Source organism: Streptomyces sp. NBC_00154, assembly GCF_026342835.1.
Classification (GTDB): Bacteria; Actinomycetota; Actinomycetes; order Streptomycetales; family Streptomycetaceae; genus Streptomyces.
The window spans coordinates 6,572,954-7,034,326 of the sequence record NZ_JAPEMI010000001.1; the positions used below are offsets into that span (position 1 = coordinate 6,572,954).

The following is a 461,373-nucleotide window of genomic DNA, read 5'->3' on the forward strand; positions in this document are numbered from 1 at the left end:
CGCGGCCGATGGCGCCGCAAGACTTTCGCTGCGCGCCGTCGCCCGTGAACTGGGCATGGTCTCGTCCGCGCTCTACCGCTACTTCCCCAGCCGCGACGAGCTGCTCACGGCCTTGATCGTCGATGCGTACGACGCCGTGGGCGAGGCCGCCGAAGCCGCCGACCGGGCATCCTGCGCAGGATCGTCCGCCTCCCCCCTCGCCCGCTGGACCGCGGTCGCCTGCGCCGTACGCGACTGGGCCCTCGCCCACCCCCATGAGTACGGTCTGATCTACGGCTCGCCGGTGCCCGGTTACACCGCGCCCCAGGCGACGATCGGCCCCGCCTCCCGCGTCGGCCTCGTCCTCATCGCGATCGTCGGCGACGCCCACCGCACGGACGGTCTCTCGCTGCCGTCGCTCGCCGCCGAGCTGCGTTCCGAGGCCGAACGGATGGCCGCCGACGTCGCCCCCGACCTCCCCCCGGCGGTCGTCGCCCCGCTCGTGGCCGCCTGGTCGCAGCTCTTCGGGCTGATCTCCTTCGAGATCTTCGGGCAGTTCAACCGGCTCGTTGAGGCGCGGGAGGCCTTCTTCCGGCAGGCCGTCGGTGAGCTGGCCCGTCATGTCGGTCTGCTCGGCGACCGGGGCGGCCACAAGGCGGGCACCGGAGTCTGAGCCCGCCGCAGCCCCTTGCGCCCGCCCGCGCGCGCAAGGCCGCGCCGACGGTGTACTCCGCTGGGAGTATGCGTGGTCACCACACCCGGCTGACGCCACTGCCGTGGCCAGCGGTCTAGCGTTGCCGGTATGGAAGAGCAGCGCTCACACGGAAGCGGCGGTCCCCCTCGGGTGCTGGGCGGACCGCCGCAGCGGCGGCCCTGGATGCACGCGGGCCCCCACGGACCGTGGGGGCACGACGGGCCGCCGCGCCGGCTGACGGGGACGAGCGTGCGGTCCGCCGCCCGCCTGCCGTGGCCGTCCACCCTCCTGCTCGGTGCGATCGTCATGATCGGCTCGTCCGTCGCGGCCCGGGGCCAGCTCGGCGAGCGCGCCCCGTTGGACCTCTTCGCCCGGGCGCTGCTCCTCATCGCCGTCGCCGTACTGCTGCTGCGTCACCGCCACCCCGTCCTGGCGGTGTTCGTCTCCGCGGCCGCGGCCATGATCTATCTCGGGGCCGGCTATCCGTACGGTCCGGTGTTCTTGGCCGTTGCCGTCGGATGCTTCAGCGCTGTTGTCGCGGGGCACCGGCGGGCCGCCTGGTCGGCCGTGGGAATGGTGTGGGTGGGGCATCTGCTGGTGGCCCACTGGCTCTACCGCCGGCTGCCGCCGATCGGCGACTCGGCCGCACCGTGGGGGCAGGAACTGGGCATCGCCGCCTGGGTGGTGGCGATCGTCGCGGCAGCGGAGTTCGTGCGCGTACGTCGTGAACAGTGGGCCGCACAGCGGGCCGAACGGGACGCCGCGGAGAAGCGGCGGGCCGACGAGGAGCGGCTGCGCATGGCCCGGGAGCTCCATGACGTGCTCGCCCACAGCATCTCCGTCATCAATGTCCAGGCGGGCGTCGGACTCGCGCTGCTCGACTCCGACCCCGAGCAGGCCCGCACGGCCCTCACCACGATCAAGGCAGCCAGCAAGGAGGCACTCGGCGAGGTCCGTCAGGTCCTCGCCACGCTCCGTACCCCCGGCGATGCCCCCCGGGCCCCGGCCCCCGGCCTCGACCGGCTGCCCGAGCTGGTCGACCAGGCGGCGAGTGCCGGACTGACCGTCACGGTGGAGGCGGACGGCGTGCGGAACGCCGTCCCGCCCGGTACGGATCTGGCGGCCTTCCGGATCGTGCAGGAGGCGCTGACGAATGTGGTGCGGCATTCGGGCTCGCGCAGCGCGCGGGTCCGGATCGGTTACGGGGCCGGCAGCATCCGGCTCCGTATCGACGACGACGGACCCGCCACCGGCAGCGAGGCCGGGGGCAGCGGCAACGGGCTGGCCGGCATGCGGGAGCGGGCCGCCGCGCTGGGCGGCACGATCGAGGCGGGCCCCCGGCCCGACGGCGGTTTCCGGGTGCGGGCCGAGCTTCCGCTGCGCCCGGCGTCACCGGAAGACACCGCACAGGACGCGACGGGGGACCCTGAGCAGGACACGAGGCGGAACACGGCGGGGGACACTGTGCAGGACACGACGGAGGAGACACCGTGATCCGCGTACTGCTCGCCGATGACCAGCTGTTGGTCCGGGCCGGTTTCCGCGCCCTGCTGGACGCGCAGCCGGACATCGAGGTGGTGGGGGAGGCTGCCGACGGTGAGGAGGCCGTACGTCTGGTGCGCGAACTGCGGCCGGACACCGTGCTGATGGACATCCGGATGCCGCATCTCGACGGCCTCGCCGCCACCCGCACGATCACCGGCGATCCGGAGCTCAACGACGTCAAGGTGGTCATGCTCACCACCTTCGAGCTCGACGAGTACGTCTTCGAGGCGATCCGCTCCGGCGCCTCCGGCTTCCTGGTCAAGGACACCGAACCCGAGGAACTGCTGCGGGCGGTACGGGCCGTGGTGGGCGGCGACGCGCTGCTCTCGCCCGGAGTGACCCGACGGCTGATCGCCGAGTTCGCCGCCCGCTCCAAGGAGCCTTCGGCCGCGACGGGACTGAGCGAACTCACCGAACGGGAACGGGAAGTGATGGCGCTGGTCGGCATCGGCCTCACCAACGAGGAGATCGCCCGCCGACTCGTCGTCAGCCCGCTCACCGCCAAGACCCATGTCAGCCGCACCATGGTGAAGCTCGGCGCCCGCGACCGGGCCCAACTCGTCGTGCTCGCCTATGAGTCCGGGCTCGTGCGCCCCGGCTGGCTCGGCTGAGACGGAGCCTGCGGGCGGTGCGCGGCGGTCGGACGCCGGCTGCCCGGGCGGGGAAAGCCCCACAGCACATCGACGAGGCGGGCGACGAAGACGACGGCCGCGACGACGGCCCCGATCCGGTCCAGCACATGTTCGGCCCTACGGGGCAGATCGAGGTACACGGTGGTCATGGCGACCGCGACGAACGCGGCCGCGGCCAGAAAGGCCCCGCTCACCAGGGCGAAGCCGATCTCGACGGTCATGGCGTCCCGGTCTTCCTGACTTCGGCGTCCCATGTCCGGAGTGTCACAGGGGCGGTGGGCGACGGACAAGGATGCCTCGCCGTCCACCGCCCCGTTCCCCCTCGCCGGTCAGCCATGGGGGCAGTGGGCCGGCTCGGTCAGTCCCGGACCGCCACCTTCTGTGCGGCCGGCTGCTGGGCGGCCGATGCCTCGGCGGCGGCCCGGTCGCCCTCGGACGACGCGACCAGCACGGAGTGCTGTACGGGCCTGCGGCGACGCAGCCCGGTCAGCGTGATCAGCAGCCCGGCGAACGCGATCGCCGTCACCACCACGAGGCCCGGCCGGTAGCTGTCGAGGACCGCCTGCGAGGAGCCGTCGCCACTTCCGTGCGCCGTGATCACCGCCGTCACGACGGCCAGGAAGATCGCCCCGCCCACCTGGATCGAGGTGTTCAGCAGACCCGACACCATGCCCTGCTCGTCGTCGTCGACCCCGTTGGTGGCCTGGATGTTGAGGGACGGGAAGGTCAGTGCGCAGGCCGCTCCCAGCAGCAGCATCGAGGGCAGGATGACCGCCGCGTACGACGGGGTGAGGGTGATCCGCAGGAAGAGTCCATAGCCGACGACGAGGAAGGTGAAGCCGGCCGCGATCACGCGCGGCGTCCCGAACCTGTCGACCACATCGCCGATCTTCGTCGACGACAGCGCGACCAGCACACCCGCGGGCAGGAAGGCCAGCGCGGTCTGCAAGGCCGACCAGCCGAGCAGTGACTGCATGTACTGGGTGACCAGGAACTGGAAACCGACGTAGCTGCCGAAGAACGCAGCGGCGCCCAGCTGCGCCCTGACCTGGCTGCCGGAGCGCAGCACACCGAGCCGGACCAGCGGGTTCGCGGTGCGTCGCTCGATGGTGACGAAGACGGTCAGCAGTGCGGCGACGGCGAGGAACGACAGCAGGGTCCGGGCGGAGGCCCAGCCGGCCTCCGGGGCCTGGACGACGGTGAACACCAGCAGCAGCATGGAGGCCGTGCCGGTGACGGCACCCGGCAGGTCGTAGCCGCGACGGGTGTCCTCGCGGTCGCTGTGCGGGATCAGCCTCAGCCCCGCTACCAGGGCGATCAGCGCGATGGGGGCGGGCAGCAACATGGTCCAGCGCCAGGACAGCTGGGTGAGCAGACCGGACAGCACCAGGCCCATGGAGAAGCCGGTGGCCGCGCACGTGGTGTAGATGGACAGCGCGCGGTTGCGCTGCGGGCCTTCCTTGAACGTCGTGGTGATGATCGAGAGCCCGGCCGGTGCGGTGAACGCGGCACTCAGCCCCTTGATGAAGCGGCTGGCGATCAGCAGCGGTCCGGAGTCGACGAATCCGCCGAGCAGCGAGGCAAGGGCGAAGACGCCGAGCGCGATCAGGAAGACCTGGCGTCTGCCGAGCAGATCGGCCGCGCGGCCGCCGAGGAGCAGTAGTCCTCCGTAGCCGAGGATGTACCCGCTGACGATCCACTGCAGGGTCGAGGTGGTCAGGTCGAGGTCGTCGGCGATGGACGGCAGAGCGACGCCGACCATGGAGACGTCCAGGGCGTCCAGGAACATCGCGGCGCAGAGCACGAGCAGGGTGCCCCACAGGCGCGGGCTCCAGCGCGCATGGGAATCGGAGACGTTGAGCGGAGAGGTCATGACGACGAAGGTACATGCACATGCATTGAATGCAAGTGCATTTAATTCCGATGCAACAAACGGCCCCATCTCTGCTAACGTGCGGTTATGGCAGCGAACAAGCCCGAGCGGGTGCTCGTCGAGGAGTGGCGGGACATGCTTGCGCTGCATGCCAGGACGTTGTGCGAGCTCGATCGTGAGCTGCATCAGCACGGCCTCGGCGCCAGCGACTTCGAGGTGCTCGACGTCCTCGCGGAAGGCGCGTCGGAGGACGGCGGCGCCGCTTATCGCGTACAGGAGCTGGCCTCCCGGGTCCATCTGAGCCAGAGTGCGCTGTCACGCCTGATCGCACGGCTGGAGAAGGACGACCTCGTGTGTCGCGGGATGTGCAGCGAGGACCGGCGGGGAGTCCGGGTCGAGCTGACGGCGAAGGGCCGGGCGCGTCATGCCGAGGTGAAGCCGCTGCAGCGGACAGTGCTCGCCCGGATGCTGGGCGGCGCGACCGGCTGAGTGCGGTACCGGCCGCGGCAGGCGCCCTCGTTCCCGTACGTCTGTCAGGACCAGGTCACCCCGGAGTTCTCGCACCACAGACGGGCCAGTCCCCGGTCGCCCGTCACCGTGACCGCGGTGAGCGGCAGCCTGTTCCAGAGCGTCAGATTGAGCCCCTCGGCCGTACCGCTCAATTCGCAGTCGCCGGACCCCGCTCGGTGTGCGTCGGCCTCCGATTCGCGTACGGCCTGCGGCGGCTCCGACGAGAGCCGTACGGTCCATGCGTCGCCCGTGTCCGTGGCGCGCACCCGCAGCGTGCGTGGTGCATCGGTGCGCACCCTGCTCTTCGGGCGGGCGTGGAACCCGCGCAGCAGCTCGTCGATCCCGTCCAGCGCCTGCCCGGCCGCCACCGGCGAGACCGGGCCGCCGCGCGCGGACTCGGCGTCCACCCGGTGAATCGTCGTCTCGTGGGCCTGCCGCCGTGCCCAGAATGCCAGCGGGGAGGGCGCGGGCAGAAAGGTCCAGCACTCCAGGTCGGCCGAGGCACTCTCCAGCGCGTTCACCAGCAGGCCGTGCCCCTCGCGGAACCAGTCGAGCAACTCCCCGCCGTCCAGATTGGGTTCGCCGCCGTCGGGGTGGTACGAGATGTGCCCCTCGGCGACGAACGCGGTCGCCCAGCGGTGCACCATGCCGGTGTGCCGGAGCAGATTGCGCACCTGCCAGCCCGGGCAGGTCGGCACCGAAGCGCCGGGCCCGGCCTGCTCCGCCGCAGTGGCCAGCAAGTATCCTGCGTCCGCGAGGGACTTGACGTAGTCCGTGGTCTCCATGGCGGAGATTGTGCCAGCGGCTCAGACACCCTGGGGATGGGCGGTACGGGACCGTCCCCCGCCGCGCACCAAGCGTACGAACCAGCCGAGAGCGAGCGCCTGCACGAGGACGGACGCGACGAGGGCGAGATATATGAACCAGGCCGGTCCGGCCGCGTCCACTCCCCACAGTTCACTGCCGACGAAGAACACGAACACCGTCGGCGCCGCGAGCAGGAACAGCCAGACGCCCGCGAACGAGGCGTCCTCGTGCGGGACGAGCAGTGTGTCCACGGCGACGAACACCGCCGTCGCCAGCACCACCCCGAGGTAGATCAGCGAGGCGGCATTGCCGAAGGTCAGCCGTGCGAGCGTGCGGAGGTGCTGCTTGTTCATGACCGGCTTGTTCATGGCTTGCTCCCCGTGGATGGTCGATGCCTCCATCGTGCTGCCGGGGAGCCGGTCCTGCCTGAGTACGCCTACTCAATCGGGCAGGTGTGCGTGCGGTGGAGGCCTGTCGCGCGTACGGCGATCAGGCGCGGGCCGTCGCATGCCGTGCCGCGTACCCCAGCGCCGCCGCAGCACCGGCGAGCACCGCCACCGTCGTGAGGGCCAGCGGCAGCGAGAACCAGTCGGCCAGGAATCCGATCGCGGGCGGTCCGAGCAGCATCCCGCCGTAGCCGATCGTCGACGCGACGGCCACTCCGCTCGGGCCGGCCAGCTCGCCGGCCCGGCCGACCGCGACGGGGAAGATGTTCGCCAGGCCGAGTCCGGCGACGGCGAAGCCGAGAAGGGCGAGCCAGGTGGTCGGTGCCAGCGATCCGAGGAGCATTCCGGCCGCGCCCGTCGCGCCGCCCGCGACGAGCGTGCGGGTCTGGCCGAGCCGTTCGAGCAGGGCGGTACCGGTGAGCCTGCCCGCGGTCATGGCCAGGGCGAACAGCGAGTATCCGGCGGCGGCGACGCCCGGACGGGCGTGCAGGTCCTGAGTCAGATGGAGCGCGCTCCAGTCGGCCAGGGCCCCTTCCCCGTAAGCGGTGCAGAGCGCGATCACGCCGAACAGCAGCACCAGGTTGCGAGCCCGTCCCGCCATGCGGCGCGGCGGCGCGGCACGGTCCGCAGCGGTCGCCGCCCGGGGAGCCGGGTACCGGAGCAGGGCCGGTCCGGCGGCGGCGGTGACCAGCAGCCCGACCCCGGTGAGGATGTAGAGATGGGTGGCGGGGGAGAGGCCGCCGGCGACCAGTCCGCCGAGCCCGGCGCCGAGCATGCCGCCGAGGCTGAACGCGGCATGGAAGCTCGGCATCACCGGGCGCCGCAGGCCGGATACCAGGTCGACCGCCGCGCTGTTCATCGCGACGTTCATCGCGCCGTATGCGGCTCCGAAGACCAGCAGGACCAGACCGAGTGCGAGGGCCGAATGCGTCTGCGCGGGCAGGGCGATGGCGAGCGAGAGGAGTGCTCCGCAGACCACCGTCAGGGGGTGGCTGCCGAACCGCCTGCACAGCCTCCCGGCGAGCATCATGGTGATGACGGCTCCGGCGGAGACCCCGAGCAGGGCGAGGCCGAGGGTGGATGCGGAGGCGCCGGTCTGGTGCTTGATGGCCGGGATGCGGACCACCCAGCCGGCGAAGAGGAAACCGTCGAGGGCGAAGAACACGGTCAGCGCGGTACGGAGGCGGGCCGACGAGGGTGGGGCGGTGTCTCCGCCTGGTCCCCCCGGTAGGGCCGTCCGCAGTTTGTTTAGTTGCGGCACAAAAGAAGCATAGGGGCCCGTGGACAACGGACGCAAGACGGCGGACCGCCACGGCCGACACGGTCGGAAAGTGCGATCACGGCGACCGGGAGGAGCGATGACAGTGACGGGAAGGGGTGATCACGGTGACCGGGAGGGGCGGTCGTCGCGGGCCGGAACGGCGTTCGTCGTGGCAGCACGCGGGCAGGAGCGCCCGACCGGAGCGTCGGCAGTCGCTCCGGATCATGGGAGACTCGCCCCCATGAACGGCAAGGCGACCACCACCCGGACGAAGTTGGAGAGGGGCCGGAGCGCGCTCGGGCCCGCCCTGGAGCTGGTCCACACCGGACGCGCGCCCACCCGCGCCGTGCTCACCTCCGAGCTCGGCGTCACCCGCGCGACCGCCGGTGCGGTCGCCGCCGAGCTGGAGGCGCTCGGTCTCATCCGCGTCGACTCCAGCCCCGGTTCCGCGGCAGGCTCGCAGGGCCGCCCCTCGCACCGGCTGGCGATCCGCGAGTCCGGCCCGGTCGCCATCGCCGCGCAGGTGCATGCCGACGGGTTCCGTGCCGCGCTGGTGGGGCTCGGCGGCCGACTCGTCGCCACGGCTCCCGGCTGTGTCACCGTCACATCGGATCCGGCCCAGGTCGTGGGCGAAGTCGTCGACGCGTGCGCCCGGTTGCTGCGCGACAGCGGGCTGCGCTGCGTCGGTGCGGGCCTCGCCGTCCCCTCCGCCGTGGCCGAACCGGAGGGCACGGCGCTCAACCCACTGCACATCGCCTGGCCGGCAGGCTCCCAGGTCCGTGAGATCTTCGCCACGTGTGTACGTGAAGCGGGCATCCCCGGCCCCGCGTTCACCGGAAACGACGTCAACCTCGCCGCGCTCGCCGAGCACCGGCACGGCGCCGGCCGCGGAGCCCAGCATCTGCTCTGCGTGGCCACCGGCCACCGCGGCGTCGGCGGCGCCCTCGTCCTCGACGGCCGTCTGCACACCGGCAGTTCGGGGCTGGCCCTCGAGGTCGGCCATCTCACCGTGAACCCCGAGGGGCGTCCGTGCCACTGCGGAGGGCGCGGCTGCCTCGACGTCGAGACAGACCCGCTGGCCTTCCTTGTCGCCGCCCGCCGCGAACCGGGCCCCGAGGAGTCACTGCTCAAACAGGCGAGCGACCTGCTGCGCACGGAGTACGAGGACGCGGCGGTACAGGCCGCGTCCGAGGAACTGATCGACCGGCTCGGCCTCGGACTGGCCGGACTCGTCAACATCCTCAACCCGGACCGGATCATCCTCGGCGGACTGCACCGCGCACTGCTCGACGCCGACCCGGAGCGGCTGCGTGCCGTCGTCGCCGATCGCAGCCTGTGGGGGCGCAGCGGCAGCGTGCCGATCCTGCCGTGCACCCTCGATCACAACAGCCTGGTCGGCGCGGCCGAACTGGCCTGGCAGCCGGTTCTCGACGACCCGCTGGCCGCGCTGGCCTGAACCGCGGCCACTGCACCACCGACCCCCTGAGACCCCGGGAGTCGCGCAGCCGCTCGGCCGCTCGCCCGCGGTCGTCCAGCTCCCGGCCCGGCAGGACCGGGCTGCGCAGAAAGAGATGTCGTGGGCGTCGCACACGCCCAACTCCCCGGCAGGGATGTCGCCGAGGACCTGCGAACCGTGGCTACCACTGCCTGCTCTCGCCGAGCCGCTCACGCTCCGGCATGGACAGATGCAGCACCTCGTAGTGCTCTCCGGGCGCCTCGGGGGCGTCGTGCTCCCAAAGCGTGAAGTGGAGCAGCTCCCAGTGGCAGGGGTCGACGGCCGGCGCCGCGGCGACCGCGCCGGGGGCCTTCGCCCGCGTCCCGCTCTCCACCGGCGCGGCCTCGACCGCTTCCGCCGGGGCCATCGAGGCCGGGATCGGTACGCGGTGGCGGGTCGCCGTGCGGGGGAGTGTCCCAATCTTGCCCGGTCAGCGGGAGCAGCTGCCCGAAGGCCGCGTACTCCCACGGGGGTACGCAGACGGCCGCTGGCCGTACGACGACTCAGCCCCCTCCCGGAGCCAGGCTCGTCAGCGACAGAACAACAGAACCCCGCAACGAGGGAGCTGACCGAGATGAACACCCTGGCGTACTCCGGTGGACCCGGACCGTGGATCCTCTTCTTCCCGCTGATCTGGGCGGCCGTCGTCGTCACCGTTGTCACCGTGCTGCGCCGTACCGGCCGACTCGGTGGCCGACCCGGCCCCTGGGGCCCGCGCACCGCGCACGGCGCTCCAGGTGTCCCCGGCGAACAGTCGCCCATCACCCTGCTCGGCCGCCGGTTCGCGGCGGGCGAGATCGACGAGGACGAGTACTGGCGACGGCTCTCCGTGCTGGACGAGCAGTTCGGCCGTACCGGTCGGGGAGATGCCGCATGACCACCACGGTCAGCTCGACCGCGACCTCTACCGCCGCCTGCGTCGTCCACGCCGTGAAGATCTACGGCACGGGCGACACCGAGGTCAGGGCCCTGGACGGGGTGAGCGTCGACTTCCCGGCCGGCCGATTCACCGCCATCATGGGGCCTTCCGGTTCCGGCAAGTCCACCCTGATGCACTGCGCCGCCGGACTCGACACACTCACCTCCGGCTCCGCCTTCATCGGCGACACCGACCTCAGCGCGCCGACGACCGCAGGCTCACTCTGCTGCGCCGGCAGCGCATCGGCTTCGTCTTCCAGGCCTTCAACCTGATCCCGACCCTCACGGTCGCCGAGAACATCACCCTCCCCATGGACCTCGCCGGCGAGCGCGGTGACCAGGAGTGGATCGACGCCCTCATCGACACCGTGGGCCCTGACGCTCACACTGGTCTTCCGCGCTGCTGGCGCTCGCGGTACTGATCGCGCTGCTCGGCATCGCCAACACCCTCACCCTGACCGTCCATGAACGCACCGGCGAACTGGGCCTGTTGCGGGCCGTCGGACAGACCCGGAGCCAGCTGCGGGCCATGGTCCGCCGGGAGTCCGTCCTGGTCGACGCGTTCGGTACGGTGGGCGGCTGCTCGGCGGATTCCTCGGCTGGGTGCTGGTCAAGGCGTCCGAAGGCGCGGGTGGTACCCCGTTCGCCTTCGCGCTGCCGCCGGCGCGGCTCCTGGTGGTCGCCCTGGTAGGGATCACCGCAGGGGCGCCGGCCGGGTGGCGACCGGCGCGGCGTGCGGCACGCCTGGACGTGCTCCGCGCCATCGCTGCCATTGGACGACCACCGCGGGACGCACGAGGAGCGGGCTGCCTCCGGGCGCCCCGCTCCTCGTGCGTCCCTGATACGGGACAGCCCTCAGCCCACCGCGGCGGACCGGGCGTCGGTGTGGGCCACCTTCTCCAGGGACGGGGTGTCGACATCGCCGAAGGGACCGTCGGTCGTCGCCCCGTACACCGAGTGCGGCCGCACCGAGGCGAACAGGGAGGGGGCCGGAAGGGTGAACCAGACGACCTTCCCGGCCCGGCCCCGCGGCCGGACCCCCCAGCTCTCGCTGACCGCGGCGATCAGGGCCAGCCCGCGCCCCGATGTACTGGACGCGTCGGCCTCGCGCACGGTCGGCAGCCGCGGGTCGTGGTCGTGGACGGAGACAGTCAGGCGTTCGAGCAGGAACTCGATCTCTACGATGCACGTTTTGTCCGGCTGTGCATGCCGGTGGACATTGGTCAGCAGTTCGGTGACGCCCAGCGCTGCCTGGTCGATCAGAGGGTCCAGATGCCAGTAGCGCAATTGCGCCGAGATGATTCTGCGGACCTGACCGATCCGCGACGGCAGCGCCTGGAGCTCCACCGTGCAGTGCCTGCTTGGCTCGCTGATCACGGCTGCGACTCCCCGAAATAGGTCCGGAAGAAGACGGCGGAACGGAATCGGCGGAGAGCCGGCTGCCGTTCCCGGGCCGGCGGACTGGATCGCAGTGTCACCGCCGGTGAACCATGAGTGACGTGTGTCCAATGTCGCTCAGAGGCAACGGCTCCGCAACTTACGGTGTCCGGGTGGCTCCGCTCCGTCAGTACCGTTGTGTCGACCCTGCGATATCGGCTGTCCGAGGCCGGCCGTGATGTCAGTCCAGTCGGGCGCCCGCACTGCGCAGTGCCTCGAGGAACCGGTGCGACGGTCCCGCTCGGTCCCGCCCGTGATCGCGCTGTCCCATCGTCAGTCGGTAGCGCGTCCCGTTGAATCGCGCCACCGCCGAGTCCGCGCCGGCGAGCCATGGCCTGCCCGCGCTGACCACCCCCACCGGGGCGCTGTCGATCTCCCGGCCGTAGCTGGTCAGCAGTGCCACCCGGCCGTCCTTCACGATCACCTGCCCGGCTCTCGTGAGCGAGCGGGCCCATCGTTCGATCCGTACGCCCGTCGCGCTGAACTCCGCTTCCGTCACGACTGCTTCACCCCCTTCGTCATGCTTCCGACGGCAAGTCTGCATGTGGCTCGGCCGGTGCGCCAGACCGTGTCGGGGTCGGATGTCGCATTTGCGCCAGGGCGGTCGGCAGCCGTCCGGGCCGCCGAGGCCAAGGCAGGGCTATGGATCCCCAAAGTCAATGTTCGTGCAGGTAGGGGGCATATCGTTGATGTGCAGAGTCCGGGGGGCCGGGGGGTCCGGTAGTCCGGTGACGACGAGCAGGAGTGTGCTGATGGACACCAATGGGCACAGGCTTGACGGCCAGGTCGTGGCGACCGTCGACGTCGACCGCACCGACCACGAGTACCGGGCCTGGCTGAACGAGGCCGTGCGGAAGGTCCAGGCCGACGCCAACCGCTCTGCCGACACGCATCTGCTGCGCTTCCCGCTGCCCGAGGCCTGGGGGATCGACCTCTACCTCAAGGACGAGTCGACGCACCCCACGGGCAGCCTCAAGCACCGGCTGGCCCGCTCGCTCTTCCTCTACGGGCTCTGCAACGGCTGGATCCGGCCGGGCAAGCCGGTGATCGAGGCGTCGAGCGGCTCGACGGCCGTCTCGGAGGCGTACTTCGCGAAGCTGATCGGGGTGCCGTTCATCGCGGTGATGCCGCGCACCACCAGCCCCGAGAAGTGCCGGCTGATCGAATTCCACGGCGGCCAGTGCCACTTCGTCGACGACACCCAGAAGCTGTACGAGGAGTCGGCCAGGCTCGCCGCCGAAACCGGCGGTCACTACATGGACCAGTTCACCTACGCCGAGCGGGCCACCGACTGGCGCGGCAACAACAACATCGCCGAGTCGATCTACCAGCAACTGAGGCTGGAGCGTTACCCAGAACCCACCTGGATCGTCGCCACTGCCGGTACCGGCGGCACCTCGGCCACCATCGCCCGCTATGTGCACTACATGCAGTACGACACCCGGATCTGTGTGCCCGACCCGGAGAACTCCTGCTTCTTCGACGGCTGGACCCACCACAACGCCCTCGCCACCAGCGACTGCGGTTCACGCATCGAAGGAATCGGCCGGCCCCGGATGGAACCCAGCTTCGTGCCCGGCGCCATCGACCGGATGATGAAGGTGCCGGACGCGGCCAGTGTCGCCACCGTACGCGCCCTGGAGCAGGCCATCGGCCGCAAGGCGGGCGGTTCCACCGGCACCGGGCTGTGGAGCGCGTTCAAGCTCGTCGCCGAAATGCTGGAACAGGGCCGCACCGGCAGCGTCGTCACGCTGCTCTGCGACCCGGGCGACCGCTACCTCGACAAGTACTACTCCGACAGCTGGCTCGCCGGACAGGGCCTCGACATCGCCCCCTACGCCGCGACGATCGAACGCTTCCTGGCCACTGGCATCTGGCCCCGTTGAAGCCCGTCCCCCGCGATCCGAGCCTTCAGGCGGAGGCGGCGGCGAGCCGCTCGTCGAGATTGCGCACCGCGTCCCGGAAGGCCCGGGCCAGCCCGGCACGGCCCAGCCGCAGGGTGAACCGGAACGGCGCCGGCCCGTCGGCGGCGAAGGTCCACTGCACCCTCGTGCCCGTCCCGGTCGCGGCCGGGGAGAGCCGCCACTCCTCCACCAGGGCTTGCAGGATGGGTGCGTTGGTCTCGTCGACCCGGTAGGCGTACCGCTCGCCCGGCTCCTTCGCGAGAACCGTCTCCTGGAACACGGTGCCGCCCTTGAGCCGGATCTCGCAGCCCGCACCGGCTGCGGTGGGGCGGGCAGCCGTCACCGCGGTGAACCAGGAGGGCCAGCCCTCGACATCCTCGGCGAGCGCCCGGTACACCACCTCGGGAGGTGCGGACACCTCGGCGGCGAACACCAGCCGCAGCGGAGCGACCGGGACGAAGTCGAGGTCCACGGAGCGGAGTCGACGTGCCATGGAACGCACCTCCCGTGCGATCGGCAGCGGACGCACCCCGTCCGCGAGGGGCCACACCATATCTGTCACACCATCAGATGTCCGCACCGGTACGTGCTGCAGCTACGGCCGCACCGGGACTTCCAGGAGACCGTCCAGCACCCGGCGGAAGATCCGGCGGCCCGCGCCGGAGATCAGGGCGTCTCCCCACTGCGGCAGCAGCCGGATGCGAAGCTCCTCCACCCACACCACATGCGATCCGCACTCCGCCGGATACACGTCGATCGAGGCCCGGCCCAGCACCACGGAACCGCGCTTCTCCAGCCGGCAGAGCCCGGCCCGGCCGGCCGCGGGCGGTGTCCAGCGCACCACTTCCATCGGATCGTCGAACCCCAGCGGGCCCACGCCCGTACGGGCCACGAAGACGGTCCCGATTCCGGTGGGAAGCCCCGTCGGGACGCTGATCCGGGTCAGCGGCACATGCGCGGCGTGCTGTTCCCAGTCGGTCACCCGGCGCCACGACTCGGCGGCGGGAAGGGGGGTGAATCGCTCGATCCGGAAGACGGCCACAGCACGATCCTAGGACGTGACGGCCACGGCGCGCGCAGAGCGGAACGTGTGGCTCGGCTCTGTGCCGCCCATTCCCTAGCTGTCGGAGGGCTCGTCCTCGGCGGTCCCGCCCGCCACCACCAGGCCCGGCAGGTGCTCCTCGATCTCCTCGCGGGCCTGTGCCGACAGACCCGAATCGGTGACGAGGGTGTCCACCTGCTCCAGCGTGGCGAACGAACTCAGGCCCACCGTTCCCCACTTGGTGTGGTCGGCGACGACCACCACCCGCCGCGCCGAGTGCACGAAGCGCCGGTTGGTCTCGGCCTCCGCCAGATTCGGTGTCGACAGGCCGGCCTCGACCGAGATCCCGTGCACCCCGAGGAACAGCACATCGAAGTGGAGCGAACCGATCGCCTGATCGGCCACCGGCCCGACCAGGGAGTCCGACGGAGTCCGTACCCCACCGGTGAGCACCACCGTGGCGGCCCCGGCCCGCGGTCCACCCGTCGCCGCCGAACGCTGCGCGGTGTGGAACACATCGGCGACCCGTACCGAGTTCGTCACCACCGTCAACTCCGGTACCTCCAGCAGATGCTGGGCAAGCGCATACGTGGTCGTACCACCGGAGAGCGCGATCGCGCTGCCGGGCACGGCCATGGTCGCGGCCACCCGTGCGATGTCCTCCTTGGCGGTCAGCTCCAGCGTCGACTTCACCTCGAAGCCGGGCTCGTGCGTGCTCGCCTCGACGACCGGCACCGCGCCGCCGTGCACCTTCTCGATGACACCCTGACGGGCCAGTGCGTCCAGATCCCGGCGGACGGTCATGTCGGAGACGCTGAGCTTGCGGGTCAGCTCATTGACCCTGACCCCGCCGCGCCTGCGCACCTCGTCGAGGATCAGGGCGCGCCGCTGCTCCGCGAGGAGGTTCTGATTCTCGCTCAACGCCGGGTCCGGTCCTTCCCTCTCGCCTGTAGCAGGCTGGCCGTCTGTCGGACGGGGTCATCCTGCCACGCAGCTCCGTCCGGCGCCGCACTGGGGAGATTCGGTGAGACAGGTGCCACCGCGGCCGCTGTTCCGCGATTCTGGTGACTGCGCATCAGCACAGCCCCCGGAACGTCGCGAGAGCGAGAGAGCGAGTCACCCACGTGCCCCCTGTCACCCAGGCCCCGCAGAGCACGGGGGCCGCGCTGGAACTGCTCGTCCACGGCGTCGGCGGAGCCACTCCCCAGGGCATGCTCGACGATCCGCGTATCGCCCGGGTCACCGGTGACGCGACGGCGGCCATCTACCGTCGCACCGGGGACATCGACGCCGAGCAGCACCCCGAGCGGTACCGGGACCGGCCCATCGAAGAGGCCTACTGCTGGTCCAACCTCACCTCCGGCAACGGTTCCCGCGCGCTCTGGCTCCTGCTGCTTCCGTTCATGGTGGTCAACCTGGCCCACTGGATGCGGCCCACCGCCAAGGGCCGCACCCGCGCGGTGCGGCTGTACGGCGTGCTCGTCCGGCTCGTCGCCCTCAGTCTCACCGTGCTGCTCACCGCGGCGGCCTGCGAGGTCGCGCTCGATCTGGTGGCCTGGCAGTGCGCGGGCGTGCCCGACTGCTCGAACCGGCGGTCCTGGCTCGGCTTCCTGTCGACGGCGCAGGGCGGCTGGTGGTCGCAGCCGGGCCGCCGGCTCGCGCTCGCGGCCCTGGTGCCCACCGCGCTGGTGGGACTGCTCTGGTACCTGTCCAACCGGACCTGGAGCGCGTACGAGTCGCAGCGCCCGCTCACCGGCGCCGAGCCGGACGACGACGCTCCTGACGAAGACGGTTCCGACGACGGTCCTGCCGACCCTCCCAGCGGTCCCTCCGGCGGCCCATCCGTCGGCGGAACCGACGCCACCTCCGCCCCCGTGGTCCGGCCCGCCCTCGGCCGCCCCGGCTTCTGGTACGGCCGGCGGCTCGTCGCCCGGCTGCGGGCCGCGCACACCGCCGCCGGGTTCCTGACCGTGGCGGCCTCCGTCGCGGGCGCCGCCGCCCGGCACGACCGCGCCGTCGGCGGCCCCGTGCCCGACCTCCTCGGCCGGCTGCTCGAGACAATGCTCGTGCTGGGCACGCTTGTTGTGCTCTGGGTGGTCTGCCGACGCGGCCGAAGCGAGCGGCGGATCGACAACCGGCTCGACCGCGCCGTCATCAGCTGTCTGCCGGGCGCCGCCCTCGCCCTGCTCGCCCTCGCCGCCGCGTACGCCGCCTGGTCCCGCCCCGGCTGGGTCTCCGCGGGCTCGCTCCCCGGAGACGTCACGTTCCGTGTTCTCACCGTCGGCCAGGGCACTCTCGTGGTCGCCCTCACGGTGGTGGCGCTCGGCCTGTACCGCCGGACGCCCGAGCCGCGTACGGTCCTGTACGGACTCGGTGGCCCGGCGGTCGCGATGCTCGCCTGCGCCCTCGGCGGCGTCATGTCCGGCGGGGTCGCCCAGCGCGTCGCAGACTGGCTCGACGGTTCCGGCACCCCCGGCATGGGGCGGGCGTCCGTCATCGACGGGCCGCCGGTGCTTCTCAGCTGGCAGGCCTCCGTCATCCCCGTGCTCCTGGTGCTGTTGCTGGTTCCCGCCGTCGTGCTGGGTGTACGCACCTGGCTCGCCGCACGCGCCCTGGAACCGGAGGTCGACCGGGAGTACGGGCAGAAGCGGCCGGACGCCGCCCGTACCCGGCAGATCGCCAGGATCCGGGCCACGGCCGCGCTGACCGACTCCGCGCCCTGGCTGCTCGGCCTGGTCTCCGGCGCCACTCTGCTGCTCGGCGCGGGGGCCGTCGCCGGCGCGTGGGCGAGCGGAGAGGTGCCGGGACTGGCGCTGGACGGTGCCGGCCCGTTCATCGAGTCGGTGGCGGAAGCGGCCCAGTCGACCGGATCGTGGATGGTCGGCTTCGGCTTCATCCTCTTCGTCACCTGGGGGCGGCGCGCCTACCGCGATGCTTCCGCCCGCCGCACCATCGGCATCCTCTGGGACGTCGGTACGTTCTGGCCGCGCGCCGCTCACCCGTTCGCGCCGCCGTGCTACGCCGAGCGTGCCGTCCCCGACCTGGCGTCCCGGATGTCCGGCTGGACCGGTCGCACCCGCGGCAGGCTCGTCATCTCCGGCCACTCGCAGGGCAGCGTCCTCGCGGCGTCCGCGGTCTGGCAGCTACCCGCAGAGACCCGGAAGCGGGTTGCCCTGCTCACCTACGGTTCGCCGATCGAGCGGCTGTACGGGCGCTGGTTCCCGGCCTACTTCGGTCCCGGACCGCTGCACGGACTGCACCGCTCCGTGCACTGCTGGCGCAATCTGTGGCGGGCCACCGACCCGATCGGCGGCCGGGTCCGGCTCGACGACGGGTCCGAGCCCGAGGTGGACCGGGGGCCGCTGCGGGACCCGCTGGTCTACGGGCGTACCCAGGAACATCCGCTGCCCGAACCGGTGCTGGGTCACTCGGACTACCAGGCCGACCCGGTCTTCGCCGAGGAGCGGGCCGCGCTGCTCGCCCGGCTCGGTCCGCTCCTGCCCCGCCAGGCCGACGGGGGCTCCGGCGAGACTCAGGGGAGCTCCGGCAGGTCCTCCGGGTAGAGCAGGGTGAGGTCGTCCGTGCTCGGCTCGGCGAGCTGGGCGACCCGGCCCGCATGCCGTTCGACCATCGACTCGAAGGTCTGGCGGGCCGTGCGGCCGTTGCCGAAGGCGGGGCCCTTGGGCAGCTCGGTGAAGTACTTCAGCAGTGCATCCCCGGTGCCCTCGGCCAGGCTGTACTCGTGTTCCTCGGCCTGCTGCTCGACGATCCGCAGCAGTTCGGCGGGCTCGTAGTCGCTGAAGGTGATGGTCCGTGAGAAACGGGACGCTACACCGGGGTTGACGGTGAGGAACCGCTCCATCTCGTGGGTGTAGCCGGCGACGATGACGACCACCGCGTCCCGGTGATCCTCCATCAGCTTCACGAGCGTGTCGATCGCCTCGCGGCCGAAGTCCCGGCCCGAGTCCTCGGGCGAAAGGGCGTACGCCTCGTCGACGAACAGCACGCCACCGCGCGCCCGGTCGAAGGCCTCCTGGGTACGGATGGCGGTCGAGCCGATGTGCTCGCCGACCAGATCGACCCGGGACACCTCGACGAGATGCCCGCGCTCCAGCACGCCCAGCGAGGCGAGGATCTCGCCGTACAGCCGGGCCACGGTGGTCTTGCCGGTGCCGGGGGAGCCGGTGAAGACGAGATGGCGCCGCACCGAAGCGGCCTTGAGCCCGGCCTCCAGACGGCGGCGGCCCACCTCGATCATGTCCGTGAGGGCCCGCACCTCGCGCTTGACGCTGTCCAGGCCCACCAGCGCGTCCAGTTCGCCGAGAACGGCGCCCGACGTACGCACCGGCTCGGCGGACACGTCGATCACGGCGGGCGCGGCCGCACGCTGCGTGGGTACCGCACCGAGCACCCCGGGGGCGGCCTCGGTCGCCGTCAGCACCGTGGGCGGCGGGGGAGGGGGAGTGCGCAGCCCGCTCTCGTCGCTTGTGCAGTCCTCCACGACCGGGCCCGCCACCTGACCGTCGCCGTGCGAGCCGCCTTCGGCGAACTCGTAGCCCCCGCGGGCACACCGCTCCGTGCGGCACCGGGTCAGCGTCGTACGGCAGCCGTCCATCACATGGAAGCCGTATCCGTCGCTTCCGGTGACCCGGCAGTTGTGGAACGTCCCGCGGCCCTCGGCCGAGACATAGAAACCGGCCTCTGCGGGCGAGGTGACCGTGCAGCGCTCGATGGTCGGGTCGGCGCCCTTGGTGACGATGACGCCGGTCTGCGCCGCGTCGATGGTGCAGTTGTTCAGCGTGCCACCGCTGCCGTGGTCACGGAACCAGGCGCCGGTCGACGCCTCCCGGATCCGGCAGTCGTCGAGCTGTGCGGTCGCCCCGTCGCTCACCGACACCGCCGTGTTGCGGACCTGGGTGAGATCGCTGTCGACGACATCGGCGCGCGAACCCCGGTCGAGGACGAAGATCGCGTCCGGCACGTCGTGGACCCGGCAGGAGTCCAGTATCACGGTCGCCCCGTCGCTCACCCAGACCGCCGGGTAGTCACCCGTACTGTCGTGGATCTCGCACTGGTTGGCGTCGACCCGGGTGCCCGGGTCCCACACGGAGAGGCCGTTGCGGCCGAAGCGGCGCACCGTGGACCGGGTCAGCGTGAGGACCGAACGGGAACGCAGATCCACCGCGTTCTCCGGGATGTCATGGATGTCGCAGTCGGCGAGCGTCAGCACCGCATCCGTGTCGAGCGTGACCCCGTCCGACGAAGTGCGGTGCACCGTGCAGTCGGTGAGATGAGCGGTGGCGCGGGCTGTCACCTGTATCCCGCTGCCCTTGATCTCGTACACCTCGCAGCCGACCCCCTCCAGAGCGCTGCCCTCACCGGTGACACTCAGCCCCGCACCCGAGGCGTGGTGGATGCGGCAGCGCTCCAGCCGCGGATGCGCACCGTTGCGCACCGAGACCCCGGCCTGTCCGGCCGCGACGATCTCGCACTCCTCGAACACCCCGCCCGCACCGTCGAGTACGGCGATGCCGACCCCGGCGGGGTTGTCGACCGTGCAGCGGCGCACGGTGGGGCGGGCCGCACCGCGCACCTCGATCCCGGCGGCGGACCGCGTCACGATCCGCAGATCCGTCAGTTCCGGAGTGCCGTCCTCGATGAGGAGCGCGGGGGCCGCCGAGTCCTGGCCCTCCACATGCAGGTCCTGGACGACGGCGGAGGCGCGGAGCGTCAGCGGTACGCCGTCGACCGGCGCGATCCGTACGGAGCCGACGGAGCCCTCCGGGCCGCGCAGCGTCACCGCGCGGTGCAGGACCAGATTCTCCCGGTAGGTGCCCGGCGCGACGGTGAGGACATCACCGTCCGCCGCGGCCTCCAGGGCCGCGGTGAGGGAGGCGTATTCGCCAGTGCGGCGCCGCCACCGCGATGTGCCGGTGTGCGTCACCTGGACCGTGCCCTGTGCCATGGCGCTGCTGTGCCCCCACCTCGTGCGTGTGCGATGCCCTGACCACCGGTCTCTCGGCAGCGGTCATTCCGGGTCCGCCCGCCGAAGAGGCGGGCGGGCCGGTCCACCGTAGCGCGCGCGGAGGGCGGGAGTTGACGCGATCAGCAGCTCGTCAGCTGCCGGTGCCCGTCCTGCCCCAGTCGGGACCGGCCTCCGCCCATGCCCGGTCGAGTTCTGCGTACCGCCGTTGCACCATGCGCCATACGACCAGACGCCGCCCGGCCTCGACCAGACCGACGCCGATCAGCGTCACCCCGAACCCGGCCAGCGCCGCATGCGTGCGGGCCGTCGCCGCGTCCATGGGGCGCGGCGCCGGGTGGCCCTGCGGATCCGTCCAGATCCGCACCCGGGCGCCGGGGTCCGTGACCCGGGAGGAGGTCACCACCGTGCCCCTGAGGGGTGTGCCGTCCGGGGCCTTCCAGCGGGCCAGCACCGACGTCTGTGTGGCACGCTCCGAGTACACCTCGGGATCGGTGACCAGGTGCCGCGCCCCCGGCGCCCGGCGCACCACGACCGCCGTCGTGGCATGGCGCTGCGTCTGCTGGAACCGCACCGACTGCTGCAGGACGTCGTCGGTGAGCGCCCCGCACAGCCAGCCGAGCGCCGGCGCCGCCAGCACCATCAACAGCAGTGCGACCAGAGCCACCCATGCCTCGCGCCGATCGGTGGCGCGGCGCAGGGGATTGTGTCTCCAACGCCAGACTCCCGATACCGCTCGCACAGTTCTGCACCCCCTTCCGCATCCGTCATAACCTGATACGGCAAAGTTCGCGCGCTGGAGCAGCGAAGAGAGAGCTACTTCACCCCGTCCAACGCACGGGCGACCCCGGTGAGTTCCCCCTCGACCGGTCCGTGGTGAGCAGGTGGTGATGAGACGGCCGGCCAGTGCCGTGCGCGGCTGCTGACGTGGTGCGACGGCCCGGTCCGCGGCGGCGGACGGCATCCGGCGGCGGTCGCCGTCGGGTCCCCATGGCTCGACGGCGCTCTGACTGGATGCATGGGTACAGCACGCAGTGCGGAAGGACGCATGCGCGCATCCTGCCGGTCCCCGGACAGGCCCGTGTGCGGCGGGTCGCTCCGGCTCGGTACGCCTTGCTCCGTACCTCCGGCTCAGTACCCCCGGCCCTGGTACGGGCGGTTGTACGGGTCCTCGTAGGGAGAGGGCGTGGGCGCGGGCCGCGGCGACGCCGGACGCATCGACTCGTACCCGGTACTCGGCGCGGGGCGCTGCTGCTGGGGCTGAGGCGCCTGATAGCCGCCACGCATCCCGGTCGGCTGCTGCGGGATGTACGGCGCCGGGGCGTGCTGCAGATGAGCCGGCTGCATCGGCGCGTAACCCTGCTGCTGTGCGGCCATCGGCTGCGGGTAGCCGTACGACGGGGTGGGCTGGGACGGCGCCGCGGGAAGAGCCGGGAGCGCCGCCGGGAGCGCCGGCAGGTAGCTGTTGCCGCTGTCATAGGCGGCAGGCACTCGGATCGGGGCGATCTGAGGGGTACCCCGCTCCGCGACCAGGGAGTCGTAGATCGGAGTGTCGGGGAACGACGGTGCGGCGTAGTAGCCGCCGCCGTAGGTGGAGCGGGGGGAGGTCATGGAACATAAGTTAAGCCCACGATGTGCTGGTTGGGGAGCCCGATAAGAGGGTTGGTTTACGAGATGTGAGTGAACCAGGATCCCCAATGCGAGCGAACTTGGGAAAAAAGGGCGCCCGAGCGCGTTGGAATCGTGTAAAGGGCGAGTTCACGGGGGGTTACCGGCGGATCGCCGGACGGGGTTGGTCATCGCTGTGGGCTCCGCAAGGGAGGGCGGATTAGGTTGGCCCGGGAAAGACTTCGGCAGCCGTACTCGCGATGGGGGCGAGCATGACCATGCTAAAGGGAACCAATGTTCCGGTGGCGGCTCAGGCCGTGCGGGTCGAATTGGGGTGGCGTGCCACGCCGGGCGCACCGGACGTCGATGGATCGGCGCTCCTCCTCGTGTCGGGAAAGGTACGCAGCGACGCGGACTTCGTCTTTTACAACCAGCCGGTGCACGCCTCGGGCGCGGTACGTCACGAGGGCAGACGGAGCGTGGCCGACGGCGTCACGGACAGCCTCGCGGTGGACCTGGAGCGGGTGGAGCCCGAAATCGATCGCGTCGTCCTGGCCGCCTCGGCGGACGGTGGCACCTTCGGGCAGGTGACGGGACTCCACGTACGGATCATGGACGCGTCGGACGGCACCGAACTCGCGCGCTTCGACAGTGCCGACGCGACGGTGGAGACCGCGTTCATTCTCGGTGAGCTGTACCGACGGCAGGGGGCCTGGAAATTCCGGGCCGTGGGCCAGGGGTACAGCAGCGGTCTCGAAGGTCTCGCAACGGACTTCGGTATTTCCGTCGACGAACCACAACAGCCCCAGCAACCTCACCAAGGGCAGCAGCCTCAGTCGCCTCAACCGGCGACGCGAGTTGACCTGCCGCCACCGCCACAGGTGTCCCCCGGGCAGTACCCCCAGTCCCCGCCTGCCGCCCCGATGGCACCACCCGCACCCCCGACACCCCCTCCCGCCCCGCCGGTCGCTCAGCCCGTCCGGCTGACCAAGGTGACGCTCACCAAGGAAGCGCCCTCGGTCTCCCTCGCCAAGCAGGGCGGCACTTCGGGAGCCATGCGCGTCAATCTCAACTGGCAAGTGCGCAAACAGTTCACGGGCTGGGGCAGCAAACTCGGCAGAGCCATCGCCAACCACGCGGACCTCGATCTTGATCTCTGCGCCCTCTACGAACTGACCGACGGCAGGAAGGGAGTTGTCCAGGCACTCGGAAACGCCTTCGGCGCTCTCGGACAGCCCCCTTATATCCATCTCGACGGAGACGACCGCACCGGCGCCGTCTCCACCGGCGAGAACCTGACCATCAACCTTGATCACAAGGATCGGCTCCGCCGCGTCCTGATCTTCGTCACCATCTATGAAGGCGCCCGGAGTTTCGCCGATCTGCACGCGACCGTCACCCTGCAGCCGCAGCACGGCGCCGCGATCGACTTCTCGCTCGACGAATGCACCGTCCCCTCCACGGTCTGCGCGCTCGCACTCATCACCAACAACGCCGGAGACCTCACCGTGCAGCGCGAAGCCCGCTATCTCGTACCCGAGCGCGGGGTGAGCCCGCAGCGCACCGTCGACTACGCCTACGGGTGGGGGATGAACTGGACACCCGGCCGTAAATGACCGTTCCTAACCAGCGTGCATGAGTGAGTCTTGGGCCCACTGGTGGCTTCGATGCCGATCGCGGCGACACCGATACGCTTGGCCCAGTTGATCAGGCGGGTCAGGGCATGGCGGATCTGTGCGTCGCGATGACCAGCAGTGCCGGACAGGTCGTAGCCGAAGCGGTGCGGCTCGCCGATGGGGTTGCCGTGGCGGTCGAGTAGGTAGGCGGCGAAGTGGTCTGCGTTGGTGTCGACGCCGATCATGCCCCGGGCGCGGGCGGTCTCCAACGGGATGGTCTGCACGACGGGGCGTTGCCAGGATGCGGTGAGGTACCAGCGGCCACGGTCCGTATCGAGGTGGATGCGGTAGGCCACGGCCCGGTTGGCTTCGATGCGGTCGGCCCACTCCGCACCCCGGTGCGCGAACCCGATACGGGCGGTGAGGATGTACCGGCTGTGCCGGGTGTTGGCCAGGTGCGCGAGCGGAACAGGCAGCTTGATGGACACTTCACCGTCCGGAGTGACGCGGATCGTCTCGTTCCCGAACCGCTTCCCCGACTCACCATCAGCAGCGATGAACCAGCGTGACGCCTCCCACCGTTCCCGCCACTCGTCTTCGGTGAGACCGGCCTGGGCGAGGTGGTGGCGGGTGTTGAGGAGACGCTTGCCGCCCCGCACCACCCGGACCCGTCCGGCCTGCCAGTCGGCGACGGCCGCCGTGTGCCGCGCCGTAAGTGTTGCGAGACGCCGGGATTTGCGAAACCACTCGTTCTTCGACCGATAGCCACCCGCAGCCCGCTTCGTTCCGGGTTCCCCGACCGGGAGGGACAGGCGGTGCCGCAGCATCTTGATCCCGGCATCCAGCTTCCGGATATACGCCGCCTGGCAACGCCGGGCCAGCGCCCACTGGTCGTGGGTGGCCTTGGTGATCGCTCCGGCGATCCGCGACGACGACTCCTTCGTCAGGTCCCGCTTACGCGCCGCCCAGGTGTCCGCACCGTGCTCGAGACCGTCCGCACAGCGGGCCCTGAGATCACGGGAGGCCAGCGCACCCTGATGCTCACCGACGGCTCGCAGCACTATCTCGTCCTGGGCGGTCAGGTGCTTGAGGTGGTCCCGGATCGCTACCCCGCAAGGCCCGGGCACCACAAAGGGGGCTGTCAGCTCCCGCAAGGTACCCACCACATCACCCCCCTCAGGCCGGACACCTGCCACCCAGGCCAACGAGCAACGGCCGCCAAGGTCACCCATTCGGCCCCAGAACTTCCGTTCCCACCTCCGCAAACCCACCGGCAGAATTCACTCCCGCACGCCACCACTCACTTCGGCTCAGTAAACCGACAGCAGCTCACCACCCCCGGGCCGTCCGGTCCCGCCACCGCCGGCGGACCGGTACCGCCATCCGTTCAACGGTCCGGCGCGGCCTCGGGACGGGCGTAGGTACGCCCCTTCCAGGCCGCGCCACGGCCCCGGTGGTGCTGCAACGCCGAATCGACCGTCATCAGCAGATAGAGCACGGCCGTGAACGGCAGCAGTGGCGCCAGCCAGAGCGACTGCCGGTAGAAACCCAGCATCGGCATATACGTCCCGGCCATCACCACCCAGGCCGCGCCACCCGCCCACGCCGCTGGCGGATCCCCGCCCAGCAGCCCCGCCGCGAGCGTGACCGGCGGTACGAGGTAGACGAGCGCGAGGCCCAGCACCGTACCGACGAGCAGCAGCGGGTTGTGCCGCAACTGGGCGTACGCGCTCCGCGACACCATCCGCCAGAGATCCGCCAGCCGGGGATACGGCCGCACACTGTCCACCCGCTCCGCGAGCCCCAGCCAGATCCGGCCGCCGCTGCGCTGCACCGCGCGCGCCAGCGACACATCGTCGATCACCGCCTGCCGGATCGACTCCGGCACCCGAGCCCGCTCCGCGGCCGCGGTCCGCAGCAGCACGCACCCGCCCGCCGCGGCCGCGGTCCGCGCCGCCGCCCGGTTCACCCACCGGAACGGATAGAGCTGCGCGAAGAAGTACACGAAGGCCGGCACGACGAGGCGCTCCCATGCACTCGCCACCCTCAGCCGCGCCATCTGCGAGACCAGATCGAACCCGCCGGAGCGGGCGGCGGCGACCAGCTCCCGCAGGCTGTCCGGCTCATGCGCGATGTCCGCGTCCGTCAGGAGCAGGTACTCCGGCGCCGGCTCGCGGGCCCGCGCCAGGGAGATCCCGTGCCGCACGGCCCACAGCTTGCCCGTCCAGCCCGGCTCGGGCTCCCCGGGCGACACCACCGTCACCGGAAGCCCGCCGTACCGCACGGACAGCGCACGGGCAAGGTCCCCCGTGCCGTCCTTGCTGCAGTCGTCGACCAGGATGACCTCCGCGGCCCCCGGATAGTCCTGAGCCAGCAGCGACGGCAGACTCACCGGCAGCATGTCCGCCTCGTCGCGGGCGGGCACCACGATCGCGACCGACGGCCAGCCGTCCGGGGCCGTACGCGGCGGCAGCCGCTGGTCGGTCCGCCAGAAGAAACCTTGTCCCAGCAGCAGCCACATCCATGCGGCCAGCGAACCCACGGCGATCCAGGCAACGGCGCTCATTCGCCGCAGTCTGCCCCACTGTGACGAGACCGCAAGGGCGGTCGACTATGGTGACCGGGTGAAGATCGCGCTTATGGACTCCGGAATCGGCCTGCTCGCGGCGGCCGCCGCGGTACGCCGGCTGAGGCCCGACGCCGATCTGGTGCTCTCCTCCGACCCCGACGGCATGCCGTGGGGTCCTCGTACACCGCAGGACGTCACCGCACGCGCGCTCGCCGTGGCCCGTGCGGCGGCCACCCACCGGCCCGACGCACTGATCGTCGCCTGCAACACCGCCTCCGTGCACGCCCTGCCGACGCTCCGTGCCGAGCTGGAACCCACGCTGCCGGTCGTCGGCACCGTCCCCGCGATCAAGCCGGCCGCGGCCGGTGGCGGTCCGGTCGCGATCTGGGCCACCCCCGCCACCACGGGCAGCCCGTACCAGCGCGGGCTCATCGGTGACTTCGCCCGCTCGGTCGCCGTCACCGAAGTTCCGTGCCCCGGTCTCGCCGACGCCGTGCAGAACGCGGACGAAGCCGCGATCGACCGTGCCGTCGCAGCGGCGGCCGCTCTCACTCCACCGGACGTAAGGGCCGTCGTTCTGGGCTGCACCCACTACGAACTGGTCGCCGAGCGGATCCGGGCCGCCGTACAGCAGCCCGGCCTGCCGCCCGTCACGCTGCACGGCTCCGCCGGAGCCGTCGCCGCCCAGGCGTTGCGCCGGATCGGCGCCGCACCCGCTCCTTCGGCCGAACCGGCCACCTCGCTCACCGTGCTCCTCAGCGGCCGCGCCGCCGAGCTGCCGGACGTCGCCCTGGCCTACGCCGAGGGCCTGTTGCTGGGGGCCGTCAGCCCTGCCCGCTGAGCCTGCGACGGCCCGGTGAGGGCCGTCGGAGCCGTCGCGGCTGCCCGGATTCTGAGTACGCTGCTGGCATGAGGGACCAGCCCCGAAAACCGACGCATGCCGGAGCCGAGACACCTCCCGCCGTCTGGACCGGCCGGGCCACCAACAGGGCCCAGTGGGTGCTCGCAGCCGCCGGTGCGGCCTGCACGGCCCTGGGTATTCAGCTCGCCGTGAGCTCCAACTGGACCTCCGGTGTCATCCCGCTGCTGATGTCGGTGATCGGCTGCGTGGCGGCCGGACTCCTCGTGCTGTTCGGCACGCTCGCCTTTGTGAACGTGGCCGTCCGGGTCGACGGGCACGCCCTCGAAGTGCGCTGCGGCCACATGGGGCTGCCGCGCCGCCGGATCCTGCTCACCCACGTGGTGGGCGCGGATTTCGTACCCCGGGTCACCCCGCGCCAGTGGGGCGGCTGGGGCTACCGCTGGCGCCCCGAGCAGGGCACGGCGGTGGTGGTCCGCAAGGGGGAGGGGCTGGTCGTCAGGCTCGGCGACGGCAGGACCTTCACGGTCACGGTGGACGATGCGGAGGCGGGCGTACGGTTCATCCGCGAGCAGCTCCAGATGCCGGCGGCCGGCGCAGCGGCCGGTGCCTGAGCGGGCAAGAGCCTGAGTGGTTCAGCCGCCCCGGTCGGTCAGAGCGGGGTGTGATCTGCTTGCGGACCGCGGTCGGCCGTGGTCCGCCTCACCTGCGCGGAACGTCCTGCATCCTCGTCTCCCTCCGTACGGCTCCCGTCAGCCGCTCCTGCTGTGTCCGAAGCGGCTCTGCCGTCCCCGATGGGCAGCCGGGCCGATGCCAGCCCCGCGAGCAGTCCTGCGCCCGCCGTCACGGGTGTGAAGCTCAGTGCGTTTCCGACACTCGCCAGGGCCGCGAGCGCGGTGAGCGCGGCGCCCGCCGTCAGGACGACTGCCGTGGAGCGGGGCGAGCGCCAGAGCACGTACAGCAGCCAGCCGAAGGCCGCACCCAGCAGCGTCACCCCCGCCACGCCCTGTTCGGCGGCCTGCTGCAGCGGCGCCGAGTGGGGTTTACCGTCGGACCGCAGAGTCTGCTGGGCGGTCGGGCTCATCTCGGCGAACCGGTCGGGCCCGACGCCCAGCACCGGATGCTCCTTGGCTAGCGTCACCGCGTCCTGCCACAGAAGCACGCGGTTCCCGGTCAGCTGGCCCTCCAGGGAGATAGTCAGGCCGTCGGGCAGCGCTTCCTCCGCCACCGCCCACGACGCACCGACGACCAGCGCCGTGACCAGTGCGAACCCGGCGAGCCCGAGCAGCCTGCGGCGCATTTTCGCCGCGGCCAGCGAACAGAGCAATACGCCGAGCGCCGCGACGAAACCGGCCACCGACCGCATGGTCAGCGCGGCGCAGGCGGTGCCGAACGCGAGCAACCGCAGTGTGAGGCGCAACGGAGCCCGCCGGGCTGCCGCGGCCGCGCAGCAGGCGGCACCCACAGCCAGTACCAGCAGCGCGGCCGCCGCCCCGGTGTGCCCCGGCGCGATGTCGACGGCGGCGGTGGCACCCGGCATGCCACTGCTGCGTGAGACGAGGGCCATGACGAGGGCGGCGACGGCGGCGGCCGTGGCGGTGGCCACCGGCAGCAGCGTGCCGCAGATCCGACCGCAGGCGAAGCCCGCGGCGACGGCCAGCAGTGCCAGCAGCACGCCCTCCGGCCTGGTCTCCCGCCCGGCCGCGCTGACCAACGACCAGATCGCGCAGGCGGCGAGAATCACCGCTCCGGCTCCGTCGGACGCGTTGCCGCGTTCCCGGGCCGCGTACCCGCCTGCCGGTGCAGTCATCCGTTCGACCCCCCGAACTGTGACCGTCCCGTCCGCGACGGCCGGATGCGGCCGGTCGGCGGGGGACTGGCGCACACGCTAACGGCAGTGGTGCGACTTTGTGGAGGAAAAGCGCAGGAACGATCCGGCGGGGAGGATTCCGGCAACGGCACGGGACTGCCCCGCACACAGCCGACCACCGTAGACTCCGCCTGGTGAGCGCCACTATCACCCCAGTCGACGACCCGCAGTCCGCCCCTCCGGCCGGGGGCAGACGGCTTCTGCCGCGGCTCGTACGGCCTGCCGCGGCCGTGCTCTCGGGGGTGATGCTGTATCTGAGCTTCCCGCCCCGGCCCCTGTGGTGGCTGGTTCTGCCCGGCTTCGCACTGCTCGGCTGGTGTCTGCACGGCCGTCGGCTGCGCGCCGGATTCGGCCTCGGCCTGCTGACCGGCCTCGGCTTCATGCTGCCGCTGCTGCACTGGACGGGCGAGGAGGTCGGCCCCGTCCCATGGCTGGCGCTCGCCGTCGCCGAAGCGCTGTTCGTCGCCGTGGGCTGCATCGGGATCGCCGCCGTGTCCCGCCTCGCCTGGTGGCCGGTCTGGGCCGCCGCCGTCTGGACGCTGGACGAGGCGGTCCGGGCCAGGGTGCCCTTCGGCGGCTTCCCCTGGGGCAAGATCGCGTTCGGGCAGGCGGACAGCGTGTTTCTGCCGCTCGCGGCCGTCGGCGGCACACCGCTGCTCTCGTTCGCGGTGGTGCTGTGCGGCTTCGGCCTCTTCGAAGCGGTGCGTTCCTTCCGCACGTACCGCAGCACCGGTCAGGTCCCCCGAGCCGCAGTCGCCGCCGCAGCTGTAACCGTCCTCGTACCCCTGGCCGGGGCGCTGGCCGCGCTGCCGCTCGTCGACGACTCGGCGGAGGACGGCACTGCGACCGTCGCAGCGATCCAGGGCAACGTGCCCCGCCTCGGACTCGACTTCAACTCCCAGCGCCGCGCCGTCCTCGACAACCACGCACGCCGGACCGAACAGCTCGCCCGCGATGTGAAGGCGGGCAAGGTGCCGCAGCCCGCCTTCGTCCTGTGGCCCGAGAACTCCTCCGACCTCGACCCCTACCGCAACGCGGACGCGCGGATCGTCATCGACGACGCAGTGAAGGCGATCAACGCCCCCACCGTGGTCGGCGCGGTCGTCGAGCCCAACACCGGCAAGCTGCGCAACACCCTCATCCAGTGGGACCCGAGCGGCGGCCCCGTCGCCACGTACGACAAGCGCCACATCCAGCCCTTCGGCGAGTACATGCCGATGCGCTCGATCGCACGCGTCTTCAGCTCGGACGTCGACCGGGTGCAGCGCGACTTCGGACCGGGCAAGAAGGTCGGCGTCTTCGATCTGGCGGGCACCCAGGTGGGGCTCGTCACCTGCTACGAAGCCGCCTTCGACGACGCCGTACGGGACACCGTCGAACACGGCAGCCAGCTGATCGCCGTCCCCAGCAACAACGCCACCTTCGGCCGAAGCGAGATGACGTACCAGCAGCTGGCCATGAGCCGGGTGCGGGCCGTCGAGCACAGCCGGTCCGTCGTCGTCCCCGTCACCAGCGGGGTCAGCGCGGTCATCCGCCCGGACGGGACGATCGTCCAGCAGACGAAGATGTTCACCCCGGACGCGCTGGTGGACAAGGTGCCGCTGCGCTCGTCCCTGACCCCCGCGACCCGGCTGGGCACGCTCCCCGAAGGGCTGCTCGCGCTGATCGCCGTGGCGGGACTGGGCTGGGTGGCTGTCCGGTCGGTACGGGTCCGCCGCGGGCGGTGAGTCGTGCCGGGCGAGCCACGTATGGTCGTCCCCATGGCTACTCCTGACTTCATCCGCGAACTCCGTGTCACTGCCGGTACACAGCTGCTCCTGCTGCCGGGCGTCACTGCCGTGGTCTTCGACGACGAGGGCCGGGTGCTGCTCGGGAGACGCTCCGACACCGGCAAATGGTCGATCATCGGTGGCATCTGCGAACCGGGGGAGCAGCCGGCGGTGTCGGCGGTCCGCGAGGTGTACGAGGAGACCGCCGTGCACTGCGTGGCGGAGCGGGTGGTGCTCACGCAGATGCTCGATCCCGTGCAGTACGCGAACGGCGACCGGTGCCAGTTCCTGGACGTCACCTTCCGCTGCCGGGCGACCGGGGGCGAGGCGCGCGTCAATGACGACGAGTCGCTGGAGGTGGGCTGGTTCCCGGTCGACGCCCTGCCGCCGTTGAACGAGTTCGGGCTCCTGCGGATCAAGCAGTCGCTCACGGACGAACCCACCTGGTTCGAGCCCGCGGGCCGACAGTGACGCAGTAGCAGCAGCCGCGCAGGCAGACGCCGGACGGGCTCGACCACTCAGCCCGTCCGGCGATTCCACGACTCACACAGTCAGATGCTCATGCGGTACGGGCATCGGCGCGCACAGCTGCGCCCGCGTCCGGTTCCGGTGCCGCGTCGATGTTCTCGAGGTCGCGGTACCGGGTCTCCTTCGCACAGACGACCGCCAGCACGGTGATCAGCGCCGCGGCGATCACATACAGCGAGATCATTGTCGAGCTGTGGTACTTGTCGAGCAGCGCGGTGGCGATGAGCGGCGCCGGGGCACCGGCTGCGACCGAGGAGAACTGAGCACCGATCGACGCACCCGAGTACCGCATCCGGGTCGCGAACATCTCCGAGAAGAAGGCCGCCTGAGGCGCGTACATCGCCCCGTGGAAGATGAGCCCGACCGTGACTGCGAGCAGCAGGCTTCCGAAGCTGCTGCTGTCGATCAGCGCGAAGAACGGGAACATCCACAGCCCCACACCGACCGCCCCGATCAGATAGATGGGCTTGCGGCCGAACCGGTCCGACAGCGCGCCCCACACCGGGATGACCGCGAAGTGGATGGCGGAGGCGATGAGTACGGCGTTCAGCGCCGTCTGCCTGCTCAGGTCCGCGGCAGTCGTCGCGTACACGAGGATGAACGCAGTGATCACGTAGTAGCTGATGTTCTCCGCCATCCGGGCCCCCATGGCGATGAGGACATCCCGCCAGTGGTGCCGCAGCACGGCGACGAGCGGCATCTTCTCGGCCGCGGCGGCGGCCCCCTTGCGCGCCTCGGCCTGCGCCAGCGCAGCCTTGAAGACCGGTGATTCATCGACAGAGAGACGAATCCACAAGCCGACGATCACGAGCACGCCGGAGAGCAGGAACGGGATGCGCCAGCCCCAGGACCCGAAGGCGGAATCCGACAGCAGCGCGGTGAGCGCGGAGAGCACTCCGGTCGCGAGCAGCTGCCCGGCCGGCGCCCCGGTCTGCGGCCAGGAGGCCCAGAACCCACGCCGCTTCGCATCCCCGTGCTCCGATACGAGAAGCACGGCCCCGCCCCACTCACCACCGAGGGCGAAGCCCTGCACCAGCCGCAGGACCGTGAGCAGTACCGGAGCGGCGGCACCGACGGTGGCATGCGTCGGCAGCAGCCCGATGGCGAAGGTCGCCCCACCCATCAGCAGCAGACTCAGAACCAGCAGCTTCTTGCGGCCGAGCCGGTCGCCGTAGTGCCCGAACACCAGGGCGCCGAGTGGCCGGGCTGCGAAACCGACCGCGTAGGTGAGGAAGGAGAGGAGCGTTCCGACGAGCGGGTCGGACTCGGGGAAGAACAGCTTGGGGAAGACGAGCGCGGCTGCTGACCCGTAGAGAAAGAAGTCGTACCACTCGATGGTGGTCCCGATGAGGCTTGCGGCGACGATGCGCTTGAGCGAGCGGGTGGTTGGCGGTGCGGATGCCGAGGCGGCCATGGGTACCACTTCCGGACGGTTGCGGGGACGTTTCCGTGTCGCCACACCGTAGGAACGGGCAGGTCAGAGGCGTATGTGGTGGGAGACCATAGTTCTCGGGTCGAGTGTGCGCGGGGCCACCATGACAGGTGTGTCGAGCCTGCATCGAGGACCGTACTGAAGCCGGCGGGCGCCTGTCCGAGTTGTGTCGTTCGGCATGGTTCAGTGCCTCGGTGCTGACTCCCGTGCTGGTCCTGATCACCTGTCCTGTGCTGACTACGCAGCGTTGAACTTCAGGATTCGAGGCGGATCGGACGCGGTGGCGTTCTTCGCCTTCCACGGCTGTCGTCGGGTCCGCCGGGTTCCCGCGGAGGCGGCCATGGGCGGTGACGCGGAGTCTCGCCGTTCTTGGGTGTGTCCGCCGGTGCGTGAAGTTTGGCTCCTGGCTGGTCCGGATCTTGGTCTGCGCTCAGAGCGTCGGCGGGTGCTGGACCGCACCCGCGTCAGCCCCGCGATGTCCGAGGGCGGTCAGGCACACCTACAGCTGACCGTGCAGGGGCAGGGCTCGACGGGCGCGGTCCGTCCGCGCCGGTTGCGGGTCAGCGGCGGTCGGGCAGACTCCAGCGATACGGAGCGATGAGCCGGTCGACCGACGCGGGGCCCCAGGAGCCCGGGGCGTACGGCTCGACCTGCGGCGGGTTCGCCAGCAGCGGGGTGGATGCCTCCCACAGACGCTCGATCCCGTCGGAGCGGGTGAACAGGGACTGGTCTCCCAGCATCGCGTCCAGGATGAGGCGTTCGTATCCTTCGAGCGCGTACATCGAGTTGAAGGAGTCGCCGTAGTCGAAGACCATCCCGGCCTCCTCCAGGCGCATGGCAGGGCCGGGCTCCTTCACCAGGAAGCGGGTGGCGATCCGGCCGGGGTCGTCGAAATCGATCACCAGCTCGTTGTTCCGGGCTTCTTCTGAGTCGCCCTGGGCGGGCAGCGGGAACATGCGCAGGGCCGGTTCCCGGAATCCGAGCGTCACGACGTGCCTTCCCTCTCCGAGCGACTTGCCCGAACGCAGGAAGAAGGGCACACCGGCCCACCGCCAGTTGTCGAGTTCGACGCGCAGCGCGATGAACGTCTCGGTGTCCGACCGGGGGGCGACGCCCGGCTCGTCGCGGTACCCCTCGTACTGGCCACGGACGACGTGTGCCGGGTCCAGGTGTCGCAGGGACTGGAAGACCTTTTCCTTCTCGTCCCGCAGCGACTTCGCCGTGAGTTCGGCCGGGGGCTCCATCGCCATGAATCCCATGAGCTGGAAGAGGTGAGTGACGATCATGTCCCGGAAGGTGCCGGTGCCTTCGAAGAACTGTGCGCGGCCCTCGATCCCGATCTTCTCCGGCACGTCGATCTGCACATGGCTGATGTGGTCGCGGTTCCAGATGGGCTCGAAGAGACCGTTGGCGAACCGGAGGGCGAGGATGTTGTCCACGGACTCCTTGCCGAGGAAGTGGTCGATGCGGAAGGTCCGGGACTCGTCGAACACGGAGTGGATCGTCGCATTGAGGGCCTGGGCCGAGGGGAGATCCGTACCGAAGGGTTTCTCCACGATGACGCGGGCGTTCTCGGCGAGGCCGGTCGCGCCCAGCATCTCGATCACGGAGGCGAAGGCCGTCGGCGGCACAGCGAGGTGGAACAGCCGGCGGGGTCTGCCTCCGACGGCCTGCTCGGCCTTCCGTACGGCCGAAAGGAGCGGCTCGGGGTCGTCGGGGTCCGCCGCGCCGAATGTCAGCGCTTCCTCGAACTCCTGCCACTCCGGGCCTTCCGGCTTCGATCTGCCGAATTCGGCGACCGCCTCCCGGGCCCGTTTGCGGAAGTCGTCGTCGCTGAGCGCGGCCTGGGACGGTGCCGAGCCGACGATCCGGTAGCGGGCCGGCAGCAGTCCGGCCTTGGCGAGATGGAAGAGTCCTGGCAGGAGCTTGCGCCGGGCGAGGTCACCGGTCGCACCGAACAGCACGATGACGTGGTCTTCGGGGACCGGACCACTGCTTTCGGAGCCGGGGCCGCTGGTCATGGTTCACCGCGCCTTCTCGGCGTGACCGCCGAATTCGCCGCGCATCGCGGAGAGCACCTTGTCCCTGAACTCGCCCAGCTCGCGCGATTCGTACCGCTCGGTGAGCGCGGCGCTGATGACGGGTGCGGGCACGCTCTCCTCCACGGCCGCGACCACCGTCCACCGGCCCTCTCCGGAGTCGGAGACCCGGCCGGCGAAATCGTCGAGTTCGGGCGAGCGGGACAGCGCGTCGGCCACGAGGTCGACCAGCCATGAGCCGACGACGGAGCCGCGGCGCCACACCTCGGCGACCTCGGCCACGTCGATCTCGTACTGGTAGGCCTCGGGTTCGCGCAGCGGGGCGGTCTCGGCGTCGACGGAGCGCGAACGCAGGCCCGCGTCCGCGTGCTTGATGATGCCGAGCCCCTCGGCGATGGCGGCCATCATCCCGTACTCGACCCCGTTGTGGACCATCTTCACGAAGTGGCCTGCGCCGCTCGGGCCGCAGTGCAGATAGCCCTGGGGCGCGGTCCCGCCGGTCCGGGTCCTGCCGGGGGTGGGTTCGGCGTCCCCGGTGCCCGGGGCGATGGCGCGGAAGACGGGGTCCAGCCGGGCTACCGCCTCCTCCTTGCCGCCGATCATCAGGCAGTAGCCCCGCTCCAGGCCCCAGACACCGCCCGAGGTCCCGCAGTCGACGTAGTGGATCCCGCGCGGAGCGAGCTGCTTCGCCCGGGTGATGTCGTCCCGGTAGTACGAGTTGCCGCCGTCGATGACGGTGTCACCGGGGTCGAGCAGGGCCGCCAACTGGTCCAGTGTCGACTGCACCACGCCGGCGGGGAGCATCAGCCAGACGTTTCTGGGCTTTTCCAGCTTGTCGACCAGGTCGTGGAGGGAGGAGGCCGCTGTCGCCCCCTCCTTCTCCAGTTCCTGTACGGCCTGCCGGTCGAGGTCGTAGACGACACAGCGATGGCCGTCACGCATCAGTCGGCGCACGAGATTGGCGCCCATCCGGCCGAGCCCGATCATGCCGAGCTGCATGGGTGTGTCAGTGGTCATGGCCGACTTCCCGTTCTTCGGAGCGCGGTGGTGACGGATGACTGCGTTGGCGGACGAGCCGTGGCCGGGCTCCGGCTCCTGGGCGATGCCGTCATGTCCTCGCCTCTGCCGCGACTGCACCAGCGCTCGTGACCGAGCCCCTAAGCTAGCGTCGGCGAACGATGGAACCGGGCATGCCGGGCCGCACAGGGTCTGGGATCCTGCCATCTTTACGCTGAACGGCTCAGGTTCGACGAGGTCGAGGGTTACGGCGGGGATCCGCTTCCGGCCCCTGGAACCAAACGAAAGGCCCTAGATGATCGATTCCAAGGGGTCAGTGGTCATAGGCGGTCAGTGAGCGCAGGACGGGCTGGCCGGTGTGGTCGTTGTGCCAGATCGCGGCGGTCAGCGCGAGGATGCGCTGCATGACGCGGGCGATCACGCCGCCCGGTGTGCGGCCTCGGTGCTGTTCGAGGCTGAGTTGGCCCTTGAAGGTCTCGTTGACCGACTCGATGACCTGCCGCAATGGCTTGAACAGCGGGGCGCCGGGTCTTTCCGGCTCGCCCTTGCGGGCCGGCCGCAGTAGCCGGATGTCCTGCTCGGCCAACTGGTGCTCGAAGTCGCGGCCGAAGTAGTTCTTGTCGCCGATCAGCGTCTGTCCAGGCCGGGCGGCGGTCAGGCCCGGTTCGGCGGCGAGCAGGTCCAGCAGGGTCTCGCGTTCGTCGGCCTTGGCGCCAGTCAGGGCGAAGGCGATTGGCAAGCCCTGGAGGGTGCACACCAGGTGCAGGCGCAAGCCCCAGAAGAAGCGGCTGTGGCTGGCGCAGTACCCGTACTCGGCCCATCCGGCCAGGTCGGAGCGTTTGACAGTCTCGCGTGAGCGTCCGCATTCCACTGGTGTGGAGTCCACGATCCACACGTCGTCGGTCCATACGGAGGTGTCGGTGGCCAGCACCCGGGTCACCTGTCGCAGCAGCTCGGCAGCCTTGCGCAGGCGCTTGTTATAGCCGGGCTGCTTCGGCAGGTAGGGGAAGAGATGTCGCAGGTGGGAGTGGGCATGGCGGAGCCACCTGGCCTCGGAGGTGAAGCCCAGGATGGCCTGCATCATCGCGAGCGTGACCAGCTCGGCATCGGTCAGTTGCGGAGTGATCCCGACCGCCGGACGCCAGGGCGCCAGATGCGGTGATGCCTTCAGCAGGTCGTCGGTCTTCGCATAGAGTGCGGTGGCGAGGGAGTCCAACTCTGTCTTCACACACTGACGTTGGGCTCCCTCCCCTTGTGCGCGCAGCCGATCCCTTGGAATCGATCATCTAGGCCTTTCGATCCTGGAGCTGATGGTGCTGGTCGCCGTTGCGGTCGCCGGTCTGCAGGTCCAGCCGCCGACGCCACCGTGCCGCCGGCGCGGCGGAGTCTGCCCAGGAACCGGGGGGCACCGCACGGGAGTTGAGCACGTCCTCACCGTAAATGTCCTGCAGCCAGTTGGTGTGGTAAATGGTGTCGAGGTAGCGCTCGCCGAGGTCCGGGGCGATGGTCACCGCGGTCAGTTCGCGCGCGTCATGCCGGGCCAGCCAGTCCGTTGCGCCGCTGACCACCGTGCCGGTGGAGCCGCCGAACAGGAATCCGCCCTTGGCCAGACGATGGCAGGCACGGATGGTGTTCGCCTCCTCGACACGTATCACCTCATCCACATAGGACTCGTCGAGCAGCGGCGGTCGCATGCTCATCCCCAGGCCGGGAATCATCCGGCGGCCCGGTGAACCGCCGAAGGACACCGAGCCGACGCTGTCCACCGCGATGATCCGCACCGGCCGGTGCCACTCCCGGAAGTAGCGCGCACAGCCCATCAGGGTCCCGGTGGTGCCGGCCCCGACGAACAGCACGTCCAGTCGCGGGAACTGGCGGGCGATCGCCGGCGCCGTCGTGCGGTAGTGCGCCTTCCAGTTGCTCGCATTGGTGTACTGGCTGAGCCACACGTACCGGTCGTCGGAGGCGCACAGCGCGCGGATGTACTCGATCCGCGCGCCGAGAAAGCCGCCGTTGGCCTCCTGATCGGCGATCACGTGCACCTGACTGCCCAACGCCTCCATCATCAGCCTGGTCGACAGGTTGCCGCGGGCGTCCGTCACGCACAGGAACCGGTAGCCCTTGCTCGCCGCGATCATGCTCAGTGCCACGCCGAGGTTTCCGGACGAGGACTCGACCAGGATCGATTTCGGTGTCAGGATTCCATCCCGCTCAGCGGTCTCCACCATCTCGGTCGCGGCCTTCAACTTGATCGAGCCGGCGAAGTTGAAGCCCTCACACTTCAGGTAGAGCGAGTGCCCGAACATCGACCGAAGGTCGACATAGAGCTCCTCTTGGTTGAAGGCGTAGGGAACGGATATGACGGGCACCATGGTCTCCTCTGTCTGGCGCAGCGAAGTTTCGGGAACGTCCATCCGGCCGTGGGCGGGCTTCTCGCTTTTGCGGCCGGGAGCCCGTGTCCAACCGAGCCGGGCGGCCCTGCGTCAGCGGCCGCTGTCCCGTACGTCCTGACTTGCTGCGACTTGACCGGTGATCTCTCCTGGGATTACCCCTGCACAAGCCTTCAGGGTTCTCGGCCGGCTCATCCGTACCGGCTCAGTTCGTGGAAGAAGTCGTCGACGATGTGCAACTCGCCGCTGCGGACCACTTCGTTGTAGACGTCCTTGCCCACCGCGAGGTCGAGCACCCCGAGGCCGAAGGGTGAGAACACCACCGGCCGGTCCGCCGGCACCGTCACGCGTGCGGCCATCACGTCGTCCAACGTGCCGTGCAGGAAGTCCCGGTTGCCCGTGAGCTGTTCGGCCAGATGCGGCGAGGTGTCGGCCTTCAGGCAGTGCTCGACGTCATCGACGATGTTGGTCGAGGCGAGCAGGATCTCCGGCGCGAGGTCGCGCAGCGACACGTGCAGCACCAGGGGATTGTGCGCGAACCATGACAGGTCGCTGACATGCGGCCGTCCGGCGACGGTTGCGAAGACCACCAGGTCGCTGTGTCGGATCAACTGCTCGGCGCTGTCGTGCACGGTGATCCGGCCGGTGGTGCCCGACTGTTCCAGGTAGCACCGGAAGCCTGCCGCGCTGTCGGCGGACAGGTCGTGCACGCCGATCTCGTCGAACGACCAACCGGTGCCGACCAGGAAGGTGTGGATGTAGCGGGCGATCAAGCCCACCCCGAAGAACCCGACGCGCGTCGGTCGCGGCCGGTCGCGGCTGAGCCAGTCGGCAGCCGACGCCGCCGACGCGGCCGTCCTGGTGGCGCTGATGATCGAGCTTTCCAGACAGGCGAACGGGTAGCCGGTGTCCGGGTCGTTGAGGATCAGCACGGCCGAGGCCCTCGGGATGCCTGCCCTCACGTTCTCCGGGAAGCTGGAGATCCACTTCAGGCCGTCCACCCGCGCCTCCCCGCCGATCGAGGCGGGCAGCGCGATGATCCGGGAGGACGGGCGGTCGGGGAAGCGCAGGAAGTACGACGGCGGGTTCACCGAATCACCGGCGCCGTGCACCCGGTAGGTGGCCTCGACCAACTCCACGATTCGTTTCTCGCGTCCGTGCAGCGCGCGCTGGACCTGGGCACCGGAGATCACCGCGAACGGTGGCACGGTGATCGGCGCGGGCAGCGCGGACTCCGTTGCGGTGGAAGCGACGGCGGTCATCCTGTGCTCACCTCGACAGTCGGCGAACAGTCGGCCAGATGTACCGGGTCGGCCATGGCGACGAGCACTTCGCGCGGCCCCTCGAAGGGCTCCCTGCTGTGCGCGGTGCGGATGTTGTCGACGAGCATCAGGTCGCCGGCCTGCCACGGCTCGCGTGCGGTGTTGGCCTCGTAGACGCTGTTGAGCAGCTGCACGACGTCCTCGGGGATCGGGTCGCCATTGCCGAAGCGGGTATTGAACGGCAGCCCGTCGGCGCCGTAGACGTCCACCAGGTACTCGTGCACCTCGGGGGCCATCGTCCACTCGTTGAGGAACGCGATCTGGTTGAACCAGCAGCGCCGGCCGGTGAGCGGGTGACGCACCACGGCGCTGCGGCGCTGTCTGGTGCGCAGTCCACCGTCGGGCCGCCACTCGAACGTGATCGCGTTGGCGCGGCAGTAGCTCTCGACGGCGCCACGGTCGTCGGTGCCGAACGCCTCGGCGACGGTCGCCCCGATCTCGTCGTTGTAGCTGCGGGTGAGCAGCCACCCCTCCCGCTCGAAACGCTCGGTCAACTCGGCGGGCAGCGCGTCGAGCACGGTCGGTGAGTCGGCCACCGCGGTCGCCCCGCCGTCGGTGGGTGCGCTGAGACAGGCGAACATCATCATGCCGGGGAACTCAAGCGTGTAGCTCAGTTCGTGGTGCATGCACATCGGCTGGTTCGGTGGCCACTTCGATGAGGAGTACACGCCGTCGGAGTAGGTCCGTCGGGGTGCGAAGACCTCCTTCTCGGTCATCAGACCCGTGGCCAGCCTCGAGAAGACGGCGCCGGTTCCGGCCGCGTCCCGCAGCCCGAGACCGCGGACCAGGACCGACCCGTGCTCGGCGACGACAGCGCGCAGCGCGTCCCGGTGCTCGGCTGCCCAGCCCGGCGCGTCGCCGGTGGCCTCGGCCCGCAGCAGCGGGGGTTTGCCGGGTTCACGTTCCACGTCGACCAGCGACGCCGTGGATAGGGACGACATCTCGATGTCCTTTCAGTTGCCACTCAGGAAGAAGCGAACAAATCGGCGGCGCGCAGCACGGCCTCTGCCGCCTCGGTCGGACGGGTGCGCAGGAAGTAGTGGCCTCCGTCGGCGAGCTCGTGCAGGTCGACCTGCTCGGCCAGGAGCTGCCAGTCGCGGTACCGGCGCGGGTACTCCGCTGTGCTCGGGTCGTCGGCGGCAACGACCACGGTGACCGGCGCGGACAGCTTCAGCGCCGGTGGGCTGTCCAGGGCGTCGGCGAAATAGTGGTGCGCGGACACGCAGTCGTGCCGGTAGGCGGCACCGACCTGCTCGGCGTGCTGCGCATCCAGCTCACCGAGCTCGGTGTACCCGCCCTCCGAGCTCAGCCTCGCGGCGATCTCGGCGTTGCTCCGCCCGGTCAGCTCGGCGATGGCGGCGCGCCGGTCGGCGGCGTTGCCGAGCAGCTGTGCGCCGAGGAACACCCGCTGGACGTCCACCCCGCTCTCCTGCAGCTTTCTGGCCGTCTCCACGGCCAACGCGGTGCCCGAGGAATGGCCCCACAGCAGGACCCTGGTCAGGCCACGCCGGATGATCTCGACGACGACCTGCTCGGCCACCTGTGCCATCGGCGCGAACGGCTCGCTCTCGGCGGCCACGTCGTGACCGGGCAGCTCGACGGCGTAGACCGCCGGCCCGCCGCCCGGCAGTGCCCCGGCCATCGGCTGGAAGTTCACCGCGTTGCCGCCGGCGTATGGGAAGCACACCAGGGCGGCGGCCTGCGTTCCGTCCGATTCCGACAGTGACTGGAGCAGCCCGGAGCGCCGTTCGGACCTGCCGTCGACCAGCCCGGCCAGATCGGCAAGGACCGGGTGGCGGGTGACGTCCTTGAGGGACACCGCACGGTCCAGGGTGATCGCCAGCTTCACTGCCGACAGCGACGTGCCCCCCCGGTCGAAGAAGTGGTCCCGCCGTCCGATCTGGTTCTGCGGGATGCCGAGCACCTTCGCCCATGCGGCCGCCAGCTGTTGTTCGGTCGGCGTACTCGGCGCGCGGTACTCGTCCTGGACGGCGCCGAGTTCTTCGGAGAGCCCCCGCAGAGCCTTCCTGTCGATCTTGCTGTTGGCTGTCAGTGGCAGACTTTCCCGCCAGTGGAAGGCCGACGGGACCATGTACTCGGGCAGCGACTCACCGAGCCGGTCCCGCAGGGCGTCGACCTCGAGCGGCCGCCGACCGGAGTAGAACGCCACCAGGTGCTTGCTCCGGTCGGCCCGCTCGGTGACCACCACCGCACCGTCGCGAACACCGGGCACCTGCAACAGGGTGTTCTCGATCTCGCCGATCTCGATCCGGAAGCCACGAATCTTCACCTGGTTGTCCCGGCGGCCGAGGAACTCCAGTTTGCCCCCGGGCTGCCAGCGGCCGTAGTCGCCGCCCCGGTAGAGCCGGGCGCCGTCACGGTGCGGATCGGCCAGATAGGCCTGCCGGGTGCGCTCGGGGTCGTTGACGTATCCGCGGCCGACGCAGACGCCGGAGAAGACGATCAGACCGGGGGCGCCGAGCGGCACCGGGGCCAGGTGCTCGTCGACGACATACACGTGCACGTTGTTGACCGCGGGACCCAGCAGGATCCGGTCCCCGTCGGGCACGCGGTCCATGACCTCGTGGTTGGTGTCGTCCGAGGTCTCGGTCAGCCCATAGGCGTTGACCAGCTTGATCCCGGGCTGGGCGGCGAACCAGCGCTGCGCGAGCTCCTTCTTCAGCGCCTCGCCGGTGACCGACACGCACCGCAGGTCCGGCAGCTCGCGGGGGTGCTGCTTCAGACAGGACACGACGACGTCCAGGTAGGAGGGTACGACCTGGAGGACGGCGACCCGGCCGTCAACGATCTTGTCGACGAACCGCTCGACGTCCAGGATCACCTCCTGCTCCACCAGCAGCGTCCGCCCGCCGACCAGCAGCCCGGACACCAGTTGCCACAGCGAGATGTCGAAGCACTGGGGCGCGGTCTGGGCGACCACCTGTCCCTCGCCGATCCCCAGGTCGTCGATCTTGGCGTAGAGGTGGTTCAGCATGCCCGCGTGCTCGCACATCGCGCCCTTGGGCTCTCCCGTGGAGCCGGAGGTGAAATAGATGTAGGCGAGCTGGTCCGGTGCGACGTGGAGGCCCAGATCGTCGTCGGCATGGTCCTCCTCGTAGGCTGCGCCGACGAAGAGCTTCTGGACCCCGGACAGCGAGCCGAGGGCCTGGTCGAGCGTGGAGGTGCTGCCGGGTTCGGTCAGAACGAGCCCGCATGCGGCACGGGAGAGCATGGTCGCGACGCGATCGGCCGGGAAATGCGGCTCGATGGGCAGGTACACGCCGCCGGCCTTGAAGACAGCGAGGACGGCGGCCATCCAGTCCAGGTTGCGCTCCGTCACCACCGCGACGACACCCTCGGGGCGCAGCCCCCGCGCCAGCAGGGCTCGTCCCACCCGGTTGGCGCGCGCGTTGAGTTCCCGATACGTCAGCTGCTGCTCCCCGTGCACCGCAGCGACGGCGTCCGGGTGAGCCGCCACCCGCTGCTCGAACAGCTCGTGGAACCGGTGGTCCGGCAACTCCCGGCGTGGACCGGCGAATTCTTCGAGCTGGAAGTGGAGTTCCTCGGCGGAGAGCAGGCTCTGACGTCCGTGCTCGGCGTCCGGATCGGCGGCGATCAGCGCGAGCGCGGTGAGGTGGTAACCGGCGATCCTGACGGCGCAGTCCGCGTCGAGCGCATCGGTCCGATACCGCAGTCGCAGCACGAGATGGCCGCCGCGTTGCGAAAATCCCAACCGCAGCACGGTGTTACCGGCGACTTCGCCGCCCGAGCCGTGCGGATCGAACACGGTCTCGATCGACGGTTCGGCCAGGTCCAGCTCGCGCCTGAGCTCATCGACCGGAAAGTCCTTGTGCAACAGCAGATCCGACGCTGCTCGATGGGTGTCCAGCAGCAGCGCACGCCACGAGTCGGGGTCGGTCGTCAGCCGGCACGGCAGCGGCCGACCGCCCTCCACGGTGACGTAACCGGTCGTGACCTCGCGCTCGCCGGACAGCGCGGCAAGTACCTTGGCGTGCGCGGCCAGCAGCACGGAGTCGAGCGGCACCGCCAGGCCCTCGGTCAACCGGCCCAACGCCGCCACGACGCCGTCCGGGATCGTCGCCTCGTGTTCGCCGACGCCCGTCACCGGATCGAGCGTCCACCGCGGTATTGCGGAGAATCCACCGGCGAGCAGCACAGCGCGCCAGTACTCCCGGTCGGCCTGCTCCTGCATTCCCATCTGGTCGTCCCTCTCCATTCACCGTCGCCACCGTGCTGTTCGCGCCGACAAGGGCGGCGCTGCTACCTCTTCCCGGTCAGTGCCTCGGGCTGATACAGGGCATCTCGCATCTCCGTGGCGGGGTTTCCTCCCCAGCGTGCGTGCTGCGGGACTTCCTCGCCCTTCATGAGAAAGGAGTCGGGGGCGAGTACCGCGCCCTCGCCCATCGTCACGCCGTAGTGGACGTGGGCTCCCACACCGAGGGTGCAGCCGGCGTCGATGGTGCTGCGATCGGACTTGAAGGTGCCGTCCTCCTGCGAGTGGCACTGGATCTTGCTTCCGGCATTGAGCGTGCAGTCGCTCCCGATGGTGGTGAGCGTCCGCTCCGTCAAATAGCAGCCGTCATCGAAGACTCTGCTGCCGAGCCGAACGCCCAGCATCCGCCAGATCACGTTCTTGAAAGGGGTGCCGTTGAAGACGTTGAGGTACGTGTCGGGCACCTTCCAGAGGCGCTCGTGCCACCAGAAGTAAGGCTCGTAGATGGAACACAACTGAGGTCGCAACGAGCGGAATGCCGCGATACCGCGTTCCACCAGTACGAAGTAGACAGCGGTGAACCCGAGACTGGACACCAGGAACACAGCGATCAGCACATGCCCGTAGGAGTCGTACAGTTCGGCGTTCGCGAGGCCGAGCATCGTGAGCACGAAGAAGTGCAGCCACCGCACGAGCAGGAAGAAGACCATCGATCGGATGTTGTAGCGGTTCTTTGCGGCGAGGCTGCGGCGCAACTCGTCGCCGGTCCGAAGGTGGTCGAACCGGGAGTCGCGCTCGACCGACCGGGGAATCTCGAAGCACGGCGAGCCGAGCAGGCCCACACCCTCGCGCACCTCACCGTCGAGCGGAACCATCACCTTCGTCGCAAGGAGACAGTTCTCGCCCGTTCTGGCCCCCGAGGGATAGGCGATGTTGTTCCCGAGAAAGTTGTATGGCCCGATCGAGGCCCGGGACACCCGGAACGACGTGCTCGAGAAGTCGGCGTTGACGATGGAGAGTCCGTCAGCGACCATCGTCCCGCTGCCGACAGAGCACAGATACGGGGTCTCGTGCTGGACTTCCGTGCCGAAGTTCGACCCGGTCTGCTCGACGCGGGACAAGTCGTATCCGAGGCCGCGCAAATAATGGACGATGTAGGAGCTGTCACCGAGCAGCCACTTGAAGAACTTGATGTTGGTCATGCGCCCGATCGCCCGGTGAGCCGAGTAGTGAAACCCGTACAGCGGATAGACCTTGTCCGGCTTGACGACCAGGTTCAGCAGGCGCGGAACGGTGAACAATACGGCCAGGCCCACGACGACGAAGCCGAAGAACAACACCAGGGACAGGATCAGCGCGTCGATGTAGAGATCTGTCGATGTGAACCCCACCGTGCCCGGGCCCAGCCGGTTGTGCAGCGCCGGAACCAGGGTCACCAGCATGTACGCGCCCCCGACAGCCAGCGGCACGTAGAGGAAGAACAGCTGAAGCACGGTGACGAGGCCGAAGCCCGCCCGCCGCAGTGTGCTGCATTTGGCCGGCGCGATCCTCAGGTAGTCGTGCTGCGTGAGCTGTGCCGGGGATCCGTGCCAGCGCTGACCGCCCGGGACCGCCTGACCGCTGTACAGCGTGGACGTGTGGCCGAGTTGAGCCCCGTCGCCCATGGACGTGTCGATGTCGAGGACGGTCTTCTCGCCGATGAACACGTCCCGGCCAAGGGTGACGCGACCGGTCTGGATACGGCCGGCGTGCGCCCGGTAGCAGAGGAAGAACGAGTCCTTGCGGATTACCGTCCCGGAACCGATCGTCAGCAGGTCGGGGCAGACCGGAACGTTGCGGGAGAGGATCGTGACTCCCTTGCCGATCCGTGCGCCCAGGGCCCGCAGGTACAGCACGTACAGGGGATTGCCGACGAAGAAGATCATCGGGTTGGCGTGGATCAGCACCTTGACGGTCCAGAAGCGCAGGTACGTCAGACCCCAGACCGGGAAGTCGCGCGATGTCCACCGGCCGATGAGGAGCCATTTGGCCGCGATCGGGAAGGTGCACAGACCGATGAAGCCGACGCCGCCGAAGACGAACGATCGCAGATAGATGTCGATCACATCCGAGCCGGCGGAGACCCATGCGTAGCCCAGGTCGGCCACAAGTGCGACGAGGAATGAATATCCCAGGAAGAGCAGGAACTGCAGTGTCCCGCAGAGGGCGTACTGCACTGTGCCGACCGGGGCCACCACCTCGGTCGGCGCCGGGGACGACGACTCGACAGGGATGGGCGCGGCTTCCGCGAGCCCCGTCGCCAGGCAGCGGATCGTCGGGTGCCGGTAGATGTCCTTCATCGACGCCGACGGAAGGTCTGCCCGCTTCCTGACCCGTGCGCAGAAATGCGCCATCACCAGGGAGTTGGCGCCGAGGTCATCGAAGAAGTGGCTGTCGACCGACACTCGTTCGACACACAGGACGTCAGCCAACACCTCGGAGAGGTCTCTCTCGATGCCGGTCTCCGGGGCGGTGTACCTGCACTTGTCGATCGCAGATTCATCCGGCCCGGGCGTCAGGACTTCGAGGGATTTCTCCTCCATACGGGCTCCTTGAGGAACTTTCGAGAGTCGTCGGCCATGACGGTCGGCGCCCTGTACCCGCGCTTTTCGATGGCCGGATCGAGTAGTCCGGAAGTCATGAGGCCGGGATGTGTTGTCCGGTTCAGAACCGTTGCCTCAGTCTCAGCTGATCACCGTCGGGCTGCCACTCGAACTCGATCGCATCGGCGCGGCCGGTAGCTCTCGACGGCACCGGACGGCCCTGGCTGCCGGACGCCTGGCGCCGGGAACGCGGAGCGCTCACTGCCCGATTCACGCCTCATCCACGATCGTGCCCGGCGTGACGGCGATGAGCTGCGCGCGGGTCTTGCCGTACTGCATGCGAGTGGCGTGTGCCTGACGGGGAGGTAGCTGTGCCAGGGGCGCCGCAGCCTTGAGACGGCAGAGCGACGCCCACACGCTTCTCAATGGTGGCGCGGTGACACACGCGGCCGAAACCAGCTCATGTGACTCGATCCAGTGAGGTACGCCCATCCGGGGGTGACGACCTCGCGACCACGGCACTCACCCGGACGCCCACCGCACCCACGACGCGGCCACCGCCATGCGGCGGTGCGCCGACCGCCGGGCGTGACTCAGCGCTCCAGGACCAGGGCCTGGCCCTGCCCGACACCGATGCACAGCGCGGCCAGACCCGTGCCCGAGCCCGCTTCGGCGAGCTGGTGGGCGACTGCTCCGGCGATGCGGGCGCCGGAGGCGCCGAGGGGATGTCCCAGGGCGATGGCTCCGCCCCTCGTGTTGAGGACGTCGGGGTCCAGGTCGGGCAGGGCCGCGAGGCATCCCAGTGCCTGGGCGGCGTAGGCCTCGTTGAGCTCGACGGTGCGCAGGTCGCCGAAGTCGCGCCCGGCTTTCGTCAGAGCCTTGCGGATGGCTTCGACCGGGCCGAGACCGAAGTACTGCGGCTCGATGCCGGTCACGGCGCCGGCCCTGATCCTGGCCAGCGGCTCACGACCGATCTCGGCCAGCCCGGCCTCGTCGGCCAGCAGCAGGGCTGCCGCGCCGTCGTTGAGGGGCGAGGCGTTGCCGGCCGTGACCGTACCGCCCTGACGGAAGACGGGCCTGAGGCGGGCCAGCGCCTCGAGGGATGTGTCGTCCCTGATTCCTTCGTCGCGGGGCAGGTCGACACCGTCGACGGGAACCACCTCGGTGTCGTAGGCACCGTCCTGCCACGCCCGCGAGGCCTTCTCGTGACTGGCGAGCGCGAAGACGTCCTGGGCCTCGCGGGTGATTCCGTACTTGTCGGCGATCAGCTCGGCGCTCTCGCCGAGCGGGATGGTCCATTCCTCGGGCATGCGCGGGTTGACCATCCTCCAGCCCAGGGTGGTGGAGTACAGCTGCTGGTTGCCTGCCGGGAAGGCCCGTTCCGGTTTGGGCATCACCCACGGGGCGCGGCTCATGGACTCCACGCCGCCTGCCACCGCGATGGAGGCATCGCCGAGCGCCACCGCACGGGCGGCCTGGATGACGGCCTCCATCCCCGAGCCGCACAGCCGGTTGACGGTGGCTCCGGGGACCGTGACGGGCAGGCCGGCCAGCAGTACCGCCATGCGGGCGACATCGCGGTTCTCCTCCCCGGCGCCGTTGGAGTTCCCGAAGAGCACGTCGCCGATGAGGCCCGGGTCCAGGGCGGGGCTACGGTCGAGCAGACGACGCAGCACGCCGGCGGCGAGGTCGTCGGGGCGCACTGAGGACAGGGCCCCGCCATAGCGGCCGATCGGGGTACGGACGGCGTCGACGACGTAGACGTCCCGCAGGTTCTCGTTCATCGGGACTCCTTGCGGTGGAGAGGGAGAAACGGGGGGTGGGTGATGCCGGCCCGCCGGTCCGGGGCGCTGTCCAGGAGACTCGGCCGGCGGGCGATCAGGGGATGGGCCGACCGCGGTCAGCCGATGGTGTCGGGCACTCGTACGCGCGCGGCGGTACGGCTGACGACGTCGTCCACGCTGACGCCGGGAGCCGTCTCGACGAGGACAAGACCGTCCTCGGTGACGTCCAGGACGCCGAGGTCGGTGATGATGCGGTCGACGCATGCCCTGCCGGTCAGGGGCAGGGTGCAGGCCTCGACGACCTTCGGGCTGCCGTCCTTGGCACAGTGGTCCATCACGACGACCACCCGCCGGGCGCCGTGGACGAGATCCATCGCACCGCCCATGCCCTTCACCATCTTGCCCGGGATCATCCAGTTGGCGAGGTCCCCGGCGGCGGAGACCTGCATGGCCCCCAGAATCGCGGCGTCGATGTGACCGCCTCGGATCATCCCGAAGGACAGCGACGAGTCGAAGAAGCTCGCGCCCGGCAGCACCGTGACCGTCTCCTTGCCCGCGTTGATGAGGTCCGGGTCCACGTCCGCGTCGGCCGGGTACGGGCCGACGCCGAGGATGCCGTTCTCCGACTGGAGCACCACATGCACCCCTTCGGCGATGTGCTCGGGCACCAGCGTGGGCAGTCCGATGCCGAGGTTCACGTAGTCGCCGTCCTGGATTTCGGCCGCCGCGCGTGCGGCCATCTCGTCCCTGGTCCAAGCCATCAGCGCCGCACCGTCCCTCGTGCCGGAGGCGCGGAAACAGTGCGCCGTTCGATCTGCTTGTCCGCGGCCTGCTCCGGCGTCAGTTCGACCACCCGCTGGACGAAGACGCCGGGGAGATGGATCTCGTCCGGGTCCAGCTCGCCGGGCTCGACCAGCTGCTCCACTTCGGCGACGGTGACGCGGCCGGCCATGGCGGCGAGCGGGTTGAAGTTGCGGGCCGAGCGGTGGAAGACGAGATTGCCGTGGCGGTCGCCCTTGGCGGCGCGGACGAGTGCGAAGTCGGTGGTGATGCCGTGCTCGAGCACGTGAGGCAGGCCGTCGAACTCGCGTATTTCCTTGGGCGGCGAGGCGACCGCCACGCTGCCGTCGGGTGCGTAGCGCCAGGGCAGGCCGCCGTCGGCGACCTGGGTGCCGACCCCGGCGGGGGTGAAGAAGGCGGGGATGCCGCAGCCGCCGGCTCGCAGGCGCTCGGCGAGCGTGCCCTGCGGCGTCAGCTCGACCAGCAGCTCTCCCGAGAGGTACTGGCGGGCGAACTCCTTGTTGTCGCCGACGTATGAGCCGGTGACACGGGCGATTCGACCCGCGGCGAGGAGGATGCCGAGGCCGCCGCCGTCCACGCCGCAGTTGTTGGACACCACGCTGAGCCCGCTCGCGCCGGTCGCGTACAGCGCCTGGACCAGCACATTGGGAACACCGCTGAGGCCGAAGCCGCCCACGGCCAACGACGCTCCGTCCATGACGTCGGCCAGCGCCTCCTCGGCGGTGGCAACCACCTTGTCCATGTGCACTGCACTCCGTTCGGGTCCGGCAGACCGCCGGACCGGCGTCAGCCTGGGTTCGTGTGATCCTGGGTGGGGCCTGTGCCGTGCCGTCAGCACTGGAGCACGGCCCTCAACGCGCCGAGCAGCTCGGCGCAGGCCGAGGAGCCGGCCTGCGGTGCCCGGGAGGACCGCCAGGCGATGTGTCCGTCCGGGCGGACGAGCAGGCAACCGTCCTCGGCCATCCCCGAGGTGCGGCGCCACTCGCCGTAGGCGTCGCGGCTGTTATCGGAGCCGATGCGCACGCACTTCAGCGGAATTCCCAGGGTGTCCCCGCATTCGGCCGCGGCGGCCTCCCACTCGCCACCGGACAGTCCGGTCAGCACGGTGAAGGCGCCCTTGCCGACGACGTCCAGCGTGGACAGCCGGTTGCCGTCGCCGTCGACGAGCCAGGCGTGCGGCAGTTTCGCGCCGGGACGGGTCGAGGGCTGGTGGAACAACTCCGGGTCCCGTGTCCACACCTCGCCGGCGTCGCCGTCCGGGACGACGGCGGAAGAGACGTAACGCTGGTTCATCTCGACGCCGTGGGCGTTGAACTCGTAGTTCTTCAGCTGGATGGCCTCCTCCAGCGCCTGCCGGCGTTTGGTGCCGTCGGCCGTCTCGCTGCGGCACGCGGCGAGGCCGCCGGCGATGTCGTCCTCCTCGCTGTACTCGTCGAGTCCGAGCGCCTGGAAGATCGGGCCGAACTGGTCGCGGCTGAGGTTGGCGCGGTCGACGATCTGCTTGCCCACCGGCGCCCGCTCGGCGGTGTACGAGTCCAGCAGCCCCGGTCCGGCCTGACCACGGATGACCATGGCGAGCTTCCAGGCCAGGTTGTACGAGTCCTGGATCGAGGTGTTGGAACCGAGACCGTTGGACGGCGGGTGCCGATGCACCGCGTCCCCGGCGCAGAAGACACGCCCGGCCGAGTAGGTCGTGGCGTAGCTGTGGTTGACCGTCCACAGCGAGCTCGAGGTGATCTCGACGGGGATGTCCCGGTCGCCGACGAGGTCGTGGACTATGTCCCGGGCGGTCGCCTCGTCCATCTCGGGCGGGGGCTGATCGATGTCGTATCCCCACACCAGCAGCCATTCGTTCCATGGCCGCACCATGCGTACCAGGCCCATGCCGATGCCGCCCATATGGGCGCCGGGACGCATCACCCAGTACAGAACGCTCGGGCGGTGGGCCACGTGCCGGGAGAGGTCGGCCTTGAAGGTGATGTTCATGCTGCCGGCCTTGCCGCTCTGCCCGGCGATCGGTAGCCCGACCTGCTCGGCCACACTGCTGCGGCCGCCGTCCGCACCGATCAGATAGCGGGCGCGCACGGTGAACTCGTCTCCGCGCAGCCGGTCCCGGAGCCGGGCGGTGACTCCGTCGGCGTCCTGTTCCAGGCTGAGGAACTCGGTGTCGAAACGGACCTTGGCGCCCCGCTCCGCGGCGTTCTTCACCAGGATCGGTTCCAGATAGGTCTGCGGGAGGTCGATCATCTGCACGGGGCTGGCGGCACCGTACTCCGTCGCCGTGTGCGGGCCGGTGCCCCAGCTGCGGATCCGGCCGATCTCCTCGCCGGCCAGGGCGGTGCACAGGACGGTGTCGCCCATGAGCTCGGCGGGGCTTCCGGCCGCGGCGGCTTCGGCGTCGACGCCGAGGTCGCGCAGCACCTCCATGGTGCGCTGGTTGGTTATGTGCGCGCGGGGGGTGTTGGCCAGCCAGCCGTACTTGGTGACCAGCAGGGTGCGGATGCCGTAGGTGGCCAGAAGCAGGGCCGCGGATCCGCCGGCGGGGCCGCTGCCGACCACGAGGACGTCGGTGTCGTAGGCGTGGGTCGATTTCATGGGACTGCTCCTCGTCAGCTTGCCGGTGCGTCGGCGATGCGGGCGATGCGGAAGGTGAACTGCAGGCTGCGCCACTCCCCGTCGACGGCGCGGCCGTCCGGGGTCGGGCCGGTGCGGGGCTCGAAGTCGATGACGAGTCCCTCCTTGACGCCGAACACGGTGTCGGAGTCCAGGTAGGGGCCGCCCTTCACGAACAACTGGGTGATCAGGCGCCGGTGGCCGGGTGCGGAGATCATGAAGTGGAGGTGGGGGGCACGGTAGGGATGACGGTTGACGGCCTGGAGCATCTGCCCCACCGGCCCGTCGTCCGGGATCGGATACTCGGCCGGCAGGATCGTCCAGAAGCGCAGCCGTCCCTGGTCGTCCGTGCGCAGGCGCCCTCGCAGCACCGGGCCTTCGTGCTCGGGCAGCTGGACGTCGTAGAACCCGTCCTTGTTGGCCTGCCACACATCCACGACGGCGTCCGGCAGGGGGCGGTCGTCCGTGTCGGTGATGCGGATGTCGGCCCACAACGGGGTGCCGGCGACACCCCGCGAGATGTCGGCGCCCTGTGCGGTCTCCGGGGGACCGTCCGTGTAGAACGGTCCGAGCACCGCTGACGGTGTGGTCTCGGGGGTGCGCGAATTGGTGAGCAGGTCGACGATGCTGGAGACCCCGAGGGTGTCGGACAGCAACACGAACTCCTGGCGGGTACTCGTGCAGATCTGTCCGGTGCGGGTCAGGAAATCGACGGCGTGCTGCCACTCCGATTCGGTGACGTCGTTGCTCGTCACGAAGTGGTGCAGGTGCCGTACGAGGTCACCGAGCAGCTGCCCGACCCGCGGATCCGGTGCGTCGGCGAAGCTCGCCACCACCTGATCGGTCAGGCGCTCCAGGTCCGCAGTCGCCCCGAGTGCCGGGTGAGCCTGCACCGCGGGAGCTGCCGGACGACGCCCCCGCCAGGCGTCCTCCAGCAGGCTCTCGATGCCCTGGTACGTCAGCTCCCGGGGGTTCGGGTACGGCGTGGCGACGGCCAGCCGCGCGGCCTCCGGCAGATCCGCTTGCGCCATGCCCAGCTCGCCCAGCGAGGTGGGGCCGCCCACGGAGGCGATCAGGTCGAACACCCCGCTCGGCGCGTCCGCCACGCCCAGTGCTTCGGCGATGCGGTTCATGACGTCCCGGGCGGCAGGGGCGTTGTAGGCCATGGCGTGCGGCAGGACCACCGTGTGTGTTTCGGCGTGCGGCAGGCCGAACGTACCGCCCAGTGTGTGGCACAGCTTGTGGTGGAGTCCCATGCCGACGGAGGCGAGGCAGGTACCGGCCAGCCATGCGGCATGCAGAAGGTCGGCGCGTGCCGCGGTGTCGGACGGCTCGGCGACGAGAGCCGGCAGGGAGCGGGCGATCCTGCGGACCGCGTCGAGCGCCATGCCGTCGATCACCGGGTTCGCCTGCGGCGAGTACAAGGCCTCCACGGCGTGGGCCAGGGCGTTGACTCCGCTGGTGACCGACATGCCCACCGGCAGGTCACGGGTGAACTCGACGTCGTAGACGACGGTCTCGGGCAGGATCGCGGGTGAGGACCGGGTGATCTTGCGTCCGTCCTGCGTCTCGCCCAGTACGGGGGTGACCTCGGAGCCCGCGTATGTGGTGGGAAGGATCAGCTGCGGGAGATCGGTGCGCAGCGCCAGTGCTTTGGCCAGCCCTGTCGTGGAACCGCCGCCGACAGCCACCAGACAGTCGGCGGAGTGTTCCCGGAGTACGTCGAGCGCTCGCTCGGTCACCTCCACCGGGGTGTGCATCGCGGCACCGTCGAACTCCGCCACGGTGAGGTCCCCGAGGACATCTCGCACTCGGGCGGCGGCCTTGGCCACCGGCGGGCTGGACAGGAGCAGGACGCGGGAACAGCCGAGCCGCTCGACTTCGTCGCGGACCTGGCCGGCTGTTCCGGTGCCGAAGATGACCCGCGAGGGGTGGGAGGTGTGGACGAAGTTCCTCATCGCTTTCCGCCTTCGCGTGTGCCGTGGGTCCCTGGATGTCTGCCACCGAGTGTCGGGGCCGTGGACCCCCCGTTTCCTGCACGTTTCGCGCGCATCTTCTGCCGGATCGGCGCGGCGCCGTGGTCGGGAGAAGGGTCGCGGACGGGTTTGAGCCACACCGGAAGCCGGGTGCAGCGGCGCGTGCGGTGGGGCGGGCAGGAGTGAATGCGGCGGCGCGGGACGCGGAATCGAAGGTCAGCAAGCCCGACGGAAGGCAGCAGGGGTCGTGCCCAGCTTGGCGCGCATCACGCGTGTCAGGTGCTCCTGGTGGGAGAAGCCGCAGTGGGCGGCCAGGTCGGCGATGGGCATCGTCGTGGTGCGCAGCAGCCGACGTGCGTGGTCCAGCCGCAGTTGGAGCAGGAACTGGTGGGGTGACTTCCCGGTGCTGGCTCTGAACTGTCTGCTGAACTGGCTCGCGCTCAGACCGGTGGCCGAGGCCAGCTCGGCGACGGGCAGCGGCTCGGAGATCCGTGTCTCCATCAACTCGCGTGCGGACATGAGCTGCCGGCTCGTCAGTCCTGACGATGCGCTGTCGCGGTCCACGGGCCGGCCGGCCGCGTGTGCCCGGGCGAGCTGAGCAGCGAGCGTGCCCACCAGGTGATCCACGTAGGTGCGGGCGGAGGGCTCCCGGAGCCGTACGACGCCGTCCAGAGCCAGGACGAGTTGCTCGATCAGCGGATCGGAGCTGCCCAGCTCCTCGGCGAGTTCCACCGTCCCGCCCTCACCGTGCGCTGCCTGCAGGACCGAATCGCTGAGGTACAGGTGGACGGTGTCGAGTCCCCCTTGGAGTTCCACGTCCAGCGCGCGGCCCGCGGGGTGGAGGAAGATCCCCCCGGCCGGAATCCGCTGGGCCCGCATCGACCGGCTGATTCGGCGCCGGACGGTCACCGGGCCGCCCAGGTGCAGGATCAGCAGGTGGGTGGGCGCAGCCTCGAACGTGGCGTGATACGGCTGTTCCCGCTGGGTGGAGACGTACACGTGCTCCCAGCCCAGTCCTGAGCTGGTCCGCTCCGGGCTCACCCCTGGCCGGCGCAGGATGCCAGTGGTGTCGAGGAGTCCCAGCTCAGGCATCGTTTCGCCCGAGGTCGAAAGTCCCATGCGATTCTCCCGTGCGGTCCGCGCCGTATCACTTTATTGAATGTTGGATCATTGTGATGTATTCCCCGCCGGGCCGCCCGCGCCTTCCCGCTGATCCGGTCGGCCTTCGGTGAGCGTCCGCCGAGTCGCACAGGTTGCCGCCGCCGGCTGCGGCCCCTTCTGACCTGAAACCCGACGCCGGCACCCCTGGTCACCACTCGCGTGCTGAGCCGCGCGAGCAGGTCGGCAACGGCGACAGGTGAGGGGCGGGGTGGGTCCCCGCCCCTCACCTGATCCGGTCGACCTCCGGCCGGATCAGGTCAGCGCTTCGCGGATCCGTGCGCCGTCCGGGAGTACCCCGACCGTCGCTCAGCAGCTCGCGGGCTTCGTCCAGGAGCATTCGAGGTCGGTGCGCCCGGGCTGCTCATCCCTTGCAGTGGGCGCATCGGTCGTGGGCCGGTCGGACCGGGCCGTACCTTGCGGCTGCTGTGCGCCCTTCACGCTGTAGCCGGCGAGCGCCGCTCCGACCGCATCCTCGATGTTCTTGACCGAGCTCGCGACGTAGTTGTTGCTGACGAAGCTGAAGACGAGCTTCCGGCCGTCGGCGTCCGTGACGTAGCCGGAGAGCCCCGACACGCCGGTCAGCGAGCCGGTCTTGCCGTGCAGATTGCCCGCAGCCGCGGTCCCGCACATGCGGGAGCGCAGCGTTCCGCCGGTCATCCGGTCGGACGCGCAGGCGATCGGCAGGGCGTCGTACCACTCCTGGAACCACGGTTGATGGCGCGCGGCGACCAGCAGTCCGGTGAACTGCTCGGTGGAGACCACGTCCATCCTCGACAGGCCGGAGCCGTCCATCTGACGCAGGGCGGCAGGGTCCAATCCGAGGGTGCGCAGGTGGTCTGCGATCGCCGACAGCCCGGCCGACCAGGTTCCGCTGCCCTTCACCTCGTAACCGATGGTCTTGACCAGCACCTCGGCATGGTTGTTGTTGGACAGCTTCAGAAACGGCGTCAGAAGATCCTTCAGCGGCATCGACGGATGGGACGCCAGAGTCGTGGCACCCTGCGGGACGGCCGTGCCCAGCACCGTGCCTCGGGTCACTTTCACTCCGTGTGCGGCCAGCGCGTCCGCGAAGACGGCGGCCGCATAGCCTGTGGGTTCCCAGACGCTGGTCCAGGATGTGGCCGGCGTGCTCCCGACGGGGATCTTGCCGCTGACCACGATCGTGTTGCTGCCGTGCATGCGATCGACGGTGATCGCACGGCTCCCACCAGCGGCGACCGTGGTGGCACGGTTGTCGATGCGGACGTAGTCGTTGGACGGGGTGACTTTCACCGCGGCCGCTTCGCCGGGCGCGGAGCCCGGGGCCACCGAGAGGAGCACGGTGCCCGCGTCGTAGTCGGTGTCCGGGGCCACCGTCAGCGGAGAGATCTGCGACGAGTAATAGGCCGACTCGTCGTCGGCCGCCCAGGACGCGCCGAGCCGGCTGCTGTCGAACCGGGTGTCGTCAGCGACCAGTCGGCCGGTGAACCGGCGGATCCCCGCTGCGGCGACCGTGGCGGCCAGCCGGTCGTAGTCCTCGGCCAGCATCGTGGGGTCGCCGGTGCCGCGAAGATACACGTCGCCCTGGAACACGGACCCGTGGCGGGAGCCGTCCGCGAGCACGTCGGTGCTGAACCGGTAGTCGGGGCCCAGCAGCGCCATGGCCGCGGTCGACGTCAGAAGCTTGGTGCTGGATGCGGGTACCAGGCGGCCATCGCCGTTGCGTTGATAGAGCGTCTGCCCGGTTTCGGCGTCGCTGACGACGACTCCGACCTGGGCGCCGTTCAACCGGGTGTCGCCGAGAATCTGGTCAAGGGTTTGCGACAGGCCGGGCGCCGGGGTGTCGGCCCCGGCCGACGCTCCTGAGGTGGCTGTCAGAGCCAGGCTTGCGGCGACGGCCCAGAGCAAGGCCCGATGGCGGAATCTTCGGTGAGTCGTTGGCATGCGCATGGAAAGAAATGATCAGGCATCCGGATCCTCGGCGGAAGGCCTACGGCGTTCGGATCCAGGGGGCAACCGGGCCGGGGTGCCGAGGGGCGACGGTCGGACGGAGGCCTACTCCTGTCCGCAATCGGTACAGCTCACCGTTCCTGCAGTGAACATGGTGGCTCTGGAAGGCATCTGATCAGCATTCAGGCGGCATTCACTGATTCATCCGGTCCGGAATGGACCTTGCCTACGGCTCCGTCGCGACGCACCTGATGCGCGACAGAATTTTTGCCGGGCCGAATCGATTACGAGGGCTGCGCAACGTGGGAACACGGCAGGCGTCAAAGGATGCAAGCGAGCTCATGCCGACTTCCCGGGATTGATTCAACGCGGCGGTCTTCTCTGATGAATCGGTCGGCTTGGAAACGATTGTGGTGGAAGAAATCGACTGATGGAATGCGCGCCTCTCGGCTCTGCGGTCACCGCCCCTGCTTCCGGCGATCGCTGTATCAACGCAGGGCGACAAGTGGGGCGTTACCCCATGGCTTCCGGAGCAGGCGTGTTCACCGCTGGTTTCGACGCACAGGATCGGGATGGATTCGGATAAGCAGCCGAGGCCCCGACCGCCAACAAGGGCTGTCCCGCAACGCTGCCGGGCAGAGGCCGCTGCATTGCTACGACCGGCGATGTGACCGATTCCGAACTCCTCCGAGAACCGGACGAGCCCGAGGGATGCTCCTCCGAAGAGGACGAAGAGAGGACTCCTGCAGAGCGCGCCCGCTTTGCCGGGAAGCTGAAGAAGATCGATCCAGCAGCCTTCGAGGCTACGCCGGGTTCATCCGGCCGGAGCCCCTCGACCGCCGGCTTCAGCGGTGGCGATCACGATCGTGTGCGGGTGGGTGTTGCCCGGTTTCGCCGTCCGGGACTGCAGGACGACCAGGGCCTGCCGCTGCGCCCGGTCCGGACGGCCGGTATGCAGCAAGCCGGTGGCCGGGCGATGCTGCGCGGCGAGAGCGGAGCGGTGATCAGCACCCAGGGCTCTCCATCGCCGTCACTTCTCTCGCGCTGCCGGACGGCCCCGGCGGGCGGGCAGGGCGTTTGCGCACCATGCCGGGCACGCCGAAGGCGTACGGCACTTCCTGTGCCCGTCGGGGCGTCGTTCGCGTGAGCCTGCGCGACCCGGTCGGTGGGCGGCCACTCGTGTGCCGCAGCCGGTGGAGACGCCTGACGCGCTGCCGCCTCTGCTGTTGCCTCCCGCGGGGGACGTCCGTCCCGACGGGTCGAAGACCTCGCCCGCTCGCCAATGTCTTAAATGTCCCAATTTGGCTAATAGGGAGAAATTGCTCTCTTTGTCGGTGAATGCATGACTCGCACGGTCGATGTCTTGCCTGCCGGGCAAATCGCCCTTTTCGGACCTAGTGGCGAGAGTCACTTTCCGGACCCGCGGACGCGACGGCGTACCGCTCGGTTCCCTTCTGTGCCAAGAAACTTGGCTTCGCGGGCGGGCGTGGATTGCCGATAATTCCCCGACTCGATCTTGTAAATGAATTGTGATCGAAAAGTGGGGGCTTGTTCAGGTCGGAGTTTCTCGCCTACGGTCACCGTCAATCCGGATGGAACGCCGAATCCTGCCGCCGTCCGGGAACCCGACCACTCACGTACGGCAGGAGCGGGGGACCCAGGTAAGCAGCCGATCCGGTATCCGGAACGGCTAGGGGTGAAGCCGTATTCCCATACGGCCAGGCAACTCCAGTCTGAACCCGACAGCTCACCTCGTAGGCGACGGAGAGGAATGCACCATGCCCGCAACGGGTAACCACCGTCGTCGTACGTCCAGTTCGCTGACTCGCGGTTTCATCGCCGTGAGCGCAGGGGGAGCCGCTCTCGCGCTTCCTTTGATCGGTGCGACCACTGCCTCGGCAGCGCCGGCGCAGTCCGTCACCGCCGTCACAAAAAATGTGGCGCCCGCTGCGGCCCCTGCCAAGGCAATTGCCGCCGCGAAGGCTACGCCCTCCGTCTATTCCGTGATAGCCGGTGACACCCTTTACAAGATCGCCGCTGGACATTCCGTGACCGGCGGCTGGCAGCAGCTGTACCAGGACAACCGCGAGGTCATCGGAGCCGACCCCGCCCTGATCCGCCCGGGCATGAAGCTGACCATCGGTGCCAAGGCCGAGTCCACGGCTGTCGAGTCCAAGCCGGCCGCGAGCAGTGCCGCTCCTGCCGCCGCGACGCCCGCGACGTACACGAACGACCTCGACGGCTGGATCAAGGAGTCGCTGGCCGTCATGGCGCAGCACGGCATCCCCGGCAGCTACGACGGCATCCACCGCAACATCATGCGCGAGTCCTCGGGCAACCCCAAGGCCATCAACAACTGGGACTCGAACGCCGCCAAGGGCACGCCGTCCAAGGGGCTCCTGCAGGTCATCGACCCCACGTTCAAGGCCTACCACGTGCCCGGCACGTCGATGGACCCCTACGACCCGGTCGCCAACATCACGGCTGCGTGCAACTACGCCGCCGCCAAGTACGGTTCGATCGACAACGTGTTCGGGGCCTACTGACGCCCGGTTGCGTTGATGCCGGTTGAGGAGTGACGGGTGGCGAGGGTCCGAGGGGGCCTCGCCACCCGTTCCCGTCTCTGCTCGCGCAGGCGCTCGGCGTATGCGGGTCGAGCGGTACATCGCGGACCCGCTGTGCGCTGACGCCCGGCGTGGCGTATCCGGGGTATGCCCCCGAGCGGAAGTTACCCACAGGTATGTAGTGACTTAACACGCAAACGGCAGTAGAACGAGTTTCACTCTGTCGAGAGTGAGGCGTGTCACATGACTGACTCTACCATGCATGATGCAGGCCCCAAGGGCGTTTCGCGTCGAAGATTCATCACAGGAACTGGTTCTATTTTAGGCGCCGTGGCCCTCGCGGGTCACAGCATCCCGGCCCAGGCCGGGGTCGGCTCCGCAGCCGCTCCGATCGACTCCGGGGCCCATGTCTCGGCCCTCGTGATCGGCACCGGATACGGCGGATCCGTCGCCGCTCTGCGTCTCGCCCAGTCGGGCGTCGACGTGCACATGATCGAAATGGGCATGGCCTGGGACACCCCCGGCCCGGACGGCAAGATCTTCGCCAATACGACCTCGCCGGACAGCCGGTCGTACTGGCTCCGCACCAGGACCAAGCAGCCCCTCAGCAACTTCCTGGGCTTCCCCATCGACAAGAACGTCACCCGCAGCACCGGGATCCTCGACGCCGAGGAGTTCAGCGGGATCACGGTCTACCAGGGCCGCGGTGTCGGTGGCGGCTCGCTGGTCAACGGTGGCATGGCGGTCACCCCCAAGCGCGAGAACTTCGGGGCCGTCCTCCCGTCGGTGGACGCCGACGAGATGTACGGGATCTACTACCCGCGCGCCAATGCCGGGCTCGGTGTCAGCACCATCGATCCTGCCTGGTTCGACACCGCCGCGTGCTACCAGTACGCCCGGGTCGGCCGCAAGCAGGCCCAGCGTGCCGGCTTCCCGTTCGTCTTCGTGCCCACCGTGTACGACTGGGACTACATGAAGCAGGAAGAGGCCGGAACCGTCCCCAGGTCGGCGCTGGCCGGCGAGATCCTCTACGGCAACAACTACGGCAAGAAGTCGCTGCAGAAGACGTACATCGACCGGATCAGGGCCACCGGCAGGGTCGCCATCTCGCCGCTGCACAAGGTCACTTCGGTCGCTCCGGCGACGGGCGGCGGCTATACGGTCGTCATCGACCAGATCGACACCGGCGGTGTCACCACGGCCACCAAAACGGTGACCGCGGACCGGGTGTTCTTCGCGGCCGGCAGCGTGGGCACCAGCAAGCTCCTGGTCAAGCTGAAGGCCACCGGCGCGCTCGCGGGCCTGAACGACGAGATCGGCAAAGGGTGGGGCGACAACGGCAACGTCATGTGCGGCCGGGCCAACCACCTGTGGGACCCCACCGGCAGACTCCAGGCATCCATTCCCACCGGCGGCATCGACAACTGGGCCGCCGGTGGCGCGTTCGCCGAGGTCGCGCCGCTGCCCACCGGGATCGAGACGTTCGCCTCGTTCTACCTGTCCATCACCAAGAACCCGAACCGGGCCGAGTTCACCTGGAACGCCGCGACGGGCAAGGTCGACCTGAACTGGCAGACCGCATGGAAGCAGCCGTCCATCGACGCCGCCAGGACGATCTTCGACAGGATCAACCAGAAGGAGGGGACGATCTACCGGACCGATCTCTTCGGCACCTACAAGATCTGGGGCGACCACCTCACGTACCACCCGCTCGGTGGCGCGGTGCTGAACCGCGCCACCGACAACTACGGCCGCCTGCACGGTTACTCCGGCCTGTACGTCATGGACGGCTCGCTGATCCCCGGCAACACCAGCGTCAATCCGTTCGTCACCATCACCGCGCTCGCCGAACGGAACATCGAGAAGATCATCGCCACCGACTTGTGACGATCAACGGCCGGGCAGCGCGCACACGGTGTCGAGGCCCAGCACATGGTTGAGCCGGCCGAACGCCAGCCATGATCCGATGCTCATGCTCAGCTCCACGATCTCGAGCTGGCTGTAGTGCGCGCTCATCCGGGACCAGAACGCGTCGTCGAGGTTGTGGTGATCGAGGGCGTACCGCTCGGCGTATTCGGCGGCCAACCGGGTCCGGTCGTCGAAAACGTCGGCGGTACGCCACTGGGTCACCGCGTCGGCGAAACCCTCCTCGACCTTTACGCCGTCCCGTTCGGTCCGCCAGTCGAGACAGAAGACGCACCCGTTGATCTGGGCGATCCGCAACCGTGCGGCTTCGAACTCGCGCAGCCCCAGGGTGGTATGGGCGTACACCGCCAGCGAGAAGTTCGATGCGGCGATCCCGATCCCGGGCACCATCTCGCCCCACACGTACTCGATCGCGTCCTTGCCCTCGGGGATGTCGATGTTCATGGTTGTCTCCTTCCGAGCCTGCCGACTGCGGGACGCAGCGGGACGTCGAGCGCGTCGTAGAGTCCTGGTTCCGCGTTCACGAGCCAGTCGATGGCGCTCACGAGCCGGCCCACCGCGGTCGCGTTCCCGCCCGCGGATCTGTTCTCGCCCTCGTCGGTGGCCTCGACCGTGACCTCGATGCGCGGGCGGCCCTCGATGATCACTCGATGTGCGCCGTCGCCGTCGGGCGGCGTCGGCCAGTCCGGTGCGCAGGAGGGGTGAATGCGGGTGATGTGCTCGATGACGATGCGGGGTTCGCCCCCGACGATGCCCTGCACTTCGAACCGCACCGCGCCCTGGGTGCCGGCCTCGAACGAGCCCATCGTCCTGGTGCTCACCGTGGCGTCCAGCGCGCGCCGGTCCAACGTCTCGCGGATGTCGTCGAGTTCGGCTCCCAGAGCCCTGGCCATCAGCCGAATCTGCCCACCCCACACCATGGTCGGGACGGTCGGTGCGAGCATCAGCGGCTCGTACTCCATCGGCTGGCCCATGCCGACCAGGTACCGGACCGATTCCTCCTGCTCGTAGGTGGAGTAGTCGAAGATCTCCTGACAGCGGATCACGTCGATGGAGGTGCCGAGTCCGCTGATCAGCAACGGGAGTACGTCATTGCCCCAGCCCGGATCGACACCGGAGACGAACAGCGAACCGCCACCGTCCGCGATGGCGGCCAGCACCGGTTCCCGCAGCTCCGGCGGGGCGCCCAGCTGGTCGTACAGGGCGTACAGCGCGGGGGTGACGACCACGGCCCCGGTCCGGATCGCCCTGCTGATGTCGGCGAGTGCTTCGTCGGGGCGGATGTCGCCGGACGCGGCGTAGACCACGGCCCGGGGACCGGTGGCCAGCGCGGCATCGACGTCGTCGTTCGCCACGACCCCCAGCTGACGACCGAGCCCACCGAGCTCGCCCGCGTCACGTCCCACCTTGTCGGGGTTGTGGACGAGTACGGCGGTGAGCTCGAGCGCCGGATGGGCCTCGACAGCGCGGATTGCGGCGCGGCCGACGTTGCCCGTGCCCCAGACAACCGTGGAAATCATGCGCGGAGGGTAGCGAGAGGGCCTATCAGTTCCTAGTGCCGTGACACGACGAGTTTGTCGGGCGGGACAGGGGGGCCGGGGCCTCACCGGGAGGCGGCTCGGGCTGCGCCCGCTACGTCGTCAGGGCAGTGGACACACCGCGGCACTGCGTGTGCTGCGCCCCGGGCTCGCGTGGTCGGTTCCGGTCAGGCCGTCTCGGCCTCCAGACGGCTGGGAGCGGTATGCGGCGAGCGGAGTACGTGGGCTGAGCACACGGCCACGACGCAGAAGCCGAGAGGCAGCAGAAAGGTCAGGTTGAGCGGCATGAAATGCGTCAGCGGTCCGATGGCGGCGGGGCCGGCGAGCATGCCGAGATAGCCCAGGCCGGCGACGCGCGAGACGTTCGTTCCGGCGGCACTCGGATCGGCGTGGCCTGCGGCACTGAAGAGCTGAGGGATGCAGCCGGACAGTCCGGCCCCGAACACGGCCCAGCCGGCCAGGGCCAGCGGGATCCACGTGGAGAACGTGGCCGCCGTCAGGCCGACCGCGGCCAGGGCCGCCCCGTAGCGGAGGATGGCCGCCGGCCCGAAGCGCATGGCCACTCGGTCGGCCAGCAGTCGACCGATGGTCATGGCGGTCGAGAACGCACCATAGGCGAGAGCGGCGACGGCGGCGGAGGCGTTCAGGACATCCCGCAGATGCAGAGTGCTCCAGTCGTTGGCCACGCCTTCGCAGAGCATGAGCATCAGCGCGAGCGCGGCCAGCGCCCAGATGCGGCGGGATGTCCGGTGCACCGGTTGCGTCACACCGGCGGGGGCCTCCGCGGCAGACGAGGGGGTGTGCTCGGCCGGCAGGAGCCCGCGGGCGGCGAGCGCGGCCACGGCGAGACCGAGAACGGCCACTGAGCCGAGGGTCACCGCCGGACTCCAGCCCCAGCTGAGCGTGCGCGCGCCAAGCAGCGCGGCAAGGACGCCGCCGATGGAGAACGTGGCGTGGAAGGCGGACATGACGGGGCGTCGGTAGCCCCGCTCGACCTGGATGGCGTGGGCGTTCATGCTGACGTCCAGACAGCCATTGCCGAGTCCGAGCAGCGCAAGGGCCGCTCCCAGCGTCCACGCGTCCGTGGCCAGGCCCGGCAGGATCACGGCTGCGCTGCACAGTGCCGCGCTCAGCGGTACGACGGTGCGGGCGCCCCACCGATCGGTGAGCGGGCCCGTGATCCGCATCCCCGCGAACGCTCCCGCACCCAGGAGCAGGAGTAGCCAGCCGAGCACGGCATGACTGATGCCGACGTGGCGCTCGACGGCAGGGATGTGGACGACCCACATCCCCAGGACGAAGCCGTTCAGGGCGAAGTAGGCGGTCGTGACCAGTCGGCCGGTCCGCAGCGATCTCTCCATGCCGATGAACATAACGAACATCTCTGATGTTTGAAAGCTTGCATTTTGAACATCGCTGGTGTTCTATCGCTGATGTGGCGAGTACGGATCGACTGAGACGGATCACCGAGGCGGTACGCGAAGCGGGCAGTGCCGGCGTCGCGGAGCTGGCCGCCCTGACCGGCGCGTCGGAGATGACCATCCGCCGTGACCTGGAGACCCTGGCCGAGCAGGGCATCCTGGAGCGGTACCGAGGGGGAGCGAGGAGCCTGCTGCTGCGCGGCGACGAACCCCCCTTCGGGCTGCGGGCGACGGAGGGACTGGAGGCCAAGCGACGCATTGCCTCCGAGGTCGCCGGGCTGATCGCCGACGGGGAATCCGTGGTCCTCGACAGCGGCACCACCTGCCTGGAAGTGGCCCGCGCGCTGGAACACCGGCGCCTGACGGTCATGCCGCTTTCCCTGCACGCGGTGAACGCACTGACCGGAGCGCCGGACCTCACGCTGCTGGTGCCGGGCGGCCGCCCCCGGCGGGGCGAGCTCGCACTCACCGGCCCGCTCGCCGAGGCGTCGCTGGCCGCCCTGCGTTTCGACACCGCGGTCATCGGCTGCTGCGGACTGAACGCGGCGAACGGCCTGACCGCGTACGACTTGGACGACGCCGCCACCAAGCGGGCCGCGATCGCATCGGCCCGCCGGGTCATCGCGGTCACGGACGGCGCGAAGTTCTCCCGTACCGCCCTTGCCTTTGTCGCACCCGCCACTGCACTGCACGCCGTTGTCACCGACGAGACCGCGCCCGAGGGCGAGGTCGACGCACTGGCTGCGGCGGGCGTGCACGTGCGACAGGTATGACCTGGGCGTCAGTTGAACGGCACGCACCCCGGCGTTCCGTCTTGATGCTGTCCAGAATGTGGGTGCTCGCCGCGCTGAGCGCACTGCGGAGCAGCAGGCTCTTCTGACCGGTGGGCCGGCCGCCGCTGCTCCACCGCACATGACTATTCGTGATCGATATCCATTCCTGCGACACGCCTCGAGGGCCGACGACCGCCGCCATTGGCCCTGGCCCGGGTCGCGTTGGCGGCGAGCAGGGCCAAGCCGAGCGGCGTGAGTGTGTGCAGCACGGTGGTCGCGTAGCGGACGCTGGCGATCAGCTGCGAGTCGCGCAGCGCCTGGGTGTGGAAGGTGACGGTGCCGGGGGATATGCCCAGAGAACGGGCGAGTTCACTCCCGGTGGCCCCCGTGGCGGAGGCACGCAGTACAAGTGCACGAGTGCGGCCCAGCAGCGTGGTCAGCGGGACGGTGTCGCCGTCGGCGATGTCTGCCGCTGCGGCCAGCCGCTCATGGCGCATGGGGTAGACCAGCACGGGCGGTAACTCGGGGTCCGCCAGCACCACGGCTGAACCCCAGCAGAAGTACGAGGGCACCAACCGCAGTCCTCTGCCGCCCAGATGCAGGTCCGCGTCGACGGTGGGGTGGTCCGCCTCGAGGACGGGGCTGCGCCAGCGAAAGCCCGGCCCCAGGCCGGACAGCATGTCCTCGACCCCTCTTCCCAGCAGGGAACGGGTGCGGAAGACCCGCTCGGCCTCGATGCGGGTGCGAATGGTCGCCTCGTGCGGCGCGATGAGCGCGTCGTAGTACGCCCTCAGCCCTGCGGTCAGCTCGTTCCTGTGCTCAGCGGCGGCCAGCCGAGTCAGTCCGCGCGGAGTCGCGGTCACCACTCTGATCAGCTGATCGAGTTCGGCCGCCACCCGGGCGGACGGGGTGGCGCGGATGGCTTCGAGACCGGGAGAAAGTCCCTCGCCGGCGGCGGCGGGGGTGAGGAAATCCGGGAAGTAGGCGGCGCGCGGAAACAGTGGCAGCAGCAAATGCCGCACCGTGCGAGCCAGTTCGGGATCGTTCAGCTTTTCGCAGGCGAAGCGCAGCCAGGCGGCGTAGGTCCCGCGGCCGCGCTTGGTCTGCAGGCGGTGGAGTGAGGCCGCTGTCTCCCACAGGGGATCGGGCTCGGCGGTCAGGCGGGTCCGGCCGAGATCGGGTCCGGAGAAGTGAATGCGGAGCACAGTACTCCTTCACGTGAGGTGCCCGTTTCAACAGAGCTCGAACAAGGTAGCTGCCTGTGAACAGCGGTGGCAATCTCTGTGAAGGTGTGGTTCAACCGGCTTCACAATTCAGTGATTCGGTTGGATTACGTGTTTCGGTATCGATCGAGAAGGGGAGAAAATGAAGCTGGCCAAGTTCTTTGCTGCCGCGGCTGTGGCTGGAATGTCCATTGCCGGTCTTGCGGCCCCCGCGAGCGCCACGGAGCACAATGGCGTGTGCGAGTCGGGCGAGTTCTGCCTCTGGTACAACCCGAACTATGCGAACGGCATCTGGGACATGTACTACGCGGACCTCAACCTCAACGACAACTACTTCATCGGCAACTCCAGCCAGCGGGTCGGCAACAACTCCGCCTCGGCCAAGAATCTGGACTCCCTGCGGTGGTACGTCTACTTCGGGACGAACAAGACCGGTACGTCCGGCTGGTACGACTCCGGTGAGGTCAACTCGCAGATGACGAACTTCCGGAACCAGATCGAGTCCGCCTCGTACTGATCCCCCGGCCCGGCCGGCCGGCGGGGTCGCAAGCCACGCCGGCCGGCCGGGGTGCACGCACCCACCCCTGGAGCCTGGAGACCAGCCATGTTCGCACCCGGGCACAGAAAGCCCGCGCGCTTCCCGTCCGCTGCCGCTGCCCTGCTCGTGGCCTGCGTCCTTGCAGGTTGCTCGGCCGGTGCGGGGCAGTCCGGGAAGCATCTCGAAAACCCCGCGGCACAGTCCCTCCGTATCCTCACGGCCGTGGAAGCCGCTCGCATGGAGGTGCCGCTGGCCCGTTACACCGTCGGCCTGGCCGACGGTCGCGCCATCAACGCGGCCGAGAGCCGCCTCGTCGCGCAGTGCGCGGCGCGCTACGGCCTCACGTTGGCGCCCGAGCAGCGGGACGGCGGCGCGGAGCCCGGCACCAGTGTGGAGCGCCGGTACGGGATAACCGACCGGAAACTGGCCGCCGTGAGCGGGTACGGAATGGGCGACAAGCCCGCGAAACGGACCGCCGAACCACATGCGAAGATCCCCGAATATCTCCGGACGGCAATTCTTGCCGGCCGCGGACCGGCCACCGTGAACGGCCGCAAGGTGCCGGATCAGGGGTGCAGCGGAGAAGCCCGCGAAACGCTTGCGAAAAGGGCGATTCCCAGTCGCAATCAGAATCTTGCCCTCAGCCTCATGGACGAGAGTTTCTATGTGTCACGGCGCGACCCTCGGGTGCGGAAAGTGATTTCCGAATGGTCGGCCTGCATGCGGCGCGGTGGTTACGACTACAACGATCCGCTGGACGCGGCAGGAGATACCCGTTTTGGTACCGGACAGACCCGGCAGGAGCGGGATGTGGCATTGGCGGACATTGACTGCAAGGAAGCGGTGAATCTCACCGGCATCTGGTTCGCGGTGGAGTCCGAATATCAACAGGGACAGCTCGCCGAGAACCGGACACAGCTCGAAGACGCCCTTCGGGCGGGTCGTGCACGGGTCGTCGCCGCACAAGAGATTCTCGATCGGGCCGGTAGCTGAACGGGGTCCCCTGGTCCGCCGGGTCGACTCCGCCCGAAGCTGTGCGTGGCCACGGTCAGGTCGTGCGGGTCTGCCTGATCGAGGATGTGAGAGGGAGCGGCTGTCCGGGCGAGCACCGTATGACTGCGGCGAACGGACGGCCTGCTCGGAAGGGAAGTTGGAGTGGGGCTGTCCTGAGTCAGGACGGACTGCCCGGCCTCGCCGCAGCTGTCAGGATCGGCTGGAGGCGGCGGGCGGCGTTGAGGTGGTCGGCGGTCCAGATGATGCGGACGGCTGTGGCTATGGCCAGCCCGTTTTCGTCACGAAGGTCGTGGCGGAGGGAGTCGACCAGGCGAGCCTCGGCGGCAGGATTGCGGGGCAGCGGATCCGGGAGCGAGGTGTGCCGGCCGAGGCCGGTCGCCAGGTCGCGGTACCAGCTGGACACTCGACCTGCGGCGTCCATTAGTACGAGGCGGGCTTCGGCCCGGTCGGCTTCGATGTGCTGTTCGCTGCCGCGTTGCCATAGTCCAAGCACGGCGTCGGCGGCGAGGCGCAGTCCGACGACGCCGGTGACCAGGGAGGTCATGTCCGCCAGCGGCATACGTTTCGGACCGCGTTCGGCCAGGTAGCTGCGGAAGGCGTCGTCGAGTCTTCGTGCGGCGGCGGCAGCCTGGCGTCTCTCCTGCAGTGGAGCGTCGGCTGGTGCGGGCCCGGTGCTGCAGCGGCTGACCGCGTAATCCACCGCCCCGGCCAGATAGCGGGCGCTGTCCGTGTACGCCTCGGCGAGGGCCTGGTTGACGGCTGCGGCGGCTCCGCGAGGCCAGAAGAACAGGCCCACCAGGACGCTTACCGCGCAGCCGATGCCGATGTCCTGGATCCGCAGCAGTGCGATGTGCCAGTCCGGGTTCTGGTCGATGTTGAACATGATCACCAAGGTGATGGTGAAAGCCGCCTGGCCGGCGGCGAAGGAAATGGCTGAGGGGGCGATGCCGGCGATCAGTACGGCGAGTGGCAGCAGCAACCAGAGCAGGGTGCCGTGGTGGCCGATGAGATGCAGCAATCCGGCCCCGATGAGCGAACCCGCGATCGTGCCGCCCAGGGCGCGGACCGCGTTCTGCCCGGTGTTGAGCGCGTTCGAGCGCAGCACGGAGAGGGTCCCCAGGAGTACCCAGAACGAGTGCTGAACGCTCGTCAGGTCAGCGAGGGCAACCGCGATGCCCAGGCCGACCGCTCCGCGGAGGCTGTTGTGCAGCCAGACCGAGTTCGGCCGGAGATGGGCGGCTGCCCGCTCGCGGGCCGAGGCCAGCGGTCGAGTCAGGGCGCCGGGCTCGCGGCCGAGCAGCCGATCCCGCCAGCTGCGTCGTTGGGCCGCCGCTGCCAGGTCCACGTTGTCTGCGATCTGAAGGGTTGCGAAACCCAGTTCCTGGGCGCGGAATGACAGGTCCAGGGTTTCGATGAAGGCGCGGGGCTCCCACTCCGTGCCAGCCCCGGGCGGGTGCATGGGCAGCCGGGTGGTCGCGCTGCGTTCCATGGCGGTCATGGCCTCGTGCAGGTCGACCGAGGCGGTTCGAAGCGCGTCGGGTGCGCCGTACGGTGCGTCGAGCAGGTCGGCCGCCTGGTCCAGGACCGCGGCGGCATCCTGTCGAACGGCGTGTGCCTCGGGATCGCAGGTCGGGCGGCCGCTGTGCGGGGGACTGCTGTCGGCCACGATGGTGCTCAGCCAGGTGAGTTCGTCGACCAGGCGGACCAGGGCGCGGGAGCTGGTGGACAGTCCGGTGGGCCGGTAGGGAGTGGCGTCGAAGGCAGTACGGAGGTCGGATGCCGCTGCAACGGCCTGATCGGCGGTGTCCTTGCACTGCCGGGCGCTCGGTGCGTCAGGCTCTCCGGTCAGCCGGTAGGCGTCGGCGCGTAGTTGTGCTGCGGCGGTCCGGCAGACACGGGCGGCATGCGGACCGAGCGGGTCGGTGGCGGGCCGGGGCCACAAGAGAGAGATCGCGAGTATGGCGCCGGCCGCCGCAAGACCCGCTCCAGCGAGTCGGTCGGGCAGCTGGGACAGTGGTGCGGGCGAGGCCACCGGCAGGACGAAGGCCAACAGCAGAGCGGTGGTCGCCTCCGCGAGGACGGAGCTGACCACGCCGGAGAAGAGCACCAGGAAGCCGACCACGACGGTGATGGTGACCGCGAGCCAGGTCGTGCGGGCCACGAGCGTGCTCAGGCAGATGAGCACCGCCCAGGCCAACGCGAGCCCCAAGTGAGCGCGCAGCCGCTGCACCATCGGGCCGGTGAACTCCACCAGCAGCAGCATCGAGAACGAGCCGAAGGCTGCGAAGGTCGCCATCGTCGGGGAGTGGAGCACCTGGCTGCAGAATGCGAACAGCGCGGGCATCACCAGTGCAGTGCGTGCGGCCCGGCGGGTCGCAGCCAACTCCGGATCATGGGTACGCAACCACGCAAGGGGCCACCCGAGTCGGATGTGGCCAGGTGTCTGCATTCGCTCGCACACCTCCTGTCACGGGGCGCCCGCGTATCCCATCGATCGAGAGTATCTGCCCGGCCGGCCTGCCCGGCTCGGGGCTCGCGCAGCGTTGGGCGACGCTCCACAACAGGTCCGCGCGTGTCCATCCACTCGCGGTTCGGCCACCGGCCTGCCGCCGGGCGGGTGCACATCCGGCCGCGACAGGCTGCGGTCGCCCGCGTGGTGGCCGACCGCAGTGCCACAAGCCCGCATCACCAATTCTGTTGACGCATGGTGAGACCACCACCAGCGGGGGCACGAAACGCTCTCGCCGCCGACGGGCGGCCACGAGGAGGATGCGACGCGGCTCGTGTACTTCGGGGGGTTCCTCGGCAGTTGCCGCGTAGACGTTGCTGACCGGTGACCAGGCCATGGACATGGCAATGACCATGGCCATCACGTCGAAGGGGTCTCCCTGGCGCACCAGACCGGCGGCTTGGGCTTCGGCGATGGCGCGCAGCTTGTGGTCGTCGAGGCGGTCGCACCCGTCCACCAGGTGACCGGCCGGGCCGTGCTCCAGGCTCGCCCAGGTGGCCAGCCGGATGAGGTCGGGGCGGCGGAGGTACTCGTCGTAGAGGCGTACCGCCCAGTCCGCGAGGTCGGTGGCGTCGATCGGGACAACGTTCGTGAACGTCGGCCGGGGCGGTGGAGGTCGATGCCCGCGCGCGAGAGCGGGCACACCGCAAGCCGCTCGCTGCGGGACTGATCGGGAGCTCGACAGCGAAGGGAACTCCCCGGCTCAGCCCACCCGGTCCTCGTCCCTCAGGTCAAGGATCAAGTCAGACCCTCGTTCCGGTCGGCAGGACGGCACGGGCGATGCCGGTGAGGTTCCCCTGCAGGACAAGGATCTCCCTCCGGTTCGATCCATCGAGGTCGGCCGCGTAGACGTTCCCGGCCAGGTCGGTCACGTACATGCGGCCGTCGTCCGGATCGAGGGCGAGGCCGATGCCTTCCATCAGGTGGGTCAACAGGATCTCGGGCGTCCGCCGCCCGTCCGGCGGGTCCATCGGCGAGCGGTTCACGCTGTTGCCCCGCGGCGGGTCCCCGCGATCCGTCCAGTACAGCGTGCGCTCCGTGAGGTCGAGCGCGAGGTCGATCGGCTCCGGCAGCCCCTCGAACAGCACCTCGATGTCGCCGCGCTCGGCCGCTCTCTCCCCGGCGGGCAGGTCGACTCCGGCCCGTAGGATCTTTCCGAGCCCCGCGTCACTCGGGCCCTTCTGCGTCCAGTAGAGGTGTCCGCCCATGGGGTCGACGGCGACTCCCACGCACCATCTGGTTTGGTCGCGACGGTCGTCCTCGCCCTGACCCGTCTGCACGAGGGTTTCGACGTTCGAGCCGTCGAGGTCGCAGCGCATCACGCGCATGCCCTCACGATCACCCCAGTACAGTTTCCGGCCGGCGGCCTCCAAGTGGAGTTGCTTCGGCGTGTACGTGACACCCCTGGGGACGATCGTCGTCCGGTTGCCTCCGTCCAGGTCCACGCGTTCGATCGAGCCGTCGTTCTCCGGTGGAAGGCCCATGTTCGTCCAGTAGATGTGCCCGTCCATGACATCGACGGCGACTCCGTCGGGGACCCTGCACCCGGTGACAACGACCTTCTTGTCGGAACCGTCGGGGTTCACGGAGAACAGCCGACCGCCACTGCTGGCCTCGAGCACGAACAGTCTCTCCTGGCGCCGCGTCACGGTCCCTCCCTTGCCGGGCGACCGGCTGCGGCACTCGGGCCGGACGGGTCGTACTCGGCACGCACGGCCAGCAGGGCCGAGAGCATCGCGTCGCGCCGAGCGGCCAGTTCATCGACCGAGCGGCCGCCGGCCTCCTCCAGGACGCCGCCCACGATCTTCTCCATGAGCTCGGGCGTGAACTCGGGCGTGCCCAGTTCCTGCCAGGACGCCACCATCCGCGGCATGAGGGTGTCCATGAAGTGCTGGATGCCGCCCTCTCCTCCGCCGAGATGCCACAGCAGATGGGGGCCCATGACGCCCCATCTGAGCCCCGGTCCCCAGGACACCGCGTCGTCGGAGTCCGCCACGTCGAGCACCCCCTCCTGAACCAGGTGGACGACCTCGCGGTACAGCGCGGCCTGGATGCGGTTGGCGACGTGCCCGGGAAGCTCTTTCTTGAGGTGGATCGGCTTCTTGCCGATCGCGGCGTAGAACGACATGGCGTCCCGGATCGTCTCCGGGGCGGTCTTCGTACCGCCGACGACCTCGACCAGCGGGACGATGTGCGGGGGGTTGAAGGGATGACCGATGACGGTCCGCTGCGGACGCCGGCACTCGGCCTGGATGACGCTCATCGTGATGCCCGACGAACTCGACGCGATGATCGCGTCCGGCGGCGTGGCGTCGTCGATGTCGGCGAACAGCCGGACCTTGAGCTCCGGGCGCTCCGGCGCGTTCTCCTGTACGAAATCGGCGTCCGCGAGGGCCTGACGCAGGTCCGCGGTGAAGCTCAGGCGATCGGGCGAGGCTCCGGGCGAGAGCCCGATCGAGGCCGCCGCGTCCCATGCCGCCTCCACGTACGAACGCAGTGCCGCCTCCGCGGTGGCGGCGGGGTCGGTCGCCGTGACGTCGAAACCTCGGACGAGATAGTGCGTCGCCCAGCTCGCACCGATGGTGCCGGTGCCGACGATCGCCACGCGGTGGACGGGTCTGTGCGCATTCATGGCTGGCTCACTGCTCCTGGGAGTCGGACGCGGGCTGTGGGGGAGGTAGGTGGCCGGCATCAGCGGCCGTGCCAGACAGGGGCGCGCTTCTCGGCGAACGCCCGTGCGCCCTCCTGCGCGTCCTCGCTGGAGAACAGCCCGCTCGTGAGCTCGTCCTGGCGTGTGAAGGCGTCACTCTCGTTCAGTCCCTGCGTTTCACGCAGGACCTCCTTGACGGCCGCCAGCGCCAGCGGCGCGTTCCGCGCCACGCGCCCCGCCAGCTCGTGGGCCACGTCCAGCGCGGCGCCGGGTGAGGTCAGCTCATTGACGAGGCCGTACTCCTTGCCTTCGGCTGCGGTCAGCGGCTCGCCCGTGAGCAGTACGCGCGCGGCTACGTGGTACGGAAGGCGGCGCGGCAGCCTGACCAGTCCGCCCGCCGCCGCCACGAGACCGCGCGTGACCTCGGGAAGCCCGAACCGGGCGTCTTCCGCGGCCACGATCAGGTCGCAGGCGAGCACCATCTCGAAGCCGCCGCCGAGCGCCCAGCCCTCGACCGCGGCGATCAACGGCTTGCGCACCGCCGTGCCGGTGAGCCCGCCGAAACCCCGGCCGGGGAGCACCGGCAGCTCACCTTTGGCGAATGCCTTCAGGTCCATGCCCGCGCTGAACACCCCGCCCGCGCCCGTGAGTACGCCGACCGACAGCTCCGGGTCCGCGTCGAGCAGATCCAAAGCCGCGGCGAGCCGTACCGCGACCTCGTGGTCCACGGCGTTCTTCTGCGCCGGGCGGTTGAGGGTGATGGTCAGCACGCCGCCGCGGCGCTCGTGGAGCACGATGTCGCGCGCTTCGGATGCCGTGCTCATGGCGACGCCTCGCCTTCCGTCGTGCCGGGGATCGTTCCCTGGGCCCGCAGCTCGGCGATCTCGGCGAGACCGAATCCCAACTCGGCGAGGATCTCGTCGTTGTGCTCGCCCAGGTCCGGCGCTCGCTTCGCCGGTACCTTCGGCACCCCTCGGAGGTTGACCGGACTGCTGATGGTTTCCTCCAGCCCGCTGACTCCTTCCAGCGGCACCACGATGTCGTTCGCGCGCAACTGCGGGTCCTGCGCGGCCTGCTCCGGCGTCTGAATGAGGCTGTAGGTGACGCGTTCCCTGCCCAGGGCGTCCTTCCAGTGAGCGAAGGGCTGCGTGCGGAACTCGGCGTCGAGCAGCTCGCTCAGCGCGGCGGAGTTCCTGACGAAGCCCTCGACGTCCGCGAAACGGGGATCATCGAGCAGCTCGGGGTGCCCGATGGCCCGCGTCAGTCCCGGCCAGTGCGGGGGTGAGGCGACCAGCATGAACCACTCGCCGTCCGCGGTCCGGTAAGGGTTGATCAGCGGGTTCGCCGGCGCCTTCCGGTCGTGCAGCTCGAACGGCGTGCCGCCGGCGAGCGCGCCGGCCACAAGCGTTCCCGTCGCCCAGACGCCCGCGGCGAGCAGCGACGTCCCGACACTGGCTCCTTGTCCCGTGCGCTCACGGCGGTACAGGGCGGTCACGATCGCCGCGTAGATCGCGATCGCCGACATGTAGTCGCCGCTGCCCCAGACCGGCACCGTCGGCGGGGCTCCCGCGTCCCGGGTGGAGGCCAGCAGTCCGCTCCGCGACCAGGCGGCGGTCAGGTCGAAGCCCGGCTGCCCGGCGTCGGGGCCGGCGTCCCCGAAGCCTGTGATGTCGGCGTAGACGACCCGCGGATTCCAGCCCGCGACCTCCTCGTAGCCAAGGTGCAGCTTCTCGCGTGTGCCGTGAGGGAAGTTGGTGATCACGACGTCGGCCCACTCGACGAGGCGCTTGAGGATCGCGGTTGCCGCAGGTGACTTCAGGTCGATCACCATGCCGCGCTTGTTGCGGTTGGCGAGGTGCCAGCTGTAGTTGGCCTGCGCCCGGGGACTCGGCGGCACGGAGCCCAGCCGCCGTTGGGGGTCGCCCTGTCCCGGCGGCTCGATCTTGATGACGTCCGCTCCGAAGTCGGAGAGCACGGTGGCCGCGGCCGGTCCCGCGATGAAGCTCGACGCGTCGAGGACCTTCAGGCCGGTGAAGACGGATTCGCTGGTCATCTTCGTCACCTCACGAAGGCGCTCAGGCCGCCGGTCACGGCACGGCCGACGATGAGGGTCTGGATCTCCCGCGTGCCCTCGTACGAGTAGATGGCCTCGGCGTCGGCGACGAAGCGGCCGATCTTGTAGTCGAGGAGGATGCCGTTGCCGGCCAGGAGTTCCCGAGCCCACCCCACGTTCTCGCGCATCCGCACGGTGCAGTAGGCCTTCGCCAGGGCGGACTGCTCGTCCCGGTACACCCCGGCGTCCTGCAACTGGGCCAGGCGCACCATCATCCCGCACGAGGCCGTGGCATTGCCGAGCATCTTCACCAGCAGGTCCTGCACGAGCTGGAAACCCCCGATCGGGCGCCCGAACTGCTCGCGCTCCTTCGCGTACTGCAGGGCGATCTCGTAGGCGGCGAACATCACTCCCACCGCCTGCCACGCCACGCCGCTGCGCGTCTGGCGCAGGATCTTGGCGGTGTCCTTGAACGAGTTCGCGTTCTGTAGCCGGTTGGCCTCCGCCACGCGGCAGCCGTCGAGCACGATGTCGGCGTTCTGCACGATCCGCAACGCCATCTTGTTCTCGATCTTCGTCGCGGTGAACCCGGGGGTGTCCTTCTCCACGACGAAGCCCAGCACGTGCTGTGTCTCGACATCGCGGGCCCAGATGACGACCAGGTCGGCGAACGTTGCGTTTCCGATCCACCGCTTCGCGCCGTCGAGGATCCATACGTCGCCGTCGCGGCGCGCGGTCGTCCGCAGGCCGCCGGCCACGTCGGAGCCGCCGTGCGGCTCGGTCAAGCCGAAGGCACCGATCTTCTCGAAGCGGCTCATCGCCGGCAGCCATCGCCGCTTCTGTTCGTCGGAACCGCAGGTGAGGATGGTGCCCATGGCCAGACCCGTGTGCACGCCGGCGAACGTCGCCACGGATGTGTCGACATGCGCCAGCTCCAGCGCGATGAAGCCCGCGAGGAGGTTGCTCGGCCTGGATTCCGGGGAGTCCGGGTCGGTCCAGTCCATCAAGCCGAGCTTCCCGAAACCCTCGACCAGCTGGAAGGGGAACTCGGCCCGGGCCCAGCAGTCGTCGACGATCGGGGCGACCTGCGTGCGGAGGAACGCGCGAAGGGACTCGACCTTCTCCCGCTCGCGGTCCGACAGCAGTTCCTCGTAGGCGTAGAAGTCGGCGGGCAGCAGCCCTTTGTCCAGGCTGGGACCGGACGGTGTCGGCAGAGCCGTTGTGCCGCTCATGGCAATCTCCCTCAAGCGCTGTGGGGTGGGGCCCGGGGATCCGCGCCCGTCAGCGCTCTCCGCGCCCGGCTTTTCGGTTCTCGGACGCGATTAAACGCGGATCCGGAACCGGTCCCCCGGACCCGCGCCGCCCACGGGTGCCGTGTCGCCGCGGACCACCCCAGTGGCCCGTAGCCGCCCGTGCGCGAGAGGTGGGGCAGGACTGCGAGGGCTGAGAGAACGTCATTTCAGTGGTGGATGCCCCGCACCCGGCGGCATCTCGCAGGCGATCGCGCCGCGGGCCGGGTGCGCGCCGAAGCGGCGGTGGGCAATGCCGGCGACGGCCTCGATCCACTCATGTCCGGTGCTAGCGTCAGGGAGAAGTTCCGGGACACGGGGGAACCGAATGCAGGAACTGAATCGGCTCACCACACTGCGGCGGTGAATCGTCCAGTACGAGCAGGGCGCGCGCGAACGCCTACTGTTCGGCGGTCAGAGCCCAGCGGACGCCGGAGGGGGCCTCAACCCGTACGCTCCCCTCGCTACGCGCCCTTTTCAGGATGATCTCGTTGTAGGTGCTACTCACTTCCTGTTCCACACATTCCAGCGGGAAGGAGAGACCCACCGGTTCGACGGACACCTCGATTGTTCCGTCGCCCTGGCAGTTGACCTGGATGGCCAGCCGCCCGACGCCGATCTCCTTGGACAGAGGGAGCTCGGCACTGCCCTTCCTGGATGCTACGGAGCAGCACATGACCGTCGTTGACCTGCTCGGGGGCTGTGTCAACTGTCTCGCCGTCGATGTGCTCGGCCCTGTCGCTGGTCTTCGACGGGTCGGGCTGTGCAGATCGTGAGGTTGGCGGATGTGACGCGGGCTTGCCGCCCTCGGTGCAGCCGCTCACGCACAGGGCGAGTGCGGCAGCCACGACTGCAAGGCCGTGGGCCGGGCGTATGGCTGCTGGGTCGGTCAGCTTTCCCACAGGTACCAGCCCACCTTCATCGGCGTGTAGCTGGTTATTGTCTTTTTTGCTGTCGTCTTGCAGTTGCTGTAGATGGTGTAGCTGGTACCGGTGTTCTTGAGCCGGTAGACGCCGTACTTCGCGTTCGTTGTCTTCTTCGGCGGAGTGTCGACCTGGATCGAGTTGCCTAGCTTCGCGGTCAGTTTGGCGGTGAGGTTGACCTCGTAATTTCCCTCGATCTTCGCGATCATCACGTCAATGCTGGTCGAAAGGCCTCCTGTGACGCTCACCCCGACTTCGCCGGTGACTTCGGAGGTGAAAATCGACCGCGCCGTACGCGAAGTAGCGTTGTAGTTGGCGTTGGTCGGTCCTACGCCCTTGTGATATCGGGCACCCTTGGTCTTGGGGGTGTAGATCTTCTGCGTTGGGCCGCAGTACTCGCCATTTGTGGTGTCCCCCGGCTTGCTCGGCCGCACGGTCTCCTCCGGTTCCGGCTCCGGATCGTCCACCAGGTCTGTCTCCTCCGGCTCGGCCGGAGGAGCTGTGTTCACCGCCTCCGGACCGTCGGACGAGACGAATGCCGACGGTTGCGCGTGTGCAGGCGCCGTTGCGATGCCCGCGACTACGGCGAACGCAATAGCGGATCCGATGGATCCACGTTCGATGATGCCCACGAGGCACCTTTCCCCTGTGCCGCCCCCCGTTGGAACGGCAGTGGCGTCAGTTACTCACAAGTACGACCGAGAGCAAAGGGGATCCACGTTGATCTGAGCCCAACTTGAGGTCTGGTCACGGCGGCAACGAGGGCGATTGACCGAAGCGACAAGCACGGATTGCGTGAGGGGCATTCGGCGTTCCATCCGCGGCGATCAGGAATCGGTGGCCCTGCTGCTCCCTGCGATGTCACCTGAGGAACAGTCATCCCCTCGGGCGCACACGACGTCACCGCCAAGAAGTGCGGCCGCCTGCAGCACGGTTCCCGGTGCTACAAGGTGAACTGGACCAAGTAACACACCAGTTCCGGCTGCCGGGGCAAGGCGAGGCTAGGCTCAGCACTATGAAGCTTCCTGCCGAGGTGACCGGTTGGCGATGCCGGTCGACGAATTCATGACGCCGCGACCTCACCCCTTGCGGCGCAGCCTCGTCCTATGCGCTTCCGTCTTGTCCGTTGCCCTCGTCACAGGGTGTACGAGTGTCTCCGGCGGGCCGAACGGGCCCAGCGCAACGGAAAGCAGTCCAGGGCAGCAACGGAAGCATCCCTCCGAAACGTCCGCCCAGGATGAGGAGAGACTCGGTAAGCAGGTTGAGGAAGCTCTCGACACCGAGGAAGTCGGCGACAGTGACCCACTGTTCGTCGAGGCGGGTCTTGAACGTGTCAGCGACGGATTCCACACCGAGCCGGAACTGGCACGAGGTCGCTCGTACAGGTTGTCGGTCGCCTGCGCCGGAAAGGGCAAGATCATCCTGTCCATAGCCCTGAAGGCTCCCGTCCGCCGGACGATGGACTGCGACGGCGTCCCACTTCAGCTGCGCATCACAGCCTCAACGGCCAGGGTCACGATCGACACCGAGCGGATGCCGGGGGCCACCGGGATGGTTGCCTGGCGCATGGACAGGGTCGAGAAGTAGGCCGCAAGACCGTCGGGCCCCGCGGATGTGGTCGAATCCGCATGTGCGTACCGCGGCCTGCGCGGATAACGGTGGGTGAGCCTTCGAGATGCGCGCGCAGAGGCGCGCTGCTTCGCTGGTGTGGCCCGCTCTTCCCCGATGACACCAAGGAGTGATCATGAGCGTTGCAGGCGAGTCCGGTGCCCGTGCCCAGCAACTTCTCCAGAAGGCACAGGAGATGGAACAGGCCGCAGAGCGTATCTCCGACCCCCAGGAGCGTCAGCGGCTGAAGGACAAGGCCCGCGAGCTCAAGCAGCAGAGCAAGCAGGCGAGCAGCGGGGACATCGACCCCATCGTGTAACAACCGTGTGCATACGCCGGCCGGTGGCTGCCGCGCGACCTTCCCCAGGCGCGCGCGAGGCCATCGGCTGGTCGTGTGTGTGGGCCACGCCGGCAGCACATCTCCACTCTGCGCGCGATTTCCGATCCAGCCGTCGCGGCCTCACCTGGGAAGGTCACTTCGGATACGGGTCGTAGCAGTCCAGTGCGGGGTGGTAGAGCACCCGCCAGGTGTCCTGGTCGACGACTCCGGTTCTGCCCAGGCCGTGACATCCCTGAATCCAGATGATCTTCTTCGACGTGGCGGTGCCGAAGACCCCGTCGACCGCGAGTTTCGGAACGCCGCCCCACACGTTGCTCAGACACTGCGCCTGCTTCACGGAAAGACCGGTGCTCACGTACGTGAGCGCGGGGCGATCGATGGAGGACGTGTAGGGGCATGTCTTATCGGCGGCGGTCGCCTCGGGCGTCGTCGTCGCCAGGGCCCCGGCGGTCAGCAGCGCTGCGCCGAGGGCCGAACACTTGCGGCGGATCATCTCGCGCACTCCTCTCAGTACCGGCCATGTGCACACGAATCCAGCATGGGGGTGCAAGCGTCGTCTCGCGCATTTTCGAACTGTCACGCCCGCGCAAGGGGTCCTGACGAACGCCGTGTCGGTGGGTGAAGAGGCCCGGACGGATCAGCTGTCGTCCGACAGGGCCGCGTGCGCGGCGTGGAGGATCTCCTCGGACAGTGGGGAGCCGTTGGTGGCGCGGGCCAGCAGGAGGGCGCCGACCAGGGTGGCCAGGCGGGCCAGGCCGTCTTCGTCGTCCGTGGCGAGCCATTGGGCGAAGTCGCGCACTCCCTCGATGTAGACGTCGTGGGCGGCGTCACCCGCGTCCCGGGCCATGTCGGCGGCGAGCGCGGCGGCGGGACAGCCGCCGCCGGCGTTGTCGCGGTGCCGGGTCGACAGGTAGTAGTCGATCAGGCCCTGACGGGCGGCGTCACGTCGCCCGTCGTGCTCGTCGAGCTCTGCCGTGCGGCGCGCCTCCAGCTGGGCGAAGGCGTGCACGGTGGCCTCGCCGACCAGGGCGTCCTTGGAGGCGAACTGCTTGTAGAAGCCGCCCTGGGTCATCCCGGCCGACTTCATCAGGTCCGCGACGCTGACGCCGGTGCCCTGCTCGCGGAACAGCCTGGAGGCGTTGGCGACCACGTGCTTCCGGTTCTCCTGTGCCTGTGCCTGTGACACTCGGCCCATCGGGCCACCCCCTCCATATGGATGTCGGTTGCAATCTATCGTACAACCCTGTTTAGATTGTTAGTGAAATCTATTTTCGTCCGCTGCGCTCACGAAGGGTGGCCGCCGCGGCCGGCGCAGGGAGAAGGCATGGGGCTGAAGGACTCCGTCACCGGCGGCCACCTGGCCGGTACGGGGCCTGTTCCGCGGCCAAGGGCCGCCCACGTCCCCGCCGGCCAGAAGATCGACCCGGCCTCGATGGCCACGCAGGCCCTGGACGGCCTGCGGTGCGGGCTCCCCGAGACCCTCGCCGACGACTGCAGCCGCCAGGCCGAGCAGAGCCTGGCCACACAGCCGGCCGCCGCCTGACGCAGCACGGCCGCCACGGCCTCGTGCGCCACCGTCATCTTTCAGAACACCGGAGTTATCTCATGACACCCACCGTCGGTCCCGTCTCCGCCCGCAGCGAGGAAGTGGCCGCACCGCCCGGCTCCGTCCCCGGCGAGGCGGCCGCGCCGCGCCACCCGGGCCCGAGCAGCCGGCCGCCGCTGCGGGCGCTGCTGCAGCCCGCGGTGATCGCCCTGGTCCTCGTCTCGGCCTTCATCAGCTGCTATGTCGGGCTGCAACGAGACCCGAAGCCGCATCAGCTGCCGGTGGCGGTCGTGGGCAACACCCTCGCGCACAAGATGGAGCTGTCGCTCGGCGACAGCGTCGACGTACGCCCCACGGTGAGCGCGGCCGCAGCCCGCCAGGCCGTGGAACAGCACGACGTGGTGGCTGCACTGAGCTCCGGCGGCGACGGACAGCTGAGCCTGGAGGTGGCCGGGGCGAACGGCCTGTCCACCACGGGCGCGGTCAAGAGCGTGGTGTCCGCGTACGCAGCGGGATCCGGCCAGCAGGTCACGACGACCGACGTGGTGCCGCTCGCTCCCTTCGACGGGCGGGGTCTTGCCGGGTTCTACGTGTCGTTCGGTGTCACCCTCGCCGGATTCGTCCTGGCTCAGAACGCGCTGGGCATGGCGAACCTGCTCCATCTGCGGCACCGGTTCTGGCTGATCACGGGCGTCTCGGTGGCGACCGGCATCGTTGCCGCGATCATCGCAGGCCCCGTCCTGAACGCGGTGCCTGCCCCGTTCCTCCCGCTGGCGGCGACACTGGCGCTGCTGGCGGCCGCGGCAGCGTTCACCACGAAGCTGCTGGGCACCTACCTCGGCCCCATCGGCGTCCCGGTGGCGACGTTGCTTCTGCTCACGGTCGGCAACTCCACCAGCGGCGCCACCATCAGCTCCGACCTGCTGCCGGCCGCGGCCCGGGCCGTCTCCGCTCTGTTGCCGCCCGGCGCGGCGGTACGGGCGGTGAGCGATCTGAGCTACTTCGACGGCGCCCACGCAGGAGTGCCGCTGCTCACCCTCGCCCTCTGGGCCGTGCTGTCGGCCGTGCTCGTGGGCATCAAGTCCCGTCTGCGCTCGACCCGCCCCGCCGCGCACGCCTGACCCGGCCGAATTCCTGCTTCCTCCGGGCGACGGCCGCCCGGAAGGGGTGCCGGCCACCGCTGTGACGGGTACTCCTCGGGCCTCGCCCCGGCCCTGAGATTCAGGGCGCTCCCGGGGCCGTCTCGTCGTCCGGGCGCGCTCCCGCCGATCCGAGGGCGGAATCCTTTCGTATCAGGGCAGGAAGTTCGTGAAGAGAAGTGATCTCGTGTGACGGGGGACGCAGTAGGGGGTCGCGCGCCATGTGCGACCGGTTCAGCCATATCGAGGCACCCAGACCCGCGTTGAGCGCTCCGCCGATGTCGGTCACCAGGCTGTCGCCCACATGGCAGACATCGGCGGGCCCGAGTCCCATGCGTTCGAGGGTGATCTCGAAAATCCTCTGATCGGGCTTGGACACGGCTACCTCGCCCGAGATCACGGTGACGTCCAGGAACTTGTCCAGACCGGTCGCCGTGATCTTGTCCCGCTGCGCGTCGCCCGGACCGTTGGTGACAAGCCCCAACCGGTACGAGGCGCCGCGAAGTGCACTCAGCGTGTTCGCCACGTCGTCGAACAGGACGTAGCGCCGACAACGCTGCCGCTTGTATTCATCGGTCGCAGGACCGGCGAGTCCGGCGTGCCCGCACTCGTCGAGTGCCTGCCGCCAGTACTCCCTCCAGATGGAATCGGCATCCGGGATCCGGCCGGGCGGGTGCTGCGCACCGTCCCCGCCCGCGCGCATGTGGTCGAGATAGCGGCGTGTATAGGCGTCGTACAGCGAGTCGGCATCGAGATCGGGGGCCGACCGGACCAGGACGTCGCACACGGCCCGCACAGTCGCCCTCCAGGCGGGCATGCCGTAGTCGAGCAAGGTTGCGTCGAGGTCTAGCAGTACCGCCTGGATCATGCGCAGAGCATACGCACCGACTGCGTCAGGAGAAGCCTGTAGTGCGACGGCAGTTGAAGGATCTGCTACGTCTGAGCAGTCGCGTACACGCAGCTCACGAATTCAGCGATCTGTTCGTCGCTCAGGTTCTTCGCGAGATCGGCCTCCGTGATCATGCCGACCAGGCGGTGGCCGCCCTTTACGTCGATCACGGGCAGTCGCTTGATCTGATGTTCCTCCATGGTCGTCAGGACATCGGCGGCGTCCGCTTCGGCATCGATCCAGTGGATCTTGGCATTGAAGGATCCGGCCTGCACGGTTGCAGGGTCGACGCCCTCGGCGCAGCACTTGACGACGATGTCCCGGTCGGTGATCAAGCCAGTGAGCCTGTTGTTGTCGCCGCAGACGGGTAGGCAACCGACACTCAGATCGCGCATCGTCTTCGCTACCTCGAACAGCGACTCGTGTGCACCGATGCACTGCACGCCACCGGTCATGATGTCTCGAGCCAGCAGCTTCTCGGACATGATTTCCTCCTGCCCTCGACCGGCGTGTTTCCCTGTCTTCGATCACAACACGAATGGCTCAACCTCGCTTGCCGACTGCGTCGGCGAGGTAGCGGATCCCGAGTCCGCCGCGATCGGGCCTGACCAGGGCCGTGATGTCGGCCCGGCGACTCTGCGTCGCAGGCAACTCCTGGAGCGTTGACTATGACGGCTCCACATGACTGAAACCCACTTCGAAATGCTCGACCGAGGCGACGCGCTGGCCTTCCCTGTGTGCAACCTCCTCGCGGAGCCGGGCGGCACTGTGCTCGCTGGCCCGCATGGCCTCCTCGTCCTCCCACAGGGTCAGCGACGTAGCCTTCCCGGAGGCCCGGTCGACGAGGTAGAACACGCCACGGAAGCCCGAAGCCTCCTGGATCTGCTGGAGGATCGCTTCCCAGTTCGCGGTCAGGTCTCCCTCTGCAGGAATCGGTGAACCCTGGTAGGTGCTCAGCCTCGCGAACATGGCTGCCACCCCTTTCCTGGCCGACTGCCGGTCGGGGGGACAGGCAGCTTCAGGACCAGGGTGCTCCGGCGGACCGTGTGTCGCATGCGGAGCAACCTGAGATGCTCCCTGCAGGGGTGGCACGGCGGGCCTTCTGGGCTCTGACCTGCTGGAACAGACAGACCCATCTCGGCCAGTGGCCTGAATTTGACATTAGCTTGCCTTATGAAAGATAAAGAAGGTCCTTTGGGCTGAACTTCACGCAGCGTGATATCCGACGTGTGACAGCCGACGATCGTCTACGCGAATGAGTAAAGCCGTGACCCACGCCGCCGTCCCGGACCAGCCGACCGACCCCGCCGCGGACTGGGAGGCATGGCGCGCCGAGCGACGGCGCTCCATCACTTCGCCCTCCGGCAACCTCGCCCTCGTGGAGACCCGCTGGGCCCCGGCCGGTGAGCGTCCCGATCTCGACGCGGCCCGCGCCGGACAGCCGGGGAATGTGACAGTCACCACGGTCGAGCGCACCGACCTCGTCACCGGCGAGCCGGAGCACGGTCTGCGCTTCTGGGACGCGCAGTCGCCCGCGATCCAGAACTTCGAGCGCACCGATGTCTTCCCGTACGACCCGGCCTGGGTGCTGGAGGCCTCGTACACCCCGGTGCCGGGCGCCCGGCGGGTCGGTTTCGAGCACATCCGCGACAACGGCGGTACCCGTGACCTCGCCGTGCCGGGTGACATCGCGCTCACCCTGGACGGACAGGAGTACGTACTGAGCGCCTTCGACGACGACGGCACCCTGCTTCTCGTCTTCGGTGACCCCACCAACGGCGACATCACCTACGGCGCCGGGCGCTTCCTCTTCGTCACCCACACCGGCGAGGGCCGTGTCCTCCTCGACTTCAACCGCGCCTTCGTGCCGCCGTGCGGATTCTCGGACCAGTACAACTGTCCGATGCCGCCGCGGCAGAACCGTTTCCACCTGCCCGTCGAGGCCGGCGAGAAGCGCCCCGTCTTCCGCGACGGCTTCCCCGCGCAGCACTGATCAATCCCGTACTCCCGCCTCGCAGCACGAAAGCGCGTACTCCTCATGAGCATCAAGAAGACCTCTCTGTACGGCGGCGCCACCGCTGCCGCCCTCGCCCTGACCCTCACTGCCTGCGGCGGGGGCTCCAACGGGGGCGGCGCCGCCGGAGGGGCGTACGACAAGAACGCCACGGTCAACATCGGTTCGCTCTACGAGCCGCAGAATCTCGACAACACCGCGGGCGGCGGCCAGGGCGTCACCGAGGCGCTCAACGGCAACGTGTACGAGGGGCTGTTCAAGCTCACCGACGACGGCAAGGTCGAGAATCTGCTTGCCCAGGACTACAAGGTCAGCGGCGACGGAATCACGTACACCTTCACCCTGCGCGACGGTGTGAAGTTCCACAGCGGCAAGAAGCTCACCAGCCAGGACGTCAAGTACAGCCTGGAGAAGGTGATAGCCAAGGACTCGCAGTCCGCCCGCAAGAGCAATCTCGAGGTCATCAAGTCCGTCGAGACACCGGACGCGCGCACGGTGAAGGTCCAGCTGTCGAAGAAGTCGATCTCCTTCGTCTACAACCTCTCCTACGTGTGGATCATCAACTCCGACGCGAAGAGCCTCAAGACGAGCGAGGACGGCACCGGCCCGTACCAGCTGAACAAGTGGACCCGCGGTTCCGCTCTCGGCCTCGACCGGTTCGCCGGGTACTGGGGTGACGCGGCCAGGAACAAGCAGGTCGTCTTCCACTACTACAAGGACGCGACCGCTCTCAACAACGCGCTCCTGACCAACGCCGTGGACGTCGTCACGGGCGAGCAGTCGCCCGACGCCCTCGACCAGTTCAAGAGCAACCAGAACTACAAGGTCAACGACGGCAACTCGACGACCAAGCTGCTGCTCGCCTTCAACGACAAGGCCAAGCCCTTCACGGACGTCAAGGTCCGCCAGGCCGTCTCCTCCGCCATCGACGACAAGAAGCTTCTGGAGTCGGTCTGGGGCGGCTACGGCAAGCTCATCGGCTCCATGGTGCCGCCCACCGACCCGTGGTACGAGGACCTCACCAAGGTCAACGCCTACGACACCGCGCGAGCCAAGAAGCTGCTCGCCGATGCCGGATACCAGAACGGCTTCACCTTCACCCTCGACACCCCGAACTACGACCCGCACCCGACGGCGGCGACCTTCATCAAGTCGCAGCTCGCCAAGGTCGGCATCACCGTCAAGATCAACACCATCACGCCGGACGAGTGGTACACGAAGGTCTACAAGAACCACGACTTCACGGCCACGCTCCAGGAACACGTCAACGACCGCGACCTGGTCTGGTACGGCAACCCCGACTTCTACTGGGGCTACGACAACAAGCAGGTCACGAAGTGGGTCGAAGAGGCCGAGCAGGCGTCCGGCACGGCTGAGCAGACCGACCTGCTGAAGAAGGTCAACCGTCGGACCGCGGAGGACGCGGCCAGCGACTGGCTGTACCTGTACCCGCAGATCGTCGTGGCGAGCAGCAAGGTGTCCGGCTACCCGGTCAACGGCCTCAACTCGCAGTTCTTCGCGTACGACATCGAGAAGGGCTGATGGCGCGGTATCTCCTGCGTCGCCTCGCCTTCCTGCTGGTGTCGCTGGCGCTCGCGAGCGTGGTCCTGTTCGTGCTGCTGCGGATGCTGCCGGGCGACCCCGCGAACGCGCTCACCTCGGTGGGCGCCAGCCCCGAGCAGATCGCGGCGGCGCGGCACTCCATCGGCTCCGACAAGCCGCTGCCCGAGCAGTTCGTCCACTGGATCGGGCAGCTGGCCGGCGGTGACCTCGGTACGTCGTTCGTCAGCTCGCTGCCGGTCGCGCCCGAGGTCGGCTCGCGGCTGAACGTCACGATCCCGCTCACGCTCACGGCGTTCGTCCTGGCGGTCCTCATCGCCGTCCCGGTCGGCTTCGTCGCCGCGCACCGGCGCAGGACCTGGTACGGGGCGCTGCTCAGCGGAGTCTCCCAACTGGGCATCGCCGTGCCCGTGTTCTGGCTCGGGATGATCCTGATAGCCGTCTTCGCGCTGAACGCCGGCTGGCTTCCCGCAGGCGGCTTCCCGCCGGACGGCTGGTCGCAGCCGGCCGAGGCGGTCCGCTCGCTCGCCCTGCCCGTCATCACCATCGCGCTCGTGATGAGCGCCTCACTGATCCGCTACGTCAGGTCGGCCACGCTCGACGTACTGGACAGCGACTATCTGCGCACCGCGCGCGCCCTGGGCTCGTCGTTCGGGCGGGCCATGTGGCGGCACGGGCTGCGCAACGCATCGGTGCCGGTGATCTCGATCCTCGGCATCGAGCTGGCGTCCACACTGCTCGGTGCTGTGGTCGTGGAGTCCGTGTACGCGCTACCCGGCCTCGGCTCGCTGCTCGCGACCGGCATCGCGCAGCACGACTATCCGGTGATCCAGGGCGTGCTGTTCGTCTCCACGCTCGCGGTGCTGGTCATCGGCTTCGCCGCCGACTTCGTACAGCGGATCATCGATCCCCGGCTCCGCGGCAGGCTCTCCGGAGGTGTCCGATGAAGCAGTCGACGAAGCGCTCGTACACGCTGACCTCCGGATGCGTGCTGGCCGGCCTGATCGCGCTGCTTGCGCTGATCTCGCTCCTCTGGGCCCCGTACGCCGCCGACGACACGTCCGGCGGCCGGCTCACGGGCCCCGGTGCGGGCCATCTGCTGGGCACCGACAAGCTCGGCCGTGATCTGTTCACCCAACTGATGACCGGCTCCCGGGTCGCCTTCGAAGCGGGCCTGGGTTCGGTCCTCATCGCGGCCGCCGTCGGCGTCACGCTGGGCGTGCTGGCCGCGTTCGCCCAAGGCTGGCTCGACGACACGCTCTCCGCGTTCCTCGACATCCTGATCGCCTTCCCGACGCTGCTGCTTGCGATGCTCATCGTCGCCGCGCACTCGGCCACACTGGGGTCCGCCGTGCTGGCGATCGGCCTCGCGCAGAGCGCGGTCGTGGGACGGCTTGTGCGGGTCCTGGTCAAGCGGGTCCTGGCACAGGACTACATCACGGCCGCGCGCACGTCCGGCACGTCGTGGCCGCGGATCGTGGCCGGGCATGTGCTGCCCAACATCTGGCCGACGCTCGTGGTGAACCTGGCCCTTCAGTTCGGACTCGCGGTGCTGGCCGAGGCCGGCCTGTCCTACCTGGGCCTGGGGGCGCCGCCGCCCAACGCCTCGTGGGGCCGCATGCTCCAGGAGGCTCAGGCCACCTTCACCACGGCCCCGGCCGGCGCACTGGCCCCCGGCATCCTGCTCGTCCTGCTCGTCATCGGTGTGAACCTCATCGCCGACGGACTGCGCGACACCCTCGACCCGGCGGCCCGACGGAGGAGCGCATGAACATCCTCGACGTACGCGACCTCGCGATCCGTACGGCCGACGGGCGCATCCTTGTCGACGGCCTCTCGCTGACCATTGCCCCCGGCGAACGACTCGGCCTCATCGGTGAGTCGGGCTCCGGGAAATCACTGACCACTCTCGCCGTGCTCGGCCTGCTACCCGACGGTATGACGGCCACCGGCAGCGCCGAACTCGCCGGCACCCAGATCGTGGGCGCGAGCGAGAAGCAGCTCACGGGTGTCCGCGGCCGGGACGCCGCCATCGTCTTCCAGGAGCCGCTCACCGCACTCGACCCCCTGATGCGCGTCGGCAGGCAGATCGCCGAACCGCTGGGCAGAAGGCGAGGGCTGAGGGGCGCCGGGCTGAAGCGGGCCGTCGTGGAAGCCCTCGAGCAAGTGCGACTGCCCGAGCCCGACCGTATCGCCCGCGCCTTCCCGCACGAGATCTCCGGCGGACAGCGGCAGCGCGTCGCACTCGCCATGGCGCTGGCATGCGACCCGAAGCTGCTCATCGCGGACGAGCCGACCACCGCGCTCGACGTCACCGTGCAGTCCGACATGCTCGACCTGCTCGACACCCTCGTACGGGAACGGGACATGGCCGTCCTCTTCGTCAGTCACGACCTCGCGGTCGTCTCGAAGGTCACCGATCGTGTTCTGGTGATGAAGGACGGCCGGGCCGTGGAGCAGGGCGATGTTCGCGAGATCGTGCGGGCCCCGCGCGAGGAGTACACCAAGGCGCTGGTGGCAAGCGCGCGGCAGCTGGAATCGGCTCTTGACCTGAGGAGCGCATGATGACGCCCGTACTGGAGCTGAACGCGACCTCCTTCGCCTACCGGGGACACACCGCGCCCGTCGTCGAGGACGTCTCCTTCGCCGTCGAGGCCGGGCACAGCCTCGCCCTCGTCGGCGAATCCGGCGCGGGCAAGACGACTCTGCTGCGGCTGCTGCTCGGGCTCGCCCGGGCCACCTCCGGCACCGTCCGGTTCGACGGCGACGAGCTGAAGCCACGCGACCGCGAGCAGATGCGGCGTTTCAGGCGCAGCGTGCAGTGTGTCTTCCAGGACCCGTACTCGTCGCTGGACCCGCGTCGGCGTGTCGGCAGCATCGTGTCCGAACCACTGCGTTCCCTCGGCATCGACAGTCGGAGCACGGCCGGGCCCAAGGTGGCCGACGCCCTGGAGCGGGTCGGTCTCCCGGCCGACGCCGCAGAGCGCTATCCGCACGAGTTCTCCGGCGGCCAGCGCCAGCGCATCGCGATCGCCCGGGCGACCGTGTGCGACCCCCGGGTGCTGCTCGCCGACGAGCCCGTCAGCGCACTCGATGTCACCACCCGGGTCAAAGTCGTCGACCTGCTCAACGAGTTGAAGCAGAAGCAGGGTCTGACCCTCGTCATGGTCTCCCACGACCTGTCGGTAGTGGCCTCGCTGTGCGAACGCACCGCCGTCCTGGAGCGCGGTCACATCGTCGAACAGGGCGAGACCGGACAGGTGCTGGGCGGCCCCGCGCACCCGTACACACGTCGCCTCGTCGAAAGTGTGCCGCGGCTGCCGGCGTGACCGGTGGGCCCGATCCCGAGGCCTCTCCGTCCCGACCTGATCCGTTCGGCGCCGGAGGCATCCGGCGCCGAACGGAGCTCAGCTCGCCCTCGCCCACGCGTAACGGTGCTCGGGCCGGCCGGTGTCGCCGTATTTGAGACTGAGGCTGATGCGGCCCGCGCTCTCCAGATACTTGAGGTAACGCTGGGCGGTGGAGCGGCTCAACCCGGCCCGGACGGCGACCTCGTGTGCGGACAGCGGTTCGTCCGCCGCGGAAAGGACGTGGCGGATGACCTCGGCGGTCGGCGCGGAGTGCCCCTTGGGCAGACCGGCTGCGGGAACGGCCTCCGGGGTGCGGAGAGCTCCGAAGATCTGGTCGACCTGCTCCTGGCCGGCCTCGCCGCGGCCGCTGCCCACGCCTTCGAGAGTGCGGCGCAAAGCCGCGTAGCTCTCCAGCTTGGACCGCAGACCGCCGAAACTGAACGGCTTCACCAGGTACTGCAGGGCGCCGTAGCGCATGGCGGTCTGCACGGTCGTGACATCGCGAGCGGCCGTCACCATGATCACGTCCGCCGTGTGGCCGAGCTGGCGCAGTCGCCGTACCAGTGTCAGCCCCGTCTCGTCCGGAAGATAGTGATCGAGAAGCACGAGGTCGACATGGTTGCGTTCCAGGACGGACAGTGCCTGCGCGGCGGTGTGTGCGCGAGCGACGACGCGGAAGCCGGGCACCTTGGCCACGTACGCCGCGTTGATCTCGGCCACCCGGAAGTCGTCGTCCACCACGAGGACGTCGATCATTGCACCCCTCCCACTTCGGTCAGCTGCCGGACGGTGAGCGTCTCGGGCAGTACGACGGTGAAGACCGCGCCACCACCGGCCCTGGCACCGACGCGGGCCACCCCGCCGTAACGCTCCGCGAGACGGCGTACCAGCGCCAGACCGAGCCCACGGCCCCGATGTGCGGGGGACTGCTTGGTGGACCAGCCCTCGGTGAAAATCTGTTCGCGCAGATCGGGAGCCACGCCCGGACCGTTGTCGCTGACCCGCAGGACCGTAGCGGTGCCCTCCGCACGGAGCTCGACTTCGATGAGGGAAGCGACGTCCAGTGCGTTGTCGATGAGGTTGCCCAGGACGGTCACCAGATCGCGCGGGTCCACCACCACGTCGGGGAGCATGGTGTTCGGGGAGATGTGCAAGGAGGCGCCTCGCTCCGCCGCAATGGCCGACTTGCCGACCAACAGCGCGGACAGCAGAGGGTCGTTGACGCGTTCCGCGACCTGCTCCGCCGAGGCCCGGCGACCGTTGGCCACCTCTGCCACGAACTCCACCGCCGCTTCGTGCCTCCCGAGTTCCAGGAGTCCGAGCAGGGTGTGGAGCCGGTTGGCGTGCTCGTGGTCCTGGGCGCGGAGTGCGTCGAGAAGGCCGTGCGTGGAGTCCAGTTCGCGGCCGAGCAGCTCCAGTTCGGTGCGATCGCGCAGGGTGACCACAGCACCGCCGTCACCGGTCGGCATGCGGTTGGCGATCAGCACGCGTCCCCTGCAGACGGTGAGCAGGTCCACGCCGTCGACCTGCCCTGTCAGGACCTCTGCCGCACGGCCCGGCGGCAGCACCTCGCTCAGAACACGGCCGACGGCGTCCGGCGTGAGCTCCAGCAGGCGCTGCGCCTCGTCGTTCAGCAGCCGGATCCGCCCCCGGGCGTCGAGGGCGAGAACTGCTTCGCGAATGCTGTGCAGCATGGCCTCGCGCTCGTCCAGCAGCGCGGAGATGTCGGCGAAGGCAAGGCCATGGGTGCTGCGCTGCAGACGTCGCGAGACGGCCAGGGCGGCGAGGACACCCGCGGCGAGAGCAGCCCCCGCGTAGAGCAGAAGTCCCGGAATGGTACCGAGCAGCCGCTCGCGGACGCTGTCGTAGGCGATGCCCACCGAGACGGCGCCGACGATCGTCCCGTGCGCGTCGCGGAGGGGGACCTTCGCGCGTGCCGAGCGGCCCAGGGTTCCGTCGTCGATCTGCATGATCTCCCGGCCGGCCAGGGCCGTGCTGGGATCGGTGGAGACGTGTCTGCCGATCTGTGGGGTGTCGGTGTGCGACCAGCGGACGCCGCGGGTGTCCATGACCACGATGTAGAGCGCCCCGGTGGCCCGGCGGATCCGCTCCGCCTCGGCCTGTACCGGGCCGCCGGGGCTGGGCTCGGTGCTCGTCAGGTTGTGAACCAGACCGGGTTCGGCGGCGGTCGTCTGGGCGATGGACAGAGCCTGGCGCATCGCCTGGTCGTCGAGCTGGTGGCTGAGCGGGGCAAGGAAGAGCCCGGTGACGAGCATGACCACCCCGGTCGTGATGGCGACCTGTGTGAGCAGGACCTGGGCGAAGACACGGCGGGGCCAGTGAATCCGCATGTGCTCGTCCTCTGCCTTCCGCCCGCCTGGGAATCTGCTGATCCGCTTTGCTCTGTGTGAACGCAACGTAAACGTCGCCGCCGTCGCTGACCAGCCCTCGTAGCACTTTCGTTCTTCAGACGTGAGCAGAACGAGCAGAACCGCAGGTTATGGGCAGAAGCAGGAGTTGTGAGCGCAAGGGTGCCGTCGTGCCCGGGCCGCCTCTAGCGTCCCGCCCCATGAACAGCGAAACCAGCCCCGCCATCGAGCTGCGGGGGGCGAGCAAAGCGTTCCGGACTCCGTCGGGGGCGCTCCACACCGCCGTACGAGATCTGGACCTCACGATCGGGCGCGGTGAGTTCGTTGCCGTGGTGGGACCTACCGGATGCGGCAAATCGACAACGCTGACGCTGGTCAGCGGCCTGGAGGAGCCCACCGAGGGGGAGGTGCTGGTCGCCGGTGAGCCGGTGAGCGGCATCGGCGACAAGGTCGGCTTCGTCTTCCAGCAGGATGCGGTCTTCCCCTGGCGCACCGTGCTGTCCAACGTGATGGCAGGCCCCCGCTTCCGGGGCGTGCCGAAGCCCGAGGCGAAGGAACGTGCCCGGGAATGGCTTGCCCGGGTCGGCCTGTCCTCCTTCGAGGACCGCTATCCGCACCAGCTGTCCGGCGGCCAGCGCAAGCGAGTCGCACTCGCGGCCACGTTCGTCAACGATCCCGAGATCCTGCTCATGGACGAACCCTTCTCCGCACTTGATGTGCAGACCCGGGCCCTGATGTCCGACGAACTGCTGGAGTTGTGGGCCGGGACCGGCGCCTCCGTCGTCTTCGTCACCCATGACCTGGAGGAGTCCATCGCACTGGCCGACAAGGTCGTGGTCATGACCGCGGGACCGGCCACCGTCAAGGAGGTCTTCGAGATCGATCTGCCCCGCCCGCGCAAGGTCGAACAGGTGCGTCTGGAGCCCAGGTTCCTGGAGATCTACCGGGAGATCTGGTCCTCGCTCGGCGAAGAGGTCCGCATCACCCGCGAGAGGGGTGCCCTCGATGTCGCCTGATTCCATCACCGCGAGCGCCGCCGTCACCAAGACCGAGCGGACCCAGGCCAGAGCGCGAGCCACCCGCAACCGCAAGTTCCTGGTGCTCGGAAGCCGGATCGTACTTCTCCTCGCGGTCATCGGGCTGTGGGAGTGGCTGGCCCGGACCGCGGTCATCGATCCGTTCAACTTCTCCATGCCGTCGAAGATCTGGGAGCAGATCCGCACCTGGGTCGTCGACGGCACCGCACAGGGCTCCCTGTGGGAGCAGATCTGGTACACGCTCTACGAAGCACTGCTCGGCTGGGTCATCGGTGTGATCGCCGGCGTGCTGCTCGGTATCGCGCTGGGCCGGATCCGCTTCGCCGCCGACGTTCTCGGCCCGTACATCAAGGTGCTCAACGCCCTGCCGCGCATCGTGCTCGCGCCGATCTTCCTGATCTGGTTCGGCCTCGGCCCCGCCTCGAAGGTGGCCTCAGCGGTCGTCCTCGTCTTCTTCCCCGTCTTCTTCAACGCGTTCCAGGGCGCCAGGGAGGTGGACCGCAACCTCGTCGCCAATTCCCGCATTCTGGGCGCCAGCAACCGCCAGGTCACCTTCCAGGTGGTCATCCCCTCGGCCACGTCATGGATCTTCACCAGCCTGCATGTGAGCTTCGGCTTCGCGCTCATCGGCGCGATCGTCGGTGAGTACATCGGTGCCACCAAGGGGCTCGGACTGCTGGTCGCCGCTTCCCAGGGCACCTTCAACGCCGCCGGCGTCTACGCCGCGATGGTGATCCTCGCGGTCGTCGCACTGCTTGCCGAAGGCCTGTTGACCTTCCTCGAGAAGCGGCTCTTCCGCTGGAAGCCGGCTGACGCCGACTCCGCGCGCTGACGTCTGTTCCACACACCGGCGCCGACTCCGCACGCCGGCGCCGCCCGCCATTCGAATATCCGATCGTTTCTTCTCTTCACGAGGACGTGAACCAGATGCGTACACTCACCCGGGTCTCGGCCGTCGCCGTCGCCGGCGCACTCGCCCTGACCACCCTGACCGCCTGTGGCTCCAACTCCGAGTCCAGCGGCGCCTCCGACGGCAAGAACGTCAAGGTCAAGATCATGGTGGGGGGCCTCGACAAGGTCATCTACCTGCCCGCGATGCTCACCGAGCGGCTGGGCTACTTCAAGGACGAAGGGGTGTCGGTCCAGCTCCTGACCGAGCCGGCGGGCGTCCAGGCCGAGACGGCCCTGGTCTCCGGTGATGTGCAGGGCACGGTCGGCTTCTACGACCACACCCTCGACCTCCAGGTGAAGGGCAAGCAGGTCGAGTCCGTCGTCCAGTTCTCACAGGCTCCGGGCGAGGTCGAGATCGTCTCCAACCAGGCAGCGGGCGACATCAAGTCACCGAAGGACTTCAAGGGCAAGAAGCTCGGCGTGACGGGCATCGGCTCCTCGACCGACTTCCTGACGAAGTACCTCGCCGTCAACAGCGATGTGCAGACCAGCCAGTTCACCCCCGTCGCGGTGGGAGCGGGTCAGACCTTCATCTCCGCCCTCCAGCAGGGCTCCATCCAGGGCGGGATGACCACCGACCCGACCGTCGCCACCATCCTGGACAAGAAGCTCGGCAAGATTCTCATCGACATGCGCACCCCCGAAGGCTCCAAGCAGGCGCTCGGCGGGCTCTACCCGTCCTCCAGCCTGTACATGCAGACCGAATGGGTCAACAGTCACAAGGAAACCGTCCAGAAGCTGGCCAACGCCTTCGTCAGGACGCTGAAGTGGATGTCCACGCACAGCGCGGACGAGATCGCGGCCAAGATGCCCGCCGACTACGCGCAGGGCGGCGGCAAGGCCCTCTATGCGCAGGCCATCAAGAGCACGCTGCCCATGTTCACCACGGATGGCGTCATGCCCGCGGACGGACCCGCCACCGTCGAGCGGGTCCTCAAGGCCTTCAACCCGAACCTGAAGAACGCCGAGGTCGACCTCGACAAGACCTTCACCACTGAGTTCGTCAAGAAGGCGAGCTGACCCCGGCCAGTCCGATCCCCCGAACGGCGGAACGCGCCGTACGAGGCTGATGCGATACGGACCGGCGCCCCGGCGAAGTCCGACGAGGCGCTTGACGGAGAGACCGACCTCTCCGTCAAGCGCCTCTGCCACCTTCTGGCTAAGGTCGACGAGGGGCCTGAGTACCAGATCGACGGAGGCTCCCATGACAGTGAAACTTGAAGCACGCGATGTGGCCCCGCGCCTCGCCACCGGTGTGTTCATCCTGAACTCAGGTCTGAGCAAGCTGAAAGCGGACCAGGAGACGGCGGCGGGCGTGCACGGCATGGCCTGCATCGCCTATCCGTTCTTGGAGAAGTTGGACGCGCAGCGCTTCACCCGGCTGCTCGCCTGGTCGGAGATCGCCGTCGGCGGGACGCTGCTCGCCCCCTTCGTACCGACCCGACTGGCCGGAGTGGCGCTCACCGGCTTCTCCGCCGGGCTTGTCGGTCTGTACCTGAGGGTCCCCGGAATGCGGGAGTCCGGCAGTCTGCGACCTACCCAGACCGGCATCCCGCTGGCCAAGGACTTCTGGATGCTGGGCATGGGAGTCGGATTCCTGGGCGCGCACGCACCACGCGGAGGCGAAAGCGCGACACGATGTCCGTGGCACCGGTGCCGACGTCACTGACGGGACGTCCTGCGCCGGGCCGACGGCCAGCGTCCGCAGCCCGCGAGGCACATGGCGTGCGGCGCGTGTCGATGGCAGGGGCCCGGCGCGGAAGCGGCGATGGTGTTCGCATGAACAGCGCAGACCTTTTGACGGACGCGTTCACACGAATCCAGGAAGCGGTGCACTCGGCGGTCGAGGGCCTTTCCGTCGACGACCTGCACGTCCGGCTCGACGACGGCGCGAACTCGATCGCCTGGCTGGTGTGGCACCTCACCCGGATTCAGGACGACCATGTCTCGGATGCGGCCGGTGTGCAGCAGGTCTGGTTCTCCCAGGACTGGGCCTCTCGTTTCGACCTGCCCTTCGACAAGGGAGCCACCGGATACGGGCAGAGCAGCAAACAGGTCGCGGCTGTCCGGGTGGGCTCGCCCGAACTGCTGCTCGGCTACTACGACGCCGTCCACGAGCAGAGCGTCGAGTTCATTCGTGGCCTCCACCCCAGGTCCCTGGAACGCATTGTGGATGAGACCTGGTCGCCGCCGGTCACCCTCGGCGTGCGTCTGATCAGCGTCATCACGGACGACCTGCAACATGTCGGCCAGGCAGCATTCGTCCGGGGTTCGCTGGAGCGCCGGTAGAAACGCTCACGGCCGGGCGGTGCGCGGGGGTGAGTCCGCGTACCGCTCGGCCCTGGCGACAGCGCCTGCGGATCACGAGTAGAAGTTGCGCTCCCACCGGTGCTTGGCCAGCACGGCGAGCTGGTCGGCGGTGAGCGGACGCCCGTCGCTCAGGGCCGTGTTGCGCTCGACGTTGCGTACGGAGCGCATTCCGGGGATGACGGTGGAAACCGCCGGCGAACTCAGTACGAACCGCAACGCATGCTCGGCGATCTCATCGGGAGCGATGCCGAGGTCGGCGACGATCGCGGCCACCCGCTGCTCGACCTGTGCCGGGCGGTCGTCGCGGAAGTAGCGGTTGCGCCAGTCGCCCTCGGGAAACGTCGTGCCGGCGGTGATCCGGCCGGTGAGACCGCCCTCGTCCAGCGCCACCCGCACGATGACACCGACGCCGTGCTCCTCACACGCCGGCAGCAGCGCGTCGGCGGGCGCCTGGTCGAAGAGGTTGTAGATGACCTGCACGCTGTCCACGGCGCCGCTGCGTACGAGTGCGAGTGCGTTGTCGGGCTGGTGGTCGTTGATGGAGACACCGAACAGGCGGATCTTGCCCTCCTGCTTCAGTTCCGCGATCGTCTCCAGCCAGTCACCACGGCCGACCCAGTCATCGCTCCAGACGTGGAACTGCAGTACGTCGAAGTGGTCCAGGCCGCCGGCGCGCAGACTGGTCTCCAGGCTCTTGCGGATGTGCTCGCCCGGGAACGTCTCGGCCGGGTCCAGACCGTCGGGCGCCGGCCAGGTGCCGTTCTTCGGCGGCACCTTGGTCGCGACCAGCACCTCGTCGTCGGCCCGCTCGCGGACGACCCGGCCGACGATTCGCTCGCTCTCGCCGTAGCCGCGCGCCGTATCGATGAAGTTCACGCCGAGGTCGATGGCACGGTGCAGGGCGCGTACGGATTCGTCCTCCGTGGCACCCACCCAGCTGGACTCACCGATGCCCCACGCGCCGTATCCGATCTCGGACACGGACAGTCCACTGCGTCCCAGCTCGCGGTAGCGCACAATCATCCTCCACGTCATGGTCCTCGTCCTGACCGAGCCGAGGCTTCTGCCAGGAATCACGTTGACAATAAGCGACTCGGGCGCCGGGGTCAGTCGGGTTTCGCCGCGGCCGGAGCTGCCTGTCCGTGGGTCGGTGGTGCAGGTGTCGCGGAGTGGCCGCAGTGGAAGCCGTTCACTGCTGCCAGAGCCTGATTCCCGCCCGTCAGCCGGATCTGGATCTCCCGTACGGTGACGGGCTCGAAGGCATGGAGGCGCCGGAGGCCGACGGTGCGGCCCTCGGCGATCACCCGTCCGTCGACGACCAGTTCATGGTGCGTGATGTGCTGGCCCTCGGCCAGGTTCTCGCGCAGTTCCAGGTGGTCGATACGGACAGGTTCGGCGAAGCGGGCGAGCACCCCGGTGCCGGTGTTCGTCAGCTCGCACGGGATCGGTGTGGCGAATCGGCGGGCTATCTCGCCGGTGAGGTCGAGGAGCCTGGTGCGGTCGGCGTCGTCGATCCGGCCCCGCCGGTCCGGGGGAACGTTGAGCAGCAGGCCCGCACCGAGACCGACCGAGTGGTCCCAGATGGTCAGGAGCTGGTCGCGGCTCTTGAGGGTGTGGAGGTCGTCGGGCTGCCGGAACCAGTTGGCCCGGATGGGCACGTCACATTCCGGCGGGAGATAGCGGGCCGTGTCGAGGGCGGCCGGTCCGTCGTCGTAGAGACTGATGTCGGTGGAGTCGGTGACGTACCGGCAAGGATCGCTTGCGAGGCCGTCCTCGTTCCCCACCCAGCGGATGGTCGGACGGCCCAGGTTGAAGACCATCGCCTGTGGCTGATGTTCATCGATGACCGCCATGACGGCGTCCCAGTCGTAGGTGCGGCCCTCGGACCCTGCCCCGTCGAACCACAGTTCGTACAGCGGACCGTAGTCGGTGCACAGCTCGGTGAGCTGGCGCAGGTAGAAGTCGTCGTACGCTTCGGGGTCGGCGTAGCAGTCGGCGTTGCGGTCCCAGGGCGGCAGGTAGAGTCCCAGGCCGATTTCCGCCTTGCGGCAGGCCCGGGACAGTTCTGCAACGACGTCGCCCCGGCCGTCCCGCCATGGTGACGCGGCCACGGAGTAGTCGGTGGTTCGGGTCGGCCAGAGGCAGAACCCGTCGTGGTGCTTGGCGGTCAGCACGACGTACTTGGCTCCGGCGGCGACTGCCGTGTCCACCCACTGAGCGGCATCCAGGTCGGTGGGATCGAAGGTGGCCGGGTCGAGGGTCCCGTCGCTCCACTCCGTGTTGTTGAACGTGTTGATGCCGAAGTGCAGGAAGAGCCCGAATCCGTCCTGCTGCCAGGCGAGTTGGCCTGGTGTGGGGATGATGGTCACGATGGTCCTTGAATCGCAGTTCGGTGACGGGAGGCGGCACGTCGGGGCGCCGCGTGGGCGGGCGGGGAGGAGTTGAACCGGCGGGGGAGTGCTTGGGTATCGGCGAGGGGTCCCCGCGAGGCGTGGATCAGCGCGGCTTCCTCACGCACCGTGCGATCGCAATGGTTCGCACAGGAACGATCGATGTCAATATCAAACAGACAATCGATCGCTAATGATCGGTAGCGGTCAGGAGAAAGTCGAACGCCACACATCTCAACCGGCCCCACGGCCGAGGAGTTGAGATGTGCGGCGTCCGGGGGTGTCAGCTGCCGGTGGAGTGACGGACGCGTAGCTCGGGCAGGACGAGCAGTCGGTGGCGGGCGGCGCCGGGCCGGTCGAGGCGGCGGACGAGCAGGTCGACCGCGGAGGCTCCGACCTCGTGCTTGGCCGGGGCAATGGCGCTCAGAGGGATGTCCGCGAGAGCGGCAACTTCGTCGTCGTAGGCCAGGATCGCCACATCGTCCGGTACCTTCACCGCCCCGGCGCGCAACCGCCGGAGCAGCGCGAGTGCCTCATTGTCCGGATGCACGATGACGGCATCGACCTGCCCGCCGGCCACGGCGTCGGCCAGCTCCTGGTTCGGCCGGTCGTAGCGGGCGTCGCCGGCCCCCCAGCTGCCCATGTCGAATACCAGCTCCTCCGGCGGCTGGAGTCCGGCGGCGCGCAGACCCGCCCGGTACCCGTCGATGACCCACGGCCCCGTGGGGCTGGGCGCGCGCACCAGGAGTGCGATACGGCGTCTGCCGATGCCGGCCAGGTGTGTGACGGCGAGGTGGGCACCGTAGGTGTGGTCGGACGCCACGTACTCGGCCGGGGACTCCGACGCCACCGGCCGCCGCTCCACCAGCACGACGGGTACCGGGAGTCCGCCGCACCATTCGTGGACACTGTCGTCGGACGGTGCGACGAGCAGCCCGTCGACGCCGTCCTCGACCATCTGCCGGGCGTGTGCGCGTTCCTCGTGCGGGTTGTACTCGGAGATGCCCAGTACCAGCCGGACTCCGCGGGCCGCCGCGGCCTCGCGGGCCCCCTTGATCACCTCGGGGTAGTAGTAGCCGGCCGAAGGCACGATCAGGCCGAAGGTGCGGTCCCGGCCCACCGGCTGGGGTGCGGTGCTTCCGCCGTCGGCCGGGGCGGTCTCCGCCCACGCGCCGGGAAGCATCGCACCGCCGTGGACCCGGACCACGAGTCCGCGTTCAGCCAGGATCTCGACATCACGACGGATCGTCACCGATGAAACGCCCAGCTCGGCTGCGAACTGTGTGACCCGCAGCGCGTTGCCCTCCCGCAGCCGGCGCAGGATCGCCTGATGTCGCTCCTCGGCATGCATGCTGGTGCTCCTTTCTCGCGACCGCCCTGTTCAGGCACAGCTTAGGGCGCCTCAGATCATTCATGCGCGTTTCTGTCCATACGATCAGACGCGCGTGAACCGTCTCTTCCTGAAGCTCCTGAGTGAAGAGGAGCGACAAACGACAGCTGTCGCCGACCTGAAGCCGGTGTCAGGCTTCTTCCGCGATCGGGGCCCCGGCGCTGCCCGTGGCGTCCGCGGCATAGCGCGGCGCGTGCCGCGGCCAGGGTTTGGCGGCTTCGATCTGCGCCGCGAGTTCCAGCAGGCGCTTCTCGCCGCCGGGCTTGGCGACGAGCTGCACCGCGACGGGCATCGCTTCGGCGTCCACCCCCACGGGGACGGCGAGCGCCGGCCAGCCCGCGATGTTCCAGGAGCCGAAGAGCGAGGCCGTGCGGGTGCTGACCGCCGAGGTGCGCAGCGCGCCGTGTTCGCCCCAGCGCTTCGCCTGCGCCGCCGGCCGGCTGAGCGCGGGCAGCAGCAGGACATCGATCTCCCCGAAGAAGCGTTCTGCGGCCTCGGTGCGCCAGCGGTCCCGCGCGTGGTCCCCCTGCAGGTGCACGGCCGCCAGCGTCCTGCCGATTGCGGCCAACCGCCGGGTGCTCCGGTCGAGTTCGGTGCGGTCGAGTCCCTCGGCGCTCTGGTGTGCGGAGGCGTACCAGGAGCTCAGCGACGCAGGTCCCAGCCATGCCGGGTAGCGTTGGGTGTGCCGGGCCACCGTGTGTCCGAGTCCTTCCAGCAGCCTTCCGGTTTCCAGCGCGGCACGGCGGTATTCGGCGGCGATCGCAAAGCCCGGCGATATCGACCGGACCGACACGCCGATACGCAGCGGCCCCGGTTCGCCGAGTTGCGCGAAGTCCGGTTCACCGGCCATCACGGCCAGTCCGAGGGCCGCGTCCTGCACCGTGGTCGCGATGGGGCCGTTCTCGACCAGGTCGAACCAGGTCGGGTCGTCCGGTGCGTGCGGCACGACGCCGCGCCCGGGCTTGATCCCGATGGTTCCGCAGCAGGCGCAGGGGATACGGATCGAGCCGAACCCGTCGTTGCCGTGCGCCAGGGGGACGAGACCGGCGGCCACTGCGGCCGCGCTGCCGCCCGAGGAGCCGCCGGGTGTGCGCTGCTCGTTCCAGGGGTTGCGGGCGATCCCGTAGACGCTGTCCGCCATCGGGACCAGGCAGAGTTCCGGCACGTTGGTCAGACCGATCACCACGGCGCCCGCCGCCCGCAGCCGCTCGACGATCACGTGGTCGGCGGAGCTGCGGTCCGGCGTGGTGGCAGCGGATCCGCTGCGGGCCTGCTCGCCCGCGACCGCGATGTTGTCCTTGATCGCAACCGGGACCCCTGCGAGCGGCAGGGAAGCGCGGTCGGTCCGCCGGTCCACCGCCTCCGCCTCTGCCTGCGCCTGCTCCGCCCGCACGTGCCGGAAAGCGGACAGGCCCGGATCGAGCCGGGCGATGCGGGCCAGATGCTGGCGGGTGACGTCGGCAGCGTCGGCCCGTCCTTCACGTACGGCGGCAGCGATGTCGACGGCGGTGCGGCCGGTCCAGTCGGTCATGGTTGATGAGTCAACCTTGCGCCGCCCGCGCCGCCAATCCCTCTGCACCCGTGTTACCGAACGGTAATCTCGTGCGGCATGGGGTGGGGAGCCTTTTGGACAAGTTGTGAGCGGGTTGCCGTGGAGGAGACTGGGAGCACAAGGACGCAGATGCAGGACGAGGCTGGTGGACATGGGTGCACCGGACGTCGAAAACCGCACGGACCGGCTCGACGGGCACACGATACGGAACTGGGCCCGGGCCGAAGTCGGCGTGCGAGGCGTCATCACAGGATGGAGCCCGGAAGCCGAGCAGTTGCTCGGATACCCGGCCGAGTGGGTGCTGGGCCGCCCAGCGACCGAGTTCCTGGCCACGGCCGAGGAATCGGCAGACGCCGATGGCGCCACGAGCGTGGTGCGTCATCGCAACGGCCGACCGGTGCCCTGCAGGATGTCCATCCGCCCTGTGGAATCGACTGGGACGGGAAGCGGTGCCGACGCGCGGTGGACGGTGACACTTGTCCCGACGGGGCCCCTGGAGTCGGATCTGGACCGGGCGCTGCTCGAGGCACTGTTCACCCGGTCTCCGGTGGGGCTCTTCGTGCTCGACCCGCAGTTGCGGCTGGTGCGGTTCAGCAGCGCTGCGGAAGGCATGCACGGCGCCCCCGCTGCGGGAGCGCTCGGCAAACGGCTGACCGAGGCCTGGCCCGACTTCAGCCCGGAGCTGGTGGAACGAGTGTTGGGCCGCGTGCTGGATACGGGTGAACCGGTGATGGGTTTCGAGAAACGCGGCAGGCCACCGGGGGATCCGGAGCACACGCACGTCTACTCGGTCTCCGCGTTCCGCCTCGAGGACGACGACGGCCGTGTCCTGGGCGTGGCTGACGCCGCGGTCGACGTCACCGAACGCTACCTCGCACAGGAGCGGCTGGCTCTGCTCGCCGAGGGCGGTTCACGCATCGGAACCGGACTCGATGTGATGCGCACGGCCCAGGAGTTGGCAGAAGTGGCAGTCCCCAGGCTGGCCGACAGCATCGGCGTGGAGGTTCTCGAGCCGGTGCTCATGGGCGAGGAAATATCTTCCGGCCCGGTGCAGCCCGGCGCTGTGCTGCGGCGGGCCGCGTCGCGGTCCCGGCGACCGGACACACTGCCCGGTGCCTACCCGGTCGGCGAGTCCAGCACTTTCCCGCCGACGTCACCGTCGTCCCAGGCTCTCGCGGACCTGCAACCGCGCCTGGTCAGCCCGCTGACCGCCGACAGCGAGTGGGTGCTGAGCGATCCCGTACGCGGCCGTCGGATGCTGGAGGAGAAGATCCACTCACTCATGTTCGTACCGCTGGTCGCCCAGGACCGTGCCCTGGGGATCGCCACGTTCTACCGTTGGGGGGAGCAGGGCCCCTTCCAGCAGGACGATCTCACGGTGGCCACCGAGCTCGGCCGCCGCACCGCGCTCTGTCTGGACAACGCCCGCCGCTACCTGCGCGAGCACGACTCCCTGATGGCACTGCAGCGCAGTCTGCTTCCGACGGAACCTCCCCGGAACAACGGGGTGGAGGTGGCCTACGAGTACGTGCACGGCGGGGCCGGCGGTGACTGGGTCGATGTCGTGCCGCTGTCGGGGGCCAGGGTGGCGCTCGTGGCAGGCAGCGTGCCCGGACGCGGCATGGAGACCGCCGCCGCCATGGGACGGCTCCGCGCGGCCGTGCACACGCTCTCCGATCTGGACCTGGAGCCCGACGAGATGCTCGCCCGCCTCGATGACCTGGTACGGCGTCTCGCCGACGAAGCCGGTCCCCGGCGTGACGGCAACGAACCGCCGCAGGAAGCAGGCTCCGACGCGCCACATGCCGGCTCGGGTGCCTGGTGCACCTTCCTCTATCTGATCTACGACCCCATCTCCCTGCGCTGTTGCGCGGCCGGCGCAGGCCATCCCGGCCCCGCTGTCGTCCACCCGGACGGGACAGTGATGATGCTGGACGTTCCGTCCGCCGCCCCGCTCGGCCTCCCCGGGCCGCCGTTCGGAAAGACCGAGGTGACGTTGCCGGAGGGGTCGGTGCTCGCGCTCCACACCAGCGGGCTCCTGCAGGCGCGCGGCGGCGACCCGGCAGAGGCCCGACTCGCAGACCTGCTCGCCCGGCGGTCCGGCTCGGTGCAGGAGACGGCCTGCATGCTCACCGAGGCGCTGGTTCCGGCGCAGGCCGACGAGGACGCCGCCGTCCTCGTCGCCCGTACACACGCACTGGACCCCGGGCGGGTCGCATCGTGGGACCTGCCGACGGACCCGGCCATCGTCTCCACGGCCCGGTCGCTCGTCACCCGCCAGCTCACATCATGGGACCTGGGCGAGGAGTCGTTCGCCACCGAACTCATCGCCAGCGAGCTCGTCACCAACGCCATGAGGCACGCCACGGCCCCCATCCGACTGCGCCTGATCCACGACCTGGTCCTGACCTGCGAGGTCTTCGACGGCAGCAGCACCGCACCACGGCTTCGACATGCCCGCACCACCGACGAGGGCGGCCGGGGACTGTTCCTCGTCGCCCAGTGCTCCGACCGCTGGGGAACGCGTTACACGCAGCAGGGCAAAACCATCTGGACCGAGCAGAAGCTGGTCCACGAGGCCGGGGAGCCGGTCTGAACAGCCCGTGTTCGCATGCGGCGTACGAGCAGGCCACCGTGTTCATCGGACGAACTCGTTGCATCCCTTGACGGTCATCCGATGACTCTCTACGTTTTCGGCTCAACAGTCCTACAGGGTGCCCGGAAGTCCGCATATACATTGGATGAATGATGCGGCAGGTATCCGACGAAACGTCAAGGAGCCCCTGTGAGCCGGAGATCGGAACCATCCCGCCCGTTCCGCCGATTGTGGGCCGTTGTGACATCGGCAGCCGTGAGCGCGGGTCTCACGCTGCTGCCCACGGCCGCCGCGCACGCCGAAGGCGTCGGAAGCGTGAGCCTGCATGTCTCCGTGGCCGGCAGCGACCGGGCCGCGGGAACGTCCGCTCGGCCGTTCCGGACGATCGAGCGGGCCCAGAAGGCGGCCCGTGCCCTGGCCCGCACGAAGCGGGTGGCGGTCCGGGTGGTCGTGCACGGCGGTACGTATCACCTGCAGCGCACGCTGACATTCGACGCCCGCGACTCCGGCAGTACCCACGCTCCGGTCAGTTACACCGCGGCGCCCGGGGAGAAGGTCGTCCTCAGCGGCGGCCGCACCCTCACCCCCCGGTGGCACGACCACACCGAGAAGATCAAGGTCGCGGACATCGGCGCGGGTCTCGACTTCGACGAGCTCTTCCTCGACGGCAAGCGCCAGATCCTGGCCCGCTACCCCAACTTCGACCCCGAACAGGCGATCCTGGGCGGCACGGCGGCGGACGCCATATCCCCGGCCCGGATCGCGAGGTGGAAGAACCCCGCCACCGGGCTGGTCCGCGCCCTGCACAACGGCATGTGGGGCGGGAACTCGTACAGGATCACCGGCGTCCATGAGGACGGTACGGCACAGCTCGCCTGGGTCGGCGACAACAACCGCGGCAGCGGCATGCACACCACGTACCGCATGGTCGAGAACATCTTCGAGGAGTTGGACGCGCCCGGCGAGTGGTTCTACGACAAGCCCGCGGGCAAGCTCTACTTCTACGCCCCCGAGGGCGCCGACCTGCCCACCGCGCGGATCGAGACCGCCGAGCGCGATGAACTGATCCGGGTCGTCGGCGAAGGGCCGGACAGACCGGTACGCCATCTCACCTTCTCCGGGTTCACCTTCACACAGACCCACCGCACCCTCTTCAACCACCTGTACGAGAAACTGCAGCTCGGCGACTGGGCCATCGCGCGGACCGGCGCGGTGTACCTCAAGAACACCGAGCACGTCGATGTGCGCGACTCACGCTTCGACCAGGTGGGCGGCAACGCCGTCTTTCTCGACGGCTACAACAGCAGGAACGCCGTCGCGGGCAATGAGTTCAGCCACTCCGGTGCCTCGGACGTCGCGATCATCGGCAACCCCGACGCGGTACGGGAGCCGTCCACCTGGGACGCCTTCCGTACGACCATCACGGACACCACACCGGGCCCGAAGTCCGAGAACTACCCGCGCGACATCGTCGTCCGCGACAACTGGATGCACGACAACGGGCGGTTCGAGAAGCAGACCTCGGGCGTACAGATGTCGATGAGCCGCCGGATCACCGTCTCCGGAAACACCATCCACGACGGTCCGCGCGCGTGCATCGACATCAACGACGGCACCTGGGGCGGGCACGTCATCGAGAACAACGACATCTTCAACTGCGTGAAGGAGACCTCCGACCACGGCCCGATCAACTCCTGGGGCCGGGACCGTTTCTGGCCGCTGGACGCCGGCGACGCCACCAAGAAGTCGTACGCGAAGCTCGACGCGATGGAGACCACTGTCATCCGGCACAACCGGATCTGGCACTCCTCGCACTGGGACATCGACCTCGACGACGGATCGTCGAACTACCTCATCGAGAACAATCTCCTGCTCAACGGCGGGGTGAAACTGCGCGAGGGCTTCCACCGGACGGTGCGCAACAACATCTTCGTAAACGGCGGGGCACACTTCCACGTCTGGTACGCGGACAACGGCGACGTGATCGAGAACAACGTCTTCGCCACGGACGACCCGTACGACCTGATCGGTGTCGACATGGCGAAGTCCAGGCCGGTCATCGACAAGAACGTCTTCTGGAACAACGGCAAAGGCGTCGCCGACATCAACGACGCCTGGCGGGCGGAGGGTCTGGACGTGGGCTCGGTGATCGCCGATCCGCAGTTCACCGGCAGCAACCCGTTCACGGACCCGAAGAAGCTCGACTACACGGTCGCGGCCGGTTCCCCCGCGCTCGGGCTCGGCTTCAAGAACATCGCGATGGACGGGTTCGGCAAGGCGGGCGCGCCCACCCCTCCGCCGCTGCAGTGGCGGGCCGCACCGGCCGATCCGTACGAATCCCTGGCCGAGCCGCTCCTCGGCGCCACCGCGACCCAGATCTACTCGGACGAGATCAAGTCGTCGGTGGGCCTCACCGACTACGACGGCCTCGTGCTCAAGACCGTGCCGGAGGATTCGTACGCCTACCGGAGCGGTCTGCGCGTCAATGACGTCATCCGGGAGATCAACGGCCGGAAGGTCACCGACCGGACCAGCTACTGGACGCCGTACAACAGGCTTGCGGCGGGCGGCGCGGTCGAGCTCGCGGTCTGGCGCAACCAGGCGGCCGACGAGGTCACCTTCGCCAAACCGTCCGGCACCGAGACGCTGAACAACACGTCGGGCGCCGTTCTTGCCGGAGACTGGAGCCTCTCGGTGAACCGCGGCGCCGGCGACCTGGCGGACGACGTCCACTACACGACGGCCGACGGAGCATCCGCCTCGCTGACCTTCCACGGCACCGGAGTCGCGGTCCTCGGTGAGAAGTTCTCCGACCAGGGCAGCGTCGAGGTCTTCGTCGACGGCGCGTCGCAGGGGTTGACGGACACCACCGCTGCCACGCGCCAGGTACAGGCCGAGATCTTCGGTATCGAGGGGCTGGCCGCGGGTGAGCACACCGTGCAGATCGTGAAGCGCAGCGGGCAGTACACCACGCTCGACGGTTTCAAGGTCACTGGCTGAGAGGAACGGCGGCGAGGCCGCCGACGGCTGGTCCCTGGGTCGTGAAGGGAGGGCGTCCCGTGCAACGGGGCGCCGGCAAGCCCTGGGGCACAGGGGCGCAGCAAGAGCCGCATAAAGTTCTAACTGGTGCAAAGCGCGACAAAGCTATTGAACGGTATTAGATTTCCGTCTCGATGGAAGTGCGGTGTTGCGGTCGGCGGGGCCCCTGTGTGAACCGGAGCTGATGTGGCGGACGATGACCATGCGGAGCGCGAGCGCGCGGTCCGGGTGCCTTCATCGGCTGCGGTCGTCCCCATTGTCGTGCCCGCCGTCCTGGCGGCCGGCACGCTCGCCCTGTTCGGTCTCGATGCTCTGGACGGGGCCGTCCAGGTGGTCCTGGCCATGTGCGCGATCACCGCCGCGCTCGTCGCCATGAAGAACGGTCACCGCCGGTCCGCAGTGCAGCGGGCCGGCCAGGGTGCGTTGTCGTACCCGCCGTACGCCGTCTTCGACCACGCGAGCCCCGCCCTGAGCGCGCTCCACGGAATCACCGGCTTCAAGATCGAGAAGACGGTACCGGTCACGGCCGGTCCCGCGGCCCACTAACAGTCAGTTCGTCCCTCACAGGGCGCGTCGACGAGGGAATTGATGACTGACTCCGACACCGGCACCACCCCGTCCACCGCGGCCGAAGGGCGGCCTGCGGTCAAGCTGACCCTGTTCACGCTGACGACGATGGTCGTCGGCTCGATGGTCGGCGCCGGGGTGTTCTCCCTGCCACGACGGTTCGCGGAGGAGACCGGGGTCGCCGGCGCGCTGATCTCGTGGGTCATCGCGGGCATCGGCATGCTGATGCTGGCCTTCGTGTTCCAGACCCTCGCGGTGCGCAGGCCCGACCTCGACGCGGGTGTCTACGCCTACGCCAAGGCCGGTTTCGGCGAATACCTGGGCTTCTTCTCGGCGTTCGGATACTGGGCCAGCGCGTGCGTCGGCAATGTCACCTACTGGGTGCTGATCATGTCGACGATCGGCGCCATCGCACCCGCACTCGGCGACGGCGACACGCTCCTCGCGGTCGTCCTGTCCTCCGTCGGGCTGTGGGCGTTCTTCCTGCTCATCCGGCGCGGGGTGAAGGAAGCGGCGGCCATCAACCGGGTGGTGACCGTGGCCAAGGTCGTACCGATCATGGTCTTCGTCCTCCTGTCCCTCTTGTACTTCGACCCGTCCGTCTTCGCGGAGAACTTCGGCGGAGCCGACTACGCCGGCTCGCTCTTCCACCAGGTCCGCGGCACCATGCTCGCGACCGTCTTCGTCTTCCTCGGCGTCGAGGGGGCCAGCGTACGCCCCGGCGACGTTCTTGTTCGTCAAGGCGAGGCGGGAGCAGAACAGGCGCCTGTTCTCGCCCGCCGAAGCGGTCATCTGCGCCGTCTCGATCGCCGGTGCCGTCGTGGGCGTGATCGCCTTGGCGGCCGGCTGGATCGAGCTCTGACCTGCCTCAGCCGTCCCGTCCCTCGCCCCATGCGGAAAGGCACACACCATGACCGACACACCCACGTCCGCGCCGGCACTCGGCGTCCATTCCGAAGTCGGCAGGCTGCGCAAGGTACTGGTCTGCGCGCCGGGCCTGGCACACCGCCGGCTCACCCCGACCAACTCCGACGACCTGCTCTTCGACGACGTCATGTGGGTGGAGAACGCCCAGCGCGACCACGCCGACTTCGTCGACAAACTGACGCAAGGCGGGGTCGAGGTCGTCGAACTGCACGATCTGCTCGCCCGGACGATGGCAATTCCCGACGCCCGGACGTGGCTGCTGGATCGGAAGATCACCGCGAACGAGGTGGGCATCGGGCTCATCGACGACACACGGGCCTTCCTGGAATCACTCGATCCGCTCCGGCTCGCCGAGTACCTGATCGGCGGTCTCGCCACCACGGACCTGCCGGACGAGTTCCGCTCCGGGTATGTCAGCCTGGCCCGTGATTCGACGGGGGCGCGCGAATACCTCATGCCACCGCTGCCGAACACGCTCTACACCCGTGACACCACCTGCTGGCTCTACGGCGGCGTGACCATGAACCCGCTCTACTGGCCCGCCCGGCACGGCGAAACCCTCCTGATGAAGGCCATCTACACCTTCCACCCGGACTTCATGGGCTCCACCGTGTGGTGGGGAGACCCGGAACTGGACTGGGGACAGGCCACGTTCGAGGGCGGCGACATCATGCCCGTCGGCAACGGCGTCGTGCTCATGGGCATGAGCGAACGCACCTCCCGCCAGGCCATCACCCAGGTTGCGGCCGCACTCTTCAGGGACGGCGCCGCCGAGCACGTCATCGTCGCGGGGATGCCCAGGCTGCGCGCGGCGATGCACCTGGACACCGTCTTCACGTTCGCCGACCGGGACATCGTGACGGTCTACCCGACGATCATGGAGGCGGTCCACACCTTCTCCCTGCGCCCCGGCGACAGGGCTCCTGGTGTCGACATCACCGACGAGGGATCAGCAGCGTTCGTCGATGTCGTGGCCAAGGCGCTGGGCCTGCCCGGCCTGCGGGTGATCGAGACCGGCGGCGATGTGTACGCCTCCGAGCGGCAGCAGTGGGACAGCGGAAACAACGCCGTGGCCCTGGAGCCCGGCGTCGTCTTCACCTACGACCGCAACACACAGACCAACACCCTCCTGCGCAAGGCCGGGGTCGAAGTCATCACCATCGTCGGCGCCGAACTCGGCCGTGGGCGTGGCGGCGGCCACTGCATGACCTGCCCGCTCATCCGCGAAGCCGTCGACTTCTGACACCGCCTCGTCCGCTGCGGACGATCTCTCACGCAGACGCTTGTGCTCCCCGGCCTGTTCCGTCGGCGGCACGGGCCGGGGCGTTGGGCACACCATGACGGCGGACACTGAGGCAGGCGGACCATGGCGGATGACGGGATCGACTACGCGGCGGTGTTCCAGGGGCTGCCCGGCATGGTGGCGCTGATGACCCCGGAGCTGATGTTCGCGGATGTGAACGAGGAATTCCTCCGCATGGCCGGGCGCACGCGCGAGCAGGTGATCGACCGGTACCTGTTCGATGTGTTTCCCGACAATCCGAACAACCCCGCCGCGACCGGCATGCGGAATCTGGAGGCGTCGCTCAAGCGAGTGGCGGCCACCGGCGAGCGGGACGCCATGGCGCTGCAACGCTATGACGTCCAGTCCCCGCAACGGCCCGACGAGTGGGAGGAACGCTATTGGAGCCCGGTCAACGCCCCGGTGTTCGGACCCGACGGGCGGGTGGTCCTGCTGGTGCACCGGGTGGAGGAGGTGACCGAGCTCATCAAGGCCCGCGGCGGCCACGGCACCGGCCGCACCCGCGTGCTGGAGGCCGAGCTCTACACCCGGGCCCGGGAACTGCAGGAGGTCAACGAACGGCTGCGGCAGGCCCACGCCCGGGAGCGTGAGGTGGCCCTCGCCCTGCAGCAGGCGATGCTGCCCGTCCCCGGACCGGTCGGCCGCCACCGCCCCGCCGTGCGCTACCGGCCCGCAGTCGGCTCGCTGAACGTGTGCGGCGACTGGTACGACCTGGTCGACCTGCCCGGCGACTGCATCGGCGTCGCCGTCGGCGACGTCGTCGGCGACGTCGCCGGCCACGGTCTTCGAGCCGCCGGCGTCATGGGCCTGCTCCGCAGCGCGCTGAGTGCGGCGTCCCGCGTCGCCGACGGCCCCGCCCGGGCTCTGGACGTCGTCGATCTGTACGCCCGTTCGGTCGACGGCGCCGAGAACACCACCGTCGTCACGACGCACATCGACTGGGACACGCACACCGTCACCTACAGCAGCGCCGGGCACCCCCCGCCCGCACTGCTGCACACCGACGGCACCGTGGAGTTCCTCGACCGGGCCACCGACCCCCCGCTCGGTGCCCGCCCGGACCTGGTTCACCGGCCCGAGGACGCCACCGCCTTCGCCGCGGGGGACGCCCTCGTCCTGTACACCGACGGCCTGATCGAACGCCGCCGCGAGGACATCGACGTCGGCCTCGACCGCCTCGCCGACTCCCTCGTCCGCCACCAGGGAGTCGACCCCGACCCCCTTGCCGACGCCGTCCTGCTCGAACTGCTTCCACCCGGCGGCGCCACCGACGACACCGCCCTGGTCATCGTCCGGCTCTGACCGTCCCCGCCGGCCGATTGCTTGCCACGCCCCCTTCCCGGACCATGCGCCGCGAGGCGTGGTCGCCTGCGTCGAGGAGCGGAACACCTGGCCCATGATTCCCTCATGAGTACACGTCAGCCGCCCGCCCAGCGGCATGCCTCCTGGATCGAGCTCTTCTTCGACCTGGTCGTCGTCGCGGGTGTCCTCCAGCTCTCGCACCTGTTGCACGACAGCCCGACAGTCGCCGACCTCGGCCTCTACGTAGTGCTCTATCTCGCTTTCTGGATCGCGTGGGTCTGCTTCACCGTCTACGGGAACGTCGAGGGAAGCCGAGCCTGGACACCCGGCTTCCTGCTGGGGATGTTCGGGCTGGCTGTCATGGTCGCGGCCGTTCCCCGTATCCGTACCGACCACGCCCTGGCGTTCGCGATCGCGTACGTCTTTCTGCGCTGGCTGTCCGGCCGGCTCTGGCGGCCCGGACAGGTCGTGGTGGACTGGCCGCTCGCCCAGGTGGGCGGCGGGACGCTGCCCTGGATCGTCTCGCTGTGGGTGGAGGCCCCGCTGCGGTACTGGCTGTGGGCTCTCGGCCTCGCGTTCGACCTGCTGATCATGCTCACCGCCTCGGGCAGCCGCATGCTCCGAGACGCGCAGGAACGGGTGCAGCGCGTCGTCAGGATGCGAGGGCACTCCGATCGGCTGCCGGTCATCGAGGCGGCTTACTCCGACGTGCCGCACATGGTGGAGCGGCTGGGCCTCTTCGTCATCATCGTGCTGGGCGAGGGGGTCGTCCGGATCACCTCGGCAGCTGCGGACACCGTCTGGGACGTACCCATGGCCGGCGTCGCGACCGGTTCATTCGTGCTGCTCGTCGCGCTGTGGAGCATGTCATTGCTGCACGGCTCCGGCGGCGTGCCGAAGCCCGGCCCGGACGACGTACCGGTGCGGGTCACCCTGACGCTGCACTGTGTGACAACCTGCACGATTGCTGTCCTGGCCGCAGGACTGGGGCTGGCCATCGCGCATCCGCACGGCCCCGCCCCGGACGAGGCCCGCTGGCTGCTGTGCGCGGGCCTTGCCGTGTACTTCGGTGTCGGGGTGCTGGCCGCGGCGGTGGCCGATGCGCCATGGGGGCAGACCCTCGCCTGGGCGCTCCCCTGCCTGCTGTTGACGCTCGCGCTCGCCGGATTCGCCGGCCACTTCGGTGCGGTGGGGCTGGTCTGGGGACTGGCCGCAGCGGTGGTCTGGCAGATCGCATGCGTGTCGGATGCGGGTGCCCGACTGCGCGTGCGGACCCACGCCTGACCCGCGCAGGCGCATTGTCATACACGTACAGAAAAAGCGGTAGCGGGGGAGGTGCGAGGGACAATGGAGACGTGTCGGGCGCAGAGAAGAAGCAGGCGGCAGGCAGGCGGTCCATGGGACGGCCGCGCAGGCTGGACCCCGACACGATGGTCGCCACCGCGCGTCGCATCCTCGAGGAGGAGGGCCTGGACGCCCTGAGCATGAGACGGGTGGCGAAGGAGCTCGGCAGCACGCCGATGGCGCTCTACCACTACGTACGCGACAAGGACGAGCTGCTGATGCTCACCCTGTCCGGGACCGCGGGCGCCCTGCCGCGCCCCGAACTGCCCGAGGACCCGCGCGCGCGGCTGCTCGCGGTCTCTGTGCACGCGCATGAGGTCCTCAGCCGGATCCCGTGGGTGCTCGACGTCCTGGCGCTGGGCGAACTCACCGACAGAGACGCCCTGTGGATGGTGGAGGAAATCCTCGACTGCGCCCAGAAGTGCGGTCTCTCCCCGGCCCGGGCGGTACGTGCCTGCTGGACGATATGGCAGTACATCTACGGCGACCTGATCTTCCGCAGGGCCGCCGCCCGCCGTGCGGAGCACCCGCCGAGCAGGCGTTACTTCCCTGAGATGATCACCGAGGAGGACGCGGATGAGCTGCCGCGGCTCACCGAGATCAAGGACCGGTGGCGCGCCTACGCCGCCGACTACACGGTCGCCGACGAACTCGACGCGATCATCGAGGGGCTGATCAGCCGAGGCACTCGCGGACCGGACGAGGCCGCGCTGCCGCCCTGAGGCTCATGGGCCTCCAGATGCTCTTGAGGCACAGTGCGCTGGGGTGGGTGACAATGGAAGGCGCAGGCAGCGGACTCGCCGCCGAAGATCGTTGGGCGGAGCCCCTCATGGATTACCCGGAAAGTTACGAGTTGGTATTTCAAGCATCTGCCGTCGAGGACGACGCCGTGATTGTTCGGCGGACCGCGCGGGAGGGGGCCGGCGGTTACCCCATCTACGAGGACGAGACGGGCATCGTACGCGCGGAGATCAGCGACAACGGCGAGGTGCGGATGATGGCCAGTGGCGGCCACCAGGTGCTCGGCTCACCGCTGGTTCGTGCGGTCAGCGAACACTGAGCAACCCCGTGCGTCGCGCAGAGCCCGTCTTCCCGGGTGGACCTTTTTGTTCGCACCCGTTACCTGGCAGCCCGTCAGATCACTGTCTTTGCGCGGGAATTCGACGAGCCGGTCGCCCAGCGGCGTGCGGTGGTTTCCTGGCGGCACATCAACCGCGTGACGCATGTCCGCGGCCGCGGCCGTGTCGCAGAGGTAGCGCTGAGTGAGCATGCTCCGAGTGGCCGACGGCGCAAGCCGGAACCAACGGCACAGGCCGATGGTTCGTCGCCCACTCATGGACAGAGCGGCGAAACCATCGGCCTGTGCGTGGTGCGGTCCTACTTGTGCGGGCGCGTCTCGCCGCTCATGTTGCTGAGCTGCTCGCTCTGCTCCTGCAGCTTCCGAGCCTTCTCCTCGAGCCGCTGACGCTGCTCGGGGTCGGTAGCGCGCTCCGCGGCCTCGGTCATGTGCTTGGCCTTCTCGCGCATCTGCTGGGCTCGGCCACTGGTTTCGCCTGCAACGCTCATCGTCACTCCTTGGACGCTAGGGAAGAGCGGGCTCCATCAGAGAACCAGCGTCGCGGGCTCTCCGCATTCCGAAGCGTTACGCTCCGTTACCGTCGGGGCTGCGCGGCCGTGGGCAGGCGTGACGCTGGCATGATCGGGGGCATGAACGAGCGCATGATCGCCGCGTGTGACGGGGCATCGAAGGGTAATCCGGGGCCTGCGGCCTGGGCATGGGTCGTGGCCGATGCCCAGGGGAGCCCTGAGCGTTGGGAGGCGGGGCCGCTGGGAACCGCCACCAACAACATCGCCGAACTCACCGCGCTCCAGAAGCTGCTGGAGTCCACCGACCCGGGCGCGGAGATCGAGGTCCGGATGGATTCGCAGTACGCCATGAACGCGGTCACGAAGTGGCTGCCGGGGTGGAAGCGCAACGGGTGGAAGACCTCGGCCGGCAAACCCGTGGCCAACCGCGATCTGGTGGCCCGCATCGACGCGTTGCTCAGCGGCCGGACCGTGAACTTCGTCTACGTGCCCGCCCACCAGGTGGACGGAGACCCGCTCAACGCACTTGCCGACCAGGCGGCCAGCGAGGCCGCCGTCGCGCAGCGGGCGGCCGGTTCCGCACATGGCTCCCCGCTGCCGACCCCCGCCCCTGCCAGGGCGTCCGGGAGCCGGAGCGGCGGTACCGCGGCGAAGAAGACGGACGGTGCGGCACGCCCCGCGCGCACCGGGGGCACCATCCGGGCCAGGTTCGCGGGGCGCTGCCACTGCGGAAAGCCCTACGCGGCCAAGGACATGATCGCCAAGAACCCGAACGGCTGGGGCCACCCCGAGTGCCGTACCGCGCCCGCCTGAGGCGGCCGTCTGCCGGTCCGACCCCGGGAGTAGCCCCGTAACAGGGGCTCTCCGTGCCATGATGCGGCTCCGACCGCAGCGTCCGCGGTGCTCCGCCGACGCTGCGGGAACGGCTGGACGCTGGGGGGCGTATGGGATCCACAGGCACGGTGTTGCGCGAGTTGCGCGGCGCACAGAAGACCGCCAAAGGTGTGTCGCTCTACTCGCGGTACGTGAACCGTCCGGCCGGGCGGGTGCTCGCGGCCGGCGCCTACCGATTTGGGCTGACGCCCAATCAAGTGACACTGGTCAGCGCGGGCTTCACCTTCGCCGCCATCGCGTCGGTGGCGCTGATCCGTCCGTCCTGGGGGCTCGCGGCCGTCGTGTACGCCGCTCTGGTGGTCGGCTTCGCCTTCGACTCGGCCGATGGGCAGCTCGCCAGGCTGACCGGGCGGGGCGGGCCCGACGGTGAGTGGCTGGACCATGTCGTGGACTGCGCCAAGATGATCCTCGTACACACCGCCGTACTGATCTCGTTCCACCGGTTCTTCGAGCTGCCCGGCGAGGGCTGGCTGCTGCTGCCGTTGGGCTTCCTGTTCGTCGCCGTGCTGACCTTCTGTGCCGGTCTGCTGCGCGAACAGCTCGGCAAGGCCGCCGCCCGCCCCGCGCCGCCCGGCAGCGCCACGGCCCCGGTGTCCCGGGTGCGGGCCGTGGCGCTGCTTCCCGCGGACTACGGGGTGTTCTGCCTGGTGTTCCTGCTGCTCGGAGACGAGGTCGCGTTCCGTATCGGCTATGCCGTACTCGCCGTCGTGCACGCGTTGTTCCTGGTGGCTTTCCTCGTCAAGTGGTTCAGGGAGCTGAAAGCGCTCCGGGCGGCGGGCTGACGAGCGTGTCCAGTGCCCGGCGCAGCTGGGTACTGGACGTATGCACGGTGTACGGGAAGTAGACGACCTCCACGCCGACTTCGGCGAAGTCGCGCTCGAGCCGTTTCCCCTTCTCGGTGCCCCGCCAGTCGTCCCCCTTGAAGATGACGTCGAACCTGACCTGCTGCCACGTCTCGACCTTGTCGGGCACGGTCTCGACGAACGCCGCGTCCACGTAACGCACGCTGCGGACGATCTCCAGCCGCTCCGGCAGTGGAATCACCGGCTTGTGGCCTTTGGCGAGCGCGGCCATCTCGTCCGAGACGACCCCTGCCACCAGGTAGTCGCACTGGCTGCGGGCGTGCCGCAGGATGTTCAGGTGTCCTACATGGAACAGGTCGTAGACCCCCGGCGCGTAGCCGACCCTGTGCACCATCCGTTCTCTCCCCCCACGGTGAACGTGACGTCCTTGTCCCGGATTCAGGTGTCCGGACATGGCATCCGGTCCTGCGGGATATCGGTATCGGTGTTGATGGTGCAATGACCTTACTGTGAAGACCACTTGCGCATCACGTGAACGGATAAGCTCACTTTTGGGGTTGTTCCCTGGAGGGAACAGAGGCTGTACCGGGGGGAAGGCGATCGTCCGATGTCCGATGCTGATCATCACAAGCCGTTCGAGGGTCGCAGGCTCCTCGTGGTCTCGACCAACTACGCGCCGGAACTGACCGGAATCGGTCCCTACGCTGCCCAGCTCGCCGAGCACTGGGCCGCGTCCGGGGCCGAGACCCATGTGCTGACCGGCATGCCGCACTACCCCTCCTGGCGCACGGAGGCCGACTACCGGGGCGTGTGGCGGACCGTGGAGAGCCGCGCGGGTGTCGCCGTCCATCGGCGAAGGCACTATGTGCCGCCCCGTCAGACCGCCCTGCGCAGAGGAGCCTTCGAAGCGACAGTCCTCGCCCACGGCCTGCTGGCACCACCGGGGTCACGGCCCGACGTGGTGATCTCGCAGATGCCGAGCCTTGCCGGCGGTGTCATCGGCGCCCGGCTGGCCCGCCGCCACCGGGTCCCCTACATACCTGTCGTGCAGGACCTGATGGGCGCCGCCGCCGCGCAGAGCGGCATCCGCGGCGGGGACCGGGCAGCGGCCGTCGCCGCCAGGGCCGAACGGTACGCGCTCCGTGCCGCCGCCCTCGTCGGCGTCATTCACGAGAGCTTCGTCCCCCGCGTAACCGCCTACGGGGTGGACCCGTCCCGTATCCGGCTCGTCCCCAACTGGACCCATGTGCACAGCCCTTCGGCCGATCGGGCCGCCACCCGCGCCCGGCTCGGCTGGCGCGAGGGGACACCGATCGTGCTGCACTCGGGGAACATGGGCCTCAAACAGGGCCTGGAAGTCCTCGTGGACGCGGCCAGGCTGGCCCCGGAGGTACGCATCGTCCTGATGGGCGACGGCAACCAGCGCGAGGTGCTGCGCACGCGCGCAGCGGGCCTGCCCAATCTCGACTTCCTGCCGCCCGCCGGTGCGGACGAGTTCACCGACGTGCTCGCCGCCGCGGACGTGCTCGCCGTGACGCAGCGCGCGTCCGTGCTCGACATGAGCGTCCCGTCCAAACTCACCTCGTACTTCGTCTCCGGCCGACCCGTCGTCGCCTCGGTGGCCGACGAGGGAGGCACCGCCCAGGAGGTGCGCCGCTCCGGCGCCGGGGTCCTCGTCGCACCCGAGGACCCCGGCGCGCTGCTGGCAGCCGTAAGGAAGCTTGTCGACGGGCCGGCCGAGGCGGACACGCTCGGCGCCCGTGGACCGGAGTACGTCGCACGTCACCTCAGCCGCGAAGCGGGCCTCGCCCGGTTCGACGCCCTGCTCACCGAGGTCCTCGCGGACGCGCAAGGGAGACCACACCGATGACACATCCGATCCGCGCCCTGGAGGACCAGGACGAACCCGCGCTGCTGCGCGACCAGTTCAGACAGCTCCTGCGCTACCGGGCGCTCCTCGCCTCCGGCGTGGTCGTCGGGTTGCTCGGCGGCGGCTGGCTCGCGCTCAGCGGCGAGGCGAGCTACACGGCCACCGGCGAGGTGTTCGTACGCTCCGCCACCTCGGACCCCTTCGCCACCGGCGCCTCCGCCGACAAGGGCATCAACATCGGCTCCGAACGGCAGACCGCCGTCAGCGACGCGGTCGGCACCATCGCCGCCCGCTCCCTGGCGGAACGCGACGACCGGGTGGAGGTCGGGAAGCTGCTCTCCGGACTCCAGGTCACCAACCCGCCGAACACCCTCGTCCTGCGCTTCTCCTACACCGGCCGCACCCCCGCGCTGGCCAAACGGCGGGCCGAGGCGCTCGCCGATGCCTACCTGCAGATTCGCAGGGAGCGAACCGAGAACAGCATCGACAACATGGTCGCCGGCTACCGCGCCCAGCTGAAGCCGCTCACCGAGCAGCGCGACAAGCTGGCCGAATCGGCCGGCGCCAGCGGTGACGACGTGACCAGCGCCCGGGCCAACCTGGTCGTCGCGATCTCCGAACTGAGCCGGAAAATATCGGAGTTGCGTGCGCTCGACACCACGCCCGGCTACCTCAACAAGAAGCCCGTCGCGCCGGAGAAGCCCACCGGGGCGGGACTGCCCCTGCTGCTCGGGCTCGGCGGCGTCGTCGGACTCGCGCTCGGTCTGCTGCTGTCCTGGGTGCGTCTCGTCTTCGACCCGGCCGTCCGCTCCACCCGCGAACTGGTCCGCTCGCTCGGCGCCCCGCTGCTGGGCACCCTCCCCAGGGAGCGCGGCTCCGCCGGCACGCTGCTCGCCATCGGCCGCAGCGGCAGCCGACTGGCCGAGGAGTACCGGGCGGTGGCGTTCCGGCTCGCCTACGACCCGTCGTTCGAGCAGCGCCGCCGGCTCCTGGTCACCGCCCCGCGCGGCGACAACTCCGCGGCTGCCGCCGCGGCGGTCAACCTGGCAGCCGCCTTCGCCGAGATGGGCCGCGACGTGCTCCTCGTCGAGGCCGATCTGCGCACCCCGGCACTGGCCCGCGACCTCGGCTCGGCCGTACAGGGCCGGCCCCGGTGGGCCGCCGAGGGCGACGACCGCACCTGGCCGTCGGACAGCCGCACCAATGTGGATGTGCCCGGCTCCGGCGCCTTCACCCTGATCGCGGGCCGCCGTGTCGACAATGTGCCGCGCGCCCTGACCTCGGCGCCCGTCAGCCGCATCGTCGCCGAGGCCGACCGCCCCGGCGCCGTGGTCATCGTGCTGGCCCCGCCCGTGCTGTCGTACGCCGACGCCGTCGCACTGATCGACCGGGTCGAGGGCGTCGTCGTGGTCTGCGATCCGCGCGAGGTGCACCGCAGCGACCTGGAGCGGATCCGCGAGATCATCGGCGCGGCCGGAGGCTCCGTCCTCGGCACCCTGCTCCACCCGGGCCAGGGCCGCATCGAGCGCAGATCCCGCAAGAAGTCCAGCAGGCGCCGCAACGGCGGGGGGCGACAGGGCACCGACGGCCAGGACGGCCGGGGCGGACCCGACGGTACGGAACACACCGGCGACCCCACCGAAACGCTGGGCCTGCGCACCTTCGACACCCCCGCAGCCCGCAGGTGAGAGCACGCACCGCGATCGTCAGCTCCGTCGCCGACCAGGGGGTGGCGGCACTCACCAACATCCTGGTGCTGGTGGCGGCCGCCCGGCTCTCCACCGTCGACGGGTTCGCCCGCTTCTCGTCGGTCTACCTCGTCTTCACGGTGCTGCTGGGTATCTCCGGTGCCTACACCGGGCAGCCACTCGTGCTACGGCGCGGCCGCAGCGACGACGTGCGCGGCGCCTGCCGGTCGGCGGTCGTCTTCACTCTGCTCGTCGCGGCGGCGCTCGGCGCCCTGCTCGCCGCGGGCTGTCTGTTCGTGCCCGGGGACACGGCGCGCGCCCTGCTGATGCTGGGGCTCGTCCTGCCCGTCGTCCTCGGGCAGGACGCCATGCGCTATGCCTTCTCCACGCTCCAACTGCCGCACCTTGCGCTGGCCGCCGACGTACTGCGGCTGGTCTGTGTCCTGGGCGCCCTGGCTGTCCAGCCGCACGGCGCCCCGGCCGCGCGGCTCGTCGCAGTCTGGGGGCTGTCGGCCCTGCCGGCGCTGCTGCTGTCCGCCGCCCTGCTGCACCGCGAGGTGGCCGGCACGCCACTGCGGCTGTCGGTCCTGCTGAAGCGAGGACACCTCGGGCAGCGGTTCGTCGTGGAGTTCGGTGTGGGGAACGCGACCAGCCAGCTCTCCGTCCTCGGACTCGGCGTGTTCGGCAACCCTCTGGTGGTGGGGGCGCTGCGCGGTGCGACCACGCTCTTCGGGCCGCTCAACGTGCTGTTCACCTCCGCCACCAGCTTCGGCCCGCCACTGCTCGGACGGCTCGGCTCCGAGCGGCGGCGGGTACGCGCCACCGCGGGCCTGGCCGCGGTCCTTGCGGCGACCGCCGCCGCCTGGGCGACCGCGCTCGCCCTGCTGCCCGACGGGGTGGGCCGTCATCTGCTCGGCGACACCTGGCCCACGGCGTCGGCCCTGCTGCCGGCGACCGGCAGCCAGTACACGGCGATGGCGGTCGGCACCTGCGGGCTGCTGGCGCTCCGGATGCTCGACCCGCGCACCACCCTCTCCATCCAGGTGGTGTTCTCGCTTGCCGCCGTCGCCTTCCTGGCGGGCGGTTATGTACTCGGCGGCGTGCCCGGCGCGGCCTGGGGGCTGTGCCTGGGCTCCGTCTGCAAGGCCGTCGCGACCTGGATCAGGGTGGCCCGGCTGCGCCGCCGCACGGCACCGGAGCAGGCGCCGGTCAGCGTGTCCGTGGTCCGCTCCGGCCCCTGAAGCTCGTGACGAGCAGCAGGCAGAGTACCCCGATGGCCAGCTTCCCGACGGACTGCAGCAGCGGTCCGCGCAGCAGGATGAAGGTGTACCCGGCGATCAGCGGCGCCGCGATTGCCAGGACGCTGCCGGGCCCCGAGCCCTCCCGGGAGACCGCGCGCGCGTAACGGCGGTCGGTGCGCGCGGCGGCGTACCCGATCAGTGCGAGACCCCCGACCATTCCCGCGGCGCCGAAGTCGACCCACAACTCGGTCCACATCGGCGCCGAGAGGTTGGTCATGTTCATCCCCATCCACTGGCCGACCCGGACCCCGGTGTCCTCCGGCTTGCCGCTCCACACCGCCCGCGGTACGAAGAACAGTGCGGAGCCCGCCAATTGGCGTCCGTATGTGTGGCCGCGGGTGTCGACCCAGGAGATGGTGTTCGCGAACATCACCGTCTGGTCGTAGTCCTTCGTCGCCAGCGGTTCGAAGACCGACGACGACTGCACCGGCCGGTACCCGGCGTCGTCGTACCGGAAGCGGTCCGCGTACGGGAACAGCACCAGCGCCCCCACCACCCCCATCGCGAGCACCGACCGGTACATCGCGGCGCTGCTCGGGAACGCGGTGAAAAGAAGCGAGACCAGCACCGTCAGGAACCAGTAACGGGCGTTGGAGATGGGGTTGTTGACGATGATGTTGAGGATCGCGAGCGCGATCCAGACCAGAACCGTCGAGGGGGAGCGACGGGCCTGCCGGGAAGTCACCAGACGGCGGGTGTAGAACAGCAGCGCCAGCAGCGCAGGTACCGTTCCGAACCCCTTGAGGAACGCCGAACCCACATTGGACTGGGACGTCGCCACCGAACTGACCGCGACCGAGGCGCTGATCTCCTGGCGGCTGGTGAAGAAGATGGCGGGCCCGCCGAGCTTCAGGACGTAATAACCGCTCGCCGCGAACGCGAGCAGCACCAGCAGCCGTAGCCTGATCCGGTTCGCAGTGGCCGGGCCCCCGCCGCTGCGCGCTGCCGTACGACGGCGCAGCGGCCGCCGGGACGCGAGCAGCGCTCCGAGGTCGAAGGCCGCGCAGCCCACCAGGATCAGCGAGATCGCCGTCACCAGGTCGGACCGGGGCCCCACCATGGGTGTCGGCGTCTGCCCGATGACCGCCTGGGCGAACGGAGCCACCCCCATGGCGATGTACACGAACATCCAGAAGACGCCCTGCAGGAGCCGGCGCCCGGTGGACAGGATCATCGTGGCCAGCCGCGCCCCCGCGTAGCAGGTCAGCACGAGCTGCAGCCAGTACGCGTTGTCGCGGACGCCGGTGCCCGGCTGGGCGGCGATCACCGCGGGCAGGAAGCAGACCAGGCCGAGGATGAGGGGCACGGCCAGCGCCCGGGAGAGCATCGCCCAGGACATCGGCCTCGCCGGCGGCTGGACCTGCTCGGCCCGGCCGCCCCGCCGTACGGGTACGGGCGGCGCCGTCTCGTGCACGGACGTCATACGCCCCCCGTTCCGTGGACCGGTGAACACTCTAACGAATCAACCCACTTGGGGTAATCAGGATGACTATTCTGTGAAGACTGGACCGAGGTCGAGGGGAACCCTGGTGAAAATCCTGCACGTCGTCACACTGCATACTCCGGACCATGCGTTCGGCGGTCCGACCCGGGTGGCGCTCAACCTGTCGAAGGTCCAGCGCGCCCATGGTGACGACGCCCGGATCATGGCCCTCGGTGACGGCTTCGGCGGCGGGCTGCCGAGCGAGGTCGAAGGCGTGCCCGCCCACCTCTTCCAGGCCCGCCACCTGCTGCCGATGTTCGAGGTCAGTGGCATCACCTCGGGCGCGCTGCTGCTGGCCGCCCGGCGGATGATGCGCGGCGCGGACGTCGTCCATGTGCATCTGATGCGCGACCTGGTGACGCTGCCGGCCGCACTTCTCGCGCTGGCTCTGGGGCGCCCGCTGGTCGTCCAGACGCACGGCATGGTGGACCCGACCGAGAAGCGCGTCGCTCAGCTGACCGATCTGCTGGGGGTACGGAAGGTGCTGCGGCGCGCCGACGCGGTGCTGCATCTGACGGAAATGGAGCGCCGCGATGTGAATGCCGTAGCCGCTCCGGTGCCGCTCACCCGGACCGTACGGCTGGTCAACGGTGTGCGGCCGCAGACGTGCAAGCCCGCCCGGGACCCCGGGCGGCCGCCGACGGTGCTCTTCCTGGCCCGGATCCAGGAGCGCAAGCGCCCGGAGGACTTCGTCGCCGCGATGCCCGCGGTTCTCGCGAAGTATCCGGACGCCAGGTTCGTGCTGGCAGGACCCGACACCGGAGCGCTCCCCGGAACGCTGGAACTGGCCGCGAAACTCGGCGTGTCGGAGTCCCTCGACCATGTGGGTCCGCTCGGCCACGAAGAGGTCCTTGCCGCCGGGCGGGAAGCCGATGTGTACGTACTGCCGTCGATCGAGGAACCCCTCGGGGTCTCCGTCCTCGAAGCGATGTCGGTCGGCACCCCCGTGGTCATCACCCGCACCTGCGGACTGGCCCCCGATGTCGCGGAGGCCGCCGCGGGCCGGGTGATCGACAGCCGGGTCGGCGAGGACGAGGGCAATGCCCAGAAGGTCGCGCAGGCGATCCTCGAACTCCTGGAACCGGAGGCCAACGCCGAAGCGGGACAGGCTGCGTGGCAGCTGGTCAATGAGCACTTCACCATCGAGGCCGTGACGCAGACGCTCCGGCGGACCTACGAGGACGTGGTCCGCCGGAAGGCCGCAGCCCGCTGACACGGGGGCAGCGCGGGCAGGTCACCCCACCTTGCCCTCACGGGACTTGAGCGCGATCTGCCACCGGTAGAAGCTCATCGCCAGCGCGAAGTCGAGGCCCGCCCGGCCGTCGAGGAATCCCCGTCGGTAGACGTACATGTACGCGAAGGACACCAGAGGCTTGAACGGTGCCTTGTGGAACAGCTGCCCCTGGCGTGACTTCACCTTCCTGACCTGCTCCTTGACGTCCGGATGGTGCTCCAGCCACGCCTCCCAGTCCGAGTAGCGGTTGTGCCGCTCGAACCACGCCGTGACCGGGTCGAGGTCCTGGTGCTCGATCGGATTGCGGAGCGTGCCGGCCGTCGGCGCGACCGGCTGGTAGTGCCCCTCGACCTCGCCGATGCCGGGCGCCGCGAGATCCCCGACCTCCGGATAGTGGCACCGGGTCCGGTCGGTCAGCGACCGCTTGCGGATGGTGTAACCGTGGCGCAGCCGTCGGCCCGAGAACCAGTAGCCCAGCGGTATGTCGTACGCCGCAGGCTTCGGCGCACCCGGATCGGCGAAGATCTGGCGCAGCTCGGCCAGCAGACCGGGACTGAGCCGCTCGTCACCGTCGAGCAGCAGGATCCAGTCCAGGTCCGTGCGGACGTTCTCCAGGCACCACTGCTTCTTCCTCGGGTGGCCGCCGTCCCAGGTGTACGTCACCACCTCGGCGCCGCAACTCTCGGCGATCTTCGCCGTGTCGTCCGTGCTGTGCGAGTCGACGACGACGACCGCCTCGAAGTGCCCCAGGACCGATTTCACCGCCTCGGCGATGTTCAGGCCCTCGTTCTTCGTGGGGATCGCCACGGCTATCGGCAGCTTGCTCATCCCTTGTCTCCTTCGGGCAGCCAGGCGTAGCAGCCTGTGGAGGTGAAGGCACGGGCCGTCTCGGCGACGGTGATCCCCACCCGCTTCCCGGTGCCGGAGGTGCCCGACGCCAGGTTCTTGCCGCCCGCCCCGGTGACCTGCCAGGTGCAGCTCTTGGTGGGGGTGACGGCGTAGTAGCGGCCCGGCCGGATCTGCGAGCTCTTGTACGTGCCGTCGGCGTAGCCCAGAGCGGCCCGCTGCACCAGGTCCTTGTGCTCGGTGCAGAGGTGGGCGACGGCGGGCTTCGCACCGGCTACCTCGCCGGTGACGATTGCCGCGACAGCGGTGTCCTTGTCGACCTTGACCAGGTACGACAGCTTGTCGCAGGTCTCCTGGCCGGTCTGGAGGACGGCTGCCGGGTCCATGCCCTTCGGCACCCGGTCCACCAGGTACTGCTTCTGCTTCTTGGTGAAGGAGCCGGTGGCCGGGGTGAGTTGGTTGGTGGGCAGTTTCGGTGGTTCGCTCGTCTTCTTCGCCGAAGGACCGGCGGACGCGGTGGCGTCGGGCCCGGCCGCCGGCCCCGCGACGCGGGACTCGGCGGCCGACGGCTTCGCGCCACCCGCATCACTGTGGTCCTTGTCGGAGGACGAGCCGCAGGCGGCCAGCGCCGCCGTCAGTACGACGACGGCGGCGCCGGCCAGGAACGGATACCTCATCCACCGTTCCTCAGGGCGTAGTGGGCACTGATCGTGGAGCTGCTGAGCGCTGTCGGGTAGACGGCGGTCTCGTCGATCTGCCCGGCGAAGAAGTCGCTCGTCGGACGGTTCGGCCAGCTCGCCAGGTTGTCCCCGCCGACCCGCCAGTACCCGTTGTAGCTCTCGTTGCCGGTGTACAGGAAGTTGGACGCGCGCAGCTGCCCGTCCACGTACAGGGCCATGCCGCTGCTGCCCTGCGTGGCGACGACATGGTGCCAGGCGCCGTCGTTGTAGGCCCCGGTGGTGGCGATGGTCCGGGTACCGCCGCTGTAGACCCCGAAGACCAGCCGCCCGTCATTGCGCATGTACACATGCTTGTCGTACTGGTTGCTGTTCTGCATGGTCAGATTGCCGAAGCCGATGATCTTCCCTCCCCTGGTGGTCGTCGTCTTGATCCAGGTCTCCACCGAGAACTTGGTGGGCTGCGCGTGCCGCTCGTTGCTGTACGCGTACTGGTTGGTGCCGTTGAAGCCGATCGCGGTCGACGCTCCTGCGACCGCGGCCGGGGTCTGCCGGTAGGCCGGGCTGTTGCGCAGGAATCCGTTGTCCAGGCCGGCCCCGGAGTCGGCGGCGAACGTCGACGTCCCCTCGTCGTAGCGCCAGTACAGCGACGCACCGTCGGCGATCACCCTGGCCGGGTACGCCTCCGCCGCGGAGGCCACGGTGGCGGTCTGTGCCGGGGACTTGGCGCTGGTGTTGGTGCCGTCGCTCGCACTGATCCGGTACGTGTGCGTCTCGCCCGGAGCGACAGCGGTGTCGGTCCACCTCAGCTGCGGCCGGTCCCAGAACAGCGAGGACCCCGTCGTGGTGTAAACGGGAGTGGCGGCACCGTCCTTGTAGATCCGGTACGTGAGTTCCCCGTCGTCGGTGTCGAAGCTGGTCTGCCAGTTCACCTCGACCTTGCCCGCGGCGACCGTGGACACGCTGACGTTGGGCACCCACGGGGCCCCGGTGTCCGGGCCGTCGGCGAACCGGGTCAGGCTCTGCTGGGCTGAGCCGTTGACGGTGGTGAACTCGCCGCCGACCCAGAGGTAGTGATGTCCGCCCTGATCGGTCTGGGCCATCACCCGCGGTCCGACCGGCTCCCCGATGCCGTCGTTCGTGTCCGGGAACCACGGCAGCAGCTTGGGGTCGTTCACGGACTGGGCGAGGAGATGCTTGCGCGGCTGGTCGGGGAACTCGCCCATGCTGGAGCAGTCATGGGCGTGGCTGCCGCTGTACAGGACCCCGTCATGGACCAGGACGGCCTGGGTGGCGCCGAGGCAGGTGTCCCGCCACCGCTGTTCGAAGTCGCTGAGGTTCAGCGCGATCCGCCCGTCGAAGACACCGCCTCCGGTGCCTTCGTTGGCGGTGTAGAAGCCGGTGGCGTCCGTGGTCAGGTCCTGCACCGTGGAGGTGTTGGGGATGAACCCCGGGTAGCTCTTTGCGAGCGCGCCCGTGGCGGCGTCCACGACGGCGAGGGCGTGCGAGGTGGTGCCGTTGACGGTGAAGAAGTCACCGCCGATCAGCACATGCTGACCGTCCGGTGTCACCTGTACGGCCCGGCCGACCTCGTCCGTGTTGGCCGTCCACGGCTTCAGATCGGCGCCGGTGGTGACCGCGGCGAACTTGTTGCGGGTTTCCCCGGCCACCGTGTTGAAGTCACCGCCCAGATAGACGGTGTCGTCGGTGACGGACAGCGCCCGCACCGTCGCGGAGACGGACACCTTGAAGTCCTGGCGCGGGGTGCAGGTCGCGGTGTCGATCGCGGCGATATTGCTCACGCCGACCCCGTTCACCGCACCGAACTGCCCGCCCGCGTACAGCGTCTTGTTGTCGGGGGAGAGGGCGAGAGCCCGTACGGTCGCTGTTCCGGAGGAGAGGGTGAACGACAGGCTGCAGCCGGTCGGTGCACCGGTCGCCGCATCGAACGCGGCGAAGTTCACCGCGGGCTGTTCGGAGGTGCCTGCCGCCGCGTCCGGCGGACGGACGGTGGAGAAGGTGCCGCCGGCGTAGACGACTCCGCCCGTCGCCGCCATCGACCAGACGATGCCGTTCGTCTGCCAGGTGGAGAGGTCGTCCGCGGTGAGAGAGACCGGCGGCGTGAGAGACGCCGCCGGGGAGGCACCGGCCGCGGTCGCGGCCAGGGCTCCGGTGAGCAGGCAGAGCGCGGCGGCCGCGGCACGCACCCGGCCTCGTCCCACGGGTCTGCGCCCCGTACTTCCGTTCATCATTCAGCTCCGTAGGTGAGAACGAGCTGCGGCCGGTAGGCCGCGGTTGATACCTCGCTCGACCAGATGCGGAGACTGTCCGTCCCGCTGCTGGTCAGGGCGAGTGAGTAGACGGAGCCGAGGGCTCCGCCCAGTGCCGACGCGTTCAGCTCCACCGAATGGTCGGTGGAGACCGAGGTCGCGCCGGTGATGGTCCCGAGCGCGGTCGAGGAGAGCGACGGCCGGGTGTTGTAGGTGACCGCCGACTCGGTCCAGGTGCCGGTGACCGGCACCACGGTGTGGCTGTCGGAGGAGCCCGCCGTCGAGTCCGACGACGTACGGAAGGTGAGCCGCGCGCTCTTGAGGACCTGTCCGGCAGGGGCCGCGGGCACGGTGAAGCGCAGATAGCTCAAGTACGCCGTGGTGCCGCGTGAGGCGAGCTGGTTGTCGTTGTAATTGGTGTTCGGCGCCACACTGTTGACGTATGCGTCGTCGTCCGGCGTCAGCGCGACCGTGGAGTCGCCGGGGCCGGGCGGGGTGTCCGCCAGATCGTGGTGCGCGGCGGCCTGTGCGGCGGTCAGCGCCGACGGGTAGATCGCGGTCTCGTCGACCTGCCCGGCGAAGTAGGTGCTGGTGGGACGGTTCGGCCAGGTGGTCGGCATGGCGTCGCCACCGACGCGCCAGAACCCGTTGTACGAGCGGTTGCCCGCGGTCGTGTTGGAGCCGACGGCCACCCCGTCCACGTACAGCCGCATGCCGGACGGTCCCTGGGTGGCGACGACATGGTGCCAGGCGTTGTCGTTGTACGAAGCCGTCGTGGTGAGGGTGGGCCGACTGCTGGTGCTGCCGACCTGGACGCCGAAGGCGAGGCGCCCGTCGTTGGTCATGTACACGAGCTTGTCGGAGATGCTGCTCGTCTGGCCCTGGGCCGTGCCGATGTTGTTGCCGTACCCGACGATTCGCCCGCCGGTGGTGGTGTTGGTCCGGAACCAGGTCTCGATGGAGTACGGCGTCGGCGAGGTGTAGTGGTGCAGCCGGTCGCTGTACACGTACTCGTCCGTGCCGTTGAGGGACAGGGCCGTCGACCCGGCCACGGCGGACGGGGTGGCGCGGTACGTCGGGGTGTTCATGTACACGCCGCCGTTGTCGCTGTCCGAGGCGTCCGCGGCGAACGACCCGCCCGCCTCGTCGTAGCGCCAGTACAGGTCGGCGCCGTCCGCGAGCACCCGCTCCCGGTACGGGCTCGCCGAGGCGACCGCGATGGCGGAGGCGGCGGTCGAGAGTGCGCTGGTGTTGGTCCCGTCGCTCGCCGTGATCCGGTACGTGTACGTCCGGCCGGCCACCACATCGGTGTCGGTGAACGTCAACTGCGGCCGGCTGAAGAACAGCGAGGACCCCTGTGTCGTGTACACGGGCACCGAACCGCCGTCGCGGTAGACCCGGTAGGTGAGCAGGCTGTCGTCCAGATCCAGAGCGGACCGCCAGCTGACCCTCACCTCACCGGCCCGCGGCGCCGACACGCTGACAGCGGGCGCGGCGGGCGCCCCCGTGTCGGGAGTGTTGGCGAACCGGGTCAGTGACTGCTGGGCGACGCCGTTGACCGTGGTGAACTCGCCGCCCACCCAGAGGAAGTCGCGGCCGTCCCGGGACGCCACGGTCAGGGCGCGCGGCCCGACCGGCTCCCCGATGCCGTCGTTGGTGTCCGGGAGCCAGCCGAGCATCGCCGGATCGTCGACGGACTGGGCGGTGAGGTGCTTGCGGACCTGGTTGGGGAAGCCGCCCATGGTGGAGCAGTCGTGGACATGGCTGCCCGCGTACAGGACGCCCTGATAGACCCGCAGCGCCTGTGTCGCCCCCTGGCAGGTGTCCCGCCAGCGCTGGTCGAACGTACCGAGCCGCATGGCGAGCCGGCCGTCGAAGGAGCCACCTCCGGTGCCCTCGCCCGCGACGTACCAGCCGTTGGAGGCGGTGTCGGTGACGATGTCCTTGATCACCGCGGTCGACGGGATGAAGTTGCCCGTGTAGGCGCGGGTCAGCGCACCCGAGGCAGCACTGGTCACGGCGAGCGCGTGCGAGTCGGTGCCTCCGACGGTGAAGAAGTCGCCGCCGATCAGGACGTTCTGCCCGTCCGGGGTGACCTTGAGCGTCCGGCCGGGTTCGTCGGCGTCCGGGTTCCACCCGGTCACCGCGCCGGTGGCGGTGACGGCGCCGAAGAAGCGCCGTGGCTGGCCGTTCACGGTCTGGAAGTCGCCGCCCGCGTAGACCGTGCCGTTTCCCGCCACGTCGAGCGCCCGCACGGTGGCCGAGAAGTTCGGCGCGAACCCCGAACGGATCGTGCAGTTCGCGGTGTTGATGGCAACCAGGCCGTTGGCAGCCGTCCCGTTGACGGCGCTGAAGTAACCGCCTGCATAGAGCGTGGACTTGTCGGGGGAGAGCGCGAACGCCCGGACGGTGGCGGTGCCGCTGCTGCGGGTGAAGGAGAGTGAACAGCCGGTGGGCGCGCCGGTTGCCGCGTTGAAGGCGGCGAAGTTGACGGCGGGCGTCGTATTGCTGCCGGCCGGGGAGCCGGCCGGCCGGACGTTGGCGAAGGTGCCGCCCGCGTAGACCACCCCGTTCGCCTCGGCGAGCGCCCAGACGATGCCATTGGTCTGATAGGTGGTGAGGGAGTCGGCGGTGAAGCCGACCGGAGGGGTCAGCGCCGCGACCGGGGTAGCGGTGACCGCCGAAGTGGTGAGCACGCCCGCGGCGAGCGCGAGAACCGTGGCGAACACACCGCTGCGGCTGTGTCCGGGACGTCCTGGCCCTCTCATCGGTCCACCCGCACGGCTGCCCCGGTGAGCTGGTCGGCGAGCTGCCGGATGTCCGCGTCGACCATGATCCTGGCCAGCTCCTGTGCCTTCACGGCAGGCTTCCAGCCGAGCAGTTCCTCGGCCTTGGTGGCGTCCCCGATCAGTGCGTCGACCTCGCTGGGGCGCTCGTACTTCGCGTCGTAACGGACATGGTCCCGCCAGTCCAGGCCCGCATGATCGAAGGCGTACTCCAGGAACTGCCGGACGCTGACCCCCTCGCCGGTGGCCACCACATAGTCGTCCGGGGAGTCGCACTGCAGCATCCGCCACATGGCGTCGACATACTCGGGAGCGTAACCCCAGTCGCGTACGGCGTCGAGATTGCCGAGGTGGAGGTGTTCCTGCAGGCCCGCCTTGATCCGGGCCACCCCGCGGGTGATCTTGCGGGTGACGAAGGTCTCGCCGCGGCGCGGGGACTCGTGGTTGAACAGGATCCCGTTGACCGCGAACATGCCGTACGCCTCACGGTAGTTGACCGTCGCCCAGTACGAGTAGACCTTGGCGACGCTGTACGGGCTGCGGGGATGGAACGGGGTCGTCTCGTTCTGCGGCGGCGGGGTGGAGCCGAACATCTCGGACGACGACGCCTGGTAGATCCGGGTGTCGATGCCGCTGGCGCGGACGGCCTCCAGCAGCCGGATGGTGCCGAGCCCGGTGATGTCACCGGTGTACAGCGGCGCGTCGAACGAGACCCGGACATGCGACTGCGCGCCCAGGTTGTAGACCTCGTCGGGCCGGATGTCGCGCAGCAGGTTCACCAGCGCCACCCCGTCGGCGAGATCGGCGTGATGCAGGACGAAGGAGCGGTTCTCCTCCTCCGGACCCTGGTAGATGTGGTCGATCCGCTCGGTGTTGAAGCTCGACGAGCGGCGTATCAGGCCATGGACCGTGTACCCCTTCTCGAGCAGCAGCTCGGACAGGTACGAACCGTCCTGTCCGGTCACGCCGGTGATGAGCGCGGTCTTCGCCACGTCTTCCCCCCTTCTGAAGTCGCCTGAGAGGCGGTTGGTTCACCGAAATATCGGAATTTGCGTGATCTGCGGCAAAACGGCACCGCGATGTACAGCTGCTGGCACAATCCGAGCCATGACGACTGATCTCCCCGGCCCTCCCCAGGAATCCGTCCGCCCCCTCCTACGACCCGGCGCCCGCATATTTGTCGCGGGCCACCGCGGGCTCGTCGGCTCGGCAGTGGTGCGCCGCCTCACTGCCGAAGGCCACGAGGTGATCACCCGCGGTCGCGACAGCCTCGATCTGCGCGATGCCGCACCGACCGAGGCCTTTCTGCGTGGCATCCGCCCGGACGCCGTGGTGCTGGCCGCCGCCAAGGTCGGCGGAATCATGGCCAACAGCACGTATCCGGTGCAGTTCCTCGAGGACAACCTGCGCATCCAGCTGAGCGTGATCGCCGGTGCGCATGCCGCCGGGGTCGAGCGGCTGCTCTTCCTCGGCTCGTCCTGCATCTACCCCAAGCGCGCCCCGCAGCCGATCCCCGAGGACGCCCTGCTCACCGGCCCGCTGGAGCCGACCAACGAGGCGTACGCGCTGGCGAAGATCGCCGGCATCGTGCAGACCCAGTCGTACCGGCGGCAGTACGGCGCCTCGTACATCAGCGCCATGCCCACCAATCTCTACGGGCCCGGCGACAACTTCGACCTGGATTCCTCGCATGTCCTGCCCGCCCTGATCCGCCGGTTCCACGAGGCGCGACAGGGCGGAGCCCCCGAGGTCACCCTCTGGGGTTCCGGCAGCCCCCGGCGCGAGTTCCTGCACGTCGACGACCTGGCCGCAGCGTGCCTCCTGCTCCTCGAACGCTACGACGGCGACGAACCCGTCAACGTCGGCTGCGGCGAGGACCTGACCATCCGTGAACTCGCTTCCACCGTCCAGGACGTGACGGAGTATCAAGGAGGGGTCGCGTGGGACACGTCGAAGCCCGACGGCACCCCGCGCAAGCTTCTCGACATCTCCCGACTCTCCTCTCTCGGCTTCAAACCGCAGATCCCGCTGCGCGACGGCATCGCCCGCACCTACGCCTGGTGGCTGGACCACCGGGGCAGCGGCCGCTGACCGCTCCCGGTTGTTCCGCCGGGACCGGGCGGCCGCCGCAGCGCGACGGCCGCCCGCCCGGCCGGCCCCGCACGGCCGGCCGGTGTTCACTTCTCGCATCCGGTTCCCCGCCGCTCTCAGTACGCCCCGCGGCCGTCGGTGACGGCGCGCAGCGTACGGGCCATGAGCCCCAGGTCCGTGGCCACCGACCAGTTGTCGACGTACCACAGGTCGAGCGAGACGGTCTCCTGCCAGGACAGGTCCGAACGTCCGCTGACCTGCCACAGGCCCGTAAGCCCGGGCCGGACCGCGAGCCGCCGGAGCTCACGCTCGTCGTAGCGGGACACCTCCTCCGGGAGGGGCGGCCGCGGACCCACCAGCGACATGTCGCCCCGGATTACATTGAGCAGCTGCGGCAGCTCGTCGAGCGAGGTCCGGCGCAGGAACCGGCCGATCCGGGTCACCCGGGGATCGCGGCGCATCTTGAACATCGGACCGTCGTTCTCGTTCGCCGTCGCCAGCTTCGCCTTGTGCGTTTCGGCGTCCTCCACCATCGTGCGGAACTTCCACATGGTGAACGGCTGGTTGTGCTGCCCCTGACGGATCTGGCGGTGGAACACCGGGCCGTCGGAGGTGAACCGTATTGCCGCCCCGATCAGGAGCAACAGCGGTGTCAGCAGCACGAGTCCGAGCGCTGCACCGGTGCGGTCCACCGCGGCCTTCAGCGCCATCTGCGGCCCCCTGCGCAGCGGCGGCACGATGTGCAGCAGCGTCAGCCCGGCCGCGGAGGCCGGCCGCACCCGGCCTGCCGCGATGTCCGAGAGGTCCGACAGCACGGACAGCTGGAGCCCTCCGTCGTGCAGCCCCCAGGACAGGCGTCGCAGCCGTTCCCCGGACAGCTGCGGTCCGGGCACGACGAGCGCCAGATCCGCGTCCTGGGCGAAGGCTCCGCCCAGGACTGTGGTCACGTCGTCGTCGGCCGGGGCGGGTGCGAGCCGGCCCGGCACCGGAGCCTTACAGCTCAGTGACGCCGTCCCGACGGGTATGGCGGCCACCACGGTGTAGGCGTGGTCCGTACGGGAACCGAGCAGCTGCACCGCCCGGTCCACCCCCGGCGCCTCGCCGACCACCAGGACCCGGTGCACGGCACGCTGTCGCCGTCCCGGCCAAGGGAGGTGACGCACCGTCGACACGGCGACGGTCACCAGCAGGCCGGGCACCAGCGCCACGACCGCGGTCACCGGCTGGACCTGCTCCCTGAACACGGTCGCGAGCACGGCCAGCACGCCGATGAGCAGCAGCCAGTCCCCGGGAGCGGTCAACGCGCCCCTGAAGCCCCCCGACCGCCGGTCCGCGTACCGGCCACGCACGGCCCGGACGCCGGTCCACACCAACGAGGCCACCCCGGCGGCGAGTTGTGCCCGCGGCTGTCCGTAGGTGCCCAGTACGAGCCAGGCCGGTATCCCCAGGCCGAGGAGATCGGCGCAGATGATGAGCGGCAGGTACCGGCCCGGTCTTCTCTTCGGGCCGGGCCGGTGGTCAGAACGGTTGCGCCGTACGGTCGGGGCACTCCACAGCTGTTCGAGTTCCTTGCTGTGAGGCCGGTTTGAAGCAGTCCGCGGACGTGGCGCCTCCGCCAGTCCCGCGGGTCCTGATATTTCGGATTCGGGTAGCTCGACATGCCCCATGAACCCCCCAGTCACAGTTGCATCTCCACAAACGGGACGCATCCGCCGATCCCGTGGACTGACGGATGCGCCCTCGCTCGGTGCACGATATCCACACACGTGCCATTTCGCTGGAGTTCTCGTGAAGTTCAGAACGCGAGCTACCGCTTGGGCCTCGTCCCGATCCGAGTCGGATCACAGCGTCTTGTGCGTGGCTGTTGGTGTTTGGGTGGTTCCGTGCTGGGATTGTGCGCGGACATGTCACCACCTCATACGATCGCTTCCGCGTCTGGGAGACTGGTCCGGAAGGCGGCGAGGGCCGGCCACGAGGGAAAGAGGGCGTGCGGTGACTCCCGCGGAGAAGAACTGGGCCGGAAACATCACCTTCGGAGCGCGGCGGCTGCGTACCCCCGGCTCGGAGGCCGAGCTGGAGGAGATCGTCGCCACCGGAACAAAGGTACGGGCGCTGGGCACCCGGCACTCCTTCAGCACCGTCGCCGACACGGCCGGGGACCTTGTGTCGGTGGCCGGACTGCCCCGCACGGTCGACATCGACCGGGAGGCGGGGACGGTCACCGTCAGCGCGGGACTGCGCTTCGGGGAGTTCGCCGGTGAACTCCACCGGAACGGCTTCGCCCTGCACAACCTGGGGTCGCTGCCGCACATCTCGGTGGCCGGCGCCTGCGCGACCGGAACGCACGGCTCCGGCGTGGGCAACACCTCGCTGGCCGGTGCGGTCCGGGGGCTGGACATGGTCACGGCGGACGGGACCACCGCGCGGCTGACCCGCGGCGACGCGGACTTCCCCGGAGCTGTGGTCGCGCTGGGCGCCCTCGGCGTGGTGACCCGGCTGACGCTGGACCTGGTGCCCGCCTTCGACGTACAGCAGTGGGTCTACGAGGATCTGCCGCAGGCCCGGATCGGCGACCGGGGCGGATTCGACGAGGTGATGTCGGCCGCGTACAGCGTCAGCCTCTTCACCGACTGGCGGGGCGGCCCCGTCAACCAGGTCTGGCTCAAGCAGCGGGTGGGTGCGGACGGGCCGGCGGAGGCGCCGGCCGAGTGGCTCGGCGCGAGGCTCGCGGACGGTCCGCGCCACCCGATCCAGGGCATGCGGGCCGAGAACTGCACGCGGCAGCAGGGTGTTCCCGGCGCATGGCACAAGCGTCTGCCGCACTTCCGGCTGGAGTTCACCCCGAGCAACGGGGACGAGCTGCAGTCGGAGTACTTCGTGGCACGGAGCGACGCCGCGGCAGCCTTCGCGGCGCTCGACCGGCTCCGGGACCGGATCGCCCCGCTGCTGCAGATCGGCGAGATCCGCACCGTGGCCCGCGACGACCTGTGGCTGAGCCCCGCGAGCAGGACCGACGCGGTGGCCTTCCACTTCACCTGGGTGCAGGACATCGCCGCCGTCACGCCGGTGCTCGGGGCGATCGAGGAGGCACTGGCACCGTTCGGCGCCCGCCCGCACTGGGGCAAGGTGTTCACCACCGCACCCGAGACGCTGCGCACGCTGTACCCGCAGTACGCCGACTTCGAGAAGCTGATGGCCAGGTCCGACCCGACGGGCAAGTTCCGCAACGACTTCCTGGACCGCCACTTTCCGCAGTGACGCCGGGCGAGGGGCGCGCGGAGGTGCAGCCGGGGACCTGGCCGCCTGGCGTCAGTAGCCGTCGCGTCTGTCCTTGGACCGCGACGGCCACGCGGTCGCCGATCTGCCCGGCGCGAGATGTTCCACCACGTCGGCCAGCTCCACACAGGCCTGCTCGATCCGGCGCCGGATGTCCATCTTCTCGGTGACGATCGCCGCCAGCAGCAGCCCGGTCAGCGCCACGGAACCATTCAGGACCGCCAGGTTCAGCATCACCTCAAGGACGGTGTGACCGGCGAACGGACCCACCGCCTCCCCTCCCGCGATGATTGCCAGGACGGACACCAGCAGCGCACAGGGCGCGCTACCCGCCAGCTGGAAGCGCAGGGCGGCCCAGATGAGCAGCGGGAACACCAGATAGAGCATCGACAGTTCGCTCCGCGTGGCCACCAGTGAGACCACGAGGGAGACGACCGCCAGTGCGGTCGCCTCCAGCCATCTGTCGTCGGCCCGGGGCAGCCGCGCCTTGCGCATGACGAGCATCAGCGGGGTGACCACGAGCACCCCCATGGCGTCCCCCGACCACCACGCCGCCCAGACCGGCCAGAAATGGCCTGCGGGCAGCTTGCCGTCGAGTACGAAGAGCACGGTGCCGGCGGTCGCGCTGATCAGCATTCCGGCCATCGCGCCGAGGAAGACCAGGACGACGCCGTCGCGCAACCGGTCCAGCTCCATCCGGAACCCGAATCTGCGGAGCATGAGGTACGAGCAGACGGGCGCCGCGGTACTGCTCATCATGATCCCCCAGTCGGAGAGCATGACTGTGTCGGAGAGCGTGACGATGTTGAGCAGGGAGCCGAGGGTGATGCCGGGCCAGACGCCGATGCCGAGGTACAACAGGCAGCCCAGAGCGATTCCTGTCGACGGCCAGAGCGGGGTGACCGTGGCGCCGTGGACGGTCACCTTTCTCAGCAGACCGATCTGACCTGCCCCGTAGTAGCCGGCGGCGACGACCAGGATGCGGAGCACGGCTGACGCCGTACGTCTGGTTTCCTCGCTGCGGATCACAGACCTCATCAGACACCGCGGCCCGGGACGCGCGGCTGCGTGACACGCTAGGCCCGGCCCCCCCAGTCACCCGGAGCCGGCGAAGCCTTTGTGGCGCAGGACCAGGACGGCCGCGTCGTCCTGGTGACCGGTGCGCTCCGCCGTCTGCATCACCTCGTCGGCCAGCGCCTCGGCCGACGCCGAGGCCCGGGCGGCGACCAGTCGCACCACCGCGTCCAGCCCCTCGTCGATCGGGAACGAGGGCCCTTCGACGACTCCGTCCGTGACGAGCACGAACGCCCCCGGGGCGGTCAGCGGGTGCCGGCTGACCGGATACTTCTCCGCCGCACCGACACCCAGCGGCAGTCCGCCCGCGTCCTGTGTTATGCCCGACCGTCCGTCGGTCGTGGCCCAGACGGCCGCCACATGTCCGGCCCGAGCCGTGCACAGTTCCCCGGCGTGCGGGTCGAAACGGACGAAGGTGCAGGTCGCCAGGAGGGTGGAGTCGATGGACAGCAGCAGATCGTTCGTCCGGCCGACGATCTCGCCCGGATCGGCGGTGGTGGCGGCGATCGCCCGCATGCCGATCCGGATCTGCCCCATGAATGCGGCGGCCTCGACGTCATGGCCCTGTACGTCCCCGATGGCGAATCCGAGTGTGCCGTCCGGCAGTGGAAAGCCGTCGTACCAGTCGCCACCGATGTCCAGTCCGCTGCGGGCCGGTGCGTAGCGGGCAGCAGTCTGCAGGCCCGGGAGCGAGGGTAGGCAGGCGGGAAGCAGCTCCCGCTGCAGCGCCTCGGCCAGCTCCACCCGAGCCTGATGCAGCTGGACCTCGTGACGTGCCCGGGCGGTGAGTTGCTGCAGCGTGGTGAGCAGCTCCTCGGCACTCGCGGAACGGTGAGGACGACGCCGGTTCATGGGCCGCTCCACACTGCATTCGTTCGCGAGCCGCAACACAGGGCTGATGTGGCGGGCGGATCCGGGACGCCTCCCGCACAGTCCCGTGGGCGCTGTGCGACTGGGCACTGTCCGGCGATGGCTTCCGTGGCAGTTGCCCTCTGCATCATATTTCGGAGCGGAAACTCCCGCAGGGTGAGCCACCGGTCACGGATCCCGTAGGGTCTCGGTGCGGCACCCGCCCGGAGCGCGCGAACCGGCCCTGCCGGGTGGATGCTGAGAGGACAGGACCGTGTCGTGGCGGCGCAGTGCGGCCGGACGCGGGTGAGGGAGGTGCGCGATGACACGCACGCTGGAGTGGAATGTCCACCTCGATCTCTCCGAGGAGAACGGTACGACCAAGGCCGAAGCCGTGCTGGACACCGGTTCCGAGAAACTCATGGGCCACGGGGTCGCCCGCTGCAACCCGCAGGACGTGGACATCCCCACCATCGGTGACGAACTCGCGGCGAGCCGTGCCATGAAGGATGTCGCGGGTCAGCTGATGAGAGCGGCCGATCGCGAAATGGAGGCGGTGGGCGCCGGACCCACGAAGGGGCCCCTGGGCAAGCCGTACGCCTGGACGGATGTGACGAGCTGAGGCCGTGGGCGGCAAGGCGTACGGCCTCACCGGCCGACGGCACATCCGTGGACGCCTTCGTCGCGGGACACAGCCTGCAGGCTTTCCGGACGCCGCCCACGGCAGGTGTCGGCGGCGAGGCAGCTGTGGGCGGTGCTCGTCATGCGTGAGATCCTCCCGGCGCTGAGCCGCTGGTACGCCTCCGGAGAGCCGTTCGGGCTCGCCACCGTCGTCCATGTCACCCGCAGTGCGCCCCGCGGCCCCGGCGCGGCGATGGCGGTGGGCCCCGGTGACGAAGTCGTGGGCAGCGTCTCCGGCGGCTGTGTCGAGGGAGCCGTCTTCGACCTGGCCACGGAGGTCGTCGAGACCGGCCGGGCGCAACTGCGAACCTTCGGCTACAGCGACGAGGACGCGTTCGCCGTCGGGCTCACCTGCGGCGGTGAGGTCACCCTTCTCGTACGCCCCGTTTCGGCCGCGACCGACCCCGCGTTCGGCGCGGTCGCCGCGTCGGTCGCCGAACACCGTCCGGTGGTGGTGGCCACCGTGACCGACGGCCCCGCCCCGCGCGGCGCCGCGCTCGCCGTATGGCCGGACACCGTGTCCGGTTCGCTCGGAACCAGCGGCCTCGACGCGGCTGTCACCGCCGACGCACGGGGCGAGCTGGCCCAAGGGGCAACGGGTCTGCGCCACTACGGTCCGCGCGGCGAGCGCCGTGAGGACGACGTCACGGTGTTCCTGCACTCGTTCGCCCCGCCCCCGCGCATGCTCGTCTTCGGTGCGATCGACTTCGCCGCGGCGGTCGCCCGGATCGGTGCGTTCCTCGGCTACCGGGTCACCGTCTGCGACGCACGCCCGGTCTTCGCCGACCCCCGGCGGTTCCCTGACGGTGCGGAGGTGGTCGTCGACTGGCCGCACCGCTATCTGCGTTCCACGGACACCGATGAGCGGACTGTCATGTGTGTGCTCACGCACGACCCGAAGTTCGACGTCCCCTTGTTGGAGGTGGCCCTGCGCTCCCCGGCCGCGTACATCGGCGTCATGGGCAGCCGTCGTACTCACGAGGACCGTCTGGCGCGGCTGCGGGAGACCGGCCTGGGCGAGACGGAACTGGCGAGACTGCGCTCGCCCATCGGCCTCGATCTCGGCGCCCGCACTCCCGAGGAGGTGGCCGTCTCGATCGCGGCGGAGATCGTCGCACTGCGCTGGGGCGGCACCGGCGCTCCCCTCGCCGACACCGCCGGGGCGATCCACCGGCCGCGACCGAAGTCCGTGTGAGCTGTCGGCGACGGAACCGCAAGCGTCCGAGCCGGTCGCGGCCACGGCCTGCGCCGGTGAAGGAAGAGGCCCGCCCCGGTTGCCGGGGCGGGCCTCTTACGAGTGTTTCGGACCTGGCTACGTCAGTCGATGTAGGTGATGTCCGAGGGGGAGTAGATGCAGTTGGTGCCATCCGCTCCGGTACCGATCTTGGTGGGCTCGCCGCTCGTCACACCCTTGTACTTGGTGCAGATGTCGATGTCGGCATCTGCGTCGTCATAGATCGTGATGCCGGAGAACCGGGCCGTGTCACCGTAGTTGGTGTTGATGCCCACGATGCTGTCACCCGGTGAGGTGACCCAGACGTTCTGCACCTGGACGTGCCGGCCGTACATCGTGGAGCAGTTGCCGCACGAGCGGTACAGCTTGCCGAAGTCCTCGACCTGGAAGTTCTTGATGATCAGGGTGCCGGCGCCGTTGTGCTGGAACACCTTGTCGTCCGCCAGTCTCGCGCCGCCGCCGTCGACCGTGCGGACCAGCGACGAGGAGCTGCCGAGAAAGGTTGCGGCGTCCTCGCCCACATCCTCCCACCACACGTTCTTGAGCGTGCAGGCGCCGAGGCAGTGGACGCCGTCGGCGGCCGGGGCGCCGAGGACGACGTTCTGCAGCGTGGCACCGTCCGCCAGTTCGAACATGGCCGGCTGGTCCTCGTCCTGGCCGCCGCTGCCCAGGTCACCGCTGCCGTAGAAGCGCTTCAGGCCGCCGTCGTAGGTACCGGACACCTCGATGGTCGCTGCCACGGCCTGACCGCCGGTGGCCGTGGGCCATGCGGGCGGAGCCCCGGGGGTGGTAGGCGGAGTGGTGGGCGAAGTGGTCGGGGGAGTCGTCGGCGGACCGGTGGGGACCGAGCCCGCTGCGGTGAAGGTCCAGCGCTTGCTGGTCACCGAGTCGCAGGAGTTCTGCTGGACCGCGGCGCCGACAGCGGTCGAACTGTCCTTGTTGTTGAGGCACTTGCCGCCGTTGCTGTTGACGACCTGGTAGGTGTTGCCGCTGATCGGAGCGAGCGTCCACACCTGACTGGAGGCGCCGCTGCAGGTCTGCTGCTCGACCGCCTTGCCCGCACTGGTGGACGCGTCACGCACCCCGGCGCACTTGCCGCTGTGCGAGGCGGTCAGGGTGTAGCCGCTGCCGGAGGCCGTGAGCCGCCACGTCTGCTGGGCGGCGCCGGTGCAGGTGTTCTGGACGAGCTGGACGCCGTCGGAGGTTGCGGAGCTCGGAACCTCCAGACACAGTCCGCTGCCGGCGTTCGACAGGCTGTACGAGCCCGCTGCCGGGGCGGCCGTGGCCGAGCCGGTGGCGAACAGCGTTGTGAGGGCTGCGGCGATCAGTGAGACGACCGCGATGAACGAGGCGGCTGCCCGGCCGCCCCGCCGTCTGGCATGCTGATTCTCTGTGCGCACTCGGTGTTCCTTTCACCGCCTGCGGTGTCCTCCGCAGGCACCCATGAGGTGGTTGGTGCGGTGGTAAAGGCAATCCTTCGGCCAGGGAACGATGTTCCGTATTCTGAACCGAGTTCTTGTACGCGAACAGCGGTGACGGTACGTCAACGGGATCCGGCGGTCAATGAGTTGGTACGAACACGCCTGAGCGGGCGAGCGACCGCACCGGCGGATACTTGCCACCGACACCCTTACGGTCAGCCGTAGTTGATGGCTCCCGGTGTCAGAACACCGGCAGCGCCGCGACCGTCACTTTGTTCATCAGGAAGATCTGGTTCCCGCCCCGGCCGGACAACCGTTGCCCGCCGCCCGGCCAGATGTGCCGACGGGCGGGGCGTACGGAGCCCGTTCGGCCCAGCGGATCCGCCGGCTCTCCCGGTCGACGGCGCGCAGTGTGTCGTCGGCGGCGAGGACGTAGACGGTGGAGTCGTCCCCCGTCACCTGCGCTGACGGCCACGAGCCCAGCGAGTGATGTGCCGGAGGGACGTGTGGGCGGGGCGCCGGTCATGTTCCGTGAGGAGGCCCTAGTAGGGCTTGGTCAGGTCAGTTGTGGTGATGCGTGTCCTGTCGGCCCGGTGTGGCGTTGAGAGTGTGTGACTCCGGACGAGATTGCTGTGGTGCGTGTTGAGTTGGAGACGTTCGCGGCGGAGGTATTCGAGCCGTTCGCGCGCAAGGATCAGCGCCGGTGGGGGCAGGTCTATCTGCGGGGGCTGCTGACCGACGGCAAGCGTAAGTCGGTCGAGCCGATGGCCGCCCGCCTGGGTGAGGACGGGAACCGGCAGGCACTGGCCAACTTCATCACTACGAGTCCCTGGGACCCGGCACATATCCGGGCGAAGCTGGCCTGGCGGATGGAGGAGGCGATCGGGCCCGACGCTTTCGTCTTCGACGACACCGGGTTCCTCAAGGACGGGACGGCCTCGGCGTGTGTGTCGCGGCAGTACACCGGCACCGCGGGCAAGGTCACCAACTGCCAGGTCGGCGTCTCACTCCACCTCGCGTCCGACCACGCCTCGGCGGCGGTCAACTGGCGGCTGTTCCTGCCCCAGACCTGGGATCCCGTCTCACCGAAGGCCGATGCGGGCAAGGTCGCCCGCCGCACCGCCTGCGGGATCCCCGAGGATGTCGGGCACGTGGAGAAGTGGCAGCTGGCCCTGGACATGCTCGACGAGATCCGCTCCTGGGGACTCGAGGTGCCGCTGGCCATCGCTGACGCCGGATACGGCGACGCCGCCGCGTTCCGGCACGGACTGCAGGATCGCGGCCTGAACTACGTGGTGGGGATCTCCAGCACGCTGTCGGCCCAGCCTGCCGACGCGGTCCCGGTGGCCGAGCCGTACTCCGGGACCGGACGCCCGCCGGTGGCCAAGTATCCCGACAAGCCGCGGCCGGTGAAGGAGCTGGTCATCGCGGCGGGCCGGAAGGCGGCCAGGCCGGTGCAGTGGCGTGAAGGTTCCCGGTCCGGCACCGGCCGGTCGGGCCGCAAGCGGATGTACTCCCGCTTCGTGGCCCTTCGTATCCGGCCCGCCGGACGCGAGGTCCGCCAGAACGTCGACGGCCCGGAGCTGCCGGAGTGCTGGCTGCTGGCCGAATGGCCTGCCGGCGAGAGCGAGCCGGTGCAGTTCTGGCTGTCCGACCTGCCCTCCGGCATGCCGTTGACCACACTGGTCCGCCTCGCCAAGCTCCGCTGGCGCATCGAGCACGACTACCGGGAGATGAAGCAGGCCCTGGGGCTTGCCCACTTCGAGGGCCGGACCTGGGGCGGCTGGCATCACCACGTCACCCTCGTCTCCGTCGCGCACGCCTTCTGCACCCTGCGACGACTGACCCGGGCCCCAAAAGACCCAGCGCCGGCCTGAGCCTCTACCAGGTCATCCGCGAGTTGCAGACACTACTCGCGGTCTGGACCGGCGCTTGCCCCACCTGCCACCGCGACATACCCACACCGATACGAACCTGACCAAGCCCTACTAGCGTTGCCCGCGTCAGAGATCGACTCGCACAACTTCGGGGCCGGGGTGACTTCATGTGCTGGAGTGCGACGGCCGATCTGGTGGCCGGTTCCGGCATCGCCGCGATCGGAGTGGTCTGCGTCGCGCGCACCCGCCGGTCCCGCGATCTGCCGCTCGCGGCGCTGCCGCTGCTTCTCGGCGCCCATCAGATCATCGAGTCGTTCATCTGGCGCACCGGCGGCGGCACCGGCCCCGCCACGGTGGCCTGGGCCGTCATCGCCCTTCCGCTGCTGGCGCTCTGGGTGCCGTCGGCCGTGCTGAGCGCCGCGCCGCCGCGGACCCGGCGCCGGCTGATGCTCCCTGTCGTGGCCGGCGCCGCGACCGCCGCCTCCCTCGCGTACCGTCTGGCCACCCGTCCCGTGACCGCAGAGATCCGCGGTCACACCCTCGGCTACGTCCTCGACCTTCCGCACTCCGAACTGCTCGTCACGGGCTACCTCGTGGCCACGGTCGGCTCCCTGCTGCTCGCCGGTGACCGTCTGCTGCGACTCCTCGGCTTCCTCGTTGCCGTCGGGGCCGCGATCTGCGCGACGCTGTGGCGGCTGGAGTTCATCTCCACCTGGTGCGCGTTCGCCGCGGTGTGCTCGGTCGTCCTGCTCGGCTGGACGCACCGTCGGCCGGTGACCGCGCGGACGCCGATGCCGCATCGATGAGGGGAAGGGTTGGTGTCCCGGCCGATCGGCCGGGACACCATGCCTAAGCCCCTAGCGTCCGCCGAAGTGCCGCTCCACGATCGCGGCGGCGTCCGTGCCCCGCGGCAGGATGCCGTACTGGTGGCCGCGGTCCTCGCCCAGGCGGGCGGCGACGAAAGCCTCGGCCATGGGTGCCGGAGCATGCCGCAGCATCAGCGAGGACTGCAGGGCCAGCGCCATGGCCTCGACCGTCGCCCGGGCGCGCGTCTGTGCGGCAAGGGGATCGCGCAGGTCCTCGGCGAGCTCGCGATGTACCCGGCGCACATGCGCGTCGAGTACGGCACTGGCACCGGCGGTGGTCTCCAGCTCGGCCCAGAAGGCGTCCAGCGATAGTGGGGTCCTGGCGATGCCGCGGAGCACATCGAGGGCGATGACGTTGCCGGAGCCCTCCCACACGGCCATCACCGGCTGTTCGCGGTAGCGGCGGGCCAGTGGCCAGTCCTCGGTGTAGCCGTTGCCGCCCAGGCACTCCAGTGCCTCGTAGGCGTGGTGCGGGCCGCGCTTGCAGATCCAGTACTTGGCGACTGCCGTGGCCAGTCGGCGGAACATGGCCTCGGACTCGCCGCTGCCCGTCTCGTACGCCTGGGCGAGCCGCAGCGAGGTCCAGGTCGCGGCCTCCGTCTCCAGGGCCAGATCGGCGAGGACCGCCGTCATGGCCGGCTGGTCGACCAGCCGGGCACCGAAAGCGCTGCGGTGCTCCGCATGCCAGATCGCCTCGGAGACCGACTGGCGCATGCCCGCAGTGGTGCCCAGGACACAGTCCAGCCGGGTGTGGTTGACCATCTCGATGATGGTGGGAACGCCACGCCCCGGCTCACCGACCCGCACCGCCCACGTGGAGCCGAACTCCACCTCGGAGGAGGCGTTCGACTTGTTGCCGAGCTTGTTCTTCAACCGCTGGATACGGATGGTGTTACGGGTGCCGTCGGCCAGCACACGCGGTACGAGGAAGCAGGTCAGCCCAGCCGCGGCCTGGGCCAGAACCAGGAAGGCATCCGACTGCGGGGCCGAGAAGAACCACTTGTGACCGGTCAGCAAGTGGGCCCGGCCGTCGGGGTCGGAGGCGACCGGGACCGCACGCGTGGTGTTGGCGCGGACGTCGGAGCCGCCCTGCTTCTCCGTCATCCCCATGCCGAACGTCAGCCCCGACTTGCTGCCCGGGGCGATCAGCCGCGGGTCGTAGGAGCGGCTGAGCAGACCCGGCAGCCAGTCCTGGCCCACTTCGGGGTCGCGCTGCAGGACCGGGACCACGGCGTGCGACATGGACATCGGGCACGCGTGGCCCGGCTCGACCTGGGCGAAGAGCATGAACGACGCCGCCCGGGCCACCGCGGCGCCCGGCTTCGGGTCGGCCCACGCCGCGGTGTGTGCGCCATGACGCACGGCCGCGCCGATGATCTCGTGGTACGCCGGGTGGAAGTCGACCTCGTCGACGCGGTTGCCGTACCGGTCGTGGGTACGCAGCACGGGCGGGGATGTGTGGGCGAGCTCCGCATCGGTCTGGAACTTCGCGGAGCCGACCAGGCTGCCGATCTCGTGGAGTTCCGGCTCGTGCCACGCCGCGCCGAACGTCCGGACGGCCTCGGCGAGCGGCTGATTGGTGCCGTACTCGTCGAGGCCGGTCCGGGGCGGCGCCTGGTTGGTGACCTCATGGGTGGGGTGCGGTGCGGGAGTCTCCGGCCGGAGGCCGGTCGGGGATGCGGTGGCGGTCATCTCGGGGGTTCCTGTCTGACGTCGGCTGCCTGGTCGGCCGGTACTGGGGAGTGACGGGGCGTTGCGGGGGAGCGGGTCAGGTGCCGACAGCTCCCACGGCTCTGAGGCAGAGGGTGGTGATACCTGCCACGACCGGCTCCGGGTCGGTCCGCTCGCCCACCGGGGACAGCGGGCCGAGCAGCGCCTCGCTGATCGCTCCGATCACGGCGGCGGCAGCCAGCCGGGCGTTCTGCGCGGGCAGCTCACCCGCCTCGATCCCGGCCGTGATGACCGTCTCGGCGAGGGCGTGATAGCCGCGCCGATAGGTCAGCCGTTCCGCCTCGACCAGCGGATCGACGGGCTCGGCGAGCAGCGCCCAGGCCGTACGGGGCGTGCGCAGTGCCCGGAACGCGAACACCTCGACCAGGGCGCGCAATTGCTCGGCCGCCCCGCTCTTTGCGCCCACGGCTTCCTGTACCGCGGTGAGCTCATGGCCGGCGACATGCCGGAAGACCGCGGCCAGCAACTCCTGCTTGGAGGCGAAGTGGTTGTAGACGCTGCCGGTGGCGACCTGGGCGCGCTCGGCGAGCGCGGAGATGTTGGCCGCGGCGTATCCGCCCTCGGCCAGCAGCTGTCGTGCGGCGTCCAGCAGCCGCTGGCGATGCGCGAGCCGGGTCGCCTCGGTGCGGGCGGTGGGGCGGTAGGCCATGATGGTCTGAACCTCGATTCATAACTTTAGCTCCCACTGAACCACCGTTGCGCTCCCCGCGCAATGATCGGGAACGGCCTGCCGCGAACGGCTGGGAGTAGAACGCTTTCCTCATTCCTGCGGGTAACCGAAAAGTCGTTCGGGGTGGGATGTGGGGTGGCTGTTACAGAATTTGGCGCCCGTTGCGCAGGGTGAGCCGTCGCGCACACCGAGTGGCATGAGTGTGGGCGAAGCCGGGCGTACCGATATCGAACGGGTGGATGCAGCGGTCAGTCATTGACGGATATCAAGGGATCGGATGCGTGCCGAATGCAGGCGCGTGTGACAGAAATGTCTGCATTTCGTAACACGTATCGGGGCGTCTGCCGTGAATCGGGTGATCAGGCCAAAGTGTGCGTTCTCGGCATCACGCCGGGACCGAACAATGCTCGGACCTTGCGGTCCGGGCCAGCATCTGAGAGGTCTTCATGTCCCGTTCCGCACGGCGGTTCACCGCTTCCGTTCTCGCGGCCGGCGCCCTGGTGGCGGCCGCAGCACTCCCGGCTGCCGCCGACGACCACGGCCACGACCGCGGTCGGTACACCTCGTATTCGCCCATCGTGCTGGGGCAGATCCAGTACGACAGCCCCGGACGCGATGACGGCTCCAACCGCAGCCTCAACGACGAGTGGGTCACCGTCACCAACACCAGCCGTCAGACGGTCAACCTCCGTGGCTGGACGCTCAGTGACGAGAGCCGCCGCACCTACCGGTTCGACCTGCTTCTGGCCGGTCGCTCCTCGGTACGGGTCCACACCGGCATCGGCCGCGACAACGGCTACGACGTCTATCAGGACCTCCGCCGGTACGTCTGGGACAACCGTGACACCGCGATCCTGCGTGACAGCCGCGGCTATCTGGTCGACTCCGAGTCCTGGGGCCGCTACCACGTCGGCTATGGCTTCGGCTACGGCTTCGGCCTCGGCCACGATCGCGATCGCGGACGTGACAACAGGCGTGACCACGGGCGTGACCACGGGCGCGACAACGGGCGGGACCACGACCGTGACCACGACCGTGACCACGACCGTGACCACGGGCGGGACCACGACCGCGGGCACGACCACGATCGCGGCGGTCGCCGCTGACCCTCTGACGGCCGTTCCCTGACCCGGGAGCCGGCCCTCGCCTCTCGCTCGCGGCGCACCGCGGCCGACCCGGCCGCGGTGCGCCGCTCTCGTCATGGGCGGCCGACGGCCGCCTCGTCGGCGGACCGGTGTGCGACACGCTGCGCACACCACAGGGCGGGCCCGTCCGCCTTTTCGGCGAAGACGACCAGCCGCCGACCGCGGGATGTGTGCATGCCCATGCCCTCATGCTGCGTCTGCGCATGGCCGAGTGCGAGCGGAGGCGCGCGTGGTGCCCGCCCCGCGCCGGGCCCGGCTTCGTCACCCCGGGCCGGGGACCTCCTGCTCGGTCCAGAGCGCCTTGCCTTGCCGGCCGTACCGGGTGCCCCAGTGGGTGGCGAGCTGGGAGACGATGAACAGCCCGCGCCCGCCCTCGTCGACGGTCCGGGCATGGCGCAGATGCGGTGCCACCGGGCTGCTGTCGTGGACCTCGCAGGTCAGAAACCGGTCCAGAATGAGCCGCAGCTGCAGGGGTGGGGTGCCGTAGCGGACGGCGTTGGTCACCAGCTCGCTCACGATCAGCTCGGTCGCCTGGACCGTGTCGTCGTCGAGCTCCCAGCCGTCGAGCCGGTCGCGCACGAGGGTACGCGCGACGGCGGGGGTCGTTCGGTCGTGGGCCAGTTCCCACGTGGCGACGCGGTCGGGCGGCACCGTGCCGGTACGCGCGAGGAGGATGGCCGCACCGTCGGGGACGGTATCGGCCGGCAGGGTGTAGACGACGCCGTCGCACAGCTCCTGCAGAGCGCGGTCGGGGCGCGCGAGCGCGTTCTGTATCCGGGTGGCGGACGCGTCGTCCGGCAGCAGGGCGCCGGTGGCGAACGCCAGGATGCTGCCCTCGTCGAGTTCGAGGGTGGCGGTGGCGAACGGGGCGCTGTCGGCGGCGAAGAGCGCAGGCCCTTCCGGTACGTCGACGGCGGGCGCGCTGCCGTCGGGTGCGATGACGATCGGCGCGGGATGCCCCGCACGGGCAACCGTACAGGTGCGGGTGAACGGGTCGTAGACCGCATAGATGCAGGACGCTTTGAGCGACTCCCGTTGCAACGAGTCGCCCGGCGGCAGCGCGGCGCGCTCGTCGGCCAGGCGGTCCGCCGCGTCGTTCAGCCGGGCCAGGACCTCGTCCGGCTCGAGATCGAGACCGGCCAGAGCCTGGATGACCGTACGCAACTGCCCCATGATGATGGCCGTTTGGAGTCCATGCCCGCCGACGTCGCCGACGACCAGCGCGGTGCGGGCGCCGGACAGGCCGATGCTGTCGAACCAGCATCCGCTGTTGCGCCCGGGCAGCAGGACATGCGCGGTGTCGACGGCGACCCTGGCACTGTCGCCCTGCGGAAGCAGCCTGCGCTGGACCGTCGACGCGATCACATGGTCGCGCTCGTACCGGCGCGCGTTGTCGATGCTCAGCGCGACATGGACGGCCGCGGACTGCGCAAGCGTGATGTCGTTCTCGTCGTACGGATCCGATCCCGGGCACCGGTACAGGCTCACCAGCCCGAGGACCGAGCCGTGCAGCTTCAGCGGGACCACCATCAGTGAATGGGCCTCGAGGGCCTGGACCAACCGGGTGGTCTGCGGATCCGCGGCGAGCCACGGGGTGTCCGCGTCGAGTGCGACAATCCGGGGCTGCAGATCCGACACTGCCAGGGCGAAGGGGGTATGGGCGGGCAGCCGGCGCGTGTCACCGACAAGCCCGACCTGGTCGCCGACGCCCTTGACACCGTGAAGGGCGGCCCGGCTGACACCGCGAAGGGCGGCCCGGCGCAGCGGGACGTCCGGCCCCAGCGGGCCCATCGGAGGATCCGCACCGCGCAGCACATCGTCCACGACCTCGACCACGGCGAAGTCGGCGAACCCCGGCACAGAGGCCTCGACGAGTGCCTGGCAGGTGGTCGCCACATCGAGGGACCGACCCACGACCTTGAGCAACCTGGCCCGGTACATCGCACGGGTGCGAGCCTTTTCACGTTCGGTGACATCGACGACGGCGGCGAGCAGTCCGAGGACCTGCCCCTGTTTGTCGTTCAGCCGGAAGACGGTGACCGTATAGCTGCGGTTCGGGCCCGGCGCGCTCCTGATACGGCCGTGGACCAGCCGATCGTGCACCGGCTCACCCGTGTCCAGCACGCGTTGCAGCAGCTTCCCGGTGGAGTCCGGCCGGTCGAGATGGTACGCATCGGTGAAGTGACGCCCGATCACCTGCTCGGCGAGGTCGGCACCGGCCAGAGAGCTGATCCGTACCACCCGCAGCTGCGGATCGAGTACATGAAGGCCCACCACGGACTGGGTGAACAGCCTGTCGAGGAGCGCCGCGTCCAGACCGTCGTCCTTCATGGACGCGGGGACCGGTGCACCTGCGTCCGACACGGCGTCACCCCCATCAGGCTCTCCTCACCCCTGCGATTCGGCCACGTATGCGATCAGCGTCCGGGCTCCCGTTGCACCTCGCCACCGAGGAGCGGCAAACGAGTGCATCCACCGTCGTTACCCCGGACGAGCGACCCGGCCGCTCCTCCCGCCACACGCTCCGGTGCGGACACGGCAACTTTTCGGCGTCCGGCGGTGACTGACGTTACGTAACCCGCCCCCGGCCGGAAGGCGCGAAACCATGGCTCACCCGCATCACCGATCCCCCGCACCGGCCGGATGCGCCCTCTGTTCACCGCGCTGGCGGCCGGTGTGCCGGCCGTCACCGCCACGGTCGCCGGGAGAGAGACCTCACTGGCGGCGACGGCCCGGCAGGCCCATGTCGACAAGTACGGCACCTCCGCCGATACCCGGCTGCTGACCGGTGCCTCGGTCCACTCCAACAACGGCACCAAGGCGACTCCGTCACTGTCCGGAGACATCCTCGGCGACTGGGCGAAGAAGTGGTCTGGCCGACCACCGACAACACCGCGCTGCGGATCTACTCCACGCCGTACGAGACCGGTACGAAGATCACGACGCTGCTCCACGGCACCACCTACCGCACCACGCCGGCGTGGCAGAACACCGCGTACGACCAGCCGCCGCACCTGAGCTTCTTCACCGGCAGCGGGATGGCGACACCGCCACGGCCGACCGTCTCCGTGCCATGAGTGCCTATCCGTACCCATGGGTGCATTTCCGTCAACTCCGCACGCGTGTCGCGGAAATGTTCATACGTTCGGGTGTCGCTCGGTCATAATGCGTCGACCGGGGGGTGCGGAGACTTGTGCGTGACCCCGCGGAACTGGCGGTTCCTGAGGAACCACTTGATCTCCAGGGGGAGACTTGCACAGACATGTGAAGAGTGCGTGCGTATCCACCCTTGCCGCGGCAGCCGCCGTGGCGCTCGCGGCGGGCATGACCACCCCGGCCGTGGCGACAGTGGATCGCGCGCAGGCGAAGGCCACGGGCACACAGTTCGTGGCCCCGCACCACATCACACTCATCACCGGTGACCGCGTCTCCGTGGACGCCAAGGGCCGTGTCGTGACGTTCGAGCCCGCCAAGGGGCGCGAACACATACCCGTGGCCACGCGCATACGCGACGGGCACACGCTCCTCGTTCCGATCGACGCCCGGCGGCTGATCGCCGACGGCAAGCTCGACGAGCGGCTCTTCGACGTCACCGAGCTGAACCGTGCGGTGAACCGCAAGGCCCAGAAGGCGGGCCTGAAACTCATCGTCGGGTATCGGGGCGGACAGGCCGCCGCGGCCAAGGCAGAGGTCCGCGAAGCGGGTGGTACGAAGGTCCGCCGAACCTTGAAATCGCTGAACGCCGACGCGCTGACCACCCCGAAGAACGACGCCGAGGACATCTGGCAGGCGCTCACCAGCAAGCGCGCGGGCAGCGCCGAACGTGCCACGGCCTCCGGTGTCGACCGGGTCTGGCTGGACGGGGTGCGTCGGGCGAGCCTCGACAAGAGCGTGCCCCAGATCGGTGCGCCGGCCGCGTGGCAGGCCGGTTACACCGGCAAGGGCGTCAAGATCGCTGTCCTGGACACCGGTGTGGACGCCACCCACCCCGACCTCCAGGGTCAGGTTCTCGCCGAGAAGAACTTCTCGGCGTCGGCCGACGCGGTCGACCGCTTCGGGCACGGCACCCATGTGGCGTCCATCGCGGCCGGTACGGGCGCGAAGTCGGACGGGAAGTTCAAGGGCGTAGCCCCGGATGCCAAGCTCCTGAACGGCAAGGTGCTCGACGACAACGGCTACGGCGAGGACTCCGGCATCCTGGCCGGCATGGAGTGGGCTGCCGAGCAGGGCGCCGACATCGTCAACCTGAGCCTGGGCGGCGCCGACAGCCCCGAGATCGACCCGCTCGAAGCCGAAGTGAACAAGCTGTCGGCGGAGAAGGGCGTCCTGTTCGCCATCGCGGCGGGCAACGAGGGCGAGGGCGGGCCCGGCACGGTCGGCTCGCCGGGCAGTGCGGACGCCGCGCTGACCGTCGGCGCGGTCGACGACAACGACAAGCTGGCCGAGTTCTCCAGCCGCGGTCCACGTATCGGCGACGGTGCGATCAAGCCCGATGTGACCGCACCCGGTGTGGACATCACGGCCGCTGCCGCACCCGGTTCTGTCATCGATCAGGAGGTCGGGCAGAACCCGCCGGGCTATCTGACGATCTCCGGTACGTCGATGGCGACCCCGCACGTGGCGGGCGCCGCGGCGCTGCTCAAGCAGGAGCACCCGGAGTGGAAGTACGCCGAGCTGAAGGGCGCGCTGACGGCGTCCACGAAGCCGGGCGCCTACACGCCGTTCGAGCAGGGCTCGGGCCGGATCGCCGTCGACCGGGCCATCGGCCAGAGTGTCGTGGCCGATCCGGTTTCTGTCGGCTTCGGGGTGCAGCAGTGGCCGCACACCGATGACACCCCGGTCGTCAAGAAGGTGACCTACCGCAACCTCGGTACGACGGACGTCACCCTCGACCTGGCGGTGACGGCCACCGGCCCGAAGGGCAAGCCCGCGCCGGCCGGCTTCTTCACCCTCGGCGCAGACAAGGTCACCGTCCCCGCGGGCGGTACCGCCGAGGTACCGCTGACCGTCGACACCAAGCTCGGTGGCACGGAGAACGGCAGCTACTCCGCCTATGTCGTCGGCAGCGGCGGCGGCCAGACCGTCCGCACCGCGGCTGCGGTCGAGCGCGAGTCCGAGTCGTACACCGTGACGCTCAAGCACCTCGACCGGCAGGGGAAGTCCGCCGCGCTCTACGACACGAGCCTCGTCGGTATCTCCGGGGACGTGGCGGACGTGTGGCTGGACCCGAAGGGACCGACCGGAACGGTGAAGGTCCGTGTCCCCAAGGGGAGTTACGCGGTCAACACCGGCATCTATGTGGACCCGGAGGACTTCGCCAAGGGCACCGACTGGATTTTCCAGCCGAAGCTGAGCGTCACCAAGGACATCACCGTGACGCTCGATGCCCGGAAGACGAAGCCGGTGAACATCACCGTGCCCGACTCTTCCGCGAAGTCGCAGTTCGCTGCGGCGGACATCCAGATCGAGACCGAGCAGAGCGGCTACGACTTCGGCTGGTGGCTCGGCTCGTTCAAGGGGTTCCGCACCGCCCATGTGGGCGCGCAGGTGACCGACGGCTCGCTGTCGCAGTTCTGGTCCGGCATCTGGGCCAAGGGCTCATCGACCGGCTACAACGTCGTGCTCGGCGGGCCGGTGAAGCAGGTCGCGACCGGCTACACCAAGAACTTCACCACCGCTCAGCTCGCCAAGGTGAAGATCGGGCTCGGTGCCTCCGCGCCCGGGAAGACCGGTGGGCTCAACCCGTGGGGCTATGTCCCCGGAGCGTTCTCCAACGTGTCCGTCTCGACGGAGCAGAAGCTCCCCGCCACCCGCACGCTCTATCTGTCGGCAGCGAACAAGGTGAAGTGGAGCTTCGACTTCGAGCAGTACGGCGGGGTCGACTCCGAGGGCTTCCCGGTGACCGACGCGTTCTACACGCTGGGCGCGCCGCAGACCTTCGCGGCGGGCAAGAGCTACGGGAAGACCTTCAACACGGCTGTGTTCGGCCCGAGGATGGACAAGTCCTTCGGTCTCTTCCGTGAAGGAAACGACCTCATCGGTGTGCTGCCGCTCTTCGCCGACGGCAAGACCCATGCCGGTTCCTCCGCCTACACTTCGGTGAAGACGTCGCTGTACCGCAACGGCGCCAAGATCACCGAGAACGCGGACCCGCTGGACGGGCAGGGCTTCTTCAAGGTCCCCGCCGGTGACGCCGAGTACCGGCTCACTACCTCTGTGAAGCGATCCGCGAAGGTGGCGTCGGCGTCCTCCCGGATCGACGCCAGCTGGACCTTCCGGTCGAAGAAGACCTCTTCGGTCGCGCAGCTGCCGGCCTCCACGGTGCGCTTCTCGCCCACTGTCACCCTGGACAGCAAGGTCACTGCGGACAGGACTGCCTCCGTTCCGGTGAAGGTGCTGGGTGCTGCCGCCGGTTCGAACCTCAAGTCGCTGACGGTGTACGTCAGTTACGACGCCGGTAAGACCTGGAAGAAGGTCACTGTCAAGTCGGGCAAGATCTCGGTGAAGAACCCGGCCAAGGGGAAGTCGATCTCCTACAGGGCCAATGTCACGGACAAGAAGGGCAACAAGTCGTCCGTGTCGATCTACAACGCGTACTACGGGAAGTGACGGCGCTCAGCCGCTGAACTCCGTGTGAGTGGCGCGTGATCCAAGGCGGCCTGCCGGGACGGTCCTCCGTTCCGGCAGGCCGTTCGCGTGTGCGGAGGTATCGGTGCCGTAGTGCGGTCGCCGTGCCCGGCGCCCGGCACGTCCACGACTCACCGGCGCCGCTCAGACGATCGGGTAACCGGCCGGGGACTCGTTCCCGGAGACCGAGGCCACCGCAGAGGAAAGCGGCGACACGGGCCCGGGAGGCGGCGGCTCCGGGGCCGACCGGGCCGCCGGCGACTCGATGGCAGGCGGCGCGCTGGAAGGCTCCTCCGGGGAGGGCGGGGGCGGCGGACCCGACGGCTCGGTGGACGGGGACCCGGTGGACGGGGACTCGGGGGTCGCAGATCCGGGGGACGGGGACCGGGGCGAGACGGACTCGGGGGACGGGGACTTCGACGTGTCCGAGGGCGGTGGACACGGCTCGGTGGACTTCCCCTCGGGGCCCGACGGGCAGGGCGACGGCGTGTGCTCGGCGGGCGGCTTCGTCTTCTTGTCGTCGCCGCCGGTGTCACCCGCATCGCGGGTGAACCAGTCGCCGCTCCGCGGGTCGTACATGACGAACTTCTTCACCACGCGTGGTGCGGGCTCCACCACCACGACGTTCGAGGAACGGTACCCGGGCCAGGGCTCACCCTTCACCTCGGGACTGCCCTTCAACGGGACCGGCTCGAGCAGCGGATTGCCGCACGCGCACCGCACCCGCGGTACGCCGCGGTCGTCGACGAGCACGGCCGTACCGGCCTGAAGCACCGCCTGATAACTGGTGGCGGAGCCGTCCCGGAACCCGTGGTTGGTGACCCGCGTGTCCAACCGCAACTGGACGGGGGTCAGCGCCCGCAGATAGGCGGGGACGTCGGTCGGATCGATCCTCAGTACCCCGGCGAAGGCGGTGTTCTTGTCCGGTTCGGCCGTCAGCGCCTTGATCTGCTTCTCCACATCGCAGCTGGCGAGCTTGCGGGTCCCGCCGTACAGACCGGGGGCCGAGCCGTCCACGCCCTGCGTGACGCCCACCCCGGTCCTGGTCGGAGCGGGTGCCGTGGTCGGTGTCGCCGGGGCGCTGCTGCGCGCAGTCGAGTCGGTGAACGGGTCCTTTCCGGCCGATCCCGCCGGCTGCAGGAAGATTTCGCCGCGTGCCGTCGATCCGCCGTCGGGGCGGATGAAGACGACGGCCATCACGGCCACGGCGACGATCACGGCGACGATCGTCGCCACCTTGGGCACGGACTGCCACCACGGGCGGCCGGGGCCACCCGCGGAGCCGCTCGGGCCGACGGGCCCTGAAGGCCCGCCCGCGCCGCCGGAGCCTCCGCTGCTCGGCGGCCCGCCCGCGGAGCCGGACGGAGTACCCGGCGGTGGCGGCACGGACGCCGGTTGCGCGGGGCCCGAGAGCGGGCCGGAAGGGGGGCCTGTCGGGCGGTCGGACGACGGCGGTTGGCTGCTCACGGCCTCTTCTTCCCCACGTAGGGATCAGTCCCCCTTTCTTCCCGCGTGTGCTCATTGTGTGCGCGCGAACCGCGCGCCTCGCAAGCTGACGCTGTCGGCCCCTCCCAGAGGGCGGTCCGCCCCGCGTCTGCCTAGCGTGGCAGCGTGAGCCAACAGGCATCCAGCGACCGCAGCCGTGCGCGGAGACCCGCGCACGGCTGGGGTCACGCCCTCCTGACGGTGCTCGCCGGGCTGGTGGTCATGGTCGCCACGGCCGCCCTCGGCCTCTGGGCGGCCGGCGCGGCCGACCTGCCCGGCAGCGGCTTCCCGCGTGTCGTCGCGGCCGTCGTCGTGATGGCGGCAGGAGGCTCCGTCGAGCTCTCGGGCAACGCGGGGGACCTCGCCAGGACCCATGCGGAGTTCTCGGTGCTTCCGCTGTCGGTGACCCTGGCCGGCGCCCTGGTGATCGCCGCGGGATTTCTGCGGCCGCTGCGCCACCGGGCCGTCGCGGGTGCGCGCGAACTGGCCGGCTGGGCCGCCCGGGTGGCGGTGCTGTGGGCACTCGTCCTCATCGGCCTGTCGGTCCTGGCCAGAGCGAGCTTCGACATTTCCGTGCGCAACGCGACGGACGCGGCCATCGCGGATCTGCTGGGCGTCTCCCCGAAGGTCGGGTTCCGGGCCGATGTCCCCCTCACCCTCGTACTCGGCCTGCTCTGGCTGGTCGGCATCCTCGTCCTGGCCCTGCTCGTGTCGCGCAGTGCCCCGCTCCCGGGCCGTCTCCTGCGCTTCCAGGAGTCTGTGCGCCCGGCCGCGTACGCGATGGTCGCGCTGCTGCTCGGGTGCGTCGTGGTGGGCCTGGTGGTCGCACTCGTCGTCCTGGGTGTCCGGGGGCACCCGGCGGACACGTTCGCCGTGATCCTCCTGGGGCTGCCGAACCTTGTCTGGCTCGCCTACACGCTGGGGCTCGGCGCGTCCTGGGAGGGGAAGGTGGAGGGTCCCTTCGGGCTGCCGATGCCGCAGATGCTCGACTCGGTACTGCGTACGCCGGACATCTCCACGGTCAATGTCTCCACGCTCGCCGAGCACGACGGACGTGCGTGGTGGCTGGTCGTCGCAGCCGCGGTGCTGACCGTGGCTGCCGCGTGCCTCATGGCGGTCCGCTCACCGGCCCGGATACGGCCCTGGCAGCATGCCGTACACATGGCGGTGGCGCTTGTCCTCACCGTGCTGACCATCTGTCTCGTCGCGAGGGTCTCCGCGCATTACGGCGTGTCGCTGCTCGGCATCGGAGACCTCGGTGGCGGCCTCGGCGGGGAGCTGACGCTGCGGCCACGGCTCTGGTCCGCACTCGCTGTCGCAGCCCTCTGGGGCCTGGTCACCGGTTTCCTCGGTGGTCTGCTCGCCTCCAGGGTCGACCGGCGCGGAGAAGTACCGACGCGCGGCTGAGACGGGCGTGACCACAACCCTCAGCGTACGAACCCCGGGAAAACGGGCAGCGCCCAGTGCGGCGGCGCGGGCGGTGGTTCGGGCCCGGTGGCCCATGCACCGATTCGCTGGTCCACCTGCGTCGGCGGATGGTCCTTCCGCACCGTGCTCCGCGCTGCCGAGCGCAGCGCGGCGACGAACTGCAGACAGGAGTCGTACCGGTCGCCAGGGCTCTTGGCCAGGGCCTTCGCCAGGACGTCGTCGACGGCGGGCGGGAGATCGGGGCGCCGGCCGGTCAGCGGCGGCGGGTCGAACTGATGGGCCCACAACAGCGCCATGTCGTCGTCCCGCTGGAACGGCGGTACTGCTGCCATCGTCTCGAACACCACACAGGCCAGGCTGTAGACATCGCACCGGCCGTCCACCGGGCGGCCGGAGATCTGTTCGGGCGCCACGTAGTCGAGCGTGCCGACGAACTGGCCCACCGAGGTGAACCCGGTCAGCGACAGCGACTTCTTCGTCAGCCCGAAGTCCGTGAGGTACACATGTTCCGGGTGGTCGCTGTCCGTGCCCGCAGCAACCAGGATGTTGCCGGGTTTGACGTCCCGGTGCACCAGGTCGTGGTCGTGTGCGGCGTCGAGCGCGGACGCCACCTGCGCGGCGATCCGGACCGCCGCCGTGATCGGCAGCGGCCCCTGACGGTCGATGAGGGCGCGCAGGTCCTGGCCGGCGACGTAACGCATCGCGATGTAGAGGAGGCCCTCGGTCTCCCCGGCCTCGAAGACCGGCACGATATGCGGATGGTCGATCGCGGCAGCCACCCTCGACTCATGGGTGAACCGCTTCCTGAAGGTGTCGTTGCGGGCGAGTTCGGGGGCGAGCAGCTTGAGCGCGACCGTCCGGTCCAGCCGCAGATCCTTGGCGCGGTACACGACCGCCATGCCGCCGCGGCCGATCTCGCTCTCCACCCGGTATCCCGCGATCTGCCTGCCGAGGAGATCGGATGGTCGGCCCACGGGCAGCGCCGTGTCCTGCCGCGGGTCGGGGGAGTGCGGGGGGTTCGGCGCCGGGGAGGGGGACATCATGCGTCACCCGCCCGGGTGGGCGGATGCGCGGTCTCCGACCCGGGCTCGTCGACGGACCGCAGGAGCTGCGTGGGCTCTGCATCCGCGGGATCCGCCGGGCGGTACGCGGCCAGCTGCGCGGGGTCGACGATCTGTGTCGGCTCAGGCTCCGGTGCGTGCACCTCTTCGGTTCCGCGGTCCACCGGGGCCTTGTTCGGGTGGCCCGGACCGGCCGATGCCGCGTACGTACTCAGCTGTGTCCCGTCGCAGTACACCCAGCGCTCGTGCTCGGCGTCGTACAGCCACACCGCCTCGCCGTCGACAACCATGCCCACCCGCAGCCCCTGGGTACGACGGCGGAAGGTCTCCCCGTCGATCCGGCCCTCGGCAAGCTCGTCCGCGGCGCCCCGGTACCGGGCCAGCGACTCCTGGGCCTGCGCCATCAGCGGCCGGGGGTCCGCGGTGCGCGCGAGCGGCTGCCCGGGCCCCGGCGGGCCGTGCGGTACGGAGACGAGCAGCCGGCCGTCGACCCATGCCGACCAGCCGTTCGCGCAGAGGATCCGCCCCCAGTCGCCGCGCCGGCCGACCAGCTGGACGGGAAGCAGCGGATCGAGCGGCTCGGTCGGCCGGGACATGTCGGGTGCCTCCCAGGCGGGCATCCCGTCCGGGGGGACTACGTGTGTGGGGCGGAACTCCGGTGTCGCCATGGGCTCCCGCCTCCGTTACTTCCGCATGATGACGGGCTCGTGCCGGCGGAGCAGCCGCGCCACCGCCAGTCCGAAGACGACCGACAGCACCACCAGCATCCCCATGTTCAGCAGCCACGCTGCCGCGGAGTGGTCGAACAGCGGGTCCGAGCTCACCTTTCCCGGCACGATCCTGCCGAGCCCGATGGTCCCGCCCATCGCCGCGAGCGCCCACCGGGACGGCACCAGCCACGCCACCTGCTCCAACCCGGGCACGCCGTGCAGTTTCAGCAGCGCACCGCAGAAGACGACCTGGACGATCGCGAGGAGCACAAGCAGTGGCATGGTGACTTCCTCCTTGCGCACCAGGGCGGAGACGAGCAGACCGAGCATCATCGCCGTGAACGACAACATGGCCACGGCCAGCGTCATTTCGGCCAGTGGTGGCAGCAGAACGCCCTTGCCGCCCGGGGCGTTCAGATCGACGCCCGCCAGGCCGACGAGGGTCAGGACCACGGCCTGCAGGACCGTAATGGTGCCCAGGACAACCACTTTGGACATCAGATACGCCGATCTGGACAGCCCGACGGCACGCTCCCGCTGATAGATCGCCCGCTCCTTGACCAGTTCCCGTACGGCATTGGCGGCGCCGGTCAGCACGGCGCCCACGCAGAGGATCAGCAGCGCGTTGATCGCCGTGTCCTGGGTCAGCCGGCTGCCGGCCAGGGCCCGGGTCATCGCGCCCATCACGAAAGGCAGAGCGATCATGATGGCCAGGAAGGTCCGGTCGGCGCTCAGCGCGGCGGCGTACCGGCGGCACAGCGTCCGCAGCTGAGCGCCCCCGCTCCGGGTCTTCGGCGGCGGTGCGACCGGCGCGACCGCGGCGTGCGGCAGCCGGGGCTGTGCGGTGGAGTTCGCGATGTACTGCCGGTGGAACGGGGACGCGCGGTACTCCGCCGACCAATTCCGGTCCCGGTCGTTCTCGAACGCCTCGAACGCCTCCGGCCACTGCTCGAACCCGAGGAAGGGCAGCGCATCGTCCGGCGGCCCGTAGTAGGCGGTCTTCCCGCCGGGGGCGAGCACCAGCAGCCGGTCGCAGACATCGAGGCTGAGCACACTGTGCGTGACGACGATGACCGTACGCCCGTCGTCGGCGAGCCCCCGGAGCATATGCATGACCGAGCGGTCCATGCCGGGGTCGAGCCCCGAGGTCGGCTCGTCGAGGAAGAGCAGCGACGGCTTCGTCAGCAGCTCCAGCGCGACGCTGACGCGCTTGCGCTGGCCGCCGGAGAGGCTGTGGATCGGCTGTTCCGTCCGCTTTTCCAGAGCCAACTCACGTATCACTTCGGTGACCCGGGCCCGACGTTCGGACGGGTCGGTGTCGTGCGGGAAGCGGAGCTCGGCGGCGTACCCGAGGGCGCGGTGCACGGTCAGCTGGGTGTGCAGGATGTCGTCCTGCGGGACGAGCCCGATGCGATGGCGCAGCTCGGCGTAGTCGTGGTAGAGGTCTCGGCCGTCGTAGAGGACGCTGCCCTCGTCGGCCGGCCGGAGGCCGGTCAGCGCGTTGAGCAGGGTGGATTTGCCGGAGCCGCTCGGACCCACCACGCCGAGCAGACACTTCTCGCCCACCGGGAAGGAGACATCGTCGAGCAGGGTCTTGCGGCCCCCGTCCACGGTGACCGCCAGGTCCTGTACATCGAGCGAGACCTCACCGGTGTCGACGAACTCCTGCAGCACGTCGCCGACCAGAGAGAACTCGGAGTGACCGATGCCGACGATGTCACCGGCGGCGACCGGAGCGCGGCCGACCAGTTGGCCGTTGAGATACGTGCCGTTGTGCGAGCCGAGGTCGACGATCTCGTACGTGCCGTCCGGATGTGCACGCAGTTCGGCGTGCCGGTGCGAGACGGTCAGGTCGTCGACGACGAGGTCGTTATCGACGCTGCGGCCGATCCGTACGGTGTGGACGGGCCGCGGCCGCACGGTGGTCGGCTGCCGGAACGTGCCTGTGGCAGCGGGCACGGAGACGGCGGACGGGCGGTCGGCCGGGTGCAGCGCGGGGGATGCGGGTGCCTGGCCGACCAGAACGGCGCACGGCCCGTGCGCGGGGTGACCGAACCGGATGACGCTGCCGGGGCCCACACCCGACTCATGGATGCGCTTGCCCCCGGTGTACGTACCGTTCGTACTGTTCTCGTCCTCCAGGGACCAGTGGTCGTCCACCGGCCGGAGCACCGCATGGTGCCACGACACCCGGACATCGTCGATGACGACGTCGCTCAGTGGGTCGCGGCCGACGTGGTAATCCCGGCTCGGACTCATCACCGTGGGACCTGCATCGGTTTCGAGCACAAGTTCGGGGGCAGTCGACGTGACAGGCCGGTCTACCATGCTCGAATTCTATCTATTGGTCCCTTTATGTGCTTGTGGGTCACCGCCGCCATTTCCGGACGCAGCGGCATGTACACCCTTCACCACAGAGCCGCCTCCCGCGACGGCCGGGGTCACGGGAGGCGGCTCTTCTGTCTTCGCGAACGGACCGGACTCAGGTGCCCAGGGCCGCCGAGACGACCGCCTCGGCCTCGTCCTGCACCCGGCCGAGGTGATCGGAGCCGAGGAACGACTCCGCGTAGATCTTGTAGACGTCCTCGGTGCCCGAAGGGCGGGCGGCGAACCAGGCGTTCTCCGTGGTCACCTTGATGCCGCCGATCGGTGCGCCGTTGCCGGGAGCCGAGGTGAGCACCGCCGTGACCGGTTCGCCCGCCAGCGTGTCGGCTGTGATCTGCTCCGGCGAGAGCTTGGCCAGTACCGCCTTCTGCTCGCGATCGGCGGGGGCGTCGATGCGGGCGTACGCGGGCTCACCGAAGCGCGCGGTGAGTTCCGCGTACTGCTCCGACGGAGACTTCTCCGTCACCGCGAGGATCTCCGACGCCAGCAGCGCCAGGATGATGCCGTCCTTGTCGGTCGTCCAGACCGAACCGTCACGGCGCAGGAACGACGCACCGGCCGACTCCTCGCCGCCGAACCCGAACGACCCGTCGACCAGACCGTCCACGAACCATTTGAAGCCGACCGGCACCTCGACCAGCTGCCGTCCGAGATCGGCGGCGACCCGGTCGATCATCCCCGACGACACCAGCGTCTTGCCGACCCCCGCCGCGGCCGGCCACTGTGCGCGGTGCGCGAACAGGTAGTTGATGGCTACCGAGAGGTAGTGGTTCGGGTTCATCAGCCCGGCATCCGGGGTGACGATGCCGTGCCGGTCGGCATCCGCGTCGTTGCCGGTGGCGATCTGGTAGCGGTCGCGTTGCCCGATCAGCGACGCCATCGCGTACGGCGAGGAACAGTCCATCCGGATCTTGCCGTCCCAGTCCAGCGACATGAACCGCCAGGTGGGGTCGGTCAGCGGATTGACGACCGTCAGATCGAGCCGGTGCTGTTCGGCGATGCGGCCCCAGTACGCGACCGATGCGCCACCCAGCGGGTCCGCGCCGATCCGTACCCCGGCGGCACGGATCGCGTCGAGGTCGAGCACGGACGGCAGATCCGCCACGTAGCTGCCGAGGAAGTCGTACGTCGAGGTGGTCGGCGCCGCCAGCGCGCGGACGTACGGCAGCCGCCGCACGTCCTTCATCCCGGCCGCGATGATCTCGTTGGCCCGCTCCTGGATCCAGCCGGTCGCCTCGGACCCGGCCGGGCCGCCGTTCGGCGGGTTGTACTTGAACCCGCCGTCGCCGGGCGGATTGTGGGACGGCGTCACCACCACGCCGTCGGCGAGACCCGACGTACGGCCCCGGTTGTGGGTGAGGATCGCGTGCGACACCGCGGGGGTCGGGGTGTAGCCGTCGGCGGAGTCGATCAGCACCGTCACGTCATTGGCGGCGAACACCTCGATGGCAGTGACCCGAGAGGGCTCCGACAGCGCATGGGTGTCCGCCCCGAGGAACAGTGGGCCGTCCGTGCCCTGCGAGGCCCGGTACTCGCTGATGGCCTGGCTGGTCGCGGCGATGTGGTCCTCGTTGAACGCGGTGGCCGTCGACGAACCGCGGTGGCCGGAGGTGCCGAACGCGACCCGCTGGTCCGGCTCCGCCGGATCCGGGTGCAGCGTGTAATACGCCGTCACCAGCCGGGCCACATCGGTGAGGTCCTCCGGCCGCGCCTGCTGTCCAGCTCGTTCGTGCGGCATCTGCCCACTCCTCCGTATCGGTCGGTCGTCATGCTCTGCCCGCCGGATCATTTTCGCCGTTGGCCGTACGCGACCGATGACTGCCCCGCCGCACGAACGGCCACCGCGGCCGCATATCCGGCCGGAACCAGCACATCGGCGACCGTCCAGCCCGCCGGCCCGGGCCGCGGCACGGGCCCGGTGCCCAGATGGTCGAGGGCGAGATCCCGGGCCAGCCCGATGCCCTCGCCCTTGAGATACGCCTCCTTGCGCGTCCAGGCCCGGGCGAAGGCGACAGGCCGGTCCGACGCAGGGAGCGCTGCCAACTCCCGGCACTCCGCCGGATGCAGCATCGCTCCGACCTCGGCCGCGGCCTCACGGCCCGGCACGGCCTCCACATCGACGCCCAGTGGTACGGCGGCGAACGCGAGCAGCGACAGGTCCCGGCTGTGCGAGAGCGAGAAGTGCACCCCGCCGTCGGTCGCGGGCCGGCCGTGCGGACCACCGCAGGACGGGCACGGCTCGCGGACCACCCGTACGTCGCGGGGTTCGACGCCCAGCCGGGCACCGAGCAGTATCCGCAGCGCCACATGGGCCGCGACATAGCAGCGGCGGTCGGCCGATGCGACAAAGCTCTCGGCGCGCCGCTGTTCCTCGGCGTCGAGGATCCCGGGGGCGAGCCGCTCCGCACGATCACCGTGCCGCACGGCGTCCACGATCCACAGGGCGGGTGTCCGGGCAGGCCACGCCGGCAGCGAACCCCGGCTGCCGTACTCCGGGTCGAACTCGATGGGCTGATGCACAGGTCGAGTCATCCATTCACCTGACGGACGCCGTGAGGAGATCTCCAACGCCGGGTCGTACGGTGAAGCATCGCCGTTCAGCATGGCCGCCGCATGCGCTCTGCCCGCCCCGCGAAATGCCTCCGAGTCCTCCATGATCTAGAGAATAGGGGGGCGCCAACAGTCGAGGCGCGTCGCGGGTTGCCCGTACTTCATCCCGAAGGACAACTCCCTCGAGTGACGGGTGTCACGTCCGGTGAACTTGATCCCATTGGCACGGTGCGCGACTTGGGTCAGGCGGATAGCTTGGCTGCCGTATCGACTCGACAACTCCACGACGTTTCCGGCTTCGAGGCTTTCAGCGAGCACGATGACAGGCATACGACCTCTTGGTCTCCCCACGCTGGTTGAGTTGCGGCTGTACAGCAGCGGAGTACAGCAACCACCGCGACCGTAGTCAACTGGTATCGGTCCCAGATGCCCAAGTGACCGGCCCGGCAGACTTCAATGACCAGCCCGCCCATAGTTCGCATCGAGAGGGTCACCAACACGGAACTCGTGCCACTCTCGTGCCAGAACGGGCGGGGAGCCAAGGGGAATCGCGGTGCGCAGGGGTGCACGCCGCCCACTCCATCCAAGGCGGGGAATCCACAGGTCAGGCCGACGATCGCCCCACCTCGCCCCTGAAGCGGTAGTCGGCGGAAGCCCCGCGGCGTTGATCACGGGCGCATGATGTCAGAGCCCTCCCGACAACTAGCATCCCGCCTCAGCGGGCGGGCCACCGGAATCGCGCACCATCTCCGGGCACATCTGTGACCCTTGGAATCGATCATCCAGTACTGCGACCGGATAGGTTCGCCGGGTCGGTGGACGAGGAGTGGCCCCGGGCGGGCAGGGGGAGGCGGGCGATGAGTGACAACTACCTGATTTGGCTGGATACACCACGAGGAACATCATCAACGTATAAAGGGGCACAAGCAATGGTGCCGCGAAATGTTCGATGAGACTGAGCCCTGGCCTAAGAATTCACGGCAGGGATGGCGCCGCTCCGCTGGCCGCCGGCGCCACGAGGGGTCAGTCTTCGGCTTCGGCCACTGGCTTCTGCCATGGCCACCGTCCGGTGATCTCGAGCTCGAGAGAAAAGCTGAGGAAGGTGCGGATGCCCACGATCACGGCCAGCACTCCGACGCTTGCGTACGTCGGTGCGACGGCGACTGTACGGATGATATCGCCGGCTACGAGGAACTCCAGCCCCAGCAGGATCGACCGCCCGACGCGACGGCGATAGCCGCGGTACACACCCGCCTGTCGGCGACTGAGCCGGATAGCCGCGAGAACGGTCGCCAAGAGCGTTCCCACGACTATGATGGCAACGCCGACGGCGTCAACGGCTCGACCGACCAGCTCCACGATGTGTTGGAACTCCACAGTATCGCCTCTCGCGCCGACCCGAATCCGCTCGTTTGTGGTCCGCAACCTCTGTTGCTACCGACACGTCGTTCCGAGTACCGGCTGCAGTCGGGCTAGACGTGTTTCCACGGCGCTCCCCGCGCATTACGGCGACCGTCGACGGCGCCTGTTGAAAGCGTAGGTATCGGACGGACGCGAGCGCTATTTCCCGGCGCGAGCTCCTCAGTGCATTCGATCGAGTACTTCGTCAGTCGACAGCAATGCATGGGCGAAGAAACGGTAGTTGATGATCGCCGCCTGATAGCCGTCGCCCCAGACCGGGTGTCGGGGTCCAGCTGTTGCATCCCTGACCACGGCGACCTCAAATCCCTCCTCGATGAGGTGACGCATATGGGACTCGACGCACATGTTCGCCAGCATCCCGCCAAGAATAATCCTTTGTATTCCCCGCTTGCGCAGTTGCAGTACCAAGTCGTTGGTTTCCGGTCCGAATACCTTGTGCGGGCTGGCGACCACCGTTCTGCCGTCTTCGATATAGGGCTTGAAGCGGTCCAGCCAGTCTGCCCCGGAGTTTCGGAACCCGGTCAGATCGAGCTGTCCCGTCCGTGCGAACGTGTGGGTCTCGAGCTCACTTGTCTCGAGCGGCCCGTTCATTCGCCATCCGTTGTCGGTCGGGTAGAAGTAATGGGGCGAGATGAAGACCTCATATCCGCCCGTCTTCGCCGCCTCGAAGATTCTCTCCATATTCTCGACGGTCCTGTTCTCCGTGACGCTCGCTCCCACCGCGTCCCAGTTCGCTCCGCCCTCGCTCAGCACGTCGTTCTGTGGGTCAATGAACACAACCGCCGTGTCGGTCTTCTTGATTTCCACCTGGCGCTCCTCACGCGATAACAAACCACTGGTGTGGTAAGTATTCGGTACAGCGGATGTCCTTCCGAAGCACATTCCGGTCCGGTGACGTGAGGTCTCTTCCTGAGCCGGTATGGATTGTTCCGACACCAAGCGACACCACTCGCGAGTGCCGTGCTCACCTACGGGGTGTGTGCCCTGAGGAGGCGCGGTCCCGGTCATTCGGCCCTCCGTTCCACTGTGCCCCATCGCGGGGCGCTCTGCATCGGTGAATTGCTGCACCTCGGTCGCCGTCCCTGCCATCCCCGAGGTGCGAACGGTCTGCGGGGATGGTGGGGAGGAGAATTCAGCTCCGTGCCTTCGGGGTCGTCGGTGGTCTGCATGGCATGACACCACTCTGTACAGGTGCGCGGAGTGCTCGGTTCGGCCCAAGGGGGATGGCCCGTAACGAGCACATGAAAGGGCCGCGTGACCGCGGGCGCCCGCCGACTGTTCGATGAACCGATCAGTGAGACCTTGTCGACGACGGCCGGCACGTTTTCACCAGCACCCCCGGCCAGCAGTGGACGCCCCTCCCCGCACCGCGTCCTCCCGCGGGAGATCACTGCCATCGAGGCCGAACGATGCGGCCCGTACCGCGACGCCTTCGGCCTGTGCACCAACTGCGGACTCCGAGGCCGCGTCCAACGCCGCTGCGCCGGCGACGACCCCGCCCGCTCCCGTGAGTCGGTCCGCGCGCCGCACGCCCAGCCCTGGAAGTGGGTGCCCTGCCCGCACGCCTGCGGATACGTCGGCCAGCCGGAAGTCCGCCCCGACGTCCTGTACGGACTGATCCCGCAGCTCAGCCCGAACCAGTAGGCAGGCGGCCGGGATCACGGACTTCCGAGTTCAGGGGCGCCTCCCACGGTGACGCCATGACCCTCGGATCATGTGACTGCCTTGCGACCCGACTCGGACGTTCGCCCGCGGGCAATTGCATTCTGGTGCGCCGCACCAGAGCGCCCGATTAGCCTCCCTGTCATGCTCATTGAGATGAATGACACCGTGCGCAGCCTGCTTGACGCCCCGAACCCGGCCGTATTGTCCACCCTCAACCCCGACGGCAGCCCGCAGAGTTCGGTGATCTGGGTGAGCCGTGACGGCGGAGAGCTGCTGATCTCCACCGAACAGGGACGGCGCAAGGAACGGAACATACTCCGCGACCCCCGCGTTGGCCTGACCGTCTTCGACCTCGCCGACCCGCACCTGTACGTCGAGATCCGCGGCACGGCCACCGTTACTGAGGACGTCGACCGCGCGGTGGCCGTCCACATCACCGAGGAATACCTCAGCCCGGGGGGCGGCAAGGAGTACCTGGAGGCCCCGCCGGAAGACGTCCGAGTGGTCGTCCGCATCACCCCGACCAAGATCCTCGGTAACGCCACCAAGGCCGCCTAGCTTCTGCCCAGCAAGTCATGGGCGAAGCCATAAGCGGATCGCGGCGGTGGTGACGGTGCCGTGGAAGACATAAGCCCTCTTGTCGTAGCGGGTGGCGACGGCCCGGGAGTTCTTGAGCCGGTTGATCGTCCGGTCGACCTCGTTGCGGCGTTTGTAGATCACGCTGTCGAAGCCGGTGGATCGGCCGCCCTTGCTGCCACGGCGCTTGCGGTTGGCCCGCTGGTCCTTCGGCTCGGGGATCGTGTGCTTGATCTGACGCCTTCGCAGGTAGCTGCGGTTGCGGCGTGAGCTGTAGCCTTGTCGCCGCCCAAGTGGTCCGGCCGGGTGCGGGGGTGGCCGCCCTGCGGGCGGGGACGGTGCAACACCCCGGCGCCGCCGAGGCCGCGAGCATGATCCGTATGGACTGCCCGTGCGCGATCCAGGAATCGGCCGCCGCGGACGACTGGCCGGCAGAGGCCGCTGACCTCATTCGTACGGACTGGCCCCGCAGCTCAGGCCGGACCAGTAGCCTGTGATCAGCGGCCACGAACGGCCCGCACAGACGGCCAAAGAGGTCCTACCCCAGGCGGGGTCGGGCCTCTTTGCCGCGCAAGGGGCGATGCGCCGGAGACCCCTTTTCCGCCTGCCGCTGACCTCGCAGCCCGTCCGCCGGCGGCACAGATGCCCGTCGGCGGGGCCCCATGGGGGTCGGATGGGGGCCGGAGGGACGGGGAAACCCCGTGAACGATCATCGTGCCCTGAGTACGTCCATGTGTGCTGACCTGCTGAAACGACGAATTCGGGGACGGTCAAGGAAGGACAGGGGCGCGCTCTGGCGAGGTGAGGAAGCATCAGCGGCGTGAAGAACAGCACCGATTCTATTGGGTGGAGATCCGCACGTACTCCGGCATAGGTTCGTCCGCGATGTGAGCAGCTCACCGCGCACGGGGAGGCGCGACGGGCTCCGCCTGAACACGGAGAGACGACATGGCACCGAACGAGCCCGCACCGGCCGGCCGCACACTGCTGCGGAAGGCCGCCGCCAAGGACGCAGAGCCCCTCACCCGGGTCTTTCTCGCCTCCCGCGCCCGGACCATGCCGTACCTCCCGAAGGTGCACAGCGACGCGGACACCCTCGCCTGGATGACCCACGTCGTCCTGCCCGGGACCACGGTGTGGGTGGCCGAGACCGGGACGGGCGAAGTGTTCGGGTTCGCTTCCGTCGACGGAACCGAGCTCGAGCACCTCTATCTGCGCCCCGATGTGCGACGCCGGGGCATCGGCTCGCTGCTTCTGGCGAAGGCCCGCGAGATCTCTCCCGAAGAGCTCACCCTGCATGTCTTCCAGCGCAACACCGATGCCCGGGCGTTCTACGAGCGGCACGGATTCACCGCCGTCGACTTCAACGACGGCAGCCGCAACGAGGAGAAGGAACCGGACGTCCTGTACCGGTGGACGGCGCGGGGCTGACTGCATCCGCGTGCCGACGAGTTGAGTTGTCCGGCTGATCACGCCCAAGGTGGAAGAGGATCCCGGACGAAGGACGGTGTGGGCGCGTCGCGCGGCGCCGGCGACAGCCAGGACCGGGAAACGAGCTTCAGCAACTACAGCTCGTGCGTGTGGATGTACGCCCCGGGGCGCGGGTTCGCCCAGCCGCCTCCTCTGCACCGTTGGTCTCTGATGCCGACCGGCTGAATCAGCACAACGAGCGCGGGGTCCGCATCTGCGGGCCCCGCTTCGTGCTGCGTCGCGTGCAATCGTCCCGCCCACCCGTGAGCAGGTACCTTGCGCAACCTTTCACACTCACGCAAATTGATTGCGTAATATACAGATCACTTACAGAGCGGCCGGTGTACCAGCAAAGGCCTATCTCCAGGTTCAGTTGGCTGAGAATCGCTGCCATCACGTACGCATCTTTCGGTGGTTCGTTCTGTGAGAAGTGTGGACTGGCTCTCATTCCTCTGCAACTCTCTGACCGCAAAATGCAAAAGTCCCGTCAGGCAGTGCAGAAATGCATGTCACGCACGTTCGCAGACAGAGCCGCGCCCTCGACGCGCCCTGCGCCGAGGCCGAAGATCGGGGACATATGAGAACCCAGTGCTGGAGATGGCGGGTCCTTGCCGCCGTGGTCACCACCAGTCTTCTGATGATCGGCTGGCCGGCGCTCACCGCGTCGGCGGCCGGCGGCCCGAACATCGCCGTCGGCCGACCCGCCGCCGCGAGCAGCGCCAACAGTGAGTACACCGCCCGGAACATCACGGACGGAGACCGGTCGACCTACTGGGAAGGGGCCGGCAGCACCCTGCCCCAGTGGGTGCAGACCGACCTCGGAACCTCCACCCGTATCGACGAGGTCACGCTGAAACTGCCCGCGGGCTGGGAGAGCCGGCAGCAGACACTCTCGCTCCAGGGAAGCGCCGACGGCGCCAGCTTCTCGACGCTGAAGACCTCCGCCGCATACACCTTCGCTCCAGGCAGCTCCAACCAGGTGACCATCGCCTTCCCGGCCACCCGGACCCGCTTCGTCCGTGTGGACATCACGGCGAACACGGGCTGGCGGACCGCGCAGCTCTCCGAGCTGGAGGTCCGTGCGGCGGGGGAGTCGTCGGTCGACCTCGCCGCGGGCCGCACGCTGACGGCGAGCAGCTACACCGAGACATATGTGGCCGCCAACGCCAACGACGGCAACCCGGCCACCTACTGGGAATCGCGCAACGGCGATCTGCCGCAGTGGATACAGGCCGACCTGGGAGCCTCGGTGCGTGTGGACCGGGTGGTGCTACGGCTGCCGGACGGCTGGGAGCCCAGGACCCAGACACTGAAGATCCAGGGAAGTACCAACGGCTCGGACTTCACCGATCTCACCCCGTCCAGGGACTACGCGTTCGGTCCCACCGGCTGTGAGACGGCGACGGTCTCCTTCGACGCCACGACCACGCGCCACGTACGGGTGCTGGTCAGCGCCAACACCGGCCGCGCGGCTGCCCAGCTCTCCGAACTGGAGATCTACGGCCCCGGGACCGGCGACAGCGATCCGCCGACCGCGCCCGGGGGGCTGGCGTACACCGAGCCGGCCTCCGGTCAGATCAAGCTGACCTGGCAGGCGTCGACGGACAACAAGGGCGTCACCGGCTACGACATCTACGCCGACAACACACTTCTGACCAGCGTGGCCGGGGACGTCACCACGTATACCGACACCCGTCCCGCCGATGCCACCGTTGCCTACTTCGTACGGGCCAAGGACGCGGCGGGCAACGAGTCGGCCAACAGCAACACCGTGACCCGCAGGGCGGACACGGGGGACACGCAGGCGCCCACCGCACCCGCGGGCCTCGCCTTCACCGAGCCGGCCTCCGGTCAGATCAAGCTGACCTGGCAGGCGTCGACGGACAACAAGGGCGTCACCGGCTACGACATCTACGCCAACAACGTCCTCCGCAGGAGCGTGGCCGGCGACGTCACCACGTACACGGACACCCAGTCCGCGGGCACCACCGTCTCCTACGTCGTACGGGCCAAGGACGCGGCCGGCAACATGTCCGGCGACAGCAACACCGTCACCCGCAACGGCAGTAGCGGATCGGCTTCCAACCTTGCCGTCGGCAAGCCGATCACGGCCTCGTCCGTGGTCCACACGTTCGTCGCCGAGAACGCCAACGACAACCAGCTGACGACCTACTGGGAGGGCGCGGGCGGCAGTTACCCGAACACCCTCACCGTGAAGCTGGGAGCCAACGCCGACACCGACAGTGTCGTGGTCAAGCTCAACCCGGACAGCAGCTGGGGCGCCCGGACCCAGAACATCCAGGTCCTCGGACGTGAGCAGAGCGCCACGTCCTTCACGAGTCTGGTCGGGGCGAAGGACTACGCGTTCAGCCCCGCGACCGGCAACACGGTGACCATCCCGGTCGATGCCCGGGTCGCCGACGTCCAGCTGAGGTTCACCTCGAACACCGGATCCGGTGCCGGCCAGGTCGCGGAGTTCCAGGTCCTGGGCGCCCCGGCTCCCAACCCGGACCTGCAGGTCACCGCGGTCGGCGCCGCTCCTGCCGCACCGGTCGAGTCGGACGCGATCACTCTGGCCGCGACCGTGCGCAACGGCGGAGCGGTCGCCGCGCCCGCGAGCAGGCTCGAATTCCGGCTGGGCGGCTCCAAGGTGGCCACCGTGCCGGTGGGCGCACTCGCTGCCGGATCGTCCACCCAGGTCAGTGCGGACATCGGGCCGCGCGACGCGGGCTCGTACGAACTGAGCGCCGTCGCGGACGCGGCGGGCGAGGTCATCGAGCAGAACGAGACCGACAACACCTTTACGCGTGCGGACGCGCTGGTGGTGAAGCCGGTGTCCAGCTCGGACCTGTTGGCCACCGCGGTCACCACCTCGCCGTCGGCCCCGGCCGACGGCGACAATGTCATGTTCTCCGTCGCGGTGAAGAACCAGGGCACCGTGGCATCCACGAGTGGCAGCCACGCCATCACGCTGAGCCTGATCGACTCCAAGGGCGCCACGGTGAAAACCCTCACCGGTACACACAGCGGAGCCATTGCCGCCGGTGCGACAACCGCGCCGGTGAACCTGGGCAGTTGGACGGCCGCCAACGGCTCGTACACCGTGAAGGTCGTCCTCGCCGACGACGCCAATGAGCTCCCGGTGAAGAGGGAGAACAACACCAGCACCGAGTCCCTCTTTGTCGGCCGCGGGGCCAACATGCCGTACGACACGTACGAGGCGGAGGACGGCATCACGGGCGGCGGCGCCCAGGTCGTCGGCCCGAACAGGACCGTCGGTGACATCGCGGGCGAGGCGTCGGGCCGCAAGGCCGTCACCCTCAACAACACGGGCAACTATGTCGAGTTCACCACCAGAGCGAGTACCAACACCCTGGTGACGCGGTTCTCCGTCCCGGACTCCGCGGGCGGCGGCGGCATCGACACCGAACTCAATGTGTATGTAGACGGCACCTTCCTGAAGGCGATCGACCTCACCTCGAAGTACGCGTGGCTGTACGGCGCCGAGACGGGCCCCGGCAACGCGCCGGGATCCGGGGCGCCCCGGCACATCTACGACGAGGCGAACATGATGCTGGGAAAGACCGTTCCGGCCGGGAGCAGGATCCGGCTGCAGAAGGACGCGGCCAACACCAGCACCTATGCGATCGACTTCGTCAGCCTGGAGCAGGTCGCACCGGTCGCCAACCCGGACCCCGCCACATACACCGTCCCCACCGGATTCACCCACCAGGACGTCCAGAACGCCCTGGACAAGGTCCGGATTGACACCACCGGACAGCTCGTCGGCGTCTATCTGCCGGCCGGTGAGTACGAGACGTCCAGCAAATTCCAGATCTACGGAAAGGCAGTGAAGGTCGTCGGAGCGGGGCCCTGGTACACCAGGTTCCATGCCCCGTCCGGGCAGGAGAACACCGATGTCGGATTCCGTGCGGAGGCCAGTGCGAAGGGTTCGTCGTTCGCGAACTTCGCGTACTTCGGCAATTACACCTCGCGCATCGACGGACCGGGCAAGGTGTTCGACTTCTCGAATGTCTCCGACATCGTGATCGACAACATCTGGAACGAACACATGGTGTGCCTCTACTGGGGCGCGAACACCGACTCCATCACCATCAAGAACTCCCGCATCCGCAATCTGTTCGCCGACGGCATCAACATGACCAACGGTTCGACCGACAACCTCGTGACCAACAACGAGGCCCGGGCCACGGGCGACGACAGCTTCGCACTGTTCTCGGCGATCGACGCCGGGGGCTCGGACATGAAGAACAACGTCTACGAGAATCTGACCTCGATCCTCACCTGGCGTGCCGCGGGAGTCGCCGTCTACGGCGGCTACGACAACACCTTCCGCAATATCCGCATCGCGGACACCCTGGTCTACTCGGGGATCACGGTCAGCTCGCTGGACTTCGGATATCCGATGAATGGATTCGGGACCGGACCGACCACGATCGAGAATGTGTCAGTCGTCCGTTCCGGCGGCCATTTCTGGGGATCGCAGACCTTCCCCGGGATCTGGCTGTTCTCGGCGTCCAAGGTGTTCCAGGGCATTCGCATCAACAACGTGGACATCGTCGATCCGACGTACAGCGGCATCATGTTCCAGACCAACTATGTAGGAGGACAGCCCCAGTTCCCGATCAAGGACACCGTCCTCAGCGACATCTCGATCTCCGGTGCCCGCAAGAGCGGCGACGTGTACGACGCCAAGTCCGGCTTCGGGCTGTGGGCCAACGAGATGCCGGAGGCCGGCCAGGGGCCCGCGGTCGGTGAGGTCACCTTCAACGGCCTGAAGCTGAGCAACAACGCGCAGGACGTGAAGAACACGACCTCCACCTTCCGGATCAACATCAACCCGTAACACGGAACCGCAGGTCAGGGACGCCGCCCGGGAGGCTGGGCGGGCGGCGTTCCGGGCCGCACGGAAGCTCCGCCACGCACGTCACATGCGTAGCACTGTCAAACTTTTACGAAAACTGCGCGAGATATTGCGCAGGGATGTCAGCGGTGGTTGAGTGTGCCGCGCCCCGGCAGAGAGCCGGCCGAGGGACTTCCACGCCCATGCCCGAAGGGACCATCGATGAGAAGTGCTGGGTTCCGCAGTCATCGCCGTACACGCCGCACCTCCGCGGCCGCCCTCGTCACCGCACTCGCCCTGACCGCTCTCGCCTCATGCGGTACGAGCAGCAGCAGCGACAACAACAACGGCGGCGGCTCCGGCGGCTCGTCCGACCCGTCAGCTCCGCTGGACCCGAAGGCGAAGGTGACCCTCTCGATCGACTGCATGCCGCCGGCCGCGAAGGCCGCGGAACTGCGCGAGTGGAACGAGGACATCAAGACGTTCAACAAGAAGTACCCGAACGTCAAGATCAACGGAAAGTCCACCCCGGGTCAGTGCCTGGAGCCGCCGCGCTTCACCGCCATGCTCAAGGCGAAGTCGCAGCCCGACGTCTTCTACGCGTACTTCACCGACCTCGAACAGGTACTGGACAACGACGGGGCGACCGACATCTCCGCCTACGTCACGGACAAGTCGGTCCCGGCTCTCAAGGACATCCAGCCGCAAGTCCTCGACGTGGCCCGCAAGGACGGCAAGCTCTACGCCTTGCCGACCAGCAACTACACCATGGGCCTGATGATCAACCGGAAACTCTTCACCCAGGCCGGTCTCGACCCGGACACACCACCGGCCACCTGGGAAGAGGTCCGGGCCGCCGCCAAGAAGATCGCGGCACTCGGCAAGGGCATCGCGGGCTACGGCGAGTACAGCGCGGCCAACACAGGCGGCTGGCACTTCACCGCCACCCAGTACTCCCTCGGCGGGGACGTGGTCGACTCCACCGGCAAGAAGGCCGCCTTCAACGACGACACGGGCAAGCAGGTTCTCCAGCAGCTGCACGACATGCGGTGGGAGGACAACAGCATGGGCCAGACCCAGCTGCTGAAGTGGGGCGATCTGCAGAAGCAGATAGCCAGCGACAAGCTCGGCATGTTCCTTGCCGCGCCCGACGACATCACGTACATGGTCCAGCAGCTCGGCGCCAAGTACGAGAACTTCGGCATGGGACCGATCCCCGGCGCCAAGGGAACGCTCTTCGGCGGCAACAACTACATGATCAAGAAGGGCAGTTCGCCCGACCAGATCAAGGCCGCCGTCGCCTGGCTCAACTTCAAGAACCTCACCCAGGGCAAGGGCCAGTTCGACTGGGCACGCACCAAGGCCGACCAGCTGCCCGTCGGACTGCCGCAGCCGAACTTCTTCCTGGGCGACACCAAGACGAAGGACGACGCACAACGGGTCGCCAACGCCACGATGCCGGTCGAGAACTTCAAGGCCTTCATGGACAACCCGGTCACCGGCAAGGCCGAGCCGCCGAAGGCCCAGGAGATCTACAAGATCCTCGACAACGCCATGTCCGGCGTCCTGACCAACAAGAACGCAAACATCGACAAGCTGCTCTCCGACGCCGAGAAGCAGGTCAACCAGGTGCTGGCGAACCAGTGACGGACGCGCGGGGCCGGGTCACGCGAACCCGGCCCCGCCCCCGCCCGTCCATCCGCGTCTGAAGTACACCGGCACCGAGGAGACACCATGTCGGCCCCCACCCTGTCCACCAGCAAGGCGACCAGGCCACGCCACGGACACCCGGGCCCCGCCCGCCCGAACTCCGCCCGCGAGGAGTTCGTACGAGCCGTGCGCCGCAACATCTCGGCGCACGGCTTCCTGATCGGGGCGGTGCTCTGCTTCTCGTTCTTCTCCTGGTATCCGATGGTCCGGGAATTCATCCTGGCCTTTCAGAAGAACGAGAACGGAAAGACCACCTGGGCCGGCTGGTCCAATCTCAGTTACGTCGTCAACGACCCGGCCTTCTGGCAGGCCTGGCGCAACACTCTGCTCTTCACCGGCCTGGCCCTGCTGCTGGGCTTCCTGGTCCCGTTCGTCGTCGCCGTCGTACTCAACGAATTCCGGCACGGTCAGGGCTACCTGCGGCTACTGGTCTATCTGCCGGTGATGCTGCCACCCGTTGCCTCGGTCCTGCTCTTCAAGTACTTCTACGACCCCGGCTACGGACTCTTCAACCGCATCCTGGAGGTCTTCCACCTCCCCGCCCAGCAGTGGCTGCAGTCCACGGACACCGCGATGCTCTCCGTCGTCATCGCGGCCACCTGGATGAACATGGGCGGCGCCACCCTGATCTACCTCGCCGCACTCCAGTCGATCCCCGGCGAACTGTACGAAGCCGCCGAACTGGACGGCGCGGGACTGCTGCGCAGGGTCTGGCACGTCACCATCCCGCAGACCCGGCTCATCCTCTCGCTGCTCCTGCTGATGCAGATCATCGCGACGATGCAGGTCTTCACCGAGCCGTTCCTCCTCACCAACGGTGCGGGCCCCGAAGGTTCCACCACGACCGTCGTCTACCTCATCTACCAGTACGCCTTCAACTTCAACAACTACGGCAGTGCGGCGGCCCTCGGACTCGTCCTGCTCGTCGTCCTCGCGGGCTTCTCCGCGGTGTACGTACGACTCAGCCGCAGCAGCGAAGATTAGGAGGGGCCCGACCATGGCATCGAACGCCTTCGTCTCCCGACGGCGCGTCCCCGGACAGCGCAGGGCCGAACGGCGCGCCGCCGACCTGGGACGCCAGCGCACCCTGATCTCACCGGCCCAGCTCGCCCGGCCCCGCGGCAGGACCGTCTACTGGATCGTGTTCGGCGTGGTGATCGCCCTGTTCACCGTGGCCTTCCTCGGGCCGCTCTACTGGATGGTCACCGGCGGACTCAAGACCACCCAGGAAGTCGTGCAGAGCCCGCCGACCGCCTTCCCCACATCGGTCCACACGGAGAACTATTCCCGGGCGTGGACGGTGATGGACCTGAGCCGGCTCCTTTTCAACACCCTCTACTACGCGTTCGGCGCGCTCGCTTTCCAGCTGCTCTTCGACGTCGCCGCCGCCTACTCGCTCTCCAAGCTGCGGCCCGTCTTCGGCAAGGTCATCCTCGGCATGATGCTGGCCACGCTGATGATCCCGGCCACGGTCCTCGTCGTACCCCAGTACCTCACCGTCCTCGACGTGCCGATCGTGCAGCGCAATCTGCTCAACTCGCCCTGGGCGATCTGGCTGCCGTCCGTCACCAACGCCTTCAACATCTTCCTGCTGAAGCGGTTCTTCGACTCGATCCCGCGCGAACTCCTCGACGCAGCCGCGATCGACGGGGCCTCGCCCCTGCGCACCCTGCGCTCCGTGGTGCTGCCGATCTCCCGGCCGATCCTCGGCGTCGTCTCCATCTTCGCGATCGTCGGCGTCTGGAAGGACTTCCTCTGGCCGATGCTCACCCTGCCCGACCCCAGCAAGCAGACCCTCAACGTGGGTATCTACTCGCTGGCCAGCGGTGTCCCCGAGAACGTCCTCATCGCGGCACTCACCATCGCGTCCATCCCGACGCTGCTCATCTTCCTGCTCTTCCAGCGCAACATCATGAGCGGACTCACCGCGGGCGGCCTCAAGGGCTAGAGCCACCCACTGCAGCAGCCTTCTCCTTCCCAGCGCTCCGCCGTCGGCTCTCCCATCCAGCGCCCCGCTGTCCGGGGCCGGCGGCGGAGTCCCACCTGCCCGAAAGGAACGCCACGTGGCAGCCAACCGTCCGTCCCAGCCCACCGTGAACTGGTGGCGCGACGCCGCTATTTACCAGATCTATGTACGCAGCTTCGCCGACGGCGACGGTGACGGCACCGGCGACCTCGCGGGGGTACGGGCCAAGCTGCCCTACCTCGTCGAACTGGGCGTGGACGCACTCTGGTTCACCCCCTGGTATCTCTCACCGCTCGCCGACGGCGGATACGACGTGGCCGACTACCGCACCATCGACCCCGCCTTCGGCACCCTCGCCGAGGCTGAGAAGCTGATCGCGGAGGCCCGTGAACTGGGCATCCGTACGATCATCGACATTGTCCCCAACCACGTCTCCGACCAGCACGTCTGGTTCCGGGCTGCCCTCGCGGCCGGCCCCGGAAGCCCCGAGCGGGAGCTCTTCCACTTCCGGCCCGGACGCGGCGCGGACGGCGAGATTCCGCCCAACGACTGGGTCTCGGAATTCGGCGGCACGCCCTGGACCCGGCTCGACGACGGCGAGTGGTACCTGCACCTGTTCGCCACGCAGCAGCCCGACCTCAACTGGGCTCACCCGGCGGTCCGTCAGGAACACGAGGACGTCCTGCGCTTCTGGTTCGAGCGAGGTGTGGAGGGTGTACGGATCGACTCGGCGGCCCTGCCCGCCAAGGACCCCGCCCTGCCCGACTTCGTCGAGGGCCGCGACCCCCACCCCTACATCGACCGGGACGAACTGCACGACATCTACCGCTCCTGGCGCGCCATCGCCGACGAGTACGGAGCCATCTTCGTCGGAGAGGTCTGGCTCCCGGACGCCGAGCGGTTCGCCCGCTATCTGCGCCCCGACGAGCTGCACACCGCCTTCAACTTCAACTTCCTGGCCTGCCCCTGGGACGCCGGACGGCTTCGCTCCGCCATCGACGACACGCTCGCCGAGCACGCCGCGGTCGGTGCCCCTGCCACCTGGGTCCTGTGCAACCACGATGTGACCCGGACCGTCACCCGTTACGGACGTGAGGACACCGGTTTCGACTTCGCGGCGAAGACCTTCGGCACCCCGACGGATCTCGGACTCGGCACCCGGCGGGCGCGTGCCGCGGCGCTGCTCTCGCTGGCCCTGCCGGGCGCGGCCTACCTCTACCAGGGCGAGGAGCTGGGCCTTCCGGAAGCGGACATCCCCCGCGGCCGGATCCAGGACCCGATGCACTTCCGCTCCGGCGGGACCGACCCGGGACGCGACGGATGCCGGGTGCCGCTGCCCTGGTCGGCACAGGAGCGGTACGCCGGTTTCGGATCCACCGTCGAGCCCTGGCTGCCACAACCCGCGGACTGGGCGACGTACGCCGCCGATCTGCAGCGCGCCGATCCGGACTCGATGCTCAGCCTGTACCGCGCGGCCCTCCGGCTGCGCCGCACCGCGCCCGGCTTCGGCAGCTCGGGGACAGCGGGGGAGCAGCTGGAGTGGTTGCCGACCGAGCCCGGGGTGCTTGCCTTCACCCGCGGTGACCGGCTGATCTGCATCGTCAATCTGACCGAGGAGCCCATCGAACTGCCCGGCCACACCGAGGTCCTGCTCATCAGCGGCCCGCCGGCCGACGGAGGGAGGCTCCCGCAGGACACCGCGGCCTGGCTACGGGGCTGATCCAGGCACGTACCCACCGGCCGACACGCGGGTTCGCGGGCGGATCGCGGCGGGCTCGGGGCTGCGGCAGAGTGGGCACATGGATGATCTCAACGCCCTCGCCGACGAGCATCTGGCCGCCGCGCGCACGTCCCCGCACGGCCGCAGCGCCCACCTGCTGCTGCGACAGGAGCCGCTGCGGCAGACGGTCATCGCGCTCACCGAGGGCTCGGCCCTCGACGAGCACAACGCGCCGCCCGCGGCCTCGCTCCAGGTCCTGCGCGGGGCCGTCCGCCTCACCGCGGCCTCCGGTGACGTGGAACTGACCGCGGGAGGACTGCAGCCCATCCCGCACGAACGGCACGGGCTGCTGGCGCTGGAGGACGCGGTGGTGCTGCTGACCGCGGTCAACGACTGACCTCTGCCACCGCTGCGGGAGCCGACAGGACCACGGTGCGCCCGGCGCGGAACCGTCCGTGACGGCGTCACCGCGTCCGTACGCGTACCCGCTCCCACACCCACAGCACGAGGCTGCCCGCAGCGAGCGAACCGCCCAGGACACAGATGCCGGTCCAGCCCGCGCGCGACCAGACCACCGAGGCGAGTGCGGCGCCTGCAGCCCCGCCCAGGAAAAACAGGGTCATGAAGCCGGAGTTGATCCGGTTGCGGGCTTCGGGGCGGAGCGCGTAGATCACGTACTGGCTGCTGTTCAGCCCCGCCTGCTGGGCCACGTTCAGGGAGATCACGCCGACGGCGAGCCACAGCGGCGAGGACTCGCCCGCCAGGAGCAGGGGCCAGGAGAGCGTGAGGAGGGCTGCCGACACTCCGGAGACCAGCTGCACGCGGCCGCGGTCGCCGAGCCTGGCCGCGACGTTCATACCCACCACGCCGATGACGCCCAGCAGACCGAAGAGCCCGATCGCGGCCGCGTTCCAGCCGAAGGGCGGCCGGGTCAGCAGAAAGGTCAGCGCGGTGAGCTGCACGCTGTACGAGGCCATCGAGAAGGCCGCGACGGCTGACCGCATGCGCAGCAGGGGCTCCTCGCGCAGCAGCGAGAGGGTGGAGCGCAGCAGTCCGCCGTAGGGCATCGGGATGGCGGCGCCCGCCCTGGGCAGCCGGGGCAGGTTGCGGTGCAGAAGCACGGCCATGGACGCCATGAGCAGGGCGTTCATCCAGTACGCGGTGCGCCAGCCGCCGAGTTCCGACAGCGCGCCGGAGGCCAGTCGGCCGACCAGTCCGCCGAGCAGGACACCGGACATGACGACGCCGACGATCCTGCCGCGTGCGGCCGGAGCCGCGAGGGCCGCCGCGAACGGCACCACGACCTGGGCGCCGACGGACGTCAGCGCGGTGAGAGCCGTCCCCGCAATCAGCAGGGGGCCGCTGGGGGCTGCGGCCGTCAGCAGAAGGAAGAGCGCGGTGAGACCGAAGAGGCCCACGGCGAGCCGGCGGCGCTCCAGGACATCCCCGAGCGGCACCAGCAGGATCAGGCCCAGCGCGTACCCGCCCTGGGCGGCGGTCACGATCAGCCCCGCCGCCGTGACACCGATGTGCAGGTCTGCCTCGATCACGTCGAGCAGCGGCTGGGCGAAGTAGTTGCCCGCGGCCGAGAGCCCGGCCGCGACGGCCATCAGAGCGGCGAGCCCGCGCCCGAGCCCGAGCACGGGCAGCGGTTTCGGGGCGGTCGTCGGGACGTCGGGGTGCCGCGTCCCGTGGTGTGACGCGTGTGCGGAATGAGCCATGTCCCACAGCCTCGGGGTACAGCCACTGATGAGTCCAACACATGTTTTTCATTCGATCGATCGTGGTTCACGATGGATGGATGGAGCTTCAGCAGATGCGATACGTGGTGGCGGTGGCGGACCTGCGGAACTTCACCCGCGCCGCGAAGAAATGCCTGGTCGTCCAGTCCGCGCTGAGTCATCAGATCGCGCGTCTGGAGAAGGAGCTTGGGGCCCGGCTGTTCGACCGCACCAGCCGTCATGTCCGGCTCACCGCAGCAGGTGAGGCGTTCCTGCCCGCGGCCCGCCAGGCCCTGGATGCGGCGGAACGGGCCCGCGCCGCGGCGGCGGCAGCGGCGGGGGAGGTCAGCGGGCGCCTCGCGATCGGGGCGATCCCGACGCTCTGCGCGGTCGACATCCCGGCCGCGCTGCGGGAGTTCCACCTCCGCCATCCGAAGGTCCGTATCGACCTCAAGGAGGGGCCGAGCAAGGATCTGGTCCAGGAAGTGCAGGACGGCACGCTCGATGTCGCCTTCCTCGGTGTGCTGCCGAGCTACCGGCCGAAGGGCGTGAGCGATCACGAACTCGCCCGGGGCGAGCTCGCCGCCGTGGTCGCTCCCACCCACCCGCTGGCGCGTGAGGCCGAAGTGGGTCTGGAACGGCTGGCGGCGGAGACGTTCGTCGACTACCCGGCAGGCACCGCGGCCCGCGCCCAGTCGGAGGAGGCGTTCGAGGCGTCGGGGCTCACCCGCGTGGTGGCCTTCGAGGTCAGCGGGACCGACTTCATCGTCCGGCTCGTGCGCAGCGGACTGGTCGTCGCGCTGCTGCCTGCCGCGTTCGCGGCCGAACTGGCAGGAGTCACCGTGCTGCCGGTGCTCGATGCCCCGGCCCGGACGGAACGCCTGGTCTGGAGCCGGTTCCGCCCCACCCCCGCGGCCGCGGCGTTCCTGACCGGGCTCGGTATCGATACGGAGGCCGTCGCCGACCGGCCGTGACGTCCCCTCAGACAGGGGGCAGCGCGCGGCGGCGGCGCCGGAGGAACTCCTGCTCGGCGGCGTTGTCGGTCCGGGCGATGGCGGCGTCGTACGCCGATGCCGCCTCGGCACAGCGGCCCAGCCGTCGCAGCAGGTCGGCCCGCACGGCGTGGAACACGTGGTAGCGGTCGAGCCCGAGCTCTTCGACGAGGACGAGCGCAGCACCCGGTCCGTCGACCTCTGCCACCGCGACGGCACGGTTGAGCGCCACCACCGGAGTCGGCGCCTGCGCCAGCAACTGGTCGTAGAGCCGCAGGATCTGCCCCCAGTCGGTCGCTGCCGCGGTCGGTGCATCGCCGTGCACCGCGTTGATCGCGGCCTGGATCTGGTACGGGCCGGGCCGGTTCCGGCGCAGACACCGGCGTACGAGCGCCTGCCCCTCGCCGATCAGCGCACGGTCCCACCGGCTGCGGTCCTGGTCGGCCAGGGACACCGGTGCACCGTCCGGGCCCGACCTGGCGGTGCGGCGCGCCTCGGTGAGCAGCATGAGGGCGAGCAGGCCCAGCACCTCGGGTTCGTCCGGCATCAGACCGGCCAGCAGCCGGCCGAGACGGATGGCCTCCGTGCAGAGGTCCTCGCGTGCGAGACGCTCGCCCGAGCTCGCCGTATGCCCCTCGTTGAAGATCAGGTACACCACGGCGAGCACCGCCCCTACCCGGTCGGGAAGGTCCGCGTCGGCCGGGACCCGGTAGGGGATCCGGGCGTCACGGATCTTGCCCTTGGCACGCACCAGCCGCTGCGCCATGGTCGGCTCCGGGACCAGAAACGCGTGCGCGAGCTCCGAGGTGGTCAGCCCGCCCAGCAGCCGCAGGGTCAGCGCGACCTGCGCGGAGACGGAGAGTGCGGGGTGGCAGCAGGTGAAGATCAGCCGCAGTCGGTCGTCGTGCACGGACCCCTCCTCGGCCGGTTCGTCGCGGGCGTTCAGGGCCTGCGCCGACGTCGCCCGAGCTTGGCGGTCGGCGCGGGACGCCTCACGGCGCAGCCGGTCGATCGCCCGGTTGCGTGCGGTGGTGATGATCCAGCCGGCCGGGGCGGGCGGCAGCCCGGCGGACGGCCACCGCTCCAGCGCGGTGGCGAACGCCTCCTGGACGGCTTCCTCCGCGATGTCGATGTCGCCGAAGGCGCGGACGAGCACGGCGACCGCGCGGCCGTACTCCTCGCGGAAGAGGCGCTCGATGTGCGCGGTGGGTACGGCCGGTGCGTCGTCGGATGCGTCGTCCGGCGCGCGGGGCACCTCGGCGGCGCCGGGCGGCCCCGGTGCGTCGGGCATCAGCCCTCCACTTCACCCTCGAACGGCCGGACCTCGACGGGCAGTGTGATCGCCCGCGCGGCCTTGCGGCCCCAGTCGAGAGCGGCGTCCAGATCGGGCGCCTTGATGATGCACAGCCCGCCCAGATACTCCTTCCCCTCGGCGTACGGCCCATCGGTGATCAGTGTGGCCCCGTCCTTCGGCCGCACCATCGTGGCGGTGCTCGGGGCGTGCAGTCCGCCCGCGAACACCCAGGCCCCGGCCTCCTGGAGCTCCTGGTGGAAGATGCCCACGTTCCGCATGATCCCTTCCAGCACCTCGGGGGCGGGCGGCTCGCCGTCGGTGGGCGTGACGACGCTCAGCAGGTAGTGCTTCATGGTGTACCTCCTCGAGTACGACGTCGGCACCGTGCCGACGTCCCACCCTCTATACGAACGGCGTCCGCCCGGATCGACACGGAACACAGTCGTGTTCCGAGAAAGTTTTCCGGGGAGCGCCCCGGGACGCTCGCGACCCCCAGGACGCTGCCGCACGGAGTCTTGTGGGAGCGCTCCCAGTCCCGGCAGGATGGGGCGATGACCAAGCCTGCCGGCCTACGGGCCTACCACCCCGACGACCGTGAGGCCCTTGCGGACATCTGTGTCCGGACGGCCGACAACGGCGGCGACTCCCGGCACCTGTATCCGGACCTCGACCTGATGCCCTCGATCTTCGCCGCACCCTATGCGTACCTCGAACCCGACCTGACGTTCGTGGTCGACGACGGTACGGGCCGGGCGGTCGGCTACATCCTGGGGACCGCGGACACGCCGCAGTTCGTCGCCGCTTTCCGGAAGCAGTGGCTGCCGCTCGTCGAGGACCGCTTCCCGCAGCTCGACGGCGCGCCGCAGACCCCCAGCGAGGAGATGATCGCCCTCCTGCACAACCCGGAACGGATGATCGTCCCCGAAGTGGCCGCCCACCCTGCTCACCTGCACATCGATCTGCTGCCCGCATGGCAGCGGAAGGGGTACGGCAGGGCGCTGATGCGGACGTTCCTGGCCGCCCTGAACGCCAAGGGCGTGGAAGCCGTTCACCTCTCCATGGTCACGGCGAACACTCCGGCCAGGGCCTTCTACGACCGCCTGGGCTTCGAGGAGATCGACGTGCCGGACCCCGGACCGATCACCTATCTGGGGCGCAGTACCGCACCGGACCTGTGAGGCCCCCCGTGCACACCGGCTGATCCCGCCGGTCCCACCGAAGGCGGACAAGGGGCCGGGAACTCCGCCCGGCAGGGGTGTCGCGCCGAAGAGCTGGGCAGGTACTGGAATACGAGCCCGGAACAGGGGCGAGGCAGCCGGTACAGAGGGGTGTGTGGCGTGAGGGAGCAGACCGTGTGGCAGTTCTCCGATGATCGTGGGCAGCTGTCGACAGCCGAGCGGCGCCCGTCGAAGGTACTCGCCTACGTCCAGGCCGGCGCCACGCTGTGGGACTACGGGATAGTTCCGTGGGGGATCTTCGGCTCGGGTCACGACGGCGACGAGCCGGACCGTGCGAAGACCGGCTCCTTGCCGCTGACCGACGTCGAGTACCTCGGTGCGGGCAGCGACCTCGACGTGGACACTCTGTTACGAGGCGGGCCGGACCTCGTCGTGGCCGTCAGCTACGGGGGAGGGCATGTCTACGGGCTCGCCCCCGAGACCGCCAAACACCTGGAGGAACACGTTCCGGTCGTTGTCGTCGACGTGGGCCAGGCGCGCACCCTCGCCGACATCGGCAACCGGTTCGCCGAACTGGCCCGCTCGCTCGGGGCCGAGGAGACCCCGACGGCGACGCAGGACCTGGCTGCCGCCCGGGACCGGCTGCGCACCCTCGCCGCCGGTCCGTCCCGGCCTCGGGTGCTCGCCCTGTCACCGGCCGGACAGGACCAGGCGCATCTCGCCCGTCCCCGTATGTGGCCGGAGCTGCGCGTACTGACGGAGCTGGGCGTCGACGTCCTCGAACCGGCAGCGGGGCCCGGTGTCAACTGGTCGACGGTCGGCTGGCCGGAGGTGACGGCCCTGCGGCCCGGAATCCTGCTCACCGACATCCGGTCCAACGCCACACCCCTGGACCGGCTCCGTCCGGACGCGGACCGGTCGGCGCTGGAGCGGGCGGCCGCAGTGCTGCCGTGGAATCCGGAACCGGTCTGCAGCCCCCAGGCCCATGCGCGGTTCCTGACGCTCGTGGCGGACGCAGTCGAGGCGGCGCAGGGCCGTTAGCGCGGGCCGGAACCGCTGCGCTGCCCGGTACGTCCGACCGGCAATCAGCAAGGGCTGAGGGCCGGGTGCGGACAGGGGTGGGGCATGAACAGAAGCAGGGTGGGCGGAACGGTAGCGGTGGTCCTGGTGACCGCGCTGTCGGCGGTGGCGTGCGGCGGGGGTGTCCCGGAGGACCTCGTGACCGAAGGGAACCGACCGGCCACGCCCTACAGCGGCCCGCTCCACCTGCCCCACCCGAACGCCGAAGGCGACACCCCGCAGGCGAGGAAGACGGAATCGGGGGCCGCCGGCCGCGCTCTGGAGTGCGACGGTGACATCTACTCCGGCGGTGGCAGCGAACCCTGGAGCAAGGGCGACGGCGGGGCGACACCCGAGGAAGGGCTGAAGCTGCACTTCGAGATCGAGCAGCCTGACCTGCCCCGGTACGGCTACCGCGTGGAACGCAAGGAAGCGGACCGGGTCCTGTACTCGTTCGACGTGGACCGCAGGACGAAGATCGCCATCATCGTCGCCAAGGACCGCAAGGGACGCCCGGGCTGGGGTCCGGAGACCACGGCCACGTGCGACCCGGCGGAGCTGCCGTCGAGCTATACGGACAAGCAGCCGTACCGGGTCTGGACCGACAAGGACGGCCGCCGGGTGCCCGTGTCCAAGGTGAGCAGCTCGGCTGGCTCGGCGCACTGCGACTGGCAGAAGGCGGACTTCCTTGAATGGGGCGCGGGTTCGGGAGGGGAGGGCTCGGCCGACCGGAAGGTGTACGCGCGTGATCCGGAGGGCGTCCTGTCCTCGGGCATGCTCACGTCGACGTACGACGGGGATGTGACGATGCCCGCCGGTGCCCGGTCCACGGGCTACCACCTGGACGACTGGGAACTGTGGCTGACGGACGACATGTCCAGGGTCTATGTCCGCACCTCGGACGGGGTGGAGGCGTGGCCCGCGTTGAAGCAGCACATGGGATGCCGGTGACCGGTCCGGCGACAGGGCCGGTCCGCTCCCTACAGCGCGAGCCAGAAGAAGCCCACAAGACCGACGGGCGTCAGGAGGCAGAGAGCCCCGTTGCCAGGAACGCAACTGACAGGATCTTCAACGCTCTTGCTTGCTGGGCGCGGCATGCGGCGAAGCAGGTGAAGCTCACGATGGCGAGAACGGGCAACGAGATGAAGACGAAGCCCGGCGCACCCATGGTTCGCCCCCGTTTTTCCCGCCCACCTGTTGCGACCGAACAGTATGCCGGCCCCCTTGGGGCGGGCACAGTCGCGCCTCAGGAGCGTGCCCTTGTGAAGCAGTCGGTGACTCGACCGGAGTCGTGACGGCACCTGTTCGTAGCCGGGGCACGGGCACCGCCCCCCGTACGGACCGTCTGCGATCGCGCCCGCCGGATTCGTTCGCGAGGCTGGGCTGAGCCGAGTCCGTACGTACGTCCCCAGGAGCAGGCATGCAGCAGGACAAGCACCCTTCCTACCGTCCCGTGGTCTTCCGCGACCGCTCCGCAGGCTATGCCTTCCTCACCCGGTCCACCGCGTCCAGCGACCAGACCATCGACTGGGACGACGGCAACACCTACCCCGTCATCGATGTGGAGATCTCTGCCGAGAGTCATCCCTTCTTCACCGGCAAGGCGCGGGTCGTCGACACCGAGGGGCAGATCGCGAAGTACGAGCGGCGGTACGGGGAGGAGGGGAGCAAGGACGCCTCCTGACCCATCACCGCTCCAGAGCCCCCGATGCCCGGACGCCGCCACCCCGCTCGCCGCGGTGCGCAGCCGTCCGTACGGGATCGAGCCAGAGTTCGCCCCGTCGGGCACGGGCGCCGCGACCGGACTCGGCTTCCGGCTCTGCACCGGGGGAGAGAGGCCGGCGAACGGTGGTCGGCCAGGACGTCGGCGCCGGGAAGCTCGTCGTGAACCGTTCCGCTGCAGGTGTCTGCGACTTCGCGCAGCACTTCGTGAGACGGACGTCCACGCCTCTCTCCCTCGACACGGCGGAGGGTGAACGGTGCCTGGATACGGCTGTTCATGGACACCTCCTCGGTCGAGGGGCGAGGTCTTCGGCAGCGACGGCCGGGCGACGATCAGCAGCCCTCTTTCCCGAGCCGCCGAGCTGGTGCGCCGAACACCCCAGGGCATTGCAGGTGTCAGGACGTGGAGCCTTGGCGAATGAGCAGGCTGTGACGCGTCGACCACCTGCCAGGTAGCACTCCGAGCTGGATGGGATCCTGCCCGGCTTGCGGGGCAGAGGATGTCAACTGGACACCTTCGTTCGCGCACTCTAGGAGATCCCACCTTCATGCTCGACAGACTCGACCTGCTGGTCATCGGTGAATGCGTCGCCGACATCGTCCGGCTGCCGGGTGCAGCCGATCAGGTCCACCCGGGCGGCAGCCCGGCCAATGTCGCGTACGGTCTGGCCCGGCTCGGGCGCAGCGCCACCCTGCTCACCCAGCTCGGACCGGACGACAACGGGCTGCTGATCAGGGACCATCTGGCCACCGTCGGGGTCGAGGTCCGCACGGACGGGGCTACGGCGCCCACCCCGTCCGCCGCCGTGACCCTGGACGGCGCCGGCCGGGCCACGTACACCTTCGCGATCACCTGGACGCTGGACCCGGTGTCCCTGGACCGGCCGCCGCACCATGTGCACACCGGTTCCATCGCGGCGGTGATGGAACCCGGCAACACGACCGTCCTGGGCGCCGTCGAGTCACTGCGGGCGGGCGCGACGGTCAGCTACGACCCCAATGTGCGGCCGGAGTTGATGGGGGACCACGACGCAGCCGTGCGGAAGGTCGAGCGCTGTGTCGCGCTCAGCGATGTGGTCAAGGCCAGTGACGAGGACCTGAAGTGGCTGTATCCGGGCCAGGAGCCGGAGCAGGTCGCCGAGCGGTGGCTCGCCACCGGCCCGGCCGTTGTACTCGTCACCCGAGGGGGCGACGGCGCGCTGGCCGTCCTCCCGGGCGGGCACGTGACGGTCGATGCCCTTCCCACCGACGTCGTCGACACGGTGGGGGCGGGCGACGCCTTCATGTCGGGCACGCTGCACGCGCTCGCCTCGCAGGGATTGCTCGGCGCGGGCGGCCGGGAGCGGCTGCGCTCGCTGGACCGGGACACCGTGACCGATGTCCTGCGCCACGCGGCGGCCTCGGCCGCTGTGACCGTCGCACGGGCGGGCGCCAAGCCGCCGGACGAGGCGGAGTTGGCGGAGGCGCTCACCCGCCTCTGAACAGGGTCGCGATGTGACGGTGCCACCGCCCCCTCGCGGGAACGGTGGCACCGTTGTGTCCTGCCGTCAGCGCGGGGTCACCCGACCGGGATGGCCCGGGGACCGCGCACCACGACGAGTGGAGTGTCCCCATCCGCCCCCGACTCGTGCTGGGCGAGGAGCGCCGGCGGACGTTCGCGGCCGAACAGCGGGAGTCGCTCGGGGCGACGGATCGCGGGTGGCAGCGGCGCGGGTTCCGATGGGATCCGGGAGAGCGGCGGGGTACCGAGGGCATCGAGCGCCGCCAGGGCCGTACGGTGCATGGCGTCCAGCTCCGCGCCAGGGCGCACACCAGTTCATCGGCGAGCGCCTCGCGGCAGGCGTGAAGCCCGCATTACCCGGTCATCACCCGTGCGCCTGCCCGTGCGGTGCCGGGAGCAGATGGGGTGTGCTGTCGTCGTCGAGGAACTCCACGACCGCGAGGGCGAACAGCGCCGCGATGGCGATCCATACGGTGACCATCGCCGTCGGCCGGTTCCACACGATCAGCACGACGGCGGCCACCACGACGACCGTCCAGTTCAGCGGGTCCTTCGCACGGTGCACCCAGGCGCCGATCGGACCGCCGGTGACCCCGGCCGCGTCGCGTACGGCGCCGATGCCGCCGTGCCACATGGCCTTGACCCGGCCGGCGGCGCGACCCTCGCCGGAGAGCCAGGCGGCGAGAGCCACCACCACGCCCAGGGTGATCACCATCCGGATCCCGGCGCGGAGGTAGCCGACCAGGGCATCGAAAATCGAACCGGCCGCCGGCTGCGACACCGACGCCGGGAGGCTGTCCAGATAGAACGCGCGGAACACCCAGAGCGCCACGCCGAGGACCGCGGCGCCCACCGCGACCGCGAGGGCCGCAGTGACCAGCGCGCGGCGTCGGCGCACGGCGAGCAGTACCCCGCCGGCGGCGAGTACGAGGGTCAGCACCGGCAGCCAGAAACCGACGATCTGCAGCAGCCGGAACCCCTTCTTGGCCTTGCCGATCGCATCGGACGTCAGCACGGTGAAGTCGGTGTGGATCTCGGGGATCTTCGCGGCGATCGTCAGCCCGTGGTCGACCAGGAGCTGCTTCACCCGGTCGATCACCGGGGCGAGATCGATGACGACCGTGTCGTTGGTGAGCTTCACGGCCCCGCCGCCGCTGCCGGTCAGTGCCTTGACGGCTGCCGCGTGGGCGTTCCGGTTGAGGGCGACCCACACCGTCTCGAAGGCGTCGGACGTCACGAACCTGTCCACCGTCCCGTGCACGAAGTTCGAGACCCCGGTGGTGATCGGGCCGCTCAGCCGCCCCAGCGCCTTGTCGACGACCGGCCGGTCCGCGGGGGCCACCTGTTCGAGGAGGGCGTGGACGTCCAGATGCGTCATCACGGCATCGGTGACCCGGTTCGACACCGCGGCCTGCACATCGGGATCGGAGGCCAGGGGCTTCACCATCGCCACATAACGGTCGGTGTCACCGATGTCGTCCCTGGCCCAGGCGGCGACGATGCTCAGCGGGGTGAGGACGGCCGCGACGAGGATCAGCAGCACGGCGAAGAACGAACGGATCCGCGGCCGGGACCGCGCCGGAGTACGCGCCTCCAATTGCGCCATCCGTGCGCGCAGCGCATCCAGCTCGGCGCGGGCGCTGGAGGAATCCAAGTGATCGGGGTCCGGTGTTGCCATGACCCAAGGGGACGCCCTGCGCGTCCGTGCAGCGCGGCGGGTTGCTGCGAAAGGGTGAGCACGAGGGCTCGCGGGGGTACGCGGTTCACGCCCCCGGGCCTCGCGCGCCCCCGTTCGGCCCAGTAGGCGCATCCTCGCCGGGGCGACTGCCGTTCGACAGCCGGCAGGCGTGATCGATCGCGGAATCGGAGCAGCGAGTGGCGAGGGGATACGTACTCGACGGCGGTGGGCAGCCGGATGCGGAGCGGGACGCGGAGCGGCTCACCGGGTCGTTCGCCCGGCCCGTGACCGTGCCCGGCCAGGGTCCCGGCCCGGCCCCCGTACGGACCGCGGTCCTGGAAGCCGTCGCGGGGTGGGTGCCGGGGGAACCGGTGGGCAATGACGCGTTGCCCGCCGCCTGGGGCGTGGACGATGCCTGGGTGCGCGCCCGCACCGGCATCGTCAGCCGCCACCGGGCCGGGGTGGGACTGGCCACCGGGGACGTCGCCTTCGAGGCCGCCCGGCGACTGGTCGGGGACGGCGGTTCGACCGCCGCCGGGCCGGTGGACGCGCTCGTGCTCGCGACCGCCACCCCCGACCATCCCTGCCCCGGCACGGCTCCCGCCCTCGCTGCCCGGCTCGGTCTGGGAACGGTCCCCGCATTCGATCTCGGCGCCGCGTGCAGTGGCTTCGTCTACGGGCTCGCCGTCTGCCGGGGGCTCGTGGCCGCGGGTCTCCACGACCGGGTGCTGCTGGTGGGAGCAGATGTGTACTCGGCCTGGCTGGACCCGGCCGACCGGTCGGCGGGCGTGGTGTTCGGCGACGGGGCCGGGGCGGCACTCGTGGGGGCCGGACGGGCGGGGACCCTCGGTGAGCTGCTCGACTTCGACCTGGGCAGCGACGGCACCGGGTACGATCTGATCACCGTGCCCGGTGGCGGTGCCCGGTCCCGCTCGACGCCGGAGCAGGCCGCCGAGGGCGACGAGTTCTTCCGTATGCAAGGCCCCGCCGTGTACCAGCACGCCGTCGAGCGCATGACGGGATCCTGCCGGGCTCTGCTGGCCAAGGTGGGGTGGGACGCCGCCGATGTCGACCACTTCGTACCGCACCAGGCCAACGCGCGGATTCTGCGGGCGGTGTCCGCCCGCGTCGGCATTGACGCGCGGCGCTGTGTCACGCACCTGGAGCGGGTGGGGAACACGGGCGCCGCATCGATTCCGCTGGCGCTCGCCGACGCAGCCTCCAAGGGCCGGTTCCGGACCGGCGACCAGATCCTGATCACCGCTTTCGGAGGCGGTCTGACCTGGGGGTCCGCCGCTCTTCGCTGGCCGGGAAACCCGCATGAACCACGCACGGAGCGCGACGGAGGAAACAGGACATGACGCAGACTGACACAGGGGTCGCGGTCACAGGAGTGGGGCTGGTGACCCCCGCCGGCGCCGACGAGCACGCCTTCTGGGCGGGGTTGTGCGCGGGACGCTCCATGGCGCGGCGCTGCGACGAACTGGCAGGACTGCCGGTCGACTTCGCCTGCCCGGTCGACGGGATCGACCTGGACCTGGTGGTGGGCGGCCGATCGGTGTGGCGGATGGGACGGTTCGTGAAACTGGCCCTGGTCGCCGCCCGGCAGGCCGTCGCGGACGCCGGACTCTCCCCGGAGGCCTGGGACGGATCCAGGGTCGGAGTGGTGGTCGGCGTCGGTGTCGGCGGAGTGTCCCTGCTCGTCGACAACGTGCGCAAGCTGGACGACGCCGGACCGGAGGGGGTCTCTCCGCTGCTGGTACCGATGATGATCCCGAACGCGGCGGCCGGCGAGGTCGCGATCGAGCTCCGCGCCCAGGGCCCCAGCCTTGCGCCCGCCACCGCCTGCGCCTCCGGGTCCACCGCGATCGCTGTCGCCCGCGACCTGCTGACCAGCGGCCGGTGCGACACCGTGGTGGCGGGCGGGGCGGAGTCCGTGCTGACGCCGCTGGTGGTGGCGGCCTTCGCGAAGATGGGGGCGCTCTCCACCCGGACAAGCGATCCGGCGGGCGCGTCGCGGCCGTTCGCCGCGGACCGGGACGGGTTCGTCCTCGGCGAGGGCGCCGCCATGCTCGTACTGGAGCGGACCGCCGACGCCCGTGCCCGCGGCGGCCGGCTGCGCGCGCTGCTGACCGGCGCGGGCTCCAGTACGGACGCCCGCCACCCCACCGCTCCCGCGCCCGACGGCTGCGGTGCGCAACAGGCGGTGGAGGCGGCGCTGTACGAGGCGGGCTGGACGCCCCGCGATGTCGACCACATCAACGCGCATGGCACGTCCACCCCGCTGAACGACGCGATGGAGACCGAACTCGTCTCCCGGCTCTTCCCACACCGTCCTTCCGTCACCGCCGCGAAGGGAGTGATCGGGCACACCCTCGCCGCTGCCGGTGCGATCGAGGCGGTGGCGACCGTACTGACGCTGGAACACGGCATCGTCCCGCCGATCGCCAACCTGGACGCGCTGCCGGACGGGTGGGACCTCGACTGCGTGACCAAGGAGCCGCGCCGGCAGGACGTCCGGCGGGCCGTCAGCCACTCCTTCGGCTTCGGCGGACACAACGTCGCGCTGGCCTTCGAGCGCGCCTGACCCGTTGTCCCGCCTGTGCAACGGACGGCGAGGAAGTGTGTCCTCGCCGTCCGTTGATCGTTCTGGTAGTCATGACCGCAACGATCGACAGCGTCGGCACCCAGTCCACCGCGGACCTTCTCAAAGGTGTGCTCTTCGGGGGTAACTTCCGCCAGGAGCACGGCCCTTGGCGTCGGCTGATCTCCACGCAGCCGTTCCGCCGCCCGGCCGACCGCACACCCGACGAGCGCCTCTCCCTCGCGTACCAACGGCTGAGGATCCTCAACAGCACCCTCGGCAGCGCCGCCGGAACGGCCGCCGACCCGCGCGCCCTCGCCGCACTTCACGAGTGGATCGGCCCGGTGGACCCGGCGCTCACCACCGTCGCGGGCATCCACTACAACCTCTTCCTCGGCAGCCTCCTCGACCATGACGGCGATACCCGTCGCGATCTGTCGGACTTCCTCCGGCTGCGGCGCATCGGCACCTTCCTCTGTACGGAGGTGGCGCACGGCAATGATGCGGTGGCCGTCGAGACCACCGCGACGTACGACCGCGCACGCGACGGATTCGTCCTGCACACCCCGCACTCCGGGGCGCAGAAGTTCATGCCCAACGCCAGCCCGGCCGGCGGCCCCAAGACCGGACTGGTCGCGGCACGCCTGCTGGCCGACGGCGCCGACCACGGAGTCTTTCTCTTTCTGGTGCCCCTCACCGACGAGGTGCGGCCGCTGCCCGGGGTACGGGTCCGCAGGCTCCCGGCACGCCTGGGCAGCCCGGTCGACCACTGTCTGACCTCATTCGACCAGGTCTTCGTGGAACGCGAGGCGCTGCTCGGCGGCGAGCACGGACGGGTCGGCGACAACGGGGAGTTCAGCAGCGCCATGGGCAACCGCAGGCGTCGCTTCCTCACCTCGATCGGGCGCGTCACGGTCGGCAAGATCTCCATGAGCGCCTGCGCGGTCGGCGCCGCGCGCGCGACGCTGGCCGTCGCGGTCCGCTACGGCGGCCACCGGTACATCTCCGGCCCGCGCGCAGCGCAGCCGGTGCCGGTGATCGCCCACCGCAGCCACCACGGGCCGCTGGCCGAGGCCATGGCCACTGTCTTCGCGATGAGCCTGCTGCACCGCAGAGCCCTCGACCGGTGGGAGGCACAGGGCGGCCCGGGGCCGGGCACGGAGCGGGCCGAGGCGGAGCGGCTGGTCGCCGTGGCGAAGGGGTGGATCACCTGGCGGGCCCGCGCGGTCATCGTCGAATGCCGTGAACGGTGCGGAGCACAGGCGCTGTTGGAGAACAACGGCATGGCCGACCTCGTAGCCGGTGCGGAGGGCGTGATCACCGCCGAGGGAGACAACCTGGCCATCCACGCCAAGGCCGCCGCCGAGATGCTGTTCGCCGCTCCGCGGACCCCGCAGGACAGCACTTCTGATGCCGCGCCCGGAGATCTCGCCGATCCCCGGTTCCTCGGGCGGCTGCACGCGTATGTGGAGGACCTCTGGTTCGCCCGGGCCAGGGCGCGGATGAGCGGCGCCCGGAGTGATGGGCCGCTGGACCGGTGGAACGCGGCGTCCGGGCCGGCACTGCGTGGCGTCGAGGCCCACGCCCACCGGCAGGCGACCGAGGCGTACGCGGACGCGGTCGCCGGACTGCCCGAGGGGCCCGCACGTGATCGACTCGCTGAACTGCAGCGGCTGTTCGCCCTGTGGTGGGTGGCCCGCAACAGCGGCGATCTGCTCGCCGCCGGTCGTCTGACCATCGACCAGGTCAACGCTCTGCCCGACGCCGTCGAAGGGCTCATCGCAGATGTCGCCGCGCATCTGCCCACCCTGATCGAGTCCTTCGCGCTGCCGGAAGAGGTGCTCGCGGACTGGCCCATCGCGCGCGCCGACTACGCCGACGTGTACGACGATCCGGAGGCGGCGTGGCAGAGCGCCGCAGGGACCGAGGGGGAGCGGTGACGGCCCCGCAGGAGCGGGCCGCCGGGCGGACGCGCCGGGTGCGGGAGGCCGCGCAGGCCCTCGGTGTCCGGGCCGTGCTGCTGGCGTACTGGGGCACGACATCCCTCCTCGCCCGGTGCCGCGCGAACGCGCGTACGGGCGTAGGCGAATCGGTTCGCCGCAAGGCGTAACCGGAGGAACGTCATCCCGTTACTTCGGCGTCGGGACGGTGACATTCACCCGGTCCGACGCACCTGCACCACAGAGCGAAGAGGAAGATCATGAGCGCGATTCATCCCGAGATCACCGACGTCCTCATCAGCACCTTCAAGGTGCCTGCTGCCGAGATCCTCCCGGACTCCACCATGGACAGCCTGGAGATGGACTCGCTCGCCGTCGCCGAGTTCGCCGTCATCATCAAGGAGAAGCTGCGTGTCGACGCAGGCTCCGACAGGCTCTACAAGGACGCCACCCTGGCCGACATCACCCGGTTCATCGACGAGACGGTCGGCGGCGTGGCGACGGCGAGCGGCGAGGCAGCGATGAGCAACCCCCGATGAACAGGCCCGCCGTCGTTGTCACCGGCCTGGGGATGATCACCCCGGCCGGCAACGACACCGAATCCACCTGGAACGGGGTCTGCTCCGGGGTCTCGCCCGCCCGCACCGTCCCCGAACTCGAAGGGTGCGAGATCGACTTCGCGTGCACGGTCTCCGGCATCGATCTGGACGAGGCGGTCGGCGGCCGGACGGCCTTCCGGATGGGGAAGTACGTCAAGTTCGCCGTCCTCGCGGCACGGGAGGCGGTCGCGGACGCCGGACTCGACCCGGCCGACTGGGACGGCAGCCGGGTGGCCGTCGTCGTCGGCACCAGCAGCGGAGGGTCCGCCGGCCTGACCGAACAGGCCGTCGCACTCGACCGGCGCGGGCCGGAGGCCACCTCCCCGTCCGGCATCCTGCTCACCATTCCGAACATGCCCGCGGCCGAGATCGCCATCCGGATACGGGCCACGGGTCCCAGCATGGCGCCGTGCACCGCCTGTTCGTCCGGGGCCACCGCGCTCTCCGTGGCCCGGGACCTGCTGGTCACCGGCCAGTGCGACATCGCGATCGCCGGCGCCACCGAGTCCATCGTCTTCCCGGTCGCCATGACCGGCTTCGCCCGGTCCGGCGCCGCCGCCCGCAGGGACGGCGACCCGGCCCGTCTCTGCCGGCCGTTCGCGGCCGATCGTGCCGGACTCGTCATGGGCGAGGGTGCCGCCCTCATGGTGCTGGAGCGGGCGGACGACGCCCGGGCTCGGGGGGCGGCGCCGAGAGCACTGCTCGCAGGCACGGGGGCCACCACCGACGCCCACCATCCCACCAGCCCGCATCCGTCCGGCGCCGTCGCCCGGGCTGCCGTCGAGGCGGCACTGCGCGACGCGGGCTGGCGGGCCGAGGACGTCGAACACGTCAACGCGCACGGCACGTCGACACCGCTGGGCGATGCCACCGAAGCCGCCCTCATCGGCTGGGTATATCCGCACCGGCCGCCCGTCACCGCTCCCAAGGGCGTGCTGGGCCACTGCATGGGGGCAGCCGGAGCCATCGAGGCCGGGCTGACGATCCTTACGCTCCAGCACGGAGTCGTACCACCGATCGCCAATCTGGACGCCCCGGCACCCGAGTTCGACATCGACTGCGTCACCAAGGCGCCTCTCCTGCAGCCGGTCCGCCGCGCCGTCAGCCACTCCTTCGGGTTCGGCGGCCACAACGCCGTGATCGCCCTCCAGCGCCCGTAGACCTTGCGGCACTACGGCTGCGCCATGTGGAACTGGCGGAAGGCATCGTCGGACGCGACGTCGTAGCCGGCGCGGTAGCCGTTCCGGAACACGGTGACGGTCACGGCGGGCGCGGCCGGGGGTGTCAGATCGTCCGGCTCCGAAGCTGTCAGCCACCACCGGGCGGCGCGCCACCGTCAGGCGAGCCGCCATGGTGCGCGGCGTCCCCCGGGCATGACAGCGGCATGACCGGGCCGGCCCGCGGCACTCGGCACGGTGTGGGTCCGGCCCTCGCCTCTACGGCCCTCGCCTCTCTCCGGTCCTCGCCTCTACGGCACCGCACGCGCCAGATCACCGAGCCTGGCCTCCGAGCCTCCCGGTGAGGTCGTAGTGCCGATAGAGCTCCTCCTCCTCGGCCACGGAGAGATGTGCGTCCGCGTCCACCTTGGGGGCGTCCTTGACGCTGTCCTTCGGATGCTTGATGTACAGGTCGGAGCCCACTTTGCGGGCCCCGCGGAGCGGCACGAAGCTCTCCTTCATACCGAACAGGCCGGTTCTCACCGTGATCCAGTCCGGTCGCCCGGTGTCGTCGTCGACATACACCCGCCCCACGCTGCCCACCTTCTCGCCCGCGGTGTCGTACACCGTCAGGCCGTCGAGCTCTCCGGGATCCGTGAAATCGTCAGGGGCTGCCATGACCGATTCCTCCTCGCCCGGGCGCGTCCGTGGGCGGGCCCACCGGGGAAGGCGCGTCCGGACTCCATCGCGCCTCACCCGGACGGACGGTGCAACCTCCCGGCGCGGAGAGGGCCGTCCGCTGCGTCCCCGGGGGCGCAGTGCGACACCGATGGGGCCCCGCCCCGCGCGCTGGGCCATTCGGGTGAGAATCCGCAGGGCCGCAAGGGGTCCGTGAAGTTCGGACACACGCCCGGGACGGACCTCGCTCGGGTCTCAAGTACGCATGGTCCGCGTGGGCGGAGCGATCTCGACGAGGGTGGCCGCGCCCGCCACCGGTCTGCGAAGGCATCCGTCTCCGCGTTCATGACCCCGTTCCGCCCGCACACAGAACAGCCGCCCGTCCGCCCGACCAACCCTCGTTCCGGGTGCGTTGACCGTAGGATCGGCATCCCGCCATCGGCCGCCCCGAACGGCTGCGCCAGCCGCCGGTCCGGAGCCGACGACCGTCAGGAGAGGCCCGTTGAACATCCCGCCGATACCGGGGCAGGACACCGCGCACCGCATGGATCCGGCCGGCGGGTGCCCGCATGCCGACAATGCCCGGCTGCTCGCCCGGGGCGCCGTGGCATCCCTCGTGCTGCCGGGCGATGTGCCGGGGATGGCGGTGCTCGGGCACGACGCCCTGAAGGAGTTTCTCGCCCACCCCGATGTCGCAAAGGACGCACGCCACTTCACCGCGCTGGCCGAAGGACGGATCCCCGACGGCTGGCCGCTGCGGACCTTCGCCACCGTGCAGGGCATGACCACCGCCGATGACGGGGACCACCGGCGGCTGCGTGGGCTGGTGAGCAAGGCGTTCACCGCCCGGCGGGTGGAAGCGCTCCGGCCGCGCATCGAGACCCTGACCGCCGAGCTGCTCGACCGGATCGACGCGGCAGCCGAGGAGGGGGACGGGACGGTGGACCTGCGCGCCGGGTTCGCGATGCCCCTGCCGATGGGCGTCATCTGCGAGCTCCTCGGCATCGACGGCCGGTACCAGGACCGCCTGCACCATCTGTCGAACCAGATCGTCGCCACCGACATCGGGCCCGTCGAGGCCATGGCCGCCAACCGGGAGTTGGTGGAACTGCTGAGCACCGTCGCCGCAGCCCGCGCCGAGCAGCCCGGCGACGACCTCACCAGCGCGCTGATCGCAGCCCGCGACGACGGAGGAGACCGGCTCGGCCGGCACGAACTCATCGGCACCCTGCTCCTGATGATCATCGCCGGTCATGAGACCACGCTGAACCTCGTCACCAATGCCGTACGTGCGCTGTGCACCCACCGGGACCAGCTCGACCTGGTCACCACGGGCCGCGCGGGATGGGCCGACGTCGTGGAGGAGACACTGCGTTGGGACAGCCCGGTCAGCTACTTCCCGTTCCGCTATCCGACCCGCGACCTGACCCTCGACGGGACCGTCATCCCACAGGGCACCCCCGTACTCGCCGGATACTCGGCCGCCGGACGCGACACGTCCGTGCACGGCCCCGACGCCGACCGCTTCGACGTCACCCGGCCGGCCAGGACGACGGGGGCCCGCCACCTCTCCCTCGGCCACGGGCCGCACTACTGCCTGGGAGCGCCACTCGCCCGGATGGAGGCGACGATCGCGCTGGAGCAACTGTTCCGCCGCTTCCCGGAGCTGGACGTCACCGTGCCCGACGAGAAACTGGTGCGCCATGCCAGCTTTGTCGGCAACAGCGTGCGCACACTGCCGGTACGGCTCCGCCCGGACACGGTCTCCGCCGCGGGCTGAGGCCGGACACCGCACGCAGCGCTGCGACCCGCGCCCCATATGATCGACAGGTCGTTGCCGACCGTCGTCCTTCTGTGCCACCGGGAGTGCACCATTCGTTCCGTACTCGTCCGCCCGCCCGGACAGCGCGTCGAGCTGCTGGCCCGGCAGGAGGACGGCCTCGCCCTGCACCATCTCGTCTGGCGGCTCGGACCCGGCTGGCGGGTGTGCAGCAGCGCCGTGCTCGGCGGCGGCATCGGTCCGCGCGCATGGATCCTCAACGCACAGGTTCCCGGCGGCTATCCGCGGCTCGACCCCGATGCCCATCTCGCCGAGATCGCCGCCGCGGAGGATCTCACCGGACCGGGTGCCGCGCTGATGACGGCGGCAGATGTCACCGCGTACACGGTCGCCGCCGACGAGGGCGTGACCGCCACCGTGACCAGCGGTCTCGGAGTACGGGGCTGGGCCGCCGACCCGGCCGCCGGAACCGACGGACCACCGCCGCCGGGCACAGTCAATATCGTCGTCACGGTCCCCGTGGCTCTCTCCGATGCCGCACTGGTCAACGCGGTCGCGACCGCCACCGAGGCGAAGGTGCAGGCGCTCCTGGACGCCGGACTCGACTGCTCCGGCACCCCGACGGACGCTGTGTGCATCGCCGCACCCGAACCCGGACCGGGGGCCGCGGCGCAGCCGTTCGCGGGCCCGCGGTCGCGGTGGGGATCGCGACTCGCCAGAGCAGTGCACAGTGCCGTGCTCGACGGCGCATTGCGGCAACCTTGACCTCTCACCGCCCCGCGCCGGCGCGGGGCGCGGCCGACGAAGGGACCACGCTCTCATGACGTCCACACCTGTCCACGTCACCCGTAAGCGGCCGACCGTGGCCGTCCTCGGCACCGGGATCATGGGATCAGGGATGGCGCGAAGCCTGCTCCGGGCGGGACTCGGCGTCCGCGCCTGGAACCGTACGCAGTCCAAGGCGGCTCCTCTCGCCGCCGACGGCGCGACAGTCACCGAAACGGCGGAGGAAGCCGTACGGGGCGCCGATGTCATCGTGACCATGCTCAACGACGGCCTGTCCGTCGCCGCCGCGCTCACCGCTGCCGCGTCGGGCGTGCACGGCGGTCAGATCCTGCTGCAGAGCTCCACCGTCGGACCCGACGCCACCGCTGATCTCGCCCAGCGGGCAGCAGACTTGGGACTCGTCTATCTCGACGCCCCGGTCGCCGGAACCAAGCAGCCCGCAGAACAGGGCGCGTTGACGGTCTTCGTCTCCGGCCCGTCCGCCGTCCGGCCGTCGGTGGAACCGGTGTTGGATGCGATCGGGCAGCGCACGGTCTGGGTCGGAGAGGCCCCTGGTGAGGCCTCGCGACTGAAGCTCGTGGTCAACACCTGGGTGATCAACATGGTGGGCAGCATTGCCGAATGCCTCAATCTTGCCGAGGGACTGGGCGTCGACCCGCAGTCGTTCCTCGACGTGATGAAGGGCGGCCCGCTGGACTCCGCCTACCTCCAGGGCAAGTCCGCGGCGGTCCTTTCCGGCGACCTCACCCCCAGCTTCGCCCTGTCCACCGCGCTCAAGGACACCCGCCTCATCCTCGAAGCCGCCGGACGGTCCGGGGTGATCCTTGACCTGGTCGCCGCGTCGGCGGACCGGTTCGAGCGCGCGGAGGCGGCCGGCCACGGCGGTGAGGACATGATCGCCACCTACTACGCGGGCCGTCCGGCGGAGAAGGCCGACGACTGACCGTCGACGACCGTGACGGGAGCCGGGGTCACGCGCTCCGTGGCCCCGCCGAACGCGAGGAACGTGGTGCGTGAGGCGAGCAGCCAGACTCCGTCGACCTTGCGGAACGTGTCCTCGTAGTGTCCGATGTTGGCGGGCAGCCTGGGCAACGGCAGGCTGTCGCTCGTCCCGTCGATCCGATAGGTCGCGAAGTACGTCGTCGACGACGCGGTCGTCGCCGAGTCCACTGTGACGAGGATGTTCGTACACATCCGCCGTGACAGCCGGTCTGCCGGCCGGCCGCCGAAGTAGTCACGCAGCGCCTCGCGCCCCACGATGCGGCGCTCGCCGCCGGGCCATTCCCATGTGCCGTCGGCGGTGAACAGCTCGGCGACCGTTCCCGGTTCTCCGAGGTCGAGCCGGCGGACGAACTCGATGACGAGACGTTCGCAGGCTCGCTCGGCGAGCAGCAGTTCCAACTGGTCAAGGGAAGTGCGAGAGTTGTTCGACATCCCGAAGTCGTATCAGTCCGGGTCGCGGCCGTGCCAGAGCATTTCTGCCGGGCGCCCCGCCCGTCAGACGACGTGTACCCCGTGTCGTACGACCGCGTCGAAGAGATAGCCCTGTGTGTTGTGGACCGCGACGTCCGGCTGCGTACGGCCCGTCCGGTCCGTCGCCCGCGCCAGCAGGACCGCCGGACCCCGCTCCTTCGGCAGCCAGTCGGCCGACCAGCGGACCCAGCTCCCACTGCGCGGCTCGTCGCGCAGTCGGGCGCGCCGCCATCGGGCGCCGCCGTCGGTGCTGACCTCGACGGTACGCACCGGGGCCCCGCCCGACCAGGAACGTCCCGTGAGCACCTGGCGCCGATGCACGGGAACCGACACGCCGGGTGCCAGTTCGAACGCGCTCTTCAGCGTCTGCCGGGTCAGCGGCGCGCTGCCCTCCGGCGGGTACGCGGGGCCGAACAGCCGGTAGAGACCGGTGTTCCACGGGGAGAGCAGGGGTTCTGCACTCACCTCGATGTCGCCGACCCACTTGATGTTCGCGATACCGACCCAGGACGGCACGATCAGGCGCACCGGATACCCGTGGTCGGGCGGCAGAGGCTCGCCGTTCATCTCGTACGCGAGAACCACATCGTCCAGCGCTTTCGCGACGGGCAGAGGCCGCCGCACCCGTCCCAGGTTCGTCCCGTCGCTGACGACCTCGTTGTCGAGTCCGCGCGGCAACACGTCGACCGCGTTCCTGCCGATGCCCGCCTGCCGCAGTACATCTGCCAGCCGCACCCCGCGCCAGCGGGCCGTACCGATCGCGCCCAGGGTCCATGCGGTGCCGCTGACCTGCTGGTTCTGCTGCGTCGAGTAGAAGCTGCGGGCGTTCCCCGCGCATTCGACGAACGCGGTGCGGGTGACGGACGGCAGGGCGCGCAGCTGGTCGTACGTGAAGTCCACGGCCGGGCCCGTCAGTCCGCTGCCCCATACGGTGAGCCGCCAGCCGGCTGCGTCGATCCTTGGTGTGACGGTGTGGTTGCGTACGAAGAAACGGTCGGCCGGAGTGAGCAGGCCGGTGGATCGCAGCGCTGCGAAGTTGGTCTCGGCATTGGTGCCGCGAACGGTGAAGAGCTCGGGTGGCAGCGGCTTCACGATGCCGGGGGCGGGTGAGTCGGCCGCCCGGGCGGGAGCCGCTGCCACAAGACCGGTCACCGATGCGGCGGCCACGAACCTCAGCAGATCACGGCGCTCGATCCCGGCGGACCGGGCGACCCCGCGCGACCACTGGCGCAGTCGCATCCGGTCGTACGCGGCCTCGGACGGCGGAACGGATCTCATGAACACTCCAGGGTGGGGAGACAACAACTGGGCTGGCACAGCGGCGGGATGCAGTGGGGGCAGGATGTCGCACGGCCGGGATCTCAGGGCGACTCCCGGCCGTCGGTGGATCAGGTGAGCAACTCCCGTACCAGAGCGTCCACCTGGCCCGTCTCGATCAGGAAGCCGTCGTGTCCGTAGGGCGACTCCATGATTCTGAGCCGGTCCGCGCCGGGCAGGAGCGCCGCCAACTCCGCCTGCTGCGCGAGCGGGTAGAGGCGGTCGGAGTCGACGCCTGCGACCAGGGCGGGCATCCGGGCACGGCGCAGCGCCTGCGCGATACCACCGCGGCCCCGGCCGACATCGTGCCCGTTCATTGCCGCCGTGAGTGTCACGTAACTGCCCGCGTCGAAGCGTTGCACCAGCTTGGCCGCGTGATGGTCGAGATATGACTCCACCTGGTAGCGCCCGCCCCGCCGCGGGTCCTCGCCGGTCTGGGCCTGCCTGCCGAACCGGGCACCGAGCTCCGGCTCGCTGCGGTAGGTGACATGGGCGATCCGCCGGGCCAGTCCGAGGCCATGGTGCGGACCGCTGCCCGCCGACGCCGCGTGGTAATTGCCGCCTCGCCACCCGGTGTCGGTGCGGATCGCGGAGATCTGTACGGCCCCCCAGGCGATCTGCTCCGCCGAAGCGGCCGCCGGAGCGGCCAGCACCAGCAACGATCCGGTGCGCTCCGGCCGGCTCACCGCCCATTCGAGCGCCCGCATTCCGCCCATCGATCCGCCGATCACCGCCGCCCACCGTCCGATACCGAGCTCGTCGGCCAACTCGGCCTCGACCGTGACCTGATCACGGACCGTCAGATCGGGGAAAGCGCTACCCCAGGGAGCGCCGCCCGGACGCCGTGACGACGGGCCGGTGCTGCCCTGACAGCCACCCAGAACATTCGGGGCGACGACGAACCAGCGGTCGGTGTCCAGCGCTCTTCCCGGACCGATCAGCACATCCCACCAGCCCGCTGTCGGATGCCCGGGTCCGGCAGGTCCGGCCACATGGCTGTCACCGGTCAGCGCATGCAGCACCAGTACCGCGTTGGCGCCGTCCGTAGCCAGGCTCCCCCAGGTCTCGTACGCCAGTCGCACACCCGGCAGCGAGCTGCCGGACTCCAGCGCCGCCGGCCGTCGCAGCGTCACCCAGCTGCGGCGGCCCGGCGGATCCCCCTCCTGCCAGCCTCCGGTGGCCGGCGGGAGGGGGAGTGCGAGGGGCGAAGTGACCATCTTGTTCAGGACGCTGCCTTCGCGGCGCGGAACCCCGCCTCCAGATCGGCCTTGAGGTCGTCCACGTTCTCCAGGCCCACCGAGAGCCGCACCAGCCCGGCGGTCGCGCCGGTGGCCGCCAGCTGTTCCTCGGTCAGCTGGCTGTGCGTGGTCGACGCCGGATGAATGATCAGACTCCGTACGTCACCGATGTTGGCGAGGTGGCTGAACAGCTCGACAGCGTCCACGAACCGCTTGCCCGCCTCCACCCCGTCCCGCAGTTCGAAGGCGAGCACAGCTCCGGCGCCCCGCGGCAGATAGCGCCGCCCCGCCTCGTACCACTTGCTCGAACTCAGCCCCGCGTAGTGCACGGCCGACACCTCGTCGCGCCGCTCCAGCCACTCGGCCAGTGCGAGGGCGTTGGACGTGTGCCGCTCCAGCCGAAGACTGAGCGTCTCCACGCCCTGCAGCAGCAGGAACGCGGAGCGTGGGGAGAGCGCGGGCCCGAAGTCGCGCAGCAGCTGGACCCGGAGCTTCACCGCGAAGGCGCTCGGCCCCAGATCGGGCCAGTAGCGCAGCCCGTGGTAGCTCGGGTCGGGCGAGCTGAAGTCGGGGAAGCGCTCGGCGTGGGCGCCGAAGTCGAACGTGCCGCCGTCCACCACCACACCGCCGATGGTGGTGCCGTGGCCACCGAGGAACTTCGTTGCCGAGTGGATCACGATATCCGCGCCGTGCTCGATCGGGCGCAGCAGATACGGGGTGGGCACGGTGTTGTCGACGATCAGCGGCAGTCCGGCCGCGTGCGCGGCATCGGCCACCGCCCGGATGTCGAGGACGTCGCCGCGTGGGTTTCCCAGCGTCTCCGCGAACAGCGCCTTGGTGTTCGGACGGATCGCTGCCGTCCAGGCATCGATGTCGTCGGGGTCGTCGACGAACGACACCTCGATTCCGAACCGGGGGAGCGTGTGGCGGAGCAGATTGTACGTGCCGCCGTAGAGCGAGGTGGAGGAGACGATGTGATCCCCGGCGCCGGCCAGCGTCAGGATGGCGAGGGTCTCGGCGGCCTGCCCGGAGGCCAGTGCGACAGCTGCAACGCCCCCTTCCAGAGCGGCGATCCGCTGTTCCAGGACGTCCTGGGTGGGGTTGTGGATGCGCGTATAGATGTTGCCGGGTTCCGCGAGCGAGAACAGATCGGCCGCATGCCGGGTGTCGCGGAAGACGAACGACGAGGTCTGGTAGATCGGCACCGCACGCGCGCCGGTCGTCGGGTCGGGGACGGCGCCGGAGTGGATCAGCTTGGTCTCGAAGGACCAGGCGGATTGCGCGGCCGCATCCTGGTGGTCGTGGTCCTCGGGGGTGTGTCCTGCGGTGACGGAGTCGATGGGCTGGCTCATGACGTTCCTCGCACGGTAGATCTGTGGCGGAAATACGGTGAGGGGCAGGGGGCGACGCACTGACTACGGACCGTAGAGCGCGTCACACGGGTGCGGAAGCTTGCCTCGGGCATGGCCATGAGGCTGCAATACCCCTGCAACAGAAGGGAGTTGAGGGGGTGGCGTCGTGGTCCGGTCAGGCGGCCGTGGAAGCGCCGGACGGGATCCCGAAGGCCGGGGCCGGTACGGTGTCGGGGCTGAGCAGGACGGACGGGCGGCCGTCCGTACCGATCGGGACATCGCCGTCGACGGTGACCCGGCGCAGTTTGCGGTCGTGCGTGTCGGAGTCGTCCACGCCGTAGTGCTGGGTGGCGCGGTTGTCCCAGATGGCCACATCACCCGTCTGCCACTGCCAGCGCACGGTGTTCTCCGGACGCTCGATGTGGGACTGGAACAGATCGATCAGTGCCCGGGAGTCGCGGCCGGTGAGTCCGGAGATCCGCTGGACGAAGTTGCCGAGGAGCAGCACCCGTTCGCCGGTCTCGGGGTGGACGCGCACCACCGGATGCTCGGTGCGGAACTTGGTGGAGGTGAACACCTCGCGGTATTTGGCGAACGCCTCGGGTCGGGCGTCGGGGCGCACCGCCGCGTAGTCGTAGTCGTTGGAGTGGATCGCCCGGAGGCTGTCGGCGAGGGCGCGCAGCGGCTCGGGCAGTTCGGCGTAGGCGGCTGCCGTGTTGGACCACAGGGTGTTGCCGCCGTACGGCGGAATGGTCACGGCCCGCAGGATGGAGAATGCCGGGTAGGCGGGCACGAAGGTGACGTCGGTGTGCCACTGGTTGGCCCGGCCGCCGTGGTCGGAGTCGATGCCGAGCGCGTAGCGGCCGTCGGCGGACGGCACGGTCGGGTGGGCGACCGGGGCACCGAGGAGCCGTCCGAACGCCTCGTGGCTCTCCCCGTCCAGGTGGTCCTGGCCGCGGAAGAAGATCACCTTGTGATCGAGGGCGGCAGCGCGCACGGCTGCCACGACGGCGGGTTCGAGATCGCCGCCGAGCCGGACGCCGGACACGACGGCTCCGATGCGGCCGCCGATCCTCTGGACGGTGACGGGGGTGGTGGCGACGGTGGTGGTGTCATGGGTCGGGTCGACGACGGGTGCGGAGGTCATGGCGGAGCCCTTTCCGTACGGAAATGGTGTGTCCGGGAGTGATGGGCGAGCGAGGGCACGGCCGCGCATCGGCGGTGCCGTGGGAGTCGTCGCTGCGGCAACGTCCGTGCGTGCGTCAGCTGTTCAGCGGAGCTGGTCGCAGCGGAGAGCGCGGCTACACGCCGCGGACGCTACGCGTCCCAGATCGACGTGGCGCCGCGAGACGAGAGTCGAGGTCGCGGACATGCCGCGAGCGTGTCAGCGGCTCCGGAGGCCGTCAACTCCGGCTGCGCTGTCCGTAGAGAGGGCCCGGAGGCCGGAGCAGGTGGCGGTCTCCCCATTGCCCCGCAGCTCCCCACATGACCTCTGACCTGCGCAGTCATCCCCATTCACACGGGCTGTGCGGAGACCGTTGGGCATGTGGCGGCGGGCGCCGGGGGGCCCGCTCGATTTCATCGGGCCGCAATGTGGGGGAGGGGGCGGCGACAGGACCCGCGCAGAACCGCCCCACCGGTACGGGGGAGCCCGGTGGGGCGGTCAGCACCAGCCTGCCACAGGCGGCGTCCGAATGGGGGCCGACCGGCACGTACCCGTGAGCAGTTGAGTCGAAATCGATCCCGGAGCGGATGGTGGGCGCCGTCAGGCGTGCGGTGTCCGACGAGGGTGTGCGTGACGGCGGGGGAGTTCTGTGTCGTGCAGTAGTGGCTGCTGGGCCCCGAGGAACGGGCAGCGTCCCCCGTCCCCGGCAGACGAGGGGAGTCGTCCACCACCGGCGTCGCCTGGCCTGACATCGCCGGTACGTACTCCACCGAGTCCGCGCCGTGCCAGCTGACCTGGCTCTGTGCATGCGGGTGCAGACGGGTCCGGTAGATCCCGATACGGCCCAGCTCATGGCCGGCGAACAGCGGATCGACCGTGGACGGCGGCCGGGCGGGGTCCGATCGGTGCGTACTTCGCCCCGGCCCGGATTCATTGCGACCCTGTGAACAGTGCACGGCCCGGGAATACATGCATGTCACACGGAGCTCTTGCAGCTGTAGCCGACAGCGGCTGCCGAGGCGGCCGATGCCATGAACCGGAGCGAGGGAGCTCATGCCGAAGGCGTACGTATTCACCCGCAGCGGCGGACCGGAGGTGGAGGCTTTCGTCGAGCAGGAAGTGCCCACCCCCGGGCCCGGGGAGCTGCTCGTCGCGGTCCGTGCTGCCGGGGTCAACCCGGTCGACTGGAAACTGCGCAACGGATACACCAGGCCCGGCAGCGCGCCGCCGCGCTATCCCGCCGTGTTCGGCAGCGAAGCGGCCGGCGTGGTCGAGCAGGTGGGCCCCGGTGCCGAGGGGTTCGAAGTCGGGGACGCGGTCTTCGGCAACCCGCTGACCGGTGGTTACGCCGAGTACACCCTGCTGCCCGTCGCGGTCACCGCGCACAAGCCGGACAGCCTGTCGTTCACCGACGCGGCCGCGCTGCCGGTCGCGGCGGCCACCGCGTACGACGGCATTCGCCAGCTGGACCCCGCGCCCGGATCGACCCTGCTGATCAACGGCGCCGGAGGCGGCGTCGGTGTGGCCGCGGTCCAGCTCGCACGCCACTTCGGGGTCCGGGTCATCGGTACGTCGAGCGCGGCCAAGAGGGACTTCGTCGAGTCGCTCGGTGCCGTGCACGTACCGTCGGGCCCCGGCATCGTCGACCGCGTGCGGGCAGTGGCCCCGGACGGGGTCGACGCGGTCTACGACCTGGTCGGCGGTGACGCGCTGCGGGCCGTCGCGGAGCTGCTCACGGACCGGAAGCGGCTGATCAGCGCAGGGGGCAAGCCGCTCGCCGTGGAACTCGGCGGGGCAGCCGTCGTCCGGGCCCGTACCGCCGCCGTCCTCGACGAAGTGGCCCGCCTCGCCGTCAGCGGTGCCTTCAGGACGTACGTGACGCAGACCTTCCCGCTCGCCGAAGCGGCCGCGGCGCTGCGCGCGGTGGAGAGCGGACACACCCGCGGCAAGATCGTGATCGAGGTGGAGGCCGCATGAGCGCCCCGCACCCCACCGTCCCCGGGGCGCACCCGCTGGACAACCCGGCCCGCGCCTCGCTGACCGGACCGCACGCCCATTTCGCCGAGCGCTCGGGCCGCATTCTGCGCTACCCGACCGACGTCTCGCCGTGGCTTGCGCTGCCGGACCTCCCGGACGCGGCGGACTGGGCCGACGTCGCCGCACTCGCCGGCCCCGGAGGGTCTGTCACCCTCACCGCGCTGCGTGAGCCGCCGCCCGGCGACTGGGAGGTCACCTTCCGCGCGGAGGGCGTCCAACTCGTCGACGACGGGGTGGACGCGGCCCCGGATCCGGAGGCTGTCCGCCTCGGCCCGGCCGATGTGCCGGAGATGCTCGACCTGGTCGCACGGACCCGCCCCGGACCGTTCCTGCCGCGCACCGTCGAGCTCGGCACCTACCTGGGTATCCGCCGTGACGGGGCTCTCGTCGCCATGGCCGGCGAACGGCTGCACCCGACCGGCTGGAGCGAGATCAGCGGCGTCTGCACGGACGAATCAGTGCGCGGCCAGGGGCTCGCCACCCGACTCGTCCTCGCCGTCGCCCACGAGATCAGGGAGCGCGGCGAAACGCCGTTCCTGCACGCGTCGGCGAGCAACACCAACGCCATCAGGCTCTACGAATCACTGGGCTTCCGGCTCCGGCGCCGGACATCGTTCCTCTCCGTCGTCGTACCGCGGGACCTGCCGGTGTCCGACCGCCGCGGCGCGGGCGACGCGCGGGCGGAGGCGCTGCGCTGACATCGGACCGCCTCTCCTGCAGCGCCGACTCCCGGAGTCCCGGGCCGAAGGAAGGGACCTTCGGCCCGGGACTTCCGGATCGAATGCCGTCGGCCCGCCCCGCCCCGGGACTTTTGGCACGGCCCATGAGGCCGTAAGCCTCGTGTGCCGAACGCCGGACTCCGGGTGCACTGGAAAGTGAGTGCCGGAACCGGACCGGCGCCTGCAGGAGGAGGCAGTGCAGTGACGATCGGGCTCCAGCGCTCCGCGGCCGTACGCAGTGCGGCGCTGCCGGTGACCGATGCAGGGGAAGCCGAGGCCTCCGCGGCCCGGGTCGGGAACGCGGCGTTGTTCGGCGGCCTGGCTCTGCTGACCGCTCTGATCGTCGTCCTCGACATAATGACCGGCAACGACCTGCGCATAGTTCCTCTGCTGGTCGTCGTGCCCGCATTCGTCTCCGTCTTCGGAACCATCCGGCAGACGGTGGGCGTCGCCACCTGGATCATGGTCGTCGTCGTCAGTTCCCGGCTGGTGTCCGGCGGGTCGTTCTGGGATCTTGCCAGCGGCGTCGTCTTCACGGTGCTGGCCTGTGGCCTGGGTATCGGTTCCTGTGTGCTGCGGATACGTCACGCCACCGAGATCGCCAGACTGCGCACCGCGGCGGTCGCTCTCCAGCGGCAGATCCTGCGCCCGCTGCCCGTCCTGACCGGCCATGTCGTCGCTCACGGGGTCTACGCCCCGATCGAGGAGGACCGGCTGGTCGGCGGTGACATCTACGAGGTCGTCGAATCGCCGTACGGAACACGGGTGATCATCGGCGACGTCCAGGGCAAGGGGATCGCGGCCATCGGAGCGGGGTTCGCTGCGCTCGGCGCGTTCCGGGAAGCGGCCATCCGCGAGCCCACCCTGACCGGGGTGGCGGACGCCCTGGAGGACGCGGTCGTCCGCCACAACACCTTCTCCGCCCAGACCGGTGAGACCGAACGTTTTGTCACCGCCCTGATCCTCGGCATCGACGACGGCGACCAGGTGGAGGCCGTGAACTGCGGCCATCTGCTGCCCCGGCTGCTGCACGACGGTGCGGCCGCCGCTGTGCCGCTCCGGCAGACCTCCGTCCCGCTGGGCATGGCGGAGCTCAGCAGCGAGCCGCGGGTGGCGGAACAGCTCGACTTCCCATCCGGTGCGACGCTCCTGGTGTTCACCGACGGAGTAACCGAGGCCCGCAACGCCGACGGCACCTTCTACCCGCTGGACACCCGGCTCGGCCGCTGGGCAGGGAGCGGGTCACGCGAGGTGCTGGACGCCCTCCATGCGGACCTCGACGCCTTCACCGGCGGCGTACGACGCGACGACATCGCGGTGCTCGCCCTGCGCAGGGCGCCGACCGGGAGCCGCAGGCCCGTGCCGGCCGGCGAGGGCGCGCGGCGTACCGGGCAGGCATTCGGCGAACGATAGACAACGGGCCTGCTCCGATCCCCATCATGTCCCGGCGCGACTTATGTCGCGCCGGGACATTTTTGGGTGTATGATCCACGTATGAATCCGGAACAGAAGACTCCGGATCGACGGAGCCGCAAGGCCCGCCGGACCCGGGACACGCTCGCGCAGGCCGCGTTCGAGCTCGTACTCGAACGGGGCCTGAAGAATGTGACGGTCGAGGAGATCGCGGAACGCGCGGATGTCGACCGGCGCACCTTCAGCCGCTACTTCACGAGCAAGGAAGCCGCGGTTCTGGACTCGCTCCGGGGCGACGGCGACCGGATCAACGACGCCCTGCGCGCCCGCCCCGCCGACGAGTCCCCTCTCACCGCCTACCGCCGCGCCGTCGTCGCCTGGCTCGACGACCCCGCGGCGCAGGCCTGGCACCGCCGGTCCCGGATCTTCGACCTGCTGGTCGTCGCCGAGGAGGAACCCACCCTCTACGCGGCCTTCCACCACATCAGGGTGGACGCCCAGGAGGACTCCGTCGCCATCATCGCGGACCGGCTCGGCGTCGACCCGCGGCTGGACCTCCGTCCCGCCGTCACGGTCGCCGCAGGCGCCGGGGCACTCCTCGCCGCCCAGGCCACCTGGGTACGCGGCGGACGACCGGACGCCCTGCCCCAACTGGTCGGGCAGGCCTTCGACGCCCTCTCGGGAGAACTGCTCGCGCAGCTTCCCGCCGGGCCGACGCAGCACAGCACCACGGAAGGAAACGCACCATCATGACCACCCCCCTCACCCCCGCCGACCAGGAGTTCGCCGGCCGGACCGCCCTCATCACCGGCGGAGCTTCCGGCATCGGACTGGCCCTGGCCCGTCGGCTCGCCGCGGGCGGAGCGGCCGTCGTCGTCGCCGACTACGACGAGGCGAACGCCCGCAAGGCAGCCGCCGAACTGGAGAGCGCCGGCGCCAAGGCCGCCGCGGTCGTCATGGACGTGACCGACCCGGCCTCCGTCGAAGCGGGTGTGCAGCTCGCCGTCGACACGTTCGGTGCCCTGCACCTCGCCGTCAACAACGCGGGCATCGGCGGCCCGAGCACACCGACCGGCGAGTACGCCGTCGAGGACTGGAACCGGGTCGTCGCCACCAACCTCAGCGGGGTCTTCTACTCGCTGCGCTACGAACTCCCCGCCATCGTCGCGGCGGGCGGCGGCGCCGTCGTCAACATGGCGTCGATCCTCGGCACCAACGGCTTCGCGGGATCCCCCGCCTATGTCGCCGCCAAGCACGGCGTCGTCGGCCTCACCAAGACGGCAGCCCTCGAATACGCGGCACAGAACGTCCGGATCAACGCCGTCGGCCCCGGCTTCATCGACACGCCCCTGCTGCGCAACACCGAGGGCCCGGCCCGCGACCACCTCATCTCGCTGCACCCCGCCGGCCGCCTCGGCACCGCGGAGGAAGTGGCCGAACTCGCCGCCTTCCTGCTCTCCGACCGCGCCTCCTTCATCCACGGCAGCTACCACCTGGTGGACGGCGCCTACTCCGCGTCCTGAGCGACGGGTGCGCGGCGGCCCGCACCCTTGTGGTCAGGGCCGCTGCGCCCCGTTCGGCGGGCCGGTGAGTCCGGGTGAACGGAGCCCGTCGCCGGTGTTCAGAAACGGCCCACGTGGACCCGCGCCGGGGCGTCCGGCCGTCAGCGGGATGCGGGCGAGGCCGTGCGTATCCGTATCAGCGTGGCCCCGAGCCCCAGCCAGACGGCGGCGAACAGCCATCCGGCCACCACATCCGTCGCCCAGTGCACTCCGAGCAGAACCCGGCTCACCCCGACGGCTGCGGCCCAGCAGCCGAGCAGGACAGCTACGGCGGCGGTGCCGGTGCTCGTGCCGGAGGCAGCGGCACGGGCTCGGCGCAGCCGTGCCCGGTGACCGATTGCCGCCATCAGCAGACCCGCCATCAGCGCGGATGTCGTCGCGTGCCCGGACGGGAAGGACAACCCCGAGGCGTGCGTCGCCCAGTCGCCCACCGCCGGGCGCGGGCGTCCGACCGCTTCCATCAGGCCGAAGCGCAGTGCCTGCCCGAGCAGCAGGAAGGCCAGGGCGCCTGCCGCGTACGCCAGTCGGTGGCGTATGTCACGGCCGGCTATCAGCCCGGCAGCCACGGCGGCGGCGTACGGGAACACGCCCGTACCCGTCGCCGTGACAACCCTGGCCACGGTGACGAGAGCGGCGGGCCGTCGGTGCAGGGACCAGGTGTGTGCGGCCCGGTCGATCGGCAGCACGGACCCGTGCCGGGCTGTGAGGACCACCGCCGTCAGGCCCAGGAGTCCGACGAACCCGATCAGTACAGCCCCGAGCGCCGTACGGATGCGAGGTACGACCGGATCCTCGGTGTACCGGGTCCGCCCTGTCACCGGGGCCTCCCCGCTCACCGCGCCGCCACCAGCGGACGCAACCGGCTGTCGCGCAGCCTCGCGACGGCCGGAGCGCAGCGCCGGGCGGCGACCGTCAGCGGCAGGGCTACGAGCGCACCGGTGACCAGTCCGATGAGCACATCGTGCGGATAGTGCACACCGATCCAGACCCGTGACGCCGCCATCAGCAGCGCCGCAGGGACGGCGACCGCGCCGAGCCGGCGGTCGGTCAGCAGGATCGCGACCGCCGCGGCTGCCGCAATGGCCGCGTGATTACTGGGGAAGGACCAGTCGCCCAGCGGCGGGCATGCCTCCACGGTGACCGCATGCAGGGTCTGGCACGGCCGCTGTTCATGGACGGCGAGCTTCAGCAGATCGTTGGCCACATACGCGGCCACCACGACCAGGGGCGCACAGAGCGCCATGGCCGCGCGGGCGGGGTCCCAGGAGCGGGACCGCCACCAGGCCGCGAGCATCAGCAGGGCGTAGAGCCCGAGACCGTAGTCCGACCAGGCGTGGATCGTGGAGTCCAGGGCGGCGGGGGAGCGCCGGGCGAGCTCGGTGATCGAGGTGTAGAGGCCACCGTCGAGCGAGGTGGCGGCCGAGGCGAGCGGCATCAGGTCCGGTCTCCTTCGACGGCGCGCCTGCCGCGCGAGCGCAGCAGTTCGGCAGCGAGGGGGATGAGGGAGACGACGACCACGACGGCGACGATCGGAAGGAGGTAGCGGTCGACATTCGGCACCGACGACCCCAGCCCGTAGCCCGCGAGCACCAGCCCGACCGTCCAGATCGTTCCGCCGACGATCTGCCAGAGCGCGAACTGCCTGGCCGGCACGTTGAGCGCCCCGGCCAGGGGGTTGAGTACCGTACGCACCACGGGGACGAAGCGGGCCAGCACGATCGCCCGCGCATGGCCGTATCTGTCGAGCAGCTCCTCCGCGCGGGCCGCGCCCTCGTGCAGCCTCTTGGCCCGGCTCCGGGCCAGCAGGGCGCGGCCGCCGCGGCGTCCGATCCAGTACCCGGTCTGTGCGCCGAGCAGCGCGCCGATCACGGAAGCGATGAGCACCTGGGACAGGGGGAGGTGGACCGGGCCGTGTGTGCCGGGCACACTGAGCAGACCGGCTGTGAACAGCAGGGAGTCGCCGGGGAGGAAGAAGCCGACAAGCAGCCCTGTCTCGGCGAACAGCACGGCCGCGATGCCGAGCACGCCGAACGCAGCGAGCAGTGACCCCGCGTCCAGCAGGTTCACCGCTTGCGGCGCGGCCGCCAGTGAGGATACGGACACTGCGGAGGGCCTCCCATAATGGTGAGCGGGCGCTCCGGCGGGACGCCCGAATGACTACAGTGGTGTAGACGGTCTACATCACTGTAGACGCCCGAAGCGGGAGGAGAGTTCCCATGTCCCAGGCGCAGGGGATATCGAGCAGAGATCCGGACCCGCTCGGGCCCGGTGAGGCAAGCCCTCGACCGCGCGGCGGGCCGGGCCCGGAGTCCGGTGCGGCACCCAGTGCGGAGCGACGCCCGGCCGGGGAGCTGGAATCCACAGTCCTGGCGGCCCTCTGGGCGGCCGACGCCCCGCTCACCCCCGGCCAGGTGCAGGGCGCCCTCGGCGCACCCCTGGCCCGCACCACCGTCACCACGATCCTGACCAGGCTGTACGAGAAGGGCACGGTCACCCGTACCCGTTCGGGGCGCGGCTTCGCGTACACCCCCACCGAGGACGCGCCCGGCCTCACCGCCCGCCGGATGCACAGCGAACTGCAGAAGGAGGAGGACCGCAGCACCGTGCTGGCCCGATTCGTCTCGCAGCTCACCGACGAGGACGAGCAGCTGCTCAGGGAACTGCTCGACGGGGACGCCCGATGATCTACGCCGTGTGGGTTCCGCTGCTGATGCCGCTCATCGCGGTCCCCGCGGCCCGCCGCCTGGCGGATGCCCTGTCACCCGTGCGCGCCGTGCGGCTGCTCGCTTCGACGGCCGTCGGCCTCGCCCTGTTCAGCACGCTCGCCCTGGTGCTGCTCGTGGTGCCCGGCGCGACCCGGTTCTCCGCCGTGGCCGCGGTCGGTGAACTCGTGAAGCCGCTCGCCGACGTCGCACCCGACGTGACCGTCCCGCTCGCAGCCGCCGCAGTCGCCCTGCTGGCCGGGTGCGCCGTCGCAGTCGCCCGTACCGTCCGCCGCCACTGGGTGGAGCTGCATCGCGCAAGCGCGCCGGCCGACGGCTCGGAAGGGGAACTGGCCGTTGTGCGCGACAGCCGCCCCGACGCCTATGCACTGCCCGGACTCCCGGGCAGTCCCGGCCGGATCGTCGTCACCACGGGCATGCTGCGCGCCCTGGACCCCGCCGAACGCGACGCCCTCCTCGCACACGAGCGCGCCCACCTCGCAGGTCGCCACCACTTCTTCCTCGCCGGAGCCGAACTGGCCGCCCTCTGCCACCCCGCGCTGCGCTCCCTGCGCGCACCCATGGGCTACGCGCTGGAGCGCTGCGCCGACGAAGCGGCGGCCATGGCGGTCGGCGACCGGCGGGTCGCGGCGCGCGCGATCGGCCGCGCCGCGCTCGCCGCACGCGCTGCCGAAGGAGCCGGGGGCCGACCCCGCGTGGCGCTCGCCGCAACGGCGGGGCCGGTGCCGCGCCGGGTCGAGGCGCTGCTCGGACGAGCGACCCCCCGACCGCGCGTCGGCCGTGCGGCCGCGGCGGCACTGCTGGCGTGCCTGGCCCTGTCCGGCGCGGCCGCACTCGACGCGACACATGATCTGCACAGCAGTATCGAGGTCGCGCAGGGCGAGAGCCCGCAGCGCTGATACGGCACGGCGCGGGTGTCTTTCCTGCGAGCGCCGACCGTGTCCGGCCGGGGCAACTCCTCGCCGACGGCCGGGGGTCCAGGGCTATGCCTGCCGTCGAGCCACGCCGTCAACCGACGGCGGCGTGGTTACACTGGGCGCCATGGGTTCGTACTACTACTTCCGCTGATTCCGGGCATGGACGCCGCCGCGCGACGCTGAGCGTCGCCGTGTGACCCGTACGGTCACCACCGCGTGCCGCGCATCCCTTCCTTTCCGCCCGCCGGACACCCCGCCCCCGCAGCGCCCTTCCGCGCGCCGTCGAGGGCACGTCACCTCAGGGAAGCCCACCCATGCCTGACCAGCACGACCGCGCCCAGCTGACCATGAAAGACGTCTCCAAGGCATACGGAGACCGAACCGTCCTCGACCAGGTGTCGCTCACCGTCCGCCCCGGCGACCGCATGGGCGTGATCGGTGAGAACGGCTCCGGGAAGTCCACACTGCTCCGGCTGATGGCCGGGGCCGAGAAGCCGGACACCGGCGATGTCACCGTCCGGTTCCACGCCGGCATCGGCCATCTCTCCCAGACCCTCGCGCTCGGCGCCGCCCACACCGTGCAGGACGCCGTCGACTCGGCACTCGCCGAGCTGCGTGAACTGGAACAGCGGATCCGCACCGCGGAAGCCGCGCTGGCCATGTCCGAAGCCCCGACCGAGGCCGAACTCGCCGCATACGGCGACCTGCTGACAGCGTATGAGGAACGCGACGGCTACCGGGCCGATGCCCGGGTCGACGCCGCGCCGCACGGGCTCGGGATCGGCCACCTCACCCGTGACCGCTCCCTCGGCACCCTGTCCGGAGGCGAACAGTCCAGGCTCGCACTCGCCTGCGCGCTGGCCTCCGCCCCCGAACTGCTGCTGCTCGACGAGCCCACCAACCACCTCGACCTCCATGCCACCAACTGGCTGGAGGACCACCTGCGAGCCCACCGCGGAACCCTTGTCGTCATCACCCACGACCGGGCCTTCCTGGAGCGCACCACCACCGTGATCCTGGAGGTCGACCGGGATCTGCGCAGCGTCGTCCGCTACGGGGACGGCTGGGACGGCTACCGCAGCGCGAAGGCCGCCGCCCGCCGCCGCTGGGCCCAGGACCACCAGGCATGGCTGGACGAGCTGGCCCGTACCCAGGAACTGGCCGACGCGGCGGGCCGACGTCTGGCCGGCACCGGCAAGGACCCCCACGAGGGCTGGGGCAAGCACCGCCGCTCGCACGAGGCCAAGCTGTCCGGACAGGTCCGAGCGGCCAGAACCCGACTGGACGAGCTGCGGCGGTCACCCGTGCCCGCCCCGCCCCAACCGCTGCGCTTCACCGCCGAACTGGCCGTCGCGGCGGACGGCGAACCGCACCAGGAACCACTCGCCGAACTCGACTCCGTCGTGGTCGGCGACCGGCTCGACCTGCCTGCCTGGCAGGTGACTCAGGGACAGCGACTGCTGGTCACCGGCCCCAACGGCGCCGGGAAGACCACTCTGTTGCGGGTCCTGGCCGGAGACCTCCGCCCCGACCGCGGCACGGTCCGCCGTCGGGCCAGGATCGGCTACCTCCCGCAGGAACTTCCCGCGAGGCCGACCCGCCGTACGCTCCTCGCGACCTTCGCCGCCGGGCGTCCAGGCCACCCCGAAAACTGGGCGGAACACCTGCTCGCCCTGGGCCTGTTCCGGCCGGAGGACCTGACGGTGCCCGTCGCCACCCTCTCCGTCGGGCAGCAACGACGGCTCGCCATCGCGCGGCTGGTCACCCGCCCGGCCGAGCTGCTGGTGCTGGACGAGCCGACCAACCACATCGCGCTCGACCTGGTGGAGGAGCTGGAGGCTGCACTGGCGCAGTACAGGGGAGCGGTGGTCGTGGTGTCGCACGACCGCAGTTTCCGCAGCAGGTTCGTCGGCGACAGGCTGGAGCTCCGTGCCGGACGACCGGTCGCCGGGACCCGCACGTAGAGTTCGCGCAGCACGACCGACGCGAGACGAGCCACCCGGAGCAGCTGCTGTGAGAGTGATCATTTTCGGCGCCACCGGGATGGTGGGCCAAGGCGTACTGCGGACCTGCCTGCTCGACGACCGGGTCGAGAGCGTTCTGATCGTCGGCCGTACGCCGGCAGGTGTGCGGCACCCCAAGATCCGTGAGGTCGTCCACCGCGACTTCACGGACTTCTCGGCGATCGACGCCGAACTCACCGGGCTCGACGCGTGCTTTTTCTGCCTCGGCGTCACCTCGGCCGGTCTGAGCGAGGAGGAGTACTCCCGCATCACGTACACGTACACCCTGGCCGCGGCCCGGGCGGTCGCCGCCCACAACCCCGGGCTGACCTTCACATACGTCTCTGGGGAAGGCACGGACAGCAGCGAGAAGGGCCGCACCGCGTGGGCGCGGGTCAAGGGGCGCACCGAGAACGAGCTCCTGGCGATGGACTTCCACACGTACATGTTCCGGCCGGGCTACATCCAGCCGCTGCACGGCGCGACGTCGAAGACCGCCTTGTACCGCTGGATGTACCGGGGTGTCTCCTGGCTCTATCCGGTGCTCCGGCGGATCATGCCGAACCATGTGACGACCACCGACAACATGGGGCGCGCCATGATCGCCGTCGTCGGCCGGCAGGGCTCCGGCGAACACATCCTGCACAGCCAGGAGATCAACCACGCGGCCGGCGCATAGCCTCTCGGCGTCCCTCCCGGACGTGTTCCGCCAGCCGTTCGACGAAGACCCGCTGGCCCGCGACGAGGCGCTGCGCCGCCTCATCCGGCGTGCACCAGGCGAACCGGTCGATCTCCGGAAACTCCTTCTGCACGCCGGACCCCCGGGGCCACTCCATGGTGAACGTCCCGGGCTCGGCACGGGCCGGATCGACATCGGCCTCCAGCGCCCACACGACCACCGACTTGCCACCGGTCTGACGGGACTCACCGAGCGGCACCCACACACCGTCAGGTGCCGGGTGGCCGAACTCCTCCTCGAACTCCCGGCGGGCAGCGGCCTCGGGTTCCTCATCGGGGCCGTACTCGCCCTTGGGGACCGACCACGCCGCAGCCTCACGCCTCGCCCAGAACGGGCCGCCCATGTGCCCGATGAGCACCTCGAACCCGGCGTCCCCGTCCGTGGACCGGAACAGCAGAAGACCCGCACTGCGCTTCTGAGACGACATACCGTCAAGTCTCCCCAAGATCACGCGTGTCATCGAGCCGCCGCACCCTGTTTCCCCTGAGGTTCCCGAGGCCCCCTGGTGCGTGGCAGTACGTGCGGCCATGCTGTCGGCCGACAGCGCTTACTGCCCGCCCAACCACCGCGAATCCAGGAGGATCTGTGGGCCCTGGCATAGTCGGCAGAGCAACGCGACCCCTCGTACTGCTTGCGACGGTGTCCGCGATGGCGGTGGGAGCCATCGCCCCCGCCGTCGCCGATTCGACCCCCGACCCCCGTCCCCGTAACTCCGCCGAGATCCTCAGACCGGTCGCGCCACCGGCTGCGAGCAACGCCGTCGGAGCGCCCCGAGCCGTCGTGGACGACGACGGCATCGAGACGGCCCGTACCTCCCGCCCGATCGCACCCGGCATCCGCCTCAGCTCGTACGACCGGCTCGAGTCGGACAAATGGCTCCGGGTCGACTCCCTCTCCGTCGACCTCGACGGCAGCGGCGCACAGGCCGACTACCTCTCCACCGGCAAGGTGTCCGACCGGCGTACGGTCTCCGAGCTTGCCGCCGGACACGACGCGGGCCCCGGCCGCCGGACCGTCGCCGCGATCAACGCCGACTTCTTCGACATCAACCAGACCGGTGCGCCCGAGGGGGTCGGCATCAAGGACGGCGCGACCGTCCAGTCCCCGGCCCCCGGAGTCAACCGGGCGGTCGGCATCGGCCCCGACAGCGCGGGCCGCATCCTGAACCTGTACTTCGAGGGCACGCTCACCCTGCCGTCCGGCCGGCAGCCGCTCGCCGCGTACAACGCCGCCAATGTGCCGGCCGGGGGAGTGGGCGCGTACACCTCGGCCTGGGGGACCGCCGATCGCGCACTGACCGTGGACAACGCAACACCGGTCGCCGAAGCGGTGGTACGGGACGGCAAGGTCGTGTCCGTGTCCTCCACCCCCGGCTCGGGCGCCGTCCCCGACGACACCACGATCCTCGTCGGCCGCGAGGCCGGAGCCACCGCGATCAAGACGCTCCAGTCCGGCGACCCCGTGTCGCTGACCTACCGGGCACGCACCGACGGCGGCCCCGTACCGCGCACCGCGGTCGGCGGCCGGGAACTCCTCGTCGTCGACGGCGTCGCCCAGAACCACGACGGCGAGGGCAACAACACCGCCGCGCCCCGCACCGCCGTCGGCTTCTCCCAGGACGGCCGCACGATGCAGATCCTCACCATCGACGGCCGGCAGGCCGACAGCGGTGGCGTCACCCTCACCGAACTCGGCCTGATGATGCGGCGCTCCGGCTCGTACAGCGCACTCAACCTGGACGGCGGCGGCTCATCGACCCTCGTCGCCCGCCGGCCCGGCAGTGACACGCTCCAGGTGGAGAACAGCCCCTCCGACGGCACCGAACGCACCGTACCCAACGGTCTCGCACTCACCGCCCCCGACGGCAGCGGCCGCCTCGACGGATTCTGGGTCGACACCCGCACACCGGCCGGCTCCGCACCGGGCGTCGACCCGGTCAAGGGCGGCCACCCCGAGCGGGTCTTCCCCGGGCTCACCCGGCGCCTGACCGCGACCGGATACGACGAGACGTACGGCCCCGCCACCGGCACCCCGCACTGGCGCACCACCCGTGGCGACACCGGAACGGTCGACGGCAACGGCGTCTTCACCGCGCGCCGCAGCGGCACCACGGACGTCCGCGCCGAACGCGGACCCGCTCACGGCAGCACCACGCTGACCGTTCTCGACAAGCTGACCCGGATCGAGCCGACCACCCGGCGGGTGGGCCTCGCGGACGCCGGAGCCATCGGCACCTTCGGCATCGTCGGACTCGACGCGCACGGCACCAGCGCCCCCGTCGAACCGCGCGACGTCACCCTCGACTACGACCACGCCCTCTTCGACGTACGCGACGACAGCCAGGGCAACTTCACCGTCACGTCACGCACCGGCAACGGCGCCGGCCAGATCAAGGCGACCGTCGCGGGCACCACCACCGCCCTCGCGGTCAGCGTCGGCCTCACCGAACAGGCCGTCTCCGACTTCGACGACGCCGGATCCTGGAAGTTCAGCCAGGCCCGGGCGAGCGGCTCCCTCTCCGCCACCCCCGACGGCCACACCGGCACCGGCCTCAGGCTCAGCTACGACTTCACCCAGTCGACCGCGACGCGCGCCGCCTACGCCGCGCCGCCCCAGCCCGTCGCCGTGCCCGGCCAGCCCCAGTCGTTCAAGCTCTGGATCAAGGGCGACGGCAAGGGCGCCTGGCCGACTCTGCACCTCAAGGACGCCGCGGGCTCCGACCAGTTGCTCCGCGGACCGTACGTCACCTGGACCGGCTGGCGGCAGGTGACCTTCGCCGTACCGGCGGGTGCGGCCATGCCACTCAGCGTGTACCGCTTCTACCTCGCCGAGACGGCGGCTGCCCAGCAGTACACCGGTGAGATCGTCATCGACGACCTCACCGCCCAGGTGCCGCCCACCGTCGACCTGCCCGAACAGACGACTCCCGCCGACCCGTTGATCGATCCGGCGGCGGTCACCGAGCACCGGGACCGGCAGTTCGCGGTCATGTCCGACGCCCAGTTCGTCGCCCGTGACCCGGACAGCACGATCGTCGCCCAGGCCCGGCGCACCCTGCGCGAGATCAAGGCGGCGCACCCCGACTTCCTGGTCGTCAACGGTGACCTCGTCGACGAGGGATCACCCGCGGACCTCGCCTTCGCCCACCGGGTCCTGACCGAAGAACTCGGCGACTCGCTGCCCTGGTACTACGTGCCCGGCAACCACGAGGTGATGGGCGGGAAGATCGACAACTTCATCGCCGAATTCGGCCCCGCCCAGCGGACGTTCGACCACAGGGGCACCCGTGTCATCACACTCGACACCTCCGGCCTCACCCTGCGCGGCGGCGGCTTCGCCCAGATCAAGGAACTGCGCGCCCAGCTCGACGCGGCAGCCGAGGACCGCGACATCGACTCGGTGATGCTGATCGAGCACGTACCGCCGCGCGACCCGACCGTACAGAAGGGCAGCCAGCTCGGGGACCGCAAGGAGGCGGCCTTGGTCGAACAGTGGCTCGCCGACTTCCGCCGTACGACTGGCAAGGGAGCCGCGTTCATCGGCAGCCATGTCGGGGTCTTCCACGCCTCGCACGTCAACGGGGTGCCGTATCTGATCAACGGCAACTCCGGCAAGGCGCCGGCCGGCCCGGCGGACGAGGGCGGCTTCACCGGCTGGTCCCTCGTCGGCGCGGACCACGTCTCGCGCGGCGAACAGGCCGCCGCCCGGCAGAAGCCGTGGCAGGGCGCGCCCGACTGGGTCTCCGTACAGACCAGGGCGCATGTCGACGCGCTGACCCTCGACGCCCCGTCCGTCCTCGCTGCCGGAAACACCGCGAAGGTCACGGCGACCGTCACCCAGGGCGCCCGCAGCGTTCCGGTCGAGTTCCCGCTGGCCGCCGACTGGACCGGCTCCCCGAATGTCCGTATCGGCGACCGGGACGGCGCCCGCCACCGGCACGCGGCGGTCTTCGACCCGGTCACCGGCACGCTCACGGCGCTCCGGCCGGGCACGGTCACGCTCGCGGTGACGGTCAACGGGACGACGCAGCGGACGCAGATCCAGATTGCCGCGGCGGCCTCCGCTTCAGCGGCCTGACCAACGGCCCTGTCCGCAACCCACGTGTGGACACATCGGTCCCGCACCCGGCTCTCCCCGAGAGCCGGGTGCGGGACCGATGCTTGCACCGTGCCTCTACACCTTGCGGTAGGAGTACGCCTCCGACGCCGCTGCCTCCACCGCAGCCAGATCGCCGCCCGCCGACGCAGTGACCAGCGCGGCCACCGCGCCCTCGATGAACGGCGCGTCCACCAGGCGTGCCCCGTCCGGCAGTTCGTCACCCTCGGCCAGCATCGACTTGACCGTGAGCACCGCACTGCCGAGATCGACCAGCACCGCGATCCCCACGCCGCCGTCGACGGAACGGGCGGCCTCGGCGATCAGCTCCGCACTGGTGCCGAGCCCACCCGTCTGCGTGCCACCGGCCGCGGCCACTGGGGCCGTCGCACCACCGGCCGCCAACCCCCTGGCCAGCTCGGCGACCGCCTCGGCGACCGGCCCGCTGTGCGAGACCAGCACGATCCCGACCTGCTTCTCCCCGCTCATGCGTCGTCCCCGTCCTCCGTGCCTGTGCCGCTCGTCCCGGCAAGTGCGGCGATCAGCAGTGCCGAGGACGTCGCCCCCGGATCCTGGTGCCCGATGCTGCGCTCACCGAGATAGCTCGCCCTGCCCTTGCGGGCCTGCATCGGTACGGTGGCGGCGGCGCCCGCCTCCGCCGCGTCCCGGGCCGCTCCGTGCGACGTCCCGAGCGCCGCGGCGCCCGGCAGCAGCGCATCGAGCATGGTCTTGTCCCCGGCCTGCGCCCCGCCCAGCTGGGCGACGGCCGCGACACCCACGGCGAACGCCTCGGCCAGCTGTTCCTCCGTCACCGCGGGCGCATCGCCCAGCGCCTTCCCCGTACGCCGCAGCAGCGTCCCGTACAACGGACCGGAAGCCCCACCGACCGTCGAGATCAACTGCCGTCCCGCAAGCATCAGTACGGCGCCCGGCGTCTGCGGGGACTCCTTCTCCAGCACTGCGCTCACCGCGGTGAATCCGCGCTGCAGATTGCTGCCGTGATCGGCGTCCCCGATCGCCGAGTCGAGTTCGGTGAGGTGATCGGCCTCGCGATCCACCGCGGCGGCGGCTGCGGCCATCCAACGGCGGAAGAAGTCGGCGTCCAGCACAAGATCTCCTTGTCCCTGAAGCATCGTCATGGGTGTACGGGCGGACGTTCTCAGCGGCCCCAGCGGAGGGCGGGTGTCTCCACCGGCGCGTCCCAGAGCCGCAGCAGCTCCTCGTCGAGCCGGCACAGCGTCACCGAACATCCCGCCATGTCGAGCGAGGTCACATAGTTCCCCACGAGCGTACGAGCCACGGAGACATGCCGCTCGGACAGCACCCGCTGCACCTCGGCATTGAACCCGTACAGCTCCAGCAGGGGCGTCGCCCCCATCCCGTTGACCAGCACCAGCACCGGACTGGTCGGCTGCAGATCGTCCAGCACCGCGTGCACCGCAAAGTCGGCGATCTCCCGCGACGTCATCATCGGACGTCGTTCCCGCCCCGGCTCACCGTGGATCCCGATCCCCAGCTCCAGCTCGCCGGCGGGCAGATCGAAGGTGGGGGAGCCCTTGGCGGGCGTGGTGACGGAACTGAGCGCCACCCCGAAGCTCCGCGACGCCTCGTTCACCTGCCGGGCGATGGCCTCCACCCGCTCCAGCGGTGCACCCTCGTCGGCGGCCGCCCCCGCGATCTTCTCGACGAACAGTGTGGCCCCCGTCCCGCGCCGCCCCGCCGTGAAGAGACTGTCCGTCACCGCCACGTCGTCATTGACGAGCACCTTTGCGACCTGCACGCCTTCGTCCTCGGCGAGTTCGGCGGCCATCTCGAAGTTCAGCATGTCACCGGTGTAGTTCTTGACGACGAACAACACCCCGGCGCCACTGTCGACCGCGGCGGCGGCGCGCACCATCTGGTCAGGAACGGGCGAGGTGAACACTTCACCGGGACAGGCGGCGGACAGCATCCCCGGCCCGACGAACCCGGCATGCAACGGCTCATGCCCGGACCCACCCCCGGAGACGAGCGCCACCTTCCCGGCCACGGGAGCGTCGCGCCGCATGACGACACGGTTGTCGACATCCACGGTCAGTTCGGGGTGAGCGGCGGCCATACCGCGCAATGCGTCCGCAACGACGGTCTCCGGGACGTTGATCAGCATCCTCATGGGTACCTCCTGATGAGATTGGCAGGCGAGCTGCTGAGCAGGGGTTTTTGCAGTTCAGGGCACGTGGTGCGAATTGTCGATCTTGGCGGTTCATGGCGGCGAGGGGCGGTTCTGTGCGGTACTGATGCCGACACAATGCTGACTTTCCTGATGCATTGCCAGGTGAGACAGCGTTGAGTGCGAGTTGCGAGTGCACATTTTTTTATGCCAAGTATCAACGGGCGGACGCTGAAAGTCGCGTGTACGCCTGCCGATGATCTGGCTGAGGCGGTGGAAGAGGGCTTTCCCTCAGCACCCGGACACTGAGATCATCCTCGGCTTCCCTGGCCTCGGCGTTGAGCTCGGTGCCCGGGTGCTCGCCGAGATCGGCGACGACCGCAACCGATTCGCGGACGCCCGCGGCCTGAAGGCATACTCCGGCACGGCACTCTGCGACAAGGTCGTCTCCGGCAAGAACCCCGGGTGCGTCCTGCCGGCGTACAAGCCGGGCTACACGATCAACTCCGAGGCGTTCCCGGGTGCGGCGGCGCACATATGGTTGATCCAGAACAAGCACGCCAAGATGCTGGGCCAGTCCCCGCTGCACCACCTGCCGTCCAAGGTGCGCAACGCGCGCCCGGCCAGGAGACCGAGAACAAGCTGGACAACGGCAAACCGGGCAACCGCAAGGCGATCTGCGGACGGGCGTTCCGCAAGCACCCCGACACCGCCACGATCGCAACCCCGAGCGGCAACACCGACCCGATCTCATGCGACGAGTATCCGTTCGCGGCGACGTACGAGTCCTCAGGATTCCCGACGGCCAACGGCGGTCTGAACGCTGCCCAGAACATCGACTACGCGGGCCTGGAGTGTGTGCAGACGGTGGTGGCCAAGGGTGACGGCACCCGTGAGCACCTGTACAACGACACGACGTACGACGACCCGAAGTGGTTTGCGCCGTGCGGCCGGTCGTCGATGTCGAACTACGTCAACACACAGTCGATGCAGCCGTTCGGCGTGAAGTTCGCCAAGGATTTCCGGCTGCTGGACTACGACGAGTACTGGGTCGATCCGGCCAACGCCCGCTTCTCGGGCTGCGACCCGTCCCAGGCTGTCATCAAGTGCAAGATGAACTGACCGGCCACTGTGCCGTGCAACTCCTGATGACCTGACCTACCTGGTTCAGGAAACGGGGCGGGGGCACCCGGCATCCGCCGGGTGCCCCCGCCCCTTCCCCCTATTCCCATGGAGGACACGATGAGCGACGTTCTGCCCGCATGGGCCGCCATCACCAACCGGCTAGCAGCACACGCGCCCACCTCGCACGCCACACTGCGACCGGGCGCGACCGCGGCCGATGTCCAGTCCGTCGAAGACGGACTGGGAGCATCTCTCCCTGCGGACTTGGTGACGCTGCTGCTGACGTGCAACGGAACAGTCGACGCGTCGGACGTAGAACGCGACCTCGACGAGTACGACCCTGGTCTGTTCCTCGCCCAGCATCATCTGCTGCCGCTGGAGGCAATCGTGACCGTCCTCGGCAGCGGCGAAAGTGCCGTGTCGGCGCGCTCGCTCCGGGTGCCAAAATTCAGCCCGGATCGTCGCCCCGCTTCTTCCTGCTTCAGCGTTCCGCATGCGCTGCCTGTTACACCGCCGCCCGCGGCGATTCACATATGGCTGTCTATTCAGGTACTTACGCAGATGTTCGCGCACCAGGGCTCAATTCGGGATGGACTGGAGGAGCTCGTTCGGGGTGCCAGAACGGCCCCCGGTCCGGTGTGTGCGCGATTCGTGACCACGCCATGATGGCGGCAAGTACGTGCCTTCATGAGGGAGTCGGTCTCGCGACCATCTCCGTCCACCCGTGACAGTTCTGACGTGCGGCACGCTGTGAGGAGTGACCCCCGGCGGGGTCATGGCGCCCATCCTCCGAGGGGGAGGTACGCGGGCGCCGATATGCAGGGGCAGGCTCGGTTCCCCCCGTGACCGGGTCTGCCCTTGCTCGCTCGCATAGCGCCGCAATCCCGCTGCGCAACCCTGGACCCGGGCATGTGGTGCCGCGGGTCATAGGATGAACTGCTCGACCGCGTTCGCGAAACCCTCCTCCTCGTTGCTCGTCGTGACCCGCCTCGCCGCGCGCTGGACCTCGTGGCTGGCGTTGCCCATCGCGATGGACAGTCCCGAGTGGGCGAACATCAGCACGTCGTTGGGCATGTCGCCGATCGTGGCGATCTGTTCGGGGGGAATCCGGAGCTTGGCGGACCAGTACTTGACGACTCCGCCCTTGTTGGCCTGCGGATGGGTCACATCGAGGTAGTAGGGCTGCGAGCGGGCGGCCGAGACATGCTCGCCGAACTGTGCGCGAGCTGCGACCGCGGCCGCCTCTACGACCTGGTGGTCATCGCTGACCCCGACGATCTTGACGGCGCCCTGCTCCAGCCCGTCGAAACCGGGAACGAGCGTGGGCGCGAACTGCACCGTCCAGCTCTCGCGATCAACGTGCGGCCCCTTGAGATCGCGGACGTACCAGTCGGCGCCCCGGTAGATCCAGACGCTGAGGCCGAACGACTCCATCAGTGCGACGGCCGGGGCCACCACCTCCACGGGAATGACCTGCTGTTCGACAACGGTCATGTCCGGGTTCACGATGAGACCACCGTTGAAGGCGGCGAGCTCAGTTTCCAGCGCCAGGGGCTCGATGATCATGGACATGCCGCGGGGTGGTCTCCCGCTGGTCACCGCGAAGAGGACACCGGCGTCGTGGAGCTTGTGGACCGCCTGGACAGCGCGGTCGGTGAGGAGCTTGTCGCTCGTGACCAAAGTGCCGTCGACGTCGGCAAGAAGTAGGCGGATCGGTCGGGTTGGCATCACGCCTCCGTAAGCACTGGTTGCGGCAGGTCCGGGTGGGGAAAGGCAACGGCTCATGGATGCGGGGGACCTGTGGGACGGGTCCCCGGTCGTTGATTTCCGAAAGTTGCTGGAGGGCACCGTCGAGGCCGGCATCAGTCGCAGTCGCGTCCCTCTCGACGAGGGGAAGGCTAATGCCCTTGCAGGCACGCAATGCTTGGATATACCCCTCAAATTTCGATATAACCCTTGAAGGGCGACATGGCGAAGCTCGTGCGGGGGCTAACGTTCAAAATTCACACAGCACATTTTGGGTGTGTCCCTGAGGGGGAGCAGGCAGTGACGCAGGTAATTCTGGACAAGACGGCCCATGTGCTGGGGGTCGACATCGGTGGGACGGGTATCAACTGGCGGGGGCACGGACCTTTGCCACCCAGGCGCCACCGGAGGTAGCAGGAGGGGCACCCGACAGGTCGGGCTGAAGTATCGGACGTACCGGATTCATCTTCACCCCACGCGGTGTCTGGCCGGTGGACGGGTCTTTGCACCCGAACCGTGGCGCACGAGCGAGTGCCGGGGCTCGATCCATATTCGGATGGCCGGAGCACACTGGGAGTATGTCCGGACAAGCGCCCGTGATCGTTCACCCGCCGCAGCCGGACGGCGGACGGCGGGTGACAATCCGCGATGAGTACGTCGGCACGGCGTACCACCTGCTCGACGTGGTGGAGTTCCTACGCCTCGCAGGCCTGCCCGAGGCTGATACGAAGATCGACGACCCGGAGCTGCTCGAATGGCGCGGCGGGGGACCGTCCTACTGGGCTCCGGAGGCGCGCGGCTGAGGTTGTGCGGCTGGGTGTACGTGAGCCCCCGCACGAGCGTGTGCGGGGGCTTCGCTGTGCCCCTGTACATGTCCGGACGAGCCGAGAGACCCTGGTTAGGCAGGCCCATCCGGGCTGGGGGCTGTGCCGTGCAACGCTGCTCCTGCCACGGGGTGCGCAATGCGAGTGGAATTGATCAAACGCGCCGCCGACGTGCTGCTGGACGTCCCCGCCGACGCGCGCAAGGAGATCATCATGCTCATTAGCGCCGCGGCCGAGGCTCCGTTCCCGCCGCCAGGGGCGAAAGCGGCAGCGTTCGGCAATCAGTGCTGGGTCGAGTACACGGCCCGGGGCAACGTGATCGAAGTGATTGACGTCGGGTGTCTCTGCTGACGGAGCTAAGCGGCGGCGCTCTGCTCGGTCCGGATGCGTCCGCACCTGGTGCAGCGGGCGACGGGGTCCCTCGGGCAGCGTCGGGACCGCCCGGGCCGGCGCCACCTTGATCGGGAACTCCGCACTGCCGATCCTGCGCGCCGACTACCTCCTGCTGCGCGACGGGCGGTCCGTACGGCCCTACCCGTTCACAACGCCGCTTCGCTGCGACGCGACACTCCCGCCCCGCAGTCCGTGTCCAGCGTTCATCCAAAATCGAACGCGCGCTCGCCTTCGGCCACGAACCTCCACAGCCAAGCCGGCTCGGTCGACCCGACCGGGACGGGGAAATCAAGGCACTGCGCCCCAGAAGCCGCAAATCGAGCGCCACCAAACACCTTCTGCCGGGAACACAATGAAGTGTGGGCGTCGCTTTCGACGAGCTGCTTGAGAGCACGGCCGTCGGAGGAGGCGCAGCGCCGCGATGCCCATTGTTTCCGCTCCGGGGCCAGGGGCAGGCGGATGGGTGAGTGCCTACGAGAGGACCGACATGAGTGCCGGAGAGAAGGCGAAGGCCAAGACCGAGCAGGTTGTCGGGAAGGCCGTGAGGAAGGTGGCCCGCGCGGTGGGCAACGAGACCACCGCAGCCAAGGGAGCCGCACTGGAGGCCCGGGGCAAGGCCCGGGACATCAAGGAGAGGTCGAAGGACAGCTTCAGGCGCTGACCACGCCACGTCGTGGGCGGAGTCAGTGCGAGGCCAAGCGGGTTCGTGCGTCCGGTGATGCGCGGTTGGGCTCGGCGCTGCAACGGCTTGCCCCAGCACACATCGCATCGCACCGGCCCGCTCCGGCGCGCACGCGTGCGGTGTCGGCCGTGCTGATCTCCGCAGGCACTCGCCGACTTCGCCCTTCTCCGCCTACGCCTGGGCCGCCGCGGCAGGGGTCCTGCGGCACGGAGACTTCCCCAGCCGCGACAACCTCATCGACAAGCTCGACACCTACGTCATCGGGCACAACACCATGGCGAAACCCTATCGCTGGACCTACGACGGCAGCCCACTCAAAGCCGCCTGACCAGCATCGACCCGTGGTGGACGCAAGGCGAAGTCCGCCCGTTCACGCCACACGATGCCATCGAAGACCAACAGCTGGACCGAACTGACGTGCGTCGTGACCGGCAGCCGACTCGACAGGTCGGCCTCAACGGTGTCCAACACACTCGGCTCCTGGCCATGTGCCACCGTCAGATGTGGAATGACCTCGGCAAACTGGCCCCCATACGGCGGCGCCTCCGGCCACCGGTCAGCGACAGCCAGGGTGAGCGCCCGGAACTGATCGTCCGACTCCGGGGCGAGGTAAAGCACCCCGGGGAAGCGACCGCACCCCCGGAAACGAAGATCAAAAGCACTGTGGGATCCGAAGAGTTCACCCAGGACACCCAAAACTTGATCACCGACGCGGTCCTGGCTCAGAAACGGATAGAGCACCGACACATGCGCCGGTACCCCGGCCCCCACCGACGCGTCGAACCGCTCACGCCAGCTGCCCACGACCGGCTCGGCCTCGGGCACCTCAACGATCAGTGCTGTCTCGCCCGCTCGATACTGACCCGCACTGTCTGCCGCCATGGCGACATGATGCCAGCCAGTTGACCCCCGCCAGCAAGATCAGGCCTCCACGAACTTCTGCGGAGCTGCACCAGTAGGTCGCATCCCGGGAACGTCACCACGGGGGAACAGGGTGCGCACCTCCCAGATATCCCAGCCATAACAGGGGTGTTCGGGGTGTCAGGTTCCCAGGTACCTCCCAGCTCGTCGGGAGGCCCGGCGGGCCTCCGGAGGCGGCAAGGGCGGCAGGTGGATCACCGGGTTTCCTGGCGTCCGCTCGGGACGGCAAGAGGTCGTGACGCACGATGTGCGAGGCGCCTTAGGATCGGACGGCAGCGGTCGCCACAGTTCTACGGGGGACAGGAACCAACTGCCATCGGCACCCGGCTGGCCTCGGCTGCGATAGCCCCCCTCGTCAAGAAGCTCTTCGTCACCGAAGGTCCCGGAGCCGGCCTGGTCGACAAGCCGATCCGCATCTCCGGCCACGTCTCGTGCATGCGGCGGACGACCAGTGGGCGGACGTCATTCGCATGGCGGTCGCTCTCGCCCGCGCCGGCGAACGCGTCGCCATCTTCCGGGGACTTCTGGAGCTGGGCGATCGCACCGAAGACAAACGTCTCCAGGCCCGTATCAATCTGCTTGCCGCCGCCTGCCTGGGACACGCCACCTCCCTCGATCCCGTTGTACGCCAAGAGGTGGAGCAGCGCACCGCCACCCTCATACCCCCGGGGAACGAGGAGGAGGCCCGGGCCCTTGCCGAAGTCGGGCCTCTGATTCTCAATCTCCTGCCGGGACCGGACGAGGTCGGTGACGTGGCCGCATCTCACGTGGTCATCGCGGCCACCCACATCAAGTCGGACGCCGCAGTCGCCTTTCTTGCCCGCTTCGTAGAGCATCCCTTTCTCCCGGTGCGCTCCCAGCTCTCATGGGCGTGGTCGCGTTTCGACACGGCCCAGTACGCCGAGGAGGTCATCGCCCGCCTGGATCCGGCGAACCTCAACTACGCCATTCGCTCGGACGACCAGCTTCATCAACTGAACCGACTCGGGCTGGAGCCGGAGAGGCTGGACGTCAGGGCCGGTGTGTCCCTGGAGGCCCTGGACTCGTACGTCTCCCGACACAGGTTGGCGCTCCTCATGCTCTCGAACGCGGCGGCTGCGGACCTCGGTTTCCCGGTCGGACATACGGAGTTGAGGTCTCTCGTCATCGGCGCCTGCCCGGCACTGGTGGATGTCACGGCGCTCAGTGGGCTGTCGATCCGGCATCCGGACATCGCCAGTGACAGATCGGACATGGACCTTCATCCCTTGTCGCAGCTGGGGAACTTGGAAACCCTCATGGTCAGCGGTCCCTCCGGCCTGGAGTGGTCCCCGCAGGATCTCCCGGTGCAAGCTCCGCTGAGCAGCCTCGGCGTGTCCGGAGAGGCGGGCCCCAGGAGAGGGCTCGAAGGGCTTGGTGACTTCACGCAGCTCACGAGCCTGACGCTCAACCGTCCTTCCAGTCCGGCTTCGGCCGACGACTGGGAGCAGATCTGTGGCCTGTCCCGTCTCACCGACCTCAGCACGACCGCTGTGTCATTCGAGCCCCTTCCGGCCACCGCGCTCCTGACCAGCGTCTCCAGCCTGTCTCTCATCGGCGGCGGCGGTGAACGCGTTGTCCAGGCGGCGGTCAATCGATTGGTGAAGGCTTTCCCGGGACTGATCTTCTGCGAGTTCACCGGAGACATGACGGCGGAAGGGGACGTCGACCTTTCCCCGTTGGCCGATTTGCCTCACCTGCAAAGCCTCTCGCTCGCGATTGATCGTGATCGCGTCCGGGGAATCGACACGCTGCCGTCGTGGGTGGACCTGCACCTTCTGTGACCTGACCCGGCGCGAGCGCTGTGACGATGTCAAAGGCGACCCGGAGGCCGCGCGCGGAGACGGACATGACCCCGTTGATGGACGGAGTCGTGCTCATGCGCGGCGAGCGAGTCTCTCGGCGGCGGCGGTGTCGACGGAGCTCAGCCCATGCGTGGTGTGCTCACAGGCGTTTACTCCCGGAGCGGGCGGGTTTAGATGGCGGTGCGGCCGCCGTCGACGGCGACGGTCGCGCCGGTGATGTAGCTGGCCTTCGACGACGCGAGAAAGGCGACGACCTCGGCGATCTCGGCGGGCTCGGCCGCGCGCTTCATTGCGGTGGTCTCGGCGATCGTGTCGTACAGTTCGCGGGAATCGGGCCGGGTGTAGACCGGACCGGGGGCGACGGTGTTGAAGCGGACGCCGCGGCCGCTGTACTCAGCAGTCCAGCTCTGCGTCAGGGATGCCAGCGCGGCCTTGGTCGCGCCGTACGCGGCTGCCGTGGCCAGGCCGAGGCTGCCGGCCATGCTGCCCATGTTGATCACGCTGCCCGATCCCCTTGCCGCCATTGCCGGGGCGAACGCCGCCACGAGGAAGAACGCCGCGCGGACATTGCCGGCGAACATCGCGTCGTAGTCGGAGAGCTTCATCTCCTCGGTCGGCGCCAAGACGGCATGCCCGGCGTTGTTGACCAAGACGTCGATCTCACCGACTTCGGCGGCGAGCCGGTCGATGCCGGCCGGATCCGCGAGGTCCGCCTGGATGAACCGGGCCTCGCCGCCGGCCGCGGTGATCTCGTTGACGGTCTCGGCACCGCGCTCGGCGTTGCGGCCGGTCACGACGACGGACATTCCGTCGGCGGCAAGCCGTTCGGCGACCGCCCGGCCGATGCCGGAGGTGGCCCCGGTGACCAGTGCGATGAGGGGGCGCAGGTCGAGTCCTTCGTGCTCCACAGACATGGGCAGCTCCTTCCCGGAATTGTTGTCCGGACCGGTTTGTCCGGCAACCGGCGGCGAAGCCCGGACGCCGGTCGGCGCCGATCTCGAGTCGCCGAGGCAGCGCGATCTCCTCGGCCCCGACCCGCCCGGGCAGTACCGGCTTGGGGGTCGGGCGTGATCGGCCGGCCTCGGGCGGCGCCGTGGCGGATGCGACGGGCGGGGAGGGCCGTTCGCATCGCGTGGGAGTATCTGGCGCTATGAGGGCGTCCCCTTCGGTACGGAGCTTACGCGCGGGGGTGTTCGCCGTGCTGTGCGTGTTGCTGGCTTCCGGGGGCCATGCGCTGGCGACGGGTGCGGCGCCACCGGTGTGGGTGCAGGCCGTCGGGTTCGTGCCCGTCTTCGCGGGCGGCTGCCTGCTGGGCGGCCGGGAGAGGTCGCTGGCCGGTATCGGTGGCGGGACACTCGCGGCCCAGGGCGGGCTGCACGTCGTGTTCGACGCCGGACGGCCTCATGCCGTGATGGGCATGCACACCCTGCAGGTCCTGCGTGTGGCCCCTCAGCATGCGTTGACGCCTCACGCCACCGCGGTCCATGTCGCGGCGGCCGTCTTCGTGACCTGGTGGCTGCGACGCGGCGAGGCTGCGTTGTGGACCCTGTTGCGCCGGGCGGTCGCGTGGGTGCCGGGACTGGTGGTCCGGTGGCACGTGCGGAGAGGGCCGTGTGTCGCACCGGTTGCAGTGGGCTTCGTACACGGGATCGCAGGTGAGCTTCGGCCGACGCGGCAGGTGCTGCTGCGGCATGCCGTCCACCGTCGAGGACCGCCCACAGGGATCCCGTACGCGCCCTGAATCCACCGATCCCAGTACGGAGTTCCATTCATGTCCTCGACACGCACCGCCCTGCGCCGGGCAGGCACCCACCGCCCTCGCGACCGCCGGCGTCCTGACCGCCGCGGGCTCCGCTTTCGCGCACGTCACCGTCCACCCCGACAGCTACGCCAAGGGCGCCACGGACGGTGTCCTCACCTTCCGCGTGCCCAACGAGGAGGACGCTGCCGACACCATCGAGGTGCAGGTCTTCCTCCCCACCGACCACCCGGTCCTGGGCGTACTCGTCACCCCTCAGGACGGCTGGACCGCGAAGGTGACGACCACCAGGCTCAAGACCCGCGTCAAGACCGACGACGGGACCATCACCGACGCCGTTTCCCGGATCACCTGGTCCGGCGGACGGATCCGATCCGGCGAGTACCACGACTTCGATGTCGCTTTCGGCCAGTTGCCGGACGACACCGATCAGTTGGGATTCAAGACGCTGCAGACCTACTCCGACGGCAAGGTCGTCCGCTGGATCGAGGAGACGCAGAAGGGCGGGGAGGAGCCGGAGAGCCCGGTGCCCGTCCTGAAGCTCACCGCCAGGACCGCGGGTGACGAGAACGCGCCCATGACCGCCTCGTCCTCGGAGCCGAAGGCCACGGCCGAGGCGTCGAGCAGCGACTCGACCGCACGTGGCCTCGGCATTGCCGCTCTTGTCGTGGGCGTTCTGGGGCTTGTCGCAGCCGGGGTGGCCATCGCTCGCGGCCGCAGCGCCCGCTCCTCCTAGCCGCCGCGCGCAAGCACGCTCCCGTCGGCGTCGACTTCCGTCGACGGGACCGTGCTGCCGCACGTCCACCACCGACGCCGAACGCGCAGCGGCCCTGAGGAACTGCGCAACCGCCCCGCAACGGCGGCGCCGACCGAGTACGCAACCGCCACAGCCTGGCCGGCCGGCCCAGTGGCCGCCTGCGCAGTCCCCGGCGTGGTGCTACGGTGCCGTCCGAACCGGCGGGCAGGGGGAGTGCGCGTGGAGTGGGGGACATTGGTTGCGACGCTGGGCGGCGCCGTGATCGCGATATCCGGGACCGTACTGGCCGACCGTCTGCGCACGCGGCAGGAGGTCGACCGCGGCCTCGGCGCGCGACGCCGCGAGGCGTACATCGATTTCATCGCTGCCGCGGGCGCCGCGCATACGCAGCTGCGCGGGCTCGCGCAGGCCCCTGATGCCGATACCGACCTGGAGTCGGCCAGCCGCGCCGCCTTGACCGACGCCAGGCTCTACGAGGTACGGGAGAGGCTGTTCATCGAGGCCAGCGCGACGGTTGCCGGCGCGGGCCAGGCGATGTTCGAGCAGCTTCGTGCACTGCGCAGCGCCGTCGCCGCGGGCGCGCCTGTCTCCTCGCCCGCCTTCCATGACGCCTACCACCCGTACATCGCGAGCGTGTGGGCGTACCGGGTCGCGGTCCGCGACGAACTGGAGGGGCAGTCCCTGTCACCCGCCGTCTTCGGCTGGCACGCCTGGGACGGCAAGGAGCGATGCCCCCTGTGCAACGGAGACCTGGCGGGCACGGGCTGACCCGTGTCCCCAGGGATGGCACACGGCGACCACCATGTGCGGAGAGGTCACCGTGACCGACACCCGGGAAGCCGCACGGTCCGTCGTCGATCAAGGGCCAGGTGCTGTTCGCCGAGCTCTACAACAACACCCACCGGCTCAGCCCCCTGTGGCGGAACTGCCTGGCCCTGCTCGGTGCTCGCGCGCCGCAGGAGGCACTGGCCGGCAGCTGATGGCCACCCGCCGGGCGCGGCGGGCAGCACATGGGGCTGAACGGCGGCGACAAGGGGCGTCAAGAGCGATCGGTCCGGACCGGCGCGGTCTCTGCCGGTGCGGACTGCCATCCGGGGACGGTGCTGCGCACAACGGCCACGTGGTGCGGGAAGCCGATCCGCAGGACGGCGGCGGCACCCGCGGCGGCGAGGACCACCAGGGCGGCCAGGATCAGGGCCTGGTGGTAGCCGTGGTGAAGCAGTGGGGTGACGACCAGCGGGCCGAGGATCTGGCCTACGGAGTAGCCGGCGGTCAGCAGTGCGACTGAGCGGGGGAACTGCAGGTGGGTTCCTGCAGCCAGGGCGATGGTGCTGACGCCGAGGAACGTCGCGCCGAACAGCAGCGCGGAGAACAAGGCGGCCGTCACGCCGCCGATCAGTGCGGGGAGGGCGATGCCGACGGCCTGGATGACGAGGGCGGCGCACAACAGGTCGGGGCGGGACCAACGCCGGCCCAGCCAGGCCCACAGCGCCGAGGAAGGTACGGCAGCCAGACCGACGAGCACCCAGGCGCCGCTGCCTGCCCAGCCCGGGGAGCTCTGCTCGATCGCGGCGACCAGGAACGTGCCGGCGACGATGTAGCCGATGCCCTCCAGGGTGTAGGCGGCGAACAGGGCCGTGAACCAGCGGTGCGTGCGCGGACCCGGCCGGCGGGCGGTGCCCGTCGTGGAGCTGACGTTGGATGTTGGCGTCCCCTCGGGACGCAGATTCCATGAAACAGCGGCGAAGACGGCGGCGAGTCCGGCCGAGGCCCACCAGGCGGCCCGCCAGTCGGCGACGGAGCGCAGGACGAGAACGAGCAGACCCGACAGAGCGATGCCTGCGCCGACTCCACCGAATGCCCAGCCGGACAGGTGAACGGGGTGTTCTCGCAGGTGGCTGAGGACTGAGCTGACGGCGACGACGAAGATCAGGGCGCTGGCCAGGCCGGCCGGCAGGCGCAGCACGATCCACGCGGTGGTGCTGTGCGTGGCGGGCATGCCGGCGAGGCTGCCGGTCAGGACGATCAGGGAACCGCGTAGGACTGCGGGTGAGCGGACCAGTGCGGGCAGCGCGATGCCCAGGAGCGCGCCGACGAGGTAGCCGATGTAGTTGGCGGTGGCCAGGTTCGCGCCTGCAGCGGAGGACAGCCCTGCCTGGGTGTGCATCAGAGGAAGGATCGGGGTGTAGACGAAGCGGCCGACCCCCATTCCCGCGGCGAGCGCCGCGGCGGCTTGCGCGACGTGGGTCCAAGGCGAGTGGAACGGCCCGCTGGATCGGGCGGAGAAGCGGCGCTGGGTGCGCAAGCTCATGATGAAGTCCTCGAGGGGCCGTGCGCGTATGCGGGGCGGGGCGCGGCTCATCGCTGCGGCCGCGTGACGGCGGCGGTGAATGTCGGAAGGGAGTCTGCGGTCACGGCGTGACGTCGGTGCGGCCCGGGTCGTTGGGGTGGGACTCGAGCGCGGTGACGTCGAGCGACATCCACGAGCGCAGCGGCAGCGTGCCGAGAACCTTCTCGTGGAGCTCGTCCTCGTCGGCGGCCCGCCAGATACCGATGCTGCGCAGCTCGCCGACCGGGCGCCACAGCCGGGCCAGGTGGCCGGTGGCGGCCAGTTCCCTGGCGCGGACGGCTTCGGCGGCACGACGCCGGTCGACCTCGTCCTGGGTGGTGCCCTCGGGGATGGTGGTGGTGATCTCGACCAGGAACTCGCGCATGACTCTGCTCCGTTCGGTGGGCGCCCGGTTCGCGCCGGCACGCCACGGGTGTGGACGGTTTCCACGCGGTCATCGTCCACCTGCCACGAGGGCCGACGCCACGACCGGCATCCTCGATGCTCGTAGGCGCAGCCTCTCACCGGACGTAGCATGGCGGGCGTGGAGTTGCGTCAACTGCGGTACTTCGTTGCCGTCGCCGAGGAACTGAACTTCGGCCGGGCCGCCGAGCGGCTCCTGATCGCCGGGCCTTCGCTGTCCCAGCAGATCAAAGTGCTCGAACGCGACCTCGGCGTGACGCTGTTCGACCGTGACCGCCGCTCGGTGTCCCTCACCCCGGCGGGGGCGGCCCTGCTTCCGCACACCCGCGCCCTGCTGGAACGGGCCGACGACCTCCAGCGCCGAGCCGGTCGGCTGTCCGGAGCGGAGCGGGTCCGGCTCGGCTACGTCAACTGGCTCCCGGCGGACCTGGTCGCCCGCACGCCCGTGGTGGCCCAGCTCCACATCGATGCGTGGATCGCGCCCTCCCACACGCAGGCCGCCCGGGTCGCCGACGGCAGCCTGGACCTTGCGGTGTGCTGGGGGCGGATCAAGGACCTGGAACAGCGCGGTCTCCAAGCACGGCTGATCGGCGCCGACCGGCTCTACGCCGTTGCCACCGGCGATGACACCAGCGACGTACTCGCCCGGTACACCGACGTGCTCCTCGACGACGACGCCACCTCCTGGTCGTCCTGGAACGACTACGCCGAACAATTGGCCCGCGATACCGGGGCCCGCGCTGTACGCATCTCCGACGGCGGCATCACCGGCTCCGCCTTCTTCGACCACGTCCGCCGCAGTGGCCGCCCGGTCATCAACTCGCCCAAGGGGCAGTCCGCCCAGCTACCGCCCGACCTGGTCCAACGCCCGGTCTGTGGGCCAAAGGTGTACTGGCCCTGGTTCCTGGTCTGGCGCGGCAGCGAGGCCCGTCCAGCGGTACGTGCTGTCGTCGACGCGCTCTGCGAGGGCATCGACGACCTGGGAATCGACGCGCCGGGCGCCTGGCGTCCCGACAGCGGCGCACACTGGCAGTAGGCAGCTTCGCTCCTCCGGCGAACCGGCGTCAGCCCAGCCCGACGCTGCGCCCGCCCGGGCTGAGAGGCTGCGCCTACCAGTAATGAGGAAGTCGGTCCTTGGATTGACGCCGGTGCCCGTTGACTCTTTCTCGACCGGTCGTCTACCTTTTCATAGGCGACCGGTCGGCTAGTCAATCGGTCGGAACACATCCCGTTATGGAGAAGATCATCATGAGCACTCAGGGCCAGAAGGTCGCAGTCATCACCGGCGCGTCGCAGGGCATCGGGGCCGGCCTCGTCGAGGCCTACCGCAAGCTCGGCTACGGCGTCGTCGCCACCTCGCGGACTGTCGCCGAGTCGCAGGACGCGGACGTGGTCACCGTCCAGGGCGACATCGCCGACCCCGCCACCGCCGAACGCGTCATCGCGGCCGCCGTCGAGCGGTTCGGTCGTGTCGACACCCTGGTCAACAACGCGGGCATCTTCCTCGCCAAGCCCTTCCACGAGTACACCCAGGACGACTACGCCGCGGCGACCGGCGTGAACCTGCTCGGGTTCTTCCGCATCACCCAGCTGGCCATCGAGCACATGCTCGCCCAGGGCGGCGGACACATCGTCAACATCACCACCAGCCTGGTCGACCACGCCGACTCCAACGTCCCCTCCGTACTGGCCTCGCTGACCAAGGGCGGCCTGCAGTCCGCCACCAAGTCCCTCGCCATCGAGTACGCCAAGCGTGGCATCCGCACCAACGCCGTCTCTCCGGGCATCATCAAGACCCCCATGCACGCCGAGGAGACCCACGAGTGGCTCGCCGGACTGCACCCGGTCGGCCGGATCGGCGAACTCAGCGACATCGTGGACGCGGTCATGTACCTGGAGAACGCCCCGTTCGTCACCGGTGAGATCCTCCACGTCGACGGCGGCCAGAGCGCGGGTCGCTGATCCGAAAGCACCTCTGCAATCTCCCTCGTGGCCTGCTGGGCAGGGCCCATCGTGCGGTGCTCGCGGTCGAGCAGGGCGCGCCGAGGCCGTGTTCGGACAGCCCGTGCCAGGGTCGAAGCCGACGCCCTCGTGGTGCAGGCCACGAGGGGGCCGGCTGACACTTGGGCACCCCCACCCCGCTCCTTCGTCGGCCTGGCCATGCTCTCGGCGCCGATGCGGGCAGTCCCGGTCATCACTTTTCCCGGGTCCGGCGCCGATATGGATGCCGATACCGACAAGGTGGCAAAGGAAGATCGATGGACATCGAAGGGTCAGTTGCCCTGGTAACGGGCGGCAATCGTGGCATCGGCCGCGCGTTCGCTCGCGCGCTGATCGCTCATGGCGCAGCCAAGGTCTATGCAGGTGCCCGCGATCCGGCCAGTGTGGTCGACCGGGACGTCATCCCACTGCGTCTGGATGTGACCGAGCCCGAGGAGATCGCTGAGGCCGCAGCCGTAGCGGGTGACGTGACCATCGTCATCAACAACGCGGGTATCGGAGGCGCAAGCACCAAGCTCCTGGACGGCGCTTTCGACGGTGCGCGCCAGGCGATGGAGGTCAACTACTTCGGCACCTGGGCCGTTTCTCGGGCGTTCGCCCCGATCCTGGCCCGAAACGGCGGCGGTGCACTGGTGAACATGTTGTCGGTGGCGTCCTGGGTCGGGCAGCCACTGTTCCCCGGATATGCGGCTGCCAAGGCGGCGCAGTGGTCGTTGACGGACGCACTGAGGCAGGGCCTGCACGAACAGGGGACCCTGGTGGTAGGGGTGCACGCCGGTTTCGTGGACACGGACCTCAGTGCCTGGACGGACAGCCCGAAGATCAGTGCGGCCGACGTGGCCGAGCAGACCGTACGGGCCCTGGCCGACGACCGGGTCGAAGTCCTCGCCGACGAGGAAACCAGGCGGGTGAAGGCCGCCCTGTCGCAGCCCCCCAGCGCCGAACCTCACATCTGACGTGTCGTGTCGGCCGGTGCGTGGTGGGGGCGCCCGCCTCAGGACCTCGCCTTCGTGGACGAGGTGGTGCCGCCACCGACCGTGCAGACGGTGGCGTGCGTCCTGAGGGACAGCGGCACCGGACCCGCACCACCGGGAGCGGGGACAGGCTCATCGCCGGCGCCGACGAGCCCTGTGAGACACCGAGTTCGAGGCAGTAGGTGCGGGTGACGTTCTGTTGGGCCCACTTCCCCACCGAATGCCGGAGAAGAACCAACCGGCCGGGACAGGCTGCCGGCATGCCACGGCCGAACCAGTGACCGACATCGTGGCCCGCCCGGGCAGGAAGGCCTGGGCCCCGATTCCACCCGACAGGAGAACCCTGATGAACAGCACGACAGACAGCGAAGCGATCCTGCGCGGTGTCCTCGACCAGTGGAAAGCAGCCGTCGACGGGCACGAACCGCAGCGGGTCGCCTCCCACTTCACCGAGGATGCGATCTTCCAGGGCCTACGCCCCTACAGCATCGGACGGCAGGGCGTCGCCGACTACTACGATTCCCAACCCCTCGGGATGACGGCTGCGTATCGGATTCTCGAAACCAGGCGGCTCGCCGACGGCCTCGTGCTCGGTTATCTGAGCGTCGACTTCTCGTTCACCGACCGGCCCACAGTGGGCGTCAATCTCGGCGTACTGGTGACGCGCGTCGAGGACCGCTGGTACATCAGTCACTACCAGGTATCCCGCCTCGCTTAGTTTCTCCCGATTCCGAAGGCAGAGGCACCGCAGATGCTTACGGTGCCTCTGCCTTCCGGGCGGGGCCGCACCTCATGCAGGGCGGCCACAACCGGTCAGCGGATGCGTGTGCTGTCGGTGAAGGCCTCGGAGTGGCTCCGTACGAAGTCGCGGAAGCTCAGCGGGGGGTGTCCGGTGATCAGGTCCACGTCGTCGGTGGCTCGGTCGTACCTGTTCGCGGCGTGGAGGCGCGCCATCGTGGAGAGGTGCTCGCCAACGTACTCGGGGAGCCCCAGAGGGGTGAGCTTGGTGCGCACCCATTCCTCGTAGGGGACGTCGACATAGGTGATGTCTCGGCCCAGCGCGTCGGTGAGTTCTTCCGCGATGGCTGTCATGTCGCGGGAGCGCTCTCCGGTCAGGGCGTAGATGCGGCCCACGTGTGCGTCCGGCGTGGCAAGGACGGTGGCCGCTACCTCGGCCACGTCCTGGGCGGCGACCGGGGAGGTACGGCCCGATCCGAAGGGAAGCCGGATGGTGTCGTCCTGCGCGACGCCGCTGGCCATGACCATCAGGAAGATCGGGTTCTCCATGAACACCGTGGGCCTGATGTGGGTCACCGGGAGGCCGGACCAGTTGAGGGTCTGTTCGGCGAGCCAGTGCTGACGCTGTTGCCTGGATTCGCTGGTGCTGGCCAGTGTCATCTGGGAGACCGTCAGCTGGGACATGTTGACGAAGACCTCGAGATGCCCGTGGTCCAGGGCGGCTGCTGCCGCGGTCACAGTCGCCTCCAGATAGGAGGAGGAGACGCCCAGTCCGAAGTACACCCGGCGACAGCCGTCGAGCGCCCGGGTGACGTCGGGCGCGCGCGTCAGATCGCCCACGGCCACGTCCGCCCCCAGGTCGCGGAGCTCGGCGGCACGCTCGTCGTCCCGGTGCACGAATGCGCGAACCGGCAGACCGTCGCCGCGTAGGCGTTCCACCACCATTCGGCCGATGTCGCCGGCAGCGCCTGTCACGAGGGTCATGGCGGCTTCGGATGAGGGGATGGAGGGTCGGTGCACCATGGGCGTGATCCTGCCGGTTGGCAGTGGCCGACTGTGGGAAGCCCTGCCGAGCACACCAGGATGGAGCAGCGGTGCAACGAGTCACGGCAGATCCTCCGCCGACGGGGGAGACGACGTGAGAACGCCGCGCCGACGTCCCCGCGGAGCGGCGCGCCACCTCGTGCCGGGCGCCGCTGCAGTGCGGGGCCGCTCGTAGGGTGACGTGCGTGATCGTTCGTGAGGGCGCAGGGAAAGCAGGCAGTGGCCGTTGGCGGCCGGGCTATTCGGCTGCGGCAGTGGTGTTCGCCATCGGGATGGCCGGGACCACGCTGCCCACACCGTTGTACGGGCTCTACCAGGAACAGATCGGGTTCTCCGAGCTGTTGGTGACCGTGATCTTCGCCGTGTACGCCGTCGCGGTCATCACCGTGCTTCTGGTGGCGGGAAACTACTCCGACGAGGTCGGCCGCCGACCTGTGCTGCTGTGCGCGATGGCTGTGTCGGCCGCGAGCGCGGGATGCTTCCTCCTGCAGAGCGGCCTGCCCCTGCTCTTCGCAGGGCGACTGCTGTCCGGCTGCGCGGCCGGCCTGCTGAGTGGCGCGGCAACAGCGGCCGTCATCGAGCTGGCGGGTCCCGGACGGAAGGCGCGTGCCGGTTTCGCCGCCACTGCGGCGAACATGGGTGGTCTGGGCTGCGGGCCACTGCTCTCCGGCCTCCTTGCGCAGTACACGCCCTGGCCGCTGACGCTGCCGTTCTGGGTCCACCTGGGGCTGGTGGCTGTGGCCACGGGGATCACCTGGTTCCTGCCGGAGACCGTGGCGGAGCCGAAGAGTTGGCCGCCTCCGACGCCGCAGGGCGTCACGGTGCCGCCCGAAGTGAAGGGTGTGTTCACGCCCGCCGCGCTGGCGGCGTTCGCCGGCTTCGCGCTTCTCGGGCTGTTCACGGCGGTCGCGACGAGCTTTGTCTCGCAGACGCTGGGTGTGCACAACCTGGCTGTCTCCGGCGCCGTGGTTTTCTCCGTGTTTCTCGCTTCGACCGTCGGGCAGTCCTTGACTCAACGGATCGGCGCGCGCCTCGCGCTCCCCTTGGGGTGCGGCATTCTCGTCGTGGGTCTGCTGCTGGTGGCGTCGTCACTGATCGCCGAATCCATGCTGCTGCTCGTCCTGGGCGCCCTGTTCGGCGGCACCGGCCAGGGGCTGGCCTTTCGCGCGGCACTCACCCAGGTCAGCAGTGCTGCCCCGGCACGGCATCGTGGCGGCACCATTTCGGCGTTCTTCGTCGTCGCCTACGCCGGGATCTCGGTGCCGGTGGTCGGGGTCGGTGCCATGGCCACATGGCTCGGGCTACGCCAAGCCGGGCTGATCTTCACGGGCTGTGTGATCCTGCTGGCGGCGGGCGCGGGAGCCTACGCTGCACGCAGGTCGCCGGCGGGGGGCGTGATCGGTCGCGAGTGAAGTTCGGGTGCTGGTCGCCCGGGACTTGCTGGGCGACCGTGGTGCTTCGTCGGGTCGGATCAGTAGGCCGAGTTGACGTTGTCGATCGAGCCGTAGCGGTGCGCGGCGTAGTTGGCGGAGGCCGTGATGTTGGCGACCGGGTCGTAGATGTTCGTCGAGGTGCCGGCGACGTGGTACGCGTTGAAGGTGGGGTCGATGACCTGCATCAGGCCCTTGGACGGGATGCCCTTCATGGCGTTGGAGTCCCAGTTGTTGATGGCGTTGGGGTTGCCGGAGGACTCGCGCATCAGGTTCTTGTGGATGCCCTCGTAGGTGGCCGGGATGCCCTGCTTGTGCAGGATCTCCAGCGACTGCTTGATCCAGGCGTCGACGTTGCCGCCGGACTGGGCGGGGGCGGGCGCGGGGGTGGCGGCCGAGGCGGCCGGGGCGCTGACGACGGTGCCGGCCATGACGGCAGCGCCGGCTGCGACCATGCCCAGCGAGATCTTCTTGGTCTTGGTCATGCGGGCGAAGTTCTTGGGCATCGCGGTGATCTGCACGTGGTAATTCCTGTTCTGTCGGGGGGTGATGCCAAGAATTGTTAATCGGGAGGGAATCCCGGGTCAATGCCCACCTCTTACTACTACGATTAGTATCGGGTGCAAGAAATGATGGAAAAGTGGCTTCGCGGCCGGGGAGCGGGCCTCGATGGTCTACTATTCAGCTTCAGAGTGACGCCCGTCATATGGCCCACCCCACACGGCAAATGCCTCAAATCGGCACAAGAGTGACGCAGATCATGTGGCCTGCGTCATATCGAGAGCGTCTAATTCACTCACCGTAATTCTGGATAAGCATTCCGTATTGGTGGTGGGGAGGTGCGGGTTATTCGCGCGAACCGGCGGGAAATTCCGGCCTTTGGGCCTGCGCGACCGATCCGGTGGCGGCACATCACGCGGACGGTGCAACAGGACTGATTCGGAGTCGCGCGGTGGCGCGCATGGGCGGCCCGGAGGCGGCTGGGAAAACCGAGCGGGAGGGGACAGGCCCGCATCGGTACCGCAGGGATGGGGGGCGATGGCCCCCTGAGCCCGTTACGGGGTGCACGCCGACTTCCAGCACGCTCCGGAGGACCGGGGGCCTGGCCTGCGCGCTACAGGGCGAAGGGCGAGATGACCGCCCATGCAGAGGCGGCCGGGATCCCCTCAGTGGTTCCCGTCGGCGTAGGGGGCGTGAGGACGGGCCTCAGTGGCGATGACAGCCGCCTGGATGCGGCGTTCCACACCCAGCTTGGCGAGCAGCCGCGAAATGTGGTTCTTCACGGTCTTCTCCGAGAGGAAGAGCTGCTTGCCGATCTGGCGGTTCGTCATCCCCTCGCCGATCAGGTCCAGGATCTCGCGCTCGCGCGGGGACAGCCCCGAAAGGGCGTCGTCCGCAGCACAGGCAGGGGTGTCGTCGTGACGGAGCGTCCTCATCAAACGTGTGGTGGTGGCGGGATCGAGCATGGACTGGCCCGATGCGACGGCCCGCACCGCGGAGACAAGGTCTGATCCCTTGATCTGCTTCAGCACGTATCCGGCGGCGCCGGCCATGATCGCGTCCAGCAGCGCGTCGTCGTCGTCGAACGAGGTGAGCATCAGACAGGCCAGGCCGGGCATGCGGGATCGCAGTTCTCGGCAGACGGTGATGCCGTCGCCGTCCGGCAGGCGTACATCCAGGACTGCTACGTCCGGCCGTAGCGCGGGCCCGCGGGCGAGCGCATGGTCGGCGGTGCCGGCTTCACCGACGACCACGATGTCCGGTTCGGTGTCGAGCAGATCACGCAGGCCCCGGCGTACGACTTCGTGATCGTCGAGCAGGAACACCTTGATGGGTGCTGATTCCGAGAACTGGGGTGCGTCATCCATGATTGCCCCTTGCCCGCTCGTGCGTTCCGGCCCCTGGAGCCTTGCCCACAATCTTCCCGGTGGCGCCGGCGCCGGACGGCTCATCGCCGTGTGCCGTGGAGCCTGCGTTCTCCCCGACGGGACGGCTGGGTTCCCATTCAACATCGACAATGGCCGGTACCGCGCGCACCGGCCCGGAGTCCTCCTCCTGCGGGCCCAATTCCACTCTCGCTCTCCGGCCGGCTTCTCCGATTGGGCCGGTGCACCCGTTCTGGGTACCGACCGGCCCATGCATGTCGGCGGCACTCCGGCACAGGATGGCAGTGGAAGGGCGCTACGGAGCAACGCGCACCAGGGAGCGATCGCGATGAAGGCATTCGTTTTCCACGGGCCGGGCAAGAGTTCCTGGGACGAGGTACCGGACCCGGATATCGAGGACGCGTCGGACGCCATTGTCCGAGTAGGCACGACAACGATCTGCGGCACCGATCTGCACATCCTCAAAGGCGACCTGCCCGAGGTGACGCCGGGCCGGGTGCTCGGCCACGAGGCCGTCGGGGAAGTCGTAGAGGTGGGCGACGATGTGCGGACGGTCCGTCCCGGAGACCGGGTGCTGGTGTCCTGCATCTCCTCGTGCGGTCGTTGCCACTTCTGCCGCGAGCGGCGGTACGGGCAGTGCCGGGGCGGTGGCGGATGGGTACTGGGACACCTGACCGACGGCACGCAGGCGGAGTACGTACGCATCCCGTACGCCGACCTGTCCGTGTACCCGCTCCCCGCCACGGTGGACGACAAGGAGGGCGTCCTGCTCTCCGACATCCTGCCCACCGCCTATGAGGTGGGGGTGCTCAACGGCGGCGTCCGCCCGGGCGACACCGTGGTCATCGTCGGTGCCGGCCCGGTCGGGCTGGCCGCCATCGCCACCGCACGGCTGTACTCCCCGGGGCGGATCATCGTCGTGGACCTGGCGCAGTCCCGGCTGGAGGCGGCACGTGCGCTCGGGGCGGACGCCGTGGTGAACGCGGGAGAGGATCCTCAGCAACTCGTCGAAGACCTCACCGAAGGCCTCGGGGCCGACGCGGCCATCGAAGCGGTGGGCGTGCCGGACAGTTTCGAACTGTGCACGAGGGTGGTCCGCCCGGGTGGGCGTGTGGCAAACGTCGGGGTGCACGGCAAGCCCGCAGACCTCCACCTGGAGGATCTGTGGATCAAGGATGTGACGATCACGACGGGGCTCGTGGACACCTACTCCACGCCCGTCCTGCTGCGCATGCTGACCGCCGGTCGGCTGTCCACGGGCTCGCTGGTGACACACCACTTCGATCTCGCGCAGATGGAGGAGGCGTACGAAGTGTTTGCTGCCGCAGCCGAGACCGGCGCGCTCAAGGTGGTGCTGGGCGGGGTGCAGCACGACGTCGTCGATGTGCCCGCATGACGGCACGGCGGGCATGACGGCGCGGAGGACGTCCTCGACCGAGGACGTCCTCCTGTCGTTTCGTCACTACTGCGAGTCATTGGGGCTGCGGCACCACTGCAACCGGACAGTGTGCATGGTGGAGTGCCGCGTGGGCCGTACGGCCGATCTGCAGGCCGACGCGCCCGTGCCGGCGCGGTGCTCCCACGACGACGAGGTCGGCGGCGGCGGAGCGGTGTACGAGCACCTGATGGGCCGGCCCTTCGACCGTGGAGCGGCGTACGGCGACATCGGGATGTTTGCCGATGAACGGTCCGAGAGCCTGATCGAGTTCCGTTTCCGCGCGCATCTCGCGGGAGATGCCAGGGGCGCTCGTGTCGCGCCGGAGACCGGTTCCCTCGTGCCCCGGGCGACGCCAGGAGCGTACGGCGTCGATCTCACATTTCCGGGCGGCGGCCTCCCGGAACGCGAACGCGACGGCAGCCATTCCCCGTGCCGGGTCGGCCACACCGAGGAGAATGCGGCCGTGCGCGCCGACTGTTCCTGCGGCGTCGCCGCGCACCACGACGACGGGGCAGTGGGCTCGGGCCGCCACGGCCAGACTTACCGAGCCCAGCAGGAGCTCCTTGAGCTGGCCGCGGCCCCTTGAACCCGTGACCAGCATCGTGGCCCTGTGCCCCTCGTCCAGCAGCGCGGTGACCGTGTCCTGCGCCAGCACCTCGGCTGTCACCCTCACCTCGGGGTTACGGACTGCGGCACGTGCGGCTGCATCGGTCACAATGCTGTCTGCCAGCACTTGCTCGGAGGGGCGTTCGAGGCTCTGTTGCAGGCTCGCCGCCTCGTAACGTTCCCATCGGGAGACGTACACGAGTCGTAGCGGGAGCCCGTGACGGGCCGCCTCGTCCGCAGCCCAGTCGACTGCCCGGAGACTGGAATCCGATCCATCGACGCCCACGACCAGGGGCAGCTCCATCGTCCCCACCACCTTTCTTCCCACGGCCGGAAGAACCCCGTGTCGCCACCGTGACACCCGCACGGGACCGGCGGGAGGGGCGATCGGTCCCCAATGGGGGACGTTCGGCCCTACGAGAGCAGCGGTTGCCCGGAGCGGTGGACGCAGCGCCGACGGATGCGGCCGCCCCGCTCGGCGGCGGGCCGAGCTGCCCGCGGTCCCGCCAATTCCTTACGAGAATTCGCTGTCGTGGTGCGCCCGCCAGGGCTTACGTGACGGCCCTTGGGGCCGGTCGGTCCCCCCGTCGCCCCCGGACAGCCCCTGCGGGCCACCGGGTAACCGGTGGAAACTGGTACCAGGTCCGTCGGAGGAGGCGTCGAGACGGCCGGGACCGAAAAGAGATCCATGCGCTTCTCGCCACCTCACCGACGAAGAATGCCGCCCCTGCGGAGGAGACCCGATCATGACCTCTCCGACCATGCGGTCGCTCGGCCCCGAGCACCGCGACCGGCTCATGCACTTCGCCACGGAAGTGGCGTTCCCCGAAGGGACACGCATCTTCGAGGAAGGACAGAGCGCCGACCACTTCTGGATCGTGCGGACCGGCACGGTCACTCTCGACTTCTGTGTGCCGGGACGCCCCCCGGCGGTCATCGAGTCCCTCGGCCATGGTGAACTCATCGGCTGGTCCTGGCTGTTCAGCCCCTACGTGTGGCAGCTGGGAGCAGAGGCGATGACACCGGTGCGTGCGTATGAGCTGGACGCGGCTCAGGTACGCCAGGCGTGCCAGGCGGATCCCGAGCTGGCCACTGCCGTGGCTCTGTGGGTCGCCCGGGTGGTGGCCCACCGGTTGCAGTCCACCAGGGCCCGGCTGCTCGACCTGTACGCCCCGCACGGAAGCGGGCTGACCGACGGAACCTGAGCCGTCGCCCCGGCCGCGCGGACCGCCTACCTGGGGCTGAAGCGTGCCGGAGATCGCGTACAGCAGCCGATGGCCTCACCGGCGGGAACGGGGCGCGCTCGTGGTCGGATCATGGTGCGGGAACGGTGATGACGGGGCAGTGCGCCCGGTGCAGCAGACCATGAACCACCGAGCCGAGCCGCATGCCCGTGTATCCGCCCTGCCCTCGTCGGCCGACCACGACAGCGAGGGCGCCCTCGGAGGCCCGGGCGAGCTCTTCCACGGGGTGCCCGCGCGTCACCTCATGGGTGACGTGCACGTCCGGATACTCGGCGGACGGCCCGGCGACCGCGTCGGACAGCAACTTGAGCCGCTCCGGCTCCGCCGAAGCCGGCTCCCTGAAGGAGACCATGGACGGCTGCCGGACCAGCAGGGCACGGAGCTCGGCTCCACGCAGGTCGGCCTCTTCGAAGGCGAAAGCCACAGCTGCGTCCGACGCCGGGCTGCCGTCGACTCCGACGACCACGTGGGGCGGCTGCTCGGAGATCTGCTCGGGCTCTCGCACCACGACGACCGGACAGGGCGCCTGCGCACTGACCGGCACGGTCACCGAGCCGGCGCTCAGGAATTCCGCGAGGCGGCCCAGCCCGCGCGTTCCCAGCACGATCATGCGGGCCTGTCGGCTGTGCCTGCAGAGCAAAGGGGCAGGCATTCCGTCCAGCAGCTCGGTGACCACCTCGAGGTCCCCGTGCCGTTCGTGGACAAGGGCTGCCGCCTGCGCGAGCGAGTCGCCTCCGTGGGCCTGCAGGGCCAGATGCTGTGCGGTGCTGTCCACGTGGTGGCCGTGGTGCGTCGGAGGGACGGCAAGCAGGAGCCGCACGGTCAGCCCTCTGCGGTGGGCCTCGTCGGCTGCCCAGACGAGCGGCAGGTGGAACGGTCTGTTCAGGTCGACACCGACGAGCACTTCGGAGTGGTCCAGGTTGCTGGTCATGACTTCTCCTGTTCCGGTTCTGCGGCACCACGGGCACAAGGGACGAGCAGGACCGGGCAGTGGGCATGGTGGAGCACAGCATGGGTGACCCGTGCCAGCGACGGCCCGATGAGGCGGTGACCCCGCCCGCCGGCCATGACCAGCAGGTCGGCGTCGCGTGACGCCTCGACCAGCACACCTGCCGTCGAGTTGCCCTTCTCCACATCCGTCGTCACGGTCAGGCCGGGGAACTCCTCACGGATCCGGTCGGCGACCGTCGAGATCTCGCCGGAGCGCCGGTGGGCGATCTCGTCGACGTCATCCATCAGAGGGGCGACGAGGCCCACGTACTGGAGTACGTTCCAGACGCTCAGCATGCGCAGGGAGGCTTTGCGCAGTTCGGCTGCCCGTGCCGCGTGGCGGACACAGTCCAGGTCTGCTGCGCCGCGCACGGCGACCAGCACGACACCCGCCCGCGCGCGCTGCCCGTCGTCGCGGACCACGACAACGGGTACCTCGCTGTACGCTGCCACCTGCAGTCCGACCGAGCCGAGCAGCAATGCGGAGAACCCGCCCAGTCCGCGGCTGCCGACAACGATGGTGCCGTCCGTTCCGGCCGCCGAGCGCAGGCTCGACGCCGGCTTGCTGCGGCTGAATTCGGTCGTGACCTCGACACCGGGACAGTGCCGGGTGACCTCGGCTGCCGCCTTCTCCAGCAGCTCCTGTCCGGCCTTCCCTATCCGGTCCAGCGTTTCGACGGATATGTGCGCGGCCCGGTTCTCGGTGTCAGCGCCATGGACGATACGCAGCGGGCTCTCTCTCCGTGCCGCTTCAGCGGCCGCCCACAGGAGTGCGGAACCGGAAGCGGCCGAACCATCGGTGCCGACCACGACCACCCCGTACTGCGGAGGGCCGGAAGCGTTGCTCGTCATCATTCCTCCTTGCCACGTCGGGGCATCCTTCACGTTGCCACCACGGCCTTGCGGCGGACGAGGGCCGGAGGGGCCCGGGTGAGGGCCGAAGGTCCCCTGACCGCTGTGCGGCGCGAAGGCCGTACCGGGCGCGTCGCTCAGCCGTCCGCTTCCGTGCCGGACAGCGGCACCCGCCACACGATCCTGGTTCCTCCACCGATCGGGGCGTCCTGACGGAACACGCCTCCCAGTGCGACGGCTCGCTCTTCCATGTTGTGCAGTCCACTTCGCGCAGCTCCTGGCGGGACGCCCACGCCGTCGTCGGTGACGGTCAGTGTCACCTTGCCTGCGGCCGCCTCGACGTGCACGTCGACGTTGCGAGCGGCGGCATGACGGGCGGCGTTGCTCAGCGCCTCCCCCAGGACCGCGATGAGGGGACCGGAGACGCCGGCGGCACCTCGGCGTCAATGGAACCGTCCACCCTCAGTGTGGGTCGGAAACCCAGCGAGGGCGCCGCGGCCTCGATGGCCGCGGTCACCTGCCTCGTCACTGCGTGGGCCCGCCAGCAGCCTCCACGATTCCGTGCAGTACCTGGGCGTGGTCCAGTTCCCTCCCGACCGAGAGACCTGCCTCGAGCAGACTGTGCAGGCTGTCCCGCGTTCCGCGTACGGCACTGATACGGACCTCCAGCTCGCGGAGAAGCTCGTCCAGAGGGAACAGCGCGAGGCCCTCGGCACCCGCCGCATGCTCTTCGCTCACCGCGACACCATCCCCTCCGGTCCGGTTGGCGCCTACCTCTCACGATAGGACTGCGGAGGAGATCGGGCCCGCGCCGCAGCGGCCGGCCGAGGGGCCGGCAGATCACCGTGCCCGTCCCGTGGCCGGACCCGGGGATGGGCTGAGCGGGGCGTGGACCGGGCCGGTCGGCCCATGCGGTCTGCGTCGATCCGGCACAGGATTGATGCTGAGGCGGAACGCGCGAAGGCGTAGGACAGTGATTGCACCGACCAGCAGAGGGATGTGCGCAGCATGTCGGAGGAAGAACCCCGGGAGCCCTCGCGCGAGGAACGCGCGACAGCGCCGGGTGACGTGGGCAGGCGCGTTGCGGCACGTCGCGAAGAGCTGGGACTCAGCAGGCAGGAGGTGGCCGAGAGATCCGGTTCGGCCACCACCTACATTCAGTACCTCGAGGAACAACAGTCCATGCCCAGCATGAGCTTCATGCTGCGGCTGGCCAATGCTCTGGATACGACCGTTTCCGAGCTCACCGGCAGCAACATGGATCTTCCGCCCGGTACCGGCCATGCGGGTTATCACTCGCAACTGATCGAGCTGAGCGCTGATGAGTGCCGCGAACTGCTGTCCACGCACGGGGTGGGGCGGATCGCAGTCTCCACGACGGAGGGGCCGGCGGTTGTCCCGGTCAACTACGTGGTCGTCGGTAGCCTCCTGGCCTTCCGGACGGCAGCCGGTGCCACGCCTGCCGCCGCGGCGGGTCATGTGGTCGCCTTCGAGGTCGATCACATCGACGACGCGCTGAGTCAGGGGTGGAGTGTTCTGGCCACCGGCACTGCGTCGACGGTGACCGACCCGAACGTCGTGCAGAGCCTGAACGAGGTGGCGTACACGGACCCGTGGCCCGACGGACGCCGCGACCTGTGGCTGACCATCGCCCCCACTCGGCTCACCGGCCGGCGCATCCACGTACGCCAGAGCCACACCCCGCCTTCCGGATGATCCTGGTGCCTGCGGCAGGGGGTGGGAGCCGTGCCACCGTCGGCGCAGCTCCCACCCGGCCTGCTACTTCCGCACGCCCACGGCGCGGATGATCTCCTGCTTGACCGAGCCGCCCCGGTCGTCGGCGGCCGAGGCCCGCACGGAGATGTACTGGGCGTCGTCCGGCACCCGCACCGAGCCGGCCCAGGAGGCGGACTTGCCGCGTACGCCGTCGAGTTCGACGGAGGTCCACGTCGCACCGTCGTCGAAGGAGACCTCCAGCGTGGAGCCGGTGATCCTCCCGGTGTCCGGCGCGCCCTTGACGTACTCGGAGAAGATCCCGAGATCCAGCCGCTTTCCGGCCCGCACATCACCGTGCAGGTCGGTGTCGACGTCGAACCCGAGGTTGAGCATCGGCAGATACGTCCACCGGTCGGCAGGCGTGGCGGACGACTCGGCGAGCAGCGCCGCGACGCCCGCGACGTGCGGGGTCGCCATGGACGTACCGCTCATAGACGTGTACGGGCCGCTCCCGGAGACGAGTTGCGAGCGGGCCGCGAGGATGTTCACGCCCGGGGCGGACAGGTCGGGCTTGAGCGCATTGTCGCCGAGGCGCGGGCCCTGGCTGGAGAAGTACGCTCGCTTGTCGGCGGAGTCGACCGCGCCGATCGTGAGTGCGGAGTCGGCGGCGCCCGGAGAGCCGATGGTGCCGGGGGAGCCGGCGTTGCCCGCCGCGATCACGAACAGGGCGCCCGTGTCCTTCGAGAGGGTGTTCACCGCCTGGGCCATCGGGTCGGTGCCGTCGCTGCCCTGCGACGATCCGAGGCTCATCGAGACGATCTTGGCGTGGATGTCCTTGGCCGCCCACTCCATGCCGGCGATGATCTGCGACTCGGTGCCGGACCCCTGGTCGCTGAGGACCTTGCCGACGGCGAGCGTGGCGTCGGGCGCGACGCCCTTCTCCTTGCCGTCGGACGCGGCACCGCCGCCACCGACGGTGGAGGAGACATGCGTGCCGTGCCCGTTCCGGTCGGCGACCTCCTGACCCTCGATGAAGCTCTTGGTCTCGGTCACCCGGTCCTTGAGATCGGGGTGGGTCAGGTCCACGCCCGTGTCGAGGACGGCGACCTTGACGCCCTTGCCGGTCAGCCCCGCCTCCCAGGCAGCGGGGGTGCCGATCTGGGCGTTGCTGGTCTCCATCGCGGCGTCGACCCGGGCGTCCAGCCCGATCTTCTCGACGCCGCCGGCCAGCCGCACTCGGCCCGAAGTCGCGCTGCGCGCACCGGAGGTGACGTCCGGTGCGACCGTGCGCCAGAACTCCCCGGACGTCGACGCCTCCAGAGCCGCACCGCCCACACTCGGCAGACCACGGACCTGGCGGGCTCCGTGCGGCGTGGCGCTCCGGGCGTTCTTCGTGTACGTCACGATGAGCGGCAGTCCGTCGGAGGACGGGTCACCGAGCCCCTGCTCGATCAGAGCGGTGACGTCGAAGAGTTCGGCGTCGAGGACGCCCGCCTGGAGGTAAGGCCGGGCCTCGTCGGGTATGACGGTGATCCGGCCGCCGGATATCTCGCTGCGAACCGCTCCGGTCGCGCCCTCGGGACGCTCCACGGCGACCGACTTCCGGCCTGCGCCGAGGTCGGTCACGGTCACCTGGTCACCGGTGATCAGGGTGACGGTTCGTGCGGTGGTGGGTGCGTGTACGGGCGACGCGGCACGGTCGGTGCCCGCCCCTGCCGTCCCCACTGCCCCTGCTGCGACAGCCGGCCCCGCCGGCAGCAGTACGAGCGGCAGCCCGGCTGCCAGCAGCCGGGACCTCCGCCTCGCGGATGCTCTGGTCATGGATGTCTCTCTTCCGCGCACCCGGCGAACGGTTGGTTCCGGGCGCTGCGAAGAGTTTCTTCGGCGATAACTCGCTTGTCGTCGTTCCGACTTGGCGGTTACCTGCCGTGGCGGAGACTCGTCAGCGCCGGACGCGGGGCACGCACTCGCCCTACGCCCAGCCGTGATGCCGGGCGTACCAGCCGAGTTGGATGCGGGTGGTCGCCCCGGCCTGGACCATCAGCCCCTGGATGCGCCGCTGCACGGTGCGTGCCGACATGTCCACCTGCGCGGCCACCGCGTGATCGGTGAGACCGGCGAGCAGAAGACGCAGTATGCGGGTGTCGAGGACGTCGATCCCGTGGTGCGGTTCGCCGTAGGGGCGGGCTCGTTCCCAGACGGCGTCGAAGAGTGCCTGGGCGACGTTGGCGAGGCCGCCACGCAGCACGAGACTGGGGTCGACCTCGCTGCCGGAGCCGTGCATCGGCAGCATCGCCACCTCGCCGTCGCAGACGATGAGCTTGAGCGGCACGCCGTCGACCGTCCGGATCCGCATGCCCCGGTCGAGCGATTCGTCCACGTTGTCGGCCGCGCGCGGTTCACCCAGGAACGACTGGTCGATGACGGCACGCACCAGCAGGCCGCGCGACAGCACGGTCGGTTCCTCGGTGCTCTCCGGGCCGACCACCTGGACGTCGCCGGTGACGAACGTGTCGATGGCGTGCCGTGAGGAGAGCTGGAGCTGGAGGTAGCGCCGGCGTACGGCATCCCGGCCCTCGACGACCTCGACCAGATCACGCTGTGCGCGTCCCATGGACCCGGTCCGGTAGGTCTCGACCAGCTCGGCGAGCGCGAGTTCGGCACGGTGGAGGCGGATGCGGCGCTCGGTCAGTTCCGTGCCGAGCGCGACCGACGGCGGCGCGGCCACATAATGGCCGCTACCGGGCTGCCTGTCGACCAGGGCGCGAGCCGCGAGCGAGTGCAATGCCTCCGCAACTTCCGCGTCCGGGACGGCGGCCGCCGCGGCGACTTCGGCGAGCGAGGCCGAGGGCCGTCCGATCAGCACCCTGTATACGGCTTCCTCGCAGGCGCCGAGCCCGAGATCTTCCAGTGCCAAAGCCACCCTCCGGTCCGTGCGTACCGCCGGATTCTTGCAGTTCGGCAGGGCACACCTGACTGCGGGGGCCCGGGCGGTGCCACCGGCGCACGTGGAAACGGCGGCGGCCGGTGGGCCCGCCCGGGCGGACAGGTCCACCGGCCGTTCGACGAGCCGTTGCGACGTGGGTCGCTGGTGCGGTCAGCGGACCAGGGTGACCTCCGGGGAGGTCCAGATCTGGGTGCCCGGTGACTTCTGCGGGTCGCCGAGCGCCTTGTCGAAGACGAGGCGCAGCCGGTACGTACCGGCGGGCGCCGGCGTGCCGTCGGCACGCATGGCGTCCCAGCTGTAGAACGCCACCCCCGTGCCGGCGCCGGAATTGCGGGTCACCCACGACGCGTCGTACGGGGTGTCGATCACCTTGTCACGCGTGTCGAGGACCTGGAGCCGCATCCGCTCCAGGAGCGGGAAGCCGTGGGACAGCATGACCCAGGCCTTGTCGTTGGCCGTGGACGTGTCGGTCAGGTCGACGGTGGTGGGTACGTTCTTGCCGAAGGTGTAGTAGCCGGGACGCAGCGCCGGGTTGTCCAGCGTCTTGTTGATCGAGGTGAAGGTGGGGTTGATCGCCGACACCGCGTCGAAGTCTCCTGCCATGCCCAGATACGGCACCCGGATCTCCGGGGCCGCCGAGCCGGACCGGGTGAGCTCCACCCAGCCACCGAACAGGGTCCCTTCGGTGACGCCTTGGGGCTGCCTGATGTGCACGGTGACGGTACGGCTGCCGTGTGCGGCCACGGTGATCCTGTCCCGGCCGTCGACCTCGGCGTCGCCGGTGGCATCGGTGGGCTGCCACTCACTGGTGTACGGCGGGGCCGCGGAGACGGCGGCGCTCTGCCCGACCCGGTAGGTCACCGGACGGGAAGCCGGATTGTGGACCGTGATCCGGCGGGTCCGCTGCCGGCCCTCGAGGTCGCCCAGGGCCAGCTCGGACGGCGTGGCCCTCACGGTGTCGCCGGAGACCGACGCCAGTGCGGCGACCGCGTCGATCCGGCCCGCGCCCTGCTGGGCGACCGGCTGACGGCCGCGCAGGTGGTCACCGGTCATGGCGAGCGGAGTGGCCGTGTTCTGCAGCGCGGTCTGCACCTGGGCCGGGGTGAGGTCCGGCCGGGCCTGGAGCAGCAGGGCGACCACTCCAGCGACATGCGGGGACGCCATCGAGGTACCGGACATGACGCCGTACCAGTCCTGGGCCGGGGGAAGCGCGGACAGGATGTACCCGCCGGGAGCGGCGACGTCCGGCTTGAACTCCAGCTCATTGCCCGGGCCCCAGGAGGAGCCGGCATCCATCAGCCCGGCGGCGTCGGCGGTCATCGGCGCACCTGCGTACGCACCCCAGGTGAGCTCCGTGCCGACCGGCGCGGCCTTGATGCGCTCGGCGTCCCGCGCGCGGATCCCCACCACGGGGATGCCGATGGTGCCGCAGCAGGGGGAGAACGGCATCGCGTCCGGATCGGTGCCCGACGGGTTGTAGTGGACCGCGGCGACCGCACCCGCAGCCTCAGCGGTGCGGGCCAGGTCCATCACCCGGCAGTTGAACACGTCGGTACCGGTGTACGGGGCGAACAGTGCGATCTTGCCTTCGAGGCTGCCGGCGGGCAGCAAGTCGCAGCTGGACGGAATGACGGTCACCGGGTGCCCGCCGGTCGAGGGAGCGGCCGGGGCCCGACCGGAGTCCAGGTACGGAACGGGAGCGGTGGAGCCGTCGTCGAGTGTGAACGCGAGGAACGGGTAGCGGCTGCTGTAGGTGCTGCCGACCGCGATGGCCCCGTCCGCGACCGCGGGTGCCGCGGCGTTGAAGGGACCGGCGTAGCTGTTCCCGTTGGCCACGACCGTGGGTACGCCGGAGTCCACCAGGTGGTCGACGGCAAGCGAGAGCACGCTGCTGCTGCGGTTGCCGGTCGCGCCGAGGCTCATGTTGACGACGTCCACGCCGTCGGCGGCGGCCCGGTCGAGCGCGGCCAGGATGATGGCGTCGGTCGGCGTGTTCTTCGTACCGAACACCCGGTAGGAGCGCAGCGTGGCTTCCGGGGCGACGCCCTCGATGTGCGCGTCGTCCCCGGCGACGATGCCTGCGACGTGGGTGCCGTGCCCGGCTGCCGGGCCGAACCTGTCGTCGTACGGGTCGGCGTCCTCGTCCGCGAAGTCGTAGCCGCCGACCACCTTCGCGTTGGGGAAGCCCCCGCCGCCGAGCGCCGGATGGTCGTACGCGATGCCGCTGTCGATGATGCCGACGGTGACACTCTTGCCCGTGAAGCCTTGGCGATGGGCCTGCGGGACGCCGGTGAGATCCGTGACGGTGACGATCTCCCGGCCGGAGGGGGCCCCGTCGGCGGACCGTGCGTCACGGCCCGCCCGGTCCACGGCCTTTTTCAGGACGTCCTCGGACACCGGGGTGGGTTTTTCGGGCTCTCCTGTCGCTTCCGTGGGTCGCTGACCAGGGCTGATACGCAGAACACGCCGTAGCCCGGCTACGTTTCGACTTGCGACAGTACGAAACGGAAGAACCTGGATACGGCGTGCGATCTGCAAGCATATGGACTCGGCTGCTCGGAGTCGAACACACGGTGGTCGCGTCGGTCGAGGCCGAGGAGGGCAACGGCGCGGAGGCGGGCCCCTGGGATGTGGTGATCGTGGCCCATGCCCGCCCGGCGAAGAGGCGGCGGCAGCGGTGCGGGGTCTGCGGTCGCCGGTGCGCCCGGTTCGACAACGGCGAGGGCCGCCGGCGCTGGCGTGCCCTGGACCTGGGGGTGGTCCGGGCGTTCATCGAGGCCGACGCGCCGCGGGTGTCCTGTCCCGAGCACGGTGTGGTCGTCGCCCACGTGCCCTGGGCCCGCCACGGTGCCGGGCACACCCTGGCCTTCGACGACACGGTGGCCTGGCTGGCCACGCACTGCTCGAAGACCACGGTGGTCCAACTGCTGAGGATCGGCTGGCGCACGGTCGGCGGCATCTGCGCCCGCGTGTGGTCGGACGTCGAACAGCGCGTGGACCTGCTCGCGGGCCTTACCCGGATCGGCATCGACGAGATCTCCTACAAGCGGCACCACAAGTACCTGACCGTGGTGGTCGACCACGACAGCGGCCGGCTCGTGTGGGCGGCGGCCGGCCGGGACAAGGAGACACTGCGGTCCTTCTTCGACCTGCTCGGACCTGAACGCTCCGCGAAGATCACCCACGTGTCCGCGGATGCCGCCGACTGGATCGCGAAGGTAGTCGCCGAGCGCTGCCCGCAGGCGGTGCGGGTGATGGACCCGTTCCACGTCGTGCAGTGGGCCACCGACGCCCTGGACACCGTGCGCCGCGAGGTCTGGAACGCCGAGCGCGGCGGCAAGGGCCGCGCCACCCCGGGCTCGAAGTCACTGAAGAAGGCCCGCTGGGCCCTGTGGAAACGCCCTGAGGACCTCACCGAACACCAGCGCGCGCAACTGGAGTTCATCGCGAAAGCCCACCCCGTCCTGCACCGCGCATACCTGCTCAAGGAGGGCCTTCGCCTGGCGTTGAAATCCGGCCCCGACACCCCCGAGGCCCTCCTCGACTGGGTGTCTTGGGCCCGCCGCTCCCGACTGGAGCCCTTCGTCAAGCTGCAACGGGCCATCGTCAAGCACTGGGACGCCATCACGGCGGCAGCCGAGCACTCCATGAGCAACGGGATCGTGGAGAGCATGAACACCAAGATCCGCCTGATCACCCGCATGGCCTTCGGCTTCAAGGACCCCGCAGCGCTCATCGCACTGACCATGCTCAGCCTCGGCGGCCACCGACCCCACCTACCAGGGCGTCAAGCTGCATGAACCTACCCACGGAAGCGACAGGAGAGCCGTTTTTCGGGCATCTCGTACGTCACGGGCTCGGTGACCTGGGCCACGCCCGGGAGTGCGGCCAGCCGGTCGGCCTGTCCCGCAGGCACTTTGACGAGGAGACCGTTGACGACATTGCGGTACCGGCGTTGTACGGACACCGTGATGCCCGACTCGTGCGCGGCGCCGATCAGTTGCTGCTGCGCATCGGAGACGGTACGGCGGGCCGCTGCCCGGTCCTGGGGAGCTGCCTCCTGCGCGGCCGGGGCGTTGTCGAGCGTGACGATGCGCGTCACCGACGGCCCGGACGGTTCGCCGGAGTCCGCGTGCGCCAGGTCACCGGGCAGGACGAGCGAGACGAGGAGCAGCGCGGACGCTGCGGATATCGAGTGTCTGTACACGACGGTCGATCAAATGCGAACGGCAACGGAAGGGCAACGGTGACCGGCTGTCGTGTTTCCGCCATGGCGAAGACTCGACGTTCCACCGCGGGTCCCGGGCATGCGATCGCGCCCCGCACCTGGGCTGCCGTGGTCAGCGTTCGTAGGCGCCGGTCGGGCGGCCTCTGGCGACGACCGGGGCGGTGACGGAGGCGAGCAGGGCACGGGGCCTCGCCCGGTCGGCGGTGCCGGACACGCTTTCCGCCGGAGAGGGCGAACAACTGGTACCAGTAGGAGGCCTGCGGGACCATCAGGAACTTCAGCAGCGTTGGCCTCGGCACCCCGCATGCCTCGTCGAGAGCCATCGCGCAGTCCAACTGCTCGGCGGCCGAGGCCGGCATCCACCATGGCGCGCAGCCTTCCCAGTGACGTCAGACCGCGCCTTCGGCGCGCAGGGCGGTGATGGCGGTCTCGTCGTAGCCGAGCCCGCGCAGCACGCTGTCCGTGTGCTCGCCCACGGCGGGAACAGGGTCCATGCGGGGGTTCAGCCCGCTGGGGGTGGCGGGCGGCAGCAGGGCCTTGATCGCGCCACCCGGAGTCGACACGTCCCGCCAGCGGTCACGGCCGGACAGGACCGGGTGATTCCAGTACTCCTCGACCGAATTGAGCCGCGCGTTGGCGACCTTCGCGTCGTCGAGGAGCTTCACCGCGGCGGCTGCGTCCAGCTCGGCGAAGCGCGCGGCGACGATCGCGTTGAGTTCGTCGCGGCGGGCCACCCGCGCCGAGTTCCGGTGGAACCGTGGGTCGCCGGCGAGGGAGGCGTCGCCGAGGAAGACCTCGCAGAAGGACGCCCATTCGCGTTCGTTCTGGATGGCGAGCAGCACGGTCCTGCCGTCCGCCGCGCTGTACGGTCCGTACGGGGCGATCGTCGCGTGCTGGGCGCCGACGCGTGCGGGCTGCGTGCCCGAGTACGCCGTGTAGTACGCGGGGGAGCCCACCCACTCCGAGAGCGCCTCGAAGAGCGACACCTCCACGGAGCGGGCCCGGCCCGTCGTCCGCCGTTCGTAGAGTGCGGTGAGGATGCCCGAGTACGCGTACATGCCCGCTGCGATGTCGGCGATCGAGATGCCCACCTTGGCGGGCTCTTCGGGCGAGCCGGTCAGCGACACCACACCTGTCTCGCACTGCACCAGCAGGTCGTACGCCTTGCGGTCCGCCCAGGGGCCGGTGTTGCCGTACCCGGAGATGTCACAGACGACGATGGAGGGGTAGCGCTCGCTCAGCTCATCGGCTCCCAGGCCGAGTCGGCGCGCCGCGCCCGGGGCGAGGTTCTGCACGAAGACGTCGGCCTCGGCGAGCAGCCGCTCCAGGACCTCGCGGCCCGCGGGCGTCTTGATGTCGAGTGTCAGCGACTCCTTCGACCGGTTCAGCCACACGAAGTAGCTGGACTGGCCGTGCACGGACTCGTCGTAGCCCCGGGCGAAGTCGCCGGGACCCGGGCGTTCGACCTTGATGACTCTGGCCCCCAGGTCGGCGAGCTGGCGGGTGGCGAAGGGCGCGGCGACGGCCTGCTCCAGGCTGACGACAGTGATTCCTTCGAGGGGGAGAGGGCTCATGCGTGCTCCTTCGGACGGTGTACGGGGAAAGTGTCGCGCATGAGATGTGCGGCACCCTTCCAGTCGAGGCCGACGAGACGAGCCGTCCGGGTTACGCCTGCCGCGCAGTCGGCGAACTTGGTGGCGAACTCCTTTTCAGTGCACGGGAGTTCGTGGAAACCGGGCGGCAGCGCGAGGGCGGCGCCGAGTTCCGTTCCGTCGCCGATCGTGATCTCGACGGAGGTATCTCCGGTCAGCAGCCCGGAGCCTTCGGGGGTCCGCACGGTCTCCACCAGACCGAGTACCCCGATAACGCGCGCCGTGCGGTGATCGCCATGTGCAATGCCATCGCGCAGTGGTACGGGCCCGACGGGCCCGTCACCGAGGACGAACTCGTCGAGCGCTACGTCTCGCCGGCGCCGGCCGTCGTCGAGTACCGGCCGCGTGCGCCAAGGCGCCCCGTGCGCGCCTGACGATGAGGTGTGATGCGTGAGCCCCGGCCTCGATGAGCGGTCGGGGCTCTTTGGCCACACACCGCCTCGGAGACGTAGCTGTCCGCCTGTGCGGACAGTCGCCCCGAGCGATGTCACCTTGTGTCGCCCGAACGGGCCACCCGGGTTGCGGTCGCGGCAAGGGCTGCTACGGGCGCGGCGCCGCGGACTGCGAGGGCGACACAGTCGTGCACCTCACCGCACTCCGACTGGCCCTGCGCCGTGTGCGGTGGCGGACGTCAGGTGGCCCGCCTAGCGTGACCGATGGCAGCAGAGAGCCGGAGACAGAGGAAGGGTGCGAAACCCCATGGCCGACAAGCCCGCCATCGTCCTGGTCCACGGCTTCTGGGGTGGCGCCGCCCACTGGGGCAAGGTCATCACCGAGCTGCACAGGCGAGGCTTCAACTCCCTGCACGCGGTGGAGAACCCGCTGACCTCGCTGGTCGACGACGCCGCACGCACGCGGAAGATGGTCCAGCAGATCGACGGACCGGTGGTGCTGGTGGGCCACTCCTACGGCGGAGCGGTCATCACGGAGGCCGGGGACCTGCCCAACGTGGCTGGGCTGGTCTACATCGCCGCATTCGCCCCGGACGCGGGGGAGAGCCCCGGTCGGATCAGCGAGGAGACGCCTCCGGCCGGGATGGAGAACCTGGCCCCGGATTCCGACGGCTACCTCTGGATCAAGCAGGACAAGTTCCACGAGAGCTTCGCCCAGGACCTGCCCGCCGACGAGGCGCTGGTCATGGCGGTGACCCAGAAGGCACCGCTTGCATCGACATTCGGCGACACCATCACCACCCCGGCCTGGCGCGCAAAGCCTTCCTGGTACCAGGTCTCCACGGCGGACCGCATGATCCACCCGGACAACGAACGCCGCATGGCACAGCGCATGAACCCGCGCAGGATCATTGAACTGGACGCAAGCCATGCTTCTTTGGCCTCCCGGCCCGGCCCGGTCACCGACCTGATCCAGGAAGCGGCCGGCGTCTGACTGCGGCCGACGGCCGTACGGAAGCGCCTGGCCGCGGGAGCCGTGAAGTGCGCCCGCGGCCAGTTCGACAGGTCAGCCCTTGCGGGTGTTGACCTCGTCGGTGAGCTGGGGGACGACCTGGAAGAGGTCGCCGACGACGCCGTAGTCGACGAGGTCGAAGATCGGGGCCTCGGAGTCCTTGTTGATCGCGACGATCGTCTTCGAGGTCTGCATGCCCGCCCGGTGCTGGATCGCGCCGGAGATACCGGACGCGATGTACAGCTGCGGGGACACCGACTTGCCGGTCTGGCCGACCTGGTTGGAGTGCGGGTACCAGCCGGCGTCGACCGCGGCACGCGAGGCACCCACCGCCGCGCCGAGCGAGTCGGCGAGCGCCTCGATGATCGCGAAGTTCTCCGCACCATTGACACCACGGCCACCGGAGACCACGATCGCGGCCTCGGTCAGCTCCGGACGCCCCGTCGACTCACGCGGAGTACGCGACAGCACCTTCGTGCCGGTGGCCTGCGCCGAGAAACCGACCGGCAGGGTCTCGACCGCACCCGCGGCCGGGGCCACCTCGACCGGCGCCGAGTTCGGCTTCACCGTGATGACCGGGATACCCCTGGACACACGGGACTTCGTGGTGAACGACGCCGCGAACGCGGACTGCGTGGCCACCGGACCCTGCTCACCGGCCTCCAGATCCACCGCGTCGGTAATGATCCCGGAACCGATCCGGACCGCGAGACGGGCAGCGATCTCCTTGCCCTCGGCGGAAGACGGAACCAGCACCGCGACCGGGGACACCGCCTCGACCGCGGCCTGCAGCGCATCCACCTTCGGCACGACCAGATAATCGGCGAACTCGGGGGCGTCCGCGGTGAGGACCTTCACCGCACCGTGCTCAGCCAGCACCGACACGGTCTCGGCCGCACCCGCGCCCAGCGCGACAGCGACCGGCTCACCGACCCGACGCGCCAGCGTCAACAGCTCCAGAGTGGGCTTGCGGACGGCACCGTCCACGTGGTCGACATAGACGAGAACTTCAGCCATGGGACTTCAATCTCCTGCAAGTAACGAAGGAACGAGGGACGGACGAAACAGCCGGCCCTTAGATGAACTTCTGGCCCGCGAGGAACTCGGCCAGCTGCTTGCCGCCCTCGCCCTCGTCCTTGACGATCGTGCCCGCCGTACGAGCCGGACGCTGCGCCGCGGAGTCCACCGCGGTCCACGCACCCGCCAGACCGACCTCGTCCGCGTCGATCTCCAGACCCTCCAGATCCAGGGACTCGACCGGCTTCTTCTTCGCCGCCATGATCCCCTTGAACGACGGGTAACGCGCCTCACCCGACTGGTCCGTCACCGACACCACCGCCGGCAACGACGCCTGCAACTGCTCCGACGCACTGTCACCGTCACGACGCCCGGTCACCGTGCCACCCTCGACCTTCACCTCCGACAACAACGTCACCTGCGGAACACCCAGACGCTCCGCCAGCACCGCCGGCAGCACACCCATCGTCCCGTCCGTCGACGCCATCCCACACACGACCAGGTCGTAACCCGTCTTCTCGATCGCCTTCGCCAGCACCAGCGACGTACCGATCACATCCGTACCGTGCAGATCGTCGTCCTCGACATGAACCGCCTTGTCCGCACCCATCGACAACGCCTTGCGCAACGCGTCCTTGGCATCCTCCGGACCCACCGTCAACACGGTGATCTCCGCATCATCCGCCTCGTCCGCGATCTGCAGCGCCTGCTCCACCGCATACTCATCCAACTCCGACAACAGACCGTCGACATCCTCACGGTCCAGCGTCAGATCATCGGCGAAATGCCGGTCACCAGTGGCGTCGGGCACGTACTTCACACAGACAACGATCCTCAAGCTCACGCCGGCTCTCCTACCTGGGTGTGGTTCCTCAGTCGACCATATGGCACTCAGTACCCTCTGTAAAGGTACGTAGTGTCGAACGGGCGCAGTTGGTGTTAGGTTCCCGGCATGACCGAGGCACGCAGACCAGTGAAGAAGCCACCCATGCGGGAGGTGCTCGCGGAGGCGGCGTTCCAGCTCTTTCTGGAACGGGGCTTCGAGCGGACGACGGTGGATGACATCGTTGCGCGGGCCGGGGTCGGGCGGCGTTCGTTCTTCCGCTACTTCCCTTCCAAGGAGGACGTGGTCTTCCCCGACCACGAGCGCTGTCTCGCCGATATGACCGCGCTTCTGGAGGCGGCCGACGACGGCGACCCGGTGGCCACGGTGTGCGACGCGGCCCGACTCGTACTGCGGATGTACGCCGCGAATCCGGAGTTCTCCGTCCAGCGCTACCACCTCACGCGGGAGGTTCCCGGCCTGCGGACCTACGAGTTGTCCGTGGTCCGCCGCTACGAACGGACGCTGGCCGAGTATCTCCGCGGCCGCTACGCCGGCACCCCGGACGGCCCGCTGCACGCCGAGGTGATCGCCGCGGCAGTGGTCGCCGCGCACAACAACGGTCTGCGGTCGTGGCTGCGTTCGGGCGGCAAGGGGGACGCGGAGGCTGCAGTGGACCACGCTCTCGGGGTCGTGCAGCAGGTCTGGGGTGCCGCAGCCGAAGGCGTCGCCACGCCGGCCGCGGGCGACGACGTCGTCGTGGTGGTCGCCGCCAAGGGCACGCCCATGTGGCGCGTGGTGCAGAAGGTCGAGTCGGCCCTCGCCGAGGACTGATCTCGACATAGGTACTCAGTACCTTTACCTCTCGGCACTCGGTGCCATATGGTGCGTCTGCGTCGAGGCACGGCGCCGACGCACCCGAGCCGAGTCCAAGGGGTCGAGACGTGTCCCATTCAGTTTCAGCAGGTAAAGCCGCGCCGACGGCGCCGGGTGAAGCCGGACTGATCCACCAGCTCTGCCGCTGGTGCGGCACGGCGTCGTTCCGGCGGCTGTTGTGTCCGGTGTGCGCGTCGAGCGATCTGGACTCCGTGCGCAGCGACGGCCTGGGTGTCGTCGTGCGGTCCAGCGTGGTGCACCGCTACACCGAGGCTGCCCGCAACGAGTCCTTGGTCCGGTTGCCCGAAGGCTTCGTGTTCCGATGCCAGGTCGTGGGTGCCGCACCGCATCTGGTGTACGTGGGCGCGCGGGTGCGCCCCGTCACCGGCGCCGCCCCGGACTCCGGGGAGCTCGTCCTCGAACTCTGCGACCCGGTCGGGCGCGCCGATTGGCAGTGAACCGGTCCCCGGGCAGCCGGACGACCCGGACATCACCGGCGGCCGCGAGCTGCCTCCCCACGAATCGTTGTCGGACCGGTCCCGTTGGACAGCACGTGAGGTGACGCCCCGTTGCGCCGGTCGTGCATGCTGAAGTCGGCCCGGACGGCCACACCGGACTGCAGCAGCTTCTGGTGGACCACCGGATTTCGGCCGGGGTACGAGACCACAACGCTGATATATCCCTCGGGCAGACCGGTCACGGCGTACTCGCCCTGCGCGTTCGTCGTGGTCCGCACCAACTGCCGGCCGCTGGTGTCCATGACAGTCACCGCGGCATGGCGGACGGGCTGCTGCTCGTCGTTGCGGACGGTGCCCTCCAGCATCGGCAATGGTTCGCCGAAGTGGTGACGGTGGACCGGAAGCGCGGTAGGCGTGGGCGCCTCCACGGACGGGTCCTCCACCGGCGGCTCCGGAATGTCCTCCTGCTCGTCCTCCGCGCTCCGTCGTGCGGCGAGGCGGTGGTGCCGCCACGCGTCGAGGCCCATCAGGGCCAAACCCACTGTGATCCACGCGCACAGCACGAGGACCGGCTTGAGCACCCCCGCATTGTCGAAGTACAGGACCCCCTTCAGGGCGTCCACCGCGTTGCCCAGCGGCATGACGACGTGCAGGTCCTGGAAGAACGTCGGCAGCAGCGGGACAGGGGCCACGCCGCTGGAGGGAACGCTCAGCACGATGTACAGACCCATGCCCACCATGGGGAAGAACTGCTTGGTGAAAGGCGCCACGCCGTGGGCGAACGTGGCCACCGCCGTGGTGAGCAAGAAGGCGATCGCCAGGACCGAGGAGTCGTTGGGGAAGTAGTCCAGCCGTACTCCGACGAAGAAGCCCACGGCGCTGAAGAGGGCGGAGGCGCCCACGATCATCATCAGTTTCTTGCGACGGTTGAAGGTCACCGCCCGCAGCAGGGTCGTCGCGAGTATGTAGCCGGGGACGCTCCAGGCGACTCCGAAGTAGACCACGGTTGCGCCATTCAGGTCCTTGCTCACGGTGGGGGCCACGTCCGTGACCGTGAGCCTCTGGTGGTTGTGCGCCGCAAGCCGGGTGAAGCCCTTGGTCAGCACCTGCCTGAGAGGCAGCCCGTTGGCCTCGGCCACGTAGAGCACAGCATGCCTGCCCTCGGCGACGTAGCCTGCCACCGCGTCGCGGTTCAGCACCGCCTGGCGGGCCTCTCCGGCGTCTGCCACGGCGCTGACATCGAACCAGCCGGGGTGTTTCTGTTGCAGAGCGGCGTCGACTTTGGTTTCCAGCACGCGGTTGGCGACCACGACCTTCGCGTGGTTCGGCTGAGGCTCGTGAAAGGCCGTGGGGAAGCAGAACAGAAGGGCGAGGAAGAGCACCGTCGGGAACATCAGGGTCTCGGCCAGAGTCCTGGCCAGGGGTATGCCCCGAGGACGCTCGATCCGGTGTTTCACAGCACCACTCCTTGGGCGCCACGGTGAGCCATGTCGGAGTGCTCGTGGGACAGGCTGCCGACTGGATGTGTGGCGCGGCCACCGCCGCCGCGCCGGTGTCGGTGGACCGGTTCGTCGGTACCCGAGCTGGGCTCCTCCGCTGGCCGCGTTTCGCCGGCGGGCAGCGCCATCACGACGCCGGACTGCTTCGCCTCCACGACTTGCGCGGAGATGTCGGCGCTGATCCCGGGTCTTTGGAGGGAGACCGCGGGACCAAGTTCTCCGAGCCCGCCTCCTGCGACCGTCACTCGCGGTGCTATCAGCCCCATGGCACCCCTCTCCGTTCCGCGCACCTGGCCATCGCCATGCCGTCATTGCGTTAACGTACCGATCGGCACACCTATAATTTATGGACCTTACGCGTACCGGCCGGTACAGTCAAAAACGTGCCTCGCCCCGTCAATGCCGAAAAGCGTGCCGAACTGCTGAAGCAGGTTGTGCACCACCTCCAGCACCACGGTCTCGCGCTGACGTCGCTGAGCCAGCTCGCCGAGGCCGTCGGCACCACCAAACGCATGCTTCTGTACTACTTCGGCAGCCGCGAGAGCCTGTTGGCTCAGGCACTGGCCGCCAGCCGTCCCGACACCCACGCGATGTTCGACGACGTCCACGACAGCGACGGCCTACGCAAAGCCGCCCATGGCTTGTGGGAAGCGATCAATGTCGGGGAGCAGTCCGGGGCGTTCCGCATGCTGCTGCAACTGCTCAGCCTGGGCGCCACCGATCCGGAGCAGTACGGCAACCTCGCTGCCGACACCGTCGAGATCATGATCGCCCCGATCGCCGCCGCCTACGTCCGGCTGGGGCACCCGCCACAGCAGGCGTGGGCAGGAGCCACGCTGCTCGTCTCCGGCCTGCGCGGATTGTGCCAGGACCGCCTGGTGACCCATGACGTCGCCCGCACCGACGCGGCCGCCCGCCGCCTGATCGCTGTCGCGGTGTAGTCGACCGATCGGACGGCTCCGCCTGCTCGACGAGGTCCGGCCGGGACTCGACACGGCCAAGGTCAAGATCATTGTGAACGCGATGCTCACCACGGTCGACGACGCGGCCCGCTCGCGGCGGTTCATGTGATTGTGCCACCGCCCGTCCGTCGGCGGTGGCACAGTCGCGCGTCCGCGCAGGGGTGTTTCGGCGAAGCATCTGAGAGGTTGGGGGTCTCTGTGAGCTCCGCCGACGAAGTCATCGCAGCAGCGACGTTCAACTCAGCTTTTCTCATTGTGTGTTGAGTGCCGCAATGAGGCGCGCGCAGCTGCATGTGGGTCAGCACGCCCTGACGGGTGAATGTCCCGCCCCGGCGGGCGCCGGGCCGCACATGTCGCCCCCATGGCTGGTTTGCTGCAGCTGGAAACTGGCGCGAGGCTCCGGGGGGCCGCCGGCCGCCCCCGGTGGAAGCGGCGCCCTGCCGGGTGCCGAGCCCACCCGCGAAGGACCGATCGAAGGAGCGTCGTAGTGACGACGATGGGCACAGCAGGGGCGGACGAGACAGAGGAGTCGTACGCGAACGAGCTGCCGGTACGCAGCAGGGAGCCGGGAAACGTCATCGTCAGGTGGATGAGCACCACCGATCACAAGACGATCGGCACGATGTACCTGGTCACGTCGTTCTCCTTCTTTGTCGTCGGCGGCGTGCTGGCACTCGTCATGCGCGCCGAGCTGGCCCGTCCCGGCACGCAGATCGTCTCGAACGAGCAGTTCAACCAGGCGTTCACGATGCACGGCACGATCATGCTGCTGATGTTCGCGACGCCGCTGTTCGCCGGGTTCGCGAACTGGATCATGCCGTTGCAGATCGGTGCGCCCGACGTGGCGTTCCCGCGGCTGAACATGTTCGCGTACTGGCTGTACCTCTTCGGCTCGATCATCGCGGTGGCCGGCTTCCTCACCCCGAACGGCGCCGCGGACTTCGGCTGGTTCGCCTACTCCCCACTGACCGACGCGGTTCGATCGCCGGGGATCGGCAGCGATATGTGGATCATGGGTCTGGCCTTCTCCGGCTTCGGCACGATCCTCGGTTCGGTCAACTTCATCACCACGATCATCTGCCTGCGCGCACCCGGTATGACGATGTTCCGGATGCCGATGTTCGTGTGGACCGTGCTACTGACCGGTGTGCTGGTCCTGCTGGCCTTCCCGGTGCTGGCGGCGGCACTTCTGGTGCTGGAGGCGGACCGCAAGTTCGGGGCGCGCGTCTTCGAGGCGGCCAATGGCGGCGCGCTGCTCTGGCAGCACCTCTTCTGGTTCTTCGGCCATCCGGAGGTGTACATCATCGCGTTGCCCTTCTTCGGGATCGTCAGCGAGATCATTCCTGTCTTCAGCCGTAAGCCGCTCTTCGGCTACATCGGCCTGATCAGCGCCACCATCGCCATCGCGGGCCTCTCCGTGACCGTGTGGGCGCACCACATGTACGTCACCGGTGGTGTGCTGCTGCCGTTCTTCTCGTTCATGACGTTCCTCATCGCGGTACCGACCGGTGTGAAGTTCTTCAACTGGATCGGCACGATGTGGAAGGGATCACTGTCCTTCGAGACACCGATGCTCTGGGCCATCGGTTTTCTGGTGACGTTCCTCTTCGGCGGTCTGACCGGCGTCATCCTGGCCTCGCCCCCGCTGGACTTCCATGTCTCGGACTCGTACTTCGTCGTCGCGCATTTCCATTACGTCGTCTTCGGCACCGTGGTCTTCGCGATGTTCGCCGGATTCCACTTCTGGTGGCCGAAGTTCACCGGCAAGATGCTGGACGAGCGGCTCGGCAAGATGACGTTCTGGACGCTGTTCGTGGGCTTCCACGGCACGTTCCTGGTGCAGCACTGGCTCGGTGCCGAAGGCATGCCGCGTCGTTACGCGGACTATCTCGCCGCCGACGGTTTCACCGCGCTGAACACGGTCTCGACGATCTCCTCGTTCCTGCTCGGCATGTCGATGCTGCCGTTCTTCTACAACGTGTGGAAGACCGCCAAGTACGGCAAGAAGGTCGAGGTCGACGACCCGTGGGGGTACGGCCGTTCGCTGGAGTGGGCGACCTCCTGCCCGCCGCCGCGGCACAACTTCGTCACGCTGCCGCGGATCCGTTCCGAATCCCCGGCGTTCGACCTGCATCACCCCTCGGTACGGCCCCTCGACGAGGGAGCCCACCATCCCGGCGCCACGCCCGCGACTCCCGGGGACCGGCAGGCGTGAGCGCGGCAGCCCGGTGACAAGGAGGAGGGAGCAACGAGTGGACCCCGACAAGGAGAGCGCCCACGGACTGGCGCAGATGGAGGGCTATCTGCTGTGGAGCGCCGAGGTCGAAGAGGCGCGCAGACTGGCCGTCCGCTTCACCGACGAGCTGCCCTGGCTCACCACCACCCAGCGTGAGGACGTGGCCCGCGTCTACACCGCGGACCGTGTCGCCGCGTCCCGGGCGATGCTGGCCCGTATCGCCGCCCGCTCCACCGAACTGCGCGGCGAGTACAACGACCGCTACCGCAGGCTCAGGGCGCGCTGTGTCGCGGCCGCAGTCGTCACCGCCGGCGCGGTCAGCGGTACCTGCACGGCGCTCACCCTGCTGACCCGCTGACGCCGGGCGCTCGTCCGTTCTGCCGCCCTCAGCAGGCGAACTCGGACCCGGTTCGTGAGGATGGTGGGTGATGGGCGCGCGTGACCGGGCAGGAGAGCGGGCGCCCGCGCAGACCCGAGAAGGGACGAACACCGTGGCACGACCCAGGATTCTCGTCGTCGGCGCCGGATTCGGCGGGGTCGAGTGCGTACGCCGTCTTGAACGCGCACTCAAACCCGGTGAGGCGGACATCGCGCTCGTCGCCCCGTTCTCGTACCAGCTCTACCTGCCACTCCTGCCGCAGGTGGCGTCGGGCGTGCTCACACCGCAGTCGGTCGCGGTGTCGCTGCGCCGCAGCCGTCGCCACCGCACCCGGATCATCCCCGGCGGGGCGATCGGCGTGGACACGACGGCGAAGATCTGCGTCATCCGCAAGATCACCGACGAGATCGTCGACGAACCGTACGACTACATCGTCCTTGCCCCCGGCAGTGTCACACGCACCTTCGACATCCCCGGCCTGCTCGACAACGCCCGCGGGATGAAGACACTGGCCGAGGCCGCCTACGTGCGTGACCACGTGATCGCACAGCTGGACCTGGCGGACGCCAGCCACGACGAGGACGAGCGGGCCTCCCGGCTGCAGTTCGTGGTGGTCGGCGGCGGATACGCGGGTACCGAGACCGCGGCTTGTCTGCAGCGGCTCACCACAAGTGCCGTCCGGTACTACCCCCGGCTGGACCCGAAGCTCATCAAGTGGCATCTGATCGACATCGCCCCGAAGCTGATGCCCGAGCTGGGGGACAAGCTCGGGCTCAGCGCCCTGGAGGTGCTGCGCGAACGCGGGATCGACGTGTCGCTCGGAGTGTCGGTCGCCGAGGCGGGGCCGGACAAGGTCACGCTCACCGACGGCCGGGTACTGCCGTGCCGCACGCTGATCTGGACGGCCGGTGTCACCGCGAGTCCGCTGGTCGCCACCTTCGGCGCGGAGACCGTACGCGGGCGTCTGGCGGTGACCCCGGAGATGACCCTGCCGGGCTTCGACGGTGTCTTCGCGCTCGGCGACGCCGCCGCCGTACCCGACCTGGTCAAGGGCGACGGCGCGGTCTGCCCGCCCACCGCGCAGCACGCCATGCGGCAGGGCCGCAGGCTCGCCGACAATCTGATCGCCACACTCCGTCACCAGCCCCTGAAGCCGTACGAACACAGGGATCTCGGGCTCGTTGTGGACCTCGGCGGCAAGGACGCGGTCTCCAAGCCGCTCGGCGTCGAGATGCACGGTATCGCCGCGCAGGCCGTGGCCCGCGGCTACCACTGGTCGGCGATGCGGACCAATGTGGCCAAGGCACGGGTCATGACGAACTGGATGCTCAACGCCATCGCCGGTGACGATTTCGTACGTACCGGATTTCAGGCCCGCAAGCCGGCCACGCTGCGCGACTTCGAGTACACGGACTCCTACCTCACTCCCGAACAGGTCCGCCAGCACACCGCCTCGTTGACCGCCCGAGGCTGATCCGGGACGGGTCTCCCTCGCCGGTCGCATTCAGCCGACCCGAGGTCATGGGCCGTGCTCGCAGGTCCCACCGTTCCTTGGCCAAGGGGAGCGGCGGGGCCTGCCGGCTTCTCGAAGGGGGAGCAGCGGGCCGCCGGTCTGTCACGCGTCGCGGATCTGCAGATCCATCCGGCCGAGGCGGTCGGCGTCCGCGACGAGGTCGATCGACACGATCCGCCCGGCTTCGATGGTGAAGCCGATGACGACCCTCGGCCCTCCGTCCGGTGCCTGGACGGCGCCGGGAAGCCCGTCGATCAGGGCAGGCTGTGCCGCCGAGGCACGCCCCGCGAACGTGCCGACGACCGCAGCGGGCCCCACCGCCCCGGCCTCGCCCGACAGGGCCGCCGCGGGGTCGACGCGGAGTACGACGTCCGGGTCGAGCAGGGCCAGCAGCGCCTCGAAGTCGCCACCGCGCGACCCGGCCAGGAACGCGTCGACGACTTCGCGCCGACGGACCATGTCGGTGTCGGGATCCGGGACCGTGCCCTGTACACGTCGGCGCGCACGGCCGGCGAGCTGCCGGGTCGCGGCCGGAGTGAGCTCCACGATGTGGGCGATCTCGTCGAACGACACGGCGAACATGTCGTGCAGCACGAACGCCAGACGTTCCGCGGGCGCGAGCGTGTCCAGCACCACGAGCAGCGCCAGGCCGACCGAGTCGGTGAGCTCCGCCTGCTCCTCGGGCCCGATACCGTCGTCGTGGCCCACGGCAGGCCCCGGCAGACGTGTCGCCCAGGGATCCTCACGGCGGGTCTCGCGGCTGCGCAGCATATTGAGGGAGACCCGGGCGACGACCGTCGTCAGCCATCCGCCGAGGTTCGCCACGTCGCCGACATCGGTACGTGTGAGCCGCAGCCAGGTCTCATGGACGGCGTCATCGGACTCGGCGGCCGAACCGAGCATCCGGTAGGCCACTGCCCGCAGCCGGGGCCGGTGCTCCTCGAAGCGGGCCGCCAGAAGTTCCTGTTCGTCCATCGGTCACTTTCCTCCGTCGATCCGTGTCGTACAAGTGACCCATGGGACCAGGCCTTTGTGACACGGTCCGGTCGCCGACACGCCGACACGCCGACACGCCGACACGCCGACACGCCGCCGCGTCGCCCCGTGCGGGAGGCCGGTGACCGCCGGAGAGCGGGCACCGGCCTCCCGGAGCCGTGACCGGCCGGCTCAGTCGTTGCCCTCGTGGCCCGCGGTCAGCGCCGGGTCGCGCTCCACCACCGGGTCCAGTACGTCGTCGATGGCCTTCAGCAGATCCGCGTCGAACTTCACGCCTGCTGCCTTCACGTTCTCCGTGACCTGCGCGGGCCGGGAGGCACCGATGATCGCGGCGGAGACGTTGGGGTTCTGCAGTACCCAGGCGACGGCCAGCTGAGCAAGGCTCAGACCGGCCTGGTCCGCCAGCGGCCCCAGCTGCTGGACCCGCTCCAGGACGTCGTCGCGGAGCCATCCGGCGACGAACGATGCCCCGCCCTTGTCGTCCGTCGCCCGCGAACCGGCCGGCGGCTGCGCCCCCGGCTTGTACTTGCCGGTCAGCACGCCCTGGGCGATCGGCGACCAGACGATCTGACCGATGCCGAGCTCCTCGGACGCGGGCACGACCTCACTCTCGATGACCCGCCACAGAGCCGAGTACTGCGGCTGGTTGGAGACGAGCGGAATGTTCAGCTCGCGGGCCAGGCCGTGTCCGGCGCGCAGCTGGTCCGCCGTCCACTCCGAGACGCCGATGTAGAGGGCCTTGCCGGAGCGGACCACGTCGGCGAACGCCTCCATGGTCTCTTCCAGCGGCGTGCTGTGGTCGTAGCGGTGTGCCTGGTACAGGTCCACATAGTCGGTCTGCAGCCGGCGCAGCGAGTTGTCGATCGATTCGAGGATGTGCTTACGGCCCAGACCGCGGTCGTTGTACCCGGGGCCGGTCGGGAAGTAGACCTTGGTGAACACCTCGATGCTCTCGCGGCGCTGGTCCTTCAACGCCCGGCCGAGGACGGCCTCGGCGCGGGTCTCGGCGTAGACGTCCGCGGTGTCGAAGGTGGTGATTCCGGAGTCCAGGGCGGCCCGGATGCAGGCGACGGCCGCGTCCTCCTCCACCTGGGAGCCGTGGGTGATCCAATTCCCGTAGGCGATCTCACTGATCGTCAGACCGCTGCGGCCGAGTCGGCGGAATTCCATGTGCCTGCTCTCCCTGTGCTGGTAAGTGAACACGTCATGCTATGCGTGTGCCACCGTGCCGACCGGGAGGACTCAGGCGTCGGGCACGGTGCCGTGGATCCGGCGGAGGAAGGCCGCGTTGTCGGGGGTCTGCCGGATCCTGTCCAGCAGCACTTCCAGCATCGCCTGCGGGTCCCTCGTGTGCAGCGCGCGCCGCAGTCCTCGTACGGCGGTCAGTTCGGCGGCGGGGAGCAGCAGTTCCTCGCGGCGGGTGCCGGACTGCGGAATGTTCACGGCCGGGTGGATCCGTTTGTCCGCCAGGGCGCGGTCCAGCCGGAGTTCCATGTTCCCGGTGCTCTTGAGCTCTTCGAAGAAGTAGTCGTCGGCGCGGGACCCGGTGTCCGCCAGCGCGGTGGCGAGGATCGTCAGCGAGCCGCCCTCCTCGGTGCGGCGTGCGGCGCCGAAGAGTCGCTTGGGGCCGAGCAGGGCGGCGGCGTCCACGCCACCGCTGAGGGTGCGGCCTCCGGCGGTCGCCGCGTTGTTGTGGGCCCGGCACAGCCGGGTGAGCGAGTCGAGCAGGATCACCACGTCCTGGCCCTGCTCGACGAGCCGCTTGGCGCGTTCCACCGCGAGTTCGGCGAGTGCGATGTGCTCCTTCGCGGGCCGGTCGAACGTCGAGGCGAGGACGTCGCCGCGTACGGAACGGCGCATGTCCGTGACCTCCTCGGGGCGCTCGTCGAGCAGCACCACCATGAGATGGCACTCGGGATGGTTGGCTGCGACGGCGGCGGCGATCTGCTGCAGCAGCACTGTCTTGCCGGTCCTGGGCGGGGCGACGATCAGCCCGCGCTGTCCCTTGCCGATGGGGGCGACGAGATCGACGATCCGGGTTGCCGGGCTGCCGCCGGGCGTCTCCAGGCGCAGTCGTTGCCCGGGGTGGAGCGGGGTGAGATCCGCGAAGTGCGGCCGGCCGCTCAGCGCCTGCGGGGGACGGCCGTTGATCCGCTCGACCGCTGACAGGGCGCGCGGCCGGTCGCAGAGACCTTCGATGAGGTCGCCTCTGCGCAGGCCGTACCGGCGGACGAGGGCCGCCGGCACCTGGACGTCGGCGGGGGAGGGGTGGCCGCCGTCGGTGCGCAGCGCGCCGTGCCCCTGGTGCGTCAGGTCGAGGACTCCGGCCACGTCCGTGGGGAGTTGTTGCTGGTCAAGAGGGTGCTTGAGGGTGGTGGTCATGCGGGGTGGTCCTTTCGCGGACATGGCGAATGAAGGGGCCCGGCGGATGCGCAAGGGCGGTGGGATCACGCCCCGGACGACGGGCAGGAAAGTCCGTACCGGACTGGAGGAAGGTGGTGCGGGAAGCTGCGTCGCGGTCAGGTAAGAACGAACGGAGCAGCGACAGGAAGGAGAACCGGCACCGGCGCCCGAATCGGGGCGTTACACACGTGCCGTTTGCACTGTACCACCTGGCGGACGCGGTAGGTGCCGGGAATACGGGAAGGGCGGTGGCTGCCGCGCAGCCACCGCCCTTTCGCCCTACCCGATCCGCTCAGCCGTCCCGGAAGGCGGCGAGGATCTCTTCGGCTGCGAGCGTTGCCGTCAACTCGCCGTCACGTACACGCTGTTCCAGTGAAGGAGTGAGCGCACGCACCTGCGGATGGCTGCGCAGGCTGTCCAGCAGCTCGTCGCGCACCATCGTCCAGGTCCAGTCGACCTGCTGGTCACGCCGCTTCGCGGCCAGCCGCCCCGTCGAATCGAGCAGCGCACGGTGCTGCTCCAGCCGCTCCCACAGCGTGTCCAGGCCGGTCGACTCGCGGGCGCTGCACGTCAGCACCGGAGGAGTCCAGGCCGCGTCGGCCGGGTGCATCAGCCGCAGGGCACCCGCCAGTTCGCGGGCCGCCGCGCGCGCGTCACGCTCGTGCGGACCGTCGGCCTTGTTCACCGTGATCGCGTCCGCCAGCTCCAGGACACCCTTCTTGATGCCCTGCAGCTGATCGCCGGTACGGGCCAGTGTGAGCAGCAGAAACGTGTCGACCATCTGAGCCACGGCCGTCTCCGACTGGCCCACCCCGACCGTCTCCACCAGCACCACGTCGTAACCCGCCGCCTCCATCACCACGATGGACTCCCGGGTCGCCTTGGCCACCCCGCCCAGCGTCCCGGCGGTGGGGGAGGGGCGGACGAACGCCGCAGGATCGACCGCCAGCCGTTCCATCCTGGTCTTGTCGCCCAGGATGGAACCGCCGGTCCGGCTGGATGACGGATCGACGGCCAGCACCGCGACCCGGTGCCCGAGCCCGGTGAGCATCGTGCCCAGTGCATCGATGAACGTGGACTTCCCGACCCCCGGCACCCCGCTGATGCCGATGCGGCGTGCGTTGCCGGAGTGCGGCAGCAGCTCGCGCAGCAACTGCTGGGCCAGCGCCCGGTGATCGGGGCGGGTGGACTCGACGAGAGTGATGGCGCGCGCGATGTGCGCCCGCTTCCCGTCGAGCACCCCCTTCACATAGCTGTCGATTTCGATCGTCGGAGCCATCGGGTCAGCGGCTCACAGCTCATGGCCGAGCGCGGCACCGAGCCGCGTCACCAGATCGAAGGCGGCATCGGGGATCACCGTGCCCGGCGGGAACACGGCGGCCGCACCCGCCTCGTGCAGTGCCTCGATGTCCTGCGGCGGGATCACCCCGCCGACCACGATCATGATGTCGTCGCGGCCCTCGGCGGCCAGTTCCTCACGGAGCGCCGGTACGAGGGTGAGGTGCCCGGCGGCCAGCGAGGAGACGCCCACGATGTGGACATCCGCCTCGACCGCCTGCCGCGCCACCTCGGCCGGCGTCTGGAACAGCGGGCCGACATCGACGTCGAAGCCCAGGTCGGCGAAGGCCGTCGAGATCACCTTCTGGCCGCGGTCGTGGCCGTCCTGGCCCATCTTGGCGACCAGAATGCGCGGACGGCGCCCCTCCGCCTCCTCGAACCGGCCGACCAGCGTCCGGGTACGGTCCACGGAAGGTGACTCCCCTGCCTCGTTGCGGTACACACCCGAGATCGTACGGATCTGGCCGGCATGCCTCCCGTACACCTTCTCCAGGGCGTCCGAGATCTCGCCGACCGTGGCCATCGCCCGTGCCGCGTCGACCGCCAGCGCCAGCAGATTGCCTTCGAGACCCTGACCGGGACCATGCTCGGCCGCCGCCGTCAGCGCCCGCAGCGCGGACTGACAGGCTGCCTCGTCGCGCTCCGCGCGCAGCCGCCGCAGCTTCTCGATCTGCTGGGTGCGCACCGACGAGTTGTCGACCTTGAGCACATCGATCTGCTCGTCCGTCTCCACCCGGTACTTGTTGACCCCGATCACCGGCTGCCGCCCGGAGTCGATCCGCGCCTGCGTACGGGCCGCGGCCTCCTCCACCCGGAGCTTCGGGATGCCCGCGTCGATGGCCTGGGCCATCCCGCCCGCGGCCTCGACCTCCTCGATGTGCTGCCAGGCCCGCCGCGCCAGGTCGTACGTCAGCTTCTCCACGTACGCGCTGCCGCCCCACGGGTCGATGACCCGGCCGGTACCCGATTCCTGCTGGAGCAGCAGCTGGGTGTTCCGGGCGATGCGCGCCGAGAAGTCCGTCGGCAGTGCGAGGGCCTCGTCGAGCGCATTGGTGTGCAGTGACTGGGTGTGTCCCTGGGTGGCTGCCATCGCCTCCACACAGGTCCGGGTGACGTTGTTGAACACGTCCTGCGCGGTCAGCGACCATCCCGAGGTCTGTGAATGGGTGCGCAGCGAAAGGGACTTGGCGTTCTTCGGCTCGAACTCCTTGACCAGCTTCGCCCACAGCAGACGGGCCGCCCGCATCTTCGCGATCTCCATGAAGAAGTTCATGCCGATCGCCCAGAAGAACGACAGCCGCGGTGCGAACGCGTCCACATCGAGACCCGCGTCCCGACCGGCCCGCAGGTACTCCACTCCGTCGGCGAGGGTGTACGCCAGCTCCAGATCGGCCGTCGCACCCGCCTCCTGGATGTGATAGCCGGAGATGGAGATCGAGTTGTAGCGCGGCATCTTCTGCGAGGTGTACGCGAAGATGTCGGAGATGATCCGCATCGAGGGCTTCGGCGGATAGATGTAGGTGTTGCGGACCATGAACTCCTTGAGGATGTCGTTCTGGATGGTCCCGGCCAGCTTCTCGGGCGGTACGCCCTGCTCCTCGGCGGCCACGATGTACAGCGCGAGTACGGGAAGCACCGCGCCGTTCATCGTCATCGACACCGTCATCCTGTCCAGCGGGATGCCGTCGAACAGTTGGCGCATGTCGTAGATCGAGTCGATCGCCACACCCGCCATGCCGACATCGCCGGTCACCCGCGGGTGGTCGCTGTCGTAGCCGCGGTGGGTCGGCAGGTCGAAGGCGACGGAGAGACCCTTCTGTCCGGCAGCGAGGTTACGGCGGTAGAAGGCGTTGGACTCCTCGGCCGTGGAGAACCCCGCGTACTGCCGGATCGTCCAGGGCTGGTTGACGTACATCGTCGGATAGGGGCCGCGCAGATACGGGGCCATGCCCGGATACGTACCGAGGAAGTCGAGCCCCTCCAGGTCACGCCCGGTGTACAGCGGCTTGACCGCGATGCCCTCCGGGGTCTCCCACAGCAGTTCGCCGTCGGAGCCACCGGTGGACTCCTTCACCGCTGTGTGCCACTGGTCCTCGGACCCCTCGGCGCCGGTGCCCGGCCCGAGTTCGATGTCGGAGAAGTCGGGGATCCGCATTACGCCACACCCATACGGTCGAGAACGGAGGAGAGCACGGCCACCACATCGCAGCCCGCGAAGACGTACGCGTCGACATCGGGATACTCGGCCGGCCGGCCGGCGAGGAACACCCGCTGCGCACCGGCCGCTTGCAGAGCCGAGGCCACGGCCCCGGCGTGCTCGGCGTAGAGCGCGTCAGTGGAACACAGGCACGCCACCGTGGCCCCACTGGCCGCAAAGGCCTCGGCTGCCGTCGACGCGTCCACCGACACCGGGTCGTGCACGGGCTCGATCCCGCCCGCCTGGAACAGATTCGAGGCGAACGTGGCCCGCGCGGTGTGCGCCGACGCCGGGCCGAGCGCCGCAAGGAACACCCGGGGCCGCCGGCCCGTCGCCGCCAGATGGGCGTCCGACCGGGCACGCAACGCCTCGAACGCCTCGTCACGACGCACCGTGGGCAGCCCGCCCGACGCGCCATCGGCGCCGGGGGCCGCCTCGCGCTCCACCGGGCGCTCCGCAAGGTGCGGGAACTCGCTGACGCCGGTGACCGGCTCCTTGCGCCGTGCCAGATCCTTGCTGCGCGCCGCCCAGGTCGCCGCCAGCCGCTCACCGATCAGGCCGGAGCCGAGCGCCGCGGCCTGACCGCCCGCCCGCTCGATCTCCTGGAAGAACGCCCAGGCGGCGTCGGCGAGTTCGGTGGTCAGCCGCTCCACGTACCAGGAGCCGCCCGCCGGGTCGATAACCCGGGCCAGATGCGACTCCTCCATGAGAATCGTCGATGTGTTACGGGCGATCCGCCGGGCGAACGCGTCCGGCAGCCCCAGCGCGTGATCGAACGGCAGCACGGTGACGGAGTCGGCCCCGCCGACCCCCGCGCCCAGACACGCCAGCGTCGTCCGCAGCATGTTCACCCACGGATCGCGCCGCGTCATCATCACCGACGACGTGACCGCATGCTGGCGCTGGGCACCGGTGCCCGCGGCCCCGCACACCTCGGCGACGCGCGCCCACAGTCGGCGCGCCGCCCGCAGCTTGGCAATGGTCAGGAACTGGTCGGCGGTGGCCGCGTACCGGAACTCCAGCTGGGCGCAGGCCGCCTCGACGGAGAGACCCGCCCCGGTCAGCGCCCGCAGATAGGCCACACCCGTCGCCAGCGAACTGCCCAGCTCCTGCGCCGCCGAGCCACCGGCCTCGTGGTACGGCAGCGCGTCCACGGTCAACGCCCGCAGCCCGGGATACTCCTTCGCGCACCGCTCGGCCCAGTGCACGGCGGCCGCCGGCTCCGGCGCACCGCCGCTGCGCGCCGCCCGGCCCAGCGGGTCGGCGCCGAGAGAGCCGCGGGCCGACCCCGGGGCCACGCCCCGCTCCTCGTACAGCCGCAGCAACTCCGTGGCGGCGGGGTCGAGTTCACTGCCCGCGTCGAGCACTACCGGGGCCAGATCGAGATAGACACCGTCCAGCGCCCGCGCCAGACCGGATACCGGTACGCCCGTCGCACCGCCGACTGTCAGCCACAACGAGGTGACACCGTTCTCCAGATCCGCGAGCACGGCTTCGTTGAGCCGGGCCGGATCCGTCAGGCTGTGCCGCTGCCGTACGTCCCAGCCGTTCGCCGCGTTCCCCTCGGCCTTGCTGCCGCGGGTGAAGGGGGCGAAGCCCGGAAAACCGGCATCGGGCGCGTCATCGCGCGAGGTGTACAGAGGGCGGGTGATGAGCCCGTCCTCCACTGTGGTGGACAGCGCTTCCTCGGCTGCCGAACCCGCAACATCCTTGCCCGACTTGCGCAGCACACCTTCGACAAGGCTCTGCCACTGCTCATGGGCTTGGTCAGGGAATTCGGCGGCCAACGAAAGCCCGTCAGCAGGCAGGACCGTCATGCCCAGATGCTAGGCGAAGGCTCAGATGAGCAGCAGTGGAACCGCCTGTGACCTTGCCCTCTCCGCGCGCACTTGATCCTTTACGGACGGTGGCGTAGTCGGGGCGCCGCCGACGGTCAGGCCGGACGTGTCGCGCCGGCCCGGGCGCGCGCCGCCCGCCCCGCCCGCTGCTGCTCGGCGACCCCCCCGCTGCACCCGATCGGACCAGTCGCGCCCAGGCAGGGCTCCCTCTGCAACACCCATCCCGCCGACTTGGGCGGCGTCTGCCTGATCGTCACCCACGACCCCGTCGAAGCGGCTTCGGCGGCCGACCGGGTTCGCGTACTCGACCAGGGAGGCACCCTCCCGTGCGCGGCACCGTCCGAGGTCACCCGGCGTCCGCCGGCGTCGTGGGTGGCCCGGATGCCCGGTTGCGATGCCCGGCCCCGCCGGCCTCGACGACCTGCGAGCGGGGTGGCCGCTCAGCTCTCCGCCCCAGGTGAATTGCCACAGTGCATCACCAAATATCCGAAGTTATGCTTCAGGCAATCCATCCGTCAGGAGAGGACACGCCCGTGACAGTGGGACCTGTGGAGTACCTCGTCGTCGCCTTTCCCGGGAGTCGTCTCACCGGGGCCATTGCGCCGGCGCTGGCCGAAGCGGTCGCCTCGAAGGCGGTGCGGATCCTCGACCTCACGTTTGTGTACCGGTCCGAGGACGGCACGCTCGAATCAGTGGAGCTGGACGACCTCGACCCCGATGACCTGGTGTCGTTCGAGCCGGTCGAGGGAGTGGTCAGCGGCCTGTTGAACAGCGAGGACATCCGGACTCTCGGGGAGAGCGTGCCACCGGGCAGCTCCGCCGCGCTGATCGTGTGGGAGGACCTGTGGGCGGTGCCGCTCACGGCGGCCGTCCGGGCCTCGGGCGGTCAAGTGGTGGCGCATGAGCGGATCCCCGCCGAGATCGCGGAGGCGGCCGTGGCCGCCGGCGGTCCCACCGGCTGACCCTGCCCGGCCCGCAGTACCCCCGTCGCACCGCACGCACCGCACCGCACTGGAAGGGGCGCACATCATGCCGATTTTCCGAGGACCGGGCATGAACCGCAGAGGACCGGGACTGCTGGGCACCGTGGCGCGCACCGCCGTCGTCGCCGGCACGGCATCAGCGGTCAGCGGACGGGTCCAGCAGCGCCAGCAGCAGAGGTGGGGCGCTCAGGAAGCGGCCGCTCAGGACGAGGCCGCCGCACAGCAGCAGGCCGTGCAACAGCAGACACCCCCTGCCCAGGCGGCGCCCCCCGCGCCCCCGGCGGACGACATCATCGACCGGCTGGAACGACTGGCCGAGCTGAAGAAGCAAGGAATCCTGACCGACGCCGAGTTCGAGGCGCAGAAGGCGAAGATTCTGGCCGGCTGATCCGGCCGGGGCGAATCCATTCATCAGCCGTGTCCGCAGTAAGCCGTGCCCGGAATGAGTCGCGTCCGGAATAAGGGGAATCCATCGTGCAAACCGCCAGGGCCGTTGCGGCTGCCACCGTTATCAATCTGCGCGACCTGGGCGGAATTTCGCTGGGTCGCGACCGCTGCTTCCGGCCCGGCGCGGTGCTGCGCTCCGGTCAGCTCAGCGGATTCGACGCGGCCCGCGACGTGGCGGTGACCGCCCTCGGTATCCGGACGGTCGTCGACCTGCGCACCGCCGACGAGCGCATGGCGGCCCCCGATCGGCTGCCGCCCGGAGCCCGGCTGTTCGTCGCCGATGTCCTCGGCGACAATCCGGGCGTGGCACCCGCCCGGCTGCGCGCGCTGCTCGGCGATCCGGTGGCTGCGAAGGAGATGCTCGGGGGCGGGAAGGCCGAGGAGCTGTTTGCGCAGACCTACCGGAAGCTGGTGCTGTCGCCGGGCGCCGCGGCCGCGTACCGCGCCTTCGTCGAGACGGCCGCGGACGACCGGGCCCGGCCGGTGCTCTTCCACTGCACGGCGGGCAAGGACCGCACCGGGTGGGCCGCCGCGCTGCTCCTGCTCATGGTCGGGGCTTCACGCGATGTCGTACGGGCGGAGTTCCTCGCCGTGAATCCCGTGGTGCGGGCCGCCTTCCAGCCGTATGTGCAGGGCTTCCTCGATGCAGGTGGCGATCCCGAGATCGCGGCCGCGATCATCGAGGTCCGCCCCCGCTACCTCTCGATCGCGCTCGACGCGATGGACGAGCGGTGGGGCGGACTGGATGGCTACGTGCGGGACGGTCTGCGGATTCCCGAGCCCGTGGTGGAGCGGCTGCGCAGCGGGCTCGTGGTCTCGGCCCGACCGGCACCGGCCGTCGTCGGCACCCGGTCGACCAAAGCGGTCCGCAGAGGATCCTTGAGTTGACATCATACCCCCGACGGGTATGTTGCCTTCCGGTAGGAGCGGAAGGTCCGTGCCGCCGCTTTCGCGGTCGAGGCGGTGCCGTCGGCCGAGCCGCAGGTGGAGACGCCTGGCGGACACGTGCTCCGAGGGGCCAGGGTTTCAGGGGGTCCGGCGCCGGGCCCTCCCTCGGTATCGTGGGAGTACTGGATCAAGGGTTCTCCGAGAGGGGTGCACGTTGACCGAGCGCAAACCCGCCGGCGTCAGCTTCGAATCGTGGGTCGACAAGCAGATCCGTGAAGCCGAGCAGCGCGGCGACTTCTCCCAGCTGCCGGGTTTCGGCAAGCCGCTGCCCGGTATCGACCGCCCGTACGACGAAACCTGGTGGATCAAGGCGAAGATGCAGCGCGAGGGGGTGTCGATGCTCCCGCCGGCCCTGGCTCTGCGCAAGGAGGCGGAGGACACCCGCGCGGCGGTGTCCGAAGCCCGCTCGGAGGCCGAGGTGCGCCGGATGCTCACCGCGGTCAACGAGAAGATCGAGGCGGCGATCCGTCGGCCGCCGCCGGGACCGTTGCTGAACATGCGACCGTTCGACATCGACGCCGTGGTCGAGGAGTGGCGTGCGGAGCGCGGCTCGGCGTAGGTCACGGCAGCGGGCAGGCGAGGCCGGGCGTGTGCCCGGCCACCTGATGCGTAATACTCCCTTTATGACACCGAGTATTACGCGACCGGCGGGCGGGGCATGTTGCCGGGACGTGCTGATCCGACGGGCGACCGCGCGCGACGCCAAGCGTCTCACCCGGTTGGTCAGGAACTCCCGCGCCTACGAGGGCCCGTACGCGCCCATGGTCGACGGATACCGGGTGGGTCCCGACTACATCGAGACCCACCGGGTCTTCGTGGCCGCCCACAGCGGCACCGACCGTCTGCTCGGCTTCTACTCGCTGGTCCTCGAACCGGCCGAACTGGATCTGATGTTCGTCGCCGACGATGCACAGGGTCTCGGGATCGGACGGCTGCTGATCGCGCATCTGCGCGGCGAGGCGCAGCTGGCCGGGCTCACGGGCGTTCGCATCGTCTCGCATCCGCCCGCCGAGGGCTTCTACCGCAGCGTGGGCGCCCTGCGGACCGGTACGGCCGCGGCCAACCCGCCCGCGGTCATGTGGGACCGGCCCGAACTGACGCTTCCGGTCGCCTGACGGACCGCAGAGGAGTCCGGCCGGGACCCGGTGGCCCGGAGCCCGGCCGAACGCCTGGTGCGCCGGAACCCTTACGAGGCGAAGCCGCCGTACGGGCGCGTGATGATCTCCATGGCGTGTCCGGCGGGATCGAGGAAGTAGATGCCCCGGCCGCCGTCATTGTGGTTGATCTCGCCCGGATGCTTCCGATGCGGATCGGCCCAGTAGGTGATCCCGAGCTCCTTGATGCGGGCGTACGACGTATCGAACTCCGCCTCCGAGACCAGGAAGGCGTAATGCTGCCCGACGATCGATTCGGCGGGAATGGTCGCGAAATCCAGCGTGACCCCATTGGCGGTGGCGACCGCTATGAATGGACCCCATTCCGCACCGATTTCCAGACCCAGGATGTGCGCCAGGAATTCGGCGGATTCCCGATTGTTCCGGGCGTGAATGATGGTGTGATTCAACTCGACTGACACTGTGGAATGCCTCCAACGGGCATCTCCCGGGCACCTCCACGCCTCACCCGGCCGGTGACCGGCGCGCGATGCCGTATTCAAGATCGTAGGTGCGACCGGCGCCGTCGTCGAGGGCGTGGCCGACGGCGCATTCGGGCTGCCGCCCCGACGTGAGATCTCTACGGTGGGGTAGGAGGCGACGCAACGGGCTCCACACCTACTGCGGACGGAGGCTCACGGTGACCCCGACAGCCGGCGAGGACCGCGACGCGGAAAGTCGCCGGGAGCCCGACATCGGCCGCCACGAGACGACCGAGGAACGGGCGGACCGGCTGTGGACAGATCTGCTCCAGGAGCTGCGCGTCGCCCAGACCGGCGTCCAGATCCTGTTCGGCTTTCTGCTTGCCGTCGTCTTCCAGCCGCGGTTCGCCGTCCTGTCGGACACGGACCGCACCATTTATGTGGTCACCGTGATGCTGGGGTCGGCCACGGCCGCCGCGCTGATCGGGCCCGTCTCCTTCCACCGGCTGCTCACCGGGCACCGACTGAAGCCGCAGACCGTTGCGTGGGCGTCGCGAATGACCGTGCTCGGCCTCGTCCTGCTGTTCTGCACGATGTGCTCCGCGCTGCTGCTCATCCTGCGGGTGGCCCTGCACAACGCGCTCGCACTGTGGTTGGTCGGCGCCATGGCGCTGTGGTTCCTCGTCTGCTGGTTCGTGTTCCCGGCCTGGGTGCTGGCACGCTCCACATCGGAGGACGAGACCTCGGACGCGCACTCGGCGCGCGGCGGGCGGCCGGACAGCTGACTGCGACCGTTCGGCTCAGATGTCCTCGGCGGCCGGACTTCGGATGTCCGAGATGGTGAACAGCCCGCCGTCCGGGTCCAGCAGGGTCGCCTCCGCGCCCTGCCCCAGTGTCCGCTGCTCGACGACCGAGCCTCCGTGCAGCCGCGCCGCCGAGACGGCTGCCGCCACATCGGCCACCGGGAAGTGGACCTGCCAGTGCGGGCGGACCAGCGGATCCGGTGCGGCCTCGACCGCGCCGGAGCTGATCCGGGCCAGCCGCTTGCCGCCGCAGTCGACCACGACCCCGTCCTTCTCGTACGACACCTCGCAGGCGCCGGGACGTCCGGTCGCCCAGTCGAGGACCTGGCCGTAGAAGATTGCGGCGTCGAAGGCGTCCCTGGTGCGCAGTTCGAGCCACGCGTTCGAGTGGTCGTCCGGCGCCGGCGGTGATGTCGCCGCCTCGGTGCGCTCCCAGATGCCGAACACAGCGCCGTCGCGGTCCGCCGCCAAGGCGCCGCGCCCCTTGCCGAGCGCCAGTGGCCCCACCGCCACTGTGCCGCTGCGCTCGCGGATGCGCGAAGCAGCCACATCGGCGTTCTGCACGGCGAAGTACGGAGTCCATGCCACGGCGACCCGGAAGGCCGTCGCCATCGCCGCGATACCGGCCACCGGCACGTCGTCGCGGCGTGCGACGGAGAATTCCTGCCCCAGCCTTCCGGGCCGGAACGTCCACCCCAAGGTGGCGGTGTAGAACTCCTGCGCCGACTTCAGGTCCCGGGTCATGAGGTTGACCCAGCAGGGCGCCGACGGTCCGGTCAGCGGTGCCGAGGGGGGCGCTGTCCTGGGTCTGCTTCCCGTCATGGTGCTGCTGCCTTCATCGGTTCTGCGGCACACGCATGCCGTGGCGGTCGGGCCTCTACCAGCCTCACTTCGGTCGGTCGGTCGCGCAACACGCGCCGAAGCGGACATGTACCTGCTCAGTCATGCGTCTCGTCCTTGTCGCGCGGGATGGGCTCGTTCCCGTGGTCACCGAGTTCGTAGGGGGAGAGGCCCCGCCCGTCGGCAGGGAAGCTGTCGTCGCCGTGGACGTTGCGCTCCTCGACGTGTGCGCGGTGGTCCGGCCGCGGCGGCTGCTCGTCGGGCCGGGGCGGCGGCAGTTCCTGGGCCCGGCGACGCCGTCCCAGCCAGACGGCGCCGATCAGCATGCCCACGAGGGCCACGCCGACGATCGCCATCACCACGCCGAGCGCACCCCGTCCGTCCGCGAGTGTGACGGCCAGGGAATTGAGGGCTCCATTCGATACGTCCATGCATGCCGGATACCCCGAGGCGGGGCCGTCACTCGGTTGTGGCCGTGAATTCATGTTTTAAGTGGATATGAAGAGAAAAGCGTTTCACTGCTCGCCGGCCGCTTCGTGTCGCCGACGCCCAGCCGTGGGGTGAGCCTGGAGAAGGGTCAGCACTGCGAGCGGAAGGAACCCCGGTGAACAGCACACAGGCGCAGGCGGAGGAGAACCGGTACGGCAAGGAGGTGGCGGTTGCCATCAGCGGATGCTCGAAGGACGACGCACGAATGGTCTTCGACGTGCTGCGGGCCGCCTTCACCACCGACCGGGCCTCGGTGGACGTACCGCAGGACCTGGGGGGGAAGCGACCCACCGTATGGAACGTGACCGTCGACGTGTCCGAGGCGAGGGTGGTCTCGGGCCCCATCTCGATCGGCGAGCCCGTGACGCTCGATGTACAGGGCGGCTACTGGGCGGTCGACGAGCTCAGGAGGCACCTGGCGGACGCCTTCACGGTGCGGGTGGTCGGAACGGTCTCCGGCGATCAGGAGGAGGAGGTGCGTCTGCGGGTGGAGAGCCGGTGAGGCACGTACCCGTGCCCGGAGTCGGCGCAATGCATAGGGAGGCCGCTGTGTATCTGGTACAAAACAGCCAAAAGCCACGGCTCTGAGAGGTGCGAACGGGTGGAACACGCGAGCGGGCGGGAGGACGGTGCCGGAAATCCGGAGGCGGCCCCTCACTGTTCGACGCTGACGCTGCACATCAACGGAACCGAACGGACCCTGTCGCTCGACCACCGCACCACCGTCCTGGACGTGCTGCGTGAGCACCTCGGCCTCACCGGAGCGAAGAAGGGCTGCGATCACGGCCAGTGCGGGGCGTGCACGGTCCTTGTCGACGGCCGGCGCGCCAACAGTTGTCTGCTGCTCGCCGTCGCACACGACGGGGCCGCGATCACCACCGTCGAGGGGCTCGCCGACGGGGACGGGCTGCATCCCATGCAGGAAGCCTTCCTGGCCCGGGACGCCCTGCAGTGCGGATACTGCACCCCCGGCCAGATCTGCTCGGCGGTGGGCATGCTCGACGAAGCGGCCGACGGCTTCCCGTCCCACGCCACCGAAACAGGTCGGCCCGCCGCCGCCCCGGCCCGGCTCACTGCCCCCGAGATCCGTGAGCGGATGAGCGGCAATCTGTGCCGCTGCGGTGCGTACCCCCGTATCGTCGAAGCGATCCAGGACGTGGCTCCGTGAAGCCGTTCGAATATCTGCGCGCCCGCACCACCGCCGAGGCGGTCCGCGCGAGCACCGGCCGCCCCGGGGCCGTGTTTCTCGGCGGAGGCACCAATCTGGTCGACCTGATGAAGCTGGGTGTGGCCACCCCCGACCTGCTCATCGACGTCAGCGGGCTGCACCTGGACCAGGTGGCGGACACGGCCGACGGCGGCCTGCGCATCGGCGCGACCGTACGCAACAGCGACCTGGCCGCGCATCACGCCGTGCGTACCCGCTACCCCGCCCTGTCGCAGGCACTGCTCTCCGGGGCCTCCGGGCAGCTCCGGAACACCGCCACGACCGGCGGAAACCTGCTGCAGCGCACCCGCTGCCCGTACTTCCAGGACACCTCGAAGCCCTGCAACAAACGGGTACCGGGCACCGGCTGCCCCGCCCGCGAAGGGGCCCACCGGGAGCTCGCCGTCCTCGGCCACTCCGCGGAGTGCGTCGCCACCCAACCGTCGGACATGGCCGTCGCCCTGGCTGCTCTGGACGCCGTGGTCCAGCTGCACGGACCGGACGGCGAACGCTCCGTACCCGTCACCGACTTCCACCGGCTGCCGGGGGACACACCCGAGCGTGACACGGTGATCCGGCCGGGCGAGCTGATCACCGAGGTGCTGCTGCCGCCTGGTCCCGACGGCGCGGTCTCCCTCTACCGCAAGGCCCGCGACCGCGCCTCGTACGCCTTCGCCCTCGCCTCCGTCGCCGCGGTCGTCACCGTCCGCGACGGCCGGATCCAGCACGCCGCGCTGGCCTTCGGCGGGCTCGCCCACCGCCCGTGGCGCGCCCGGGCCGCGGAAGAGATCCTTCGGGGCGCCACCGTCACCGACGACACCTTCACCCGGGCCGTGGACGCCGAACTCGCGGCCGCCCGGCCGTTGCGCGACAACGCGTTCAAGGTGGAACTCGCCCGCAGCCTGGCCGTCGACGCCCTGGCCGCACTCACCGCCCCCGCCTGAGAACGTGAGGACTCCTGCCATGAGCCAGGCCCCCCAGCCGCTGGGCAGCCCCGTGGTCCGCCGCGAGGGCCGGGACAAGGTCACCGGCGCCGCCCGCTACGCCGCCGAGCACACCCCGCCCGGCTGTCTGTACGCCTGGCCCGTGCCCGCCACCGTCGTACGCGGCCGGATCACGGCGATCCATACCGACGAGGCGCTCGCCCTGCCCGGCGTGCACACCGTCCTCACCCATGAGAACGCCCCGAAGCTGAAACAGTTCGACGACCCCGCCCTCGCCGTCCTCCAGGACGACCGGGTTCCGCACCGGGGCCGGCAGGTGGCGCTCGTGGTGGCCGACACTCTCGAGGCGGCGCGGGCAGGAGCCGAGGCCGTCCGGATCGAGTACGAGAGTGCCGGACACGATGTCCGGCTCACCGAGGACCACCCGGGCCTGTACACACCGCAGACGGTGAACGGCGGATACCCGGCCGTCCGCGAACGCGGCGACTTCGACCGCGCCTTCGCCGTGTCCCCCGTGCAGGTCGACGTCACGTACACACTCGGGCCCCTGCACAACCACCCCATGGAACCGCACGCCTCCACCGCCCACTGGGCGGACGACGGGCAGCTGACCGTGTACGACTCCAGCCAGGGCACCGGAACGGTCCGCGACACCCTGGCCACCGTCTTCGGGCTCCGGCCCGATCAGGTCACGGTCGTCTCCGAACACGTCGGCGGCGGCTTCGGCTCCAAGGGCACCGCGCGCCCACAGGCCGTCCTCGCCGCCATGGCCGCGCGCCACACCGGGCGCCCCGTCAAACTCGCCCTGCCGCGGCGCGAGTTGCCTGCCGTCGTGGGGCACCGCGCCCCCACCGTGCAACGCGTCAGACTCGGCGCGGAGTTCGACGGCACCCTCACCTCGCTCGCCCACGAGATCGTCACCCACACCTCCACGGTCAAGGAGTTCGTGGAACAGGCGGCCGTGCCGGCCCGCACGATGTACTCGTCCGGGCACAGCCGGACGGTCCACCGGGTGGCCGCCCTGGACGTACCCAGCCCTTCATGGATGCGCGCACCCGGCGAGGCCCCCGGTATGCACGCGCTGGAGTCGGCCATGGACGAGCTCGCGGTGGCCCTCGGTATCGACCCCGTCGAACTGCGTCTGCGCAACGACCCCGCGTACGAACCCGACACCGGCCGCCCCTTCAGCAGCCGGGGCCTCGCCGCCTGCCTGGAGGAGGGTGCCGCACGGTTCGGCTGGTACGACCGCGACCCGCGCCCCGCGGTCCGCACCGAAGGCCCACTGCTGCTCGGTACGGGCGTCGCCTCCGCCACGTACCCCGTATACATCGCCGGCTCCAGCGCCTCGGCGCACGCAGCCGCCGACGGCACCTACCGCATCAGGATCAACGCCACCGACATCGGCACCGGCGCCCGCACCGTCCTTGCGCAGATCGCCGCGTCCGTGCTGGACACCCCCGTGGCCGACGTCCGGATCGACATCGGCAGCAGCGCACTGCCCGAAGCGCCGCTGGCCGGCGGTTCCGCGGGTACGGCCTCCTGGGGCTGGTCCGTGCACAAGGCGTCCACCGCCCTGGTACGACACCTGCGGGAGCGCACCGGACCCCTTCCCGACGAGGGCGTCACGGTCACCGCAGACACCGCGGACGATACGGCGGTGGAATCCCCGTACGCACGGCATGCGTTCGGTGCGCACTTCGCCGAAGTCGCCGTCGACACCCGCACCGGTGAGGTCCGGATGCGCCGCATGCTCGGCGTCTTCGCCGCCGGACGGATCCTCAACTCCCGTACCGCACGCTCCCAGTTCATCGGCGGCATGATCATGGGGCTCGGCATGGCACTGACCGAGGGCAGCACGATCGACCCCGTCTTCGGCGACTTCACACAGAACGATCTCGCCTCCTACCATGTGCCCGTGTGTGCCGACGTCCCGCAGATCGAGGCGCACTGGATCGACGAGGACGACCCGCATCTCAACCCGATGGGCAGCAAGGGCATCGGCGAGATCGGCATCGTGGGCGCCGCGGCCGCTCTCGGCAACGCGGTGCGGCACGCGACCGGCGCCCGGCTGCGCAGCCTCCCGCTCACACCGGACAAGCTGCTCCCGTATCTGCCGTGAGGGCGGGTGCAGGGCGGTCACGCTCCGTGGCGACATCACGGGCCCGCTCGCCTTCGTGTTGCGCAACCGGTCCCACCGGGTCACCCTAAGGAGTGACCTAATAGTGACATCTGCTCACTCTTCGTATTCGGGGGTCGTTGGTTCAACGGGGCGAAGCAGATGGGCCTGGACGTGAGGAGCCTCGACGATGACCGTTCCACTCGACCGGCATTATCTGGTCGAACTCCAGGTATCGGAAGAGCGCGTTTCGCAATTGCGACGCATAGTCGCTGCGCATCTGCGCCACTGGAGTCTCGAACTCCACATCCGGCCGGTGTGCCGGGGTGTGGAGGAGCTGCTGACCAATGTCCACCGGCACGTCGGTGGCGACAACAAGTGCGTCGTCGAACTCCGCTGGTCAGGACGGCACCTCACGGTCTCCGTCGCCGACAACAGCTCCGAGATGCCGCGACTGCTCAGCAGCGGCGGCGGTGGTCTCAGCCGTGTCATGGCTCTCAGCCACAGCTGGGGCACCTGCCGGACCCTCGACGGCAAAGTGGTCTGGTTCACCCGCTACGCCGAGGCGCCGCGGAGCAGCGATCTGCTGCCGCGCGCACCCCTGCCCGGAGTGCGTGAGTTCCTGCTGCCGCCGGCCTCCGAGCCGTCCGAACCCTCCGAGCCCGCCCTCGTCTGAGGCGGGCCCCGGCGGCCGGCCCCGACGACAGGGGCGGCGGGGATCCCTGCCCGGACCGGTACCCGAGTCCCTACGCGAAGAAGCCTGCTCCGCCCACCGGCGCGGATGACGTGCACAGCGCACGCATGGTCCGCGCCGGTCGGTTGCCCGCACCGGGGCCCGCGTTGCGCGACGGGGCGTCCCGCGGCACGGTCGAAGAATCCGAGGCAAGGAGACCACAGTCATGCCCATCGCGACGGTCAACCCGGCGAACGGCGAGACCCTCAAGACGTTCGAGGCACTGGGGGCGGCGGAGATCGAGCACCGGCTCGCGACCGCGGACACCACCTTCCGGGAGTACCGCACCACCGCATTCGGTGAACGGGCCCGGCTGCTCAACCAGGCCGCCGACCTCCTCGACGCGGACCAGCAGGACATCGCCCGCACCATGACCACCGAAATGGGCAAGCCCGTCAAAGCGGCCCGCGCGGAGGCCGCGAAATGCGCCAAGGCCATGCGCTGGTACGCGGCCAACGCCGAAAGACTTCTCGCGGACGAGCACCCGCCGGCCGACGACGTACGCGACGCCGGAGCCTCCCGGGCCTATGTCCACTACCGTCCGCTGGGCCCGGTCCTCGCCGTGATGCCGTGGAACTTCCCGCTGTGGCAGGTCGTGCGGTTCGCAGCCCCCGCACTCATGGCGGGCAACGTCGGCCTGCTCAAGCACGCGTCGAACGTTCCGCAGACCGCGATGTACCTGGAGGGCCTGTTCCGCCGGGCGGGCTTCCCGCCCGGCTGCTTCCAGACGCTGCTGGTGGGAGCGGGAGCGGTCGAGTCGATCCTGCGTGATCGCCGCGTCGTCGCCGCCACCCTCACCGGCAGTGAGCCGGCCGGCCGCTCGGTCGCGTCGATCGCGGGCGACGAGGTCAAGCACACCGTGCTGGAACTGGGCGGCAGCGACCCGTTTCTCGTCCTGCCGTCGGCCGACATCCAGCAGGCCGCCCGCACGGCGGTGACCGCCCGGGTCCAGAACAACGGGCAGTCCTGCATCGCCGCCAAGCGGTTCATCGTGCACACCGACGTGTACGACGAGTTCGCCGAGCGGTTCACCGCGGGCATGAAAGATCTGACGGTCGGTGACCCGCAGCAGGAGACCACCGACATCGGCCCACTCTCCAGCGAACAGGGCCGCGCCGACCTGGAGGAGCTGGTGGACGATGCCGTACACCAGGGCGCCACCGCACTGTGCGGTGGCAGCCGGCCCACCGGGCTGGGTGCGGAGCTGGAGCGCGGCTGGTTCTACACCCCCACCGTCCTCAGCGGGATCACCCCCGCCATGCGGATCCACCGTGAGGAGACCTTCGGCCCGGTCGCCACGCTGTACCGCGTCGAGGACCTGGACGAAGCCGTGACCCTCGCGAACGACAGTCCGTTCGGCCTCAGCTCCAACGTATGGACGCGCGACGCCGACGAGAGCCGTCAGTGCGTGCGTGACCTGCAGGCCGGCGGTGTCTTCTTCAACGGCATGACCGCTTCCCACCCCGCGCTGCCGTTCGGCGGGGTGAAGCGCTCCGGTTACGGGCGGGAGCTGGCCGGTCACGGCATCCGTGAATTCTGCAATGCCACGACGGTCTGGTACGGCCCCGAGCCGGACGGAAGCGGCTCCGCGTAGCCGCCACCGCCCGGCGACGGCGAGGGCTCAGCGGCCGACTGCCTTGGCCAGCTGGGCCTTTGTCATGGTCGAGCGGCCCTTGACGTTCTTCCTTCTGGCCTCTTCGTAGAGCTGGTCGCGGGTGGGGTCTTCGGCTCCGTCGTGGGAGCGCAGCTCGGCGCGCCGCAAGGACGAGAGGTCGTGGACCAACGTACGGCTCGCGGTCGTCGGCTCACCGGAGCGGGCGCGCTCAGTGTTCGCCGTGCGCGCCGCGATCTCCTCTGCCCGCTCCTCGCTCACTCCGAGCTCCTGCGCGCTCTCCTTGATGTGCTCGTACTGCCGCTCGCGCCTGGGACTGGATCCGCGTGGCATGGTGCGGTCACTTCCTCTCCGTGGCCTCCGTGCCCGACGAGGGACGGTCCGGGGTGCACTACCCAGTGTCCCAGCGGCTCCCGGGGCCCGCATCGGACCACGGTGCCCGGCGGCCGTCCGCGTGCTCTTCCAGTCGCCCGGTGTACGTGTCCGTCGGCGCGGCAGCCCGGCCGGCCGCCGCCGAGCGTTCGACGGCGGTACGGCCCCTGCCGCCGAGGGTCACCCGTTCGGGTGCGCGACGGGACGCGATTCACGTGATTCGGTGGGTCAATTCATACCGTTTGATCCTAATATGGGCGAGCTGATCGGTTCCGGAGTGCGGAGGTATGCGCGATGTCCACCCTCACCGTGTGGAAGTTCCAGTCCGCCGAGGGCGCGGAGGACGTGGAGAACACACTGAAGGCCCTCCAGAAGGAGGGGCTGATCAAGATCCTCGACGCCGCGGTGGTCAGCTGGCCGACCGACAAGGCGAAGCCGAGAACGAAGCAGTTGCTCAACCTGGTGGGCGCCGGCGCCCTGAGCGGCACGTTCTGGGGGATGCTCTTCGGGCTGATCTTCCTCATGCCGTTGCTGGGCGCGGCCATCGGCGCGGCGGCCGGGGCGCTGGGCGGCAAGCTCGCCGACGTCGGCATCGACGACGACTTCATCGCGGAGGTCAAGAAGCAGGTGACGCCCGGGACTTCGGCCCTGTTCCTGCTCACCACGAACGAGGTGCCCGACCGGATCAGCGACGCGCTCCCCGGCGGCGGCGCCGAGCTTCTCCACAGCAACCTGGACACCCTCAGCGAGGCCCGGCTCCGCGAGATCTTCGGCGAAGACGCCGAGTGATCCGGTGCGTTCCGCCCGTCCAGCCGTATCCCCCTGACTCTCTTTTCCGAGCAGACCCGGAGTGTCCGTGAACCAGCCCAGCCCTCTGCGACGCGCCCTCGGCGGCCGCACGGCCCGCAGTCTGACCCCCGCCGTGCTGGCCGCGGTGCTCGCGGCGGGCGCCGCCGCCTGCGACTCCGGTGGAACGTCGCCAGGAACGGCCAGGAGCACCCGTACGGTGTCCCCGGAGCCGCACAAGTCGCCCTCCGCGAGCCCCTCGCCGCGCACCCAGACCGACTTCGAGGCCTCGGTCTCCGCCGAGCTCGAGCGCAGCCGGCAGAAAGCCACCCAGCAGCTCGCAGGGGTCAAGGGGCAGGGCAACGCGATCAAGGACGTTTCGGTGAACGGGCTGCCGGTCGCGACGGGCGAGCAGTTCCGCAGCGCACTGGTCCGCGTCACCAACCCGACCCACAAGGCCGCTTTCTACGCCGTCCGGGTGGAGTTCGTCGACGCATCGGGGAAGGTGCTCGATGCGGTGGTGCTCGGCTTCCCGGACGCCCCGCCCGGCCGGACGGTCAGCGAACACGCGAACAGCCGTAAGGCGGCCGGAGTCAAGACGTTCCCCCGGATCGCCCAGGCCGAGCGCAGCTGACGGCCGGGGGCGAGGTGAGCTTCGCGGCCGGTGCGGTGACGGATGCGCTGTGTGAACTGCGCGCCCGGTTCGTCGGTGTGCGCGACGGCGAACCGGCCGACTACATCCCGCAGTTGGCCATGGCTGACCCGGAGGCCTTCGGGCTGGCCCTGATCAGCATGGACGGCCATCGCTACAGCACGGGCGAGACCGACGTCCCGTTCACCATGCAGTCCGTCTCGAAACCCTTCGTCTATGCCCTCGCGCTGTCCGAACTCGGACTCGACGGCGTGTCCCGGTGGGTGAACGCCGAGCCCAGTGGCGAGGCCTACAACGCCATCAGCCTGGAACCCGGCACCGGCCGGCCGGACAACGCCATGGTCAACGCCGGTGCGATCGTCACCACCGCACTGATTCCCGACACCGCCGACGCCCCGAGGTTCGACCGCATCCTCGACTGTCTGAGCCGGTTCGCCGGCCGGCAGCTGGACGTCGACGAGGCGGTGTACGCCTCCGAGGTCGCCACCGGCGATCGCAACCGCGCCCTCGCCTATCTCATCCGCAGTGCGGGCCCGCTGCCGGTCGACCCGGTGGGAGCCGTGGAGACGTACTTCCGGCAGTGTTCGGTACGCGTCACCACGCTGGATCTCGCCGCGATGGCCGCGACCCTCGCCAACGGCGGTGTGAACCCGCTCAACGGTGACGTGGTCGTCGAGGAACCGGTCGCTGCGCAGGTGCTCGCCGTGATGGCGACCTGCGGTATGTACGACGTCTCGGGCGAATGGCTGCTGCGGGTGGGGCTGCCGGCCAAGAGCGGGGTGTCCGGCGGCCTGATCGCCGCGGGACCGGCCCGGTTCGGCCTGGCGGCCTACAGCCCGCGGCTGGATCCGACCGGTACATCGGTCCGCGGGCGCATCGCGCTGCGGGCGCTGTCGGAACGGCTCGGCCTGCATCTGATGCACAATCCGGCGCTCGCCGCCTCAACCGTCACCCTGGTCACCACTGCCGACGATCTGCCGTCGGCCCCGACGGAGGAGCAGGAACGCGCCCTGCGGGAACAGGTGGCGGTCGTCGCCGCGCAGGGCGCCCTCGACTTCACCGCGGCGGAACGCGTGCTGTACGCGCTCGACGAGTCCGGGCCGGAGGAGACCGCCTCCGTGGTGCTGGATCTGCGGCAGGTGACCGGTATCGACACGGTGGCGAGGTCGATGCTGCGCTCCGGACTGGCCCGGCTCACGGAGGGCGGCCGGCGCACGGCCGTGGTCGACCCGGCCGGCCACCTCGGAGTGACGGGCGGCGACCCGGCGGCCCCCCGGCGCTTCACCTCGCGCGAGGAGGCCGTCGAGCGCGCTGCGCGGGAGGCGGGCCGCCCGACGGCCTGACGGCACCGGACCGCGCTGCTACCAGATGGCCTCGACCCACTCGGGGTGGTCGATGAACGGGTTCCTGTTGTGCTGGTACTGGTCGAATATGACGTCGTTGCGCCGCTCCTCGAAGGAGTCCGGCGGGTCCTCCTGGCTCCACTGCTTCAGCACGGAGAGCCTGCCGATGTTCGGCGCGGAGCCGTTGTCCACCTGGTCGTTCGGTTCGAGGTCGGCGAAGGCGTCGTCGCCCTCGTACCGCACCGCCATGTAGAGGATCATGCGGGCGACGTCGCCCTTGACCGCGTCGCGCGGTTCGAAGGAGTCGCTGTCGGTGTAGTTGCCCGCTGCCCCGCTCACTGCGGTGCCGCCGTTGTCGAAGTCCTTGTTGCCCCGGATGGAGTTGACCGTGACGTCCTCGGGGCGCAGGTGGTGGATGTCGGTGCCGGGTCCGGTGCTGGTGCCGAAGTCGCCGTGGGACTTGGCCCAGACGTGCTCGCGGTTCCACTGGCCGACCGCGCCGCCGTTGTCGCTCTTGGGTTCGGAGCGCCCGGTGTAGAGGAGGATCACGTTCGAGGAGTTGGCGGGGTCCTGGTCGGTGTTCTTGAGCGCGTCCCAGACCTGGCTGTACGAGATCTTCGTCTGCACGCTGATGATCGAGTGGAGGGCGCTCTTGAGCTGCGTTCCGGTCTTGCCGAGCGCGTCCTGGTAGTACGTGTCGTCGAGTGTGGCGAGCGGCGTCGCGGCCACCGGCGTGGTCCGGGGTGCGACCGGCGCAGCGGGTGCGGCGGCCGCGGTGCCGGCGAGTACCGCGAAGGCGGCGACGGTGGCCAGCACTGGGCGCCGGTAGGGAAGGTGACGACGGGACATGTGGGGTGTCCTCTCCGGAAAAACAGGCACCGCGGCGCCGTCACGGGGTGGGGGCGGTGCCGCGGTGTTCGTGTGTGGTACGTGGTCAGCGGGAGCCTTCCACACGCACGGTGACCCAGGTGTGAACGCTGTGTACCTATCATGTGCAGGTCAAGCGGGCTCTCGGATGCGGTCCTGGAGCCGCAGGGCGAGAATTGCCGCAAGGACGAGGAGGCGGCATGAGCGAAGAGCCCGAATCCGTACCCGTATCCATGGCTCGGGGCGTGACCCCGGACAGCCTCTTGCACACCGGCGGGAGCGACCATCCGTCGGCCGAGGATCTGGTGCTCGCCTCCGGGCGGGACCTGACTCCGCAGAATCTTGAGTGGGCGGAGCGCCGACTGGCACGAGAGGGCCGGGCGGCGATGGAGAAGCAGCTGCCGTAGGCGGCCGGTGCGGCGGGGAGTGTGTGGGCGCTCCCCGTCGCTCGGCTAGCCTGAATGCACAATGAACCGTTTGACGACGTCACAGGGCGGGTTCGACCTCGCCCGCTTCCCCGAGCACCCGCGCGACCCGTTCCGCGCCTGGGACGCTGCCGACGACTATCTGCTGCGGCAGCTGGAGGGGATCGATGGAGCAGAGCCGGTCGACCTGTCCGGCGCCGTGGTCGTGGTGGGCGACCGCTGGGGTGCGCTGACCACCGTGCTGGCCGGGCACCGCCCGGTACAGATCACCGACTCGTACCTCGCGCAGCGCGCCACCCTGGCGAACCTCGCCCGCAACGGTGACGACCCGGACACCGTACGTCTCCTGTCGGCCAGGGACACGCCACCGGACCGGATCGACGTCCTCCTCGTGCGCGTCCCGAAGAGTCTGGCGCTCCTGGAGGACCAGCTGCACCGGCTCGCCCCTGCCGTGCATGCCGGCACCGTCGTCATCGGCACCGGCATGGTGAAGGAGATCCACACCTCCACCCTCAAACTGTTCGAGCGGATCATCGGCCCCACCCGCACCTCCCTCGCGGTCAAGAAGGCCCGACTGATCTTCTGCACCCCCGACCCGGCCCTGGCCCGCACCCCCAGTCCGTGGCCGCACCGCTACGACCTGCCCGAAGGTATCGGCGCCGTCTCCAGCCGGACCGTTGTCAACCACGCCGGGATCTTCTGCGCCGAGCGCCTCGACATCGGCACCCGCTTCTTCCTGAACCATCTGCCCGAGCGCAGCGGCCGGGACCGCATCGTCGACCTGGGCTGCGGAAACGGGGTCGTCGGCACCTCCGCCGCGCTCGCCAACCCCGAAGCGACGGTGACCTTCATCGACGAGTCGTACCTGGCGGTCGCCTCGGCCGAGGCGACGTTCCGGGCCAACCTCGGGACGGACGCGGTGGCCGACTTCCTGGTCGGGGACGGGATGGCGGACGTACCGCCGGGCAGTGTCGACCTGGTGCTCAACAACCCGCCGTTCCACTCGCACCAGGCGACCACCGACGCCACGGCCCGGACCATGTTCCACGGGGCGCGTACCGCGCTGCGGCAGGGCGGCGAGCTGTGGGTCGTCGGCAACCGGCATCTCGGGTACCACACCCAGTTGCGCCGCACCTTCGGCAACTGCACCACCGTCGCCGGTGACCCCAAGTTCGTCGTGCTGAGGGCCGTCAAGCGCTGACCGACGGACGGGGCCCCCATGGCCCTTCCGGATTCTTGCAACACGTTCTACTGTGTGCGCCGCCGCACACGGACGACGCGACCGCGAGACTCCTGGAGGGGCCGTGCACCTCGAATACACGCCTGAGCAACAGCAGTTGCGCGCCGAGCTGCGCACGTACTTCGCCGGACTCGTTCCCGACAACGCCTACAGCAGGTACGACGACCCCGCCGCCCAGAAACGCTTCTACCGCGAGACGATCCGCCGCCTCGGCGCCGACGGCTGGCTCGGCGTCGGCTGGCCGTCGGAATACGGCGGACGCGGCCTGTCCCCGATGGAACAGTTCATCTTCTTCGACGAGGCCGCTCAGGCAGGCGTACCGCTGCCGCTGATGGCCCTCAACACCGTCGGCCCGACGATCATGCAGTTCGGCACGGACGAACAGAAGGCATACTTCCTGCCGAAGATCCTGGCCGGCGAGATCGACTTCGCGATCGGCTACAGCGAACCCGACGCCGGCACCGACCTGGCCGCCCTCAAGACCCGGGCCGTACGCGACGGCGACGAGGCCACCGGCCACTACACGGTCAACGGTCAGAAGATCTGGACGACCAACGGCGACACCGCCGACTGGGTCTGGCTCGCTGTCCGCACCGACCCCGACGCCCCGCCCCACAAGGGGATCACGATGCTGCTGGTCCCGACCGGCGACCCCGGCTACTCCTGCACCCTGATCAACACCCTCGCCTCGCACGACACCACCGCCAGCTACTACGAGAACATCCGTGTCCCCGCCTCCCGCCGCGTCGGCGACGAGAACAAGGGGTGGCGGCTCATCACCAACCAGCTCAACCACGAACGCGTCACCCTCGCCGCCCACGGCACCATGGCCATCCGCGCCCTGCACAACGTGCAGCGCTGGGCCACCGACACCGAGCTGGCCGACGGGCGCCGGGTCATCGACCTCGGCTGGGTCCGCACCCGACTCGCCCGCACCCACACCCGGCTCGACGCCATGAAACTCCTCAACTGGCAGATGGTCTCCGCCGTCCAGGAGGGCACCCTCACCCCGCAGGACGCCTCCGCCGTCAAGGTCTACGGCTCCGAGGCGCGCCGTGACGCCTACGCCTGGCTGATGGAGGTCGTCGGCTCGGCCGGACCGCTCAAGGAGGGCTCGGCGGGCGCCGTCCTGCACGGCGAACTCGAACGCGGCTACCGGTCCGCCGTCATCTTCACCTTCGGTGGCGGCAACAACGAGATCCAGCGGGAAATCATCTCGTGGATCGGTCTGGGGATGCCGCGTGTGCGCCGCTGACCGGCGGCGTGTGACGAGAAATTCTGGTTGGCCGGTTGGTCCGCCCCGTTTTTTTCAGCGCATCTCTGTCCGGAACGCCACCGGAGTCGTCCCGGTGTGCTGATGGAAGAACTTCGAGAAGTTAGCCGCGTCGGGAAAGCCCACTGAGGCACCGATGCGGCCGATCGGCATGTCCGTGTGGGCCAGTAGACGCATGGCCTCGAGGACGACGCGTTTGTCGATGAAGCCCTTGGGGGTCCTGCCGGTAGCCGCGCCCACCGCGCGGACGAGGGTGCGGCGGGAGTAGCCGAGGGCGTCCGCGTACGCGCTGACGCTGTGGTTGGTGGCGAAGCCCTTCTCGACCGCGTCCCGGAAGCGGGTGAAAGTGGTGTCGGTCTGCTCGTGTGCCGTCTTGGCAGAGCTCGCTGCGAGGTGGGCCAGGCGGAGCAGGAACGCGGTCAGGGAGTGCCGGAGCACCGCGGTGTGGAGACTGAGGGGCAGTGTGGTCGTGTCGACGTACTCGCGCTCCAGTTGGGCGAGGGAGTGCTCGAGGGCGGAGAGCTGGTGCGGGTCGGGGCGCAGGAGCGGGGGCTGGTCATAGCGGTACAAGCCAGTCGCCTCCACGGTCGCCCGGGGCAGGAAGCCGGGCTGCATGGTCAGGACGGTGCCGCGGTAGGCGGCCGTGGGGGAGAAGCGGTGCACCTGGCCCGGGCGGATCCATAGGAGATCGCCGGCGGAGGCCTCGTACTCGGCGAAGTCGATCATGTGTCTGACGGGACCGCCGTGGAACAGCATCACCACGTGGAAGTCGACGCGGTGCACGCGCTCCAAAGGCGCGTCCGCATGCCAGGTGCGGCCCGGCCCCATGGGCCCGACCTGCATGCCTACGCCGCAGACGCTCAGGCTCGTGGGGAAGGGAAAGGTTTTGATCCCTCCACTCTCTTGGGTCGGTTTGTCCGTCATATCCCTCTCGCGTCGCCTCGGTCCCGCACTCGCTGTCCCACTTTCACCGAAGGCTGACACAGGGGCACCTTCCCCAGCAAAAGTCATACTTTTAGGTTTGAACGCATCAGAGCAGCAAACCGGCTCCTATCGAGGACTTCTTGAAGATGAGCACGCAGACACCTGGCGGCTTCCCCGACGGTTTCGAGTGGACCGAACTCGACCGCCGTGCCGTCGACACCGCCCGCCTTCTGGCGGCCGATGCCGTACAGCGAGTCGGAAACGGCCACCCGGGCACCGCGATGAGTCTGGCGCCAGCCGCGTACACCCTCTTTCAGAAGGTGATGCGGCACGACCCGGCCGACCCGGAGTGGACCGGCCGCGACCGCTTCGTTCTCTCCCCGGGCCACACCTCGCTGACCCTGTACACCCAGCTCTTCCTCTCCGGGTACGAGCTGGAACTGGACGATCTGAAGGCGTTCAGGACGCACGGTTCGAAGACGCCCGGTCACCCTGAGTACGGGCACACGGCGGGTGTCGAGACGACCACCGGTCCGCTCGGTCAGGGTGTCGCCAACGCCGTGGGCATGGCGATGGCGGCTCGCTACGAGCGCGGCCTGTTCGACCCAGAGGCGCCGGAGGGCGATTCTCCCTTCGACCACACCATCTGGGCGATCGTCTCGGACGGCGACCTGGAGGAGGGTATATCCGCCGAGGCCTCTTCCCTCGCGGGTCACCAGAAGCTCGGCAACCTCGTCTTCGTCTACGACGACAACCACATCTCCATCGAGGGCGACACGGCAACCGCCTTCTCCGAGGACGTCCTGAAGCGGTACGAGGCGTACGGCTGGCACGTCCAGCGGATCGAGCCCTCGGCCGACGGCGACATCGACGTCCGAGCGCTGTACGAGGCGCTGACCGCCGCCCGCGCCGAGACCGGGCGCCCCTCGATCATCGCGATGCGCACGATCATCGCTTGGCCTGCCCCGAACGCGCAGAACACCGAGGCCTCGCACGGCTCGGCGCTCGGCGCCGAGGAGATCGCGGCTACCAAGCGGGTTCTGGGCTTCGACCCGGAGCAGTCCTTCCAGGTGGAGCCCGAGGTACTGGCCCACGCTCGCGAGGCCCTCGACCGAGGCGCCGAGGCGCACGCCGCCTGGGACAAACAGATCTCCGAGTGGCGCACCGCCGACCCCGAGCACGCCGAACTGTTCGACCGCGTCGTCGCCGGTCAGCTGCCCGAGGGCTGGGAGGCTGCTCTGCCGCAGTTCGAGGCGGGCACATCCGTCGCGACCCGTGCCGCATCCGGCAAGGTGCTGCAGGCGCTCGGCGGTGTGATCCCCGAGCTGTGGGGCGGCTCCGCCGACCTCGCCGGCTCGAACAACACCACGATCGACAGGACCAGCTCCTTCCTGCCCGAGGGTAACCCGCTGCCGGCGGCCGACCCGTACGGCCGCACGGTCCACTTCGGCATCCGCGAGCATTCGATGGCCGCCGAGATGAACGGCATGGCTCTGCACGGCAACACCCGCATCTACGGCGGCACCTTCCTGGTCTTCTCCGACTACATGCGCAACGCCGTGCGCCTGTCCGCGCTGATGGAGCTTCCGGTCACGTACGTATGGACCCACGACTCCATCGGCCTCGGCGAGGACGGCCCGACCCACCAGCCGGTCGAGCACCTGGCCTCGCTGCGCGCCATCCCCGGCCTGAACATCGTCCGCCCGGCCGACGCCAACGAGACCGTGATCGCCTGGGCCGAGATCCTCAGGCGGCACGCCACGAACCCGGCTCCGCACGGCCTCGCGCTGACGCGCCAGGGTGTGCCGACGTACGAGGCGAACCCCGAGACGGTGAAGGGGGGTTACATCCTGCGTGACTCCTCCGCCGAGACCCCTGACGTCATCCTCATCGCCACCGGCTCCGAGGTGCAGCTCGCCGTCGCGGCGCGTGAGCAGCTCGAGGCCGAGGGGGTCGGTACGCGTGTCGTGTCGATGCCGTCCGTCGAGTGGTTCGAGGAGCAATCCGCGGAGTACCGCGCGAGCGTGCTTCCGGCGTCCGTGAAGGCCCGTGTGGCGGTCGAGGCAGGGATCGGCCTGACCTGGTACCGGTACGTCGGTGACGCCGGACGCATCGTCTCCCTCGAGCACTTCGGCGCCTCCGCCGACGCCAAGACCCTGTTCGCCGAGTACGGCTTCACCGCCGAGAGCGTCGCCTCCGCCGCGCGGGAATCTCTCGCCGCCGCGCGTGGTTGATCAGGCCGCCAGAAAGAGGAGAATCACTGTGAGCAACACCGCCGAACCCCTCAAGGCCCTCTCCGAGGAAGGCGTTTCCATCTGGTTGGACGATCTGTCCCGCAAGCGGATCGCATCCGGCAATCTCGCCGAACTCATCGAGCGGAAGCACGTGGTGGGCGTCACCACCAACCCTTCGATCTTCCAGGCCGCCATCGGCTCCGGCGAGGGGTACGAGGAGCAGCTGGCCGACCTCGCCGTGCGCGGCGTCACGGTCGACGAGGCCGTCCGCATGATGACTACCGCCGACGTCCGCGCCGCTGCCGACATCCTGCGGCCCGTGTTCGACGCGACCCGCGGCCGAGACGGCCGGGTCTCCATCGAGGTCGACCCGCGCCTGGCCCACGACACCGCGGCGACCGTCGCCGAGGCCAAGCAGCTCGGATGGCTGGTCGACCGCCCGAACGTGATGATCAAGATACCGGCGACGAAGGCCGGGCTCCCGGCGATCACCGAGGTCATCGGCCTCGGCATCAGCGTCAACGTCACGTTGATCTTCTCGCTGGAGCGCTACCGCGAGGTCATGAACGCGTACCTGGCGGGCCTGGAGAAGGCGCAGGCATCGGGCATCGACCTGTCCACCGTTCATTCGGTCGCCTCGTTCTTCGTCTCCCGCGTCGACAGCGAGATCGACAAGCGCCTTGCGAAGGTCGGCACGGACGAGGCGCTCGCACTCAGGGGCAGGGCCGCGCTCGCCAACGCCCGTCTCGCATACGAGGCGTACGAGGGCGTCTTCGCCGCCGACCGCTGGACCGCCCTCGCCACCGCGAGCGCCAACAAGCAGCGTCCTCTGTGGGCCTCGACGGGCGTCAAGGAACCCGCGTACAAGGACACCCTGTACGTCGACGAGCTGGTCGCGCCCGGCGCGGTCAACACCATGCCGGAGGCGACCCTCGAAGCCACCGCCGACCACGGCGACATCCACGGCGACTCGGTGACCGGCGGCTACGCCCAGGCCCGCGCCGATCTTGCAGCCGTCGAGCGGCTCGGGATCTCGTACGACGAGGTCGTGAAGCAGCTGGAGGACGAGGGCGTCTCGAAGTTCGAGGCGGCCTGGGAAGACCTGCTGGGTGTGGTCGCGACCTCGCTGAGCAGCAAGGGAGTTGAGGGAGAATGAGTGAGCGCGAGACGCTTCCCGGTGGTGCCGCGCAGGATGCGCCCGCCGCGGCGGGCGGATCTGGTGACGCGGCCGTGGAACCGGGCGGCGTGAGTGCCGGATCAGGTGACGGGGCCCGGGAATCGGGCGGCGACGCGGCCGCGACACCCGGCGACGTGATGGGCGCCGGCAGCGCTACCGCCTCGGCCTTCGACTGGAACAACCCGCTCCGTGACCCCCGCGACCGCCGCCTTCCTCGTGTCGCGGGCCCCTCCGGCCTCGTCATTTTCGGTGTCACCGGCGACCTCTCCCGCAAGAAGCTGATGCCCGCCGTCTACGACCTCGCGAATCGGGGTCTGCTCCCGCCGGGCTTCTCGCTCCTCGGGTTCGCCCGGCGCGAGTGGGAGGACCAGGACTTCGCGCAGGTGGTGCACGACTCGGTGCGCGAGCACGCCCGCACGGAGTTCCGTGAGGAGGTCTGGCAGCAGCTGGCCGAGGGCATGCGGTTCATCCCGGGCGACTTCGACGACGACAAGGCGTTCAAGCAACTCCGCTCCGCAGTGGACGAGTTGGACGCGTCTCGGGGCACCAGTGGCAACTACGCCTTCTACCTCTCGGTACCGCCGAAGTTCTTCCCGAAGGTCGTCCAGCAGCTGAAGAAGCACGGTCTCGCGGACGCGCCGGAGGGTTCCTGGCGGCGTGCGGTCATCGAGAAGCCGTTCGGCCACGACCTGGCCAGTGCGCGCGAACTGAACGCGATCGTGCACGAGGTGTTCGACCCGGACCAGGTGTTCCGTATCGACCACTACCTCGGCAAGGAGACGGTTCAGAACATCCTGGCGCTGCGCTTCGCCAACCAGATGTACGAGCCCATCTGGAACCGCAGTTACGTCGACCACGTGCAGATCACGATGGCCGAGGACATCGGTATCGGCGGCCGCGCCGGTTACTACGACGGCATCGGCTCGGCCCGTGACGTCATCCAGAACCACCTTCTCCAGCTCATGGCGCTGACCGCCATGGAGGAGCCGGCCGCCTTCGACGCCGAGTCGCTGCTCACCGAGAAGCTGAAGGTCCTCAAGGCCGTGAAGCTGCCGGAGAAGCTGGGCGAGCACACTGTGCGCGGGCAGTATGCCGCGAGCTGGCAGGGTGGCGAGAAGGTGCGCGGCTATCTGCAGGAGGACGGCATCGACCCCAAGTCGACGACCGACACCTACGCGGCCGTCAAGCTGGAGGTCGACAACCGTCGCTGGGCGGGCGTCCCCTTCTATCTGCGCACCGGAAAGCGCCTCGGCCGCCGCGTGACCGAGATCGCGGTTGTCTTCCAGCGCGCGCCCCACTCGCCCTTCGACTCGACCGCCACCGAGGAGCTCGGTGCGAACGCGATCGTCATCCGTGTCCAGCCCGACGAGGGCATGACGGTGCGCTTCGGATCGAAGGTGCCGGGTACGTCGATGGAGATACGGGACGTCACGATGGACTTCGCGTACGGCGATTCCTTCACCGAGTCCAGCCCGGAGGCGTACGAACGCCTCATCCTGGACGTTCTGCTGGGCGACGCCAACCTCTTTCCCCGTCACCAAGAGGTGGAGGAGTCCTGGAAGATTCTCGACCCGATCGAGGGGTACTGGGAGGCGCACGGCAAGCCCGCGCCGTACGCGTCGGGCAGCTGGGGTCCCGAAGAAGCCCACGAGATGCTCGCACGAGACGGACGGAGCTGGCGCAGGCCATGAAGATCGATCTGACCGACACCACGGCAAGCAAGATCAACAAAGCGCTCGTGCAGGGGCGCCGAGCTATCGGTACTCCCGCCATGGGCATGGTCCTGACGATGGTCATCGTGACCGACGAGGAAAACGCGTACGACTCGACCAAGGCGGCCGAGGAGGCCTCTCGCGAGCATCCCTCGCGCACCCTGGTCGTCATCAAACGCGTCGCACGCACCCCGCGCGACCGCACGAACTCCCGCCTGGACGCGGAGGTGCGGGTCGGCTCGGACGCGGGCACCGGTGAGACGGTCGTCCTGCGTACGTACGGCGAAGTCTCCGACCACGCCGACTCGGTGGTCCTGCCACTGCTGCTGCCGGACGCGCCGGTTGTCGTCTGGTGGCCGGTGGACGCGCCCGACGTCCCGGCCAAGGATCCGTTGGGCGCCCTGGCACAGCGGCGGATCACCGACATGTACGCCGTCGAGGCCCCGCTCGTCGCCCTGGACGCCCGCGTCTCCTCGTACGCGCCCGGCGACACCGACCTGGCGTGGACCCGGCTGACGCCGTGGCGTTCGATGCTGGCCGCGGCGCTGGACCAGGCCCGTAAGAAGGTTGTGTCGGCCGTCGTGGAGAGTGAGGCCGAGAACCCGAGTGCCGAGCTGCTGGCCCGCTGGCTGGAGGCCCGGCTCGAGGTCCCGGTCGAGCGCATCGTCACCGCCGGGCCGGTGGTGACGGCCGTCCGGCTCGGAACCGAGAGCGGCGACATCGTGATCGACCGCCCCGACGGCCCGCTGGCCACACTGTCGCTGCCGGGCCAGCCCTCGCGCACCCTCGCCCTGAAGGTGCGCAGCACCTCCGAGTTGATTGCCGAGGAGCTGCGCCGCCTCGACGCGGACGAGATGTATGCCGTCGCCCTGCGCGGCGACGGCACCAAGGAGAACCCCCGTCATGTCTGACTCACCCAAGCTCACGCACCGCCCGGAGTGGACGGCCCTTGAGGACCACCGCGCAGGGGAGCTGCGCCACCTGCAACTGCGTGACCTGTTTGCCGCCGACCCCGGTCGCGCGGAGCGCTACACCGTGAGCGTCGGCGACCTGCGCATCGACTACTCCAAGCACCTGATCACGGACGAGACCCTCGCCCTGCTCCAGGAACTCGCCACCGCGACCGACGTGTCCGGGCTGCGGGATGCCATGCTCCGCGGTGAAAAGATCAACGTCACCGAGCAGCGTGCCGTCCTGCACACCGCGCTGCGCGCCCCGCGCGACGCCGTCGTCGAGGTCGACGGCGAGGACGTCGTCCCGGCCGTGCACGCCGTGCTCGAAAGAATGGCCGACTTCTCCGAGCGCGTCCGCTCGGGCGAGTGGACCGGGTACACCGGAAAGCGGATCCGCAATGTCGTCAACATCGGTATCGGTGGGTCGGACCTCGGACCCGCGATGGCGTACGAGGCACTGCGAGCCTTCACCGACCGTTCGTTGACCGTGCGGTTCGTGTCGAACGTGGACGGCGCCGATCTGCACGAGGCCCTGATGGACCTGGACCCGGCGGAGACGCTGTTCATCGTCGCGTCCAAGACCTTCACGACCATCGAGACGATCACCAACGCCACGTCGGCGCGGTCCTGGCTCCTTGCCGGGATCGACGACGGGGGTGAGAAGGCGGTCGCGAAGCACTTCGTGGCGCTGTCGACGAACGCCGAGAAGGTCGCGGACTTCGGTATCGACACCGCCAACATGTTCGAGTTCTGGGACTGGGTCGGCGGCCGCTACTCGTACGACTCCGCCATCGGCCTCTCGCTGATGATCGCCGTCGGCCCGGACCGGTTCCGTGAGATGCTCGACGGCTTCCACCTCGTCGACGAACACTTCCGCACCGCCCCGTCGGAGGCCAACGCACCTTTGCTGATGGGCCTGTTGGGCGTCTGGTACGGATCGTTCCTCGGCGCCCAGTCGCACGCGGTGCTGCCGTACTCGCACTACCTGTCCAAATTCACCGCCTACTTGCAGCAGCTGGACATGGAGTCCAACGGGAAGTCGGTGGACCGGGACGGCAATCCGGTGGAGTGGCAGACCGGTCCGGTGGTCTGGGGCACGCCCGGCACCAACGGTCAGCACGCGTACTACCAGTTGCTCCACCAGGGCACGAAGGTCATCCCGGCCGACCTGATCGGTTTTGTCAACCCGGTCGACGACCTCGGCCCCGAACTCAAGGGCCAGCATGACCTGTTGATGGCCAACCTGTTCGCGCAGGGCCAGGCGCTCGCCTTCGGCAGGACCAGCGACGAGGTGCGCGCCGAGGGTGTGCCCATGGAGCAGGTGCCGCACCGCACGTTCCGCGGCAACCACCCCACGACGACGATCCTGGCAAGCGAGTTGACCCCCTCGGTCCTCGGCCAGCTGATCGCGCTGTACGAGCACAAGGTGTTCGTGCAGGGCGCGATCTGGAACATCGACTCCTTCGACCAGTGGGGCGTCGAGCTCGGCAAGGTCCTCGCCAAGCGCGTGGAGCCCGCGCTCACCGAGGGAGCGGACGCCCCCGGACTCGATCCCTCAACCGCTGCCTTGGTGGCCGCGTACCGCACTCTCCGGAAGAAGTGAAACAGCATGTCTTCGATGCAATTGGGCCTAGTCGGCCTCGGCAAGATGGGTGGCAACATGCGCGAGCGGATCCGCCGCGCGGGCCACACCGTCATCGGCTACGACCGCGATCCGGACCTCGCCGATGTGAGCAGCCTGGCCGAACTGGTCGAGAAGGTCGAAGCCCCGCGTGTGGTGTGGGTGATGGTGCCCGCGGGCGGCCCGACCCAGCATGTCATCGACGAGCTCGGTGACCTCCTGGAAGCCGGCGACACCGTCGTCGACGGCGGCAACTCCCGCTGGACGGACGACGAGAAGCATGCCGAGGAGCTGGCGGCCAAGGGCATCGGCTTCGTCGACGCGGGTGTCTCGGGTGGTGTCTGGGGTCTTCGGAACGGCTACGCGCTGATGGTGGGCGGCGACGCCGAACACATAGCGAAGGTCCAGCCCATCTTCGACGCTCTCAAGCCCGAGGGCGACGCAGGCTTCGTCCATGCGGGCAAGGTCGGCGCCGGCCACTTCTCCAAGATGGTCCACAACGGCATCGAGTACGCCATGATGCAGGCCTACGCCGAGGGCTGGGAGTTGCTGGAGAAGGTCGACTCCGTCACCGATGTGCGCGAGGTCTTCCGCTCCTGGCAGGAGGGCACGGTCATCCGCTCCTGGCTGCTCGACCTCGCCGTCACCGCGCTGGACGACGACGAGCACCTCGACAGGCTGCGCGGCTATGCGCAGGACTCCGGCGAGGGCCGCTGGACCGTCGAGGCGGCGATCGACAACGCGGTGCCGCTGCCCGCGATCACCGCGTCGCTCTTTGCGCGATTCGCCTCGCGTCAGGACGACTCCCCGCAGATGAAGATGATCGCCGCGCTGCGCAACCAGTTCGGCGGCCACGCCGTCGAGTCGGCGAAGTAACCGCCATGGGCGACCTCCTGCTGGTCCGCCACGGCGAAACCGAGTGGAGCGTGTCCGGTCAGCACACCAGCTGGACCGACCTGCCCCTCACCCAGCGTGGCGAAGAGCAGGCCAAGTCCCTCGCCCCGCTGCTCGCCGGGCGGACTTTCGCCCTCGCGCTCACCAGCCCGCTGGGCCGTGCCGAACGGACAGCGGAACTCGCGGGCCTGTACGACGCCGTACGCGAGCCCGATCTGCACGAGTGGGACTACGGTGCGTACGAAGGCGTGACCACCCTCGAGATACACCGCACCCGGCCCGACTGGTACCTGTGGAACGACGGAGTGCCGCCCGGTTCGGCCGGTCATCCGGGCGAGTCACCGATCGAGGTGGGACAGCGTGCCGACCGCGTGTTGAACCGCATCGGGACGGCGCTGGACAGCGGTGACGTGGTGCTCGTGGCCCACGCCCACTTCCTGCGGGTGCTCACGGCGCGTCGCCTCGGGCTGCCCGCCGCGGACGGGCGGCTGTTCCAGCTCACGACGGGGACGGTCAGCCGGCTCTCCACCGAACACGGACGACCTGTGATCGCCGAGTGGAACGCCACGGGAACTTCTGCGGCCGTCCACTGATTTCTGCAGTGCTCTGGAAACCGAAGAGGTTCCGGTCCGCCCTCGGGGCGGACCGGAACCTCTCTCACGAGACTCGCTCCGGTCCCACTCATGAACCGGACGAGGGCGGCTTCGGACCACCGCCTCAACGGGTCTGTCAGACAGCGGAAGCCGTCGGGGCGGGACCCCTCTCCCGGGGAGGCGGGCCGGCGGTGCCGGTGTGAGCGGCCAGCGCCTTCTCCAGGTGCTTGATGTGGTAATACTGCACGCGCGTGGTGCGCTGCAGGGCCATGACTGCCGTGAGGAACTGATCCATCTCGGTGGCTCGGGTGAGGATGTCGTCGGGCACCAGCTCGTCGTGCAGGCCGGCTTCCGCGTCCTGGCTGAGCACGGCTTGCGCCCAGCCACGGGTGATCGGCTTGAACAGGCCCGGGTGGTTGGCCACGATCCGCGCCCGGATGGCCAGGTCGTTCTCGGCGGCCTCCAGGTGCAATCCGGTGTCCTTGTTGCGTGCCCCGAAGAGTGCCTCATGGATGTGGTGAGCATCGAAACCGTGCTCGACGCAGCCGATCCAGAAGTCCCAGTCTTCTCCGGCCCGCATGCTCTCGTTGTACCCGCCCACGGTCTGCCAGGCGACACGGCGGTACAGCGAGCAGTAGAACATGATCAGTCGCTGGAGCAGCAGTTCTCTGCTGTAGGCGGGGAGGGGCATCGCCTGCGGGGGCAGATCGTCGTCGGTGAAGGTGAACACATCGGTCGAGGCGATGGCGATGCCGGGGTCGCTGTCCAGTACCCCGACGGTCTTCTCCAGCATGGTGGCCGCGATCACGTCGTCGGCGTCCAGCGGAAGGATGTAGCGGCCGGTGCTGGCCTCGATCCCGGTGTTGCGCGCGGCGGAGACCCCGGCATTGGACTGCTGGACCAGCCTGATGCGCCGGTCGGGGTGGCGGCCGATCAGGGCCTGGGTCACCTCGACAGTGTTGTCGGTGCTGCCGTCGTCGACGATGACGAGTTCCCAGTCGTGGAACGTCTGGGCAAGGACGCTGGACACTGCCTCGGGCAGATAGCGGGCGTAGTCATGGCAGGGGATGACCACCGAGACCACAGGGTCGGAACTGTGAGGCATGCGTCGTCTTTCGCGTCGGAACGGGAAGGAGATGGTTCAGGCGGATACGGGTGGGCGGACGGATTCCGGCAGGTCGGGCGCCCCCCCGGCGTTCGAGGGCCACCCACCGGAGCAGACCCGCTGGACTGCGTCCTAGCTGTGCTGCTGTTGGAACCAGGGGAAGTAGTTGTCGTAGTCGTCGTATCCGTGCTCGTGGTGGCGCCCGTAGTAACAAACCGTCACGTTGCCCACCGGAGTGCTGTACTGGCCGTAGTCGGTAACGGTCATGTTGCCCACGGGGGTGCAGCAGTGGTGGCCGTAGTCGGTGATCGTGACGTTGCCGATCGGCTTGCAGGGGTGCACGGACCCCCGGGTGAGGGTGACGTCCCCCAACGGCTGTTCCTGGTACCCGTACTTCGCCGACGTCGTCAGCGTGTCCGAACCGGCGGTGGCAGCGTAGGCGGCCTCCGCGGTGTTGAGCAGTCCGGCGGTGGCCAGCGCTGCGGGGAGCGCCAGGGAGGTGATGACACGGGCCTTCACAGTGGGGCCCTTTCTCTTGGGGGGTGGGGGAGCTGCCCGGTCATGCCGGGGAACTCCACGGCAGGGCAGTAGCGCCACCGTAGGATTTGCATACATAACGTGTCAAAGCGATTACTCCTTGTTGCGTAATGGCTGTGTCGGCGCCCATGCGGCCCTTGTCGGTCAGGAAAGGGACGTGGCCCCGGCGTGCGCAGGCTCCGGCACGTGGTGCGGGTGCACCACTTCCAGGTCGGGCAACGCCCAGCAGGCGGTGCCCATGTCCCGTGCCATCGCGGCCAGGCCCTCGGTCTCGATGAGGTGCTGGTAGGGGAAGGACGGGAAGATCAGGCCGTCGCGGTGCAGGTCGGCGCGGACCAGCAATGCGGTGCCGCCGACCGAATCCACGCGGACGAGTCCCTGCCCGCGCAACTCGTCGAGGTACCTCCGACCGAACCCCTTGGGGGGCTGAAGGATGCCGTCGCGAAGCCATTGGGACCAGTTGAGCGTGCCGGCCCTGGGCTGAAGGGCGAAGGTGTTGAGATCGTACGTGGGCCCACCGGGCGCGGTGGCACAGTGCGGGACGACGATGCCCTTGCGCGCGCCGAGCAGCCGCTGGACGAGGTCCGCCGGGTAGCCGGTGACATCGACGTCGAGCCACAGCACCCACTCCTCGTCGAGAAGGGCCCGGGAGAGCAGATGATTGCGCACCTTGGCCAGCACCGATCGGCGTCGGCGCTGGATGCCGGGCTCCCAACGGGGCCCGGCCAACTGGAGGCCGAAGTCGCGGCGTACGAGGGTGACCCGCCGGTACTCCGCCTCAAGACCGGGCAGGACCTGCTGGAGCAGTTCCGGTGTCGTGTCCTTGCTGTCGCCTTCCAGCAGTCCCAGCGAGATCGCCTCGCGCGGGTAGTCCAGGGAGCGAAGGCTGTCCAGATAGCCGGGCAGGAACGCGGCCGCGTCCTTGAGGGGGGTGAGCACCAGCACCAGGGGCCGCTCACTCGCCGGGGCCACGGCGGGCTCCACGACCGCCTGTGGTCGCTCGGAGGTTCGGTCGGCGGGGCCGGTCTCGGCGTGGGCGATCTCCCCCGGCTCGATCGGCAGCCGGGTCGCCATGGTCAGCAACCGCTCGGCGTAGACGCCGGGTTCGGCCCAGATCTCGGTCGCCACCGCGAAGTGCTCCGCGAAATGGGACTCGTTGAACGTGTTGTTCCCGTGGCACACGTACGTGTACAGCTCGGGCGCGTCAATCGATACGACCCGGCAGGTCCGGACCACACCTTCCGCTACCGGGGTGTCCTCGCCGCGGCGTTGCGCCGGGTAGCGCGGGAGCCGGTCCTTGGCGCACACCATCGACCCTTCCCAGACCCGCGCGCAGGAGACCGCGAGCTTGCGGCGGGCGGGCCACCACAGACGCTCGCGGGCGAGGAAGCACGCCTCGGCGCCGAGCGCGAGAATCGCGGCCATCTGCGTCTCGACCCGCTCCGGGTCGTACAGGTCGTCGTCGTCCCACTGGCACACGTAGGGCCCGGTGGCCCGGTCCACCGCCTCATTGCGCAGTTCGCCCAGCGTCCGCTCCTCCGGGGGGAGCCGGTGATGGCGGATCCGCGGGTCGCTCAGGTCGCGGATGTGCTGTGCGAGGGCGTCGTCGGTGGCGTCCTCCACCACGACCAGTTCCAGGTTCGGGTAGGTCTGGGTAAGGAAGCATCTGATCGCGCGTCGCGCCGTCGCCGAGCGGTCCTTGGTCACCATCAGGCAGGACACCGTCGGCGCGGGCGCGCCTGCGGCCCAGCGGCGGCGCTGCGCGTCGAGGCTGATCAAGCCGTCGGCGACCGGTTGCAGCTCCTGGCTTGCCCAGAACGGGAACCGTTTGCCGGCCGAAATCCGTGGTGTCCCGGACGTGTTGTACGCCCAGCTGTCCGACCAGTGGTGTACGGCGTACGCACGGTCGTAGTCGGCTTCCTGCGGCCCGAACAGCTCTGTCGCGTACGGGCTCACCTCGGGGTACAGGACCTCCGGGTCGAGAACCGTGATCGATTCGGGCTCCGGGGCGCTGTCGATCGCTCTGGTGAGGAAGAACGGGCCTGTCACGTCCAGAGTGCTGGGCAGTTTGTGGGTGGCGACCAGCCGGCGGTGTACATGAGCCCAGAACGGGTGGCCCGGCTGTGACGCGATGAATGCGTTGCCGACGATGCGGTCGAATCCGCGCCGGCGGGCCAGCAGCAGCCGGGTGTGCGCGTCGGGCTCGCAGCCGAGGACGAGATCGTGCCCGTCCAGGATTTCGGTGACCGGCTTCAGGCACTCGAAGTCCAGATCCACATAGAGCCCGCCGAAATGGTCGAGCAGGAAATACCGAATTGCGTCAGCCCGCATGATCGCTTCGGGATAGCCGTCGTAGACCGGCAGGAACCACGGATAGTGCTCCTGAAGGAATGCGCGATTGTCCGCGTCGGTCCACAACCGGTAGCCCCAACCGGGATGGTGGATGCGCCAGGAATCGGCCCATTTCTGCCATTCCAGCGGTACGTCCGTGTCTTTCCAGGTTTGGTGAATCAAGGCGGGAATTTTAATATGCGCAACCATTTGCGCAGTATGCCGGTCGGTCTGGTCGACGGGATTTACGGTAGGACCCGTCGGGAGAACATTCACCCGGGCAGCCCACCCACTGCAGGCGCGGCGCGTATGACCGGCGCACCTGGGCAACGTGGGCGAGTGCCGACGGAATCCCTGGGCGCAGCGGTCCCTGTCCGGCGCTCCGGTCTCAGGCCGGGGCGGTCAGGGTGGTGGCTGTCTCCTTGAGGACGTCGAGCAGGTGCCGCAGGCCTGGGCGGCGGGCGGTGCCGGTACGGCCGGCGGTGTAGACCGTCCGGGTGACGGGCTGCATCAGCGGGTGCAGGCTCAGCGGCGCGTGCGCTTCAGGCAGGGCGAGGCGGGGAACGAGCGCGACCCCGGCTCCGGCGGCCGCGAGCGAGGTCAGCACGGAGAAGTCGCTGCTGCGGACGCGGATGCCGGGGACGAATCCGGCGGCGCCGGTGGCACGCTGAACCATCTCGTAGCAGGAGGTCTCCGGACCGGGGGTCAGCCAGGGGTCGTCCGCGAGGCGGGACAGATCGGCCGCCTCACCCTCGGCCAGGCCCAGCGCCGTCGCCCGGGCCGGCGCGAGAGCGAGCAGGACCGGGTCCTCCATGAGCGGGGAGGGCTCGCACCCGGCGGGGAAATCGCGCGGCAGCACGGTGTAGCCGTGTACCAGGGCCAGGTCCACCTCGTGCTTGCGCAAGGCTTCCAGAGCGAGGTCGGGTTCCTGCTCGACGAGGTGCAGCGAGAGCGAGTGGCTCCTGCCCTCCTCGGTTCCCAGGCGCGCGAAGACGGCGGGCATGAGCCGGCGGGCGGCGGAGGCGAAGGAGGCCACGCGCAGGACGCCGTGCTCTCCGCCCCGCAGGGCCGCGAGGTCGGACTCGGCGGCGGCCAAGTCGCCCAGGACGACCTCGGCATGTGCGACCAGGAGTTCCCCGGCGGCAGTCAGGCGCAGGGTGCGCCCGTGTTTCTCGACGACCGGTACGCCGGCTTCGCGCTCGAGGACCGCCAACTGCTGGGAGATGGCCGGCGCGGTCAGCTGCAATACGTCGGCGGTTGCGGCGACCGTGCCGTACGTGGCCAGGTGCTGCAGGATCCGCAGGCGTCGCACATCAAGCATGAAGACATCCTTACAAAAGTCGACCACACGGGCAAAGACGACTTTCGCTTTCTTGGTCGGCTCAGCGATCGGCAGCGGCGGTGCGCAGCGTGAGATCCCGTCCGTCCTGCGGCACTCCGGAGCGGCGGCGGTTGATCAGTACGACACCGGCAACGGTGATGGCGCCGCCGGCCAGTTCGATCACGTGCGGGATCTCGCCCAACCACACGAAAGAGACGACCAGCGTCACGGGCGGCACCAGGTACAGGGCCGCGGTGGAGGCCGCCAGCGGCAGGCGGGCGACGGCGTAGCCCCAGATCACGAAGCCGAGAGCGGACGGCAGGAGGCCGAGGAAGACGGCAGAGAGCAGGGCGTCGGTGGGGGCGTGGGCGGTCGCACGGATGGTCGCCGGCAGCAGCGGCAGGGCAAGGACGGTGCCGGCGACCATGGCGTAGGTGGCGACTTCGAGACCGGTACGGCGGAGCAGCAGCGGCTTGGTGGCGAAGTGGTAGGTGCCCTGGACGACGGCCGCGGCCAGGACGACAAGTGCTGCGGCGGTGAAGCCGGAGAGGCCGTCGGCCAGGGTGACGACGGCGGTTCCGGCGACAGCGACGACGCTGCCGATGACGACGTTGCGCGTCAGCGGCTCGGCCAGGAAGGCGCCGGCCAGCAGGACGCTGAAGACCGGCGCCACGGCGATCAGGAGACTCGCGGTGCCGGCCTCGACGTGGATCTCGCCCCAGTTGAGCAGCACCTGGTAGGCGGTCATCCCGGTCAGTCCGCACAGGGCGATCAGTGGCAGGTCGCGCCGCTGAGGCAGGCGCACCCCGGCGAAGGGGGCGACGGCGAGCAGGGCAATGGAGGCGACGGACAGGCGCAGGAACGACAGGGCTGCCAGGCCCAGGCCGTCGACACCGACGCGGATCGCCGGGAACGCGGAAGCCCAGAGCACGACGGTTCCGGCCAGGGCCAGGAAGCGGGGGGAGGTGAGAGGAGTGAGCACCCCTTCAGGCTCCCCGTAGCAATGAAAAAGATCCAGTTAGGATTTTTTGGGGCTTACGACAGATTTTCTTATCTATTTCTCAACTCCTGCGAAACTGTGCGCGCCCGCTTCACCGGCGGCAAGCTCGTCCGGGCGTCTCGGGGCGAGGTTCTGGCCCGGCTTGCCGAGTACGGCATCCGTCCGGGCTCGTCCTGATGATCAGCTACGGACCTGCGCCGCAGGTGTCTCGTCCCGGCGCAGGGCATTGAGCGCCTGGTCGAGGGAGGTCTCGAGGTAGGTCAGGGAGTCGGTGGCCTGGAGCAGAGTGGCGCCGCCGGTGACGGCGGTCAGAATGGCCGTCGCCGCCGCGTCGGCATCGAGGCGCGCGTCGGCCTCTCCCGAGTCCTTCAACGCCTGTACGCCTTCGGCGAGATGGGTGTGCCAGCGGTCGTAGAGACGCGTGATGATGCCCTGCGTGGCCGGGCGGGCGACGTCGAGTTGGGCGGTGAGTGCGGACAGTGGGCAGCCGGCGCGCTGGGCGTCGTACTTCTCGATCACGCGCTCGCGCCAGGCCAGCCACTTCTGCCAGCTGGTGAGGTCGCCGAGCATGGGCTGCTGGTCGGCGAGGACCTGTTCGGCCTCGTACTCGGCCACCGCGAGGAGCAGGTCGGACTTGCCCTGCGGGAAGTAGTGGAACAGCTGGCTCTTGCTGGTGGAGGTGGCCGCGCGGATGTCGTCCAGGCTGACTCCGGCGACGCCGTGGTCGCGGATCAGGGCCGCCGCGCCGGTGATGATGCGCTGGCGGGTGGCGGCTCCACGGGTGGTGAGCACGATGTCGGTGACCTCCTTGCCGGCCCGCCTGCTGGGAGGCGTCGAGGGTGACCAGGCTAACTCCATTGGACTTGACAGTCCAGTTCCGCGGGTCCACATTGGACCTCACGGTCCACAGTGGACCTCGTGGTCCACTTTGCCGCCTTGCGGCAGCCCGGACCAACTGGATCCAGAGAGTTCATTCCGCGCGCCGCCACGACGCCGCGCCGACGAGAAGAGACACCGCATCATGGGTACTCGCCTGCATCACAAGACCGCTCTGGTCACCGGAGCCACCAGCAACATCGGACGCGCGATCGCCGAGGCGTTCGCCGCCGAGGGGGCACACGTCGCCGTCTCCGGCCGCAGCCACGAGCGCGGACAAGAGGTCGTCGACGGCATCAGGGCCGCCGGTGGGCGTGCCGACTTCGTCGCCGCCGACCTCGACGGCAGTGCGGCGGCCTCCCGGGCCCTCGCCGACGAGGCGACCCGGGTGCTCGGCGGGCGGGTCGACATCCTGGTCAACAACGCCGGCATCTACCCCGGCTCGACCACTCCGGCCACGGACGAGAAGACGTTCGACCAGGTCTATGCAGTCAACGTCAAAGCGCCTTTCTTCCTGACCGCCGCCCTCGCCCCTGCCATGGCCGAGGCGGGCGGCGGTGCGATCGTCAACCTCGGATCGTGGATCGCCCGCCTCGGTATTCCCGTCGGAGCCCTCTACAGCTCCAGCAAGGGAGCGGTGGAGACCCTGACCCGTGCGTGGGCCGCCGAGTTCGGCCCGTCCGGCGTGCGGGTCAACGCGATCTCGCCCGGTGTGGTGCGCACGCCCGCGCCCGACGAGACCGAGGCGCGTCCCGGCGACATCATGATGAAGGGCACCCCGGCCGGCGGGGTCGGCAGCCCCGAGTCCATCGCGCAGGCGGCGGTGTACCTGGCCGGTGACGAGGCGGCGTTCGTCCACGGAACCGTGCTCGACGTCGACGGCGGCCGGGTCGGCGTGGCGGTCATCGCCGGGGTCTGACCGGGCGGGAGCGGGGCCTGGAGCATCAGCCCGGTACCAGCGCATCCTGAGGGTGCACACGTCATACGTACGGACGCGGCCGAGCGGGAGGTACGAGCAGACATGGCGCACGCCGATCCGGGGCTCTTCGGGCCCGAAACAGTCACCTGGCAGCTGCACGGCGATCCGATGATGTGGATCGCCGGCGTGCGCGCCCTGTACCTCCAGGCGCTGCACCCCCGTGCCGTCCGCGGCGTCATGCAGAACTCCGACTTCCGCAAGGACGCGTGGGGACGGCTGATGCGCACGGCCGGCTTCGTCGGCACCATCACGTACGGCACCACGGAAGCCGCCGAGAAGGCGGGCGCCCGGGTCCGCAGGATCCACCGGCTCCTCAAGGCCACCGACCCCGCGACCGGCGAGACGTACGGTGTCGACGAACCGGAGCTGCTGCTGTGGGTGCACTGTGCCGAGGTCGACTCCTATCTGCAGGTGCAGCTCCGCTCCGGCCAGTCCCTCACCGCCGCACAGGCCGACCGTTACATCGACGAACACCGCACCAGCGCCCGCCTGGTGGGCCTCGACCCCGACGACGTTCCCGCGACCACCGCCCAGCTCGCCGCCTACTTCGACCGGGTGCGGCCCGAACTCGCCGCGGGCGCCGAAGCGCTCGACGTCGACGCCTTTCTCCGCCGTCCGCCCGTCCCTGCCCTGCTGATCCCGGCGCGCGAACTGCTGTGGCGGCGCGTCGCGGCACTGGCCTACCAGTCACTGCCTCCGTACGCGCATGACCTCTACGGCAGGCCCGCGCCACCCCTGCGTACCGTCGACCGGCGCCTGCGTGCCACCGGAACCGCCCTGCGCTGCATCCCGTCGCGGCTGCGCTGGCAACTCCCTCCCGGCCACATCGTGCGGGCGATGGAACGACTCGGCCCCGGTAGCCGCCCCGCCCCCTCCAAACTCCGTGACGGGGCAGCCATACTGGACGGGCCGGGGAGGGCGCAGCAGTAGGCGAAGCAACGGGGGCGACAGCACGCGATGGCGGACACCAGGCTGATCCAGAGCCGGTACCGGCTGCTCGATCTGATCGGGCGCGGCGGCATGGGCGAGGTGTGGCGCGCCCGCGACGAGTCGCTCGGCCGCCACGTGGCCGTCAAATGTCTCAAGCCGGTGGGGCCCCAGCACGATCAGTCGTTCACCCGGATCCTGCGCGAACGGTTCCGCCGCGAGGCCCGGGTGGCCGCCGCCCTTCAGCACCGAGGCGTCACCGTCGTCCATGACTTCGGCGAACACGACGGCGTCCTCTACCTGGTGATGGAACTCCTCGACGGCCGCAACCTCAGCCAGCTCCTGGAGGACAACAAACAGCATCCGCTGCCGGTGCCCGACATCGTCGACATCGCCGAGCAGGTCGCCGACGCGCTCGGCTACACCCATCAACAGGGCATCGTGCACCGCGACCTGAAGCCCGCCAACATCATGCGGCTGACCGACGGCACGGTGAAGATTTGCGACTTCGGCATCGCCAGGCTCGGCCACGACATCGGCTTCACCTCGCGCCTCACCGGTACGGGCATCGCCATGGGTACCCCGCACTACATGTCGCCCGAGCAGATCAGCGGCGGCCAGGTCGACCACCGCAGCGACCTCTACTCACTGGGCTGTGTGCTGTACGAGATCGCCACCGGAGTCCCGCCGTTCGATCTCGACGACGCCTGGGCCGTCCTCGTCGGGCACCGCGACACCCAGCCCGAACCGCTGCGCACCCACCGCGCCGAACTCCCCGGCTTCTTCGACCGGGTCGTCCTGGAGCTGCTCGCCAAGACACCGGAGGAGCGGCCTGCCGACGCGGGCGACCTGCGGCAGCGGATCGCCGTCGGACGCACCGGTGAACAACAGCACCTCCCGCCGGCGGGGCATCTCCAGCCGTCGGGACAGGTCCGGCTCGCCCCGCCGGTCCCCGTCGTACACCCCGGCCGGCAGCCCCCCGGGCCCGGACCGCGGCTGCCGTCCTGGACCCGCGGCATGACCATCGGACACAGGGCGTCCGGGGCCACGCACCTGGGCCTCGCCCCGCCCGACCACTCCGCGGGCCTGACCGGGGAATGGACCACCGGCACCGATCTGCGAGCCCTGACCGGAGGCGTCCCGCTCGCCCGGCCCGAGCGGCCCACACCGTCGCCGGAACTGCTCTCCACCCTCGCCAACCGGCACAGCGCGGGCCTCAACCTGGGCCGGCTCGGCCATTGGGAAGAGGCCGGCGAGGTGCACCGCGCAGTCGCCGCCGAACGCGAGCACGCCCTCGGCCCCGACCACCCCGACACCCTCTCCAGCCGGTTCGAGGTCGCGTTCACCCTCAGCCGCACCGGACGCGCCGCGGACGCACTGCGCGAGTTCGACCGGGTTGCTCAGGGCCGCGAACGGACCATGGGCCCCGACCACCCGGAGACGCTCGCCGCCCGGCAGGAGGCGGCGTACGTACTGGGCCAGCTCGGCCGCCACTTCGAGGCCCATCAGGTGTACGCCGCGGTCCTCGCCTCCAGGGAACGGTCGATGGGTCCCGACCACCCCGACACCCTGCGCTGTCGCCACAACCTCGCGTTCAACCTCAGCAGGCTCGGGCGTCTGGAGGACTCGTACCGGATGGCCCGCGACGTGGCGCACGCCCGCAGTCGGCTGCTCGGCGCCAGTCACCCCGACACCCTGGTCACTCTCTACGAAGTCGCGTACACCCTGGGCCGGTTGGGGCGTTGGTCGGACGCGCTGCAGACCTACCGGCAAGTCGCCCGGGCCCGCGCGGAGACGCTCGGCGCCGACCATCCCGACACGCTCTCCTCGCGCTACGAGGTCGGCATCAGCCTCGGCAGGCTGGGCCGCAGCGCGGAGGCCCTGGAGCTGTACCGCGCCCTCGTCGACGACCGGACGAGGGTGGGCGGCCCCGCCGACCCCGAGACGCTCCGCGCCCGCCACGGCCTCGGCGTCAATCTGGGGCGACTGGCCCGCTGGGAGGAAGCCCTCGCCGAGTCGCGCGATGTGTGCGTGATCCGGGAGCGCGTCCTCGGCCCCGACCATCCCGACACCCTCGTCAGCCGTCGCGAGGTCGCGGTGGGCCTGGGCTGGCTGGGCCGCTGGGCCGATGCCCTCACCGTGTACCGGACGGTCGCCGAGGCCCGCGAGCGCATCCTCGGCGCCGACCACCCCGACGCGCTCGCCAGCCGGAACGACGAGGCGCACTGTCTCGAACAGCTCGGGCGCGGCACGGAGGCGGTCGAGCTGTACCGCAAGGTCGCGGCGCTGCGCCAGCAGCGAGGCGTCGAACCGCACTGACCAGGAACTTCCGCCCCGCCACCTCTGGTCAGAGGCGATCGTCCCGTGTTACCAAGGGCCATGCCCGCACCTGACACGTATGACGCAGTGATCGTGGGCGGCGGCCACAACGGTCTGGTCGCCGCCGCCTATCTCGCCCGCGCCGGACAGTCCGTCCTCGTCCTCGAACGCCTCGGCACCACCGGGGGAGCGGCCGTCTCGACCCGTCCCTTCGACGGAATCGACGCCCGGCTGTCGCGCTACTCGTATCTGGTGTCCCTGCTGCCGCAGAAGGTCGTCCGCGATCTCGGGCTGGACTTCGCCGTACGCAAGCGGACCGTCTCCTCGTACACACCGACCGTGCGGGGCGGCCGCGCCACCGGACTGCTCGTCGGCGGGGACACCACCCGGGAGTCCTTCGCCGCGCTCACCGGCGGCGAGCGCGAGTACGCGGCCTGGCAGCGCTTCTACGCCATGACGCAGCAGGTCGCCGAGCGGGTCTTCCCGACCCTCACCGAGCCGCTGCCCAGCCGGGACGCGCTCCGCGACCGGATCGGTGACCCGGACGCCTGGCGGATGCTCTTCGAGGAACCGATCGGTGTGGCCGTCGAGGAGAACTTCGCCGACGATCTCGTACGTGGAGTCGTGCTGACCGACGCCCTGATCGGCACCTTCGCAGATGCGCACGACCCGTCCCTGCTCCAGAACCGCTGCTTCCTCTACCACGTGATCGGCGGCGGCACCGGCGACTGGGACGTCCCGGTCGGCGGCATGGGCGCGCTCACCGACGCCCTCGCGCAGGCCGCCCGGGCGGCGGGCGCCGAAATCCGGGTCCGCCACGAGGCGACCCGGGTCGAGACCGACGGCACCCGGGCCGAGGTCACCGTGCGCTCACCCGACGGTGAACACCGGGTCGCCGCCCGCCGGGTCCTCGTCAACGCATCGCCGCAGGCCCTCGCCGCCCTCCTCGGCGACGAGCCGCCGGCCCCCGCCGAAGGCGCCCAGCTGAAGGTCAACATGTTGCTGCGCCGGCTGCCCCGGCTGCGCGACCGCTCCGTCGACCCACGCCAGGCGTTCGCCGGAACGTTCCATATCGCCGAGGGGTACGGACAGCTCGCCGACGCCTACCGGGACGCCGCATCGGGCAGGCTGCCCGCTGCGCCTCCGTCCGAGATCTACTGTCACTCGCTGACCGACCCGTCGATTCTCGGTCCCGACCTCGCCGCCCGCGGCTACCAGACCCTCACTCTCTTCGGCCTGCACACGCCCGCCCGGCTCTTCGCCACTGACAACGAGGCGACACGCGCCGCCCTCCTCAAGGCCACGCTCGCCGAACTCGACGCGCATCTCGACGAGCCGATCGCCGACTGTCTGGCCGTCGACGGGAACGGCGAGCCGTGCATCGAGGCGAAGACCCCGCTCGACCTCGAACGGGATCTGCGACTGCCCGGCGGCCATATCTTCCACCGCGATCTCGCCTTCCCGTACGCCACGGAGTCCACCGGCCGGTGGGGCGTCGAGACGGCGCACGCCAATGTGCTGCTGTGCGGGGCGGGCGCCGTGCGCGGTGGCGGGGTCAGCGGGGTTCCCGGCCACAACGCCGCGATGGCGGCGCTGGGCCGGTGACCCGTACTTGCTGATCGGTACCTATTGACCGAACGCGCCGCGCAGCGCGCCCAGCTTGCGCGGCAGGTCGTACTCCGCGCCGCCCTCGTGCCCGTTGTACGTGAACACCTCGATCTCGGCCGGTCCGGCGTAGCGGTGGTAGGCGGCGAACACCGTCGACGACGGGCAGATCTTGTCCATCAGACCCACCGAGAACCACGCCGGAGCGGTCGCCCGCGCCGCGAAGTTGACCCCGTCGAAGTAGGACAGCGTCTCCATCGCCTCGTCGATCCGGAAGCGGTGCCCGGACAGCCAGCGGGCGATCTCCGCGTACGGGCCCGCGTCCGTGATCTGCGAGGCGCGCCGGTAGTGGCAGAGGAACGGCACATCGGCGACCGCTGCCACCACATCGTCGCGCAGCCCGGCCGCGGCGAGGGCGAGCCCGCCGCCCTGGCTGCCGCCGAGCACCGCGACCCGCGATGCGTCCACGGCCTCGTGCGCCTTGGCCGCATCGACGGCCCGCACCGCGTCCGTGATGAGCCGCCGGTAGTAGTGCCGGTACGGATCCTCGATGCCGCGCGTCAGGAAGCCGGGGGACGAGGAGCCGTGGCCGTCGGGGCCGATGTCCGGGGTGTCCGCGGTGTTCCTGCCCCCACCGCCCTGCCCCCGGTTGTCCATGATCAGATGCGCGTAGCCGAGGGCGCTCCAGGTCAGCCAGGAGTACGGAATGCCCCGGCCGCCGTTGTAGCCGATGTACTGCACCACGGCGGGTAGCGGCGCCGAGCGCGCCCGCGGCAGCATGAGCCACGCCTTCACCGGTTGCCCGCCCCAGCCGCGGAACGTCACATCGAAGGCATCGACCGTCGCGAACCCGGCGTCGTACGGGACGAACTCGGCGTCCAGATCGTGGCGGGCCGCCTCGGTGAGCGTCTTCGCCCAGAAGGCGTCGAAGTCCGCGGGCTCCTCCGGCTCCGGCCGGTACTCCCGCAGCCGCGCCAGGTCCATGTCGAACAGCAAGGGTCTAGCTCCTCTTCAGGGTCAGGTTGAGCGTGAGGGTTGCGCCGTGGCGTTCAGCGGTGTCGGCCGTGATCCGGATGCCCGTGGCCGTGGCCGAGGCGCTGACGCCCGGATCGGCGGAGACGACGGTCAGACCGCGCTGCGCGAGGTTCAGCACGACCGAGGACCGCAGCTGGGTCGGATCGGACAGGGACACCGTCACCGTCTTCCCCTCGGGCCGCACCAGCACCGACGCAGGCCCGTCCGAGGTGAGGTCCTGTGCGGTGCCCGCGGTCCAGAAGTTCGCCGCGAACAGCCCGTCCGCGCAGCGGCGTACCGCATGCACGGCCGTGGAGTCGGCGACCAGCTTCACCGGCGGCGCATCCGACCACAGCCTGGTGCGTCCGGCGGACGCGGCGGGCGCCTGCAGCCAGAAGTAGCCGGCCTCGTCCGGTGCCGTTCCGTGGTCCTGCCACAGCGTCAGATACGGGCGGGTGACGGGGGTGTCGGTGCCGTACTTGAGGTTGATCTCGCGCCAGGTCGCGGTGCGCTCCTCGCGCAGGCCGTTGACGGTCGTGGCCCTGGGGAAGATGTAGCCGCCGGTCCCGGCGAGGTGCAGCCAGCGGACCCGGCCGAGCCGATCCGACCAGCCCGCGCCGGCCGGCACTGCCTTACCGTTGACGAGGAGAGCCGCCTGCGGGTCGCGCAGTTTGCGGTTCTCCACGACCGTCTCGGCGGTGCCCGCATCGGCGGTGATGCCCGAGCCGACACAGGCGATCACGTCGTCCAGGCAGAACCAGCTCTTCAGACCGCGCAGCGAACTCCCGAACGCGCGCAGCTCCATCCCGTACGCGCCGAGCGTCGTTCCGGGCAGCACCGCGCCGCCCGCCCAGTCCGCCGTGCTGGTGGTGCGCTGGCCGGCCGCATCCGCAGGGCGGCCGGCGACGACGGTGGTGCCGGGCAGCCGGGCCGGGTCGACGGTAGGCCAGTAGTCCTCGCTGTAGTGCCCGAGATCGTCCGTGTAGAGCAGGACCATGCCGTCGGAGAGATGCCAGGCGTGCAGGTTCTCGTTCTGGATCGACTCGTAGTTGTAGATCCTCGACGAGTGCGCGGAGATGCCGAGCGCGAACGACGGCCGGTGGTGGGCCGCCTTGTCCATCCGCGGGTGCTGCTTGTGGGCGACCAGCGGGCCGCGCGCCGGGACGGGCGAGGCGATGATCCGCCGGGCGGCGACGAGCGTCGCCAGGTCGGTGGCGGCGAGGAAGTCCCGGTAGGTGTCCTCGGCGATCCACTGCTTGACCAGCGCCGTGAACCGGTCGGCGGTGTCCCCGGGGAAGCTCGGGATCAGCCGCACCACAGCCTCGATGACCGTCTGTGCCGAGACATGCCCCTGTTTGCTGGGGCGGGCGATCTCGCGCCCGCAGACCGACGCCATCACGTCCCCCCGGGCGATCAGCGGGTCGAAGCCGTCGTCGACCCAGTGCCGGACGTTGTCGAGATCGGGGTCGGTGACCGTCCACGGCGTACCGGCGAGCAGGTTCAGCAGCCGCGAGAGATTCCCGAGCAGCTCCTTGCCGTAGCCGCCGTTGTACGGGTGTTTGTAGTGCTGGAGGAACGAGCCGTCGGAGTAGAAACCCTCGCCGGTGCCGTCCGCGGCCGCACTGGTGTCGTTGAACGCCAGCACGCTGTTGGCCCCCGAACCCTCGACGTCCGAAAGAGCGTCACGGACCCGGAGGAGATCGTCGCCGTTGTCGCGCAGTACCGCGTTGACCGCGACGACGGTGGAGATCCACACCCGGTTGGCGCCGGTCGCGATCTGCCGGTCGGCCCGCCACAGGTTCGGGTCGGGCGTGTAGTGCCGGACGGCCGTGCTGATCCGGTTCAGCCGCTCCGTGCCGAGGGCGTCGTACAGCAGAACGGACGCGTCGTTGAGGGCGAGCGCGGAGCCGATCTCCCAGTCCCAGTCGTTGTCGAACCTGGGGTGCTCGGGGCCGTAACGGTTTGTCAGCATCCAGTCGATGCCGGCCAGCAGCAGATCGCGCAGCGCGGTGTCGCCGTACTGCGGGGTGCCGGGGACGGCCCACGCGGTCGCGACCGTGGCGAGGCGCTTGAACGACGTGGTGACGTGGTTGGAGAGCGTGGTGCTGGTCAGATCGGGGAACAGCCCATCGCTTCGGGTCGGGTCGAGGCCCTTGACGGACGTGGTCGCGGCCTTGCCGATCCTGGCCACCGTCGCCGCGATCTGCGGGTCCTCGAGATCGAGCCCCGGGCCGCCGGTGAGCAGGGTGTGCCAGCGGGTGCGCAGCGCGGCGGCGTCCCCCGCTGCGGCGGATGCGGTCCCGCCGGCCGACGTGACGGGCAGCGCGGCGGCTGCGCCGAGCGCCGCTGCTCCGGCGAGAACTGTGCGTCGGGTGGTGCCCCGGGTGGTACCTCGGTTCATGATGCGGGCCCTCACAGGAGATGTCGGCGGTCGACGGCCGCGGCGAGCGCCGCATGGCCGGAGGGGTTGGGGTGCAGTCCGTCGCCGCTGTCGTGCGCGGGCAGCATCCGCGAGGGGCGGTCCGGGTCGCGGACCGCGGCGTCGAAGTCGGCGACGGCGTCGAAGACCTGGCCGGTGCGCACCGCCGCGTTGATCCGCTGCCGGACCGCTTCGAGTCCGGGCGTCCAACGGGTCCAGCCCTCGAACGGCGTGATCGTCGCGCCGACGACCCGCAGCCCGGCGCCCCTGCCGCGCAGGACGAGCTGTCGGTAGCCGGCCAGGACGAGCGCGGGATCGGTCTGACCGGGCGGCTGCTGAAGGTCGTTGACCCCGAGGTGTACGCATACGGTCCGCAGCCCGGGCAGCGACAGCACATCGCGGTCGAAGCGGGCCTGTCCGCTCGGCCCGAACCGGGGGTCGTCCAGCAGCACCCGGTTGCCGCTGATACCGAGATTGGCGACGGCCGAGCCGGGAAGGCGTCGCGCCAGCTGGTCCGGCCAGCGCAGATCGGCGTCGTCCGGCGTGCCGACACCCTCGGCCATGGAGTCGCCGAGTACCGCGATCACCGGCCCGTGCGCGCCTGTCACCTCGACGCCCGTCAGCAGGTACACGGAGGTCGTGCGGACACCGTCGACACGGTGCGAGGCATGGGTGTTGCGGTGGAAGGAGAGCGGTCCGGTGGGGCCGGGCAGCCGGGTCTCCACGGTAAGCCGGCCCGCTTCGGTGGTACGCAGACCGGCGACCGGATCACTCGTCAGCGAGGCACCCGCGGCGATCCATGCCTGCGGCCGCCCGCCGAAGGTCACCGGCTGCCCGCCCGCCGTCACCGGCCCGATCAGGACCGGTACGGTGCCGAACGCATGCCCGTACCGCAGCCGGACCTGTCCGCCGGCCGACAGCCGGACGGTGGCGGTGAACGTCCCGTCGGTCAGTCCGGTGCTCGCCACGGCGTCGGTTGCGGTCGGCGCGGTCTGTGCGGTCGCCCAGGACGTCGTCCAGCGCGACCGCTGCGCGCCATTCCGCGGCGCTTCTGCGGCCTGCGTGTCCGGCACCGTCGCGGCTACCGCGGCCAGTCCCGCCGCCGTCAGTACCCCGCGTCTCGCGGGTCCCCGGCCGCTCACTGCGGGCACGCACCCGTCGGCGTGTACTCGCTGCCGTAGGTGCCGACCGCGTCGCCGCCGGTGTTGCCGCTCATCGTGTTGGTGCACACAGGCCCCTGCGGGGTGCGCATGAACTTGATGCCGCCGCCCGCGTTGCCGGTGACGGTGTTGCCGTAGACGCTGGTGTCGATACCGTCCGTCGCGGTGTCACCACCGAGCCTGATGCCCGCGCCGACGTTGTCGTGAACGGTGTTGTAGCGGAAGATGTTGCCGCTGCCGCGCGCGTCGAGCCCGCCCGAGCTCGGGTCCTTCTGGCCGCTGCAGTCGTTGTACTCCACGTAGTTGTTGGTCGCGTTCTCCTTCACGTCGACGCACTCATTGCCCTGGGTGGCGATGGTGTTGTGATGGATGCGGTTGTTCCTGCTGATGTCGGGTGCCGCGTCCGGGGCGCCGTTCGCGCCCTGCTGCTCGGGGGCCGTGCCGAGGTAGATGCCCTCACCGTTCTTGCCACCGCCGCCGAACTTGAAGTCAGCGACGCCACAGTTGGTGATGGTGTTGCCGGAGATGTCGGCGCCGGTGACGAGATAGCGCACCCGCAAGCACTCGTCGGCGGCGTTCTTCAGCGTCATATCGGTGATGTGCAGCGCGCCCACACCATTGCCGGGGGTCGTGCTCATGACGTAGATGAGCTTCAGGCGGTAGCCCGACACATCGGTGGACGACCCGTGCAGCCCGTCCACGGTGAAGCCGCTCAGTGTGGTCGAGTCGTGCTGCACCTGAATGATCCGGGCGTCGCCCGCCCCCTCCACCACGGCGGTCGAGGGTCCGGTGATCGTGACGCCGGCGCGCCTCGTCACCACGTCCTGCTCGTACGTACCGGAGGCGAGGTGCACCACCGCGCCCGTCGGCGCCAGGTCCACGGCCTTCTGGATCGTGGCGAGCGGAGCACTCGCAGACGTACCTGCGTTGGAGTCACTGCCCGACGGCGACACGTAGTAGCCGGTCGCCGACTCCGCCGCGACCGACGGCGGCGGGAAGGCGAGCGGAGCGCCCGCGGCGAGTGCGGCGACGAGGGCGGTGCGCAGTAAACGGCTCATGGGGTGTGCCTCCTGGGATCGGCGAAGGACAGGGCGAGCAGTACGGGAATGCTCGGGCCGAGAAGCAGCGGCCCCAGCGGTACGACGAGGGAGAGCAGGGATGCGGAGATCACCGCGCCGAGCAGTGCGGTGCCACGCGCCGCGGACCCGAAACCGAGCACCAGCGCATCGCGCGACCAGGAACGGACCATCCCCTGTGGCGAACGGCCTGCCTCGGCAGCCAGCGCCACATGATGGATGACCGCAGCCGCCGCGATGCCCACCTGCGCGGCGAGCACCACGAACGTCCAGGGCTCCGAACGGCCCAGCAGATGGACGATGTTGGCGGTGAGGACGAACGCCGCGACGGTGGACGCCAGCGAGTGGAGCCACAGCGCGCGCCAGTACTGCGGGAACGCCGTGAACGCGCGGGTGAAGCACCGGGTGTCCCCATCGGTGCGCCACCCTTGCAGGGCGTACCCCATCGCGGCGAGCGCGGGCAGCCACGTCACGACGCCGAGGGACAGTACGGCGAATGCGGCCCCGGCGGCTGCCGGGTAGGCCACGAACTCCAGCCGGCGCAGCAGCGTCGGCCATCCGGACGGGGTGGCGGCCCGCTGTTCCGGGGGCGAGAGTGTTGCCCGCATGGGTCAGCCGACCTTTCCTGTGTACGGCTCCGGGACATCGAGGAGCACGCGTCCGTTGAGCTCCAGCCGCGTGGCCGCGACGACGTACGGTGCCTGAGCGTCGTCGCGGAGGAGCACGGCCGCGGCATCTGCGGAGACGGCAGCGGTACGGATTCGGCGTGCGACGGGGGAGAGCAGCACCGTTTCGCCGTGGAACGTGACGCCGTGCCCGTCCGTGCACTCGGCCCGCTCGCCCGGGTCCGCCGAACCAGGCGTGATCGCCGTGAGGAACAGTCCGGAGACGGACCGCGGGGACGTCGACCGGAGCGTGTGCAGCGTGCGGGTGAGACGCAGCTCCGGTGTGCTGGACGTCGGATTGGCCTCGACCTCGGTGACTTCCGAGGTGACCGATGGGTCGAGCGGGGCGAACTGCCATACCCGCGCCACGGCCGAGCCGGACCGGATCAGCCGCGTACCGTCCGGCTGCGGCTCAGTGGGCCGGTCGGTCTGGAGGAGGAACGTCCACTCCCGCCCCTCGCCCGGTTCCGACTCCGCCAGGTCGAGCAGCACCAGCCGCCCCGACGGGGTGAAGACCAGCGTCCGGTCGAGCCTCCGCACCCCGAGCCCCGGGTCGTACATCGTGGCGATCTCCGCTGTCGCGTGCGCCCAGCCGCACTCGTCGCCGACGAGCACATCGCGCTGCCGGGCCTGACGCTCGAATGGAAGGTCCTTGTAGACGTGGTAGCGGTCCTCGTCCGCGTAACCCCGCCCGTCCACCAGCAGCAGATTGTGGTGCGCGGCCCGCTTGCGGTTGCTGTAGCCCTCGTCCACCGCAAGGAACTCACCCTGCGAGACCATCACGAAGGAACCGGAGTCCGGGTGGTGGTGCCCCTGGTTGAGGGTCTCCCAGCCCCGCTCGGCCCGGTGCTTCGCAGATGTCTCCCACGCCTTGTGACCGCCGCCCGGACTCGCCTTGAACGAGACGAGCGTGGCGTCGTCGTCCCATCCCGTACGCGCCGCGAGCAGCCCCAGATCCGGGAAGAACGCCCGGGTCTCCGTGGGCCGCGTGGCCGGCACGGACGGGTCGTACCAGAGGTATTCGAGGTAGGCCTCCGGCAGGATCCCCGGTCGCACCCCGCTCTCCGACGTCTCCTGCCAGAGCAGCTCGCCCGAGGCCAGATCGCCCATCCACTGAGCCTCCGGGATGCCGTACTGGGCAGCCAGGCGGTAGTACAGGGCGGCGCTGTGCCCGCTGCGCCGGTCGTGGCAGTCGCCGTGGTCGACATTGCGGGCGAAGCCGGGGGCGGTCTGGTGCAGCCGGAAGCGGAACGTACGGGAGAGGAAACCGCCCCGGTTCCACCAGTCGATGCCCTCCGCCTCCTGGAGGAGATCCAGATGGATGGCGAGGAACGGCACGCCGTAGCGCCAGTAGACGACCCCCTCGGCGTGCGAGCCGTCCTCCGGCATCAGATCGAGGACCGTACCGAGGTTCTCCTTGGCACGCTCGGTCCACTCCTCCTTGCCCAGCACGTACCCGGCCGTCGCCAGCCCTGCGTAACAGATCCAGTTGTGGTTCTGCCAGTACGACGACGACCACCAGCCGCCCTCGCTCGCCACCGCGAACTCGTACATCCGTCGCCCCTGGAGCAGCAGTTTGTACCGCAGCAGTGCCCGCAATCCGTCCGGCAGATCGTCACCGATCCACCGGTGGGCGAGCGACAGGTGGTGCAGCAGCCAGCCGGCGTCCAGATCGTGGTCCGGCATATGGGCCTTGCCCCAGTGCGGCAGGCGGACCGCCGCTTCGATCCAGCGACGGCTCTCCGCCAGATGTGCCGGATCGCCGCCGACCCGGTGGGCCAGCGCCGGATTGGATGCGGCGGGACCCAGCCACGTGATGCTGGCCGGCGGGTGGGCGCGAGGCGGGGTCAGCCCGCGCTGCCGGGCGGCCTCCTCGTACAACCGGGCCTCCTGGGCGGGGCGCGGGCCGGGCGGCGGGGTAGCCGAGAGCAACACGGGTCAGTCCTCCGTCCGGAACCATGTCGTGCTGCCGTCGGCCAGACCGACCGTCAGCCCGTCATCGCCCAGCTGCACGTCGGCGACGGCGGGCCCCGCCGACGACGCCTGGTACACCGAGGCGAACGTGACCCGCTGCGCCTGCGCAGTGAAGTCGACCCGGGTACACATCCGCTGCGGATCGTCGGCCGGACCGGGGCCCGGCCGGGTGACCGGCCGGACCGGTATGCCGGTGGTGTGCGTGTGCCACCCGTGCAGCGTCTCGTCGCCGTACCACGTGGTGCGCACGGGACCGCCGGCCTGCAGCTGGACGTCCAGCGCGACGCCGGGGCGCAGCTGCGAGGTGAACTGCCTGGAGTCCTCCGCCGTCACCGTCAGCAGATCGACGAGATAGCCGTCACCGACCGTGATCCGCCGCACCGCCCGCACACCTTCGTACGCTTCGGTCACCTCGGCGCGGACGGAGGAGCCCTCCGAATCGAGCAGCTTCCCGGTGCACTCCGCCTGTTCGGCGTGGTCCACCCGGAAGGCGGGATGCGCCGCCGTGGATGCGTACAGATCACGGAACTCGGTGTGGGCATAAGGGACCTGACCGGGATCGGGCTGCCACGGGGTGGAGTTCCCGTACAGATACAGCGACAGCTTGTCGCGATGTCCGTGCGAGCCCCCGTGCGGACCGAAGTCCAGCAGCGCATGGATTCCCGCCCCGCGCAGAACCGCATATCCGGCTCGGCCGAACACCGTGACCGGACCCGGCGCCGGACGCTCCGGCAGCGGCGGGCCTGCGAACCAGCCGCTCAGCGCCCGGTCCAGTCCGTCGTCGTGCGTGCCGAGCTCGGCCCGGGCCCGCCCGGCCACCGCCTCCAGGGCCGAGGACGGCACCAACTGCTGTGCCAGCGCCACCAGTTCGAGCCACTCCAGCGCAAGCGGACGGCGCAGATACGGGCCGTCGTGCAGGGCGGGAAGAATGCCGCCGGGTGTTGCGACGACCGCCAGCACATCCGTCATTCCGGCGAGTACGTCGACCACGTCGGACGGAATGGCCGCCGGATCCATCGAGCGGAGCGCCAGCAGCGCTGCCCGCAGCACGAACCCGTGGTAGTAGGTGCTGCCCTCCCACTCCCAGCCGTCGTCGGCGACCGCGACGCGCAGATGCGCGTACAGCCCGTGGTCGCCGTCGAGCCATACCTTCGCGCCCTCCCACTCCTGACCGCGGGCGGCGGCCGCACCACGACTCGCCGCCACACCTGCGGCGTTGAGCCACGCGGTGTAGTTGGAAGCGAGGTGCCCCTGCCCCGTCAGTACATCCCGGGCGTCCAGCGCCGCGCGCTCCAGATCATCGAGGAGCGGCAGCACCGCTGCCAGACCGTCCGTGGAGTCCTCGGCGAGCGTGATGACGGTATGCCCGATGCCGACCGCCCAAATGGCGTCGGTCAGCGCCTGGTGGAAGAGCCGACCGCGCAGCATCCAGGCCTGCGCCTCACCGTGCCGCTCGGAGGCGAGCTCCGCGTACAGACCCGCGTACTCGACGAGCCGCGCCACCGCCTCCGCCCGCTCACCCCGGTGGGCGAGCACCCGCAGATGCCGCGCCCACGCCTGGTGCGACAGCACCAGCCAGGCGCCGCGCACCGCCTCGTCGTCCACCGCGCAGCCGTACGAGCACCGCGCACCACCGTCCGGGAAGGCCCCGGCGAGCAGATCACCGTGGTCGAGCTCGATCCCGTGCACCGGGCAGACGTACGCGTGCCACCAGCCGCCGCGCTCCCGGGCGATCCGCCTCAACGCGGCCATACGCCACCGTCGATGTCCACCGTGGTGGCGGTGAGGAAGCCGGACGTCGGCGACGCGAGGTGGACGACGGCCGCGGCCACATCCTCCGGCGTGCCGGCCCGGCCGACAGGGATGCCCGCCTCCATCGCCTGCTGCGCCTCCGGCGCGGTGAACGTGTCGTGGAAGGCGGTGCCCTTGATGAAGCCCGGGGCGACGGTGTTGACCGTGATCCCGGTACCGCCGAGTTCCTTGGCCAGCCCCTTGGTGAAGCCGCGGATGCCGGCCTTGGCCGCCGCGTACGCCACCGAGCCGGGGCCGCCGCCGTTGTGCGCGGCCAGCGACGACATGGTGATGATGCGACCGGCCGACGACTTCGTCAGATGCGGCAGCGCGGCCCGCACAGTACGGAACGTCGACGTCAGGTTGGTGGACATCACCCGGTCGAAGTGGTCGTCGGTCATCTCGGCGATCGTGGTGCGGCCGATCAGATGTCCCGCGTTGCAGACCAACACGTCCAGCCCGCCGAGGAACCCGGCCGCCTCATCGACTACCCGGTCGACGTCCGCGGTCACGGTCACATCGGCCTGGAACGCCTTGGCCCTGCGACCCAGCGCCTCGATCGCGGAGACCGTCTTCGCGGCCTCGTCGGCCGAGGAGTGGTAGTGGACGGCGACATCGGCGCCGGCCTCGGCGAGGGCGACGGCGATGGCGCGGCCGATGCCGTGTCCCGCTCCTGTCACCAGTGCGCGGGATCCGTTGAGATCAGCAGACATGGGAGATAACCCTTTCGGTAACCGGCCGCTCGGGACCGGAACCGGTCACTTGAGACCGGCAGTTGCGAAGCCCTGCACGAAATAGCGCTGGCCGATGAGGAAGAGCACGACCATGGGGAGGGTGGCGAGCGTGGTGCCCGCCATCAGGAAGTGCCACTGGGTGCCGTTCTCCGTCTTGAAGACGGAGAGCCCGACCTGGATCACCCGCAGGCTGTCCGTGCGGGTCACCAGCAGTGGCCAGAGGAAGTTGTTCCAGGACGACTCGAATGTCAGCAGCGCCACCGTGGTGAGTGCGGGCTTGACCTGCGGCGTCATGATCCGTGCGTAGATCCGGAACTCGCCTAGCCCGTCGAGCCGGGCCGCCTCCTCCAGTTCCACCGGAAGGTCCAGATAGAACTGACGGAAGAGAAAGACGGCGAACGGGGTGACGGCGCCGGGGACGATCAGCGCCCACCAGGAGTCCAGCCAGCCGCTGCCGCCCTGGCCGAAGATGTCGTTGCCGCCGGCCAGCGGCATGAAGCGGACGATCAGGAACTCCGGCAGCACCTTCGTGTACGTCGGGATCATCAGCGCGGCGATGAAGAGATAGAAGATGACCTCGCTGCCACGGAACCTGATCCGGGCCAGGGAGTACCCGGCCATCGACGCCACCAGCACATTGAGCACCGTGTGGCTGATGGCGATGATGAAGCTGTTGCGGGCGTAGGTGGCGAACGGCGCCGCCTTCAGCGCGTCGAGATAGTTCCCGAACTCCCAGTGCTGCGGCAGCAGTCCGGCGTCCTGCGACGCGATCTCGACCGGTGTCTTGAGCGAGGTGAGCACCATCCAGATGAACGGCACCACCATCAGCAGCGAGATGACGGCCAGCGTCACGTAGAGCGCGATCCGCCCGACGGAGACCTTCGGGGACGGGCCGCGCGCAGGCCGTGGCCGGGCGCTCGGCTTCTGCAGCTCAGCTGTGGCCACGGGTGCCTCCCATGATCCGCCGGTTGACCAGGGTGAACCCCATGAGCAGCACGAACAGCACCAGCGACTGCGCACAGGCATAGCCGACGCGGAACTCCCGGAAGGCGGACTTGTAGATCTCGTACGTCATCATCGTGGTGCTGTTGGCGGGGCCGCCGTCGGTGAGGATGTAGATCTGGTCGAAGGACTGGAACGCGCTGATCATCGACGTGATGAGCACGAAGAACGTGGCGGGCTTCAGCAGCGGCAGCGTGATCGAGAAGAACTGCCGCACCTTGGAAGCACCGTCCACCGAAGCGGCCTCGTACAGCTCCTTCGGCAGGGACTGCAGCGCGGCCAGGTAGATGAGCATCTTCATGCCGATGCCCTGCCAGATGCCGACAAGGATCACCGAGGGCATCGCCCAGGTCGTCGACGAGAGCCAGGCCGGCCCGTCGATTCCGAGGAACGCGAGCAGCGCGTTCAGCAGCCCGTTGCCAGGGTTGTAGATCCACAGCCAGACCAGCGCGATCGCGACGGTCGCCGTCACCTGCGGCAGGAAGATCGCGGTACGGAAGACGCCGCGGGCCCTCAGCCCGGTGTGCAGCGCCAGGGCCATCAGCAGCCCCAGCGCCATCCCGAACGGCACGGTGAAGAAGGTGTAGACGACCGTATTGACGATGGACTTGCGGAAGACCGCGTCGTCCAGCATGTCCCGGAAGTTGTCCAGCCCCACGAACTGCGGCGCCGTCAGCACGTCGTACTTCGTGAAGGCCAGGACCACCGAGGCGACGACCGGCAGGCCGATCCAGAGCGAGGCGTGCAGCAGTGCGGGCGCCACCATCAGCATTCCGGCCCGTCGCCGCCGGCGTCCCGGGCCCGTCGGGGCCCGACCGGTGCGCTTCGGTACCGTTTTCGTCTCAGGCGGCGAAGGCGGCCGTGCGGGCCTGGCCTTCACCACGGATGTCGTTCCCACAGTGACGGGTCCTCACATCCGGCCGATGGCGGCCTCGGCGAGCCGGCCGAGTTCCGCGATGGCGTCCTTCGCGGACTGACCGCCCACGATCGCGGGCTCCAGCGTCGGCTTGATCTTCTCGCGGATCTCCATCCAGGCCGCGGTGCCCCCCTCCGAGCAGGCGTCGCCCATGCTCTGCAGGGAGAGGTCGACGAACTTGTTCTCCTTCACATAGGTGGTGTCGTTGAGATCCTTCAGCCCCGGCACCGAGCCCCGCTGCTTGGCGGCGCCGAGGATCGACTCGGGCGTCGCGAGGTGCTCGACGAGAGCACGGGCCGCGGCAGGGTGCTTGGAGCTTGCGGACTGGGAGACGAGCGTGCCGCCCTGCAGCATCGCCGGCTTGCGGTTGGCGAGGATGAACGCACCCACCTTGTCGCCCTCGATCAGCTCCGGATTGGTGTCCTTCAGCTGATTCCACAGGGCGCTGGTCGACATCATCATCGAGGCCTTGCCGGTCTGGATGTTCGACGGAGCACCCAGGTCGGTCTTCTTCGCGTAGTCGGACGAGCCGTCCTTGACCAGGTCCTTGAAGAACTGCAGCGCCTCCACCCCACGGGCGTTGTTGAACAGCACCTTCTTGCCGTCCGCACTGAAGAGCCGGCCGCCGTTGGCGAAGAGGAACGTCTCCCAGCACTGACGCAGATCGATCGAGAACGGGTCGAAGCCGAGGCGGCCGTCCTTCGTCAACTGCTTCGCCACAGCACGCAGTTCGGCCCAGTTGGCCGGGGTCTTCCTGATTCCGGCCGCGGCGAAGTGGTCCTTGCGGTACACGACGATGCGGGTGTCGAGCACGACCGGCAGGGCGTACAGCCTGCCGTCGTACCGCGACGGCTCCAGCACCCGCTTCTCGTAGTCGTGCGCGGAGGCCAGCTTCTCGGGCAGCTCGGCGATCGCCTTCTTGGCGGCGAACGGCGGGATCCAGCCGACCCCCATCATCAGTACATCGGGCAGCAGCCCGCCCGCGAGACCCGTGGTGATCTTCTCGTTGAGCTGGGCGTACGTGGTGTAGTCCACGTTCACCTTGACCTTCGGATGCTTCTTCCTGAAGCCCCCGAGGATCTCCTGCTCCAGCAGTGTCTTGCCGTCGGTGCCTTCGTAGATCGGGGTGAGCAGCGTGATCTCACCTTCGGCGGGGCCGTCGGCGGAGCCGGCCGTCGACGTGCCGGTACCGCATCCGCCGAGCGCTGCGGCAGCGGCGCCCGCACCGATTGCGGAAAGCAGCGACCGTCTGTTGAGTTCCATGGGACACCCCTCTGGAGGTGGAAGCTGTAGATCGATCCAGCGATGACAACCCAGCCACTACTGGGAAGCGCTGGTAAATCGATGCACTGATGCTAGGAACGCCTCAAGAGGGACGTCAACAGCTGATGCACGAGAATTTTCAAGGGAGTTAACAGGTGTACCGGTGAAGAGCGTTCAGTAAATCGGTACACTGGGTCGTGGAATGGGTTCCGAACCGGAGGTGGCATGAGCGGGGTAACGATCCATCAGGTCGCGGAGGCTGCTGGGGTCTCCGCGAGCACGGTGTCGAACGTCCTCAACGGACGTACGGACCGTATGCAGGCGGCCACCCTGGCCCGAGTCGAGCAGGCGATCGATCAGCTGAGCTACCGGCCCAACCGTGCGGCAAGGATGCTGCGCACCGGCCGGATCAAAGTCATCGGTCTCATCGTGCCGTCGGTCGCCAACCCCTTCTGGGGAGCGCTCGCCCGCGAGTTGGAGGCCATTGCGCTCGCCGAGGGCTACCACGTACTGCTCTGCAACAGTGAGCGTGATCCGGCCCGCGAGCTCAAGTACGGCGAGGAGCTGCTCGCCGACGGGGTGAGCGGAGTGGTGCTCTGTTCCTCGCTGCCGTCGCTCGACCATGTGGCACCGCTGCTCAGCCGCGGTCTGAAAATGGTTGCCTTCGACCGCACCGCCCAGGCGGGTGACCCGCCGTCACTGGCCTCCATCAGCGTGGACAACGCGATGGGTGCCGAACTCGCCACGCGTCATCTCATCGAACTCGGCCACCGGCGGCTGGCGTTCGTCTCCGGGTCGGTCAACAGTGTAAACCGCCGCGAGCGACTGCGCGGCTTCCGCGCCGCCCTGGAATCGGCGGGGCTCGATCCGGCCGACGCGGTGGTCTGGCCGGGCGCCGACACCACCGAGTTCAGCGACAAGGATGCCGCCGAACTGGGCCGCAAGGCGGCGCGGGAGCTCCTGTCCGGACCACGCCCGCCCACTGCTTTCGTCGCCATCAACGACATGTGCGCGATCGGGATCTGCCGGGGCGCGAAGGATGCGGGGCGCAGCGCCGGACAGGACGTCTCGGTGGTCGGCTTCGACGACATCCTGCTCGCCGACCTCTTCGAACCGCCGCTCACCACGGTCCGTCAGCCGCTGCCGGAGATGGCGGCCGAGACGTTCCAGCAGCTGCGGGCCAGGATCGACTCGGCCCCGGTGGCAGGCCGTTCCCTGCTCATCCGGCCGCGACTGGTCGTGCGGGAGTCGACGGCCCCGGTCCCGGTGCCCGTGCCGGCCGGCGCCTCCGTCCCTGCGTCGACGGAGGCCGGACAGCCGCTCGTGTGATAGCGGGGGTACGGAACCGCCCGTCGATTCCGCACCCCGCCCTGTTCCGTACAACGGTGCAGGCCGCGGCGACAGGGTGTCGCCGCGCCCTGCGTTCTCGCGCCTCTGACGGTCTGTCAGGAGGCGTTACAGGCGCCGATGGAGGGCGTCGCCGTGCTGCCGTTCGTCATGACGGTGAACCCGAAGGTCGTCGACGCTCCCGCCGCCAGACTGCCGTTGCCGTTCGGCTTCATGGTCATCACGTTTCCGCTGGTGTCCCAGCTGGGAGTGCCGTTCCAGGTCGTGGAGACCTTCTGCGGCGAGGTTAAGGTCACCGGCGCCGACCAGTTGGCGATCGCGGAACTGCCGGCCTTCACCGTCACCTGTCCGTTGTAGCGGTCACTCCAGGAGTCGGTACGGGAGTAGGTCGCAGTGCAGGTGGCGCCACCCGTGCCGCCGCCGGGGGCACCGCCACCGGTGCTGCCTCCGAGTGCGGCGAGCACCGCGTCGTACGCCGGCTTCTTGTTGTAGTTGTTGTCGAACAGCAGCGGGGTGCCACTGCTGCGCCACGAGTACTTGTCGGGGATGCCCCAGACCGTGATGCCGGTGCAGCGCGAGACGGCCAGACAGGCCTTCACCACGTTGCTGTAGTTGGCGGCCTGCGCCGAGCCGGAGCCCTCGATGTCCAGTTCGGTGATCTGCACATCGACGCCGAGGTCGGCGAAGCGCTGCAGATTGGCCTGGTAGTCACTGGGGACGGGCGAGTTGCTGTTGAAGTGCGACTGGAATCCCACGCAGTCGATCGGCACGCCGCGCTGCTTGAAGTCCTTCACCATGTTGTAGACCGCGTTGCTCTTCGCGTTCTGACCGTCGGTGTTGTAGTCGTTGTAGCAGAGCTTGGCGCCCGAGTCGGCGGCGCGAGCGGTACGGAACGCCTCCTCGATGTAGCCGTTGCCGAGCTTGTCCTGGAACGGGGAGCTGCGGCGGGCGCCACTGCTGCCGTCCTGGAACGCCTCGTTGACCACGTCCCAGGCGTAGATCTTGCCCTTGTAGTGGGTCATGACCTGGGTGATGTGATTGTTCATCGCCGTGCGCAGGTCGGCGGCGGCGAGGCCACCCACCCAGCCGGGCAGCTGCGAGTACCACACCAGGGTGTGGCCGCGGACCTTCATGCCCTGGCCCTGGGCGTGGCTGACTATCTGGTCGGCCGAGGAATAGTTGAACGAGTTGCGGGTGCCTTCGACGGCGTCCCACTTCATCTCGTTCTCGGGCGTCACCGCGTTGAACTCGGTGTCCAGCGTGGAGGCGTACTGCGCCTCACCGAGATGATTCGCGGCCACTGCCGTACCGAAGTACCTGCCCTTGGCCGCGGCCGAGGCGCCGAGTGTGCTCGCAGCGTCTGCGCTGCCGGCGAGCGAGAGGACACCGGCGGTGGCCAGGACGCCGGCCGTTCCGAGGACGAGTGCCTTGCGGACCCGGGCACGGAACTGCGGGCATCGGGGCTCGAAGCCGCGGGGGGAATTGTCGATCACTGACCAACCTCTTCTTCCGATTGTCGGACGGAATGAGCGGACCGCCCGGACATGGGTGGGTGGACCGTTCAGGGCTGTGCGTTCCGCCTCCGGACATGCCGACGAATGGCGGTTCTCCGGCGGGGAGTTGATCGGTGAAGCAAGGAGCGAGGGAGAGTATGCGCCCGGCGACGGGCGACGTCAACGCGGCATTTCCGAAATATTTCGAAGAGGTAAAGCGCGGAATCTACGTCTGGTATGCCTCTGAACTGTGTGAATGTGATCCCGGGATGTCGGCGCAGGCGTTTGAGGCGGGAACACGCATACAGAGGCAGGCCGGAATTACGAAAACCTTCCGAAATGCAGTATGCGATTCGGGTGAAGTTGAGGGTCTACTTCGCGGATGATCTGGATCATCCGCATCGCTGGGCAGCGCATTTCGTGCCTTTCGGTGGATCAGGGCCCGATCCGGGCACGGAAGCGACCTGCAAATTCATCGAAATATTTCGGGATCGATACGGGTCGAGCGCATCGCATGCCGCTCGAAACCCTGCATGCAAGGTCCCGAATTGACGGGTAATGCTCGTTCGGCATCGAGTAAATGGACTGCGACCTGAAACGCGGGCGATGGGGGCGCGCGCTCGTGTGAGCGCGAGGGCATTGGTGTGCCTGCCGCTCGGTGACCATGTGGCGCGGCTGGACGGGGCCGTTATCGATATGTAACAGGTGTTACGGTAGAACGAATGAAGACGCCATGTGTAACGTGCGGGAAGTTCGTCGGCGGTGAACCAACCGCACGGCAGTTCCGCGAGAAGGGGTTCGTGTTGCACACTCACCCATGGCGCCGCGCAGTTGCGGCCACAGCACTGTTGATCACAGCGGCCACGGCGCTGTCCGGCTGCGGCAGCGACCCCGGCGACACCGCTGCCCCCGCGGCCGGCGTCACCATCGCCGGCGTACGCATCACCCGCGATGCGAAGCTCCACGCCGCCCTGCCTGCCGCCGTGCGGTCCGCCGGTGCGGTCAGGGTCGCCACCGACGTCCCGTACGCCCCGTTCGTGATGTTCGTGGCCGAGGGCAAACCCGAACTGACCGGGCTCGACTACGACCTGGGGCAGGCGCTCGGAGCCAAGCTGGGGGTGCGATTCACCTTCACCGCGCAGAAGTTCGACGGCATCGTGCCGGCGATCCAGGCGGGCAAGTTCGACGCGGTGATGTCGGCCATGACCGACACCAAGGAGCGTCAGCAGGTCCTGGATTTCGTGGACTACTCCGTGTCCGGCTCGGGCATCCTCGTCACCGAGGGGAACCCGGATCACATCGCCGAACTCGACGATCTGTGCGGCAAGAAGGTGGGTGCCGAGGCCGCCACCCACCAGCTGGACGTACTCAAGGCCCATCAGGCCGCATGCGCGGACGCGGGCAAGGAGCCCGTCTCCATCCAGACGTTTCCGAAGGACTCGGATGCCCAACTGGCTCTGCGATCAAGGAAAGTCGCAGCCGACCTGCTGACCAAGCCCGCAGCAGGCTGGACCGCCAAGACCGCGGGCGGCGGCCGGGCCTTCGAAGTCGTCGACGACCCCGAGGCGGTCGGCGGCTACGAGGCCACTCCCAACGGGATCGGCGTCACCAAACGCCTGCCGGGCCTCACCGACGCGATCCAGCAGGCCGTGCAGGCGCTCATCGACGACGGGACACTGCGCAGGATCTGCGCCAAGTACGGTGTCGCGTCCATCGCGGTGCAGGAAGCCACGAAGAACGCGGCGGTGTCCTGACATGACTGCCATGACCCCCGCCGGGACCATGCAGAGCCGTTCCGCACCGGCCGCGTCCGCACCGGACACCCTCACCGCCGTGCCGGTCCGTCACTGGGGCCGCTGGCTCGCCGCGGCGGCAGCCGCCACCGCCCTTGTCGGGCTCATCGGCTCCCTGGCAGGCAACAAGAACCTGCACTGGGACATCATCGGACGTTACGTCTTCGCCGATCTCGTGTTCAGTGGACTGGTCACGACGCTGTGGCTGACCGCGGCCGCCATGGCGATCGGGCTCGGTCTCGGTGTCCTCGTAGCGGTGATGCGACTGTCGTCCAACCCTGTCCTGCGCGCCCTCGGCACCGCTTTCGTCTGGGTCTTCCGGTCGACGCCCCTGCTGGTCCAGATCATCTTCTGGGGGTACGCGGGAGCGCTCTACCAACACGTCCTGATCGGTGTCCCATTCACCCACATCACCTTCCTCCAGGTCGACACCAACGCCCTGCTCACGCCCACGGTGGCCGCGCTCCTGGCGCTGGGACTGAACGAGGCGGCGTACGCGAGCGAGATCGTCCGCGCCGGGATCCAGTCCGTCGACCCGGGCCAGACGGAGGCCGCGCACTCGCTCGGCATGCGTCCATCCCTCACCACCCGGCGCATCGTGCTGCCCCAGGCCATGCGGGTCATCATCCCGCCGCTGGGCAACGAGACCATCAACATGCTCAAGATGACCGCACTGGTCTCCGTGATCTCCGCCCACGACCTGATGTCCAACATCCAGGACGTGTACGCGCAGAACTACCAGGTCATCCCCATGCTCGTGGTCGCCTCCATCTGGTACCTGATCCTCGTCACCGCCCTGAGCCTTCCGCAGTCCTGGCTGGAGCGCCGGTACGGGCGCGGCCTGGCCCGCGCAGCTTCCGCCGGCCCGCTGCAGCGCCTCGTCGCCGGAGTCCGGCTGAGCCTGTCCCGTAACACCCCCGCCCCGACCGGCCCGAAGGGATGACGACCGTGGAGACGCCGATGGTGCACGCCGAGAGCGTGCGCAAGCACTTCGGGAAGGTCGCCGTGCTCCAGGGCATCGACCTGACCGTGGAACGTGGCCAGGTCTGCTGCCTGCTGGGCCCCTCCGGCTCCGGGAAGTCCACGTTCCTGCGCTGCATCAACCACCTGGAGAAGCTCGACGGGGGCAGGCTGTCCGTCGACGGTGCGCCGGTGGGCTACCGACAGCAGGGCGACCGGCTGTACGAGCTGAAGGAGCGCGATATCGCCCGCAGCCGCCGCGACATCGGGATGGTGTTCCAGCGGTTCAATCTCTTCCCGCACATGACGGCGGAACAGAACGTCATGGAGGCGCCCATGAAGGTCGCGGGCGTCGCCAGGGACGAGGCCCGCGCGGACGCCCGGCGCCTGCTGGACCGCGTCGGGCTCGCCGATCGCGCCGACCGATACCCCGCCCAGCTGTCCGGCGGCCAGCAGCAGCGTGTCGCCATCGCACGGGCCATGGCGATGAAGCCCAAACTGATGCTCTTCGACGAACCGACGTCCGCCCTCGACCCCGAACTGGTCGGGGAAGTACTGGACGTCATGCGCCAACTGGCCTCGGAAGGAATGACGATGGTGGTTGTCACCCACGAAATCGGGTTCGCCCGCGAAGTCGCGGACACGGCCGTCTTCATGGACGACGGCGTCGTGGTCGAAGCAGGTACCCCCCGGCAGGTACTCGGCGACCCGCAGCAGGAACGCACCCGCGCCTTTCTGTCGAAGGTCCTGTGAGCGCCCCCGCAGGGGTCCGGGGCACTGCGGGACGTACCGCGGCCCGGTTCCTTCCGGACGCCGTCGCCCTGCACGACCGCTACCTGTCGGACCTGCAGCACCTCGTCTCCATCGACTCCGGCTCGTACAGCCCCGAAGGGGTCAACCGGGTCGCGGCTTGGACCGTACGGCGACTGACCTCCCTGGGCTTCGAGGTCGACCGGGCAACCGTCACCGCCGAAGGACGGGACAACGCCCGCTTCGGTGACCTGGTGGTGGGGCGGCTGCGCGGCGGGCTGCCCGTGGAGCGCGGCGGACGGCGCATCCTGCTCGCCGGGCACATGGACACCGTGTTCGACGACGGGACCGCGGCCGACCGGCCGTTCCGCCTGAGCGGCCCGCTGGCCCACGGACCCGGAGTCAGCGACGACAAGGGAGGACTCCTCGCCGGGCTCACCGCCGTGGAACTCCTGGTGGACCGGCGGATGCTGGACTTCGCGGAGATCGTCTTCCTCGCCACCCCCGACGAGGAGATCGGGTCACCGGCCAGCCGCCCGGTGACCGCGGCGCTCACAGCCGGAATGCACTACGCGCTCGGCCTGGAGTGCGCCCGCGAGAACGGCGACCTCGTCGTCTCCCGCAAGGGCGTGGCCGACTTCGTGATCACTGTGACAGGGCGGGCCGCGCACGCCGGAATCGAACCGGAGCGCGGAGCGAACGCAGCGCTGGCCGCCGCGCATCTGCTCATCGACTGTCAGAAGATGAACGGGCGCTGGGGCGACGTCACCGTCAATGTGGGCATGGTCAGGGCGGGCAGCCGCATCAACATCGTGTGCCCCGAAGCGGAGCTGCACGTAGAGGTGCGGTCGTCGACCGACGACGGGATCCGGCACGCCCGAGAGGCCATCGAGAAAGCCGCCGCCCGGCTCCGCGTACCCGGCACCACAGCCACCGTCCGGCAGACCGAAGTTTGTCCGGCGATGGAGGACACCCCGGCAGCGCGCGCCATGTTCGCCCACGCCGTGGACGCCGGCAGGGAACTCTCCATCGCTCTGGGCGCCGCAGCCACCGGCGGCGTCGGCGACGCCAACACCATCGCCGGCGCCGGTGTCCCCACCCTCGACGGCCTCGGCCCGGTCGGCGGCGGAGACCACGGCCCGGACGAGTGGCTCGATGTCACGACCGTTCCGTCCCGTGTCGCCCTGCTGGCCGCCCTGATCGTGACGCTCGGGGATGCGGGCGGCAGCTGACCGGGCTCCCCGGGTCGGCCCGTCGTCGATGCGGAGAGAGTCCGGGGCCGGGCCCCGCGTAATCTGAACCCCTTTGGAAAGGTGGCTCGGCCCATGTCCTCACTCGCCGAAGAGATCCGGCACCGCATCGGTGACCTCAGTCCCGCCGAACGCAAGGTGGCCCGGGTGCTCCTCGCGGGCTATCCGTCGGCAGGCTTCGAGACCGTGGCCACGCTCGCCGAACGGGCCGGCGTGAGCGCGCCCACGGTGATCCGCTTCGTCAACAGGCTCGGCTACAAGGGATTCCCCGACTTCCAGGCGGCCCTGCGCGAGGAGCTCGACGAACGCAGCGCCTCACCGCTGGCGCTGTACAGCACGCGCGGATACGGCAGCACTCCGCCTCGGGCGCAGGACGACGCCGGGCCGGGAACGGTGCCCGCCGAAGGCGACCAGGATGTGTTCAGCGCCGAGGTCGCCCGCACCCTGCGCGAACTGCCTCCGCACGATGTGGAGGCAGCAGTGGCGCTGCTCTGTCACCCCAAGCGCAGGGTGGTCCTCGTGGGCGGCCGGTTCACCCACCTGCTGGCGCAGTATCTGGGCCTGCATCTCATGCAGTTGCGCGGTGACGTGGTGATCCTGCCGGACCGGGACGTGGAACGGACCGCCGTGCTCGCGGGTCTGGGCAGACAGGACGTCCTCGTGGTGTTCGACTACCGCCGCTACGAACCGGACAAGGTCGTCATCACCGAGCTGGCCAGGGAGCGCGGCAGCAAGATCGTGCTGTTCACCGATGCCTGGCTCTCGCCGGTGACCAATCTCGCCGACGTCGTCCTGCCCAGCCGGGTTGCCGCCCCGTCGCCGTACGACAGCATGGTGCCGACGCTGGCCACGGTCGAGACGGTCCTCGCGGGCGTACTCGGGCAGCTCGGCGAGAAGGGGCGTGTCCACCTGGAGCAGAGCGAGAACGTCGCACGGCGGGCCGGGATCCAGCCCGCCGACCGGATGCCGGACGCCCCGTAGCGAGGGGGACGGGACCGGCCCGCCGACTACGGGTTCGCCGGTCTGCGGACCATGAGGTACGCCTGAGGGCCGGCCTCGTTCCGGCCTGCCTCGCGCACGAGCGTGGCGTCCACGACGAACCCGGCCAGGCGCAGCAGCTCCGCCACCCGCTCGGGCTCCAGCCAGTAGACGTCGAGCGCCAGAGGATGGCCGTACGCGTGTTCAAGGTGCCGGATCTCGTCCCCGGCCTTGAAGGCGAGCAGCAGATGGCCGCCCGGGGCCAGCACCCGGTGGAACTCGGCGAACACCTCCGGCAACAGCTCCGGCGGGGTGTGGATGATGGAGTACCAGGCGACGATGCCGCCGAGACTGCCGTCCACGAGATCCAGCGCGTTCATCGAACCGACGTCGAAACGAAGGTCCGGATAGGTCCGACGGGCCACCGCGATCATCTCCGGCGACAGGTCGATGCCGCGTGCAGTCAGCCCCAGGGACTGCAGGTGCCCTGTCACCCGGCCGGGGCCGCAACCGATGTCGGCGACCGGTCCGGCATCGGACGCCTGCACGAGTTCGACGAACGCGGCGAGCATCGCCCGGTCCAGCGGCCTGTATCCGAGTTCCGTTCTCAGGAGTTCGGCGTAGTCCATGGCGACGGTGTCGTAGGACGCCCGGGTGGTGCTCAAGTAGGCGGGTTCAGTCATGAGCGAGCAGCGTAGTCGGCTGACAGAAATTGCGTTGCCCGCGCCCCCGGCCGCCCGCATCATCTGCTCATGAACTCGATCACCGTCCTCCTGTCGCTGACCCTCGCCCCCGCCCGACCGGTCCGAGGCCAGCAGCAGCCCGGCCCACCGCGGAGGCCTGCCTTCCCGCACGCGTGAGCGCCGCCCTGGTCGCGGGGCTCCTGGCCGGCTTGGGCATTGCCATGCCGATCGGAGCGGTCGGGGCCTATCTGGTGACCCTCACGGCCCGGACGTCTCTGAAGACCGGTGCCGCAGCCGCCCTCGGTGTCGCGACGGCCGACGGCCTCTATGCGCTGATCGCGGTCGTCGGAGGTTCGTCGCTCACTCATGTCATCGAGCCCGTCGCGCTGCCCCTGCGCTGGGCCTCGGCGCTGGTGCTCGTCGCACTGGCGGCTCTGGGCGGGGCCACGGCAATCGGCAGGTACCGCAGGCGGCATTCGGCGGTCCGGACCGACGGGGCACCCCTCGGCCCCGCGCGGGCCTATCTGGGGCTGCTCGGAATGACGATGCTGAACCCCACCACCGTGATCTACTTCGCGGCGCTGGTGCTCGGCAGTCGGACGGCCGCTGCGGACCCGGACCGCTGGGAACAGTCGGTGTTCGTCCTCGCGGCCTTCGCGGCATCCGCGGGCTGGCAACTGGTGCTCGCCGGTGGGGGAGCGCTGCTCGGCCGTGCGCTGACCAGCCATCGTGGGCGGCTCGTCACCGCCCTGGCCTCCAGCACGCTGATCACCGCACTCGCCGTCCATCTGCTCGTCCCGACGTCATGACCCGGGCTACCGGCCGAACCGGCCGCCGGCCCGGGTCATGCTCAACGTCGCCCGCCGGGCGCGCCGGCCCGCCTCAGTCCGCGGACACCGTCCACCCGTTCACCTCGATACGCCCCGCGTCACCGGACCTGCTGTCGTCGAAGACCGTACGGCCGTTGTCCTCGACCCGGATGCCGTCCACGTACGCCCCGCGTCCGACGTACAGCTGGTCCGTGGTGTACCGCCAGCGCAGCCGCACCTCCTTGTCGCGCCAGGCGGCAAGGTCCGCGTCCAGCCGGTGCCAGACCCGGCCCGACCAGCCGGAGACGGAGCCCGCCGGATGCGGTTCGGGCTCCGTCCCGTGGTGTGCGGCCGCTGTCGGTACGGTGGTGAACGGCACCGGCTGCCAGGTCGCCCCGGCGTCCGAAGAGGCCTCGAGGAACAGGAAGTCGGAGCCCGGCTCGGTGTCCCACCACAGCGCGCAGCTCAGCGCGGCACGCGGCGTCACCGGACGCAGCACGGGCAGCGCGAGCGTGGCGGAGGCGGCGCTCGCCATGCCCGAGAACCAGGCGGTACGGCCGCGGGCCGGGCGCACCGCCACCGCTCGCGCCATCTGGTTCGCGGTGGCGACCCGTGGTGCGCTGCCGGAGCGCCAAGTGCGGACCGGGTGGACCGAGTTGCCCAGCACGATCAGGAACGAGTCGGTCGTCGGATCGAGGACGAGGCTTGTGCCCGTGAAGCCGGTGTGGCCCGCGGTGCGCGGGGTGGCCATCGCCCCCATGTACCAGTGCTGGTAGAGCTCGAAGCCGAGCCCGTGCGCATCACCCGGGAACGCGGTGTTGAAGTCGGTGAACAGGAGATCCACCGACGCGTCGGAGAGGATCCTCGCGCGCCCGTAGACGCCGCCGTTGAGCAGTGTCCGGGCGAGGATCGCCAGGTCCCAGGCGCAGGAGAAGACTCCGGCGTGGCCCGCCACCCCGTCCAGGCTGTAGGCGTTCTCGTCGTGCACCTCGCCCCAGACGAGGCCGCGGTCCAGGCCGGACCAGGGGAGCCGGGCGTCCTCGGTCGCCGCGATCTTCGGCTTCCAGGCGGCGGGCGGGTTGTAGCGAGTGCGGTGCATACCGAGCGGAGCGGTGATCTCCTCGCGGAGCAGGACATCCTGGGTGCGGCCGGTGATCTTCTCCAGGACCAGCTGCAACGAGATCAGATTGAGGTCGGAGTAGAGGTACACGGTGCCGGGCGGGTTGGCCGGCACCTCGTTCCACAGCAGCTCCAGCTTTCCCTCCCGCGTCGGCGCCTTGTAGAGCGGAATCCAGGCACGGAAACCCGACGTGTGCGTCAGCAGCTGACGGATCGTGATGTCCTGCTTGCCGCCCCTCGCGAAGTCGGGCAGATACGAGGCGACCTTCGCCTCTAGCTCCAGCGCCCCGCGCTCGATGTGCTGCACGGCCAGGATCGAGGTGAACAGCTTCGACACCGACGCCAGATCGAAGACCGTGTCCTCGGCCATCGCGATCTGCTGGTCCGCCGGGAACTCCACCCCGGTGTCGGTCTTCTCGTCGTATGCCGCGTACCGCACCGCCTTGCCGATCGGCCGGTGCAGTGCCACCGTGCCACCTCGCCCCGCGAGCAGCACCGCGCCCGCGAACCACGGGTGCTTGGGGGAGGCGCTGAGGAACTTCTCGGCGTCGGTGACCAATTGGTCCAGCGGTCCCTGCAACAGGCCCGCGCGGGCGGCGGAACCGCGCCGCAGCGTCGGCCGACCGTGCGCGGCTTCCGTCCCCGGTCCCGATGTTCCAGCCTCCGACGTCCCCGACGATCCCGCCCCCGATTCCATGGCCGACGCCGTCTCCGCGAACGGAATCGGTGCCAGGGCGAGCGCCCCGCCCAGTGCCAGCATCCCGCCGCTCAGCCTGCGTCGGCTGATTCCTCTGCCGGTTGCGTCCTCGGTCATCCGGAACCCCTTCCTACCGGGTGAAAGTTACTTTCGTCATCCAGTCCTGTGGTGAAACTTCCTGCCGCCGCAGAGATTACTGTCACCCCTGCCGTCCCGGAGGCCTCCGGCGCCGCAAAGAATCTGACACTGCATCAGAAAATCTCTTCCTTCGGATGTCCGACTGCGGCATCCTGCCGCCCATGGAGACGGAGCTGAGCAAGAAACTGGGAGTCGAGCACGCCATCTTCGGCTTCACGCCGTTCCCGGCGGTGGCCGCGGCCATCACCCGGGCCGGCGGGTTCGGCGTACTCGGCGCGGTCCGCTACACCGCCCCCGACGACCTCGCGCGCGACCTCGACTGGATGCAGGAGCACACCGACGGCAAGCCCTACGGCCTCGATGTCGTCATGCCCGCCAGAAAGGTGGAAGGGGTGACCGAGGCCGACGTGGAGGCGATGATCCCGGCCGGACACCGCCAGTTCGTCCAGGACACCCTCGCCAAGCACGGCGTCCCCGAACTCGCCGAGGGCGAGGCCTCAGGCTGGCGGATCACCGGGTGGATGGAGGAGGTCGCCCGCAACCAGCTCGACGTCGCCTTCGAGTACCCCATCAAGCTGCTCGCCAACGCGCTCGGTTCGCCACCCGCCGACGTGGTGCAACGCGCCCATGACGGGGACGTCCTTGTCGCCGCCCTCGCCGGAAGCGCCAGACACGCCCGGCACCACGCGGACGCGGGCATCGACATCGTCGTCGCCCAGGGGTACGAAGCGGGCGGCCATACTGGAGAGATCGCCTCCATGGTCCTCGTCCCCGACGTCGTCGACGCCGTGGGACCGCTCCCCGTCCTCGCCGCCGGAGGCATCGGCAGCGGAGAGCAGATCGCCGCCGGACTCGCCCTCGGAGCGCAGGGCGTCTGGCTCGGCTCGCTCTGGCTGACCACCGAGGAGGCCGACCTCCACTCCCGCGCGCTGACCCGCAAACTCCTTGCCGCAGGTTCCGGCGACACCGTCCGCTCCCGTGCCCTCACCGGCAAACCCGCACGCCAGCTCCGTACCGAATGGACCGACGCCTGGGACGACCCGTCGGGACCCGGCACGCTTCCCATGCCGCTCCAGGGGCTGCTGGTCGCCGAGGCCGTATCCCGCATCCAGAAGTACGAGACCGGCGCACTGCTCGGCACCCCCGTCGGTCAGATCGTCGGCAGGATGAACACCGAACGCAGCGTGCAGGCCGTCTTCGACGACCTGACAAGCGGCTTCGAACGCGCCGTGGACCGGATCAACCGCATCGCCGGACGGAGCGTCGCATGAACCATCCGCCGAACGGCTTCTGGGCCCAGGCCACCGCCGACCCCGACCGTACGGTCCTTGTCGCGCCCGACGGGCAGACCTGGACCGCGGGCCGGCTGCACGCCGCTGCCAACCGCCTGGTCCACGGGCTGCGCGCGGCCGGGCTCCGGCAGGGAGATGCGTTCGCCGTCGTCCTCCCCAACGGCGTCGAGTTCTTCACCGCCTACCTCGCCGCCGCCCAGGCCGGCTTCTACCTCGTACCCGTCAACCACCATCTCGTCGGCCCCGAGATCGCCTGGATCGTCTCCGACTCCGGCTCCAAGGTACTGATCGCGCACGAGCGGTTCACCGACGCCGCGACCGCCGCCGCGGACGAGGCGAAGCTGCCCGCGAGCCACCGGTACGCCGTCGGCGAGGTCGACGGCTTCCGCCCCTACGCCGAACTGCTCGACGGGCGATCCGACGCCCCGCCCGACGACCGCACGCTCGGCTGGGTCATGAACTACACCTCCGGCACCACCGGCCGGCCGCGCGGCATCCGCCGCCCGCTGCCCGGCAGGCTCCCGGAGGAGAGCCATCTCGGCGGGTTCCTCGGCATCTTCGGCATCAGGCCGTTCGACGACAACGTCCACCTGGTCTGCTCACCGCTGTACCACACCGCCGTACTCCAGTTCGCGGGCGCCGCCCTGCACATCGGGCACCCCTTGGTGCTGATGGACAAGTGGGCGCCCGAGGAGATGCTGCGGGTCATCGACGCCCACCGCTGTACGCACACGCACATGGTCCCCACCCAGTTCCACCGCCTCCTGGCCCTGCCCGACGAGGTGAAGGAGCGGTACGACGTCACCTCGATGCGGCATGCCATCCATGGTGCGGCCCCCTGCCCCGACCACGTCAAACGCGCCATGATCGACTGGTGGGGGCGGTGCGTCGAGGAGTACTACGCCGCCAGCGAGGGCGGCGGGGCGTTCGCCACCGCCGAGGACTGGCTGAAGAAGCCCGGCACGGTCGGGAAGGCCTGGCCGATCAGCGAACTCGCCGTCTTCGACGACGACGGCAACCGCCTCCCACCGGGCGAACTGGGCACCGTCTACATGAAGATGAGCACCGGCGGCTTCAGCTACCACAAGGACAGGACCAAGACGGAGAAGAGCCGCATCGGCGACTTCTTCACCGTCGGTGACCTCGGCATCCTCGACGAGGACGGCTATCTCTTCCTCCGCGACCGCAAGATCGACATGATCATCTCGGGCGGCGTGAACATCTACCCGGCCGAGATCGAAGCCGCTCTCCTCGCCCACCCCGCGGTCGCCGACGCGGCCGTCTTCGGCATCCCGCACGCCGACTGGGGTGAGGAGGTCAAGGCGGTCGTCGAACCGGCCGAAGGGCACCTCCCGGGCGACGGGTTCGCCACCGAGATCCTCGCCCACTGCGCACAGCGGCTCGCCGGGTACAAACGCCCCAAGAGCGTCGACTTCATCGAGGCGATGCCACGCGACCCGAACGGCAAGCTGTACAAGCGACGGCTGCGCGACCCGTACTGGGAAGGCCACCGGCGGGCCCTGTGACCGACGGGCCGGTACCCTGCCACGTCCGGGCGGGGTACCGGCCCACGGCGGACTACCGGTGCTCGTGCACCCGCACGAGCCGCAGCGCGGGCGAGCGTGCGATGTCCTTCTCGCAGAACCGGGAGGTCACCCAGCGCTCACCCGAGTAGAGCTCGGTCTGGTCGCTGAAGTGCGGAGACTTCGGGTTCGAGGACTGGGAGTACGTCAACAGGGTCCGGGCCACCGGGCACTTGGAGCCGTCCCAGCCGACCGCCTGGACATAGCTGGAGCCGGCCGACACCTCCGTGTAGCCGCCGGCCGACGCGTCCCACACCGGCTCCGTCTTGTTCCAGATACCGAGGGACTCCGTACCGCCGCCGACCGGGATGCGCTTCCCGTTCCGTACGACTCCCTGGTGGTCGCCGAGCGGTGCGTCCAGGGCGATCCCGGCCGCTCGCAGCTCGGCGACCGCATCGGCGAGCGCCGAAGTGACACCCGGAGCCGAGGTGTTCAGCGTGTTCGGGGTACGGACCGGGTCCGCGGCGGAGAAGGGCACCTTCCACAGTTCGGCCGATGGCACCGTGGTGACCCTGCGCCAGAACCGGTCGAAGAGCAGCGCGCCCCGGCTGCCGGTGTCGACCTTCCGGTCCCAGTGGGCAAGCACACCGCACGCCGCCGACACATCGACCGCTGTCCCGTCGCTGCCGACGGCACGCCCGCCGGGCAGCGCGGCGCAGGCGCGCGCCAGGTCGGCCGCGGCCAGATCTCCTGCCGGGGCGCGGTTCGCGTACTGCTGGTCCTGCAGGTCGCCGACGGTGAGCCGGCCCTTCGCCGCCATCGCCGACACATCCTCGATCGCCCCCCGGGTCCGCATCGACCGGGGCGCGGCGACCGTACCGAAGACCCGCTCGAAGCCGGTCAGCGGAGCGTCGGCGTTGGTCAGCCAGGCGCTGTCGTTGGAGTTCTCGACGTACGGGGCGTCCTTGACGGTCGGCATCCGGCCCGGCCCGAAGATGCCGGGCTGCACCGCGTCCGGGTCCGAACCGAGCGCACAGTCGCTCCTCGAACCGTCCAGCACCGCGAGCCCCGACGACGGGTACGTCGCCCGGCCCAGCGGGGTGGAGCACCGCTGCGCGAGCTCGTCCGTGATCCTCGGCAACACCTGCGACTGGGAGAAGAACGAGTGCCCCGACGAATCGGCCGCGATGGTGTTCACCCACGGCAGCCCCTGGGTACGGCGCAACGTGGTCTGGACGTCCGCGGTGCTGCGGGCTCTGCTGAACCCGAGACCGGTGTCCGGGGACCGCAGATTCGTGGCGTTCGGGTCATTGAGCGCGTACGCGGTCGTCGCCGTCCACGGCAGCGGCAGCCCGGCACCGAGCGAGGTGACGACCGGACCGTACCGGGTCCACCACTGCGTGCGGGTCACCGGGGCGCCGCCCTTCACGGCCACCGAGACCGTGCGCTTCACCATGCGCTCCGGCAGCCCGTCCACCAGATACACGGTCGGATCCGCCGGGTCGAGGGTCAGCTGGTGCAGATTGAGGGTGACACCGGTGGCGACCGTGTGGCTCCACGCGATGTTCGCGTTGTGCCCGATCGACACGGTCGCCGATCCGAGCAGCGAACCGCCCGCCACATTCAGCTCCCCGGGGATGGTCTGCTGAGACTGCCAGAACCGCCGCCCGCCCTGCCACGGGTAGTGCGGATTGCCCAGCAGCAGCCCACGCCCGTTCGCCGTCGAACTGCCGCGGAACGCGACCGCGTTGGAGCCCATGTCCGCGTTCTGCGTGGACAGCAGCCGCTGCGCCGCCTGCGCGGCGTCGTCCGGCGGGACAGCTGGCGACGCGGCCGCGCCCGTGGGCGGCTGTGCCGCTGTGATGCCGTCGATACCGCGGCCCTGACCGCCCAGCACGGAGAGCGCGAAGGCGCGGGTCGTGACATCCAGGGCCGTCACCGGCCGCACCCAGTCGGCGTCCCGGCAGGCCGGATCAGTGATCCGGTTCTGGGCCAGCCAGGCGTTGTACCCGGCCGCCCAGCCGCGCTCCAGTTCCTTCACCTCATGGCTCTGACCCGCCGGAGCGGGCACCTTCAGCAGTTTCTCGACGGTGTGGCTGTCGCGTATCCCGCGGAAGTAGAGATCGCTGGAGAGATTCTTCGTCGCGGAGGACAGCGAGCCGTCCGGCGCCGCGTCCGGACCGAAGTACCTCGACCGCTCGCCGCGCAGCGTCACGAAGCCATCGGCGAGCGTGCACAACTGGTCGGCGGCCTGCGCCCAGCCGTTGCCGAACCCGAGATCCGCGTAGTCCTTCGCCACGATGTGCGGGATGCCGTACTCGGTGTAGCGGATCACGGCGGACAGCCCGCCGCCCGACGGGTGTCGGCCGTTCGAGGGATCGGCGGCCGCCGGTGGCAGGGACGCCGACACGGTGAACAGAGCGAGACCGGATACCGCGAGAAGTCTCAGACGATTTCGGAGGGGCAAGGGTCCTCCCAACTGTGCGTGAACGAAAGGCGGTTGCTCGGATCGTCCGAGACGCCACGCGCAACTCAGCCAGCACCCGCGTGCCCCTGTCAACATCGTGGCCGGGATCCGAACCCTTGACCACCGGGTCCCGGGCGCACAGGATCGCGCCATGACAGGTGTACGCAGCTCCACAGTCGACGGCGTCGTGACGCGCAGCGCCCGGCGCACTCCCGAGCGCACCGCCGTGCGGTACGCCGAGCGGTCCTGGACCTACCGGGCGCTCGACACCGCGGTCAGCACCGCGGCCGCCGTCCTCCGCGACGGACACGGCCTGCACCCCGGCGACCGGGTCGCCTCCTACGCGCACAACTCCGACGCGTACCTGATCGCGTACCTCGCCTGCGCCCGCGCCGGCCTCGTCCATGTGCCGGTCAATCAGAACCTCACCGGCGACGACCTGACGTACATCCTGCAGCAGTCGGGCAGCGCCCTCGTCCTCACCGATCCGGACCTTGCCGACCGGATCCCGGCCGGTTTCGCCGTACGTCCGCTGCGCGACGCTCCGCACTCCCTCCTCGGTGAACTCGCCACCCCACGCCCGTTCACCGCCGAGCGCGAACCGGCAGCCGGCGACCTGGTGCAGCTGCTCTACACATCGGGCACCACCGCGCTCCCCAAGGGCGCGATGATGACGCACGGCGCCCTCGTCCACGAGTACGTCAGCGCGATCACCGCCCTCGATCTGCGCCCCACCGATCGGCCCGTCCACTCGCTGCCGCTGTACCACTCCGCGCAGATGCATGTGTTCCTGCTGCCGTACCTCGCGGTCGGCGCGGAGAACACCATCCTCGACGCGCCCGAAGCGGGCCGGATCTTCGACCTCGTCGAGGCCGGGCAGGCGGACAGTCTGTTCGCCCCGCCGACCGTCTGGATCGGCCTCGCCAACCACCCGGAGTTCGCCACCCGCGACCTCGGCGGGCTGCGCAAGGCGTACTACGGGGCGTCGATCATGCCGGTTCCGGTGCTGGAACGGCTCCGTGAGCGATTGCCCGCGCTCGCCTTCTACAACTGCTTCGGGCAGAGCGAGATCGGCCCGCTCGCCACCGTCCTCGGGCCCGACGAGCACGAGGGCCGGATGGACTCCTGCGGCCGGCCGGTGCTCTTCGTCGAGGCGCGAGTCGTCGACGAGCACGGCAAGGAGGTCCCCGACGGGACGGCGGGCGAGATCGTCTACCGCTCCCCGCAGCTGTGCGAGGGCTACTGGGACAAGCCGGAGGAGACCGCCGAGGCGTTCCGCGACGGCTGGTTCCACTCCGGCGATCTCGCGGTCCGGGACCCGGAGGGCTTCTTCACCGTCGTCGACCGGGTGAAGGACGTCATCAACTCCGGTGGTGTCCTCGTCGCCTCCCGCCAGGTCGAGGATGCCCTCTACACCCACCCCGCCGTCGCGGAGGCAGCCGTCGTCGGGCTGCCCGACGAGCGCTGGATCGAGGCCGTCACCGCCGTCGTGGTCCTGCGCGCGGACGTCACGGAACAGCATCTGCTCGACCACGTGCGGGAACGGCTCGCCCACTTCAAGGCGCCGAAGAGGGTCCTCTTCGTGGACGAGCTGCCGCGCAACGCCAGCGGGAAGATCCTCAAGCGCGAGCTCAGGGACCGGTTCGCGCTCCCTGGGTGACAGCGCGCCGCAGCCGATGTCGACAACGGACCCCGACACCGCGGCGGCCTGGGCAGAGGCCAGGAACACCGCGGTGTTCGTCGCGTCCGCCGGGGGCGAACGGCGCCGCTCCCCGGCGGCTCGTCGACCGGCGTTCAGCGCCCGCCGCGCTCGTCCACGATCCGCTTGAACTTGCCGACCGACCGCTCCAGCGTCTCGGGGTCGACGATCTCGACCCCCACCGACACCCCGATGCCCTCCTTGACGGCCGTCGCGATCGCGAGCGCGGCCGCCGCCCGCTGGTCCGGCGTCGATTCCGCCCGCGCCTCCGCCCGCACCGTCAGCGCGTCGAGCCGGCCCTCGCGGGTCAGCCGGAGCTGGAAGTGAGGCGCCACCCCAGGCGTACGCAGCACGATCTCCTCGATCTGGGTCGGGAAGAGATTCACCCCGCGCAGGATCACCAGGTCGTCGCTGCGCCCGGTGACCTTCTCCATCCGCCGGAAGACCCTGGCCGTACCGGGCAGCAGCCGGGTCAGATCCCGGGTCCGGTAGCGGATCACCGGCATGGCCTCCTTGGTGAGCGAGGTGAAGACGAGCTCACCCTCCTCGCCCTCCGGCAGCACCTCACCGGTCAGCGGGTCGACGACCTCCGGATAGAAGTGGTCCTCCCAGATGTGCAGTCCGTCCTTCGTCTCGACGCACTCCTGGGCGACACCCGGGCCGATCACCTCCGACAGGCCGTAGATGTCGACCGCGTCGATGGCGAACCGCTCCTCGATCTCCCGGCGCATCTCCTGCGTCCACGGCTCGGCGCCGAATATCCCGACCTTCAGCGATGTCGTACGCGGATCGACGCCCTGCCGCTCGAACTCGTCGAGAAGCGTGAGCATGTACGACGGCGTGATCATGATGATCTCCGGCCGGAAGTCCTGGATCAGCTGCACCTGACGGGCAGTCATGCCGCCGGACGCGGGGATGACTGTGCAGCCGAGCCGCTCCGCTCCGTAGTGCGCCCCCAGACCGCCGGTGAACAGGCCGTATCCATACGCCACATGGACCTTCTGCCCCGGGCGGCCGCCAGCCGCCCGGATCGAGCGGGCGACCACATCCGCCCAGGTGTCGAGATCCGCCTGGGTGTAGCCGACGACGGTGGGGCGGCCCGTGGTCCCGCTCGACGCATGGATGCGCCGTACCTGGTCCTCCGGCACCGCGAACATGCCGAACGGATAGTTGTCCCGCAGATCGGTCTTCGTCGTGAACGGGAAGCGGGCCAGGTCGGCGAGGCTGCGGCAGTCGTCCGGGTGCAGCCCCGCCGCGTCGAACGCCGCACGGTAGAAGCCGACGTGGTCGTACGCATGGTGAAGTGTGGCGCGCAGACGTTCCAGCTGCAGCGCCTCCAGCTCCTTGCGGTCGAGCCGTTCCGCCGCGTCCAGCAGAGCCGTCATCCCGATCTCCCTCGTCCCGAGCAGACGACCGATCATTCGGTCGATCGTTACGGGAGCAGTAATTCAGGATGATCCGCAGCCTGGCAAGGGGGGCGGCACAATCGTGCGCGCCGGAGCCGAACCGCGGCGCCGATTCGCTCACACCGAACACCGGTGCAGCCCGGCGCGGTGACTGTTTGGATGACGTGCATGCCCTTCTTTCACACGTATGACGGGACCGAGCTCACCTACCACCTCCAGGGCGAGGGCGAGCCACTGATCTGTGTGCCCGGTGGGCCGATGCGGGCCGCCGTCTACCTCGGTGACCTGGGCGGACTCTCCGCCCACCGGCAGCTGGTGCTGCTCGATCTGCGAGGGACGGGCGACTCGGCGGTGCCCGACGACCCCGCGACGTACCGCTGCGATCGCCTCGTCGACGACGTCGAGGCGCTGCGCGTACACCTGGGCCTGGAGCGCATCGATCTGCTGGGCCACTCCGCGTCCGGCGACCTGGTCGAGCTCTACGCCGCCCGCCATCCCCAGCGGCTGCGCTCGCTCACGCTCGTCACCCCGGGAGCCCGGGCCGTCGGAGTGGAGATGACCGAGCAGGACCGGACCGACGCCTTCGCGCTGCGCAGCGGTGAACCCTGGTACGAGGCAGGAGTCTCGGCACTGAAGGAGATCCGGGCAGGCCGCGGCGGGAGCGAGCAGCGGGCGGCGGTCGAGCCGTTCGCCTACGGACGGTGGGGCGCCGCAGCCCGGACGCACGCGGCAGGGAAAGCGACGCAACGCAATGCCCGGGCGGTGGCCGTCTACTACCAGGACGGCGCCTTCGACACGGCGGCCACGGTTGCCGCACTGCACAACCTGCCGGTCCCGGTGCTCGTCCTCGCGGGGGAGTACGACGCAGGACCGACCCCCGACCGCGCCGCCGAACTGGCCGCGCTCTTTCCGCAGGCCGAGTTCGCCGTGCAGCGCCGTGCCGCACACTTCCCGTGGCTCGACGACCCCGGCGCGTTCGCCCGTACCGTCCGTGCGTTCCTCGACCCCGAGGTGCACAGCGTGCAGGCCGGCGGCATACGGCTCGCGTATCGCGTCTGGGGCGATCCGTCCGCCCCACCTGTCGTCCTCGCCCATGGGCGGGGCGGCAACAGCCGGGACTGGACGGAGATAGCTGAACAACTCGCCGCCGACCACCGGGTGTACGCACTCGACTTCCGCGGCCACGGCCTCAGCGACTGGACCGGCCGCTACTCCTTCGAGCTGTTCCGCGACGATCTGCACGCCTTCATGGAGGCCCGCAATCTGGCCGGCGCCACCGTCGTCGGGCATTCGATGGGCGGCGCCGCCGCCTATCTCCTCGCCGAACAGGAACCCGGGCTGATCGGCAGACTCGTCGTCGAGGAAGCCCCGACGCTCATCCCGCTCGACCCGCCCCGTCCACCTGCCGAACGCCCGGACGAGGAGCTCGACTTCGACTGGCCGGTCGTCCCGTCGATCGACGCCCAGCTCAACGACCCCGATCCGACGGGCCGTGAGCGCCTCGGCGACATCACCGCCCCGACACTCGTCATCGGTGGGGGACCGGGCAGCCACCTCCCACAGGAGCAACTCGCCCGGATGGCACAGCAGATCCGCGACTGCCGGTTCGTCACCATCGACGCCGGACATCTCGTCCACGCCGCCCGTCCCGCCGAATTCCTGGCGGCGCTGCGGTCGTTCGGCATGGACTGAGACGGCGGCGACGGGTCCCGACGGACTCCGCCGGGGTCAGCCGCGGCTGAGCAGAGTGGCCAGCACCTCGTGCAGGGTCGCCTCCGGGTCGGGTACGGAACCGGCCGACCGCCAGGCCACGAAGCCGTCGGGGCGCACCAGCACCGCGCCCTCGGCGGTCGTACCGTGGGCCTCGGCCCAGTCCGCCCCGTTCTCCGGCTCCAGATCGGATCCGGAGCCGATACCGAAGGCGTCGAGCCGCACCGACAGCCGGTCGGCGACGCGCACGGCCGCACGACACCACGCCACATCCGAGCCGTCGCAGAGCAGCACGAACGAACGCTCGTACAGATCCAGCGTGGACTTGCGCTCACCGGACTGACGGACCCACAGATGGGGGGCCCGGGAGCCGGGGTCACCCGTCAGCTGCAATCCGCGCGGTACCACGGGCTGCTCGGGGTCGGCGCCCACCACGGCGCCACGGACATAGCGGTAGCCCAGCGCCACGGGCAGCAGGCCGCCCTGCTTCCCGCCGCCCGCGCCGGGAGGCGGGGCATAGCCGGGGTGGCTGTGTTCCGCGGAACGGGCGGAGGCCCGCTCGCTCGTCGCCCGGGCCACCGGCAGCCGCTCCGCCTCGTACGTGTCCAGCAGTCCCGGACCGGCCTCGCCACGCAGCACGGCGGCGAGCTTCCAGGCGAGGTTGTGCGCGTCCTGGATACCGGTGTTGGAGCCGAACGCCCCGGTGGGGGACATCTCGTGGGCCGAGTCGCCGGCGAGGAACACCCGGCCGGAGCCGTACCGGTCGGCGACGCGCTCCGCGGCGTGCCACGGGGCCTTGCCGGTGATCTCCACATCGATGTCCAAGGCGCCCGTCGCCCGGCGGATGTGGTCCGCGCACCGCTCGTCGGTGAAGTCCTCGAGGGTCTCGCCCTGTTCGGGCTTCCACGGTGCGTGGAACACCCAGTCCTGCTCGTTGTCCACGGGCAACAGCGCGCCGTCCGCCGCCGGGTTGGTGAGGTAGCACACGATGAACCGCCGGTCGCCCAGCACGTCGGCGAGCTTCTTGGACCGGAAGGTGATGCTGACGTTGTGGAACAGGTCGCCGGGGCCCGACCGGCCGATCCGCAGCTGCTCCCTGATCGGACTGCGCGGGCCGTCGGCCGCGATGAGGTAGTCGGCGCGGACGGTGGTGTGCTCACCGGTCTCCCGGTTCTTCAGCACCGCGTCCACCGTTGACCCGTTCGAGTCGAAACTCAGCAGCTCGGTGGAGAACCTCAGGTCACTGCCCTGCTCACGCGCCTGGGCCAGCAGCACCGGCTCCAGATCGTTCTGGCTGCACAGGCACCAGCCGCTCGGGCTGAACCGGGCGAGTCCGCCGCCCGGGTCGATCTCCTTGAACAGCCACTCCTGGTCGTCGCCGGTCAGCGAGCCCGCCTGCAGGATGCCATGGTTGTCAGCGAGGACCGAAGCTGCCTCCCGGATCCGCTGCTCCACCCCCGCCGTGCGGAACACCTCCATGGTCCGGACGTTGTTGCCGCGCCCCCGCGGATGTGTAGAGGTGGCCGCGTGCTTCTCGACCAGCAGATGCTCGATGCCGAGCCTGCCGAGGAAGAGCGATGCGGACAGGCCTACCAGCGAGCCTCCCACGATGAGGACTGGTACGCGGTGGTCGACGTTCTCGTTCATCAGTTGCTCCCGCTAGGACGCTGTGCAGATGCACTGTCCATGCCCTTGTGAGAGCCGTTCGGACGGCAGCCGGAGCCCTGCTCACCTGAACGGTTCATAAATCTCGCGTCAGCCGGACCAGCGTTTCACGATCGGTCACGGAGAGATGCCCGCGGTCCGGGGGCGGACCGTACACATCCGCCGGGAGAAGCCCCGCTCCGATTCCACTCGACAACCGACGGCCGGCCGACCGATACGGCCACCGCACCGTCTCGAAGGAGAGCGCAACCATGACCACCCTCTCGGAACGGATCTCGCAGTCCGCCTTCGACGGCTCCAGGCTGCGGATCGTTCTGCTGCTCGATCTGCACGACGGAGCCCAGAAGCAATTCCTGGAGGCGTATGAGGACATGCGCAACCAAGTGGCATCCGTCCCCGGACACATCAGCGACCAGCTGTGCCAGTCGATCGAGAACCCCTCCCAATGGCTCATCACCAGCGAATGGGAGAGCGCGCCGCCCTTCCTCGCCTGGGTCAACAGCGAGGAACACGTCAAGACGGTCCAGCCCCTGCACAGCTGCGTACGCGACACCCGCTCGCTGCGCTACAGCATCCTCCGAGAGACCGGCAGCGCCTTCGACGCATTGCCGGAGTCCGCCAAGGGCGGCCTGCAGGCCTCGCCGCGACTGGGTGACGGTGTGGTCCGTCACGCGCTGACGTTCACCGTCAGGCCGGGCACCGAGGAGATCGTCGCCAAGATCCTCGCCGACTACGACTCGCCGCAGGCCCGGGTCGACGAGCACACCCGGCTGCGCCGCACCTCGCTGTTCATGCACGGCAACCGCGTCGTACGGGCGGTGGAGGTCGAGGGAGACCTCCTCGCGGCGCTGCGTCACGTCTCCCGGCAGCCCGAGGTCAGAGCCGTCGAGGAAGCCATCAACCCGTACCTGGAGCAGGACCGGGACCTCACCGATCCCAACTCGGCCCGGATGTTCTTCACCCGGGCGGCGCTCCCCACGGTCCACCACGTGACGAGGGGCCGGCACAACCCCGCCGAGATCCGCCGGCACGCGCTCTTCTACCAGGCCAAGGAGGGCTGCGGCATGGCGCTCGCCCGGCTCCTCGCCGGCTACGACGAAGAGGCCGCCGACGACACGACCAGCCCGATCGACAGCAGCACCATCTTCCAGCGCGACGACATCGTCGTCCGGCTCCTCGAAGCCGTCGGCCCGCTCGACGCCCAGGCCGCCCAGGCGGTCGGTGTCGACGGACCCGGCAAGGTGGCCAGACTCGGACGCCTCCTCGACGAGGACGCCAACGCCGTCCCCACGAACGACCGGGAGATCTCCCGCTTCATCACGCATGCCGAGATGAAGCTGATCACCGATCGGCGGGCCGCGGAGTCCTGAACCGCGCGTCAGCACCTGGGGGGTTCTCGCTCAGCCCGTCACCATCACGCGCACTGCGCCAGGAGGAAAGCAGTCATGACCACGCACCGGCCACGCATCGTGGACCTCAGTGAGACCCAGCCCAACCGCAGGCGCGGAGGCGATCTGCGCGCCATGCTCACGCCGACAGCGGTGGGCGCCACCAGCGGCTTCATGGGGCTGGCGATCGTGCAGCCCGGCGACCGCATCGGAGAGCACTACCACCCGTACTCCGAGGAGTTCGTGTACGTCGTGAACGGTCTTCTGGAGGTGGACCTGGACGGTGAACCGCATGCCCTGCGGCCCGACCAGGGTCTGCTGATCCCTCCGCATGTACGCCACCGCTTCCGCAACGTGGGCGATGTGGAAGCGCGCATGGTCTTCCATCTCGGCCCGCTCGCCCCGCGCCCCGAGCTCGGCCACGTCGACACCGAGCACACCGAGACAGCGGACCGGGCCGCGCCGCCAGAACGAGCCGAGGCCGCTTCATGACGCGGCGCGTGGCGGTCACCGGGGTCGGCGTCGTCGCCCCGGGCGGAATCGGCGCTCCGGCCTTCTGGGACCTCCTCGCGAACGGGCGCACCGCGACACGGGGCATCACCCTCTTCGATCCGACCGGGTTCCGCTCCCGGATCGCCGCCGAATGCGACTTCGACCCGGCGGAGCACGGCCTCGGCGAGGAGGAGATCGCACGCGCGGACCGGTACGTCCAGTTCGCGCTGGTCGCCGCCCGGGAAGCGCTCGGCGACGCGGGGCTCGACCTGGAGAAGGTGGATCCCTGGCAGATCGGCGTCTCGCTCGGCACGGCAGTCGGGGGGACCACCCGACTGGAGCACGACTACGTCGCCGTCAGCGGCAGCGGCGCCCGCTGGGACGTCGACCACCGCCCGGCGGGCCGGCACCTGGAGCGGGCCTTCTCGCCCAGCTCCCTGGCCTCGGCGGTCGCCGAGGAGGTCGGCGCGCACGGCCCGGTACAGACCGTTTCGACGGGCTGCACCTCCGGTCTCGACGCGATCGGGTACGCCTTCCAGTCCATCGAGGAGGGCCGAGTCGACGTGTGCATCGCCGGCGCCTCCGACTCGCCGATCACCCCCATCACGGTGGCCTGCTTCGACGCGATCAAGGCGACCTCGGCGAACAACAGCGACCCGGAGCACGCCTCCCGGCCGTTCGACGCCCGCCGGGACGGCTTCGTCATGGGCGAGGGCGGAGCCGTGCTCGTCCTGGAGGAGCTGGAACACGCCCGCGCCCGCGGCGCGACCGTCTACTGCGAGATCGCCGGCTACTCCACCTTCGGCAACGCCTACCACATGACCGGGCTGACCCCCGAGGGGCTGGAGATGGCCGAAGCCATCAATCAGGCCCTCGGTCACGCCCGTATAGACGGTTCGGAGATCGACTACGTCAACGCACACGGCTCCGGCACCAAGCAGAACGACCGCCACGAGACGGCGGCGGTGAAACGGGCCCTGGGCGCGCACGCCTACGACGTGCCCATGAGCTCCATCAAGTCCATGGTCGGTCACTCACTCGGAGCCATCGGTGCCATCGAGATCGCCGCCTGCGTCCTTGCGCTGGTCAACCAGACAGTGCCGCCGACGGCGAACTACGAGACCCCCGACCCCGAATGTGACCTCGACTACGTGCCGCGTACCGCACGTCCCATGAAGCTGCGCAGTGTCCTCTCGGTCGGCAGCGGCTTCGGGGGTTTCCAGTCCGCAGTGGCTCTGACCAGAACAGGCGGGAGGACACGATGAATGTCCGAGAGGCCCGGCGCACCGTCGTCACGGGCATTGGTGTCGTCGCCCCCAACGGCACGACCACGGAATCGTTCTGGAAGATGACGCTGGAAGGGGTGAACGTCCTCGACCGCATCACCCGCGAAGGCTGCGAACATCTGCCGCTGCGGGTCGCCGGAGAGGTCCGGGGCTTCGACCCGGTGGCGCTGGTGGAAGAACGTTACCTCGTACAGACCGACCGATTCACGCATTTCGCGATGGCCGCGGCGGATCTCGCGCTCGACGACGCCCGGCTCGGCCGGGCCGACTACGAGAACACCCCGTTCGGCGTGGGGGTGGTGACCGCCGCCGGGTCGGGCGGCGGCGAGTTCGGCCAGCGCGAACTGCAACGGCTGTGGGGTCAGGGGTCCAAGTACGTCGGCCCCTACCAGTCCATCGCCTGGTTCTACGCCGCCAGCACCGGCCAGATCTCCATCCGGGGCGGTTTCAAGGGGCCGTGCGCCGTCGTCGCCAGCGACGAGGCGGGGGGCCTGGACGCGCTGGCGCACGCCGCCCGGACCATCCGCCGCGGCGCCGACGCGGTGGTCGTCGGCGCGGCCGAGGCCCCCCTGGCCCCGTACTCCGTCGTCTGCCAGCTCGGGTACGACGACCTGAGTGTCTGTGACGACCCCGCACGGGCGTACCGCCCCTTCACCGCCGACGCCTGCGGCTTCGTGCCGGCCGAGGGAGGCGCCATGCTCGTCGTCGAGGAAGAGGGAGCGGTACTGCGCCGCGGGGCGAAGGTCCGGGCGGAACTGGCCGGCCATGCGGCGACGTTCACCGGGGCGTCCCGGTGGGCGGAGTCCCGGGAGGGTCTGTCCCGGGCGATCAGCCGTGCGCTCCGGGAGGCCGACTGCGCGCCGGAGGAGATCGACGTGGTCTTCGCGGACGCGCTCGGCGTACCCGCGGCCGACCGCGCCGAGGCGCTGGCCATCGCTGACGCGCTCGGCGCGCACGGCAGGCGGGTACCGGTCACGGCGCCTAAGAGCGGGATCGGCAGGGCCTACTGCGGAGCGCCGGTGCTGGACGTGGCTGCCGCAGTGCTGGCCATGGAGGACGGTCTGATACCGCCCACCCCCAATGTGGTCGACGTGTGCCACGACCTCGACGTGGTCACCGGCCGGGCGCGCCCCGCCGAGTTGCGGACGGCGCTCGTGCTGAGTCGCGGCCTCATGGGTTCGAACGCCGCGCTTGTGCTGCGGCACCCCACCGACACCCACGCGTGAGAAGGAGAAGCCCCTCATGACCAATCCACTGACGTACCAGGAGCTGGCCGCGCTGATGAAGAAGGGCGCGGGAGTCACCGTCGACCCGAGCGAGATGGAGAGCCGGCCCGCGTCCGGCTTCGACGAGTTCGGCCTGGACTCGCTCGGCCTCCTCGGCATCGTGGGTGTGCTGGAGAACCGGCACGGCCAGGCGCTCCCCGCCGACGCGGACCGCTGCAAGACCCCCCGTGAATTCCTCGACCTGGTCAACAACACCCTTGTGACAGGAGCCTGAAGTGTCCGGACACACCGAGAACGAGATCACCATCGCCGCCCCCCTGGACCTGGTCTGGGACGTGACGAACGACCTCGAGAACTGGCCGCGGCTGTTCAGCGAGTACGCGTCCGTCGAGGTCCTCGAGCGGGACGGCGAGAGGACGAAGTTCCGGCTGACCATGCATCCCGACGAGAACGACAAGGTCTGGAGCTGGGTCTCGGAGCGCACCACCGACCGCGCCGCGCGGACGGTCGTCGCCCGCCGGGTCGAGCCCGGCCCCTTCCAGCACATGAACATCCGCTGGGTGTACTCGGAGGTCCCCGGCGGCACGAAGCTGCACTGGGAGCAGGACTTCGCGATGCGGCCCGACGCACCCGTCGACGACGCGTGGATGACCGACAACATCAACCGCAACTCCCGCGTCCAGATGGAACTCATCCGGGACAAGATCGAGCAGCGCGACCGTGAGCGGCGCACCGCCCCGGTCAGCGCCCGCTGACGTCCCGGCCGTCCACCCCGCCGCCCGGCGGGTACCAGAAAGGCATCCTCTCGATGCACCATGCTCTGATCGTCGCCCGTATGGCGCCGGATTCGGCGCCGGACATCGCCGAACTGTTCGCCGCCTCGGACGGCAGTGAACTGCCGCACCTCGTCGGCGTCACCCGGCGCAAGCTGTTCCAGTTCGGTGACGTGTACCTGCATCTGATCGAGTCCGACCGCCCGCCCGGCCCGGAGATCGCCAAGGTGCACCAGCACCCGGAGTTCAAGGATCTCAGCGACAAGCTCACCGCTTTCATCAGCCCGTACGACCCGAAGACCTGGCGTGGTCCGAAGGACGCGATGGCGCACGAGTTCTACCGGTGGGAGCGGGACTCCACCGCCTGAGCAGGAATGAGCGATTGCCCCGGGTCCGGCTGGAGAGCCGGACCCGGGGCGATTCCACGGCCCGAAGTTGCCACGGTCCGAGGAGCGAACGGGTCAGGCGGGGACGACGCATTCGAATGCGTGCAGATACGCATTGACCGGACTGATGTCGCCGACGATCAGGCCGGCCTCCGCCATGCGGCTCATCAGACTCTCCCTGGTGTGCTTCGCTCCACCGACATTGAGGAGCAGCAGCAGATCCATGGCCGTGGTGAACCGCATCGACGGCGTGTCGTCGACCAGGTTCTCGATGATCACGACCCGGGCACCCGGGCGGGCGGCCGTCATCACATTGCGCAGCGTCCTGCGAGTGCTCTCGTCGTCCCATTCCAGGATGTTCTTGATGATGTAGAGATCGGCCTGGACGGGGATCTCCTCACGGCAGTCGCCGGCGACGATGCGGGTCCGCCCGGCGAGCGGACCACCGTCCCGAAGCCGGGCGTCGGCCCGCGCCACCACGCCCGGCAGATCCATCAGCGTGCCGCGGACGGACGGGTGCTTCTCCAGCAGGCTGGCGAGCACGTGTCCCTGACCGCCGCCGATGTCGGCCACCTCGGACACCTCGGCGAGGTCGAGGAGTTCGGCGACGTCGAGCGCGGACTGCATGCTGGAGGTGGTCATGGCCCGGTTGAAGACCTGGGCCGACTCGTGCGCGTCCTGGTGCAGATAGTCGAAGAACCCCTTTCCGAACACCTCGGGGAAGACGCTCCCGCCGGTGCGCACCGCGTCGTCCAGGCGGGGCCAGACCTCCCAGGTCCAGGGCTCGGTGCACCACAGGGAGATGTACCGCAGGCTGTTCGGATCGTCCTCGCGCAACAGCCGGGACATGTCGGTGTGGACGAACTTGCCGTCCTCGGTCTCGGTGAAGATCCCGTAGCAGGACAGGGCGCGCAGCAGACGCTTCAGCGGCATGGGCTCGACGCGCAGCTCCGCCGCGAGCTCCTCCGCCCCGGTGGGCGTCTCTCCGAGCGCGTCGGCGACGCCCAGCCGGGCCGCCGCGCGCACGGCGGCGGCGCAGGCCGCGCCGAAGACGATCTCACGCAGCCGCATCCCCGGATGCGGGGTGAGGGGAGTGGTGGTGATGGGGGTGGTGCTCACGGTGGTCATACCGTCTCGCTTCTCCTCGTGCGGGGGAACATGGGTCAGCACATTCCGGTCGGTGTGGACGTCGCGCATACGTTGCGGGCGAAGCTGTTGCGCTGTGCGGTTTCCTGGTTGGCCAGGTCCGCGGGCCGGTTGCCCATCGCCCGGTTGTCGCTGATGGTGTTGCCGGTGTTGTGAGCGCCCACAAAGCTCTTGAACAGCACGATCCCGCCGGAGAGCGGTGTGGCGCCCACGTTGTTCTCGACGGTGTTCTTGCGCACATCGGTGTCCACGGTGCCGGTGAGGATGATCCCGGACCCCTGGATTGCGGGCAGTCGCTCGGTCTTGACGCAGTACTTGTTGTTCTTGGTGACCCGGTTGTCGTGGATGGACATCGCCCCGGCCTGCGGCTTGCCCTCGTCGCCCACGACGAAGACACCGCTGCAGTTGCCGGTGAAGGTGTTGTCGTGGACCGAGAGGTTGCGGACCCGGCGGACGGTGAGGCCGATCCGGTTGTCCGTCAGCGTGTTTCCTCGGACCTTGGTGCCGCGGGTGTCGGTTGCGCCGCCCTCCTCGTCCACGGTGTTCGCGACGAAGATGCCGGCGTCGCCGTTGGAGCGGGCGGTGTTGTCCCGGATGTCGGCGCGGGTGGACCGCTCCTGGGCGATGCCCCAGATGCCGTTGGACCGGGCCGTCACCTGCCGGACCGACAGTCCGTCGGTCCAGGAGGCCCAGACTCCGTTCTTCTTGAATCCGGAGACGGTCAGCGAGCGGATGCGCACACCGTCGACGGGATGTTTTGACGTGCCCTGGACGCAGATGCCGTTGCCGGCCTTCGCGCAGGCGTTGGCTGCCTTGGTCCCGGTCGCGCTCGGCATGAGCACGGTCCCGGACGGGGCACCGCGCAGGGTCAGGTCTGCCTTCTTGATGAGGACACTCTCGTGATACGTGCCGGGCCGGATGTCGATGGTGTCACCCGGCCGGGCGGCATCCACCGCGGCCTGGATCGACTGGCCCGAACGCACCACGCGCACGACCGGGGAATCCACGGAACGGGAGGCAGCCGCGGTGCAGGCCGGCACAGCGGCGCCCACGGCGCCGGCCGCCACGGCAAGGCACAGGAGCTGTTTGGTGTGACGTTTCTTCATGAGCCGAAACTATGGGCGAACACTCCCCGATGCCACGCAGGGTGAGCGGTTGGACACATCACGTGCCTGAATGGCTTACGCCGGAACAACCGCTGCGCGCAAGTGGTGGACGCGCGGCGGCGCACTCGGGTGAGATTGCAGGGGTCGGTGCCTGTCCTCGCACCCGGGTCGGGGCGGGGGTGCGAGGACGTGTGTTCAGACCAGCGGTCCGCGGCCGGGTGCGACGATCGAGCGGGCCCATCGGTAGTCGGCCTTGCCGCTGGGCGAGCGCTGGATCCGTGGGGCGATCACCAACTGCCGGGGGATCTTGTATCCGGCGAGACGGGTCCGGCAGTGCGCCTGGACCTCGTCGAGCGAAGGTTCGGCCGCTCCCTCCCGCAGTTGCACCACTGCCGCGACGTGGTTTCCCCACCGTTCGTCGGGCACCCCGGCGACCAGCGCGTCGTACACGTCCGGATGGGACTTGAGCGCCTGTTCGACCTCCTCCGGGTACACCTTCTCGCCCCCGGTGTTGATGCACTGCGAGCCGCGACCGAGGACCGTGACGATGCCGTCCGCGTCGACGGTGGCCATGTCGCCGAGCAGCACCCATCGCTCCCCGCTCTTGTGGAAGAACGTCTCCGCGGTCTTGCGGGGGTCGTTGTAGTAGCCGAGCGGCACGTGGCCCCGCTGGGCGATTCGGCCCGGCTCGCCCGGCGCCACCGGTTCGTACGTCGCCGGGTCGACGACCGCCGTACGGGAGTTGACCGTGATGCGGAACCCGTTCTCCGGCCCCGAGTCGGCCGTGGCGGTGCCGTTGAAGCCGGACTCCGACGAGCCGAAGTTGTTGAGCAGCATCACGGTGGGCACCAGCGACTGGAACTCCGCGCGCACCGAGTCGGACATGATCGCGCCCGAGCTGGAGACGGAGAACAGTGCCGAGCAGTCGGTGCCCTTCAGCGGCCCCCTCAGCGCATCGATCAGCGGTCGCAGCATCGCGTCCCCGACCAGCGACACGCTGGTGACCTTCTCCTTCTCGATCGTACGGAGCACCTCCTCGGGCATGAACTTGCGGTGGACGACGACCCGCTGCCCGAAGTTGAACCCGATGAACGCGGTCAGCGTCGAAGTTCCGTGCATCAGTGGGGGAGTGGGGAAGAAGGTGATGCCCTCGCCGCCCGCGGCGACCCGTTCGGCCAGCTCCTGCGGGGTTTTCACCGGCTCGCCGGTCGGCGCGCCGCCGCCGAGGCCGGAGAAGAAGAGGTCCTCCTGGCGCCACATCACGCCCTTGGGCATGCCCGTGGTGCCACCGGTGTAGATGATGAACTGGTCGTCGGCCGATCGGGGCGCGAAGCCGCGCCCGGAATCGCCGGCCGCCTCGGCGTCGGCGAACGCCACGGCATCCGGACCCGGGGCGCCCGCCGCCGGCGCACCGACCCGTACGAGATGGCGGAGCCCGGGTGCTTTCGGCGCGGCGGCCGCGACCCGCTCGTCGAACTCGGCGTCGAAGACCAGGGCCGCCAGATCCGCGTCCCGGTAGAGGTAGACCAACTCGTCTTCCACATACCGATAGTTGACGTTGACCGGGACGATGCGTGCCTTGAGACAGGCCAGTACGGTCTGGAGGTACTCGATGCCGTTGTAGAGGTGGAGCCCGAGGTGCTCGCCGGGAGCCAGACCTGCGTCGATCAGATGGTGGGCGATCCGGTTGGCGGCGCCGTCCAGCTCCGCGTAGGTGAGCCGCCGCTCGGCACCCGTACCGGGATGGTCGAGATACACGAGCGCCTCGCGATCCGGGACCGCGTCGACGACCGACTCGAACAGGTCGGCAAGGTTGTACTCCACCGTTCCTCCTGACCCCGGATGGTGAGTGGTCCGGCGGTCATTAGAGCGCCGACCGGCACAACTGGGAAGAGGCGCCGCCGAAGAAATCTGACTGACTGTCAGAAAACTATTGAACTGGACCCTCACCTACTGCAACCTGTTCTAGATCTGGAGACGGGAGGCAGGCAATGGGTGGTACGGAACACCTCACCGTGCAGCGCGAAGGCGCCACACTGGTGCTCACCCTGAACAGGCCGGAGGCGAAGAACGCGCTCTCGCTGCCGATGCTGGTCGGGCTGTACGACGGCTGGCTGGCCGCGGACGAGGACGACGGAATCCGCTCCGTCGTCCTCACCGGCGCAGGGGGTTCCTTCTGCGCGGGCATGGACCTCAAGGCCCTCGCGGGCAAGGGGATGGAGGGAGAGCAGTACCGGGACCGGATGACGGCCGACCCCGATCTGCACTGGAAGGCGATGCTGCGCCATCACCGCCCCCGCAAGCCGGTCGTCGCCGCCGTCGAGGGGTACTGCGTGGCGGGCGGAACCGAGATCCTGCAGGGCACCGATATCCGAATTGCCGGTGCGAGCGCCACCTTCGGGCTCTTCGAGGTCAAGCGGGGACTGTTCCCCATCGGCGGCTCGACGGTACGGCTGCCGCGCCAGATCGCCCGCACCCACGCCCTCGAAATGCTCCTCACCGGACGCCCGTACAGCGCCGACGAAGCGGCCCGCATCGGGCTGATCGGCAGAGTCGTCCCCGACGGCACCACGCTGGAACAGGCCCTCGACGTCGCCGAGCGGATCAATGCCTGCGGCCCGCTAGCCGTCGAGGCCGTCAAGGCCTCCGTGTACGAGACCGCCGAAATGACCGAGACCGAGGGGCTCGCCGCCGAGCTGAAGCGCGGCTGGCCGGTATTCGAGACCGCCGACGCCAAGGAAGGCGCCCGCGCCTTCGCCGAGAAGCGCCCGCCCGTCTACCGGCGCGCCTGAGTCAAGGAGACAACCGTGCCCGACGTCCTCAGCGCACCACTGGTGGTCGAGTTCCCCTTCACCCGCTCCCTCGGTCCGGTCCAGAGCGCCTTCCTGACCGGGCTGCGCGAACGGACCGTGCTCGGCGTGCGGACCGGCGACCGAAAGGTCCTGGTCCCGCCCGTCGACTACGACCCCGTCACCGCCGAGGAGCTGCGCGATCTGACCGAGGTCGCCACCACCGGCACCGTCACCACCTGGGCCTGGAACCCGGCCCCGCGCCGCGACCAGCCCCTGGCCGCCCCGTTCGCCTGGGTGCTCGTCAAGCTGGACGGGGCCGACACCGCCCTGCTCCATGTCCTCGACGCACCGGGACCCGAAGCCGTGCACACCGGCATGCGGGTCCGGATCCGCTGGGCCCCGCAGCGGACCGGTGCCATCACGGACATCGCCTGCTTCGAACCGTATGAGGGCGAGGCGACGGCCGAAAGCACCCCGCACAGCGGCGAGTTCGCCGACCCTGTCACCGGCATCGTCACGCCGGCCCGCCTCGACTACACGTACACCCCCGGGCGCGCCCAGAGCGCGTACCTCAACGCCCTCTCCGAGCAGCGCACCGTCGGCGAGCGCTGCCCGTCCTGCCGCAAGGTGTACGTCCCTCCCCGCGGCGCCTGCCCCACCTGTGGTGTAGCCACCGCCGAACAGGTCGAGGTCGGCCCGCGCGGCACCGTCACCACGTACTGCATCGTCAACATCAAGGCGAAGAACCTCGACATCGAGGTCCCGTACGTCTACGCCCACATCGCCCTCGACGGCGCCGACCTCGCCCTGCACGGACGGATCGGCGGCATCCCGTACGACCAGGTGCGGATGGGCCTGCGGGTCGAGCCCGTCTGGACCGAGGGCGGCCGCCACCCCGACCACTACCGGCCCACCGGAGAGCCGGACGCCGACTACGACGCGTACAAGGAGCTGCTGTAGATGCGAGACGTAGCGATCGTCGCCTTCGCGCAGACGGACCATCTGCGGCGCACCGACGAACTCTCCGAGGTCGAAATGCTCATGCCGGTCCTGCATCAGGTCCTTGACGCGACCAGTCTCAGGGCACGCGACATCGGCTTCACCTGCTCGGGATCCAGCGACTACCTCGCCGGCCGGGCCTTCTCCTTCACCATGGCCCTCGACGGCGTCGGCGCCCACCCGCCGATCTCCGAGTCCCATGTGGAGATGGACGGTGCCTGGGCGCTGTACGAGGCATGGGTGAAACTCCGGACCGGCGAGGCCGACACCGCCCTCGTCTACGCCTACGGGAAGTCCTCGCCCGGTGAGCTGCGCGACGTCCTCACCCGCCAGCTCGACCCGTACTACGTCGGCCCGCTCTGGCCCGACTCCGTCGCACTCGCCGCACTCCAGGCCCAGGCGCTCATCGACGCGGGCGAAACCGACGAGGCCGCCCTCGCCGCGATCGCTGCCCGCAACCGCACCGCCGCCGCGGACAACCCGCACGCACAGCTCGTGGGCTCCGTCCCGGCCGGCGACTATGTCGTCCGGCCGTTGCGTACCGGCGACTGCCCGCCGGTCGGCGACGGCGCGGCAGCCGTGGTCCTCGCCGCGGAGGACACCGCGCGCGCTCTGTGCACCCGCCCGGCCTGGATCCGCGGCATCGACCACCGCATCGAGGCCCACAGCCTCGGAGTGCGGGAGCTGACCGACTCGCCGTCGGCCCGGCTCGCCGCCGAACGGGCCGGGGCCTTCGAACGGCCCGTCGACACCGCGGAGTTGCATGCCCCGTTCACCTCCCAGGAGGTCGTGCTGCGCAAGGCGCTCGGGCTCGATGAAAGTGTCCGCGTCAACCCGTCCGGCGGCGCGCTCGCCGCCAACCCCGTCATGGCCGCCGGACTGATCCGGCTCGGCGAGGCCGCGGCCCGTATCCACCGCGGCGAGTCCGACCGGGCGCTCGCCCACGCCACATCGGGACCCTGTCTGCAGCAGAATCTGGTCGCCGTCCTCGAAGGGGAGACCACCCATGTCTAAGGAGCCCGTGGCCGTCGTCGGCATCGGCCAGACCAAGCATGTCTCCGCCCGCAGGGACGTCTCCCTCGCCGGTCTCGTCCGCGAAGCCGCCGTACGCGCGCTGGAGGACGCCGCCCTGACCTGGGCGGACATCGACGCCGTCGTCATCGGCAAGGCACCCGACTTCTTCGAGGGCCTGATGATGCCGGAGCTCTATCTCGCCGACGCCCTCGGAGCGGTCGGCAAACCGATGCTCCGCGTACACACCGCGGGCTCGGTCGGTGGTTCCACCGCGCTCGTCGCCGCCGATCTCGTCGCCGCGCGGGTGCACCGCACCGTGCTCACCCTGGCCTTCGAGAAGCAGTCCGAGTCCAACGCCATGTGGGGGCTGTCGCTGCCCATCCCGTTCCAGCAGCCGCTGCTCGCGGGCGCGGGCGGCTTCTTCGCCCCGCACGTGCGCGCGTACATGCGCCGCACCGGGGCGCCCGACACGGTCGGCTCCCTCGTCGCCTACAAGGACCGGCGCAACGCGCTCAAGAACCCGTACGCGCACATCCACGACCCGGACATCACCCTGGAGAAGGTCCAGGCCGCACCGATGCTCTGGGACCCGATCCGCTACTCGGAGACCTGCCCGTCCTCGGACGGCGCGTGCGCGATGATCCTCACCGACCGGACGGGCGCCGGCCGTTCGCCGCACCCGCCCGCCTGGGTGCACGGGGGCGCGATGCGCAGTGAACCGACCCTGTTCGCCGGCAAGGACTTCGTCTCGCCGCAGGCGGGCAAGGACTGTGCGGCCGATGTGTACCGGCAGGCCGGCATCACCGACCCGCGCCGGGAGATCGACGCCGTGGAGATGTACGTCCCGTTCTCCTGGTACGAGCCGATGTGGCTGGAGAATCTCGGCTTCGCAGCCGAGGGGGAGGGCTGGAAGCTCACCGAATCCGGGGTCACCGAACTCGACGGCGACCTGCCGGTGAATCCCTCGGGCGGCGTGCTCTCCACCAACCCCATCGGCGCGTCCGGCATGATCCGCTTCGCCGAAGCGGCGCTGCAGGTACGCGGACAGGCGGGCGAACACCAGGTGCCGGGCGCCCGCAAGGCGCTCGGCCACGCGTACGGCGGCGGGGCGCAGTTCTTCTCCATGTGGCTGGTCGGAGCCGAGCCTCCTCGCACCTGAGGCGAGCGCCGTCCCGGGCCGGCCGAGCAAGCCTTGGCCGCGGCCTGTCCGGGACCGCCCGCGGTGGCTAGGCTTTGGCCGGGACGACTAGTGGGAGGAGCCGACGTGGCGGAGAGCACCACCACCCAGCAGACCTTTGCCGGCTGGGACAAGCCGGACCTCGACCTCAGCAACGCCGACTGGCAGTCGGGCACACAGGGTGCCGGGGATGTCCAGATCGCCTTCGTCGAGGGATTCATCGCGATGCGCAACGCCGGTAAGCCCGGCAGCCCTTCGCTGATTTTCACCCCGGCCGAATGGCGGGCCTTCGTGGTCAACGCCCGCGACGGCGAGTTCGACCTCACCTGACGGCGCAGCCCGCGCGGAGCGGACTCAGGGCCACAGCAGCTCGCGCACCCAACCGGCGTCCGTGAAGCGGTAGTTGAGCCGGGTGTGGTTGCGTTGTCTGTCGCCCTGCCAGAACTCCACGGTCTGCGGCCGCACCGAGTACAGGGTCCATCCCGGCGCCACGAGATCCGGTTCCCGCTCCACCCGGGCGAGCGACTGACGTACCGCATCGTCACGTACCGCGAGATCCGTCAGCGGGCTGCTCTGCCGTCCGAGCAGCGCCTCCGCCCTGGCCCCCGGTCCACGGGCCAGGAAGTCCGCGGCGCTCCGCTCGGCGCCGTCGGCGACGACGGGGCCGCGCACCCGGACCTGGCGGGCCGACTGCGGCCAGTAGAAGGTGAGCGCGGCGAACGGGCGGTCCGCGAGATCGCGCCCTTTGACACTGCCCGCGTCCGAAGCGAACTGCCAGCCCTGCGCGGATACGTCCTTGAGGATCAGCGTGCGGGCGGTGGGATTCCCGTCGACACCCGCCGTCGACAGAGTCATCGCGTGCGGCTCGCGGACCCCGGAGTCCAGCGCGTGCAGCAGCCACTCGGTGAACAGTTCCACGGGGGTGTCAGGGGCGGTCCGCGGATCGAATACGGGCAACTCGCCCTGGAACACCTCGATGTCACGCAGCAACTGACGCAGCTCGGTCATGCCGGTTCCTCCTCCGCGCCTAATGGTTATGGCTGACGCTACCATTAGCCTCATGTCCGACACCCGACTCGCCCTCGACCTCGCCCTCACCGTCCGCCATGACGGACGGGGCGGTGTCGCCGACGACCTCGGCACCCCGGAGGGGCTGGCCGCCTGGGTGCGCGAACGGCCCGGCCTGTTCGGGCCCGTCCCGGGGGCCGGCGGCCGGGCGACCGATTCCGCGCCGGCCGATGTCCCGGCGGTCGATGCCCGGGAGGCCGACGAGGAGAGCCTCGCTGCCGTACGGTCCCTGCGTGCCGCCGTCCGGGCGCTCTTCGCGCACGCCGTACGTCCCGACGAACCGAGTCCCGCCGACGCCCGGCACCTGATGCCCGTACCCGAGGCACTCGACCGGCTCAATGCCGCGGCCGCAGCTGTCCCGACCGTCCCGCGTCTGGACTGGCCGGACGAGGGCGACCCCCTCGCCTCCCACCACCCGGCCGGCGCAGCGCGGCGCAAGGACGCCCTGCCCGCCGCTCTGGCCCGCGCCGTGATCGGCTTCCTCGCCGGACCGGACCGCGCCGCACTGCGTGCCTGTCACGCCCCACGGTGCGTGCGCTACTTCATCAAGGAGCATCCCCGCCAGGAGTGGTGCAGGCCCTCCTGCGGCAACCGCGCCCGGGTGGCCCGCCACCATGAGCGGCACCGCTCGTCGCACCCGTAGCCGGGTGAACCCCCGTAGCGTGGTGATCATGACTGGTGAGCGCGACCTGCGAACCCTGCTGAGCGGTATGAGGCCGGAGCTGAACGTCGGTCGGTACGTCTTCACCACGGTGCCCGACGGTGCTGCGCCCACCGGTGTCGCTCCCGTGGTGACGGTCACCGAGCGCGAAGGGCTGACCCTGGTGCTCCCGGAGGAGGAAGCCGTCGCCGCAGGGCTGACGTATGACTATGTGGCGGCCTGGATCACCCTGCGCGTCCACTCCGCGCTGGACGCCGTGGGGCTCACCGCCGCCGTGGCGCTCGCTCTCACCGACGCGGGGGTGAGCTGCAATGTGGTGGCCGGCTACCACCACGACCACCTGTTCGTCCCACACGGACGCGGTACCGAGGCGGTGGGCGTCCTGGAGGCGCTGGCCGCGGAGTCCGGCCAGGATGCGCCGGACATGCCCTGACCCGCCGGTCGGCGGTCCGACGTGCGCGGGCCCGGCTCCGCAACGTGAGCCGGGACACGTAACATGTCTGCATGTCCTTCCTCCGCCGCCGTAGCGCCGCCACACCCGCGGGCCCGGATTTCGACGTCCTGGCCATGGACCCGGGGGACTGGCCCGGAAACCTCGGCGCCGGTCTGCTGCCCGCACCCGACGGGAGCTGTCAGGGTGTCTTCCTGCGGTACGACCTGTTCGGCGGCCGCGGCCCCGCGATGATCATCGGTAATCTCCCGGAGGGTTCGCCCGCCCGCGAGACCGAGGAGGGCCAGGTCCCGTTCGAGGTCGCCCAGCTGCTGCTCGCGCTGGAGAACGACGAGCCGGTCGAGGTGACCGGCACCGACGACATGCCGGTGATGCAGGGCGACAACCTGCTGATCGTCCGCCGGGTGAAGCTCTCCGAGACCCGGATCTCCTGCGTCCAGTTCGACCGCAGCGACGGGGTGCTCGTCACCATCGCCAGCTGGGACCGGCCCATCACCGATGATCTGTACACCCTGCTGAAGCCACTGCCCGCCGAGCTGTTCCAGCAAGGCTGAAACGTCCCTGCCACGGCCGTCCGCACCGATCCGGACGGCCGCGGGGCACTTTTGTCCAACCCTGCGCAGCCTCTGTCCAAGAGGCTGCTTTGTCATGCACCTTGTCCGGGCAGTCGTCGGACCTTTAGCGTCGTGCGCCATGACACCCGGGATGACGCGACGCACCACAGTGAAGACAGCCGTCGGCGCAACAGGTGCCCTGGCGCTGGGAGTTCCCGCACTCGCCGGGACGGCGGCTGCCGCCATTACCTCCGATGAATCGCCCGGATCGCAGGGGCCGGACGCTACCAGGACACTAGTGGACCCGGTGCTCTGGTACTGCGCCCCCGCCGCCGACTGGGAACGCGAGTCACTGCCCATCGGCGGTGGCGCCCTGGGCGCGAGCGTCTACGGAGCGCTCGCTTCGGAACGGCTCACCTTCAACGAGAAGACGCTGTGGACCGGCGGCCCCGGCTCCGCCCAGGGGTACGACTTCGGGAACTGGATCGCCCCCAGACCCGGCGCCCTCACCGCAGTGCAGCAACGCCTCGACAGCGAGGGTGCGATCGATCCGGACTCGGTCGCCGCGGAGCTCGGCCAGGCACGCCGCGGCTACGGCGCCTACCAGGTCTTCGGCGACCTGCTGCTCGATCTGCCGAATGCCCCGGCCGCCCCCGACGCCTCCTACCGACGCGCCCCCTCGACCTGCGGACAGCGCTCGCCACCGTCACCTACACCCACCAGAACGTCCACCACACCCGGGAGTTCTTCGTCTCCCACCCCGGCAGCTTCATCGCCGGGCGGCTCGGAGCGGACCGCCCGGGACAGGTCTCCTTCACCCTGCGCTACACGTCGCCGCGCAGCGACTTCACCGCGACCGCAGCTGGAGACCGGCTGACCGTACGGGGCGCGCTCAAGGACAACGGGCTGCGCTTCGAAGCCCAGATCCGGGTCCGTACGAGTGGCGGCCGTGTCACCGCCGGGCCCGACGGCACGCTGACCGTCACTGATGCCGACAGCGCCTGGTTCGTCCTCGCCGCTGCCACCGACTACGCCGACCGCTATCCGGCCTACCGGGGCGACGACCCGCACCACACGGTCACCCGCACGGTGGACGAAGCGGCCGGAACGTCGTACGAGAAGGTCCGGGCCGCCCATGTACGCGACCATGGGACGCTCTTCGACCGGGTCGCCCTCGACATCGGCCAGCAGCTGCCCGACGTGCCGACCGACCAGCTGCTGGCCCGGTACACGGGCGGAACGAGCCCCGCCGACCGGGCGCTCGAAGCGCTCTTCTTCCAGTACGGCCGCTACCTGCTGATCGCTTCCTCGCGGGCCGGTTCGCTGCCCGCCAACCTCCAGGGCGTCTGGAACAACTCCACCACCCCGCCGTGGTCCGCCGACTACCACAGCAACATCAACCTCCAGATGAACTACTGGCTCGCCGAGGTCACCAACCTGGCCGAGACCACCGCACCGTACGACCGCTACATCGAGGCGATGCGCGCGCCGGGGCGCCGGACGGCGAAGGAGATGTTCGGGACGGCCGGCTGGGTGGTGCACAACGAGACCAATCCGTACGGCTTCACCGGGGTACACGACTGGTCGACCGCCTTCTGGTTCCCCGAGGCCGCCGCCTGGCTCACCCAGCAGATGTACGAGCACTATCGGTTCAGCGGCTCCACCGGCTATCTGCGCTCCACCGCCTATCCCGCGATGAAGGAAGCCGCCGAGTTCTGGCTGGCCAATCTGCGCACCGACCCGCGTGACGGGCTGCTTGTCGTCACCCCCAGCTACTCTCCCGAGCACGGCGACTTCACCGCGGGCGCCGCGATGTCCCAGCAGATCGTCCATGACCTGCTCACCAACACCCTGGAGGCCGCCCGCACGCTCGGCGACGCCCCCGCCTTCCGCAGCCGCCTGCGGACGACGCTCGACCGGCTCGACCCCGGGCTGCGGGTCGGCTCCTGGGGACAGCTCCAGGAGTGGAAGACCGACCGGGACGACCCGGCCGACGACCACCGCCATGTGTCGCACCTCTTCGCCCTCCATCCCGGGCGGCAGATCGAACCCGGCAGCAACTGGGCCGAGGCGGCCAAGGTCTCTCTCGGAGCGCGTGGCGACGGCGGCACCGGCTGGTCCAAGGCATGGAAGATCAACTTCTGGGCGCGGCTGCGCGACGGCGACCACTCCCACAAGATGCTCGCGGAACAACTGAAGAGCTCCACCCTCCCCAACCTCTGGGACACCCACCCGCCGTTCCAGATCGACGTCAACTTCGGTGCCACGTCGGGCATCGCCGAAATGCTGCTGCAGAGCCAGTACGACGTGATCGAGATCCTCCCCGCCCTGCCGGCCGGCTGGCCTGAGGGATCGGTCCGCGGGCTGCGCGCCCGCGGAGGATTCACCGTCGACATCGAATGGTCCGACGGGCAGGCCCGCCGTGTGGTGATCACGGCGGGCCGAAGCCGCGAAGTGACCGTCCGCAGCTCCCTGTGGCCGAGCGGCGAAAGAACCTTCAAGGCCCGCGCGGGCGGCCGCTACACGCTGGTGGCGGAGGGCTGAGCGAACAGCGCGGTGACCCGCGCCGCCGAGACACCGAGCCCCGTGGGACCGCTGAGGTGCCACGGGGTGCCGGAGCCCCGCCGAAGGTCCCCTTCGCGGTAGCGGCGGCAGTCCCGGTGCCAGATCAGGATGCCCGCGATCCAGTGCTCGAGCTCCTCCACGTAACCCGCCAGGATCTCCCTGGCCTCGGCGTCCAGCCCGAAGTCGTCGTACAGGACCGGGAGTTCCTGCTCCGCGACATGGAGGAACTGGCGCAGCCGCGAGTTCATCAGGTCGTGCACGATCGCCACCGCGGTCGGATAGTCGACCCCGAAGAAGTTCTGCACGACCAGGACGCCGTTGTGCACCTCACCCTCGTACTCGATCTCCTTCTGGTACGAGAACAGGTCGTTGAGCAGCGCGGCATAGTCCGACGCCGCGTTCTCCAGGGAGCGCAGCGGGCCGCTGCGGTAGATCTCCTCCGGCACCTTCTTGCCGTGACCGAGCCGGCACAGACTCATCGTGAGGTCCGAACCGAACGTCAGCCGCCGCATCTCGATGTAGTCCACCGGGTCCGGGATACGGTTCTGTGCCTGGTTGGCCAGCTCCCAGAGCCAGCTCGCCGTCATCGACTCGATGGCCATGCGCAACGCGCGCCGCGCGCGGTCGTCCGTCGGGGCCGCCGTCCGCTGCCAGAGATCGGCGAGACCGCGCTCCAGCGCATTGACCGGCTCCGGCGCCGCGGAGCCGTCCAGCGGCATGAACAGCGAGAGACGCTCATTGGCCAGCCGCGCCCCGGCCAGGTCCCGGGCCCGCCCGTGCACCACCGGGAACCAGTCGTCACCATATGTACCCCAGGCCAGCCACCCCGAGGAGAGATCCAGCTCGTCCGCCGTCGCGTCCGGGTGCAGACCCGCCGCGCACAACGGCAGATCGATCGCGACGAGCCGCTCCTCGTCCCAGATGTGCGAGCCCGGCACCCCCGGCTGCGCCTCCAGGATCCCCATCCGGCGCGCCCAGTCGACGAGCCGGACCCGCGCCCCGTCCAGATGCGGACTGAGCGTCGTACCGAACGGCAGGTCGAATTCGGGCAGCAGTGACGGGCCGACGTGCCGGTAGGACACATGGGTGTGGCTGCGCAGCCGGGCCCGCTCCGAGCGCGGTGTGAAGCGGATCGACGCGGCGGACATACCGAAGCCGAGGGCGGCCTCGCCCGCCCCGCCGTCGTTCATGTAGCGGCTGGAGCGCATGTGCCACTCATGGCCGCCGGACTGCCAGTCCTGCAACCCCTTGACGTACGCGAGCACCGCCGCGGTCTCCGCCGGATCGAGCCCCTTCGCCGCGCACAGCGGCCCGAGTTCGGTGAGCGCGGTGTTCTCGAACTGCTGGAGCCGTGAGGTCAGCAGATCGTTCACCGTGTCGGCGGCCTCCTGGGTGGAGCAGTTCAGAAACGTCTCCAGCACCAGTACACCGTTGCTGTTCTCGCCCTCGTCCTCGACCTCCCGCTGGTACGAGAAAAGGTCGTTGCGCAGATGCACACCGTCGGAGAAGGCGTCCCGCAGGACCCGCAGCGCCCGCTCGTCGGCCACCGAATCGGGGACCTCGGCGCCCGCCGCGTACTCCACGAGCCCCGCCGACCATGGCGCGCCGCCCACCTTGCGGCGCATCTCGATGTACTCCACGGGGTTCGCGATGCGGCCCTCGTTGATATTGGCGAGTTCCCACAGCGACTCGTTGAGCAGGTTCTCGGTCGCCTCCGCGAACCGGGCCCGCCAGGCGTCGGACATGCTCGGCACCGTCCGCGCCCACAGATCGGCCAGCCCCGCCTCGACCGGGTTCGTCGGCTCGGGTGTCCGCGCCCCTCGTTCCATCGGCATGAACGCCGGCAGCCGGTCCAGATACTGCTTGCCGCCCTCCCGGTCGGGGGTGCGCTTGAACAGCTCCAGGAAGTGGTCGTCGAAGAAGAACACCCACACATACCAGTCGGTGACCAGTGACAGGGCCTCCGCCGAGCAGTCGGGGTGGGTGTACGCGCACAGCAGCGCGTAGTCATGGGAGTCGAGATCCTTCTCCTCCCAGATGCCGGACCCTTCCACCATCCCTATGCTGCGCGCCCAGGACTTGGTGTGCTGTCGCGCCTCCTCGACATGGGGGTTGAGCCGCGCCGGATACGGAACATAGAAGTCCGGCAGGGTGAAGGGCTGAGCCATGTGCGTCCGGCCTTTCCGAGGAATTCCGCGCGGGGCTCGCGCGGACCTTTCGTGTCCGCGCGAGCACTACCCTTCGGCCGTCCGGGGCACGCACACCAGGAATTAGTCACACGAAAGGTACGTGTGCATGCGGGGTGCCGACGGACCGCGGCGCAGGCCCGTCCGCTCCGTAAAACTCAGGTAACGCCCCACCGCCACACAGTCGTTGCTTCCTGACCTTCGCAGGTCAGAGTCCCTGCCAGTGGTCTGGTCCAGTGGCTCGTCCGACAACCCTCCTTGTGCTCTTGACGCGCTATCACCTCAGGTCACAGAGTGTGCGCCCATAGCCGAAAAGTGACATCGGATCACGTACGACTTTCGAAGCGCGCAGTTCCAAGAAGGGTTGTCATGACGTCCAAGCAGAGGACCAGACTCACGCTCGCCCTGACCACCGTCGGCGCCCTGAGTCTCGCGCTGCTCTCTCCCGCGGCGCAGGCCGGCGCGGACGGGGTGCGGCCCGAGTGTCCCCGCGGCCTCGACTGCGACTGGGTCCCGGCGGCCTATCAGCAGACCGGCGATCCGGCCGACAAGGAGACGTACGGCAACTACGACACCGCGGACCGCCCACACAGCAACAAGATCAAATTCATCGTCCTGCATGACACCGAAGAAGACTTCGACACCACCCTGAAGATCTTCCAGAACCCGCTGAAGCAGACCTCGGCCCACTACGTGGTGCGCTCGGGCGACGGTCATGTCACCCAGATGGTCAAGGACAAGGACGTCGCCTGGCAGGCGGGCAACTGGTACGTCAACACCCACTCCATCGGCATCGAGCAGGAGGGTGTCGCCGTCGAGGGCGCCAAGTGGTACACCCCTGAGCTGTACAACTCGACGGCGAAGCTGGTGCGTTATCTCGCCGCCAAGTACGACATCCCGCTCGACCGGCAGCACATCATCGGCCACGACGGCGTTCCGCCCACCAGCGCGGCCGGTACCAAGAACATGCACTGGGACCCGGGAACGTACTGGGACTGGAACCGCTTCATGGCACTGCTCGGCAAGCCGACGACCGTGCCGAGCGCACCGAAGAGCAGCCCGCTCGTCACCGTCAGCCCCCGCTTCAAGGACAACAAGCAGGCGTTCCGCGACTGTGAGAAGAACGTCGACCTGCCGGTTCAGGGCAGCAGCGCCGTCCCGCTCCACACCGAACCGTCCGCCGACGCACCGCTCTTCTCCGACCCGGGCCTGCACACCGACGGCTCGCCCGGCACGAACTGCGCGGCCGACTGGGGCAGCAAGATCAGCGCGACTCAGCAGGCGGTGGTCGCAGACCACGCGCCCGGTTGGACGGCGATCTGGTGGTACGGCCAGAAGGCCTGGTTCGAGACTCCCGCGAAGGCCCGGACCACCGTGCCGACCGCCGGCTACGTCGTCCGGCCGAAGGCCGGCCGTACCGATGTGCCGGTGTACGGGGTGGCCTACCCGGAGAAGTCGGAGTACCCGGCGGACTTCGCGGACCAGCGGGTGGGAACACCGCTGCCTTACACCATCAAGGCCGGACAGTCGTACCCCGGCGGGGGCGAGGCGCCGACCGGGTTCTTCTACGCGCCGACGATCGATGCGTCGTATCCGCTGGACCACATGTACTTCAAGGGCGGGGAGAAGTACGTGACGGTGCAGATCGGGCACCGGATCGCGTTCGTGAAGGCGTCGGAGGTGGATGTGGTGCGGGTGCGGTGACGGCTCGGGGCGAGCGGGCGGGGCCCTGCAGGGGCTCTGCCCCCCCGAACCCGCCCCCGCTCCGCATTTACCGGAGGGGCTGCACGCAACAGCGCGCTGCGGGCCCGGTGTGTCGGCACCGGACCCGCAGCGCGCATCCCCTGTGGAGCCGCGTCAGCGAGTGCCGACCGCAGCACGTACAGCCCGCCGGGCCATCGCGCAGTCGTCGTGCAGCCGGCGCAGCAGCAGCCGCTGCTCCTCGCCCGACGACAGCACCCCCGGACGCTCCTGACCGCCGCCCGCGGGCGTGGTCTCCCGCATCGCCCGCTGCACAGCCGTCTCGTACGTGCGGATCTCCCGCGTCAGTACGAGCATCAGGTTCACCAGGAACGCGTCCCGCGCCGCCGGACCCGTGGCCTGTGCCAGCTGGCTGATCTGCCGCCGCGCGACCGGTGCGTCACCCAGCACCGCCCACAGCGTCGCCAGGTCGTACCCCGGCAGATACCAGCCCGCGTGCTCCCAGTCCACCAGCACCGGACCCGTCGGCGACAGCAGGATGTTGGAGAGCAGGGCGTCACCGTGGCAGAACTGCCCCATGCCCTGACGGCCGCCCGCATGCGCCAGGCCGTGCAGCAGCTTCTGCAGGTCACCCAGATCACGGTCGGTGAAGAGACCCAGCTCGTGATAGCGGGCGATGCGTGAGGCGTAGTCGAGCTGGGCGTCGAACAACCCGGCGGCCGGTCGCCAGGCGTTGACCCGGCTGATCGCGCCGAGCGCGGCCCGTACATCGGCCCTGGGCGGAGCTTCCGACGGGTGCCTCGTCAGCGCCGCCACACGTCCTGGCATCCGCTCGATGACCAGCGTGCAGTTCTCCGGGTCCGCTGCGATGAGCCGCGGCACCCGGACCGGCGGACGGTGCCGGACGAAAGCCCGGTATGCCGCTATCTCGTGGCGGAACCGCTCCGACCAGACGGGGGAGTGGTCGAGTAAACACTTCGCCACCACCGTCGTGCGTCCGGTGGTGCCGACGAGCAGTACCGAACGCCCGCTGCGGCGCAGCACCTGGACCGGGTTGAACTCCGGGCAGATCCGGTGCACCGAGGCGATCGCCATCCTCAGCTGCGCGCCTTGCGGACCGGACAGGTCCAGGCGCCCGCTGAGCAGTGGGGCGCCCGGCCCCGCCGGCCGCCGGGGCCGGACCGTGCCGGGCGCCGACGGGCCGGTATGCGGGGCGAGGTACGGTCCGGCGCCCGCCCCCATGGGACGCAGGGGCCGGGGCGGGGCGGACACGGAGGACGATGCTGTGTACATGGGCGAGACAGATCCCTTCGTGCGCCGACAAGTTGCGTGCGCCGCCCCGGCCGGCGGCCGTTCGGCACCCTGGGGAGTGCCTAGGGCTGCCGGGCGGGGTGGCGCTTTCCTACCTGACACCGGTGCGCGGGTGGCAGACCATCTGGCGGACCCTGGCGAACCCTGGCGAATAGTCGCAAGGCATCTGACAGGGGGTTACTGTCAACTCAGCCGAGAACCTGGGGGCTTGACGTGACCGGAGAACCCAACACCCGTCTGTCGGATCTGTTCGGCCTTGCCGGCTGGTCCAAGGGCGAACTCGCGAGAATGGTGAACCGGCAGGCGGCGGCCATGGGCCACCCGCAGCTGGCCACCGACACCTCGCGCGTGAGGCGCTGGATCGACATGGGGGAGTCCCCCCGCGATCCCGTGCCCGAAGTGCTGGCAGCCCTGTTCACCGAGCGACTCGGTCGTGTCGTGACCATCGAGGACCTCGGGTTCGGCCGGCGCGGGCGTGTGGGGAAGCGGCAAGAGGTCGGGACGGAACACAATCCCGACGGTCTGCCGTGGGCGCCCGAACGGACGGCAGCGGTCCTCACCGAATTCACGGGAATGGACCTCATGCTCAACCGACGCGGCTTGGTGAGCGCGGGCGCCGCGCTCGCCGCAGGATCGACCATCACCGGCCCCATGCACGACTGGCTGCACACCGACCCCGTGTTGGCGGCCGACGCTCCACGGATCGACGACCCCCTCCATGCGGACCCGGCCGGCTTCGACCGGTACGAGGCCGCGCCCATCGGATCGGAGGAGATCGAAGCGCTCGAACGGTCCGTCGAGGTGTTCCGCGCCTGGGACGCCTCCCGGGGCGGCGGACTCCAGCGCAAGGCGGTCGTGGGCCAGCTCAACGAGGTGGGCGGCATGCTCGCCTACCGCCACCCCGACCATCTGCAGCGCCGCCTCTGGGGCGTTGCCGCCAACCTCGCCGTGCTCGCCGGATGGATGTCCCACGACATCGGCCTCGAACCCACCGCCCAGAAGTACTTCGTCATCGCCGCCCATGCGGCACGCGAGGGCGGCGACCGCCCGCGCGCGGGCGAGGCGCTCTCCCGGGCGGCCCGTCAGATGGTGCACCTGGGCCGTCCCGACGATGCGCTGGACCTGATGAAGCTCGCCAAGTCCGGTTCCGGGGACATGGTGCTGCCACGCACCCAGGCGATGCTGCACACCATCGAGGCCTGGGCGCAGGCGTCCATGGGCCGGGGACAGGCCATGCGCCGAACGCTCGGCAGGGCCGAGGAGCTCTTCGTATCGGACAAGGGCGATGTGCCGCCGCCCAGTTGGATGCAGCTGTTCGACGAGGCGGATCTGCACGGCATGCAGGCCCTGGCGTTCCGCACGCTCGCCGAGCACGATCCGTCGGTGGCCGTCATCGCCCAGCGCCACGCCAAGCAGGCCCTGGAACTGCGCGCCAACGGGCGCCAGCGCTCCAAGATCTTCGACTACATTTCGCTCGCCTCGGCGTGCTTCATCGCCGACGACCCGGAGCAGGCCGACCGATACGCGCGGCTCGCCCTGGTGACGATGGGGGAGACCTCCTCGCACCGAACCTGGGACCGGCTGCGCGAAATGTACCGGCTCACAGGTCAGTTCGCCGGGTACGCGAAGATCGAGGACCTGCGCGAGGAGATCAATCTCGCGATGCCGCAGAGCTCCGTGATCAAGCGGCCGAGAAGCTCGGAGATCTGATCCAGGGGCGCTGCGACGCCTGAGCGCCGGTCACCCACCGTCCGAGCACCGCACGACACGAGCGGGCGGCTTCCACCCGCGTCCCTGCGCTGTGTCGCACCGGCTGTGCACTCGTGCCCTTCGATCCGACCCGGTCTCACACCTCGACCCGGGCTCTCACACCCCGATGCGGGCGATCAGCACGCATGCGTCGTCCAGGCGCTCGGTGCCACCGAACTCCTCGACGACCGTCCGGACGCAGTCCTGTGCCGTGCGCGCCTCGGCGAAGCGCGGTGCGAGCGCGAGCAGTGCCTCCGGGCCCGCACCCCGGTCGCTGCGGCGGGTCAGTCCGTCGGTGTGCAGAACCAGCACATCGCCGGGCAGCAGGGTCACTTCGTCCTGCTCGTACGCCACCGAGGAGGCCGCGCCGAGCAGCACCCCGTCCGGTGACGGCAGGAGTCGTCCCGCTCCGTTGCGGAACAGCAGCGGTGCGGGGTGGCCGGCCTGTGCCCAGGCGAGCGTGCCGGTCACGGGGTCGAAACGGCAGCACATCGCACTGCCGAGCGCGGGCTGCACCGAAGCTTCGAGTAATTGGTTGAGGTGGCCCATCAGGGCGCCCGGTTCGATGCCCGCCACCGCCATCCCGCGCAGCGCACCCAGCAGCATGGCCATGGCCGAGGTGGCCGGGATGCCGTGACCGGTCAGATCGCCGACCGTGAGCAGTTTCCTGCCGTCCGGCAGTTCCAGCGCGTCGTACCAGTCGCCGCCGATCAGATCACTGGCATGCGAAGGCAGGTAGCGGGCCGCGACATCCAGTGCGCCGGTTCCCCGCTGCGGGAGCAGCAGCGAGCCGTGCCATGGGGGGAGTACGGCCTCCTGGAGCTCTACCGCCATGCGGCGTTCGGCCTGGGCCATGTGCTGCTGGCGCCGGAGCGTGTCACCGGTCTGGCGCGCCACGCGCTGACTGCGCCGCAGCTCGCTGACATCCCGCAGGACGGCCCACATGGAGGCGGTGCAGCCGTCTGCGTCGAGAACGGGCTCGCCCATCATGTGCAGGGTGCGCATCCGGCCGTCGGCCCGCAGGATGCGGAACTCGCCGTCTATCGGCTTTCCGTCGACCAGACAGTCCGTCACCAGCGTGGTGAGCAGCGGCTGGTCCTCGAGGAGCAGCACGGACGGAAGCTCGTCGAGCGACAGCGGTCCCGCCTCCGGGAGGCGGCCGAAGATCTCGAACAGCTCCTCCGACCAGCTGACCTCGTCGGTCAGCAGATTCCACTCGGCGCTGCCCACCCGGCTTAGCAGCGACCCGGCCTGCGGCTCGGTGGCGGGCTCCTGTTCCGCCCGCTCCGCGTCCTGTGCCGGCTGCTCCGCAGTCCCGGGCGGCGGTCCTTCCTTGAGCTGACCCAGATGCGTGCCGAGATCGTCGAGATGATGGACCGCCAGCTCACAGAGCGCGCGCTGCCAGCGCAGCTGCGGATCGTCCTCGTCGACCAGCGCCGCGTCCCGCCGCACGGCATCCACATCTCCGCGCAGCCGACGAGTCCGGTTGATCAACACGTCGACGGCATCGCGCTCGGGAGGCTGTGGGGCGGGGCGGTCCGCGGACAGATGGGACGGCATCTCGTACTCCGATACAGGCGCGGCACAACCAGGTCTGAAAAGGTGGACCGAAGACGACTGTGGCACAGGCTGCGGGAGCCCGTAAGTAGTTTGGCAACACTCGATGCGGTGTTGCTTCTGGCATATGCCACAGGCTGCGCAGAGCGTCGGTCTTTCGAACAGCCTTGCTTCCCACGGCCGTTGATGCAAGTCATCCGGCGCGTGCGGCCCGCCGCGCGCCTGCGTGCGCCCGTCCTTGCGCGGGTCACCGCACCTGATAGGGGCATATGCGCCGGAGGGGCCTCCATTGCCGGGCTGACGCCCCGTCGGACCGTGGCCCGGGTTCGGCGGGCTGTGGGCCGCGTCCGTCACGTGTTCACGGGGGCGCTCGCGGCGGTGGTCACGGTCTCGGGGCCGGTGCAGGGCCCGACGGTGGGGAGGTCGATGCCCGGATGGAGTGCGCACGGTGGATCTTCTCGGTTCGTCTTGGGGTCGGGCCTCGATACCTGGCATTCAAGGCTGGATCACCCCTCGATCCCGGTCCCTCCGGGCGAGTGTCCGGGACGGGAATGCGGCCCGCCCCCCTCGCGTTACAGCATCAGAACGAAAACGACACCCATTCCCATGAGGGGATGAGGGTCGGTGACAGCGTCCGGAGGTGCCCATGGCACGCAGTGAAGCCCGCCCCGTCGTCACTCTGAGGTCGACCGCCGGTACGGGACAGACCTATGTGACACGCAAGAGCCGTCGCAACAACCCCGACCGGCTGGTCCTGCGCAAGTTCGACCCGGCCGCCGGGCAGCATGTCCTCTTCCGCGAGGAACGCTGACCTGTCGGACACGGTCGGCAACGGCAGTCCGCCCCACTCGTGATGCCAAGGAAGGAACGCATATGAAGCCCCGCATCCACCCCGTCTCCCGCCCGGTCGTCTTCCGCGACCGCGCCGCGGGGGTCGCTTTCCTGACCCGGTCGACCGCTGACGCCGATCAGCGCGTGGAGTGGGAGGACGGCGAGAGCTACCCGGTCATCGATGTGGAGACCTCGTCGGCGAGCCACCCGTTCTACACCGGGACCAACCGGGTGGTGGACGCCGCGGGCCGGATCGAGCAGTTCCGGCGCCGCTACGGAACGACGGTGCCCTCCGGGCAGTGAAGCCCCGTGCGACGCGTCACAGTGGGCGATGTCGATTCCGGGGAACAGGGCGCGATGGTTTATCGTTCACCTATATGTGGATGACGCGCTGAGCGCCCACGCCCAAGCTGCCCCGGCTGGATTCCCCCGATCCGGCCGGGGCTTCTCGCTGTCCGCCCGTTCCTCACCCCCGGGACGGTCGCCCCGGCACCGTCTCGACGAGCAGGGCACCCGCCGCCAGCGCTGCGGCGACCCAGGCGGCGGCTCCCGGCCAGAGCCGGACCGTCAACGCGGTCGCCGTCGCACCCGCCACGACAGCGATCAGCCGGCCCATCACCCAGCCGTCCTCGCCACGCAGGGACCGCAGGGCCACCCGCCCGACAAGTGACGTCAGCGTGCCGGTGAAGTAGTTGGTCGGCGTTGCGCGGATCCGGCCCTGAATCCCCATCGCCAGGGAGATCACCGCCAACAGCCCGAGCCGGTCCCCGTCGGATGTGATCAGGCCCAGCCCCCATAGCACGGCGCCCGCCGTGAGCAGCACAACCTCGATCAGCAGCATCACCGGCAGCCGCCACCGCAGCCCCTCACCCATCCATGCGCCGCACGCGACCCCGCATCCGTACGCAACGAGCGCGGTGACGACGCGCAGTGCGACCCCGTGCTCCCCGACACCGGCGGCGGAGCCGCCCAGCAGCACGAGATTGCCGGTCATCACCCCGGCGAAGACCTGGCCGACACAGAGGAAGACGAACGCATCCGCCGCCCCGGACGCGGCGGACAGAAGTATCAGCGCCCACTCGCCCCATGGGTCGCGCGCGGAATCCGCGCTGAACCGGCCGGTGGGCACCATGGGAGTGGACACGCAGCCACCCTAGGGTTCCACTCAGTCAACAGGCACATACGCTTCGCGCGGCCCCACAACTTCCGCGGCGTCGGTGGATACACCCGCCGCCGAAGGCGCGCCGTCCGACGGGGCGGCAGTACCGCTCCGCCTCGCTCGGCAACGTCCGGGGCGAGGACGGGTGGACGAGGACGGCATCGTCGCCGACCCCGCCGCCCTCCGTCAGCCCGCCGCGCGCGGCACGACCGTCGAAAGCACCTGAGTCAGCGCATGCCAGTCGGCGGTGATGATGCTTGCGTGCCGTCCCGCCAACAGAGCGAGCCGGTCGAGGGCCTGCGCCTGTGTCGGGCTGGTGCCGTCGATGGCGGGTGTCACATTGTGGGCGTCCGTCATCACGACGAGATACCGGTTCCGGGCGTACCACCCCGTGTCGATGGACCCACCGGCATACGTGGAGGCGTCCCCGTCGAAGACCACGAACCAGGGCCGGATGCCCGCGTCCGTGTACCGCCCTCTCGGGTCACCGGCCTCGGCCCGGTGCACGGCGGGGAAGGCGGCCGCGTCCCCCAGCCGCCCGGCCGCCGCGAGGTCGCGGAGGTGGGTGGCGTATTCCCGGTCGGTCCACAGCGTGTCTGCGGGGTTGCCCTCTTCGACGGTCCCCGGGATCAGCTCCACGACGAAGCGCCCGGCAAGCGCGGACCGGGCGGGCCAGCCGCCGGCCCGTACCGCCTCGTCGAGCGTGGCATGGCCACCGGCCAGATCGGCGGGCCGGAACAGCGCGCTGCCGAGCTTGTCGGACAGCAGTGTGTCCAGCTGGGCGGGGCCCCGGCCGTTGTTGGCCTGGAAACCGTCCTTGAGTTCGAGCTTCAGCACCACCGGCCGGTGCCCGGGGTGCGCGTCGTGCCAGGCCCTGATGTCCGCGAGACAGCCTGCCAGATTCTGATTGCGCGCCTTGGTGCGCAGCTGGCTCGCATTCGCGGCATTCTCGCAGTTGTTGTCGTTGCCGATCGGATTGCTGTGCGAGACCCGCCAGGAACTGCCGAAGACATTGGTCCACACATCGAGCTCGAGAAGCGCCGCACCGGAGTCGAGTGCGTCGGCGAAGTAGGGATAGGTGTCCTTCTCGTACGCGTTGTGCACACCGACACCGGTGGTCGCCGAGTAGGCGGACTCACCCGTGTCGGCCGAACGCGCGGATCCGACGGTCAGTCCGACAGCGAGCAGACCGGCCGCCGCGGTCGTCAGCCCTCGACGCCATCCGTGTCCCATGTGCCGTCCGTCTCCCATGGCCCTCACCCTCATCGTTGATGCGAACGCGTCAAACGACAGGCACGATAGGAGAGTTGGGTGACGGGCAGGGGTACGGAATCCGGCCGTTCGGGTCCGACAGCGACGACGGGTCGTCATGCCCGGCCGAACGGCCCGGGTGCTGGGCGTGGTGGACCACGACGGGACCTGCACCGCCCCTCGGTCATGACCGGTCCGTGGACTGCATACGGGTCGGGATGCGGCGCACATCTCTGACCGGCTTGGCGCACGCTCCGTCGATTTCAGCGGCCGGGACGAACGCACCGCGAACTGATGGGTCAACACGACCTCGTGCGCACCGGGCCGGACGCCACCGTCACCCGGTCGGATGCACCGGCCCCGATCGGCCCGTGACCGATTGCGGGCAGGTTCCCGAGGGCCCAGCGTGGAGTGATGCCGTGTGTGCCGATGGCGTACGCGTCGTCACCCGCCGAGGAGGAGTGACATGGCTGACGCCCAGTGGACGGGCCCCAGGGGAGCGGATCTTGGCGAGTGGCTGCCCGTTCTGGACCTCGTCGAGCCGCCGAGACAACGGCGACTCACCGTCCTGGTGCGACTCCTCCTGCTGATCCCGCACTTCATCGTGTTGTTCTTCCTCCACATCGCGGCCTTCTTCACCGTCATCGTGGGCTGGTTCGCCGCCCTGGTACTGGGGCGGCTGCCCGAACCGGTCTTCCGCTTCCTCGCCGGATATCTCGGTTACCGGATGCGGGTCAGCGCGAGCGCGATGCTGCTGATCGACCGCTATCCGCCGTTCACGCTGACCCCGCCACCGGACTACCCGGTCCAGATCGAGGTACGGCCGACCGAGCTCAACCGGCTGGCCGTCTTCTTCCGGCTGTTCCTGATGATTCCGGCGGCCGTTGTGCAGGGCCTCGCCTCGTCGGGCTGGTGGGCACTGTCCTTCATCTGGTGGCTGATCACGCTCGTCCTGGGGCGCATGCCCCGTCCCCTCTTCGAGGCCTCGGCCGCCACACTCCGCTACAGCATGCGTTTCTCCGCCTACTTCATGATGCTCACGCCGGCCTACCCCAAGGGGTTCTTCGGCGACGACGCCCTCTCCGTACCGGAGCAGCAGACGCGTTCTGCCACCCGACCGCTGGTCATGAGCGGTGCAGGGAAGGCCCTGCTGACCCTGTTTCTGATCATCGGAGTGGCCGCCGACATCACCACCTCCGCGACGACCACATGGACATCGGACACCACCGACAACTGGTGAAAGGCCCTGGCACAACTCTCCGGCCAACAGGCATGATCATGCGATGACTTGGACCGCACCTGAAGCTCAGCGCACTCCCGGCTCCCTGGTCGCCGGCGAGCGGGAGATGCTCACGGGATATCTCGGCTGGTTCCGCAGCACGCTGCTGCAGAAGTGCGCAGGCCTGACCGGCGAACAGCTCGTCGAAAGGACCGTTCCGCCGTCCGACCTCACCCTTCTCGGGCTGCTCCGCCATATGGCGAAGGTCGAACGCACCTGGTTCCGGGAGCGATTCGCCGGGCAGTCGCTGGGCCCGATGTACGATCCGGCCCAGGGTAAGGACGCGGACTTCGAGGACCTGGACCCGGCCCGTGCGGCCGACGACTATGCGCGCCTGGTCGAGGAGTGCCGTCTCGCGGACGCCGTCATCGCCGATGCGTCGCTCGACGACACCTTCACACATGACGGCGAGGTCTTCTCACTGCGCCTGGTGCATGTCCACATGATCGGGGAGTACGCGCGTCACATCGGCCATGCCGACCTGGTGCGCGAACGCCTCGACGGAGTGACGGGGGACTGAACCGCAGCCCCCGTCGCTGCTCCCGGTCACCGCACACGCCTGGGCCGCGACCGACGGCACCTATCGCTCGCCGTTTCTCTCCAGCAGCCGCTCCACACGGTCGAACCTCTCGTGAAGCGCCCGAAGCTCGGCGTCGAACACCTCCTCACCGTGCCGGGCGTAGCGGCGAACGGCCCTGCCCACATGCTGGGCATCCCGCTCCGCCCGGCCGACGAACCATGTGGCGATGGACGCGGTGACCATGCCGAAGGTGGTGATACCGGCCAGCATCATCACCGAGGCGATCACCCGCCCCCAGGCGGTCACCGGGTACAGATCCCCGTACCCGACCGTCGTCGCGGTCTCGATGGACCACCAGACGGCTTTGGGGAACGAGGTGATGTTCGCCCCGGGCGCGCCCTCCTCGGCGGGAACGACCAATGCCGCCCCGGCCAGCAGGACCGCGGCCGTGGCCGACGACACCGACAGGGCGGCCCGGGCATGAAAGGTGCGCCACCACCGGTTGCTCAACAGACGACCGAGCAGAAGCGCGAAGAACGATTGCTGCACGGGCAGAAACCCCCGGGCTCCAGGCAGAGAGAAGAGTGAGGGCGACGCTACCGTCGTACGGGTCTGGTGAGCGGCCTGACACACGCCGGTCCGGTCCGGGAAATCGCGTCCCTGCTCCTCGGTACGGAACCGGCGTGACCAGGCCCGTTCCCAGCCTTTCCCGCCTGCTGCAGCACAGGGCGCCGCCACCCGCTGCCGACAGTGCTGCCGCTGTTCCCGGTGGCTTCCGGGACGGCCCCGCCACAGGTTCTGACCGGACAGGTGCGAGGCCGTCATCTGCAGGCCCTTGTGCCACCGGTGGTCGTTCGGTCTCCGTGGGCGTGCGTGATGCGCAGTGGGCTGCTCATGTCCTGGGTCTCTGACGGCAGGGAGAAAGCGCTTACCGAAGACGTGTGCCGACCCGCGAAGAACCGTCAACGCGCTCCGGCGGGCCCGTCTCGACCGTGGTGAGCGAGAGGTGGCAGGAGCGTTCGGATCTCGCCGGCCGCATCAGTCGAGCAGCAGCTCGGGCTCGTAGAGATCGAGCCAGAGAGCCAGATCCAGGGTGCGCTCCAGCCCGCGCCGCGACGCCTGGGTGATCTGCGGGAGTTCACGGTGCGCGGCCCGCTTCAGCCGGTCCCGGTCCACGAGTTCGAATACCCGGTGGGAGGGGCGGGCCAGCAGATCCTTGGCCTGCTCCTGCAGGGCGATCGCGTACTTCGGATCCTGCGTGGACGGATACGGGCTCTTCACCCGGTCGTACACCGACTGGGGGAGCACATCGCGGGTGGCCTCCCGCAGCAGGCTCTTCTCCCGGCCGTCGAACGACTTCAGTGACCACGGCGTGTTGTACACGTACTCGACGAGCCGGTGGTCGCAGTAAGGCACTCGAACCTCCAGGCCGACGGCCATGCTCGTCCGGTCCTTACGGTCCAGGAGCACCCGCACGAAGCGGGTCAGGTGCAGATGACAGATCCGCCGCATCCGGTACTCGAAGTCGGACTCGCCGTCCAGGCGGCGGATCCCGGCTGTGGCGACCGCGTAACTGTGGCGGATGTACCCGGGCAGGTCGAGCGCGTCCGTCAGGTCGGGGCGCAGGACATCGGCGTCGTCCCCGAAGTGCTCCCCGAACTTCACCAGCCACGGGAAGGTGTCGGCGGCGCGGGCCTCTTCGTCGAAGAACTGGAGGTAGCCGCCGAACACCTCGTCGGCGGACTCGCCGGACAGGGCCACCGTGGAGTGCTCGCGAATCGCCTTGAACAGCAGGTACAACGACGCGTCCATGTCGCCGAAGCCCATCGGCAGGTCACGGGCCCGGATCACCCGCGCCCGCACGTCGGGATCGGCGAGCGCCTGGGAGTCGAGCACGATGTCGAGGTGCTCGGTGCCGGCCGCCCTGGCCACGTCGTGCACGTACGGCGTGTCGGGCGTGGCGCGCAGCTCGTCCGCGACGAAGTTGTCGGCCTGCCCCACGAAGTCCACGGCGAAACTGCGCACCGTCTCGCCGCGTTCCGCGAGATGCCGGGCGGCGATGGCGGTCATGGCGGACGAATCCAGACCGCCCGACAGGAGTGTGCAGCGCGGCACGTCGGAGACCAGCTGGCGGCGCACGATGTCGTCGAGCAGCTCGCGCACAGTGGCGATCGAGGTGGCCTGGTCGGCGGTGTGCGGCCGCGTCTCCAGGGTCCAGTAAGTGCGCCGGTGCAGCCCGTCGCGGTCGACGGTGACGACTGTCCCGGGCTCGACCTCGTGCATCCCGTCCCACACGGCGTGCCCCGGGGTCTTCACGAAGGCGAACAGCTCACGCAGGCCGTCCAAAGTGACCGCGCGCCGGGCGAGAGGGTTGGCGAGGATCGCCTTCGGCTCGGAGCCGAACAGCACGCCGTCTGCCGTGGGGGCGTAGTAGAAGGGCTTGATGCCCATGCGATCGCGGATCATCACCAGTTTCTGCGTGCGGGCGTCCCACACGGCGAAGGCGTACATGCCGTTGAGCCGCTCGGCCACCGCGTCCCCCCACTCCAGGTAGCCGTGGAGCACGACCTCGGTGTCGGAGTCGGTGGTGAACCGGTGTCCGAGACCGGCCAGTTCGATCCTGAGCTCGGGGTAGTTGTACGCCTCGCCGGAGTACACCATCGCCACGTCGCCCTGCGGGGTCCGGGCCGTCATCGGCTGACGGCCGCCCGGCAGGTCGATGATGGCGAGCCTGCGGTGCCCCAGGCCGGCCGGGCCGTCGAAGTACGTGCCGCTGTCGTCGGGGCCCCGGCACGCCATCGTCGCGGTCATCGCGTCGAGTACGGCGGAGTCGGACCGCAGATCGCGGTCGAAGGAGATCCAGCCGGTGATGCCGCACATAGATGCCTCCTGGCTATGGCTCGATCTCGCGAGGCATCACCGCGGATCTTCGCGTGCGCATCTCTCGCGACAACCGAACAACATGTATCTCGCACTTATATGACGAGCGTGCGCCTGCCCGTTGCAATCGTCAACGCGACGACACCCTGACGGCCCCGGGAGCCCCGCCGTTCGGGTCTGCTTGGGCGTACGACGAGCGGATCAATCGGATCCGTATATCTGCGCTGCGCAGGGATTGCGTACGACCGGGTCGAGGCCCGCACGCGAGTGTTCGGCCACCGGCGAAGCCTTGATCAGCCCTGATGCCGACCGTGCTCTGCCCGGAGCACCCGCTGAAGTTCGTCGGTGTGCTCCTCCACAAGATCCGGACGGTGGTGGTACGCCGCCGGAGTGTTCTGGAACAGGGCCACACGCCATGATCCGGAACCGTACTCGGCAACCAGGGTCTGCACCGCATTCACCGCGGCATTCAACTCGGACTGTCCCGGCGGCACCATCCCCGCGATGGCACGCAGTATCGCCGCGTTGCCGCCTAGCGTCCGCACCTCCCGCACCTTCCACACATACGCCGCGGTCGGATGGTCGGCGAAGATCGGTGCGAGATGACGTTCCACCTCCGAGCCGCGCACCTGGCTTCCGTCGAACCCGATCATTGCGGCATCAGGGGCGAACAGCGCCGCATAGGCGTGAGCGTCGCGGCGGTTCCAGGCCCGGAGCAACTCTTCGTAGAGGTCCCGCACCGCAGGCGTTACGGACTCCTCATCGGGGCTCTCGTTCATGGCGCCGATCCTGCCACGGTCCGCGCCGCCGAGGACCGTGGCAGGATCGGCGCCACCCAGGTGTGTTACACGCTGTCCCATGGGGACGCCGCCTCAGCATCAGCTCGCCGATCAGTCGCCCTGCCGGCCAGCGGTGGTTCGATGCTGGAGGCCGAGCTTGAGTCTCCACCAGGGGGAGACCAGAAGGTGGGGGCATGGACGGCGACTCGCTCTACTCGATCGGCGATCTGGCCCGGCGCACCGGGCTGACGGTCAGGACCATTCGGTTCTACTCCGACCGCGGGATCGTGGCGCCGACAGACCGCAGCCCGGCCGGCTACCGCCTGTACGACATCGACGCCGTTGCGCGCCTGGACTTCGTGCGGACTCTTCGTGCTCTGGGGCTGGACCTGCCCACGGTCCGCAAGGTCGTGGACCGGGAACTGCCGTTGTCCGAGGTCGCCGCGGCGCACGCCGAAGCGCTGGCGGTGCAGATCCGCACCCTGCGCCTGCGGCGCGCGGTGTGGACAGCGGTGGCCGGCCGAGGGCCCACACCTGAGGAGATGGAACTGATGCACAGACTCGCCAAGCTCTCCGAAAAGGAACGCGAAGGCCTGATCGCCGAATTCCTCGACGACGTCTTCGCCCACCTGCACACCGACCCCGCATTCGCGGCGGTGATCCGCACGATGACACCCGAGCTGCCGGACGACCCCGAGGCGGAGCAGGTCGAGGCGTGGGTGGAGCTGGCCGAACTTTCCCAGGATCCGGACTTCCGCGCCGCTGTGCGGCGGATGGCGCACGACCAGGCGGCCGAGCGCGCCCAGGGCGACACCGCGGTGGTGCACCGCGACCTGGCCGCAGTCCTCCGTGACCAGGTCGGCCCCGCCCTGGCAGCGGGCGTCGCCCCCGCCTCGCCCGAGGCCGGTCCCGTCGTCGCCGCGCTCACGGCTCACTACGCGTGCATCTCCGGTCACGGGGACGACAGCGATCTCCGGCGCCGGCTCCTGACCCGGCTGGAGACTGTGAACGACCCGCGCAGGGAGCAGTACTTTCAGCTCCTCGCCGTGATCAACGGCTGGCCGGCCCCACAGAGTCTGACCACGGTGTTCGACTGGTCCATCCAGGCATTGCGCGCCCGGATGCGGCGCACAGGGCCCTGATCGCATCGCCGGTGGACCGGTCCTGGGCGGCCGACGGCACCCCGGCACCGGCGGTCGGCCCGTCCGCGGAGTCGATCCGCGCAGGGCTGTGATGAACCGGGCCGGACCGCATTGCCGCTTCGACAGGGGGCTGCCGTCAGCTCTTCGTCCGGGACACACCCGCCCCGGGTCAGCACGACCGAAGCCGCCAGGACACGAGGCGCCGGACACCGAGTGACTGGTTGAGGTACAGTTTTTTTGTCCTGTTGTCTCCGATAGAGGTGGACGTTGCGCATCTGAGGTTCGCGATCATCGCGCGGTACGGCATCGTCCGTACGCCCGTCACGCTGCTGCTGGCTTTCTTGCGGCCCGTGACCCCGCGTGGATGCGACCTCGGTGCATGAGTCCTTCACCCTTCGGAGGGCCGCACCCCTTTCTTTCCGGTTCGGTCGCCGCGTGGTGCTCGCATACGAAGTCCCCTGCCCCTGCGCTTGCGACTGCGAGAATCATCATGATGTACACCAGTGCGCCCAGCACCTCCGTGACCTGCTCCGCCCTGTCCTTCCAGTGGCCGGACGGCACGACCGTCTTCGACGGGCTCTCCCTCACCATCGGCAGGGGCCGCACCGGCCTCGCGGGCGCCAACGGCACCGGCAAGTCCACTCTGCTGCGACTGCTGGCCGGCCAACTCCGCCCCTCACAGGGGTCGGTGACCGTCGGCGGCAGCCTTGCCCACCTGCCGCAGAACATCACCCTCGACACGACGCTCCGCGTCGACCAGGCCCTGGGCATCGCCGGGCGGCGCGCCGCGCTGCGCGCCATCGAGGCCGGAGACGTCGGCGTCGAGCACTTCGAAACGATCGGCGACGACTGGGACGTCGAGGAGCGGGCCCTGGCAACACTCGGCTCGCTCGGACTCGGCGACGTCGAACTCGACCGCACCATAGGCCAGTTGTCCGGTGGGGAGACCGTTCTGCTGCGCCTGTCCGCGCTGTTGTTGGAGCGTCCCGACGTACTCCTGCTCGACGAGCCGACGAACAACCTTGACCTGTTCGCACGCCGTCGGCTCTACGAAGCCGTCGACTCCTGGCGCTCCGGCGTACTGGTCGTCGTCAGCCACGACCAGGAGCTGCTCGAGCGAGTGGACCGTATCGCCGAACTGCGCTCCGGATCAGTGAGTTGGTACGGGGGCGGCTGGTCGGCCTACGAGGAGGCGGTGGCCACTCAGCAGGAAGCAGCCGGCCGGATGCTGCGGGTCGCCGAAGCGGATGTACGCCGTCAGAAGCGCGAACTGGAGGAGGCCAGGATCAAGGCGGCGCGACGCCAGCGGCACAGCAAGAAGATGGATGCCGAGCGGCTGGCCCCGAGAATCGTCGCCGGTGAGCGCAAGCGGTCCGCGCAGGAGTCGGCGGACAAGCTCCGCGGCCTCCAGGAGGATCGTCTCCATGAGGCGCGCGAGCGGCGCGAGGAGGCCGCGGACGCGATCCACAGTGACGACGAGATCAGGGTGAGCCTGCCCCATACCGCCGTGCCCGCCGGCCGCACCGTCCTGGGCCTGCACGAACTGCACCCCCGGTTCGGCAAGCTGCGCGAAGGAAATCTCCAGGTGCACGGGCCCGAACGCATCGCGCTGGTCGGGCGCAACGGAGCCGGGAAGACCTCTCTGCTGCGCACCCTCACCGGGGAGCTCGCACCGCTGTCCGGCGAGGCCAGGACATGGGTGCCGCTGCGGTTCCTTCCGCAGCGTCTGGATGTGCTGGACGAGGAGTTGAGTGTCGCAGCGAACGTGGCACGCCTGGCTCCCGGAGTCACCGACAACCACATCCGCTCCCAACTCGCGCGGTTCCTGTTCAAGGGGGCACGCGCCGAACAGCCGGCGGGCACCCTGTCGGGTGGCGAACGCTTCCGGGCCGCCCTCGCGGCGACGATGCTCGCCGCACCGGCCCCGCAGCTGCTGATGCTGGACGAGCCGACCAACAATCTCGACATGGCCAGCGTGCGACAGCTGACGAGCGCGCTCGACTCCTACCGGGGCGCACTCCTGATCGCCAGCCACGACCTGGCCTTCCTCGAATCGGCGGGCATCACCCGCTGGCTGCTCCTCGGTGAGGAAATCCAGGAGAGGAGCGTCGAAGAGGTCCGCGACCTGCTCGAAGCGCCAGAGGCCGGCTGAGCCCCCCCCGCGGGGCGGATGGGCCCGGAACTCACTGATCCGGTGCCTGCGCGGCCTCGTCGGCGGCGGCCTTGTCGGTGTCGGTAGGCGCAGGCGGCGGGGGAGCGGCCAGGTGCGCGAGCATCTGAAGCCGTTCTTCCGTGGGGGAGCCGGGCTCGGCGTGGTAGGCGATGAGCATCTGACCGGGGGCGCCGGGAAGCGCCAGTTTCTCGTAGTGGAGATCGAGAGGACCGACCTGAGGGTGGAGCAGGCGGGTGACACCGCTCGTCTTCTGCCGTACGTCCTGGCGGGCCCAGAGGGTGCGGAAGCGCTCGCTGTGCAGGCTGAGTTCACCGATCAGCTGGACGAGCTTGGGGTCGTCGACGGCGGCTGCGCTGACCGACCGCAAATAGGCGACGGCCTTGGCAGTCGTCTTGTCCCAGTCCCGGTAGAACTCGCGCATTTCCGGTTCGAGGAATGCGGCTCGCAGCGTGTTGATCCCCGGCGCGAAGAGGGGGTTGAGCGCGATGGCCATCCGGTTCGCGGCCAGTGTGGTCATGTAGCGGCCATGGACGAGGGCGGGCGTGGTGGGCCAGCCGTCGATCAGGTTCTGGATGCTCGCGCTCACCCTCTCCGGGCGGGAGGGCCGACGCGTGGCATTCCGGGGCGAGCGGGCGAGCGCGTGCATGTAGACGCGGGCGTCGGTTTCGAGCCGCAGGGCGCCGGCGATGCTGTCGAGGACCTGGTCGGAGGGGTGCCGGTCGCGGCCCTGTTCCAGACGCAGGTAGTACTCGGCGCTGATGCCGGCGAGGAGGGCGACCTCCTCCCGGCGCAGACCGGGTACCCGTCGGCGGTCTCCGGCGGGCAGTCCCACATCCCCGGGACGCACCTGTTCGCGGCGGGCTCGCAAGTAGTCACCCAGCTTGCTTGCTGTTGCCATGAATCCCAGGGTAGGTCCCGTCGACTGCCGCATCCTGTCCCTGTCGGTACCAGGGACAGCGGGGCCTGGTCGGGCTGGCGGGCCGGACCTAGCGTGAACAGGAACCAGCCGCAGGCGCCCGCAGTCCGGCTGCGGCGCACAACGCCACGCAACAGAAATGAGCACGTCGCACCATGACCGATCTCCTGCGTACGCCCTTCGGATTCTCCTCGACCGCCGACGACGTGATCGCCGGGATCGACCTCACAGGTCGGCGTGCGTTGGTCACCGGCGCGACATCCGGAATCGGGGTCGAGACCGCGCGCACCCTGGCCGCAGCGGGCGCCGAAGTGGTCCTCGGAGTCCGGCGCCGCGAAGCCGGTGACCGTATCGCCGCACAGATCGCCGAACGGACGGGTAACCCTCTGGTGAGCGCCCGTGCACTCGACCTCGGCGATCTGCGGTCGGTGGCCGTCTTCGTCGCGTCCTGGGACGGTCCGCTGCACATCCTGATCAACAACGCCGGGATCATGGCACTGCCCGAGCTGGAACTGACCCAGGAGGGGCACGAACTCCAGTTCGCCACGAACTACCTCGGTCACTTCGCCCTGACCAGGGGCCTGCACGAGGCACTCGCTGCGGCTTCCGGCGCCCGGATCGTCTCGGTCAGCTCGAGCGCGCACCTGTTCTCGCCGGTGATCTTCGACGACCTGGACTTCCGGTTCCGCGCCTACGACCGGTGGGCGGCCTACGGCCAGTCCAAGACCGCCGATGTGCTGCTCGCGGTGGAAGCCGACCGTCGGTGGTCGCACGAGGGCATTCTCGCCAACGCCCTCAACCCCGGAGCGATCGCTACCGGGCTGCAGAAACACACCGGCGGCCTGCAGACCCCCGTCGACAAGCAGAAGACGCCCGCGCAGGGCGCCGCCACCTCCGTACTGCTCGCCGCTTCGCCCCTGGTCGAAGGTGTCGGCGGCCGCTACTTCGAGGACTGCAACGAAGCCCCGGTCCTGCGTGGCAAGCCCGTCATGTTCGGCGGCGGAGTCGCCCCGTGGGCGCTCGACGCCTACAACGCGGAGCGGCTGTGGGACACCTCGACCGAACTCGTCGCCCGCGCCACGACCGAGCACTGAGACCCGGATCGCTCTCCTTGCCCCACCGCGTCGACACCCAGGCCGGTCGCCGCACGGTCACGTCGCGACCATCGTCGGATGGCTGCGACGTGACCGTGCGCGCTGTCCCGGAGTCAGAGGGTGGGGAGACCTGTCTCGGAATGTGGGGCCCTGATGTGTTGCTTCGCCGTCTCCGTGGCTCGTACGTGGGTCGAATCGAGGACCACCGGTGCAGGATCGGCGGACCCCGGGCGGCTGCTGCGTCCGACGTCGCCCGGTGAATTCTCCCCGCAGACCTTGGTCCGGGGCCGGACCGGAAGCGGTGGACGGTGCACGGTGGACGGCGGAGCCTCGGAGTACGGCGGCACCTGCTGCGCTGCGCCCCCGCTCTTCAACACATAAATGAGCGCGGCGATGACGGCCTCGTCATCGAGGGTCGGTGTCCGGGCGACCTGCGGGCGCGTTCTCACCGACGGCAACAACGGCCGTGCGATCTCCCGCAATCCGCCCGGAACACTCCATCCACGTCGCCCGATTCCCTTGATCCGCTCCAGGGCATACGCATTGTCCGTGTGCTTTTCCCCGGCCGGAAGCGCCAGGGCATCCCTGCGCTCCTGAATTCGCTCGAACTGGCAGATGATGTCTGCTACTTGGGATGGATCTTTCAAGGATCCGGTGGCGAGCTGTTCCTTTGTCTCCAGAAGTTCGCGGTACATCGCTCCATATGTGCTGCACAGCTTGATGGATTCGTCCCCGCGATCGCTCAGTCCGATGGCATGGGGGGCGACGATCGTCAACGCGGCGAGACCCGACAGCACCGAGATCAGCACCTGTGCCGTGAGGCGCGAGGACTCTCCGATGACGGGCCAGGCCAGGAGCCCTGTGATAAGGCTGAGTGCTGCGGCGGTGGAGGTGTACAGACGGACTTTCTGCACCAGTCGAGCCGCTTCCCTCGGCATTCTGTTCGCCCAGTAGCCGGCACTTTCGATGCTTTCCTCAAGCCGCTGCGACATTGCTGCGTCAGCCGGGTTCTTCGACCCTCTGAAAATCTTGGACAGGAGTTTCATGACACCTCTCACGATCGGAGGGCGGTGGGTGAACAGTGACATCCCCGGCTCGTACTTCTCGACACCAACGCACATACAGTCGGTTTAATAACCTGGGTGGAGTAGTACGGGTTGTTCCGGCTGCTTCGTCAGTGGTCGAGCCACTCGTCATCCGAATCCGTGACCGGTGCTCGCGGACTGCGGTAGCTGCCGGGGATGGTTGCCCCACCGGGTCTTGCCCGGTCGCCGGGTGCTCCGCCGGGCCGCGTGCGCATTCCGTCACGCGTTCGGCGGTTACTTCGCGCGCGGGTCGTCATGTACGGGTTCGACGGGTTCGAGTCCGCCATCCGCGACACACTTACGCCCCGTTGACGCTTGAAATGGCATAGAGGGTGTATAGGGGACCGGGCTCGGGCTGCATGTGTATGTGGCCCCCCGGTGGAGGTAACCGCCGAGAGGCTCCCCATGGGGAAACCCCGGCCCGATTCCGACGGGCCGGGGTCTCCGTGTTGTGCGGGTGGAACTGTTACCACTTGTTGCCGTAGTAGTGGTCCCTGACCACGCGGAAGCTGCCCACGACGCCATTGCGAACCTTCACGCCGCCGTGGACCTGGCGGGTGAAGACGCCGTTGCTGGTGCTCCAGGGGCCGACAGTGGCGACCGGGGAGCCGTTGTCGCAGGTCACGCCGCGGAAGACCTCGACGGTGTGGCGGCTGTCGTTGCGGACGTTGAAGCTCCGCGAGCCCAGTCCGCTGACCACAGTGATGCAGCCGTCCGGGTGGGCGGAGTACGTCCGCTCGTTGAAGTGGATCCTTCCCTCGTAGTGGTAGCCGCCGCCGCGGCCGCCGCCGTAGCCGCCGCCGTAGCCCTCGTTGCCCTTCCCCTCGTTCCCCTTCCCGGTTCCGGCGTTTCCGGTGTTGCCACCGTCACCGCCGAACGGAGCCGCGGCCGGAGCCTGGATGGACGGGGCGGCCTGGGTGGATCCAGCGGCCGATGCGTAGGTGATACCAGTTGTAGCGAGAACCGCGGCGCCTACTACAGCGGCGGTCACTGCGACGGTACGCGTGGTCATGTCACTTCTTTCTTCTCAGAGACGTCGGCTGGGCTGCCGACCTGTGCACGAAAGTACGGATTGTCTGTTTATCTGTCATATCCGACATGCCGGAAATATGAAATTTATCGCTCGACTGGCAGCATGCCGCTGGTCCCGGCACGACGTAGGCGCACACCCGCCCCTTCCTGAATGACCGTCATCGACGCCCACGACCCGCCACCTTGACTGCGGCTCCGGCCCGTCGCGTTCCTCCGGCGCACCATCACGAAGACGCTCTGGCGAGGTCGAAGTGCGACCGGCGGGGCCGCGTGGGCACCCATACCGCCGTACCGATGGCCGAGTGCGGTGGCGTGCGCAGGCGGCGGCGGGGCGGTGCTCGGAACCGGAAGTGTCCCCTTGTGGGCGGCGCCGCTGCCCGGTTTCGACACCCGGGCATCTGCGTCAGGCCCGGCCCGGTGGTTGAACTCGTACCCGGAGGTACGGGTGCAGCGGGCGAAAATCCGGGCGAGCGAACTGAGTCCACATCCGTCGATGCCGACCTCTTCTTGGGGCTTCCCGGCACGGTATTCCATGCGATGGCTTTCCTCGCGCGGCACGCGTGGCGGTGTCGCCGAACCTCCAACAGAATGATCAATGGAGTGATTGGATCCCACTCGGTGTCAGGTCGCTCACGCTGCGGGGGTACTGGAATGGCGCGGGGAGAGGCCCTGTGAAGTCAGTGGCAACGTGCGGGATGTGATCGAGTTGCTCTTGCACCCGCCGAGCGGCCACCGACTCGATACGCTTCGGCCTCACCGCGCACCGTCGTCACCTTCACCCACACTCTCGGACGGTCGCACCGTCGTCGTCACCGTCCCTCAGGAGCAGCACATGACCACCGAGCAGGAAGCCCGCGACGCCATCCATCACGCGTTCGGCGACACGGCACACGTCGAGGTGGAGACCTTCCCCGGCGGAAACCTCTCCATCACCATCACCAAGGGCAAGCACGCGGCGACCATCGACGGGCACCCCGAAAGCGGCTGGGGCTGGAGCGTCGACCCGGGCGAGGACGACGGCTTCAGCGGTCACGAGAACGTTGCGACCACCCTCGACGAGGCGCTCGCCGACGTGCGCGCCGCACTGATCTGACCCGGCGAGCCCGAGGATACGGGCCCGGCCTCGTCGTTCGTCTCGTCGAGGCGGCGTGATTCGGCAGCAGGCCGTGGCAGAGGTCAGACGTGCGGCGCGGGCCCCGTCGATTCACGCAGTACGAGATGGGTGGCGAGCTCCACGTGCAGAGTGTCCACAGTGTGGCGCTCCAGCAGCCGCATCAACAGTGAGACGGCCATCCGGCCCATCTCCTCCAGCGGCTGACGGACCGTCGTCAGCCGGGGCACAGTGCTGCGGCCCAGATCGGTGTCGTCGAACCCGGTGATCGACAGATCGTCCGGCACCCGCAGATTTCGTTCGTACGCGGCCCGCAGGGCTCCGACCGCCGTCTTGTCGTTGAACGCGATCAGCGCAGTGGGGCGTTCAGGCAGGTCGAGGAGTTCCCCCGCGGCTTCATAGCCTCGGTCGGCCGTCGGCTCGATGCTGCGGAGCAGAGCGGGAGAGGGCAGCAGTCCGGCCTCGGCGAGCGCCGCGGCGTGGCCGGCGATGCGCGACTGGCTGGCCAGCCAGTCGCCGGGGCCACCGATGACGCCGATGCGCCGGTGGCCCAGCTGCACCAGATGAGCGGTGACGGAGCGGGCCGCAGTCAGGTGGGCCGCGGAGACCGAGGCGATGTCCCTGGACAGCGGGCTTCGGGGATCGACCACCACGAAAGGGAAGTTCAGCGCTCGCAGCGCTTCCAGCTCCGCCTCGGACTCGGGTGGCAGGAGCAGCACTGCCCCCGCGATTCCGGATTCCTGCGGCAGCCCGGCCAGCACTCCGGCCCGACGGCCGGCATCGCCCGCACTGAGCACCACGCGTCTGCCGTGCAGTTCCAGCGTCTCTGCGATCGAGGAGACGATGACCCCGAAATAGTCGGTCAGCACATATGGGCAGCGCACATAGATCGCACCTCCCGCAGCCCCACGTTCGGCGAGGACGGGTGTGCCCAGTCGCTCGACCGCCCGGTGTACCAGCGCCCGCGTCTCGGGGGCCACATGGTCATGCCCGTTCATCACGCGCGACACCGTGGCGATCGACACGCCGGCCTCCGCCGCGATCGCACGCACCGTGACCCGGGCACGCCTCGGCTCAGCCACTTGTTACAGCATTTCGTTTCATGGGCGCAGCATAGCGGGGGAGAGCTCACGGGCTGAGAAAGGCTTGACAGCTCAAGTCGGTTGGCGATTTTCTGTGGGCGCGTCGAAAAAGTTTCCAAGATGTTTCAGTTTGTTTCATGGCAAGTTTCGGCAACCCGCCACCTGCGGAGCACGGCCTCCGCCCCGTCACGGCCCTTCGCCCTCAGCCCCGACCGCGCCAGCGAGGAAACCACTTATGAAACGTGCCCTGGGTGCCGCCGCCTTCACGGCCGCCGCTCTCTGCCTGACCTGTCTGCCGGCCACGGCGACCACCGCGCACGCGCCCGTGTCGTCGAAGCACCACCAGGCGGCGCCCCAGGCACAGGTGTGGCTGACCACCGCCGACGGCGCGCAGAAGTTGCGGCAGCAGGACCCGGTCGCCTTCCGCTCCGGGGCATCCGACCTCACCACCATCACCGTCGACCCCAATCAGAGCTTCCAGCGCATGGACGGCTTCGGCGGCGCGCTCACCGACTCCTCCGCACACGTCCTCGCCCAACTGCCCCGCCGGGCGAGGGACAACGCGATGCAGAAGCTCTTCGACCCCAAGGAGGGCATCGGCGTCGGCTTCGTACGCCAGCCGGTCGGCTCCTCCGACTTCACCGCCGCAGCCACCCACTACACCTACGACGACGTCCCGGCCGGACAGACTGACTTCGCTCTGCGGCACTTCAGCATCGCCCACGACCAGCAGCAGATACTGCCGCTGCTGCGCCAGGCGAAGAAGCTCAATCCTCGACTCACCGTGATGGCCACTCCCTGGAGTCCGCCTGCCTGGATGAAGGACAACGACTCCCTCGTCGGGGGGCACCTCAAGGACGACCCGAAGGTGTACGACGCGTATGCCCGCTACCTGGTGAAGTTCGTCCAGGCATACGCCGCCGCAGGCGTGCCGGTCGACTACCTCACCGTTCAGAACGAGCCGCAGAACCGCAAGCCCAGCGCCTACCCCGGCACCGACCTGCCCGTACAGCAGGAGGCCAAGGTCATCGAGGCCCTCGGGCCGCTGCTGCACAAGGCCAGCCCGCGCACCAAGATCCTTGCGTACGACCACAACTGGACCACCCACCCCGACGACATCGCCACCGCCGAAAAGCTCGGCGAGGACCCGGAGACCGACTACCCCTACCAGGTGCTGGACAGCCCGGCTGCCAAGTGGATCGCGGGCACCGCCTACCACTGCTACTCGGGCGACCCCAGCGCACAGACCGCCCTGCACGACGCGCACCCCGACAAGGGCATCTGGTTCACCGAGTGCTCCGGCTCGCATGGCGCCACCGACACCCCCGCGCAGATCTTCCGCTCCACGCTCACCTGGCACGCGCGCACCATCACCGTCGGTACCACCCGTAACTGGGCCAAGTCCGTCGCCGACTGGAACCTCGTGCTGGACGCCGACGGCGGCCCGCACAACGGCGGTTGCGACACCTGCAGCGCGCTGCTCGCCGTCCAGCCGGACGGAACCGTCACCACCGGCGCCGAGTACTACACCATCGGCCACCTGGCGAAATTTGTGCGCCCCGGTGCGGTACGGATCGGCAGCACCAACTACGGCACCACGGGGTGGAACGGCCGGCTGACCGATGTCGCCTTCCGCAACCCCGACGGTTCCACCGCACTCGTCGTCCACAACGAGAACGACGACCCGCGCAGCTTCGCCGTCGCAGTCGGCGACCAGACCTTCGACTACACCCTGCCGGGCGGCGCGCTGGCCACCTTCACCTGGCCGAAGTCGACAGCCCTGACCAGCCGACTCCACGAGGTTCCCCTGGACGGCGCCCACGCCACCGCCCAGCCCGCCGGTCAGGGCGCGGCCCGCCTGGCCATCGACGCCGACGGTTCGACCCGCTGGACCAGCGGACAGGCTCAGGAGCCCGGTCAGCGCATCGAGATCGATCTCGGCAAGCCCACCGCCTTCCTTCGTGTCGCCGTCGACAGCGGCGACGAACCCGGGGACTACGCCCGGGCGTGGGAGGTCTCCGTCAGCGACGACGGAACCACCTGGCGCACCGCGGCCACCGGTACCGGAACCGGTCAACTCACCAACGTCGACCTGCGTCCCACCACCGCGCGCCACGTCCGCGTGACTGCGACCGGCACCGCCGGCAACTGGTGGAGCCTGGCCGACGTCCGCCTCTACCGCTGACCACGAGAACCATCGGCTGCCGGCTCGGTCTGTGGCATCGGCCGCGCCGGTGGCAGATGGGACGTGGCGCCGGAGGGCGCCACATCCGCAGAGGGCCTCCCGGGGCAGCGGCGTACAGAGTGCCTGCGCAGGCCGCCAGTGCCCCGCTGCCGCCGGAGGGGCCCGGCGAGGGGTGGTCCCTGAAGGCGGCTCAGCCTGCCACGGGCTGCGGGGTGCGGATTCTGCCGTCGGCGGTCACCGCGGTCGACGACCGGGTCGTCGCCCACCGCGCTGCCCGAAAGCGGGCGGGGTGCCACCTGAGGTGCCGTCAGGGAACCTCGTCCTGCGGGTCGATCGGCAGACACACCTGAAAGCGGGTTTCGCCCGGCCGTGAGGAGACCCGGATGTCCCCGTGATGCTTGTTGACCACGATGCGGTAGGTGATGTCCAGCCCCAGCCCAGTACCCTCACCGACCGGTTTGGTGGTGAAGAAGGGCTCGAAGATCCGGGGTCTGATGTCAGGCGGGATCCCTGTGCCGGTGTCGGTCACCTCCACGAGCAGGTGGGCCTCCTCCCGCCACGTCCGGATCGTCAGCGTACCCCCGGCAGGCATGGCGTCGACGGCGTTGATGATCAGGTTGGTCCACACCTGGTTCAGCTCCGCCCCGAAGGCCAGAACCGGCGGCAGTTCACGGTCGTAGTCCTTGACCACCTCGACACCGGACGGGATCTTCGCCCGCAGCATCGTCAACGTGGCATCGAGCAACGTGTGCACATCCACGGTCTGCTGCGGCGCCCGGTCCAGCTGCGCGTACTGCTGGGCGGCGCCCACCAGTCCCGAGATGCGGGTCACGGCGTCATCGATCTCACCCATCAGAAGTTCCGCGTCGATGGTGTACGCCAGCCACCTCACCGTGGAGCCGAGGTTGTCCTCACCGATGGTGTCGGCCACCGCGGTCAGCCATGGCACGTCGATGTCCGCGGCGACCAGAGTCGGTGCAAGCTCCCACGCCTCCGTGACCCCCTGCTCCTCGAGCCAGTCGCCGACGGTGTCCTCCGCATCCGCAGCGGCCAGCGCCGGCAGACCGGAAGCCGCAGCGGCCTGTCGAACCGCATCGTCCTGCAGCTCCACGAGACGATGCAGCTCGCTTCCGTCCAGTCGGCCGTCAGCGATCATGGCGAGCTTGTGGCGCATGGCGGTCACTCGCTCGCGCAGCGCCGAGGTGGCCCGTACAGCGGCTGCCGCAGGATTGTTCAGCTCATGTGTGAGCCCTGCCGACAGCGACGCCAGGGCCAGCAGCCGCTCGCGCTCGTTGACGATGGCATTGGCCGCACGCGTACCGAAGAACAGGCCCTCCAGCAGGTGAAGTGCCATCGGGAACCATGTGCCTACCGCGGTCGCGAAATCATCGGCAGGCAGTACGAAGAACTCGGCATCGGTGACAGCCCGCATGGTGTGGGGATACCGCTGCTCGACGCGGTCCCCGAGGTACGCGCGAGTCGCCCCGCTGTACACACCGCGTTGGTCGGTGCGGGTGACCTCCACCTCGTCGCCGTGCAGCACACGGCTGAGCGCGATCGCTCCGCTGAGCAGCACGAAGAAGCACGTGGCCCGCTCGCCCTCCGCGTACACCACGCTTCCGGCGGGCAGTTGCTCCGCACGACCGCGTTCTGCCAGCCAGTCGAGCTGCTCGTCGCTGAGCTCCTCGAACAGGAACAGAGTCCGCAACTGCGCCGGTGACAGATGTGCTGAGGTGGTCACTGCGCCTCCAGATAGCGGTGCACCAGCGCGACGGCCATGGCTCCCTCGCCGACGGCCGAGGCGACACGTTTGACCGAGGAGGAGCGCACATCCCCCGCAGCGAAGACACCGGGCACGCTCGACTCCAGGTGGTACGGATCCCTCGGCAGCCGCCACCCGGCCGGCCGATCCCCTCCGGCCACCAGGTCGGGGCCGGTCACCACGAATCCGCGCGCATCGCGGGTGACCACCCCTGCCAGCCAATCCGTATGCGGCTCGGCCCCGATGAAGATGAACAGCCACGACGCGGCAACGGTGCGCACGGCGCCGGACCGGCTCTCACGGAGGGACAGCTGCTGGAGGTGTCCTTCGCCCCCGGCGCCGACCACCTCGGTCCACGGGTGGATGTCGATGTTGGAGATGCCGTTGATCTGGTCGATCAGATAGCTGGACATCGAACGGCTCAGATCACCTTGGCGGATCAGCACATGAACACGCCGTGCGTAGCGTGAGAAATACACCGCCGCCTGCCCTGCGGAGTTGGCGCCGCCGACGATGTACACGTCCTCCCCGGAGCAGCTGGGCGCCTCGGTGACGGCGGACCCGTAGAAGACGCCCGCCCCGGTGAACTCCTCCAGCCCGGCGGCGGCCAGCCGCCGGTACGACACCCCGGTGGCGAGGACCACGGTGTGCGCGGCAATGGAGCTCTCCGGACCCAGGTGCAGAACCCGGCCCGATCCCGCCACCTCCAGCGCGACAGCCTGCTGCGCGCTGAGGATCTCCGCCCCGAACTTCAGCGCCTGGCGGCGGGCCCGCTCGGTCAGCTGGGAACCGGAGACGCCGTCGGGGAAGCCGAGGTAGTTCTCGATACGGCTGCTCTGACCAGCCTGCCCGCCGGTCGCCTGCTGCTCCACCAGTACCGTACGCAGCCCCTCCGAAGCACCGTAGACAGCAGCTCCCAGACCGGCCGGCCCCCCACCGACCACCACCAGGTCGTAGAAATCCGAGGCCGGAACGGTGCTGAGTCCGACCTGCGCGGCGAGCTCCCGCTCGGTGGGGGAGACCAGAGTCTTTCCGTCCGGGGTGACAACCAGCGGTACATCTGCCGCGGACAGCCCTGCGGCAGCCAGAAGGCGCTCCCCCTCCGGCTCGTCGGACAACAACCAGCGATAGGGGACGAGATTACGGGTGAGGAAGTCGCGGACCGCGAAGGAGGGAGCGGACCAACGGTGCCCTACCACGCGCGTCTCCATGTCTCCTGGATCGGGCGTGGCATGCCACAGGTCCAGCAGCGTGTCGATCACCGGATAGAGGTGCTGTTCCGGCGGACTCCAGGGCTTGAGGAGATAGTGGTCGAGGTCCACGACGTTGATGGCGTCGATGGCCGCTTCCGTGTCGGAGTAAGCAGTCAGCAGCACGCGACGGGCGAGCGGAAAGAGGTCCATGGCCGCCTCGAGGAACTCGATGCCGTTCATCTGGGGCATGCGGTAGTCGGCGAGCATGAGCGCGAGCGGATCGCCACGGAGCTTGAGCTCACGCAGTGCTTCCAGGGCATCGCGGCCGGAGAGTGCGCGCAGGATGCGGTAGCGGTCGCCGTACTGCCGCCGGATGTCGCGGGCGACCGCCCGGGAGACTGCCGGGTCGTCGTCGACAGTCAGGATCGTCGGGTTCGGCATGTCTCCATCATTGTCGCAAAGGCCAGGAAATGGCGGCCGGAGTCAGCATGGCGCAGGCCGCACGCGCCGGCCCGGCGGACCCGACACCCTCCACCGATCGGTGCCGCCCGGAGGCACGTGTGGTGCCATGCCACCCGAAACGGTCCGGGCAGGTTGCAAGAACGTCCTACGTCAGCCAGTACCGCTCCGAGTCGGGCGCCGGCCGTGTGGTGGAATTCCGAATCACCACCAGCGAACGCGCTGGAGCCCGCAGGCGGCCCGCGGCGCATACCGCAGCCGGCTGCGGGGCAGTGCTCCCGCATCGGTGGCGCTGTTTCCCGGTACCTGCCGCCCGGAGCCGCCCGCGGCCCCGCACGCCCCTCGCCCTCAGGAGTACGCATGGTCTTCGACGTCGACGCGGTCCGCGCGCAGATCCCCGTCCTGAAGTCCGGCTCTGCCCGCTTCGACGCCCCCGGCGGCACCCAGACACCGCAGCCGGTGATCGACGCCATCATGGATGCGCTGGCCAACCCGCTCGCCAACCGGGGCCATACCACCGAGGGCGAGCGCAACGCGGAGGCGATCGTGGCCGGCGCCCGCTGCGCGCTGGCAGACCTGCTGGGAGCCGATCCGCGGGGCATCGTGTTCGGCCGCAGCTCCACCCAGCTCATCTACGACCTGTCCCGCACCCTGGCCAAGAACTGGGGCCCGGGCGACGAGGTGGTCGTCAGCCGACTCGATCACGATGCCAACATCCGCCCCTGGATCCAGGCGGCAGAGGCCGTCGGCGCCACCGTCCGATGGGCGGACTTCGACGCGGCCACCGGCGAGCTGACGACCGAGCACATCGCCAGGGTGCTCTCCGGACACACCCGTCTCGTGGCCGTCACGGCAGCGTCGAACCTCATCGGCACCCGCCCCGACATCCCCGCCGTCGCCGACCTGGTGCACCGGGCCGGTTCCCTGCTCCACGTGGACGCTGTGCATTACGCCTCGCACGCCGCCGTCGACCTGCCCGCCCTCGGCGCGGACTTCCTGGTCTGCTCGCCGTACAAATTCCTCGGCCCGCACCTGGGCGTGCTGGCAGCCCGTCCCGAAATGCTGGAGACGCTGCGGCCGGACAAGCTGCTGCCGTCCACCGACGCGGTTCCCGAGCGCTTCGAACTGGGCACCCTGCCGTACGAGCTGCTGGCCGGGGCCCGCGCGGCGGTGGACTTCCTTGCCGGTCTGGCCCCAGCGGCCGACGGCACCCGCCGGGAACGGCTGATCGCCGCCTTCGAGGCGATCGAGGCCCACGAGGACGCCCTGCGGGCCCGCATCGAACAGGGGCTGGCCGCCCTCGGCGGCGTCACCGTGCACTCCCGGGCCGCCCGGCGCACCCCGACCCTGCTGCTCACCCTGGCGGACCACAGCGCGACCGCCGCCTCGCAGTACCTGGCGGAGCACGGCATCGATGCTCCGGCCGGGTCCTTCTACGCGCTGGAGGCATCCCGCCGGCTCGGACTGGGCGACGAGGGCGGGCTGCGGATCGGCCTGGCCCCCTACAGCAGCGACGAGGACGTCGATCGGCTGCTGGATGCCCTGTCCGGCTTCCTCGACACCACACCCGTCACTGGCTGATCGGGTGGCGCACCCGATCCACCGAGTTCCGGCTGCCGACTGAGCGCCGCCACCGGCAGATCCGGCCAGGCCTGCCGCTAAGCCCCGCTGGTAGGGCGCGCCGTGGGAGATGCCGATCAGTCGTGTGACCGCGTACGGGCGCGGGAGCCATGGAGCCCCCAAGCCCGGCGACGCACCGCTGCGGGCCCGTCCTCCCGCTCGGTCTCCCCGGCCGCCTCCGGCCCTCCGATGCGCACGACCGCGCGACGCCGAATCAGTCCTGCTGCACCCTCCGCATGGTGTGCCGTCACTGGATCGGTCGCGCACGGCCCATGGCCGCGATTTCCCGCCGGTTCGCGCGAATAACTCACCCCCCACCACCAATACGGAATGCTTATCCAGCATTACGGCGAGCGAATAAAGGGTTCTTGGTATGACACAGGCCACATGACCCGCATCACTCTTGTGCCCATTTTAGGCATTTGCCGTGTGGGGTGAGCCACGTGACGGGCGCCACTCCGAAACCGGATAGTAGACCACCGGGCCTCGCTCCCGCGCTCCGAAGGCACTCGACCGACGATTTCCAATACCCGGTACGAATACCGGTAGTAAAAAGGGGACGTTGACCCGGGTTTCCCGCTCCCCTAACAATTCTTGGCATCACCCGGCGACGGAAAAGGAATTACCGAATGCAGCTCACCGCGATGCCCAAGAAGTTCGCCCGCCTGACCAAGACCAAGAAGGTCTCGCTGGGCATGGTCGCAGCCGGCGCCGCCGTCATGGCCGGCACCGTCGTCAGCGCCCCGGCCGCCTCGGCAGCCACCCCCGCCCAGTCCAGCGGCAGCGTCCACAACTGGATCAACCAGTCACTGGAGATCATGCGCGCCAAGGGCATCCCCGGCAGCTACGACGGCATCTACCGCAACCTGATGCGCGAGTCGAGCGGCAACCCGAACGCCATCAACAACTGGGACTCCAACGCCGCCAAGGGCATCCCGTCCAAGGGCCTGCTCCAGGTGATCGACCCCACCTTCAAGACGTACCACGTCAGCGGCACCTCGACGAACATCTACGACCCCGTCGCCAACATCACCGCCGCCTGCAACTACGCCGCCCACCGCTACGGCTCCATCGACAACGTCAACTCCGCGTACTGACGACACGGCGCGGCGATACGACCGGGCCCCGCCCAACGCACCGGTCCCCGCGTGACGCAGCCGGTGCCGGCCGGTCAGCCCCAAGTGCGAGACCGGCCCGCCGACGACGTTTCCCGCAGCCGCCCACGGCACGCCCTGACCCCGTGACGCACAGACGCACCGGTGCACCGCAGCCGTGGACAGGGCCCCGGCCCCGCGCGGCTTCCGGAGAGGCAGCGTCCACAGCAGCCCGCACACGGAGCCGACACGGGCATTGACCCGCAGGGCTGTTGATGGCAGAGGCGTGCCCCATAGCCATGGTGGCAATCAGGGGCAAATGCCGGCGGTCACGGAATTCTCGGCTTCGGACCACTTGAGGGTCACGTGATTCCCCACCACGGCGGTCACGTTTTCCCATGGGACGGTGGTCGCTGACGGCCACTCGCGCGGCCCTGGAACAGGCCCGAGGACTGTCCCGTATTTCCTGGCGCGAGCACGACGACAGCTACGGCACTTCGCTGCGTTGTCGGAACACCGAATACGCTTCATCCGAGGACGCCCCTCCGCTTTGCGATGCACCGCATCCGACGCCGCGCGCCGTTCTTCCGGAGATTGCGGGGCAGCCGTCAGCCGTGCAGCCAGACCCGCAGGGGACCGATCGGCTCGAAGCTGTGGCGGACCGCGGCCACCAGGTCATCGCCGTGCTCGTAGCCGACCACCGGCAGGGTGGGGAACAGCCGGTGCCCCGCGTCCAGTACGAGTGGTCAGGCCGCTTCAGCGCCGCCGTCCAGTGCGAAGACATTGGAGATTCCGACCACCTCGTCGCTGCGGCTCGCAATCGCTCCGGCGATCACCCGGCCGCCAGGGGACTGTCCGGCGAGTACGAAGGTGGCCGGGTCGTCGAGCAGTTCGGTCCGGAAGAGATCCGCGTTGCCGTCCCCGTCGTCCCACGCGAGCGCCCAGGCGCGCAGCATGTCCGGGTCGCCCGCCACGTCCCAGGCAAGACCCGAGGGGATGGTGGGCGCACTCGCCGGGTGGTGGATCCACTGCGCCTCGAACAGAACCCGGAAGCCGGCCTCCGTCAGGTCGAGGTCGGCGAAGCTGTCCTTGATGGAGGCGCCGGGCACGGCGGTGTCGATCCGGGCTGTCAGCGCAGCCGGGTCGGCACCCGGCACCGGCGTCACCGCGTCGGGGTAGTACGGCGGCGTGCGGGTCGGGGCGGCCCAGGCCTGCGCCCTGAACTCGCTCGCCAGGTCGTGCGATCGGCTCATTGCCGCACACCACTCAGCACGGTTCGGACCAGGAACTGCTTCGGCGTCGTCACGAGTGCGGATCATGGCCCGTCCCGGCCAGGCCCGTCGAACGTTTTTCCACTACCCGCAGGTCGGACGCTCCGCTCGAAGGCACATGACCCAGCTCCTGGGGACCGTTGACGGCTTCGACGCTTCCCGTATGCGGGGACCGGGCCCGCCCGGCACGCACAGGCGTTCGCCGTTCTGGTGGATCATGCCGCCGTGTCGCCGGATGGTGACGGCCCTGACGTCATCGGTGTGATGTCAGGGCCGTCCCGCGGGTCCGGCGTGGGGCACCGGATTACTGGAATTGTCTAGCACATCGGTGCATAGGGGATGTAAGAGACACGCACTCTCGAAGTGAAGTGACCCCTCGCGTGCGATGGATCCGCCAGACGCCTTACCGATCCCCTGGCAGAAGCTGCGCCGTCAGGTCGGCCTGACGGGCGCCCCGTCGACGGGGTGGGCCGTGGTGGCGCCGGCGCGGCATGAGCGGCATGCCGATGTGTTGTTGGTGCGCGAAAGGGGTGCGATCCGTCGCCGCAGCGGTGGGTGTCCATGACGGGCGTTCAGGGTCCGAGAGGGTGAGTGGGTGTCATGAAGTCGCTCAGAAGGCCTAATCGACTCCCATGTAGGCATGTTTTCCTGCCTCTTGACGACATGTCAGGTCTGATTTATACGCCCGGTCGGCCCTCTGGCGTCACACTTTCGATACATCCGATATGACAGGTAAAGGCCCCATAAGTACTTTTATTTCAGGCCGGTTGCCCGGCCGACCCTCAGAGACAAGGGAGAATGACATGACGACGCGTACCGTCGCCGTGACCGCCGCCGCAGTGGGCGCCGCGGTCCTCGCCACTACCGGTATCACCTATGCCTCGGCCGCTGGTTCCCCGCAGGCCGCTCCGTCCGTCCAGCAGGCCGCGCCGGCCGTCCAGCAGGGTGCCCCTGCGGCGGCTCCGCTCGGTGGCGAAGGCGGGAACGAAGGCGGGAACGGGGGTGGGAAGGGCAATGAAGGAGGCGGCTACGGGGGTGGCGGTGGCTACGGTGGTGGCCACGGTTACAAGTACGAAGGCCGGATCTTCATCAACGAGCGGTCGTACTCCGCCCGGTCGGAGGAGGGCTGCATCACTGTGGTCAGTGGGCTGGGCTCGCGGAGCTTCAACGTCCGCAACGACAGCCACAGGAGTGTAGAGCTCTTCCGCGGGGCGACCTGCGACAACGGTTCTCCGGTCGCCACTGTAGGCCCCTGGAGCACCAGCAACGGCGTCTTCACCCGCCAGGTCCACGGCGGCGTGAAGGTTCGCAATGGTGTCGTGGGCAGCTTCCGCGTGGTCAGGGACCACTACGGCAACAAGTGGTAACAGCTCCATCCGCACCACACGGAAACTCCGGCCCGTCGGAATCGGGCCGGGGTTTCCGGCATATGGGAAAGACTCCTCGGTGGATGCACGGCGCCACACGGCGCATGCATGAACCGTTCCCTGCGTCCCATACACCCTTTACGCGATAATAGGTGTTCACCGAGTTCCCTGCGTGTCGCGGCAGCCGGACCCGGTCGGCTGCAGCCCTGCCGACCTGACCCCGGGGGCCGTGCCCGTGGGCGCACGATCGCCTGGCCGGTTGGGTTCCGGAAGGTCGCGCGTGATCTGCCTGAAGCGCCCGAACTCCTTGCGGATGCGGGCCTGCGGACTACACCGAAGGGGGTCCGAACCGTGGTCCGCAGAGGTGCGCCGAGGGGCACCGGAAGTACCGGAGGAGATGTGAACCACCCTTTCGCAGCGAGGCTGTCCGGGTTCCTGCGTGGTGGCCTGCCCGGTGCCATCCGCCGGACGCGGATCTTTCTCCGGCACGGGCTGGATCCGTCAGCCGACCTTCATTCGTTCACAGGTACGCCGGCGACACCGCCGCCGTCAGCACGCGGTGCGGGGCGCCTCCGCCGTCGGCCGCCACCGCGTAGAGGTCCGCGCCGTAGTCGCCGGGGAGCGCGTACGTGAGCGTGGTGTCGTCCTGCCAGACCGCCTGGTCGTCCACGCTGCGGGTTTCGGCCAGGGGGTGGTCCCTGAGCGTGCGCAGGTCCAGGACGTGCAGTCGCCACGGGGCGTCGGCGGGCAGGCCCTTGTCGCGGCTCTTGTAGGCGATGCGGGTGCCGTCGGGGGAGAGGGAGGGGCACTCCACGTTCGTCCGGAGCGTGGTGAGCGTGCGGGTGCGCAGGTCGCCCCGTACCAGATACGTCCTGCCCTTGGTGGCGAGCGTCGCGTAGAAGTGCCGGTCGTCGGCCGCGAAGGTGACGCCCCAGAAGTTGACGTCCGCGGCCCGGTAGCGGTGGCCGTTCTTGCGTATCGCGAAGTCCTCCAGGCTCGGGGTGAGTTTGCCGGTGCGGGTGTCGAGGATTGCCGCGCGGGTGGAGAAGTTCGTGCCGGCGTAGTTGTCGCCGCCTACGAAGACCGTCCAGGCCGCCAGCCGCCCGCTGGGGGAGACCCGGGCGCGGGAGGGAATGCCGGGGATCGTGTAGTGCGCCCGCTCCCTGAGGTGCGTGTCGAGGATCGTGGCCCGGTAGCTGTCCTGCATCGCCCCGTGCACGGCTTGGAGGCAGACTCCGGTGCCCGAGGCCGCGTAGAAACGCAGGCACTTGACGCCCGACGCCGTTCGGGCACCCGTGGGCGACGACGCCGGGACCGTCGTCAGCTCGTCGCGGTGCGGCCCCCACGCCATGTTCCGGAACACGATCCGCCGCTTGTCGGTGAGCGTGACCCGGCCCGCGGCGACCGTCGGGCCGCCCGGCCGAGCCACGTCACGTCGTTCGGAGCGCGCGGCGGCGTGCAGCACGGAGGCCGTGGCGACCGCCGCGAGCACGGCGACCGCGCAGACGAGGACGAGCAGCTTGGTACGGGCGTTCATACGGGAACCTCCGCGGTGGGGCCAAGACGGAACGAGAAGACGGCGCACACGGCCAGCGCCACCGCGGCCGCCAGCAGCGCCGTGCGGTCGCCCCACGCCGTCCACGCGGCGCCGAAGGCCAGGGAGCAGACGAACCGGGCGACGGCCTGCCCGGTCTGCACCAGGGCGAGCCCCGACGAACGCAGCTCCTCGGGCACGCTCTCCGACGCCGCCGCCATCAGAATGCCGTCCGTGGCGGCGTAGAACGAACCGTGCAGGATGAGCACGATGTACGGGAGCGCAGTGCCGTGCCAGGACGAGAGCAGTAGTCCGTAGGCGGCGAGCAGTGCCCCGTGGCCGGCGAGGAACACCCGCCAGGGGCCCACCCGGTCCGCGAGCCGCCCCAGTGGCAGGGCGAGCAGCAGGAAGGCGGCGGCGGTCCCGATCGGCAGCAGCGCGAACCAGCGGTCGGGCACGCCGAGGCGGCGCTGGAGCAGCAGGTAGACGAACGAGTCGCTGATGGTGGCAAGGCCGAGCAGCAGGGCGCAGATACAGATGCGCCGGATGCCGCGGCGCCGCAGGAGGGCGAGGGCGGCTCGGAGTGTGGGGCGGGTTCGCTGGGCCGCCTGGTCGGTACGGCGTGCGGCGGACCCGCCCGGCACGAACAGGACCAGCACCAGCACGCCGACCACCGCGACGCAGAAGCTCACCGTGAACACCGCGTCATAGCCGTCGACCGTGGCGCGCAGGATCAGGAAGGCGGCGAGCGGGCCGAGCAGGGCGCCCGCGGTGTCCATCGCGCGGTGGACACCGAAGGCACGGCCGCGGGCCTCCGGGGGCGATGACAAGGAGATCAGGGCGTCGCGGGGCGCGGTGCGCAGTCCCTTGCCGGTGCGGTCGGCCGCGAGGACGAGACCTATGGGCGTGAGGGTGTGGGCGATGAGGAGGAGGGGTTTGCACAGCGCCGAGAGGCCGTAGCCGATGATCGCGACGGGCTTGTGGCGCCCGCCGCCCCGGTCCGCGAAGTGGCCGCCGACCAGCCGCACCAGGGCCGAGAAGCCGTTGTAGACGCCGTCCAGGAGCCCGAAGCCGAGCGGGCTGAGGCCGAGCCCCGCCACCAGGTAGAGCGGCAGGACCGCCGTCACCATCTCCGATGACACGTCGGTGATCAGACTGACCGTGCCGAGCGCCAGCACCGTGGGGGCGACCGCCACGCGCCGCCGGGCCGGGGAAGTGCCCGGCCCGGCGGCGCGTTCGGCGGACCCCGCGCGGGTGGCGCGGCTGTCCGCTACGTACATGTCAGGGCGCCCAGACCCCGGTGATGTCCTTGGCGGACGCCGCGTTGCCCGCGTGGCCGAGGCCGTGCATGTCCTCGAGCGTGCGCAGCAGGTCGTAGTGGTTGTACGTGGTGGAGGATGTGGAGCCCGGGGTCACCTGCTGGCCGTAGAGGACCGTGGGGATGCGGTTGCCGCTGAGCCGGTTGTCCTCGTCGAAGGTGACGACGAGGAGGCTGGTGTGGGTCTTCGCCCAGGTTGCGTAGGCGCCGAGGTTGTTCTTCAGCCAGGTGTCACCGGTCGCCACCGAGCAGTCGTGCATGTCGCTGCACAGGTTCGGGACGACGAAGGAGACCTGCGGCAGTTTCGTGTAGTCGGTGGGGAACTGCTGGAAGGTGTACGCGGACGAGGTGGGGACGTTGCTGAAGCCGAACCAGGGGTTGTGCTTGCGGGCGTAGCTGCCGCTGCTGCACGTGGTCGAACCCTGGCTGGGAAGCGTCTCGTTGTAGCTCGCCCAGGTCTTGCCTGCGGCGATCAGCTCTGACGCGAGGTTGGGCTTGCTGGAGAAGCCGGGGGTGTAGCAGCTGTCGTCCGTGATGCCCTGCGTGGAGCCGGAGAACAGGGCGAAGTAATTGGGCTGGCTGGGGTGCGTCTCGGCGTACGAGGCGCTCAGGTTGGCGCCGCCGCTCTTCAGCGAGTTGATGTACGGGGCGCTGGAGGAGCCGATGACCTGGCTGTAGCCGTGGTTCTCGAAGACCACGACGATCACGTGGTCGGGGGTTGGCACGCCGGCTGCGGCCTGGGCGGACGAGGAGCCGCCGATGCCGGTCCACAGGCCGACGACGGCGGCAGCGGTGAGGGTCAGGGCGCAGGTGAGGGCGGTGCGACTGCGGCGGAACACGGATCTGCCGGGCACTGGGAACCTCCGGTGGGGGAGTGACGGGGGCGGTGCGGACAGAGCATGCTCACGCCAAGATGTATCCGGCGTACCTCACTGCACAAGAGGCATGAAGATCGGGTGAACGATCTCCTGCGCACCGTCTGTCCGTCGGCGACTGCGGTCCGTTACGCTCGCCGGGTACGAGGAGGCACAGGTGAGGAGAACGAGCTCGGCGAAACATCTCCACGCGCGGGATCGACCTGCTCGGGCCGCGCCTGCGGGCCCTGTCCCGCTGGTGTTCCAGGGACAGGGACCGGGCGGGAATGGCCTACTTCAGGGCGACACCGTCTCCGTAAGCGGCTGCGGTGCTCGTCGTGCTTGTGCCGGCGAACGTCCAGCGCCAGGTACCAGCGGAATTCGCGGTCACCGTCGTCCTGAGCTTGCCGCTGCTGTCGGTGGTCACCTTCTTGACCGTGGTGTAGGTGGAGGAGCCGGACTTCTTGTACTGAAGGGCCACGGCCTGGCCGCTGTACCCGGCGTAGGCGTTGGTGTCCCAGTTGGCCCGGGTGAGTGTTCCCGTCACGGTGAGCGTGCCGCCCTTGGCGACCGGCTCGGGGGAGGCCTGGGTGTCGGCGAGCTTGGCGTAACGCTTCACCTTGACCGGTGCGCTGTCCTGGAGGTCGTAGAAGTCGCCGTCATTGGCGGCTGCCTCGGCAGTGAAGTGCCAGGTGCCGGCCGAGCTGTTCTTGAGGTCGTAGTAGTCGGTGCGGTCGGCGTCCAGGGTGAACTTGAAGACGCACTTCCTGGTGGTGGACGTGGGCCGGGTGCAGTCGGCGGAGCCTGCGTGGATGATCCGGCGGTCAGGGCTGACCAGCTTGGCACCGTAGATGTCCTTGATCCCGGACCCGTCCTTGGCGACGGCAGTCACGGTCAGCGTCTGCGCCGCGCTGACTCCGGCATTGACGGTCTGCTTGCTGAAGGACAGCGACGTGAAGACGGTGTCGCCCTTCTGGGTGTCGGCGTGCGCGGCCGGCGTCAGGAACGAGAGCAGCGCCAGAGCGCCGACGGCAGCGGCCGCGGTGGAACGAATACGCATGTTTCTCCGAAAACGATGAGCCGGATCTTGTCCGGGCGCGAGAAAGACCACTGACACCCGTGGTTGGTTGTACGACGGCAGACGGCATTCTGGCCGTGGAGGTTTTGCGGCTTTTGTCCAGCCGCATGCTCGGATAGCTCCCTCACTGCCTGCTGAGCCGCGCCCGCCTCGACGAAGCCATTGGCTCCCGGCTTCGAGCTTGATCGCGTTCGCCGTGGAGCCGGTCCCTGGTCCGCCGCGGTCCGTCCCTTGTCGCGCCGAGACCGTCGACCTCGCGCGCGCCCCGGTCTCCGTATGGCCCCGCGGAGGGGTGAGTCGCTCGACGCTCCCCCGCTGGGCCTCTTCTCGGGCGGCGAAAACCCGCCGGGGAATGATTCAAACTTCAATCAAGTTTGAAGAACCAGGTGGGTCCATCGGCCCCTCGTGCCCCAGAACCCCTTGGGCGCCAGGTGCCTGCACCGCAGAACGAATGCTCGTGCAGAGAACGGAGAGCGGAGAACGTGATGGTCGGCACACAGGGAGTGACCTGGAACGAGCGGCGGCAATACGCGAGCCGTCTCTTCGAATCCCAGCGTTACCGCGCGGCCGCCCAGGTTCTCAAGGACCTGGTCGCCGCGGCGCCTCGCAATCTGGACCTCCGGATGCTCCTCGCCCGTTCGTACTACTACACGGCGCAGCTCTCCCTGGCCGAGGCGGAACTGCGCCAAGTCCTGCGCGCCGAGCCCGCCCACCCCTCTGCCCACCTCGCCCTCGCCCGCGTCCTGGAGCGCCAGCACCGCTGCTCCGAGGCCGCGCCGCACATGAGGGTCGCGGACACGATGACCGCACGGGACCTGCTTGCCCTCAGGCACCCCCGCAATTCATCCCCTCGACTCGTTGCTTGAGGCTGCTGCCCGCTGCCGGTTGTCCGCCCTCCCCGGGCGGTCGGGCCACGGACGAGACGTGTGTCGTGGCGGGTGGCCGGGCCGCGCCAAAGCTTGAGGCGGTACATCCACCGCTCGACGGCCTCATCGCCCGAGTCGTCGAAGACGCCCGCCTCGAACCCCGCCGGATTCCGTTCACCCGCGCTCTGCGCATCGCCCGCCGCACCGCCGCCATAACGGCAACCATTTCCCCCTGCGGACCGGGCTGATTGTCTCCCGGCCGTCCTGGCTCGGCTGGGCCGCAGACACCCTGCCGCCCGATCGGGGAGAATCCCGAAACTTTCGAAATAATTGACCCTGATCTTGATCTATGAATCAGGGATTCCGTCGAACGATCCTGCACTCGACCTACCGGACAGGTCATTGACCAGGCCTGATGTCGTCTCGGTAACTCCCTGGCCAAGGATTAGGATTCGGAATCCTTGCCGAAAGTGTTGACAACTTTACGGGGCCGGACCAACCTATCGCCATCGACGGACCTCAACCTCTGTCGATCCGGGTCGCCTGCGCGACCTGGTTCCCCGGTCGTTGACCACACGACGACCGGCCAACCGTCGCAGCGTTGGACGACGCTGACGCACGGTCGCGTCACCCTGGCCACCGACGGGTCGGCCAGGACGTATCACGCTGTCTGGCCTCCCTGCCGGCCTTCACGAGGAGGAAGCATGAACATGAACGACGCACCCGCCCCAATGAACAACGTCCCCGCCCAACCGCTCAACCGCAGAGGCTTCATCGGCGGTGCCGGAGCGTTGGCGCTCACGTCCGCGATGATGCTGCCCGGCACCGCCCACGCCGCCACGACCATCACCACAAATCAAACGGGCACGAATAACGGCTACTACTATTCGTTCTGGACCGATGGTGGTGGGTCGGTCTCCATGACCCTGGGGTCCGGTGGCAATTACAGCACCTCATGGAGCAACGTCGGGAATTTCGTTTGCGGTAAGGGCTGGAGCAACGGCGCGCGCAGGAGCGTGAACTACTCGGGCAGCTTCAACCCGTCCGGCAACGCATATCTGGCTCTCTACGGGTGGACGTCAAACCCGCTCGTGGAGTATTACATCGTTGACAACTGGGGCACTTACCGGCCCACAGGAACGTACAAGGGCACGGTCACCAGCGACGGCGGTACGTACGACATCTATCAGACGACGCGAACCAACGCCCCCTCCGTCGAAGGCACCAAAACCTTCAATCAGTACTGGAGCGTCCGGCAGTCGAAGAGGACGGGCGGGACCATAACCACTGGAAAACATTTTGACGCGTGGGCCGGCCATGGAATGCCCATGGGTAGTTTCAATTACTACATGATCCTCGCGACCGAGGGGTATCAGAGCAGCGGGAACTCCAATATAACGGTGAGCTGAATCCCGTCCTCCGAGGAGACCGACTGCACCACATCATCAACGCCACCTGGCCCAGCGATCAGGTACGCGTCGCCCCCGGGAACGGCATGAACGGGGTGTGACGATCCGGACCAACGGCACCTGGACCTGGCCGACGGTCTCCCGCAGCGCGAGTTGATCCTCGAACGCCCGACACACCGCACCTGTGGCGCGGCGGCTCATGGCTGCCGCGCCATACTGCTGCCGGCCGGCGCTCCTGCCCGCGGGCGTTTCGTCTTCGTAGGCGCGCCCCCCACTTCACCGGTATCGAAGGCTGAACGTCAGTGCGTCAGGCACAGGCGAGTTCGGGCCATGAGCGAAGGATCAGGCGCCTTCGTCGCCGCCGAAGAGCTCCGCGTCGGACTCCAGGTCCACCCCCGCCGATCTTCGCTGAGAGCACCGGCGGAACGCGGCGGGCGGTGCCGGCCGGCACCGCGTCCAGGGGCCTGACCTGCTCGGCGGTCACCCGGGTCGCGCTGTCACCGTCAAGACGAAGGCGTCACGCATGGCACGGTCGGATGCCGACGAGGTGCTGGGTACGTTCAGTGGGTGGCGGTTGCCAGCAGTTCGGGCAGGTCGTACATGCTCTCGAACACGACGGTGTCCGGTCCCTCCAGCCGTGAGGCTGGTGTGAGACCGCCGCAGTAGCCGAAGGCGCGCATTCCTGCGGCGCGGGCGGCCTGTACCCCGTACGCACTGTCTTCGATCACCGCGCACTGCGCGGGCTCCACTCCCATCGAGCGTGCAGCATGCAGGAAGAGGTCGGGTGCGGGTTTCCCGCTGGGGACGTCGGCGGCGCTGAAGATGTGCGTCTTGAAGTAGTCACTCAACGAAGTGATCTGCAGGCTGTGCCTGATGTCGTCGTGACTGCCGTTGGAGGCGACACAGGTGGGTGTGGTGAGGCTGTTCAGGACCTCCTTGATGCCGTCGACAACGGTCAGTTCGGCTGCGAAGGCCGCCCGATACAGATGTTCGTACCGCCGCTGCCAGTTTTTCTCCAGGCGCCGTCCAAGTCGTTCTTCCACAGCGGCCGTATAGACCTCGTCCGACGAGCCGACGAACCGTTCGATGATCTCCGCCTCGGTGAACGTGCACCCCAGGTCGGCCGTGATCATCGCGTCCACTTTCACGCATATTCGTTCACTGTCCACCAGTACGCCGTCACAGTCGAAGATCACCAGTTCAACCGCGTTCTGTGTCATGACCGGAAGCCTAGTGTTTCGTGATTCCGTCAGCGTTACTTGATCTTGTGTGGCAGGGTCTCTTGGTGTGGAGATCTCCGTGGAACAGGCCGCCGAGTTGCGGGAGTTGTTGAACAGCCGGGACGTTCCTGCGGACATCGCTACGCGGGGCCGGATCGTGCTGTGGTCGAGCGAGGGGCGTCGGCGCAAGGACATTGCCGAGCTGCTCGGGGTGTCACTGCCGACCGTGGACCGCTGGAAGACCCGCTATGCCGAGCACGGACTGGCCGGGCTGGAAGGGGAGCGTCCCGGTGGCGCACGGGAACAGGTACCGGCGCGGGTGCGGTCCCGGGTGATCGCGCTGACGCGCATGACGCCGCCGGACGGCACGGGGCTTTCGCACTGGTCCACACGGGAGTTGGCGAAGTACCTGGAGCGAACCGAGAACATCACCGTGTCCTGGCACTACATCGCGCGCGTCTGGCGCGAGGAAAGCCTGAAGCCGCACCGGTCCGGCACCTTCAAGATTTCCAAAGATCCCGCGTTCGCGGAGAAGGTGGCTGACGTGATCGGCCTGTATCTGGCCCCGCCGGGCGGCGCGGTAGTCCTCTCGATCGACGAGAAGACGCAGATCGTGTGCCACGAACGCTGACGGAGGCGGTGATGTAACAGCTTCTGGAAGCGGTGCTGTGCAAGAGATGGAGGTAGGTCCTCCGGAGTCGCCCTGCAGGGGGAGGCTCCAAACCACCGCAGGCTGCGTCGGTTAAATGCCGGTCGTGGTGAGCGCTGCGGAAAAGGCGTGGCAGTGATCGCGTCAGGTATGGGTCAGGAAGGCGAGCGTGAGCGAACCGCTGATGACGTGTCGTAATCTTTCTCATTGGCGTCGAAACCGGGGCATGATCTGGGCTCCGGGACAAGTCTGGGGGAAGCCTGTTGACTGCCCAGATGGCGTCCGGCATGGAGGCGGCGCGAGCCTGGCCCGGGCTCTTGCGCGGAACGTGGGAACCTGTCGCCCCGATACTGCTGCCGGCCGGGTGGGCCGGTGGCGAGAGGGAGAACCCCAAGCGGACAAAACCGCGAGGGGCCGAGTACCGATGCGGGGCACGGGGGCGGACCGTCTCGTAGTAGCGGCGAAATCCGGTAATGCGGATGGAGCGAAGGGGACGGGTCGTCCGGGTCTACTTGGTGGCCAACCGGAGCTCCCGGGATGAACCAGACGAGCGGATCGAAGTCGTATCAGATCTCGAAACACCTAGTGTTCGAGGCGTACTTGAGGGTCAAGGCCAACAAGGGCGCGGCGGGCGTCGACGGCGAATCGATCGAGCAGTTCGAGGCGAACCTGAAGGGCAACCTCTACAAGCTGTGGAATCGCATGTCGTCAGGCTGTTACTTCCCGCCGCCGGTCAAGATGGTGGAGATCGATAAACCGGGAGGACGCGGAGTCAGGGTCCTCGGCGTGCCCACGGTCGCGGACAGAATCGCGCAAACGGTGGTGGCCATGGTGCTGGAGCCGCTGGTGGAACCTGTGTTCCACCCGGACTCCTACGGCTATCGGCCCCACCGCAGTGCGCTGGATGCGATCGCAGCATGCAGAGAACGGTGCTGGAAGACGGACTGGGTGATCGATATGGACATCCGGGGCTTCTTCGACAACCTCGATCATGATCTCGTCCTCAAGGCGGTCAAGCATCACACCGACCAGCGGTGGGTCCTGCTGTATGTGGAGCGATGGCTCAAGGCCCCGCTCCAGCGGCCGGACGGCAGCCTGCTCGCCCGGGACCGCGGTAGCCCGCAGGGCAATGCCACTTAGATAAGCGGTCTGGTAATCGGTCGTCCACATATGCACAGGGACACGCCCGGGGTGTTTGTGGATGGTCAACTGATCCGGTTGCCGCACTTCCTTCCTGCCGGTGAACCGGTTATGTTCCTCGCTCATGGGCGGGGTGCGGGATAACGTGGTGCCGGTTTCTGGTGTGCGCTTGACCGACCGGGTGGGTGTCGGGGTTCTGACACGTTTGGTTCATCGGGACCTGGTCGATGAGGTACTCGCGGAGACGGGCCGTACAGAGAAACGGTCACGTTTGCTGCCGGCGCGTGTCGTCGTCTATTACGTGATGGCTCTGTGTCTGTTCTTCGGCGAGTCGTACGAGGAAGTGATGCGTCTTCTCGTCAACGGCCTACGTTTTCTGGGGACATGGCGGAAGGACTGGACGATTCCCACGACGGGTGCGATTTCCCAGGCGCGCCGGCGTCTGGGTTCGGAGCCGCTGCGGGTGCTGTTCGAGCGGGTGGCATTGCCCTGCGCGCAGCGGGGCACGCAGGGAGCGTGGATGGGTCGGTGGCGTCTGATGGCCATTGACGGGTTCGTCCTGGATATTCCTGACACCCCAGCAAATGATGGGGAGTTCGGCCGGTCCGGGGGCACACGAAGTCCCGCACCTTTCCCCCAGGTGAAGATCGTGGGGCTGGGTGAATGCGGGACTCATGCTGTGGTGGCGGCCCGGCTGGGTCCCTGGCGCGTGGACGAAGGCGTTCTCGCCGGGGAACTCGTCGCCGATTTCGAACCAGGCATGCTGGTTACCGCCGACCGGGGATTTTACGCATATCGTCTGTGGGAAGCGGCCGCGGCAACCGGTGCTGATTTGCTGTGGCGCATGCCCGACGGCCCTCATCTGCCGGTAGTCCGGCCGCTGAAGGACGGATCCTATGAGTCGTTCCTGCTTGACCCGAAGGTCCGTCGGCGGCGCGCAGTCCAGCGTCACCGCGGGTCGGACAACATAGAGGAGCCGTCCGGGATTCCGGTCCGTGTCGTCGAATACGAAGTGACGAACCGCGAAGGTAGAGGAGAGATCTTCTGCCTGATCACCACCGTTATGGACCCGGACGAGGCTGGTGCCGCTGAACTCGCCGCTGCCTATGCCGAACGGTGGGAGTTCGAGTCCAGCCTTGACGAGATCAAGACCCACCAACGCGGCCGCGGCGGTGTATTGCGCTCGAAAACACCGGACATGGTCGAGCAGGAGATCTGGGCACTGCTCCTGACCCACTACGCGGTCCGGCACCTGATGTGTGAGGCAGCCGAACAGGCCGACATCGACCCGGACCGCCTATCGTTCATGCGGTCACTTCGTATCATCCGCCGCCAGATCACAGGCCAGGCGGGTTTTTCCCCTGACCGCCTCGCGAAGGCCCTTGAAGTCGCCCGCACGGAAATAATAGAAAGGCCCAACCCCCGTCGGAGACACCGCACCAGCCCACGAGCCGTAAAGCGTGTCCACGTCCACGCCTACAGAAAGAAGCAGCCCACCGAAACCATCATCCACCACCCCGACCCACCCCACATCAAAATCCTCGCCGTTTCCTAACTAAGTGGCATTGGCCCGCAGGGTTCAGCGGTCTCGCCCGTGTTGTCCAACCTGTTCATGCACTACGCGTTCGATACGTGGATGGCTCGGGAGTACCCCGGCGTCCGGTTCGAACGGTACTGCGACGACGTGGTGGTCCACTGCCGCAACGAGGCCCAGGCGCACCAGGTGCGTCAGGCCATCGGCGGACGGCTGGCCGAATGCGGTGGTCTGGAGTTGCATCCGGACAAGACCCGCATCGTGTACTGCAAGGACCGGAACCGGCGTGGCTCGGCCGAGCACACCTCGTTCACGTTCCTGGGGTACGGGTTTCGCGTGCGAAGGCTTCGGACGAAGCGCGGAGATTACTTCTTCGGCTTCAACCCGGCCGTCAGCGACGAGGCCGCCAAGCAAATCCGGATGCAGATTCGCCGTTGGCGGCTGCACCTGCGTAGTGACACGACCCTGGAGGAGCTCGCCCGGGAGATCAACCCGGTTGTGCGGGGCTGGATCAACTACTTCGGGCGGTTCCACCCGTCGGCGTTGCTCTCCACTCTCAACCGCATCAACGACTATCTGGTGCGGTGGCTCGTCCGCAAGTACAAACGGTTCAAGCGGAAGCGAGCGAGAGCACGAGAGGCCCTGAGTCGTCACGCCAGGCGGTTCCCTGGACTCTTCGCTCACTGGAAACTCGTCAAACCGTAACCGTGCACGACTGGACGATGGGAGCCGTGTAAGCCGAGAGGTTTACGCACGGTTCTGAGAGAGCTGGGGAGTGAAATCCTCCCCGGCTACTCACCCAGGCGCTGGACCGGACCCAGCCGGTGCTGCCGGTCGCCTTCGCGGCGAGCGAGAAGCGCACCGCCGACTACGTCCGGCACGGCACCACGAACCTGTTCGCCGCCCTGAACGTCACTACTGGTGAAGTGCTCGGCGAGTGCAGGCCGACCCGGAACGGCAAGGATTTCCTGGCCTTCTTGAAGAAGGCGGTGAAACCGCACGCCGGGAAGGACATCCATGTCGTCCTGGACAACCTCTCGACGCACACCACCCCGGAGGTCAAGGAGTGGCTGGTCAAGAACCCGCACGTCCACTTCCATTTCACTCCCGTCGGCTCCTCGTGGCTGAACCAGATCGAGATCTGGTTCGGAATCCTGACCCGGCAGTCCATCCGCCGCGGCACGTTCTCCAGCGTCAACGTCCTGATCAAACAGATCCGCGACTACATCAACTCCTGGAACACGACAGCGAAACCGTTCACTTGGACCGCGACCGCCGGCGAGGTCCTCGCGAAGGTCCGACTCGTCGCGACCAACGTGAAGAAACTCGTTAATAACAACTCGAACTGACATGAACAGGATCACGAGACACTAGAGGGGAAGTCGTCAACGCGACTGGCCGACGACGGATTTGGAGTGGCTGGGCACCAACAGGCCCTGACGTGCCGGATCGGGTTGCTGGCTGGGGCATCTCCACGCCGGTGGGCCCGTCGTGTGCGCGGCTCCGCTCACGGCGAGGGGTGGCAGGCTCCGTTCCGGGTGGTGCGGCCTGAGTGGGGAGTTTCGCGGATCCCCATCAGTAGCGTGGTGACGGCGTTCACCACGCAATGCCGGGCATCGTTCATCTCCACAACCTCGCCCTCAACGGATATCTTCAGCCCCGTACGGGAGAACACTTTCGAGGGGGAGCCATGACCATCCGGGCATCGCTGCACGCGGCCCATGTCTACATGATCCTGGGCGTCGTTTCCGGGCTCTACTACCGAGAGCTCACCAAACACAACGGGTTCGACGGGGAGACCCAACTGTCGGTAGTCCACACCCATTTGCTGGCCCTCGGTATGCTGGCCTTCCTCATCGTCCTTGCGCTCGACAAGCTGTTCACCCTGTCCGGCAGCCGGCACTTCACCTACTTCTTCGCCTTCTACAACGCAGGCATCGCGATCACCGTGGGCTCCATGGTCTTCCGCGGCACGCAGACCGTCCTCGGCCACCCCGTCCCCGAAGCGGTCTCCTGGATCGCAGGCCTGGGTCACACGGTCCTCACCGTCGGTCTGATCCTCCTGTTCACCCTGCTCGGCAAGCGCGTCACCAATAGGCGCAACACCTCAGAGAGCGCCCCAGGAGATGGCCTGTCGGCCGATCTGGAGAAGGGCAACGCGTTGTAGTAGGCGACAGCCGAGAGCAGTTGTCGATTGGTTCTGCAGAGCAGACGCCGGTCTGATGACGTCGAGGTGTTGCTGAGTTCCGTCTCTTCCACGCTCAGGCCGCCGACGCGACCGAGCATCGTGTACGCGGTCCGTCAAGGCCTGTGCCGCTCGGGCACATCCCGCCATGGCGCGCCGGTTTGCGCCCGCGGCCAGACCCCGTCGAAGAAGTCCCGGGATCGTTCCATGAGTTGACCACCGTCTCCAGCGCGCGGCGGCCCAGGGCCGCCGCGCGCCACCGCTCAGACCGCAGTCCGCTCCACGGGGATCCACAGTTCCGCGTCCGCCTGTGACCCGTCCTGCGACAGCCGGGTCCGCAGGATCTCGGGCCCCGGCCGGCTCCGGTACGGATTGGACGGGAACCACTGCGTGAACACGTCCCTCCACAGGTACTGGAGCGCCTGCGGAAACGGCCCGGAGTTCTCGAAGACGGCCCACGCCCCGGCCGGACAGTGAGCGCGTCCATGCCCTCGGGCACGGCGGCGCGGGTCACCACGCCGTGGTAGTAGTCGAGTTCGGTGCCCTCGGCGCGGCTGTCGTCCAGATTGTCACTCGCCGAGATGATCCCCTTCGGATCCTGGTCGGACAGGCTCTGGATGCGCTGCAGTGTCTCCTGGCCGATGCCCCGGATGAAGGCGGCGATGGCCGGGTTCACCCCCTCGTGCACGAGGGGGACACGCGCCTTCCTGCCGACCACACGGAATTCCTCCTTCTCCACGACCCTGTACCGCATGCTGCTGTTCCCTTCGACGATGAGGCGGAAGGACATCCGTGGCTGGGACTGCAGACTCGCACCGACCCGCCTGACCTCGCCGGGACCGACGCCGTGCATCGCGCGGAACGCACGCGCGAACGCCTCCCCCGAGGTGTAGCCGTAACGCACCGCGACCTCCAGCAACGTCCGCTCCCCGGCCAGCACTTCGGCACCCGCGACCGTCAGCCGCCTGCGCCGGATGTACTCCGACAACGGAATCCCCGCCAGCGCGGAGAACAGCCGCCGGAAGTGGTACTCCGACGTCACCGCGATCCGCGCCAGGTCGGACACCTCGATCCGCTGATCAAGGTGGCACTCGATGTGCTCCATGGCCTGGTTCAGCCGCTCCAGCACCCCGGCCTCCTTCCCTTTCGATCACTCACGCTAGGAAGGACCCACCTTGCCGGACCCGACATCCTGTGCCCGGTCCGGTCGGGTACGACAGGACCCCGACGATCGCGCGCACCACACCTGTATCAACCGCAAGGACGGACACCGGCGCCGTGATCGCATCTCAACCACGGCCTGGAAGGCTTCATTCTTGATGACGGTGATGAAAACGCCGGTTGTGCGCGTTTTGATGACCACTGGCTTCAGGACCTCTTGCCTCAGGCGCTCGGGCAACTGCTCCGCCTGCCACTCGCGTTCAGCTCCGGCAACAATCTCGGCCTGATCCTCTGGTCTTTCCTGCCGTACTTCGTCACCGTGATGACGATGACGAGGGCGAAGCACATCGATGCGCCAGACGAAGGAGCGATGGAGGGCTGAGGGGCGGCTCCGCCCGAACTGTGAAGCATTGTGCCTGTTACCCGATTTATGCGACCGGTGGTGGGGCGTGGGGTGGTGCGGCGCGGTGTACGGAGGGGCCGGAAAGGGCTTGCTGGCGCGGGTGGCCGGGGTGGTTGCCGTACTCAGCGAATGTCAGGGCCACGCTCATACGGGGTCTGTGACCGTTACAGTCATCGGTTACGGAAATATCCGCATTTTGTAACGCAGGCCGAAGCCGCCTTCGACAGGCGGGCGGGTGGTTCAGAGTGTGGGTCCTCGGCTTGTTGAGCCGGGACCCGCACCGCGCAGCATGGCTCTGACCTGGGCCTGGGCGCCTCTACTTGAGGGGACATCACGTGTCTGCTTCTCGTACTGTCCGTCGTCTCGTCGCTACCGGTCTGGCGGCCGGTTCCGTTGTCGCCGTCGTGGCGATGCCGGCATCCGCCGACGACGGCCACAACCGTGGCCGTCACCACCAGTCGTACTCGCGTGTGGTGCTCGGCAGCATCCAGTACGACAGCCCGGGCCGTGACGACTACTCCAACCGTTCGCTGAACGGGGAATGGGTCGAGGTCACCAACACCGGTTACCGGCCGGTGAATCTGAACGGATGGACACTCTCGGACCGGGACGGCAACCGTTACCGCTTCGACGACCTCCGTCTGGCCGGCCGGGCCACCGTCCGCGTCCACACCGGACGCGGCTACGACACCCGCACCGACGTCTACCAGGACCGCCGCACCGACTACGTCTGGAGCAACTACTCCGACACGGCCACCCTGCGCGACAATTACGGCCGGACCGTCGACACCGAGTCCTGGGGCCGTGACCGCGACCACCGCAACCACGACCGCGACCACGACCGCGACCGCGACCGCGACCGCGACCACCACAACAACGACCGCGGACACCGCCGCTGACCTGACCCCCACCCGCCACTGACCGCGGACACCCTCTCGGAACCGCTGCGTGCCGCCACCCCCCGCCCCCGAAGTGGCGGCACGCAGCTCGCGCGCTCACCGGCCTCCCCCGGATGCAGGCTCGCCGAGGCGTCACGACCTGCACACGCAGAAGGGCCTTGGTCCGGAAGAACCAGCGCCCCGGCGCGTACATCTGGCGATCGGATCACCCCTGGTGCGGGCCATGAGGACCTCCTCCTCGATCAGGAGTTGCACCGGTCGTTGGGTAATCGCATTGTTGAAGATTCGCCCACCGGTGAATCGGGTTGTCTCGCTATCAGCCGCGTTCGAAGCTGTGCGAGTGACCGATGACGGAGAAGCCGCGGCGCTCGTACCAGCGGCGTGGCCAGCCCGTCGCATCGGCGGTCAGGAACCGCGTACCGCAGTGCTCGTCGGCGGCCAGGCGCAAGGCGCTGGTCAGGACGGCGTCGGCATGACCGCGCCTGAGGTGAGCCTCCGAGGTGATCAGGTCCTCGATCTGGGCTGTGCCGGTTGCCGGGTCCAGATAGAGGTCGGCCCATGAGGCGACCTCGCCCTCCTCCGTGCGGGTACCGATGAAATGAACGCCATCGGCACCGCGGCGGCGGGCCTCGCGTCGGTCGACAAGGTGGCGTACGACGTCGTCGTCGACGTCCGGAAGGAGCCCCTGCCAGCGCCGGGTGAGTGGGAGACGGATCTCGTCCAGGTCCACCTCCTCCGCGAGTCCGCCGACCGGTACGGGACCTGCGTGCAGCATGACCAGATGGCTGGAGTGGGTGTAGCCGGCCCGGATCAGCGGCTCTGTGCACTCCGTTCCGACTTCCTCGTCAAATATGGAGATCCGTCGGTGTGGCAGATGCCTCAGTGCCTCCTCCGCGATGGCAGCAAGCGCCTCGGAGTCGACGGCCGTGTCGATGATGACCTGGTTGTTCGCGCGGGAATGTGCGAAGGCGTCGTCATATACGGCGAACCCGCCGGGGAGGTCAACGGTGCGCGCGGCCTGGCGGCGTGCGAAGGCCGACAGGAAGGTCTTGATCCGCTGTCGTTCTGAGCTCGGCATGGGGGGAGCCTAGGGGCTGCCTCTGCAGGGACAAGCCGAGCTGGGCTCCGCTGGTGGCGGCGGAGGAGGAGGCGCTGTCCCGGCTCGTGAGCCCCTGGGAGACGGTCGAGGAGATCGAGGGCGACGCACGGGCGGCGGCGGGGGTGCGACTTTGTGTGGCGAATCAGGTGGCCGGATCGATCAGGAATCGAGAAGCGTGGGTCACGGAGCCGCGCCTAGCATGACAGTCATGGACATCACCATTCACACAAGCTCCCTCCCGCATGACGACCCGGACGCGTCCCTGGCCTTCTACCGCGACACCCTCGGCTTCGAGGTCCGCAGCGACTTCGGACAGGGCAAGATGCGCTGGATCACGGTCGGCCCCGTCGGCCAGCCCGACACGTCCATCCTCCTGGCGCCGCCTGCCGCCGACCCTGGGGTCACCGAGGACGAGCGCCGCACCATCGCCGAGATGATGGCCAAGGGCACCTACGGCTGGATCTTGCTGGCCACCCGGGACCTCGACGGCACTTTCGAGAAGGTGCAGGCCGGCGACGCCGAGGTCGTGCAGGAGCCGACGGAGCAGCCGTACGGCATCCGCGACTGCGCTTTCCGTGATCCCGCGGGCAACCTGATCCGCATCCAGGAGATTCGCTGAGCCGTACGGTCCTCGATTCGGCCATGACGGCCGGCGTCGCGACCACCTGCGAAGAACGCGGCGGCCGGTCCTTCCGGGCCGCTGTCCTGGACCACTCCCTCGGCGGGCGTGCCGTCGCAGAGCCCGAGCCGCCCCCGGCCTCCGTCCCGCCGCCGGCAGGTCGGTCATCGCCATCGAGCACCTCGCCGCCTGCCGCCGCTTGCAAGCCAGGTGCTCGCGGACATCGAGGAAAAGGAGTTCTCCCATGTGTCACCCCTCGTGGGGGCGCGCACGCACCGCGGCGCAGCGCCTGAGCGACCTCGCGCGACTGCGCCGCGTCCGCGACCGGATCGACCGGGAGTACGCGCAGCCGCTGAACGTCGAGGCGCTTGCCCGCGGCGTGAACATGTCGGCCGGGCACCTCAGCCGCCAGTTCCGGCTGGCCTACGGCGAGTCGCCCTACGCGTACCTGATGACGCGTCGCATCGAGCGCGCGACGGCGCTGTTGCGTCGTGGCGACCTCAGCGTCACCGACGTCTGCTTCGCGGTCGGCTGCTCATCGCTGGGCACCTTCAGCACCCGCTTCACCGAGCTGGTCGGCATGCCGCCCAGCGCCTACCGGCGCCGCGAAACGGGCGCTGCGGCGGGGATGCCGCCGTGTGTGGCAAAACAGGTGACAAGACCGGTCAGGAATCAAGAAGCACCGGTCGCCGAACCGCAACTAGCGTGATGGCCATGGCATCCATCGAATCCGTCACCCTCGACGTGGCCGACCCCACGGCCGCCAACCGCTTCTACACCGCCGCCTTCGGCTTGGACAGGCAGATACACCTGCGGGCCTCGGAGGCACCCACAACCGGCTTCCGTGGGTTCACACTGGCGCTCACGGTGTCCCAGCCGGCCACCGTCAACAGCCTCATCGACGCCGCCCTCGACGCCGGCGCCACGCCGCTGAAGCCTGCCACGAAGTCGTTCTGGGGCTACGGCGGTGTCGTACGAGCCCCGGACGGGACGATCTGGAAGGTCGCGACCTCGGCGAAGAAGGACACCGGCCCGGACACCCGGCAGATCGACGAGATCGTGCTCCTGCTGGGAGTCGCAGACGTGGCTGCGAGCAAGCGGTTCTACGTCGAGCGCGGTCTTGCCGTGGCGAAGAGCGTCAGCCGCATGTACGTCGAGTTCGCCGCTGGGTCGAGTCCCGTCAAGCTGGCGCTGTACAGGCGCCGTGCCCTTGCCAAGGACGTCGGCGTCGCTCCCGACGGCACCGGATCGCACCGGCTCATGATCGGCGGTGATGCCGGGCCTTTCACCGACCCGGACGGGTTCGCCTGGGAGGCCGCATCGCTGACGCCCACGCCCTGACGCGCCACGACCGACGGAGCCTCTCCCCTGGAGGAAGGGCTCTCCACCAAGTGACTGGAGGAAGCATGACGGGCGCGCCGCCGCGTGGGCTTGAGGAGAGGCTGCGGGACACTCGCGCGAAACTGGCGAGCGACGTCGATCTCTGGGTCGCGACGTCGGGCTCCGCGGGCGGCGTCCACCTCATCCCGCTCTCGTACCTCTGGGACGGGACCGCGTTCCTCATCTCGACGCCGCGCGCCTCGGTCACCGGCCGCAACCTGCTGGCGGAAGGCCGGGTGCGACTCAGTCTCGGGCCGACGCGTGACGTCGTCGTCGTCGACGGCACCGCCGAGCCGGTGGGCATCGCCGACCTCGGCCCGGAGGCGGGCGACGCGTTCGCGACCAAGACCGGTTTCGACCCGCGCGAGCTCGACGAGCCCTACCAATACTTCCTGATCCGGCCTCGGCGCATCCAGGCCTGGCGGGAGGCGAACGAGCTGCAGGGACGGGACCTCATGCGCGACGGCCGCTGGCTCGGCTGACCACCGCACGGGAACACATCGCCCCGGGGACCACACCCGCTCCACCTGGCGAGCGGCGCGGGTAAGGACGTGGACTTCCCGCGGGGACTCCTCACTCGGACCGAGCAGAGCTGACGCATCTGAGGCCGCTCCAGCACCGGCCTTCGTCGGGGGAAGCACGTGACATCCGGTGATCGTCGGCGGCCAGTTGTTTCCCCAGCAAACTGGCCGCCGGTGGGGAATCCCACTGGCCGCAGGCGCCCACTGCCCGGCATTCGGCCCTTCGGGTGACGGGCATTCTGCTCGGCACCGTCGAGGGATGCGGCGCTGACGCCTGGGCTGTACAGGTGCTTGCCTGTGGGCTGGGGGTGCGCATGAGAGACATCCGGTCTTCGCGCAAGTTTCGGGTTCCTGTGTGCGCAAGTCCGCATGCACCTGTTTGGGGCCACCTGAGTCTACTTGTATGCAGACTACTGACGGTGACGATCGGTGCCGAAGCAGGTTGCGGCATCGAGGGGTTGGTGTTGGTGTTGAGATGACGAAGACGCTGCGCTCACGCAGGACCCTCTCAGCTGACGCCCAATCTCCATGGAATCGGAAGTGAGCATGGAAGGCGCAAACCACAGTCTCCACGCTGATGTCCTGGTCATCGGCTACGGAAAAGGCGGCAAGACGGTGGCCGCGAAGATGGGCCGCCTCGGCAAGCGGGTCGTGCTTGTGGAGCGGTCGGACCGGATGTACGGAGGCACCTGCCCCAACGTGGGCTGCGTACCGACGAAGGCACTGGTCCACTACGCCAACAAGCGCCGACCGGAGGATCCGGCGCAGGAGTGGTACGAGCGTTCCGTCACCAACGTCCAAGCGGTGACGAAGATGATGCGCGACGGCAACTACGAGGGGCTGAACGGCATGGAGACCGTCACGGTCCTCACCGGTCAAGCCGCGTTTGTCGACCCCCACACCGTGGCGGTCCAGGCAGGCCGCGAACGCCTTACGGTCACCGCTGACACCATCTTGATCAATACCGGCTCCGAGCCGATCATCCGCGACATTCCCGGGCTGCGTGACAGCCCGTACACCGTCACCAGCACCGAACTGATCGAGACCACCGTCCTGCCGGAACGACTGACCATCATCGGCGGCGGATACCTCGGTCTGGAGTTCGCCGCGATCTACCGACAGTTCGGCTCAGAGGTGACCGTGCTCGAGGCATCTCCGAAGATCCTCGGTCGTGTCGATGACGACGTCGCCGCCGTAGCCCAGGAAATCCTCACCGACGAGGGCATCGAGATCATTGCCGGCGCCCAGGTGCGCCAGGTCCGCGACGGTGACGGCGGTGCGACCGTCGTTTACGACAAGGACGGCCACGAGCACTCCCTAGCGGCTGATGCCATCCTGGCCGCCACCGGCCGCGCCCCGGCCACCCGCGACCTCGCCCTGGAGGCGGCCGGGGTCCGTACCACCGAGCGGGGAGCGGTCGAGGTCGACGGGTTCCTGCGCACCAGCCAGCCGCACATCTACGCCCTCGGCGACGTCAACGGTGGTCCGCAGTTCACCTACATCTCCCTCGACGACAGCCGCATCGTCCTCGACCAGCTCATCGGTGAGGGCAAGCGCTCCACGGCGGACCGGGTGGCCATCCCGCAAACCCTGTTCATGACCCCGCCGCTGGCGACCATCGGGCTGACCGAGAAGGAGGCCCGAGCAGCCGGACACCGGGTGAAGATCGCCAGCCAGCCGGTCGCCGAGATCATCGCCATGCCGCGCGCCTACATCGTCGAGGACCCCCGCGGTGTCATGAAGTTCGTCCTCGACGCCGACACCGACGACATTCTCGGCGCCGCCCTGCTCAGCATCGACGCGCAGGAACTCATCAACACTGTCGCGCTCGCCATGCGGCACGGCGTCAAGGCGGCCGAACTCCGCGACGCCGTTTACCAGCACCCCACCTCCACCGAAGCCTTCAACGACGTACTCGCCACCATCGTGCGAGCCGATTGACCACCAGTCGCTCGCGCCCGGGCCGTTTCTCTCGAATCAGCCGCGGCGTGGCATCGAGAAGGGAAGGGTGCGGCTGTGACTACTGCATCGATGACGGGGAAAGTCGCGCTGGTGACCGGGGCGACCAGCGGCATCGGGGCGGCCGCTGCGGAAGTGCTCGCCGAGCGCGGTGCGCACGTAGTGGTGGCGGGCCGGGACCGAGCACGCGGCGAGGCCGTCGTCGACACAATCCGGGAATCCGGTGGCACGGCCGACTTCTTGGCCGCCGACCTGCTGGACGCCGGCTCGGTCCGGGAGTTGGCTCGACAAGCCGTCGAACTGGGTGGTGGCCGGGTGGACATCCTGGTCAACGGCGCGGGCATCTATCCGTTCGGGCCCACCGAGCAGGCATCGGAGAGCGAGGTCGACGCCGTCTACGCGCTGAACGTGAAGGCTCCCTTCTACCTGGTGGCGGAACTCGCGCCGGCGATGGCAGAGCGGGGCAGCGGGGCGATCGTCAACGTCAGCACCATGGCGGCCGCACTCGGCTTCTCGGGAGTGGCGCTGTACGGCTCGAGCAAGGCCGCCGTGAACCTGCTGACCAAGGCCTGGGCCGCCGAATACGGCCCGCGCGGGGTCCGGGTCAACGCCGTGCAGCCCGGTCCGACCCGGACCGAGGGCACGGCGGGCATGGGGGAGGACCTCGACACCCTCGCCGCCCAGGCGCCCGCCGGGCGGCCGGCTTCCCTGGGGGAGATCGCCGAGGCGATCGCGTACCTGGCCGGCGATGCCGCGAGTTTCGTGCAGGGCGTTGTGCTGCCTGTCGACGGCGGCCGCACGGCTGTGTGAACGGGACCTCCAGGCCGGTGGCGTTCCCCGTCGCTGTTGCCCCCGCCATCGTCGACCGTCTCACCTTCGGCAGCGACATCATCGAAGCCGGCACCTGGTCAACGGCTCATCAACCTGTTCAAGGGTCACCGTCACACTGCCGGTCTCACCATCGTGGGTGAAGGGAAGGATCACGGCATCAAGCTGTCAATGGCGCGCCGTCAGCTACAAGAGTGAGAAAGAGACCGCTTGGAGCAAAAGACGGGCAGACGCCCTGGCCGACCGCACAACCACCGTGCCGGACGGTGGTGGGTCTGTTCCCCCGGCAGTTTGCAGCCCGGTCGTGGGACGAGGACGATCCCGATTACGTTCCGGACTTGCCGCCCGCGTGGGCACGCGTGGTTGACGTCGGGTCCTCTCCCGCTGCTCGGTGATCCCGTCTTTGGCCGCCGCGTCCAGGGTGATCGCCCCTCCCTCGATGCGCAGCAGAACAAGTGCGCCACCCGGAATCCCTGGTCGGATCAGATCGGTTCTCCGCGACAGATGCGCTGTTGCGTCCGTCGGTGACGCGGCTCCTGGACGGAGGCGTATGGACGCGATGGCTGGCGGCACTGGCCGGGCAGCACGCTCATCCACCTGGGACACCACCATGTTCCCGGGCCGGAACCTGATCACCGAGCCATGCGTCCTATCGGGCACGTCGTGCTCGCTCCGGGCCGAGGACGGGTCCGAGGCAGGTGGGTGGGACATGGTGAAGCGGGCGACCAGCAGGGTGGCGCCGGAATCCAGGACTACGGCGCCCCGGTGGTGGCCGATTCACGTCGGCCGGTGGCGTCAGCGGTGGGGCAAGGACGCCAAGGGCCAGTCATCCTGGGCGCGTGGGCGTGTTCTCGCGGCGCTTGCCGTGCTGGCCTCCGGCCTGATGGCCTTCCACGCGATCGTGCCCAACGCCGTGGGCCACCTGGGCAGTCTGCTGGAGGCATTCCTGCCCTGGCTCGGCCTGGCCGTCCCGGTGCTGCTCGTCCTGGCCCTGCTGCGCCGCTCGGCCACCGCGCTGGTGTTCCTGCTTCTCCCCGCAGCCGTCTGGGCGAACCTCTTCGGCGGGTTGCTCCTCTCCGGGGACCGCGGTGTTCACGACATCACGGCGCTCCAGCACAACGTCAGTGACGAGAACACCGCTCCTGCCCGTACTGCGGAAGATCTCATCCAGGCCGCGCCGGAGCTCATTGCCCTGGAAGAGCTGACGCCGTCCGCGCTGCCGCTCTATGAGACGGCCCTGGCGACCGACTACCCCTATCACGCCGTTGAAGGCACCGTCGGTCTCTGGTCGAAATACCCGCTGGCAGATGTGCGCCTGGTGGACATCAAGCCCAAGGGGATCGAAGAGGGCTGGAGCCGTGGGTTGCGGGCCGACGCGCGTACGCCGTGGGGCGATATCGCTGTCTACGTCGCCCACCTGCCCTCGGTCCGTGTCCGGCTGAGCGGCTTCGACTCGGGTTGGCGGGACGAAAGTGCCGGACTGCTGGGCGCAGCCATCGCCGCCGAGAAGCTGGACAAGGTGATCCTCCTCGGTGACTTCAACAGCACGGTGGACGATCGCGGGCTGGCCCCTGTCACCTCGCAGATGAACCCGCAGGCACGGGACTTCGCCTTCAGCTGGCCCGCGGTCTTCCCCGTTTCCCGGATCGACCACATCATGACCCGCTCGGCGACCGTCACCGACATCCGGACCCTGCCCGCCACCGGCAGCGACCACCTCCCGATCGCCGCCGGCATCAAACTTGCTTCCTGATCGCCGAGCGTGCTTGTCGGCGAACTCCTCTCAGGGCGGGGCCGACTCAACGGTGCACTGATTCACCGCCGTCGCCGAGGCGAATGCTCAGCTGGGAACCCAGATCCTGGAAGCCCAGCGCAAGTGCCACACGCTTTGACGGATGCGGTCGTGCTCTCCATTGCGGAAGCAGCCCGGCATCCAGTGCATGAGTCGCCGCCGCTGACGCCACGACCCGCGCCAGCCCCCGGCCCCGACAGTCCGGCGCAACCAGCACGCCCAGGTGAGCAACCGACCGCGGCCAAGTTCGATAGCCGGCCGCGGCAACAATGTCGTCACCGTCGCGGAGAACGAACGCAGGAGCGGTGATGTCCGCCAAGCCGCTCTCGCCTGCGTCCTCCTCACCAGCACGAACCAGGAGCGAGGCCAACTCACCGTCGCCGCACATCACCTCCTCGACAACGGCGCCTCCATACGCAGGAAGGAAGTCGGCCCGGTCGAGATAGAAGAGGGAGGCCGGCCCGAGTACGTCGAGGACGGGCAACACGTCACGCAGACGATTCTCATCGACGAGTCCCTCGGGGGACAGCTTCCTTGAAGCGTCCACCATCAGCTTGGCGGCCCGCGCACTCGGCGCGGTGACGATGCCGGCACCTGCGAGGACCACGAGCCCCGTCCACAGCGGCGGACACAACCACGAGCCGGGGGAGACCACAACGTTCGCCCCGCCCGAGGAGAACTCCACTGGCGCCACCGCCAACTCAGTCCACAACTCCCGGGCCCGGCCGAGCAGCAGATCGCTAGTCATGGCCGTATGGTGCCGGGCCCCACGCCCCGGGACAACTGATCGTGGCATCGTCGCAGGAAACCCGGCCGCGCAACCGTCCGCCTCGCAGCTTCGGAAGTTCGAATCCCGCTTTGCCCGGTTCGCCGTCCGGGGCCTGGCGTGGTCGATTGAGGCAGGGACCACCGAGCTGGGGGCGACGGGCTGCGCCGATGGTCGCCGGCGGCCGTCGAGCCGTGGAATCATCGGGCCGCCGGGCAGGCACTGTCTCTGCGAAGGGTGGTGGGTGCATGTGGTTGCCGACTGGGAGTGGGACGACACGTTGTTCCTGGGCACGGCCGTCCACTATCAGCGTGGAAGGCTGCCGTACGCCCCCGGGCTGGCGGACATGCTCGCCGAGGTTCTGAGGCTCGACGGGCGAGGGCGTCTCGTCGACGTGGGCTGTGGACCGGGCACCCTTGCCCTGAGCCTGGCGCACTTGTTCCGCGAGATCGTCGGCGTGGACCCGGACAGTGGGATGATCGCCGAAGCCAGGCGCGGGGCCGCCGAGCGTGGAGTGACCGGGAAGGCGCAGTGGGTGCGGGCCCGGGCCGAGGATCTGCCCGCGGGTCTTGGAAGGTTCACGGTCGCGACCTTCGGCCAGTCCTTCCACTGGATGGATCGCGACCTGGTGGCGGCAACCGTCAGGGACATGCTCCAGTCCGGCGGGGCGCTGGTGCACATCTCGGACTTGAAGACGGAGACCCGAGCCGTCGACGGTCTTCCATATCCGGCACCCCCTTATGCGGCAGTGGAGGAGCTGGTCAGGCACTACCTGGGGCCGGTCCGACGAGCCGGCCGGGGGACGCTGCCGCACGGAACACCCGGCGGTGAGGCGGCGGTGCTCACCCGGGCGGGATTCGCCGGTCCTCAGCGCCATGTAGTGCCCGGCGGGCAGGCGTTGGAGCGCACCGATGACGATGTCGTCGCGTGGGCGTTCTCGATGTCGTTCTCGGCTCCGCACCTGTTCGGCGCGCGCCGCGACGACTTCGAAGCGGACCTGCGTCGACTGCTGCGGGAGGTCTCCCCGTCGGGCAGGTTCTCCGAACGCCGGCCGAGCACCGAGGTCTTCGTCTGGTGGAAAGGCACCGCCGAACCAGGACCCGTGCCAACCCCGTGACTCCTTCCGCGCAGGCCAAGCGTGACTGCACTCCGGTCGGTGGGCCGAGTACGTTCGGAACTCACATCCGGCGTGTTCGTGGCATCGGCTGGTCCGACCCCACCCCGAGGCGCGCCCTCCGCGACGCTGACCTGCGTAATTGTGACCGAGCAGCCATTGACAGCTGCATGGACCGTTACGGAGAGTGTTGATCTCGTCAACCGGGGTGGGAACGTGGAACGACAGCAGTACGTGGAGCGGTGCTCAGAGCTCTTCGAGGTAGGCGGCTATGCCGCTGTCCGGACGACGGCTGAGGCCGGCCTCAAGGAGCTCGGGCCGGATCCGGATCTCTTCCGCTGGCTCGGACAGGCACACGCGGCGGAGGACGAGGACGACCATGACACCGAAGCCGAGGCCGCCTATCGGCAGGGTCTCGCGCTCGCACCGGACGATCTCGGCCTCCTGGTGTCGTACCTGGAGCTGTGCCTTCGCTCCGACTCCTTCACCTATCCGGGACGCTCGAAGCGCGCGGTGGACATGCAGGCGAGGATCGAGGAACTGGCGCCGCCCGGGTCGTCCGAACGCCGGCGCGTCGACGACGCGGTCGGCTGGGCGGGCCGCGGTTACTGGGACGACCTGAAGGCCGGCGCTGCCATGGGACGGCTTCAGGGGGCAGCCGCCGCGGAACAGAGCGTGCTGGTCACGGACGCACTGCGGCGATCCGCCCGCGGCGAGTTCGCCGGGGATGGGGGAGAGGACCTTCAGGCGGCGGAGCTGGCTGCGGCGGTCGAGCTTCTGCGGGGGCGTCGATATGCGTGGATACGCCTACTGCTCGCCCATCGAGTCGCAGCGTACGTGTGGACCTTCGTCATGTCCTTCGGCGTCAACAAGGCGCTCGTGTGGAGCGGAGTGCTGGACTTCAGCCTGTGGGGCTGGCTGTTCTGGATTCCGGTGCTCACCGCAGAGGCCAAACTTCGCCAGGCCAAGAGACCGGGCCGGCAACGGGTCGTCGCGCGCATGCAGGAACGCCACGAGCGGACGGACGCCGCGTGAGCGGCGATGCACAGAGTCGGCCCATTCCGGGCACTTCAGTCGAGCATAAGAAGTAGCGCAGGTCAGCTGCTACGCCATAGACGCAACCGAAACGGGCTGTCCCGTCTCCAGCGCGTCGGCCGGCGAATCCCACCCGCTGATGTGCTCCTTGCCGAACCGGCCCCGTAACCGCCCGCCGAGGGCGCGTTACGGGGCGGGTCCGCGTTCGAGGTTCACGCAGCTCCGGTCGGAGACTCGTCCCGGGCATTGTCCGCCGCGCACGGATCGAGGTACGCGCTGACCGCGGTCGCACGTGCGGGCAGGACGGAGATGAACTCGCCCGGTCCCCGCCCCTCAGCCATGGCGGAGAGAGCAGGTCACCCGGACCGGCCGGGCTGCCGGCAGAACTCAAGCTTCAGCCTCAACTCTCGCGCATCACCGTGAACCGGTGTGTGCCCTGATCGAGGCCGGAGACAGTCACGTACCCGGCCTCGGGACGCACCGCGGATGTGGTCGCCCTGCCGTTCTTCCAGAGCGTCCGGCCGCCGGAGTACACGGTGACGCGGTGGCCGTTCGTGGGCAGGGCCACGGCACCGAGCGTGCCCCGCGGAGCCCGCACGGTCAGAGTGAACGTCGCGTCCTTGCGAACCCACTCCACGCCCAACGGGCCCTGTGGGGTGGGAAGTTCGCCCTGTGCCCAGTTCACCGATCCGGGATGCGGACGTACCTCCCAAGTGGAGTACCCGGGCGACGTCGGCTTCGCGCCGAGCAGTTGGTGGGTGAGCGCAGGCAGGACCCCGGTGGACCAGCCGTGCGCCATGCTCGTGTAGGCGTCCTCGTACAGCGAGCCGTCCGGGCCGATGCCCTCCCACTGGGTGATGCCGGGGTCGTGGCTGTCCATCCATCCGTAGGTGCGCTTGATCTGGTCGATCGCCGAGTCGGCCAGGCCGGTCTCGAAGCGCGCCACGAACTCCGGGTAGGAAGTGAAGGCGTACACGCGCTGGGAGGCGCCTCCGAAGAGCGTGTCGTTGTCCATGAATGCGTTGCCGTAACGGCGCTTTGTCGTTTTGTCGAGGTGAGCCAGCGCCGCGGCTGCCCGTTCGGAGTCGGCCACGCCTGAGGTGATGGCGATGGCGTTGCCGTCCTGGGCGTGCCGGACCGCGCCGGTCGCGGAGTCCAGATACGCTCCCGCGGACTCGTCCCACAGGTGGGTGTTGATCGCCTGAGCGACCTTCTTGGCCCGCTCCTGCCATCGTTGCGCGTCCCCGGCATGGCCCAGATGGACGGCGATGCGTGCCGCGTCGCCCAAGGCCTGTACGTAGTTGGCGTTGTAGTAGGTGACCCGGCCGGTGCGGCCGAGGAACGCGTAGTCGCCGTAGCCGGCCGTTCCGTTGAGTCCCTTGCTCAGCAGCCCCGCATCGTCCGTGACGCTCGGGTACCAGGTGTCGAGCACCTTGAGCAGCTGCGGGTAGTAGCGCGCCGCATAGTCCCGGTCCCCGGTGTAGAGCAGGTAATCCCAGCTGCACGTCACCCACCACAACGGGTAGTCGAACAGAGGAAGGGTGTAGTTGTTGATCGAGGCCGGCGGGATCCATCCGTCGTCCCGCTGGTGTTCGGCGAGGTCGGCCAGCACGTTGCGGGCAGCCTCGGCCACTTCGTCGTGGGTGAGGTAGAGGGTGCGACCAGACACCGCGAGGTCGCCGACATAGGGGTCGCGGTCCCGCTTGGGACCGTCGTGCAGGACCAGCTTGCCGTCCAGCGAGGCGCTGAAGGCGTTGCGGGGATCCACGTCGTCCTTGCGGAAGGTGTCGACGACCAACTCGTTCGTGTAGGACGCGCCGTACCAGTAGCGGTTCAACTCCTCGTCGGAGCAGAGGAACCAGCCCCGGTAGGAGTCCGGTGTGCCGACGTATGCCGTGAAGTCGAGCGACACCGCGTCGACGGCCACAGTGCCCCAGGGCTGGGCGGCGGGTGCGTCGGACGGCAGGGCGTCCAGCGTGATCTTGAGATAGCGGAAGCCGTGCAGTCCGTCGGCGTACACCTTGTCGCCGTCCGAACCGTAGCCCTTCTTGTCCGTCCATGATGCGCCGCCCGCCGGTACGGCGTACTGATCGGTGCCCTGCCCGGCGCCTCCCGCCTGGTCGGCGCGGGTGAAGTCGGAGCGGTCGGTGAGGTACTGCAGCGTCTCGGAGAATGCGAGGCGCACCCCGGGGTGGTTGTCCGAGGCCCAGGCGAAGTCCACCTTCGGGTACCCGACGACGACCTTGCCGAAGTCGAGCGTCACACTGGGGGCCACCACCGGGTCCACGGCTTCCGGCCAGACCTCGTTGATACGGGTGAACACGCCCCGGCCGAGGTCCTGGGCGGCGGTGACCGTGATCCGTACCCGAGTCGTGGAGACCGGAGTGTCGAAGCGGACGGCGCGCTGCACGGCACTGTTGCCGGTGACCGTGGCGACCGTCCGCCACGCCGAGGCCGCCCATACGGCCACAGTGAAAGCGGTCGGCACCCCGTCCGTGCTGGACACCACTGTCAGGCCCGACAGCTCCTGCTCCTCGGGCGTGGTGAGCGTCAGGCTGTCGGGGAAGTCGCGCTCGGTGTCGTCGTTCCAGAACGTGCCGAGGTCGCCGTCGACGGCATTCCCGGCCTCGTACGTGCGCGGCCGGCCGTCGTTACCGTTGTTGCCCGCGTGTGTGGAGGACGCCTCGACGGTGGTTCCCTCCGGCCAGCGGGGCGCCGCGGGCGGCTGGGCGCGGCGCAGGACAGTGACCTTGCCGCCGGATGTCAGGAGGGCGTCGGGCCGCGTCACGTCACCGTCCGACCGGACGATCCGTACCGGCCGCACCATGCGCCCGGTCGGTCCTTGTACATAACGGTGCCAGGACCCGGCCGCGGGCAGGCGGCCGGACACGGTGGGCCCTGTGGCCGCTGCCGGGCCGGCCGCCGTCAGTGGAAGCCCGGCGGCCGCGGCCAGCACCGCACCGCCGAAGCCCACTTCGAGCACCGTTCGCCGATTCGGCCCCGATGTTGTCTTCACTTCATCCGTCATGCTGGCGTGCCTCCATCTGCGCGCACCGTCCATGCGCGGGTGATTCGATGTGGATCGGGCGTCACCGGAACGTCGTTACAGCTCAGCTGGAGAATCGGTGCGTGCCGGAGCCCGCAGCGAAGACGGCGCAGCCGTCCTCCATCCGGATGAACTCCGAGGTTCCATGGGTGACTTGGGCAGCCTCGGTGGCGGGGATCCATACCTCGGCGGTGGTGTTGGCGGGCACCGTGAGGGCGAGGCGGAATCCGTCTTCGTCCACTTTCCAGCGGGTGGTGACTGGGCCGCGGACGGAGTCGTAGCGTCCCTCCGCCTCGGTTACGCCACCGCCCGGGCGGGGCCGGACAAGGATCTTCCGGAATCCCGGTGCGGCCGGTGCGATACCCGCGATGTTCGCGTACATCCACTCGCCCACGGAACCGTACGCGTAGTGGTTGAAGGAATTCATTCCGGCGTCCTGGAAGCTGCCGTCGGGCTTGATGGAGTCCCAGCGCTCCCACATCGTCGTCGCGCCCTTGTCGATCTGGTAACCCCAGCTGGGGAAGGACCGCTGGACGAGCAGCCGGTAGGCGACATCGGTATGACCCGTCGAGGTGAGCACGGGCAACAGGCGAGGGGTGCCGAGGAATCCGGTCGAGAGATGCCAGTCCTTGGCCTTGATGAGTTCGACGAGTCGGTCGGCCGCGGGTCCCCGGTCGGCTTCCGCCAGCAGGTCCATGGACAGGGCCAGCACATACGCGGTCTGCGTATCGCCCTTCACCCTGCCGCCGCTCGAGACGTACGCCGCGCGGAAGGCGTCACGGACGCTTGCGAAGAGTGCGGTATACGGTGCCGGGTCCTTTCCGAGGGCCCGAGCGGCCCGGGCGACGAGGTCTGCGGCATGGGCGAAGTACGCGGTGCCGATGACGTCCTTGGGGGTCTCGTCCTGGATGTTGAGCCAGTCGCCGTAGCCCTCGGCCGGCCGCAGGAAGCCGCTGCTGTGCTTCTCCAGGTACTCGAGCCACTTCAGCATCGAGGGCCAGGACTGATCGAGGACCCGGGTGTCGCCGTACGCCTGGTACAGCGCCCAGGGCACGGTCACCCCGGCATCGCCCCAGCCCGCCACACCCTTGCCGACCGTGCCGACGAAGGGAGCCACATCGGTGAACGCGCCGTCGTCCGACTGACCGTCACGCAGGTCGACGAGCCATTTGGTGAGGAAGCGTCCCGACTCCATGTTGTACGCGGCCGTCGGCGCGAAGACATTGATGTCGCCGGTCCAGCCGAGCCGCTCGTCGCGTGCCGGGGTGTCGGTGGGTATGGAGACGAAGTTGCCGCGCTGCCCCCAAGTGATGTTGCTGTGCAGCTGGTTGAGCATCGGAACGTTCGTCGAGAAGTCCATGGTGAAGGGTGCATCGGTGTGGATGACACGCCCCACCACGGCGTTCAGCGGTGGCTTGCCCGGATAGCCCGTCACCTCGACGTAGCGGAAGCCGTGGAAGGTGAAGCGAGGCTCGTACGTCTCCTTGCCGCCACCCTTGAGGGTGTACGTGTCGGTGGCGCGGGCGGAGCGCAGGTTGGTGGTGTAGATCGTGCCGTCCGGGTTGAGGACCTCCGCGTGGCGCAGCCGCACGGCCGTCCCCGCCTTGCCCGAGACGGTGAGGCGGACCGCGCCGACCATGTTCTGGCCGAGGTCGTAGACGAAGACACCGGGCTTCGGCTCGGTCATCTTCCTGGCGGGCAGCGTGCGCTCCACGCGCGTGGGGCCGCCGGCTTCGGCCACGAGAGCGGCGCTCACCTTGTCGACGGCGTCGGCCGCCACCCAGGCGGAGTCGTCGAATCCGGGGTGTGTCCAGCCCTCGGTCTCCAGGCGGGCGTCGTACTCCTCGCCCGACATGATGTCGGCGCTCGTGACGGGACCGATCGCGGCCCGCCAGTCGGTGCCGGAGAGCACACGCTCGGTCGAGCCGTCGGCGTAGGTGACCTCCAACTGGGCGAGGAACGCCGGTCGTTCGCCGTACTGGTGCGGGCCGAACATGCCGACATTCCCTGCGTACCAGCCGGTGGCGACGGTCACGCCGAGGGCGTTGGCCCCGGCCCGGACCAGTTTCGTCACGTCGTACGTCTGGTACTGGACCCGCTTGCGGTAGTCCGTCCAGCCGGGCGCGAGCCGGTCCTCGCCGACCCGCTCGCCGTTGAGATGAGCCTCGTACAGGCCCAGAGCTGTGGAGTACAGCCGCGCCCGGGCGACGGAAGAGCGCTTCAGACGGAACTCGTGGCGCAGCTGAGCGGCGGGCGATGAGGACGGTGTCACCTTTCCCCACGGGCCCGAACCCCACTTCGCGAGCGCTTTCGCCTGCTGCCAGGAGGTGTCGTCGAAAGCGGCGGAACGCCAGTCCCCGGCCGGCTCTTCATCGACGGCTTTCCAGTCGGCTCCGGTGACGAAGGCGTGCACCCCGTCTGCGGTGGTCAGCTCGAGGAGTCCGAGCAGACCGGCGGGCGAGGCCGTGGCGTTGGTGGCGGATACGGCGATCATCGAGGCGCCGGTCTGCAGGTGGGCGGTCACGTCGACGAGGACGGGGCGGCGCCAGTTCTCCGCCGGCCCATCCGCTTCGGCGTGCGCGACCTGCGTCCCGTTCACGTACGCGGTGTAGCCGTCGTCGGCGGTCATGACCAGGCGTGCACGGGTCACCCCTGCGGGGATGTCGACACGGCCGCGGAAGAAGCGGGTCCCCGCGGGAGCTCCGGCGGCCGGGTCGCCCTCCGGGAACCAGATCCACGAGGCATCGTCCAGCACGGGGGCGCCGATCAGCTCGGCGGGCGCGCCGATCCACTGCGCGGACCAGTCGGACCGGGCCGTCAGACCGGTCTCCCACCAGGACGGCTCGCTCCATGCGGAGGCTTTGCCCCCGGCGTCCCAGACACGCACCGACCAGTAGTAGCGGGTACGTGACGAGAGCGCGGGTCCCGCGTACGGCACCAGTACGGAGTCCGGGGACATGACTTTGCCGCTGTCCCACACGTCGGGCTTCGCGAGGCGTCCCGGGGAGCCGGCGACGCGTATCTGATAGGCGGTCTGCACCTGGCCCGGCTTGTCGGACGCCAGGGGCCAGCTCAGCCTGGGTTGTGGCACGTCAAGTCCGAGCGGGTGGCTCACATACTCGACGGTCGGTCCGTTGACGCGCACGCCCTGCGTCACGTCTGTTCCTCCGGCGGCGGCCCCAGGGACTTGAGCTGCCTGCGCGGCGGCGCCCGGTGCGGCGGAGGCTATGGCCGTCCCCAGGGCTGCCGTGGCGGTCGTGCTGAGCAGTCGTCTTCTGCTGATCATGCTCGGCTCCATACGACTCGGCGATGAATCGTTTCAGGCATGGAAACTAGAGTGAGTGAAGTGACCTGTCAAGGGTTTGGGCGGGGACGCAAAGGGTTCAAAGATTTGCAAGTCCGCGCCATTGACGCCGTTCATGGTGCGAGGCTAGGTTCCGTGGAATCTACTTGAAACCTTTCACGGTCGACCCTTTCCTGACCCGTCCTCTCGGACCCGATCGGTGCTGTTCCATGGAACGGCGGAGGTCTTCACGCATGCCTCGGTCGTAGAGTTCGCCGACATATTCGCCGCGTGAGCGGTGGGTGGTGAGGGGCACGTGAGACCGGGCAGCGGATGCCTTGCGCGCGGGCCGCGGGGAACTTTCGGAGACTACGCATCTCTTGGCGCCGGCAGCGGTCACGGCTGCCGGTTGCGCGGTTCCGACTCGTACACGAGCGGGCCGACTTCACCGTCCGCCGGGCCCTGGGTGCGCGTCCCCGGTGACCCGTCTCAGTGAACGTGCCGTGATCTGCGGTCGTTCGGAGCGAGCGACACATAGGGTGAGCTCGTGGCAGTAAGGATCAAGCTATGAGCGGTTTGCCGCGTGAACTGCGAGAGTTGATCGCGTCCGGGCCCATGGTTCACCTGAGCACGATCAACCCCGACGGGAGCCCGCAGGTGACCGTCATCTGGATCGGGCTGGACGGCGATGATCTCGTCAGTGGTCACATGTCGCACCATGTGAAGCTGCGCAACATCGAGCGCGACCCACGGGTCGTATTGTCCTTCGACGCACCGCGGGTGCCCGGCGTCTTCTTGAACGAGTACGCCGTGTTGCGGGCGCGGGCCGAAGTTCAGCCGCGCGACGACGCATGGGATTTGCTCAACCGCTTGGCGAAGGTCTACATGTCCCATGACGCCGAATTCCCGGCGCCGAGGGGCCCCGGCTATGTCGTGCGCTACTCCGGCGAGCGCACCGGCGGCGTCGGTCCGTGGGCGTCCACCTCGCGCTGAGTTGCGGGCCAACGGCATACGCATGGATCGCCACTCTCGGTTACGGGTGGTTGGTCGAGTTCTCCAGGTCTACGGTTGAAGAGGGTGCGATGTGAGCGGAGGCGATGCGTCGTGGCTGCAACCAAAAGAATTCTGGTCGTTGTCACCAATGTCGATGAATACAAGAAATCCGGCATGAGGACGGGAATTTGGCTGGGTGAGTTGACCCACTTCTGGGATGTGGCGGAGCCCAGCGGATTCTCGATGGATATCGCAAGCCCGTCCGGAGGGAAGGTCCCCATCGACCCGAGAGCCTGTCGCATGAGGTGCTGGCGGAGCTGAACACCGGGAAGCGGTACGAGAACAGAAGGTTCATGGATCTCCTCGAGGACACCAAGAAGATCTCAGAGGTGAACGTCGAAGACTACGACGCGATTTACCTCACCGGCGGCCATGGAGTCATGTTCGACTTTCCCCAGAGTCAGGATCTGAAAGCCTGATGGGCAAGTTCTATGAGACAGGTCGAGTCGTGTCGACGGTTTGCCACGGGGTAACCGGATTGCTGAATGTGACCCTGAGCGACGGGGAGCCCCTGGTCAGGGGAAAGAGTGTCACCGGGTTCTCCTGGCCCGAAGAGGAACTGGCGAACAGGGCGCAGGCGGTTCCCTACAACCTGCAGGAAGAGCTGAAGACGCTCGGTGCCAAGTACAGTAAGGCCGATGAGCCGTTCGAAACCTACGTCGTCGAAGAAGGACGGCTGATAACCGGTCAGAACCCGGGCAGTGCCAGAGCTGTCGCCGAAGCCGTTGTCCGGCAGTTGACTGCAGCATGACGCAAAGGGGAGTGGGGACCGGCTCATCGAGCCCAGCGGATGAACCGTTGATCAACTCGATCTGCGCGTAGTAGATTCGGCCCGGAGACGCGAATCTATGGGGACGTGCGCGCCGTACCCGGCCTGCTGAGACGACGCGCTCAGGAGAGGTCATGGGCGGAAGCGAAACGCAGGTCGATTTTGTGTCGGAGGCGCCCGAGCCTCGCCTGCCGGCCGTCAACTGGATCCACGGATCCCCGTCGGCGAAACACAACACGGACCCCGATATCCAGGTCCACGCGTACGACGAGCACACGTTCATCCTGCGCCAGAACATGGCGATCAACTACGAGGCGCCGTTCCTGTTCCTGATCTTCGGCAACACTCGAGCTGTACTCATCGATACCGGAGCCACCGAGTCCGCCCAGTTCTTTCCGCTGCGCAGGGTTGTCGACGACCTGGTCGGGCGGTGGTTGGCCGAGCATCCCCGGGACGGCTACACGTTGCTCGTCCTGCACACCCACGGCCACGGCGACCACATCGCGGCCGACGCACAGTTCACCGACCGTCCCCACACCACGGTCGTACGGGCGGATCGGAGCAGTGCCTGGGGCTACTTCGGTTTCAATGACAACCCGGACCGGGTGGCCCGGGTCGACCTCGGCGGCCGAGTGCTGGAGTGTCTCGCCACCCCCGGCCACCATGAGGCGGCCATCACCTTCTACGACCCGCACACCGGATTCCTGCTCACCGGCGACACGGTGTACCCGGGGCGGCTTTATGTCGAGGACTGGGTCGCCTTCGGAAGAACTGTCGACCGCTTGATCGCGTTCGCTGACACCCGACCCGTCACCCACATCCTCGGCTGCCACATCGAGATGACCAACGAGCCCGGTGTGGACTACCCGGTCCTGACCACGTATCAGCCCGACGAGCCACCGCTGCAGATGACCATCAGCCAACTGCGCAGCATTCGCGAAGCGATGGACGAGATCGGCGGCCGACCCGGACGGCACGTTTTCCCCAGCTTCATCATCTGCAACGGAGACGCGTGAGCAGTCGCGGAATCCGGGCGATTCAGGTCACCGCCTACCACCCTCCGAGATCCAGGCGGTTTCGTCCGGATCATCGGTCGTGATGAGCGGGGCGACGACGTCTCGGCAGCGGTCCTGAACGCCGTCGCAGGTCTCTCCTGCCGCGGTGCGACACGGGTGACGCACGTCACATGTGGTCCTGTCACGTCCGGCCGAGTTGTTCCGTCAGGGATGTGTAGGCACCGACAACGGCAAGGAGGGCACCATGGATGCTCGTTTGAACCTCTTCGGCAACCCGGTCGCAACCAAGTTCCTGGGGCACGTCGTCTCGGCGGGCAAGGCGGTCTCGGGCTCGACGCTGCCGGCCGCGACGCAGGAGCTGGTGAAGATCCGCGCCAGCCAGATCAATGGCTGCGGCTTCTGCACCGACATGCACACCAAGGACGCCGCACATGCCGGGGAGACCTCGACGCGCCTCAACCTGGTCGCGGCCTGGCGCGAGGCCACGGTGTTCAGTGATGCCGAGCGCGCTGCCCTGGAGCTGGCGGAGCAGGGCACCCGCATCGCCGACGCGGCCGGTGGTGTCACGGACGAGGCCTGGGCGAACGCCGCCAAGCACTACGACGAGGAACAGCTCGCCGCCCTGGTGTCTCTGATCGCCCTGATCAACGCGTTCAACCGCGTGAACGTCATCGTCCGGCAGCCCGCCGGCGACTACCAGCCCGGCCAGTTCGGATAGGCAGGATTGCCTGGCCGGGACCGCCGGTGCCCTGCACCTGCATCGGCACACACCCCGGGTGCCCCTCGTCGGGACCCGGGGCGTTGTGCCGGTCCGCCCGACGGACCGGCTGATGTTCCTGGTCGGTCCGCCGCGGGACCGGCCGACGGCGTGGTCGTCCGGATCGTCGGCCGGGGCGCCTTGGTGCGGGCGCCGGCCGCATGCGGGTGGGCACGAACGATCGTGGAGTCCACCGCAACGTTCCAGTTCAACTCATACACAACCCGCGACCCATATGGGACTCAGGTCACTGGGGTCGGGGCTCGTCCGGTCGATGGCTCGCTGTCAACCCGCACCGGTCAGGTCGCGATGGATGACGCGGGCAGCTCCTTCGATGGTGGCGACGCCGTAATCCATGGTGAGGTTGCCGCTCGACAGGACAGCCATGCCGTAGTCGTGACCGCTGCCGGTGAAGGCGCCGACGCTGTGCACCCGCCATCCGTCGGTCGCCCGCGGCAGCCACCCGTTCTTGACGTGAACCGTTGCCGAAGCGGGCGATCCCGCGGGCACCCCCCACCTCTGGCCGGGGGTGACGTGCTCCATCAGATCGAGAGCGTAGGCGCGCGAGGTCGCGGTGAGCACTGAGTTCTCCGTCGTCAGCAGCTGCATCAGCCGGAGCTCGTCACCGGCGGTGATCTGGGTGAGCCCCCAGCTTCCACCGGAACCCGGAACGGTGTGCCGCATGTCTGCCAGGGCCAGGAACTTCTCGAAGCCGACGGATCCGATCTGGTGCCAGAGAGCGGAGGTCGCGTCGTTGTCGGACTCGGTGATCATCGCGGTGGTCAGTTTCACCTCCTGCGGAGTCAGCTTCCGGTGCGCCTCCTCGGCCTGCCGCAGCAGTGCTCCGAGCACCGTGACTTTGACAACACTGGCGGAGTCGAAGTGTGTGTCGGCCCTGAGCTCGCAGGTGGTTCCGGTGATCCGGTCGTAGAGGGCCAGCGCCGAGGTGTCCTGCCGCCCGTCGAGAGCACCGGCTATGTCATGGGACAGGCGGGAAGCCAGGCTTGGCTTCTGCGAGGTGCAGACGACCTTCGAACCACCCACTGTGGCGCCGGCCGTGCTTGCCGAGGCCGGGGCGGCCGTGGTGAATACGGCGAGCAATGAGCTTGTGGCCAGGACAGCGGCCACGCCGCGCCGAGAGCAGGTCAATATGTGCGATCCATACATGAAGGCTATGTCCTGTCCTGCTGCGTGTCGGAGTTCATCTCGCCGGATCTCGCGCGGCTGGGGAGAGTCGGCTCCCGCCACGCTTGCTTTCAACCGCTCGGCAAGGTGGGCTGCGGCAGGTGGCTGCCCTGGCACCTGTGTGGGCCGCAGAGAATCAATGAATGGGGAGAATGGCCGAGCCAAATCGGCTTGGATCCCCATTTGATATCTCAAAGCGACCATACGTTCTGAGGAGACAGGAATTTCAAATAAAGTGGGTGAATTGTCCGATATGAGAACCATGTCGGCATGTGATATTCGCCAAACAGGCGGCCTCGGGAGCGGGGATCCAGAGCGCCGACGCGGCAGGACAGCCGGCAGCACGCTTCGGCTCCGTCAGCCACTGTCGGCGCCGAAGGTCACTCCTTGACCGCCCCCTCGTTGGCGCCGCTCACGAAGTAGCGCTGGAAGCAGAAGAACAGCGCGGCCACCGGGATGGTGGAGAGCAGAGCTGCCGTCAGCTTCAGCGGATACTGCGTGCCGCCGCCGAGACCTCCCGAGACAAAGCGGGCCAGGCCCGTGGTGAGTGTCTCGTACTGGCCAGACTGGGTGCTGACGAGGAAGTGCGTGAACTCGTTCCACGACCCCTGGAACGACAGGATCGTCAGGGTGATCAACGCCGGTCTGGCCATCGGCAGGACTACGGACCAGAAGATCCGGAACACGCCTGCCCCGTCGACCCGCGCGGCCTCCTCGACCTCGCGCGGCACCGATTCGAAGAACTGTTTCATGATGAAGATGCCTGCCGCGTCCACCAGCAACGGCAGGATCATGCCGGTGTACGTGTCGAAGAGCCCGAAGGTGTTGAGCACCAGGAACTTCGGGATGAGCAGCGCCACTCCGGGCACCGCCATCACTGAGAGCACGAAGCCGAACAGTGCCGAGCGGCCCCGGAAGCGCAGCCGCGCCAACGCGTACCCCGCCATCGAGTCGAACAGCACCCGGCCCGCAGTCACCAGTACCGCCACCAGCGCCGAGTTGCTGAGCCAGCGCAGGAAGGGAACCCCTTCCGAGGCTTGGCTCAGCCCGAACAGCCGCTGATACGCGGCCGTCGTCGGAGTGGTGGGCAACAGGGCCAGCGGATGTGCGGCGGCATCCGGGTCCGTCTTGAAACCGGTCACCAGCTGGAGGACGAACGGCAGCAGATAGAGCAGACCCAGCCCCAGCACCACGGCGTACCCCAGCAACCGCGCCGGCAGCGGGAAACGGCTGAGGACGGGGTGCCGTCGTTCGCGCGATGCGCGACGGCGAGGGGTCCGCCGAACCCGGTCGCGTACGGCCGTACCGGCGGCGGTCATCGGTTCCTCCCGGTGTGTGCGCCACGCTCCCGCAGCGCCCAGCGCTGGAACGCGGTCAGAATGAGGATCAAGGCCAGCAGGATGAACGCGATCGCCGAGCCCTGCCCGAAGTCCGCATTGTCGAACCCCGCGGAGTACGACAGGAATGCGGGCGTCAGCGTCGTGTTGCCCGGAGCGCCCTGGCCCATCACGTACACCTGGTCGAAGACCTGCCAGGTGGAGATCAGTCCCAGCGTGAGGACCAGGAACAGCACGGGACGCAGAGCGGGCAGCGTCACGTACCGAAGCATCTGGCGGCGGTTGACCCCTTCGATGGCGGCCGACTCCTCCAGCTCCCGCGGGATGTTCTGGAGCGCCGCGAGGAAGATCAGCATGAAACTGCCCGAGGTGGTCCACACGGCGAGCAGGATGATCGTGCACATCGCGACCGAGGGGCCTGCGAGCCACTCGAACCACGACAGCCCCATCAGGGAGTGATCGGCCAGTACTCCGGCAGGCCGTTCAGGATCGACGATTCCCAGACCGCTCAGAATGAGGGAGAGCACTCCGCGCGGGTCCGCGAACCAGTTCGGTCCCTTGAGCCCGATCCAGGACAGCATGGAGTTGACGGCTCCGCTGCCCTGGAAGAGGAAGAGGAAGACCGTGGAGACGGCGATGGAGCTGGTGACCGACGGGAAGAAGAACGTTGTACGGAGCGCGCCCCGCCCCCGCAGCAGTTTCTGGTTGACGATCAGGGCCAGTGCCAGCGCCAGCACGGTCTGCAGAGGGACGGTCAACAGTACGTAATAGGCGTTGTTGCGCAGGGACGTCGCGAAGAGCGTGCGGTCGAGTCCGTCCTGGGTGAGCAGCGTGCGGTAGTTGTCCAGACCGACGAAATCGGCCTGACCGGAGAACGGGTTGGACTGTCCGTCCCAGTGCAGCAGGCTCACCCACAGCGCCATCAGGATGGGAAGCACCATGAAGAGGCCGAGGACGAGCACCATGGGGCTGACGAACAGCCAGCCCCAGGTGCCCTCCCCGCGAAGGCCCGCGCGCGGAGCGTGAGCCTTCGCAGTCGTACCGGTTCTGCCAGGTGCGCTGTCAGGTGCGCCGGGCGAGCCGGTCGTGGGGGGAGTGGCGCTCGCGCGCATCGTGCGGATGGGCATGGGGCTCAGTTGCCCTTCACGATCGCCTGTTCGCCGTTGCGCTGAAGGTCGGCGAGGATCTTCTTCGGGTCGGCGGTGCGCAGCGACTGCAGATCGGTGTTGAACTGGCTCAGGACCTTGTCGAACCCGGCGATCGTCACCGGGCCCTGCGCGTAGGCGTTGCCGTCCACCCAGGCCTTGGCGGCCGGCTGCTTCTCGGCGTACGTCTCGAGCGCACTCGTCCGCGACGGCATGACACCGAAAGCGTCGGCGAATGCGAGCTCTTGCTTCGCGGAGGTGAGGTACTTCACGAGGTCGACGCCCGCCGCACGGTGCGCGCTGTCGGCGGCGACGCCCCAGCAGTTGCTGAAGGCGAGGGTGCCCTTGCCGGCCGGCCCTTCGGGCAGCGGCGCGATGGCGTACTTCACATCGGGGTAGTCGAGCTTCATACCGCCGTCGAGCCAGTTGCCTTCGATGGTCATCGCGGCCTTGCCCTTGCCGAGCGCCTCACCGCCCCAGCTGGTGTCCACCTGCTTCGCGAATTTCATCGAGCCCGACTTGAGCAGGGACTGGACGAAGGCGAGTCCCTTGGCGTTCTCGGGAGTGTCGGCGGTCATCTTCTTCTGGTCCGCGTCGGTGAGCCAGCCACCGGCCTGCTTCATGAAGACGCCGAGTCGCTGGTACTCGTCGCTGGTGACCAGACCGGTGACGCCGTTGCCCGTGAGCTTGTCCGCGACGGTCTTCAGTTCCTCCCAGCTCTTCGGATAGTCCTTCTCCGTCAGCCCGGCCTTCTTCCACAGATCGGTGTTGATGGCGAGGCCGAGGGGGGAGGTGTCCTTCGGCAGACAGACCAGCTTTCCGTTGTACGAGAACGAGGCGCGCAGCTGCTCGGAGAAGTCGTCGGCGTCGGATATCCGGTCCCCGTACGCGTAGAGCGAGCCGCCCTTCGCGTAGTTCGCGAACTGGTCGGAGTTGACGTAGAAGACGTCCGGCGGCTTGTGCCCGGCGAAGGACTGAGCAAGCTGCTGGTTCATGTCCTTGGCGACTTCGACCGTGACCGTGTTGCCCGACCTCTTCGCATACGCGGCGGTGGCGGCCTTGACCGCCTGGGTTTCGGCGTCCCCCGAGGTGGCGATCAGTACCGTCAGATTCTGCTTGCCGGCCTTGTCCTGCTCGGGCTCCTTGTCGCTGCCGAAGCTGGATGAGCAGCCGGTGGCGGCCAGCAGCGCCGCGCAGGTGGCGAGGGCGGCGACGGCCGTACGGGTGACCATGAGTTCCTCCAGAAGGCATAACTTGCGGCTCAGCTGCCCGGAAAGGGCGTGCTGTGAATCGATGGCCCGTGAACGGGCACGGGGAGTGGTTCAGTTGCCCGACGCGGGTGTGCTGTCACGCACGACGAGAGACGGTTCGAGCAGGACGCGCTCAGGCGGAGCGTCGGGTTCCGACATTCGGGCCAGCAGAAGACGGACACATTCGCGGCCGACGGCCTCCAGTGGCTGGGCGACGGTGGACAGTCCGGGGGAGAGGAGCGCCGCTGTGGGGGAGTCGTCGAAGCCGACGACGGCGACATCCGTGCCCGGAACGGCTTGTCGCTCACGCAGGGCCTGATAGCAGCCCAGTGCGAGCATGTCGCTGGCGGCGACCACGGCCGTCGCGCCCGCGTCGAGCAGCGGTCCGGCGGCGGCCTGTGCCGAGGTGATGTCATCGATGCTCTGCGCCCGCTTGCCGCGCACCGGAAGGCCGTGCCGCTGCATGGCGCGCTGCCAGCCCTCGGCGCGGTCGTCGCCGACTCCGGAGCCGCGCGGCCAGCCGAGAAAGGCGATCTTGCGATGCCCGATACCGACCAGATGCTCGACTGCGGAGTCCGTGCCCGAGGCGCCGTCGACATCCACCCAGTCGCCTATCTGCCGGCCGGACCACATCCGGCCGAAGCCCACGAATGGCACACCGCGCTTCTCCAGCCAGGCCTGGCGCCTGTCGCCCCGCTCGGTGCCACTCAGCACGAAACCATCCACGCTGTGCAGGTCGAGGAGCTCCTCGTACCCATCGAGGCCTGAGCTGCCAGGGGGCGAGGCGAAGAGCAGAATCCGGTAGCCGGCCTCGTCGGCGGTCTGGGACAAGGCGTGCAGAAACCGGTCCATGACCGGGGCCGAGGTGCCGGGGGCGGTGGGACGTATGCCGTAGCCGATGAGTCTGCTGGAGCGGGTGCGCAGGGTCTGGGCGGCTCGATGCGGGCGATAGCCCAGCTCGTCGATGGTGCGGCGGACCCGCTCCAGGGTCTCCGGGCGCAGCAGTTCGGGTGAGTTGATGGCGTTGGACACTGTTTGCGGAGAAACGCCGGCCCGCCGCGCGACCGTGGCCAGAGTCACCGAACCGGCCTTGGACGCGGGGGTGTTGGGGGAGCGGGGCATGGCTGTCTCCGGAACTG

General features: G+C 69.4%; 395 protein-coding genes, 21 pseudogenes and 1 riboswitch (1 of these 417 running past the window's edge). Of the genes and pseudogenes, 217 read left to right on the forward strand and 199 right to left on the reverse strand.

Going from position 1 to position 461,373, the window contains the following annotated elements; genetic code table 11:
- From OHA03_RS29410 to OHA03_RS29420, 3 genes are all read left to right on the forward strand, one after another.
- Window positions 1-652: the 3' portion of a TetR/AcrR family transcriptional regulator gene (locus tag OHA03_RS29410; RefSeq protein ID WP_267006751.1), read on the forward strand. Its footprint begins 80 nt before the window's first position; 652 of the gene's 732 nt are visible here — the last part of the coding sequence; the start codon falls outside the window, past its left edge; it ends in the stop codon at window positions 650-652.
- 129 nt (window positions 653-781) lie between these two features.
- Entirely contained in the window at window positions 782-2,167 is a 1,386-nt protein-coding gene (locus tag OHA03_RS29415; protein WP_267006752.1) for a sensor histidine kinase, read from the forward strand.
- Window positions 2,164-2,829, forward strand: coding sequence for a response regulator transcription factor (locus OHA03_RS29420; protein WP_267006753.1), 666 nt, complete (start codon window positions 2,164-2,166; stop codon window positions 2,827-2,829). The genes OHA03_RS29415 and OHA03_RS29420 overlap by 4 nt, the downstream gene beginning before the upstream one ends.
- Here OHA03_RS29420 and OHA03_RS29425 read toward each other — a convergent pair.
- Window positions 2,790-3,104 carry a DUF6332 family protein gene (locus OHA03_RS29425; protein WP_267006754.1) on the reverse strand — a complete coding sequence of 105 codons (315 nt, stop codon included), beginning with the start codon at window positions 3,102-3,104 and terminating at the stop codon, window positions 2,790-2,792. The two genes, OHA03_RS29420 and OHA03_RS29425, sit on opposite strands and share 40 nt — an antisense overlap.
- A 104-nt stretch (window positions 3,105-3,208) precedes the next feature.
- Entirely contained in the window at window positions 3,209-4,723 is a 1,515-nt protein-coding gene (locus OHA03_RS29430) for an MFS transporter (protein ID WP_267006755.1), read from the reverse strand.
- 87 nt (window positions 4,724-4,810) lie between these two features.
- Between OHA03_RS29430 and OHA03_RS29435 the strand changes: the two genes are divergently transcribed.
- On the forward strand, window positions 4,811-5,212 hold the full coding sequence (locus tag OHA03_RS29435; RefSeq protein WP_267006756.1) for a MarR family winged helix-turn-helix transcriptional regulator: 402 nt from the start codon (window positions 4,811-4,813) through the stop codon (window positions 5,210-5,212).
- Between the two features lie 44 nt (window positions 5,213-5,256).
- Here the strand turns inward: OHA03_RS29435 and OHA03_RS29440 are convergent, their stop codons facing one another.
- From OHA03_RS29440 to OHA03_RS29450, 3 genes are all read right to left on the reverse strand, one after another.
- Window positions 5,257-6,018 (reverse strand): maleylpyruvate isomerase family mycothiol-dependent enzyme, encoded by a 762-nt coding sequence (locus OHA03_RS29440; protein WP_267006757.1) that lies wholly within the window; start codon window positions 6,016-6,018, stop codon window positions 5,257-5,259.
- A gap of 21 nt (window positions 6,019-6,039) precedes the next feature.
- The gene (locus OHA03_RS29445; RefSeq protein ID WP_267006758.1) at window positions 6,040-6,408 is read right to left on the reverse strand and encodes an SCO4225 family membrane protein; all 369 of its coding nucleotides are present in this window, start codon (window positions 6,406-6,408) and stop codon (window positions 6,040-6,042) included.
- Window positions 6,409-6,529: 121 nt separating this feature from the next.
- A complete protein-coding gene (locus OHA03_RS29450) occupies window positions 6,530-7,747 on the reverse strand; it encodes an MFS transporter (protein ID WP_267006759.1) in 1,218 nt (405 codons plus the stop codon).
- A gap of 241 nt (window positions 7,748-7,988) precedes the next feature.
- Here OHA03_RS29450 and OHA03_RS29455 point away from each other — a divergent pair, with 241 nt between their 5' ends.
- Window positions 7,989-9,203, forward strand: a complete 1,215-nt coding sequence (locus OHA03_RS29455; RefSeq protein ID WP_267006760.1) for an ROK family protein — start codon at window positions 7,989-7,991, stop codon at window positions 9,201-9,203.
- A gap of 7 nt (window positions 9,204-9,210) precedes the next feature.
- Here OHA03_RS29455 and OHA03_RS29460 read toward each other — a convergent pair.
- A pseudogene (locus tag OHA03_RS29460) lies at window positions 9,211-9,416 on the reverse strand (hypothetical protein); the annotation flags it as partial.
- The gene (locus OHA03_RS29465; RefSeq protein ID WP_267008202.1) at window positions 9,385-9,663 is read right to left on the reverse strand and encodes a DUF4865 family protein; all 279 of its coding nucleotides are present in this window, start codon (window positions 9,661-9,663) and stop codon (window positions 9,385-9,387) included. The pseudogene OHA03_RS29460 and the gene OHA03_RS29465, both read right to left, overlap by 32 nt.
- 153 nt (window positions 9,664-9,816) lie before the next feature.
- Here OHA03_RS29465 and OHA03_RS29470 point away from each other — a divergent pair, with 153 nt between their 5' ends.
- The 3 genes and pseudogenes from OHA03_RS29470 to OHA03_RS29480 all read left to right on the forward strand — a co-directional run.
- Window positions 9,817-10,119, forward strand: coding sequence for an SHOCT domain-containing protein (locus OHA03_RS29470; RefSeq protein ID WP_267006761.1), 303 nt, complete (start codon window positions 9,817-9,819; stop codon window positions 10,117-10,119).
- Window positions 10,116-10,534 (forward strand): annotated as a pseudogene (locus OHA03_RS29475) (ABC transporter ATP-binding protein); the annotation flags it as partial. The gene OHA03_RS29470 and the pseudogene OHA03_RS29475, both read left to right, overlap by 4 nt.
- A gap of 7 nt (window positions 10,535-10,541) precedes the next feature.
- Window positions 10,542-10,928, forward strand: a pseudogene (locus OHA03_RS29480) (FtsX-like permease family protein); the annotation flags it as partial.
- An 87-nt stretch (window positions 10,929-11,015) separates the two neighbouring features.
- On the opposite strand, the gene OHA03_RS29485 reads toward OHA03_RS29480, so the two are convergent.
- Together OHA03_RS29485 and OHA03_RS29490 are read right to left on the reverse strand one after the other, a co-directional pair.
- A complete protein-coding gene (locus OHA03_RS29485) occupies window positions 11,016-11,537 on the reverse strand; it encodes an ATP-binding protein (protein ID WP_267006762.1) in 522 nt (173 codons plus the stop codon).
- Between the two features lie 241 nt (window positions 11,538-11,778).
- Window positions 11,779-12,141 carry a hypothetical protein gene (locus OHA03_RS29490; RefSeq protein ID WP_267006763.1) on the reverse strand — a complete coding sequence of 121 codons (363 nt, stop codon included), beginning with the start codon at window positions 12,139-12,141 and terminating at the stop codon, window positions 11,779-11,781.
- Between the two features lie 208 nt (window positions 12,142-12,349).
- Between OHA03_RS29490 and OHA03_RS29495 the strand changes: the two genes are divergently transcribed.
- Complete coding sequence (locus OHA03_RS29495) at window positions 12,350-13,483, forward strand: PLP-dependent cysteine synthase family protein (RefSeq protein WP_267006764.1); 1,134 nt, start codon at window positions 12,350-12,352, stop codon at window positions 13,481-13,483.
- Window positions 13,484-13,508: 25 nt separating this feature from the next.
- Here the strand turns inward: OHA03_RS29495 and OHA03_RS29500 are convergent, their stop codons facing one another.
- From OHA03_RS29500 to OHA03_RS29510, 3 genes are all read right to left on the reverse strand, one after another.
- Window positions 13,509-13,994 carry an SRPBCC family protein gene (locus OHA03_RS29500; RefSeq protein WP_267006765.1) on the reverse strand — a complete coding sequence of 162 codons (486 nt, stop codon included), beginning with the start codon at window positions 13,992-13,994 and terminating at the stop codon, window positions 13,509-13,511.
- 102 nt (window positions 13,995-14,096) lie between these two features.
- Window positions 14,097-14,543, reverse strand: a complete 447-nt coding sequence (locus tag OHA03_RS29505) for an SRPBCC family protein (protein WP_267006766.1) — start codon at window positions 14,541-14,543, stop codon at window positions 14,097-14,099.
- Between the two features lie 75 nt (window positions 14,544-14,618).
- Complete coding sequence (locus OHA03_RS29510; protein ID WP_267006767.1) at window positions 14,619-15,464, reverse strand: DeoR/GlpR family DNA-binding transcription regulator; 846 nt, start codon at window positions 15,462-15,464, stop codon at window positions 14,619-14,621.
- 203 nt (window positions 15,465-15,667) lie between these two features.
- On the opposite strand from OHA03_RS29510, the gene OHA03_RS29515 reads away from it, so the two are divergent.
- Window positions 15,668-18,106 (forward strand): hypothetical protein, encoded by a 2,439-nt coding sequence (locus tag OHA03_RS29515; RefSeq protein ID WP_267006768.1) that lies wholly within the window; start codon window positions 15,668-15,670, stop codon window positions 18,104-18,106.
- Here OHA03_RS29515 and OHA03_RS29520 read toward each other — a convergent pair.
- The 3 genes from OHA03_RS29520 to OHA03_RS29530 all read right to left on the reverse strand — a co-directional run bounded on the left by OHA03_RS29520 (window position 18,076) and on the right by OHA03_RS29530 (window position 22,137).
- A complete protein-coding gene (locus tag OHA03_RS29520; RefSeq protein WP_267006769.1) occupies window positions 18,076-20,508 on the reverse strand; it encodes a right-handed parallel beta-helix repeat-containing protein in 2,433 nt (810 codons plus the stop codon). The genes OHA03_RS29515 and OHA03_RS29520 overlap by 31 nt on opposite strands.
- A 151-nt stretch (window positions 20,509-20,659) precedes the next feature.
- A complete protein-coding gene (locus OHA03_RS29525) occupies window positions 20,660-21,193 on the reverse strand; it encodes a hypothetical protein (RefSeq protein WP_267006770.1) in 534 nt (177 codons plus the stop codon).
- 464 nt (window positions 21,194-21,657) lie between these two features.
- Window positions 21,658-22,137, reverse strand: coding sequence for a DUF6643 family protein (locus OHA03_RS29530; protein WP_267006771.1), 480 nt, complete (start codon window positions 22,135-22,137; stop codon window positions 21,658-21,660).
- 257 nt (window positions 22,138-22,394) lie between these two features.
- Between OHA03_RS29530 and OHA03_RS29535 the strand changes: the two genes are divergently transcribed.
- On the forward strand, window positions 22,395-23,750 hold the full coding sequence (locus OHA03_RS29535; RefSeq protein WP_267006772.1) for a TerD family protein: 1,356 nt from the start codon (window positions 22,395-22,397) through the stop codon (window positions 23,748-23,750).
- A gap of 47 nt (window positions 23,751-23,797) precedes the next feature.
- Here OHA03_RS29535 and OHA03_RS29540 read toward each other — a convergent pair.
- A pseudogene (locus OHA03_RS29540) lies at window positions 23,798-24,913 on the reverse strand (IS200/IS605 family accessory protein TnpB-related protein); the annotation flags it as partial.
- Window positions 24,914-25,137: 224 nt separating this feature from the next.
- Window positions 25,138-26,316 (reverse strand): glycosyltransferase, encoded by a 1,179-nt coding sequence (locus OHA03_RS29545; RefSeq protein WP_267006773.1) that lies wholly within the window; start codon window positions 26,314-26,316, stop codon window positions 25,138-25,140.
- Window positions 26,317-26,374: 58 nt separating this feature from the next.
- Here OHA03_RS29545 and OHA03_RS29550 point away from each other — a divergent pair, with 58 nt between their 5' ends.
- Both OHA03_RS29550 and OHA03_RS29555 read left to right on the forward strand, forming a co-directional pair.
- A complete protein-coding gene (locus OHA03_RS29550; RefSeq protein ID WP_267006774.1) occupies window positions 26,375-27,160 on the forward strand; it encodes a glutamate racemase in 786 nt (261 codons plus the stop codon).
- A 68-nt stretch (window positions 27,161-27,228) separates the two neighbouring features.
- Window positions 27,229-27,792: a hypothetical protein gene (locus OHA03_RS29555; protein ID WP_267006775.1), complete on the forward strand. Its 564-nt coding sequence runs from the start codon at window positions 27,229-27,231 to the stop codon at window positions 27,790-27,792.
- 38 nt (window positions 27,793-27,830) lie between these two features.
- Here OHA03_RS29555 and OHA03_RS29560 read toward each other — a convergent pair whose 3' ends face one another.
- Entirely contained in the window at window positions 27,831-28,988 is a 1,158-nt protein-coding gene (locus OHA03_RS29560; RefSeq protein WP_267006776.1) for an O-antigen ligase, read from the reverse strand.
- A 194-nt stretch (window positions 28,989-29,182) separates the two neighbouring features.
- Here OHA03_RS29560 and lnt point away from each other — a divergent pair, with 194 nt between their 5' ends.
- Window positions 29,183-30,775, forward strand: a complete 1,593-nt coding sequence (gene lnt / locus OHA03_RS29565) for an apolipoprotein N-acyltransferase (protein WP_267006777.1) — start codon at window positions 29,183-29,185, stop codon at window positions 30,773-30,775.
- 33 nt (window positions 30,776-30,808) lie between these two features.
- Complete coding sequence (locus OHA03_RS29570) at window positions 30,809-31,288, forward strand: NUDIX domain-containing protein (protein WP_267006778.1); 480 nt, start codon at window positions 30,809-30,811, stop codon at window positions 31,286-31,288.
- Window positions 31,289-31,376: 88 nt separating this feature from the next.
- Here the strand turns inward: OHA03_RS29570 and OHA03_RS29575 are convergent, their stop codons facing one another.
- The 16 genes from OHA03_RS29575 to dacB form a co-directional block, all read right to left on the reverse strand.
- Window positions 31,377-32,759, reverse strand: a complete 1,383-nt coding sequence (locus OHA03_RS29575) for an MFS transporter (protein ID WP_267006779.1) — start codon at window positions 32,757-32,759, stop codon at window positions 31,377-31,379.
- A 578-nt stretch (window positions 32,760-33,337) separates the two neighbouring features.
- A complete protein-coding gene (gene zwf / locus OHA03_RS29580; protein WP_267006780.1) occupies window positions 33,338-34,798 on the reverse strand; it encodes a glucose-6-phosphate dehydrogenase in 1,461 nt (486 codons plus the stop codon).
- 3 nt (window positions 34,799-34,801) lie between these two features.
- Window positions 34,802-35,815 (reverse strand): phosphogluconate dehydrogenase (NAD(+)-dependent, decarboxylating), encoded by a 1,014-nt coding sequence (gnd, locus tag OHA03_RS29585; RefSeq protein ID WP_267008203.1) that lies wholly within the window; start codon window positions 35,813-35,815, stop codon window positions 34,802-34,804.
- Between the two features lie 331 nt (window positions 35,816-36,146).
- Window positions 36,147-37,061 (reverse strand): IS982 family transposase, encoded by a 915-nt coding sequence (locus OHA03_RS29590; RefSeq protein WP_267006781.1) that lies wholly within the window; start codon window positions 37,059-37,061, stop codon window positions 36,147-36,149.
- Window positions 37,062-37,119: 58 nt separating this feature from the next.
- Complete coding sequence (gene sbnA, locus OHA03_RS29595) at window positions 37,120-38,202, reverse strand: 2,3-diaminopropionate biosynthesis protein SbnA (protein ID WP_267008204.1); 1,083 nt, start codon at window positions 38,200-38,202, stop codon at window positions 37,120-37,122.
- 212 nt (window positions 38,203-38,414) lie between these two features.
- Window positions 38,415-39,485, reverse strand: a complete 1,071-nt coding sequence (gene sbnB / locus OHA03_RS29600; protein WP_267006782.1) for a 2,3-diaminopropionate biosynthesis protein SbnB — start codon at window positions 39,483-39,485, stop codon at window positions 38,415-38,417.
- Window positions 39,482-40,486 (reverse strand): TauD/TfdA family dioxygenase, encoded by a 1,005-nt coding sequence (locus OHA03_RS29605; protein ID WP_267006783.1) that lies wholly within the window; start codon window positions 40,484-40,486, stop codon window positions 39,482-39,484. Before OHA03_RS29605 ends, sbnB begins: the two co-directional genes overlap by 4 nt.
- Window positions 40,487-40,509: 23 nt before the next feature.
- A complete protein-coding gene (locus tag OHA03_RS29610; protein WP_267006784.1) occupies window positions 40,510-43,764 on the reverse strand; it encodes an amino acid adenylation domain-containing protein in 3,255 nt (1,084 codons plus the stop codon).
- A 62-nt stretch (window positions 43,765-43,826) separates the two neighbouring features.
- Window positions 43,827-46,361: a Pls/PosA family non-ribosomal peptide synthetase gene (locus tag OHA03_RS29615; protein WP_267006785.1), complete on the reverse strand. Its 2,535-nt coding sequence runs from the start codon at window positions 46,359-46,361 to the stop codon at window positions 43,827-43,829.
- A 593-nt stretch (window positions 46,362-46,954) separates the two neighbouring features.
- Window positions 46,955-48,145, reverse strand: coding sequence for an acetyl-CoA C-acyltransferase (locus OHA03_RS29620; protein ID WP_267006786.1), 1,191 nt, complete (start codon window positions 48,143-48,145; stop codon window positions 46,955-46,957).
- Between the two features lie 116 nt (window positions 48,146-48,261).
- Window positions 48,262-48,906, reverse strand: a complete 645-nt coding sequence (locus OHA03_RS29625; RefSeq protein ID WP_267006787.1) for a CoA transferase subunit B — start codon at window positions 48,904-48,906, stop codon at window positions 48,262-48,264.
- On the reverse strand, window positions 48,906-49,688 hold the full coding sequence (locus OHA03_RS29630) for a CoA transferase subunit A (protein ID WP_267006788.1): 783 nt from the start codon (window positions 49,686-49,688) through the stop codon (window positions 48,906-48,908). The genes OHA03_RS29625 and OHA03_RS29630 overlap by 1 nt, the downstream gene beginning before the upstream one ends.
- Window positions 49,689-49,777: 89 nt before the next feature.
- Window positions 49,778-51,541, reverse strand: coding sequence for an FAD-dependent monooxygenase (locus OHA03_RS29635; protein WP_267006789.1), 1,764 nt, complete (start codon window positions 51,539-51,541; stop codon window positions 49,778-49,780).
- Between the two features lie 14 nt (window positions 51,542-51,555).
- Window positions 51,556-53,517, reverse strand: a complete 1,962-nt coding sequence (locus OHA03_RS29640; RefSeq protein WP_267006790.1) for a maleylacetate reductase and hydroxyquinol 1,2-dioxygenase domain-containing protein — start codon at window positions 53,515-53,517, stop codon at window positions 51,556-51,558.
- 234 nt (window positions 53,518-53,751) lie between these two features.
- On the reverse strand, window positions 53,752-54,654 hold the full coding sequence (locus tag OHA03_RS29645; protein ID WP_267006791.1) for an AraC family transcriptional regulator: 903 nt from the start codon (window positions 54,652-54,654) through the stop codon (window positions 53,752-53,754).
- 348 nt (window positions 54,655-55,002) lie between these two features.
- On the reverse strand, window positions 55,003-56,619 hold the full coding sequence (dacB, locus tag OHA03_RS29650; protein ID WP_267008205.1) for a D-alanyl-D-alanine carboxypeptidase/D-alanyl-D-alanine-endopeptidase: 1,617 nt from the start codon (window positions 56,617-56,619) through the stop codon (window positions 55,003-55,005).
- A 1,594-nt stretch (window positions 56,620-58,213) separates the two neighbouring features.
- Window positions 58,214-58,399: riboswitch (cyclic di-AMP (ydaO/yuaA leader) on the forward strand.
- A gap of 4 nt (window positions 58,400-58,403) precedes the next feature.
- On the opposite strand from dacB, the gene OHA03_RS29655 reads away from it, so the two are divergent.
- Complete coding sequence (locus OHA03_RS29655) at window positions 58,404-59,171, forward strand: LysM peptidoglycan-binding domain-containing protein (protein ID WP_267006792.1); 768 nt, start codon at window positions 58,404-58,406, stop codon at window positions 59,169-59,171.
- Window positions 59,172-59,432: 261 nt separating this feature from the next.
- Window positions 59,433-61,076, forward strand: coding sequence for a GMC oxidoreductase (locus tag OHA03_RS29660; RefSeq protein ID WP_267006793.1), 1,644 nt, complete (start codon window positions 59,433-59,435; stop codon window positions 61,074-61,076).
- Window positions 61,077-61,079: 3 nt separating this feature from the next.
- On the opposite strand, the gene OHA03_RS29665 is transcribed toward OHA03_RS29660, so the two are convergent.
- From OHA03_RS29665 to OHA03_RS29675, 3 genes are all read right to left on the reverse strand, one after another.
- Window positions 61,080-61,559: a carboxymuconolactone decarboxylase family protein gene (locus OHA03_RS29665; RefSeq protein WP_267006794.1), complete on the reverse strand. Its 480-nt coding sequence runs from the start codon at window positions 61,557-61,559 to the stop codon at window positions 61,080-61,082.
- Window positions 61,556-62,635 carry a dihydrodipicolinate reductase gene (locus OHA03_RS29670; RefSeq protein ID WP_267006795.1) on the reverse strand — a complete coding sequence of 360 codons (1,080 nt, stop codon included), beginning with the start codon at window positions 62,633-62,635 and terminating at the stop codon, window positions 61,556-61,558. The genes OHA03_RS29665 and OHA03_RS29670 overlap by 4 nt, the downstream gene beginning before the upstream one ends.
- Before the next feature lie 185 nt (window positions 62,636-62,820).
- Window positions 62,821-64,014 carry an MFS transporter gene (locus tag OHA03_RS29675; protein WP_267006796.1) on the reverse strand — a complete coding sequence of 398 codons (1,194 nt, stop codon included), beginning with the start codon at window positions 64,012-64,014 and terminating at the stop codon, window positions 62,821-62,823.
- A gap of 74 nt (window positions 64,015-64,088) precedes the next feature.
- Between OHA03_RS29675 and OHA03_RS29680 the strand changes: the two genes are divergently transcribed.
- The gene (locus OHA03_RS29680; protein ID WP_267006797.1) at window positions 64,089-64,847 is read left to right on the forward strand and encodes a DeoR/GlpR family DNA-binding transcription regulator; all 759 of its coding nucleotides are present in this window, start codon (window positions 64,089-64,091) and stop codon (window positions 64,845-64,847) included.
- A gap of 143 nt (window positions 64,848-64,990) precedes the next feature.
- Here the strand turns inward: OHA03_RS29680 and OHA03_RS29685 are convergent, their stop codons facing one another.
- The gene (locus OHA03_RS29685; protein WP_267006798.1) at window positions 64,991-66,052 is read right to left on the reverse strand and encodes an ArsR family transcriptional regulator; all 1,062 of its coding nucleotides are present in this window, start codon (window positions 66,050-66,052) and stop codon (window positions 64,991-64,993) included.
- Window positions 66,053-66,212: 160 nt separating this feature from the next.
- Between OHA03_RS29685 and OHA03_RS29690 the strand changes: the two genes are divergently transcribed.
- Window positions 66,213-66,587, forward strand: coding sequence for a peptidase inhibitor family I36 protein (locus OHA03_RS29690; RefSeq protein ID WP_267006799.1), 375 nt, complete (start codon window positions 66,213-66,215; stop codon window positions 66,585-66,587).
- A 243-nt stretch (window positions 66,588-66,830) separates the two neighbouring features.
- Window positions 66,831-67,601: a hypothetical protein gene (locus tag OHA03_RS29695; RefSeq protein WP_267006800.1), complete on the forward strand. Its 771-nt coding sequence runs from the start codon at window positions 66,831-66,833 to the stop codon at window positions 67,599-67,601.
- A 178-nt stretch (window positions 67,602-67,779) separates the two neighbouring features.
- Here the strand turns inward: OHA03_RS29695 and OHA03_RS29700 are convergent, their stop codons facing one another.
- From OHA03_RS29700 to OHA03_RS29740, 9 genes and pseudogenes are all read right to left on the reverse strand, one after another.
- On the reverse strand, window positions 67,780-70,005 hold the full coding sequence (locus OHA03_RS29700) for an FUSC family protein (protein WP_267006801.1): 2,226 nt from the start codon (window positions 70,003-70,005) through the stop codon (window positions 67,780-67,782).
- Between the two features lie 379 nt (window positions 70,006-70,384).
- Window positions 70,385-70,720: pseudogene (locus OHA03_RS29705) on the reverse strand (TetR/AcrR family transcriptional regulator); the annotation flags it as partial.
- Between the two features lie 154 nt (window positions 70,721-70,874).
- Window positions 70,875-71,780, reverse strand: coding sequence for a 3-hydroxyacyl-CoA dehydrogenase (locus tag OHA03_RS29710; RefSeq protein WP_267006802.1), 906 nt, complete (start codon window positions 71,778-71,780; stop codon window positions 70,875-70,877).
- Window positions 71,777-72,763 carry a 3-hydroxyacyl-CoA dehydrogenase NAD-binding domain-containing protein gene (locus tag OHA03_RS29715; RefSeq protein ID WP_267006803.1) on the reverse strand — a complete coding sequence of 329 codons (987 nt, stop codon included), beginning with the start codon at window positions 72,761-72,763 and terminating at the stop codon, window positions 71,777-71,779. Before OHA03_RS29715 ends, OHA03_RS29710 begins: the two co-directional genes overlap by 4 nt.
- Before the next feature lie 59 nt (window positions 72,764-72,822).
- Window positions 72,823-73,605 carry a crotonase/enoyl-CoA hydratase family protein gene (locus OHA03_RS29720; RefSeq protein ID WP_267006804.1) on the reverse strand — a complete coding sequence of 261 codons (783 nt, stop codon included), beginning with the start codon at window positions 73,603-73,605 and terminating at the stop codon, window positions 72,823-72,825.
- Window positions 73,602-74,834, reverse strand: coding sequence for a CaiB/BaiF CoA-transferase family protein (locus tag OHA03_RS29725; RefSeq protein ID WP_267006805.1), 1,233 nt, complete (start codon window positions 74,832-74,834; stop codon window positions 73,602-73,604). Before OHA03_RS29725 ends, OHA03_RS29720 begins: the two co-directional genes overlap by 4 nt.
- A 5-nt stretch (window positions 74,835-74,839) precedes the next feature.
- Complete coding sequence (locus OHA03_RS29730) at window positions 74,840-76,066, reverse strand: acyl-CoA dehydrogenase family protein (protein ID WP_267006806.1); 1,227 nt, start codon at window positions 76,064-76,066, stop codon at window positions 74,840-74,842.
- Window positions 76,067-76,523: 457 nt separating this feature from the next.
- Window positions 76,524-76,799, reverse strand: coding sequence for a hypothetical protein (locus OHA03_RS29735; RefSeq protein ID WP_267006807.1), 276 nt, complete (start codon window positions 76,797-76,799; stop codon window positions 76,524-76,526).
- Window positions 76,800-77,012: 213 nt separating this feature from the next.
- Window positions 77,013-77,678 (reverse strand): hypothetical protein, encoded by a 666-nt coding sequence (locus tag OHA03_RS29740; RefSeq protein WP_267006808.1) that lies wholly within the window; start codon window positions 77,676-77,678, stop codon window positions 77,013-77,015.
- Window positions 77,679-78,165: 487 nt separating this feature from the next.
- Between OHA03_RS29740 and OHA03_RS29745 the strand changes: the two genes are divergently transcribed.
- Together OHA03_RS29745 and OHA03_RS29750 are read left to right on the forward strand one after the other, a co-directional pair.
- A complete protein-coding gene (locus OHA03_RS29745; RefSeq protein ID WP_267006809.1) occupies window positions 78,166-78,633 on the forward strand; it encodes a hypothetical protein in 468 nt (155 codons plus the stop codon).
- A 157-nt stretch (window positions 78,634-78,790) separates the two neighbouring features.
- Window positions 78,791-78,973, forward strand: a complete 183-nt coding sequence (locus OHA03_RS29750) for a DUF6381 family protein (RefSeq protein WP_267006810.1) — start codon at window positions 78,791-78,793, stop codon at window positions 78,971-78,973.
- A 154-nt stretch (window positions 78,974-79,127) separates the two neighbouring features.
- On the opposite strand, the gene OHA03_RS29755 is transcribed toward OHA03_RS29750, so the two are convergent.
- A complete protein-coding gene (locus tag OHA03_RS29755) occupies window positions 79,128-79,487 on the reverse strand; it encodes a peptidoglycan-binding protein (protein WP_267006811.1) in 360 nt (119 codons plus the stop codon).
- A 144-nt stretch (window positions 79,488-79,631) separates the two neighbouring features.
- Window positions 79,632-80,189 carry a TetR/AcrR family transcriptional regulator gene (locus OHA03_RS29760; protein ID WP_267006812.1) on the reverse strand — a complete coding sequence of 186 codons (558 nt, stop codon included), beginning with the start codon at window positions 80,187-80,189 and terminating at the stop codon, window positions 79,632-79,634.
- 129 nt (window positions 80,190-80,318) lie between these two features.
- Here OHA03_RS29760 and OHA03_RS29765 point away from each other — a divergent pair, with 129 nt between their 5' ends.
- Together OHA03_RS29765 and OHA03_RS29770 are read left to right on the forward strand one after the other, a co-directional pair.
- Window positions 80,319-80,537 carry a hypothetical protein gene (locus tag OHA03_RS29765; RefSeq protein WP_267006813.1) on the forward strand — a complete coding sequence of 73 codons (219 nt, stop codon included), beginning with the start codon at window positions 80,319-80,321 and terminating at the stop codon, window positions 80,535-80,537.
- A 62-nt stretch (window positions 80,538-80,599) separates the two neighbouring features.
- Entirely contained in the window at window positions 80,600-81,661 is a 1,062-nt protein-coding gene (locus OHA03_RS29770) for an ABC transporter permease (RefSeq protein ID WP_267006814.1), read from the forward strand.
- Window positions 81,662-81,761: 100 nt separating this feature from the next.
- Here OHA03_RS29770 and OHA03_RS29775 read toward each other — a convergent pair whose 3' ends face one another.
- From OHA03_RS29775 to OHA03_RS29785, 3 genes are all read right to left on the reverse strand, one after another.
- Window positions 81,762-82,547, reverse strand: coding sequence for an HAD family hydrolase (locus OHA03_RS29775; RefSeq protein ID WP_267006815.1), 786 nt, complete (start codon window positions 82,545-82,547; stop codon window positions 81,762-81,764).
- A 65-nt stretch (window positions 82,548-82,612) separates the two neighbouring features.
- Window positions 82,613-83,053 (reverse strand): CBS domain-containing protein, encoded by a 441-nt coding sequence (locus OHA03_RS29780; RefSeq protein WP_267006816.1) that lies wholly within the window; start codon window positions 83,051-83,053, stop codon window positions 82,613-82,615.
- 181 nt (window positions 83,054-83,234) lie between these two features.
- On the reverse strand, window positions 83,235-83,537 hold the full coding sequence (locus OHA03_RS29785) for a hypothetical protein (RefSeq protein WP_267006817.1): 303 nt from the start codon (window positions 83,535-83,537) through the stop codon (window positions 83,235-83,237).
- Between the two features lie 286 nt (window positions 83,538-83,823).
- Between OHA03_RS29785 and OHA03_RS29790 the strand changes: the two genes are divergently transcribed.
- Genes OHA03_RS29790 through OHA03_RS29815 form a run of 6 tightly spaced genes read left to right on the forward strand, consistent with a single transcriptional unit; the run spans window position 83,824 to window position 89,471 of the window.
- Window positions 83,824-84,561, forward strand: coding sequence for a DUF1684 domain-containing protein (locus OHA03_RS29790; protein ID WP_267006818.1), 738 nt, complete (start codon window positions 83,824-83,826; stop codon window positions 84,559-84,561).
- 45 nt (window positions 84,562-84,606) lie between these two features.
- The gene (locus OHA03_RS29795; RefSeq protein WP_267006819.1) at window positions 84,607-86,124 is read left to right on the forward strand and encodes an ABC transporter substrate-binding protein; all 1,518 of its coding nucleotides are present in this window, start codon (window positions 84,607-84,609) and stop codon (window positions 86,122-86,124) included.
- Entirely contained in the window at window positions 86,124-87,089 is a 966-nt protein-coding gene (locus OHA03_RS29800; protein ID WP_267006820.1) for an ABC transporter permease, read from the forward strand. The genes OHA03_RS29795 and OHA03_RS29800 overlap by 1 nt, the downstream gene beginning before the upstream one ends.
- On the forward strand, window positions 87,086-87,913 hold the full coding sequence (locus OHA03_RS29805) for an ABC transporter permease (RefSeq protein WP_267006821.1): 828 nt from the start codon (window positions 87,086-87,088) through the stop codon (window positions 87,911-87,913). Before OHA03_RS29800 ends, OHA03_RS29805 begins: the two co-directional genes overlap by 4 nt.
- Window positions 87,910-88,707 (forward strand): ABC transporter ATP-binding protein, encoded by a 798-nt coding sequence (locus OHA03_RS29810; protein ID WP_267006822.1) that lies wholly within the window; start codon window positions 87,910-87,912, stop codon window positions 88,705-88,707. Before OHA03_RS29805 ends, OHA03_RS29810 begins: the two co-directional genes overlap by 4 nt.
- Entirely contained in the window at window positions 88,704-89,471 is a 768-nt protein-coding gene (locus OHA03_RS29815; RefSeq protein WP_267006823.1) for an ABC transporter ATP-binding protein, read from the forward strand. Before OHA03_RS29810 ends, OHA03_RS29815 begins: the two co-directional genes overlap by 4 nt.
- 78 nt (window positions 89,472-89,549) lie before the next feature.
- Here the strand turns inward: OHA03_RS29815 and OHA03_RS29820 are convergent, their stop codons facing one another.
- Both OHA03_RS29820 and OHA03_RS29825 read right to left on the reverse strand, forming a co-directional pair.
- Window positions 89,550-90,248 (reverse strand): response regulator, encoded by a 699-nt coding sequence (locus OHA03_RS29820; protein WP_267006824.1) that lies wholly within the window; start codon window positions 90,246-90,248, stop codon window positions 89,550-89,552.
- Window positions 90,245-91,843, reverse strand: a complete 1,599-nt coding sequence (locus OHA03_RS29825) for a sensor histidine kinase (RefSeq protein WP_267006825.1) — start codon at window positions 91,841-91,843, stop codon at window positions 90,245-90,247. Before OHA03_RS29825 ends, OHA03_RS29820 begins: the two co-directional genes overlap by 4 nt.
- A gap of 218 nt (window positions 91,844-92,061) precedes the next feature.
- Here OHA03_RS29825 and OHA03_RS29830 point away from each other — a divergent pair, with 218 nt between their 5' ends.
- The 5 genes from OHA03_RS29830 (at window position 92,062) to OHA03_RS29850 (ending at window position 96,138) form a co-directional block, all read left to right on the forward strand.
- Entirely contained in the window at window positions 92,062-92,877 is an 816-nt protein-coding gene (locus OHA03_RS29830) for an ABC transporter ATP-binding protein (RefSeq protein ID WP_267006826.1), read from the forward strand.
- Window positions 92,867-93,730 carry an ABC transporter permease gene (locus tag OHA03_RS29835; protein WP_267006827.1) on the forward strand — a complete coding sequence of 288 codons (864 nt, stop codon included), beginning with the start codon at window positions 92,867-92,869 and terminating at the stop codon, window positions 93,728-93,730. Before OHA03_RS29830 ends, OHA03_RS29835 begins: the two co-directional genes overlap by 11 nt.
- Window positions 93,731-93,825: 95 nt before the next feature.
- Window positions 93,826-94,869 carry an ABC transporter substrate-binding protein gene (locus OHA03_RS29840; protein ID WP_267006828.1) on the forward strand — a complete coding sequence of 348 codons (1,044 nt, stop codon included), beginning with the start codon at window positions 93,826-93,828 and terminating at the stop codon, window positions 94,867-94,869.
- A 184-nt stretch (window positions 94,870-95,053) separates the two neighbouring features.
- A complete protein-coding gene (locus OHA03_RS29845) occupies window positions 95,054-95,518 on the forward strand; it encodes a hypothetical protein (protein WP_267006829.1) in 465 nt (154 codons plus the stop codon).
- Between the two features lie 110 nt (window positions 95,519-95,628).
- Window positions 95,629-96,138 (forward strand): DUF664 domain-containing protein, encoded by a 510-nt coding sequence (locus OHA03_RS29850; protein WP_267006830.1) that lies wholly within the window; start codon window positions 95,629-95,631, stop codon window positions 96,136-96,138.
- Between the two features lie 72 nt (window positions 96,139-96,210).
- Here OHA03_RS29850 and OHA03_RS29855 read toward each other — a convergent pair whose 3' ends face one another.
- From OHA03_RS29855 to OHA03_RS29870, 4 genes are all read right to left on the reverse strand, one after another.
- On the reverse strand, window positions 96,211-97,176 hold the full coding sequence (locus tag OHA03_RS29855) for an aldo/keto reductase (RefSeq protein ID WP_267008206.1): 966 nt from the start codon (window positions 97,174-97,176) through the stop codon (window positions 96,211-96,213).
- A gap of 89 nt (window positions 97,177-97,265) precedes the next feature.
- Window positions 97,266-98,528, reverse strand: coding sequence for an alpha-L-fucosidase (locus tag OHA03_RS29860; RefSeq protein ID WP_267006831.1), 1,263 nt, complete (start codon window positions 98,526-98,528; stop codon window positions 97,266-97,268).
- A 304-nt stretch (window positions 98,529-98,832) separates the two neighbouring features.
- Entirely contained in the window at window positions 98,833-99,900 is a 1,068-nt protein-coding gene (locus OHA03_RS29865; protein WP_267006832.1) for a substrate-binding domain-containing protein, read from the reverse strand.
- A gap of 169 nt (window positions 99,901-100,069) precedes the next feature.
- The gene (locus OHA03_RS29870; RefSeq protein ID WP_267006833.1) at window positions 100,070-101,470 is read right to left on the reverse strand and encodes an amidase; all 1,401 of its coding nucleotides are present in this window, start codon (window positions 101,468-101,470) and stop codon (window positions 100,070-100,072) included.
- A 172-nt stretch (window positions 101,471-101,642) separates the two neighbouring features.
- Between OHA03_RS29870 and OHA03_RS29875 the strand changes: the two genes are divergently transcribed.
- The 10 genes and pseudogenes from OHA03_RS29875 to OHA03_RS29920 all read left to right on the forward strand — a co-directional run bounded on the left by OHA03_RS29875 (window position 101,643) and on the right by OHA03_RS29920 (window position 113,629).
- Window positions 101,643-104,087 (forward strand): SpoIIE family protein phosphatase, encoded by a 2,445-nt coding sequence (locus OHA03_RS29875; RefSeq protein WP_267006834.1) that lies wholly within the window; start codon window positions 101,643-101,645, stop codon window positions 104,085-104,087.
- Between the two features lie 255 nt (window positions 104,088-104,342).
- On the forward strand, window positions 104,343-107,087 hold the full coding sequence (locus OHA03_RS29880) for a right-handed parallel beta-helix repeat-containing protein (protein WP_267006835.1): 2,745 nt from the start codon (window positions 104,343-104,345) through the stop codon (window positions 107,085-107,087).
- Window positions 107,088-107,312: 225 nt separating this feature from the next.
- Window positions 107,313-107,672 carry a hypothetical protein gene (locus tag OHA03_RS29885; RefSeq protein WP_267006836.1) on the forward strand — a complete coding sequence of 120 codons (360 nt, stop codon included), beginning with the start codon at window positions 107,313-107,315 and terminating at the stop codon, window positions 107,670-107,672.
- 42 nt (window positions 107,673-107,714) lie between these two features.
- Window positions 107,715-108,407 (forward strand): annotated as a pseudogene (locus tag OHA03_RS29890) (amino acid permease); the annotation flags it as partial.
- A 16-nt stretch (window positions 108,408-108,423) separates the two neighbouring features.
- The gene (locus OHA03_RS29895; protein ID WP_267006837.1) at window positions 108,424-108,555 is read left to right on the forward strand and encodes a hypothetical protein; all 132 of its coding nucleotides are present in this window, start codon (window positions 108,424-108,426) and stop codon (window positions 108,553-108,555) included.
- 48 nt (window positions 108,556-108,603) lie between these two features.
- The gene (locus OHA03_RS29900) at window positions 108,604-109,863 is read left to right on the forward strand and encodes an arginine deiminase (RefSeq protein WP_267006838.1); all 1,260 of its coding nucleotides are present in this window, start codon (window positions 108,604-108,606) and stop codon (window positions 109,861-109,863) included.
- 123 nt (window positions 109,864-109,986) lie between these two features.
- Window positions 109,987-111,225 carry a PP2C family protein-serine/threonine phosphatase gene (locus OHA03_RS29905; protein ID WP_267006839.1) on the forward strand — a complete coding sequence of 413 codons (1,239 nt, stop codon included), beginning with the start codon at window positions 109,987-109,989 and terminating at the stop codon, window positions 111,223-111,225.
- 105 nt (window positions 111,226-111,330) lie between these two features.
- Window positions 111,331-112,509: a low temperature requirement protein A gene (locus OHA03_RS29910; protein ID WP_267006840.1), complete on the forward strand. Its 1,179-nt coding sequence runs from the start codon at window positions 111,331-111,333 to the stop codon at window positions 112,507-112,509.
- A 71-nt stretch (window positions 112,510-112,580) separates the two neighbouring features.
- On the forward strand, window positions 112,581-113,291 hold the full coding sequence (locus OHA03_RS29915; RefSeq protein ID WP_267006841.1) for a TetR/AcrR family transcriptional regulator: 711 nt from the start codon (window positions 112,581-112,583) through the stop codon (window positions 113,289-113,291).
- A 107-nt stretch (window positions 113,292-113,398) separates the two neighbouring features.
- Entirely contained in the window at window positions 113,399-113,629 is a 231-nt protein-coding gene (locus tag OHA03_RS29920) for a DUF6296 family protein (protein WP_267006842.1), read from the forward strand.
- Window positions 113,630-113,946: 317 nt separating this feature from the next.
- On the opposite strand, the gene OHA03_RS29925 is transcribed toward OHA03_RS29920, so the two are convergent.
- Window positions 113,947-114,135, reverse strand: a complete 189-nt coding sequence (locus tag OHA03_RS29925) for a DUF6381 family protein (RefSeq protein WP_030973195.1) — start codon at window positions 114,133-114,135, stop codon at window positions 113,947-113,949.
- Between the two features lie 141 nt (window positions 114,136-114,276).
- On the opposite strand from OHA03_RS29925, the gene OHA03_RS29930 reads away from it, so the two are divergent.
- Window positions 114,277-114,969: a ribonuclease H gene (locus tag OHA03_RS29930; RefSeq protein WP_267006843.1), complete on the forward strand. Its 693-nt coding sequence runs from the start codon at window positions 114,277-114,279 to the stop codon at window positions 114,967-114,969.
- A 131-nt stretch (window positions 114,970-115,100) separates the two neighbouring features.
- Entirely contained in the window at window positions 115,101-115,832 is a 732-nt protein-coding gene (locus OHA03_RS29935; protein ID WP_267006844.1) for a CDP-alcohol phosphatidyltransferase family protein, read from the forward strand.
- Here the strand turns inward: OHA03_RS29935 and OHA03_RS29940 are convergent.
- Window positions 115,798-116,247 carry an adenylyltransferase/cytidyltransferase family protein gene (locus tag OHA03_RS29940; protein WP_267006845.1) on the reverse strand — a complete coding sequence of 150 codons (450 nt, stop codon included), beginning with the start codon at window positions 116,245-116,247 and terminating at the stop codon, window positions 115,798-115,800. The two genes, OHA03_RS29935 and OHA03_RS29940, sit on opposite strands and share 35 nt — an antisense overlap.
- 213 nt (window positions 116,248-116,460) lie before the next feature.
- Here OHA03_RS29940 and OHA03_RS29945 point away from each other — a divergent pair, with 213 nt between their 5' ends.
- The 3 genes from OHA03_RS29945 to OHA03_RS29955 are packed head-to-tail and all read left to right on the forward strand — an operon-like array spanning window position 116,461 to window position 120,652.
- Window positions 116,461-117,723, forward strand: coding sequence for a glycosyltransferase (locus tag OHA03_RS29945; protein ID WP_267006846.1), 1,263 nt, complete (start codon window positions 116,461-116,463; stop codon window positions 117,721-117,723).
- Complete coding sequence (locus OHA03_RS29950; RefSeq protein WP_267006847.1) at window positions 117,720-119,411, forward strand: lipopolysaccharide biosynthesis protein; 1,692 nt, start codon at window positions 117,720-117,722, stop codon at window positions 119,409-119,411. Before OHA03_RS29945 ends, OHA03_RS29950 begins: the two co-directional genes overlap by 4 nt.
- Window positions 119,408-120,652 (forward strand): hypothetical protein, encoded by a 1,245-nt coding sequence (locus OHA03_RS29955; RefSeq protein WP_267006848.1) that lies wholly within the window; start codon window positions 119,408-119,410, stop codon window positions 120,650-120,652. Before OHA03_RS29950 ends, OHA03_RS29955 begins: the two co-directional genes overlap by 4 nt.
- On the opposite strand, the gene OHA03_RS29960 is transcribed toward OHA03_RS29955, so the two are convergent.
- Window positions 120,621-122,051 (reverse strand): hypothetical protein, encoded by a 1,431-nt coding sequence (locus OHA03_RS29960; RefSeq protein WP_267008207.1) that lies wholly within the window; start codon window positions 122,049-122,051, stop codon window positions 120,621-120,623. The two genes, OHA03_RS29955 and OHA03_RS29960, sit on opposite strands and share 32 nt — an antisense overlap.
- Window positions 122,052-122,241: 190 nt before the next feature.
- On the opposite strand from OHA03_RS29960, the gene OHA03_RS29965 reads away from it, so the two are divergent.
- Window positions 122,242-123,408, forward strand: coding sequence for a glycosyltransferase (locus OHA03_RS29965; protein ID WP_267006849.1), 1,167 nt, complete (start codon window positions 122,242-122,244; stop codon window positions 123,406-123,408).
- 21 nt (window positions 123,409-123,429) lie between these two features.
- Here the strand turns inward: OHA03_RS29965 and OHA03_RS29970 are convergent, their stop codons facing one another.
- Genes OHA03_RS29970 through gmd form a run of 5 tightly spaced genes read right to left on the reverse strand, consistent with a single transcriptional unit; the run spans window position 123,430 to window position 131,000 of the window.
- On the reverse strand, window positions 123,430-124,257 hold the full coding sequence (locus OHA03_RS29970) for a glycosyltransferase family 2 protein (RefSeq protein ID WP_267006850.1): 828 nt from the start codon (window positions 124,255-124,257) through the stop codon (window positions 123,430-123,432).
- Entirely contained in the window at window positions 124,254-124,952 is a 699-nt protein-coding gene (locus tag OHA03_RS29975; RefSeq protein WP_267006851.1) for a hypothetical protein, read from the reverse strand. Before OHA03_RS29975 ends, OHA03_RS29970 begins: the two co-directional genes overlap by 4 nt.
- Complete coding sequence (locus OHA03_RS29980; RefSeq protein ID WP_267006852.1) at window positions 124,949-127,201, reverse strand: LamG domain-containing protein; 2,253 nt, start codon at window positions 127,199-127,201, stop codon at window positions 124,949-124,951. Before OHA03_RS29980 ends, OHA03_RS29975 begins: the two co-directional genes overlap by 4 nt.
- Window positions 127,201-129,990 (reverse strand): DNRLRE domain-containing protein, encoded by a 2,790-nt coding sequence (locus OHA03_RS29985; RefSeq protein ID WP_267006853.1) that lies wholly within the window; start codon window positions 129,988-129,990, stop codon window positions 127,201-127,203. Before OHA03_RS29985 ends, OHA03_RS29980 begins: the two co-directional genes overlap by 1 nt.
- Entirely contained in the window at window positions 129,987-131,000 is a 1,014-nt protein-coding gene (gene gmd / locus OHA03_RS29990; protein WP_267006854.1) for a GDP-mannose 4,6-dehydratase, read from the reverse strand. The genes OHA03_RS29985 and gmd overlap by 4 nt, the downstream gene beginning before the upstream one ends.
- A 115-nt stretch (window positions 131,001-131,115) precedes the next feature.
- On the opposite strand from gmd, the gene OHA03_RS29995 reads away from it, so the two are divergent.
- Window positions 131,116-132,099: a GDP-L-fucose synthase gene (locus tag OHA03_RS29995; protein ID WP_267006855.1), complete on the forward strand. Its 984-nt coding sequence runs from the start codon at window positions 131,116-131,118 to the stop codon at window positions 132,097-132,099.
- Between the two features lie 116 nt (window positions 132,100-132,215).
- Here the strand turns inward: OHA03_RS29995 and OHA03_RS30000 are convergent, their stop codons facing one another.
- Window positions 132,216-133,766, reverse strand: a complete 1,551-nt coding sequence (locus OHA03_RS30000) for a sugar transferase (RefSeq protein WP_267008208.1) — start codon at window positions 133,764-133,766, stop codon at window positions 132,216-132,218.
- A gap of 325 nt (window positions 133,767-134,091) precedes the next feature.
- Between OHA03_RS30000 and OHA03_RS30005 the strand changes: the two genes are divergently transcribed.
- Complete coding sequence (locus OHA03_RS30005; protein ID WP_267006856.1) at window positions 134,092-135,357, forward strand: FAD-binding protein; 1,266 nt, start codon at window positions 134,092-134,094, stop codon at window positions 135,355-135,357.
- Between the two features lie 51 nt (window positions 135,358-135,408).
- Here the strand turns inward: OHA03_RS30005 and OHA03_RS30010 are convergent, their stop codons facing one another.
- Together OHA03_RS30010 and OHA03_RS30015 are read right to left on the reverse strand one after the other, a co-directional pair.
- Window positions 135,409-136,404 (reverse strand): MASE1 domain-containing protein, encoded by a 996-nt coding sequence (locus OHA03_RS30010; RefSeq protein WP_267008209.1) that lies wholly within the window; start codon window positions 136,402-136,404, stop codon window positions 135,409-135,411.
- Between the two features lie 66 nt (window positions 136,405-136,470).
- Window positions 136,471-137,301: a PP2C family protein-serine/threonine phosphatase gene (locus OHA03_RS30015; RefSeq protein WP_267006857.1), complete on the reverse strand. Its 831-nt coding sequence runs from the start codon at window positions 137,299-137,301 to the stop codon at window positions 136,471-136,473.
- 319 nt (window positions 137,302-137,620) lie between these two features.
- Here OHA03_RS30015 and OHA03_RS30020 point away from each other — a divergent pair, with 319 nt between their 5' ends.
- A complete protein-coding gene (locus tag OHA03_RS30020; protein ID WP_267006858.1) occupies window positions 137,621-137,920 on the forward strand; it encodes a DUF1876 domain-containing protein in 300 nt (99 codons plus the stop codon).
- Window positions 137,921-138,061: 141 nt separating this feature from the next.
- On the forward strand, window positions 138,062-139,174 hold the full coding sequence (locus OHA03_RS30025; RefSeq protein WP_267006859.1) for an XdhC/CoxI family protein: 1,113 nt from the start codon (window positions 138,062-138,064) through the stop codon (window positions 139,172-139,174).
- A 122-nt stretch (window positions 139,175-139,296) separates the two neighbouring features.
- Here the strand turns inward: OHA03_RS30025 and OHA03_RS30030 are convergent.
- The 3 genes and pseudogenes from OHA03_RS30030 to OHA03_RS30040 all read right to left on the reverse strand — a co-directional run.
- Window positions 139,297-139,995 (reverse strand): annotated as a pseudogene (locus OHA03_RS30030) (pectate lyase); the annotation flags it as partial.
- A gap of 78 nt (window positions 139,996-140,073) precedes the next feature.
- Window positions 140,074-140,613, reverse strand: a pseudogene (locus OHA03_RS30035) (RICIN domain-containing protein); the annotation flags it as partial.
- Between the two features lie 300 nt (window positions 140,614-140,913).
- Window positions 140,914-141,093, reverse strand: coding sequence for a hypothetical protein (locus OHA03_RS30040; protein WP_267006860.1), 180 nt, complete (start codon window positions 141,091-141,093; stop codon window positions 140,914-140,916).
- A gap of 152 nt (window positions 141,094-141,245) precedes the next feature.
- Here OHA03_RS30040 and OHA03_RS30045 point away from each other — a divergent pair, with 152 nt between their 5' ends.
- Together OHA03_RS30045 and OHA03_RS30050 are read left to right on the forward strand one after the other, a co-directional pair.
- Window positions 141,246-142,511, forward strand: a complete 1,266-nt coding sequence (locus tag OHA03_RS30045) for an IS701 family transposase (protein ID WP_267006861.1) — start codon at window positions 141,246-141,248, stop codon at window positions 142,509-142,511.
- A 167-nt stretch (window positions 142,512-142,678) separates the two neighbouring features.
- Entirely contained in the window at window positions 142,679-143,317 is a 639-nt protein-coding gene (locus OHA03_RS30050; protein ID WP_267006862.1) for a DUF6629 family protein, read from the forward strand.
- A gap of 51 nt (window positions 143,318-143,368) precedes the next feature.
- Here OHA03_RS30050 and OHA03_RS30055 read toward each other — a convergent pair whose 3' ends face one another.
- Together OHA03_RS30055 and OHA03_RS30060 are read right to left on the reverse strand one after the other, a co-directional pair.
- Window positions 143,369-145,069 (reverse strand): acyl-CoA dehydrogenase family protein, encoded by a 1,701-nt coding sequence (locus OHA03_RS30055; RefSeq protein WP_267006863.1) that lies wholly within the window; start codon window positions 145,067-145,069, stop codon window positions 143,369-143,371.
- Between the two features lie 76 nt (window positions 145,070-145,145).
- Window positions 145,146-145,757 carry a TetR/AcrR family transcriptional regulator gene (locus OHA03_RS30060; protein WP_267006864.1) on the reverse strand — a complete coding sequence of 204 codons (612 nt, stop codon included), beginning with the start codon at window positions 145,755-145,757 and terminating at the stop codon, window positions 145,146-145,148.
- A 467-nt stretch (window positions 145,758-146,224) separates the two neighbouring features.
- Here OHA03_RS30060 and OHA03_RS30065 point away from each other — a divergent pair.
- A pseudogene (locus OHA03_RS30065) lies at window positions 146,225-146,677 on the forward strand (lamin tail domain-containing protein); the annotation flags it as partial.
- A 299-nt stretch (window positions 146,678-146,976) separates the two neighbouring features.
- Here the strand turns inward: OHA03_RS30065 and OHA03_RS30070 are convergent.
- Both OHA03_RS30070 and OHA03_RS30075 read right to left on the reverse strand, forming a co-directional pair.
- Window positions 146,977-147,105, reverse strand: coding sequence for a hypothetical protein (locus OHA03_RS30070; protein ID WP_267006866.1), 129 nt, complete (start codon window positions 147,103-147,105; stop codon window positions 146,977-146,979).
- Window positions 147,106-147,184: 79 nt separating this feature from the next.
- Complete coding sequence (locus OHA03_RS30075; RefSeq protein ID WP_267008210.1) at window positions 147,185-149,254, reverse strand: SpoIIE family protein phosphatase; 2,070 nt, start codon at window positions 149,252-149,254, stop codon at window positions 147,185-147,187.
- 411 nt (window positions 149,255-149,665) lie between these two features.
- On the opposite strand from OHA03_RS30075, the pseudogene OHA03_RS30080 reads away from it, so the two are divergent.
- Together OHA03_RS30080 and OHA03_RS30085 are read left to right on the forward strand one after the other, a co-directional pair.
- Window positions 149,666-150,000: pseudogene (locus OHA03_RS30080) on the forward strand (rhamnogalacturonan lyase); the annotation flags it as partial.
- A 175-nt stretch (window positions 150,001-150,175) separates the two neighbouring features.
- Entirely contained in the window at window positions 150,176-153,532 is a 3,357-nt protein-coding gene (locus OHA03_RS30085; protein WP_267006867.1) for a S8 family peptidase, read from the forward strand.
- A gap of 162 nt (window positions 153,533-153,694) precedes the next feature.
- Here OHA03_RS30085 and OHA03_RS30090 read toward each other — a convergent pair whose 3' ends face one another.
- The gene (locus tag OHA03_RS30090) at window positions 153,695-155,017 is read right to left on the reverse strand and encodes a DUF6777 domain-containing protein (protein WP_267006868.1); all 1,323 of its coding nucleotides are present in this window, start codon (window positions 155,015-155,017) and stop codon (window positions 153,695-153,697) included.
- Between the two features lie 144 nt (window positions 155,018-155,161).
- On the opposite strand from OHA03_RS30090, the gene OHA03_RS30095 reads away from it, so the two are divergent.
- Window positions 155,162-156,442 carry a streptophobe family protein gene (locus tag OHA03_RS30095; RefSeq protein WP_267006869.1) on the forward strand — a complete coding sequence of 427 codons (1,281 nt, stop codon included), beginning with the start codon at window positions 155,162-155,164 and terminating at the stop codon, window positions 156,440-156,442.
- A gap of 20 nt (window positions 156,443-156,462) precedes the next feature.
- Here OHA03_RS30095 and OHA03_RS30100 read toward each other — a convergent pair whose 3' ends face one another.
- The 7 genes from OHA03_RS30100 to OHA03_RS30130 form a co-directional block, all read right to left on the reverse strand.
- Window positions 156,463-157,503: a serine/threonine-protein kinase gene (locus OHA03_RS30100; protein ID WP_267008211.1), complete on the reverse strand. Its 1,041-nt coding sequence runs from the start codon at window positions 157,501-157,503 to the stop codon at window positions 156,463-156,465.
- Entirely contained in the window at window positions 157,503-158,192 is a 690-nt protein-coding gene (locus OHA03_RS30105; protein ID WP_267006870.1) for a hypothetical protein, read from the reverse strand. Before OHA03_RS30105 ends, OHA03_RS30100 begins: the two co-directional genes overlap by 1 nt.
- A gap of 15 nt (window positions 158,193-158,207) precedes the next feature.
- On the reverse strand, window positions 158,208-160,562 hold the full coding sequence (locus tag OHA03_RS30110) for an FHA domain-containing protein (protein ID WP_267006871.1): 2,355 nt from the start codon (window positions 160,560-160,562) through the stop codon (window positions 158,208-158,210).
- Between the two features lie 154 nt (window positions 160,563-160,716).
- Window positions 160,717-162,357: a phosphoglucomutase (alpha-D-glucose-1,6-bisphosphate-dependent) gene (gene pgm / locus OHA03_RS30115; RefSeq protein WP_267006872.1), complete on the reverse strand. Its 1,641-nt coding sequence runs from the start codon at window positions 162,355-162,357 to the stop codon at window positions 160,717-160,719.
- 47 nt (window positions 162,358-162,404) lie between these two features.
- The gene (locus tag OHA03_RS30120) at window positions 162,405-163,151 is read right to left on the reverse strand and encodes a 4'-phosphopantetheinyl transferase superfamily protein (RefSeq protein WP_267006873.1); all 747 of its coding nucleotides are present in this window, start codon (window positions 163,149-163,151) and stop codon (window positions 162,405-162,407) included.
- Window positions 163,152-164,192: 1,041 nt separating this feature from the next.
- Window positions 164,193-164,594: a DUF1622 domain-containing protein gene (locus OHA03_RS30125; RefSeq protein ID WP_267006874.1), complete on the reverse strand. Its 402-nt coding sequence runs from the start codon at window positions 164,592-164,594 to the stop codon at window positions 164,193-164,195.
- A gap of 156 nt (window positions 164,595-164,750) precedes the next feature.
- Window positions 164,751-165,398: a cysteine hydrolase gene (locus OHA03_RS30130; RefSeq protein WP_267006875.1), complete on the reverse strand. Its 648-nt coding sequence runs from the start codon at window positions 165,396-165,398 to the stop codon at window positions 164,751-164,753.
- Window positions 165,399-165,893: 495 nt separating this feature from the next.
- On the opposite strand from OHA03_RS30130, the gene OHA03_RS30135 reads away from it, so the two are divergent.
- Together OHA03_RS30135 and OHA03_RS30140 are read left to right on the forward strand one after the other, a co-directional pair.
- On the forward strand, window positions 165,894-166,235 hold the full coding sequence (locus OHA03_RS30135; protein WP_267006876.1) for a hypothetical protein: 342 nt from the start codon (window positions 165,894-165,896) through the stop codon (window positions 166,233-166,235).
- Window positions 166,236-166,397: 162 nt separating this feature from the next.
- Window positions 166,398-166,814 (forward strand): PPOX class F420-dependent oxidoreductase, encoded by a 417-nt coding sequence (locus OHA03_RS30140; protein WP_267006877.1) that lies wholly within the window; start codon window positions 166,398-166,400, stop codon window positions 166,812-166,814.
- Window positions 166,815-166,829: 15 nt separating this feature from the next.
- Here OHA03_RS30140 and OHA03_RS30145 read toward each other — a convergent pair.
- A pseudogene (locus OHA03_RS30145) lies at window positions 166,830-167,152 on the reverse strand (transposase); the annotation flags it as partial.
- A 628-nt stretch (window positions 167,153-167,780) separates the two neighbouring features.
- Between OHA03_RS30145 and OHA03_RS30150 the strand changes: the two are divergent.
- The 7 genes from OHA03_RS30150 (at window position 167,781) to OHA03_RS30180 (ending at window position 178,959) form a co-directional block, all read left to right on the forward strand.
- The gene (locus OHA03_RS30150; protein WP_267006878.1) at window positions 167,781-168,263 is read left to right on the forward strand and encodes a GNAT family N-acetyltransferase; all 483 of its coding nucleotides are present in this window, start codon (window positions 167,781-167,783) and stop codon (window positions 168,261-168,263) included.
- 616 nt (window positions 168,264-168,879) lie between these two features.
- Window positions 168,880-173,169: a discoidin domain-containing protein gene (locus OHA03_RS30155; RefSeq protein ID WP_267006879.1), complete on the forward strand. Its 4,290-nt coding sequence runs from the start codon at window positions 168,880-168,882 to the stop codon at window positions 173,167-173,169.
- 219 nt (window positions 173,170-173,388) lie between these two features.
- Entirely contained in the window at window positions 173,389-174,813 is a 1,425-nt protein-coding gene (locus OHA03_RS30160) for an extracellular solute-binding protein (protein ID WP_267006880.1), read from the forward strand.
- Window positions 174,814-174,900: 87 nt separating this feature from the next.
- Window positions 174,901-175,860 (forward strand): carbohydrate ABC transporter permease, encoded by a 960-nt coding sequence (locus OHA03_RS30165; protein ID WP_030920536.1) that lies wholly within the window; start codon window positions 174,901-174,903, stop codon window positions 175,858-175,860.
- 13 nt (window positions 175,861-175,873) lie between these two features.
- Entirely contained in the window at window positions 175,874-176,824 is a 951-nt protein-coding gene (locus OHA03_RS30170; RefSeq protein ID WP_267006881.1) for a carbohydrate ABC transporter permease, read from the forward strand.
- Window positions 176,825-176,939: 115 nt separating this feature from the next.
- A complete protein-coding gene (locus tag OHA03_RS30175; RefSeq protein WP_267006882.1) occupies window positions 176,940-178,562 on the forward strand; it encodes a glycoside hydrolase family 13 protein in 1,623 nt (540 codons plus the stop codon).
- 79 nt (window positions 178,563-178,641) lie between these two features.
- Window positions 178,642-178,959 (forward strand): cupin, encoded by a 318-nt coding sequence (locus tag OHA03_RS30180; protein WP_267006883.1) that lies wholly within the window; start codon window positions 178,642-178,644, stop codon window positions 178,957-178,959.
- 67 nt (window positions 178,960-179,026) lie between these two features.
- Here OHA03_RS30180 and OHA03_RS30185 read toward each other — a convergent pair whose 3' ends face one another.
- Window positions 179,027-180,283 carry an MFS transporter gene (locus tag OHA03_RS30185; protein ID WP_267006884.1) on the reverse strand — a complete coding sequence of 419 codons (1,257 nt, stop codon included), beginning with the start codon at window positions 180,281-180,283 and terminating at the stop codon, window positions 179,027-179,029.
- 80 nt (window positions 180,284-180,363) lie between these two features.
- Between OHA03_RS30185 and OHA03_RS30190 the strand changes: the two genes are divergently transcribed.
- Complete coding sequence (locus tag OHA03_RS30190) at window positions 180,364-181,257, forward strand: LysR family transcriptional regulator (protein WP_267006885.1); 894 nt, start codon at window positions 180,364-180,366, stop codon at window positions 181,255-181,257.
- A 7-nt stretch (window positions 181,258-181,264) separates the two neighbouring features.
- Here OHA03_RS30190 and OHA03_RS30195 read toward each other — a convergent pair whose 3' ends face one another.
- Both OHA03_RS30195 and OHA03_RS30200 read right to left on the reverse strand, forming a co-directional pair.
- Window positions 181,265-182,566, reverse strand: coding sequence for an RNA polymerase sigma factor (locus OHA03_RS30195; protein WP_267006886.1), 1,302 nt, complete (start codon window positions 182,564-182,566; stop codon window positions 181,265-181,267).
- On the reverse strand, window positions 182,566-182,922 hold the full coding sequence (locus OHA03_RS30200; protein ID WP_267006887.1) for a YciI family protein: 357 nt from the start codon (window positions 182,920-182,922) through the stop codon (window positions 182,566-182,568). The genes OHA03_RS30195 and OHA03_RS30200 overlap by 1 nt, the downstream gene beginning before the upstream one ends.
- Window positions 182,923-183,120: 198 nt before the next feature.
- Here OHA03_RS30200 and OHA03_RS30205 point away from each other — a divergent pair, with 198 nt between their 5' ends.
- The 5 genes from OHA03_RS30205 to OHA03_RS30225 all read left to right on the forward strand — a co-directional run bounded on the left by OHA03_RS30205 (window position 183,121) and on the right by OHA03_RS30225 (window position 188,009).
- Entirely contained in the window at window positions 183,121-183,747 is a 627-nt protein-coding gene (locus OHA03_RS30205; protein ID WP_267006888.1) for a GNAT family N-acetyltransferase, read from the forward strand.
- A gap of 159 nt (window positions 183,748-183,906) precedes the next feature.
- A complete protein-coding gene (locus tag OHA03_RS30210; RefSeq protein WP_267006889.1) occupies window positions 183,907-184,788 on the forward strand; it encodes an ABC transporter substrate-binding protein in 882 nt (293 codons plus the stop codon).
- An 84-nt stretch (window positions 184,789-184,872) separates the two neighbouring features.
- Complete coding sequence (locus OHA03_RS30215) at window positions 184,873-185,757, forward strand: hypothetical protein (protein WP_267006890.1); 885 nt, start codon at window positions 184,873-184,875, stop codon at window positions 185,755-185,757.
- Window positions 185,758-186,226: 469 nt separating this feature from the next.
- Entirely contained in the window at window positions 186,227-186,490 is a 264-nt protein-coding gene (locus OHA03_RS30220) for a type B 50S ribosomal protein L31 (protein ID WP_267006891.1), read from the forward strand.
- Window positions 186,491-187,076: 586 nt separating this feature from the next.
- Window positions 187,077-188,009, forward strand: coding sequence for a carbohydrate kinase (locus OHA03_RS30225; RefSeq protein WP_267006892.1), 933 nt, complete (start codon window positions 187,077-187,079; stop codon window positions 188,007-188,009).
- Window positions 188,010-188,086: 77 nt separating this feature from the next.
- Here the strand turns inward: OHA03_RS30225 and OHA03_RS30230 are convergent, their stop codons facing one another.
- Together OHA03_RS30230 and OHA03_RS30235 are read right to left on the reverse strand one after the other, a co-directional pair.
- Window positions 188,087-188,311, reverse strand: a complete 225-nt coding sequence (locus OHA03_RS30230; protein ID WP_267006893.1) for a hypothetical protein — start codon at window positions 188,309-188,311, stop codon at window positions 188,087-188,089.
- 82 nt (window positions 188,312-188,393) lie between these two features.
- Window positions 188,394-189,707: a hypothetical protein gene (locus OHA03_RS30235; RefSeq protein ID WP_267006894.1), complete on the reverse strand. Its 1,314-nt coding sequence runs from the start codon at window positions 189,705-189,707 to the stop codon at window positions 188,394-188,396.
- Between the two features lie 284 nt (window positions 189,708-189,991).
- On the opposite strand from OHA03_RS30235, the gene OHA03_RS30240 reads away from it, so the two are divergent.
- From OHA03_RS30240 to OHA03_RS30265, 6 genes are all read left to right on the forward strand, one after another.
- Window positions 189,992-191,068, forward strand: a complete 1,077-nt coding sequence (locus OHA03_RS30240; RefSeq protein WP_267008212.1) for a beta-ketoacyl-ACP synthase 3 — start codon at window positions 189,992-189,994, stop codon at window positions 191,066-191,068.
- The gene (locus OHA03_RS30245) at window positions 191,065-192,294 is read left to right on the forward strand and encodes a beta-ketoacyl synthase (protein WP_267006895.1); all 1,230 of its coding nucleotides are present in this window, start codon (window positions 191,065-191,067) and stop codon (window positions 192,292-192,294) included. The genes OHA03_RS30240 and OHA03_RS30245 overlap by 4 nt, the downstream gene beginning before the upstream one ends.
- A 71-nt stretch (window positions 192,295-192,365) precedes the next feature.
- A complete protein-coding gene (locus OHA03_RS30250) occupies window positions 192,366-194,231 on the forward strand; it encodes an acyl-CoA dehydrogenase (protein WP_267006896.1) in 1,866 nt (621 codons plus the stop codon).
- The gene (locus tag OHA03_RS30255; protein WP_267006897.1) at window positions 194,228-194,401 is read left to right on the forward strand and encodes a hypothetical protein; all 174 of its coding nucleotides are present in this window, start codon (window positions 194,228-194,230) and stop codon (window positions 194,399-194,401) included. The genes OHA03_RS30250 and OHA03_RS30255 overlap by 4 nt, the downstream gene beginning before the upstream one ends.
- A gap of 90 nt (window positions 194,402-194,491) precedes the next feature.
- Entirely contained in the window at window positions 194,492-194,770 is a 279-nt protein-coding gene (locus OHA03_RS30260; RefSeq protein ID WP_267006898.1) for an acyl carrier protein, read from the forward strand.
- Window positions 194,767-195,990: a beta-ketoacyl synthase gene (locus OHA03_RS30265; RefSeq protein ID WP_267006899.1), complete on the forward strand. Its 1,224-nt coding sequence runs from the start codon at window positions 194,767-194,769 to the stop codon at window positions 195,988-195,990. The genes OHA03_RS30260 and OHA03_RS30265 overlap by 4 nt, the downstream gene beginning before the upstream one ends.
- A gap of 333 nt (window positions 195,991-196,323) precedes the next feature.
- Here OHA03_RS30265 and OHA03_RS30270 read toward each other — a convergent pair.
- Window positions 196,324-196,665: pseudogene (locus tag OHA03_RS30270) on the reverse strand (PRC-barrel domain-containing protein); the annotation flags it as partial.
- Between the two features lie 544 nt (window positions 196,666-197,209).
- On the opposite strand from OHA03_RS30270, the gene OHA03_RS30275 reads away from it, so the two are divergent.
- The 3 genes from OHA03_RS30275 (at window position 197,210) to OHA03_RS30285 (ending at window position 200,174) form a co-directional block, all read left to right on the forward strand.
- Window positions 197,210-198,445 (forward strand): cytochrome P450, encoded by a 1,236-nt coding sequence (locus tag OHA03_RS30275; RefSeq protein ID WP_267008213.1) that lies wholly within the window; start codon window positions 197,210-197,212, stop codon window positions 198,443-198,445.
- Between the two features lie 135 nt (window positions 198,446-198,580).
- Complete coding sequence (locus tag OHA03_RS30280) at window positions 198,581-199,210, forward strand: adenosylcobinamide amidohydrolase (protein WP_323181338.1); 630 nt, start codon at window positions 198,581-198,583, stop codon at window positions 199,208-199,210.
- A 55-nt stretch (window positions 199,211-199,265) separates the two neighbouring features.
- Complete coding sequence (locus OHA03_RS30285; RefSeq protein ID WP_267006900.1) at window positions 199,266-200,174, forward strand: NAD(P)-dependent oxidoreductase; 909 nt, start codon at window positions 199,266-199,268, stop codon at window positions 200,172-200,174.
- On the opposite strand, the gene OHA03_RS30290 is transcribed toward OHA03_RS30285, so the two are convergent.
- The 6 genes from OHA03_RS30290 to OHA03_RS48050 form a co-directional block, all read right to left on the reverse strand.
- Window positions 200,138-200,665 carry a nuclear transport factor 2 family protein gene (locus OHA03_RS30290; RefSeq protein WP_267006901.1) on the reverse strand — a complete coding sequence of 176 codons (528 nt, stop codon included), beginning with the start codon at window positions 200,663-200,665 and terminating at the stop codon, window positions 200,138-200,140. The genes OHA03_RS30285 and OHA03_RS30290 overlap by 37 nt on opposite strands.
- A 63-nt stretch (window positions 200,666-200,728) precedes the next feature.
- Window positions 200,729-201,982 carry a sulfite oxidase gene (locus tag OHA03_RS30295; RefSeq protein ID WP_267006902.1) on the reverse strand — a complete coding sequence of 418 codons (1,254 nt, stop codon included), beginning with the start codon at window positions 201,980-201,982 and terminating at the stop codon, window positions 200,729-200,731.
- A gap of 110 nt (window positions 201,983-202,092) precedes the next feature.
- The gene (locus tag OHA03_RS30300; RefSeq protein ID WP_267006903.1) at window positions 202,093-203,238 is read right to left on the reverse strand and encodes a homoserine O-acetyltransferase; all 1,146 of its coding nucleotides are present in this window, start codon (window positions 203,236-203,238) and stop codon (window positions 202,093-202,095) included.
- A 5-nt stretch (window positions 203,239-203,243) separates the two neighbouring features.
- The gene (locus OHA03_RS30305; RefSeq protein WP_267006904.1) at window positions 203,244-204,611 is read right to left on the reverse strand and encodes a bifunctional o-acetylhomoserine/o-acetylserine sulfhydrylase; all 1,368 of its coding nucleotides are present in this window, start codon (window positions 204,609-204,611) and stop codon (window positions 203,244-203,246) included.
- A gap of 175 nt (window positions 204,612-204,786) precedes the next feature.
- Complete coding sequence (locus OHA03_RS30310) at window positions 204,787-205,758, reverse strand: TauD/TfdA family dioxygenase (RefSeq protein WP_267006905.1); 972 nt, start codon at window positions 205,756-205,758, stop codon at window positions 204,787-204,789.
- A gap of 123 nt (window positions 205,759-205,881) precedes the next feature.
- Window positions 205,882-205,983, reverse strand: a complete 102-nt coding sequence (locus OHA03_RS48050; RefSeq protein ID WP_354006158.1) for a putative leader peptide — start codon at window positions 205,981-205,983, stop codon at window positions 205,882-205,884.
- Window positions 205,984-206,829: 846 nt separating this feature from the next.
- Here OHA03_RS48050 and OHA03_RS30315 point away from each other — a divergent pair.
- From OHA03_RS30315 to OHA03_RS30335, 5 genes are all read left to right on the forward strand, one after another.
- The gene (locus tag OHA03_RS30315) at window positions 206,830-207,753 is read left to right on the forward strand and encodes an NADP-dependent oxidoreductase (RefSeq protein WP_267006906.1); all 924 of its coding nucleotides are present in this window, start codon (window positions 206,830-206,832) and stop codon (window positions 207,751-207,753) included.
- A complete protein-coding gene (locus tag OHA03_RS30320; RefSeq protein WP_267006907.1) occupies window positions 207,750-208,511 on the forward strand; it encodes a GNAT family N-acetyltransferase in 762 nt (253 codons plus the stop codon). Before OHA03_RS30315 ends, OHA03_RS30320 begins: the two co-directional genes overlap by 4 nt.
- 222 nt (window positions 208,512-208,733) lie before the next feature.
- A complete protein-coding gene (locus tag OHA03_RS30325; RefSeq protein WP_267006908.1) occupies window positions 208,734-209,945 on the forward strand; it encodes a PP2C family protein-serine/threonine phosphatase in 1,212 nt (403 codons plus the stop codon).
- A gap of 81 nt (window positions 209,946-210,026) precedes the next feature.
- Window positions 210,027-210,698, forward strand: coding sequence for a TetR family transcriptional regulator (locus tag OHA03_RS30330; RefSeq protein WP_267006909.1), 672 nt, complete (start codon window positions 210,027-210,029; stop codon window positions 210,696-210,698).
- Entirely contained in the window at window positions 210,695-211,468 is a 774-nt protein-coding gene (locus tag OHA03_RS30335; protein ID WP_267006910.1) for an SDR family NAD(P)-dependent oxidoreductase, read from the forward strand. Before OHA03_RS30330 ends, OHA03_RS30335 begins: the two co-directional genes overlap by 4 nt.
- 140 nt (window positions 211,469-211,608) lie before the next feature.
- On the opposite strand, the gene OHA03_RS30340 is transcribed toward OHA03_RS30335, so the two are convergent.
- The 3 genes from OHA03_RS30340 to OHA03_RS30350 are packed head-to-tail and all read right to left on the reverse strand — an operon-like array spanning window position 211,609 to window position 213,610.
- The gene (locus OHA03_RS30340; protein WP_267006911.1) at window positions 211,609-212,325 is read right to left on the reverse strand and encodes a phosphatase PAP2 family protein; all 717 of its coding nucleotides are present in this window, start codon (window positions 212,323-212,325) and stop codon (window positions 211,609-211,611) included.
- Window positions 212,326-212,339: 14 nt separating this feature from the next.
- Window positions 212,340-212,942 carry a phosphatase PAP2 family protein gene (locus OHA03_RS30345; RefSeq protein WP_267006912.1) on the reverse strand — a complete coding sequence of 201 codons (603 nt, stop codon included), beginning with the start codon at window positions 212,940-212,942 and terminating at the stop codon, window positions 212,340-212,342.
- Window positions 212,942-213,610, reverse strand: a complete 669-nt coding sequence (locus tag OHA03_RS30350; RefSeq protein WP_267006913.1) for a DedA family protein — start codon at window positions 213,608-213,610, stop codon at window positions 212,942-212,944. Before OHA03_RS30350 ends, OHA03_RS30345 begins: the two co-directional genes overlap by 1 nt.
- Window positions 213,611-213,858: 248 nt before the next feature.
- On the opposite strand from OHA03_RS30350, the gene OHA03_RS30355 reads away from it, so the two are divergent.
- From OHA03_RS30355 to OHA03_RS30370, 4 genes are all read left to right on the forward strand, one after another.
- A complete protein-coding gene (locus OHA03_RS30355; protein WP_051878105.1) occupies window positions 213,859-214,191 on the forward strand; it encodes a BlaI/MecI/CopY family transcriptional regulator in 333 nt (110 codons plus the stop codon).
- Window positions 214,188-215,129, forward strand: a complete 942-nt coding sequence (locus tag OHA03_RS30360; protein WP_267006914.1) for a M56 family metallopeptidase — start codon at window positions 214,188-214,190, stop codon at window positions 215,127-215,129. The genes OHA03_RS30355 and OHA03_RS30360 overlap by 4 nt, the downstream gene beginning before the upstream one ends.
- A 332-nt stretch (window positions 215,130-215,461) precedes the next feature.
- A complete protein-coding gene (gene abc-f, locus OHA03_RS30365) occupies window positions 215,462-217,111 on the forward strand; it encodes a ribosomal protection-like ABC-F family protein (protein WP_267006915.1) in 1,650 nt (549 codons plus the stop codon).
- 49 nt (window positions 217,112-217,160) lie between these two features.
- Complete coding sequence (locus tag OHA03_RS30370) at window positions 217,161-217,829, forward strand: NAD-dependent epimerase/dehydratase family protein (protein WP_267006916.1); 669 nt, start codon at window positions 217,161-217,163, stop codon at window positions 217,827-217,829.
- Here the strand turns inward: OHA03_RS30370 and OHA03_RS30375 are convergent.
- The gene (locus tag OHA03_RS30375) at window positions 217,807-218,316 is read right to left on the reverse strand and encodes an NUDIX domain-containing protein (protein WP_267006917.1); all 510 of its coding nucleotides are present in this window, start codon (window positions 218,314-218,316) and stop codon (window positions 217,807-217,809) included. The genes OHA03_RS30370 and OHA03_RS30375 overlap by 23 nt on opposite strands.
- Window positions 218,317-218,537: 221 nt before the next feature.
- Here OHA03_RS30375 and OHA03_RS30380 point away from each other — a divergent pair, with 221 nt between their 5' ends.
- Window positions 218,538-221,966 (forward strand): phosphodiester glycosidase family protein, encoded by a 3,429-nt coding sequence (locus OHA03_RS30380; RefSeq protein ID WP_267006918.1) that lies wholly within the window; start codon window positions 218,538-218,540, stop codon window positions 221,964-221,966.
- A 96-nt stretch (window positions 221,967-222,062) separates the two neighbouring features.
- Here the strand turns inward: OHA03_RS30380 and OHA03_RS30385 are convergent, their stop codons facing one another.
- The 3 genes from OHA03_RS30385 to dhaK are packed head-to-tail and all read right to left on the reverse strand — an operon-like array spanning window position 222,063 to window position 224,136.
- Window positions 222,063-222,473: a PTS-dependent dihydroxyacetone kinase phosphotransferase subunit DhaM gene (locus tag OHA03_RS30385; RefSeq protein WP_267006919.1), complete on the reverse strand. Its 411-nt coding sequence runs from the start codon at window positions 222,471-222,473 to the stop codon at window positions 222,063-222,065.
- Window positions 222,470-223,093: a dihydroxyacetone kinase subunit DhaL gene (dhaL, locus tag OHA03_RS30390; protein ID WP_267006920.1), complete on the reverse strand. Its 624-nt coding sequence runs from the start codon at window positions 223,091-223,093 to the stop codon at window positions 222,470-222,472. The genes OHA03_RS30385 and dhaL overlap by 4 nt, the downstream gene beginning before the upstream one ends.
- A gap of 50 nt (window positions 223,094-223,143) precedes the next feature.
- Window positions 223,144-224,136 carry a dihydroxyacetone kinase subunit DhaK gene (dhaK, locus tag OHA03_RS30395; protein ID WP_267006921.1) on the reverse strand — a complete coding sequence of 331 codons (993 nt, stop codon included), beginning with the start codon at window positions 224,134-224,136 and terminating at the stop codon, window positions 223,144-223,146.
- A gap of 249 nt (window positions 224,137-224,385) precedes the next feature.
- Here dhaK and OHA03_RS30400 point away from each other — a divergent pair.
- The 3 genes and pseudogenes from OHA03_RS30400 to OHA03_RS30410 form a co-directional block, all read left to right on the forward strand.
- Window positions 224,386-224,563: pseudogene (locus tag OHA03_RS30400) on the forward strand (transposase); the annotation flags it as partial.
- A 107-nt stretch (window positions 224,564-224,670) separates the two neighbouring features.
- Complete coding sequence (locus OHA03_RS30405) at window positions 224,671-225,255, forward strand: hypothetical protein (RefSeq protein ID WP_267008285.1); 585 nt, start codon at window positions 224,671-224,673, stop codon at window positions 225,253-225,255.
- A 120-nt stretch (window positions 225,256-225,375) separates the two neighbouring features.
- A complete protein-coding gene (locus tag OHA03_RS30410; RefSeq protein WP_267006922.1) occupies window positions 225,376-225,924 on the forward strand; it encodes a hypothetical protein in 549 nt (182 codons plus the stop codon).
- A 258-nt stretch (window positions 225,925-226,182) separates the two neighbouring features.
- On the opposite strand, the gene OHA03_RS30415 is transcribed toward OHA03_RS30410, so the two are convergent.
- Entirely contained in the window at window positions 226,183-226,986 is an 804-nt protein-coding gene (locus OHA03_RS30415) for a Cof-type HAD-IIB family hydrolase (RefSeq protein ID WP_267006923.1), read from the reverse strand.
- 596 nt (window positions 226,987-227,582) lie between these two features.
- Here OHA03_RS30415 and OHA03_RS30420 point away from each other — a divergent pair.
- From OHA03_RS30420 to OHA03_RS30430, 3 genes are all read left to right on the forward strand, one after another.
- The gene (locus tag OHA03_RS30420; protein ID WP_266991225.1) at window positions 227,583-227,807 is read left to right on the forward strand and encodes a hypothetical protein; all 225 of its coding nucleotides are present in this window, start codon (window positions 227,583-227,585) and stop codon (window positions 227,805-227,807) included.
- Window positions 227,808-227,966: 159 nt separating this feature from the next.
- A complete protein-coding gene (locus OHA03_RS30425) occupies window positions 227,967-228,179 on the forward strand; it encodes a hypothetical protein (protein WP_267006924.1) in 213 nt (70 codons plus the stop codon).
- 529 nt (window positions 228,180-228,708) lie between these two features.
- On the forward strand, window positions 228,709-228,882 hold the full coding sequence (locus OHA03_RS30430) for a hypothetical protein (protein WP_267006925.1): 174 nt from the start codon (window positions 228,709-228,711) through the stop codon (window positions 228,880-228,882).
- Between the two features lie 318 nt (window positions 228,883-229,200).
- Here the strand turns inward: OHA03_RS30430 and OHA03_RS30435 are convergent, their stop codons facing one another.
- Both OHA03_RS30435 and OHA03_RS30440 read right to left on the reverse strand, forming a co-directional pair.
- Window positions 229,201-229,785, reverse strand: coding sequence for a 2'-5' RNA ligase family protein (locus tag OHA03_RS30435; protein ID WP_267006926.1), 585 nt, complete (start codon window positions 229,783-229,785; stop codon window positions 229,201-229,203).
- Between the two features lie 329 nt (window positions 229,786-230,114).
- Window positions 230,115-230,660 (reverse strand): hypothetical protein, encoded by a 546-nt coding sequence (locus OHA03_RS30440; RefSeq protein WP_267006927.1) that lies wholly within the window; start codon window positions 230,658-230,660, stop codon window positions 230,115-230,117.
- 12 nt (window positions 230,661-230,672) lie between these two features.
- Here OHA03_RS30440 and OHA03_RS30445 point away from each other — a divergent pair, with 12 nt between their 5' ends.
- Entirely contained in the window at window positions 230,673-231,626 is a 954-nt protein-coding gene (locus OHA03_RS30445; protein ID WP_267006928.1) for a hypothetical protein, read from the forward strand.
- A 191-nt stretch (window positions 231,627-231,817) separates the two neighbouring features.
- Here OHA03_RS30445 and OHA03_RS30450 read toward each other — a convergent pair whose 3' ends face one another.
- Complete coding sequence (locus OHA03_RS30450) at window positions 231,818-232,561, reverse strand: SDR family NAD(P)-dependent oxidoreductase (protein WP_267006929.1); 744 nt, start codon at window positions 232,559-232,561, stop codon at window positions 231,818-231,820.
- 293 nt (window positions 232,562-232,854) lie between these two features.
- Between OHA03_RS30450 and OHA03_RS30455 the strand changes: the two genes are divergently transcribed.
- From OHA03_RS30455 to OHA03_RS30470, 4 genes and pseudogenes are all read left to right on the forward strand, one after another.
- A complete protein-coding gene (locus tag OHA03_RS30455) occupies window positions 232,855-233,388 on the forward strand; it encodes a hypothetical protein (RefSeq protein ID WP_323181267.1) in 534 nt (177 codons plus the stop codon).
- Window positions 233,389-233,418: 30 nt separating this feature from the next.
- A pseudogene (locus OHA03_RS30460) lies at window positions 233,419-234,142 on the forward strand (YcnI family protein).
- 240 nt (window positions 234,143-234,382) lie between these two features.
- Window positions 234,383-234,931, forward strand: a complete 549-nt coding sequence (locus tag OHA03_RS30465) for a CchlQ (RefSeq protein ID WP_267006931.1) — start codon at window positions 234,383-234,385, stop codon at window positions 234,929-234,931.
- Window positions 234,932-234,971: 40 nt separating this feature from the next.
- Window positions 234,972-235,143, forward strand: a pseudogene (locus tag OHA03_RS30470) (TetR/AcrR family transcriptional regulator); the annotation flags it as partial.
- Window positions 235,144-235,202: 59 nt separating this feature from the next.
- Here the strand turns inward: OHA03_RS30470 and OHA03_RS30475 are convergent.
- Together OHA03_RS30475 and OHA03_RS30480 are read right to left on the reverse strand one after the other, a co-directional pair.
- Window positions 235,203-236,372, reverse strand: a complete 1,170-nt coding sequence (locus tag OHA03_RS30475) for a YbfB/YjiJ family MFS transporter (RefSeq protein ID WP_267008215.1) — start codon at window positions 236,370-236,372, stop codon at window positions 235,203-235,205.
- A 202-nt stretch (window positions 236,373-236,574) separates the two neighbouring features.
- Entirely contained in the window at window positions 236,575-236,877 is a 303-nt protein-coding gene (locus tag OHA03_RS30480) for a muconolactone Delta-isomerase family protein (protein WP_267006932.1), read from the reverse strand.
- Between the two features lie 150 nt (window positions 236,878-237,027).
- On the opposite strand from OHA03_RS30480, the gene OHA03_RS30485 reads away from it, so the two are divergent.
- From OHA03_RS30485 to OHA03_RS30500, 4 genes are all read left to right on the forward strand, one after another.
- Complete coding sequence (locus OHA03_RS30485; RefSeq protein ID WP_323181268.1) at window positions 237,028-237,951, forward strand: LysR family transcriptional regulator; 924 nt, start codon at window positions 237,028-237,030, stop codon at window positions 237,949-237,951.
- 212 nt (window positions 237,952-238,163) lie between these two features.
- Window positions 238,164-238,877, forward strand: coding sequence for an SDR family NAD(P)-dependent oxidoreductase (locus OHA03_RS30490; RefSeq protein ID WP_267006934.1), 714 nt, complete (start codon window positions 238,164-238,166; stop codon window positions 238,875-238,877).
- Window positions 238,878-239,173: 296 nt separating this feature from the next.
- The gene (locus OHA03_RS30495) at window positions 239,174-239,872 is read left to right on the forward strand and encodes an SDR family oxidoreductase (RefSeq protein WP_267006935.1); all 699 of its coding nucleotides are present in this window, start codon (window positions 239,174-239,176) and stop codon (window positions 239,870-239,872) included.
- Between the two features lie 364 nt (window positions 239,873-240,236).
- The gene (locus OHA03_RS30500) at window positions 240,237-240,608 is read left to right on the forward strand and encodes a hypothetical protein (RefSeq protein WP_267006936.1); all 372 of its coding nucleotides are present in this window, start codon (window positions 240,237-240,239) and stop codon (window positions 240,606-240,608) included.
- 95 nt (window positions 240,609-240,703) lie between these two features.
- On the opposite strand, the gene OHA03_RS30505 is transcribed toward OHA03_RS30500, so the two are convergent.
- A complete protein-coding gene (locus tag OHA03_RS30505) occupies window positions 240,704-241,612 on the reverse strand; it encodes an NAD(P)H-binding protein (protein WP_267006937.1) in 909 nt (302 codons plus the stop codon).
- Window positions 241,613-241,944: 332 nt separating this feature from the next.
- Between OHA03_RS30505 and OHA03_RS30510 the strand changes: the two genes are divergently transcribed.
- Window positions 241,945-243,084, forward strand: a complete 1,140-nt coding sequence (locus OHA03_RS30510) for an MFS transporter (RefSeq protein WP_267008216.1) — start codon at window positions 241,945-241,947, stop codon at window positions 243,082-243,084.
- Window positions 243,085-243,143: 59 nt separating this feature from the next.
- Here the strand turns inward: OHA03_RS30510 and OHA03_RS30515 are convergent, their stop codons facing one another.
- Both OHA03_RS30515 and OHA03_RS30520 read right to left on the reverse strand, forming a co-directional pair.
- Entirely contained in the window at window positions 243,144-243,587 is a 444-nt protein-coding gene (locus tag OHA03_RS30515) for a transglycosylase SLT domain-containing protein (protein ID WP_267008217.1), read from the reverse strand.
- A gap of 681 nt (window positions 243,588-244,268) precedes the next feature.
- Window positions 244,269-244,970 carry a response regulator transcription factor gene (locus OHA03_RS30520; RefSeq protein WP_267006938.1) on the reverse strand — a complete coding sequence of 234 codons (702 nt, stop codon included), beginning with the start codon at window positions 244,968-244,970 and terminating at the stop codon, window positions 244,269-244,271.
- Between the two features lie 346 nt (window positions 244,971-245,316).
- Between OHA03_RS30520 and OHA03_RS30525 the strand changes: the two genes are divergently transcribed.
- Complete coding sequence (locus OHA03_RS30525) at window positions 245,317-246,384, forward strand: zinc-dependent alcohol dehydrogenase family protein (protein ID WP_267006939.1); 1,068 nt, start codon at window positions 245,317-245,319, stop codon at window positions 246,382-246,384.
- A gap of 76 nt (window positions 246,385-246,460) precedes the next feature.
- On the opposite strand, the gene OHA03_RS30530 is transcribed toward OHA03_RS30525, so the two are convergent.
- Window positions 246,461-247,336, reverse strand: coding sequence for a universal stress protein (locus tag OHA03_RS30530; protein ID WP_267006940.1), 876 nt, complete (start codon window positions 247,334-247,336; stop codon window positions 246,461-246,463).
- 442 nt (window positions 247,337-247,778) lie between these two features.
- On the opposite strand from OHA03_RS30530, the gene OHA03_RS30535 reads away from it, so the two are divergent.
- Window positions 247,779-248,237 carry a Crp/Fnr family transcriptional regulator gene (locus tag OHA03_RS30535; protein WP_267006941.1) on the forward strand — a complete coding sequence of 153 codons (459 nt, stop codon included), beginning with the start codon at window positions 247,779-247,781 and terminating at the stop codon, window positions 248,235-248,237.
- Window positions 248,238-248,346: 109 nt separating this feature from the next.
- Here OHA03_RS30535 and OHA03_RS30540 read toward each other — a convergent pair whose 3' ends face one another.
- The 4 genes from OHA03_RS30540 to OHA03_RS30555 all read right to left on the reverse strand — a co-directional run bounded on the left by OHA03_RS30540 (window position 248,347) and on the right by OHA03_RS30555 (window position 250,856).
- Complete coding sequence (locus tag OHA03_RS30540) at window positions 248,347-249,207, reverse strand: universal stress protein (RefSeq protein WP_267006942.1); 861 nt, start codon at window positions 249,205-249,207, stop codon at window positions 248,347-248,349.
- Window positions 249,204-250,118, reverse strand: coding sequence for a universal stress protein (locus OHA03_RS30545; RefSeq protein ID WP_267006943.1), 915 nt, complete (start codon window positions 250,116-250,118; stop codon window positions 249,204-249,206). Before OHA03_RS30545 ends, OHA03_RS30540 begins: the two co-directional genes overlap by 4 nt.
- Window positions 250,119-250,255: 137 nt before the next feature.
- The gene (locus OHA03_RS30550) at window positions 250,256-250,528 is read right to left on the reverse strand and encodes an ATP-binding protein (protein ID WP_323181339.1); all 273 of its coding nucleotides are present in this window, start codon (window positions 250,526-250,528) and stop codon (window positions 250,256-250,258) included.
- A 115-nt stretch (window positions 250,529-250,643) separates the two neighbouring features.
- Window positions 250,644-250,856 carry a hypothetical protein gene (locus OHA03_RS30555; protein WP_267006944.1) on the reverse strand — a complete coding sequence of 71 codons (213 nt, stop codon included), beginning with the start codon at window positions 250,854-250,856 and terminating at the stop codon, window positions 250,644-250,646.
- A 270-nt stretch (window positions 250,857-251,126) separates the two neighbouring features.
- On the opposite strand from OHA03_RS30555, the gene OHA03_RS30560 reads away from it, so the two are divergent.
- A complete protein-coding gene (locus tag OHA03_RS30560; protein ID WP_267006945.1) occupies window positions 251,127-251,834 on the forward strand; it encodes a pyridoxamine 5'-phosphate oxidase family protein in 708 nt (235 codons plus the stop codon).
- 63 nt (window positions 251,835-251,897) lie between these two features.
- On the opposite strand, the gene OHA03_RS30565 is transcribed toward OHA03_RS30560, so the two are convergent.
- The 3 genes from OHA03_RS30565 to OHA03_RS47865 form a co-directional block, all read right to left on the reverse strand.
- Window positions 251,898-253,655, reverse strand: coding sequence for a S8 family serine peptidase (locus tag OHA03_RS30565; protein ID WP_267006946.1), 1,758 nt, complete (start codon window positions 253,653-253,655; stop codon window positions 251,898-251,900).
- A gap of 151 nt (window positions 253,656-253,806) precedes the next feature.
- On the reverse strand, window positions 253,807-254,751 hold the full coding sequence (locus OHA03_RS30570; protein WP_267006947.1) for a helix-turn-helix domain-containing protein: 945 nt from the start codon (window positions 254,749-254,751) through the stop codon (window positions 253,807-253,809).
- A 180-nt stretch (window positions 254,752-254,931) separates the two neighbouring features.
- The gene (locus OHA03_RS47865; protein ID WP_323181269.1) at window positions 254,932-257,178 is read right to left on the reverse strand and encodes a S8 family serine peptidase; all 2,247 of its coding nucleotides are present in this window, start codon (window positions 257,176-257,178) and stop codon (window positions 254,932-254,934) included.
- Between the two features lie 128 nt (window positions 257,179-257,306).
- Between OHA03_RS47865 and OHA03_RS30585 the strand changes: the two genes are divergently transcribed.
- Window positions 257,307-258,581: an ISL3 family transposase gene (locus OHA03_RS30585; protein ID WP_267005943.1), complete on the forward strand. Its 1,275-nt coding sequence runs from the start codon at window positions 257,307-257,309 to the stop codon at window positions 258,579-258,581.
- Between the two features lie 2 nt (window positions 258,582-258,583).
- Here the strand turns inward: OHA03_RS30585 and OHA03_RS30590 are convergent, their stop codons facing one another.
- The 3 genes from OHA03_RS30590 to OHA03_RS30600 all read right to left on the reverse strand — a co-directional run bounded on the left by OHA03_RS30590 (window position 258,584) and on the right by OHA03_RS30600 (window position 260,846).
- On the reverse strand, window positions 258,584-258,988 hold the full coding sequence (locus OHA03_RS30590; RefSeq protein ID WP_267006948.1) for a protease inhibitor I9 family protein: 405 nt from the start codon (window positions 258,986-258,988) through the stop codon (window positions 258,584-258,586).
- A 410-nt stretch (window positions 258,989-259,398) separates the two neighbouring features.
- Window positions 259,399-260,583, reverse strand: a complete 1,185-nt coding sequence (locus OHA03_RS30595) for a CaiB/BaiF CoA-transferase family protein (protein WP_267006949.1) — start codon at window positions 260,581-260,583, stop codon at window positions 259,399-259,401.
- Complete coding sequence (locus OHA03_RS30600; protein WP_267008286.1) at window positions 260,580-260,846, reverse strand: hypothetical protein; 267 nt, start codon at window positions 260,844-260,846, stop codon at window positions 260,580-260,582. The genes OHA03_RS30595 and OHA03_RS30600 overlap by 4 nt, the downstream gene beginning before the upstream one ends.
- On the opposite strand from OHA03_RS30600, the gene OHA03_RS30605 reads away from it, so the two are divergent.
- Both OHA03_RS30605 and OHA03_RS30610 read left to right on the forward strand, forming a co-directional pair.
- Entirely contained in the window at window positions 260,736-261,035 is a 300-nt protein-coding gene (locus OHA03_RS30605; protein WP_267008220.1) for a hypothetical protein, read from the forward strand. The two genes, OHA03_RS30600 and OHA03_RS30605, sit on opposite strands and share 111 nt — an antisense overlap.
- 325 nt (window positions 261,036-261,360) lie before the next feature.
- Window positions 261,361-262,047, forward strand: coding sequence for an alpha/beta hydrolase (locus OHA03_RS30610; protein WP_267006950.1), 687 nt, complete (start codon window positions 261,361-261,363; stop codon window positions 262,045-262,047).
- A 72-nt stretch (window positions 262,048-262,119) separates the two neighbouring features.
- On the opposite strand, the gene OHA03_RS30615 is transcribed toward OHA03_RS30610, so the two are convergent.
- Window positions 262,120-263,082 carry an electron transfer flavoprotein subunit alpha/FixB family protein gene (locus OHA03_RS30615; protein WP_267006734.1) on the reverse strand — a complete coding sequence of 321 codons (963 nt, stop codon included), beginning with the start codon at window positions 263,080-263,082 and terminating at the stop codon, window positions 262,120-262,122.
- 58 nt (window positions 263,083-263,140) lie between these two features.
- Window positions 263,141-263,926, reverse strand: a complete 786-nt coding sequence (locus OHA03_RS30620; protein ID WP_267006733.1) for an electron transfer flavoprotein subunit beta/FixA family protein — start codon at window positions 263,924-263,926, stop codon at window positions 263,141-263,143.
- Between the two features lie 108 nt (window positions 263,927-264,034).
- Between OHA03_RS30620 and OHA03_RS30625 the strand changes: the two genes are divergently transcribed.
- Together OHA03_RS30625 and OHA03_RS30630 are read left to right on the forward strand one after the other, a co-directional pair.
- Window positions 264,035-264,739, forward strand: coding sequence for a TetR family transcriptional regulator (locus OHA03_RS30625; protein WP_267006951.1), 705 nt, complete (start codon window positions 264,035-264,037; stop codon window positions 264,737-264,739).
- Window positions 264,740-264,906: 167 nt separating this feature from the next.
- Window positions 264,907-265,239, forward strand: coding sequence for a Zn-ribbon domain-containing OB-fold protein (locus OHA03_RS30630; RefSeq protein ID WP_267008221.1), 333 nt, complete (start codon window positions 264,907-264,909; stop codon window positions 265,237-265,239).
- 32 nt (window positions 265,240-265,271) lie between these two features.
- Here the strand turns inward: OHA03_RS30630 and OHA03_RS30635 are convergent, their stop codons facing one another.
- Together OHA03_RS30635 and OHA03_RS30640 are read right to left on the reverse strand one after the other, a co-directional pair.
- The gene (locus tag OHA03_RS30635) at window positions 265,272-266,696 is read right to left on the reverse strand and encodes a carboxypeptidase regulatory-like domain-containing protein (RefSeq protein ID WP_267006952.1); all 1,425 of its coding nucleotides are present in this window, start codon (window positions 266,694-266,696) and stop codon (window positions 265,272-265,274) included.
- Complete coding sequence (locus OHA03_RS30640) at window positions 266,693-267,004, reverse strand: hypothetical protein (RefSeq protein ID WP_267006953.1); 312 nt, start codon at window positions 267,002-267,004, stop codon at window positions 266,693-266,695. Before OHA03_RS30640 ends, OHA03_RS30635 begins: the two co-directional genes overlap by 4 nt.
- 117 nt (window positions 267,005-267,121) lie before the next feature.
- Here OHA03_RS30640 and OHA03_RS30645 point away from each other — a divergent pair, with 117 nt between their 5' ends.
- The 4 genes from OHA03_RS30645 to OHA03_RS30660 all read left to right on the forward strand — a co-directional run bounded on the left by OHA03_RS30645 (window position 267,122) and on the right by OHA03_RS30660 (window position 271,789).
- The gene (locus OHA03_RS30645; RefSeq protein WP_267006954.1) at window positions 267,122-267,679 is read left to right on the forward strand and encodes a TetR/AcrR family transcriptional regulator; all 558 of its coding nucleotides are present in this window, start codon (window positions 267,122-267,124) and stop codon (window positions 267,677-267,679) included.
- A 517-nt stretch (window positions 267,680-268,196) separates the two neighbouring features.
- Window positions 268,197-269,915 (forward strand): cytochrome c oxidase subunit I, encoded by a 1,719-nt coding sequence (gene ctaD, locus OHA03_RS30650; protein ID WP_267008222.1) that lies wholly within the window; start codon window positions 268,197-268,199, stop codon window positions 269,913-269,915.
- Between the two features lie 37 nt (window positions 269,916-269,952).
- Entirely contained in the window at window positions 269,953-270,294 is a 342-nt protein-coding gene (locus OHA03_RS30655; RefSeq protein ID WP_267006955.1) for a hypothetical protein, read from the forward strand.
- Window positions 270,295-270,427: 133 nt separating this feature from the next.
- Complete coding sequence (locus OHA03_RS30660; RefSeq protein ID WP_267006956.1) at window positions 270,428-271,789, forward strand: NAD(P)/FAD-dependent oxidoreductase; 1,362 nt, start codon at window positions 270,428-270,430, stop codon at window positions 271,787-271,789.
- A gap of 141 nt (window positions 271,790-271,930) precedes the next feature.
- Here OHA03_RS30660 and OHA03_RS30665 read toward each other — a convergent pair whose 3' ends face one another.
- From OHA03_RS30665 to mutA, 6 genes are all read right to left on the reverse strand, one after another.
- Complete coding sequence (locus tag OHA03_RS30665) at window positions 271,931-272,803, reverse strand: sigma-70 family RNA polymerase sigma factor (RefSeq protein WP_267006957.1); 873 nt, start codon at window positions 272,801-272,803, stop codon at window positions 271,931-271,933.
- A 192-nt stretch (window positions 272,804-272,995) separates the two neighbouring features.
- A complete protein-coding gene (locus tag OHA03_RS30670) occupies window positions 272,996-273,994 on the reverse strand; it encodes an aldo/keto reductase family protein (protein ID WP_267006958.1) in 999 nt (332 codons plus the stop codon).
- 72 nt (window positions 273,995-274,066) lie between these two features.
- Window positions 274,067-275,206 (reverse strand): transcription termination factor Rho, encoded by a 1,140-nt coding sequence (rho, locus tag OHA03_RS30675; protein ID WP_267006959.1) that lies wholly within the window; start codon window positions 275,204-275,206, stop codon window positions 274,067-274,069.
- 313 nt (window positions 275,207-275,519) lie between these two features.
- Window positions 275,520-276,506, reverse strand: a complete 987-nt coding sequence (gene meaB, locus OHA03_RS30680; RefSeq protein WP_267006960.1) for a methylmalonyl Co-A mutase-associated GTPase MeaB — start codon at window positions 276,504-276,506, stop codon at window positions 275,520-275,522.
- Between the two features lie 12 nt (window positions 276,507-276,518).
- Window positions 276,519-278,720 carry a methylmalonyl-CoA mutase gene (scpA, locus tag OHA03_RS30685; protein WP_267006961.1) on the reverse strand — a complete coding sequence of 734 codons (2,202 nt, stop codon included), beginning with the start codon at window positions 278,718-278,720 and terminating at the stop codon, window positions 276,519-276,521.
- Window positions 278,720-280,579: a methylmalonyl-CoA mutase small subunit gene (gene mutA, locus OHA03_RS30690; RefSeq protein ID WP_267006962.1), complete on the reverse strand. Its 1,860-nt coding sequence runs from the start codon at window positions 280,577-280,579 to the stop codon at window positions 278,720-278,722. Before mutA ends, scpA begins: the two co-directional genes overlap by 1 nt.
- Window positions 280,580-281,133: 554 nt before the next feature.
- On the opposite strand from mutA, the gene OHA03_RS30700 reads away from it, so the two are divergent.
- The 5 genes from OHA03_RS30700 to OHA03_RS30720 all read left to right on the forward strand — a co-directional run bounded on the left by OHA03_RS30700 (window position 281,134) and on the right by OHA03_RS30720 (window position 284,093).
- Window positions 281,134-281,562 carry a DUF6325 family protein gene (locus OHA03_RS30700; RefSeq protein WP_267006963.1) on the forward strand — a complete coding sequence of 143 codons (429 nt, stop codon included), beginning with the start codon at window positions 281,134-281,136 and terminating at the stop codon, window positions 281,560-281,562.
- Window positions 281,563-281,653: 91 nt separating this feature from the next.
- Window positions 281,654-281,971 carry an SHOCT domain-containing protein gene (locus OHA03_RS30705; RefSeq protein WP_267008223.1) on the forward strand — a complete coding sequence of 106 codons (318 nt, stop codon included), beginning with the start codon at window positions 281,654-281,656 and terminating at the stop codon, window positions 281,969-281,971.
- Window positions 281,972-282,057: 86 nt separating this feature from the next.
- A complete protein-coding gene (locus tag OHA03_RS30710; RefSeq protein ID WP_267006964.1) occupies window positions 282,058-282,918 on the forward strand; it encodes a tyrosine-protein phosphatase in 861 nt (286 codons plus the stop codon).
- A 214-nt stretch (window positions 282,919-283,132) separates the two neighbouring features.
- On the forward strand, window positions 283,133-283,537 hold the full coding sequence (locus OHA03_RS30715; protein WP_267006965.1) for a DUF1992 domain-containing protein: 405 nt from the start codon (window positions 283,133-283,135) through the stop codon (window positions 283,535-283,537).
- Between the two features lie 64 nt (window positions 283,538-283,601).
- Window positions 283,602-284,093 (forward strand): GNAT family N-acetyltransferase, encoded by a 492-nt coding sequence (locus OHA03_RS30720; RefSeq protein ID WP_267006966.1) that lies wholly within the window; start codon window positions 283,602-283,604, stop codon window positions 284,091-284,093.
- Window positions 284,094-284,164: 71 nt separating this feature from the next.
- On the opposite strand, the gene OHA03_RS30725 is transcribed toward OHA03_RS30720, so the two are convergent.
- Window positions 284,165-284,554 (reverse strand): VOC family protein, encoded by a 390-nt coding sequence (locus OHA03_RS30725; RefSeq protein ID WP_267006967.1) that lies wholly within the window; start codon window positions 284,552-284,554, stop codon window positions 284,165-284,167.
- 218 nt (window positions 284,555-284,772) lie between these two features.
- On the opposite strand from OHA03_RS30725, the gene OHA03_RS30730 reads away from it, so the two are divergent.
- Window positions 284,773-285,339, forward strand: a complete 567-nt coding sequence (locus OHA03_RS30730; RefSeq protein ID WP_267006968.1) for a DUF6328 family protein — start codon at window positions 284,773-284,775, stop codon at window positions 285,337-285,339.
- A gap of 15 nt (window positions 285,340-285,354) precedes the next feature.
- Here OHA03_RS30730 and OHA03_RS30735 read toward each other — a convergent pair whose 3' ends face one another.
- Window positions 285,355-286,179, reverse strand: coding sequence for a VOC family protein (locus OHA03_RS30735; protein ID WP_267006969.1), 825 nt, complete (start codon window positions 286,177-286,179; stop codon window positions 285,355-285,357).
- 116 nt (window positions 286,180-286,295) lie between these two features.
- The gene (locus OHA03_RS30740; protein WP_267006970.1) at window positions 286,296-286,628 is read right to left on the reverse strand and encodes a DUF6479 family protein; all 333 of its coding nucleotides are present in this window, start codon (window positions 286,626-286,628) and stop codon (window positions 286,296-286,298) included.
- 173 nt (window positions 286,629-286,801) lie between these two features.
- On the opposite strand from OHA03_RS30740, the gene OHA03_RS30745 reads away from it, so the two are divergent.
- The 6 genes from OHA03_RS30745 to OHA03_RS30770 all read left to right on the forward strand — a co-directional run bounded on the left by OHA03_RS30745 (window position 286,802) and on the right by OHA03_RS30770 (window position 293,280).
- Window positions 286,802-287,188: a hypothetical protein gene (locus tag OHA03_RS30745; protein ID WP_267006971.1), complete on the forward strand. Its 387-nt coding sequence runs from the start codon at window positions 286,802-286,804 to the stop codon at window positions 287,186-287,188.
- A 99-nt stretch (window positions 287,189-287,287) separates the two neighbouring features.
- Window positions 287,288-287,854: a 2Fe-2S iron-sulfur cluster-binding protein gene (locus OHA03_RS30750; protein WP_323181270.1), complete on the forward strand. Its 567-nt coding sequence runs from the start codon at window positions 287,288-287,290 to the stop codon at window positions 287,852-287,854.
- Window positions 287,851-288,837: a xanthine dehydrogenase family protein subunit M gene (locus OHA03_RS30755; protein WP_267006972.1), complete on the forward strand. Its 987-nt coding sequence runs from the start codon at window positions 287,851-287,853 to the stop codon at window positions 288,835-288,837. Before OHA03_RS30750 ends, OHA03_RS30755 begins: the two co-directional genes overlap by 4 nt.
- Before the next feature lie 19 nt (window positions 288,838-288,856).
- Window positions 288,857-290,956 carry a xanthine dehydrogenase family protein molybdopterin-binding subunit gene (locus OHA03_RS30760; protein ID WP_267006973.1) on the forward strand — a complete coding sequence of 700 codons (2,100 nt, stop codon included), beginning with the start codon at window positions 288,857-288,859 and terminating at the stop codon, window positions 290,954-290,956.
- Between the two features lie 187 nt (window positions 290,957-291,143).
- The gene (locus OHA03_RS30765) at window positions 291,144-291,629 is read left to right on the forward strand and encodes an ATP-binding protein (protein ID WP_267006974.1); all 486 of its coding nucleotides are present in this window, start codon (window positions 291,144-291,146) and stop codon (window positions 291,627-291,629) included.
- Window positions 291,630-291,852: 223 nt separating this feature from the next.
- On the forward strand, window positions 291,853-293,280 hold the full coding sequence (locus tag OHA03_RS30770; RefSeq protein ID WP_267006975.1) for an NADP-dependent succinic semialdehyde dehydrogenase: 1,428 nt from the start codon (window positions 291,853-291,855) through the stop codon (window positions 293,278-293,280).
- Between the two features lie 27 nt (window positions 293,281-293,307).
- Here OHA03_RS30770 and OHA03_RS30775 read toward each other — a convergent pair whose 3' ends face one another.
- Window positions 293,308-293,631 carry a plasmid stabilization protein gene (locus OHA03_RS30775; protein WP_267006976.1) on the reverse strand — a complete coding sequence of 108 codons (324 nt, stop codon included), beginning with the start codon at window positions 293,629-293,631 and terminating at the stop codon, window positions 293,308-293,310.
- A gap of 333 nt (window positions 293,632-293,964) precedes the next feature.
- Between OHA03_RS30775 and OHA03_RS30780 the strand changes: the two genes are divergently transcribed.
- From OHA03_RS30780 to glsA, 3 genes are all read left to right on the forward strand, one after another.
- A complete protein-coding gene (locus tag OHA03_RS30780; protein WP_267006977.1) occupies window positions 293,965-294,459 on the forward strand; it encodes a DUF1269 domain-containing protein in 495 nt (164 codons plus the stop codon).
- 67 nt (window positions 294,460-294,526) lie between these two features.
- Complete coding sequence (locus OHA03_RS30785) at window positions 294,527-295,090, forward strand: hypothetical protein (protein ID WP_267006978.1); 564 nt, start codon at window positions 294,527-294,529, stop codon at window positions 295,088-295,090.
- A gap of 14 nt (window positions 295,091-295,104) precedes the next feature.
- On the forward strand, window positions 295,105-296,451 hold the full coding sequence (gene glsA / locus OHA03_RS30790; RefSeq protein ID WP_267006979.1) for a glutaminase A: 1,347 nt from the start codon (window positions 295,105-295,107) through the stop codon (window positions 296,449-296,451).
- 18 nt (window positions 296,452-296,469) lie between these two features.
- On the opposite strand, the gene OHA03_RS30795 is transcribed toward glsA, so the two are convergent.
- Window positions 296,470-297,300 (reverse strand): endonuclease I family protein, encoded by an 831-nt coding sequence (locus OHA03_RS30795; protein WP_267006980.1) that lies wholly within the window; start codon window positions 297,298-297,300, stop codon window positions 296,470-296,472.
- Window positions 297,301-297,518: 218 nt separating this feature from the next.
- Between OHA03_RS30795 and OHA03_RS30800 the strand changes: the two genes are divergently transcribed.
- The 3 genes from OHA03_RS30800 to OHA03_RS30810 all read left to right on the forward strand — a co-directional run bounded on the left by OHA03_RS30800 (window position 297,519) and on the right by OHA03_RS30810 (window position 300,238).
- Window positions 297,519-297,725: a hypothetical protein gene (locus tag OHA03_RS30800; protein ID WP_267006981.1), complete on the forward strand. Its 207-nt coding sequence runs from the start codon at window positions 297,519-297,521 to the stop codon at window positions 297,723-297,725.
- Between the two features lie 61 nt (window positions 297,726-297,786).
- Window positions 297,787-298,944 (forward strand): methyltransferase, encoded by a 1,158-nt coding sequence (locus OHA03_RS30805; protein ID WP_267006982.1) that lies wholly within the window; start codon window positions 297,787-297,789, stop codon window positions 298,942-298,944.
- A 103-nt stretch (window positions 298,945-299,047) separates the two neighbouring features.
- Window positions 299,048-300,238 carry an acyl-CoA dehydrogenase family protein gene (locus tag OHA03_RS30810; protein WP_267006983.1) on the forward strand — a complete coding sequence of 397 codons (1,191 nt, stop codon included), beginning with the start codon at window positions 299,048-299,050 and terminating at the stop codon, window positions 300,236-300,238.
- A 54-nt stretch (window positions 300,239-300,292) separates the two neighbouring features.
- On the opposite strand, the gene OHA03_RS30815 is transcribed toward OHA03_RS30810, so the two are convergent.
- Complete coding sequence (locus OHA03_RS30815) at window positions 300,293-301,180, reverse strand: AraC family transcriptional regulator (protein WP_267006984.1); 888 nt, start codon at window positions 301,178-301,180, stop codon at window positions 300,293-300,295.
- Between the two features lie 146 nt (window positions 301,181-301,326).
- Between OHA03_RS30815 and tkt the strand changes: the two genes are divergently transcribed.
- The 7 genes from tkt (at window position 301,327) to OHA03_RS30850 (ending at window position 310,364) form a co-directional block, all read left to right on the forward strand.
- A complete protein-coding gene (tkt, locus tag OHA03_RS30820) occupies window positions 301,327-303,414 on the forward strand; it encodes a transketolase (protein ID WP_267006985.1) in 2,088 nt (695 codons plus the stop codon).
- 22 nt (window positions 303,415-303,436) lie between these two features.
- Window positions 303,437-304,570: a transaldolase gene (tal, locus tag OHA03_RS30825; RefSeq protein WP_267008225.1), complete on the forward strand. Its 1,134-nt coding sequence runs from the start codon at window positions 303,437-303,439 to the stop codon at window positions 304,568-304,570.
- A 158-nt stretch (window positions 304,571-304,728) separates the two neighbouring features.
- Window positions 304,729-306,282 carry a glucose-6-phosphate dehydrogenase gene (gene zwf / locus OHA03_RS30830; RefSeq protein WP_267008226.1) on the forward strand — a complete coding sequence of 518 codons (1,554 nt, stop codon included), beginning with the start codon at window positions 304,729-304,731 and terminating at the stop codon, window positions 306,280-306,282.
- Window positions 306,279-307,214, forward strand: a complete 936-nt coding sequence (gene opcA / locus OHA03_RS30835; protein ID WP_267006986.1) for a glucose-6-phosphate dehydrogenase assembly protein OpcA — start codon at window positions 306,279-306,281, stop codon at window positions 307,212-307,214. Before zwf (OHA03_RS30830) ends, opcA begins: the two co-directional genes overlap by 4 nt.
- A complete protein-coding gene (gene pgi, locus OHA03_RS30840) occupies window positions 307,207-308,859 on the forward strand; it encodes a glucose-6-phosphate isomerase (RefSeq protein WP_267006987.1) in 1,653 nt (550 codons plus the stop codon). The genes opcA and pgi overlap by 8 nt, the downstream gene beginning before the upstream one ends.
- A 15-nt stretch (window positions 308,860-308,874) precedes the next feature.
- Window positions 308,875-309,753: a phosphogluconate dehydrogenase (NAD(+)-dependent, decarboxylating) gene (gene gnd / locus OHA03_RS30845; protein WP_267006988.1), complete on the forward strand. Its 879-nt coding sequence runs from the start codon at window positions 308,875-308,877 to the stop codon at window positions 309,751-309,753.
- A gap of 5 nt (window positions 309,754-309,758) precedes the next feature.
- Window positions 309,759-310,364 (forward strand): histidine phosphatase family protein, encoded by a 606-nt coding sequence (locus OHA03_RS30850; protein WP_267006989.1) that lies wholly within the window; start codon window positions 309,759-309,761, stop codon window positions 310,362-310,364.
- 136 nt (window positions 310,365-310,500) lie between these two features.
- On the opposite strand, the gene OHA03_RS30855 is transcribed toward OHA03_RS30850, so the two are convergent.
- From OHA03_RS30855 to OHA03_RS30880, 6 genes are all read right to left on the reverse strand, one after another.
- Window positions 310,501-311,469, reverse strand: coding sequence for a glycosyltransferase family A protein (locus OHA03_RS30855; protein WP_267006990.1), 969 nt, complete (start codon window positions 311,467-311,469; stop codon window positions 310,501-310,503).
- Window positions 311,470-311,601: 132 nt separating this feature from the next.
- Window positions 311,602-311,988, reverse strand: coding sequence for a hypothetical protein (locus OHA03_RS30860; protein WP_267006991.1), 387 nt, complete (start codon window positions 311,986-311,988; stop codon window positions 311,602-311,604).
- A 162-nt stretch (window positions 311,989-312,150) separates the two neighbouring features.
- A complete protein-coding gene (locus OHA03_RS30865; protein ID WP_267006992.1) occupies window positions 312,151-314,520 on the reverse strand; it encodes a glycosyltransferase in 2,370 nt (789 codons plus the stop codon).
- Between the two features lie 205 nt (window positions 314,521-314,725).
- Complete coding sequence (locus tag OHA03_RS30870) at window positions 314,726-315,658, reverse strand: LysR substrate-binding domain-containing protein (protein ID WP_267006993.1); 933 nt, start codon at window positions 315,656-315,658, stop codon at window positions 314,726-314,728.
- 61 nt (window positions 315,659-315,719) lie between these two features.
- Window positions 315,720-316,640, reverse strand: coding sequence for a DMT family transporter (locus tag OHA03_RS30875; RefSeq protein WP_267006994.1), 921 nt, complete (start codon window positions 316,638-316,640; stop codon window positions 315,720-315,722).
- 198 nt (window positions 316,641-316,838) lie between these two features.
- Window positions 316,839-317,450: a TetR/AcrR family transcriptional regulator gene (locus OHA03_RS30880; protein WP_267006995.1), complete on the reverse strand. Its 612-nt coding sequence runs from the start codon at window positions 317,448-317,450 to the stop codon at window positions 316,839-316,841.
- Window positions 317,451-317,679: 229 nt separating this feature from the next.
- On the opposite strand from OHA03_RS30880, the gene OHA03_RS30885 reads away from it, so the two are divergent.
- The 4 genes from OHA03_RS30885 (at window position 317,680) to OHA03_RS30900 (ending at window position 323,364) form a co-directional block, all read left to right on the forward strand.
- Entirely contained in the window at window positions 317,680-318,453 is a 774-nt protein-coding gene (locus tag OHA03_RS30885; RefSeq protein WP_267006996.1) for an SDR family NAD(P)-dependent oxidoreductase, read from the forward strand.
- A gap of 102 nt (window positions 318,454-318,555) precedes the next feature.
- Window positions 318,556-319,443, forward strand: coding sequence for an oxygenase MpaB family protein (locus OHA03_RS30890; RefSeq protein ID WP_267006997.1), 888 nt, complete (start codon window positions 318,556-318,558; stop codon window positions 319,441-319,443).
- 27 nt (window positions 319,444-319,470) lie between these two features.
- The gene (locus tag OHA03_RS30895) at window positions 319,471-321,759 is read left to right on the forward strand and encodes a serine/threonine-protein kinase (RefSeq protein WP_267006998.1); all 2,289 of its coding nucleotides are present in this window, start codon (window positions 319,471-319,473) and stop codon (window positions 321,757-321,759) included.
- A 60-nt stretch (window positions 321,760-321,819) separates the two neighbouring features.
- On the forward strand, window positions 321,820-323,364 hold the full coding sequence (locus tag OHA03_RS30900; RefSeq protein ID WP_267006999.1) for an NAD(P)/FAD-dependent oxidoreductase: 1,545 nt from the start codon (window positions 321,820-321,822) through the stop codon (window positions 323,362-323,364).
- 21 nt (window positions 323,365-323,385) lie between these two features.
- Here the strand turns inward: OHA03_RS30900 and OHA03_RS30905 are convergent, their stop codons facing one another.
- The 11 genes from OHA03_RS30905 to OHA03_RS30955 all read right to left on the reverse strand — a co-directional run bounded on the left by OHA03_RS30905 (window position 323,386) and on the right by OHA03_RS30955 (window position 337,378).
- A complete protein-coding gene (locus OHA03_RS30905) occupies window positions 323,386-324,360 on the reverse strand; it encodes an alpha/beta fold hydrolase (RefSeq protein WP_323181271.1) in 975 nt (324 codons plus the stop codon).
- A gap of 4 nt (window positions 324,361-324,364) precedes the next feature.
- The gene (locus OHA03_RS30910; RefSeq protein ID WP_267007000.1) at window positions 324,365-326,779 is read right to left on the reverse strand and encodes a polysaccharide lyase 8 family protein; all 2,415 of its coding nucleotides are present in this window, start codon (window positions 326,777-326,779) and stop codon (window positions 324,365-324,367) included.
- A gap of 11 nt (window positions 326,780-326,790) precedes the next feature.
- A complete protein-coding gene (locus tag OHA03_RS30915) occupies window positions 326,791-327,939 on the reverse strand; it encodes an SGNH/GDSL hydrolase family protein (RefSeq protein ID WP_267007001.1) in 1,149 nt (382 codons plus the stop codon).
- Entirely contained in the window at window positions 327,936-329,015 is a 1,080-nt protein-coding gene (locus OHA03_RS30920; protein WP_267007002.1) for a right-handed parallel beta-helix repeat-containing protein, read from the reverse strand. The genes OHA03_RS30915 and OHA03_RS30920 overlap by 4 nt, the downstream gene beginning before the upstream one ends.
- Entirely contained in the window at window positions 329,012-329,641 is a 630-nt protein-coding gene (locus OHA03_RS30925; protein ID WP_267007003.1) for a DUF624 domain-containing protein, read from the reverse strand. The genes OHA03_RS30920 and OHA03_RS30925 overlap by 4 nt, the downstream gene beginning before the upstream one ends.
- Before the next feature lie 3 nt (window positions 329,642-329,644).
- Window positions 329,645-331,633: a heparinase II/III family protein gene (locus tag OHA03_RS30930; RefSeq protein WP_267007004.1), complete on the reverse strand. Its 1,989-nt coding sequence runs from the start codon at window positions 331,631-331,633 to the stop codon at window positions 329,645-329,647.
- Between the two features lie 3 nt (window positions 331,634-331,636).
- The gene (locus OHA03_RS30935; RefSeq protein WP_267007005.1) at window positions 331,637-333,424 is read right to left on the reverse strand and encodes a heparinase II/III family protein; all 1,788 of its coding nucleotides are present in this window, start codon (window positions 333,422-333,424) and stop codon (window positions 331,637-331,639) included.
- The gene (locus tag OHA03_RS30940) at window positions 333,412-334,176 is read right to left on the reverse strand and encodes an SDR family NAD(P)-dependent oxidoreductase (RefSeq protein WP_267007006.1); all 765 of its coding nucleotides are present in this window, start codon (window positions 334,174-334,176) and stop codon (window positions 333,412-333,414) included. Before OHA03_RS30940 ends, OHA03_RS30935 begins: the two co-directional genes overlap by 13 nt.
- Before the next feature lie 45 nt (window positions 334,177-334,221).
- The gene (locus OHA03_RS30945) at window positions 334,222-335,142 is read right to left on the reverse strand and encodes a carbohydrate ABC transporter permease (RefSeq protein WP_267007007.1); all 921 of its coding nucleotides are present in this window, start codon (window positions 335,140-335,142) and stop codon (window positions 334,222-334,224) included.
- Window positions 335,129-335,965 (reverse strand): carbohydrate ABC transporter permease, encoded by an 837-nt coding sequence (locus OHA03_RS30950; RefSeq protein ID WP_267007008.1) that lies wholly within the window; start codon window positions 335,963-335,965, stop codon window positions 335,129-335,131. Before OHA03_RS30950 ends, OHA03_RS30945 begins: the two co-directional genes overlap by 14 nt.
- A 144-nt stretch (window positions 335,966-336,109) precedes the next feature.
- Window positions 336,110-337,378: an ABC transporter substrate-binding protein gene (locus OHA03_RS30955; RefSeq protein ID WP_267007009.1), complete on the reverse strand. Its 1,269-nt coding sequence runs from the start codon at window positions 337,376-337,378 to the stop codon at window positions 336,110-336,112.
- A gap of 225 nt (window positions 337,379-337,603) precedes the next feature.
- Here OHA03_RS30955 and OHA03_RS30960 point away from each other — a divergent pair, with 225 nt between their 5' ends.
- Window positions 337,604-338,707, forward strand: a complete 1,104-nt coding sequence (locus OHA03_RS30960) for a LacI family DNA-binding transcriptional regulator (RefSeq protein ID WP_267007010.1) — start codon at window positions 337,604-337,606, stop codon at window positions 338,705-338,707.
- A 116-nt stretch (window positions 338,708-338,823) separates the two neighbouring features.
- On the opposite strand, the gene OHA03_RS30965 is transcribed toward OHA03_RS30960, so the two are convergent.
- A complete protein-coding gene (locus OHA03_RS30965) occupies window positions 338,824-340,218 on the reverse strand; it encodes an endo-1,4-beta-xylanase (protein WP_267007011.1) in 1,395 nt (464 codons plus the stop codon).
- 800 nt (window positions 340,219-341,018) lie between these two features.
- On the opposite strand from OHA03_RS30965, the gene OHA03_RS30970 reads away from it, so the two are divergent.
- The 5 genes from OHA03_RS30970 to OHA03_RS30990 all read left to right on the forward strand — a co-directional run bounded on the left by OHA03_RS30970 (window position 341,019) and on the right by OHA03_RS30990 (window position 345,952).
- Window positions 341,019-341,972 carry an ABC transporter substrate-binding protein gene (locus tag OHA03_RS30970; RefSeq protein WP_267007012.1) on the forward strand — a complete coding sequence of 318 codons (954 nt, stop codon included), beginning with the start codon at window positions 341,019-341,021 and terminating at the stop codon, window positions 341,970-341,972.
- Between the two features lie 28 nt (window positions 341,973-342,000).
- Complete coding sequence (locus tag OHA03_RS30975) at window positions 342,001-342,954, forward strand: amino acid ABC transporter permease (protein ID WP_323181341.1); 954 nt, start codon at window positions 342,001-342,003, stop codon at window positions 342,952-342,954.
- Entirely contained in the window at window positions 342,951-343,724 is a 774-nt protein-coding gene (locus OHA03_RS30980; RefSeq protein WP_323181272.1) for an amino acid ABC transporter ATP-binding protein, read from the forward strand. Before OHA03_RS30975 ends, OHA03_RS30980 begins: the two co-directional genes overlap by 4 nt.
- Complete coding sequence (locus OHA03_RS30985) at window positions 343,721-344,953, forward strand: M20/M25/M40 family metallo-hydrolase (RefSeq protein ID WP_267007014.1); 1,233 nt, start codon at window positions 343,721-343,723, stop codon at window positions 344,951-344,953. The genes OHA03_RS30980 and OHA03_RS30985 overlap by 4 nt, the downstream gene beginning before the upstream one ends.
- Window positions 344,954-345,046: 93 nt before the next feature.
- On the forward strand, window positions 345,047-345,952 hold the full coding sequence (locus tag OHA03_RS30990) for a MurR/RpiR family transcriptional regulator (RefSeq protein ID WP_267007015.1): 906 nt from the start codon (window positions 345,047-345,049) through the stop codon (window positions 345,950-345,952).
- A gap of 26 nt (window positions 345,953-345,978) precedes the next feature.
- Here the strand turns inward: OHA03_RS30990 and OHA03_RS30995 are convergent, their stop codons facing one another.
- The gene (locus OHA03_RS30995; RefSeq protein WP_267007016.1) at window positions 345,979-346,632 is read right to left on the reverse strand and encodes a class I SAM-dependent methyltransferase; all 654 of its coding nucleotides are present in this window, start codon (window positions 346,630-346,632) and stop codon (window positions 345,979-345,981) included.
- A gap of 173 nt (window positions 346,633-346,805) precedes the next feature.
- Here OHA03_RS30995 and OHA03_RS31000 point away from each other — a divergent pair, with 173 nt between their 5' ends.
- Complete coding sequence (locus OHA03_RS31000; RefSeq protein ID WP_267007017.1) at window positions 346,806-347,441, forward strand: LysE family transporter; 636 nt, start codon at window positions 346,806-346,808, stop codon at window positions 347,439-347,441.
- Between the two features lie 73 nt (window positions 347,442-347,514).
- On the opposite strand, the gene OHA03_RS31005 is transcribed toward OHA03_RS31000, so the two are convergent.
- A complete protein-coding gene (locus OHA03_RS31005; RefSeq protein ID WP_267007018.1) occupies window positions 347,515-349,374 on the reverse strand; it encodes a serine hydrolase in 1,860 nt (619 codons plus the stop codon).
- A 182-nt stretch (window positions 349,375-349,556) separates the two neighbouring features.
- Between OHA03_RS31005 and OHA03_RS31010 the strand changes: the two genes are divergently transcribed.
- Both OHA03_RS31010 and OHA03_RS31015 read left to right on the forward strand, forming a co-directional pair.
- Entirely contained in the window at window positions 349,557-350,666 is a 1,110-nt protein-coding gene (locus OHA03_RS31010) for a nitronate monooxygenase family protein (protein ID WP_267007019.1), read from the forward strand.
- Entirely contained in the window at window positions 350,663-352,213 is a 1,551-nt protein-coding gene (locus OHA03_RS31015) for an acyl-CoA synthetase (RefSeq protein WP_267007020.1), read from the forward strand. Before OHA03_RS31010 ends, OHA03_RS31015 begins: the two co-directional genes overlap by 4 nt.
- Window positions 352,214-352,265: 52 nt before the next feature.
- Here the strand turns inward: OHA03_RS31015 and OHA03_RS31020 are convergent, their stop codons facing one another.
- Entirely contained in the window at window positions 352,266-354,677 is a 2,412-nt protein-coding gene (locus OHA03_RS31020; RefSeq protein ID WP_267007021.1) for a penicillin acylase family protein, read from the reverse strand.
- Window positions 354,678-354,828: 151 nt separating this feature from the next.
- Here OHA03_RS31020 and OHA03_RS31025 point away from each other — a divergent pair, with 151 nt between their 5' ends.
- On the forward strand, window positions 354,829-356,337 hold the full coding sequence (locus OHA03_RS31025; protein ID WP_267007022.1) for an acyl-CoA synthetase: 1,509 nt from the start codon (window positions 354,829-354,831) through the stop codon (window positions 356,335-356,337).
- Between the two features lie 134 nt (window positions 356,338-356,471).
- Here the strand turns inward: OHA03_RS31025 and paaK are convergent, their stop codons facing one another.
- Window positions 356,472-357,761 carry a phenylacetate--CoA ligase PaaK gene (gene paaK / locus OHA03_RS31030; protein ID WP_267008229.1) on the reverse strand — a complete coding sequence of 430 codons (1,290 nt, stop codon included), beginning with the start codon at window positions 357,759-357,761 and terminating at the stop codon, window positions 356,472-356,474.
- A gap of 189 nt (window positions 357,762-357,950) precedes the next feature.
- Between paaK and OHA03_RS31035 the strand changes: the two genes are divergently transcribed.
- Window positions 357,951-359,474: an alpha/beta fold hydrolase gene (locus OHA03_RS31035; protein WP_267007023.1), complete on the forward strand. Its 1,524-nt coding sequence runs from the start codon at window positions 357,951-357,953 to the stop codon at window positions 359,472-359,474.
- 36 nt (window positions 359,475-359,510) lie between these two features.
- Here OHA03_RS31035 and OHA03_RS31040 read toward each other — a convergent pair whose 3' ends face one another.
- Window positions 359,511-361,139, reverse strand: a complete 1,629-nt coding sequence (locus OHA03_RS31040) for an FAD-dependent monooxygenase (protein WP_267007024.1) — start codon at window positions 361,137-361,139, stop codon at window positions 359,511-359,513.
- A 269-nt stretch (window positions 361,140-361,408) separates the two neighbouring features.
- Here OHA03_RS31040 and OHA03_RS31045 point away from each other — a divergent pair, with 269 nt between their 5' ends.
- The 7 genes from OHA03_RS31045 (at window position 361,409) to OHA03_RS31075 (ending at window position 366,690) form a co-directional block, all read left to right on the forward strand.
- Entirely contained in the window at window positions 361,409-362,527 is a 1,119-nt protein-coding gene (locus OHA03_RS31045) for a SchA/CurD-like domain-containing protein (protein ID WP_267007025.1), read from the forward strand.
- A 75-nt stretch (window positions 362,528-362,602) separates the two neighbouring features.
- On the forward strand, window positions 362,603-363,037 hold the full coding sequence (locus OHA03_RS31050) for a cupin domain-containing protein (RefSeq protein ID WP_030928998.1): 435 nt from the start codon (window positions 362,603-362,605) through the stop codon (window positions 363,035-363,037).
- The gene (locus tag OHA03_RS31055) at window positions 363,034-364,302 is read left to right on the forward strand and encodes a beta-ketoacyl synthase (protein WP_267007026.1); all 1,269 of its coding nucleotides are present in this window, start codon (window positions 363,034-363,036) and stop codon (window positions 364,300-364,302) included. Before OHA03_RS31050 ends, OHA03_RS31055 begins: the two co-directional genes overlap by 4 nt.
- A complete protein-coding gene (locus OHA03_RS31060) occupies window positions 364,299-365,549 on the forward strand; it encodes a ketosynthase chain-length factor (protein WP_267007027.1) in 1,251 nt (416 codons plus the stop codon). The genes OHA03_RS31055 and OHA03_RS31060 overlap by 4 nt, the downstream gene beginning before the upstream one ends.
- A 16-nt stretch (window positions 365,550-365,565) precedes the next feature.
- On the forward strand, window positions 365,566-365,823 hold the full coding sequence (locus tag OHA03_RS31065) for an acyl carrier protein (RefSeq protein WP_267007028.1): 258 nt from the start codon (window positions 365,566-365,568) through the stop codon (window positions 365,821-365,823).
- Between the two features lies 1 nt (window position 365,824).
- On the forward strand, window positions 365,825-366,304 hold the full coding sequence (locus OHA03_RS31070) for an SRPBCC family protein (protein WP_267007029.1): 480 nt from the start codon (window positions 365,825-365,827) through the stop codon (window positions 366,302-366,304).
- Window positions 366,305-366,357: 53 nt separating this feature from the next.
- Window positions 366,358-366,690, forward strand: coding sequence for a TcmI family type II polyketide cyclase (locus OHA03_RS31075; RefSeq protein WP_267007030.1), 333 nt, complete (start codon window positions 366,358-366,360; stop codon window positions 366,688-366,690).
- Window positions 366,691-366,783: 93 nt separating this feature from the next.
- Here OHA03_RS31075 and OHA03_RS31080 read toward each other — a convergent pair whose 3' ends face one another.
- From OHA03_RS31080 to OHA03_RS31090, 3 genes are all read right to left on the reverse strand, one after another.
- Complete coding sequence (locus tag OHA03_RS31080; RefSeq protein ID WP_267007031.1) at window positions 366,784-367,836, reverse strand: methyltransferase; 1,053 nt, start codon at window positions 367,834-367,836, stop codon at window positions 366,784-366,786.
- A gap of 35 nt (window positions 367,837-367,871) precedes the next feature.
- Window positions 367,872-368,960, reverse strand: a complete 1,089-nt coding sequence (locus OHA03_RS31085) for a nitrous oxide reductase family maturation protein NosD (RefSeq protein ID WP_267007032.1) — start codon at window positions 368,958-368,960, stop codon at window positions 367,872-367,874.
- Window positions 368,961-369,155: 195 nt separating this feature from the next.
- Complete coding sequence (locus OHA03_RS31090; protein WP_267007033.1) at window positions 369,156-370,784, reverse strand: acyl-CoA synthetase; 1,629 nt, start codon at window positions 370,782-370,784, stop codon at window positions 369,156-369,158.
- A 167-nt stretch (window positions 370,785-370,951) separates the two neighbouring features.
- Between OHA03_RS31090 and OHA03_RS31095 the strand changes: the two genes are divergently transcribed.
- The 5 genes from OHA03_RS31095 (at window position 370,952) to OHA03_RS31115 (ending at window position 375,272) form a co-directional block, all read left to right on the forward strand.
- Window positions 370,952-371,752, forward strand: coding sequence for a crotonase/enoyl-CoA hydratase family protein (locus tag OHA03_RS31095; RefSeq protein WP_267007034.1), 801 nt, complete (start codon window positions 370,952-370,954; stop codon window positions 371,750-371,752).
- A gap of 15 nt (window positions 371,753-371,767) precedes the next feature.
- Window positions 371,768-372,712, forward strand: coding sequence for a Zn-ribbon domain-containing OB-fold protein (locus tag OHA03_RS31100; RefSeq protein WP_267007035.1), 945 nt, complete (start codon window positions 371,768-371,770; stop codon window positions 372,710-372,712).
- Complete coding sequence (locus tag OHA03_RS31105; RefSeq protein WP_267007036.1) at window positions 372,713-373,765, forward strand: thiolase domain-containing protein; 1,053 nt, start codon at window positions 372,713-372,715, stop codon at window positions 373,763-373,765.
- Entirely contained in the window at window positions 373,758-374,924 is a 1,167-nt protein-coding gene (locus OHA03_RS31110; protein ID WP_267007037.1) for a thiolase domain-containing protein, read from the forward strand. The genes OHA03_RS31105 and OHA03_RS31110 overlap by 8 nt, the downstream gene beginning before the upstream one ends.
- Before the next feature lie 105 nt (window positions 374,925-375,029).
- Complete coding sequence (locus tag OHA03_RS31115; protein ID WP_267007038.1) at window positions 375,030-375,272, forward strand: DUF397 domain-containing protein; 243 nt, start codon at window positions 375,030-375,032, stop codon at window positions 375,270-375,272.
- A gap of 24 nt (window positions 375,273-375,296) precedes the next feature.
- Here the strand turns inward: OHA03_RS31115 and OHA03_RS31120 are convergent, their stop codons facing one another.
- Window positions 375,297-375,950 (reverse strand): pyridoxal 5'-phosphate synthase, encoded by a 654-nt coding sequence (locus OHA03_RS31120; RefSeq protein ID WP_267007039.1) that lies wholly within the window; start codon window positions 375,948-375,950, stop codon window positions 375,297-375,299.
- Window positions 375,951-376,002: 52 nt separating this feature from the next.
- Here OHA03_RS31120 and OHA03_RS31125 point away from each other — a divergent pair, with 52 nt between their 5' ends.
- The 4 genes and pseudogenes from OHA03_RS31125 to OHA03_RS31140 all read left to right on the forward strand — a co-directional run bounded on the left by OHA03_RS31125 (window position 376,003) and on the right by OHA03_RS31140 (window position 380,220).
- The gene (locus OHA03_RS31125) at window positions 376,003-376,653 is read left to right on the forward strand and encodes an ABATE domain-containing protein (protein WP_267007040.1); all 651 of its coding nucleotides are present in this window, start codon (window positions 376,003-376,005) and stop codon (window positions 376,651-376,653) included.
- 28 nt (window positions 376,654-376,681) lie between these two features.
- Window positions 376,682-377,104: an ACT domain-containing protein gene (locus OHA03_RS31130; RefSeq protein WP_267007041.1), complete on the forward strand. Its 423-nt coding sequence runs from the start codon at window positions 376,682-376,684 to the stop codon at window positions 377,102-377,104.
- Between the two features lie 71 nt (window positions 377,105-377,175).
- The gene (locus tag OHA03_RS31135) at window positions 377,176-377,676 is read left to right on the forward strand and encodes a hypothetical protein (RefSeq protein ID WP_030928952.1); all 501 of its coding nucleotides are present in this window, start codon (window positions 377,176-377,178) and stop codon (window positions 377,674-377,676) included.
- A gap of 307 nt (window positions 377,677-377,983) precedes the next feature.
- Window positions 377,984-380,220 (forward strand): annotated as a pseudogene (locus OHA03_RS31140) (glycoside hydrolase N-terminal domain-containing protein).
- Here OHA03_RS31140 and OHA03_RS31145 read toward each other — a convergent pair.
- Entirely contained in the window at window positions 380,196-382,409 is a 2,214-nt protein-coding gene (locus tag OHA03_RS31145) for a terpene synthase family protein (RefSeq protein WP_267007042.1), read from the reverse strand. The pseudogene OHA03_RS31140 and the gene OHA03_RS31145 overlap by 25 nt on opposite strands.
- A 387-nt stretch (window positions 382,410-382,796) precedes the next feature.
- Between OHA03_RS31145 and OHA03_RS31150 the strand changes: the two genes are divergently transcribed.
- Window positions 382,797-384,131 carry an N-acetylmuramoyl-L-alanine amidase gene (locus OHA03_RS31150; RefSeq protein WP_267007043.1) on the forward strand — a complete coding sequence of 445 codons (1,335 nt, stop codon included), beginning with the start codon at window positions 382,797-382,799 and terminating at the stop codon, window positions 384,129-384,131.
- A 153-nt stretch (window positions 384,132-384,284) separates the two neighbouring features.
- On the opposite strand, the gene OHA03_RS31155 is transcribed toward OHA03_RS31150, so the two are convergent.
- On the reverse strand, window positions 384,285-385,421 hold the full coding sequence (locus OHA03_RS31155) for an aminoglycoside phosphotransferase family protein (protein ID WP_267007044.1): 1,137 nt from the start codon (window positions 385,419-385,421) through the stop codon (window positions 384,285-384,287).
- A 231-nt stretch (window positions 385,422-385,652) separates the two neighbouring features.
- On the opposite strand from OHA03_RS31155, the gene OHA03_RS31160 reads away from it, so the two are divergent.
- Entirely contained in the window at window positions 385,653-387,149 is a 1,497-nt protein-coding gene (locus OHA03_RS31160) for a hypothetical protein (protein WP_267007045.1), read from the forward strand.
- Between the two features lie 156 nt (window positions 387,150-387,305).
- On the opposite strand, the gene OHA03_RS31165 is transcribed toward OHA03_RS31160, so the two are convergent.
- Complete coding sequence (locus OHA03_RS31165; protein ID WP_267007046.1) at window positions 387,306-388,748, reverse strand: PP2C family protein-serine/threonine phosphatase; 1,443 nt, start codon at window positions 388,746-388,748, stop codon at window positions 387,306-387,308.
- A 643-nt stretch (window positions 388,749-389,391) separates the two neighbouring features.
- On the opposite strand from OHA03_RS31165, the gene rpmG reads away from it, so the two are divergent.
- Together rpmG and OHA03_RS31175 are read left to right on the forward strand one after the other, a co-directional pair.
- Window positions 389,392-389,556 carry a 50S ribosomal protein L33 gene (gene rpmG / locus OHA03_RS31170; protein ID WP_267007047.1) on the forward strand — a complete coding sequence of 55 codons (165 nt, stop codon included), beginning with the start codon at window positions 389,392-389,394 and terminating at the stop codon, window positions 389,554-389,556.
- Window positions 389,557-389,618: 62 nt separating this feature from the next.
- Window positions 389,619-389,879, forward strand: coding sequence for a type B 50S ribosomal protein L31 (locus tag OHA03_RS31175; protein ID WP_267007048.1), 261 nt, complete (start codon window positions 389,619-389,621; stop codon window positions 389,877-389,879).
- 163 nt (window positions 389,880-390,042) lie between these two features.
- Here OHA03_RS31175 and OHA03_RS31180 read toward each other — a convergent pair whose 3' ends face one another.
- Complete coding sequence (locus OHA03_RS31180) at window positions 390,043-390,720, reverse strand: YoaK family protein (protein ID WP_267007049.1); 678 nt, start codon at window positions 390,718-390,720, stop codon at window positions 390,043-390,045.
- Between the two features lie 201 nt (window positions 390,721-390,921).
- Window positions 390,922-391,986 carry a phosphatidylinositol-specific phospholipase C domain-containing protein gene (locus tag OHA03_RS31185; protein WP_267007050.1) on the reverse strand — a complete coding sequence of 355 codons (1,065 nt, stop codon included), beginning with the start codon at window positions 391,984-391,986 and terminating at the stop codon, window positions 390,922-390,924.
- A gap of 466 nt (window positions 391,987-392,452) precedes the next feature.
- On the opposite strand from OHA03_RS31185, the gene OHA03_RS31190 reads away from it, so the two are divergent.
- Complete coding sequence (locus OHA03_RS31190; RefSeq protein ID WP_267007051.1) at window positions 392,453-393,226, forward strand: DUF4389 domain-containing protein; 774 nt, start codon at window positions 392,453-392,455, stop codon at window positions 393,224-393,226.
- A gap of 43 nt (window positions 393,227-393,269) precedes the next feature.
- Complete coding sequence (locus tag OHA03_RS31195) at window positions 393,270-393,785, forward strand: DinB family protein (RefSeq protein ID WP_267007052.1); 516 nt, start codon at window positions 393,270-393,272, stop codon at window positions 393,783-393,785.
- Window positions 393,786-393,845: 60 nt separating this feature from the next.
- Here the strand turns inward: OHA03_RS31195 and OHA03_RS31200 are convergent, their stop codons facing one another.
- From OHA03_RS31200 to OHA03_RS31210, 4 genes and pseudogenes are all read right to left on the reverse strand, one after another.
- Complete coding sequence (locus OHA03_RS31200; protein WP_267007053.1) at window positions 393,846-394,334, reverse strand: potassium channel family protein; 489 nt, start codon at window positions 394,332-394,334, stop codon at window positions 393,846-393,848.
- 216 nt (window positions 394,335-394,550) lie between these two features.
- Window positions 394,551-394,751: pseudogene (locus OHA03_RS48055) on the reverse strand (DUF6807 family protein); the annotation flags it as partial.
- Window positions 394,752-394,823: 72 nt separating this feature from the next.
- Entirely contained in the window at window positions 394,824-396,665 is a 1,842-nt protein-coding gene (gene asnB / locus OHA03_RS31205) for an asparagine synthase (glutamine-hydrolyzing) (RefSeq protein WP_267007054.1), read from the reverse strand.
- Window positions 396,666-396,958: 293 nt separating this feature from the next.
- Window positions 396,959-397,525 (reverse strand): SgcJ/EcaC family oxidoreductase, encoded by a 567-nt coding sequence (locus tag OHA03_RS31210; RefSeq protein ID WP_267007055.1) that lies wholly within the window; start codon window positions 397,523-397,525, stop codon window positions 396,959-396,961.
- Between the two features lie 113 nt (window positions 397,526-397,638).
- Between OHA03_RS31210 and OHA03_RS31215 the strand changes: the two genes are divergently transcribed.
- Together OHA03_RS31215 and OHA03_RS31220 are read left to right on the forward strand one after the other, a co-directional pair.
- Window positions 397,639-398,586 (forward strand): MerR family transcriptional regulator, encoded by a 948-nt coding sequence (locus OHA03_RS31215; RefSeq protein ID WP_267007056.1) that lies wholly within the window; start codon window positions 397,639-397,641, stop codon window positions 398,584-398,586.
- Window positions 398,587-399,076: 490 nt separating this feature from the next.
- Window positions 399,077-400,738 (forward strand): ABC-F family ATP-binding cassette domain-containing protein, encoded by a 1,662-nt coding sequence (locus OHA03_RS31220; protein ID WP_267007057.1) that lies wholly within the window; start codon window positions 399,077-399,079, stop codon window positions 400,736-400,738.
- 31 nt (window positions 400,739-400,769) lie between these two features.
- Here the strand turns inward: OHA03_RS31220 and OHA03_RS31225 are convergent, their stop codons facing one another.
- Complete coding sequence (locus tag OHA03_RS31225; RefSeq protein WP_267007058.1) at window positions 400,770-401,657, reverse strand: helix-turn-helix domain-containing protein; 888 nt, start codon at window positions 401,655-401,657, stop codon at window positions 400,770-400,772.
- Between the two features lie 173 nt (window positions 401,658-401,830).
- Between OHA03_RS31225 and OHA03_RS31230 the strand changes: the two genes are divergently transcribed.
- The gene (locus tag OHA03_RS31230) at window positions 401,831-402,769 is read left to right on the forward strand and encodes an SDR family NAD(P)-dependent oxidoreductase (RefSeq protein ID WP_267007059.1); all 939 of its coding nucleotides are present in this window, start codon (window positions 401,831-401,833) and stop codon (window positions 402,767-402,769) included.
- 113 nt (window positions 402,770-402,882) lie between these two features.
- Here OHA03_RS31230 and OHA03_RS31235 read toward each other — a convergent pair whose 3' ends face one another.
- Together OHA03_RS31235 and OHA03_RS31240 are read right to left on the reverse strand one after the other, a co-directional pair.
- Entirely contained in the window at window positions 402,883-403,857 is a 975-nt protein-coding gene (locus OHA03_RS31235; RefSeq protein ID WP_267007060.1) for a hypothetical protein, read from the reverse strand.
- A 463-nt stretch (window positions 403,858-404,320) separates the two neighbouring features.
- Window positions 404,321-404,866: a hypothetical protein gene (locus OHA03_RS31240; RefSeq protein ID WP_267007061.1), complete on the reverse strand. Its 546-nt coding sequence runs from the start codon at window positions 404,864-404,866 to the stop codon at window positions 404,321-404,323.
- A gap of 852 nt (window positions 404,867-405,718) precedes the next feature.
- On the opposite strand from OHA03_RS31240, the gene OHA03_RS31245 reads away from it, so the two are divergent.
- The gene (locus OHA03_RS31245) at window positions 405,719-405,979 is read left to right on the forward strand and encodes a hypothetical protein (protein ID WP_267007062.1); all 261 of its coding nucleotides are present in this window, start codon (window positions 405,719-405,721) and stop codon (window positions 405,977-405,979) included.
- A gap of 83 nt (window positions 405,980-406,062) precedes the next feature.
- On the opposite strand, the gene OHA03_RS31250 is transcribed toward OHA03_RS31245, so the two are convergent.
- Window positions 406,063-407,079: a LacI family DNA-binding transcriptional regulator gene (locus OHA03_RS31250; protein ID WP_267007063.1), complete on the reverse strand. Its 1,017-nt coding sequence runs from the start codon at window positions 407,077-407,079 to the stop codon at window positions 406,063-406,065.
- A 235-nt stretch (window positions 407,080-407,314) separates the two neighbouring features.
- Between OHA03_RS31250 and OHA03_RS31255 the strand changes: the two genes are divergently transcribed.
- Complete coding sequence (locus OHA03_RS31255; protein ID WP_267007064.1) at window positions 407,315-409,264, forward strand: discoidin domain-containing protein; 1,950 nt, start codon at window positions 407,315-407,317, stop codon at window positions 409,262-409,264.
- A gap of 307 nt (window positions 409,265-409,571) precedes the next feature.
- On the opposite strand, the gene OHA03_RS31260 is transcribed toward OHA03_RS31255, so the two are convergent.
- Together OHA03_RS31260 and OHA03_RS31265 are read right to left on the reverse strand one after the other, a co-directional pair.
- Window positions 409,572-411,005 (reverse strand): ATP-binding protein, encoded by a 1,434-nt coding sequence (locus tag OHA03_RS31260; RefSeq protein WP_267007065.1) that lies wholly within the window; start codon window positions 411,003-411,005, stop codon window positions 409,572-409,574.
- Window positions 411,002-412,660 carry an FAD-dependent oxidoreductase gene (locus tag OHA03_RS31265; RefSeq protein ID WP_267007066.1) on the reverse strand — a complete coding sequence of 553 codons (1,659 nt, stop codon included), beginning with the start codon at window positions 412,658-412,660 and terminating at the stop codon, window positions 411,002-411,004. The genes OHA03_RS31260 and OHA03_RS31265 overlap by 4 nt, the downstream gene beginning before the upstream one ends.
- A 378-nt stretch (window positions 412,661-413,038) precedes the next feature.
- Between OHA03_RS31265 and OHA03_RS31270 the strand changes: the two genes are divergently transcribed.
- Window positions 413,039-414,259, forward strand: a complete 1,221-nt coding sequence (locus tag OHA03_RS31270; RefSeq protein WP_267007067.1) for a cysteine desulfurase-like protein — start codon at window positions 413,039-413,041, stop codon at window positions 414,257-414,259.
- Between the two features lie 668 nt (window positions 414,260-414,927).
- Window positions 414,928-415,395 carry a transglycosylase SLT domain-containing protein gene (locus tag OHA03_RS31275; RefSeq protein ID WP_267007068.1) on the forward strand — a complete coding sequence of 156 codons (468 nt, stop codon included), beginning with the start codon at window positions 414,928-414,930 and terminating at the stop codon, window positions 415,393-415,395.
- A 605-nt stretch (window positions 415,396-416,000) separates the two neighbouring features.
- Here OHA03_RS31275 and OHA03_RS31280 read toward each other — a convergent pair.
- Window positions 416,001-416,645: pseudogene (locus OHA03_RS31280) on the reverse strand (hypothetical protein).
- 821 nt (window positions 416,646-417,466) lie between these two features.
- On the opposite strand from OHA03_RS31280, the gene OHA03_RS31285 reads away from it, so the two are divergent.
- Window positions 417,467-418,030, forward strand: coding sequence for a hypothetical protein (locus tag OHA03_RS31285; RefSeq protein WP_267007069.1), 564 nt, complete (start codon window positions 417,467-417,469; stop codon window positions 418,028-418,030).
- A gap of 520 nt (window positions 418,031-418,550) precedes the next feature.
- Here the strand turns inward: OHA03_RS31285 and OHA03_RS31290 are convergent.
- The 4 genes from OHA03_RS31290 to OHA03_RS31305 form a co-directional block, all read right to left on the reverse strand.
- Window positions 418,551-419,567 (reverse strand): TolB-like translocation protein, encoded by a 1,017-nt coding sequence (locus OHA03_RS31290; protein WP_267007070.1) that lies wholly within the window; start codon window positions 419,565-419,567, stop codon window positions 418,551-418,553.
- The gene (locus OHA03_RS31295) at window positions 419,564-420,844 is read right to left on the reverse strand and encodes an MFS transporter (RefSeq protein WP_267007071.1); all 1,281 of its coding nucleotides are present in this window, start codon (window positions 420,842-420,844) and stop codon (window positions 419,564-419,566) included. Before OHA03_RS31295 ends, OHA03_RS31290 begins: the two co-directional genes overlap by 4 nt.
- A gap of 1 nt (window position 420,845) precedes the next feature.
- Window positions 420,846-421,736 carry an alkaline phosphatase family protein gene (locus tag OHA03_RS31300; RefSeq protein WP_267007072.1) on the reverse strand — a complete coding sequence of 297 codons (891 nt, stop codon included), beginning with the start codon at window positions 421,734-421,736 and terminating at the stop codon, window positions 420,846-420,848.
- A gap of 292 nt (window positions 421,737-422,028) precedes the next feature.
- The gene (locus OHA03_RS31305; RefSeq protein WP_267007073.1) at window positions 422,029-422,796 is read right to left on the reverse strand and encodes a calcium-binding protein; all 768 of its coding nucleotides are present in this window, start codon (window positions 422,794-422,796) and stop codon (window positions 422,029-422,031) included.
- A gap of 503 nt (window positions 422,797-423,299) precedes the next feature.
- On the opposite strand from OHA03_RS31305, the gene OHA03_RS31310 reads away from it, so the two are divergent.
- Together OHA03_RS31310 and OHA03_RS31315 are read left to right on the forward strand one after the other, a co-directional pair.
- Window positions 423,300-423,680, forward strand: a complete 381-nt coding sequence (locus OHA03_RS31310) for a tetratricopeptide repeat protein (RefSeq protein ID WP_267007074.1) — start codon at window positions 423,300-423,302, stop codon at window positions 423,678-423,680.
- Window positions 423,681-424,411: 731 nt separating this feature from the next.
- Window positions 424,412-425,089, forward strand: coding sequence for a glycoside hydrolase family 11 protein (locus OHA03_RS31315; protein ID WP_267008230.1), 678 nt, complete (start codon window positions 424,412-424,414; stop codon window positions 425,087-425,089).
- A gap of 342 nt (window positions 425,090-425,431) precedes the next feature.
- Here OHA03_RS31315 and OHA03_RS31320 read toward each other — a convergent pair.
- Together OHA03_RS31320 and OHA03_RS31325 are read right to left on the reverse strand one after the other, a co-directional pair.
- A pseudogene (locus OHA03_RS31320) lies at window positions 425,432-425,629 on the reverse strand (methionine--tRNA ligase); the annotation flags it as partial.
- Window positions 425,630-425,649: 20 nt separating this feature from the next.
- A complete protein-coding gene (locus OHA03_RS31325) occupies window positions 425,650-426,309 on the reverse strand; it encodes an HAD family phosphatase (RefSeq protein ID WP_267007075.1) in 660 nt (219 codons plus the stop codon).
- 49 nt (window positions 426,310-426,358) lie between these two features.
- Between OHA03_RS31325 and OHA03_RS31330 the strand changes: the two genes are divergently transcribed.
- From OHA03_RS31330 to OHA03_RS31355, 6 genes and pseudogenes are all read left to right on the forward strand, one after another.
- On the forward strand, window positions 426,359-426,940 hold the full coding sequence (locus OHA03_RS31330) for an IS630 family transposase (RefSeq protein WP_267007076.1): 582 nt from the start codon (window positions 426,359-426,361) through the stop codon (window positions 426,938-426,940).
- Window positions 426,941-427,495: 555 nt separating this feature from the next.
- Window positions 427,496-428,098: a reverse transcriptase domain-containing protein gene (locus OHA03_RS31335; protein WP_323181273.1), complete on the forward strand. Its 603-nt coding sequence runs from the start codon at window positions 427,496-427,498 to the stop codon at window positions 428,096-428,098.
- A 124-nt stretch (window positions 428,099-428,222) separates the two neighbouring features.
- Window positions 428,223-429,461, forward strand: a pseudogene (locus tag OHA03_RS31340) (IS4 family transposase); the annotation flags it as partial.
- A 201-nt stretch (window positions 429,462-429,662) separates the two neighbouring features.
- Entirely contained in the window at window positions 429,663-430,337 is a 675-nt protein-coding gene (locus OHA03_RS31345; protein ID WP_267008231.1) for a group II intron maturase-specific domain-containing protein, read from the forward strand.
- Window positions 430,338-430,456: 119 nt separating this feature from the next.
- Complete coding sequence (locus OHA03_RS31350; protein ID WP_267007077.1) at window positions 430,457-430,981, forward strand: IS630 family transposase; 525 nt, start codon at window positions 430,457-430,459, stop codon at window positions 430,979-430,981.
- Between the two features lie 341 nt (window positions 430,982-431,322).
- The gene (locus OHA03_RS31355) at window positions 431,323-431,799 is read left to right on the forward strand and encodes a DUF2871 domain-containing protein (RefSeq protein WP_267007078.1); all 477 of its coding nucleotides are present in this window, start codon (window positions 431,323-431,325) and stop codon (window positions 431,797-431,799) included.
- Between the two features lie 281 nt (window positions 431,800-432,080).
- Here the strand turns inward: OHA03_RS31355 and OHA03_RS31360 are convergent.
- Window positions 432,081-432,946 (reverse strand): annotated as a pseudogene (locus OHA03_RS31360) (GyrI-like domain-containing protein).
- 249 nt (window positions 432,947-433,195) lie between these two features.
- Here OHA03_RS31360 and OHA03_RS31365 point away from each other — a divergent pair.
- Both OHA03_RS31365 and OHA03_RS31370 read left to right on the forward strand, forming a co-directional pair.
- Window positions 433,196-433,360, forward strand: coding sequence for a hypothetical protein (locus OHA03_RS31365; protein WP_267007079.1), 165 nt, complete (start codon window positions 433,196-433,198; stop codon window positions 433,358-433,360).
- A gap of 356 nt (window positions 433,361-433,716) precedes the next feature.
- Window positions 433,717-434,280, forward strand: coding sequence for a lamin tail domain-containing protein (locus OHA03_RS31370; RefSeq protein ID WP_267007080.1), 564 nt, complete (start codon window positions 433,717-433,719; stop codon window positions 434,278-434,280).
- Between the two features lie 316 nt (window positions 434,281-434,596).
- Here the strand turns inward: OHA03_RS31370 and OHA03_RS31375 are convergent, their stop codons facing one another.
- Entirely contained in the window at window positions 434,597-435,358 is a 762-nt protein-coding gene (locus OHA03_RS31375) for a GNAT family N-acetyltransferase (RefSeq protein ID WP_267007081.1), read from the reverse strand.
- A gap of 229 nt (window positions 435,359-435,587) precedes the next feature.
- Between OHA03_RS31375 and OHA03_RS31380 the strand changes: the two genes are divergently transcribed.
- From OHA03_RS31380 to OHA03_RS31410, 7 genes are all read left to right on the forward strand, one after another.
- Entirely contained in the window at window positions 435,588-435,998 is a 411-nt protein-coding gene (locus OHA03_RS31380; protein WP_267007082.1) for a VOC family protein, read from the forward strand.
- Between the two features lie 244 nt (window positions 435,999-436,242).
- Complete coding sequence (locus OHA03_RS31385; RefSeq protein WP_267007083.1) at window positions 436,243-436,707, forward strand: helix-turn-helix transcriptional regulator; 465 nt, start codon at window positions 436,243-436,245, stop codon at window positions 436,705-436,707.
- Between the two features lie 5 nt (window positions 436,708-436,712).
- Entirely contained in the window at window positions 436,713-437,339 is a 627-nt protein-coding gene (locus OHA03_RS31390) for a glyoxalase (RefSeq protein WP_267007084.1), read from the forward strand.
- Window positions 437,340-437,404: 65 nt separating this feature from the next.
- Complete coding sequence (locus OHA03_RS31395; RefSeq protein WP_267007085.1) at window positions 437,405-437,860, forward strand: pyridoxamine 5'-phosphate oxidase family protein; 456 nt, start codon at window positions 437,405-437,407, stop codon at window positions 437,858-437,860.
- A gap of 585 nt (window positions 437,861-438,445) precedes the next feature.
- On the forward strand, window positions 438,446-439,840 hold the full coding sequence (locus tag OHA03_RS31400) for an FAD-dependent oxidoreductase (RefSeq protein ID WP_267007086.1): 1,395 nt from the start codon (window positions 438,446-438,448) through the stop codon (window positions 439,838-439,840).
- Between the two features lie 90 nt (window positions 439,841-439,930).
- A complete protein-coding gene (locus OHA03_RS31405; RefSeq protein ID WP_267008232.1) occupies window positions 439,931-440,668 on the forward strand; it encodes an SDR family NAD(P)-dependent oxidoreductase in 738 nt (245 codons plus the stop codon).
- A gap of 901 nt (window positions 440,669-441,569) precedes the next feature.
- Window positions 441,570-442,439, forward strand: a complete 870-nt coding sequence (locus OHA03_RS31410) for an endonuclease/exonuclease/phosphatase family protein (RefSeq protein ID WP_267008233.1) — start codon at window positions 441,570-441,572, stop codon at window positions 442,437-442,439.
- Between the two features lie 46 nt (window positions 442,440-442,485).
- Here OHA03_RS31410 and OHA03_RS31415 read toward each other — a convergent pair whose 3' ends face one another.
- Window positions 442,486-443,226: a GNAT family N-acetyltransferase gene (locus OHA03_RS31415; RefSeq protein WP_267007087.1), complete on the reverse strand. Its 741-nt coding sequence runs from the start codon at window positions 443,224-443,226 to the stop codon at window positions 442,486-442,488.
- 268 nt (window positions 443,227-443,494) lie between these two features.
- Between OHA03_RS31415 and OHA03_RS31420 the strand changes: the two genes are divergently transcribed.
- Window positions 443,495-444,361: a bifunctional 2-polyprenyl-6-hydroxyphenol methylase/3-demethylubiquinol 3-O-methyltransferase UbiG gene (locus OHA03_RS31420; protein ID WP_267008234.1), complete on the forward strand. Its 867-nt coding sequence runs from the start codon at window positions 443,495-443,497 to the stop codon at window positions 444,359-444,361.
- A gap of 213 nt (window positions 444,362-444,574) precedes the next feature.
- Window positions 444,575-445,393 carry a hypothetical protein gene (locus OHA03_RS31425; RefSeq protein ID WP_267007088.1) on the forward strand — a complete coding sequence of 273 codons (819 nt, stop codon included), beginning with the start codon at window positions 444,575-444,577 and terminating at the stop codon, window positions 445,391-445,393.
- 400 nt (window positions 445,394-445,793) lie between these two features.
- On the opposite strand, the gene OHA03_RS31430 is transcribed toward OHA03_RS31425, so the two are convergent.
- Both OHA03_RS31430 and OHA03_RS31435 read right to left on the reverse strand, forming a co-directional pair.
- Window positions 445,794-448,421, reverse strand: a complete 2,628-nt coding sequence (locus OHA03_RS31430; RefSeq protein ID WP_267007089.1) for an alpha-L-rhamnosidase C-terminal domain-containing protein — start codon at window positions 448,419-448,421, stop codon at window positions 445,794-445,796.
- Between the two features lie 82 nt (window positions 448,422-448,503).
- Entirely contained in the window at window positions 448,504-451,725 is a 3,222-nt protein-coding gene (locus OHA03_RS31435) for an alpha-L-rhamnosidase (RefSeq protein ID WP_267007090.1), read from the reverse strand.
- A 564-nt stretch (window positions 451,726-452,289) separates the two neighbouring features.
- Between OHA03_RS31435 and OHA03_RS31440 the strand changes: the two genes are divergently transcribed.
- The 5 genes from OHA03_RS31440 to OHA03_RS31460 all read left to right on the forward strand — a co-directional run bounded on the left by OHA03_RS31440 (window position 452,290) and on the right by OHA03_RS31460 (window position 455,278).
- Window positions 452,290-452,715 (forward strand): PPOX class F420-dependent oxidoreductase, encoded by a 426-nt coding sequence (locus OHA03_RS31440; protein WP_267007091.1) that lies wholly within the window; start codon window positions 452,290-452,292, stop codon window positions 452,713-452,715.
- A gap of 305 nt (window positions 452,716-453,020) precedes the next feature.
- Entirely contained in the window at window positions 453,021-453,194 is a 174-nt protein-coding gene (locus tag OHA03_RS31445; protein WP_267007092.1) for a hypothetical protein, read from the forward strand.
- Window positions 453,194-453,526 (forward strand): DJ-1/PfpI family protein, encoded by a 333-nt coding sequence (locus OHA03_RS31450; protein WP_267007093.1) that lies wholly within the window; start codon window positions 453,194-453,196, stop codon window positions 453,524-453,526. The genes OHA03_RS31445 and OHA03_RS31450 overlap by 1 nt, the downstream gene beginning before the upstream one ends.
- 152 nt (window positions 453,527-453,678) lie before the next feature.
- Window positions 453,679-454,560, forward strand: a complete 882-nt coding sequence (locus OHA03_RS31455; RefSeq protein WP_267007094.1) for an MBL fold metallo-hydrolase — start codon at window positions 453,679-453,681, stop codon at window positions 454,558-454,560.
- 244 nt (window positions 454,561-454,804) lie between these two features.
- Window positions 454,805-455,278 carry a carboxymuconolactone decarboxylase family protein gene (locus OHA03_RS31460; RefSeq protein WP_267007095.1) on the forward strand — a complete coding sequence of 158 codons (474 nt, stop codon included), beginning with the start codon at window positions 454,805-454,807 and terminating at the stop codon, window positions 455,276-455,278.
- A 324-nt stretch (window positions 455,279-455,602) separates the two neighbouring features.
- Here the strand turns inward: OHA03_RS31460 and OHA03_RS31465 are convergent, their stop codons facing one another.
- The 5 genes from OHA03_RS31465 to OHA03_RS31485 form a co-directional block, all read right to left on the reverse strand.
- A complete protein-coding gene (locus tag OHA03_RS31465; protein WP_267007096.1) occupies window positions 455,603-456,484 on the reverse strand; it encodes a serine hydrolase in 882 nt (293 codons plus the stop codon).
- 398 nt (window positions 456,485-456,882) lie between these two features.
- Window positions 456,883-457,821: a carbohydrate ABC transporter permease gene (locus OHA03_RS31470; RefSeq protein WP_267007097.1), complete on the reverse strand. Its 939-nt coding sequence runs from the start codon at window positions 457,819-457,821 to the stop codon at window positions 456,883-456,885.
- Window positions 457,818-458,966, reverse strand: coding sequence for a carbohydrate ABC transporter permease (locus OHA03_RS31475; RefSeq protein ID WP_267007098.1), 1,149 nt, complete (start codon window positions 458,964-458,966; stop codon window positions 457,818-457,820). Before OHA03_RS31475 ends, OHA03_RS31470 begins: the two co-directional genes overlap by 4 nt.
- Before the next feature lie 5 nt (window positions 458,967-458,971).
- Window positions 458,972-460,216 carry an extracellular solute-binding protein gene (locus OHA03_RS31480; RefSeq protein WP_267007099.1) on the reverse strand — a complete coding sequence of 415 codons (1,245 nt, stop codon included), beginning with the start codon at window positions 460,214-460,216 and terminating at the stop codon, window positions 458,972-458,974.
- 90 nt (window positions 460,217-460,306) lie between these two features.
- A complete protein-coding gene (locus tag OHA03_RS31485) occupies window positions 460,307-461,356 on the reverse strand; it encodes a LacI family DNA-binding transcriptional regulator (RefSeq protein ID WP_267007100.1) in 1,050 nt (349 codons plus the stop codon).
- Window positions 461,357-461,373: the final 17 nt, after the last annotated feature.

Coding starts and splice junctions, on each gene's coding strand:
- OHA03_RS31390 (WP_267007084.1), top strand. CDS start 436,713: ATGGCATCCATCGAATCCGTCACCCTCGACGTGGCCGACCCCACGGCC.
- OHA03_RS30560 (WP_267006945.1), top strand. CDS start 251,127: ATGTCGGAGGAAGAACCCCGGGAGCCCTCGCGCGAGGAACGCGCGACA.
- OHA03_RS29560 (WP_267006776.1), bottom strand. CDS start 28,988: ATGACTGCACCGGCAGGCGGGTACGCGGCCCGGGAACGCGGCAACGCG.
- OHA03_RS30480 (WP_267006932.1), bottom strand. CDS start 236,877: ATGCGCGAGTTCCTGGTCGAGATCACCACCACCATCCCCGAGGGCACC.
- OHA03_RS30955 (WP_267007009.1), bottom strand. CDS start 337,378: ATGGAACTCAACAGACGGTCGCTGCTTTCCGCAATCGGTGCGGGCGCC.
- OHA03_RS30510 (WP_267008216.1), top strand. CDS start 241,945: ATGGCCGGGACCACGCTGCCCACACCGTTGTACGGGCTCTACCAGGAA.
- ctaD (WP_267008222.1), top strand. CDS start 268,197: ATGGGCACAGCAGGGGCGGACGAGACAGAGGAGTCGTACGCGAACGAG.
- OHA03_RS29645 (WP_267006791.1), bottom strand. CDS start 54,654: ATGGGACTTTCGACCTCGGGCGAAACGATGCCTGAGCTGGGACTCCTC.
- OHA03_RS30935 (WP_267007005.1), bottom strand. CDS start 333,424: ATGGCCGCGTTGAGGCGGATCGCCCGGGAGCGCGGCGGCTGGTGGCAC.
- OHA03_RS29545 (WP_267006773.1), bottom strand. CDS start 26,316: ATGAGCGCCGTTGCCTGGATCGCCGTGGGTTCGCTGGCCGCATGGATG.
- OHA03_RS30200 (WP_267006887.1), bottom strand. CDS start 182,922: ATGAAGCACTACCTGCTGAGCGTCGTCACGCCCACCGACGGCGAGCCG.
- OHA03_RS30260 (WP_267006898.1), top strand. CDS start 194,492: ATGAGCGCGATTCATCCCGAGATCACCGACGTCCTCATCAGCACCTTC.
- OHA03_RS29605 (WP_267006783.1), bottom strand. CDS start 40,486: ATGTCGTCCCTATCCACGGCGTCGCTGGTCGACGTGGAACGTGAACCC.
- OHA03_RS29980 (WP_267006852.1), bottom strand. CDS start 127,201: ATGAACGGAAGTACGGGGCGCAGACCCGTGGGACGAGGCCGGGTGCGT.
- OHA03_RS31050 (WP_030928998.1), top strand. CDS start 362,603: ATGACCACGCACCGGCCACGCATCGTGGACCTCAGTGAGACCCAGCCC.
- abc-f (WP_267006915.1), top strand. CDS start 215,462: ATGCCTGACCAGCACGACCGCGCCCAGCTGACCATGAAAGACGTCTCC.
- OHA03_RS29790 (WP_267006818.1), top strand. CDS start 83,824: ATGAGTAAAGCCGTGACCCACGCCGCCGTCCCGGACCAGCCGACCGAC.
- OHA03_RS31225 (WP_267007058.1), bottom strand. CDS start 401,657: ATGGCAACAGCAAGCAAGCTGGGTGACTACTTGCGAGCCCGCCGCGAA.
- OHA03_RS30305 (WP_267006904.1), bottom strand. CDS start 204,611: ATGAGCCAGCCCATCGACTCCGTCACCGCAGGACACACCCCCGAGGAC.
- OHA03_RS29870 (WP_267006833.1), bottom strand. CDS start 101,470: ATGACCGACTGGACCGGCCGCACCGCCGTCGACATCGCTGCCGCCGTA.
- OHA03_RS29800 (WP_267006820.1), top strand. CDS start 86,124: ATGGCGCGGTATCTCCTGCGTCGCCTCGCCTTCCTGCTGGTGTCGCTG.
- OHA03_RS31195 (WP_267007052.1), top strand. CDS start 393,270: ATGACTTGGACCGCACCTGAAGCTCAGCGCACTCCCGGCTCCCTGGTC.
- OHA03_RS30975 (WP_323181341.1), top strand. CDS start 342,001: ATGCAGAGCCGTTCCGCACCGGCCGCGTCCGCACCGGACACCCTCACC.
- mutA (WP_267006962.1), bottom strand. CDS start 280,579: ATGACGGTCCTGCCTGCTGACGGGCTTTCGTTGGCCGCCGAATTCCCT.
- OHA03_RS30885 (WP_267006996.1), top strand. CDS start 317,680: ATGGGTACTCGCCTGCATCACAAGACCGCTCTGGTCACCGGAGCCACC.
- scpA (WP_267006961.1), bottom strand. CDS start 278,720: ATGCGGATCCCCGACTTCTCCGACATCGAACTCGGGCCGGGCACCGGC.
- OHA03_RS31325 (WP_267007075.1), bottom strand. CDS start 426,309: ATGACACAGAACGCGGTTGAACTGGTGATCTTCGACTGTGACGGCGTA.
- OHA03_RS30890 (WP_267006997.1), top strand. CDS start 318,556: ATGGCGCACGCCGATCCGGGGCTCTTCGGGCCCGAAACAGTCACCTGG.
- OHA03_RS31055 (WP_267007026.1), top strand. CDS start 363,034: ATGACGCGGCGCGTGGCGGTCACCGGGGTCGGCGTCGTCGCCCCGGGC.
- OHA03_RS30900 (WP_267006999.1), top strand. CDS start 321,820: ATGCCCGCACCTGACACGTATGACGCAGTGATCGTGGGCGGCGGCCAC.
- OHA03_RS30360 (WP_267006914.1), top strand. CDS start 214,188: ATGATCTACGCCGTGTGGGTTCCGCTGCTGATGCCGCTCATCGCGGTC.
- OHA03_RS30485 (WP_323181268.1), top strand. CDS start 237,028: ATGGCGGGCGTGGAGTTGCGTCAACTGCGGTACTTCGTTGCCGTCGCC.
- OHA03_RS30430 (WP_267006925.1), top strand. CDS start 228,709: ATGAGTGCCGGAGAGAAGGCGAAGGCCAAGACCGAGCAGGTTGTCGGG.
- OHA03_RS29765 (WP_267006813.1), top strand. CDS start 80,319: ATGGGGCTGAAGGACTCCGTCACCGGCGGCCACCTGGCCGGTACGGGG.
- OHA03_RS29825 (WP_267006825.1), bottom strand. CDS start 91,843: ATGCGGATTCACTGGCCCCGCCGTGTCTTCGCCCAGGTCCTGCTCACA.
- OHA03_RS30565 (WP_267006946.1), bottom strand. CDS start 253,655: ATGACCAGAGCATCCGCGAGGCGGAGGTCCCGGCTGCTGGCAGCCGGG.
- OHA03_RS30000 (WP_267008208.1), bottom strand. CDS start 133,766: ATGGGGCATGTCGAGCTACCCGAATCCGAAATATCAGGACCCGCGGGA.
- OHA03_RS31155 (WP_267007044.1), bottom strand. CDS start 385,421: ATGTACACAGCATCGTCCTCCGTGTCCGCCCCGCCCCGGCCCCTGCGT.
- OHA03_RS30795 (WP_267006980.1), bottom strand. CDS start 297,300: ATGTCCCGTCGTCACCTTCCCTACCGGCGCCCAGTGCTGGCCACCGTC.
- OHA03_RS31335 (WP_323181273.1), top strand. CDS start 427,496: ATGAACCAGACGAGCGGATCGAAGTCGTATCAGATCTCGAAACACCTA.
- OHA03_RS30490 (WP_267006934.1), top strand. CDS start 238,164: ATGAGCACTCAGGGCCAGAAGGTCGCAGTCATCACCGGCGCGTCGCAG.
- OHA03_RS29500 (WP_267006765.1), bottom strand. CDS start 13,994: ATGGCACGTCGACTCCGCTCCGTGGACCTCGACTTCGTCCCGGTCGCT.
- OHA03_RS29905 (WP_267006839.1), top strand. CDS start 109,987: ATGGCGGATGACGGGATCGACTACGCGGCGGTGTTCCAGGGGCTGCCC.
- OHA03_RS29755 (WP_267006811.1), bottom strand. CDS start 79,487: ATGATCCGCCGCAAGTGTTCGGCCCTCGGCGCAGCGCTGCTGACCGCC.
- OHA03_RS31275 (WP_267007068.1), top strand. CDS start 414,928: ATGCAGCTCACCGCGATGCCCAAGAAGTTCGCCCGCCTGACCAAGACC.
- OHA03_RS29795 (WP_267006819.1), top strand. CDS start 84,607: ATGAGCATCAAGAAGACCTCTCTGTACGGCGGCGCCACCGCTGCCGCC.
- OHA03_RS30505 (WP_267006937.1), bottom strand. CDS start 241,612: ATGACCCTCGTGACAGGCGCTGCCGGCGACATCGGCCGAATGGTGGTG.
- OHA03_RS31450 (WP_267007093.1), top strand. CDS start 453,194: ATGGGCAAGTTCTATGAGACAGGTCGAGTCGTGTCGACGGTTTGCCAC.
- rho (WP_267006959.1), bottom strand. CDS start 275,206: ATGACCACCACCCTCAAGCACCCTCTTGACCAGCAACAACTCCCCACG.
- rpmG (WP_267007047.1), top strand. CDS start 389,392: ATGGCACGCAGTGAAGCCCGCCCCGTCGTCACTCTGAGGTCGACCGCC.
- OHA03_RS30185 (WP_267006884.1), bottom strand. CDS start 180,283: ATGGCTCATTCCGCACACGCGTCACACCACGGGACGCGGCACCCCGAC.
- OHA03_RS31230 (WP_267007059.1), top strand. CDS start 401,831: ATGACCGATCTCCTGCGTACGCCCTTCGGATTCTCCTCGACCGCCGAC.
- OHA03_RS30195 (WP_267006886.1), bottom strand. CDS start 182,566: ATGCCCGACGCACCGGGGCCGCCCGGCGCCGCCGAGGTGCCCCGCGCG.
- OHA03_RS29930 (WP_267006843.1), top strand. CDS start 114,277: ATGAACGAGCGCATGATCGCCGCGTGTGACGGGGCATCGAAGGGTAAT.
- OHA03_RS30335 (WP_267006910.1), top strand. CDS start 210,695: ATGACCACCCCCCTCACCCCCGCCGACCAGGAGTTCGCCGGCCGGACC.
- OHA03_RS30625 (WP_267006951.1), top strand. CDS start 264,035: ATGACCGAGGCACGCAGACCAGTGAAGAAGCCACCCATGCGGGAGGTG.
- OHA03_RS29770 (WP_267006814.1), top strand. CDS start 80,600: ATGACACCCACCGTCGGTCCCGTCTCCGCCCGCAGCGAGGAAGTGGCC.
- OHA03_RS31295 (WP_267007071.1), bottom strand. CDS start 420,844: ATGTACGTAGCGGACAGCCGCGCCACCCGCGCGGGGTCCGCCGAACGC.
- pgi (WP_267006987.1), top strand. CDS start 307,207: ATGTCTGACTCACCCAAGCTCACGCACCGCCCGGAGTGGACGGCCCTT.
- OHA03_RS29435 (WP_267006756.1), top strand. CDS start 4,811: ATGGCAGCGAACAAGCCCGAGCGGGTGCTCGTCGAGGAGTGGCGGGAC.
- OHA03_RS30450 (WP_267006929.1), bottom strand. CDS start 232,561: ATGTCTGTGGAGCACGAAGGACTCGACCTGCGCCCCCTCATCGCACTG.
- OHA03_RS29760 (WP_267006812.1), bottom strand. CDS start 80,189: ATGGGCCGAGTGTCACAGGCACAGGCACAGGAGAACCGGAAGCACGTG.
- OHA03_RS30925 (WP_267007003.1), bottom strand. CDS start 329,641: ATGCGGGCAACACTCTCGCCCCCGGAACAGCGGGCCGCCACCCCGTCC.
- OHA03_RS31125 (WP_267007040.1), top strand. CDS start 376,003: ATGTCCGACACCCGACTCGCCCTCGACCTCGCCCTCACCGTCCGCCAT.
- OHA03_RS30425 (WP_267006924.1), top strand. CDS start 227,967: ATGCGAGTGGAATTGATCAAACGCGCCGCCGACGTGCTGCTGGACGTC.
- OHA03_RS30780 (WP_267006977.1), top strand. CDS start 293,965: ATGTCCACCCTCACCGTGTGGAAGTTCCAGTCCGCCGAGGGCGCGGAG.
- OHA03_RS29750 (WP_267006810.1), top strand. CDS start 78,791: ATGAGCGTTGCAGGCGAGTCCGGTGCCCGTGCCCAGCAACTTCTCCAG.
- OHA03_RS29780 (WP_267006816.1), bottom strand. CDS start 83,053: ATGTCCGAGAAGCTGCTGGCTCGAGACATCATGACCGGTGGCGTGCAG.
- OHA03_RS29960 (WP_267008207.1), bottom strand. CDS start 122,051: ATGTCCTGGGCGATGCTCTCCCGGGCGCTGGCCGTGCCCCTCATCCTC.
- OHA03_RS30245 (WP_267006895.1), top strand. CDS start 191,065: ATGACGCAGACTGACACAGGGGTCGCGGTCACAGGAGTGGGGCTGGTG.
- OHA03_RS30990 (WP_267007015.1), top strand. CDS start 345,047: ATGTCCTCACTCGCCGAAGAGATCCGGCACCGCATCGGTGACCTCAGT.
- OHA03_RS29945 (WP_267006846.1), top strand. CDS start 116,461: ATGTCCGATGCTGATCATCACAAGCCGTTCGAGGGTCGCAGGCTCCTC.
- OHA03_RS31095 (WP_267007034.1), top strand. CDS start 370,952: ATGGGTGGTACGGAACACCTCACCGTGCAGCGCGAAGGCGCCACACTG.
- OHA03_RS29940 (WP_267006845.1), bottom strand. CDS start 116,247: ATGGTGCACAGGGTCGGCTACGCGCCGGGGGTCTACGACCTGTTCCAT.
- OHA03_RS31410 (WP_267008233.1), top strand. CDS start 441,570: ATGGCCTTCCACGCGATCGTGCCCAACGCCGTGGGCCACCTGGGCAGT.
- OHA03_RS29555 (WP_267006775.1), top strand. CDS start 27,229: ATGAGGGACCAGCCCCGAAAACCGACGCATGCCGGAGCCGAGACACCT.
- OHA03_RS29730 (WP_267006806.1), bottom strand. CDS start 76,066: ATGAGCGGCACAACGGCTCTGCCGACACCGTCCGGTCCCAGCCTGGAC.
- OHA03_RS29830 (WP_267006826.1), top strand. CDS start 92,062: ATGAACAGCGAAACCAGCCCCGCCATCGAGCTGCGGGGGGCGAGCAAA.
- OHA03_RS30275 (WP_267008213.1), top strand. CDS start 197,210: ATGGATCCGGCCGGCGGGTGCCCGCATGCCGACAATGCCCGGCTGCTC.
- OHA03_RS30230 (WP_267006893.1), bottom strand. CDS start 188,311: ATGCACCGTACGGCCCTGGCGGCGCTCGATGCCCTCGGTACCCCGCCG.
- OHA03_RS31185 (WP_267007050.1), bottom strand. CDS start 391,986: ATGGGAGACGGACGGCACATGGGACACGGATGGCGTCGAGGGCTGACG.
- OHA03_RS30120 (WP_267006873.1), bottom strand. CDS start 163,151: ATGACTCGACCTGTGCATCAGCCCATCGAGTTCGACCCGGAGTACGGC.
- OHA03_RS30500 (WP_267006936.1), top strand. CDS start 240,237: ATGAACAGCACGACAGACAGCGAAGCGATCCTGCGCGGTGTCCTCGAC.
- OHA03_RS31455 (WP_267007094.1), top strand. CDS start 453,679: ATGGGCGGAAGCGAAACGCAGGTCGATTTTGTGTCGGAGGCGCCCGAG.
- OHA03_RS30615 (WP_267006734.1), bottom strand. CDS start 263,082: ATGGCTGAAGTTCTCGTCTATGTCGACCACGTGGACGGTGCCGTCCGC.
- OHA03_RS30940 (WP_267007006.1), bottom strand. CDS start 334,176: ATGTCTGCTGATCTCAACGGATCCCGCGCACTGGTGACAGGAGCGGGA.
- OHA03_RS30225 (WP_267006892.1), top strand. CDS start 187,077: ATGCTCGACAGACTCGACCTGCTGGTCATCGGTGAATGCGTCGCCGAC.
- OHA03_RS30525 (WP_267006939.1), top strand. CDS start 245,317: ATGAAGGCATTCGTTTTCCACGGGCCGGGCAAGAGTTCCTGGGACGAG.
- OHA03_RS30015 (WP_267006857.1), bottom strand. CDS start 137,301: ATGAACCGGCGTCGTCCTCACCGTTCCGCGAGTGCCGAGGAGCTGCTC.
- OHA03_RS31480 (WP_267007099.1), bottom strand. CDS start 460,216: ATGGTCACCCGTACGGCCGTCGCCGCCCTCGCCACCTGCGCGGCGCTG.
- OHA03_RS31215 (WP_267007056.1), top strand. CDS start 397,639: ATGGACGGCGACTCGCTCTACTCGATCGGCGATCTGGCCCGGCGCACC.
- OHA03_RS29575 (WP_267006779.1), bottom strand. CDS start 32,759: ATGGCCGCCTCGGCATCCGCACCGCCAACCACCCGCTCGCTCAAGCGC.
- OHA03_RS29920 (WP_267006842.1), top strand. CDS start 113,399: ATGGATTACCCGGAAAGTTACGAGTTGGTATTTCAAGCATCTGCCGTC.
- OHA03_RS29520 (WP_267006769.1), bottom strand. CDS start 20,508: ATGGCACAGGGCACGGTCCAGGTGACGCACACCGGCACATCGCGGTGG.
- OHA03_RS30290 (WP_267006901.1), bottom strand. CDS start 200,665: ATGTCGAACAACTCTCGCACTTCCCTTGACCAGTTGGAACTGCTGCTC.
- OHA03_RS29655 (WP_267006792.1), top strand. CDS start 58,404: ATGCCCGCAACGGGTAACCACCGTCGTCGTACGTCCAGTTCGCTGACT.
- tkt (WP_267006985.1), top strand. CDS start 301,327: ATGAGCACGCAGACACCTGGCGGCTTCCCCGACGGTTTCGAGTGGACC.
- OHA03_RS31210 (WP_267007055.1), bottom strand. CDS start 397,525: ATGGGACAGCGTGTAACACACCTGGGTGGCGCCGATCCTGCCACGGTC.
- OHA03_RS29875 (WP_267006834.1), top strand. CDS start 101,643: ATGGGTGCACCGGACGTCGAAAACCGCACGGACCGGCTCGACGGGCAC.
- OHA03_RS30060 (WP_267006864.1), bottom strand. CDS start 145,757: ATGGCCTACCGCCCCACCGCCCGCACCGAGGCGACCCGGCTCGCGCAT.
- OHA03_RS29720 (WP_267006804.1), bottom strand. CDS start 73,605: ATGAGCACGGCATCCGAAGCGCGCGACATCGTGCTCCACGAGCGCCGC.
- OHA03_RS31135 (WP_030928952.1), top strand. CDS start 377,176: ATGTCCTTCCTCCGCCGCCGTAGCGCCGCCACACCCGCGGGCCCGGAT.
- OHA03_RS29495 (WP_267006764.1), top strand. CDS start 12,350: ATGGACACCAATGGGCACAGGCTTGACGGCCAGGTCGTGGCGACCGTC.
- OHA03_RS29630 (WP_267006788.1), bottom strand. CDS start 49,688: ATGGACAAGGTGGTTGCCACCGCCGAGGAGGCGCTGGCCGACGTCATG.
- OHA03_RS31400 (WP_267007086.1), top strand. CDS start 438,446: ATGGAAGGCGCAAACCACAGTCTCCACGCTGATGTCCTGGTCATCGGC.
- OHA03_RS29735 (WP_267006807.1), bottom strand. CDS start 76,799: ATGTGCTGCTCCGTAGCATCCAGGAAGGGCAGTGCCGAGCTCCCTCTG.
- OHA03_RS30190 (WP_267006885.1), top strand. CDS start 180,364: ATGGAGCTTCAGCAGATGCGATACGTGGTGGCGGTGGCGGACCTGCGG.
- OHA03_RS29835 (WP_267006827.1), top strand. CDS start 92,867: ATGTCGCCTGATTCCATCACCGCGAGCGCCGCCGTCACCAAGACCGAG.
- OHA03_RS30265 (WP_267006899.1), top strand. CDS start 194,767: ATGAACAGGCCCGCCGTCGTTGTCACCGGCCTGGGGATGATCACCCCG.
- OHA03_RS29455 (WP_267006760.1), top strand. CDS start 7,989: ATGAACGGCAAGGCGACCACCACCCGGACGAAGTTGGAGAGGGGCCGG.
- OHA03_RS30235 (WP_267006894.1), bottom strand. CDS start 189,707: ATGGCAACACCGGACCCCGATCACTTGGATTCCTCCAGCGCCCGCGCC.
- OHA03_RS30025 (WP_267006859.1), top strand. CDS start 138,062: ATGCGTGAGATCCTCCCGGCGCTGAGCCGCTGGTACGCCTCCGGAGAG.
- OHA03_RS29865 (WP_267006832.1), bottom strand. CDS start 99,900: ATGCATGCCGAGGAGCGACATCAGGCGATCCTGCGCCGGCTGCGGGAG.
- OHA03_RS29815 (WP_267006823.1), top strand. CDS start 88,704: ATGATGACGCCCGTACTGGAGCTGAACGCGACCTCCTTCGCCTACCGG.
- OHA03_RS30105 (WP_267006870.1), bottom strand. CDS start 158,192: ATGGCGACACCGGAGTTCCGCCCCACACACGTAGTCCCCCCGGACGGG.
- OHA03_RS30520 (WP_267006938.1), bottom strand. CDS start 244,970: ATGGATGACGCACCCCAGTTCTCGGAATCAGCACCCATCAAGGTGTTC.
- OHA03_RS30205 (WP_267006888.1), top strand. CDS start 183,121: ATGACCAAGCCTGCCGGCCTACGGGCCTACCACCCCGACGACCGTGAG.
- OHA03_RS31270 (WP_267007067.1), top strand. CDS start 413,039: ATGGTCTTCGACGTCGACGCGGTCCGCGCGCAGATCCCCGTCCTGAAG.
- OHA03_RS30300 (WP_267006903.1), bottom strand. CDS start 203,238: ATGGTCACTTCGCCCCTCGCACTCCCCCTCCCGCCGGCCACCGGAGGC.
- OHA03_RS30435 (WP_267006926.1), bottom strand. CDS start 229,785: ATGGCGGCAGACAGTGCGGGTCAGTATCGAGCGGGCGAGACAGCACTG.
- OHA03_RS30815 (WP_267006984.1), bottom strand. CDS start 301,180: ATGACGGACAAACCGACCCAAGAGAGTGGAGGGATCAAAACCTTTCCC.
- OHA03_RS31060 (WP_267007027.1), top strand. CDS start 364,299: ATGAATGTCCGAGAGGCCCGGCGCACCGTCGTCACGGGCATTGGTGTC.
- OHA03_RS31220 (WP_267007057.1), top strand. CDS start 399,077: ATGATGTACACCAGTGCGCCCAGCACCTCCGTGACCTGCTCCGCCCTG.
- OHA03_RS29535 (WP_267006772.1), top strand. CDS start 22,395: ATGGGGGCGAGCATGACCATGCTAAAGGGAACCAATGTTCCGGTGGCG.
- OHA03_RS30980 (WP_323181272.1), top strand. CDS start 342,951: ATGACGACCGTGGAGACGCCGATGGTGCACGCCGAGAGCGTGCGCAAG.
- OHA03_RS30415 (WP_267006923.1), bottom strand. CDS start 226,986: ATGCCAACCCGACCGATCCGCCTACTTCTTGCCGACGTCGACGGCACT.
- OHA03_RS48050 (WP_354006158.1), bottom strand. CDS start 205,983: ATGTCCGCGACCTCGACTCTCGTCTCGCGGCGCCACGTCGATCTGGGA.
- OHA03_RS30775 (WP_267006976.1), bottom strand. CDS start 293,631: ATGCCACGCGGATCCAGTCCCAGGCGCGAGCGGCAGTACGAGCACATC.
- OHA03_RS29935 (WP_267006844.1), top strand. CDS start 115,101: ATGGGATCCACAGGCACGGTGTTGCGCGAGTTGCGCGGCGCACAGAAG.
- OHA03_RS30310 (WP_267006905.1), bottom strand. CDS start 205,758: ATGACCTCCGCACCCGTCGTCGACCCGACCCATGACACCACCACCGTC.
- OHA03_RS29570 (WP_267006778.1), top strand. CDS start 30,809: ATGGCTACTCCTGACTTCATCCGCGAACTCCGTGTCACTGCCGGTACA.
- OHA03_RS30665 (WP_267006957.1), bottom strand. CDS start 272,803: ATGGACGAACAGGAACTTCTGGCGGCCCGCTTCGAGGAGCACCGGCCC.
- OHA03_RS29975 (WP_267006851.1), bottom strand. CDS start 124,952: ATGAGGTATCCGTTCCTGGCCGGCGCCGCCGTCGTCGTACTGACGGCG.
- OHA03_RS31245 (WP_267007062.1), top strand. CDS start 405,719: ATGACCACCGAGCAGGAAGCCCGCGACGCCATCCATCACGCGTTCGGC.
- OHA03_RS31375 (WP_267007081.1), bottom strand. CDS start 435,358: ATGCCGAGCTCAGAACGACAGCGGATCAAGACCTTCCTGTCGGCCTTC.
- OHA03_RS31110 (WP_267007037.1), top strand. CDS start 373,758: ATGTCTAAGGAGCCCGTGGCCGTCGTCGGCATCGGCCAGACCAAGCAT.
- OHA03_RS31290 (WP_267007070.1), bottom strand. CDS start 419,567: ATGAACGCCCGTACCAAGCTGCTCGTCCTCGTCTGCGCGGTCGCCGTG.
- OHA03_RS30380 (WP_267006918.1), top strand. CDS start 218,538: ATGGCGGTGGGAGCCATCGCCCCCGCCGTCGCCGATTCGACCCCCGAC.
- OHA03_RS30330 (WP_267006909.1), top strand. CDS start 210,027: ATGAATCCGGAACAGAAGACTCCGGATCGACGGAGCCGCAAGGCCCGC.
- OHA03_RS30220 (WP_267006891.1), top strand. CDS start 186,227: ATGCAGCAGGACAAGCACCCTTCCTACCGTCCCGTGGTCTTCCGCGAC.
- OHA03_RS30345 (WP_267006912.1), bottom strand. CDS start 212,942: ATGCCGCTCGCCTCGGCCGCCACCTCGCTCGACGGTGGCCTCTACACC.
- OHA03_RS31430 (WP_267007089.1), bottom strand. CDS start 448,421: ATGACGGATGAAGTGAAGACAACATCGGGGCCGAATCGGCGAACGGTG.
- OHA03_RS29715 (WP_267006803.1), bottom strand. CDS start 72,763: ATGAATGCGCACAGACCCGTCCACCGCGTGGCGATCGTCGGCACCGGC.
- OHA03_RS30180 (WP_267006883.1), top strand. CDS start 178,642: ATGGATGATCTCAACGCCCTCGCCGACGAGCATCTGGCCGCCGCGCGC.
- OHA03_RS30475 (WP_267008215.1), bottom strand. CDS start 236,372: ATGGGGGTCGGCCGCTTCGTCTACACCCCGATCCTTCCTCTGATGCAC.
- OHA03_RS31015 (WP_267007020.1), top strand. CDS start 350,663: ATGAACCATCCGCCGAACGGCTTCTGGGCCCAGGCCACCGCCGACCCC.
- OHA03_RS31080 (WP_267007031.1), bottom strand. CDS start 367,836: ATGACCACCGTGAGCACCACCCCCATCACCACCACTCCCCTCACCCCG.
- OHA03_RS29415 (WP_267006752.1), top strand. CDS start 782: ATGGAAGAGCAGCGCTCACACGGAAGCGGCGGTCCCCCTCGGGTGCTG.
- OHA03_RS29470 (WP_267006761.1), top strand. CDS start 9,817: ATGAACACCCTGGCGTACTCCGGTGGACCCGGACCGTGGATCCTCTTC.
- OHA03_RS29665 (WP_267006794.1), bottom strand. CDS start 61,559: ATGAACATCGACATCCCCGAGGGCAAGGACGCGATCGAGTACGTGTGG.
- OHA03_RS31310 (WP_267007074.1), top strand. CDS start 423,300: ATGGTCGGCACACAGGGAGTGACCTGGAACGAGCGGCGGCAATACGCG.
- OHA03_RS31395 (WP_267007085.1), top strand. CDS start 437,405: ATGACGGGCGCGCCGCCGCGTGGGCTTGAGGAGAGGCTGCGGGACACT.
- OHA03_RS29620 (WP_267006786.1), bottom strand. CDS start 48,145: ATGAACGAGAACCTGCGGGACGTCTACGTCGTCGACGCCGTCCGTACC.
- OHA03_RS30155 (WP_267006879.1), top strand. CDS start 168,880: ATGAGAACCCAGTGCTGGAGATGGCGGGTCCTTGCCGCCGTGGTCACC.
- OHA03_RS31040 (WP_267007024.1), bottom strand. CDS start 361,139: ATGAACGAGAACGTCGACCACCGCGTACCAGTCCTCATCGTGGGAGGC.
- OHA03_RS31145 (WP_267007042.1), bottom strand. CDS start 382,409: ATGGCTCAGCCCTTCACCCTGCCGGACTTCTATGTTCCGTATCCGGCG.
- OHA03_RS30150 (WP_267006878.1), top strand. CDS start 167,781: ATGGCACCGAACGAGCCCGCACCGGCCGGCCGCACACTGCTGCGGAAG.
- OHA03_RS31305 (WP_267007073.1), bottom strand. CDS start 422,796: ATGCGTATTCGTTCCACCGCGGCCGCTGCCGTCGGCGCTCTGGCGCTG.
- OHA03_RS31285 (WP_267007069.1), top strand. CDS start 417,467: ATGACGACGCGTACCGTCGCCGTGACCGCCGCCGCAGTGGGCGCCGCG.
- OHA03_RS30740 (WP_267006970.1), bottom strand. CDS start 286,628: ATGGACGTATCGAATGGAGCCCTCAATTCCCTGGCCGTCACACTCGCG.
- asnB (WP_267007054.1), bottom strand. CDS start 396,665: ATGTGCGGCATCACCGGCTGGATCTCCTTCGACCGCGATCTGCGGTCC.
- OHA03_RS30530 (WP_267006940.1), bottom strand. CDS start 247,336: ATGGAGCTGCCCCTGGTCGTGGGCGTCGATGGATCGGATTCCAGTCTC.
- OHA03_RS30170 (WP_267006881.1), top strand. CDS start 175,874: ATGGCATCGAACGCCTTCGTCTCCCGACGGCGCGTCCCCGGACAGCGC.
- OHA03_RS29425 (WP_267006754.1), bottom strand. CDS start 3,104: ATGGGACGCCGAAGTCAGGAAGACCGGGACGCCATGACCGTCGAGATC.
- OHA03_RS30800 (WP_267006981.1), top strand. CDS start 297,519: ATGAGCGAAGAGCCCGAATCCGTACCCGTATCCATGGCTCGGGGCGTG.
- OHA03_RS30870 (WP_267006993.1), bottom strand. CDS start 315,658: ATGCTTGATGTGCGACGCCTGCGGATCCTGCAGCACCTGGCCACGTAC.
- OHA03_RS30160 (WP_267006880.1), top strand. CDS start 173,389: ATGAGAAGTGCTGGGTTCCGCAGTCATCGCCGTACACGCCGCACCTCC.
- OHA03_RS30410 (WP_267006922.1), top strand. CDS start 225,376: ATGAGCGACGTTCTGCCCGCATGGGCCGCCATCACCAACCGGCTAGCA.
- OHA03_RS31190 (WP_267007051.1), top strand. CDS start 392,453: ATGGCTGACGCCCAGTGGACGGGCCCCAGGGGAGCGGATCTTGGCGAG.
- OHA03_RS31355 (WP_267007078.1), top strand. CDS start 431,323: ATGACCATCCGGGCATCGCTGCACGCGGCCCATGTCTACATGATCCTG.
- OHA03_RS29995 (WP_267006855.1), top strand. CDS start 131,116: ATGACGACTGATCTCCCCGGCCCTCCCCAGGAATCCGTCCGCCCCCTC.
- OHA03_RS30760 (WP_267006973.1), top strand. CDS start 288,857: ATGAGCCAGGCCCCCCAGCCGCTGGGCAGCCCCGTGGTCCGCCGCGAG.
- OHA03_RS30920 (WP_267007002.1), bottom strand. CDS start 329,015: ATGAGCCGTTTACTGCGCACCGCCCTCGTCGCCGCACTCGCCGCGGGC.
- OHA03_RS31075 (WP_267007030.1), top strand. CDS start 366,358: ATGCACCATGCTCTGATCGTCGCCCGTATGGCGCCGGATTCGGCGCCG.
- OHA03_RS30020 (WP_267006858.1), top strand. CDS start 137,621: ATGACACGCACGCTGGAGTGGAATGTCCACCTCGATCTCTCCGAGGAG.
- OHA03_RS30385 (WP_267006919.1), bottom strand. CDS start 222,473: ATGAGCGGGGAGAAGCAGGTCGGGATCGTGCTGGTCTCGCACAGCGGG.
- OHA03_RS30895 (WP_267006998.1), top strand. CDS start 319,471: ATGGCGGACACCAGGCTGATCCAGAGCCGGTACCGGCTGCTCGATCTG.
- OHA03_RS29775 (WP_267006815.1), bottom strand. CDS start 82,547: ATGATCCAGGCGGTACTGCTAGACCTCGACGCAACCTTGCTCGACTAC.
- OHA03_RS30055 (WP_267006863.1), bottom strand. CDS start 145,069: ATGACCGCCACCGCATCCCCGACCGGCCTCCGGCCGGAGACTCCCGCA.
- OHA03_RS31035 (WP_267007023.1), top strand. CDS start 357,951: ATGCCCTTCTTTCACACGTATGACGGGACCGAGCTCACCTACCACCTC.
- OHA03_RS29660 (WP_267006793.1), top strand. CDS start 59,433: ATGACTGACTCTACCATGCATGATGCAGGCCCCAAGGGCGTTTCGCGT.
- OHA03_RS31475 (WP_267007098.1), bottom strand. CDS start 458,966: ATGCCCATCCGCACGATGCGCGCGAGCGCCACTCCCCCCACGACCGGC.
- OHA03_RS31485 (WP_267007100.1), bottom strand. CDS start 461,356: ATGCCCCGCTCCCCCAACACCCCCGCGTCCAAGGCCGGTTCGGTGACT.
- OHA03_RS31130 (WP_267007041.1), top strand. CDS start 376,682: ATGACTGGTGAGCGCGACCTGCGAACCCTGCTGAGCGGTATGAGGCCG.
- OHA03_RS30910 (WP_267007000.1), bottom strand. CDS start 326,779: ATGAACCGAGGTACCACCCGGGGCACCACCCGACGCACAGTTCTCGCC.
- OHA03_RS31470 (WP_267007097.1), bottom strand. CDS start 457,821: ATGACCGCCGCCGGTACGGCCGTACGCGACCGGGTTCGGCGGACCCCT.
- opcA (WP_267006986.1), top strand. CDS start 306,279: ATGAAGATCGATCTGACCGACACCACGGCAAGCAAGATCAACAAAGCG.
- OHA03_RS31440 (WP_267007091.1), top strand. CDS start 452,290: ATGAGCGGTTTGCCGCGTGAACTGCGAGAGTTGATCGCGTCCGGGCCC.
- OHA03_RS30995 (WP_267007016.1), bottom strand. CDS start 346,632: ATGACTGAACCCGCCTACTTGAGCACCACCCGGGCGTCCTACGACACC.
- OHA03_RS30140 (WP_267006877.1), top strand. CDS start 166,398: ATGCTCATTGAGATGAATGACACCGTGCGCAGCCTGCTTGACGCCCCG.
- OHA03_RS29950 (WP_267006847.1), top strand. CDS start 117,720: ATGACACATCCGATCCGCGCCCTGGAGGACCAGGACGAACCCGCGCTG.
- OHA03_RS30375 (WP_267006917.1), bottom strand. CDS start 218,316: ATGTCGTCTCAGAAGCGCAGTGCGGGTCTTCTGCTGTTCCGGTCCACG.
- OHA03_RS29635 (WP_267006789.1), bottom strand. CDS start 51,541: ATGAAATCGACCCACGCCTACGACACCGACGTCCTCGTGGTCGGCAGC.
- OHA03_RS30495 (WP_267006935.1), top strand. CDS start 239,174: ATGGACATCGAAGGGTCAGTTGCCCTGGTAACGGGCGGCAATCGTGGC.
- pgm (WP_267006872.1), bottom strand. CDS start 162,357: ATGCCGCACGAACGAGCTGGACAGCAGGCGCGGCCGGAGGACCTCACC.
- OHA03_RS30315 (WP_267006906.1), top strand. CDS start 206,830: ATGCCGAAGGCGTACGTATTCACCCGCAGCGGCGGACCGGAGGTGGAG.
- OHA03_RS31415 (WP_267007087.1), bottom strand. CDS start 443,226: ATGACTAGCGATCTGCTGCTCGGCCGGGCCCGGGAGTTGTGGACTGAG.
- OHA03_RS31255 (WP_267007064.1), top strand. CDS start 407,315: ATGAAACGTGCCCTGGGTGCCGCCGCCTTCACGGCCGCCGCTCTCTGC.
- OHA03_RS29805 (WP_267006821.1), top strand. CDS start 87,086: ATGAAGCAGTCGACGAAGCGCTCGTACACGCTGACCTCCGGATGCGTG.
- OHA03_RS30285 (WP_267006900.1), top strand. CDS start 199,266: ATGACGTCCACACCTGTCCACGTCACCCGTAAGCGGCCGACCGTGGCC.
- OHA03_RS30050 (WP_267006862.1), top strand. CDS start 142,679: ATGTGCTGGAGTGCGACGGCCGATCTGGTGGCCGGTTCCGGCATCGCC.
- OHA03_RS30720 (WP_267006966.1), top strand. CDS start 283,602: ATGACACCGAGTATTACGCGACCGGCGGGCGGGGCATGTTGCCGGGAC.
- OHA03_RS29850 (WP_267006830.1), top strand. CDS start 95,629: ATGAACAGCGCAGACCTTTTGACGGACGCGTTCACACGAATCCAGGAA.
- OHA03_RS31385 (WP_267007083.1), top strand. CDS start 436,243: ATGTGTCACCCCTCGTGGGGGCGCGCACGCACCGCGGCGCAGCGCCTG.
- OHA03_RS30670 (WP_267006958.1), bottom strand. CDS start 273,994: ATGGAATTCCGCCGACTCGGCCGCAGCGGTCTGACGATCAGTGAGATC.
- OHA03_RS31150 (WP_267007043.1), top strand. CDS start 382,797: ATGACGTCCAAGCAGAGGACCAGACTCACGCTCGCCCTGACCACCGTC.
- OHA03_RS29640 (WP_267006790.1), bottom strand. CDS start 53,517: ATGAGGAACTTCGTCCACACCTCCCACCCCTCGCGGGTCATCTTCGGC.
- OHA03_RS29445 (WP_267006758.1), bottom strand. CDS start 6,408: ATGAACAAGCCGGTCATGAACAAGCAGCACCTCCGCACGCTCGCACGG.
- OHA03_RS30295 (WP_267006902.1), bottom strand. CDS start 201,982: ATGAGATCCGTTCCGCCGTCCGAGGCCGCGTACGACCGGATGCGACTG.
- gnd (WP_267008203.1), bottom strand. CDS start 35,815: ATGCAGCTCGGCATGATCGGGCTCGGCCGGATGGGCGCCAATCTCGTG.
- OHA03_RS30320 (WP_267006907.1), top strand. CDS start 207,750: ATGAGCGCCCCGCACCCCACCGTCCCCGGGGCGCACCCGCTGGACAAC.
- OHA03_RS31315 (WP_267008230.1), top strand. CDS start 424,412: ATGAACAACGTCCCCGCCCAACCGCTCAACCGCAGAGGCTTCATCGGC.
- OHA03_RS31085 (WP_267007032.1), bottom strand. CDS start 368,960: ATGAAGAAACGTCACACCAAACAGCTCCTGTGCCTTGCCGTGGCGGCC.
- OHA03_RS30165 (WP_030920536.1), top strand. CDS start 174,901: ATGTCGGCCCCCACCCTGTCCACCAGCAAGGCGACCAGGCCACGCCAC.
- OHA03_RS31405 (WP_267008232.1), top strand. CDS start 439,931: ATGACGGGGAAAGTCGCGCTGGTGACCGGGGCGACCAGCGGCATCGGG.
- OHA03_RS29610 (WP_267006784.1), bottom strand. CDS start 43,764: ATGGGAATGCAGGAGCAGGCCGACCGGGAGTACTGGCGCGCTGTGCTG.
- OHA03_RS29970 (WP_267006850.1), bottom strand. CDS start 124,257: ATGAGCAAGCTGCCGATAGCCGTGGCGATCCCCACGAAGAACGAGGGC.
- OHA03_RS30545 (WP_267006943.1), bottom strand. CDS start 250,118: ATGACGAGCAACGCTTCCGGCCCTCCGCAGTACGGGGTGGTCGTGGTC.
- OHA03_RS30805 (WP_267006982.1), top strand. CDS start 297,787: ATGAACCGTTTGACGACGTCACAGGGCGGGTTCGACCTCGCCCGCTTC.
- OHA03_RS30960 (WP_267007010.1), top strand. CDS start 337,604: ATGAGCGGGGTAACGATCCATCAGGTCGCGGAGGCTGCTGGGGTCTCC.
- OHA03_RS31465 (WP_267007096.1), bottom strand. CDS start 456,484: ATGTATGGATCGCACATATTGACCTGCTCTCGGCGCGGCGTGGCCGCT.
- OHA03_RS30770 (WP_267006975.1), top strand. CDS start 291,853: ATGCCCATCGCGACGGTCAACCCGGCGAACGGCGAGACCCTCAAGACG.
- OHA03_RS31065 (WP_267007028.1), top strand. CDS start 365,566: ATGACCAATCCACTGACGTACCAGGAGCTGGCCGCGCTGATGAAGAAG.
- OHA03_RS31235 (WP_267007060.1), bottom strand. CDS start 403,857: ATGTCACTGTTCACCCACCGCCCTCCGATCGTGAGAGGTGTCATGAAA.
- OHA03_RS29690 (WP_267006799.1), top strand. CDS start 66,213: ATGAAGCTGGCCAAGTTCTTTGCTGCCGCGGCTGTGGCTGGAATGTCC.
- OHA03_RS30610 (WP_267006950.1), top strand. CDS start 261,361: ATGGCCGACAAGCCCGCCATCGTCCTGGTCCACGGCTTCTGGGGTGGC.
- OHA03_RS30850 (WP_267006989.1), top strand. CDS start 309,759: ATGGGCGACCTCCTGCTGGTCCGCCACGGCGAAACCGAGTGGAGCGTG.
- OHA03_RS30735 (WP_267006969.1), bottom strand. CDS start 286,179: ATGACGGGAAGCAGACCCAGGACAGCGCCCCCCTCGGCACCGCTGACC.
- OHA03_RS29530 (WP_267006771.1), bottom strand. CDS start 22,137: ATGACCTCCCCCCGCTCCACCTACGGCGGCGGCTACTACGCCGCACCG.
- OHA03_RS31265 (WP_267007066.1), bottom strand. CDS start 412,660: ATGCCGAACCCGACGATCCTGACTGTCGACGACGACCCGGCAGTCTCC.
- OHA03_RS30100 (WP_267008211.1), bottom strand. CDS start 157,503: ATGTCCCCCTCCCCGGCGCCGAACCCCCCGCACTCCCCCGACCCGCGG.
- dacB (WP_267008205.1), bottom strand. CDS start 56,619: ATGCCAACGACTCACCGAAGATTCCGCCATCGGGCCTTGCTCTGGGCC.
- OHA03_RS31025 (WP_267007022.1), top strand. CDS start 354,829: ATGACAGGTGTACGCAGCTCCACAGTCGACGGCGTCGTGACGCGCAGC.
- OHA03_RS29625 (WP_267006787.1), bottom strand. CDS start 48,906: ATGGCTTGGACCAGGGACGAGATGGCCGCACGCGCGGCGGCCGAAATC.
- OHA03_RS30405 (WP_267008285.1), top strand. CDS start 224,671: ATGGTTGATCCAGAACAAGCACGCCAAGATGCTGGGCCAGTCCCCGCT.
- OHA03_RS30515 (WP_267008217.1), bottom strand. CDS start 243,587: ATGACCAAGACCAAGAAGATCTCGCTGGGCATGGTCGCAGCCGGCGCT.
- OHA03_RS29925 (WP_030973195.1), bottom strand. CDS start 114,135: ATGAGCGTTGCAGGCGAAACCAGTGGCCGAGCCCAGCAGATGCGCGAG.
- OHA03_RS30950 (WP_267007008.1), bottom strand. CDS start 335,965: ATGGTGGCGCCCGCACTGCTGCACGCCTCGCTCTGGATCGGCCTGCCG.
- OHA03_RS31460 (WP_267007095.1), top strand. CDS start 454,805: ATGGATGCTCGTTTGAACCTCTTCGGCAACCCGGTCGCAACCAAGTTC.
- OHA03_RS30595 (WP_267006949.1), bottom strand. CDS start 260,583: ATGAGCCCTCTCCCCCTCGAAGGAATCACTGTCGTCAGCCTGGAGCAG.
- OHA03_RS29910 (WP_267006840.1), top strand. CDS start 111,331: ATGAGTACACGTCAGCCGCCCGCCCAGCGGCATGCCTCCTGGATCGAG.
- OHA03_RS30440 (WP_267006927.1), bottom strand. CDS start 230,660: ATGCTCTACGAAGCGGGCAAGAAAGGCGACTGCGGCGTCCGACTTGAT.
- OHA03_RS29490 (WP_267006763.1), bottom strand. CDS start 12,141: ATGCAGACTTGCCGTCGGAAGCATGACGAAGGGGGTGAAGCAGTCGTG.
- OHA03_RS30540 (WP_267006942.1), bottom strand. CDS start 249,207: ATGACCAGCAACCTGGACCACTCCGAAGTGCTCGTCGGTGTCGACCTG.
- zwf (WP_267008226.1), top strand. CDS start 304,729: ATGGGCGCCGGCAGCGCTACCGCCTCGGCCTTCGACTGGAACAACCCG.
- OHA03_RS30765 (WP_267006974.1), top strand. CDS start 291,144: ATGACCGTTCCACTCGACCGGCATTATCTGGTCGAACTCCAGGTATCG.
- OHA03_RS31105 (WP_267007036.1), top strand. CDS start 372,713: ATGCGAGACGTAGCGATCGTCGCCTTCGCGCAGACGGACCATCTGCGG.
- OHA03_RS31240 (WP_267007061.1), bottom strand. CDS start 404,866: ATGACCACGCGTACCGTCGCAGTGACCGCCGCTGTAGTAGGCGCCGCG.
- OHA03_RS29985 (WP_267006853.1), bottom strand. CDS start 129,990: ATGAGAGGGCCAGGACGTCCCGGACACAGCCGCAGCGGTGTGTTCGCC.
- OHA03_RS31045 (WP_267007025.1), top strand. CDS start 361,409: ATGACCACCCTCTCGGAACGGATCTCGCAGTCCGCCTTCGACGGCTCC.
- OHA03_RS31435 (WP_267007090.1), bottom strand. CDS start 451,725: ATGATCAGCAGAAGACGACTGCTCAGCACGACCGCCACGGCAGCCCTG.
- OHA03_RS30110 (WP_267006871.1), bottom strand. CDS start 160,562: ATGGTAGACCGGCCTGTCACGTCGACTGCCCCCGAACTTGTGCTCGAA.
- OHA03_RS29810 (WP_267006822.1), top strand. CDS start 87,910: ATGAACATCCTCGACGTACGCGACCTCGCGATCCGTACGGCCGACGGG.
- OHA03_RS31005 (WP_267007018.1), bottom strand. CDS start 349,374: ATGACCGAGGACGCAACCGGCAGAGGAATCAGCCGACGCAGGCTGAGC.
- OHA03_RS29675 (WP_267006796.1), bottom strand. CDS start 64,014: ATGGAGAGATCGCTGCGGACCGGCCGACTGGTCACGACCGCCTACTTC.
- gnd (WP_267006988.1), top strand. CDS start 308,875: ATGCAATTGGGCCTAGTCGGCCTCGGCAAGATGGGTGGCAACATGCGC.
- meaB (WP_267006960.1), bottom strand. CDS start 276,506: ATGGCTCCGACGATCGAAATCGACAGCTATGTGAAGGGGGTGCTCGAC.
- OHA03_RS30215 (WP_267006890.1), top strand. CDS start 184,873: ATGAACAGAAGCAGGGTGGGCGGAACGGTAGCGGTGGTCCTGGTGACC.
- OHA03_RS29900 (WP_267006838.1), top strand. CDS start 108,604: ATGACCGACACACCCACGTCCGCGCCGGCACTCGGCGTCCATTCCGAA.
- OHA03_RS29840 (WP_267006828.1), top strand. CDS start 93,826: ATGCGTACACTCACCCGGGTCTCGGCCGTCGCCGTCGCCGGCGCACTC.
- OHA03_RS31175 (WP_267007048.1), top strand. CDS start 389,619: ATGAAGCCCCGCATCCACCCCGTCTCCCGCCCGGTCGTCTTCCGCGAC.
- OHA03_RS29440 (WP_267006757.1), bottom strand. CDS start 6,018: ATGGAGACCACGGACTACGTCAAGTCCCTCGCGGACGCAGGATACTTG.
- OHA03_RS29785 (WP_267006817.1), bottom strand. CDS start 83,537: ATGTTCGCGAGGCTGAGCACCTACCAGGGTTCACCGATTCCTGCAGAG.
- OHA03_RS29430 (WP_267006755.1), bottom strand. CDS start 4,723: ATGACCTCTCCGCTCAACGTCTCCGATTCCCATGCGCGCTGGAGCCCG.
- OHA03_RS30640 (WP_267006953.1), bottom strand. CDS start 267,004: ATGGGGCTGATAGCACCGCGAGTGACGGTCGCAGGAGGCGGGCTCGGA.
- paaK (WP_267008229.1), bottom strand. CDS start 357,761: ATGACGGCTCTGCTGGACGCGGCGGAACGGCTCGACCGCAAGGAGCTG.
- OHA03_RS29615 (WP_267006785.1), bottom strand. CDS start 46,361: ATGGAGGAGAAATCCCTCGAAGTCCTGACGCCCGGGCCGGATGAATCT.
- sbnB (WP_267006782.1), bottom strand. CDS start 39,485: ATGACCGCCGTCGCTTCCACCGCAACGGAGTCCGCGCTGCCCGCGCCG.
- OHA03_RS31380 (WP_267007082.1), top strand. CDS start 435,588: ATGGACATCACCATTCACACAAGCTCCCTCCCGCATGACGACCCGGAC.
- OHA03_RS31165 (WP_267007046.1), bottom strand. CDS start 388,748: ATGCCGTCCCATCTGTCCGCGGACCGCCCCGCCCCACAGCCTCCCGAG.
- OHA03_RS31120 (WP_267007039.1), bottom strand. CDS start 375,950: ATGACCGAGCTGCGTCAGTTGCTGCGTGACATCGAGGTGTTCCAGGGC.
- OHA03_RS29845 (WP_267006829.1), top strand. CDS start 95,054: ATGACAGTGAAACTTGAAGCACGCGATGTGGCCCCGCGCCTCGCCACC.
- OHA03_RS29725 (WP_267006805.1), bottom strand. CDS start 74,834: ATGACCAGCGAATCCGTCTTCACCGGCCTGAAGGTCCTCGACGCGTCG.
- dhaK (WP_267006921.1), bottom strand. CDS start 224,136: ATGAGGATGCTGATCAACGTCCCGGAGACCGTCGTTGCGGACGCATTG.
- OHA03_RS29670 (WP_267006795.1), bottom strand. CDS start 62,635: ATGATTTCCACGGTTGTCTGGGGCACGGGCAACGTCGGCCGCGCCGCA.
- OHA03_RS29820 (WP_267006824.1), bottom strand. CDS start 90,248: ATGATCGACGTCCTCGTGGTGGACGACGACTTCCGGGTGGCCGAGATC.
- OHA03_RS30855 (WP_267006990.1), bottom strand. CDS start 311,469: ATGCCTCACAGTTCCGACCCTGTGGTCTCGGTGGTCATCCCCTGCCAT.
- OHA03_RS30075 (WP_267008210.1), bottom strand. CDS start 149,254: ATGAAGGACGACGGTCTGGACGCGGCGCTCCTCGACAGGCTGTTCACC.
- OHA03_RS30535 (WP_267006941.1), top strand. CDS start 247,779: ATGACCTCTCCGACCATGCGGTCGCTCGGCCCCGAGCACCGCGACCGG.
- OHA03_RS30250 (WP_267006896.1), top strand. CDS start 192,366: ATGACCGCAACGATCGACAGCGTCGGCACCCAGTCCACCGCGGACCTT.
- OHA03_RS30705 (WP_267008223.1), top strand. CDS start 281,654: ATGAACCGCAGAGGACCGGGACTGCTGGGCACCGTGGCGCGCACCGCC.
- OHA03_RS30070 (WP_267006866.1), bottom strand. CDS start 147,105: ATGGGCATGCACACATCCCGCGGTCGGCGGCTGGTCGTCTTCGCCGAA.
- OHA03_RS31010 (WP_267007019.1), top strand. CDS start 349,557: ATGGAGACGGAGCTGAGCAAGAAACTGGGAGTCGAGCACGCCATCTTC.
- OHA03_RS30420 (WP_266991225.1), top strand. CDS start 227,583: ATGTCCGGACAAGCGCCCGTGATCGTTCACCCGCCGCAGCCGGACGGC.
- zwf (WP_267006780.1), bottom strand. CDS start 34,798: ATGACCAGCGGCCCCGGCTCCGAAAGCAGTGGTCCGGTCCCCGAAGAC.